The sequence below is a fragment of the Phyllobacterium sp. 1468 genome, from assembly GCF_031455525.1.
GTDB lineage: Bacteria > Pseudomonadota > Alphaproteobacteria > Rhizobiales > Rhizobiaceae > Phyllobacterium.
On the sequence record NZ_JAVDSX010000001.1, the window covers coordinates 568056 to 1029428 of the forward strand.

408 protein-coding genes, 4 tRNA genes and 5 pseudogenes (1 of these 417 cut by a window edge) are annotated in these 461373 nt (G+C 57.3%); 208 read left to right on the forward strand and 209 right to left on the reverse strand.

Annotated elements, in window-relative coordinates:
- On the reverse strand, positions 1-335 hold the 5' end (the start) of the coding sequence (locus J2X72_RS02840; protein WP_310068220.1) for a phosphoenolpyruvate carboxykinase. The gene continues 1279 nt to the left of window position 1, outside the view; only the first 335 of its 1614 coding nucleotides appear in the window; its start codon is at positions 333-335; its stop codon lies beyond the left edge, outside the window.
- A 306-nt stretch (positions 336-641) separates the two neighbouring features.
- Between J2X72_RS02840 and J2X72_RS02845 the strand changes: the two genes are divergently transcribed.
- The 12 genes from J2X72_RS02845 (at position 642) to trxA (ending at position 18330) form a co-directional block, all read left to right on the forward strand.
- Entirely contained in the window at positions 642-1361 is a 720-nt protein-coding gene (locus J2X72_RS02845; RefSeq protein WP_162701788.1) for a response regulator transcription factor, read from the forward strand.
- 118 nt (positions 1362-1479) lie between these two features.
- Positions 1480-3267, forward strand: a complete 1788-nt coding sequence (locus tag J2X72_RS02850) for a sensor histidine kinase (RefSeq protein ID WP_209999931.1) — start codon at positions 1480-1482, stop codon at positions 3265-3267.
- Positions 3267-3725 carry an AAA family ATPase gene (locus tag J2X72_RS02855; RefSeq protein WP_310068223.1) on the forward strand — a complete coding sequence of 153 codons (459 nt, stop codon included), beginning with the start codon at positions 3267-3269 and terminating at the stop codon, positions 3723-3725. Before J2X72_RS02850 ends, J2X72_RS02855 begins: the two co-directional genes overlap by 1 nt.
- 184 nt (positions 3726-3909) lie before the next feature.
- Complete coding sequence (locus J2X72_RS02860; protein ID WP_112524863.1) at positions 3910-4311, forward strand: PTS sugar transporter subunit IIA; 402 nt, start codon at positions 3910-3912, stop codon at positions 4309-4311.
- A 25-nt stretch (positions 4312-4336) separates the two neighbouring features.
- Positions 4337-4651: an HPr family phosphocarrier protein gene (locus J2X72_RS02865; RefSeq protein WP_310068231.1), complete on the forward strand. Its 315-nt coding sequence runs from the start codon at positions 4337-4339 to the stop codon at positions 4649-4651.
- A 154-nt stretch (positions 4652-4805) separates the two neighbouring features.
- Positions 4806-6206, forward strand: a complete 1401-nt coding sequence (gene ahcY, locus J2X72_RS02870; RefSeq protein ID WP_209998821.1) for an adenosylhomocysteinase — start codon at positions 4806-4808, stop codon at positions 6204-6206.
- A 319-nt stretch (positions 6207-6525) separates the two neighbouring features.
- On the forward strand, positions 6526-8943 hold the full coding sequence (locus J2X72_RS02875) for an ATP-binding protein (RefSeq protein ID WP_310068235.1): 2418 nt from the start codon (positions 6526-6528) through the stop codon (positions 8941-8943).
- 7 nt (positions 8944-8950) lie between these two features.
- On the forward strand, positions 8951-10459 hold the full coding sequence (gene tsaE / locus J2X72_RS02880; RefSeq protein WP_310068238.1) for a tRNA (adenosine(37)-N6)-threonylcarbamoyltransferase complex ATPase subunit type 1 TsaE: 1509 nt from the start codon (positions 8951-8953) through the stop codon (positions 10457-10459).
- 3 nt (positions 10460-10462) lie between these two features.
- On the forward strand, positions 10463-11188 hold the full coding sequence (locus J2X72_RS02885; RefSeq protein WP_310068240.1) for a nucleotidyltransferase family protein: 726 nt from the start codon (positions 10463-10465) through the stop codon (positions 11186-11188).
- On the forward strand, positions 11181-14321 hold the full coding sequence (addB, locus tag J2X72_RS02890; protein ID WP_310068242.1) for a double-strand break repair protein AddB: 3141 nt from the start codon (positions 11181-11183) through the stop codon (positions 14319-14321). Before J2X72_RS02885 ends, addB begins: the two co-directional genes overlap by 8 nt.
- Positions 14318-17815 carry a double-strand break repair helicase AddA gene (gene addA / locus J2X72_RS02895; RefSeq protein ID WP_310068243.1) on the forward strand — a complete coding sequence of 1166 codons (3498 nt, stop codon included), beginning with the start codon at positions 14318-14320 and terminating at the stop codon, positions 17813-17815. Before addB ends, addA begins: the two co-directional genes overlap by 4 nt.
- Before the next feature lie 191 nt (positions 17816-18006).
- Positions 18007-18330 (forward strand): thioredoxin, encoded by a 324-nt coding sequence (gene trxA / locus J2X72_RS02900; RefSeq protein WP_112524851.1) that lies wholly within the window; start codon positions 18007-18009, stop codon positions 18328-18330.
- Positions 18331-18458: 128 nt separating this feature from the next.
- Here trxA and J2X72_RS02905 read toward each other — a convergent pair whose 3' ends face one another.
- The 10 genes from J2X72_RS02905 to J2X72_RS02950 all read right to left on the reverse strand — a co-directional run bounded on the left by J2X72_RS02905 (position 18459) and on the right by J2X72_RS02950 (position 27646).
- Positions 18459-19784, reverse strand: a complete 1326-nt coding sequence (locus J2X72_RS02905) for a folylpolyglutamate synthase/dihydrofolate synthase family protein (protein WP_310068247.1) — start codon at positions 19782-19784, stop codon at positions 18459-18461.
- 30 nt (positions 19785-19814) lie between these two features.
- Positions 19815-20735 carry an acetyl-CoA carboxylase, carboxyltransferase subunit beta gene (gene accD / locus J2X72_RS02910; protein WP_310068249.1) on the reverse strand — a complete coding sequence of 307 codons (921 nt, stop codon included), beginning with the start codon at positions 20733-20735 and terminating at the stop codon, positions 19815-19817.
- Between the two features lie 41 nt (positions 20736-20776).
- Positions 20777-21616 (reverse strand): tryptophan synthase subunit alpha, encoded by an 840-nt coding sequence (gene trpA / locus J2X72_RS02915; protein ID WP_209998811.1) that lies wholly within the window; start codon positions 21614-21616, stop codon positions 20777-20779.
- A 1-nt stretch (position 21617) separates the two neighbouring features.
- Complete coding sequence (gene trpB, locus J2X72_RS02920) at positions 21618-22868, reverse strand: tryptophan synthase subunit beta (RefSeq protein WP_310068251.1); 1251 nt, start codon at positions 22866-22868, stop codon at positions 21618-21620.
- Positions 22869-22912: 44 nt separating this feature from the next.
- On the reverse strand, positions 22913-23572 hold the full coding sequence (locus tag J2X72_RS02925) for a phosphoribosylanthranilate isomerase (RefSeq protein ID WP_310068255.1): 660 nt from the start codon (positions 23570-23572) through the stop codon (positions 22913-22915).
- 58 nt (positions 23573-23630) lie between these two features.
- Positions 23631-24260, reverse strand: a complete 630-nt coding sequence (locus J2X72_RS02930; protein WP_310069272.1) for a YdcF family protein — start codon at positions 24258-24260, stop codon at positions 23631-23633.
- 11 nt (positions 24261-24271) lie between these two features.
- A complete protein-coding gene (locus J2X72_RS02935) occupies positions 24272-25030 on the reverse strand; it encodes a M48 family metallopeptidase (protein WP_310068258.1) in 759 nt (252 codons plus the stop codon).
- A gap of 105 nt (positions 25031-25135) precedes the next feature.
- Complete coding sequence (locus tag J2X72_RS02940; RefSeq protein WP_209998805.1) at positions 25136-25579, reverse strand: DUF2852 domain-containing protein; 444 nt, start codon at positions 25577-25579, stop codon at positions 25136-25138.
- Between the two features lie 107 nt (positions 25580-25686).
- A complete protein-coding gene (locus tag J2X72_RS02945) occupies positions 25687-26841 on the reverse strand; it encodes a benzoate/H(+) symporter BenE family transporter (protein ID WP_310068262.1) in 1155 nt (384 codons plus the stop codon).
- Positions 26842-26854: 13 nt separating this feature from the next.
- A complete protein-coding gene (locus tag J2X72_RS02950; protein WP_310068265.1) occupies positions 26855-27646 on the reverse strand; it encodes an alpha/beta hydrolase in 792 nt (263 codons plus the stop codon).
- Positions 27647-27861: 215 nt separating this feature from the next.
- Here J2X72_RS02950 and infC point away from each other — a divergent pair, with 215 nt between their 5' ends.
- The 6 genes from infC to pheT all read left to right on the forward strand — a co-directional run bounded on the left by infC (position 27862) and on the right by pheT (position 33725).
- The gene (gene infC / locus J2X72_RS02955; protein WP_112524829.1) at positions 27862-28398 is read left to right on the forward strand and encodes a translation initiation factor IF-3; all 537 of its coding nucleotides are present in this window, start codon (positions 27862-27864) and stop codon (positions 28396-28398) included.
- Between the two features lie 81 nt (positions 28399-28479).
- A complete protein-coding gene (locus tag J2X72_RS02960; RefSeq protein ID WP_310069276.1) occupies positions 28480-29097 on the forward strand; it encodes an isoprenylcysteine carboxylmethyltransferase family protein in 618 nt (205 codons plus the stop codon).
- Between the two features lie 258 nt (positions 29098-29355).
- Positions 29356-29556, forward strand: a complete 201-nt coding sequence (gene rpmI / locus J2X72_RS02965) for a 50S ribosomal protein L35 (protein ID WP_106713409.1) — start codon at positions 29356-29358, stop codon at positions 29554-29556.
- A 39-nt stretch (positions 29557-29595) separates the two neighbouring features.
- On the forward strand, positions 29596-29997 hold the full coding sequence (gene rplT / locus J2X72_RS02970; RefSeq protein WP_112524827.1) for a 50S ribosomal protein L20: 402 nt from the start codon (positions 29596-29598) through the stop codon (positions 29995-29997).
- 152 nt (positions 29998-30149) lie between these two features.
- Positions 30150-31232 (forward strand): phenylalanine--tRNA ligase subunit alpha, encoded by a 1083-nt coding sequence (pheS, locus tag J2X72_RS02975; protein WP_310068271.1) that lies wholly within the window; start codon positions 30150-30152, stop codon positions 31230-31232.
- A gap of 78 nt (positions 31233-31310) precedes the next feature.
- Entirely contained in the window at positions 31311-33725 is a 2415-nt protein-coding gene (gene pheT, locus J2X72_RS02980) for a phenylalanine--tRNA ligase subunit beta (RefSeq protein WP_310068273.1), read from the forward strand.
- A gap of 79 nt (positions 33726-33804) precedes the next feature.
- Here the strand turns inward: pheT and J2X72_RS02985 are convergent, their stop codons facing one another.
- Together J2X72_RS02985 and J2X72_RS02990 are read right to left on the reverse strand one after the other, a co-directional pair.
- Positions 33805-34617, reverse strand: coding sequence for an aspartyl/asparaginyl beta-hydroxylase domain-containing protein (locus tag J2X72_RS02985; RefSeq protein ID WP_310068276.1), 813 nt, complete (start codon positions 34615-34617; stop codon positions 33805-33807).
- A gap of 207 nt (positions 34618-34824) precedes the next feature.
- A complete protein-coding gene (locus J2X72_RS02990) occupies positions 34825-35820 on the reverse strand; it encodes an aldo/keto reductase (protein ID WP_310068279.1) in 996 nt (331 codons plus the stop codon).
- Between the two features lie 98 nt (positions 35821-35918).
- On the opposite strand from J2X72_RS02990, the gene J2X72_RS02995 reads away from it, so the two are divergent.
- Complete coding sequence (locus tag J2X72_RS02995; protein ID WP_310068282.1) at positions 35919-36809, forward strand: LysR family transcriptional regulator; 891 nt, start codon at positions 35919-35921, stop codon at positions 36807-36809.
- Between the two features lie 113 nt (positions 36810-36922).
- A complete protein-coding gene (locus J2X72_RS03000) occupies positions 36923-37909 on the forward strand; it encodes a Gfo/Idh/MocA family oxidoreductase (RefSeq protein WP_310068286.1) in 987 nt (328 codons plus the stop codon).
- 40 nt (positions 37910-37949) lie between these two features.
- On the opposite strand, the gene J2X72_RS03005 is transcribed toward J2X72_RS03000, so the two are convergent.
- Positions 37950-39122, reverse strand: a complete 1173-nt coding sequence (locus J2X72_RS03005; RefSeq protein WP_310068288.1) for a zinc metalloprotease HtpX — start codon at positions 39120-39122, stop codon at positions 37950-37952.
- 195 nt (positions 39123-39317) lie between these two features.
- Here J2X72_RS03005 and dnaK point away from each other — a divergent pair, with 195 nt between their 5' ends.
- From dnaK to J2X72_RS03050, 9 genes are all read left to right on the forward strand, one after another.
- Positions 39318-41243, forward strand: a complete 1926-nt coding sequence (gene dnaK / locus J2X72_RS03010; protein WP_209998794.1) for a molecular chaperone DnaK — start codon at positions 39318-39320, stop codon at positions 41241-41243.
- 251 nt (positions 41244-41494) lie between these two features.
- A complete protein-coding gene (locus J2X72_RS03015; RefSeq protein ID WP_310068293.1) occupies positions 41495-44995 on the forward strand; it encodes a GH92 family glycosyl hydrolase in 3501 nt (1166 codons plus the stop codon).
- Positions 44996-45250: 255 nt separating this feature from the next.
- Positions 45251-46378, forward strand: coding sequence for a molecular chaperone DnaJ (dnaJ, locus tag J2X72_RS03020; RefSeq protein ID WP_209998792.1), 1128 nt, complete (start codon positions 45251-45253; stop codon positions 46376-46378).
- A gap of 87 nt (positions 46379-46465) precedes the next feature.
- Positions 46466-47062, forward strand: coding sequence for a phospholipid N-methyltransferase PmtA (gene pmtA, locus J2X72_RS03025; protein WP_209998791.1), 597 nt, complete (start codon positions 46466-46468; stop codon positions 47060-47062).
- Between the two features lie 46 nt (positions 47063-47108).
- Entirely contained in the window at positions 47109-47693 is a 585-nt protein-coding gene (locus J2X72_RS03030) for an NAD(P)H-dependent oxidoreductase (RefSeq protein ID WP_310068297.1), read from the forward strand.
- Positions 47694-47763: 70 nt separating this feature from the next.
- Entirely contained in the window at positions 47764-48477 is a 714-nt protein-coding gene (gene pyrF, locus J2X72_RS03035) for an orotidine-5'-phosphate decarboxylase (RefSeq protein WP_209998787.1), read from the forward strand.
- Positions 48478-48597: 120 nt separating this feature from the next.
- The gene (locus J2X72_RS03040) at positions 48598-48885 is read left to right on the forward strand and encodes a DUF1330 domain-containing protein (protein WP_310068300.1); all 288 of its coding nucleotides are present in this window, start codon (positions 48598-48600) and stop codon (positions 48883-48885) included.
- Positions 48886-49064: 179 nt separating this feature from the next.
- Positions 49065-50336, forward strand: coding sequence for a polyhydroxyalkanoate depolymerase (locus tag J2X72_RS03045; RefSeq protein ID WP_310068301.1), 1272 nt, complete (start codon positions 49065-49067; stop codon positions 50334-50336).
- Between the two features lie 339 nt (positions 50337-50675).
- A complete protein-coding gene (locus tag J2X72_RS03050) occupies positions 50676-51287 on the forward strand; it encodes a transglutaminase-like cysteine peptidase (protein WP_405044632.1) in 612 nt (203 codons plus the stop codon).
- 99 nt (positions 51288-51386) lie between these two features.
- Here the strand turns inward: J2X72_RS03050 and J2X72_RS03055 are convergent.
- The 5 genes and pseudogenes from J2X72_RS03055 to J2X72_RS03075 form a co-directional block, all read right to left on the reverse strand.
- Positions 51387-52915: pseudogene (locus J2X72_RS03055) on the reverse strand (YifB family Mg chelatase-like AAA ATPase).
- Positions 52916-53031: 116 nt separating this feature from the next.
- The gene (gene gshB / locus J2X72_RS03060) at positions 53032-53973 is read right to left on the reverse strand and encodes a glutathione synthase (RefSeq protein WP_310068303.1); all 942 of its coding nucleotides are present in this window, start codon (positions 53971-53973) and stop codon (positions 53032-53034) included.
- Between the two features lie 94 nt (positions 53974-54067).
- Positions 54068-54373: a septal ring lytic transglycosylase RlpA family protein gene (locus J2X72_RS03065; RefSeq protein ID WP_183661873.1), complete on the reverse strand. Its 306-nt coding sequence runs from the start codon at positions 54371-54373 to the stop codon at positions 54068-54070.
- A 476-nt stretch (positions 54374-54849) separates the two neighbouring features.
- A complete protein-coding gene (gene uxuA, locus J2X72_RS03070) occupies positions 54850-56040 on the reverse strand; it encodes a mannonate dehydratase (RefSeq protein ID WP_310068305.1) in 1191 nt (396 codons plus the stop codon).
- A 35-nt stretch (positions 56041-56075) separates the two neighbouring features.
- Positions 56076-56852 carry a GntR family transcriptional regulator gene (locus tag J2X72_RS03075; RefSeq protein WP_310068307.1) on the reverse strand — a complete coding sequence of 259 codons (777 nt, stop codon included), beginning with the start codon at positions 56850-56852 and terminating at the stop codon, positions 56076-56078.
- A 264-nt stretch (positions 56853-57116) separates the two neighbouring features.
- Between J2X72_RS03075 and uxaC the strand changes: the two genes are divergently transcribed.
- From uxaC to J2X72_RS03105, 6 genes are all read left to right on the forward strand, one after another.
- Positions 57117-58514 carry a glucuronate isomerase gene (gene uxaC, locus J2X72_RS03080; RefSeq protein WP_310068308.1) on the forward strand — a complete coding sequence of 466 codons (1398 nt, stop codon included), beginning with the start codon at positions 57117-57119 and terminating at the stop codon, positions 58512-58514.
- A gap of 27 nt (positions 58515-58541) precedes the next feature.
- On the forward strand, positions 58542-60014 hold the full coding sequence (locus J2X72_RS03085) for a mannitol dehydrogenase family protein (protein WP_310068311.1): 1473 nt from the start codon (positions 58542-58544) through the stop codon (positions 60012-60014).
- A gap of 113 nt (positions 60015-60127) precedes the next feature.
- Positions 60128-61306 (forward strand): extracellular solute-binding protein, encoded by a 1179-nt coding sequence (locus J2X72_RS03090; protein ID WP_310069286.1) that lies wholly within the window; start codon positions 60128-60130, stop codon positions 61304-61306.
- 62 nt (positions 61307-61368) lie between these two features.
- A complete protein-coding gene (locus J2X72_RS03095; RefSeq protein ID WP_310068314.1) occupies positions 61369-62436 on the forward strand; it encodes an ABC transporter ATP-binding protein in 1068 nt (355 codons plus the stop codon).
- A gap of 6 nt (positions 62437-62442) precedes the next feature.
- Entirely contained in the window at positions 62443-63348 is a 906-nt protein-coding gene (locus J2X72_RS03100; RefSeq protein WP_209998774.1) for an ABC transporter permease, read from the forward strand.
- 2 nt (positions 63349-63350) lie between these two features.
- A complete protein-coding gene (locus tag J2X72_RS03105) occupies positions 63351-64196 on the forward strand; it encodes an ABC transporter permease (protein ID WP_224507623.1) in 846 nt (281 codons plus the stop codon).
- Between the two features lie 4 nt (positions 64197-64200).
- On the opposite strand, the gene J2X72_RS03110 is transcribed toward J2X72_RS03105, so the two are convergent.
- Complete coding sequence (locus J2X72_RS03110) at positions 64201-65739, reverse strand: UxaA family hydrolase (protein ID WP_405044633.1); 1539 nt, start codon at positions 65737-65739, stop codon at positions 64201-64203.
- 547 nt (positions 65740-66286) lie between these two features.
- On the opposite strand from J2X72_RS03110, the gene J2X72_RS03115 reads away from it, so the two are divergent.
- The 4 genes from J2X72_RS03115 to J2X72_RS25025 all read left to right on the forward strand — a co-directional run bounded on the left by J2X72_RS03115 (position 66287) and on the right by J2X72_RS25025 (position 77433).
- The gene (locus tag J2X72_RS03115; RefSeq protein WP_310068322.1) at positions 66287-71509 is read left to right on the forward strand and encodes a CARDB domain-containing protein; all 5223 of its coding nucleotides are present in this window, start codon (positions 66287-66289) and stop codon (positions 71507-71509) included.
- The gene (locus J2X72_RS03120) at positions 71506-75180 is read left to right on the forward strand and encodes a TonB-dependent receptor (RefSeq protein ID WP_310068324.1); all 3675 of its coding nucleotides are present in this window, start codon (positions 71506-71508) and stop codon (positions 75178-75180) included. Before J2X72_RS03115 ends, J2X72_RS03120 begins: the two co-directional genes overlap by 4 nt.
- Before the next feature lie 497 nt (positions 75181-75677).
- Positions 75678-77162: a calcium-binding protein gene (locus J2X72_RS03125; RefSeq protein ID WP_310068326.1), complete on the forward strand. Its 1485-nt coding sequence runs from the start codon at positions 75678-75680 to the stop codon at positions 77160-77162.
- 58 nt (positions 77163-77220) lie between these two features.
- Complete coding sequence (locus tag J2X72_RS25025) at positions 77221-77433, forward strand: hypothetical protein (protein ID WP_405044647.1); 213 nt, start codon at positions 77221-77223, stop codon at positions 77431-77433.
- On the opposite strand, the gene J2X72_RS03130 is transcribed toward J2X72_RS25025, so the two are convergent.
- On the reverse strand, positions 77367-77531 hold the full coding sequence (locus J2X72_RS03130) for a hypothetical protein (protein ID WP_310068328.1): 165 nt from the start codon (positions 77529-77531) through the stop codon (positions 77367-77369). The two genes, J2X72_RS25025 and J2X72_RS03130, sit on opposite strands and share 67 nt — an antisense overlap.
- 38 nt (positions 77532-77569) lie before the next feature.
- Here J2X72_RS03130 and J2X72_RS03135 point away from each other — a divergent pair, with 38 nt between their 5' ends.
- Complete coding sequence (locus tag J2X72_RS03135; RefSeq protein ID WP_310068331.1) at positions 77570-78547, forward strand: DUF2971 domain-containing protein; 978 nt, start codon at positions 77570-77572, stop codon at positions 78545-78547.
- A 367-nt stretch (positions 78548-78914) separates the two neighbouring features.
- On the opposite strand, the gene J2X72_RS03140 is transcribed toward J2X72_RS03135, so the two are convergent.
- Complete coding sequence (locus J2X72_RS03140; protein WP_310068334.1) at positions 78915-79145, reverse strand: helix-turn-helix domain-containing protein; 231 nt, start codon at positions 79143-79145, stop codon at positions 78915-78917.
- 149 nt (positions 79146-79294) lie between these two features.
- Here J2X72_RS03140 and J2X72_RS03145 point away from each other — a divergent pair, with 149 nt between their 5' ends.
- The gene (locus tag J2X72_RS03145; RefSeq protein WP_209998754.1) at positions 79295-79705 is read left to right on the forward strand and encodes a MarR family transcriptional regulator; all 411 of its coding nucleotides are present in this window, start codon (positions 79295-79297) and stop codon (positions 79703-79705) included.
- 76 nt (positions 79706-79781) lie between these two features.
- A complete protein-coding gene (locus tag J2X72_RS03150) occupies positions 79782-80168 on the forward strand; it encodes a hypothetical protein (protein ID WP_310068338.1) in 387 nt (128 codons plus the stop codon).
- A gap of 259 nt (positions 80169-80427) precedes the next feature.
- Here J2X72_RS03150 and J2X72_RS03155 read toward each other — a convergent pair whose 3' ends face one another.
- From J2X72_RS03155 to J2X72_RS03165, 3 genes are all read right to left on the reverse strand, one after another.
- Complete coding sequence (locus J2X72_RS03155) at positions 80428-82416, reverse strand: EAL domain-containing protein (RefSeq protein WP_310068341.1); 1989 nt, start codon at positions 82414-82416, stop codon at positions 80428-80430.
- Between the two features lie 111 nt (positions 82417-82527).
- Complete coding sequence (locus J2X72_RS03160) at positions 82528-82728, reverse strand: hypothetical protein (protein WP_310068343.1); 201 nt, start codon at positions 82726-82728, stop codon at positions 82528-82530.
- 84 nt (positions 82729-82812) lie between these two features.
- Positions 82813-83454, reverse strand: coding sequence for an HD domain-containing protein (locus J2X72_RS03165; protein ID WP_310068346.1), 642 nt, complete (start codon positions 83452-83454; stop codon positions 82813-82815).
- Between the two features lie 110 nt (positions 83455-83564).
- Here J2X72_RS03165 and J2X72_RS03170 point away from each other — a divergent pair, with 110 nt between their 5' ends.
- Positions 83565-84566, forward strand: a complete 1002-nt coding sequence (locus J2X72_RS03170) for a GlxA family transcriptional regulator (protein ID WP_310068349.1) — start codon at positions 83565-83567, stop codon at positions 84564-84566.
- A gap of 141 nt (positions 84567-84707) precedes the next feature.
- Positions 84708-85169 carry a DUF4126 family protein gene (locus tag J2X72_RS03175; protein ID WP_310069288.1) on the forward strand — a complete coding sequence of 154 codons (462 nt, stop codon included), beginning with the start codon at positions 84708-84710 and terminating at the stop codon, positions 85167-85169.
- A gap of 28 nt (positions 85170-85197) precedes the next feature.
- Here the strand turns inward: J2X72_RS03175 and J2X72_RS03180 are convergent, their stop codons facing one another.
- Positions 85198-86130 (reverse strand): AraC family transcriptional regulator, encoded by a 933-nt coding sequence (locus J2X72_RS03180; protein WP_310068352.1) that lies wholly within the window; start codon positions 86128-86130, stop codon positions 85198-85200.
- A gap of 73 nt (positions 86131-86203) precedes the next feature.
- Between J2X72_RS03180 and J2X72_RS03185 the strand changes: the two genes are divergently transcribed.
- The 4 genes from J2X72_RS03185 (at position 86204) to J2X72_RS03200 (ending at position 89077) form a co-directional block, all read left to right on the forward strand.
- Positions 86204-87031 carry an oxidoreductase gene (locus tag J2X72_RS03185; RefSeq protein ID WP_310068354.1) on the forward strand — a complete coding sequence of 276 codons (828 nt, stop codon included), beginning with the start codon at positions 86204-86206 and terminating at the stop codon, positions 87029-87031.
- 56 nt (positions 87032-87087) lie between these two features.
- Positions 87088-87678 carry a TetR/AcrR family transcriptional regulator gene (locus tag J2X72_RS03190; protein ID WP_209998739.1) on the forward strand — a complete coding sequence of 197 codons (591 nt, stop codon included), beginning with the start codon at positions 87088-87090 and terminating at the stop codon, positions 87676-87678.
- A gap of 75 nt (positions 87679-87753) precedes the next feature.
- A complete protein-coding gene (locus J2X72_RS03195; protein ID WP_310069290.1) occupies positions 87754-88383 on the forward strand; it encodes a hypothetical protein in 630 nt (209 codons plus the stop codon).
- 118 nt (positions 88384-88501) lie between these two features.
- Positions 88502-89077: a DUF308 domain-containing protein gene (locus J2X72_RS03200; RefSeq protein WP_310068358.1), complete on the forward strand. Its 576-nt coding sequence runs from the start codon at positions 88502-88504 to the stop codon at positions 89075-89077.
- A 75-nt stretch (positions 89078-89152) separates the two neighbouring features.
- Here the strand turns inward: J2X72_RS03200 and J2X72_RS03205 are convergent, their stop codons facing one another.
- Genes J2X72_RS03205 through J2X72_RS03215 form a run of 3 tightly spaced genes read right to left on the reverse strand, consistent with a single transcriptional unit; the run spans position 89153 to position 91953 of the window.
- Complete coding sequence (locus tag J2X72_RS03205; protein ID WP_209998733.1) at positions 89153-90361, reverse strand: MFS transporter; 1209 nt, start codon at positions 90359-90361, stop codon at positions 89153-89155.
- A 60-nt stretch (positions 90362-90421) separates the two neighbouring features.
- Positions 90422-91411, reverse strand: a complete 990-nt coding sequence (locus tag J2X72_RS03210; RefSeq protein WP_209998731.1) for a cupin domain-containing protein — start codon at positions 91409-91411, stop codon at positions 90422-90424.
- A 47-nt stretch (positions 91412-91458) separates the two neighbouring features.
- Entirely contained in the window at positions 91459-91953 is a 495-nt protein-coding gene (locus J2X72_RS03215; RefSeq protein WP_310068364.1) for an acyl-CoA thioesterase, read from the reverse strand.
- Between the two features lie 213 nt (positions 91954-92166).
- Here J2X72_RS03215 and J2X72_RS03220 point away from each other — a divergent pair, with 213 nt between their 5' ends.
- Both J2X72_RS03220 and J2X72_RS03225 read left to right on the forward strand, forming a co-directional pair.
- A complete protein-coding gene (locus J2X72_RS03220; RefSeq protein ID WP_310069293.1) occupies positions 92167-92523 on the forward strand; it encodes a metalloregulator ArsR/SmtB family transcription factor in 357 nt (118 codons plus the stop codon).
- A 211-nt stretch (positions 92524-92734) separates the two neighbouring features.
- Positions 92735-93418, forward strand: coding sequence for an MIP/aquaporin family protein (locus J2X72_RS03225; RefSeq protein ID WP_310068367.1), 684 nt, complete (start codon positions 92735-92737; stop codon positions 93416-93418).
- 254 nt (positions 93419-93672) lie between these two features.
- On the opposite strand, the gene J2X72_RS03230 is transcribed toward J2X72_RS03225, so the two are convergent.
- The 7 genes from J2X72_RS03230 to mepA form a co-directional block, all read right to left on the reverse strand.
- A tRNA-Leu gene (locus J2X72_RS03230) sits at positions 93673-93757 on the reverse strand.
- A 178-nt stretch (positions 93758-93935) separates the two neighbouring features.
- Positions 93936-94556, reverse strand: a complete 621-nt coding sequence (locus tag J2X72_RS03235; protein WP_310068369.1) for a 2,3-bisphosphoglycerate-dependent phosphoglycerate mutase — start codon at positions 94554-94556, stop codon at positions 93936-93938.
- 24 nt (positions 94557-94580) lie between these two features.
- Positions 94581-95417, reverse strand: coding sequence for a 4-hydroxy-tetrahydrodipicolinate reductase (gene dapB, locus J2X72_RS03240; RefSeq protein WP_310068371.1), 837 nt, complete (start codon positions 95415-95417; stop codon positions 94581-94583).
- Positions 95414-97246: an ABC transporter ATP-binding protein gene (locus J2X72_RS03245; protein ID WP_310068372.1), complete on the reverse strand. Its 1833-nt coding sequence runs from the start codon at positions 97244-97246 to the stop codon at positions 95414-95416. The genes dapB and J2X72_RS03245 overlap by 4 nt, the downstream gene beginning before the upstream one ends.
- Positions 97247-97494: 248 nt before the next feature.
- Positions 97495-98523 (reverse strand): glucokinase, encoded by a 1029-nt coding sequence (locus J2X72_RS03250; protein ID WP_209998726.1) that lies wholly within the window; start codon positions 98521-98523, stop codon positions 97495-97497.
- 21 nt (positions 98524-98544) lie between these two features.
- A complete protein-coding gene (locus tag J2X72_RS03255; protein WP_310068374.1) occupies positions 98545-98994 on the reverse strand; it encodes a methylglyoxal synthase in 450 nt (149 codons plus the stop codon).
- Positions 98995-99110: 116 nt separating this feature from the next.
- A complete protein-coding gene (mepA, locus tag J2X72_RS03260) occupies positions 99111-100127 on the reverse strand; it encodes a penicillin-insensitive murein endopeptidase (protein WP_310068377.1) in 1017 nt (338 codons plus the stop codon).
- A 123-nt stretch (positions 100128-100250) separates the two neighbouring features.
- Between mepA and J2X72_RS03265 the strand changes: the two genes are divergently transcribed.
- Positions 100251-101291, forward strand: a complete 1041-nt coding sequence (locus J2X72_RS03265; RefSeq protein WP_209998722.1) for a zinc-dependent alcohol dehydrogenase family protein — start codon at positions 100251-100253, stop codon at positions 101289-101291.
- Positions 101292-101405: 114 nt separating this feature from the next.
- Here the strand turns inward: J2X72_RS03265 and J2X72_RS03270 are convergent, their stop codons facing one another.
- The 3 genes from J2X72_RS03270 to J2X72_RS03280 form a co-directional block, all read right to left on the reverse strand.
- Positions 101406-102275: an SDR family oxidoreductase gene (locus J2X72_RS03270; protein ID WP_209998721.1), complete on the reverse strand. Its 870-nt coding sequence runs from the start codon at positions 102273-102275 to the stop codon at positions 101406-101408.
- Positions 102272-103438, reverse strand: a complete 1167-nt coding sequence (gene queG / locus J2X72_RS03275) for a tRNA epoxyqueuosine(34) reductase QueG (RefSeq protein WP_310068379.1) — start codon at positions 103436-103438, stop codon at positions 102272-102274. Before queG ends, J2X72_RS03270 begins: the two co-directional genes overlap by 4 nt.
- A gap of 153 nt (positions 103439-103591) precedes the next feature.
- The gene (locus J2X72_RS03280) at positions 103592-104284 is read right to left on the reverse strand and encodes a glutathione S-transferase family protein (RefSeq protein ID WP_112529538.1); all 693 of its coding nucleotides are present in this window, start codon (positions 104282-104284) and stop codon (positions 103592-103594) included.
- A gap of 167 nt (positions 104285-104451) precedes the next feature.
- Between J2X72_RS03280 and J2X72_RS03285 the strand changes: the two genes are divergently transcribed.
- Positions 104452-105258, forward strand: a complete 807-nt coding sequence (locus J2X72_RS03285) for an undecaprenyl-diphosphate phosphatase (protein WP_310068382.1) — start codon at positions 104452-104454, stop codon at positions 105256-105258.
- Between the two features lie 63 nt (positions 105259-105321).
- Here J2X72_RS03285 and J2X72_RS03290 read toward each other — a convergent pair whose 3' ends face one another.
- From J2X72_RS03290 to J2X72_RS03300, 3 genes are all read right to left on the reverse strand, one after another.
- On the reverse strand, positions 105322-106290 hold the full coding sequence (locus tag J2X72_RS03290) for a complex I NDUFA9 subunit family protein (RefSeq protein ID WP_310068385.1): 969 nt from the start codon (positions 106288-106290) through the stop codon (positions 105322-105324).
- Between the two features lie 184 nt (positions 106291-106474).
- Positions 106475-106732 carry a DUF1150 family protein gene (locus J2X72_RS03295; protein WP_112529544.1) on the reverse strand — a complete coding sequence of 86 codons (258 nt, stop codon included), beginning with the start codon at positions 106730-106732 and terminating at the stop codon, positions 106475-106477.
- 56 nt (positions 106733-106788) lie between these two features.
- Positions 106789-107211, reverse strand: a complete 423-nt coding sequence (locus tag J2X72_RS03300; RefSeq protein ID WP_209998715.1) for an Hsp20 family protein — start codon at positions 107209-107211, stop codon at positions 106789-106791.
- A gap of 134 nt (positions 107212-107345) precedes the next feature.
- On the opposite strand from J2X72_RS03300, the gene J2X72_RS03305 reads away from it, so the two are divergent.
- Entirely contained in the window at positions 107346-108284 is a 939-nt protein-coding gene (locus tag J2X72_RS03305; RefSeq protein WP_310068391.1) for a nucleoside hydrolase, read from the forward strand.
- Between the two features lie 147 nt (positions 108285-108431).
- The gene (locus tag J2X72_RS03310) at positions 108432-108998 is read left to right on the forward strand and encodes a L,D-transpeptidase (RefSeq protein WP_209998713.1); all 567 of its coding nucleotides are present in this window, start codon (positions 108432-108434) and stop codon (positions 108996-108998) included.
- A gap of 32 nt (positions 108999-109030) precedes the next feature.
- On the opposite strand, the gene J2X72_RS03315 is transcribed toward J2X72_RS03310, so the two are convergent.
- Genes J2X72_RS03315 through cysG form a run of 7 tightly spaced genes read right to left on the reverse strand, consistent with a single transcriptional unit; the run spans position 109031 to position 115207 of the window.
- Positions 109031-109378 (reverse strand): 2Fe-2S iron-sulfur cluster-binding protein, encoded by a 348-nt coding sequence (locus J2X72_RS03315; RefSeq protein WP_209998712.1) that lies wholly within the window; start codon positions 109376-109378, stop codon positions 109031-109033.
- Between the two features lie 12 nt (positions 109379-109390).
- Positions 109391-110416: an NAD(P)/FAD-dependent oxidoreductase gene (locus J2X72_RS03320; protein ID WP_209998711.1), complete on the reverse strand. Its 1026-nt coding sequence runs from the start codon at positions 110414-110416 to the stop codon at positions 109391-109393.
- A gap of 43 nt (positions 110417-110459) precedes the next feature.
- Complete coding sequence (locus J2X72_RS03325; RefSeq protein WP_310068398.1) at positions 110460-110993, reverse strand: DUF934 domain-containing protein; 534 nt, start codon at positions 110991-110993, stop codon at positions 110460-110462.
- A complete protein-coding gene (locus J2X72_RS03330) occupies positions 110990-111745 on the reverse strand; it encodes a phosphoadenylyl-sulfate reductase (protein WP_224511499.1) in 756 nt (251 codons plus the stop codon). The genes J2X72_RS03325 and J2X72_RS03330 overlap by 4 nt, the downstream gene beginning before the upstream one ends.
- Positions 111735-113405 (reverse strand): nitrite/sulfite reductase, encoded by a 1671-nt coding sequence (locus tag J2X72_RS03335; protein ID WP_310068401.1) that lies wholly within the window; start codon positions 113403-113405, stop codon positions 111735-111737. The genes J2X72_RS03330 and J2X72_RS03335 overlap by 11 nt, the downstream gene beginning before the upstream one ends.
- Before the next feature lie 23 nt (positions 113406-113428).
- The gene (locus J2X72_RS03340; RefSeq protein ID WP_209998705.1) at positions 113429-113737 is read right to left on the reverse strand and encodes a DUF2849 domain-containing protein; all 309 of its coding nucleotides are present in this window, start codon (positions 113735-113737) and stop codon (positions 113429-113431) included.
- 18 nt (positions 113738-113755) lie between these two features.
- Positions 113756-115207 carry a siroheme synthase CysG gene (cysG, locus tag J2X72_RS03345; RefSeq protein WP_310068403.1) on the reverse strand — a complete coding sequence of 484 codons (1452 nt, stop codon included), beginning with the start codon at positions 115205-115207 and terminating at the stop codon, positions 113756-113758.
- A gap of 347 nt (positions 115208-115554) precedes the next feature.
- Here cysG and J2X72_RS03350 point away from each other — a divergent pair, with 347 nt between their 5' ends.
- The gene (locus J2X72_RS03350) at positions 115555-115950 is read left to right on the forward strand and encodes a VOC family protein (RefSeq protein WP_209998703.1); all 396 of its coding nucleotides are present in this window, start codon (positions 115555-115557) and stop codon (positions 115948-115950) included.
- Positions 115951-116000: 50 nt separating this feature from the next.
- On the opposite strand, the gene J2X72_RS03355 is transcribed toward J2X72_RS03350, so the two are convergent.
- From J2X72_RS03355 to rph, 7 genes are read right to left on the reverse strand one after another with little or no spacing between them, the layout of a single operon-like run.
- Positions 116001-116699, reverse strand: a complete 699-nt coding sequence (locus tag J2X72_RS03355; protein ID WP_310068406.1) for an isoprenylcysteine carboxylmethyltransferase family protein — start codon at positions 116697-116699, stop codon at positions 116001-116003.
- 11 nt (positions 116700-116710) lie between these two features.
- Positions 116711-117076 (reverse strand): YraN family protein, encoded by a 366-nt coding sequence (locus J2X72_RS03360; protein WP_209998701.1) that lies wholly within the window; start codon positions 117074-117076, stop codon positions 116711-116713.
- Positions 117073-117972, reverse strand: coding sequence for a 16S rRNA (cytidine(1402)-2'-O)-methyltransferase (gene rsmI, locus J2X72_RS03365; protein WP_310068409.1), 900 nt, complete (start codon positions 117970-117972; stop codon positions 117073-117075). Before rsmI ends, J2X72_RS03360 begins: the two co-directional genes overlap by 4 nt.
- Before the next feature lie 9 nt (positions 117973-117981).
- Positions 117982-119145, reverse strand: coding sequence for a radical SAM family heme chaperone HemW (gene hemW, locus J2X72_RS03370; protein ID WP_310068411.1), 1164 nt, complete (start codon positions 119143-119145; stop codon positions 117982-117984).
- Positions 119142-119789, reverse strand: a complete 648-nt coding sequence (gene rdgB, locus J2X72_RS03375) for an RdgB/HAM1 family non-canonical purine NTP pyrophosphatase (protein WP_310068415.1) — start codon at positions 119787-119789, stop codon at positions 119142-119144. The genes hemW and rdgB overlap by 4 nt, the downstream gene beginning before the upstream one ends.
- Entirely contained in the window at positions 119786-120193 is a 408-nt protein-coding gene (locus tag J2X72_RS03380; protein WP_310068418.1) for a VOC family protein, read from the reverse strand. The genes rdgB and J2X72_RS03380 overlap by 4 nt, the downstream gene beginning before the upstream one ends.
- Positions 120194-120205: 12 nt before the next feature.
- On the reverse strand, positions 120206-120922 hold the full coding sequence (gene rph / locus J2X72_RS03385; protein ID WP_310068421.1) for a ribonuclease PH: 717 nt from the start codon (positions 120920-120922) through the stop codon (positions 120206-120208).
- A 135-nt stretch (positions 120923-121057) separates the two neighbouring features.
- Between rph and hrcA the strand changes: the two genes are divergently transcribed.
- From hrcA to J2X72_RS03400, 3 genes are all read left to right on the forward strand, one after another.
- Positions 121058-122125, forward strand: a complete 1068-nt coding sequence (gene hrcA, locus J2X72_RS03390) for a heat-inducible transcriptional repressor HrcA (RefSeq protein ID WP_310068424.1) — start codon at positions 121058-121060, stop codon at positions 122123-122125.
- A gap of 74 nt (positions 122126-122199) precedes the next feature.
- On the forward strand, positions 122200-122913 hold the full coding sequence (gene grpE / locus J2X72_RS03395) for a nucleotide exchange factor GrpE (protein ID WP_310068426.1): 714 nt from the start codon (positions 122200-122202) through the stop codon (positions 122911-122913).
- Between the two features lie 116 nt (positions 122914-123029).
- Positions 123030-123683 (forward strand): trimeric intracellular cation channel family protein, encoded by a 654-nt coding sequence (locus J2X72_RS03400; RefSeq protein ID WP_209998687.1) that lies wholly within the window; start codon positions 123030-123032, stop codon positions 123681-123683.
- Here the strand turns inward: J2X72_RS03400 and J2X72_RS03405 are convergent.
- Entirely contained in the window at positions 123675-124667 is a 993-nt protein-coding gene (locus J2X72_RS03405; RefSeq protein ID WP_209998686.1) for an adenosine kinase, read from the reverse strand. The genes J2X72_RS03400 and J2X72_RS03405 overlap by 9 nt on opposite strands.
- Before the next feature lie 429 nt (positions 124668-125096).
- Between J2X72_RS03405 and J2X72_RS03410 the strand changes: the two genes are divergently transcribed.
- Complete coding sequence (locus tag J2X72_RS03410) at positions 125097-125816, forward strand: sulfate transporter family protein (RefSeq protein WP_310068430.1); 720 nt, start codon at positions 125097-125099, stop codon at positions 125814-125816.
- Here J2X72_RS03410 and nth read toward each other — a convergent pair.
- Entirely contained in the window at positions 125809-126567 is a 759-nt protein-coding gene (nth, locus tag J2X72_RS03415) for an endonuclease III (RefSeq protein WP_405044634.1), read from the reverse strand. The genes J2X72_RS03410 and nth overlap by 8 nt on opposite strands.
- Before the next feature lie 34 nt (positions 126568-126601).
- Here nth and J2X72_RS03420 point away from each other — a divergent pair, with 34 nt between their 5' ends.
- The 4 genes from J2X72_RS03420 (at position 126602) to cueR (ending at position 131125) form a co-directional block, all read left to right on the forward strand.
- Positions 126602-127096, forward strand: coding sequence for a DUF2244 domain-containing protein (locus J2X72_RS03420; protein WP_209998681.1), 495 nt, complete (start codon positions 126602-126604; stop codon positions 127094-127096).
- Between the two features lie 77 nt (positions 127097-127173).
- The gene (locus J2X72_RS03425) at positions 127174-128073 is read left to right on the forward strand and encodes a bifunctional helix-turn-helix domain-containing protein/methylated-DNA--[protein]-cysteine S-methyltransferase (RefSeq protein WP_310068434.1); all 900 of its coding nucleotides are present in this window, start codon (positions 127174-127176) and stop codon (positions 128071-128073) included.
- 145 nt (positions 128074-128218) lie between these two features.
- On the forward strand, positions 128219-130720 hold the full coding sequence (locus tag J2X72_RS03430; protein ID WP_310068437.1) for a heavy metal translocating P-type ATPase: 2502 nt from the start codon (positions 128219-128221) through the stop codon (positions 130718-130720).
- A gap of 6 nt (positions 130721-130726) precedes the next feature.
- On the forward strand, positions 130727-131125 hold the full coding sequence (cueR, locus tag J2X72_RS03435) for a Cu(I)-responsive transcriptional regulator (protein WP_209998676.1): 399 nt from the start codon (positions 130727-130729) through the stop codon (positions 131123-131125).
- Here cueR and J2X72_RS03440 read toward each other — a convergent pair.
- The 6 genes from J2X72_RS03440 to J2X72_RS03465 form a co-directional block, all read right to left on the reverse strand.
- Positions 131118-131411 carry a Dabb family protein gene (locus J2X72_RS03440; RefSeq protein WP_310068440.1) on the reverse strand — a complete coding sequence of 98 codons (294 nt, stop codon included), beginning with the start codon at positions 131409-131411 and terminating at the stop codon, positions 131118-131120. The genes cueR and J2X72_RS03440 overlap by 8 nt on opposite strands.
- A 97-nt stretch (positions 131412-131508) precedes the next feature.
- Positions 131509-132819: an NAD-dependent dihydropyrimidine dehydrogenase subunit PreA gene (preA, locus tag J2X72_RS03445; RefSeq protein ID WP_209998673.1), complete on the reverse strand. Its 1311-nt coding sequence runs from the start codon at positions 132817-132819 to the stop codon at positions 131509-131511.
- 11 nt (positions 132820-132830) lie between these two features.
- Positions 132831-134288, reverse strand: a complete 1458-nt coding sequence (locus tag J2X72_RS03450; RefSeq protein WP_310068443.1) for an NAD(P)-dependent oxidoreductase — start codon at positions 134286-134288, stop codon at positions 132831-132833.
- Between the two features lie 6 nt (positions 134289-134294).
- Positions 134295-134498, reverse strand: a complete 204-nt coding sequence (locus J2X72_RS03455) for a hypothetical protein (RefSeq protein WP_310068446.1) — start codon at positions 134496-134498, stop codon at positions 134295-134297.
- Between the two features lie 42 nt (positions 134499-134540).
- A complete protein-coding gene (locus J2X72_RS03460; protein ID WP_405044648.1) occupies positions 134541-137615 on the reverse strand; it encodes an efflux RND transporter permease subunit in 3075 nt (1024 codons plus the stop codon).
- Between the two features lie 72 nt (positions 137616-137687).
- Entirely contained in the window at positions 137688-138842 is a 1155-nt protein-coding gene (locus tag J2X72_RS03465; RefSeq protein WP_310068451.1) for an efflux RND transporter periplasmic adaptor subunit, read from the reverse strand.
- Positions 138843-139112: 270 nt separating this feature from the next.
- On the opposite strand from J2X72_RS03465, the gene pncB reads away from it, so the two are divergent.
- Positions 139113-140420 carry a nicotinate phosphoribosyltransferase gene (gene pncB / locus J2X72_RS03470; RefSeq protein ID WP_209998668.1) on the forward strand — a complete coding sequence of 436 codons (1308 nt, stop codon included), beginning with the start codon at positions 139113-139115 and terminating at the stop codon, positions 140418-140420.
- An 88-nt stretch (positions 140421-140508) separates the two neighbouring features.
- Here pncB and J2X72_RS03475 read toward each other — a convergent pair whose 3' ends face one another.
- Entirely contained in the window at positions 140509-141525 is a 1017-nt protein-coding gene (locus J2X72_RS03475) for a LacI family DNA-binding transcriptional regulator (RefSeq protein ID WP_209999890.1), read from the reverse strand.
- 420 nt (positions 141526-141945) lie between these two features.
- Between J2X72_RS03475 and J2X72_RS03480 the strand changes: the two genes are divergently transcribed.
- The gene (locus tag J2X72_RS03480) at positions 141946-142386 is read left to right on the forward strand and encodes a hypothetical protein (protein WP_310068454.1); all 441 of its coding nucleotides are present in this window, start codon (positions 141946-141948) and stop codon (positions 142384-142386) included.
- Between the two features lie 262 nt (positions 142387-142648).
- On the opposite strand, the gene rpsA is transcribed toward J2X72_RS03480, so the two are convergent.
- The 4 genes from rpsA to aroA all read right to left on the reverse strand — a co-directional run bounded on the left by rpsA (position 142649) and on the right by aroA (position 147143).
- Entirely contained in the window at positions 142649-144349 is a 1701-nt protein-coding gene (rpsA, locus tag J2X72_RS03485) for a 30S ribosomal protein S1 (protein WP_106714926.1), read from the reverse strand.
- 122 nt (positions 144350-144471) lie between these two features.
- A complete protein-coding gene (gene cmk, locus J2X72_RS03490; RefSeq protein ID WP_310069296.1) occupies positions 144472-145128 on the reverse strand; it encodes a (d)CMP kinase in 657 nt (218 codons plus the stop codon).
- A gap of 317 nt (positions 145129-145445) precedes the next feature.
- Positions 145446-145772 carry a hypothetical protein gene (locus tag J2X72_RS03495; protein WP_310068458.1) on the reverse strand — a complete coding sequence of 109 codons (327 nt, stop codon included), beginning with the start codon at positions 145770-145772 and terminating at the stop codon, positions 145446-145448.
- 21 nt (positions 145773-145793) lie between these two features.
- The gene (gene aroA / locus J2X72_RS03500) at positions 145794-147143 is read right to left on the reverse strand and encodes a 3-phosphoshikimate 1-carboxyvinyltransferase (protein ID WP_310068461.1); all 1350 of its coding nucleotides are present in this window, start codon (positions 147141-147143) and stop codon (positions 145794-145796) included.
- Between the two features lie 243 nt (positions 147144-147386).
- On the opposite strand from aroA, the gene J2X72_RS03505 reads away from it, so the two are divergent.
- Positions 147387-147770 carry a TIGR02300 family protein gene (locus J2X72_RS03505; RefSeq protein ID WP_114429811.1) on the forward strand — a complete coding sequence of 128 codons (384 nt, stop codon included), beginning with the start codon at positions 147387-147389 and terminating at the stop codon, positions 147768-147770.
- Positions 147771-147930: 160 nt separating this feature from the next.
- Positions 147931-148006 (forward strand) — tRNA-Ala (locus J2X72_RS03510).
- Positions 148007-148478: 472 nt separating this feature from the next.
- On the opposite strand, the gene J2X72_RS03515 is transcribed toward J2X72_RS03510, so the two are convergent.
- A complete protein-coding gene (locus tag J2X72_RS03515; RefSeq protein ID WP_209998663.1) occupies positions 148479-148754 on the reverse strand; it encodes a DUF2277 domain-containing protein in 276 nt (91 codons plus the stop codon).
- Between the two features lie 265 nt (positions 148755-149019).
- Here J2X72_RS03515 and J2X72_RS03520 point away from each other — a divergent pair, with 265 nt between their 5' ends.
- A complete protein-coding gene (locus tag J2X72_RS03520) occupies positions 149020-149760 on the forward strand; it encodes a response regulator transcription factor (protein WP_310068466.1) in 741 nt (246 codons plus the stop codon).
- Positions 149761-149793: 33 nt separating this feature from the next.
- Here J2X72_RS03520 and J2X72_RS03525 read toward each other — a convergent pair whose 3' ends face one another.
- The 5 genes from J2X72_RS03525 to J2X72_RS03545 form a co-directional block, all read right to left on the reverse strand.
- Positions 149794-150075 carry a transposase gene (locus J2X72_RS03525; protein ID WP_114429814.1) on the reverse strand — a complete coding sequence of 94 codons (282 nt, stop codon included), beginning with the start codon at positions 150073-150075 and terminating at the stop codon, positions 149794-149796.
- Positions 150076-150177: 102 nt separating this feature from the next.
- Complete coding sequence (locus J2X72_RS03530) at positions 150178-151614, reverse strand: HlyD family type I secretion periplasmic adaptor subunit (protein ID WP_310068470.1); 1437 nt, start codon at positions 151612-151614, stop codon at positions 150178-150180.
- A 2-nt stretch (positions 151615-151616) separates the two neighbouring features.
- Positions 151617-153341, reverse strand: a complete 1725-nt coding sequence (locus J2X72_RS03535; RefSeq protein WP_209998659.1) for a type I secretion system permease/ATPase — start codon at positions 153339-153341, stop codon at positions 151617-151619.
- Positions 153342-153433: 92 nt separating this feature from the next.
- Positions 153434-154009, reverse strand: a complete 576-nt coding sequence (locus J2X72_RS03540) for a PE-PGRS family protein (RefSeq protein ID WP_310068473.1) — start codon at positions 154007-154009, stop codon at positions 153434-153436.
- Positions 154010-154453: 444 nt separating this feature from the next.
- Complete coding sequence (locus J2X72_RS03545; RefSeq protein WP_209998657.1) at positions 154454-155539, reverse strand: hypothetical protein; 1086 nt, start codon at positions 155537-155539, stop codon at positions 154454-154456.
- Between the two features lie 404 nt (positions 155540-155943).
- Here J2X72_RS03545 and J2X72_RS03550 point away from each other — a divergent pair, with 404 nt between their 5' ends.
- From J2X72_RS03550 to J2X72_RS03560, 3 genes are read left to right on the forward strand one after another with little or no spacing between them, the layout of a single operon-like run.
- Entirely contained in the window at positions 155944-157371 is a 1428-nt protein-coding gene (locus J2X72_RS03550) for a hypothetical protein (protein ID WP_310068476.1), read from the forward strand.
- A 16-nt stretch (positions 157372-157387) separates the two neighbouring features.
- Positions 157388-158011, forward strand: a complete 624-nt coding sequence (locus tag J2X72_RS03555; protein ID WP_310068478.1) for a nuclear transport factor 2 family protein — start codon at positions 157388-157390, stop codon at positions 158009-158011.
- 15 nt (positions 158012-158026) lie between these two features.
- Positions 158027-159877 (forward strand): hypothetical protein, encoded by a 1851-nt coding sequence (locus J2X72_RS03560; protein WP_310068481.1) that lies wholly within the window; start codon positions 158027-158029, stop codon positions 159875-159877.
- Here J2X72_RS03560 and J2X72_RS03565 read toward each other — a convergent pair.
- The 5 genes from J2X72_RS03565 to rfbA form a co-directional block, all read right to left on the reverse strand.
- Entirely contained in the window at positions 159866-163060 is a 3195-nt protein-coding gene (locus J2X72_RS03565; RefSeq protein WP_310068483.1) for an adenylate/guanylate cyclase domain-containing protein, read from the reverse strand. The genes J2X72_RS03560 and J2X72_RS03565 overlap by 12 nt on opposite strands.
- A 128-nt stretch (positions 163061-163188) precedes the next feature.
- Complete coding sequence (gene rfbD / locus J2X72_RS03570) at positions 163189-164073, reverse strand: dTDP-4-dehydrorhamnose reductase (protein WP_310068484.1); 885 nt, start codon at positions 164071-164073, stop codon at positions 163189-163191.
- Complete coding sequence (gene rfbB, locus J2X72_RS03575; protein WP_209998648.1) at positions 164070-165140, reverse strand: dTDP-glucose 4,6-dehydratase; 1071 nt, start codon at positions 165138-165140, stop codon at positions 164070-164072. Before rfbB ends, rfbD begins: the two co-directional genes overlap by 4 nt.
- 15 nt (positions 165141-165155) lie before the next feature.
- Entirely contained in the window at positions 165156-165710 is a 555-nt protein-coding gene (rfbC, locus tag J2X72_RS03580) for a dTDP-4-dehydrorhamnose 3,5-epimerase (RefSeq protein ID WP_310068487.1), read from the reverse strand.
- Positions 165703-166587 carry a glucose-1-phosphate thymidylyltransferase RfbA gene (rfbA, locus tag J2X72_RS03585; RefSeq protein ID WP_209998646.1) on the reverse strand — a complete coding sequence of 295 codons (885 nt, stop codon included), beginning with the start codon at positions 166585-166587 and terminating at the stop codon, positions 165703-165705. Before rfbA ends, rfbC begins: the two co-directional genes overlap by 8 nt.
- Before the next feature lie 229 nt (positions 166588-166816).
- Here rfbA and J2X72_RS03590 point away from each other — a divergent pair, with 229 nt between their 5' ends.
- Positions 166817-167734, forward strand: a complete 918-nt coding sequence (locus J2X72_RS03590) for a glycosyltransferase family 2 protein (RefSeq protein WP_310068489.1) — start codon at positions 166817-166819, stop codon at positions 167732-167734.
- Positions 167727-168536 (forward strand): glycosyltransferase, encoded by an 810-nt coding sequence (locus J2X72_RS03595; RefSeq protein ID WP_310068492.1) that lies wholly within the window; start codon positions 167727-167729, stop codon positions 168534-168536. Before J2X72_RS03590 ends, J2X72_RS03595 begins: the two co-directional genes overlap by 8 nt.
- A 2-nt stretch (positions 168537-168538) precedes the next feature.
- Here J2X72_RS03595 and J2X72_RS03600 read toward each other — a convergent pair whose 3' ends face one another.
- From J2X72_RS03600 to J2X72_RS03610, 3 genes are all read right to left on the reverse strand, one after another.
- Complete coding sequence (locus J2X72_RS03600) at positions 168539-169954, reverse strand: phosphomannomutase (protein WP_310068495.1); 1416 nt, start codon at positions 169952-169954, stop codon at positions 168539-168541.
- Positions 169955-170217: 263 nt separating this feature from the next.
- Positions 170218-171684 carry a glucose-6-phosphate dehydrogenase gene (gene zwf, locus J2X72_RS03605; RefSeq protein WP_209998643.1) on the reverse strand — a complete coding sequence of 489 codons (1467 nt, stop codon included), beginning with the start codon at positions 171682-171684 and terminating at the stop codon, positions 170218-170220.
- Positions 171685-171965: 281 nt separating this feature from the next.
- Positions 171966-172316 carry a hypothetical protein gene (locus J2X72_RS03610; RefSeq protein WP_209998641.1) on the reverse strand — a complete coding sequence of 117 codons (351 nt, stop codon included), beginning with the start codon at positions 172314-172316 and terminating at the stop codon, positions 171966-171968.
- A 192-nt stretch (positions 172317-172508) separates the two neighbouring features.
- Here J2X72_RS03610 and J2X72_RS03615 point away from each other — a divergent pair, with 192 nt between their 5' ends.
- The 5 genes from J2X72_RS03615 to paoC all read left to right on the forward strand — a co-directional run bounded on the left by J2X72_RS03615 (position 172509) and on the right by paoC (position 179190).
- Positions 172509-174029 (forward strand): FAD-dependent oxidoreductase, encoded by a 1521-nt coding sequence (locus tag J2X72_RS03615; protein WP_310068497.1) that lies wholly within the window; start codon positions 172509-172511, stop codon positions 174027-174029.
- A gap of 201 nt (positions 174030-174230) precedes the next feature.
- A complete protein-coding gene (locus tag J2X72_RS03620) occupies positions 174231-175241 on the forward strand; it encodes an ionic transporter y4hA (RefSeq protein ID WP_310068500.1) in 1011 nt (336 codons plus the stop codon).
- 185 nt (positions 175242-175426) lie between these two features.
- A complete protein-coding gene (paoA, locus tag J2X72_RS03625) occupies positions 175427-176041 on the forward strand; it encodes an aldehyde dehydrogenase iron-sulfur subunit PaoA (protein WP_310069300.1) in 615 nt (204 codons plus the stop codon).
- On the forward strand, positions 176038-176988 hold the full coding sequence (locus J2X72_RS03630) for a xanthine dehydrogenase family protein subunit M (RefSeq protein WP_310068503.1): 951 nt from the start codon (positions 176038-176040) through the stop codon (positions 176986-176988). The genes paoA and J2X72_RS03630 overlap by 4 nt, the downstream gene beginning before the upstream one ends.
- A gap of 3 nt (positions 176989-176991) precedes the next feature.
- Positions 176992-179190, forward strand: a complete 2199-nt coding sequence (gene paoC, locus J2X72_RS03635) for an aldehyde oxidoreductase molybdenum-binding subunit PaoC (RefSeq protein WP_310068505.1) — start codon at positions 176992-176994, stop codon at positions 179188-179190.
- A gap of 282 nt (positions 179191-179472) precedes the next feature.
- Here the strand turns inward: paoC and J2X72_RS03640 are convergent, their stop codons facing one another.
- The 13 genes and pseudogenes from J2X72_RS03640 to J2X72_RS03700 all read right to left on the reverse strand — a co-directional run.
- Positions 179473-180789 carry a M20 family metallopeptidase gene (locus J2X72_RS03640; RefSeq protein ID WP_209998630.1) on the reverse strand — a complete coding sequence of 439 codons (1317 nt, stop codon included), beginning with the start codon at positions 180787-180789 and terminating at the stop codon, positions 179473-179475.
- 3 nt (positions 180790-180792) lie between these two features.
- Entirely contained in the window at positions 180793-181746 is a 954-nt protein-coding gene (locus J2X72_RS03645) for an ABC transporter permease (protein WP_310068509.1), read from the reverse strand.
- Entirely contained in the window at positions 181743-182720 is a 978-nt protein-coding gene (locus J2X72_RS03650; protein ID WP_209998627.1) for an ABC transporter permease, read from the reverse strand. Before J2X72_RS03650 ends, J2X72_RS03645 begins: the two co-directional genes overlap by 4 nt.
- An 18-nt stretch (positions 182721-182738) precedes the next feature.
- Positions 182739-183725, reverse strand: a complete 987-nt coding sequence (locus J2X72_RS03655) for an autoinducer 2 ABC transporter substrate-binding protein (protein WP_310068512.1) — start codon at positions 183723-183725, stop codon at positions 182739-182741.
- 34 nt (positions 183726-183759) lie between these two features.
- Positions 183760-184530, reverse strand: a complete 771-nt coding sequence (locus J2X72_RS03660) for an ATP-binding cassette domain-containing protein (RefSeq protein WP_209998622.1) — start codon at positions 184528-184530, stop codon at positions 183760-183762.
- A gap of 25 nt (positions 184531-184555) precedes the next feature.
- Positions 184556-185332: a glutamine amidotransferase gene (locus tag J2X72_RS03665; RefSeq protein ID WP_310068515.1), complete on the reverse strand. Its 777-nt coding sequence runs from the start codon at positions 185330-185332 to the stop codon at positions 184556-184558.
- Positions 185333-185352: 20 nt separating this feature from the next.
- Positions 185353-186534 (reverse strand): PfkB family carbohydrate kinase, encoded by a 1182-nt coding sequence (locus J2X72_RS03670; RefSeq protein ID WP_310068519.1) that lies wholly within the window; start codon positions 186532-186534, stop codon positions 185353-185355.
- A 458-nt stretch (positions 186535-186992) separates the two neighbouring features.
- Positions 186993-187445, reverse strand: a complete 453-nt coding sequence (locus J2X72_RS03675; RefSeq protein WP_310068521.1) for an AAC(3)-I family aminoglycoside N-acetyltransferase — start codon at positions 187443-187445, stop codon at positions 186993-186995.
- Positions 187446-187662: 217 nt separating this feature from the next.
- Positions 187663-188679, reverse strand: a complete 1017-nt coding sequence (locus J2X72_RS03680; protein ID WP_310068524.1) for a PAS domain S-box protein — start codon at positions 188677-188679, stop codon at positions 187663-187665.
- Between the two features lie 179 nt (positions 188680-188858).
- Positions 188859-189698: a phytanoyl-CoA dioxygenase family protein gene (locus tag J2X72_RS03685; protein ID WP_310068528.1), complete on the reverse strand. Its 840-nt coding sequence runs from the start codon at positions 189696-189698 to the stop codon at positions 188859-188861.
- A gap of 188 nt (positions 189699-189886) precedes the next feature.
- Positions 189887-190189 carry a DUF982 domain-containing protein gene (locus J2X72_RS03690; RefSeq protein WP_209998617.1) on the reverse strand — a complete coding sequence of 101 codons (303 nt, stop codon included), beginning with the start codon at positions 190187-190189 and terminating at the stop codon, positions 189887-189889.
- A gap of 514 nt (positions 190190-190703) precedes the next feature.
- On the reverse strand, positions 190704-191195 hold the full coding sequence (locus tag J2X72_RS03695; protein WP_310068533.1) for a hypothetical protein: 492 nt from the start codon (positions 191193-191195) through the stop codon (positions 190704-190706).
- A gap of 102 nt (positions 191196-191297) precedes the next feature.
- Positions 191298-191480: pseudogene (locus J2X72_RS03700) on the reverse strand (transcriptional regulator); the annotation flags it as partial.
- A 460-nt stretch (positions 191481-191940) separates the two neighbouring features.
- Here J2X72_RS03700 and J2X72_RS03705 point away from each other — a divergent pair.
- Together J2X72_RS03705 and J2X72_RS03710 are read left to right on the forward strand one after the other, a co-directional pair.
- A pseudogene (locus J2X72_RS03705) lies at positions 191941-192113 on the forward strand (transporter); the annotation flags it as partial.
- 57 nt (positions 192114-192170) lie between these two features.
- Positions 192171-192332: a hypothetical protein gene (locus J2X72_RS03710; RefSeq protein ID WP_310068536.1), complete on the forward strand. Its 162-nt coding sequence runs from the start codon at positions 192171-192173 to the stop codon at positions 192330-192332.
- A 315-nt stretch (positions 192333-192647) separates the two neighbouring features.
- Here J2X72_RS03710 and J2X72_RS03715 read toward each other — a convergent pair whose 3' ends face one another.
- The 3 genes from J2X72_RS03715 to J2X72_RS03725 form a co-directional block, all read right to left on the reverse strand.
- Positions 192648-193349, reverse strand: a complete 702-nt coding sequence (locus tag J2X72_RS03715; protein ID WP_310068537.1) for a class I SAM-dependent methyltransferase — start codon at positions 193347-193349, stop codon at positions 192648-192650.
- 365 nt (positions 193350-193714) lie between these two features.
- A tRNA-Gln gene (locus J2X72_RS03720) sits at positions 193715-193788 on the reverse strand.
- A gap of 96 nt (positions 193789-193884) precedes the next feature.
- On the reverse strand, positions 193885-194640 hold the full coding sequence (locus tag J2X72_RS03725; protein WP_310068540.1) for an NIPSNAP family protein: 756 nt from the start codon (positions 194638-194640) through the stop codon (positions 193885-193887).
- 95 nt (positions 194641-194735) lie between these two features.
- Here J2X72_RS03725 and J2X72_RS03730 point away from each other — a divergent pair, with 95 nt between their 5' ends.
- Together J2X72_RS03730 and J2X72_RS03735 are read left to right on the forward strand one after the other, a co-directional pair.
- Positions 194736-195341: a TetR/AcrR family transcriptional regulator gene (locus J2X72_RS03730; RefSeq protein WP_310068544.1), complete on the forward strand. Its 606-nt coding sequence runs from the start codon at positions 194736-194738 to the stop codon at positions 195339-195341.
- Between the two features lie 95 nt (positions 195342-195436).
- Entirely contained in the window at positions 195437-196387 is a 951-nt protein-coding gene (locus J2X72_RS03735; RefSeq protein WP_209998610.1) for a DMT family transporter, read from the forward strand.
- 7 nt (positions 196388-196394) lie between these two features.
- Here J2X72_RS03735 and J2X72_RS03740 read toward each other — a convergent pair whose 3' ends face one another.
- From J2X72_RS03740 to J2X72_RS03755, 4 genes are read right to left on the reverse strand one after another with little or no spacing between them, the layout of a single operon-like run.
- Entirely contained in the window at positions 196395-196868 is a 474-nt protein-coding gene (locus J2X72_RS03740) for an SRPBCC family protein (RefSeq protein ID WP_310068550.1), read from the reverse strand.
- A 4-nt stretch (positions 196869-196872) separates the two neighbouring features.
- Positions 196873-197205, reverse strand: coding sequence for a metalloregulator ArsR/SmtB family transcription factor (locus J2X72_RS03745; protein WP_310068553.1), 333 nt, complete (start codon positions 197203-197205; stop codon positions 196873-196875).
- Between the two features lie 47 nt (positions 197206-197252).
- Positions 197253-197447 (reverse strand): glutathione S-transferase, encoded by a 195-nt coding sequence (locus J2X72_RS03750; protein WP_112529666.1) that lies wholly within the window; start codon positions 197445-197447, stop codon positions 197253-197255.
- A 19-nt stretch (positions 197448-197466) separates the two neighbouring features.
- A complete protein-coding gene (locus J2X72_RS03755; protein WP_209998607.1) occupies positions 197467-197928 on the reverse strand; it encodes an OsmC family protein in 462 nt (153 codons plus the stop codon).
- Positions 197929-198028: 100 nt separating this feature from the next.
- On the opposite strand from J2X72_RS03755, the gene J2X72_RS03760 reads away from it, so the two are divergent.
- Positions 198029-198811, forward strand: a complete 783-nt coding sequence (locus J2X72_RS03760; protein WP_310068558.1) for an SDR family oxidoreductase — start codon at positions 198029-198031, stop codon at positions 198809-198811.
- Between the two features lie 11 nt (positions 198812-198822).
- On the opposite strand, the gene J2X72_RS03765 is transcribed toward J2X72_RS03760, so the two are convergent.
- From J2X72_RS03765 to rutR, 3 genes are all read right to left on the reverse strand, one after another.
- A complete protein-coding gene (locus J2X72_RS03765) occupies positions 198823-199509 on the reverse strand; it encodes a response regulator (RefSeq protein ID WP_310068559.1) in 687 nt (228 codons plus the stop codon).
- A complete protein-coding gene (locus J2X72_RS03770; protein ID WP_310068562.1) occupies positions 199506-202187 on the reverse strand; it encodes a sensor histidine kinase KdpD in 2682 nt (893 codons plus the stop codon). The genes J2X72_RS03765 and J2X72_RS03770 overlap by 4 nt, the downstream gene beginning before the upstream one ends.
- Positions 202188-202297: 110 nt before the next feature.
- Positions 202298-202951, reverse strand: a complete 654-nt coding sequence (rutR, locus tag J2X72_RS03775) for an HTH-type transcriptional regulator RutR (protein ID WP_209998604.1) — start codon at positions 202949-202951, stop codon at positions 202298-202300.
- A gap of 205 nt (positions 202952-203156) precedes the next feature.
- On the opposite strand from rutR, the gene J2X72_RS03780 reads away from it, so the two are divergent.
- The 8 genes from J2X72_RS03780 to J2X72_RS03815 are packed head-to-tail and all read left to right on the forward strand — an operon-like array spanning position 203157 to position 211555.
- Positions 203157-204482, forward strand: a complete 1326-nt coding sequence (locus tag J2X72_RS03780; RefSeq protein WP_209998603.1) for an aspartate aminotransferase family protein — start codon at positions 203157-203159, stop codon at positions 204480-204482.
- A gap of 11 nt (positions 204483-204493) precedes the next feature.
- Complete coding sequence (locus tag J2X72_RS03785) at positions 204494-205741, forward strand: Zn-dependent hydrolase (protein WP_310068567.1); 1248 nt, start codon at positions 204494-204496, stop codon at positions 205739-205741.
- A 56-nt stretch (positions 205742-205797) separates the two neighbouring features.
- Positions 205798-207252, forward strand: coding sequence for a dihydropyrimidinase (hydA, locus tag J2X72_RS03790; protein ID WP_310068569.1), 1455 nt, complete (start codon positions 205798-205800; stop codon positions 207250-207252).
- A 40-nt stretch (positions 207253-207292) separates the two neighbouring features.
- Complete coding sequence (locus J2X72_RS03795) at positions 207293-208093, forward strand: ABC transporter ATP-binding protein (protein ID WP_310068571.1); 801 nt, start codon at positions 207293-207295, stop codon at positions 208091-208093.
- 16 nt (positions 208094-208109) lie between these two features.
- Positions 208110-208571, forward strand: a complete 462-nt coding sequence (locus tag J2X72_RS03800; RefSeq protein ID WP_310068575.1) for a GNAT family N-acetyltransferase — start codon at positions 208110-208112, stop codon at positions 208569-208571.
- On the forward strand, positions 208568-209443 hold the full coding sequence (locus J2X72_RS03805) for an ABC transporter permease subunit (protein WP_310068577.1): 876 nt from the start codon (positions 208568-208570) through the stop codon (positions 209441-209443). Before J2X72_RS03800 ends, J2X72_RS03805 begins: the two co-directional genes overlap by 4 nt.
- Entirely contained in the window at positions 209440-210540 is a 1101-nt protein-coding gene (locus tag J2X72_RS03810; protein ID WP_310068580.1) for an ABC transporter permease, read from the forward strand. Before J2X72_RS03805 ends, J2X72_RS03810 begins: the two co-directional genes overlap by 4 nt.
- Before the next feature lie 25 nt (positions 210541-210565).
- Complete coding sequence (locus J2X72_RS03815) at positions 210566-211555, forward strand: ABC transporter substrate-binding protein (RefSeq protein ID WP_209998589.1); 990 nt, start codon at positions 210566-210568, stop codon at positions 211553-211555.
- A gap of 145 nt (positions 211556-211700) precedes the next feature.
- On the opposite strand, the gene ilvD is transcribed toward J2X72_RS03815, so the two are convergent.
- Positions 211701-213554, reverse strand: coding sequence for a dihydroxy-acid dehydratase (ilvD, locus tag J2X72_RS03820; RefSeq protein WP_310068584.1), 1854 nt, complete (start codon positions 213552-213554; stop codon positions 211701-211703).
- Between the two features lie 160 nt (positions 213555-213714).
- Entirely contained in the window at positions 213715-213951 is a 237-nt protein-coding gene (locus J2X72_RS03825) for an Lrp/AsnC ligand binding domain-containing protein (RefSeq protein ID WP_262294655.1), read from the reverse strand.
- Between the two features lie 555 nt (positions 213952-214506).
- Between J2X72_RS03825 and J2X72_RS03830 the strand changes: the two genes are divergently transcribed.
- Both J2X72_RS03830 and J2X72_RS03835 read left to right on the forward strand, forming a co-directional pair.
- Positions 214507-216444, forward strand: a complete 1938-nt coding sequence (locus J2X72_RS03830; RefSeq protein ID WP_310068588.1) for an autotransporter assembly complex family protein — start codon at positions 214507-214509, stop codon at positions 216442-216444.
- Between the two features lie 35 nt (positions 216445-216479).
- On the forward strand, positions 216480-221069 hold the full coding sequence (locus tag J2X72_RS03835; protein WP_405044649.1) for a translocation/assembly module TamB domain-containing protein: 4590 nt from the start codon (positions 216480-216482) through the stop codon (positions 221067-221069).
- A gap of 64 nt (positions 221070-221133) precedes the next feature.
- Here J2X72_RS03835 and J2X72_RS03840 read toward each other — a convergent pair whose 3' ends face one another.
- From J2X72_RS03840 to denD, 9 genes are all read right to left on the reverse strand, one after another.
- Entirely contained in the window at positions 221134-221973 is an 840-nt protein-coding gene (locus tag J2X72_RS03840) for a fumarylacetoacetate hydrolase family protein (RefSeq protein ID WP_209998584.1), read from the reverse strand.
- Positions 221974-222000: 27 nt separating this feature from the next.
- A complete protein-coding gene (locus J2X72_RS03845; protein ID WP_310068596.1) occupies positions 222001-222756 on the reverse strand; it encodes an SDR family NAD(P)-dependent oxidoreductase in 756 nt (251 codons plus the stop codon).
- A gap of 17 nt (positions 222757-222773) precedes the next feature.
- Positions 222774-224576 carry an IlvD/Edd family dehydratase gene (locus J2X72_RS03850; RefSeq protein ID WP_310068599.1) on the reverse strand — a complete coding sequence of 601 codons (1803 nt, stop codon included), beginning with the start codon at positions 224574-224576 and terminating at the stop codon, positions 222774-222776.
- A gap of 23 nt (positions 224577-224599) precedes the next feature.
- The gene (locus J2X72_RS03855) at positions 224600-225499 is read right to left on the reverse strand and encodes a carbohydrate ABC transporter permease (RefSeq protein ID WP_209998581.1); all 900 of its coding nucleotides are present in this window, start codon (positions 225497-225499) and stop codon (positions 224600-224602) included.
- A 13-nt stretch (positions 225500-225512) separates the two neighbouring features.
- Complete coding sequence (locus J2X72_RS03860) at positions 225513-226364, reverse strand: carbohydrate ABC transporter permease (protein WP_405044650.1); 852 nt, start codon at positions 226362-226364, stop codon at positions 225513-225515.
- Between the two features lie 160 nt (positions 226365-226524).
- The gene (locus J2X72_RS03865; protein ID WP_209998579.1) at positions 226525-227838 is read right to left on the reverse strand and encodes an ABC transporter substrate-binding protein; all 1314 of its coding nucleotides are present in this window, start codon (positions 227836-227838) and stop codon (positions 226525-226527) included.
- 124 nt (positions 227839-227962) lie between these two features.
- Positions 227963-229027 (reverse strand): ABC transporter ATP-binding protein, encoded by a 1065-nt coding sequence (locus tag J2X72_RS03870; protein ID WP_209998578.1) that lies wholly within the window; start codon positions 229025-229027, stop codon positions 227963-227965.
- Between the two features lie 57 nt (positions 229028-229084).
- Positions 229085-229858, reverse strand: a complete 774-nt coding sequence (locus tag J2X72_RS03875; RefSeq protein ID WP_310068608.1) for an SDR family oxidoreductase — start codon at positions 229856-229858, stop codon at positions 229085-229087.
- Positions 229855-230844 carry a D-erythronate dehydrogenase gene (gene denD / locus J2X72_RS03880; protein ID WP_310068610.1) on the reverse strand — a complete coding sequence of 330 codons (990 nt, stop codon included), beginning with the start codon at positions 230842-230844 and terminating at the stop codon, positions 229855-229857. The genes J2X72_RS03875 and denD overlap by 4 nt, the downstream gene beginning before the upstream one ends.
- Before the next feature lie 149 nt (positions 230845-230993).
- On the opposite strand from denD, the gene J2X72_RS03885 reads away from it, so the two are divergent.
- The 9 genes from J2X72_RS03885 to J2X72_RS03925 all read left to right on the forward strand — a co-directional run bounded on the left by J2X72_RS03885 (position 230994) and on the right by J2X72_RS03925 (position 240726).
- Positions 230994-232019 carry a LacI family DNA-binding transcriptional regulator gene (locus J2X72_RS03885; RefSeq protein ID WP_209998574.1) on the forward strand — a complete coding sequence of 342 codons (1026 nt, stop codon included), beginning with the start codon at positions 230994-230996 and terminating at the stop codon, positions 232017-232019.
- 93 nt (positions 232020-232112) lie between these two features.
- Entirely contained in the window at positions 232113-232877 is a 765-nt protein-coding gene (locus J2X72_RS03890) for a DeoR/GlpR family DNA-binding transcription regulator (RefSeq protein ID WP_112529765.1), read from the forward strand.
- Positions 232878-232989: 112 nt separating this feature from the next.
- Positions 232990-234540 (forward strand): glycerol-3-phosphate dehydrogenase, encoded by a 1551-nt coding sequence (gene glpD, locus J2X72_RS03895; RefSeq protein ID WP_405044635.1) that lies wholly within the window; start codon positions 232990-232992, stop codon positions 234538-234540.
- Between the two features lie 52 nt (positions 234541-234592).
- On the forward strand, positions 234593-235675 hold the full coding sequence (locus J2X72_RS03900; protein ID WP_209998573.1) for an ABC transporter ATP-binding protein: 1083 nt from the start codon (positions 234593-234595) through the stop codon (positions 235673-235675).
- 9 nt (positions 235676-235684) lie between these two features.
- Positions 235685-236752, forward strand: a complete 1068-nt coding sequence (locus tag J2X72_RS03905; protein WP_209998572.1) for an ABC transporter ATP-binding protein — start codon at positions 235685-235687, stop codon at positions 236750-236752.
- A gap of 2 nt (positions 236753-236754) precedes the next feature.
- Complete coding sequence (locus J2X72_RS03910) at positions 236755-237621, forward strand: carbohydrate ABC transporter permease (RefSeq protein WP_209998571.1); 867 nt, start codon at positions 236755-236757, stop codon at positions 237619-237621.
- Positions 237622-237709: 88 nt separating this feature from the next.
- Entirely contained in the window at positions 237710-238528 is an 819-nt protein-coding gene (locus J2X72_RS03915; RefSeq protein WP_209999868.1) for a carbohydrate ABC transporter permease, read from the forward strand.
- Positions 238528-238935, forward strand: coding sequence for a DUF2160 domain-containing protein (locus J2X72_RS03920; protein ID WP_209998570.1), 408 nt, complete (start codon positions 238528-238530; stop codon positions 238933-238935). Before J2X72_RS03915 ends, J2X72_RS03920 begins: the two co-directional genes overlap by 1 nt.
- Positions 238936-239001: 66 nt before the next feature.
- Entirely contained in the window at positions 239002-240726 is a 1725-nt protein-coding gene (locus J2X72_RS03925) for an ABC transporter substrate-binding protein (RefSeq protein WP_209998569.1), read from the forward strand.
- Positions 240727-240779: 53 nt separating this feature from the next.
- Here the strand turns inward: J2X72_RS03925 and J2X72_RS03930 are convergent, their stop codons facing one another.
- On the reverse strand, positions 240780-241949 hold the full coding sequence (locus J2X72_RS03930) for a dihydrodipicolinate synthase family protein (protein ID WP_310068621.1): 1170 nt from the start codon (positions 241947-241949) through the stop codon (positions 240780-240782).
- Between the two features lie 175 nt (positions 241950-242124).
- On the opposite strand from J2X72_RS03930, the gene J2X72_RS03935 reads away from it, so the two are divergent.
- From J2X72_RS03935 to J2X72_RS03990, 12 genes are all read left to right on the forward strand, one after another.
- A complete protein-coding gene (locus tag J2X72_RS03935; RefSeq protein WP_310068623.1) occupies positions 242125-243162 on the forward strand; it encodes a LacI family DNA-binding transcriptional regulator in 1038 nt (345 codons plus the stop codon).
- Positions 243159-244160: a Gfo/Idh/MocA family oxidoreductase gene (locus J2X72_RS03940; RefSeq protein ID WP_310068625.1), complete on the forward strand. Its 1002-nt coding sequence runs from the start codon at positions 243159-243161 to the stop codon at positions 244158-244160. The genes J2X72_RS03935 and J2X72_RS03940 overlap by 4 nt, the downstream gene beginning before the upstream one ends.
- A gap of 15 nt (positions 244161-244175) precedes the next feature.
- Positions 244176-245777: an acyl CoA:acetate/3-ketoacid CoA transferase gene (locus J2X72_RS03945; RefSeq protein ID WP_310068627.1), complete on the forward strand. Its 1602-nt coding sequence runs from the start codon at positions 244176-244178 to the stop codon at positions 245775-245777.
- The gene (locus J2X72_RS03950; protein WP_310068630.1) at positions 245770-246549 is read left to right on the forward strand and encodes an enoyl-CoA hydratase/isomerase family protein; all 780 of its coding nucleotides are present in this window, start codon (positions 245770-245772) and stop codon (positions 246547-246549) included. The genes J2X72_RS03945 and J2X72_RS03950 overlap by 8 nt, the downstream gene beginning before the upstream one ends.
- Positions 246549-248057 carry an aldehyde dehydrogenase family protein gene (locus tag J2X72_RS03955; protein WP_310068632.1) on the forward strand — a complete coding sequence of 503 codons (1509 nt, stop codon included), beginning with the start codon at positions 246549-246551 and terminating at the stop codon, positions 248055-248057. Before J2X72_RS03950 ends, J2X72_RS03955 begins: the two co-directional genes overlap by 1 nt.
- Positions 248058-248164: 107 nt before the next feature.
- Positions 248165-249412, forward strand: a complete 1248-nt coding sequence (locus tag J2X72_RS03960) for an ABC transporter substrate-binding protein (RefSeq protein WP_310068635.1) — start codon at positions 248165-248167, stop codon at positions 249410-249412.
- Between the two features lie 90 nt (positions 249413-249502).
- Positions 249503-250381, forward strand: a complete 879-nt coding sequence (locus J2X72_RS03965; protein WP_209998559.1) for a carbohydrate ABC transporter permease — start codon at positions 249503-249505, stop codon at positions 250379-250381.
- Entirely contained in the window at positions 250378-251259 is an 882-nt protein-coding gene (locus J2X72_RS03970) for a carbohydrate ABC transporter permease (RefSeq protein ID WP_209998558.1), read from the forward strand. Before J2X72_RS03965 ends, J2X72_RS03970 begins: the two co-directional genes overlap by 4 nt.
- Positions 251260-251263: 4 nt before the next feature.
- A complete protein-coding gene (locus J2X72_RS03975) occupies positions 251264-252382 on the forward strand; it encodes an ABC transporter ATP-binding protein (protein ID WP_209998557.1) in 1119 nt (372 codons plus the stop codon).
- A gap of 16 nt (positions 252383-252398) precedes the next feature.
- Complete coding sequence (locus J2X72_RS03980; RefSeq protein WP_310068643.1) at positions 252399-253928, forward strand: GMC family oxidoreductase; 1530 nt, start codon at positions 252399-252401, stop codon at positions 253926-253928.
- Entirely contained in the window at positions 253928-254692 is a 765-nt protein-coding gene (locus J2X72_RS03985; protein WP_310069306.1) for a 3-ketoacyl-ACP reductase, read from the forward strand. The genes J2X72_RS03980 and J2X72_RS03985 overlap by 1 nt, the downstream gene beginning before the upstream one ends.
- Before the next feature lie 65 nt (positions 254693-254757).
- Entirely contained in the window at positions 254758-256413 is a 1656-nt protein-coding gene (locus J2X72_RS03990) for a GMC family oxidoreductase N-terminal domain-containing protein (protein WP_310068645.1), read from the forward strand.
- Positions 256414-256459: 46 nt separating this feature from the next.
- Here J2X72_RS03990 and J2X72_RS03995 read toward each other — a convergent pair whose 3' ends face one another.
- Entirely contained in the window at positions 256460-256714 is a 255-nt protein-coding gene (locus J2X72_RS03995) for a DUF982 domain-containing protein (RefSeq protein WP_209998552.1), read from the reverse strand.
- Between the two features lie 367 nt (positions 256715-257081).
- Here J2X72_RS03995 and J2X72_RS04000 point away from each other — a divergent pair, with 367 nt between their 5' ends.
- Complete coding sequence (locus tag J2X72_RS04000; RefSeq protein ID WP_310068648.1) at positions 257082-258071, forward strand: ABC transporter substrate-binding protein; 990 nt, start codon at positions 257082-257084, stop codon at positions 258069-258071.
- Between the two features lie 143 nt (positions 258072-258214).
- On the forward strand, positions 258215-259183 hold the full coding sequence (locus J2X72_RS04005; protein WP_310068650.1) for a LysR family transcriptional regulator: 969 nt from the start codon (positions 258215-258217) through the stop codon (positions 259181-259183).
- Here J2X72_RS04005 and J2X72_RS04010 read toward each other — a convergent pair.
- Entirely contained in the window at positions 259156-260367 is a 1212-nt protein-coding gene (locus tag J2X72_RS04010; protein WP_310068653.1) for an MFS transporter, read from the reverse strand. The genes J2X72_RS04005 and J2X72_RS04010 overlap by 28 nt on opposite strands.
- 279 nt (positions 260368-260646) lie before the next feature.
- Positions 260647-261249 (reverse strand): transglutaminase-like cysteine peptidase, encoded by a 603-nt coding sequence (locus J2X72_RS04015; protein WP_310068656.1) that lies wholly within the window; start codon positions 261247-261249, stop codon positions 260647-260649.
- A gap of 706 nt (positions 261250-261955) precedes the next feature.
- Here J2X72_RS04015 and J2X72_RS04020 point away from each other — a divergent pair.
- Positions 261956-263008, forward strand: coding sequence for a hypothetical protein (locus J2X72_RS04020; protein WP_310068659.1), 1053 nt, complete (start codon positions 261956-261958; stop codon positions 263006-263008).
- 378 nt (positions 263009-263386) lie between these two features.
- Here the strand turns inward: J2X72_RS04020 and J2X72_RS04025 are convergent, their stop codons facing one another.
- Complete coding sequence (locus tag J2X72_RS04025) at positions 263387-263509, reverse strand: hypothetical protein (RefSeq protein WP_310068662.1); 123 nt, start codon at positions 263507-263509, stop codon at positions 263387-263389.
- Positions 263510-263745: 236 nt separating this feature from the next.
- Here J2X72_RS04025 and J2X72_RS04030 point away from each other — a divergent pair, with 236 nt between their 5' ends.
- From J2X72_RS04030 to J2X72_RS04050, 5 genes are all read left to right on the forward strand, one after another.
- The gene (locus J2X72_RS04030; protein WP_310068665.1) at positions 263746-265803 is read left to right on the forward strand and encodes an ATP-dependent helicase; all 2058 of its coding nucleotides are present in this window, start codon (positions 263746-263748) and stop codon (positions 265801-265803) included.
- A 45-nt stretch (positions 265804-265848) separates the two neighbouring features.
- Positions 265849-266280 carry a DUF1810 domain-containing protein gene (locus J2X72_RS04035; protein ID WP_310068667.1) on the forward strand — a complete coding sequence of 144 codons (432 nt, stop codon included), beginning with the start codon at positions 265849-265851 and terminating at the stop codon, positions 266278-266280.
- Between the two features lie 259 nt (positions 266281-266539).
- Positions 266540-267592 carry a type III polyketide synthase gene (locus J2X72_RS04040; protein ID WP_310068669.1) on the forward strand — a complete coding sequence of 351 codons (1053 nt, stop codon included), beginning with the start codon at positions 266540-266542 and terminating at the stop codon, positions 267590-267592.
- Positions 267589-268095, forward strand: coding sequence for an isoprenylcysteine carboxyl methyltransferase family protein (locus tag J2X72_RS04045; protein WP_209998541.1), 507 nt, complete (start codon positions 267589-267591; stop codon positions 268093-268095). Before J2X72_RS04040 ends, J2X72_RS04045 begins: the two co-directional genes overlap by 4 nt.
- Positions 268079-269641: a DHA2 family efflux MFS transporter permease subunit gene (locus J2X72_RS04050; protein WP_310068676.1), complete on the forward strand. Its 1563-nt coding sequence runs from the start codon at positions 268079-268081 to the stop codon at positions 269639-269641. Before J2X72_RS04045 ends, J2X72_RS04050 begins: the two co-directional genes overlap by 17 nt.
- A 56-nt stretch (positions 269642-269697) precedes the next feature.
- On the opposite strand, the gene J2X72_RS04055 is transcribed toward J2X72_RS04050, so the two are convergent.
- The 5 genes and pseudogenes from J2X72_RS04055 to J2X72_RS25035 all read right to left on the reverse strand — a co-directional run.
- Positions 269698-270525: an ABC transporter permease gene (locus J2X72_RS04055; protein ID WP_310068680.1), complete on the reverse strand. Its 828-nt coding sequence runs from the start codon at positions 270523-270525 to the stop codon at positions 269698-269700.
- 2 nt (positions 270526-270527) lie between these two features.
- A complete protein-coding gene (locus tag J2X72_RS04060) occupies positions 270528-271802 on the reverse strand; it encodes an ABC transporter permease (protein WP_310068684.1) in 1275 nt (424 codons plus the stop codon).
- A gap of 2 nt (positions 271803-271804) precedes the next feature.
- Positions 271805-272854: an ABC transporter substrate-binding protein gene (locus J2X72_RS04065; RefSeq protein WP_405044636.1), complete on the reverse strand. Its 1050-nt coding sequence runs from the start codon at positions 272852-272854 to the stop codon at positions 271805-271807.
- Positions 272855-272894: 40 nt separating this feature from the next.
- Complete coding sequence (locus J2X72_RS25030) at positions 272895-273203, reverse strand: TOBE domain-containing protein (protein WP_405044637.1); 309 nt, start codon at positions 273201-273203, stop codon at positions 272895-272897.
- Between the two features lie 329 nt (positions 273204-273532).
- Positions 273533-274027 (reverse strand): annotated as a pseudogene (locus tag J2X72_RS25035) (ABC transporter ATP-binding protein); the annotation flags it as partial.
- A 285-nt stretch (positions 274028-274312) separates the two neighbouring features.
- Here J2X72_RS25035 and J2X72_RS04075 point away from each other — a divergent pair.
- The 3 genes from J2X72_RS04075 to J2X72_RS04085 all read left to right on the forward strand — a co-directional run bounded on the left by J2X72_RS04075 (position 274313) and on the right by J2X72_RS04085 (position 277420).
- Complete coding sequence (locus J2X72_RS04075; RefSeq protein WP_310068687.1) at positions 274313-275716, forward strand: PLP-dependent aminotransferase family protein; 1404 nt, start codon at positions 274313-274315, stop codon at positions 275714-275716.
- A gap of 9 nt (positions 275717-275725) precedes the next feature.
- Positions 275726-276973: an FAD-dependent oxidoreductase gene (locus J2X72_RS04080; protein ID WP_310068689.1), complete on the forward strand. Its 1248-nt coding sequence runs from the start codon at positions 275726-275728 to the stop codon at positions 276971-276973.
- A gap of 171 nt (positions 276974-277144) precedes the next feature.
- Positions 277145-277420, forward strand: coding sequence for a hypothetical protein (locus tag J2X72_RS04085; protein ID WP_310068694.1), 276 nt, complete (start codon positions 277145-277147; stop codon positions 277418-277420).
- A 7-nt stretch (positions 277421-277427) separates the two neighbouring features.
- On the opposite strand, the gene J2X72_RS04090 is transcribed toward J2X72_RS04085, so the two are convergent.
- The 5 genes from J2X72_RS04090 to bcsN all read right to left on the reverse strand — a co-directional run bounded on the left by J2X72_RS04090 (position 277428) and on the right by bcsN (position 286428).
- Entirely contained in the window at positions 277428-279752 is a 2325-nt protein-coding gene (locus J2X72_RS04090) for a tetratricopeptide repeat protein (RefSeq protein ID WP_310068698.1), read from the reverse strand.
- A complete protein-coding gene (locus J2X72_RS04095; protein WP_310068701.1) occupies positions 279749-280801 on the reverse strand; it encodes a glycosyl hydrolase family 8 in 1053 nt (350 codons plus the stop codon). The genes J2X72_RS04090 and J2X72_RS04095 overlap by 4 nt, the downstream gene beginning before the upstream one ends.
- The gene (locus tag J2X72_RS04100; RefSeq protein WP_310068703.1) at positions 280798-283134 is read right to left on the reverse strand and encodes a cellulose biosynthesis cyclic di-GMP-binding regulatory protein BcsB; all 2337 of its coding nucleotides are present in this window, start codon (positions 283132-283134) and stop codon (positions 280798-280800) included. Before J2X72_RS04100 ends, J2X72_RS04095 begins: the two co-directional genes overlap by 4 nt.
- Positions 283134-285311, reverse strand: a complete 2178-nt coding sequence (gene bcsA, locus J2X72_RS04105; RefSeq protein WP_310068706.1) for a UDP-forming cellulose synthase catalytic subunit — start codon at positions 285309-285311, stop codon at positions 283134-283136. The genes J2X72_RS04100 and bcsA overlap by 1 nt, the downstream gene beginning before the upstream one ends.
- Before the next feature lie 124 nt (positions 285312-285435).
- Positions 285436-286428, reverse strand: coding sequence for a cellulose biosynthesis protein BcsN (bcsN, locus tag J2X72_RS04110; RefSeq protein ID WP_310068708.1), 993 nt, complete (start codon positions 286426-286428; stop codon positions 285436-285438).
- A gap of 434 nt (positions 286429-286862) precedes the next feature.
- Between bcsN and J2X72_RS04115 the strand changes: the two genes are divergently transcribed.
- The 17 genes from J2X72_RS04115 to J2X72_RS04195 all read left to right on the forward strand — a co-directional run bounded on the left by J2X72_RS04115 (position 286863) and on the right by J2X72_RS04195 (position 302894).
- Positions 286863-288188, forward strand: a complete 1326-nt coding sequence (locus J2X72_RS04115) for an extracellular solute-binding protein (protein WP_310068711.1) — start codon at positions 286863-286865, stop codon at positions 288186-288188.
- A gap of 74 nt (positions 288189-288262) precedes the next feature.
- A complete protein-coding gene (locus J2X72_RS04120; protein WP_112525741.1) occupies positions 288263-289252 on the forward strand; it encodes a carbohydrate ABC transporter permease in 990 nt (329 codons plus the stop codon).
- Complete coding sequence (locus J2X72_RS04125; RefSeq protein ID WP_209998524.1) at positions 289249-290202, forward strand: carbohydrate ABC transporter permease; 954 nt, start codon at positions 289249-289251, stop codon at positions 290200-290202. Before J2X72_RS04120 ends, J2X72_RS04125 begins: the two co-directional genes overlap by 4 nt.
- The gene (locus J2X72_RS04130; RefSeq protein WP_209998523.1) at positions 290199-290405 is read left to right on the forward strand and encodes a hypothetical protein; all 207 of its coding nucleotides are present in this window, start codon (positions 290199-290201) and stop codon (positions 290403-290405) included. Before J2X72_RS04125 ends, J2X72_RS04130 begins: the two co-directional genes overlap by 4 nt.
- Before the next feature lie 3 nt (positions 290406-290408).
- On the forward strand, positions 290409-291506 hold the full coding sequence (locus J2X72_RS04135; protein WP_209998522.1) for an ABC transporter ATP-binding protein: 1098 nt from the start codon (positions 290409-290411) through the stop codon (positions 291504-291506).
- A complete protein-coding gene (locus J2X72_RS04140) occupies positions 291499-292506 on the forward strand; it encodes an ABC transporter ATP-binding protein (protein WP_310068717.1) in 1008 nt (335 codons plus the stop codon). The genes J2X72_RS04135 and J2X72_RS04140 overlap by 8 nt, the downstream gene beginning before the upstream one ends.
- Before the next feature lie 59 nt (positions 292507-292565).
- Positions 292566-294245 (forward strand): dihydroxyacetone kinase subunit DhaK, encoded by a 1680-nt coding sequence (locus J2X72_RS04145; protein WP_310068721.1) that lies wholly within the window; start codon positions 292566-292568, stop codon positions 294243-294245.
- Positions 294202-294849, forward strand: coding sequence for a dihydroxyacetone kinase subunit DhaL (gene dhaL / locus J2X72_RS04150; protein WP_310068724.1), 648 nt, complete (start codon positions 294202-294204; stop codon positions 294847-294849). The genes J2X72_RS04145 and dhaL overlap by 44 nt, the downstream gene beginning before the upstream one ends.
- A complete protein-coding gene (dhaM, locus tag J2X72_RS04155; protein WP_209998516.1) occupies positions 294846-295247 on the forward strand; it encodes a dihydroxyacetone kinase phosphoryl donor subunit DhaM in 402 nt (133 codons plus the stop codon). Before dhaL ends, dhaM begins: the two co-directional genes overlap by 4 nt.
- Entirely contained in the window at positions 295244-295588 is a 345-nt protein-coding gene (locus J2X72_RS04160; RefSeq protein WP_310068726.1) for an HPr family phosphocarrier protein, read from the forward strand. The genes dhaM and J2X72_RS04160 overlap by 4 nt, the downstream gene beginning before the upstream one ends.
- A 62-nt stretch (positions 295589-295650) precedes the next feature.
- Positions 295651-296061 carry a hypothetical protein gene (locus J2X72_RS04165; protein WP_310069312.1) on the forward strand — a complete coding sequence of 137 codons (411 nt, stop codon included), beginning with the start codon at positions 295651-295653 and terminating at the stop codon, positions 296059-296061.
- 130 nt (positions 296062-296191) lie between these two features.
- Positions 296192-297196, forward strand: a complete 1005-nt coding sequence (gene dhaK, locus J2X72_RS04170; RefSeq protein WP_310068728.1) for a dihydroxyacetone kinase subunit DhaK — start codon at positions 296192-296194, stop codon at positions 297194-297196.
- A gap of 180 nt (positions 297197-297376) precedes the next feature.
- Entirely contained in the window at positions 297377-299500 is a 2124-nt protein-coding gene (locus J2X72_RS04175) for a hypothetical protein (protein ID WP_310068731.1), read from the forward strand.
- Positions 299501-299936: 436 nt separating this feature from the next.
- Positions 299937-300755 carry a transporter substrate-binding domain-containing protein gene (locus tag J2X72_RS04180; protein WP_310068733.1) on the forward strand — a complete coding sequence of 273 codons (819 nt, stop codon included), beginning with the start codon at positions 299937-299939 and terminating at the stop codon, positions 300753-300755.
- Positions 300756-300809: 54 nt separating this feature from the next.
- Positions 300810-301457, forward strand: a complete 648-nt coding sequence (locus tag J2X72_RS04185; protein ID WP_209998507.1) for an amino acid ABC transporter permease — start codon at positions 300810-300812, stop codon at positions 301455-301457.
- The gene (locus J2X72_RS04190; protein WP_112525714.1) at positions 301457-302119 is read left to right on the forward strand and encodes an amino acid ABC transporter permease; all 663 of its coding nucleotides are present in this window, start codon (positions 301457-301459) and stop codon (positions 302117-302119) included. The genes J2X72_RS04185 and J2X72_RS04190 overlap by 1 nt, the downstream gene beginning before the upstream one ends.
- 1 nt (position 302120) lies before the next feature.
- The gene (locus J2X72_RS04195) at positions 302121-302894 is read left to right on the forward strand and encodes an amino acid ABC transporter ATP-binding protein (protein ID WP_310068738.1); all 774 of its coding nucleotides are present in this window, start codon (positions 302121-302123) and stop codon (positions 302892-302894) included.
- A 14-nt stretch (positions 302895-302908) separates the two neighbouring features.
- Here the strand turns inward: J2X72_RS04195 and J2X72_RS04200 are convergent, their stop codons facing one another.
- Positions 302909-303526 carry a Type 1 glutamine amidotransferase-like domain-containing protein gene (locus tag J2X72_RS04200; RefSeq protein ID WP_310068740.1) on the reverse strand — a complete coding sequence of 206 codons (618 nt, stop codon included), beginning with the start codon at positions 303524-303526 and terminating at the stop codon, positions 302909-302911.
- A 140-nt stretch (positions 303527-303666) separates the two neighbouring features.
- On the opposite strand from J2X72_RS04200, the gene J2X72_RS04205 reads away from it, so the two are divergent.
- Complete coding sequence (locus J2X72_RS04205) at positions 303667-304452, forward strand: glucose 1-dehydrogenase (RefSeq protein ID WP_310068742.1); 786 nt, start codon at positions 303667-303669, stop codon at positions 304450-304452.
- A 267-nt stretch (positions 304453-304719) separates the two neighbouring features.
- Here J2X72_RS04205 and J2X72_RS04210 read toward each other — a convergent pair whose 3' ends face one another.
- Complete coding sequence (locus J2X72_RS04210; RefSeq protein ID WP_310068745.1) at positions 304720-305367, reverse strand: TetR/AcrR family transcriptional regulator; 648 nt, start codon at positions 305365-305367, stop codon at positions 304720-304722.
- A 90-nt stretch (positions 305368-305457) separates the two neighbouring features.
- On the opposite strand from J2X72_RS04210, the gene J2X72_RS04215 reads away from it, so the two are divergent.
- On the forward strand, positions 305458-305655 hold the full coding sequence (locus J2X72_RS04215; RefSeq protein WP_310068747.1) for a hypothetical protein: 198 nt from the start codon (positions 305458-305460) through the stop codon (positions 305653-305655).
- Positions 305648-306538 (forward strand): NAD(P)/FAD-dependent oxidoreductase, encoded by an 891-nt coding sequence (locus tag J2X72_RS04220; protein ID WP_310068750.1) that lies wholly within the window; start codon positions 305648-305650, stop codon positions 306536-306538. The genes J2X72_RS04215 and J2X72_RS04220 overlap by 8 nt, the downstream gene beginning before the upstream one ends.
- Here J2X72_RS04220 and J2X72_RS25040 read toward each other — a convergent pair.
- Positions 306485-306670, reverse strand: a complete 186-nt coding sequence (locus tag J2X72_RS25040; protein ID WP_405044638.1) for an MFS transporter — start codon at positions 306668-306670, stop codon at positions 306485-306487. The genes J2X72_RS04220 and J2X72_RS25040 overlap by 54 nt on opposite strands.
- A gap of 710 nt (positions 306671-307380) precedes the next feature.
- Here J2X72_RS25040 and J2X72_RS04225 point away from each other — a divergent pair.
- Positions 307381-307794 (forward strand): DUF2177 family protein, encoded by a 414-nt coding sequence (locus J2X72_RS04225; protein ID WP_310068752.1) that lies wholly within the window; start codon positions 307381-307383, stop codon positions 307792-307794.
- Here J2X72_RS04225 and J2X72_RS04230 read toward each other — a convergent pair.
- Genes J2X72_RS04230 through J2X72_RS04245 form a run of 4 tightly spaced genes read right to left on the reverse strand, consistent with a single transcriptional unit; the run spans position 307780 to position 310656 of the window.
- A complete protein-coding gene (locus J2X72_RS04230; protein ID WP_310068754.1) occupies positions 307780-308598 on the reverse strand; it encodes a DUF1295 domain-containing protein in 819 nt (272 codons plus the stop codon). The two genes, J2X72_RS04225 and J2X72_RS04230, sit on opposite strands and share 15 nt — an antisense overlap.
- Positions 308591-309454, reverse strand: a complete 864-nt coding sequence (locus J2X72_RS04235; RefSeq protein WP_310068756.1) for an alpha/beta hydrolase — start codon at positions 309452-309454, stop codon at positions 308591-308593. The genes J2X72_RS04230 and J2X72_RS04235 overlap by 8 nt, the downstream gene beginning before the upstream one ends.
- A 2-nt stretch (positions 309455-309456) precedes the next feature.
- On the reverse strand, positions 309457-310104 hold the full coding sequence (locus J2X72_RS04240) for a ChrR family anti-sigma-E factor (RefSeq protein WP_310068758.1): 648 nt from the start codon (positions 310102-310104) through the stop codon (positions 309457-309459).
- 6 nt (positions 310105-310110) lie between these two features.
- Complete coding sequence (locus tag J2X72_RS04245; RefSeq protein ID WP_310068761.1) at positions 310111-310656, reverse strand: sigma-70 family RNA polymerase sigma factor; 546 nt, start codon at positions 310654-310656, stop codon at positions 310111-310113.
- Positions 310657-310756: 100 nt separating this feature from the next.
- On the opposite strand from J2X72_RS04245, the gene J2X72_RS04250 reads away from it, so the two are divergent.
- The 4 genes from J2X72_RS04250 (at position 310757) to J2X72_RS04265 (ending at position 316754) form a co-directional block, all read left to right on the forward strand.
- Entirely contained in the window at positions 310757-312256 is a 1500-nt protein-coding gene (locus tag J2X72_RS04250; protein WP_310068766.1) for an NAD(P)/FAD-dependent oxidoreductase, read from the forward strand.
- Positions 312253-313071, forward strand: a complete 819-nt coding sequence (locus tag J2X72_RS04255; RefSeq protein ID WP_310068769.1) for a DUF1365 family protein — start codon at positions 312253-312255, stop codon at positions 313069-313071. Before J2X72_RS04250 ends, J2X72_RS04255 begins: the two co-directional genes overlap by 4 nt.
- A complete protein-coding gene (locus J2X72_RS04260) occupies positions 313072-314532 on the forward strand; it encodes a deoxyribodipyrimidine photo-lyase (protein WP_310068772.1) in 1461 nt (486 codons plus the stop codon). It abuts the gene before it with no gap.
- A 377-nt stretch (positions 314533-314909) separates the two neighbouring features.
- Positions 314910-316754 carry a PAS domain S-box protein gene (locus tag J2X72_RS04265; RefSeq protein ID WP_310068775.1) on the forward strand — a complete coding sequence of 615 codons (1845 nt, stop codon included), beginning with the start codon at positions 314910-314912 and terminating at the stop codon, positions 316752-316754.
- Between the two features lie 311 nt (positions 316755-317065).
- Here the strand turns inward: J2X72_RS04265 and J2X72_RS04270 are convergent.
- Positions 317066-317156: transfer RNA gene (locus J2X72_RS04270), tRNA-Ser, on the reverse strand.
- A gap of 371 nt (positions 317157-317527) precedes the next feature.
- On the opposite strand from J2X72_RS04270, the gene J2X72_RS04275 reads away from it, so the two are divergent.
- The 3 genes from J2X72_RS04275 to J2X72_RS04285 all read left to right on the forward strand — a co-directional run bounded on the left by J2X72_RS04275 (position 317528) and on the right by J2X72_RS04285 (position 319829).
- Positions 317528-317851: a hypothetical protein gene (locus J2X72_RS04275; RefSeq protein WP_209998484.1), complete on the forward strand. Its 324-nt coding sequence runs from the start codon at positions 317528-317530 to the stop codon at positions 317849-317851.
- 234 nt (positions 317852-318085) lie between these two features.
- Entirely contained in the window at positions 318086-319081 is a 996-nt protein-coding gene (locus J2X72_RS04280; protein WP_209998481.1) for a BMP family protein, read from the forward strand.
- 106 nt (positions 319082-319187) lie between these two features.
- The gene (locus tag J2X72_RS04285) at positions 319188-319829 is read left to right on the forward strand and encodes a LysE family transporter (RefSeq protein ID WP_310068781.1); all 642 of its coding nucleotides are present in this window, start codon (positions 319188-319190) and stop codon (positions 319827-319829) included.
- On the opposite strand, the gene J2X72_RS04290 is transcribed toward J2X72_RS04285, so the two are convergent.
- The gene (locus tag J2X72_RS04290) at positions 319830-320042 is read right to left on the reverse strand and encodes a SlyX family protein (RefSeq protein WP_310068784.1); all 213 of its coding nucleotides are present in this window, start codon (positions 320040-320042) and stop codon (positions 319830-319832) included.
- 120 nt (positions 320043-320162) lie between these two features.
- On the opposite strand from J2X72_RS04290, the gene J2X72_RS04295 reads away from it, so the two are divergent.
- Genes J2X72_RS04295 through deoA form a run of 7 tightly spaced genes read left to right on the forward strand, consistent with a single transcriptional unit; the run spans position 320163 to position 326874 of the window.
- Positions 320163-321695, forward strand: coding sequence for an ABC transporter ATP-binding protein (locus J2X72_RS04295; protein WP_209998477.1), 1533 nt, complete (start codon positions 320163-320165; stop codon positions 321693-321695).
- The gene (locus J2X72_RS04300; RefSeq protein WP_310068788.1) at positions 321692-322243 is read left to right on the forward strand and encodes a cysteine hydrolase family protein; all 552 of its coding nucleotides are present in this window, start codon (positions 321692-321694) and stop codon (positions 322241-322243) included. Before J2X72_RS04295 ends, J2X72_RS04300 begins: the two co-directional genes overlap by 4 nt.
- Positions 322240-323385: an ABC transporter permease gene (locus J2X72_RS04305; RefSeq protein WP_310068792.1), complete on the forward strand. Its 1146-nt coding sequence runs from the start codon at positions 322240-322242 to the stop codon at positions 323383-323385. Before J2X72_RS04300 ends, J2X72_RS04305 begins: the two co-directional genes overlap by 4 nt.
- Positions 323385-324356: an ABC transporter permease gene (locus J2X72_RS04310; protein WP_310068794.1), complete on the forward strand. Its 972-nt coding sequence runs from the start codon at positions 323385-323387 to the stop codon at positions 324354-324356. Before J2X72_RS04305 ends, J2X72_RS04310 begins: the two co-directional genes overlap by 1 nt.
- Positions 324353-324757: a cytidine deaminase gene (locus tag J2X72_RS04315; RefSeq protein WP_112525655.1), complete on the forward strand. Its 405-nt coding sequence runs from the start codon at positions 324353-324355 to the stop codon at positions 324755-324757. The genes J2X72_RS04310 and J2X72_RS04315 overlap by 4 nt, the downstream gene beginning before the upstream one ends.
- Positions 324754-325554 (forward strand): purine-nucleoside phosphorylase, encoded by an 801-nt coding sequence (locus tag J2X72_RS04320; protein WP_209998473.1) that lies wholly within the window; start codon positions 324754-324756, stop codon positions 325552-325554. Before J2X72_RS04315 ends, J2X72_RS04320 begins: the two co-directional genes overlap by 4 nt.
- A gap of 6 nt (positions 325555-325560) precedes the next feature.
- Positions 325561-326874, forward strand: a complete 1314-nt coding sequence (gene deoA, locus J2X72_RS04325) for a thymidine phosphorylase (RefSeq protein WP_310069315.1) — start codon at positions 325561-325563, stop codon at positions 326872-326874.
- On the opposite strand, the gene upp is transcribed toward deoA, so the two are convergent.
- Both upp and J2X72_RS04335 read right to left on the reverse strand, forming a co-directional pair.
- Positions 326875-327501: a uracil phosphoribosyltransferase gene (gene upp, locus J2X72_RS04330; protein ID WP_310068797.1), complete on the reverse strand. Its 627-nt coding sequence runs from the start codon at positions 327499-327501 to the stop codon at positions 326875-326877.
- 178 nt (positions 327502-327679) lie between these two features.
- Positions 327680-328699 (reverse strand): adenosine deaminase, encoded by a 1020-nt coding sequence (locus tag J2X72_RS04335; RefSeq protein WP_310068800.1) that lies wholly within the window; start codon positions 328697-328699, stop codon positions 327680-327682.
- Positions 328700-328812: 113 nt separating this feature from the next.
- Between J2X72_RS04335 and ubiE the strand changes: the two genes are divergently transcribed.
- From ubiE to J2X72_RS04355, 4 genes are all read left to right on the forward strand, one after another.
- Entirely contained in the window at positions 328813-329589 is a 777-nt protein-coding gene (gene ubiE / locus J2X72_RS04340; protein ID WP_209998470.1) for a bifunctional demethylmenaquinone methyltransferase/2-methoxy-6-polyprenyl-1,4-benzoquinol methylase UbiE, read from the forward strand.
- A gap of 7 nt (positions 329590-329596) precedes the next feature.
- A complete protein-coding gene (gene ubiB / locus J2X72_RS04345; protein WP_310068804.1) occupies positions 329597-331174 on the forward strand; it encodes a 2-polyprenylphenol 6-hydroxylase in 1578 nt (525 codons plus the stop codon).
- A 68-nt stretch (positions 331175-331242) separates the two neighbouring features.
- The gene (gene coaBC / locus J2X72_RS04350; RefSeq protein WP_310068807.1) at positions 331243-332628 is read left to right on the forward strand and encodes a bifunctional phosphopantothenoylcysteine decarboxylase/phosphopantothenate--cysteine ligase CoaBC; all 1386 of its coding nucleotides are present in this window, start codon (positions 331243-331245) and stop codon (positions 332626-332628) included.
- A gap of 183 nt (positions 332629-332811) precedes the next feature.
- Positions 332812-333336: a GNAT family N-acetyltransferase gene (locus tag J2X72_RS04355; protein ID WP_310068810.1), complete on the forward strand. Its 525-nt coding sequence runs from the start codon at positions 332812-332814 to the stop codon at positions 333334-333336.
- Between the two features lie 85 nt (positions 333337-333421).
- Here J2X72_RS04355 and J2X72_RS04360 read toward each other — a convergent pair whose 3' ends face one another.
- From J2X72_RS04360 to J2X72_RS04395, 8 genes are all read right to left on the reverse strand, one after another.
- Positions 333422-333967, reverse strand: coding sequence for an SRPBCC family protein (locus J2X72_RS04360; protein ID WP_209998462.1), 546 nt, complete (start codon positions 333965-333967; stop codon positions 333422-333424).
- Entirely contained in the window at positions 333964-334368 is a 405-nt protein-coding gene (locus J2X72_RS04365; protein ID WP_310068814.1) for a metalloregulator ArsR/SmtB family transcription factor, read from the reverse strand. The genes J2X72_RS04360 and J2X72_RS04365 overlap by 4 nt, the downstream gene beginning before the upstream one ends.
- Positions 334369-334463: 95 nt before the next feature.
- On the reverse strand, positions 334464-335468 hold the full coding sequence (locus J2X72_RS04370; protein WP_310068817.1) for a proline racemase family protein: 1005 nt from the start codon (positions 335466-335468) through the stop codon (positions 334464-334466).
- Entirely contained in the window at positions 335468-336124 is a 657-nt protein-coding gene (locus J2X72_RS04375; protein WP_310068819.1) for an HAD family phosphatase, read from the reverse strand. Before J2X72_RS04375 ends, J2X72_RS04370 begins: the two co-directional genes overlap by 1 nt.
- Before the next feature lie 4 nt (positions 336125-336128).
- Complete coding sequence (locus J2X72_RS04380) at positions 336129-336947, reverse strand: isocitrate lyase/phosphoenolpyruvate mutase family protein (RefSeq protein WP_310068821.1); 819 nt, start codon at positions 336945-336947, stop codon at positions 336129-336131.
- 29 nt (positions 336948-336976) lie between these two features.
- The gene (gene dut / locus J2X72_RS04385; RefSeq protein WP_209998455.1) at positions 336977-337462 is read right to left on the reverse strand and encodes a dUTP diphosphatase; all 486 of its coding nucleotides are present in this window, start codon (positions 337460-337462) and stop codon (positions 336977-336979) included.
- A gap of 102 nt (positions 337463-337564) precedes the next feature.
- The gene (locus J2X72_RS04390) at positions 337565-337906 is read right to left on the reverse strand and encodes a HigA family addiction module antitoxin (protein ID WP_310068822.1); all 342 of its coding nucleotides are present in this window, start codon (positions 337904-337906) and stop codon (positions 337565-337567) included.
- A 26-nt stretch (positions 337907-337932) separates the two neighbouring features.
- Complete coding sequence (locus J2X72_RS04395; RefSeq protein WP_310068823.1) at positions 337933-338304, reverse strand: type II toxin-antitoxin system RelE/ParE family toxin; 372 nt, start codon at positions 338302-338304, stop codon at positions 337933-337935.
- A 74-nt stretch (positions 338305-338378) separates the two neighbouring features.
- On the opposite strand from J2X72_RS04395, the gene J2X72_RS04400 reads away from it, so the two are divergent.
- Entirely contained in the window at positions 338379-339968 is a 1590-nt protein-coding gene (locus J2X72_RS04400) for a peptide chain release factor 3 (RefSeq protein ID WP_112525629.1), read from the forward strand.
- 43 nt (positions 339969-340011) lie between these two features.
- On the opposite strand, the gene J2X72_RS04405 is transcribed toward J2X72_RS04400, so the two are convergent.
- A complete protein-coding gene (locus J2X72_RS04405; RefSeq protein ID WP_310069318.1) occupies positions 340012-341694 on the reverse strand; it encodes a long-chain fatty acid--CoA ligase in 1683 nt (560 codons plus the stop codon).
- A gap of 708 nt (positions 341695-342402) precedes the next feature.
- Here J2X72_RS04405 and J2X72_RS04410 point away from each other — a divergent pair.
- Positions 342403-344037, forward strand: coding sequence for a Na+/H+ antiporter (locus tag J2X72_RS04410; protein WP_310068828.1), 1635 nt, complete (start codon positions 342403-342405; stop codon positions 344035-344037).
- A 226-nt stretch (positions 344038-344263) separates the two neighbouring features.
- On the opposite strand, the gene J2X72_RS04415 is transcribed toward J2X72_RS04410, so the two are convergent.
- The 3 genes from J2X72_RS04415 to J2X72_RS04425 all read right to left on the reverse strand — a co-directional run bounded on the left by J2X72_RS04415 (position 344264) and on the right by J2X72_RS04425 (position 347611).
- Positions 344264-345181, reverse strand: coding sequence for an MBL fold metallo-hydrolase (locus J2X72_RS04415; protein ID WP_310068831.1), 918 nt, complete (start codon positions 345179-345181; stop codon positions 344264-344266).
- A gap of 260 nt (positions 345182-345441) precedes the next feature.
- Positions 345442-347055 (reverse strand): GMC family oxidoreductase N-terminal domain-containing protein, encoded by a 1614-nt coding sequence (locus J2X72_RS04420; protein ID WP_310068833.1) that lies wholly within the window; start codon positions 347053-347055, stop codon positions 345442-345444.
- 112 nt (positions 347056-347167) lie between these two features.
- Positions 347168-347611 carry a carbon monoxide dehydrogenase subunit G gene (locus tag J2X72_RS04425; RefSeq protein ID WP_310068836.1) on the reverse strand — a complete coding sequence of 148 codons (444 nt, stop codon included), beginning with the start codon at positions 347609-347611 and terminating at the stop codon, positions 347168-347170.
- A 197-nt stretch (positions 347612-347808) separates the two neighbouring features.
- Between J2X72_RS04425 and pgi the strand changes: the two genes are divergently transcribed.
- The 5 genes from pgi to J2X72_RS04450 all read left to right on the forward strand — a co-directional run bounded on the left by pgi (position 347809) and on the right by J2X72_RS04450 (position 354503).
- Entirely contained in the window at positions 347809-349461 is a 1653-nt protein-coding gene (gene pgi / locus J2X72_RS04430) for a glucose-6-phosphate isomerase (protein WP_310068838.1), read from the forward strand.
- A 34-nt stretch (positions 349462-349495) separates the two neighbouring features.
- Complete coding sequence (locus J2X72_RS04435; RefSeq protein WP_310069320.1) at positions 349496-350548, forward strand: succinylglutamate desuccinylase/aspartoacylase family protein; 1053 nt, start codon at positions 349496-349498, stop codon at positions 350546-350548.
- Positions 350548-351279, forward strand: coding sequence for an HAD family hydrolase (locus J2X72_RS04440; RefSeq protein ID WP_310068840.1), 732 nt, complete (start codon positions 350548-350550; stop codon positions 351277-351279). Before J2X72_RS04435 ends, J2X72_RS04440 begins: the two co-directional genes overlap by 1 nt.
- A 115-nt stretch (positions 351280-351394) precedes the next feature.
- On the forward strand, positions 351395-352384 hold the full coding sequence (locus J2X72_RS04445; RefSeq protein WP_310068843.1) for a threonine/serine dehydratase: 990 nt from the start codon (positions 351395-351397) through the stop codon (positions 352382-352384).
- A gap of 121 nt (positions 352385-352505) precedes the next feature.
- On the forward strand, positions 352506-354503 hold the full coding sequence (locus tag J2X72_RS04450) for a PhoX family phosphatase (RefSeq protein WP_310068846.1): 1998 nt from the start codon (positions 352506-352508) through the stop codon (positions 354501-354503).
- Between the two features lie 127 nt (positions 354504-354630).
- On the opposite strand, the gene J2X72_RS04455 is transcribed toward J2X72_RS04450, so the two are convergent.
- Positions 354631-357126, reverse strand: coding sequence for a hypothetical protein (locus tag J2X72_RS04455; protein ID WP_310068849.1), 2496 nt, complete (start codon positions 357124-357126; stop codon positions 354631-354633).
- A gap of 246 nt (positions 357127-357372) precedes the next feature.
- On the opposite strand from J2X72_RS04455, the gene lepA reads away from it, so the two are divergent.
- Both lepA and J2X72_RS04465 read left to right on the forward strand, forming a co-directional pair.
- Entirely contained in the window at positions 357373-359181 is a 1809-nt protein-coding gene (gene lepA / locus J2X72_RS04460; RefSeq protein ID WP_209999809.1) for a translation elongation factor 4, read from the forward strand.
- 357 nt (positions 359182-359538) lie between these two features.
- The gene (locus tag J2X72_RS04465) at positions 359539-359700 is read left to right on the forward strand and encodes a hypothetical protein (RefSeq protein WP_209998439.1); all 162 of its coding nucleotides are present in this window, start codon (positions 359539-359541) and stop codon (positions 359698-359700) included.
- Positions 359701-359907: 207 nt separating this feature from the next.
- Here J2X72_RS04465 and J2X72_RS04470 read toward each other — a convergent pair whose 3' ends face one another.
- Positions 359908-360384, reverse strand: a complete 477-nt coding sequence (locus tag J2X72_RS04470; RefSeq protein WP_310068855.1) for a hypothetical protein — start codon at positions 360382-360384, stop codon at positions 359908-359910.
- Positions 360385-360588: 204 nt separating this feature from the next.
- On the opposite strand from J2X72_RS04470, the gene J2X72_RS04475 reads away from it, so the two are divergent.
- The 10 genes from J2X72_RS04475 (at position 360589) to J2X72_RS04520 (ending at position 370738) form a co-directional block, all read left to right on the forward strand.
- Positions 360589-360885, forward strand: a complete 297-nt coding sequence (locus tag J2X72_RS04475) for a SelT/SelW/SelH family protein (protein WP_209998434.1) — start codon at positions 360589-360591, stop codon at positions 360883-360885.
- On the forward strand, positions 360882-361835 hold the full coding sequence (locus J2X72_RS04480; protein WP_209998432.1) for a sugar-binding transcriptional regulator: 954 nt from the start codon (positions 360882-360884) through the stop codon (positions 361833-361835). The genes J2X72_RS04475 and J2X72_RS04480 overlap by 4 nt, the downstream gene beginning before the upstream one ends.
- Before the next feature lie 112 nt (positions 361836-361947).
- Positions 361948-363258, forward strand: a complete 1311-nt coding sequence (locus J2X72_RS04485) for a sugar ABC transporter substrate-binding protein (protein ID WP_209998431.1) — start codon at positions 361948-361950, stop codon at positions 363256-363258.
- 106 nt (positions 363259-363364) lie between these two features.
- Positions 363365-364237 carry a carbohydrate ABC transporter permease gene (locus J2X72_RS04490; RefSeq protein WP_209998430.1) on the forward strand — a complete coding sequence of 291 codons (873 nt, stop codon included), beginning with the start codon at positions 363365-363367 and terminating at the stop codon, positions 364235-364237.
- A gap of 4 nt (positions 364238-364241) precedes the next feature.
- Entirely contained in the window at positions 364242-365072 is an 831-nt protein-coding gene (locus J2X72_RS04495) for a carbohydrate ABC transporter permease (RefSeq protein ID WP_209998429.1), read from the forward strand.
- A gap of 12 nt (positions 365073-365084) precedes the next feature.
- Positions 365085-366083, forward strand: coding sequence for an ABC transporter ATP-binding protein (locus J2X72_RS04500; RefSeq protein ID WP_310068861.1), 999 nt, complete (start codon positions 365085-365087; stop codon positions 366081-366083).
- Positions 366084-366159: 76 nt separating this feature from the next.
- On the forward strand, positions 366160-366936 hold the full coding sequence (locus tag J2X72_RS04505; protein WP_310068863.1) for an L-iditol 2-dehydrogenase: 777 nt from the start codon (positions 366160-366162) through the stop codon (positions 366934-366936).
- Between the two features lie 57 nt (positions 366937-366993).
- Complete coding sequence (locus J2X72_RS04510; RefSeq protein ID WP_310068866.1) at positions 366994-368472, forward strand: mannitol dehydrogenase family protein; 1479 nt, start codon at positions 366994-366996, stop codon at positions 368470-368472.
- Positions 368469-369155 carry an HAD family phosphatase gene (locus J2X72_RS04515; RefSeq protein WP_209998425.1) on the forward strand — a complete coding sequence of 229 codons (687 nt, stop codon included), beginning with the start codon at positions 368469-368471 and terminating at the stop codon, positions 369153-369155. The genes J2X72_RS04510 and J2X72_RS04515 overlap by 4 nt, the downstream gene beginning before the upstream one ends.
- Positions 369155-370738, forward strand: a complete 1584-nt coding sequence (locus J2X72_RS04520) for an FGGY-family carbohydrate kinase (protein WP_310068869.1) — start codon at positions 369155-369157, stop codon at positions 370736-370738. Before J2X72_RS04515 ends, J2X72_RS04520 begins: the two co-directional genes overlap by 1 nt.
- 34 nt (positions 370739-370772) lie before the next feature.
- Here J2X72_RS04520 and polA read toward each other — a convergent pair whose 3' ends face one another.
- Positions 370773-373724, reverse strand: a complete 2952-nt coding sequence (gene polA, locus J2X72_RS04525; protein WP_310068872.1) for a DNA polymerase I — start codon at positions 373722-373724, stop codon at positions 370773-370775.
- A gap of 691 nt (positions 373725-374415) precedes the next feature.
- On the opposite strand from polA, the gene J2X72_RS04530 reads away from it, so the two are divergent.
- Both J2X72_RS04530 and J2X72_RS04535 read left to right on the forward strand, forming a co-directional pair.
- Positions 374416-375816, forward strand: coding sequence for a M20/M25/M40 family metallo-hydrolase (locus J2X72_RS04530; RefSeq protein WP_310068874.1), 1401 nt, complete (start codon positions 374416-374418; stop codon positions 375814-375816).
- A gap of 54 nt (positions 375817-375870) precedes the next feature.
- The gene (locus J2X72_RS04535) at positions 375871-376488 is read left to right on the forward strand and encodes a ribonuclease D (RefSeq protein ID WP_310068876.1); all 618 of its coding nucleotides are present in this window, start codon (positions 375871-375873) and stop codon (positions 376486-376488) included.
- An 11-nt stretch (positions 376489-376499) separates the two neighbouring features.
- Here the strand turns inward: J2X72_RS04535 and J2X72_RS04540 are convergent, their stop codons facing one another.
- The gene (locus J2X72_RS04540) at positions 376500-377615 is read right to left on the reverse strand and encodes an acyltransferase family protein (protein WP_310068878.1); all 1116 of its coding nucleotides are present in this window, start codon (positions 377613-377615) and stop codon (positions 376500-376502) included.
- Between the two features lie 512 nt (positions 377616-378127).
- Complete coding sequence (locus J2X72_RS04545) at positions 378128-378409, reverse strand: hypothetical protein (protein ID WP_310068881.1); 282 nt, start codon at positions 378407-378409, stop codon at positions 378128-378130.
- Positions 378410-378629: 220 nt separating this feature from the next.
- Between J2X72_RS04545 and J2X72_RS04550 the strand changes: the two genes are divergently transcribed.
- Positions 378630-380819, forward strand: coding sequence for a transglycosylase domain-containing protein (locus tag J2X72_RS04550; RefSeq protein WP_310068883.1), 2190 nt, complete (start codon positions 378630-378632; stop codon positions 380817-380819).
- Between the two features lie 53 nt (positions 380820-380872).
- Here the strand turns inward: J2X72_RS04550 and glpK are convergent, their stop codons facing one another.
- Positions 380873-382363, reverse strand: coding sequence for a glycerol kinase GlpK (gene glpK, locus J2X72_RS04555; RefSeq protein WP_209998412.1), 1491 nt, complete (start codon positions 382361-382363; stop codon positions 380873-380875).
- Positions 382364-382426: 63 nt separating this feature from the next.
- On the opposite strand from glpK, the gene J2X72_RS04560 reads away from it, so the two are divergent.
- A complete protein-coding gene (locus J2X72_RS04560; protein ID WP_405044639.1) occupies positions 382427-383236 on the forward strand; it encodes an SDR family NAD(P)-dependent oxidoreductase in 810 nt (269 codons plus the stop codon).
- A 215-nt stretch (positions 383237-383451) separates the two neighbouring features.
- Here J2X72_RS04560 and xylA read toward each other — a convergent pair whose 3' ends face one another.
- The 3 genes from xylA to J2X72_RS04575 are packed head-to-tail and all read right to left on the reverse strand — an operon-like array spanning position 383452 to position 387483.
- Positions 383452-384762, reverse strand: a complete 1311-nt coding sequence (xylA, locus tag J2X72_RS04565; RefSeq protein ID WP_310068889.1) for a xylose isomerase — start codon at positions 384760-384762, stop codon at positions 383452-383454.
- Positions 384759-386213 (reverse strand): xylulokinase, encoded by a 1455-nt coding sequence (gene xylB / locus J2X72_RS04570; protein WP_310068891.1) that lies wholly within the window; start codon positions 386211-386213, stop codon positions 384759-384761. Before xylB ends, xylA begins: the two co-directional genes overlap by 4 nt.
- Before the next feature lie 22 nt (positions 386214-386235).
- Entirely contained in the window at positions 386236-387483 is a 1248-nt protein-coding gene (locus J2X72_RS04575; RefSeq protein ID WP_209998408.1) for an ROK family transcriptional regulator, read from the reverse strand.
- Positions 387484-387690: 207 nt separating this feature from the next.
- On the opposite strand from J2X72_RS04575, the gene xylF reads away from it, so the two are divergent.
- The 3 genes from xylF to J2X72_RS04590 all read left to right on the forward strand — a co-directional run bounded on the left by xylF (position 387691) and on the right by J2X72_RS04590 (position 390919).
- On the forward strand, positions 387691-388734 hold the full coding sequence (xylF, locus tag J2X72_RS04580; protein ID WP_209998407.1) for a D-xylose ABC transporter substrate-binding protein: 1044 nt from the start codon (positions 387691-387693) through the stop codon (positions 388732-388734).
- An 84-nt stretch (positions 388735-388818) separates the two neighbouring features.
- Entirely contained in the window at positions 388819-390126 is a 1308-nt protein-coding gene (locus tag J2X72_RS04585) for a sugar ABC transporter permease (protein WP_310068894.1), read from the forward strand.
- Positions 390127-390139: 13 nt separating this feature from the next.
- On the forward strand, positions 390140-390919 hold the full coding sequence (locus J2X72_RS04590) for an ATP-binding cassette domain-containing protein (RefSeq protein WP_209998405.1): 780 nt from the start codon (positions 390140-390142) through the stop codon (positions 390917-390919).
- A 48-nt stretch (positions 390920-390967) separates the two neighbouring features.
- Here the strand turns inward: J2X72_RS04590 and J2X72_RS04595 are convergent, their stop codons facing one another.
- From J2X72_RS04595 to sppA, 15 genes are all read right to left on the reverse strand, one after another.
- Entirely contained in the window at positions 390968-391546 is a 579-nt protein-coding gene (locus J2X72_RS04595; RefSeq protein WP_114431505.1) for a NifU family protein, read from the reverse strand.
- Positions 391547-391646: 100 nt separating this feature from the next.
- Entirely contained in the window at positions 391647-392135 is a 489-nt protein-coding gene (locus J2X72_RS04600) for a universal stress protein (RefSeq protein ID WP_209998402.1), read from the reverse strand.
- 51 nt (positions 392136-392186) lie between these two features.
- Positions 392187-393266: a tryptophan--tRNA ligase gene (gene trpS, locus J2X72_RS04605; protein WP_310068902.1), complete on the reverse strand. Its 1080-nt coding sequence runs from the start codon at positions 393264-393266 to the stop codon at positions 392187-392189.
- A gap of 108 nt (positions 393267-393374) precedes the next feature.
- Positions 393375-393743 carry a VOC family protein gene (locus J2X72_RS04610; RefSeq protein ID WP_310069325.1) on the reverse strand — a complete coding sequence of 123 codons (369 nt, stop codon included), beginning with the start codon at positions 393741-393743 and terminating at the stop codon, positions 393375-393377.
- A gap of 14 nt (positions 393744-393757) precedes the next feature.
- Positions 393758-395341: a murein biosynthesis integral membrane protein MurJ gene (gene murJ / locus J2X72_RS04615; protein WP_310068905.1), complete on the reverse strand. Its 1584-nt coding sequence runs from the start codon at positions 395339-395341 to the stop codon at positions 393758-393760.
- A gap of 69 nt (positions 395342-395410) precedes the next feature.
- A complete protein-coding gene (locus tag J2X72_RS04620) occupies positions 395411-398224 on the reverse strand; it encodes a [protein-PII] uridylyltransferase (protein ID WP_209998399.1) in 2814 nt (937 codons plus the stop codon).
- Between the two features lie 92 nt (positions 398225-398316).
- Positions 398317-400977: a DNA mismatch repair protein MutS gene (gene mutS / locus J2X72_RS04625; protein ID WP_405044651.1), complete on the reverse strand. Its 2661-nt coding sequence runs from the start codon at positions 400975-400977 to the stop codon at positions 398317-398319.
- 184 nt (positions 400978-401161) lie between these two features.
- Positions 401162-402001, reverse strand: a complete 840-nt coding sequence (locus J2X72_RS04630) for a GNAT family N-acetyltransferase (protein ID WP_209999793.1) — start codon at positions 401999-402001, stop codon at positions 401162-401164.
- A gap of 159 nt (positions 402002-402160) precedes the next feature.
- A complete protein-coding gene (gene lspA, locus J2X72_RS04635; protein ID WP_209998398.1) occupies positions 402161-402664 on the reverse strand; it encodes a signal peptidase II in 504 nt (167 codons plus the stop codon).
- Between the two features lie 12 nt (positions 402665-402676).
- Complete coding sequence (locus J2X72_RS04640) at positions 402677-403546, reverse strand: RNA methyltransferase (protein WP_310068910.1); 870 nt, start codon at positions 403544-403546, stop codon at positions 402677-402679.
- Complete coding sequence (locus J2X72_RS04645) at positions 403546-404484, reverse strand: class I SAM-dependent methyltransferase (protein WP_405044652.1); 939 nt, start codon at positions 404482-404484, stop codon at positions 403546-403548. The genes J2X72_RS04640 and J2X72_RS04645 overlap by 1 nt, the downstream gene beginning before the upstream one ends.
- 233 nt (positions 404485-404717) lie before the next feature.
- Positions 404718-405692, reverse strand: a complete 975-nt coding sequence (locus tag J2X72_RS04650) for an ornithine cyclodeaminase family protein (RefSeq protein WP_310068912.1) — start codon at positions 405690-405692, stop codon at positions 404718-404720.
- Between the two features lie 19 nt (positions 405693-405711).
- Complete coding sequence (locus J2X72_RS04655; RefSeq protein ID WP_209998395.1) at positions 405712-406044, reverse strand: lipopolysaccharide assembly protein LapA domain-containing protein; 333 nt, start codon at positions 406042-406044, stop codon at positions 405712-405714.
- Between the two features lie 39 nt (positions 406045-406083).
- Complete coding sequence (locus tag J2X72_RS04660) at positions 406084-406368, reverse strand: integration host factor subunit beta (protein ID WP_106662485.1); 285 nt, start codon at positions 406366-406368, stop codon at positions 406084-406086.
- Positions 406369-406459: 91 nt separating this feature from the next.
- Complete coding sequence (sppA, locus tag J2X72_RS04665) at positions 406460-407446, reverse strand: signal peptide peptidase SppA (protein ID WP_310068917.1); 987 nt, start codon at positions 407444-407446, stop codon at positions 406460-406462.
- Between the two features lie 344 nt (positions 407447-407790).
- Here sppA and lptC point away from each other — a divergent pair, with 344 nt between their 5' ends.
- Complete coding sequence (gene lptC / locus J2X72_RS04670) at positions 407791-408423, forward strand: LPS export ABC transporter periplasmic protein LptC (protein ID WP_310068922.1); 633 nt, start codon at positions 407791-407793, stop codon at positions 408421-408423.
- Here the strand turns inward: lptC and J2X72_RS04675 are convergent.
- Positions 408415-408543, reverse strand: coding sequence for a hypothetical protein (locus J2X72_RS04675; RefSeq protein WP_310068924.1), 129 nt, complete (start codon positions 408541-408543; stop codon positions 408415-408417). The genes lptC and J2X72_RS04675 overlap by 9 nt on opposite strands.
- Between J2X72_RS04675 and J2X72_RS04680 the strand changes: the two genes are divergently transcribed.
- The 5 genes from J2X72_RS04680 to ptsN all read left to right on the forward strand — a co-directional run bounded on the left by J2X72_RS04680 (position 408542) and on the right by ptsN (position 413098).
- Complete coding sequence (locus J2X72_RS04680; RefSeq protein ID WP_310068928.1) at positions 408542-409099, forward strand: LptA/OstA family protein; 558 nt, start codon at positions 408542-408544, stop codon at positions 409097-409099. The genes J2X72_RS04675 and J2X72_RS04680 overlap by 2 nt on opposite strands.
- 76 nt (positions 409100-409175) lie before the next feature.
- Complete coding sequence (gene lptB, locus J2X72_RS04685; protein WP_112525525.1) at positions 409176-409934, forward strand: LPS export ABC transporter ATP-binding protein; 759 nt, start codon at positions 409176-409178, stop codon at positions 409932-409934.
- Between the two features lie 168 nt (positions 409935-410102).
- Positions 410103-411746 (forward strand): RNA polymerase factor sigma-54, encoded by a 1644-nt coding sequence (gene rpoN / locus J2X72_RS04690; RefSeq protein ID WP_310068931.1) that lies wholly within the window; start codon positions 410103-410105, stop codon positions 411744-411746.
- Between the two features lie 215 nt (positions 411747-411961).
- On the forward strand, positions 411962-412555 hold the full coding sequence (hpf, locus tag J2X72_RS04695; RefSeq protein WP_112525521.1) for a ribosome hibernation-promoting factor, HPF/YfiA family: 594 nt from the start codon (positions 411962-411964) through the stop codon (positions 412553-412555).
- 78 nt (positions 412556-412633) lie between these two features.
- Complete coding sequence (gene ptsN, locus J2X72_RS04700) at positions 412634-413098, forward strand: PTS IIA-like nitrogen regulatory protein PtsN (protein WP_209998388.1); 465 nt, start codon at positions 412634-412636, stop codon at positions 413096-413098.
- Between the two features lie 33 nt (positions 413099-413131).
- On the opposite strand, the gene J2X72_RS04705 is transcribed toward ptsN, so the two are convergent.
- The 19 genes from J2X72_RS04705 to hutI form a co-directional block, all read right to left on the reverse strand.
- On the reverse strand, positions 413132-413566 hold the full coding sequence (locus J2X72_RS04705; RefSeq protein WP_310068935.1) for a transcriptional repressor: 435 nt from the start codon (positions 413564-413566) through the stop codon (positions 413132-413134).
- A 143-nt stretch (positions 413567-413709) separates the two neighbouring features.
- Complete coding sequence (locus tag J2X72_RS04710) at positions 413710-422301, reverse strand: GH36-type glycosyl hydrolase domain-containing protein (RefSeq protein ID WP_310068938.1); 8592 nt, start codon at positions 422299-422301, stop codon at positions 413710-413712.
- 331 nt (positions 422302-422632) lie between these two features.
- On the reverse strand, positions 422633-423670 hold the full coding sequence (locus J2X72_RS04715) for a sulfate/molybdate ABC transporter ATP-binding protein (RefSeq protein WP_310068941.1): 1038 nt from the start codon (positions 423668-423670) through the stop codon (positions 422633-422635).
- 15 nt (positions 423671-423685) lie between these two features.
- Complete coding sequence (gene cysW / locus J2X72_RS04720) at positions 423686-424567, reverse strand: sulfate ABC transporter permease subunit CysW (protein ID WP_310068944.1); 882 nt, start codon at positions 424565-424567, stop codon at positions 423686-423688.
- Positions 424557-425417 carry a sulfate ABC transporter permease subunit CysT gene (gene cysT, locus J2X72_RS04725; RefSeq protein ID WP_310068946.1) on the reverse strand — a complete coding sequence of 287 codons (861 nt, stop codon included), beginning with the start codon at positions 425415-425417 and terminating at the stop codon, positions 424557-424559. The genes cysW and cysT overlap by 11 nt, the downstream gene beginning before the upstream one ends.
- A gap of 4 nt (positions 425418-425421) precedes the next feature.
- Positions 425422-426450, reverse strand: a complete 1029-nt coding sequence (locus tag J2X72_RS04730; protein ID WP_310068949.1) for a sulfate ABC transporter substrate-binding protein — start codon at positions 426448-426450, stop codon at positions 425422-425424.
- 313 nt (positions 426451-426763) lie between these two features.
- Complete coding sequence (locus tag J2X72_RS04735; protein ID WP_209998378.1) at positions 426764-426940, reverse strand: hypothetical protein; 177 nt, start codon at positions 426938-426940, stop codon at positions 426764-426766.
- Positions 426941-426953: 13 nt separating this feature from the next.
- A complete protein-coding gene (locus tag J2X72_RS04740) occupies positions 426954-427460 on the reverse strand; it encodes a hypothetical protein (protein WP_310068951.1) in 507 nt (168 codons plus the stop codon).
- Positions 427441-427623, reverse strand: a complete 183-nt coding sequence (locus tag J2X72_RS04745; protein ID WP_310068954.1) for a hypothetical protein — start codon at positions 427621-427623, stop codon at positions 427441-427443. Before J2X72_RS04745 ends, J2X72_RS04740 begins: the two co-directional genes overlap by 20 nt.
- A 245-nt stretch (positions 427624-427868) precedes the next feature.
- A complete protein-coding gene (locus J2X72_RS04750; protein WP_310068956.1) occupies positions 427869-428459 on the reverse strand; it encodes an SCO family protein in 591 nt (196 codons plus the stop codon).
- Positions 428459-428983, reverse strand: coding sequence for a copper chaperone PCu(A)C (locus J2X72_RS04755; protein WP_310068959.1), 525 nt, complete (start codon positions 428981-428983; stop codon positions 428459-428461). Before J2X72_RS04755 ends, J2X72_RS04750 begins: the two co-directional genes overlap by 1 nt.
- A 23-nt stretch (positions 428984-429006) precedes the next feature.
- Positions 429007-430365, reverse strand: coding sequence for a PepSY domain-containing protein (locus J2X72_RS04760; protein WP_310068962.1), 1359 nt, complete (start codon positions 430363-430365; stop codon positions 429007-429009).
- A gap of 83 nt (positions 430366-430448) precedes the next feature.
- Positions 430449-430832 (reverse strand): hypothetical protein, encoded by a 384-nt coding sequence (locus J2X72_RS04765; protein ID WP_310068964.1) that lies wholly within the window; start codon positions 430830-430832, stop codon positions 430449-430451.
- Between the two features lie 224 nt (positions 430833-431056).
- Positions 431057-431821, reverse strand: a complete 765-nt coding sequence (gene hutC, locus J2X72_RS04770; RefSeq protein WP_405044640.1) for a histidine utilization repressor — start codon at positions 431819-431821, stop codon at positions 431057-431059.
- 10 nt (positions 431822-431831) lie between these two features.
- Complete coding sequence (locus tag J2X72_RS04775) at positions 431832-432410, reverse strand: HutD family protein (protein WP_310068968.1); 579 nt, start codon at positions 432408-432410, stop codon at positions 431832-431834.
- The gene (gene hutU / locus J2X72_RS04780) at positions 432410-434080 is read right to left on the reverse strand and encodes a urocanate hydratase (RefSeq protein ID WP_310068972.1); all 1671 of its coding nucleotides are present in this window, start codon (positions 434078-434080) and stop codon (positions 432410-432412) included. Before hutU ends, J2X72_RS04775 begins: the two co-directional genes overlap by 1 nt.
- 271 nt (positions 434081-434351) lie before the next feature.
- The gene (hutG, locus tag J2X72_RS04785) at positions 434352-435155 is read right to left on the reverse strand and encodes an N-formylglutamate deformylase (RefSeq protein WP_310068974.1); all 804 of its coding nucleotides are present in this window, start codon (positions 435153-435155) and stop codon (positions 434352-434354) included.
- A complete protein-coding gene (gene hutH, locus J2X72_RS04790; protein WP_310068977.1) occupies positions 435152-436693 on the reverse strand; it encodes a histidine ammonia-lyase in 1542 nt (513 codons plus the stop codon). The genes hutG and hutH overlap by 4 nt, the downstream gene beginning before the upstream one ends.
- A gap of 6 nt (positions 436694-436699) precedes the next feature.
- Positions 436700-437893: an imidazolonepropionase gene (gene hutI / locus J2X72_RS04795; RefSeq protein WP_310068978.1), complete on the reverse strand. Its 1194-nt coding sequence runs from the start codon at positions 437891-437893 to the stop codon at positions 436700-436702.
- Between the two features lie 84 nt (positions 437894-437977).
- On the opposite strand from hutI, the gene J2X72_RS04800 reads away from it, so the two are divergent.
- Together J2X72_RS04800 and J2X72_RS04805 are read left to right on the forward strand one after the other, a co-directional pair.
- Entirely contained in the window at positions 437978-439360 is a 1383-nt protein-coding gene (locus tag J2X72_RS04800) for a formimidoylglutamate deiminase (RefSeq protein WP_310068979.1), read from the forward strand.
- An 84-nt stretch (positions 439361-439444) separates the two neighbouring features.
- Positions 439445-440677 carry an Mrp/NBP35 family ATP-binding protein gene (locus J2X72_RS04805; protein WP_310068980.1) on the forward strand — a complete coding sequence of 411 codons (1233 nt, stop codon included), beginning with the start codon at positions 439445-439447 and terminating at the stop codon, positions 440675-440677.
- Between the two features lie 222 nt (positions 440678-440899).
- On the opposite strand, the gene J2X72_RS04810 is transcribed toward J2X72_RS04805, so the two are convergent.
- Positions 440900-442531: an alpha-D-glucose phosphate-specific phosphoglucomutase gene (locus tag J2X72_RS04810; protein WP_310069337.1), complete on the reverse strand. Its 1632-nt coding sequence runs from the start codon at positions 442529-442531 to the stop codon at positions 440900-440902.
- 85 nt (positions 442532-442616) lie between these two features.
- Here J2X72_RS04810 and J2X72_RS04815 point away from each other — a divergent pair, with 85 nt between their 5' ends.
- Positions 442617-443000 (forward strand): type II toxin-antitoxin system VapC family toxin, encoded by a 384-nt coding sequence (locus tag J2X72_RS04815; RefSeq protein WP_310068982.1) that lies wholly within the window; start codon positions 442617-442619, stop codon positions 442998-443000.
- A gap of 46 nt (positions 443001-443046) precedes the next feature.
- On the opposite strand, the gene J2X72_RS04820 is transcribed toward J2X72_RS04815, so the two are convergent.
- Positions 443047-443664: a L,D-transpeptidase gene (locus J2X72_RS04820; RefSeq protein WP_209998354.1), complete on the reverse strand. Its 618-nt coding sequence runs from the start codon at positions 443662-443664 to the stop codon at positions 443047-443049.
- A 175-nt stretch (positions 443665-443839) separates the two neighbouring features.
- On the opposite strand from J2X72_RS04820, the gene J2X72_RS04825 reads away from it, so the two are divergent.
- Positions 443840-444334, forward strand: a complete 495-nt coding sequence (locus tag J2X72_RS04825; RefSeq protein ID WP_209998353.1) for an MmcB family DNA repair protein — start codon at positions 443840-443842, stop codon at positions 444332-444334.
- A gap of 49 nt (positions 444335-444383) precedes the next feature.
- Here J2X72_RS04825 and J2X72_RS04830 read toward each other — a convergent pair whose 3' ends face one another.
- The 3 genes from J2X72_RS04830 to hrpB all read right to left on the reverse strand — a co-directional run bounded on the left by J2X72_RS04830 (position 444384) and on the right by hrpB (position 448853).
- A complete protein-coding gene (locus tag J2X72_RS04830; protein WP_209998351.1) occupies positions 444384-444947 on the reverse strand; it encodes an ActR/PrrA/RegA family redox response regulator transcription factor in 564 nt (187 codons plus the stop codon).
- 71 nt (positions 444948-445018) lie between these two features.
- Entirely contained in the window at positions 445019-446317 is a 1299-nt protein-coding gene (locus tag J2X72_RS04835) for an ActS/PrrB/RegB family redox-sensitive histidine kinase (RefSeq protein ID WP_209998348.1), read from the reverse strand.
- A gap of 91 nt (positions 446318-446408) precedes the next feature.
- The gene (gene hrpB / locus J2X72_RS04840; RefSeq protein ID WP_310068985.1) at positions 446409-448853 is read right to left on the reverse strand and encodes an ATP-dependent helicase HrpB; all 2445 of its coding nucleotides are present in this window, start codon (positions 448851-448853) and stop codon (positions 446409-446411) included.
- Between the two features lie 134 nt (positions 448854-448987).
- On the opposite strand from hrpB, the gene J2X72_RS04845 reads away from it, so the two are divergent.
- The 6 genes from J2X72_RS04845 (at position 448988) to fghA (ending at position 455271) form a co-directional block, all read left to right on the forward strand.
- A complete protein-coding gene (locus J2X72_RS04845; protein ID WP_310068987.1) occupies positions 448988-451594 on the forward strand; it encodes a S10 family serine carboxypeptidase-like protein in 2607 nt (868 codons plus the stop codon).
- A gap of 9 nt (positions 451595-451603) precedes the next feature.
- Positions 451604-452032 carry a hypothetical protein gene (locus J2X72_RS04850; protein WP_310068989.1) on the forward strand — a complete coding sequence of 143 codons (429 nt, stop codon included), beginning with the start codon at positions 451604-451606 and terminating at the stop codon, positions 452030-452032.
- A gap of 153 nt (positions 452033-452185) precedes the next feature.
- The gene (locus tag J2X72_RS04855; RefSeq protein WP_310068992.1) at positions 452186-453298 is read left to right on the forward strand and encodes an S-(hydroxymethyl)glutathione dehydrogenase/class III alcohol dehydrogenase; all 1113 of its coding nucleotides are present in this window, start codon (positions 452186-452188) and stop codon (positions 453296-453298) included.
- A complete protein-coding gene (locus tag J2X72_RS04860) occupies positions 453298-453768 on the forward strand; it encodes a GNAT family N-acetyltransferase (protein WP_310068995.1) in 471 nt (156 codons plus the stop codon). The genes J2X72_RS04855 and J2X72_RS04860 overlap by 1 nt, the downstream gene beginning before the upstream one ends.
- A 6-nt stretch (positions 453769-453774) precedes the next feature.
- The gene (locus J2X72_RS04865) at positions 453775-454425 is read left to right on the forward strand and encodes a DUF1345 domain-containing protein (protein WP_209998338.1); all 651 of its coding nucleotides are present in this window, start codon (positions 453775-453777) and stop codon (positions 454423-454425) included.
- Between the two features lie 12 nt (positions 454426-454437).
- Positions 454438-455271: an S-formylglutathione hydrolase gene (fghA, locus tag J2X72_RS04870; protein ID WP_310068998.1), complete on the forward strand. Its 834-nt coding sequence runs from the start codon at positions 454438-454440 to the stop codon at positions 455269-455271.
- Positions 455272-455329: 58 nt separating this feature from the next.
- On the opposite strand, the pseudogene J2X72_RS04875 reads toward fghA, so the two are convergent.
- The 5 genes and pseudogenes from J2X72_RS04875 to J2X72_RS04895 all read right to left on the reverse strand — a co-directional run bounded on the left by J2X72_RS04875 (position 455330) and on the right by J2X72_RS04895 (position 458871).
- Positions 455330-455778, reverse strand: a pseudogene (locus J2X72_RS04875) (SRPBCC domain-containing protein).
- Positions 455775-456098: a metalloregulator ArsR/SmtB family transcription factor gene (locus tag J2X72_RS04880; protein WP_310069001.1), complete on the reverse strand. Its 324-nt coding sequence runs from the start codon at positions 456096-456098 to the stop codon at positions 455775-455777. Before J2X72_RS04880 ends, J2X72_RS04875 begins: the two are co-directional and overlap by 4 nt.
- Before the next feature lie 72 nt (positions 456099-456170).
- Positions 456171-456932 carry an RES family NAD+ phosphorylase gene (locus tag J2X72_RS04885; protein WP_310069004.1) on the reverse strand — a complete coding sequence of 254 codons (762 nt, stop codon included), beginning with the start codon at positions 456930-456932 and terminating at the stop codon, positions 456171-456173.
- Complete coding sequence (locus J2X72_RS04890; RefSeq protein ID WP_310069007.1) at positions 456892-457278, reverse strand: MbcA/ParS/Xre antitoxin family protein; 387 nt, start codon at positions 457276-457278, stop codon at positions 456892-456894. The genes J2X72_RS04885 and J2X72_RS04890 overlap by 41 nt, the downstream gene beginning before the upstream one ends.
- A 213-nt stretch (positions 457279-457491) precedes the next feature.
- Positions 457492-458871, reverse strand: coding sequence for a cytochrome P450 (locus tag J2X72_RS04895; protein WP_310069010.1), 1380 nt, complete (start codon positions 458869-458871; stop codon positions 457492-457494).
- A gap of 213 nt (positions 458872-459084) precedes the next feature.
- Between J2X72_RS04895 and J2X72_RS04900 the strand changes: the two genes are divergently transcribed.
- Positions 459085-460944, forward strand: coding sequence for a S10 family serine carboxypeptidase-like protein (locus tag J2X72_RS04900; RefSeq protein WP_310069013.1), 1860 nt, complete (start codon positions 459085-459087; stop codon positions 460942-460944).
- Positions 460941-461363, forward strand: coding sequence for a hypothetical protein (locus tag J2X72_RS04905; RefSeq protein WP_310069016.1), 423 nt, complete (start codon positions 460941-460943; stop codon positions 461361-461363). The genes J2X72_RS04900 and J2X72_RS04905 overlap by 4 nt, the downstream gene beginning before the upstream one ends.
- The last annotated feature ends 10 nt before the right edge of the window (positions 461364-461373 follow it).

Below are 461373 nucleotides of genomic sequence, written 5' to 3' on the forward strand. Positions count from 1 at the left end.
TCCTGGACAAACAGTTCCTTGCCCCTTGCCTGCTCAATAAAATCTGCATAGAGCAGCTCAAATGCCTCAGGTGACATCGGCGCATTATTGTCCCACCAGACATGAGCGTCGGTTGACGCGTCGCGGACGACGAATTTGTCCTTTGGCGAGCGCCCAGTATGTTGGCCGGTACGAGCAACCAGCGCACCTTGCGCCGTCAGCTCCGCTTCGCCTCTGCGCAACGTCTCCTCGTAGAGTTCCGCGGCTCCCAGATTATAATAGACCGCCGAAACATCCTTCAAGCCTGAGGTGCCGAGCGCGATCGTCGCGTTATGAATACCGGTCTCTCTAGTCATCTGTCCGCCATTGTTAAGAATGCGTTGAGGGGTCAAGTTAACTCGTGCCGCTTCCTGCATCTTCCAGCATGAATGCGGCTACCGATTGTCAAAAGCAGAAATAATGAATAGTATCAAACGTTTAATCGATTTAAAGAATTTAAATTTCTTTAAATCGTTTTAGATAGAAGAAATTTTGATCATCCTTCCGTAAGCGTAAAAGCGCGTGAATCGGCAAGGGATGACAGGACTCGCGATCTGTGCCACATTTTGTACCTAATTTGTCCGGCACAAGCACAGTTGTTTTGGTGACATGAAAGGCAGGGCATGAGGGAAGTACCCGCAATGCAGACTATTGCGCTCGTCGATGACGATCGCAATATTCTGACATCCGTATCGATCGCGCTTGAATCGGAGGGCTATCGTGTCGAAACCTACACCGACGGTGCCTCCGCACTCGATGGCTTGATGGCCCGCCCGCCGAATCTCGCCATTTTCGACATCAAGATGCCGCGCATGGATGGTATGGAACTTCTGCGTCGCCTGCGCCAGAAGTCCGACTTGCCGGTCATCTTCCTGACCTCCAAAGACGATGAGATTGACGAACTGTTTGGGCTGAAGATGGGTGCTGATGACTTCATCACCAAGCCTTTTTCGCAGCGCCTCCTTGTCGAGAGGGTAAAGGCGGTTCTGCGCCGTGTCGCGGCGAGGGAAAGCGCGGCAAAGCCCGGCAGCCCCCAGACAAAATCGCTTGAGCGCGGCCAGCTTGTCATGGACCAGGAGCGTCACACCTGCACGTGGATGGGTGAACCGGTTACGTTGACTGTGACCGAATTTCTGATCTTGCACTCGCTGGCCCAGCGCCCGGGTGTTGTCAAAAGCCGTGATGCGCTGATGGATGCAGCCTACGACGAGCAGGTTTATGTGGACGATCGCACCATCGACAGTCACATCAAGCGCCTGCGCAAGAAGTTCAAGGTCGTCGACGATGATTTCGACATGATCGAGACCCTGTACGGCGTTGGCTATCGCTTCCGCGAAACCTGATGCGGTTTCCGGCGGAACGCACTGCGCTTTCAAAGCTACGTGATCCGCTGTAAAACAAGGTTGTCTCGCCGCTGCATGAATGCGATGAGCCAACCGAATCACGATGTCTGAGGCAAAGATGGTAGCCGAACTGCAAGGCGGCAATATCACGCGCAAAAGCGCAGTTATGCGCCGCAAGCGTTCGCTGGCTTTGCGCCGTTTTTTTCGTCCGCTGAACCGCGTCTTTGGCAACTATCTGTTCTCAAGCCTGACCAGGCGCATTCTTTTCCTCAACCTAGCCGGTCTTGCCGTGCTTCTGTCCGGCATCATGTACCTCAATCAGTTCCGCGACGGATTGATCGATGCTCGCGTTGAGAGCCTGATGACGCAGGGCGAGATCATCGCGGGTGCCATAGCGTCATCGGCGACGGTCGATACGAATTCCATTGCCATCGACCCGGAGAAGCTGCTGGAACTGCAGGCCGGTCAAAGTATCACGCCGTCGCCCGACGTCTTGGACAATCTCGATTTCCCCATCAATCCGGAGCGCGTGGCGCCGGTTCTGCGCAGGCTCATTTCACCGACGCGTACCCGTGCTCGCATCTATGACCGCGATTCCAATCTGCTGCTGGATTCGCGCCATCTTTATTCACGCGGCCAGGTTCTACGGTACGAGCTTCCGCCGATCGATGGCGAGGAGCCGAGCTTTTTCGAACGCCTGACCAACCGCATGACACGGCTTTTGCGCCGCAGTGACCTACCGGTTTACCAGGAACAGCCTGGCGGCAATGGATCCTCTTATCCCGAAATCATGAAGGCGTTGACCGGTTCTCCCGCAACCGTCGTCCGGATGACAGAAAAGGGCGAGCAGATCGTCTCGGTCGCGGTGCCGATCCAGCGGTTTCGTGCGGTGCTCGGCGTTCTGCTTCTTTCGACCGAAGGCGGTGACATCGACAAGATTGTTCAAGGTGAGCGCTACGCGATCATCCGGGTCTTTACGGTTGCCGCGCTGGTCATGGCTATTCTATCGCTCTTTCTCGCATCGACGATTGCCAACCCGCTTCGTCGTCTCGCTGCTGCTGCCGATCGCGTCCGGCACGGGGTAAAGAATCGCGAGGAGATCCCAGATTTTTCCGAGCGGCAAGACGAGATCGGCCATCTTTCGACATCCATCCGCGACATGACCAACGCGCTCTACGCCCGCATCGAGTCGATTGAGAGTTTTGCCGCCGATGTGAGCCACGAACTTAAAAACCCTCTGACTTCATTGCGAAGCGCCGTGGAGACGCTGCCGCTTGCTAAGAACGAAGAGTCGAAGAAGCGGCTTATGGACGTAATCCAGCATGACGTGCGCCGGCTTGATCGCCTGATCACCGACATCTCTGACGCATCGCGACTGGACGCTGAACTCGCGCGTGAAGATTCAGAGCACGTCGATCTCAAATATCTGTTGGGCAACCTCGTCACCGCCGCGCGCGAGGTCCGGCGAAACAAGAAGGATACCCGCATCGAATTGGTCGTGGGCAAGCTGCCGAACAACAGGAAGGGCTTCTTTGTCGCCGGCCACGACCTACGGCTCGGTCAGGTCGTCTCCAATCTGATCGAAAATGCGCGGTCGTTCGTTCCCGTCGAGGATGGCGTTATCACGGTGACGCTGGAGCATATGGGCGACCGCATCCGAATTATCGTCGAAGACAACGGGCCGGGTATCCGCGTAGAACAGATCGACCGGATCTTCGAACGGTTTTATACGGATCGGCCATCCGGAGAGGCCTTCGGTCAGAACTCGGGCCTCGGACTGTCTATCAGCCGTCAGATAATCGAGGCTCACGGCGGCACATTGAATGCCGAGAACATTATCGACCCCAAAGACCCCGACAATTATCTAGGTGCGAAATTCATCGCCATTATTCCAGTTGAGGTCTGATGATTGTCGAGCCACACGGGCATGTGCACGCGACCGCGGTCCTCGTCGGCGATCGCGGCATTCTGATTGCGGGCCCTTCTGGATCAGGTAAATCATCGATTGCCAGTGAACTGGTGCGGCGAGCGGCTGGCAGAGGCGCGTTTGCCGCCCTGATTTGCGATGATCAGTGTTTTTTGCAAGCCATATCCGGCCGCTTGGTCTGCGCTGCCCCTGCCTCATTGCAGGGTGGCATGGAGATCCGCGGCTCGGGCTTGCATATGGTTGATTTCGAGACTTGCGGGGTGATCCATCTTGCCGTCGAACTGACCAAGCCCGGACAAGCCGTTCGATTTGCGAGTGACGTCAGGATAGTCCTCGAAGGCGTCGCGATCCCGCATCTAATTCTACCTGAAAGGGAGGTGGAAGCTGCCTGCCGGGCTGTGGAGGCGAGGCTCTTCCAGCCGTTTTGGAAGAAATAGGCTAAGCGATTCAAATGGTTGCCATGTTGCACTGCGATAAAATGACTGACTGTCTTGCTTAGGCCATTTTTCCGCTTGCCTTCACGATTCGTCCTGCCAAAATGCGACACCTGCCAAACGGGGCATTCAATGCGCAGTAAAAAGCCCAAACCCAAGGGGCCGGCGCGACAGGAGCAGTTTCAGAATGATCGGACTCGTGCTTGTGACGCACGGAAGACTGGCTGAAGAATTTCATCATGCCGTGGAGCATGTGGTCGGCCAGCAGGAATATTTGGAAACCGTCTCGATCGGTGCGGATGACGATATGGAGCAGCGGCGGCGTGACATCGTCGATGCAGTTGCCCGTGCCGACAACGGTTCGGGCGTTATTATCCTGACAGATATGTTTGGTGGTACTCCGTCTAATCTGGCCATCTCGGTGATGGAGTCGGGACGGATCGAAGTCATCGCCGGGGTTAATTTGCCAATGCTTATCAAGCTGTCCAGTGTTCGCGTCACCAACGACATGGCAGCTGCATTACGCGAAGGTCAGGATGCCGGACGGAAGTATATCAATGTGGCCAGTCAGGTGCTGACAGCCAAATAGGGCTTATGCTCAAAAGAGGAAATAGATGCGCCTGACTGCCGAAACAACCGGTACGTTTGACCCGGATAACGCACTTGTCGAGGAATTCGAGATCGTCAACCGGCGTGGTCTCCATGCACGTGCATCTGCCAAGTTCGTCCAGCTCGTCGATGCCTACGACGTGCACGTCCGCGTGGAAAAGGATGGTATGACCGTTGGCGGCACTTCGATCATGGGTTTGATGATGCTTGCCGCGTCTCCAGGCTGCTGCATCAAGGTCAGCGCCTCCGGTGTACAGGCGCGTGAACTGATGAAGGCTTTGGGCGCACTCATTGCCGATAAGTTCGGCGAAGAAGCCTGATTAATACAACTCCTGCTGTCGAATCATATGCACGCATAAGGATTTCTTTATATCCCATTGTGCGGCGAGGCCTAATCTGCTAGTCAACGTCATCTCCGGTCGCCCGATCAGATAGTGCGCGGCCAAATGAAAACGAAGACGGAGCTGACACGAGATGGCCGATACACAGGATTACATCGTCAAGGACCTTGAGCTGGCCGCATGGGGCCGCAAGGAAATGGATATCGCCGAAACCGAAATGCCGGGCCTGATGGCCAGCCGGGAAGAGTTCGGCAAGACACAACCGCTCAAGGGCGCGCGCATCACGGGGTCGCTTCACATGACGATCCAGACAGCGGTCTTGATCGAGACATTACAGGCGCTTGGTGCCAAAGTTCGCTGGGCCTCGTGCAATATCTTCTCCACACAGGATCACGCAGCCGCAGCGATTGCTGCAACCGGAACGCCGGTATTCGCGGTCAAGGGCGAGTCGCTCGAAGAATACTGGACCTATACGGACAAGATTTTCCAGTGGCCGGATGGTCAGCCTTCCAACATGATCCTCGACGATGGCGGCGATGCCACGATGTACATTCTCATCGGTGCACGTGCCGAAGCTGGCGAAGATGTTTTGTCGAAGCCGGAGAGCGAAGAAGAGGAAATCCTCTTCGCACAAATCAAAAAGCGCATGAAGGAAACCCCTGGCTTCTTCACGAGGCAGCGCGATGCCATCAAGGGCGTCACTGAAGAAACGACAACCGGGGTTAATCGTCTGTATCAGCTGCAGAAGAAGGGCTTGTTGCCTTTCCCTGCGATCAACGTCAATGACAGCGTGACCAAGTCGAAATTCGACAACAAGTATGGCTGCAAGGAATCGCTGGTTGACGGTATCCGCCGCGCCACGGACGTCATGATGGCCGGCAAAGTCGCTGTCGTCTGCGGCTATGGCGATGTGGGCAAAGGTTCTGCACAGTCCCTGCTTGGCGCCGGCGCCCGCGTGAAGGTAACTGAGGTCGATCCAATCTGTGCGTTGCAGGCCGCGATGGATGGTTTCGAAGTTGTGACGCTCGAAGATGCGGCGCCGACCGCCGACATCGTCATCACGACGACCGGCAACAAGGACGTCATCACTATCGAGCACATGCGCGCGATGAAGGATATGGTTATCGTCGGCAATATTGGTCACTTCGATAACGAGATTCAGGTCGTTGCCCTGCGCAATCTCAAGTGGAACAACATCAAGCCGCAGGTCGACATGATCTCGTTCCCGGATGGCAAGCGGCTGCTGCTTCTCTCGGAAGGCCGTCTTCTCAACCTCGGCAATGCTACAGGTCATCCGAGCTTCGTCATGTCCGCCTCGTTCACCAATCAGGTTCTGGCTCAGATCGAGCTTTATAGCCGCGGCGAACAGTACAAGAATGAAGTCTATGTCCTGCCAAAGCACCTTGATGAAAAGGTCGCCCGGTTGCATCTGGACAAGCTTGGCGCAAAATTGTCGGTGCTTTCGGAAGAACAGGCTGCCTATATTGGTGTGACGCCGAAAGGACCTTTCAAGTCCGACCACTACAGATATTGATCTGAGAGTATATACCCACAATATATAGTGGCCGGAGGATTGACAAATCCTCCGGTTTTCTTTTTTACGCCTAGTTCTTCCCGTCGATTCGCTCAAGGTTTATTGTAGTGATTCGGGATGACGGTGTTCCAGGTGGGCCGCTTGTTTAAAAAGCAAGCGGAAGGGAATAGCCGGCATTCGTCAGGATGGGGCAGCGACGGTTGATATGAAAATTGGGACAAGTGATGTTCGCAGTAAAAATGCAGCACACGGACCGGTGCTGAACAGACTGCGGAGGATCCTGGCTAAAGGCACAAGCTTAGCCTTGCCGGTCCTGTTGATGTCTTCCCCGTGGGCTCGTGCACAGGACGCGCTAGGGAAAATCACGACACCTTTTGGCGTAGAGGTCGGCACGTTCGAAGTCGTTCAGTTCGCTATTTTCCTCGGCGCCATGGGTGCAGCGCTGCTTTCTGCGGGCTGGCTTATTCGCGAGCGCAGTCGTATTGCCCAAGAAAATCGTCAGCTGCGGGACAAGGTTGCGGACCTCAATGTAACGGTCCAGCGAAACGAAGCCCTGCTTAATCTCAAGGATCAGCGTGTGATCGTGTGGGAAGGCGCTTCGAGTACGCCCAATCTCATCGGCACTCTTCCTCCAGAGATTGGCGTGCCAGAAGGCCGTGCGCTGTTTTTGGCCTTCGGACGATGGCTGCGTGTCGATTCCGTTACTCTGCTTGATCGTTCCATCTCGGCTCTGCGCGAAAAAGCTCGGCCATTCGACATTGCAGTTGAAACCTCGAAAGGCGCACCGCTGGAAGTTCAGGGCCGTACCTCCGGCGGTTATGCAATAGTGCGTTTCATCAACCTCGGTGAGACCCGGGTCGCACAGGCGCTTCTCAAGTCTGAAAACTATCAGCTAAATGAGGCTGTCACCACCCTGCGCGGCTTGCTGGAATCAATCGATATGCCGTCCTGGAGCCGTGATGGCGATGGCCGTCTCAACTGGGTGAACATGGCCTATGCCAGGGCTGTTGATGTTCGCGATCCGCAAATTGCGGTTCGGGACGGTCGCGAATTGTTCGGCGCACAGGCGCGAGAAAGGATCGAACGCGACAAGGCGGCAAACAGGCGCTTCCAGGATCGGCTTTCGACAGTGGTTGGTGGCGATCGTCATGTTTTCCGCGTCACCGATGTTGCCAGTAGTGCAGGCTCGGCGGGCCTCGCGACCGACGTCAGCGAAGTCGAACTGATCCGTGAAGAGTTCAAGCGAACGGTTCTTAATCATTCGGATACACTCGACCAGCTGAACACTGCCGTCGCGATGTTTGACGCTAATCGCAAGCTGCAGTTCCATAACCAGGCATTTGCCAAGCTTTGGGGACTGGACACGGCGTTCCTCGAGAGTAGTCCCGACAATGCGATGCTGCTTGATCGCTTCCGTAGTGATGGAATCCTCCCGGAACAGCAAGATTGGCGCCGATGGAAGGAAACAGTCTTGTCGGCCTATCATTCGGTCGAGTCGCAGGAGCATATCTGGTATCTGACCGATGGGCGCACGCTGCGTGTGATCGTCAATCCGCAGCCAAAGGGCGGGGTGACCTGGGTCTTCGAAAATCTGACTGAAAAGCTGGAGCTGCAAAGCCGTTACAACACCTTGATCAAGGTGCAGGGTCAGACCCTGGACCATTTGGCGGAAGGCGTCGCCGTTTTTGGCTCGGACGGAAAGATTCGTCTATCGAATCCTGCTTTCGCTTCCCTCTGGTCGCTGAAGCGCGAGCAAATTTCGGAAGGTATGCATATTTCGGCCATTCGCCGGCTGTGTGAACCGGTCTCGGATGCTGCGCATTGGGAAACTTTTGTCACCACCGTGACTGGTTTTGACGATGAGCGGCTGTCCCTCTCGGGACATCTCGAACTCAGTTCCGGCAAAATTCTTTACTATGCGACGGCGCCGCTGCCTAACGGCCAGACCATGCTGACCTTCGTCGATGTGACGGACTCGGTGCAAGTGGAGCGGGCGCTAAAGGAAAAGAACGAGGCGCTTGAGCGGACGGATGAGCTGAAGAACGATTTCGTCCAGCATGTTTCCTATGAGCTCCGATCGCCTTTAACCAATATCATCGGCTTTACCGAGCTTCTACAGACGCCGATGACGGGGCCGCTCAATGACCGTCAACGCGATTATCTCGACCACATTGGCACGTCCTCTTCGGTGCTGCTGACGATTGTCAACGACATTCTCGATCTCGCTACCGTGGACGCCGGCATCATGGAACTCGATATCAGCGATGTGTCGGTCACCGATGCTATCGCCACAGCATCCGAGAAGGTAGCGGAACGATTCAGGGAGCATAATATCCTGCTCGACATCCGCATTGCACCAGGAACGGGTTCGTTTCGTGCCGATGCCAGCCGGGTCAAGCAGGTTCTATCCAATCTCCTCAGCAACGCTGCCAACTACGCGCCTGAAGGCAGCACGGTAACGCTCGCATGCTGGCGCGACGAGGCTGAAATGATATTCAGCGTCAAGGACAATGGCCCAGGCATGCCGGATTATGTTCTCGACAGCATCTTCAAGCGCTTCCAGCCCTATCCCAACGGCGGCCGCAAGCGTGGAGCCGGCCTCGGACTCTCCATAGTCAAAGGCTTTGTCGAATTGCATGGTGGTACGGTCGACATCGATAGCGGTGCCGGAAAGGGCACGCTGGTTACCTGCCGGTTCCCGGTGGAGGCGCGCACATTCAGCATCGCTGCCGAATAAACTCTCCATGACATCAATCATCATTCAACTTGCAACACCCGAGGATACGACAAGGCTTGGCCAGGATCTGGCACTGGCGTTGCGCAAGGGTGATCTCGTGACATTGTCCGGAGATCTCGGTGCCGGCAAGTCGACGCTGGCGCGTGGAGTGATACGTGCGATTGCCAATGATCCTGGCTATGAGGTGCCGAGCCCGACCTTCACCATCGTGCAGTCCTATCCGGAGTTGCGCCTGCCAATAAGTCATGTCGATCTTTTTCGCCTGACTTCTGCCGATGAGGTGGATGAGCTCGGTCTTGACGAAGCCCTGGAGGATGGCGCCGTTATAGTGGAGTGGCCGGAACGGGCGGAGGGCATGCTCTCAGCATCAAGCTTGAAGGTAACGCTGGTGAATGACGGCGAAGGCCGGAAGGCATTGGTCGAGGGCGAACCGACTGCATTGGCGCGGCTGCAACGCTCCCTGGCGATTCGCGAGTTTCTCGCCAGAGAAGGGCTCGCCACCGCTGAGCGGCGCTATCTGCTTGGCGACGCTTCAGCCCGTGGTTACGAAACCATCGCAACGGGGGAGGGGCGTCAGTTTATCCTCATGAATTCGCCTTACAATCCCGGTGGTCCAGTCCTTCGCGATGGCAAGACCTATATGCAAATCGCCCACCTTTCCCAATCAGTGAAGGCGTTCGTCGCGCTTGACAGGCTGCTTGCGTCCCGCGGCTTCACGGTTCCAAAGATTTACGCGCAGGATTTAAACGACGGCTTTCTCATCCTTGAAAATCTCGGCAGCGAAGGGGTGCTGGATGCTGAAGGCGCACCAATCCTCGAGCGTTATGAGGCAGCGGTTCGTTTGCTGGCGGTTCTGCATCAGCATACCTGGCCCAAGGATATCAATTTAGGCGCAGGCATCCCGCATCACATCCACGAATTCGATCGCGATGCTATGATGATCGAGGTTGAACTTCTGGCGGATTGGTATGTGCCGCGGATAAGTGGAGCAGCGCTCGAATCCGACCAAAAAGCAGAATTTGTCGCCGCATGGGACGAGGTCTTCAGCCAACTAAGTAATTCTGAGAAAAGCCTTCTCCTGCGCGATGTTCACTCACCCAATATCCTGTGGCGCGAAAACGAAACTGGCATCAATCGTGTCGGACTTATCGACTTTCAGGACGCCATGATTGGACCGTCAGCCTATGACGTTGCATCATTGATCTTCGATGCCCGTGTCACGATTGCCCCGGACATGCAAGACCAGCTGCTTGGCGCCTATATCGACGAAAGGCGCTCAGCTGCTCCCGGTTTCAACGAAGTATTGTTCGGTAAAGCCTTTGCCATCATGGCAGCACAGCGCAACGCGAAGATACTTGGAATTTTCGTCCGACTCGACGAACGTGACGGCAAGCCCTCTTATCTGAAACACCTGCCGCGCATCCGCTCCTATCTTGATCGCGTTATTGTTCATCCGGCACTGGCGCCGATCAAGCAATGGTGCGAAAAGGCGGGAATACTTTCTTCGGAGATTTGATTGATGGCAGGTCCGCATACGGCAATGGTTCTGGCAGCCGGCCTTGGCAAGCGAATGGCTCCAATTACCGATACGATGCCAAAACCACTAGTAAAAGTAGCCGGCAAACCATTAATCGATTGGGGACTCGAAGCGCTTGAGAATGTGGGCGTTGAGCGAGCTATCGTCAACGTTCACTATCTTGCCGATCAGGTCGATGCGCATCTGGCGAAGCGAGAGACTCCGGCGATCATCATTTCGGACGAGCGCAATGAACTGCTCGATTCCGCCGGCGGTATCATCAACGCACTTCCAAAGATCGGGTCCGATCCTTTCTATGTGGTCAATGCCGATACTTTTTGGGTGGATGGACCGAAGCCCAATCTTGTCCTGCTGGCTGAAGGGTGGGATGATGTGCGCATGGATATTCTGCTGATGATTGCGGCAAAGGATCAAGCCACCGGCTATGATGGGCGCGGTGATTTCCACATGAGCGACGATGGTCGCTTGCGCCGCCTCGCAATCGGCGAAACGTCACCCAATATTTATGCCGGTGCAGCCGTTATCCATCCGCGGATTTTCGCAGGCGCCGTGGCGGGCAAGGCCTCGCTTAATCGCTATTTTGATGCGGCGATCGCGACAGGCAGGCTTTATGGCCGGCGGATGGAGGGCTTGTGGCTGACGGTCGGAACACCTGATGCGATTGGCGAGGCGGAAGCCGCCATCGCCAGACAGACGGTCAATGGTTGAGCACGGACGTTCGCGCATATTCTCCATAGCACCGGGCATTCCGTTTCTGCCCGCTCTCGTCGATGCGTTGCGAGCGGGCATACTTGTACCCGGATATCCCGCGGATCCGTCGGATCCCATGGCGCTGGCGCATGCAACGATCTATGTGCCGACACGCCGCGCTGCACGCACCCTGCGCTCTTTGCTGGTCGAAACGAGCCCGGCCAAGTCTGCCATCCTCCCCGTCATCCGGCCACTCGGTGATGTGGACGAGGATGCGGCAATGTTCGATCTAGGATCGGATGCTTTTTTCGATCTCCTGCCACCGATAAATTCGACGGAACGATTGCTGCTGCTCGCGCGGCTGGTGAGGCCTTGGCGCGAACGCCTGCCTGACCATGTCCGGGCGCTTTTCGGCAACGAAGAGATCGCCATTCCAGCCACGACCGCGGATGCGATCTGGCTGGCGCGAGATCTCGCAAGCTTGATGGATCAGGTAGAGACCGAAGCGATGGGATGGTCGTCGCTGCCCAACATTGTGTCCGAGGATCTGCCGAACTGGTGGCAGGTAACTCTGGACTTCCTGGGGATCGTCACCAGTCTTTGGCCTGAGGTCCTTGCCGACCGGCATCGATCCAACCCTGCCGCCAATCGCAACCGGCTGATAGAACTCGAAGCCGAGCGTTTATTGCGCAGCCCGCCAGCCGGGCCGGTCATCGCCGCCGGTTCCACGGGTTCCATACCCGCCACCGCACAGCTGCTCGCCGCCATCGCTCGCCTGCCACAAGGTGCTCTGGTCCTGCCCGGCGTCGATCGTGACATGGACGCAACAAGTTGGGAACTTCTGTCTAATACCATCGATAGCCCATCGATTTTCGGTCACCCGCAATATGGTTTGAGAAAGCTGTTGAGCCAGCTCGGCGTTCCGCGTCAGGACGTCATCCAGCTGGGAGACGTCGCAGCGTCAAAACGCGCGCGCGAGGCTTTGCTGGCCGAGGCGATGCGCCCCGCAGACACCAGTGAAGCATGGGCCGATATCGACCGTGGCGATGGCAGGTTCTTGGCTGCCATCGCGCCGATTGTGCTTGTAGAGGCCGCGAACGAACGGGAAGAAGCTCTCGCAGTTGCTGTCGCTTTGCGTGATGCGATCGACCAGCCAGGCAAGACGGCGGCCCTGATCACTGCGGATCGGAATCTTGCGCGACGTGTCTCGACTGAGCTTGCTCGTTTCAATATCGTGGCCGATGATTCCGGCGGGCATGCTCTGCGCGAAACGCAACCAGCCACCTTGATGCGCCTGGCACTGGAAACAGTATTCAATCCGGGCGATCCGGTCGCACTGATCGCGCTTCTCAAACACCCATTGACCCGGCTCGGTCTCGAACGTTCCGCCGTTAGGCAAGCTGCCGAGACCATTGAACTTGTGTCGCTTCGCGGGGGTACGGGTCGGGCTACCTTGTCCGGCCTCCGTTCTTTCTTTGAAAAACGCCTTTCGGAGGCGAGCACAACACCATTTGAACCCGGGTGGCTCCGTCAGATTACCGTTGCCCAGATCGAGGCCGCCCGCTCAGCCTGTGAAGCGCTCTCGCAATGCATGCAACCGCTAGCGGTTGTAGCCTGCAGAGAAGTTCCGGTGGAGATGGCGGAGATTATCCATGCCACGGTCACCAGTCTGGAACATCTGGTACGGGATGACCAAGGAAATATCGCCGCGCTGTATTCAGGCGCCGCTGGAGAACAGTTCGCCGCCTTTTTGCGCAATCTGATATCGGCGGATGCGGGGCTGGATTTCATGCCTTCCGAATGGCCGTCGATGATCGAGGCGCTGGTGGCAGGGGAGGTCGTCAAGCCTAAGGCCGGCGCGCATCCCCGTCTCTTTATCTGGGGGGCACTGGAAGCCCGTTTGCAGACGGTCGATACTGTCGTCATCGGCGGTCTGAACGAAGGAACATGGCCGGGCAAAACCCGCAATGATCCCTTCATGTCGCGGCCAATGAAATCGATCATCAATCTTGAACCACCGGAACGGCGCACCGGCCTTGCAGCGCATGATTTCCAGATGGCGATGGGAATGGACCGGGTCATTCTCACACGGGCGCAACGCGCCGCCAACGCTCCGACGGTTGCATCGCGTTGGCTACAACGCCTCGAAACAGTTCTTGGCAAAACTGCAACTGCGGAATTGCGCACCCGGGGCGCGAAGTATCTGAACTGGGCGCGGGAGATCGATACCGCACCAGACGAAGATTTCGTCAAGCGGCCCGAACCCAAGCCACCTTTAGGCGCGCGGCCAAAGCATTTCTCCGTCACGGAAATTGAGACGCTCAGGCGCGATCCTTACGCGATCTTTGCCCGGCGCATCCTGCTCCTGCGCCCCATTGAGCCACTGATCCGTGATCCCGATGTGGCCGAGCGCGGATCGTTGTTCCACGATATCCTGGCAAATTTCACCGCAGAGGGTGTCGATCCCCAGGCGGACGATGCATCCGTACGTCTTTTGGAGACCGGACGGCGTTTTTTCGATGAAGTAGCATTGCCCGAGGAAATCGATGCGGTGTGGTGGCCGCGATTTCAGTCGTTGGTTCCGGAATACCTCCAATGGGAACGCCAACGCGCGCACCTTATAACGGCACGTCATCCAGAAATTGCCTCAAGAAAGATCCCCGTTGAAACGACCGGTGTAACGCTCTCCGGCCGTGCTGACCGTGTGGATCTACGGCGCGACGGTTCGGCCGAGATTATCGACTACAAGACTGGATCGACACCGTCCAAGCGGCAGGCGCATGTGCTTTTGTCTCCGCAGCTTGCACTCGAAGCAGCGCTGCTGGCGCGTGGTGCTTTCCATGAGGTCGGCGCTCGCGACGCTGCAGACCTCCTCTATGTAAGGCTTCGTCCCAACGGCAAGGTCGATCCGGAATCGATCCTGAAGATCGGTAGCGGCTCCAATGGGAGCGAAAAATCAGCTCCTGAGCTTGGCGAACTTTCGTGGCGCCGCCTGACTGAATTGCTGACCGCTTATCGCGACCCGCACAAAGGCTATCTTTCGAGGGCACTGCCATTCAAGGAAAGCGATTTGACCGGGGATTACGATCATCTCGCACGTGTGCTGGAATGGTCGGCGGGCGGCGCTGACGATAGCGGTGACGGCGAATGAAGGCACCGCGCAGCATTCCGGGAGAAACACTTGCCAATCAAAACAAGGCGGCCGATCCGAAGGATTCCGTCTGGGTTTCGGCCAATGCCGGGTCAGGGAAGACGCATGTACTGACCGAACGCGTCATTCGCCTCCTGCTCGACGGAACCGATCCTTCCAAGATTCTTTGCCTGACGTACACCAAGGCGGCAGCAGCGGTCATGCAGAACCGTGTTTTTGCGCGTTTGTCCGATTGGGCAACATTGGACGAAGTTGCGTTGGCCGAGACCATCGAGAAGATCGATGGCAATCGCCCCGGGCCGAAACGGCTGGCGCAAGCGAGACGCCTGTTTGCACGGGCGCTGGAAACGCCGGGCGGCCTCAAGATTCAGACCATACACGCCTTCTGTGAAGCGATCCTCCATCAATTCCCGCTCGAGGCCAATATTGCCGGCCACTTTGAATTGATGGACGATATGATGCAGGTGGCGCTGGTCGGCGAAGCGCGCCGTCAACTTTTGCAGGCAGCGCGCCTCGACCACAACACGGAGCTTGCTGCAGCTTTTGCCGATGTGCTCGATGCCGCCGGAGAGTTTGGTCTGCAGCAACTGCTCGATGAAGCCGTAAACAAACGGCATGATCTGACACAATTTATCGGGGAAGTGGGTCACGATGATCTGCGCCGCCAGGCGTTCTATTCGCACTTTGGCTTCCAGGGCGACGAGACCGAAAACAGCATTCTGTCAACGCTTTGGCCCGTGGAAGAATTCGATCACCCAGAGTTGTCCGGCATTCTTCAGATACAAAAGAGTGCAACGCGGGCGCAAGAATTTGCGTTGATTCTGCTTCATGCAAAGTTCAACGAACAAGTCGACCAACGCGAGGAAGCACTGCGGGCGGCGTTCCTGAAAGCGACGGGTGATCCCAAAAGCGGTTCCTATATCGCAACGAAGGGGGTGACTGACCGTTATTCGGATTTTATCGATCGTTACGATCAAGCGGCACAGCGCGTATTCCACGGGTTAGATCGTCTTAAACAATGGCGCGTGCTTCGCCTTACGCTTTCCGCATTGGTTCTGATTGACGATCTGATCGGCCGCTATCAGCAAATGAAAAAGACGCATGGTCTGCTCGATTTCGACGATCTGATTGTGCGTACGGTGAGATTGCTCTCGCGTCAGGATGCTGGACCATGGGTCCAATATAAGCTCGACAAGGGTATCGACCATATTCTGGTCGATGAGGCGCAGGATACGAGCCCCAATCAATGGCGCGTCATCCGTCTCCTCAGTGAGGAATTTTTTTCCGGCAAATCCGCCCGCGACATCCGGCGCACGCTGTTTGCCGTCGGTGACGAAAAGCAATCCATCTATTCGTTTCAGGGCGCTATTCCTGAGGATTTTGCCAAGCATGGCAGGGCGACTGAAAGGAACACCAGGCAAGCCGAATTGAGTTTTGAGCGTGTCAATCTCAATTTCTCGTTCCGCTCTGCCCCCGATGTCTTGTCTGCCGTGGATAAAGTTTTTGCCCGGCCCGAGGCCAATCGGGGCTTCGGACGTGAGCACGGCCCAACTGTTCACACGGCCATTCGCGATCACGATCCCGGCGAGGTTCAGATATGGGATATGATCACGCCGGAAAGCGCTCCGCAGGAAGACGATTGGCGCAAGCCCGTGGATAGCCTGCCCGCTCCACCTGTCAGGCTTGCTGAGCAAATCGCCAAAACGATAGATAGCTGGCTAAAGAAAGGTGAAATAATCGAGGGTCAGGGGCGACTTCTCGAAGCGCGGGACATCATGGTGCTGGTGCGCAAGCGCGATCAGTTTATGCCGGCTTTGTCGCGCGAGCTGAAGAAGCGGCACGTCCCGGTTGCCGGCGCTGACAGGTTGAAGCTCACGGACCACATTGCCATCAAGGATCTGGTGGCGCTTGGCCGGTTCATGCTCCTGCCATCCGACGACCTGTCGCTTGCAGCACTGTTGAAGAGCCCGTTGTTCAAGTGGAACGATGAACAATTGTTTGACCTCGCTTACGGCCGGGCGGAACATGAAACACTTTATCAGCGGCTGAAGGCGCGTGCTGACGATGACCTGATCGTGAGTGCAACGGCACAACGATTGCAGAATTGGCGCAATCGGGCCGACACTGTACCGGTGTTCGAGTTCTATGCGGAGATTCTGGGCCCGGGAGGCGCCAGGCGCGATCTGTTGGCGAGACTTGGCCATGAAGCAGGCGATGTCATCGACGAGTTTCAAAACTATGCGGTTGCCACGGAAAAGACTGGCCTCCCCGGACTTCAGGCATTCCTTGAAACGCTTGACGCCGCAACCCCCGAGATCAAACGTGAACTCGATCAGAGCCGCAATGAAGTTCGCATCATGACGGTGCACGCAGCCAAGGGGCTGGAGGCGGCCGTCGTTTTTCTGGTCGATTCCGGCAGTGCGGCGTCGGCAGGTGGGCGAACGCCAAATTTACTTTCTTTCAAGCTGCAGGAAAAAGATGGCTGGCAAGGTCCAGGTTTTCTTTTTGTCCCTGGCAAAGCCTATGCGACCACCTTTACGGCGGCGATCGTCGACAATCTGAAAATTCGCGCTGAAGAAGAATATCGCCGGCTTCTATATGTGGGGATGACACGCGCCGAGGATCGCTTGATCGTGTGCGGCTACCGCGGATCGCGGCAGGTATCCGAAACATGGCATGGTTTGGTCGACGCGGCATTGGGAGAGTTGAGCGAGCCATTCCAGCATCCCGTAGAAGCCGTGGTCGCCAGGCGCTATCGCGTAACGGAGCGTACTCGCTCGCCAATCGATGAGCTTGCCGCACCTTCCGAGGCGCGTGCCGAACCGTTTCCCGCGGCGTACCGCTCTCCCATGCCGCGAGAAGCCGGCCTGCCTAGACCGCTTGCGCCATCTGGGGTCTCGGTCTTGATCGAACCCGACGACGAAGTGCCCGTGGTGACCGGCTCGCCGGTATTGACAGTAAACGGAGGTGATCCATCGTTCGCGATCCGCCGCGGAACTGTCATCCACGCCTTGTTGCAGACCCTGCCGAACTTGTCCGCCGAACAACGGGTTCCGGTTGCGGGGCGCTACCTTTCGCGCGCAGCCTCCGACTGGCCCCGGCAGGAGATCGAGGATGCCCTGCAATCGGTTCTCGACGTTATAGATGATCCGCGCTATGCGCCGGTTTTCGCATCAGGTTCGCTTGCAGAAGTGGCGATCATGGGAACACTGCATTTGCGCGGCAAGGATCACGCTGTCTCGGGTGTGATCGACAGGCTCGCCGCCGATGAAAAGCGGGTGCTCATCGTGGATTACAAGACAAACCGTCCACCCCCGGCTCGTCTCAACGAGGTTCCGGAGGCGTATATCGCGCAGCTCGCCCTTTACCGCCAATTGCTGGAACCGCTTTATCCAGGCAAGAATGTAGAGGCTGCGCTGCTCTTCACCGAAGGTCCGCACCTGATCGTCATCCCCGCGGATGCGATGCGCGACGCGCTCGGCCGGATGGTGTGAGCAAAGAATAACGATTGGAAAATGCGAAACGTGGTAAAGCGGATTATGCATTGCTGCGGGCAGGCAACGAAGCAGGATTGTAGGCTGCTCCTGGCTGTTTGCACTGAATCGTGACAATACTGAGCTTGACGATTGCGAGCCGACTCACCACATGATGTGCAACACATTCACAAACATACAAGGAAAAGCCCATGGCTACCGTCAAGATCGACACCAGCAATTTCCAGTCCGACGTCATTCAGGCGGGCCAGCCTGTCGTCGTTGATTTTTGGGCGGAATGGTGCGGCCCGTGCAAGATGATCGCCCCTGCTCTTGAAGAGATTGCCTCCGAGATGGAAGGCAAAATCACGATCGCCAAGGTGAACATCGATGAAAATCCGGAACTGGCGGCCCAGTTCGGCGTGCGTTCGATCCCGACTTTGCTGATGTTCAAGGATGGTGAACTTGCTGCCAATCTGGTCGGCGCTGCTCCCAAGAGCAAATTGTCTGACTGGATTAGAAATTCGGCTGCTTGATTGTTCAAGTCCATTTGAAAACGACAAAAGCCCGGTTTAAACCGGGCTTTTTGTTGCGCAGAGCTTCGAGAGCAATTTCAGGAAAAGTGATACCCGGTTTCTGCCCGGAACTTGCGCAAAAAAGAAAGCTATAGCGGCGTGCCGTTGTCGGAAAGAACTTCGCCAGCCAGATAAAGCGACCCGCCTATAAGAATTCGCGGTGCCGGCTCGGATGTGTCCCAGCTATGGGCCAGAATCTTCAGAGCATTTTCGACTGAATGGACAGGTTCAGCCGATAGCCCGGCTTCATTGGCAGCAAGCGCGAGCTCATCATGGGGAATCCCGGCGCCACTGGAGCGTATCGGCACCGTATAGACGTGCCGCGCCATGCCGGTAAAGGCCTGGAAATAGCCAACAGGATCCTTGGTGTTGATCATGCCGGTGATCAGAAACAGCGGCCGTTGGTTTCGATCTTCCAAGGTGGCAATAGCCTCGGCGATCACCAGCCCCGCTCCGGGGTTGTGTCCGCCATCGAGCCAGATCTCCGAACCCGGAACCGCCATATCCACCAGCTTGCCCTTGATGAGCCGCTGCATCCGCGCGGGCCACTCGACGTTTGCCATCGCCCGTTCGACGGCCTGCTCCGGAACCCTGAAGCCGGCGGTTCTGACCGCCTGGATTGCAGCAGCAGCGTTCGCCAGCTGGTGGCGGCCGAGCAGGGCCGGTAAAGGAAGGTCCATCAATCCTTTATTGTCCTGATAGACCATGCGTCCACGTTCTTCGAAGCTAAGGAAATCCTGGCCATACACAGTGAAGGGGCAGTCGCGGCGCTCCGCGGTCTCGATCAGCACCATGCGAACGGCTTCTTCTTCCTGGGCCCCGATGACAACAGGGCAACGCGGCTTGATGATGCCGGCCTTTTCCGCGGCAATCAGTTCCACACGGTCGCCGAGATAAGACTGGTGATCGAGCGAGATAGGCATAATGACACTCACGGCCGGCTCGGGAATGACATTGGTCGCATCGAACCGCCCGCCAAGGCCAACTTCGAGGATGACAGCATCCGCCGGGTGCTCCGAAAACAAAACGAAAGTCACGGCGGTCAGGATTTCGAAGACGGTGATTGCTTGTCCGGCATTGGCGTCGGCAACCCGCTCGACCGCATCGGCCAACACATCGTCGTCGACGATCTTGCCGCCGCCCGCCGCGCCTATCCGATAGCGCTCATGCCAGCGTACGAGATGCGGCGACGTGTGGACGTGCACCGCGTATCCTGCGGCTTCGAGCAGAGCCCGCGAGAAGGCGACGGCAGAACCCTTGCCATTGGTGCCCGCGACGTGGATCACCGGCGGGATCCGCAGTTGGGGATTGCCCAGCGTGTCCAACAGGCGCGTTATACGGCCGAGAGACAGATCGAAGCCCTTGGGGTGGAGCCCGAGGAGCCGGTCGATCTCTTGTTCAGCACGCGATGGCATTGCACAACCAGTTCAAAAAGCGGGTCGGCATCAAGCTTCGGCTTCGACCGGTACCGGCACCACGGCCTGTTCGTTGGGGTGTTCCTCAGCAATTTCCGTGGCCGCTTCACCCATCAGCATCTTCAACAGCCGGGCAATCGTTGCTTTCAATTCTGGCCGTGGCACGACCATATCCACCATCCCATGCGTCTTCAGATATTCGGCGCGTTGGAACCCTTCGGGCAATTTTTCGCGGATGGTCTGTTCAATGACACGCTGTCCGGCAAAGCCGATCAATGCACCGGGTTCGGCGATGTGGATATCACCAAGCATCGCGTAAGAGGCGGAGACGCCGCCTGTCGTCGGGTTGGTGAGGACAACGATGTAAGGCAGGCCAGCTTCCTTCAGCATTTCGACGGCAACAGTTGTGCGCGGCAACTGCATCAGCGAAAGAATTCCCTCCTGCATGCGAGCACCGCCGGAGGCAGCGAAAAGCACCAGTGGTTTCTTTTGGGCGATCGCGGTCTCGAAACCCTTGATGATCGCCTCTCCCGCCGCCATGCCGAGCGAACCGCCCATGAAACTGAAATCATGGATGGTCACGACGATCGGCAGTCCCTCGATCGTGCCAAGTGCGTTGATGATCGCATCATCCTGGCCGGTTTTGGTGCGATGCTCCTTCAGCCGGTCGACGTAGCGCTTTTCGTCGCGGAATTTCAACGGATCTGTCGCAACTTTCGGCTGTTCCAGCACTTCAAAGACGCCGTCATCGAAGAAGAACTTCAACCGGTCCTTTGCGGGGATACGCATGTGATGCCCGGAAGTTGGCACGACCCACTGGTTCTTCTCCAGATCCGTATGGAAAACCATTTCGCCGGACTCAGGATCCTTGATCCAGAGATTCTCTGGCATTTCACGGCGACCAAGCATCGAATTGATCTTGGGCCGGACGTAATTCGTGATCCAGTTCATGATCGGTCCTGTTCTTCTAGCAAACGGTTGATTTAGGGGCTTTACTCGGCCGCCGCAAGACTTGACGCGCGCACACCGCTGGAAAGGCCTTTGACCATCGTGGCAACGGCTTCGGCGGGATCCGCCACCAAAGAACCGTCGGGATTGATCGTGTTGGCAACAGCATTGACGATCGCCGTGCCGACGACAACGCCGTCCGCGGCGGCGCCGATTACCTTGGCCTGCTCAGCGGTCTTGACGCCGAAGCCGACGACGACTGGCAAGTCCGTATGCTTCTTGATCCGCTCGACAGCGGCCGCAACCCGGCTCGTATCAGGCAATGCCGATCCGGTAATGCCGTTCATCGATACATAGTACACAAAGCCCGATGTGTTCTGCAGGACCTTCGGCAAACGTTTGTCGTCAGTCGTCGGTGTTGCCAATCGAATGAAATTGATCCCGGCCTTGATGGCGGGAATGCAGAGTTCTTCGTCCATCTCAGGCGGTAGATCGACAATGATCAGGCCGTCGATGCCAGAGGCGACGGCATCCACAAGAAAGCGGTCGACGCCGTAGATGTAGATCGGGTTGTAATATCCCATCAGCACGATCGGCGTGGTATCGTCGGTTTGCCGAAAGCGCGCGGCGAGATTGAGTGTCTTCGTCAGCGACATGCCCTTTTTAAGCGCCCGCAACCCGGCAGCCTGAATGGCGGGTCCATCCGCCATGGGGTCGGAGAATGGAACACCGAGCTCGATGATATCGGAACCGGCGCCGGGCAGCCCCTTCATGATTTTCAGGGATGTGTCGAAGTCCGGATCGCCACCCATGAAATAGGTTACGAGTGCCGGACGGCCTTCGCCTTTGAGCGCTGCGAATTTTCTGTCGATACGCGTCGTCATATCAGATGTCCATCCCTAGAAGCTGCCCAACCGTATGCACATCCTTGTCACCACGTCCGGAAAGATTGACGATCATGATCTTGTCCTGTGCCATCTTAGGCGCGATTTTCACCGCATGGGCGATGGCATGGGCGGATTCCAGTGCAGGAATGATGCCTTCGGTGCGGGTTGTCAGGGTAAACGCTTCGAGCGCTTCATCGTCGAGTATCGGTACATAGGAAACACGGCCCGTATCGCGCAACCATGAATGCTCGGGCCCGACGCCTGGGTAGTCGAGGCCTGCAGAAACAGAGTGACCATCGAGAATCTGGCCGTCCTTGTTCTGCAGGAGATAGGTGCGGTTGCCATGCAAAACGCCGGGACGTCCCGCGCTCATCGAGGCACAATGCTCTTCGCCATCGAGCCCGCGGCCGCCGGCTTCGATGCCGATGATCTCGACGCTTTTGTCATCAAGGAAGGGATGGAATAGACCGATTGCGTTGGACCCACCGCCAACGGCAGCAATGATGGTGTCCGGCAGGCGTCCCTCGTGCTCGAGGATCTGCTCTCGGGCTTCCGTACCGATCACCGACTGAAAATCCCTCACCATCTCCGGATAGGGATGCGGACCAGCGGCGGTACCGATGAGGTAGTAAGTATCCTCGACATTAGAGACCCAATCACGCAGGGCCTCGTTCATCGCGTCCTTCAACGTGCCATGGCCAGACGATACGGGCTTGACCTCGGCGCCGAGCAATTTCATGCGAAATACATTGGGTTTCTGCCGCTCGACGTCGGTTGCGCCCATATAGACCACACAAGGCAGGCCGAACCGGGCGGACACCGTGGCCGATGCGACACCGTGCTGGCCGGCGCCCGTCTCCGCGATGATGCGGGTCTTGCCCATGCGCTTGGCGAGCAAAATCTGACCGAGGCAATTGTTGATCTTGTGGCTGCCGGTATGGTTCAGATCTTCGCGCTTGAAATAGATCTTGGCGCCGCCATCAAGACCCTGATCCTTGGCCAGCTGGCGCACATGTTTTGTCAGGCCTTCGGCGTAATAGAGCTTGGATGGCCGTCCGGCGTAATGGGTCGACAGGGCCTGCAACTCGGCTTTGAACGAGGGATCGCTCTTCGCGTCCTCATAGGCCTGTTGCAGTTCAAGAATCAGCGGCATCAGGGTCTCTGCAACAAAACGCCCGCCGAAAATGCCGAACATGCCCTCCTCGTCAGGACCTGTCTTGAATGAATTGGGTTTGACCACCGTGTTCACCGCACTACTCCGTTCTTGAGGCTGTTGCGTCCGCCTCTTAATACTCAGGCTGCATCGGCGCTTTTGGCGGCGCGCACAGTCCGAAAAAAATCCCTTATCAGGCCAACGTCCTTTATGCCCGGTGCAGACTCGACACCGGAAGAAATATCGACGCCTTGTGCATTCGTCACCCGCAGCGCCTCGGCGACATTACCCGCGTTGAGACCACCGGAAAGCATGTAATCGATAGAGGCGTCAAGCTCGCTCAGCACCTGCCAGTCAAAAGAAACACCGTTCCCGCCAGGAAGCTCCGATCCCTTTGGTGGTTTGGCGTCAAAAAGGAAGCGGTCGGCCACGCCGGTATACGGTTTGAGCTGTTCAAGGTCACCGCGTTCGCGCAAGGCAAATGCCTTCATAACCGGCAAGCCATAACGGGCCTTGATTTCGGCAACCCGGGTAACGCTCTCATTGCCGTGCAATTGGAGCATGTCCGGCTGCATCGCAGCAACAATTGCGTCGAGCGTGACGTCATCCGGATCGACAGTCACGGCCACCGCTGTCGCGCGCCCCCTGGCGGCCTGACGCAGACGGCCAGCCTCGCCAGGATCGACATAGCGGGGGCTTTTCTGAAAGAAAATGAAGCCGATATAAGATGCGCCGCCGTCCAGTGCCGCAGCCACCGCTTCGTCGGTTTTCAATCCGCATATCTTGATATCAAGGCTCATAAGCGGCCACTCGCACGAAAATGCGTCAAAGTCGAGGATTTTGCGCATGGATCAATGGTTAGAGATGGTGGTGATAGCCTTCTTTAACAAGGAAATCGAACGCATCCGCGACAGATGCAGGGATGGATTGCGCTATCTGGAAGCCTTTGGACGGATAGTCGCGTATGCGCTGCACGTCGCCGACCATTTCGTGAACAAGCATTTCAAACGGGTAGGCTTCGATCGGTTGTTCCTCAAAGCGCGTCATTGGTGCAGTGACAAAAGCCGATACTTCAGGCCATTGTGCCCGGACTGTCGCATAGGCGCGGCGCTGGGTGTGGGGCTTGGTGACAATGATGATGCGAGCCACCTGGGCCTTCGCCATTGCACGTGAAAACCGGATATTCTCCCCGATGTTGGTGGCTTGCGGTTCGATCAGGATCGCGTCCGCAGGAACAAACCGTTCTCTGGCGCGCTTGGCAAACGCGTCAGCTTCACTGCCATCGAATAGGTTGTTGGTCCAGTTGCCGGATTTGCCGGTAAAGAGAATTTTTTTGGCGAGGCCTTGGTGAAACAGCTCGGCGCAACGATCGGCGACGCGCAAGTCGTAGCTGCCGAGACCGATGATCAGATCGGCATCGGAGAGTTCGTCATAGATAAGATGAAAGTTCCACAGCGTTTGTGCCGCTTGCAAAACGGCAGGTGATATAGCAGGTTCCATCAGGTGAAATCGATAGCTTGCAAGGCACTGCCATTGCGTTTCAGCCATGCTTTGCAACGCTCAGTGTCGGGGCAAAGCTCGCCGCATAATTTCCAGAATTTCGGACCGTGGTTCATCTCTTTCAAATGGGCCACTTCATGTGCGACGAGATAGTCGATAACCGGTGGTGGCGCCATCATGATGCGCCAGGAAAAAGATAGCATACCGTCCGATGTGCATGAGCCCCAGCGGCTTTTGGTATCTTTCAGGCGGACGGCTTTTGCGCGCCGCCCAACGGTGGTTGTGTGACGGGCCACGAGCATTTCCAGGTCGCGTCGCGCCTCACGTTTCAAGAAGTCGCCAACGCGCCTGGCGAGATGCGGACGATCGCCATAGACGATCAGCCTCGGCCCCTCGGCTCCGTTCTCCTGCCGCACCGTTCCGCGCTTTGCTGGCTCGTGCACGATGAGGTGTGGCACGCCGCGTATGGGAATCTTCACGCCCGGGCGCACGTTCGGTTGATCGGGCATCTTCGCAATGCGTGTTTCGATCCAGCCTTCGTGACGGACGAGAAATTTTTCGACTTCCCGCGCAGGCATGCCGGGCGGCACAGTCATGCGGAGACCTTTGCCCCCTGCGTCGATACGCAGGGTCAACCGCGTAGCGCGCGGATTTTCCATGACCCGCAGCGGCAGGACCCGGCCCGCAACCTCATAACTCCGCTCGGCTTTAAGCGTCGCGGATTTTTTCGGCAGGCTGCGGAACAAGGACAGGATCATAGAGGTACTTTAATTGATTCGAACAAAACCGGTGAGACAAAACAGAGGCGGCGCCGCAAGGCGCCGCCTTAGCAAACGGATTTCCATGAACCCGCCCTTAAGGCGCTATTCCTGGTCGGCGTCATTCACGCCTGGAACAGAACCCGAAGGTTTTGGCGCGGCATTCCGCTCGGCCATGAAACGATCAAACTCTTCCCGGTCCTTGGCGCGCCGGAGTTCGCGGGCATAGTCTTCGAATTCGGTTCGCATCTCTTCGAGCTTGCGGCGTTCTTCGTCGAGCCGCTGCAGTTCTTTTTCGCGCCACTCGTCAAAGGCAATATTGCCCGTGCCGAACGGGCCGCGGCCGAAATGCTGAGAACGGCGGCGGAAAGCACCGCAAACATTGTCAGCCGCATTGTTCATCTCGTGCTTGAAACCGCCGAAACGGTTGCCCCAGACAATGTAGGCAAGCATGGCCAGACCGAGAGGCCAGAACAACATGAACCCTATAATCATCAGCGCGATGGTCGCCGGAGACCAGCCCGGTCGGATTAAAGCAGAAGTGTTCATCTAAAGCCCTTCCCTATCAAGAAAGCCCGGCCCCTATTGGCCGATTGATATCGACATGGGAAAGACTTTGCGGCTTTTCAAGAAACTGTGATTTCAAATGCTCCAAATCATTGAAATGCGAAACGTTTCTTTGCGTAGTCGATGGCTATGACGAGAAGCCCAGCCACCAGCGCCCAAAATGCGGCGCCGATACCCGCAATGGTAATCCCCGAGGCCGTGACAGCAAAGGTAACGATTGCCGCCAGCCGCTCATGTTCGACTTTGAGTGCCAGCGACAGGGCATTGGTAAACGCCCCGATGAGCGCGAGACCTGCGACAAGGGCGATGAGCGGCGCAGGCAAGACAGCAAACAGGGCAACCAGCGACGCTCCAAAAATCGCAAAGATCAGATAGGACAGTGCATAGAACGGGCCGGTCAGCCAGCGCTTTTTTGGATCGGGATGCGCGTCCGGACCGGTGCAGATAGCCGCAGAAATTGCGGCCATGTTGCTTGTGTGCGCGCCGAAGGGCGCCGTGAACAGTGAGACCAGACCGGTGACCTGCAGTGCCGCCGCCGCTGGCGGCTCATAACCCGCTGCACGAAGGACGGCAAAGCCCGGCAGGTTCTGCGATGCCATGGTGACCAGATAAAGCGGCAGCGCCAGGCCGATCATCGCGCGCATGTCGAAGACCGGCATGATGAATGTCAGAGTCGAAAGCTCTACACCGGGGACGCTTGCAACGCGGCCGCTGACAAAAGCATAAACGACCCCGCCGAAAAGTACGGCCAACACTGCCATGGCCGGGTTGAACAGGCGGATGATGAAGAAGAGCGCGATGAGAGGCAGTACAAAAACCGGATCTATGGGTATGGTTCGTGCAGCGCCGATCAGGAATGCAAACAGCACACCAGCCAGCATGCCCGATGCTATCGATGCCGGGATCCTGGAAACAAAGGCAGAAACCGGTTTGATCAACCCGGTGAGGATGATCGCTATCGCAGTGACAATGAACGCTCCTACCGCCTCTGGCATGGTAAAGCCGATCGAGCCGCCGATGAGCGCCAATCCAGGCGTTGACCATGCGGCAATGATCGGCATCTTGTAACGCCAGCTCAGATAGCCTGTCGCGAGGAACATCGCGAGACAGCATGCAGTCACCCAACTCGCAGTTTCGGCCTGTGTGGCTCCGAGTGCCTGCGCTGCCGCGATGATAAGTGCAAGCGTTCCGCCAAAGCCGACGACAGCAGCGACGACAGCGGAAGCGATCACGGAAAAGCGCATGGGGCCGGAGAACCTATTGGAAGGGATGAAGGAGTTTCACTCTTTCAACCATTGAAGACACGGTTCGGGTCAGAAGATCAAGGTCTTGCGGACGCGACAGGCGATGATCACCGTCGCGCACCAGCGTAATCGTCACATCGTCGACGGGCAGGTGATCCATTAATCGCAGGGCATGCGTATAGGGCACATCCTTGTCCTCCATGCCCTGAAGGATGTGGACAGGACAATCGGTCTGGATGACACCCTTCAAAACCTGATTGGTTTTGCCGTCTTCGAGCAAAGCCTTTGTATAGATGTACGGTACGGACGAATAATCGGATGGTTCCTCCATATAGCCGCGTTCGGCGATCTGGCGGCGCTGATCATTCGTCAGTTGCGGCTCGACCAGTTCCGAGGTGAAATCCGGCGCCGGCGCAATGAGCACCAGACCTGCGACCCGCCCGCCTTCGCCAGTCCTTTGCAATTCCTCGATCATGCGCAAGGCGATCCATCCACCCATTGACGAGCCGACAAGGATTTGCGGGCCGGAAGAAAATGCGCGAAACACCGCAAGGCTCTGCTCCAGCCACAACGAGATCGTACCGTCGCGGAATTCGCCGCCGGATTCGCCATGGCCGGAATAGTCGTGCCGAAGGAAGGCCGCGCCGTATTTGTCCGCCCACTGATCCAGCCACTGGGCTTTGCTGCCCAGCATGTCCGAGTAATAGCCGCCCAGCCACACAATGCCGGGCGTGCGACCTTCGCGGCGGCGGAGTGCAATATCGAGGCCGTTGACGGTTAGAAACTGGGGCAGGGGTGCATTCATAAAGGTTACTCCCGTGTCGTGATCGGCCCTTTTGCCACGGCAAAGTTCATGGTTGAAGCCCGCAACATTGCATAAATCTGAAATAAACCTATGTTTGATTGGCGTGATTTTTCCCAAAAATAACGATATTGGCATGCACCCGCGCACAGAAGCATTGCGGCTCCGGCCTGACGGTGCTATTTGCGGGTCCGAAATAATTCAAGGAGATTACTGCCATTCGTCGACCCTTTAGAGCCCAGGTGGTCCAGAAAGATGGACCTCGTTCCAACCGCGATATCCGCGTACCTCAGGTACAGCTTATTGATGCCGAAGGTGAAAACCACGGCATAGTCACTATTCAAGCAGCACTGGCGATGGCCGATGAGGCTGGACTCGATCTCGTCGAGATCGTGCCCAATGCCGAACCGCCGGTCTGCAAGATCGTCGATCTCGGGAAGCTGAAGTACCAGGGCCAGAAGAAAGCTGCTGAAGCGCGCAAGAAGCAGAAGACCGTCGAAATCAAAGAAATCAAGATGCGGCCGAATATCGATACGCATGACTATGATGTGAAGATGAAGGCGATCAAGCGTTTCTTCGAAGAGGGCGACAAGGTCAAGGTGACATTGCGGTTCCGCGGCCGTGAAATGGCTCACCAGGAACTCGGCATGCGGCTTCTGGATCGCGTCAAGGAAGATACGGTTGAAATTTCCAAGGTTGAGGCCGAGCCAAAGCTCGAAGGCCGCCAGATGATGATGGTTCTGGCGCCGCGCTGAAGCAAACCAACTTCCATAGAAAAGCCGCCTTCGGGCGGCTTTTCTATGCCGATCGAAATTCGAAGGGCCATTATGGCGGAATTGAACTCCCTTAAAGACATGTCCCGGTTTCAACATCGCAGGCGCATTGCCGTTGCAATCGTCATCGGGTTGATCCTGGTTGCCCTTCTCACCATTCGCTCCGCATGGAGCAGTGACCGCGTGCATGAATATATCGAGGATTTCGGTATCGGCGTGATCGTCATGACGATCCTTGGACGCATGTGGTGCACGCTCTATATAGGCGGACGCAAAAGCTCGGAGATTGTCCGCCTCGGGCCATATTCGATGAGCCGCAATCCCCTCTATGTCTTCAGCACGATCGGCGCATTCGGCATCGGCATGATGACCGGCAGTCTGACTGTGTCGTTCGCGCTCGCCGTGATCTGCTATATTGCCTTCCAGTTCGTCATCACGGCGGAGGAGGGTTATCTTGAAAAGGTGTTCGGTGAGACCTACACAAACTATAAGCGGGAAGTGCCGCGCTTCTTCCCGAAATTATCCCTTTACAAAGAAACCGAAGTGCTGACCGTCAAGTCGTCCATGCTGTATAGGACGTTCACCGACGGACTTGTATTCTTCGTCTCCTATCCATTGCTCGAGTTTGTAGAATATCTGCAAGGACAACACATTCTGCCGGTTCTGCTGCGACTGTACTGATGCGGCCGCAGCTGTACTGAGTTTTTCGCCCGCTCACGTGATTCAACTGTTGCGCTTTTTCTGACTTCTGGTAATAAGCACGCGTTCAAACCGCCCGGCAGGGCATGCCGTGGCGGTTTTGTATGCTTTCAGGCTTTGGTCGGCCTGAAGTCAAAAAACAAGAGGCCCGAAACTCTTTGGAGCGAAACGGGCCTCGCAAGAGGCGTGGCGTTCCGTAGGAACGGCAGGGACCTCAAGAAAGAAATCAGGAGTAGCAAAATGCCCAAGATGAAGACCAAATCTGCTGCCAAGAAACGGTTCAAGATTACCGGAACTGGCAAAATCAAAGCCGCTGCCGCTGGCAAACGCCATGGCATGATCAAACGTTCGAACAAATTCATTCGTGACGCACGCGGCACGATGGTTCTTTCCGAGCCAGATGCGAAAATCGTGAAGAAGTTCCTGCCTAACGGTCTCTGATCGGGCAAACGTTATCCATCTCAGTAAGGAGATCATATCATGGCACGTGTAAAACGGGGCGTTACGTCCCACGCCAAGCATAAAAAAGTTCTGAAGCAGGCCGAGGGCTTCCGTGGCCGCCGCAAGAATACCATCAAGACCGCCAAGGCCGCAGTCGATCGTTCGAAGCAGTACGCTTACCGCGACCGCAAGAACAAGAAGCGTACTTTCCGTGCGCTCTGGACCCAGCGCATCAACGCCGCTGTCCGCGAACATGGCCTGACCTATAGCCGTTTCATCGACGGTTTGTCGAAGTCGGGTATCGAGGTTGACCGCAAGGTTCTGTCGGATCTTGCGATCCACGAGCCGGAGGCATTCGGTTCGCTCGTGGCTTCTGCCAAGAAGGCGCTTGAATATCTCAAGAATACAACTCCGAACGCTTTTGAAGGCGCTGTTCACTAAACCAGCGCTCCCAAAGCCTTCCGGAAATATCGATTTGGGAAACCCGCGCTGGCTCGGCTGGCGCGGGTTTTTCGATTTTCTGCATCGACGAGCAAGAGGCGGTCATGTCGAGAGAATGACGCTAGTCTCAAGAAACCAACAGGTGAAGAACGATGGACGACCTGGTACAACTTGAAAGCGTGCTTGCCGCGCAGATTGAATTAGCCAATGACGAAGCGGCCATCGAGGCCGTCCGCGTTGCAGCTCTCGGCAAGAAGGGCTCGATCTCGGAAAAGCTGAAATCGCTCGGTTCCATGTCGCCGGAAGAGCGGCAGCTCCAGGGACCTGCCATCAATGGCTTGAAGAATCGTATTACGGAAGCACTCACCGCGCGCAGAAACGCCCTCAAGGATGCCGCCATCGCCGTGCGTCTTGAAAAGGAAAAGGTGGACGTCACACTCCCTGTGCGCTCCGCGCCAACAGAACGGGGACGTATCCACCCGATCAGCCAGGTCACCGACGAAATCACTGCGATTTTCGCCGATATGGGCTTTTCCATTGCGGAGGGTCCGGATATCGAAACCGACTACTACAATTTCACCGCGCTGAATTTCCCCGAGGGTCACCCGGCTCGCGAGATGCACGACACTTTTTTCTTCAATCCCGACGAGAACGGCGAGCGGCGGGTGCTGCGTACCCATACGAGCCCAGTTCAGATTCGTACGATGGAAAATCAGAAGCCACCGATCCGCATCGTTATTCCCGGCAAGGCCTACCGCATGGATAGCGATGCCACCCATTCGCCTATGTTCCATCAGGTTGAAGGGCTGGTTATCGACAAGTCGGCCAATGTCGCCAACATGAAATGGGTCCTCGAAGAATTCTGCAAGGCGTTCTTCGAAGTGCCGTCGCTGAAGATGCGCTTCCGCCCGTCCTATTTCCCGTTCACCGAGCCATCGTTGGAGGTCGATATCCAGTGCGACCGCTCTGGCAAGGAAGTGAAGTTCGGTGAAGGCACCGACTGGTTGGAAATTCTTGGCTGCGGCATGGTGCATCCAAATGTCTTGCGTGCCGGAGGGGTTGATCCGGATGAGTATCAGGGATTTGCCTGGGGCATGGGCATCGATCGTATCGCAATGCTGAAATATGGCATGCCGGACCTGCGCGCCTTCTTCGATGCCGATGTGCGTTGGCTCCAGCACTACGGCTTCCGCCCGCTTGATATGCCAACGCTGTTCGGAGGCCTGAGCGCTTAACGCGCCATCAGAGCTTCACGGGGATGAATGCGCCTGCCCACACCTCTAAACCTCGAAATTTGAAAACGAGTGAAAATCATGAAATTCACACTCTCCTGGCTTAAAGACCATCTCGAGACCGAGGCGTCACTCGAAGAAATCGTCGATTCCCTGACGAGAATCGGTCTGGAAGTCGAGCATCTCGATGACAAATCGGCGCTCAGGCCCTTCGTCATAGCCAAGGTGCTGACAGCTTCCCGCCACCCGGATGCTGACAAGCTGCAGGTTTTGACCGTCGATACGGGCGACGGCAAGCCGCTGCAGGTGGTGTGTGGGGCGCCGAACGCCCGCGCGGGCCTGATCGGCGCATTCGCGGCTCCAGGTACTTATGTTCCGGGCATCGACCTTACGCTGTCGGTCGGCAAAATCCGCGGCGTCGAAAGCCATGGCATGATGTGCTCCGAACGCGAACTGCAAATGTCCGATGAGCACAATGGCATCATTGATCTACCCGCAGATGCGCCCGTCGGAACCAGCTTCGCTGCCTATGCCGGCCTGAACGATCCGGTCATCGAGATCAACCTGACGCCGAATCGTCCGGATTGCACCAGCGTCTACGGTATTGCCCGCGACTTGGCTGCAGCCGGTCTCGGCAAGCTCAAGCAGCGGCCGATCGGGCCTGTCAAAGGCGCAGGGCCCGCGCTGGTGGACGTTCGTCTCGAGCTAGGCGAGGATACCCATCTTTGCCCCGGCTTCGCTTGGCGTACCGTCAAGGGCGTGAAGAACGGTCATAGCCCGCAATGGCTGCAGCAGCGGTTGATAGCCATAGGCCTGCGCCCGATCAATGCGCTCGTCGACATAACCAACTATCTGACGTTCGATCGCGGCCGTCCGCTGCATGTCTTCGATGCCGACAAGGTCAGCGGCAATCTCACCGTGCGCCGCGGCCGGGAAGGCGAGCAGATTCTCGGCCTCAACGGCAAGGAATATACATTGGGTCCCGACAATGTAGTGATCGCTGATGCTGATGGGGTCGAATCGATTGGCGGCATCATGGGGGGCGAACACTCCGGCTGTGATGAGAACACCACCAATGTCGTGATCGAGTCCGCGCTTTGGGACGCGATGAATATTGCCCGTACAGGCCGGACTCTCGGGATCATCACCGATGCGCGCTACCGTTTTGAGCGCGGCGTCGATCCTGAGTTCATGATCCCCGGTCTTGAGCTTGCCACACAGCTGGTTCTCGATTTCTGCGGCGGCACCCCATCCGAAACGAAAGTCATCGGCTACAAAGGCCATGAACCCAAGACGGTCCGGTTCCCCGCAGCGGAGGTCAAGCGTCTTACCGGCGTCGATGTTCCGGCTGAAACGAGCCTCGATATCCTGTCGCGCCTCGGCTTCAAGCCGCAAGGGAGCGGTGAGCTTGTTGACGTGGTGATTCCGTCATGGCGTCCGGATATAGACGGCAAGGCCGACCTCGTCGAAGAGGTCATGCGTATCTATGGCGTCGACCAGATCGATGCGCAGCCCTTGGTTAGCCATGCGGCGGTCAACGGCAAGATCTTGACCACGTTGCAGATCCGCACGCGCAATGCCCGCCGGGCGCTTGCTTCGCGGGGCATGATGGAGGCGGTTACGTGGTCGTTCATTTCCGAAGCCTCGGCGAAAGCATTTGGCGGCGGTCAGAGAGAACTGAAGCTCGCGAATCCGATCGCGGCCGACATGGCCGATATGCGCCCATCGCTGTTGCCGGCCCTGCTTGCTGCCGCTCAACGCAATGCTGATCGCGGCTTCAACGATCTCGCACTCTTCGAAGTCTCCGGCACCTATGAAGGCAATAAGCCGGAAGCGCAGCGCCGCGTTGCTGCCGGTGTTCGCAGGGGTACCGCGAAGCTCGAAGGCGTTGGACGTCACTGGACGGGTAATATTGGGCCGGTTGGCGTCTTCGACGCAAAGGCCGACGCGCTTGCCGTGCTCGAAGCGTGCGGCGCCCCGATGGATAAGTTGCAGATAGAAAGCGGGGGTCCCGCCTGGTACCATCCCGGGCGTTCCGGCACGATCAAGCTCGGGCCAAAGGTGATCCTCGGGACCTTCGGCGAGTTCCATCCGAAGACGCTGGAAACCCTCGACGTCTCTGGGAGCCTTTGCGGTTTCGAGATCTTTATCGATGCCATCCCGGAACCAAAGCAGAAGGCGACACGCACCAAGCCGGCGCTTAACCTGTCGGATTTCCAGACTGTGCGCCGTGACTTTGCTTTTGTGGTCGACAAGGCCGTCGAAGCCGGCGCGATTGTCCGGGCAGCGCTTGCCAGCGACAAGAAGCTGATTACCGGGGTTCAGGTCTTCGACCTCTTCGAAGGCGCATCGCTTGGCGCTGACAAGAAATCAGTTGCCATAGAGGTGGCCATACAGCCCGTGGAGCGCACTCTGAATGACGAAGACCTGGAAGCACTGACAAAACGTATCGTTGAAAGTGTCGGCAAACAGACCGGTGGCGTGTTGCGCGGCTAGCGAAGGTCCGGACACGCGGATTCTGGCCGACAGAAAAAGGGGCGCTTTTGCGCCCCTTCGTTTTGGTACGAGCAGCTGGTTACTTCTGTATAACCTTCCAGTTCTTGTAGAAGATCGAGTTGCTGCCCTTGAGAATGACGCCCATGAACGAAACGATGGCAGCAAACAGGCCCGGCAGATAGGACGGGCGCAGAATATCGACGAACAGGCAATAGCGTGTCTGATCGGTCTGGTTGACCGACTGGTGCATCAGTGTGTCATCGAAGATGAACAGCTTGTCGTCTTTCCAGTAGCTCGTCGTATCGCCGCACCAGATATAGGCCGTGCGATCGTTCATGTCGTTGATGTTGTAAAGCACGCGTATCGTTGCCCGGATCGGACCGAAATGCTTTGAAGTCGAATTCTTTTTGTTGAAGACGGACACACCGATCGTCTTAACGAAATTATACTTCTCGTAGAAGGACGGCACGTTGGCGAAGCTCGGCTGATCTTTGCCGTACCATTTGAAAAAGAACATGCTGCGCGCCTGCTGTTCGGCGCGTGCCTGCAATTGCCCGACGATGTTTTCCTTCTGCGTCGCTGTAATCAGGCGCTTCACCTCGGCTTGATAACTGGCCGGAAGGTCCTGCAGCTTGTAAACGCCCTTGTTGACGTAGGGCAGGGACAGGATGTCGAGAAGGATGTTGAGCGGCGAAAGGAGCCAGGTGAACATGCCATTGCCGAAGAAGTATTGCTCGACAACCTGCAGGTTCAAATTCTTGTTGCGCGACAAATCGTAGAGGCCGCAGATCAGATAAAAGATCACCAGATAAGGGACAAAATAAGCGAGGATCGCCAGAAGAACCAATCCGACAGACCAACGCCGAAGGGACTTTTTCGTTGCTTTTTCCATGGTATTCCAGGTTCGGCGCCAGGGTAAAAACGAGGATGGCGCGGCTTGTTGAGACAAATCGATCTTGCGCGATATACAACCGCCGGCGAACTTTTAAAAGTGGTCAGCGACGGTCAGGAATAGGCCTTAAGGCGATTGGTCTGTCAAGGGAGCGAGAAAGGGACGATCATGAGCGCCCCTTTCTTTCACCAGCAATCTTAAGTCCGATTAGCCATTTACAAGTGCAAGCGACGCCTCCGTGTAACGGTTTCCCGCCACCCGCGTCGGCGAGAGCGCGTCGCCAATCTTGGCGAGATCAGCGGCAGACAGGGAAATATCAGCAGCAGCCGCATTCTCTTCCAGATGCTTGATCTTGCGGGCGCCGGGGATCGGTACGATGAAGTCGCCCTGATGCAGCACCCAGGCCAGCGCCAGCTGTGCCGGTGTGACGCCCTTGTTCGCCGCCAATCCTTTCAGCGTTGCGATCAGGACTGCATTGGCCTCCATGTTCTCGGTCTGAAAGCGCGGCAGCGTCTTGCGCCAGTCATCGGTTCCGAGTTCATCCGGTCTGTTGATCGTGCCGGTGAGGAGACCGCGTCCAAGCGGGCTATACGGCACGAAGCCGATGCCAAGCTCGCGGCAGACGGCAAGAACATCGTTCTCCGGCTCGCGGCTCCACAACGAATATTCGCTCTGCACCGCAGCGATCGGATGCACCTTGTGGGCGCGGCGGATCGTGGCGGCACTGGCTTCCGAGAGGCCAAGCGCTTTCACCTTGCCCTGTCTGACGAGCTCCGCCATGGCTCCGACCGTATCTTCGATCGGAACGTTCGGATCGACGCGGTGCTGGTAGAAAAGATCGATCTGCTCGATACCGAGGCGTCCAAGGGATGCTTCGGCAACGGCCTTCAGATGTTCCGGCCGGCTATCGACACCGACCATGCGCGACATGCCCTCGCCCTCGTCGGCGATCTTGAAGCCGAATTTGGTGGCGATCACCACCTTGTCCCAGCGCCCCTTGAACGCCTTACCGATAAGGATTTCATTGTCGAAGGGTCCATAGACTTCCGCCGTATCGAAGAAGGTGACGCCGATATCCACTGCGCGATGCAGTGTGCGGATTGCATCGGCCTCATCTTGCCCGCCATAGGCGAACGTCATGCCCATGCAGCCGAGACCCACTGCCGAGACGCTGAGTTCTGTTCCAAGTTTGCGTTTTTCCATCACTGATCTCCTTCACGTGTGATGGGTGGAGGATAAGACGTGGAGCAGTGTTCGATAATTGGCTTAAACTTTTACAGCTTGTTCTATAGAATAGATCAATGGATCGTTCCCGGCTTCCCCAATTGGCGATTTTTGCGACTGTCGCGGCGAGCGGCGGCTTTCGTGGCGCGGCCAAAGAACTGGGCATTGCGCCCTCGGCTGTCAGTCACGCGATTGCCAGCCTGGAGCAGAGTTTGGGGGTTAGGCTTCTTACCCGGACCACGCGCAGCGTCGCCGTGACGGAAGAGGGCGCGCTGCTGCTCAAACGGCTTCGTCCGGCCCTTGGCGAGATCGAACTTGCACTCGATGCCGTCAAGGAGGCGAACAACCGCGTTGCCGGCAATCTGCGTCTGAGTGTTCCGCCTTTCGCCGCCCATTGGCTTCTGGCGCCGCGCCTGGCAGCTTTCAGCGAGGCCTATCCCGGTGTGACGCTTGAACTGCGCGTGGAGGAACCGTTCAACGACATTGTCGCGGCAGGCTTGGATGCCGGCATGCGGCTTGGGGAAAGCCTGGAGCCCGACATGATCGCCGTGCGCATGAGCGACGCGATCACAGCAAGCATCGTTGCCACGCCGGGCTATTTCGAAAACCATGCTGCGCCGAGGCACCCGCGCGATCTTCTCGATCACCTCTGCATCCGCCGCCGTTTCTCCAGTGGCCGGGTCTATCGCTGGGAATTCGAAAAGGATGGCGAGGAGATCGTCCTTGACGTAAACGGCCCGCTTGTTCTTGGCGATGACCGGCTTGTGGTTGAAGCGGCCCTCGGCGGTGCTGGTGTTGCGTTCCTCTTGCAAGATATGGCGCCGGAAGCCATAGCTCAGGGCAAACTTCGCCGCGTGCTGGAGGATTGGTGCGCACCCTTTCCCGGCGTTTACCTGTATTACCCGAGCCGCCGGCAGATGCGCCCGGCACTGCGCGCCTTCATTGATTTCTTCAAGTTTACGATCTAGGGGTTGTGGAGATTCATATCAGGCGAGACGAAAACGGTGGTTTTCGAGCGCCGCAGCGCAGAAACTGCCTTTTGCAGGCATGGCGTGAATTTCGACGAAAAGGAGATGTCATCATGTTTCGCTGGGGTATTCTTTCGACGGCAAAAATCGGGGTAACAGCCGTCATTCCCGCCATATGCAATGCGGAGAATTCGGTTGTGTCGGCCATCGCCAGCCGCGACCTTGCGAAAGCCCGTGCTGTCGCTGACCGTTTTGGCGCGCCGCATGCCTTCGGCTCCTACGAAGCGATGCTGGCCTCGAACGATATTGACGGCGTTTATATTCCGCTGCCAACATCACAGCATGTAGAATGGTGCCTGAAGGCAGCCGAGGCCGGCAAGCACGTTCTATGCGAAAAGCCGATCTCGTTGCATGCCAGCGAGATCGCGGCGCTACAGCGCGCCCGCGACACCAATGGCGTGCTGATATCGGAAGCCTTCATGGTGACGTACCATCCGCAATGGTTGAAGGTTCGCGAACTGATAGCGACAGGCGCCATCGGCCGTCTGCAACAGGTGCAGGCTGCGTTCACTTATTTCAACAAGGACGCGAGCAATATGCGCAATCAGCTGTCGCTCGGAGGCGGCGCCTTGCCCGATATCGGCGTCTATCCGACAGTGGTGACACGCTTCGTCACCGGCAAGGAGCCTGTCCGCGCCATGGCGACCATCGACCGCGATCCGGACTTCGGTACCGATCGCTATGCGAGCGTCCGTGCCGACTTCGAGGATTTCGAATTGACCTTCTATGTCGGAACGCAGCTCGCCGCTCGCCAGTCAATCGCCTTCCATGGCGAAAAGGGCTATATCGAGGTCCTCGCGCCGTTCAACACCGGCAAGTACGACCACGCCAAGATCACCTTGCATGACGCAAACCATGGAACTTCAACCGAATATAACTTCGGTAATGTGGACCACTACTGCCTTGAAGTGGAAGCCTTTGCCCGTGCCGCGCAGGGCGAGGATGTCAAGGTGTTCACCCTGGAAAACTCCGTCCTCAATCAAAAGTTGATCGACGCCGTCTACCGTGCGGGCGGCAGCGGCGACTGGGAAACGGTTTGACGAAAAGGCGATAGAGACGATCGGGAGGTCCGCTAGTCTCTTACCAATATACCCCGCCCCGCGCCACATGCACGCGCGGCCTGCCATCCGGTGTATAGAGGCTCTGGGCGCATGCTTCGCATTCTGCTTCGCTGCCCTGCACAATTGGATGCGTTGCCTGGGTGTTGATCAGCGAAAGTATTTCCAGGTTGTTGGAGTTCCAGCGTCCATATTGCTGACCGATCTGCGGGACAGATCTTGGACGTGTGCGGATATGGTCCTCGGGTTTCAGCTCCAGGCCGGTCAGGATATCGCCGCGAGCCGCCATATCGCATGCTTCTTTCAACGCGTGCAGCCGCGCCACGCGGGCCTCCGTCAGCGGGTGGGTACGGAGAATCGAGGGATCGGGAATGCGTCCGCCGGGAAGGATGAGATTTTCCCATATCCTGCCTTGAGCCTTCTCCAGTTTCGTCAGCGCATTGGCGAGACCATCGGGATCGCCAGTCAGCATTGCCGCACCGAGGTCGGCATCGAATTCGCGCGTGCGCGACAGCGCCATCTGCAGCAATCCGCCGATGGTCGGCGCAAACAGCAGCACGATCACGCCGAGCCACGGCACTTGCGCGGCCGATCCGCTGGCCATCCAGGTGATGTTGAACAGGAGGGAAACAATACCGACAGTGGACATCAGCGAGGTAAAGCGCGACACCGTATCGGCCAAGGCCATGACCTTGAGGTCTTCGTTACGAATATGGCTGATTTCATGCGCCAGAACGCCAGTCAGCTCGCGCGCTGTCAGTGCCCGAATGAGCTGGTCGGTAACCGCGACGACAGAATTGTCTCTTCGCCCCACGGCAAAGGCGTTCATCATGCGCGAGGGTATGACATGTAGTTTCGGCGGCTTTGGCAGACTGGCGCGGCGTGCAAGCTCCTCGACGATCGCCAGTCCCTGCGGGAATTCGGCGCGCGTCACCGGCCTTGCCTTATACATCGTCAGCACCATTTGAGGACTTATGCGCCTGATGGCATAAAGGCTGATGCCGCCGAACACGAAGGCGTATATAATGCCGGCCGGGCCCGCCAGGGTCCACGCGCAAACGATGAGCAAGAGCAGGCTTCCCGCCAGCAGCAGCCAGGTATGCAGCCTGTTGATAAGCCGGCTCCGGCGCTGTCCAGGCAAGGGGAGATGGAGTGCATTGTCGGTCATGGGCGATATATGGGGCGAAAAAAGCATTTTGCCGAGTCTTTTAGGGTGATTATGCATGCAAATGCAGCCTCTTCCGACTTGCATGGTAATTTTCCGCTTCTTATATAGCCCTCAACACGCTAGAACCGCCCATCCCGGCGACTCTGGACTGTGAAACCCCTAGAGGCTGCCGTATGGAATGCTCGGCAGAGGTCCCGGCAGCCTGCTGAATGGAGAAGAGTAATGGCTAAAGTTATCGGTATTGATCTAGGTACCACCAATTCCTGCGTCGCTGTCATGGATGGCAAAAACGCGAAGGTTATTGAAAATGCAGAAGGTGCACGCACAACACCTTCGATCATCGCTTTTACGGATAGCGATGAGCGCCTCGCTGGCCAGCCGGCCAAGCGCCAGGCTGTCACCAATCCGGAAGGCACGGTTTTTGCGGTAAAGCGCCTTATCGGTCGCCGCTATGAAGACCCGACCGTTGCCAAGGACAAGAAGCTTGTTCCCTATAATATTGTCAAAGGCGACAATGGCGACGCTTGGGTAGAAGTTCATAACAAGAAATATTCACCGTCGCAGATCTCGGCGATGATCCTGCAGAAGATGAAGGAAACGGCGGAAGCCTATCTTGGCGAAAAGGTCGAGAAAGCTGTCATTACGGTTCCAGCATACTTCAACGACGCCCAGCGTCAGGCTACCAAGGATGCCGGCAAGATCGCTGGCCTCGAGGTCCTGCGCATCATCAACGAGCCGACTGCTGCCGCCCTCGCCTATGGCCTCGACAAGAAGGAAGGCAAGACCATTGCCGTCTACGATCTTGGCGGCGGTACTTTCGACGTTTCGATCCTCGAGATCGGCGATGGCGTCTTTGAAGTCAAATCCACCAATGGCGATACGTTCCTTGGCGGTGAAGACTTCGACATGCGTCTGGTCGAATATTTTGCAGCCGAGTTCAAAAAGGAACAGGGCATCGATCTGAAGAATGACAAGCTCGCTCTGCAGCGCCTCAAGGAAGCTGCCGAAAAGGCCAAGATCGAGCTTTCGTCCGCCCAGCAGACGGAAATCAACCTGCCCTTCATCACCGCTGATGCGACCGGTCCAAAGCACCTGACGATGAAACTGTCGCGTGCCAAGTTCGAGAGCCTGGTCGACGACCTGGTTCAGCGCACTGTCGAGCCATGCAAGTCGGCTCTCAAGGATGCCGGCCTCAAGGCTGGCGAGATCGATGAAGTGGTTCTCGTCGGCGGCATGACCCGCATGCCGAAGATTCAGGAAATCGTGAAAGCCTTCTTCGGCAAGGAACCCCATAAGGGCGTGAATCCTGACGAAGTTGTCGCCATGGGCGCTGCCATTCAGGCCGGCGTTCTGCAGGGCGACGTCAAGGACGTACTTCTGCTCGACGTTACGCCGCTTTCGCTCGGCATCGAAACACTCGGCGGTGTCTTCACCCGTCTGATCGAGCGCAACACGACGATCCCGACCAAGAAGTCGCAGACCTTCTCCACGGCCGAGGACAGCCAGTCCGCCGTGACGATCCGCGTCTTCCAGGGCGAGCGTGAAATGGCTGCCGACAACAAGTCTCTCGGCCAGTTCGACCTCGTTGGCATTCCGCCCGCACCGCGCGGCGTTCCGCAGATCGAGGTGACGTTCGACATCGACGCCAATGGTATCGTCAACGTCTCGGCCAAGGACAAGGGAACGGGCAAGGAGCACCAGATTCGTATCCAGGCATCCGGCGGTCTTTCCGATGCGGACATCGAAAAGATGGTCAAGGACGCCGAAGCCAATGCCGAAAGCGACAAGAAGCGCCGCGAGGCCGTCGAGTCGAAGAACCAGGCGGAAGCTTTGGTCCATTCGACCGAGAAGTCGCTCAAGGATTATGGCGACAAGGTTTCCGCTGAGGACAAGGCGTCGATCGAAACGGCTCTTGCCGAATTGAAGACGGCAGTTGAAGGCGACGATGCCGAGGTGATCAAGGCCAAGACCCAGACGCTTGCCGAAGTTTCGATGAAGCTTGGTCAGGCCATGTATGAAGCCTCGCAGGCTGCCGAGGCCGCTTCTGCGGAAGGTGGCGAAGCCGATGCAACCGCCAAGGCGGATGACGATGTCGTCGATGCCGATTTCGAAGAAATCGACGAAGACGGCAAGAAGAAGTCCGCTTAACCGACTTCACTGCGTTCTAATAAAAAGCCCGGCCATCGTGCCGGGCTTTTTTACGCGCGCGCATAGTGTTCTTAGACTTAATGCTAAATTGACAACGCAATTTACAAAGAATAACTAAATCCAATATTTTTAATCGATTTAAATCACCCTGGGAGGGGTGTGATTTTGATTGGCGAACGCAATCGCCCTCGCGTCTTTCCGCGAATTTTTCCAACGACACAAATTTCATCACCACATCTTTGGAGGAACCCATGCTGCTCAAACGCACTTTTCCGGCCGCACTACTCGGCACAATCATACTGGCCGGCTGTAACGGCGGGGATGACAAGCACGCAACGAACGATACGAGCGGAACCTATGACAAGCAGATCGCTGATCTGAAAGCAGAATTTGAAACCAGGCTGAAAGGCCAGGACGATGTGTGGTCGCAGAAGCTGGCCAAAATGACCCAGGATTATACGGACGGGCATTTGAGCGACCAAAGCCTGATAAGCGCATTGCAGACGGTTGTTGACAAACTTGGCAAGGATGCAGAAGCGAATAAAGCAGCCAATGCTCTTGGCAATGACACCTTGGAAAAGCGGATCTCGGATCTAGAAAAGCGCCCGACGGTTGATCCGGCAGATATTGCCAAGCTGCGAGAGGCTCTGGATAAGGCGACAGGCGATGATACGGCTGCACACAAATTACTCAGTGATCGGCTCGACCGTCTTGAGGCCTTGACCATAGCTCTGCAGGAGACCAAGGCCGATAAAACGGCCATCGATACGCTGAATGCAACGATCAAGACTTTACAAGATCAGCTTGCCCAAATGGCAAAGGATGCTGCGGACAAGGTTGCCAAGCTTGAGCAGCGCATTGCCCAATTGGAACTCATTAATGAGGCCGGCGGGCCGCGTGTGGATCAGGACCTGGCAGGCTACGTTAATACAACGCGTGGTTCGGCAGAGGGGGGAGAGATCTCAAAAGGCAATACATTTCCAGCCACGGCTATGCCTTTTGGTTTCAACATGTGGACACCAGTCAATACAACCAATGAAGGTCCTTTTTATGAGGCCACCCCGGGCAAGAATATACTTGCCTTTGCTGTGACGCATGAAGCCAGCAAATGGAATGGCAATCATCAAGCTTTTAAGTTCATGCCGGTTAAAAATGAGAGGGTTGATATAGCAGACTATCCATCAAACGATCCATGGTTTGGCAAACCGTCGTCGTCGTCGTATGCTGGCGAATCATTCCAGCGAAAAAATGAAATTGCCAAGGCGCATTATTATAGCGTTACGTTTGACAATGGCATGCAAACCGAAATCACCCCGACGAATCATGCCGCCTATATCCGCTTTACCGCACCTGACACGATGGCAAAAATCACGATCGCTTTCGATCAATTTTTTAACAACGACCATCCAAAAAAACGCGCTTCTGGTGCATTAACATTCAACCAAGCAGATGGAACTGCTTCAGGATATACCGCATATGGGGCGAGTGATTTTACCCCGCAACTCTATTTTTATATCAAATTCGACGGGCCGATTACCAATTCCCAAGATAGCTCTGGGGATGTTAAGGGCTGGGTGCAGTTTGATACACCAGCAGACTCCAAGGTTGTCGGCATGAGCATTGCGACCTCTTTCATCAGCGTGGAACAAGCAAAAGACAATCTTGAACAGGAAATTGCGGGTAAAAGCTTTGATGATGTCAAGACGCTGGCCGAGAAAGCCTGGAATGACAAGCTGAACATGGTTCAAGTGCAAGGTGCTAGCGAGGACCAAAAAACTATTCTTTATTCCAACATGTATCGTAGCTTCCTTTATCCCAATTCGGCTTGGGAGAATGCCGTCGACCCCAAAGATCCGACCAAGAGGATTGCCCAGTATAGCAGTCCCTATACGCGTACGGACAAAATCAAACCGGGCAAGATCTGGGTTAATAACGGCTTTTGGGATACATATCGGACCACCTGGCCGCTTTATGCGCTGCTGATCCCCAAACAGTCCGGCGAAATGCTCAATGGCTTTGTCAATGGCTTTAAAGATGGCGGCTGGACAACCAGATGGTCCAACCCTGGCTATGTGGATTCCATGGTGGCGACAAGCGCGGATGTGACCTTTGCCGATGCTTACGTGAAAGGCATACGCAATTTTGATGTAGCGGCGGCCTATCAATCCATGCTGCGCAATGCCACAACCTATAGCAAAGACGGTGATCGCGGTCGCAAGGGCATGGCGACATGGCCTTTTTATGGTTATATGCCGAAGGAAGTTAACACTAACGACCCAGGTCAAAATCAAGTCTCTTGGTCTCTGGAAGGGTCCGTCAATGATTTTGGCATTGCCCAGATAGCTGCGACTTTAAACCATGAAGGGAAAGTCAGCCAGAATTATGCCGATGAAGCGACTTATTTCACCAATCGTGCTCGCAATTACGCCCTTCTTTTCGATAACATAACAAAAACAGGGACCTGGACCGGGGGGTGGTTTCGTCGGAAGAATCAGGCAGGAGAGTGGGCCTCCGCAGGGGATACGCAAAGCTGGGGTTATGGCTATTGCGAAGGCAATGCCTGGAGCTATGCCTTCCTTGCGCCGCAAGATGGCCAGGGTCTTGCCAATCTTTATGGCGGCCGCGATAAGCTGAAAGCCAAGCTGGATACGTTTTTTACGACAAAACCGACCAGAAACGGTGGAAGCTATGGCTCGTTGCATGAAGCCAATGAGGCCGACGAAGCCGGCAGACTCGCGAATGTTGGCGAATATCAGCACTCCAATCAGCCGGTGCATCATTCGATCTATATGTATAATTATGCCGGAGCTCCCGCGGAGGGCCAAAGACATCTGCGCGATGTCATGGATAAGCTCTATTTCACTGGTTTTGATGCCAATCACGTCTCCAATGGCGAGGGCTATATTGGCGATGAAGACAATGGCGAAATGTCCGCCTGGTATGTCTTAAGCGCCATGGGCATTTATCCCGTCTCTGTCGGCCGGCCCGAATATGCCATCGGCGCGCCCTATTTTGAAAAGATGACCGTCTGGCTGCAAGCCCGTGATGGCGAAACGATCACCAACAAGCCGCTGACCATTCGTGCGCCCGGCGTCAGCGCAACCAACCGCTATGTGCAGAGCGTCAAACTCAACGGCAAGCCATTGTCGCATAATTACATCAAGCATTCCGATGTTGCCGATGGCGGAACGCTCGATTTCGTGATGGGGCCGAACAAATCAGACTGGGGCACAGGCACTGATGATGTGCCAACATCAATCACGCAAGGCGATGCCAAGCCTGCGCCTCTGGTGTCGATCCTGCCAGTCTTACCTGCAAAGAAAAATGAGGAGACAGGGGAAATTACCCCGTCGCGGGTGTTGTATGTCTTGAGCGCAGGGCCAGACAAGGATAAGGAGCACCTCATCGACCGCAATTCGAGCACGGAATGGGCAAGCTCCGGAGCCGGTGCCTCGATTGAAGCAACGATCATCGCACCACGAAGGGTAGATACAGTGAAGCTTTATACGCTGACCTCTAGCGCCACTGCGGGCAAAGACCCGACCGGCTGGGCACTGGAGGCAAGCAATGATGGCACAACTTGGACGACGCTTGATGAGCGCAAGGATCAGACGTTTACTTGGCGCCAGCAGACAAGACCTTTTGCCATCAAGACGCCTGGCAACTATGCGCGCTACCGCTTGAAGCTCAATGATGCGACACCTGTCAATATTGCAGAGTTTGAACTTCTGGCCGATCCGCAAACGCCGTAAGGTTTTGTTTGTGTGCAGGTCCGCCATAGGACTTTTGGATAGTTGATGAGTTCCAGGATTGGCACTGAACAAGCCAAACATAAGCCTCGAATTCGTGGAGTGCCTGCCACACAAACGCAATAATCAGCAAATATGCGCCATTTCGGGCGAATCAATATAAGTTGGCTATGGCATTCAAGGCGATGAGCACCTAAATACCGCCTTTAAATGCGTTTCTGAAGAAGCGTTCGCGAATTTCTGGGAATGAGTGTCTGGATGAAGGCTGACTATTACGAAACCCTCGGCGTAGCGAAAAGCGCTGATGAGAAAGAGCTGAAGAGCGCTTTCCGTAAACTGGCAATGCAATATCACCCCGACAAGAATCCGGGCGACGCCGATGCCGAACATCGCTTCAAGGAAATCGGCGAGGCCTATGAAACCCTGAAGGACCCCCAGAAGCGTGCTGCCTATGACCGGTTCGGTCATGCCGCATTCGAAAACGGCGGGATGAATGGCGGCGGCGGGTTTGGCGGCGCCGGTGGCTTTGCCGATATTTTCGAGGACATTTTCGGCGAGATGATGGGCGGTGGACGCCAGCGCCGCTCGGGCGGGCGCGAGCGTGGCGCCGACCTGCGTTACAATATGGAAATAACGCTGGAAGAAGCCTATGCTGGCAAAACGGCGCAGATCAGGGTTCCAACCTCGATCACATGCGACGAATGTTCGGGCAGCGGCGCCAAGCCGGGTACGCAGCCGGTCACTTGCAGCCTCTGCAGTGGCTCCGGGCGTGTCCGGGCGGCGCAGGGTTTCTTCTCGATCGAGCGCACCTGCCCGACCTGCCATGGCCGCGGCCAGATCATCAAGGATCCCTGCCCGAAATGCAGTGGCCAGGGGCGTATAACCGAGGAGCGCGCGCTGTCGGTCAATATCCCAGCCGGCATCGAGGACGGCACGCGTATCCGGCTTACGGGCGAGGGCGAAGCGGGCCTGCGTGGCGGACCTGCCGGCGATCTCTATATTTTCCTCTCATTGAAGCCGCATGAATTCTTCCAGCGCGATGGCGCCGATCTTTATTGCAAGGTGCCCATCTCGATGACGACCGCGGCGCTTGGCGGTCAGTTTGAGGTAGCGACGCTCGACGGCACGCAGACACGTGTCAAGATTCCGGACGGTACGCAGAACGCCAAGCAATTTCGCCTGAAGGGCAAGGGCATGCCGGTCCTGCGCCAGCCGGCCATGGGTGACCTGTATATTCAGATCGCAATCGAGACACCGCAAAATCTCAACAAACGTCAGCGTGAGCTGCTGGAAGAGTTCGATCGCATCTCGTCGCAGGACAACAGCCCGCAATCGTCGGGCTTCTTTGCGCGGATGAAAGAGTTCTTCGAGGGCCTAAGCGAATAATTTTATTGGAACTTTTCCGGGTGCCGGTCTTGCTTCCACCACGTGTTGCGTCATAAACTTGTCTAACTGCGACGGAGGATGAGCGGGATGTCACGACCCTTGGGAAAGAAGCTGGCCGAAAAGTTCGGCGAGGAAATCCGGTTCTTCAAGGGATGGATGCATGGCCCCAAGGCCGTGGGCTCGATCCTGCCGACCAGCTCCATAACGGCCCGCCGCATGGCCAGCGTCGTCAACCCGCACTCAGGCCTTCCCGTGCTTGAGCTGGGGCCGGGTACCGGCGTTATTACCCGTGCAATTCTCGATCGCGGCGTTGCTCCGTCCAAACTCTACAGCGTTGAATATTCATCGGATTTTGCCCAGCATTTGCGCGAGGATTTTCCCGGTGTGAATATCATCGAGGGCGATGCCTTCAATCTGGATGTGACCCTCGGCGACAAGCGCGAGCAGAAGTTCGACTCGGTCGTTTCTGCCGTACCGCTTTTGAATTTTCCTGTCGGCGACCGCGTCAAGATCATCGAAGATTTGCTGCGCCGCATTCCGCATGGCCGGCCGATCGTGCAGATCACCTATGGACCGATGTCGCCCGTTCCGGCCGGGCGCGGCAATTACAAGATCGAACACCTCGATTTCATCATCCGTAATGTGCCGCCTGCGCGTCTGTGGGTCTACCGCCGGGTCGATTGACCTCCTATAGTCCTCCCGTGTCTGGCACTTCCTCAGAGGGAACTCAATGCTGCCGAAAATTCTTGTTTTCGCGGGCTCGAACCGTTCGGGCGCTTTTAGCGGCCAAGTTGCCAATGTTGCAGTCCGAACGTTGGTGGAACTTGGCGCCGATGTCACGCGGATCGCGCTGATCGACTATCCGCTGCCACTTATGGACGAGGATCTCGAGGAGGAAAAAGGCATTCCGGAAAATGCCATGCAACTTGGCCGGCTGTTCGCGGCGCATGACGCACTTTTGATCGCATCGCCGGAATACAACTCGTCGATCCCGCCGCTGGTCAAGAATACCATTGATTGGGTTAGTCGCATCTCGAAGGACGGCGACAAGCCGCTCAAGCCCTATGCGGGAAAGGTCGTGGCGCTGTGCTCGTCCTCGAACGGCAATTTCGCAGGCATACGCTGTCTGTATCATCTGCGTGCCGTGCTGATGAATGTTGGCACCCAGATCATTACAGAACAATGCTCGGTGCCGCGCGCCCAGGATGCATTCGACGAGGATGGTGCCTTCAAGGATGAGCGAACTGCCAAATCGATGCAGCGCGTGTGCCAATCCTTGATCGACCACACGAGATTCGCCAGTTCTCGTCGATAGGCGAAAGTTGCGCTAGCCTAGCCGGTTGACCTGTGCGATTGGGGTTCGATCAACAAAAGGGAGATTTGTCATGACGGATGCGGCCTTGCGCGAGCGCCTGATCGTTGGACTGGATGTGCCGACTTTGAAAGCAGCCGAACAGGCGGTCAGCGAACTTGGCGATACGGTGTCGTTTTATAAGATCGGTTACCAGCTGGCATTTGCCGGCGGACTTGGTTTTGCCAGCGAACTTGTCAGCTCAGGCAAGAAAGTCTTCCTCGATATGAAACTTCTCGACATCGACAATACCGTCGCCAAGGGGGTGGAGAGCATTGTCAGGATGGGCGTCACCATGCTTACATTGCACGCTTATCCCAAGGCGATGAAGGCGGCAGTCGAGGCAGCCAGGGGGTCGGACCTTTGCCTTCTCGGTGTAACGGTACTGACTTCGATGGATCAGCAGGATCTGGTTGATGCGGGCTATGAGCACGATCCCCATACGCTGGTCCTCATCCGCGCCGAGCAAGCGCTTCAAGCGGGAATGGGCGGGATCGTCTGTGCGGCAACAGAAGCTGCCGCCGTCCGCAAGATCGTCGGACCGGAGCTGGCCGTCGTCACTCCTGGAATCCGTCCGGCCGGTTCCGACGTGGGCGATCAGAAACGGGTGATGACGCCCGCCGATGCGCTGCGGTCCGGAGCAAGCCATCTCGTCGTCGGCCGGCCGGTCGCCAGCGCTTCAGACCGTAAAGCCGCGGCCGAGACGATTCTTGCGGAAATGGCTGGCATCAGTGCTGGAATGAGGTGAAGATTGCGGAACTTTGCCCGAGAAATAAAACAAGAATTGCTGATTCTGGCGCAAGAATCCCCGGAATTGGCGCAAGAATATCAACCTGCTGGTGTAATTTGATTGTGGAGGGTAGAGGAAATGGCCAAAGGATATTGGATCGCGCGGATCGATGTCAGGGATCCGGAACGTTACAAGGACTATATTTCTAAAGCCAAGCCTGCATTTGAGAAATACGGCGCCAATTTTCTGGCTCGCGGCGGCCTGTATCATGTGCTTGAAGGTCAGGCTCGCGGCCGCAACGTTGTCATCGAATTTCCTTCCGTTCAAGCGGCTCTCGACTGCTATAATTCTAAGGAATATCAAGCAGCTAGGGCAATTCGCATTACCGTTGCCGATGGAGATATGCTGGTCGTCGAAGGCGCTTGATCGCTGGCGGGGCGGTGGTTTCCAGCGCGCGAAGTTGTGAACATCTATACCCGGCCTTATCCCATTGTTGCATTGCAATATTGGGGAAACCCGCTACGGTCACTGACCAGTCAAGCAATCTTTCATATTTAAGGGAGAGATTCTTGGAACTGACGTTGTGTTGATCGATCGGAAATTGGATGTTTTATCAGCTCTATGAACTGAACCACGCCGCACTCCAACCCTACCGCGCACTCGCCGACGCCACCAAGCTATTCTACGATAACCCCTTGAATCCATTGTCTCAAACCGTCGTCGGGCGCTCGGTTACCGCCATGTGCGAGTTGTTCGAGCGCACGACGCGATGCTATGGCAAACCCGCCTTCGGCTTGCCGGCAACCATGGTCGATGGTGTCGAAACCGACATAAAAGAAAAAATCGTCTGGTCGAAACCGTTCTGTAACCTCATTCATTTCAAGCGTGCCTTGAATGCCAAACGTCCTGCCGACCCAAAGATTCTCGTGGTGGCACCGATGTCCGGTCACTATGCAACTCTGCTGCGTGGTACCGTGGAAGCGTTGCTACCGCATGCCGAGGTCTATATCACCGATTGGGTTGACGCCCGTAGCGTTCCGCTGAGCGACGGCAAATTCGATCTCGATGATTATATAGACTATGTTATTGAAATGCTTCATGCATTGGGCGAAGATACGCATGTCGTGGCCGTCTGTCAGCCTTCCGTTCCGGTGCTTGCCGCCGTGTCAATCATGGAGACCAATGGGGATAGATACGCACCTTCCAGCATGACGCTGATGGGCGGGCCGATCGACACCCGCAAGAACCCCACTGCCGTCAACAAGCTGGCGGAAGAAAAGGGGATCAACTGGTTCCGCGATAACGTGATCATGTCGGTTCCGTGGCCGCATGGCGGGTTCATGCGTGATGTCTATCCGGGGTTCCTGCAGTTGTCCGGCTTCATGAGCATGAATCTCGACCGCCATATCAGTGCCCACAAGGAGTTCTTCATGCATCTGGTGCACGAAGACGGTGATTCCGCTGACAAGCATCGCGAATTCTATGACGAATACCTTGCCGTCATGGATTTGACCGCGGAATTCTATCTGCAGACTGTGGATACGGTATTCGTTCGCCAGGCATTGCCGAAAGGCGAAATGACTCACCGGGGCCTCCCGGTCGATCCGTCCGCTATTCGCAACGTTGCGCTTCTCACCGTCGAGGGGGAGAACGACGATATCTCCGGCGTCGGCCAGACCAAGGCTGCCCAGACATTGTGCATCAATATTCCGGACGAGATGCGTATGCATTACCTGCAACCGAAGGTTGGCCACTACGGCGTATTCAACGGCTCGCGGTTTCGTGCGGAGATTGCGCCACGCATTGTCCAGTTTGTTAATGATCACGCACAAATGAACCGCAAGACCAACGTGACGCCGATCGCAAAGCGCGCCTGATCTCTAATCCGTCGGATGTATCGGTGAAACGCCGGGCCGTATCAAAGCGACTTGCCAGTCATGCTCGTCTCCGTGCCTCACGTTCGACAATAAACCGTTTGAAATCAATAGACTAAACGACGTCTCCCACGGACCAGATCTTGTGTCCGCCTGAATTTTGAATAGCCGGCGCAATTTCTGACGCATCGCCGGAGCCCTCATGAATATTGGGGGAATGCGAAATTTCAAATTTTAACCATATATTAACAATGGCCGGATCGTGGCGCCATTGTGATTGACTCGTGTCCCCTCCCGCCATTAACGTTTTGTTAACGATAGCGGATCGGTCTGGAGTAAAGCATGTTCGGGGTAGCAGGGGTTGTAAAGACCATGGTCGCCATGGCGCTCTTCGGCGGCATGCTTGGCGCAAACGCCGCCTTTGCCTCCGAAGCATTCATGACCACCGGCGGTCTGACATCACAGCCAATCGGCCATTATGAGTTCTGCAAGCGGCTGCCGGAAGAATGCTCCATACGCAGCCGGAATGTCATGCCGGAAAAGATGAACCATGATTTCTGGCAGTTGATTGTCAACGTCAACAGCAATGACAACCATAAGATCAAGCCATTGACTGATATGGAAATTTACGGCGTCGAAGAGTATTGGGCCTATCCCGACAAGGTTGGCGATTGCGAGGATTATGTCCTTTTGAAGCGACGCGACCTGATGCAGTCGGGCATTTCTCCGGCCAATCTATTGATTACCGTGGTGCGCAAGCCCGATGGTGAAGGCCACGCTGTGCTGACCGTCCGCACTGACAAGGGCGACTTCGTCCTTGATAACCTCGTTGACGGCGTAGAGAATTGGTCAGAAACCCCGTATACCTACCTCAAACGTCAGGCGACCAACAATTCGGGTCGTTGGGTCAGCATTGAGGCTCCCACCAATATTCTGGTTGGTTCGGTCCAATAATTGGGCGAAGTCGAGCTCAACCCATTTCAAAAGCTGCCTGATGAGAAAGTCTGGCAATTTGCGGCGCATCTTAAGAGAATCGTTTCTTGAAGTATCTCCTCAAGCTGTCGACATCGAATCCGCCCCCATCCGGTACGAGATGGCTTCCGCAAGATGAATACGCCCGACGATTTCTTGTCCGTCGAGGTCTGCGAGTGTGCGGGCAACTTTTAACACCCGGTGATAGGCCCGCGCGGAGAAGCGCATTTGCTCGCTCGCCTGCTGCAGCAAGGTAACGCCGGGTCCATCCGGTTGTGCCACCTGTTCGATGAGAGCAACGGAGCACTGCGAGTTTGTGGTGATCGCTGGAAACCCCAATTCCTCGTAGCGCCTCTTTTGCATTGTCCGAGCCCGCGCAACCCGTCCAGCGACGGATGCGCTGCTTTCCGAAGAGTGCGGACGTATGAGATCGGTTGCACTCACGGACGGGACGTCGATCCTGATGTCGATACGGTCCAGTAAGGGCCCAGAAATTCTTGCTTGATAATCTTGCCGGCATCGTGGCCCTCTCGCACATTGATGGCCGGGTTCCCCCGCCATGCCGCAGCGGCACGGATTCATAGCTGCAACAAGCTGGATCTGCGCCGGGTAGGAGATGCGGTGATTGGCGCGCGCGATCATGCATTCACCGGTTTCCAGGGGTTGGCGCAACGAATCGAGAACCTGCGGCGTAAACTCTGGAAACTCGTCGAGAAACAGTACGCCGTGATGGGCGAGAGAGACTTCACCAGGCCTTGCACGAATACCGCCCCCAACCATAGCCGCCATGGAAGCCGAGTGATGCGGCGCGCGAAATGGCCGTCTGTCCGTCAATTTGCCGCCCATGAGTTCACCGGCGATCGAGGCGATCATCGAGACATCGAGCAGCTCACGCGGCAGCAGTGGCGGAAGGATGGAGGGAAGACGCTGCGCCAGCATTGATTTGCCGGACCCTGGCGGGCCCATCATCAACAGGTTGTGCCCACCCGCTGCCGCGACCTCCAACGCGCGCCGCGCACTTTCCTGGCCTCTTATATCTGCAAGATCTGGCAGTCCCATCGCACTCGTCTGCATGACGGGTTCAGGACGTGACAGGACCTGTGTACCGCGAAAATGATTGGCAAGCTGGATCAGACTGCGCGGCGCAAGAATATCGATGTCGGAGCCGGCCCATGCGGCTTCCGGGCCACAGGACGCCGGGCATATCAGCCCCTTCTCTTGCCGGTTGGCAGCAATGGCTGCGGGCAGCACGCCCGCGACATGGGTAATGGTTCCATCCAGCGACAGTTCGCCGAGCACCACATAGCTCTGAAGGGCGTCGGCAGGCATGGCGCCAAGCCCCGCCATCAATCCTACGGCGATCGGCAGATCGTAGTGGCTTCCTTCCTTGGCAAGTCGGCGGGCGCGAGATTCACCGTCACCTTCTTGACGGGCATGGAAAGCCCCGAGGCATGGAGTGCCGCCTGAACCCGCTCCCGGCTTTCGGCGACTGCCTTGTCCGGAAGACCGACGATATGCATGCCCATTTTGCCGGGCGCGATCATCACCTGCACATCGACAGGCTGAGCTTCAATACCTTGGAAGGCAACCGTACGAACGCGGGTAACCATGAAATCTTTCTTGAAAATGCAGACGTTTGAAAATGAAGAATGCTAAAGAACGTACATCAGCACACTTCAACCTGCATGACAAGAACAATAAGTGAACAGATTGCAGCGGGCGAGAATTACTGGCGTTTGGCTTCGACCACATCCCAAAAAAGCCCCGCAATATCTGCACCGCCGAAACGTTTGACCTCTCGAACGCCGGTCGGGGAAGTGACATTGATTTCGGTCATAAAGTCGCCGATCACGTCAATACCCACCAGAATGAAACCGCGCTCGCGCAAGGACGGTCCAATCCGCGCGCAGATTTCGCGTTCACGATCCGTGAGTTCGGTTTTCTCGGCGCGGCCGCCCACATGCATGTTGGAACGCGAGTCGGTTTCAGATGGCACTCGATTGATCGCGCCGACAGGCTCGCCATCAATCAGGATGATCCGTTTGTCGCCCGAACGCACATCTTTCAAATAGCGCTGTGCAATGAATGGTTCGCGGAACATCTGGCCGAACATTTCCAGCAACGACGTCAAGTTGCGGTCGCCATCGGTCAAGTGAAACACACCTGCGCCGCCATTGCCATAAAGCGGTTTCAGAATGATATCGCCGAATTCTTTGCGGAAAGCCGCGATTTCCAAGGGATCCTTGGTGATAAGCGTTTCCGGCATTAGATCGGGAAACTCGGTGACGAAAATCTTCTCGGGGCTGTTACGCACCCAGGCAGGATCGTTGACGACAAGCGTCATGGGATGAATCCGCTCCAGTATGTGTGTCGTCGTGATGTAGTTCATGTCGAAGGGCGGGTCCTGGCGTAGCAGAACCACGTCCATTTCCGACAGATCGCGCGAAACCGGTTCTCCCAGCGTATAATAATCGCCTTCGATATCGCGGACGTTCAGTTCTTCCACGCGCGCAGAAACCACGCCATCGCGCATGCTGAGGCGGTCGGGGGTATAGTGATAGAGTAGGTGACCGCGTTTTTGCGCCTCGAGGCAAAGCGCAAAGGTTGTATCGCCAGCGATCCGGATCGATTTGATATGGTCCATCTGGACCGCGACTTTGAGTGCCATGGAACGTCCCCCGACAGGATTAGGAGTGTTCACATGGCGATGTCACGTTCAATGGTCAAGGTCAATGCCAAGACGGCATCAACATCCTGCGAGGTTACAAGCGGGCCATGCAGATATTGGTGTGGCCAGCGCCGATAAAGCCAAGGCGGCTAGCCGCACCCTTGGAGAGATCAAGCATCCGGCCTCTGACGAAGGGCCCACGATCATTGATGCGCACAACGACGGTTTTGCCATTGCGCTGGTTCGTGACCTTGACTCGGGAACCGAGCGGCAAGGTGCGATGAGCGGCGGTGAGAGCGGAAGGGTTCATCCGTTCACCGGAAGCGGTTCTGGAATGAAGGGCGTACCAGGAGGCACCGCCACAGGCCGAACCGGCACTAGCGGATACAGCGCCCAACATCAGAAAAAGGATGGATGAAATAAGTACCGTGCGGATACTTGCAAAAGAGACCATGTGAAATTCACACTTTGAGGTAGCCCGCGGCACAGAACAGCCGGACTGAAGACACACGCGTAGAGATTGACCCCCGGGCAAGTAGATCGTGGCGTGAGCGAGTAGCTCCTTCTATTTTAGAGAAATGTGGCCTTGAGGTGACCCGTCCTGGCAACGTTGCCTAGATCAATCCAGAATATGCCCTAAGTTACTCAAAAAACTTGTCTTAATATGACTCAAAACGTGATTATAGATGCTTGCGTTAAAACGCAATGTGACTGCAGACGGCTCAAAATAAGGCCATAATGTGATGAACTTCAATAGAATTATTGAGCGATGACTACGAGTTGGCCGCTGCGTTTCAAAAATCGATAAACCTTTAGATGTAAAAACGCCCCGGCTTGTGAAGGCCAGGGCTTGAAAAACTCGAAATTTGATCCGGATTATGCGAGCGCGGAGGCGTCCAAAGCGTGGATGATACCGCGCAGTTCGGCAAGACCGCGCAGGCGACCAATTGCCGGATAACCGGGCGTCACGTCCTTGTTCAGATCGTCGAGCATGCGGTGCCCGTGATCAGACCGAAAAATGATACTGTTCACCTTGTCGCGCCTGCGGTCTTCAGTGAGAAGCTCGCGCAACACCGCCACCATATCTACATCCCCTTCAAGGTGAGCCGCTTCGTGGAAGCTGCGTCCGTCGCCCTCGCGGGTCGTCGCCCGCAGGTGAGCGAAGTGGATGCGAGGGGCAAAGCGCCCGGTGATCTCTGGGAGGTCATTGTCAGCCCGCACGCCAAGACTACCGGTACAGAGGCACATGCCATTTGCAGGCGAGGGTACCGCGTCGAACAGCGCCGCATAGTCTGCGCCAGTCGATGCGATACGCGGCAGGCCGAAGAGCGAACGGGGCGGATCATCAGGATGCAAGGTCAGCTTTACGCCGAGCTCGTCGGCAACCGGCGTCACGGCCTTCAGGAATTCAATCAGATGCTGACGCAGCCGATTCGCATCGATGCCGGAATAGGTTTCGAGCTTGTCGCGGAACGCCGGTATGGTCAGGGGTTCCGTGGTCGAGCCAGGGAGCGCGCTGGCGATATTGCGCGTAAGATCAGCAATTTCCTGGGCATCCATACCTTTATAGAGGTCGCTGGCAATCTCGCGGTCAGTCTTTGAGTAGTCGCGTTCGGCACCGTCTCGCTGCAGGATGTGCAAATCGAACACAGCGAACACGTTGTGGTCGAAGCGCATCGCCGTCGAGCCGGTCGGCGTGACATAGTCGAGATCGGTGCGGCACCAGTCGACCACGGGCATGAAGTTGTAGCAGATGACCTTGATGTCGTTGGCCGCGAGTGCTTCCATGCTGGCGATCCAGGCGGCAATCTCGTGCTTGGCAGCGCCACCGAGGCGCTTCACAGCATCAGGAATCGGGATGCTCTCCACGACCGACCAGGTCAGCGGCGTCCGGCCAGCCGGTGTCGACTCAATCAGTGACTTACGCTCATGCACCTGCGCCGTTGTCCATGCTTCACCAATTGGAACCTCGTGTAGCGCCGAAACGATATCGGTCGCGCCCGCCTGCCGCACATTATCGAGTGAGACACCAGCTTTTGGGCCAAACCATCGCCATGCCTGACGCATTCATTCCTCCGTCAAATTATACCGCCGACCCCCTGTCACACAAATGATCCGGGGTGGCTCTTTCTCAAGGTCTCGATATCGGGGATGACGGCATTCAGATGCTGCTTCATCGCCGCACAGGCGGCCGGCACGTCATGGGCTTCGATGGCATTGCGAATGATCTGGTGCTCGGACAGGACATGCTCCATGCGGCCCAAACCCGGCAATGTCATGCGCCGCGCCCGATCGATCTGCACCTTCACCGGCTTGAGATAATGCCAGATGCCGGGATGGCCGGAAATTCCGGCAATCGCTTCGTGGAAAGCCTCGTCGGCCTCGTGAAACGCGCTCGTGTTCTGACGATCGGCAAAGAAGCGCTGACGGGCGAGGATTTCATCGAGCCATTCGACATCCTTCGCGGTCGCGACGGCTGCCGCACGCTCCACGGTTGCTCCCTCGAGCGCCTGGCGGATCACCACGGCCTCGGGGATCAGCGCAACCGGAATACGGGCGACAAATGTTCCCGATTGCGGAAAGACATCGACAAGTCCGTCTTCAACCAGACGGATCAACGCTTCGCGCACTGGCGTGCGACTGACGCCAAAGCGTTCGGTGAGGACTTTCTCGTTGAGAGCCGTTCCCGGTGTCATCTCCATCGCTACGATGGCTGCGTGCAGCTCGCGGTAAATTGCGGTGGCAGTGGTCATCCGCCCGGCCGGTGCCCCCCGGGGTCCTGGGCTTGTCGCGCGCGCACCGCGATTGACACCTGAAGTTCGCACCTCGGGCGGCGTTGCAATGGCTAAGCCTTTGCCTGCATGGTTCTCTGCTGTCATTGCAGTGCTCCATTTCCATATTCACGGATCATCCGATCTATTGAATGATGGAATTCTATTTGAATTCATAGTCCGGGACCGGCGTTATGCGATGATATCAAACGCATTCAGTTTCGGTTGACATACTAATATATTATTATTTAGTCTTCGCCAAGATCATCGTTGCCAATGTTCACAAATGGCGCAATTGGCCATTATCGATCGAGCATCAACGGCTTGGCATCAAGGTCGGTGCAGACGCGATGGTGGTAGCAAGGACGCATAATGACACTTCATCCTGACCGACTTTTCCCGATCGAGCCCGATGCGCGAGGGATCGCCCGCCGTCTGTTCAGTGCGGTCGAGAGGTTGCCGATCATCTCGCCGCATGGTCACACCGATCCGCTCTGGTATGCGAATGACGAAGCGTTTCCAGACCCGGCGAGCCTGTTCGTCAAGCCCGATCATTATATTTTTCGCATGCTCTACTCGCAGGGTGTGCGGTTGGAAGATCTCGGCGTGCCACGTCAGGATGGAGGCCCCGTGGAGGCTGACGGCCGCAAGATATGGCGACTGTTTGCGAAGCACTTCTACCTGTTTAGGGGCACACCCTCCCGCCTATGGTTTGAGCACGCACTGGAATCGGTTTTCGGCATCGAGGAGCGGCTTGGAGAGAACAATGCAGATGCGCTTTATGATCGGATTGCAGAGCGCCTGACAGAACCGACCATGCGTCCGCGAGCGCTCTACAAACAGTTTGGCATCGAAGTCATCTCGACGACAGATGCGGCGACGGATCAACTTGCGGCGCATGATGCCATCTTGAAATCCGGTTGGGACGGCCGCGTCGTTCCCGCCTACCGGCCCGATGCCGTCGTCGATGCATCGCGTGCGGACTTTCTCACGAACGTCGAGGGTTTTGTTGGACTTGCGGGCACTAAACTCGACTATGAGGGATATCTCGAAGCGCATCGGGTGCGACGTGCCTATTTCAAGCGACGTGGTGCCACGTCCAGCGATCACGGACACCCGAACGCTCGTACCGCTGATCTTTCTGTCTCCGCGGCGTCAGCATTGTTCCAACGAGTGCTGAAAGGCGCTTCGCCTGAAGACGCCGACCTCTTCCGCGCACAGATGCTGACGGAAATGGCGCGAATGAGCATCGAGGACGGCCTGGTCATGCAAATCCATCCAGGCTCCTACCGGAATCACAATCCCGCTCTGTTCGAACGGTTTGGAGCGGACAAAGGAGCGGATATTCCGCGCCCTACCGGCTATGTCGAGGAACTGAAACCTCTGCTTGACGCGTTTGGCAACGATCCGCGGCTGACGCTTATCCTCTTCACCCTCGATGAAACCAGCTACAGTCGGGAACTTGCCCCCCTCGCGGGCCATTATCCGGCCCTGCGCCTTGGCCCAGCCTGGTGGTTTCATGATAGTCCGGAAGGGATGCGCCGCTTCCGTGAACTGACCACCGAGACTGCCGGTTTCTATAATACGGTCGGCTTTAACGATGATACGCGCGCCTATATGTCCATACCTGCACGCCATGACATGGCGCGTCGTGTCGACTGCGCATATCTGGCTCGGCTGGTTGCCGATCACAGGTTGGACGAGGACGAGGCGGTAGAAATCGCGCATGATCTTGCCTACCGCCTGGCGAAAGAAACTTACAAGCTTTGAAAAAGAAACCACAATTGCAGGCCCAGAATGACTGAAATGTTACGTCTCTCCGACACGACGCTGCACCATCTGGCGACAAACGTGAAGCAACCCGGCTACAATCGAGCCGAGGTTCGGATTGGTATCGTGCATCTCGGCATTGGTGCGTTCCACAGAGCACATCAGGCCGTCTATACGGACAGCGTACTCGCCAGTGGCGACAATCGCTGGGGCATACTCGGTGTTTCACTACGGAGCGGCGATACGAAAGAGGCAATCGGACCGCAAGACGGACTTTACACCGTTGCGTCCCGCGATGGCGGCGGCGATAGCTTCCGTGTGATCGGTAGTGTCGCAAAAGTTCTGGTCGCACCTGAAAATCCGGAACCAGTGCTCATTGCGATGGCAGATCCCGAGGTCCGGATCGTTTCCTTGACCGTGACGGAAAAGGGATACTGCTATTCGCCCGCCACCGCGTCGCTCGATGAATCTCACGCCGATATCGTCCACGACCTTGCTCATCCTCACGCCCCGCGCTCGGCCATTGGTTTTATCGTAGAAGCACTGGCCCGGCGACGCGCCAATGGTACCGCGCCTTTCACGCTGTTATCCTGCGATAACCTGCCCTCCAATGGCGAAACGCTGAAGCGGGTGGTTACACGTTTTGCCGAACTGCGCGATGCTGCTCTTGGACGGTATATTGGCGAAAATATTGCCTTTCCTTCGACCATGGTTGACCGGATTGTTCCCGCTACGACCGATGCTGATCGCGCCACGACGGCTCGGGCTACGGGACTATTCGATGCATGGCCAATCATGACCGAGCCTTTCACGCAGTGGGTGGTGGAGGACCATTTTCCTTCCGGCCGTCCGGCATGGGAGGACTTCGGCGCAACGTTCGTCGACAATGTCGATGCGTTTGAGCTGATGAAGCTCCGGCTCCTGAATGGCAGCCACTCCACCCTGGCTTACCTGGGTTATCTCGCCGGTCATGAGACAGTTGCCGACGTGATGAAAGCCGAAGGCTTCGGCGCATTCATTCAAACCATGATGGACGACGAGATCACGTCCACGCTTCCGCCGCTCCCAGGATTTGACCTGGACGCCTACAAAGCTCAGCTGCGCGAACGCTTTCGCAACCCGGCGCTGCGCCATCGCACATGGCAAATTGCCATGGACGGCTCGCAGAAACTACCGCAACGCTTGTTGAATACGATCCGGAAGCGTTTGGAACAGAAGAAGCCCTTCGACTATCTCGCTCTCGGTGTCGCCGGCTGGATGCGTTACGCTACGGGAGTGGACGAAAAAGGCCAACCGATCGACGTGCGCGATCCGCTCGTCGGCCAATTCAAGCAGCGGACGACAGGGAAAACAAAGGCCAGCGACCTAGTGGACGCATTTCTTGGCCTGGAGGAGATTTTTGGTGCGGATCTTCCGAAAAGCCAACAATTTCGCGAAACGGTAGCGCATAAGTTGGAGAGCCTCCAGAAACACGGTGCTGCAGCATCGGTGCTGGTCTAAGGCGAAAGGCCTTGCTATATGCATCTGATAGATTAATATATTAAATGTAAAATTGCCGGATGGGAGCCCGGAGCCTGAACAGGCGCGTCAATATCACCAGGGAGGAAATCATGATCCGCATAACACGCAGACAAGCCATAGGCGGCCTGGCGGCAGTCGCCACGCTGCCGGCAACGCGTCTGTTCGCCCAGACAAAGCTGTCGCTGCCGACGTCGCCCGTGGCCCTGAATATCGCCGACGTAGCGGGTAATCTGGCGCTGACGCAGACAGCCATTGAGAATTATGCCAAGGCCAAGCCGGAACTTGTATCGAAAATCACCTTCACCAAGGCCCCGGCGCCGGAACTTCCGGGGAAGATCAAAGCTCAGCAGGCGGCAAACAGACTGGATATAGATCTCATTCTGACAGGTACCGATGCACTTTCTGCAGGTATCGCCCAGGACCTGTGGGTCAAGCTTTTGCCGGATCACTCCGCCTCGCTGCCCGATCTAGCGGCCATTTATCTTGAACCTGCCCATCGCATGCTGGCTCTCGGTAAAGACGTCGGCGTGGTGGTGACCTATTACCCGTCCGGACCGCTGCTGGAATATATGCCCGACCGCGTCAAGAAGGTGCCAACCACTGCGGAAGAGCTGCTGGCTTGGGCCAAAGAAAACCCCAATAAATTTCTTTACGCGCGCCCGGCGAATTCCGGGCCCGGCCGTACTTTCCTGATGGGCCTGCCTTACCTCCTCGGCGACACTGATCCGCGTGATCCGGTAAAAGGCTGGGACAAGACCTGGGCCTACCTCAAGGAACTGCATAAATACATAGAATACTACCCGACTGGCACTGGTGCATTGATGAAGGAACTGGGCGAAGGCACGCGTGATATGACTGTCTCGACGACAGGCTGGGACATCAATCCACGTGTGCTCGGCGTGGTTCCGAAGGAAGCTGCAGTCGCGACTCTCAAGGGCTTTCATTGGGTCGCCGATGCTCATTACATGTGCGTTCCGAAAGGTATTGCGGACGACAAGCTTGCGGTTCTTCTCGATATGATGAGCTTCCTGCTGACACCGGAACAACAGGCCTTCACCTATGATCAGGGCTATTTCTATCCGGGTCCGGCGGTGAAGGATGTGCCGATCACCATGGCTCCGCAAGAAAGCCAGGATGCGATCGCAGAGTTTGGCCGAAAGGAATATGCAGATTGGATTGCCAACAATCCTGTCGAAATTCCGCTGGAGCCATCGTCCATGGTCGTAGCATTCCGCCGCTGGGATGAAGAAGTCGCGGGCAAGAAGTCCTGAAATTACCGATCATCGCATCATCCGGAAGCTATCCGGATGATGTCCGTTTATAAGGGTACCCGATGCTGCTTGCGTCATCGCCATTCAGTGAGATCCGCCTTGACCGGATGAGCCGCGCTTTTGGATCGCACAATGCGTTGAAAGACGTATCGCTATCGATCCGCAAGGGTGAATTCATCGCATTGCTCGGGCCGTCCGGTTGCGGCAAGTCGACGGCGCTCAACTGCATTGCCGGACTGTTATCAACGACGGGTGGGGGCATTTTCATCGATGACAAGCGCATCGATACACTGAAGCCGGAGGATCGCGGCTTCGGCATGGTCTTCCAGAATTATGCGCTATTTCCCCACATGACAGTGCGCCAAAATATCGGATTCGGCCTCAAGATGCGCGGGGTTGCCAAGGCGGAGATGGAAAAGCGTGTTGAAGAGGCTCTGAATCTGGTCCGCCTGCAGGGACAGGGCCATAAATTGCCGGGGCAATTGTCGGGTGGCCAGCAGCAGCGCGTTGCGATTGCACGGGCGATTGTTATTGAGCCACCGCTGGTATTGATGGACGAGCCGCTATCCAACCTTGATGCCAAGTTGCGCCTCGAGATGCGCGCGGAAATTCGCCGCATCCACAACCAGCTCGGCGCCACCACTGTCTACGTCACCCATGATCAGGACGAGGCCTTGTCGTTGGCTGATCGCGTTGTGGTGCTGCGCGATGGTGAAATTCGTCAGGTGGGCGCGCCAAGCGATCTTTACGAACGACCCGACCACTTGGACGTCGCCGAATTCATGGGCTACCGCAACCGCCTGACCGGCAAGGTCGTCGGCACGGATGGTGACCGCACCAGCGTCGCCGTTGGCAAAGCCATGTTGACGGGGACTGCACGCAATAATTTGAAAGTTGGCGATAGCGCCGTTTTAGCGGCGCGGGCCGATGACGTCATTGCCGGCGAGAAGTCTGACAAAACGGTAGAGGCTGTCGTCGAGACCATCGAATATCGCGGGCGTGAATTCGTTGGAACAGCGCGCACGGCGGAAGGTCTGGAGCTTGTCTTTCATGCGCCACAGACGGCCTTGCTTGGCAGTTCGATCTGGCTCTCCATAGATCCGGCGCGAGCGCTGGCTTTTGCGGCGTAACGGCAAATGGCGAGTGTCACATCAACCTCCCTCGATAACCGCATGTCGCTGCGGCAGCGGCTGGCGCTGCGCGGCATCGATGGCGTCACCCTTCTTGTCCTGCCAGCGGTACTCTTTCTCCTGGCCGTGTTCATTTACCCCTTTATCTACGGGTTGATTTTGTCATTCACACCGGCAGAGGGAGGGGCTTTTGCCAACTATGGCAAGTTCTTCTCCGATCCGTTTCTCTATGACACCATCCTGACCACGCTGTGGCTGGCTGTGCCGGTGACGATTATCAGCATAGCCATCGCGCTACCGGTGGCTTTCCGTGTGCGGCTGATGAAGCATCAAAGGCTTCTAACGACCATTCTGGTCTTGCCGGTGACGCTCGGCACAGTGCTCGTTGCCGAGGGCCTTTTGAATTACCTTGGGCCACAGGGCTGGTTCAGCCGGACATTGATGCTTCTCGGCGCAATCGATCGGCCACTCAAATTGACCAACAATTATTGGGGCGTTTTCGCTTCCCTGATCATCACCGGCTTTCCGTTCACGTTTCTGCTTACCTTGTCCTATGTCTCGGGCATTGATCCGGCGCTGGAGCAGGCTGCAGCCACGCACGGGGCCAGGAGCTGGCAGCGCTTCCGTTATGTCATGCTGCCCTTGCTGATCCCCGGTCTTGCCATCGCCTTCTGTCTGTCGTTCGTGCAGGCCTTCGCTGTGTTCCCTTCGGCCATCCTGCTTGGTGCGCCAGCGGGACCCACGCGCGTCATCTCCATTGCCGCCTATCAGGCGGCCTTCGAGCAGTATGACTATTCTATGGCTTCAGCCATCGCCATGATTATGGCAGTGGTCCAACTGCTCATCGTCGTAGCGATCCTCGGTATCCGCAACATGTTTTATCGCGGCTCGACCGCGGGCGGAAAGGGCTGACAATGATCCGCGACACAACCATCGGGGCTAAAATCTGGATCACTGCTGTCTGGGCAGTCGTCGTCTTTTTTATCATCAACCTAGTGGCGATGATCGCCACCGTCATCATTTCTTCGTTCGGCACACGCTGGCTTGGTACATGGCTACCCGCTGGCTGGACAACGAAGTGGTACTTCACTGCGTGGTCGGAATTCCAGCTGAGTGACGTGCTCATTGTCACCTTTCAGATTGTCTTCACCGTCGTTGCTTTGTCTGGCCTCCTCGGTGTGACCGCTGCCTATGCGCTGGCACGCCGCGATTTTCCCGGCAAGAAACTGGTCATGCTGCTCTTCTTGTTACCGTTACTGGTGCCGCCGATCACCTTCGGCATTCCGCTCGCCACGGTGCTGTATCAGGCGGGCGTCGGCGGCACCTTTTGGGGCGTTGTTCTTGCCAATCTGGTACCGACGGTTCCCTTCGTGATCCTCGTCATGATCCCGTTTATCGAGCAGATCGATCCGAAGATAGAGGCGGCGGCGCGCGTGTTCGGCGCCGGAACATTCCAGCTCTTCAGACATGTGCTACTGCCCATGTTGCTGCCCGGAATTCTGGCGGCCTTGCTGCTGGTTCTGGTGCGCACCGTGGCGATGTTCGAGCTGACATTCCTTACGGCGGGCCCGACCAGCCAAACGCTCGTCGTGGCGCTCTACTATTCGGTCTTTGCTTCAGGCGTCCGTGCAGTGCAATCCATTGATGCGATGGCTGTGGTCTATATGGTCACGACGCTGGTCTGGTTGTTGATCGCGCTGCGTTTTGTCAATCCGACGCAGATCGTGGCTCGTGCCAAACAGCAGCAGACCACGGCATAGAGCACTACATCGTGGCGCCGATCTGCCAGGGCACGAATTCTGCGTCGCCATAGCCGAGTTCTTCGGATTTGCTGCGCTGGCCTGAGGCGATCTTGAGAATATGCTCGAAAATCTCTTTGCCCTTGTCCTCGATAGACACGCCGTCGAGCACATCGCCGCAATTGATGTCCATGTCCTCGATCATCTGGGTATACATCGGCGTATTGGTGGCAAGCTTGATCGATGGTGTCGGCTTGCAGCCATAGGCCGAGCCGCGCCCTGTAGTGAAGGCGAGGATGTTGGCACCGCCGGCGACCTGTCCCGTTGCGGAAACTGGATCATAGCCGGGCGTGTCCATGAAAACGAGACCATGCGCCGTGACAGGCTCGGCATAGCCATAAACAGCTTCAAGCGGTGTCGTGCCGGATTTGGCCACAGCCCCGAGGGACTTTTCCAGAATCGTGGTCAGGCCGCCAGCCTTGTTTCCAGGTGAGGGATTATTGTTCATTTCCATCTTGTTGCGGGCCGTATAATCCTCCCACCAGGCGATGATCGATTGCAGGCGCTCGACAGCTTCCGGGTTGGAAGCGCGCTCGATGAGCAGATGCTCGGCTCCGTAAATCTCCGGTGTTTCCGAAAGGATCGCAGTGCCGCCCTGCTGCACCAGAAGGTCGACGGCAGCACCGAGAGCTGGGTTGGCGGTGATGCCGGAATAGCCGTCGGAACCGCCACACTGCAAAGCAAGCATAAGTTCTGATGCCGGAATGGTCTCCCGCTTCACATTGGCGGCGACCGGCAGCATGTCGCGAACGGCAGCAATGCCCGCTTCCATGGTCTTGCGCGTGCCACCGACTTCCTGGATCGTCAGGCTGCGGAACGTATCACTTTCGACAATATTATAGGCTTCTTTCCAGCGGCCGATCTGGAAACCTTCGCAGCCCAGACCAACCATCAGCACAGCGGCAATGTTCGGATTGGACGCATAGCCCCACTGGGTACGCTTCAGGACTTCGTAACCTTCGCCTTTGACGTCGAGCGCACAGCCGCCGCCATGGACCAGCGGAATAATGCCGTCGATCATCGGGTATTCGTCAAGCAGACCGGATTTTTGCACGGCCTCCGCGATGAAGCGCGCGACGGAAGCAGAACAGTTCACCGAGGTTAGTACGCCGATATAATTGCGCGTCCCGGCACGGCCATTGGCCCGACGGAAACCTTCGAACGTTGCGCGCTGCTCTTTTGGCAAAATGCCATTTGCACGAACCAAGTGCGTTGCATCCGGTTCGCGAACAAAATCACTATAGTCGAGATTGTGTTCATGCACCCATTCGCCAGCTTCGATCCTCTTGGAAGCGGAGCCGATGATCTGGCCAAATTTGCGCACAGGTTCACCGGCGGCAATCATGCGAGAAGCCAGCTTGTGCCCGCGTGGAACACGGCTTGCCACGGTTACCGCCTCGATGTGCTGACCAACCTGAAATGTATCAACGGCAACAATCACATTGTCGCTCGCGTGAAGACGCAAATGTCGCGGTGCGTTAAGGGTATCCACGAAAATCTCCATTGACCAATTGATATATTAATTGCTCCGGCAAACCTTTGCAATGTGTCAAGATGAAACAGCCGAGACCTATCGATCGCGGCGTCTACAACATATGCGTGTGTGCTCTAGCCGGCGGGGGTACGGCCGCTTCCCATACTGCAACCAAACAATCATCAATAAACCCTAAGTTGCATATTTAAACTAACTCGTTGAAATAATTAGATTTTGTGGTGAATTTTTAAACTTTCACTTGACGGAATGTCAGTGTGCAAATATAGCGAATTGCATAGCTTGCCTTGTTTTCGCCCGTTTTGATTCTGCCGATTTCGAAAAACTACTACAATTATAAGTTGCGTTTTGATCACGACTGAATTTTTGAAAGACAGGTATTTCGTTGAAAACATATTGCGCGCGCATAATCCGATTTTGCATGTCGGCTATCCTAGGCTGTTTGACTAATGGGGTTTTGCTGGCCGGATTGGCCTTCACCGGATTGACGTTTGCAGCGCCGCCCGCCCGCGCGGCGAACCTCATATTTCAAGACATCAACCAAAGGGACGGGACCGAGGTGCCAACCCAAGGCTCAGGCAGCACAAAACGCGCATTTTACAGCAAGGCGGCGAAAGTCGGTGGGGTCGATGTCGATCTGGTGGCCAGGGTCGTAACCGCGAGCCGGGACCACGACTTTGTCGTAACCGGTAAGCGGCCATCGATCAAATCAAATGGTGCGGATGATATCTGGGTTGACTGGTACATTTACAAGACCGGTACTTACGATCTTGCCAAAGACAAGAGCAAGAATGGTGTAGCCGATCTGATAGAGGCGGATGTCGGTGTCCAATTCAGCGATCTTGATGGCCCCAACAATGAAGTTCTCTACGTCCGCATGTGTACGGGAGATGTCGATTTTGTTCGCATTTCCAGAAAATCAACGCTTATCCGCAGTTTCGGCAGCGTGGCGGGCTTCGACGAAGTCTTCAGCGATGCGGGCGACAAGGATTATGATAATGGGACGTTTTTTCCCGAGTCCGGAGCTGAGGTCTTTTATCGCAGCGCCAGCAAATTCACCATGGGGCGCACGGCGAAGAGCCCCTACGTCATCAATCTAAGCAATCCAAGCTATAAGAAAGCCGATTCCTTCGATCTTAAATGCTCGGATTTCCGCAAACCCTCTGCCATTGATGACCTGAAGCAGGCTCAGTTGGGACAGCCTGTAACCCTTTCCATTCTCGATAATGACGGGGTGCAAAGTGGCACGGGAGTGTTTTCAGCCGAGCCGCCGAGCGATCTTTCTTTGGATACAGTCAGCCTTGTCGCACCTGCCAATGCGACGAATGTCACGAAATCTTCCGAAGGCTATCTCATCGGATTCACCGTGCCTGGCGAAGGCACGTGGTCCTATGATGGCGGCACCGGCGGCTTAACGTTCACCCCACTGGCGACCTTCAAGGGCAGCCCTACACCCATCAGCTACACCTTCAAGAACGCGACGAATGTTGTTTCCAACCAAGCCAAGGTCGCGATTGTCTATTCAGGCCTAGAAGTTGTCAAAACGGCAACGCCACCCGCAAAATTCGCAGTGGGTGAATTGATCAATTATACGTTTAAAGTCACGAACACGGGACAAGATCCGGTAACGAATGTCACGATCAAGGACGCTCTTTCCGGCGTTGTTATCACGGGCGGCCCCCTGGCCAGCCTTGCAGGTCAGGCGTCTGACACCACCACCTTCAAAGCCAGCTATGCGCTGACTGCGGACGATATCAAGACCGCGGAGAACGTGGTCAGCAACACCGCAACGGCAAGCGGGACGGCCAAGGATGGCACGACGCTCACCAGCGCTCCTTCAACGGCGGCGGTCACTATTATCGGACAGCCCGGCTTGACTATCCAAAAGACGGCAGGCGCACCTACGGGCAGCAAGGTCGGCGACAAGATTACCTTTTCTTTCAGGGTAGAGAACACCGGTAATGTAGACTTGTCCAATGTCGTGATCACCGACACCAAACTCGGTAAACTTCCCGCGCTCAACCTCGGAAATCTTGCTCCAGGCGTCAAGACTGTTACCGCAGACTACAAGTTGACACAGGCCGACCTTGTCGCCGGCAAGGTGGAAAACACCGCCAGCGTAACCGGCACGCCGCCGCCGAACGCTGCGCCGCTCCCTGTCCCCCAGCCGAGCACAGTCATCACCCAGATACCGTCGCCCGGACTTTCCATCGTCAAGAAGGCGGGCAAGCCGTCGGGCAACGCGGTCGGCTCGACCATCGCCTATAGCTTCGAGGTGAAGAACACCGGCAATGTGACGCTGACGGATATCGTGGTCTCCGACAAGCTGGCCGGACTTGTGCTCAAGGGCGGGCCCATCGCCTCGCTCAGCCCCGGGGCGGAGGATACGAAGACCTTCAGCGCGCTCTATACGCTGAGCCAAGCCGATATCGACAAGGGTTCGGTGGAAAACACCGCCAGCGTCACCGGCACGCCGCCGACGGGCGGGCCGGTCACCACTTCCTCGCCGACGGTGATAACGCCGATTGCCGGTTCGCCCGGACTTTCCATCGTCAAGAAGGCGGGCAAGCCGTCGGGCAATGCGGTCGGCTCGACCATCGCCTATGCGTTCGAGGTGAAGAACACCGGCAATGTGACGCTGACGGATATCAGCGTCTCCGACAAGCTGGCCGGACTTGTGCTGAAGGGCGGGCCTTTGGCTTCCCTTGCGCCGGGAGCCTCCGATACGAAGACCTTCAGCGCGGTCTATACGCTGACACAGGCCGATATCGACAAGGGTTCGGTGGAAAACACCGCCAGCGTCACCGGCACGCCGCCGACGGGCAATCCGGTGACGACGACTTCCGAGGGGACCGTCGTCGACATTGAACCCGCGCCCGCAATGACCATTGCCAAGATCGCCGACCGCAGCACCATTTCGCAGGCCGGAGACAAGATCAGCTATACCTTCACCATCAGCAATACAGGCAATGCGACCCTGAGCAACCTTGCCGTCTACGACAAGGTCGTTTCGGCTTCACCAATCTGCCAGGTCCAGCAGCTCGCGCCCAAAGCCGAGAAGAACTGCAGTGCGGACTACATCGTCACGCAAGCCGATCTCGACGCAGGTGCGGTGAGGAATGTTGCGACGTTGACCGGGGACGGTCCCGACGGAAAGCCGCTTATTCCGGTTGAATCGCCGCCGGTCCTGACAGTTGCCGCCGTCGTAACGCAGCTGACCGTCGAGAAAAAGGCCGACGCACCTGCGGAGGCCAAGGTCGGCGCTATCATCAAATATACCTTCACTGTGAAAAACGAAGGCAATGTGACGCTCTCGAATGTCAAGGTCGAGGATACACTGCCGGGTGTCCTGCTCAAAGGCGGTCCCATCCCGACGCTGGCTCCCGGCCAAGCGGACAGCACGTCATTCACTGCCAGCTACACACTGACTCAGAAGGACGTCGATGCGGGGAAGGTGGTCAACAAGGCGGCGGCCACAGGCGTTCACAGTTCCAAGCCTGTTGCCGCAGACCTTCTGATCTCTGGCGAAAAGTCGGTTACCAGTCCGGAGGTTACGGTACCGGTTGCGCTCGCAGCTGGTCCGGCATTGACAATCGTCAAGAAGGCAAACGCCGCATCCGGGAATGTGCCGGGTGCAACCCTGTCCTATGATTTCACCATCACCAATACCGGTAATGTGACCTTAAGCAATGTCACGGTCACCGACCCATTGCCGGGCGTGGTGCTGCAGGGGCAGCCGATCAAGAGTCTTGCGCCGGGGGAGGTCAATACGACAGCCTATAGGGCGATCTACACCCTGAAACAGAGCGATATCGACGCGGGTTCGGTCGAAAACACCGCCATGGTCAAAGCCTCCCCGCCCGCAGGCGATCCGATAGTTGCGCAATCGGCAAAGGTGTCAACGCCCATCGCGGCAACGCCGAAACTGGACATTGTCAAGAGTATCGGCGAGCCAAACGGCAGGACGGCCGGGTCCAGTGTTCCCTACACCTTCAAGATCACCAATTCGGGCAATGTAACGCTCGTCAACATTACGATCACCGACAAATTGCCGGGCATCGTCATCAAAGGCGGTCCTATTCCGATATTGGCCCCGGGCCAAAGCGACACGAGCACGTTTACCGCCACCTACAGCCTTACCCAGGCGGATGTCGTCGCCAAACGCGTGATCAACACGGCTGTTGCCCATGGGCACCGGATGGCGAAAGTCCCGCCAAAGACAGCCACCGTCGGTCCGCGGGACGTTCCAACGATCGCCAGATCGATAGGGGCTCCGCCTGATGCGACCGGGGGGCCAGCACCGTTACGGGCACCAGGAGACGAAGTAACCAGTGGGGACGGAGACGGCGATGCTGCTCTTGTCGATAGCGGCGAAAGTGCTGCTGTTCTGGAAATCGGTGAGGCGAATCCGGAGCTGGGCCTCGTCAAAACCGGCCACTTCAACGATGAAAACGGCAATGGTTATGCCGATGCAGAGGAAACAATCACCTACAGGTTCGTGGTTAATAACAAAGGCACGGGTCCGATCCGCGATGTATCCGTGGAGGATGAAGGACCGGTATTCAATGGCCGTCCGGCGGCGAACAAACTGTCGCGTAGCGAGCCCGTTTTGGTTTCGATCGAACCGGGCGCGGAGCATGTGTTTACAGCGACTTATAAACTCGGTCAGACCGATGTCGACGCCGCGGCCTCATTGCAGTCCGGCGTAACCAACAAGGCGGTGGCGCGTGGCTATAGTGACGACGGATCGACCAGCACGATGTTTCAATCGCCTGAAAGCACGTCGGTTCTCAATCTTCCTGCCGCCTATGGTGATCATGATGTAACGATCATCAAACAGGCGGGGCTGCGCCAGATCCGGCGGGGCGAGAAGGCGCCGTTCACCATCAAGGTGACCAACAATAATAAGGACAATGTCGGAGCGATCGTTGTTACCGACATAGTTCCCTCCGGTTTCCGTTATGTTGACGGCTCCGCCCAGATCAACGGAGTTGCTGCAGCCCCTGTCGTCGCTGGCCGCAATATCCGCTTTGACCATATCGTTCTTGGACCGAATGCGGCTTTGACGATCCGTCTGCAAATGCTCGCCCTAAGCACCGCAGAACCGGGTAAACACACCAATCGCGCGCAGGTGGCCGAAGCGGACGGAGAACGCCTGGCACCCGAAGCAAGTGCTTCCATCGAGATCATGATCGATCCGGTCTTCGATTGCGGCGATATCGTCGGCAAGGTTTTCGACGATGTGAACGGCAATGGCTATCTCGACGTGGGGGAACCCGGCCTACCCGGCGTACGGCTCGCGACGGTCAAGGGCCTGCTGATTACCACCGACAGTTACGGCCGCTTCCATGTGGCCTGTGCCGATCTGCCCGACAAGAGCATCGGTTCGAACTTCCTCATGAAGCTCGATACGGGCACTTTGCCGACCGGCTATAGCGTGACCACGGAAAACCCAAGGGTTATCCGCCTGACCGCCGGCAAGATGTCAAAGCTCAATTTCGGCGCTTCGATCGGTCATGTGGTGGCCCTGGATATCACCGATGGAGCCTTCGAAAACGGCCAGAACGTCCTGAAAAAGGAGTGGAGCGAGGGGATCGATCAATTGATCGACGCGCTCAAGCTGCAGCCTTCAACCTTGCGGATTTTCTATCTGGTCACGGCTGCGAGAGATCTTGCAACGGAACGTGTCAGTACGCTTCAGGAGGATATCAAACAACGGTGGAAGCACTCTGACGGCGGCTACGAGTTGAACATTGAAACACGCATGGAGCAGGGCCAATGAGCAACTTTTCCGTGAGTTCAACGCGTGTTCGTTCCGGCATCACAGCTTTGCTGGCCGGTTATGCATTGTTTGCCACCACCCTGGCCAAGGCTGAAGATGCAAAGGCGTCCGATCCCGCAATTCCCTTCACCATCAGCGTCGACGGGGAAAAGGTGGCTGGCAGTCCGTCCAGCCGGACTGGCCCGACGGTTGAGGCGGCGAGAGCGCTGCACAACCGAAAAACCGATCTGGGTTTGCGTAGTGCCGATATACAGGTCAAATTCGACGGACTCGATGTAAGCCCCATCTTGAACGTGTCGACCATGCCGATTCGTCGCGCCTACAAGGCCGGCGAAAAGGTGGATTTCCTCGCCACGTCCAACTATCCCGCGTTTATCGAAAAGTCGGAAATCCGCATTCTGGATGCGGAGCATGAACCGGCGGACAAGCCGATCGCCGTGATCCCTGTTACGGTCAATGGCCAGGCGACATGGGTGATGCCGGAAACGAAGGACGACTCCAAGCACTTTCAATATGTCCTGCGCGTCTATGACGGCGAAGGCCGGTATGACGAGACATTGCCGCGGACCCTGGCGCGCACCGACCGGGAACTGCCGGCGGAAGGCAATACTGGTCATGTCGCTTCGAGCGAGGGCGAGGCGACGGCGCCGGGCATGGCGGAGGACAATACTGCCCGGCGCAATATTCCGGTGCACGGCGGTGCGGTTACCGTTTATGGCCGCAACGTTCCGGATGGGTACAAGATCCGGGCGCTGGGCGACGCCATTCCGGTTGACCCGGAGCGCGCTTTTGTCATGCAGCGCATCCTGCCTCCGGGCGACCATGATATCGATGTTGCGCTTTCTGGTGTTTCCAAAAGCGGCGGACTGGATTTCAGTCGCCACATCGTCATACCCCAGAACGACTGGTTCTATGTGGGCCTGGCTGATCTGACTGTGGGCAAACGCTTCGGAGACAAAGACATAGAGAGCGTCCGCCCCGGCGAATACGACAATGTCTACACGAAGGGACGTCTCGCTTTCTATGTGAAGGGCAAGATCAAGGGCAAATATCTGCTGACGGCTGCCGCCGATACGACGGAAACCGACCTTGATCAGATGTTCCGCGGGCTCGACGCCAAGGATCCTCGGCAATTGCTGCGCCGGATCGACCCTGAGGACTACTACCCGATCTATGGCGACGACTCGAGCGTCGTGGACGACGCGCCGACCAATGGCAAATTCTATGTTCGGCTCGATCGAGGCGGCAGCCACGTCATGTGGGGTAATTACAAGGCGAGCATCCAGGGCACCGAGTTCATGCGTTCCGACAGAGCACTCTATGGCGCAAGTGGAGTCTATCGATCTGAAAAGACGACCTCTTTTGGCGAACGGCAGACAGAAGCCACCGTCTACGCAGCGCAGCCCGATACACTGCCGCAACGTGACGAGTTTCTCGGCACAGGTGGTTTCGCCTATTTCATGAAGCGGCAGGACATCACCATCGGCAGCGAGACGGTGACGGTCGAGGTGCGGGACGAGGTGACCGGCCTGGTGCTTGAACGGCGCACACTGCGCTATGGCGAGGATTATACATTTGATTATCTGCAAGGAATGCTGATCCTCAAGCGCCCGCTCTCTTCCACGACGGGCACGGATCAGCCGGTGCGGGATGGCGCGCTGGGTGGCAACAAGGTCTACCTCATCTCGCAGTACGAATTCACGCCGGTCGCCGGTACGCTTGACGGCTATGTCTACGGCGGTCGCGCCCAGCACTGGTTCGCCGACAAGCTGCGGATCGGTATTACCGGGATGGATGAGAACACCGGCGTTGCGAACCAGCAGGCTTATGGCGCCGATGCCCAGTTGCGCTACTCCGAGACCACTTTCATCGAGGCGGAACTCGCCCGTTCGAAGGGTCCCGGTTTTGGCACCTCCCGTTCCGCCGACGGCGGGCTGACTTTGAGCGATATTCATACAACCGGCACGCGCAATCGCGTGGCCGGCTCCTGGCGCACAAAGGCGCAGCTCGATCTTGAGGATATCAGCAGAGGCGGTATAAAAGGTACGGTTGGCGGATATTATGAGCAAAAACAGGCGGGTTTCTCCACTTTGGCTGAACAGATTTCCGTCGATGAGCGCATCTTCGGTGCCTTTGCCAATATCGCATTGACGAAGGCCGTGAGTCTTGATTTCAACTATGACGATTATCAGGAAGGCCGCGGCACAAGCGATTTCGACGGTCGCGACATCGGCGAGCGGTGGAAGCGCAAGGGTGCGTCGGCGATCAGCTGGCAGCTGGACGAGTACTGGAAAGCTTCCTTCGGACTGACCTATACCGACCTTCAATCGCCTGTTGCCCGCGCATCCCGCAAATCCGGACAGAACGGCTCGCGGCTCGACAGTGGCGCCCGCCTCGAATATTCGCCGGACGATGATCATACCTATTACGTCTTCGGCCAAGGCACGATTTCGCGCTCCGGGGACATTGATCGCAACGATCGAATTGGCGTTGGCACCGACTACGAGCTGACCGACAAGATCAGCCTGAACGGTGAGGTTTCCTATGGAAATCAAGGGTTTGGCGCACTAGCAGCAATCAATTATCACCCAACGGCGGACGATACATACTATGTCGGTTATCGACTGGACCCCGACCGTGCCTTCGATCTCGACCGCCTTTACGATCTCTCTGGAACGGATCGCGGTGCCATTGTGGCCGGCGCGAGGCGCAAGTTGGACGATACGCTGTCCGTCTATGCCGAGCGTAACTATGACCTGTTCGGATCCCGAAATTCGCTGACACAAACCTACGGGGTGGTCTACACACCCGATAAATGCTGGACCATTGATGGCGGCTTCGAAGCGGGGACGATCGAGGATGATGCGATCGATCCTGATGACGGTTTGGAACGCGCGGATTTTGACCGCAGGGCCGTCTCCCTGGCCATTGGCTACAAGGATGAGGAACGCGTCAGCGCCCGGATCCGGGGCGAGGCGCGCTTCGAGGACAGCGACGACAACAGCCGCGACGCGAACACTTATCTGATCGCGAGTGGACTGAGCTGGAAGACGTCGGAGGACTGGCGTTTGCTTGCCAACATTGACGCAGTTTTGTCGGACTCCGATCGCGAGACCGCGTTTCGAGATGGAAATTACATCGAATTATCAGTTGGTTACGCCTACCGCCCGATCAAGAACGACCGGCTGAACGCTCTGTTCAAATATGGCTGGCTGCGCGATACGCCGGGCGAAGATCAGGTCAGCGCCATCAGCGGCGATGAATTCGGCCCGTCGCAGCGCAGCCATATTCTGTCGGCGGATATCAACTACGACCTCTTTCCTTGGCTCACGATCGGCGGAAAATACGGGTTCCGCTATGGTGAGACGCGGCAGCGTCTGGCCACGGATCGCGAGGCATTCTCGGCTTGGGAAACATCCTCGGCACATCTCGGAATTCTTCGCGCTGACGTGACTTTGGTCAAAAGCTGGGACGCGCTGGTCGAGGCCCGCCTCCTTGCCATGCCGGAAGCCGACACGACCGACTATGGCGCTCTCCTTGCGCTTTACCGTCATGTCGGCAGCAATTTCAAGGTTGGCGTCGGCTATAATTTCGGCTGCTTCTCGGATGATCTGCGGGACCTCGTCCTGAATGATGAAGGGGTCTTCCTCAACGTCATCGGAAAGTTCTAGAGATGTCTGCCAGTCGACCCTGATGGTCGAATTCTCCAAACATGTTTCAATCGCTTACAACCAAAATACACGCGCCGGCTGAAATTCTTGCGCTATTTTCGCACATTCTTGATGAGAATCGCTGAGTCTTGCACCATTTTCTGGTTTTCTTGCGCAAACTGTCAATGCGATTTGAGCCTCTGCGCTCGAACAGTTTCTTGCGGGAGACGGCTGGCCGTAATTATCCAGTTCCGCGCAGAATTTTGGCCAATGCAAGCCGTACCGTCCGGTACTGTCTCTTTTTCGTTCTGGTTTTGGGTGGCCTCGCCACCGGGCTTGCATATGCGATGAAAGCAATAATCAGAAGCATAATTTAATTCAAATTTTGAAGTACATTGCCATTATATTCCACGATACTTCGTTATGAAAAATTCATTTGCATGAAATACCAAATTTAGTTCTATATCCAAATATAGCTCAATAAATCCGTTTCTAACTAACTCAAAATGGGGGCCATGATGGCGCTGAACAATTCCTTGCTCGACCTCCTCAATATCCATCCGGAAAACGGCCTGGACCAGATACTCACCGGCGGCGACGGACCCGATATTTTGTTCGGCGGCAGCGGCAACGACTTTATCCAGGGCAAGGCCGGCAGCGATCTGCTCTTCGGTTATGAAGGCATCGATACGCTGGCTTATGTCGGTTCGTCCGAAGGTGTGATGGTGCACCTTGGCGGCCTGGATGGATCCGGTGCGCTCGGCACGTGGGGCGGCGATGCCGAAGGCGACCGGCTTGCCGTCGGTTTCGAGAATCTCGTGGGTTCCGCCTTTGACGACAAGCTCTCAGGCGATGCCGGTGACAATGTGCTCGTCGGCCTGGATGGCAATGACGGTCTCTCCGGCGGTGAAGGCAATGATACGCTCGTCGGTGGCGCAGGCACCGACTGGCTCGATGGCGGCGCCGGCGACGACAAGCTCCTCGGCGGTGATGGTGAGGACTATCTCTTTGGCCGGGACGGCAACGATACGCTCAATGGCGGTGCGGGCGAGGATCGCCTCGATGGCGGCAATGGCGATGATCACCTGCTTGGCGGCGCCGGTACCGACTGGCTCGATGGCGGCAACGGTGCCGATTATCTGGATGGCGGCGAAGGCAACGATTTGCTCGATGGCGGCCGTGGCAATGATACGCTGATTGGCGGCGCAGGCGACGACGCACTGAATGGCGGCTCCGGCGATGACCGCCTGAACGGAGGTACGGGTGCCGACTACATCGCCGGCGGCCAGGGCAGCGACTGGATGGACGGCGGTGCCGGCGACGACCGGCTGGAAGGTGGGTCGGGGCAGGACTGGCTCTATGGCGGCGATGGCAATGACACGCTCGATGGCGGCATGGGCGAGGACCGGATGAATGGCGGGGCGGGCGATGACACGCTTGTCGGCGGTTCAGGCACGGACTGGCTGGATGGCGGCGCGGGCGCCGATCATCTTCTTGGTGGTTCCGGCGATGATTTCCTGCGCGGCGGCGACAACAACGACACGCTTGATGGCGGCGCCGGCAACGACACGCTGAATGGCGGTGCCGGTGATGATCAGCTCATAGGCGGCCCGGGGTCCGATATCCTCGCGGGCGGGTCCGGTGCGGACACGTTCATCTTCGGTCAGATCGAAGCCGGTTTCCAAATCCAGGGCGGACACAACGCGGTGACCTCGATCGTTGATTTCAACGCCGGCGAAGGCGACAGGATCGATCTCAGCAGGGTCGATGCCGACACCGGCACGTCGGGCAATCAGGATTTCCATTTCATCGGCGAAAGCGACTTCTCCGGTGTCGCCGGCGAATTGCGGGTTTTTCATGCTCCACAGGACCCGTCGGGTGGCACGGCCATCGACCATTGGCTGGTCGAGGGCGACATGAATGGCGATGGTATCGCCGACCTGATCGCCGAGGTCTCGGGGCATGTCGAGGATGGCCTGTCGGTTCATGACTTTGTGATGTGATCAAAGTGGTCGATCAGGCGGGTACACGGCAGGGTGATTACCACTGGCTTCCGACCTGATCGCCGACCCGGCTGATGCCAATCTTCACGGGACGCCCGACGATGACTGGCTCCATGGTGGCGGCGGCGCGGTAGAAAACCGGCTGAAAGGTGGTGCTGGAGCCAACACGCTCATCGGTGGAGCCGGGACAGGCTGGCTGCGTGGCTACGACACTCTCCCGGTGCACTTCACGGTGGTCTCGAGGGCGATGGGAATGCCGACGGGCAGATAGACTTCTACGCTCGATTGTGGAATGTCGATCTGAGCGGTACGGTGGCCGCAGCCGATTTCATCGCATGAGTTGATGACGCGTGCGAGTGTTAAAGACATGCGGACGAGCATGCCAGTTCGAGTGTTCGGAGTATGATTTGGAAGACTGGGACCCTAACGTAGTCAAGATGCTCAGCATCTTCATGCCAACCACTTTTGACAGGCGCCTGGCCATCAAGGGGCATTCCCGCTTCGTTCATTACACCACGGCCGAGAACCTGTTTCGCATTCTCGATCAGGAGGAGATACAGTTTCGAAACACGCGATGCATGAACGATTATCGCGACGTCGAACAGGGGGTCATGCAGCTGCACCAGTGGAACAATGATGGGGAAAGCAGCGAGGCGCTGGCGAAGGCGCTCGAAGCCAGCAGTCCCGGGGTTTGGGGTGAGGCAATCAAGAAATACTACCAGGCGTTGCCGAGCCTGCGCACGCAATCCTATGTCCTTTCGGTCGCCGAACATGATCCCGATGAGAATGACACCGGCCGGCTATCGTTGTGGCGGGCCTATGAAAAAGGCGAGACCGGGATCGCCGTCGTCGTCAAGGTCGCGCCTTTCATGCAGGTGACGGAGGCCCTTAAAGCCTATTCGAGCCCAGTGGCATACTGGACACGGCCCCAACTCGATGACGAGTTCAAGGTCGTTACCCAGCGCGTGTCTGCCAACAAGGATTTCCTGTCGAAACTACCGAAACCCGCCCTGATTGAAATGCTGTTCCTGATGCTGGTCTTCGCGGCGACGTGCTCCAAACATCCGGGACTGGGTAACGAACGCGAATGGCGTGTTTTAACCAATCCGCAACTCTGGCCATCGCCGCAACTCGTGGAACACCATGACATCATCGGTGGAATTCCGCAGACGGTCTACCGGATGCCGCTGAAAAACAGCCCCGCCGACAATGTGATGGGTATAGAACTGCCCGAACTCATCGACCGTGTCATCATTGGCCCGACCGCCTATGCCGGACCGGTCCGCGATGCGATCATTGCGAAATTGGCGCAGAGAAAGGTAGACGATCCCGCATCGAAGGTTGTCATATCGGGGATGCCGGTTCGTGCGAAGGCAATGGGATAGAGGGTGTTCCCGGCAACATCGTCGCAAGCGACGAAATGGATAAATATTTCCATCGCCCTTGCTCCTTGTATCCGCAAAGATGGCCTCATTTCCATTTATCAGTTCACGACCTGGACTGAGCGCATCCTCAGGGTGTTCGAACCGAGGGTGCTGTTTTCGCGCAAGGAGGATAGTCAGATGCACGACCTAACCATAGTCCTGGCAATCTTCGCTGTTGTTGTTCTCGCTTATCAGTCTGAAATAGATGACAGGCCTGCGGTCCAGGACGAAGACGAGACGGACTGCGGTGACTGACTTAGGTTGTAAACACATAAATCCGATAGAAAATGGCGGCTGAACGGCAAGAAGATGCGAGACGGTCTGCGACCTAATGGGCGACACCGGCAGTATCGTCCGCAAGGCCAACGGAATGGGCAATGCGATGCAATTTCCTCGGTTCGGCATCCTCGCCCATCTCGATGCCATTGAGTTCATCGACGGTCAGACCGCATGCGACGGCGAGGTCCTCGACCGTGTACTTGAATTTTTGCCGGATCATTTTCACCAGATTTGCACCGGCGGCGATGGCGGAAGCCGTCGTTTCAATCGTATCAACCATGGCGGATCTCCGGATCTGGCAAGTTTCGGTCTCCCCAAATGCATGGGTTCATATTTGGTTCCAAGATGAGCAGCAGGTTTCAATATCAGCATGGCCTTGACATAGTGCATATGCACAGTTATATTGCGTCCATGAATGAAACGTCATCCATGGACGCCTGCAACGGGTTCGCGACCAGACGCGCTGCTCGTTACATCACCAGGCTTTACGAGCGGCACCTTGCGGCAGCGCACGTGACGACGACCCAGTTCTCGATACTGGTGTTGCTCGGTGAGCGACCGGGTATGACAATGAGCGAGCTTGCGCGGGCGATGGTCATGGACAGGACGTCACTGGTGCGGGCGATCAAGCCGATGCAACGTGATGGCTGGCTGAAGACGGAACCGGCGCTGGATGAGCCACGAAAGCTGGTGCTGTCACTGACGGAACCGGGTCTGAGCAAGGTCCGGGAGGCCAGGCCCCTATGGCAAAAGGCCCAGCAGGAATTCGAAGCCCAGGTGGGGTCCGAACGAGCCGCACAATGGCGGCATGATTTTTTCGAGATGACACGCAGTACCTAGAATAGTTCGAAGGTCCAAATGCGTGCCGGGTAGTGTGCATACGCACATGACATGACGACATAAGAGGAGACTGAAAATGACGGGATATTTAAAGATTGCTGGCAGTGCGGTGCTGTATGGCATGATCGCAGCAACACCGCCGGTTCAGGCCACCGAATCAGATCGCAACGTGAAAGAAGGGCAGGCCGTCATTACGGCCCTTGGCAGTGATGCGTCCGCCGTCACCTATTGGGTCAGCCAGGCAGACGGCTGGCATGTCGTGACCACAGTCGATACGAAAAACACAGCCGTCAGTTCCGACACCGGAAATCACGCCATCGTAAGGTTTTCCGCGGTGCTGCAGCCGGGCCAGTCCCATTCGATCTCGATCCCGGTTGCCGTTGGCGAGAAACAGCCTGCACTGCTTATCCGGCGCGTTGCGGACCGGATCGAAGTCGAGACAGATCCGGCACTTTTGAACTAGAGCAAATTCTGTTTCCCGGTTGGCGAGACAATCCACGCGGAAGGTGGCGAGGCCGATGTTTATCCATCGGACGACGCCTCCTGACAAAGTGGTTGGCCGCCAGCCGGAAACCGATGAGGCCGGGTGAATTTGGCCCAATTCCTTCGGGCTTCGGCTTCGTCCGATGGGTAAACATCACCCTCGCCAAATCCCTTGACCTTGAACCAAATTCCCTCCGGCAGAACGACTCTGTTAGACAAAACTTGCTCTAGCCGGATCGCTACTGCACGAGCGATCTGGACTGGTTTATCCAGTCGATCGCTTCGTGATGCGGCATGGGCTTTGCAAAATAGTGGCCCTGCATGGTCGCGCAGCCGAGTTGCCGCAGAATGCGCAGGTCTGCTTCCGTCTCAACGCCTTCGGCAACGACCTCGATTCCGAGCGACTTGCCAAGGCCGAGAATGGATTGCACCACTTTTCGATCATCAACCGATTTTGCGATGCCGTAGATGAACGAACGGTCAATCTTGATCCGGTCGACATGCAACAGCCGAAGCGACGACATCGACGAATAGCCGACACCGAAATCGTCGATGGCAATGCGCACGCCTTCTTTGGCCAAGGCAGCCAGTTTGCCTTGCACGGAGCTGATATCCTTTGCCGTGTCCTCGGTGATCTCGATCTCCAGCATGGAAGGCGGCAGATCGAGTTTGCGCAGTTTTGCGATTATCAGATCGTCCACGGCGAGTTGGGACATTTCGCGCGGCGACATGTTCATCGCCACCCGCAAGTGACCAAGGTTCATTGCACGCAAGGTCTGCATCATGGTGCAGACATCCTTCAATATGTATCGGAACAGCGGTTCCGCAAGGCCGGAGAACGATGCGACCGCGACCAGATCCATGGGGGGGATCCAGCCGTGCCGCGGGTGTTTCCAGCGCACCAACGCCTCCAGATCGGTAATCTTGCGCCCGCCATTTCCAAAAATCGGTTGGAACCAGACTTCCAATGCGTCGTTGCTCAATGCCTTGGCGACGTCACGCTCTATATCGCGATGCATGGCGAGGTGATCGCGCAAGTCGTCGTCGAACACATAATGCCGATTGCGGCCCTGTGACTTTGCTCTGTAAAGCGCCGCATCCGCACGGACCAGCATCTCATCGACGTCCAGTTCGCCGGACACACAAACGCCAATGCTGACGCCGATGCGGCCGGCATCGAAGGTGGCGAATGGAATGGATATTGCAGCAATCAGCTTGGTGGCGAGTATCGACGCCGTCTCGTCATAACGTGCCGTGTCCAGCACAACAGCAAATTCGTCTCCACCCAGACGTGCCACAAGTACGTCGTTGCCCAGACTTTGACGAAGCCTCCTGCCGACTTCCACAAGCACCCTGTCGCCCGCTTTGTGACCGAAGGCGTCGTTGATCGATTTGAAGCCATCGAGGTCGAGAAGCATGAGCGCGAACCCGGCCTTGCTGGAACGCGGCAAAGACGCAACTTCCTGCATGAAGCCGCCACGATTGAGAAGTCCGGTCAGTTCATCGTGCGTGGCGCGATGTCCCATTTTGGCAGCGGCTTGCGTCGCTTGGTCCCTGGCCGCTTCCAGAGAGATTGCCATGGCGGTGGCCTCGTTCTTCAGCCTGCTCGACTGCCGGAACAGTCCTTCGCTTTCCCATGCACCGCGGATCAAGGCTGCGAGATAAATTATCGTCGTGGCCGCAAGGCTATAGCGGTCAAAACCACCGGCGAAGACGAGGCATCCGGCCACCGACAGGAGAACCGGGACAATGTAACAGATCGGCATCAGCGCATAGGCAAAACCGGCGGTCACCGCGCCTGCCGTGATTCCGCACAGGACGACCAGGTAGAATACCGATTGCGGTGCAGTGTAACCGTCGCACAGAACGGCAATGAAAGCCCATACGACACCTGAGATCGCCGCCATGACCGACTGCAAGAAGAGATGTTGTCTTACCGAGGCCGGGTCCAGGTTCTTCGGCTCCACCGGAGCGCCGCGGTCAAGCAGCCTCACGGGAAAACGGCACAGAAGCATTCGTGTCGCATTCACGAGGCTTGAAGCGAGGAACCACAATAAACCCGCCAGTCCTTGGCCGTAGTGAATAGCGACGAGCAGGCTGATCAACCCCAGGACAATACTGACGGGAAGGGAAATGAGCATGCTGCGGCGCACGGCCAGGAGCTGGTCGGCGGCGATCAGATGCTGCAAGGGCAGCGCAAGCGCTTCTGCAGGTTGGTTGGGACTCATCGCGTCTCTGCCAGAAATGCATCGTTATTGTTGCCGGAGAGAGCTTAATCGCCTTCTGCATAATTATTGGTAACTTTTGCGAACGGGCAGGCTCACCCAACCATGCGATTGCTAATTCTTCAGGCCGCGATCAGCGCAATAGGTCATGAACTCGTCCGGCAACATGATACCTTCGCCCTCGACCTCCACCTGCAGAACCGGATGTTTGTGTACCGCGTGCAAGGCGTCCTTGGCGCATGGGTATTTGATTGCCGTTATCGTCAACCGTCCCTCGACAATGAACACGCGAACGCTCGTGTCTGGCCGGGACATCGCCGTGGCTCCTTTGTATGTGTTTCGATTGACACTTAGATAGTCATCGAAGTGCACACAAAAAAGACCCACGGCCTGATTCCGCTACGCTTTCCACGCCGAGCCGCGGATGACGCTGCAGAAGTTGCCCCGGTGGAAATGCGGGTCCTTGTCGGCAAGGACGTCGGCCTTGACGTTACCGAAGGTGGTGCCGGGCTTGTACTTGATGCCGTCATAGAAGGTCTGGATAATATCCTCCTTGAAGTGATCGCTGCGGGGATGGGCGTGGACGACCGTTTCCCGCTCAATATCGCTGTATTCGGGATAGGTCAGTCCGAGCACGTCCATCTCGACGCCTGCGGTCACGAGCGCGACAACCGGGTGCATGTGCTGCGGTATGCCGGGTGTCGTGTGCAGCGCGATGGCGGTCCAGACGAGATCGATCTCGGTCTGCGCTATGCCATGACCGCGCAGAAAGTCGCGAGCAGCGTTGGCACCATCGACCTCGAACCGCTCGTGCGCGCTGCTGTGCTGATGGGTCAGGCCCATGTCATGGAACATCGCGCCGGTATAGAGAAGCTCCGGGTCGAACTCGAGACCGCGATGCTTGCCGGCCAGCGCCCCGAAATAATAGACGCGGCTCGAATGGTGAAACAACAAGGGCGAAGCGGTGTCGCGCACCAGTTCTGTGACCTCGCGTGCGAGCTTGCTGTCGGGGATGCTGACCCCTTCGATTGTCAATGTCATTGGGACTTCTCCTGCTTTCCGTTGCCAAAGTGTAAGAGATGTGGTAGTTTGTCCGCAATTGTCGTATTACGGTAAAAACAGACATTTTCCGCCGGAAAGGGACATGGGCAATGCCGAGGAAGCCGTTGCGTGTTGCAATTCTGGCCGTGCCCGGCGTTCAGCTGCTGGATGTGTCGGGGCCGCTCGATGTTTTTGCCGAGGCGAATGTGCAGGCCGGCCGGACGGTCTATGAGCTCTGCGTCCTTGGCACTCAGCCGGGCGCCATCCGAAGCTCATCGGGCGTGCGGCTGATGCCGGACATAGTCATCGGTGAAAGCTCGGACTTCAAGATCGATACATTGCTGGTGGCAGGGGCGCCGAACGCGGCGGACGTGCCGGCCAACGACCAAACAATCGATTGGCTGCGATCCGCCACGTCTTCCATGCGCCGCTACGGTTCGGTCTGCAGCGGCGCGTTCTTTCTTGCGCAGGCGGGCCTGCTGGACGGAAAGCGCGCCACGACCCATTGGGCGGTGGCCGAACGGCTGGCCCGGGAATTTCCAGCGGTGAGCGTGGATGCCGACGCACTCCACATCCGCGACGGCCGGCTGTGGACGGCTGCGGGCGTCACGGCCGGTCTCGATCTGACGCTGGCCTTGGTCGAGGAAGATCTCGGCCGCGAGGTGGCGATGAGGGTTGCGGGACAGCTCGTGATGTTCTTCAAGCGACCGGGCGGGCAGATGCAGTTCAGCCGGAAAGGCGAGGCGGCGCCCGTTGGCCGGTCGGCACTGCAGGAGGTACAGCGCTTTGTCGCCGCAAACCCCGCCGAAGACCATGATGTCGCAAGCCTCGCCCAGCGAACGGGGCTGAGTTCGCGCCATTTCGCCCGGCTCTTTCGCCAAGAGGTCGGGATGACGCCGGGCGACTGGGTGGAGGAAGTGCGCGTCACCGCCGCAAGGGAAATGCTCGAGAGCGGAGACGCTGCCCCCAAGCAGGTGGCGGGACGCTGCGGGTTTGCCGATGTCGACACGCTGCGGCGCGCCTTTGTCCGGCGCGTCGGCATTACACCGGCGGAGTACCGGAAGAGATACCCACGGGACGACAGGAAGGCCACCGCTTCGCGAAACGGATAGCGGGCCGCATCAAGACCAGCGCAAGCACCCAGAGCGCGGTAGCCTGCGACGCGCTGCGGCACGCCGGAGTTGCACCAGGCTTCGTTCGTGTCATATTCACATCGAAAATGGACCTGCCTGCCGGATTGGAAAGGGAACATGATGATCTTGCTCTTGGCACTTCTGATCGGGGTTGTAGCCGGTTTGCGCGCAATGACGGCCCCTGCGGCCATCAGCTGGGCTGCTCACCTCGGTTGGCTGCATCTTGGCGATAGTTGGCTCGCATTCCTCGGTTATGTGTTCACACCCTGGATATTCACTGCCCTGGCAATCGTGGAGTTAATCACCGATCAACTGCCGTCCACGCCGAGCCGAAAGGTGCCGGTGCAATTCGGTACCCGTGTCGTCATGGGAGCCTTGTGTGGCGCGGCGGTTGGAATCAGTGGCGGGTGGGCTTTAGGCGGTGCTGTCGCGGGCGTGATCGGTGCAGGAATTGGCACGCTGGCGGGCGCCGACATTCGCGGGCGCCTGGCCAGGAACTTTGGTCAGGATCGGCCGGCCGCGATCATCGAGGACGTTGTGGCAATCGTTGCTGCCGTCTTGATCGTCGCTGCTTTGCCGTGACGCCAGGGGCTTCAGGGTCGGGGCAACTTCAGCCAACCTCGCCAAGGTGACGCCGAACCCATTGCGTTTCTTCCGAGGCCGTGCGTCCGAAATGCCGTTTGAAATCGCGGCTGAATTGAGCCGGGCTCGCGTAGCCGACTGAACCCGCGACCTGTGCGATCGTCCGGCTCTGGCGCGCGATCATCAATCTTGCCTCGTGGAGCCGCATCGCCTTCACGTATTGCATTGGACTGTTGCCGGTGAGGCTCTTGAAATGGACATGGTAGGAAGGAACGCTCATGCCCGCATCTCTTGCCAGATCGGCGATCGAAATTTCGGAGCCATAGTTTTCCCGCAACCAGGCGAGGCTTTGGACGATCTTTCCAGATGTGCCTTTCTGCTGGAGAGCGGCGAGCATCGCGCCGCCCTGCGGGCCAACGAGCACCCGGTAATGCAGCTCGCGTAAAATGCTGGAAGCGAGGACCGCAACTTCAACGGGGCTGCGAAGTGCCATCAGAAGCCGCATGAGAACATCCTCGATCTGGGCATCCATCCTGCTCGACATGAGACCGCGTGGTTTGGTCGTTGGCAATTCGGCTTGTGTCTCCACCTGCATGGCGATCTCGGCCGCCACCTGCATGTCGAAATCGACATAGATCGCAAGCAGTGGCCGCTCCGGACTGGCCGTCGACTGCATCCGGAAAGGAACGGGTACGGAAACCGCCAGATAGTGTTCCTCGTCGTAAAGGTAGGTTTCCCCTTCAAGGATGCCCTGCTTGCTTCCTTGCAATACGAAGACCGCGCCTGGCTTGTAGAGGACCGGAATGTCGTGGAGCACGGCCTCCGTGCGGAGTATCCGGACGCAATCGAGCGCGGTGGGATTGTATCCGTGACAAGGGGCGAGGATGCCCGCGAGCTCGACCAGCTCACGTCGACGTGATCGCCGGGGCTCCGTTTTGATAGGATTTGGCAATGAATTCATAGAATCCGCAATCGATACCCTCACCTTCCCATATTATCTGTCAATCCTGTCATCATCAAGGAGTTCACGGATCATGTCACGAAAGACCTTCTTCATCACGGGAGCGAATTCCGGCTTCGGCTTCGCCATTGCGTCCGCGGCGGTCAAGATGGGCCACAAGGTGATTGGCACCGTCCGCTCGGAGACGTCACGCATGGCGCTCGCCGAGGCCCTTCCTGCAGTCCGGGCAGTCCTGTGCGACGTAACGGAATTCGACAGGATACCGGATATCGTCAGACAGGCGGAAGACGAGCACGGACCTGTTGACGTGTTGATCAACAATGCCGGTTACGGCCACGAGGGGATCCTTGAGGAGTCGCCAATCGAAGCGATGCGCCGGCAGTTCGACGTGAACGTCTTCGGCGCCGTTGCGGTTGCCAAGGCATTTCTTCCGAGATTTCGTGCGCGACGCAGTGGTTTCATCGTCAACGTCACTTCGATGGGCGGCATGATCACCATGCCCGGCATCGCATATTATTGCGGCAGCAAGTTCGCGCTGCAGGGCATATCGGAAGTGATGCGCTCGGAAATGGCCCCGTTCGGTGTTCGCGTGACTGCCCTCTGCCCCGGGTCTTTCAGGACGGACTGGGCCGGACGATCGATGGTCCGTACGGAGAGATCGATCGCCGACTATGATGCCCTTTTTGATCCGATACGCGAGGCGCGGCAGGCCAAAAGCGGCAGGCAGCTCGGGGACCCAGACAAACTGGCGGCCGCCGTTTTAAGCCTGGTCGAGTCCGATAGTCCGCCACCGCAGCTTTTGCTTGGCAGCGACGCCCTCAAGCATGTGTCGGAAAGAATTGAGCGCCTCCAGCAGGAGATCGAGGCGTGGAAGTCTGTCACTGTCTCGACCGATGGTTGACGGAGCCGAAGATACTTTCCTCTTGACAGCCTCCCTACCAGAAGGTAGGCATAGTTATGAGCAATCTTATGACGACATCCGACGAAATCCTGGTTTCCGCTCGATCGCTGATCATGAGTGGAGGATATAACGGCTTCAGCTATGCGGACATTGCGGACGTCGTCGGCATTCGCAAAGCCAGCATCCATCATCATTTCCCAAGCAAGGCCGATTTGGTTCGCACGCTTGTAGCGCGGTATCGTGAAGATGCCGAAGCGGGTTTGGCGGCTCTGGAGCAAGACGTGCAGGACCCGCTTGAGCTCCTCAAAGCCTATGCGGGCCACTGGGCCAGGTGCATCGAGGACGCAAGCAGGCCTTTTTGTGTGTGCGCTCTGCTTGCAAGCGAGCTGCCCGCACTGCCGCCGGAAGTCGCGGAGGAGGTGAAGGCCTTTTTCCGCTTTCTCTCGACATGGCTGATCTCGGTCATGGAACGGGGCTCCAGGGAGGGGGCTTTAAATCTCTCAAGCCAACCGCGCGTCGAGGCTGAGGCGTTCATGGCGTCGGTCCACGGAGCCATGCTTTCGGCGCGGGCCTACGGAACGCCGGAGGTGTTCTCCACTATCCTGGCGCCCACCGTGCAGCGGCTGTCTCCGACGGCCGCTCAATAAAAGCTTCGGGCGGATGCAAACCGCCCGGTGCGACGAGTTTAGCCACCAAATCTACCAACCAGTAGGAAGGTCAAAATTATGAAAAATATTCTCCCCGCTCTCGTGCTAGGACTATCCGGGATCGCGGCGATGGCTATTTTAGCGTCGCCTGTGCATGCCGAAGATAAGAAGGCCGAGCAAATCCATGTCCGGGGCAGCATCGTCAGCTATGGCGCGTCCACGCTCAAGGTGAAGACGCGCGAAGGAGAGACCGTCGATGTCGCCCTCGCCGACGGCTGGAAACTTGCCAGCGTCGCAAACGCGAAGGTCACCGACATCAAGCCTGGCGACTTCGTCGGCATCGCATCCTTGCCGAAGGAGGGCGGTGGCGATGGCGCGCTTGAAGTCCTCATCTTTCCGCCGGAACTGAAAGGTGCAGGTGAGGGCAGCTATGGTTGGGACCTTAAGCCTGAAAGCAGCATGACCAATGCCACTGTGGCAAATGCGGTCAAGGACATCGACGGCCGGACGGTCACCGTTTCCTATCACGGCAAGGAGAAGAAGATCTCCATACCGGATGGCACGCCTGTCGTGACCTTTGCTCCGGCGACCAAGGATGATCTCGTTCCCGGCGCCATCGTCTTCGTGCCTGCCGAGAAAGCTGCAACCGGCACCATTGCCCATCAGGTCCTCGTCGGAAAGAACGGCGTGGTTCCTCCCATGTGAGCCACGCCGTCGCCGGTCGCTCTGGTGCCCCACCGGTCCGACCGGCGATTACTACGGCCGATATGAGCGCGCCGGGCGGCCGTTTCACGCCCCCACTTAACAATTGGAAAAAATCTCCATGACACACCATCAAACAACCGCTCCTTCTCGCGAGGAGGAGCAATGGCTGACCCGATACTATTTCACACGAGCAGGGTTTTCTGCTGTCTGGGTCGCCGCCGCGCTGACTGCCGGCCAGCAATCGGCTTCCATCGCCGCCGCCTTGCTGATCATCTACCCTGCCTGGGATGCCGCCGCGAACTTCGTGGACGCATTGAGCCATGGCGGGCTGGGCAACAACCGGACGCAGGCGATCAATGTCGCGGTCAGTACGCTCATGACCGTCGCCGTTGTTGTTGCGCTCACCATGAGCATGAACTGGGTTCTCGGCGCTTTTGGTCTCTGGGCCATCTTCTCGGGTGTCTTGCAGCTTGGCACGGCCCTTCGCCGCTGGAGGAGGAGTGGCGGCCAGTGGGCGATGGTCCTCAGCGGCGGCCAATCCGCCGTGGCCGGTTTGTTCTTCATTGCGCAGGCGCGGATGCCCGAACCGCCTTCCATCGCTAATATTGCGGGATATGCCGGCCTCGGTGCCTTCTATTTCCTCGTATCGGCAGTATGGCGAAGCGTCAGCCACATGCGGCGGAAGACCGCCTGATCTGGCGGGGAGAGAGCGTCTCCAGCTTGCTCGCTCTCTCCGGTCCTCAGGAGTGCAGACTAGGTCGTCAGCGACCTAGCTGCGAGGCTGTAACAGCGCCAGCACGACTGTCGATGCAGCAAGGATGGCGGTCAGGGTCAAGGGTCCCGTCGCGCCATAGGTGTCCACGACATAGCCGCCGACAACCGCGCCGATCGTGATGGCGACCTGGAAAGAGGCGACCATCAAGCTGCCCGCAGCCTCAAGCGCGTCAGGCGCCGCGCGGGACAGATTGGTCGGCAGCACCACCGGCGCCATGCCGAAGGCGAAGCCCCAAAGCGTAACGAAGCCGAAGGCGACGCCCATATGCGCGCCCCACAGCACCAAGGCGAGCGCAGCCAACGCCATTAATGCGGCGGTAACCGCGAGGGCCATGCGAATATTGGCGTCGGCCATGCGGCCACCGGCGATATTGCCGACCACAGCGGCGATGCCAAAACCGAGCAGCGCCAGGGCAATCGGCCCGGTTGCAAGGAGCGTCACGTGTTCGAGGAAGGGACGCACATAGACTGAGCCGGCAAAATGCCCCGTCATCAGCAAAAAGATGGCAAGCATGCCGAGTTGTATGCCACGCCGCCGTGTCAGGCGAAGGACATCGGCAAGACTGTTGCTTGTCGTTGCAGGCAAGGTCGGCAGGCTCAGAAACTGCAGCAGCATGGCAAGCGCTGCCAGTCCCGCTGTCATCGCCATGGCGCTTCGCCAGCCCAGCCAGTCGCTGATCAGCGCGCCCATCGACGGTGCGGCAATGGTTGCCAGCGAGACGCCGAGGGTAACGATGGCCATACCACGACCGGTCGCATTGGCGCCAACCAGCCGTGCTACGACGGCAACCGATAAGGCCCAGAAAGCGCTGAGGGCGATTCCCAGCCCGGCCCGGCCAAGCAACAACAGCCAGAAATCGGTCGCAAGCGCCGCAAGAACATTGGAGCCGATCGCCAGGGCACTGAGACCAACCAGCACCGTCTTGCGGTTCAGCCGGCCGATGAGAACATTGCTCAACAACGCCGTCACGGCGCCGACCGAAGCGGTGGCGGTGACGACCTGTCCGGCCGTTCCCTCGCTGATGCCCAGATCGCGCGCCATTGGGGTCAACAGACCCGCCGGCAGGAACTCGGCCGACACCAGCGCAAAGCTGGCGGAGGCCATTGAAAGGACCGCGAACCAGGTGGCCGCGCTCCATTCGGCTGGCGCAGCGGCATCAAGCTCTATGACTTCGCCATCAAGTTGTAATGTTGTGTCCGTCATTGAAGTATCTCCAAAGGTTTGGAGATATTGATAGACGAGTCTCTTCGGATGATATGTGTCCTAAAATCCGAAATCCATATCCATTCGTCCGGAAATTGTGCGACGCACAACGCCCGGCGAGACATGGGTGATGCGTTTGAACGCGCGAGCGAAAGATGCTTCGGATTCGTAACCCAAGCGGGTGGCGACCTCAGCAACCGACATGCCGCTTTGTCCCAGCAGCTCGCGGGCGAGCTGCATGCGCAGACGGGCGAGATAGCGAGCCGCGCCCTCCCCCAAAACAGCGCTGAAGCGCTCGGCGAAAATCGAGCGCGATTGGCCTGCGAGGCCCGCGAGGCTTTCGAGAGTCCAGTTGCGGCCGGGGTCGCGGTGCATGGCTGCCAGGGCGCGGCCGATATGGGGATCGCGGATCGCAGCGAGCCACCCGGTGGTTGAGGCTCCGGTGCAATTGACCCAGCAGCGGATGAGCCGCGCGGTGAGCAGGTCCGCCATACGGGACAAGATGGTGGCGCTGCCCATCTGCGGTTGTGTGGCCTCCGCTGTCATGGCCGCCAGCAAGGGACCGACGATCGGGTCGTTGCCGGCCACGTCGCAGCCCTTGATGATGGGAGGCATCAAAGTGATCAAGGGGTTGAGCGCATAGGCACCCAAGGACATGGAGCCGCAGAAGAGGGTGCTGGCCGCGCCCGTTCCTTCCCGGACCACTTCGCAAACGTTGCTCCCCAACTTGGTCACCTGACAACCCTTCAGCGAATCGCCCGTAACATCCGGCGCGCTGGCCAGCCGATGGGCGATGCCTTGCGGCAGCAGCACCAGATCGCCATCATGCAACTCCTGCCAGCCCTGCGCTTCAGTATGTATCCAGCATGGACCCTGGCTGACGAAGTGGAAACGAAGCAGCGGCTGTTGCGGAAAGGCGATGTTCCATGGATGTCGGAGCTCGCAGCGGCCATAGTTGACGCCACTCAAGCGAAAGTCCTGCAGGACTTCGCTAAGCGCATCCATCGGCATATGCGGCGGCGTCGGGGGTTGGGACGAATGATCAAGCATTCAACGAATATAGATGCAGAACGTCCGGCGGGCAAGGTGCATTCGGCTCAATCCGCGGTTTCAGAGCCGGCCTCCCTGAAGCGTGTCTCGAATTCCCGTCGCAAGCTTCGCCGTGCTTCTGCGGCTCGCAAGCGATGCTGCGCGATCTCTGTCGTCGGAACATATGGCGGCACTGCAGTTGGCTTGCCATCCGCATCCACGGCCACCATTGTGAAGTAGCAGGAGTTTGTGTGCCGGCGCGCGCCGGTGCGGATGTCTTCGGCTTCAACCCGAATACCGACTTCCATGGAGGTACGACCGGCATAATTGATCGAGGCACGAAAGGTCACCAATTCACCAACGATGATCGGCTGACGGAACACGACCTGATCGACCGACAACGTGACGGCGTATTGCTTCGAGAAGCGCGATGCACAGGAGAAGGCGACGCGGTCCAGGAGATTGAGCAGGGCGCCGCCATGGACCTTGCCGCTGAAGTTGGCCATGTCGGGTGTCATCAGGACGACCATTTCGATTCGACTTGTATGGGTCACGTCATCCATTGTGCGCCTCCGTTGTTTGAGCAAACAATTGGTATCAGCTCGGGGATGCCCTGTCCGCGACGATCCCATCGGTACGATGTCGTCAGCTCCATCGGCGCGGGAAAGTTCTTGTTCCCTGGAATTCGAATGATAGCCACGGGCGCGCTTCTCGTCGACAGGTCGAGGAACAACCCCCACTTGACGATCCGAATTGATATCTGTAATTCCAGATATATGGAAAAAGATGGAACCATCGCGGCCTTTTCGGCTATCGCCCAGCCAACACGCATGGATGCCTATAAGCTCATCGTCATGCACGAGCCAAATGGTATCGCGGCGGGAGAGGTGTCGCGTATCCTCGATGTTCCGCAAAATACCATGTCAACCCATCTCGCGATCCTCTCCCGGGCGGGTCTGATCTCGTCTGAACGGCAAAGCCGTTCCATCATCTATCATGCCAACTTCGAAAACCTGCGCGCAGCCATCAATTATCTTTTGAAGGATTGCTGCGCGGGTCACCCGGACATTTGCGCACCCTTGCTTGCCGACATCGTCCCATGCTGCCCGCCCAAGGACGATCTCAATGCATGATCGCGCCTATGATGTTGTCTGCGCCGGAATTCGGCGCGCTCCATCCTGGCAAAATGGACAGCGTTTGTCCTGACACGATCAATTCCATCTGGAGAAGAACCATGTCCATCTTGGAGCACTATCTCGCCGTTGAGGTGGCCTTGCGCATCGTCTGTGTCGCATCCGGATCCGACGAGCTCGGCTCCAATCCGTCGACGCCGGTTCAAAGGTCATGATACCGCAACTGTCCCGCCGCCTCGCGGCAGAAGCACTCGGCGCGGCGATCCTTGTTGCGACGGTCGTCGGTTCGGGAATTATGGCCGACCGACTGACCAACGATGTGGCGCTAACCCTGCTCGGCAATACCCTTCCCACTGGCGCTATCCTGGTGGTGCTGATCACCATTCTGGGGCCAGTCTCGGGCGCACACTTCAATCCCGCCGTCACGATGGTCTTCGCGCTGCGAAAGGATATCGAGCCTGTTGCCGCGTTCTTCTATATTACCATGCAGATACTGGGGGGTATTGTCGGATCGTTCGTGGCGCATGCCATGTTTGAGCTTCCGATTATCGAGGTCGCAAGGACAGTTCGCACTGGTAGCGGGCAATGGATCGCAGAAATTGTCGCCGCCTTTGGCCTGATATTCACCATCCTTGCTGGCCTTCGATTTCGGCCGGATGCAATCGGTTGGCTAGTTGGACTATACATCACGGCGGCCTACTGGTTCACGGCCTCTACTTCGTTCGCCAATCCGGCTGTCGCCATTGCACGGTCCCTCTCGGACACGTTCGCCGGTATCCGTCCGCTTGATCTCCCCGGCTTTATCGTTGCGGAGCTAGCCGGTGCATTCCTGGCAATGGCACTGGCCAATTGGATGCTGGCGAGCGAACCATTAAGCCAATCAAACGGACAATGATCCGAACGTTTTTTGCGGTCCGTGCACGATGTGTCACTGACGATTGAGCAGTCACCCGATGCGATGAAAACATCCGGTATCCCAAGCCTTCGCGCGGATAGCTGTGCCCCACTACCCGGGCAGGTACCAAGAATAAATGTCGAAGGGCAGCGGGGCTGCAAACCGTCACCGGACCTATAAAAGCAAAAAGCCCCGCAATTACGGGGCCTTTGCTTGGTTTTCAGGATGCTGACGAACATCAGCAAACATTGAACTGGTGCCCAGAAGAGGACTCGAACCTCCACGCCTTGCGGCACACGGACCTGAACCGTGCGCGTCTACCAATTCCGCCATCTGGGCAGCGGGGTTCCATGTAAGGGGCCCTTCAAAGTCTGTCAATCCATTTGCCGGGGAATTCGTCAGGGATTGTCAGGCTTCATGCCGTGCCGGCCCGCAAACAGCGTTCTTCCGGGCTCCGGTGTCCGAAACCACCGTTTTCACCCGGCTTGAATCTCAACAGACTCTCGGCGCCGGCCGGTCAGCCCTCGAGGACTTTCTTGGAAGCGACGGTCGAATCCGCATTGAGCTTGTAGACGATCGGAACGCCAGTTGCGATCTCCTGCGCGACGATCTCCTCGCCCGTCAGGCCCTCCAGCGCCATGACCAGCGCGCGCAGGGAATTGCCATGCGCGACAATCAGCACATTTTCACCGCGCAGAACATGCGGCTGCACGTCGTGCATGTAGTAGGGCCAGACGCGCGCGCCGGTATCGCGCAGGCTTTCGCCGCCGGGCGGCGGAACGTCATAGGAGCGGCGCCAGACATGCACCTGCTCTTCGCCCCATTTCGCGCGGGCATCATCCTTGTTGAGGCCGGACAGATCGCCATAGTCGCGTTCGTTCAAGGCCTGGTCGCGGATCGTTTCAAGACCGGTCTGGCCGATCTCTTCGAGAATGTGACTGAGGGTCGCCTCGGCGCGCGAGAGCACGGAGGTAAAGGCGATGTCGAAATGCAATCCCATGGCCTTCAGCCGCTGGCCGGCGTCCTTGGCTTCCTCGTGGCCGAGCTCGGTCAGCGCGGGGTCGCGCCAGCCGGTAAAGAGGTTCTTTAAATTCCATTCGCTCTGGCCATGGCGGACAAGGACGAGGGTTCCGGACATTGCAAATTCTCCTGTTGATCGAAGCTATTGAGTGAGGCCGAGAACGTCGGACATGGAATAAAGGCCGGGTTTGCGGCCTCTGCCCCAAAGCGCTGCCTTGACGGCACCCCGCGCGAATATCGTGCGGTCTTCCGCATGGTGCGATAGCGTGATGCGCTCGCCCTGACCGGCAAGGATAACGGAATGGTCGCCGACGACGGAGCCGCCGCGCAACGCGGCAAAACCGATCGTCCCGTTCTCCCGCGCACCGGTATGGCCGTCGCGCACCCGCACGCTGTGCTGGCCGAGCCCTATGTCGCGGCCATCGGCCGCGGCTTCGCCGAGCAGCAATGCGGTGCCCGAGGGTGCATCGACCTTGTGCTTATGGTGCATTTCCAGAATCTCGATATCGAAATCGTCGGCGCCAAGCGCACGCGCCGCCTGTTTGACGAGGACGGCGAGCAGATTGACGCCCAGGCTCATATTGCCGGATTTGATGACGACCGCATGACGGGCGGCTGCGGCAATTTTTGCATCGTCGTCGTTGGTGCAGCCCGTCGTGCCGATGACGTGAACGATACGCGCCTGCGACGCCAGCCCGGCAAACGCCACACTCGCGGCTGGCGTCGTGAAATCGAGCACGCCCTCGACGCTGGCAAACGCTGCGACCGCGTTATCCGTGATCGGAACGCCAAGAATGCCGACGCCGGCAAGTTCACCCGCATCAGCACCGATATGGGGCGAGCCGGGCCGCTCAATGGCTCCGGCAAGGATCGCGGCAGGGGTGGCGTGGATGACGCGGATCAGCGTCTGGCCCATGCGCCCAGCTGCGCCGACAACGGCAAGTTTCATTGGCGTCGTGGGCTGTTCCGCTGGGCTCATTCGGCTGGTCTCGCTATTGGATGGGGTACGTCTTCGCTGTCATCGATGATGGGCGACTCTTCCTTGCCCTGCAACTGGTAGAACCGGGCATAGACCCCGTTGGGACGGGCGAGCAACGTCTCGTGCACGCCTTCCTCCACGACGCGTCCGGCCTCCATGACGACGATATGGTCGGCGTTGACGATGGTGGACAGGCGGTGGGCGATGACGATGGTGGTACGCCCATGCATGACGCGCTCCAGTGCCTGCTGCACGCGCTTTTCCGATTCATTGTCGAGTGCGGACGTCGCCTCGTCGAGAAGCAGGATCGAAGCGTTGCGGACGATGGCACGGGCGATCGAAAGGCGCTGGCGCTGGCCGCCGGACAGGGTCACGCCGTTCTCGCCGACTTCCGTGCCATAGCTTTGCGGCTGCTGGCGAATGAACTCATCGGCGTTGGCGAGCTTCGCCGCCTCGATGATCTCCTCATCGGTGGCATCCGGGCGGCCATAGCGGATATTGTCGGCGATCGTTCCTTCGAAGAGATAGGGCTGCTGCGAGACATAGGCGATCGACTGGCGCAGCGAGCGTTTGCTGACATAGGCAATATCCTGCCCATCGACGAGGATGCGCCCGCCATTTATATCGTAGAACCGCTGGACGAGGCCGATCAGCGTCGATTTGCCGGCGCCGGAAGCGCCTACGATGGCTGTGGTCTTGCCGGCTTCCGCCGTGAAGCTGATGCCATGCAGCACCGGTACGCCGTTGCCGTAGCTGAACGTGACGTTGTCGAATTGCACCTCGCCGCTCTGCACGGTGATCGGCACGGCGCCGATGCTGTCAGCCTGACGCGGCTCGATGTCCAGAATCTCGTAAATCATCCGCGCATTGACCAGCGAACGTTCGAGCCCGACCTGGACCCGCGCCAGACGCCGCACAGGATCATAGGCAAGAAGTACAGCCGTCATGAAGCCGAACATGGCGCCGGGCGGCTCGGCATTATAGACGGCGCGGTAGCCCGTATAGATGATCATCGAGGCGATTGCGATGCCAGCGATGAGTTCGGTGATCGGCGTCATACGCTCCGAAACACGTGCGATCTTGTTGGCGCGCCCCTCGGCCCGCTTGATCAGTGCGCTGATCTTGACGCGCAACTGGTCTTCCATGGTGAACGCCTTGACGATGGCTATGCCCTGCGTCGCTTCCTGCATGGCGCCGAGCAAATGCGAGTTCAGCGTCACGGATTCGCGATGGATGCTGCGCAGGCGTCGTGCCAGATAGCGGACCACAAGGATCAGCGGCGGGCCGACGAGCAGCGCGATCAGCGACAGGAATGGATCGAGCAGAACCATGCTCACGATGAGCGCGATCAGCGTCGGTACGTCCTTGGCGATGGTCGTGACGACGATATCCAGAAGCTCGCGCACACCGCCGACGTTCTGGTTGATACGGGCGGCAAGCTGGCCGGAGCGGGTATCATGGTAGAAGTCGAGGCCGAGCTTCATCAGGTGATCGAAGACACGGGCTTGATAACGCGCGACGATGTTGTTGCCGATTCTCGCCATGGTCACGGACTGGACATAAGTCGCAATGCCGCGAATGACGAAAGCACCGAGAATGCCGAGACTGATCGGGAGTATGAGGTCTTCGCGGCGTTCGTAATAGATCTTGTTGATCACGTCCTTGAAGATATAGGCGACGAAAGCCGTCGTGCAGGCAACCGCAAGCATGGCGACGATGGCAATGGCATAGGACGACCGGTGATCGCGGACATTTTCGCCAAGAACCCGGCCGATGACCCGCTTCGCCTCGGATGGATCGATCTTCTTTTTCCTGGTCTGTTCGCTCATTACAGGCGGCAACTCGCTGGTACTTAGGGTCAGGACCCTAAAATCCGGCAAGGCATGGCCCTTGCCGCTTATTCAGTCCCTATAGCGTTATTGACCCGGCTTGCCTATCGGTTTTGGCCACGCTTTCGCAGGGAGTGCACGAGTGTTGCTCTTGTGCCGACCAGGGATCAAGAGCCTTTCATGCCTGGATGGAAACAGTCTGAACCAAAGTCCTCCGGCGGAACGTTCTCGTCCAAGCATGAGAGGCTTTAATCGCGCCGCCAGCGCCGGCCTTCAATGGAAACACCGAAGCGGGTTGGCGTACGCGCGAATGCGGAAAGGCCGCTGAGCGCCGCGAGCGGATGGGTAATGACATAAACCGGCGTCTCACGCAGGATATCACCATGCGGCGCCTTGTCTTCGAAAGCCTCGCGGAACGCCGGATCCTTCAACGGCGCGATGATCTTCTGGACGATGCCGCCGGCAAGGTAGACGCCGCCGCGGGCCATGAACGTCAGGGCGAAATCGCCGGCAAGCCGGCCGAGATAGGTCACGAACAGCGCCAACGTTTCCTTGGCCTCGGCGGATTCTCCGGAAAGGCCGGCCGAAGTGATGTCGGCCGGCGTCTGCAGCGGTGCATCAGTGCCGTTGACCTTGCAGATCGCGCGGTAGATGTTCTGCAGGCCGCGACCGCAGAGCAGCTGTTCGCCTGAAATGCGCCCTTCGATATGTTCGAGATGCGGGAAGATTTCGAGATCGCGCGGCGTGCGCGGCCCCATATCCACGTGGCCGCCTTCACCTGGCACCGGAACCCAGTTCGAACGTGCGCGGACCATGCCGGCGACGCCAAGGCCCGTGCCGGGTCCGAGCACGGCGCGGCTGCCATGCGGATCGCCTGCGCCGCCACCAAGTTTTTCCAGGTGCTTGGGTTCCAGCGAGACGACGGCAAGCGCCTGCGCTTCGAAATCGTTGAGCACGGTAATGTCGCGAAGGCCGAGTGTCTCCATCATCTGGTGCGGCTTGACCACCCAGGCGCAATTGGTGAGATCGATTTCGTCGCCTTCGACCGGTCCGGCAATGGCGAGGACCGCCGAACGCGGTTGGATCGAGGTATGGTCGAGAATGGCGTTCTGGATCGCCTCGTCGATGGTCGGATAATCGGCGGTCTGCAGAACCGGAAATTCCTTCGGGTCCGCATAGGCGTCGACCAGAATGGCAAATCGAGCATTGGTACCACCGATGTCACCAACCAGGATCGGAAACTTCATGATGTGGTCGGTATCTGCCTGTGTAACCATTATCGCTTCCCTGTTTTAGTGTTACTGCGACCTTTGCGTGTCCGAGGGAGCACGCGGCGCAGTAAGTGTATTTTCCGCTGCATCATCGCGCAGCAAACCTCTCTTCTGCACCAGAACCTCGGCCGTAGCCCGGTTCAAGGCCATCGGAATATCGTAAACGCTTGCGAGCCGCATCAGCGCCTTGACGTCGACATCATGCGGCATCGGGGACAGCGGGTCGACAAAGAAAATCAATCCGTCGATCTTCCCCTCGGCAATCAGGGCACCGATCTGCTGGTCACCGCCAAGCGGTCCGCTCTTGACCCGCGCGATGGTCAGCGAAGGACATGCATCCTGAACGAGCCCGCCGGTCGTGCCGGTGGCAACGATCGCGCAAGGTGCAAGCAACCTTTCGTAGGTGCGAGCAAAATCCACCATGTCGTCCTTTTTCTGGTCATGCGCTATCAGCGCGAGGCGAAATGGCTGTGTCATGAAAACTCTGTGTCGGGTCCCGACCCTAAATCGATTGAAACCCTATACTCAATTCACGACAGCATGAAAAGACCGCGAGGAAAAAAGACCTTGGCTGCAATATGGAGTTGTAACTGCTACTGGACCTGAACCGGAAGGTTGTCTGGCACCTCCTGGTCATCCGGTTCCGCCACCGCTGCAGGCGGATTTCCAACGGACGCAGGCTGGGCCGCCTTGCCGCGCACGCCATAGGTCACTTCCTCTACAGATTTCGGGCCGGGCGCCTCCAGTACCTGCGCGCACTGCTTTGGCAGAGCAGAAAGCATCATTACCTTCGGCTTCACAGGCTTCTTCGGTGGCGGGGCCTTTCTCCACGGCTCATCGGTAAACCACCAGGCAAGGGGCTTGCCGCATCCATCGTCACTGCCCGTTGGTTGCTGCGGCGTACAATTGGGTGAACCCGGCTGGCATTTTATGCGGATATGGAAGTGGTAGAAGTGCCCCCAATAGGGGCGAACCTTGGCAAGCCAGCTGCGATCGCCCTGAACCGTGTCGCAGAGTTGCTTCTTGATACCAGGATGGACGAAGATGCGTTCCACCTCCGGATAAGTAGCGGCAGTCTTCAACAGGGCCGTGCGCGAGGCCGTCCATTTTTGCGGATCAACGTAGAGTGTATCCCCCTTGAGCATCGAGGTTGCCGAAACCGTCTCCCGCTCCTGGTCGGTGAAGCGCCGCTTCGGCATCGGTGTCAGCCAGATATCCGCATCCAGGCCGATCTGGTGCGAGGCATGGCCGGTGATCATCGGTCCGCCGCGCGGTTGCGAAATGTCGCCGATCAGCAACCCGTTCCAGTTCGCCTTGACGGCGGCATCACGCGATAGCCTCTCGATCAGGCTGATCATATAAGGGTTGCCCCAGCGGCGATTGCGCGACAATCGCATGACCTGCCAAGTTGGGCCGTCCGTGGGAAGCGCAACGCCGCCCGCCAGGCAGCCTTTGGCATAGAAGCCCACCGATTGCGCCTTGCCGACGGTCGGCAAGGTCTGCGCACCGAACAACTGCTTGGCGGGACCGTCCACCGCCACGGCATCGACGGCGCTGGTGAACGAAATGAGCAAGCCGAGCGCGAGACGCAACAGGGGTTTCGATTTCATGATTGCCATTCCCACAAGTGACCGCGATAAATTGAGTCGCCGATCCGGGCTTTATGATGGCCAGATTCGCTGCAAAGTCGCAATATAGGGCGGTGAATAACTGCCAATCGAACGGAGCGTCCCATGAGAGCTGTCATTTTCGAGCAATTCGGCCAGACGCCCGACGTGCGGACGGTCGAAGACCCCACGCCGGCGACAACGGGCGTCGTCATCAAGGTGGAGGCGACCGGCCTATGTCGCAGCGACTGGCATGGCTGGATGGGGCACGATGCCGATATCGTCCTGCCGCATGTGCCGGGACACGAACTGGCCGGGACCGTTCAGGCTATCGGCAGGCATGTGACGCAATGGAAGATCGGTCAGCGCGTCACCGTGCCATTCGTCGGCGGCTGCGGCCATTGTTTCGAATGCAATTCCGGCAACCATCAGGTCTGCGAAAACCAGTTTCAGCCGGGTTTCACCGCCTGGGGGTCCTTCGCGGAATATGTGGCGGTGGATTTTGCCGATACCAATCTTGTCGCGCTGCCCGACACGCTGGATTTTGCCACAGCGGCCAGTCTTGGCTGCCGCTTCGTGACCTCGTTTCGCGCTGTGGTCGATCAGGCAAGAGTCAAGCCGGGTGAATGGGTGGCGGTGCACGGCTGCGGCGGCGTTGGTCTTTCGGCCATCATGATCGCGACGGCGATGGGTAGCAATGTCATCGCCATCGACCTGACCGAAGAGAAGCTTGCCTTCGCCCGCGACCTTGGCGCTGTTGCGACGATAAATGGCCGCGAGACGCAGGATGTGGTCGGTTCTGTGCGGGAAATCACCAAGGGCGGTGCGCATGTCTCCATCGACGCGCTCGGCCATCCTTCGACCTGTTTCAACTCCATTGCCAATCTGCGCCGCCGCGGCCGGCACGTGCAGGTGGGGCTGATGCTCGGCGACCATGCGCATCCACCGATCCCGATGGACAAGGTCATTGCGCACGAGCTCGAGATCTATGGCAGCCACGGCATGCAGGCATTCCGCTACAAGGCGCTGATGGACATGCTTGAAACGGGCAAACTGCAGCCGCAAAAGCTGATCGGCAAGGAGATCACTCTGGATGAAGCGCCCGCCGCACTGATGGCGATGGACCGGTTCGAAGGACTGGGGATCAACGTGATCACGCGGTTTTAGAGACCAATCCACCCTGACAGGCATCCAATGCGATTTTCTGCGCTCCGGTTATCGAGAACCGAACCGGCTGCCTCGTCAGGCTGAACTCTCAAATGGTCTCTACTGCAAGCAGCGCTATTTCCAGCTTCCATCGCGCCACATGGTCGCGAAGGCGGTGCCGTAGTCGGGATAGCGGAAGGAATAGCCGAGCGCCTTGATGCGTTTATTGGAAACGCGTTTGTTCTCGCCGTAGAAAGAGCGTGCCATCGGTGTCAGCGGTGCTGTATCGAAATCGGTCTCTTCCGGCGGCTCGACGCCCATCAGCTCGGCTGCATAGGCGACGACGTCCTGCGGCGGTGCAGGTTCATCATCGGTTATGTTGAAAATACCGGCCTCCTTGCGCAGGCTGAGAAAAACCAGTGCACCGGCAATATCATCGACGTGGATCCGGTTGAACACCTGCCCTGTCTTGTTCAGGCGGCGCGCGCTGCCGTTGGCGAGATTGACGAAAGCGTTGCGGCCCGGCCCATAAATGCCGGCAAGCCGCAAGATAGCGAGCGGTACGCCGCGCGCATCCGCCAGTTCCTGCCAGCCCTGCTCGGCAGCGACACGTTCGGTGGAACGGGCGGAAAGTGGGTGGCATGGCGTATTCTCGTCGACCCATGCACCGCCATGATTACCATAGACGCCGACGGTGGAAAGATAGCCGATCCATTGCAGCTTGGGCATGGCGTGCCGAATGGTTCCGCCAAATTGTGCCAGCACCGGATCGCCGCTCTGCCCGGGTGACGTCGAGATGACGAGATGCGTGACACCGGCGAGGACATCGACAATCTCCTGCGAGGCGTGGGTACCATGAAACAGGAACGGCGTGATGCCATCCTTCTTGAGGTCTGAAAATTTGGCGCTATCGCGGGTCGTCCCGCCGATGAAATCCGCTTGACCATCAATGACTTTGGCAAAGGTGCGCGCCGAATATCCGGCGCCAAAGAGAAAAATGTTCATTGTTGATTTTTCGCGGCTTTGTTCCACTCGGTCAAGACGCTCGCATCATTTTCCTGCGCGGCCGCATGTGTGCGCAGGGCTGCGAAGCGGTCTTCATCCATCAGTTCACTCAAGGCCCACACGGCGGCACCGCGCACAAGTGGCGAGGGATCGGCAAGATGCGTTTTGACGGTCTCGACCAGCACCGGGTCGCCGCAATTGCCGCTGGCGATAAGCACGTTGCGTATGAAACGGTCCCGGCCGATGCGCTTGACCGGCGAACCGGCGAACATCGTGCGAAATGCCGCGTCGTCCAGCGTCAGGAGCGACGCGAGCGACGGCGATTTCAGGTCGTCGCGCGCCTGAAGCTTGGCCTCGCGGGCGGTCTCCGCAAATTTGTTCCACGGGCATACGGCGAGACAATCGTCGCAGCCATAAATGCGGTTGCCCATCGCCTTGCGAAATTCGAACGGGATGGGCTCCTTGTGCTCGATGGTGAGATACGAAATGCAGCGTCCCGCATCGAGCTGATAGGGCGCCGGGAACGCATCGGTCGGGCACACGTCGAGGCAGGCGTGGCACGAGCCACAATGATCTGACTCGCCTTCATCGGGCGGCAATTCCGCCGTGGTGAAGATCGTGCCGAGAAACAGCCACGAGCCATGGCTGCGGCTGACAAGATTGGTGTGCTTTCCCTGCCAGCCGAGACCGGCGGCTTCGGCCAGCGGCTTTTCCATAACCGGTGCCGTATCGACGAAGACCTTCAGGTCTTCACCCGCGGCGCGGGAGGCGAAACGGCTGGCGACGCCTTTGAGCTTGCCCTTGATGATGTCATGATAGTCGCGGTTTTGTGCATAGACCGAAATCGCGGCTTTATCCTTGTGCCGGAGGATTGCCAGGGGATCGCTGTCCGGCCCGTAGTTCATGGCAAGCACGATGATCGAACGCACCTCAGGCCACAGATTGTGCGGATTGGCGCGGCGCTGTTCCGTTTGCTGCATCCAGTCCATGCTCGCGTGGCGTCCGAGCGCCAGAAATTGGCGCAAGCGCGCTTCGGCGAACGGAATTGCCTCCGGCCGGGTGATGGCGACCAGATCGAAGCCGGCCGCACGCGATTCCTCCAGGATGAACTGCTTCAGCCGTTGCGCTTGCGAGGGTAGGTATGTTTCGGAGTGCAAAATCATCTCGCACTGGCCTTATGCGTGGTTCGACAAGCTCACCATGAGGGAAGTTGGTATTTTTGCAAGGAGTCAAGAAACGCTGGCGTTTCCGAACGATCTTGCAATCAATGAACGTCCCTCATGGTGAGCTCGTCGCACCACGCACCGACACCAAATTTAGAAATCCAGGTCGCCATAATGCGACGAAGGCGGCAAGCCGCGCACACGGTCCGACAACAATGGCCGGAACGACGGACGCGATTTCATCCGCGTGTACCAGTCGCGCGCCGCTTTATATTCGCCCCATTTGATTTCGCCAAGATAGTCGAGAATCGAGATCGAAGCGGCGGCGGACATGTCCGCATAGCTCGGTGCCGGTCCAGCCAGCCAGTTGCGCGTTGCCGTCAGCCAGTCGATATATTTCATATGCTGGGTGATATTCGTCCGGGCAGCACGGATAGCGCCTGAATCCGGCGCTCCGCCACCCTGTTCGGCGGTCATGTGCAATTTGAAAATGCGCTCGCGCGCCATATGCCGGGTAACTTCATTTTCGAGCTTCGTAAGGAACCAGTCGACCAGCCGTCGCACTTCTGCGCGGTTGAGCGAATCTTCTGGAAACAACCGGCGGCTGCGCTTTAGCGCGCCGCGCGTTTCGTCGATATATTCGGCGATCACGGAGGCCCCTGAAACAGGAACATCGCCTTCCGCCAGGAGCACGGGCAGTGTTCCCGCCGGGTTGAGTGCCAGAAACTCCTTACGCCTCGCCCAGCTGTTTTCTTCGATCAGCTCCACTTCAATGTCATATTCATTGAGGATAAGCCGGGTGTAGCGAGAGCCGGTGGACATGGGATGATGGAAGAGCGTCAACATGGCAGATTGGTAAATCTTTCAAACTGGTATTTTATCCGCACCGTCGTCTCGCGACAGCCGCGTCGGACCTGCGCCAAAACCTATAGGCGCAACCTTAGCACGAGACAAGTAAACAGGATTTCACCAAGAGCCGGTCTCCCAGCTGGCACCTACAAGAAAGCGGTATCATGGAAACACAGACGATTGTCGAAGCCCTTTTCCTTGGCTTACTGGAAGGAATAACTGAATTCCTGCCGGTCTCGTCGACGGGGCACTTGTTGCTCGCCGGGCATTTCCTCGGCTTCGAATCCAACGGCAAGACGTTCGAGGTATTGATACAGCTCGGAGCGATTCTGGCGATTCTCAGCGTCTATTTCGGCCGTCTCACGAAGATTGCACGCGATCTTCCGACCGATCCGAAAGCGCGCCGTTTCGTCACCGGCATCCTGGTCGCGTTTCTCCCGGCAGCGGTAATCGGGGCGCTCGCCCATGACATCATCAAGACCGTGCTGTTCGAATCGCCCATGCTGATTTGCGTGATGCTCATCATCGGCGGGTTGATCCTGCTGTGGGTCGACCGCGTCGAACTGAAGCCGCGCTATACCAATGTCATGGATTTTCCGTTGGGCCTCTGCTTCAAGATCGGCCTGATCCAGTGCTTTGCCATGATTCCCGGTACGTCGCGTTCCGGTGCGACGATCGTCGGAGCGCTGCTGCTCGGCACCGACAAGCGCTCGGCGGCAGAATTTTCATTCTTTCTGGCGATGCCAACGATGGCCGGCGCCTTCGCCTACGATCTCTTCAAGAACCGTCACATACTGACTTTCAACGATGCGTCGCTGATCATCGTCGGGTTCATTGCAGCCTTCATCTCGGGCGTCTTCGTCGTCCGCTATCTGTTGGATTATGTCTCTCGCCACGGTTTCGCATTGTTCGCATGGTGGCGGCTGGTCGTCGGGACGCTTGGGCTGGTCGCGCTGATTTTGATGCGATAAGCAAGCACGGCTCCTTACCCTCCCCACAAGGGGAGGGTGCAGGCGCAACTTTTATCCCTGGATTTAAGCGGGTTTCTGGCTGGAATATTGTCCCTGCACACGGAAGCGCCAGAGATAGGATGGCAGGATCGTTTCGATCGTTTGCGGCCGGATACCAAGCCCTTCCAGGGTGCGGCCCTCTTCTTTTGCAGCGTGAGACACGACATTATCGTGTTGCAGGAGCAAGACTTGATCCCTTGTCAGCGGTGGCTTTGGCAGATAGCCAAGGATGGAACCCTGAATTCGGGCGATCCAGAACGGGATGGATACGAATATACTCTTGCGGCCAGTGACACGCAGCACTTCCTCGAGGCATTGCCTGAAAGTCAGCACTTCGGCGCCGCCAAGTTCGTAAACGGCGCCTGGCTTCAATGTGCCATCGACCGAACGCGCAAAGACTTCGGCGACATCGCCGACATAGACCGGTTGGAACTTGGTGTGGCCGCCGCCGATCAGCGGCAGGAAGGGCGAAATGCGCGCCATGCCGGCAAATTTGTTGAAGAAATTGTCTTCAGGCCCGAAGACGATGGAGGGGCGAATGATGATGGCGTCCGGTAGCATAGCGTGCACGGCCGCCTCGGCGCGGCCCTTGCTGCTGGCATAGGCGGATTGAGAACGGGCATCGGCGCCGATCGCCGACATGTGTGTCAGGGGGACGCCCGCCGCACGCGCCGCTTCCGCGACCGCGCGGGCGCCGAAATCGTGCACCGTGCTGAACTTCTGCTTGCCGCTTTCGAACAGCAGCCCGACGAGATTGATCACATGATCGCAACCGGCAACCGCACGATCGATCGAAGCGCGATTACGCAGATTTGCCTGTACGGCCTGGATCTGGCCGACGCCGCCAAGCGGCTGCAGATCGAATGCGAGCTCGGGATGGCGCACGGCAACCCGAACGCGGTAGCCACGCTTGGTCAGCGCACGCACGACATGACGACCGATAAAGCCGGAGCCTCCGAAAACGGTGACGAGTTTTGGCTTTATGATTGTCATCGAGCTCTCCTAAATGCAAGCGGGCAACAGATGCTGTTTAATGCCTTTTGTCGCCGGCGCAAAGGAAATTGGAGCTCAAAGTTCGCGGCGCGTTGCCGCGCTGGAGCCTTTCATGCCTGGATGAAAGGCCCGAAGTATTCAGATGCGTGGCCCGGCAAGCCGCCGAACCACGCGCTTTGGTTGATTACTGCAGCATTACGGTGCGCAATTCGTGTTCCTGCGCGCCGACAAGCACATTGTCGCGCTCATCGGAAAGCACGATCGGCTCGCCATTGGCCGCAAAAAGCGCCCAAAGCTCGACGCCCGGCGTCATCGGCGGGAGTGCCGGAAAGCTCGTAGCGAGGTCATCGGTTTTGACCTTGCGCATATAAGCCACCTGGCCCGCGCCAAGGCGCGCAAATTCAAGCTCGGTCAGGAGATTCTTGTGATCGGTGGTTTGCATAATAGCCTCCATGTTCGGACAGTCCTTCCTTAGGCCCTGTCCAGTTAGAGCTACGACTAGTCCTGAACCGCAATGTTGATGCGTTTGACCAATCGTTCGGGTTCCGGCCGGTCGAGATCGATCGACAGAAGCCCATTCTTCAAAGCGGCGGCGCTGACGCGCATTCCATCGGCAAGAACAAAGATGCGCTGGAACTGACGTGCGGCAATACCACGATGCAGATATTCCCGGTTCTCTTCTTCGGTCTGCCTGCCGCGAATGATCAACTGATTGTCTTCCGTGGTCACTTCGAGATCGTCATTGGAAAAACCCGCAACGGCGAGAATAATTCGAAGCTGCTCCCGGTCATTGTTGCCGCGAATACGCTCGATATTATAAGGCGGATAGCCGTCGCCGGACTTGGCGATACGCTCCAGCGTTTTTTCCATCGAATCGAAACCAAGCAACAAGGGGCTTGAAAACGGTGTCATTCGTGTCATTTGTGCAGTCCTTGAGAAAAGCGACCTAAAAGCAAAACCCGTGATGTTAAGGCATTTCACTTCTGTTCATTGATATGGCGATTGAACTGCAGACTTCAAGAGAGAGCCGATTCAAGGCTTAAAGAAAGTATGAAATGACGCGTAAAATCATAATCGATACGGATCCGGGCCAAGACGATGCTCTCGCAATGCTTCTGGCATTTGCCAGCCCGGAACTGGAAGTCCTTGGAGTAACGGTTGTGGCCGGCAATGTGTCACTGGCTTTGACCGAATTGAACGCGCGGAAGATCTGCGAGCTTGCCGGCCGTCCTGACGCGCGAGTCTTTGCCGGGGCCGATCGCCCTTTGATGCGCCCGCTGGTCACGGCTGAACACGTGCACGGCAAGACCGGCCTCGATGGCCCCGATCTGCCGGAACCAGCGATGCTGCTGCAGGAGCAGCACGCAGTTGATTTCATCATCGAGACTTTACGCAACGAGGAAAGGGGAAGCGTTACGCTCTGTGCACTTGGGCCCCTGACCAATATTGCGCAAGTCCTGATTCGCGCCCCGGAGCTTGCACCGCGTATCCAGGAAATCGTGCTGATGGGCGGCGGGTTCTTCGAAGGCGGCAATATCACCCCGACGGCGGAGTTCAATATCTATGTGGATCCGCATGCGGCGCAGATCGTGCTCGGGTCGGGCGTTCCCGTGGTCATCCTGCCGCTCGACGCAACCCACAGGACGTTGACGACTGCCAAGCGTATCGAGCGGTTTCGGACAATGGGGACAAAGGCCGGTGCCGCCTCCGTTGCGCTTCTGGAGTTCTTCGAACGGTTTGACGAGGAAAAGTACGGCCGTGATGGCGGTCCGCTGCATGATCCGAATGTCATTGCCTACGTGCTGAAACCGGAGCTCTACCGAGGCAGGCATTGCAACGTCGTCGTCGACGCTACGAACGAATTGACGCTTGGCATGACCGTCGTCGATTGGTGGGGCGTGACCGATCGTCCCAAGAACGCGCTCTATATCCGCCATGTCGACGATGAAGGCTTCTTCGATCTTTTGACCGAACGCGTCGCGCGCCTGCCGTAAGGTCCTGACCCTGGAATGCCAAGCCTATCCTGTTGTTTATTCACGGAAAGTTGAAATCGCGTAAACCATCAATAAGCAATTCTCGGACAAAATCCCCTTGAGCGAGTAGTGTCCAAAGGATGGACAGCAGAGAGGTTGGGGATTGATATGCTGACACGGCGCGGTGTTCTTACCGGTATACTCGCAGCGGCGCTGGCGCCGCAAGCTGCGCTGGCAGCGCCAAAGAAGAAGAAAATATTCGTCATCGATCCGGTATTCAGCCCGCAATATGTATCCTACGATTCATCCTATGCGCCGGGCACAGTGGTGATCGACCCTCGGGGCCGGTTTCTTTACCTGATCGAAGACAGCTTCACGGCACGGCGTTATGGCGTCGGGGTCGGACGCGCTGGCCGGGTCTTCCATGGCGTCGCGAAAGTCGGCCGCAAGGCGAAATGGCCGCGCTGGATCCCGACGGATGGTATGATCAGGCGTCAACCGGAAAAATATGCGCGCTATGCCGGTGGTGTCGCAGGCGGTCCCCATAATCCGCTGGGTGCCCGCGCCCTCTATCTTTATCGCAATGGGCGCGACACGCATTATCGCATCCACGGAACGACCGAGCCGTGGACGATAGGACGCGCCGTATCGAATGGCTGCATCCGCATGGTCAACGAACACGTCATGGACCTGTATGCGCGGGTGCCGGTTGGCGCGCGCGTCGTCGTAATCTAGCGCAAGTTTTGTCTATTCAGACAAAACTTGCTCTAGGCTGCGACACTCTCCCGCTGGGTGTCGGGAGCCAGGGTGATTTCGAGACCGTTGAGCTCTTCAGTCATTATGAGCTGGCAGGAAAGACGAGAATTGTCCTCGACGTGAAAGGTCACGTCGAGCTGGTCGATTTCCTCGTCAAGCGGTTCGAAGAGCTTGTCCGACCAGTCCTGATCAACATAGACATGGCATGTCCCGCAGGCGCAGGCGCCGCCGCATTCCGCCTTGATGTCGAGCCCCCAATCGCGAATGACCTCCATCACGCGGAAGCCTTCGAGGGCTTCCAGCGTATGGCGCTTGCCGTGCTGATCGGTGACGTGGATATAGAGGGACTCTGAGCTCATCAGGATTGTTACCTATGCCGCCTTCAGTTTCTTCTGCAGGGAGGTGGATGACGTTGTGTACTGAAAAATGATCCGTTCGCCTGGCGAAACAATGCGTTTGGCAGCCTGGCTCATCAGCGCGGCTTCATGGAAGCCAGAGAGGATCAGCTTCAACTTGCCGGGATAGGTGTTGATGTCGCCAATCGCGAAGATACCCGCCTCGGAAGTCTCGAATTTCTCCGTATCGACGGCAATCAGGTTCTGGTCGAGATTGAGGCCCCAATCCGCAATCGGACCGAGCTTCATCGTCAAGCCGAAGAACGGCAGAAGACGGCCGGCGTCGAGGATTTCTTCGCCTTCGGCACCCTTGAGGATGACTTTTGACAATTGGCCGTCGGCGCCTTCCAGACCGCTGACCTGCCCCATGCGGAATTTGACGCGTCCATCCTTCTCCAGCGCCCACATCTTGTTGACGCTGTCAGGCGCGGCGCGGAATTCCGGCCGGCGATGCACGAGGGTAACCGATTTGGCGACCGGTTCGAGATTAAGCGTCCAGTCGAGCGCGCTATCGCCGCCGCCGACGATAACTACATCATGGCCGCGGAAAGCCTCGATCTTGCGTACCGCATAGTGAACGCTGACGCCCTCATAGAGCTCGATTTCCGGTACGGGCGGTCGCTTGGGCTGGAAGGAGCCGCCACCAGCCGCGATGACGATGACCTTGGTGATGAAAACCTCGTCCGCATCGGTCTCGACGCGGAAACGTCCGTCCTCAAGCTTCTCGAGCGCGGTGACCATGGTCGAGAAATGGAACTGCGGATCGAAAGGCGCGATCTGCTTCAAGAGATTGGTGGTGAGGTCCTGACCGGTGACTTCAGGCAAGCCCGGAATGTCGTAGATCGGCTTTTCCGGATAAAGCTCGGCACATTGGCCGCCCGGACGATCGAGGATATCGATCACATGGGCGCGCAGATCGAGCAAACCAAGCTCGAACACGGCAAAAAGGCCGACCGGGCCGGCGCCGACAATAACCACATCTGTTTCAATCAATTCGGACATAAAAGTGCCTTCTGGATAACGAATTCGAGTTCTTTGTGGAGTTTCACGCCCCGGGAACGCGGCGCCAGCTGTAGGTGCCGGACACTGTGTGCGAGCCTCGTCCCGGCTGGTAGTAACCGGGAACATCGTGAAGATTATGACCGGCAAGACGGTTCAGTGTCACCGCGTGGCTAACCTTCATCGTGTCGAAGCCGGTGCGCAGCATATAGGCGACCTGATCGATCAAAACATCCCCAACGGCGCGCAACTCGCCCTTGAAATGATGCTGGTTCTTGATCAGCTCGGCCTTCGAATAGGACCGACCATCGTTGAATGCCGGAAACTGCAACGCAATCACCGGGATTGAATCCAGCATTGGCAATAGCGGCTCAATGCTTTCACCCGGCGTGACGAGAACGCCGATCTTGCGATTGGAGGCATTGCGAGCCTCTTCGGTGAGACCGAGCCATGCGCCCAGCGGAAGGATCACAGCAGGTGCATCACCTGCTTCTTCCAGCGTTTCGGCTGTAACGTAGGGATCCTCACGGAAACCTTCGCAGCCCCAAAGCTCACCCGCAGATTGTTCAATGTCACTCATAAACTCGAATCCGTCAGCGAGATGTTGCTCAGTTCGTCGGTAAGTCCAGTCAGGTGGATGCCGCACTCGGTCTTGTCCGAGCCAGCCCAGCGGCCAGCGCGATCGTCTTCGCCATCCTTGACCGGTAAGGTGCAGGGCATGCAACCGATGGAGCGGTAGCCTTCGGCAACCAGCGGGTGCGGCGGCAGATCATGCGCGGCCATATAGGCCTTGAGATCGGCAGAAGTCCAGTGCGCAAGCGGGTTGATGCGGACGCGCGCGCCCACGGACTCAAACACGGGCAGTGCCGTACGCGTGGATGCCTGGAATTGCTTGCGGCCGGTCATCCATGCGCGGTAGGGTGCGACGGCACGGGCCATCGGCTCGACCTTGCGGATGTAGCAGCAGCGATCCTTGTTCGTCATAGACAGTGCGCCGAACGGGTCCTCATCCTTGAGGCTCTGCTTCAACGGATGGATATCATGCACGTCTGTCATGCCGAGCTCGGTGATCAGCTGATCGCGATAGCGCAGCGTTGCCGGAAAATGCTTGCCGGTTTCAAGGAAAAGCACTGGCGTTGCACGGTCGATCTGCGCGATCATGTGCAGCATCACGGCGCTGTCAGCACCGAAAGAGGAAACAACGGCGATCTCCTCGTTGAAGAGGTGATCGATCGCAAGCTCGATGACATCCATCGGCTCGAGATTGCCGTAGCGGGCCTGAAGCGCGCGCGCCTCATCCGCCACGGTCTGATCATTGATTTCAAGCAGCATTTGCAACCTCGCTATAGAGCGCATCCTTGAACGGTGCCGCGCCCACGCGCCGGTAGGTGGCAAGGAAGGTCTCTTCCTTGTCGGTTCTGATTTCGAGATAACGATCGACGATCGTCTCGATTGCATCGACGATTTCTTCCGAGGAAAAGCCGCGGCCGGTGATGTCACCGATCGTGCAAATCTCGTCACCCGATCCACCGAGGGAGATCTGATAGAGCTCTTCACCCTTCTTCTCGACGCCGAGAATGCCGATGTGGCCGACATGGTGATGGCCGCAGGCATTGATGCATCCGGAAATCTTGAGCTTGAGTTCGCCGATATCTGCCTGACGTTCGGGATCGCCGAAGCGTTCGGAAATGCGTTGCGCAACGGGGATCGAACGCGCCGTTGCCAGAGCACAATAGTCGAGACCCGGGCAAGAGATGATATCGGTGATCAAGCCGGCATTGGCCGTTGCCAGACCATCCGTCAAAAGCAGATCGTAAACGATGCGCAGATCGGCGATCGCCACATGCGGCAGAACGAGGTTCTGCTCATGGCTGACGCGAATCTCGTCATAGGAGAATTTCTCGGCGATATCGGCAACCAGATCCATCTGCGCATCGGTGGCATCGCCTGGAATGCCGCCGATGGGCTTCAGCGAAATCGTCACGACGCCGTAGTCGGGATTCTTGTGCGGCGTTACGTTCTGGTCGACCCAGGCGGAGAAGGCATGATCGGCCTTGCGCGCGGCTGCAAGCCCGGACCAGCCTTCCGGCCGCTGGACCAGATTAGGCGGCGCGAAGTAGGTATCGATGGCATCGACGTCCTGCTGCGGCAGTTTGAGATCGGTCTCCTTGATCGCCTGCCATTCGGCCTCGATCTGACGCGTGATTTCTTCGGTACCGGTCTCATGCACGAGGATCTTGATGCGCGCCTTGTACTTGTTGTCCCGGCGTCCATTGAGATTGTAAACGCGCACGATGGCCGTCGTGTAGGTCAGCAAATCCTCGACGGGCAAGAAGTCGCGGATCTTCTTGGCGACCATCGGGGTGCGGCCCTGGCCGCCACCGACATAGACGGCAAAGCCGAGTTCACCGGCTGCGTTCTTCTTCAGATGCAGGCCAATATCATGAACCTGGATCGCAGCGCGATCGCGATCAGCGCCGGTCACGGCGATCTTGAACTTCCGGGGCAGATAGGAGAATTCCGGGTGCATCGACGACCACTGCCGAAGGATCTCGGCATAGGGGCGCGGATCCCCGACCTCATCCGCGGCGGCACCGGCAAAATGATCGGCGGTCACGTTACGAATGCAATTGCCCGAGGTCTGCAGCGCATGCATTTCCACCGATGCGAGTTCGTCGAGAACGGCAGGAATATCCTTGAGCGCAGGCCAGTTGTACTGGATGTTCTGGCGCGTGGTGAAGTGACCATAGCCGCGATCATAGCGGCGGGCGATATGAGCGAGCTTGCGCATCTGGCGGCTGGACAGCGTGCCGTAAGGCACCGCGACACGCAGCATATAAGCGTGCAATTGCAGATAGACGCCATTCATCAGCCTGAGCGGCCGGAATTGCTCTTCGGTCAGTTCGCCGGAAAGACGACGCTCCACCTGATCCTTGAACTGCTCGACGCGAGCAGAGACGAACGCGTGATCAAACTCATCATAACGATACATGCTGCGGTCTTTCGATTTTCAGGTCAGGCTGCTTTGGGCTTTTCAGCCTGTTTGCCGAGGTCAAGACGAATGGTGGGTCCGAGCTGACGGATGCGCTCGCGCAGACGGACTGGATAAAGCTCTGTACCGCGTTCTTCGACGTCGATGACATTCACGTCGATGACGAGGTTGGACTTGATCGCGGACTTGCCAGCTTCCTCGAGCGCATTGACCGCTTCCGCGTGGCGCGCGATCAACGCTCCATCGATATGTTCCAGCCACTCGCCATTGGCGCCGAGCCATACAACTTCGCCATCGGTCAGGCGGTTTGCAGTCAACACTTTAACGCTCATGATCTTCATCCTTCGCAGCTACGCAGCATTGGGTTCAAGGTGGTGCTGCTCCACGGAATTCTTTGCATTGGCGGAAAGCGGCTCGGCCTTGTCGATGGCAGCACCTGCTACTGCGTCGCCAATGATGACCATCACCGGGCCGTCGAGATCGTCGCGCTGTTCCAGCGCCGGCAAATCATTGAGCGTGCCATGGAACATGCGCCGGTCTACGCGCCCCGCATTCTCGATGACGGCAACGCCGGTATCCGCGTGCAGTCCCGCCTGCATCAGCCGCCGGGCGACAGAAGCAGCAACGCTACGGCCCATATAGACGGCGATGGTTGCGCCGGAAATGGCGAGGCGGGCCCAATCGGGCAGCACTTCGCCAGCCATGTCGTGGCCCGTGGTGAAGACGAGGGAGGATGCGACACCACGCAGGGTCAAAGGCAGCTGCATATCCGCTGCAGCGGCAAAGGCGGATGTGATGCCGGGTACGATTTCGAAGGCAATGCCAGCGTCGCGCAAGGCTGCCATTTCTTCACCTGCACGGCCGTAGACCAGCGGATCACCTGACTTCAGTCGAACGACACGCTTGCCTTCACGGCCAAGCGCGACGAGGAGATCATTGATCTCACTCTGGCTCTTGGTATGGCAGCCTTTACGCTTGCCTACGGAGAGCCGGGTGGCGTCGCGGCGGCCCATGGCAACCACGGCTTCCGGCACCAGGGCGTCATAGACGATGACATCGGCCTCCATGAGGACGCGGTGTGCGCGCAACGTCAGAAGATCTTCGGCGCCGGGTCCCGCGCCGACAAGCCAGACATAGCCCTTCGGGGCCGCCTGGTCTTCGAGGAGACCGGCAGCGGCCTGGTGCGCGCCAGTCAAGTCATTGTTGTAAATCTTGCTGGCAACATCGCCCGAAAAGAACGAGCGCCAGAACAGGCGGCGCGGCAGTCCTTTTCTGACCAGATTCTCGACCACAGGGCGATAAGCATTGGCAAGGCGCGCAAGATCGCCGAGCCGCGGCGAGAAAGCGGCATCGATGCGGGAGCGGATCATCTGCGTCAATACGGGGCCGGTGCCTTCCGAACCGATGGCAATGGCAAGCGGCGCGCGATTGACGATGGCGGGCGTGTAGAAATCGCAAAGGTCGGGGCGGTCAACGACGTTGACCGGAATGTGCTGGCGGCGCGCTTCACTGGCGATCTCCGCATCCTGGTCTTCATCGCCAGTGGCGACGAAGACCAGCTTTGCGCCGGTCAGTTGCTTGGGAGCAAATTTTTCTGCGACGTGTTCGTAGCTGCCGCCACGCAGGAAAGCGGCAAGTTCAGGCTCGGGCTCCGCTGCCACGACCCGAATGGCTGCATTGGTCTGGCCCAAAAGCCGCGCCTTGTTCAGCGCTTCCTCGCCATTGCCAATCACGACAAGCACTTCATTCCGCACGCGGAAGAAGGCAGGAAAGACCGAAAGCTGACTGGAACGCATGGACATAAACAGAGGTATCCCGATGGTTCCGAGGATTATCCCTGATCCGCCTTCGTTTTATAAGGAACAGAAGTGCGCCAATTGTCGTGGGTGAGCATGGAATTTCTGAAAATGCCGGAACAAGCGGATTCGCATTCTATGCGATCAAAGGGACACACGCCCGGCCATCGCCTCCTGAAGGCAAAGCACGACATGCTCTATCGTCCGTATCCGCGAAGCATCAATACACGACTAGATTTATCGTGTTAGCGAGCAAATGCAAGTGAATTTTTTTCTTGCTCCGAATGTCGGATCGAGGAACTACGGTTCGTTCTTTATAGGAACGCCATTGAACGAAGAGGAGATAACTTTCCATGCGCATGATTTTTGTGAACCTGCCAGTCAAGAACATTGAGGCCACACGGGCCTTTTTCGCCGCTTTAGGGTTCAGTTTCAATCCGGATTTTTCTGACGACAAGACCGCCTGCATGGTGGTCGAGGAGAACATCTTTGCGATGCTCATGGAGGAGGACCGGTTTCGGGATTTCATCAACAACGATATCAGCGATGCCACCAAGGCGCAGGAGGTGCTGATCGCGCTTTCTGCCGGTAGCCGTGCAGAAGTAGACGATATGCTGGCCAAGGCGCTTAGCGCAGGCGGCAAGCCGTGGAAGCCCATCCAGGATCTCGGCTTCATGTATGGATGCAGCTTCCAGGACATCGACGGTCATGTCTGGGAAGTCGTGTATATGGACATGTCCGCACAGTAAAAAATTCTACAGCAACTGGCCGTCCTCATGCGAGGGCGGCCAGTTGCATTTTACCAGATACCAGGAATGAGGTGCGACGTTACCTTTCGACAATAGGCCTCATATCCCGATAGATTTGCCTTCAGATAGCGCTCCTCATCGAGCAAACGTATGGCAATGACGACGCTCAAGAGCATCGCAACGGGAAGCGCCCATAGCGAGCCGAGCGCTAAAGGCGTCGCCAGGAAAAATACCATTGCGCCCGAATACATCGGATGACGCACCAACGCATAAGGGCCGGTCGAGATAACATTCTGGCCGGATTTCACCTCGATGATGCTAGATGCGTGGCCATTCTCGCGCAAAGCCACAAACATGATCCAGAATCCGGCGACAACAAGGATGTTGGCCAAAACGACGAGCCAGACCGGCAAAGGCAATCCGGTGAAGTGCCGCTCTATTCCCGGCACGATATACATCAGGAGGCCAATCACGCTGGCCGCGCCCTGAATCCATTTCTGCGTGATTTCACGTTCGGCGCCCGCACCGGCTTTCTGCCGGCTGGCAACGAGCGCCGGATCGTGCTTGAGAAAATAGAATGTCAGCCAGAACATGCAAAGCGTGAAAACAACCAGATAGAGCCACCCCTGCCAGAAGCGGAATGTCCATGCGGGAACATGCACCAGGAGCACCAATACCACCAAGGCCTTGATGCATCCCCCGATTGCCGTTTTGCGCAGCTTTTCGAGATCGAGTTCTTGCGTCGTCACGCTGTTTCTCCTCAGGCTGTAAACACCGCAGGCACGTGCACAGGCCATCGCCAGGGCAGGATAGCAACAAGATCGAAACGAAGGGAGAGGCGGGAATGGTCCGGCTGGCGCGCGAGCCACAGATCGGCGGCGGCTTGGATGCGGCGCATTGTCAGAACGTTGACCGAATCCATCGCCTGCGCAAGTGTTGTTCGAGCCTTGACCTCGACGATAAGCACGACGTCTTGACGCCGCGCGATCAGGTCGATCTCTCCGAGTTTCGTGCGATAGCGGCGGCCGATGATGCGATAACCTTTCAGCATCAGGGCAAGGGCAGCAAGGCGTTCGGCGGAATGACCGCGACGGTAGGCCTCGTGGCGCTTGCCGGACGCGGTCATTTCATCGCCAGGAGTCGTTGATACAGCTCGCCTTTCGGTCGTCCGGTCATGCGCGAGGCCTCACCGGCTGCCTTGGCGGGAGACATTTCCAGGCTGAGTGCATGCAACAGCGCGTCAATGTCATCGTCGGTTCGAGGTACGTGCTCGTCTTCGGGGGGAGGAGCGATGACCAGCACGACCTCTCCTCTTATCCGATCTTCGCCGTCGAATTCCACCGCAAGCTCGCGGAGTGGCAGGGTGACGATCGTCTCATAGGTCTTGGTCAGCTCGCGGCAAAGCGAAGCCCGCCGTTCAGGGCCAAACATTTCGACCATATCTGTCAGCGTGGCTGAAGCACGATTGGGTGATTCAAAAAACACCAATGCCGCATCGAGCGACTTCAGTTGTTCAAGCTTGGCCCGCCTCTGCCCTCGCTTCGATGAAAGAAAGCCAGCAAAATAAAAGGCATCCTTGAACAGGCCAGAGGCCGTGAGCGCAGCGAGAACCGACGATGCACCGGGTATCGGTACGACGCGAATGCCTGCTGCTTTGGCTTCCGGCACCAGACGCCCGCCGGGATCGGATACGAGCGGCGTACCCGCATCGGAAATCAATGCTACACTTTTACCCGCCAGCAGCGCTTCGATCAGCTTGGGTCCCGCCACATCCGCATTGTGTTCATGATAGGCATAAGGACGCCGCGAAATCCCATATCTATCGAGCAAAACGCGGCTGACGCGCGTGTCCTCACAAGCGATGACATCCGCAGCGGCCAAGGTTTCGATCCCGCGAATGGTCATGTCGCCCAGATTGCCGATCGGGGTCGCCACGACATAAAGCGCCGGTTCCAGCGGACGGGCGCGGAACGACGCGCTGCCGATCTGATAGTCCCGCTCTTTGGCTTCCCCCTCGGACAAATCTTTTCCTTAAGCTGCAAGATCGGCGATGACCGCATTGAGCACGATGGCACCTTCGGGCGTCGTGCGGATGCGGCTATTGCCGATATATTCGATAAGACCCTGTTCGGCCAAGGAAATCACGCGGCTTTCCTTGACGCCGTGTCCGGTCAGGCGCTCGTAACGGGAAAGGTCGATACCCTCGACGAGCCGCAGTCCCATGAGCAGGAATTCATCGCCCTCCTGCTCATGTGTCATAAACTCTTCTTCAACGACCCCGTGACCCGTGGCTTCCACCTTTTGCATCCAGGTTTCCGGATGACGCTCCGTGATCGTCACGGCTCGCGTGGCGTTCTCGATGAAGCGCCCATGCGCCCCCGGGCCAATCCCGACATATTCGCCGTAGCGCCAATAGACGAGATTGTGCTGCGACTCCGCACCCGGTGCAGCATGATTGGAAATCTCGTAGGCGGGCAGGCCATGCCGTGCCGTGACCGCCTGTGTCTCCTGATAAAGCATTGCTGCGTGATCACCATCGGGCGTCACCAGTTTTCCGGCTTTCCAAAGGTTATAGAACGGCGTGCCCTCTTCAATAGTCAATTGATAGAGCGACAGATGGTCTGCGGCATAGGAGATGGCTTTTGCCAGTTCGTCGCGCCATGCGGCAATCGTCTGGTCGGGCCGGGCGTAGATCAGGTCGAACGAAAGCCGGGGAAAAATCTCGCGCGCCAGTTTGATCGCGGCTAGCGCCTCCTCGACATTGTGCATCCGGCCGAGGCGGCGCAAATCTGGATCGTTGAGTGCCTGCACGCCAAGCGAAACGCGGTTCACACCCGCGGCGCGGTAACCCCGGAAACGATCGGCTTCAACGCTGGTCGGGTTGGCTTCGAGCGTGATCTCGATATCATCCGGCACATGCCAATTGCGCGAAATCTCGTTGAGAATGGATGCAACGGTTTCCGGTTGCATCAGCGAGGGCGTACCGCCGCCGAGGAAGATGCTTGAAACGGTGCGCTGGCCGGTACGGGTTCGCATCGTTGCCATCTCCCGTGCGAAGGCGGCGGCAAAGCGCGGTTGATCAACAGCCTGATGCCTGACATGCGAATTGAAGTCGCAATAGGGGCATTTGGCCATGCAGAACGGCCAATGGACATAGACGCCGAATCCGGACTCGCCTTTGTCGGATTGGTTCATTCGGCGTCCAGACAATCTTTGGCAAAGTGCTGGAAGGCGCGGGCGCGGTGCGATAGCGCTATGGCATCGCCAGGCTTCCAGCCATGCTTTTGTTCGGCTGTCATTTCGCCGAACGTCACGTCGTAGCCTTCCGGCTTGAACACCGGGTCGAAGCCGAAACCGGCGGTACCGCGCGGGGGCCAGACAAGTTCGCCTTCCACTTCGCCGCGATAATAATTGGCTTCGCCATCCGGCCACGCAAGGCAAATGACAGAAACGAAGCGGCCGCTGCGATCTTCAGGCGCATTGGCGCCCGCTTTCTGCAGTTCGGATTCGACCTTTTGCATGCCATGGGAAAAGTCACGCTTGCCATTGGGCAGTTCCGCCCAATTGGCCGTATAGACACCCGGTTTGCCCTCTAATGCGTCGACGCAAAGGCCGGAATCATCGGAAAGCGCCACCAGGCCGGTCGCCTTGGCAGCGGCGAAAGCTTTGATATAGGCATTTTCCTCAAAGGTCGTGCCGGTTTCATCCGGTTCCGGCAGGCCCAGATCGCCGGCCGAGACGACTTCGAAACCGAACGGACCGAGCAAGTCGATCATTTCCTTGATCTTGCCTTGATTGTGGCTGGCGACAAGCAGCTTGCCTTTTTCGAGTGTCTTCATTTCAAATTCCATAATTTCGGTTCGGCAAATTCGATCGAGTTTCCCGACGGGTCCCGGAAATACAGCGAATGCGCCCCATTCGGCCAGTCGAATTCGCTTTCGATGGCAACGCCGTGCGCTTCAAGATGGGATTTCCATTCGGTAATTTCATCCCGTGTCGCGCGAAAGCAGACATGACCCGGACCGGCGGCACCATGGGAGGGTATCGGCAAACCACTTTTCGGGCGTTCCTTCAGTTTTTCGGCATTGAACAGGATCAGCACGCCCGGCCCGCAACGGAAGAACACGGATTCTTCGCCCGCACGCAGGATGCATTCAAGCCCGAGCACATCGCCGTAGAATCGTGCAGCCGTCTCGACATCGGTCACATAAAGCGCTGTTTCCAATATTCCCGACGGCTGCATGGTGATATCCCGTCAGCCAACGGCCATTTTCTGCAAGGAGACCAAGCGAGTGATGCCGTTGCGGGCGAGGCTCATCAGCGACAGCAATTCCTCCTCGGAGAAGGGTTCGCCTTCGGCGGTTCCCTGAACTTCGACGATACCACCCTTGCCGGTCATCACGAAATTGGCGTCCGTCTGCGCGGTCGAGTCTTCGAGATAATCGAGATCGATGACTGGCGTGCCATTGGAAATACCACAGGAAATGGCAGCCACATGATCCTTCAGCACCTTTTCCACCTTGAGCATCTGGCGCGTTTCCATCCAGCGCAGGCATTCGTGCAGCGCAACCCAGCCGCCGGTAATCGCTGCGGTACGGGTTCCGCCGTCAGCCTGGATGACATCGCAATCGACGGTGATCTGCACTTCGCCGAGCGCCTGCAGATCGACGACCGCGCGCAGCGAGCGGGCGATCAGCCGCTGGATTTCCAATGTACGGCCGCCCTGTTTGCCGGAGGAAGCTTCGCGGCGCATGCGATCGCCCGTCGAGCGCGGCAGCATGCCGTATTCTGCAGTCACCCAGCCTTTGCCGGTGTTGCGCATCCAGCCCGGCACTTTTTCCTCAAGGCTGGCAGTGCACAAGACGTGCGTGTCGCCGAACTTGACCAGGCACGAGCCCTCGGCATGTTTGGAAACGCCGCGCTCAAAGGAAATGGCGCGCATTTCGTCGGGGGCTCGCTTGGAGTGACGCATGGGTAGACCTCTTGTTGATGTGTTCCCGGCCTTTTAACCGTGATGGGGTGATGAAGCAAAGGCTTTGATCAAAGGCTTTGATGATTGCGCAGAGAACGCTTATATCAAGGTCTGACAAGCAAAAGCAGAGGGACGATGAACAGGACTGTTGTTCCGGACACATTGCAATCGCTCGACCAGCGATCGCGCGATATTTTCCGGCGCATTGTCGAGAGCTACCTCGGCGATGGTGAGCCGGTGGGATCACGCAATCTGTCGCGCATCCTGCCCGTTTCATTATCTCCGGCGACGATCCGCAATGTCATGAGCGACCTCGAGCATCTCGGGCTCGTCTATGCGCCGCACATATCCGCCGGCCGCTTGCCGACCCAGATCGGCCTGCGCTTCTTCGTCGATGCCTTCATGGAAGTTGGCGATCTTTCCAAGTCCGAACGCAACTCCATCGAGGCGCAGGTCAGGGCCGGAGAAACGCAAACGGCTGAAAGCGTGTTGACGCAGGCGAGCCAGATCCTTTCAGGCATGTCGCGCGGGGCAGGGCTGGTGCTCGCGGCCAAGGCGGAAGGTGCGCTCAAGCATATCGAGTTCGTCAGGCTTGAACCGACAAGGGCTCTGGCCGTGCTGGTCACGCAAAGCGGTGACGTCGAAAACCGCGTCATTGATCTGCCGGTTGGCGTGACGCCGTCGCAATTGATCGAAGCCTCGAATTTCCTCAATGCACACATTCAAGGCCGCACCATCACCGAGGCGCGGCAGGAAATTGCCCGGCTGAAAGACGAAACCCAGCAGGCGCTCGACGCCCTTTCGCAACATCTGGTGGAACAGGGGCTCGCCATCTGGGGCGGCGATGGGGGCGGTCAGCCGGCGCGGCTGATCGTGCGCGGGCGAGGTAACCTGCTTGAATCGGTGAGCGCCGAAGCAGATCTTGAGCGTTTGCGCCACCTCTTTGACGATCTTGAGACCAAGGAAGGGACGCTGCAGCTGCTTGATCTGGCGGAAGCGGGCCCAGGGGTGCGCATCTTCATCGGCTCGGAGAACAAGCTGTTTTCGCTTTCCGGGTCATCGCTGGTTATCGCGCCTTACCGCGATTCCGAACAGCGAATTATCGGAGCTCTCGGTGTCATTGGCCCGACAAGACTGAATTATGCGCGTATCGTACCCATGGTAGACTACACTGCCCAGCTCGTCTCACGGCTCCTGCGGTAGTCATTTGCACTTGATTTTTATGGCCTAAACCTCGATATCCAGCGCAACTTACGAATAATGAATGGACAGGATAGATGGCTGAAGACAAGAAAAATCACGACACTCCAGATCTCGACCAGCGCGACCTGAAGAACCCGCGCGATCGCGATGCGCTAAAGCGCGCTGCCGATGATTTTCTCAAATCACGCAAGGCTGAAGAATATGCGCTCGCTCAAGACGACGAGATGGAGGCAAATGCCAACAACTGGGCCGAGCTTGACAAATTGCGCGCCGAGAACGGCGATCTGAAGGACCAGTTGTTGCGGCTTGCTGCCGACATGGAAAACTTGCGCAAGCGAACCGCGCGCGATGTCCACGATGCGCGTGCCTATTCGGTCGCCAATTTCGCCCGCGACATGCTCTCCGTTTCCGACAATCTGAAGCGTGCTTTGGAAGCCATTCCTGCCGATGTGCTGGCAAGCGGCGATGCAGGGTTCAAGAGCCTCGCTGAAGGCGTCGAGATCACGGAGCGTTCGCTGATGTCGGCGATGGAACGCCATGGCGTCAAGAAACTGGATCCGTTGGGCCAGAAATTCGATCCCAATTTCCATCAGGCGATGTTCGAAATTCCAAATGCCGACGTGCCGCATAACACGGTGCTGCAGGTTGCGCAGAGCGGCTTCGTCATCGGTGACCGCATGCTGCGTCCAGCGCTTGTCGGCGTATCAAAAGGCGGTCCTAAACAGGCGGCTGCCGAAGGTCAGCCTGAGCCGGGCCCGATCAATCCGCAGGCAGAAAAAGACGCCTGATCCGATCGTCGGATCAGCTCTGGGAGCCACATTTCCAAGCGGAATGTGGCTCTTTTCATTTTACCGCCATGCACTATCGTAACCAGGCCTAGAAAAACGGCGTGGGGGAACTGCCGATGACCATGATCCAGCTCTTCAACTATGCCGGAATATTCGTCTTTGCTGCGACTGGGGCTTTGGCGGCATCGCGTCGCCAGCTCGATATTATCGCCTTCGTCTTTCTCGCCGCCGTCACTGGAATAGGCGGTGGTACATTGCGCGACCTGATCCTTGGTGTACCGGTGTTCTGGGTCAAGGATCCCGGAAATCTTATGGTCTGCGCTGCCGCGGCCATTCTCGTCTACTTTTCCGCCAACCTTCTTGAATCGCGCTACCGCGTTCTGCTTTGGCTCGATGCGCTGGGTCTCGCCGCTTACAGCGTTATCGGCGCGGCCAAAAGCCTGGCACTGGGCTTCGATTCAACGATCGCGATTGTTACCGGAATCATGACCGCGACGTTCGGTGGAATTCTGCGCGATATCATATCCGGAGAACCGTCCGTGCTGATGCGGCGCGAGATCTATGTGACCGCAGCCCTCGCCGGTTCGGTCACATACATAGTGCTGCACAGCCTCCACGTCGGGCCGGAGATTTCGTCCCTCGTCGCAGCGCTCGCCGCGTTTGTCGTGCGGGGAGGGGCGCTTTATTTCGGCTGGGCGCTCCCGACATATCACAAGCCCGGCCGCACCTCGGAAGAGCTCAAGCGCGAAGGGTATATCAACTCAAAGTAGTCCAGCTTGCTCGGCAGCCGCTTTCAGGTTCTGCTGCGGGCGCGGACCGATCTGCTGAATAACCAGACCCGCGGTGAGCGAACCAAGCTTCGCGCAATCCGTCAGGGAGCGGCCATTCGTATAGCCAAACAGAAAGCCGGCTGCATAAAGGTCACCGGCGCCGGTCGTGTCGACGAGTTCCGCGATCTCTATCGCCGGAACGGCGACTGTCTCATCCTTTGAAACGACGACAGAGCCCTTTTCAGAGCGCGTGACGGCTGCAAGCTTGCAATCCTTGCGGATGAGTTCAAGGCCCGTTTCGAAATCATCGGTCTGATACAGCGACTTCAATTCGGCTTCATTGGCAAAGACGATATCGACTGTGCCGGAGCGCATGAGCTCAAGGAATTCCTCCCGATAGCGATCGACGCAGAAAGGGTCTGACAGCGTCATCGACACTTCGCGACCATATTCATGGGCGATCTTCGCCGACAGGCGGATGGCTTCCTTGGCCCGTGGCGGATCCCAGAGATAACCTTCGAAATAGGTGACCTTGGCCTCCGATACCTTGGAGCTTTCAACGTCTTCCGGTCCAAGCTCAACGCAGGCGCCGAGATAGGTGTTCATGGAGCGCTCTCCATCGGGTGTGACGAAGATCATCGAACGAGCGGTAGGCGGAGGCGCGTTCAATACACGTGTGTCGAAAGCTACGCCCTGGGAGCGGATATCGTGGATGAAGACATGGCCGAGCAGATCGTCCGCCACCTTGCCGAAATAGGCTGCGCGCCCGCCGAGACTGGCGACACCCGCGGCGGTGTTGCCGGCACTTCCGCCGGACGCTTCAATCGCGGGACCCATGCGCTCGTAGAGAAACTCAGCGCGATCGGCATCGATCAGGTTCATGGCGTTCTTGATGATGCCGTTCTTGATGATGAAATCATCGTCGGTGCGGGCGATGATATCGACGATGGCATTGCCAATGCAAAGCACGTCAAAGTTGGACATGAAAACTCCGGAATTGAACTGTTCGGTACCTGTTGACGGTTATTTTGGCGCTTGTCCTAGCGCGTCGGCAGCCGGTTGACTACCCCTTCTTTGGTGTGTTGCCTTGTCTTGACTGTGAACTGCCCTTATGTCCGCAACCGAAACCTAGGTCGTAAACTCATGAATCTGGTAGAAATGGCGCCTGAAACGGCAAGAAGATGCGAGGAGAAGCGTGAAGGGCGGGGTCTTCCCCCGGCCGAACGAATCGACACTGCAGCTTGCAGCCGTTTCGGCGTCCGCAGGATATGGTCCATCTTCCCGGCAACATCGTCGCAAGGGACTTGAAAATGGATAAACATTTCCATCGCCCTTGCTCCTTGTATCCGAAAAGATGACCTCATACCATTTCCATCAGATTTATGAGTTCACGACCTGGGAAAGCGGCCCTAAATGATCGTTGAAAGCACCCGCGCTGCGGCCAATCATCTGTTTCGCCCGGAGTTTCGTGCTGTCCTGTGGAAATCTATCGGACTGACTGTTTTGCTGCTCATCGGCCTATGGTTCGGTCTGCGGGAACTGTTCGAGGCGCTGGCCTGGCCATTTTTCGACCAGATGCTGCCGGAATTGCCGTCCTGGGCTGGATGGCTCGGCTTCATCGCCGGCATTTTCGCCAGCATCGGGCTTGCGCTTGGTTTGGCACTTCTCATTGCACCCGTTACGGCGATCGTTGCCGGGCTGTTCCTCGATGATGTGGCGGAGGTGGTGGAAAAAGAAGATTATCCGCTCGATCCGAGAGGACGGCCATTGCCCGCTGTCCGGTCATTGATCCTGTCCGTGAAATTCCTTGGCGTAGTTATCCTCGGCAACATTGCCGCTTTGCTGATGCTGCTGATCCCCGGCGTTAACATCATCGCGTTCTTCGTCGTCAACGGCTATCTGCTCGGCCGCGAGTTCTTCGAATTTGCCGCAATGCGCTTTCGCCCGGAAACGGAAGCCAAGGCGCTGCGCTCAAAACATGCCACGACAGTGTTTTTGGCAGGGCTGGTTATTGCCGGCTTCATGGCGATCCCGATCCTCAATCTTTTGACCCCGCTCTTTGCTGCGGCGATGATGGTGCATCTGCACAAGGCGGTCGCGCAGTCCGAGCCGCCGGCCACTGTGATCAGATAATTTGTGGCGGCAGCGGCACCAGCGGCGCCGGTATCTCCGAGGTCTTTTCCGCAGCTTTGCAGATATCGGCGATAACGCAGGAAGGGCATTCCGGTTTGCGCGCCTTGCAGATATAACGGCCATGCAGGATAAGCCAGTGGTGCGCGTGATAGAGATATTCAGAGGGAATAACCTTCATCAGCCGCGCTTCTACCTCCTCCGGCGTTTTGCCGGGTGCAAGGCCTAGCCGATTGCCGATACGGAAGATATGCGTATCGACGGCCATGGTCGATTGACCGAAGGCCATGTTGAGGACGACATTAGCCGTCTTTCGGCCAACGCCCGGCAATTTGATCAGTTCGTCGCGATCATCCGGAACCACGCTGCCATATCGGTCGATCAGCGCTTCGGACAAGGAGATAACATTCTTCGCCTTGTTGCGCCAAAGTCCGATGGTACGGATATAGTCGCCGACCTTTGCTTCGCCCAGAGCCAGCATCTTTTCCGGCGTGTCGGCAACCTTGAACAGGGCTCGCGTCGCCTTGTTCACACCGGCATCGGTCGCCTGCGCTGAAAGCACCACGGCAACGAGCAGGGTGAAGGGATTGATGTGCTCAAGTTCGCCCCGGGGTTCCGGGCGCTGGATCGAAAAACGCCGGAAGATTTCATGGATTTCCGCAGCGGTGTAGCGTGTGCCGGGAACATTGCGCGCCCTGGCCGGCTTCACTTCATTCACGTCAATCTGATCAATTTTGCGCTTGGGATTTTCCATGCTCAATCTATACTCAACGCCCATGAGCCAAACAATGAACCCAATTGACGCTGCGGGCCAAAACGAGGAAGAAATTTTTCGTGCGCTTCTCGTGCCGCATCGCTCGCTCGCGCGTTCGGGTTTTCTCATTCTTATGGCAACGATGGGTGTCAGCAGCTTCCTCACCGGCCTGTTTTTTCTATCGCTTGGCGCCTGGCCGGTTTTTGGGTTCTTCGGACTCGATGTTCTTCTGGTCTATATCGCATTCAAGATGAACTATACGTCGGCAAAGGCCCATGAAGAGGTGAGTGTATCGCGCATTGCCTTGCAGATCCGCCAGGTTGCCCCGTCAGGCCGGGCCAAACTGCATGAGTTCAATCCCTTCTGGACGCGGTTCAGCGTCGCCCGCCATGCGGAAATCGGCATCACGTCGATGCTGGTCGAAGGGCAGGGTAAGGCCGTGGCCATAGGCTCGTTTCTCAATCCCGATGACCGTGAAAGCTTCGCTTCCGCATTCCAGATGGCGCTTGCGACAGCCAAGCGACGGTAAATCCACGCCTTGCAAGAATCGGGTGGCGACAAGCGTCCCGGAGTGGTCATATAGCCTCAATAGAGAGGTAAGCGATCATGAAACCACATGCCATACTTCAAAAAGACATTACGCCGACCGGCGACGATTATGCGATCGTCAGTCATATCATCGAGCGCATCAGCAAGGACTATCGCGACCAGCCATCGCTGGAGACGCTGGCACGCGATACCGGGCTGTCGCCAACCGCGCTGCAGAAGCTGTTCACCCGCTGGGCGGGCCTTTCTCCCAAAGGCTTCCTGCAGGCGGTGACCATCGATCACGCCCGGCGTCTGCTGGATGAGGGTATGCCGCTGCTCGAAACGGCCTATGAAACGGGACTATCCGGACCAAGCCGGCTGCATGATCTGTTTGTCACGCATGAAGGCATGTCGCCAGGCGATTACAAGACCCGCGGTGCGGGTCTGACAATCCGTTACGGCTTCCTGATTTCACCGTTCGGCCTCGCGCTGGTGATGGTGACGGATCGCGGTCTGGCCGGTTTGGCTTTCGCCGACCCGGGCAAGGAACGCGAGGCCCTGGCCGACATGACGTCGCGCTGGCCCAATGCGACCTATGTCGAAGATCTCGCCGCGACCGCTCCCTATGCAGCGCGGATATTCAACCCGGCAGAATGGCGTGCGGACCGGCCGCTCAAGGTCGTCACGATCGGCACGGATTTCCAGCTGCGTGTCTGGGAAGCCCTGCTTAAGATCCCGATGGGCAAATGCGTGGCTTATTCGGATATCGCCGCCGATATCGGGTCTCCCAAGGCTTCGCGCGCCGTGGGTGCCGCTGTAGGCGCCAACCCTGTCAGTTTCGTCGTCCCCTGCCATCGGGCGGTCGGCAAGTCCGGAGCTCTGACCGGCTATCATTGGGGCCTGACCCGCAAACGCGCCATCCTCGGATGGGAAGCCGGCCAGTTGAGTGGCGAGGCGGACCAAGCGCAGGCGGGCTGACCTTTGATATGAGATGCTGCTATCTCCCCCACAAGGGGGAGATAAGTGCCGCACTTTCGCACCCTTCAAGCCACCCCTTGACCTTCCAGTTACTGGAAAGATTACCTTTGATGCACTATCTGGTTGATAACCGAAAGTTCGCATCATGAAACATGACCATCACCCCCACCACAGCCACGATCATTCCTGCTGCACCGGGGAACAACCCGCAGAACTCGTGATTGTCCGCGATCCGGTATGCGGGATGACTGTAGACCCGGAAGCGAACAAACCGACAGCCGAACATGGCGGTCGGCTGTTCCATTTCTGCTCGGCGGGCTGCCAGAACAAGTTCATAACAAACCCGGAAGACTATCTCGAAGCGATCGATCCTGTTTGTGGCATGAAAGTAGACCGGGCGAGCGCGAAACACTTCCTGCGTCACGAAGGTGAAAAATACTATTTCTGCTCGGCGGGCTGCCTCGCCAAGTTTCAGAACACGCCACAGGACTATCTCGGCGACCGCCCGGCGCCCAAACCGATGCCCGCCGGGACGCAGTATACCTGCCCCATGCACCCGGAAATCGTCAGGGATGGTCCAGGTTCGTGCCCGATCTGCGGCATGGCGCTGGAGCCTGCGGGCATCCCGACTGGAGAGGAAGGCCCGAACCCGGAGCTGGTGGATTTCACACACCGCTTCTGGGTCAGCGCCGCGTGTTCCGTTCCCCTGCTTCTGATTACCATGGGACCGATGCTCGGTTTGCCGCTGCGTGGCTGGATTGGCGAGAGTTTGGCCACGTGGCTGGAATTCGCGCTGGCAACGCCAGTCGTGGTCTGGGCGGCGATTCCCTTCTTTGAGCGCGCCTGGGCCTCCTTCGTCAATCGCAGCCCGAATATGTGGACGTTGATCGCCATCGGTGTCGGCACAGCCTACGCTTTCAGTGTCGTCGCCACCTTCCTACCGGATATATTCCCGCACTCCTTCCGTATGCATGGGGGCTCGGTGCCAGTCTATTTCGAAGCGGCGGCGGTGATCGTAACGCTCGTCTTCCTTGGCCAGATACTCGAACTCAGAGCACGTGAACGCACAGGTTCCGCCATTCGCGCACTTCTGGATCTCGCGCCCAAGACGGCCCGGCGCGTTGCCGAAGACGGAACAGAAACGGATGTGCCGCTGGATGAGATAGTTGCCGGCGACCGGTTGCGCGTGCGCCCGGGCGAAAGCGTGCCCGTGGACGGCATCGTGCTCGAAGGACACTCCTCAATCGACGAATCCATGCTGACCGGCGAGCCTCTGCCGGTCGAAAAGATCGAACACGACACCGTGACCGGCGGTACGCTCAATCGTAATGGCACGCTGTTGATCAAGGCGGAGAAGGTCGGCGCTGATACGGTCCTGTCGCAGATCGTCGGCATGGTCGCCTCGGCCCAGCGTTCGCGCGCGCCGATCCAGGGTTTGGCCGATCGCGTCGCTGCCTGGTTTGTTCCGGCAGTGGTGCTGGTCGCTATAGCCGCCTTCATCATCTGGTCACTCGTTGGACCCGAGCCGAGCATGATCTATGGCCTGGTCGCCGCCGTCTCCGTGCTGATTATCGCCTGCCCCTGCGCCCTCGGTCTGGCGACACCGATGTCGATCATGACCGCCACCGGGCGTGGGGCGCACGCGGGCGTGCTGATCAAGGACGCGGAAGCTCTCGAACGGTTCGCTGCCGTCGATACGCTGATCGTCGACAAGACCGGTACGCTGACAGAAGGTAAGCCAAAGCTTACGGAGATCATTCCGCAACCGGGTTTTGCTGAAGACGAATTGCTGGCTCTTGCAGCGAGCCTCGAGAAAGGCTCCGAGCACCCGCTCGCCGAAGCGATTGTCGAGGGGGCAAAGACGCGCGGTCTCGCGCTTGCTGACGCAAGCGGCTTCGAGGCAGCTACAGGCAAGGGGGTGTCCGGAACGGTCAACGCCAGAAGCGTGGCGCTCGGCAACAAGTCCATGATGCAGGACATCGGTGCCGATGTTTCACAGTTGGTCGAGCCAGCCGACCAATTGCGCGCTATGGGCAAGAGCGCGCTTTTCATCGCAGTCGATGGCAGGGCCGCCGGTATCGTTGCGGTTGCCGATCCGGTCAAGGCGACGGCCGTGGAGGCAATTCGCCTGCTGCATGAGGCAGGGCTGAAGGTCATCATGGCAACCGGCGATAATGCCGTGACGGCGCAGGCAGTTGCGCGCTCGCTGGGTATCGACGAGGTCCGGGCTGATATGCTTCCGGAGGGCAAGAGGCAGCTTGTCGACGCACTGCATGCCGAGGGCGCCAAGGTCGCCATGGCCGGCGACGGCGTTAATGATGCGCCTGCGCTTGCCGCGGCCGATGTCGGTATCGCCATGGGGACGGGAGCGGATGTTGCAATGCAGAGTGCGGGGATAACGCTGGTCGGAGGTGATCTCAACGGCATCGTTCGCGCCCGCCATCTTGCTGCCGCCACGATCCGCAATATCAAGCAGAACCTGTTCTTCGCCTTCGTCTACAATGTGCTCGGTGTACCGGTCGCAGCAGGTGTGCTGTACCCGCTGTTCGGTCTGTTGCTTTCGCCCATGCTGGCTGCAGCGGCCATGAGCCTTTCATCCGTCTCGGTGATCGCGAACGCGCTGCGGCTACGAACAATAAAATTGTGAGGTCCCGTGAATATCGGTAACGCATCTGATAAATCCGGCCTGCCCGCCAAAACGATCCGCTACTACGAGGACATTGGCCTCCTGAAGCCGGACCGGGCGGGCAATGGCTATCGCGACTATTCGATGTCGGATGTGCACAAGCTGCGCTTCTTGCAGCGTTCACGCGGACTGGGATTTTCGATTGAAGAGTGCCGCCAGTTGCTGGCGCTGTATGAGGATAAGAGCCGTGCGAGCGCCGACGTCAAGTCAATCGCACAATCAAAGCTTCAGGAAATCGAGCGCAAGATTATCGAACTGCGCGAATTGCAGCACACACTGAAACATCTGGTTGCGCATTGCCATGGCGACAAGCGCCCGGATTGCCCGATTCTCGAGAGCATTTCCGGCACGGCTAAGTCTAGCTGAGCGTCGATACGACATCCGCCGAAATGCGCAGTTCCCGTAGCGGCCGCACGATAGCTGTCGTTTCGCTGTAAATGGGATGCGCCTTGTAGGCGGCCAGCGCCTCGGCGTTCTCGAATTCCCCATAGACGACGACATCGATCTCGCCGGAAATCGGATCAGACTTGGTATTTGGCATGACTTCGAAAACGGTCGAGTGAGGAATGTCACCAAGACGCCGGAGGCCCTTGACGATTGTCTCGACGTCTTTCTTTTCACGGGCGCTGAAGAATACAATATGGCGGATCACGGCGTTGCTACCTGCTGCATTTTCACTGCGCCGGACTTTTCATATTCCGCCCCCGTCAGTCAATAGATGCGCTGTCGCAGCCCGCAATCGACCGCCGTCACTCGGCGGCAAGCTTGGCCATCGGATTGTTCGGGTGCGTGGTCCAGTTGGCGTAATCCGGCTGGATAGGCATTTTGGTGCGCGGATCAACGCCTGAAACCATCGGTTCCATGGTGATGCAGTTTTCAACAGGACAAACACTGACGCAAAGATTACAGCCAACGCATTCCTCGTCGATGACTTCGAAGTGCCGGGCGCCGTCGACCATCGATGTGATCGCTTGATGCGACGTATCCTCGCAGACGATGTGGCAGCGCCCGCATTTGATGCACAGTTCCTGATCGATCTGCGCCTTGGTGATGTAGTTCAGGTTGAGGTATTGCCAGTCGGTGACATTCGGCACGGCGCGGCCCTGGAAATCGCTGATCGTGCGGAACCCGCGGGAATCCATCCAGTCGGAAAGACCGGAAATCATTTCCTGTACGACCTTGAAACCATAGGTCATGGCCGCCGTGCAGACCTGTACATTACCGCAGCCGAGCGCGATGAATTCCGCCGCGTCGCGCCAGGTGGTGATACCGCCGATGCCGGAAATCGGCAGGCCGCGCGTTTCGGGATCGCGGGCTATTTCCGCTACCATGTTCAGCGCGATCGGCTTGACCGCCGGACCGCAATAGCCTCCATGCGAGCCGCGTCCGTCGATCGTCGGGTTCGGAGCGAAGTTGTCGAGATCGACTGAAACTATCGAATTGATGGTGTTGATCAGCGAGACGGCGTCGGTTCCGCCGGATTTGGCGGCACGCGCCGGCTTGCGAATGTCCGTGATGTTTGGCGTCAGCTTGGTGATGACCGGCATGCGGGTATATTGCTTGCACCAGCGTACCACCATTTCGATATATTCCGGCACCTGTCCGACGGCGGCGCCCATGCCCCGCTCGGACATGCCATGCGGGCAGCCGAAATTCAATTCGATGCCATCCGAGCCTGTTGCTTCCACAAGCGGCAGGATGGCCTTCCAGGCTTCCTCCTCGCAGGGCACCATGATCGAAGCGATCAGGGCGCGGTCCGGCCATTTCTTTTTTACCTCGGTCATTTCCCGCAGGTTCACTTCGAGCGGTCGGTCGGTGATGAGTTCGATATTGTTGAAGCCGAGCAGCCGCCGGTCCGGACCGTGAATAGCGCCATAGCGGGGTCCGTTGACATTGACGACGGGCGGGCCTTCTTCGCCCAAGGTTTTCCAGACAACGCCGCCCCAGCCTGCCTTGAAGGCGCGCTCAACATTATAGGCTTTGTCCGTGGGCGGCGCAGAGGCAAGCCAGAAAGGGTTCGGAGATTTGATGCCGAGGAAATTGGATGAAAGATCAGCCATGGCGGTTTCCTTTAGCTGACTAAATGACTTGAATGATTGAGTTGCTGTTCCGGAACCGACGCGCCGTCCGAACTATCAGCCATGATGGCTTCGACGAAGCCGCTGACCTTCTCCGGTTGTTGCATCAGCGCACGGTGAATCGATTCGGCTGCTACCTTGCCGTCCTGTACGGCCGCGACGGTCAAATCCTCGCCGTCCGCAACACAATCGCCACCGGCCCAGATACCCGGGATCGAGGTTCGGCCCTCATCGTCAACGCTGATACGGCCGCGCGATAACGCCAGGCCAGCCTCGCCAAGGATCGCTTCGGCGGGGGTTTGACCTATCGCCTTGAATATCTGATCGCTGGCAAGCGTGATGCTCTCACCTGAAACGCCAAGGCGGCCATCGGTCATGACGGTATAATCCAGCGTTATACCGCAGACCTCGCCATGTTCGTTGCGGGTCAGTGCGCGGGGCTGAAGCCAATGGCGGATGATCACGCCATTCTTCAGCGCGAGTTCCTGTTCGAAACCACTGGCATTCATGTTTTCCGGGCCGCGGCGATAGGCGATAATGACATTCTCCGCGCCGAGAAGTTTTGTCTGTACCGCGACGTCAATCGCGGTCATGCCGCCGCCGATAACGACGACATCCCGCCCGACGGGGATTTCCGACAGATTATCGCTCTGGCGAAGCACCGAAATATAATCCACCGCATCGATGCAGCCGGCAGCGTCTTCGCCCTCGAGGCCAAGGTCATTGACACCCGGGAGGCCCATGCCGAGAAACACCGCATCGAAACCCGCCCTGAGCGCATCGAGACTGATATCGCGCCCGAGAGCCTTGTCGTTCTGGATGGTGATGCCGCCGATTTCGAGAATGAAGTCGAGTTCCTTCTGGGCGAAGTCGTCGACGCTCTTGTAGGCGGCAATACCGTATTCGTTGAGGCCGCCTGCCTTGGGCCGCGCTTCGAAGATAGTCACATCGTGACCATGCATGGCCAGACGGTGGGCGGCGGACAGGCCCGCCGGTCCAGCGCCGACGACCGCGATGGATTTACCCGTAGGCTCGGCGCGCTTGAAGGGATGCTGGCCATTGGCCATCAAATGATCGGTAGCGTAACGCTGCAATAAACCGATCTTCACCGGCTTGCCCTCTGCCACTTCGCGTACGCAAGCCTGCTCGCAAAGCGTCTCGGTAGGGCAGACGCGGGCGCACATGCCGCCAAGGATGTTTTCGGAGAGGATGGTCTTGGCAGAACCGGTAGGATTGTCTGCAGCTATCTCGCGAATGAACAGGGGGATGTCGATGCCGGTCGGGCAGGCATTCATGCATGGCGCGTCATAGCAGAAATAGCACCGGTCCGATTCGACGAAGGCTTCGTGCCGGCTTAGCGGTGGATGAAGATCGGCAAACACCTCCGTATAGGCGCCGGATGCAAGCCGCCCGGCTTTGACGTCACGGATTCCAGAATCCATCGATCCCATGAAATCTCATCTCCTCGTTTTGACAGCGTCCAGTTCCCATGGATCGGCAGTCTTTTCGATGGCCGGTATGTCCGAACCTTTATGGAAGAATGGCAGATTTTCACACAAGGTCAAATTTTTTATCAAACGGTCAATAAATGAGGCGTCGCGGCGAAACGCAAAAGAGATGGCCAGAATGCGTCGGGCCAGCTCCGCACCTCGCTGGTTCACGACCTAGTCCTCACTCCTCAATCGGCAATTCACCGCGATAGGTTATTCCGCCGCTAGCGGTGGTTGTGAGGCGACTTCAAGGAGCTCCCGGTTGAGACGAGCTTCTTCCTCGGCTTTCGGCTTGGAGAAGCCGGCCAGCAGCAGATAGGCGACCGGTGTCAGGAAGAGCGTCGAGGCTGTTGCCATGCCCAGACCACCGACGATGACCCAGCCTAGGGCGATGCGGGCTTCGGCGCCTGCACCGCTGGCGAGGACAAGCGGCACGCCGCCCAGAATGGCGCAGAGCATGGTCATTACGACGGGGCGCAGACGGATGTTCGAGGCCTCTTCGATGGCTTCCCGGACATTCCTGCCTTGATCGCGCAAATGATTGGCAAATTCGACGATCAGAATACCGTTCTTCGCCATGATACCGACGAGCAACACCAGTCCGATCTGGCTGTAAACGTTCATGCTGGTGCCTGTCATGACCATGGCAAAGACAGCGCAGGCAAGGCCAAGCGGAACCGTAGCCATCACAACGGCCGCACTGATGAAGCTTTCAAATTGCGCTGCGAGAACCAGGAGAATGATCAGGATGGCAAAGCCGAAAGTCGTGACCATACTGGACGAATTTTCCCCAAGCGTCGCCGCTTCGGCCAGCGGAATGATGCGATAGCCGGAGGGCAGCAGCGGCGCTGCCACCTCCTGCACTTGCCTATAGGCATCGCCGAGGGCGAAATCCGGTCTGAGGCTTGAGGTGATGGCGACGGAACGCATCTGCTGTTCGCGCGTCAACGCCGGTGGAACAGCGACTTCGGTGAGTTTGGCAATCGTCGACATCGGAACGAACCGTCCATCGCCGGTGCGCAGGAACACATTTTCAAGGTCTGTCGGGTCATTGATGGGATTTGTGCTCGATACGAGTTTCACATCGTAGGAACGATCTTCGATATAGACGGAACCGACCTTGTAACCATCGAGCACGGATTGCAGCGCCTCGGCCAAGCCAGTAATATTGATATTGAGATCAGAAGCGCGCTCGCGGTCGATCGAGACGGCCAGTTGCGGCTGGGTCGGCTCATTGGTCAGACGCGGACGATCAAAGCGGCTGTCTTTCTCAAGCTCGGCCACGATCTTGGCGGCGGTGGTCCCGAGCTCGGCATAGCTGGTACCGACGACAGCAAATTGCAGGCCATTACCCGCACCGCGAATGCCAAGCGAGTTGGGCTGCGCGGCAAAAACCTGGATACCTGGAATGTTGCGGACCCGTTTTGAGACGTCGGCGAGGATCTCCTGCTGGCTCCGCGTCCGCTCTTTCCAGGTGGCGAGACTGAGGACCATGAAGCCACGGTTGGTATTGCCATTCTGGCCGGCGATCGAGAACGTATTCTGGATTTCGCCACTATCGCGCAGCGGCTGGATCAATTGCTCGATCTGACGCATCTCATCACCGAGATATTCGAGACTGACGCCCTGCGGCGCGGTAATGCGCAGGAACGCCGAAGCCCGGTCTTCGACCGGTGTCAGCTCCTGCTTGAGAAGGGAAAAAGCGCCAAACGCGGCGCCGGCAAACAGCACCGAGATCACGACAACAATCCACGGGGCGGCAAGGCAAGCATGCAACATGCGTTTGTAGAGGTTGCCGAACCAGCTTCCGACACGAGCCACCATTCCCGGCGCGTGAGTGACGTCCTGATGCTTCGCCTCACTTGCACTGAGCAAGCGGGAAGCCAGCATCGGGCACAGCGTCAGCGCCACGACGGCGGACAGAAGCACACAGATCGCCAGAACGAAACCAAACTCGCGGAAGAGCCCCCCGGTCTGGCCAGGAAGGAAGGACAGCGGCACGAAAACAGCGGCGAGCGTCACAGTCGTCGCGATGACTGCAAAGAATACTTCCTCCGTGCCGAGAACTGCGGCAGCGCGTGGCCCCATGCCCTGATTGCGGCGGCGCACGATGTTTTCCAGCACCACGATCGCATCGTCCACCACCAGGCCGGTCGCCAGCACCAAGGCGAGCAATGTGAGGATGTTGATTGAGAAACCGGCAAGATAGATTGCAGAAATGGTGCCAATGAGCGCGACCGGCAGACTGACAGCCGGGATAAGTGTCGCGCGAATGTCCCAGAGGAAAAGGTAGATGATCAGGATGATAATGACGACAGACACGCCGAGCGCGATTTCCACCTCATGCACTGCGCCATTGACGAAGTCCGCATCGTCGCTTGTCACGCGGATGTCGACACCCTCGGGTAGCGTTTGCTGCAATTGCGCGACCGCGGCACGGACGCCCTTCGAGATATCGAGCGTGTTGGATTGAGCCTGGCGGATAATACCGAGACCAATGCCGGTCTTGCCGTTGGCACGCAGAATCGAGGTCCCGATGTCTGGGCCCATCGTCACCGTGGCCACGTCGCGGATCTTCGTCTGACCTTTGATAATGATGTTTTCGAAGTCTTCCGGCGTAGCTACCGGAGCCGTCGCACGAACGACGATGCTCTGGTCATTGCTGTTGAGCTGACCAGCAGGGGTATCGAAGGCCATCGTCGTCAGTGCGTTGCGAATGTCCGCGATGTTCATTCCGAGGCTGGCAACCTTGCCCTGATCGATGTCGATGCGGAATATCTTGTTGCGATTGCCATTGACCTGAACATCGGCGACGCCCGGGACCGAAGCGAGCACGTCCTCGATCTGGTCTTCGACGAGGACTGTCATGTCCTCGACTGCCATGGTGTCCGAAGTGACGGCCAAGCGCATCACCGCATCGGAGTTGGCATCGGCTTTGACGATACGCGGTGGGTCGGCCTCGTCGGGCAATGTGTTGGTTATGCGGCTGATGGCATCCCGCATATCAGCCGCCGCGACATTGAGGTCCACGCCATCGTTGAACTCAACGGTGACGCGGCTGCTGCCGAACGACGAACTGGACGAAATCGACTTGACGCCGGAAACGCGCGATACAGCGCCCTCGATCGCCGAAGTCAGCTCGCGATCCACGGTCTCGGCGGCGGCGGATTCGAAATCTGTCGAGACCGTGACCACCGGTCGGTCGACATCTGGCAATTCGCGAACGTCGACGCCGTACCAGGCTGCAAGACCCGCGACGACGATCAGGGCATTGAGCACCAGCGCCATGACGGGCCGACGAATGAAAAGTGCGGTAAAACTGGAATCATTCTGCCCGTTTGACGTGCTCACCGCTGGACCTCAGCCCCGTTCGCCGACGGAAGCAGTGGGCTCCGCGCTGGTATTGGCCTCTGGAGCCGGCTGTCCCTGAATTTGGACAAGACCGTCCTGACGGACTGACTGAACGCCTTCGGCCACAATCTGATCGCCGGGCTTTATATCGGCATCGACCAGCACATAGGCGGTGTTGCGCTGGACGACACGTACCGGAACGCGCGTCGCCTTGTTATCGGCAATCCTCCAGACATAGGCGCCCTCCGTACCCCACTGAACGGCGAGCGGATCAACAGTCGGGTAAGTGTCCCCGGGAAAGCCGACTGCCATCTGGAAGGCCATGCCTTCGCGCAAGGCATCATTTGGATTGGTGATTTTCGCTTGAACGTGCAGCGTACGGCTTGTCGGATCAACACGGTTGTCGATGGCGCTGATGGCCCCTTTGAAGGTTTCACCCGGGCGGGCGATCGATGTCGCTGTCACCGGCAGGTCGATTGATATGGCCGGCGCAAAGCGTTCAGGCACCCAGAAATCGACCAGCAAATCTGAGCGATCATCGATCATTGCGACGGTGGTCGATATAGTGACGTAGTTGCCCGCATTGATTGGCAGGATGCCGACAATGCCACCAATCGGGGCTTTGATTGCCCTGCGGTCAAGGGCGAGTTCCGCCTCGCGAACGTTGAGGGCGGCATTATCAACGGCCAAAGCGGCTTCGGAAAGCTGAACGGCGGATACCGTGTTGCTTGAACGCAGGCTCTCCGCGCGCTTGAGCTTGGTCTGTGCATCGCTCAGTGCTACCCGCGCCTTGTCGACAAGGATACTTTCCGCTTCCGAATCAAGGCGGGCAATCACATCGCCGGCATTTACTTTGGTCCCTGATGTGACGAGAATTTCGGTCAGGCGTCCGGCGGTGAATGGAGTGACTGCAACGGAGCTCTTTGCCTTGCCGGTACCAATTGCCGACAATTTGTCGTTGATCTTCGCCTCAGCCGCAGCACGGACGACCACAAGCGGCAAAGCCTGTCCACCGCGACGCTGTCCCTGGCCACCCGCGGGTTCGGTTGCTGCGGTCGAGTTGCGATCAATGCCAGCCTTCGAGCCCGGATAGAAATACCGCCAGCCAGCTCCAGCAAGAACCAGAATCAACACGGCAAAAATCAGTTGCTTCGAAAGCCGCATAAATCACTCCAAAAGGCCGGTCCCGCACAAGCAGAGCCAGCACAAAATGATCATATCCCAACGCGCAAGCCAGCGCGAACGGTTGTTTGTCCTGCAGAATAAGGGGGTTTTACCTAACCGTTAATGACAATTCCGTTATGTTACAAATATTTAATGGAGTGCGCACGGCCATTCGATCCTTTGAAATTAGCTGGATTTGCTTGTCACTCCTTGAAGGCCCGGTTCTGGCGTGCAACATGACGGGCGGAAAATTCGCAAGGAAAGCAGTCAATGGCGACGAAGACCGATATCGCACGGCGCGTGTTCAACCACACGTTCAAGCTCGATCCGATCGTCCGCAGCCTGCTCGATACGGATTTCTACAAGCTGCTGATGCTACAGATGATCTGGGGCGTCTATCCGGAAGTGGATGCGACATTTACGCTGATCAACCGCACGACCAAGGTTCGGCTTGCGGACGAGATCGACGAACAGGAATTGCGTGAACAGCTCGATCACGCGCGGACGATCCGCTTCTCGAAAAAAGAAATGATCTGGCTGGGGGGTAACACTTTCTACGGCAAGCGCCAGATATTCGAACCGGACTTTCTCGAATGGCTGTCGAACTTCCAATTGCCGGAATACGAACTGACGAAGCGGGACGGACAGTACGAACTGAATTTCTACGGGCCGTGGATGTACACGACGATGTGGGAGATACCGGCCCTGACCATCATCAACGAGCTGCGTTCGCGTGCTGCCATGAAGAAGATGGGCCGGTTCGAACTCGACGTCCTTTATGCGCGTGCCAAGGCCAAGATGTGGTCGAAGGTGGAGCGGTTGCGTGCGCTCCCCGACATCAAAATTTCTGACTTCGGCACACGTCGGCGCCATTCCTTTCTTTGGCAACGCTGGTGCGTCGAAGCCCTGAAGGAAGGTATCGGTGAGGCCTTTACCGGCACAAGCAATGTGTTGATGGCGATGGACAACGACCTGGAAGCGCTTGGCACTAACGCGCACGAACTGCCTATGGTACTTGCTGCATTGAGTACAACCGACGCGGAGTTGCTGAAATCGCCCTACAAAGTTCTGCAGGACTGGAACCGCTATTATGGCGGCAACCTGCTGATTGTCCTCCCCGATGCATTTGGAACAGCCGCGTTTCTCCGTGACGCGCCGGACTGGGTGGCGGACTGGACAGGTTTTCGCCCGGACAGTGCGCCTCCGATCGAGGGCGGAGAGAAAATCCTTGCCTGGTGGCGATCAAAGGGCAAGGACCCACGGGAAAAGCTGCTGGTGTTTTCCGACGGGCTCGATGTGGATACGATTGAGGAAACCTATCGCCACTTCGACGGCAAGGTGCGTATGAGTTTTGGTTGGGGTACCAATCTTACAAATGATTTCGAGGATTGCGCGCCACGCTTTAACGATCAGCTGAATGCGATTTCACTGGTCTGCAAAGTCAGTGACGCCAATGGACGTCCCGCGGTCAAGCTTTCCGATAACCCAAAGAAGGCAACCGGCGATCCGGCGGAGATCAGACGCTATCTGCAACTGTTCGGGGCAGAGGACCGTGTGGAGCAAGCCGTGAAAGTCTAGGACTGTTGATATTCACGCCGTGACCGCCTGCAAACGGCGCTGTGCTGCCATCCTGCTGGTTCAACAGCCCCCTGGGGCAGATTTGACGTCAAGCCGACATGCGCAACATGATTTCGGCGTTTAGAAGGATACGCTGGTCGGCGGGAATCTCGATCTTCGCTTCGTCGTTTTCGCCGAGCTTGTCGAACAATAGCTTGATGGCCAGCCTGCCGATTTCATTATAGTTCTGTGCAACGGTCGTCAGTGGGGGGCACATATAGCGCGACAGCGGCTGGTCGTCATGGCCGGCAACGCGCAGGTCGCAATCCGCGCCACGCCCCACTTTGAGGCCCGCCTGGTAGGCGGCAGCCACCACGCCGAAAGCGATGCGGTCGGTAGCGCAAAGCACGGTCTTGGTCGGAAAACCGCCTTCCCTGAGAATGCGGGCCGTCGCATCGAAGGCAAATTTTTCGAACTCCCAGGTCAGACCCGGATCGACCTTCACGAAGCGGGGTTCGAGGTTCAGGTTCTTCATTGCCTCGTTATAGGCCTCGCGTCGCTCATAGGCGTTGCTGTTAACCGGAGACATGCCGAAATAGCAGGGCTGATCACCGGACCGCGTCAGATAGTCTACGATTAGTTTGAAACTTTGCCGGTTGTCCGTGCCGACGAATGGCGACGTCGCATCGAGAGGTGAATCAACGTAGATGAGTGGAATTGACTCGCCGAGCTTGGCCAGCTTGTCGTGATGCGACTTTACGCCGAGCGGTCCAATTATGGCACCCGCGACGTTCATGGACTTGAAGGTCTCGATGGCACGCTCTTCAAGCTCCGGCTTGCCGTCTGAACTCAAAACGAAGGCCAGATAACCGGTCTGTTCGGCGATGCCTTCGATGCGTCGCGTCAGCGCCATGTAGAATGGGTCGGTCGAATTCGGAACGATGATACCAAGAATATTGGTGCGGCGGCGGTTGAGATTGACGGCGAATATGTTTGGCCGGAAGCCGGACTTCTTGATGGCCGCCTCGATGATGTCACGCGTTTTCTTGCGTACCGAAGTGGGGTCGTTGAAATATTTAGACACAGTGGGGCGCGACAATCCTACAAACGCAGAGAAGTCTTCCATGGTCTTGATCGGCTGATTCACCGCGGCATTCCTTTTTACAATCCCTTGCTCATTCCAAAAACCGTATGCCGGCGAAGAAATCGCGAAGGACATTTGCAATCATTACTGAAAACTACGCCGACGCAATACATCTCATGATTGATATAGGGCCACTCTTAATGGTTGAAAATTTACAGCATGAGTGACATGCGTCAAGATTTTATTTAAACCACATCAATTAGATAGAGCTATTTTCGGCCCCCTAGCCCTTCCGAAGGCAGCGTATCGAAAAGTTCCCTGCTCAATCATTAGCGGTTACGTTCGCTAACTTATGCCGAGTTGACGTCGCTGAAATGGGCATACGAGGTTGCATTGGGTTGCTACTCCGATAGCATGTGACCTCTGATTGCAAACATCGACTGGCCGCAACGGGAGGATGCAATGGAGGGCGGTATTCCGAATCCGGAAGTCTTCACGCACGTACGCGTCATTATCGGTATCGTACTTGGCCTGAGCGTCTCGCGTTTGCTGACCGGTATCGCTCGCATCATCCAGCACCCGCAGCGCAAGAATATCTATGTGATACACCTTGGCTGGGTATTGTTCGCATTCCTTACCGTCGTCCATTTCTGGTGGTTCGAGTTCTACCTGCATGCGCTGGTCTTGTGGAAATTCGAGGCCTATCTCTTCGTCATTTTCTTTGCCAGCCTGCACTTTCTCGCATGCAGCATGCTTTTTCCCGATAGTATGGAGGGTTATTCCGGATATGAGGACTATTTCATGTCGCGAAGAGCCTGGTTCTTCGGAATACTGATATCCATATTCCTTTGCGATTTCCTGGACACCGCCATGAAAGGAGTGGCTCATTTTCGAACGCTCTGAGCAGAGTATCCCTTCCGCAACCTCTTCCTGATCGCCCTGTCCGGATTGGGAATTTATGTACGCCGGCAAAAAATCCAGCTGGTCGTACTGGCTTTGGCACTTGCTACACAGGTGGCGTTTATCCTCGTCCAGTTCGATACGATTTGATCAGAGCGATTTCCAATCATATTCAATCCTTCTGTCGGAGGGAATTTTTCTGGAAAAGCAAAACCCGCCGGCTCGCACCGGCGGGTTTCATTTGTTTCAAGGTCAGGAAAAGAACTTAGTTCTTTTCGCGGCTCTTCAGAGCGGCACCGAGAATGTCGCCGAGCGAAGCGCCGCTATCGGTCGAACCGTACTGAGCAACAGCTTCCTTTTCTTCGGCGATTTCCAGCGCCTTGATGGAAACCTGAAGCTTGCGCGTCTTCTTGTCGAAGGCGATGACGCGGGCGTCAACCTTCTGACCGACCGTGAAGCGTTCCGGACGCTGTTCGTCGCGATCGCGGGACAGATCAGCGCGGCGGATGAATGAGTCGAGGTCATGATCGACCAGACGCACTTCAAGACCACCATCGGTGATGCCCGTGACTTCAACCGTAACAACAGCGTTCTTGCGCAGTTCACCCGAAGTCGCAGCTTCGCCGACCTTGTCGCCGGTCAGCTGCTTGATGCCGAGCGAAATGCGTTCCTTCTCGACGTCGACATCGAGAACCTGCGCCTTCACAACGTCGCCCTTGTTGTACTCTTCGATGACCTGCTCGCCCGGACGGTTCCAGTCGAGGTCGGAGAGGTGAACCATGCCGTCCACATCGCCATCGAGGCCAATGAACAGGCCGAACTCGGTCTTGTTCTTGACTTCGCCTTCGACGATCGTGCCGACAGGGAACTTGTCTGCGAAGGTCGTCCACGGATTGTCGAGTGTCTGCTTGAGACCGAGGGAGATGCGGCGCTTGACCGGATCCACTTCGAGCACAACGACTTCGACTTCCTGTGTTGTCGAGAGCAACTTGCCCGGATGCACGTTCTTCTTTGTCCAGGACATTTCGGAAACGTGGATTAGGCCTTCGATGCCCGGCTCGATCTCGACGAACGCACCGTAGTCGGTGATGTTCGTAACGGTACCCGTGATCTTTTTGCCGATCGGGTACTTCGCTCCGATACCATCCCAAGGATCGCTTTCGAGCTGCTTCATGCCGAGCGAAATACGATGGGTTTCCTGGTTGATACGGATGATCTGCACCTTGACCGTCTGGCCAATGGACAGGATTTCCGACGGATGGTTGACACGGCGCCATGCCATGTCGGTCACGTGCAGAAGACCATCGATGCCGCCGAGGTCAACGAATGCACCGTAATCGGTGATGTTCTTGACAACGCCTTCAACGACCTGACCCTCTTCGAGGTTCTGGACGATCTCGGAGCGCTGTTCAGCACGGCTCTCTTCCAGAACGGTACGGCGCGAAACAACGATGTTGCCGCGACGCTTGTCCATCTTGAGGATTTCGAACGGCTGCGGATTGTGCATCAGCGGGGTAACGTCGCGGATCGGACGGATGTCGACCTGCGAGCGCGGGAGGAAGGCAACGGCACCGTCGAGATCGACGGTGAAACCACCCTTGACCTGGTTGAAGATCACGCCATCGACGCGTTCGCCGCGGTTGAACTTCTCTTCGAGACGGACCCAGCTTTCTTCGCGGCGCGCTTTTTCACGCGACAGAACTGCTTCGCCGAGGGCATTTTCGATGCGCTCGACGTAAACTTCAACGATATCGCCCGGCTTGAGCGAACCGTCCTTGGCTTTCGCGCCGAATTCCTTCAGCGGAACGCGGCCCTCGACCTTGAGGCCGGCGTCGATTATCGCCATGTCTTTTTCGATGGCGACGATACGGCCCTTGACGACATAACCTTCAGCAAGGTCATTGGTGGCAAAGGACTCGGCGAGAAGAGCTTCGAAATCTTCGCGCGTTGGATTGGCTTCAGACATAAATACTCCTGAGTGTCCGGAAAACTCATCGGACACAGCACCGGTGGTTCGTGTTTCGGTTCATCTGCATGCCAACCCGCCCATTGAAGGGCAATCCGGTGCGTGGGTCGATTGCAGATGGTCTAATGCGCGTTCTTCGCGAGAGCCTGATCAATCAGGGTTTTAGCGCTAAGAAACGCGGTCTCTATATCCATTTCCGTCGTATCTAGCAAGTGCGCGTCGGCAGCGGGCTTTAACGGCGAATCGGTACGCCCCATATCGCGCGCATCGCGGCGCATGAGATCCGCGAGAATCTCCTCATAATTGGCACCACCGCCATTGGACTTGATCTCGTCATAGCGCCTTCTGGCGCGTGCCTCGGGCGACGCTGTGATGTAGAGCTTCACCGGCGCATCGGGGCAGACCACCGTGCCTATATCGCGTCCGTCGAGGACGGCGCCGGGCGGGCGCTCGGCGAAACTGTGCTGCATGGCAACGAGTGCACGGCGCACGGCCGGCATGACCGCAACCTTTGATGCCGCCTCGCCGACAGCGTGGGCGGACAGTACTGCGCGATCAAGCTTCGTCAGATCGACGCTGCGCGCCGCCTTTTCAGCGAGAAATTCATCGTCCAGCGGCATATTCTGATCCATCAAAGCCTTGGCGACTGCGCGATAGGTCAGGCCGGTGTCCAAATGATGAAAGCCGTAAGCCTCTGCAATCCTGCGGGCGAGCGTGCCCTTGCCGGAAGCCGCGGGACCATCGATCGCGACCGTAAAGTGCGTCTGCGGTGTTGGCAGATCCTTTTCGTCCTTGTCCAACAGCCATTGTCCGAGCGCAAAGAGAAGGTACGCCGCAGCCAACACGAGGGTGATGATAGGCGTTATCCCGATTGTGACGAAGGCGAAGCCACCGAGCGTCGTCAACATGGATTCCAGCCAGTCGGGCATGGAAGTTGCAAAATTCTGCAGCAGCGCGTCGATGCTGAAGATCAACACGAACTGGAAGACGAACAGCCAGAACAGCAGCGCAAACAGGCCAAATCGAACCCGCAGACCGAACCGTTCGATCACATAGGGAATGGCAACGACGGTAAATGACGTCAGCAGGAAAAACATCAGATGATCCTTCTCTTGCCCATGAAATAACCAATACCGTATCCGGCGATCGATCCAAGTGCCGGTGGTAGCAGCAGAAACTGGAATGGCAGCCACTCGCTCGTATTCGCCGCCTCCGCACCGGCCGAGACATTCCACGCATAGAGGAAGATGACCGTCAAAGGAAGGAGGACGCGAAATATCGTGCTGGTTATACCCGGCCACGGTTTGGGCGCCGTGCTCGCGACCGTGCTGCTATAGGCGCTTCGGCCTGCCCAGACAAGGAAGGGCACGCTGGACATGGTATACAGGGAGTATACGGTGAGACGCGATATGAGCTCGGTCATCGCTGACTTTCTGGCTCGTTTTCAGACTTCGAGTTCGGAAATCTCAGCACCCATTCCCGTCATCATGTCCATGAATTCCGGGAAACTTGTAACGATCATGGTCGAATCGTCGATTGTGACGGGCTTTTCGGCGGCGAGGCCGAGGACAAGAAAGCTCATTGCGATGCGATGGTCGAGATGGGTTTCAACGCTGCCGCCGCCAAGCCCCTTGCCATCCGGACGGCCGCGAACGGTCAAAGTGTCATGACCTTCGGTGCAATCGGCGCCATTCGCCTTGAGCCCGTTGGCAACAGCCGAAAGCCGATCGGATTCCTTGACGCGCAACTCTTCGAGCCCGTTCATCACCGTCTCGCCAGTGGCAAAGCAGGCCGCGACTGCAAGGACGGGATATTCGTCAATCATCGATGGCGCGCGGCTCGCGGGCACGTGGACGCCCTTGAGTTCGGAGGCGCGAACGCGCAAATCCGCGACATCCTCGCCGCCGGCAAGGCGCGCATTGAGGATCTCTATGTGAGCACCCATCTCCTGCAGCGTCAGGATAAGGCCGGTGCGTGTCGGGTTCATCAACACATTGCGAATGGTGATATCCGATCCCGGCACGATGATGGCCGCAACCAGCGGAAAAGCCGTGGACGACGGATCACCCGGTACGTCGATGGTCTGGCCGGTCAGCTTGCCTTGGCCCTCGATGCGGATATGGCGCACATTATCCCTGTCGGTCTCTACGGAAAGGTTGGCACCGAACCCTTGCAGCATCTTTTCCGTATGATCGCGCGTCATGACCGGTTCGACGACCGTTGTAATGCCGGGCGTATTGAGCCCGGCGAGCAGAACAGCGGATTTCACCTGTGCCGAGGCCATCGGCACGCGATAGGTAATCGGCGCAGCGACCTTCGGACCGCGCAGCGTCAGCGGCATACGGTCACCTTCCGCGGCGGACACCTGGACCCCCATTTCACGCAAGGGATTGAGCACGCGGCCCATCGGCCGCTTCGACAATGAAGCATCGCCCACGAAGGTGGTCTCCATGGCATATGTGCCAACCAGGCCCATGGTCAGGCGCGCGCCGGTTCCCGCATTACCGAAATCGAGCGGCGCTTCCGGCGCGAGCAGGCAGCCATTGCCGGTTCCCTGAATGACCCAGACAGCGCCTTCCTTGGCGATTTTCGCGCCCATAGCCTGCATGGCGCGGCCCGTATTGATGACATCCTCGCCCTCGAGCAGGCCGGTGATGCGTGTTTCGCCGGAAGCGAGCCCGCCAAACATGAAGGAGCGGTGCGAAATCGATTTGTCGCCGGGAATACGGATATCGCCGGAAAGAGCCTGTGAGCGGCGGGCGGTGGCGGGTTTTGGCGGCGCGGAGTGGGACATGGGGAGGATCAATCGCGGTAAAAGAACGTCATTGGGATGCGGGCATCCTACTAACACAGCTTGCCAGTACGGTCATCTCGCAAATTCAATGATTGACACAAGCTTTTTTCGCTTTGACAAATGCGTTGAATTGCGTTTATGGACCGCAAATTCATTTTTGATGAGTATCGGCATGAACGGTTGGGGCCAATAGGGTCCTGATACCAGCCGGTCGCAGGCGAGAGCAGCAAGACGAGGCAAAACGTGGCGAATCCAAAACTTGGCACCAAGCGAGTTGACCCGGAGACCGGGCAGAAATTTTACGATCTGAATCGCGATCCGATCGTTTCGCCCTATACGGGCAAGAGCTATCCGCTCAGCTATTTCGATTCCACCGCTTCGTCCGCGCGCGAAGAAGAGGAAGAGGTCGAGACGGAAGAACTCGACGTTGCTCTCGAGAAGCCGGAATTCGTTGCGCTTGAAGAAGCAGACGCCGAAGGCGACGACGTTCCGGATATCGGTGACGACGATGTCGAGGTCGAGGACGCCGATGATGACGATACGTTTCTTGCGACCGACGAAGAAGATGAGGATGACGATGTCACCGATATTCTTGGTGGCGGCATCGGTGACGACGACGAGAATTGATTTTGATTATCCTGTTCACCGAAAATATCCGGTGAACAGGACTTGATCTTCCGGACGGCGGGCGATAAGTACCGCCATCTTTGCGAAAGCAAGACGCAAGGCTCCAGACCTTGCTCGACCGTTTACCGGATCATCCGGTGGCCTAACGGCCATTTTGAATGGGGCCATAGCTCAGCTGGGAGAGCGCTTGCATGGCATGCAAGAGGTCAGCGGTTCGATCCCGCTTGGCTCCACCATAACTTCTCGCCAGGTCAATATGTTCGCTGTTAACTTTACGAACAACGAAGCCGTGCCAGAACGACGCCAGCTGAAAGTTGCAGCGCCACGCCATCACATACGGCTCACGACGATCTGATTCGTAATACGCAATATCGAACCCATGTGTACCAAGGCGCACAATTGTGCCGAAGAACATCGTGGAGGAGAAATGCGATGTCGATCAAGACTATGTTTGTACTTGCCGTGATGGCATTTTCAAGCTCGATGCTTGCAGGATGTCTGGACAGTAGCGGCGCCACCCAGTGGCAACCCTATCACCCCGATTGGACAGGCTCCGACGGCGTAAGCTCGGGTCACAGCAAGCGCTAAGTCATGAGCCGCTCAATGGCACAAATACCATGATAGTGCTGGCTGCTCCTTAGGTCGTAAACGATAAATCTGGTAGACTGGGAGCTCACGACCTGGTTGCACGCTGGGTAGGGCATTGCCTTACCCAGCCTGGGCGAACCGTGCTCTGGAGCGCTCGCGCGCCTTTTCGGCTTCGACCGTGCGGTCGCGTACGGGCGCTTGAGTATGGAGGGAGGTCAGCAACCGGCGCGCCGCATCCGAAACTTCCTTGACCGCGCGATCGAAAGCTTCGGCGTTGGCTTGCGAAGGTTTGTTGAAACCAGACAGCTTGCGCACAAATTGAAGAGCAGAAGCGTCGATCTCATCCTTGGTTGCAGGCGGGTCGAAGTTAAACAGGGTTTTTATATTGCGGCACATAATGGTCTCCTCAAAGTCGATGACTGCGACGTGGCATGGCACCTGATCCCGTTTCTCCTGTCGGCTGGTTGAGGCTCTTACTCCATCATATCAACGGCCGATGAGTTAAATCCTTCGGTACTGCGATCAGGGTCATTCCTCCGCAACCCCTAACTAATTGGTAGTACTTTTCCAATTTTATCACGACAGGACGGGCAAAGAGATATAATATGTAAATGTGGCATTTGCATTCAAACTCTGCAGAGACGGGGAGAATGGGGGAGCAGTGTCCAATAATTTTGAAACAAAACGCCGTCGGGTGCGTCAAATTCCTGCCGTTATCATCATAGATCAACACACGCTTGCACGGACGACTATCGTAAGACTCCTTGCGCACGAACTTGCGGGTTGGGATTTTATCGACATGATGGGCATCGAGAACCTCGATAGCGCCATTGGTATGGATGTGCGTCTGGTTGCGCTGGATGTGGCGGGAAGAAACGTCGAAAGCTCCAGCTTGCACAATGACCTTGCGGCAATATCCGAGCTCTTTCCCGAAGCTGCGATCGCACTTTTGTCCAGCACGGATGATTCAGCTATGGCCTCGCATGCGCTGGCGATGGGAATTCGCGGGTATTTCACGACGTCGCTGCCTATTGAAATAGCGATCGCCGGGATACGGCTGGTTCTTGCAGGCGGCATATTTTGTCCAAATCCGCTCGACACGTTTGCTGCCGAGATGCCAAAGAGTGACAGACCACCTCCCCGCGAGAACCGGACAAACGGCAATGGACATGCACGTTACTTGAGCGTTGCGGACTTCACGCCCCGCGAGGCGGACGTCCTTGCTGAATTGCAGCGCGGTCACCCGAACAAGGTGATTGCCGGAAAGCTCAATCTGTCCGGCAATACCGTGAAGATGCACTTGCAGCACATCATGCGCAAACTCAACGTCCAGAATCGAACTGAAGTCGTCGCGCGGCTGGGTCAGGCACCGTCCACGGATCATGAATACACCGCCTCGTGAGCCCTGGAGCCTTCCATCCAAGCATGAAAGGCTCTAGGCATTTCCCCTTGACGGAGTATTGGCAAGCATCTCACTGAGCGTCGCTGCTGCCAGCATAGCTTCGGCCAACAGCTTTTTGAGCTTCTGGTTCTCATCTTCCAGGGCCTTGAGCCTCTTCACGTCAAAGCCGGCGTTTCTGAGCTGCAAGGATTGCCACCGGTAGAATGTTGGCTCGCTGATACCGTGTTCGCGGCATAATTGCGCCACGCTCATTCCGCTGCGATGTGCCTTGAGAATATTCATAACCTCGTCATCATTGAATTTTCTTTTACTCATCGCACCGCCTCCCTCCGACAGTATGAGTTCACGACCTAGCAGCGCGGAGCTTGATGGAATGCCGTACTGGCTTGACCGGCCATCGACTGATCAAATTCCTGCTCAATCCTCGCGGAACGCCCTGTTGAAACTGTCTATGAGCGGACGGACCGCATAGAAGGCCACAGTGCTTTCTCCCGTTTCAATCAAGGTCTGGGCCGGCATTCCGGGGACCAAGCCAACATTCTGCATCTTTGGCAGCCGCTCATCCGTCACCCGGATTGTCGCCGCGTAGTAGGGTAGACCGGTTGCCTTGTCGACAAGACGGTCCGCGGAGACATATTCGACGAGGCCTTTGAGCAGCGGGACACGACGTTGATTGTATGGGAGGAGGTGAACCTGTGCGGACAGCCCGGAATGCACGAGGTTGATGTCTTCCGGACGGACATGCGCGGTGATGATGAGCCGTCCTTCACGCGGGACCAGGTCCACCAGCGGTTCGCCAGCACCGATGACGCCGCCCGTCGTGTGGATGCGCAGATCCATGATCACGCCATCTTCCGGGGCCTTGATTTGTGTTCTCGACAGTTGATCATCGATCGCCCGAAGCCTTTCACTCAACTGCATTATCTGGCTTTCCGCGTCGCGCAGACCCTGCGCCACCTCGTTCAATCGGTCGTTCTCAATTTTGACGAGGTATGCCTGACTTTCGCCTATCACCTGATAGGCTCGTGAAATCTGAGCAATCACCTCGCCGAGCTGACCATCTATGTCGGCTTTTTCGCGCCCAAGATTGAGAAGCCGGTTCTTTTTCTCGATGCCCTTTGCGACAAGCGGCGTAACAGCGGCGAGCTCCTGCCGGGCGATCTCCGCCCTTTGTGTCAATCCGGCCTTTTGCGCCGTGAGGCCCGCGATCTCCTGCTGTACTTGCTCCATTTTGCTCTGGGTGATCGCGATCTCGGATCGCATAACCAGCCTGCGCGTCGCGAAAATCCGCTGCTGGCCTATAAGGATGCTGTCAACGGCGGGATTCGTGGCCCTGATGGACTCGAGATCCGCGGGATATACAATGTTATTGCTGCTTGTTCGCTCGGCAGTCAGGCGCGCATGGTTCGCCTCGGCGTCCCAGAGCTGCCCCTGCAAGGCGTCGCGCTCGGAACGAGATTTTGTATCTTCAAGCTGGATCAGGGTCTGTCCGGCTTTGACCGCGTCGCCATTCTTGACGAGAATTTGCCGGACAATACCACCTTCAAAATGCTGGATCGTTTTACGGCTCGATTCGGGTTCGACCACACCCGAGGCGATAGCGGCGCTCTTCAAAGGCGCAAAGACAGACCAGGTGCCGAAACCGATGATGAAGGTGCAAATCAAAAGATTACCAACCAAGGCGACCTTGCGAAGCCTCGGCATGGGGGACGCTGGTGCCAGGGCTGTCGAGGTATTTGGTGTCGGAGCATAGGTTGAAAGTCGTTTTCTGAAGCCTGACGTTTCGACGGCGTGCCGAATTGTGGTCAAAGCGCCTGTAAATTTCTCCGGAATGCCGAATTGAACGAGGGCCATGGCTAGCATCCTTGTGTCCCTGCCTGCGACGGCGGTTGCAGATAGGTGTCGTAAATCTCGTCGCTATCGCCAAAGGCATCGACGGTCCCGTTGCGCATGATCGCAATTTTATTGGTGACGGGTAAAATTCCCAGCCGATGGGTGATGACCACCACCGTCATTCCCCTGGCTTTCATACGCTCGATCGCATTGAACAATACCCGCTCGCCATCATAGTCGAGGCTGGAATTGGGATCGTCGAGCACAACCAGCGATGGGTAGCCGTAAACAGCCCTGGCGAGACCGAGCTGCTGGCGCTGAGCCCGCAGCAGCAAGTTGCCGCCTTCGCCGACGTCGGTCTCGTAGCCTTGCGGCAGCCGCATGATCGCATCGTGCAGACCAACGAGTTTCGCCGCTTCGATTGCCTTGCCGGGACCCGAGCCATCGAGCCGACCGATCACATCCTTGATGGCGCCGCCGAAGAGCTCGATGTCCTGGGGCAGATATCCGATGTGGTGCGTTCCTCCACAAAGACGCAAGGCCGATATGTCGACGCCGCCAAGAAGCGCGCATCCGCTCGTGGGCTGGAGGACGCCCGCGATAATGCGGCCGAGTGTCGACTTGCCAGATCCAGAGGCGCCAATCAGCGCCACGCAGTCCCCGGGGGCGAGCCGAAGCTTGATTCCGCCCAAGAGCGGCCGGCCGGAAAAGGGCAATGTATAACCGACATTGTCAAGGATAAGCCCGCTCGGCTCGGGGACCGGCACCATGCGAGCATCGGTGTCCGAAGCAACAGCGATGAGCATTCTGTTGAGACGGTTGAAGGCGTTGCGGGCATAGGCAAATGAGCGCCAGGCACCGATTGCGCCTTCGACCGGAGCAAGGCCGCGGCCGAGCAGAAGGCTGGCGACGAAAATGATGCCAGGGCTGCTGTTTTCCGCCAGGACCAGCCATGTCGCAGCGCCCATCACGAGTATTTGGGTCAAGGTCCGAATGGACTTCGAGAAGCCAAGAATAATCTCGGTCCGGTGCATGGCGCTATCTTGCGCTTTCCTTGCAACTTCCGCATCGCGATAGACGATCTGCGCTGCACCATCCTGCATGCCCATCGCCCGGATGACCTGGATGTATTTGAGCGCTGTTGCAAACCGCGCGTAACTCCTTGCCAGCGCAACATTGGCATGGGTGAGTGGTTCACGCGTGGCGACTTCCGTGAGCAGTGCCAGCAATAACAATGCGATCGCGCTCAACACACCGATTGCTCCGAGCAAAGGGTGGACGAGGAAAAGCAGCAGCAGAAAAACTGGCGCCCAAGGCACATCGAAAAGCAGTGCGCTGGCGGGCGAATCGAGAAATTGGCGCAGAGAGGCGAGGTCCCGGTAACAGTCGGTAGCCACGCCCGTATCAGCTCTTGCCGCATATTCGAACGATGCCGTAAGGACGCAGGGCCGCAAGCGATGGTCGAACCAGCTTCCAATGCGCGAAAGAGCTGCGCGTCGTACGATATCAAGAACGGATCCGACCATGACAGCGACCGCTATGATCAGCGTCAACATCAGCAGCGTGTCGGTGCTTCGGCTGGACAAAACGCGGTCGTATATCTGCAGAAGATAGATGGACGGTGCGAGCAGAAAGAGATTGTAACCGCAGCTATAGATGAAAACCAGGCCGAAAGCTCCGGCACAAGCACGAAGAGCTACGACCAGATGCGTCGGTTGACGCTGCGATTGTACGAGACTCGTGGTCATGGTCAGGGTGCTCACTGAAAGGACAGCCGACTGGTCTCGCTGTCCGGATTAAAGGATCGCCGGTTGCAACCGGCGATCCTGGCAAATTGATTTTATGAGCCCAGATCGTGCAGATCGATCGACCCGAACGCATTGATGAAATGGTCGAGAGCATTGTTGACGGTCGTGGTTTCGGGATCCGAATGAACCACTGCTGCCGAGATATCGCCGCCCTGGGCCAGATTGCCGTTACCGCCATTGCCGCCGACGCCGGCTAGGATAGTGGCATGCTGATCTGCGAAGAATTGCGTATTCTGCTGTGCGGTCGTAGCTGCAGAAACCGCTGCGATATCGCCGCCGCTTGAGTTTCCTTGACTGCCATTGGAATTGGCGTCGCCACCCGGTCCGCCAGAGCCGTTGTTGGTAATGTTGGCCAAGAAGCCATTCTCTGCCTCGGCGTCGCCGCCATGGCCGGCTGGACCAGCACTCCAATCGGCTGCTTGCCAGACGTGATCGCCATTGTGCAAATCAGTATCTGCTCCATACACTGTTTGTGTATTGGAAACATATGCTGTGGGATCGTAGTGGATGTTACCGTAGTTGTATCCTTCGCCGCCATTACCGGCGCTCGCGTCGCCTGCATCGGAATGGTTGAGCTGGATCGTGTCAGACAATTGTGGAATGGGCATAATCTTACTCCTTACTTAAGTTTTCCGTGTTTCTCCCACGGCCAGGTACCCGCGACGTCATCGTCAGGCAGAATAACCGCCGTGAAAGAGTGCTCGCGATTTGGCCTGCGGACTAGCTGGATATTCGGGGACGTTCGTTTGGGTGGGGTGTGTAGTTCAAGGGAGGGTGTATTGGATGAACAGCAAACTGGAGACATCTGGTCGCGCCAAGGCGCGCGGAAAGCCACCCGCGACAAGGGGATCTATTTGACTATCTGGAGATGCTAGAGCAAATTTTGAAAGCTTATTGGTTTGCAAAGCAAACCAACGGCTGGGTTTCCGGCGGGCGGACACCCACTTTGTCAGGCTTCGCCGGACGATGGAAAGACATCGACCTCGCCACCTTCCGCGCGGATTGTCTCGCCATCCGGGAACAGAATTGGCTTTGAATAAACAAAACTTGCGCTAGGTATGCAGGAACGAAAGGATATCGTCCACGAGTGCGGAGTGATTGTCGGCAAGGTTACCGTCTCCGCCATGGCCGCCTATGCCTGCCATTTGTAACGCGTGCTGATCGTAGAGCACATGATCGATCTGCTGTGCATCGGCCGTGCCACCCGCGGGTACGGCGATATTGATGGGATGGAAATATCCGATGTTAACGTCGACAAAACTGCCGTTCGAGTAGCCTGAGCCACCGCCGCCGCCGCTGTTGCTGCCGGTAAATATCGTATCGGAACTCAAATTGAATCCGCCGCCATCGCCGCCTATGCCTGCGATTTGAACCCCGCCCTGATCGAAGACCGCATTGTTGGTCTGATGCGCCTCGGCGGAGCCGCCTGCCGCGCCAACGGCAATATTGATTGGCGAAAAGATGGCGACATTCACGTCAATCATACTACCCATGAAGTAGCCGTTGCCACCGTGGCCCGCGAACATATCACCGGTGTAGACATGTGTTCCAACGCCTCCGGGCGTCGTGTCGATTGCCCCGTTGTGATCCCCGCCGGAACCGCCCACACCGCCAATCTGGGTGGCGCCTTGCAGCATGACGGCGTTATTTGTCTGATGCGAAATCGCGGAAGAGCCACTGCCACCCGCGACGGCGGCATTGACCGGGGCAAAGACCCCAACGTCGGCACTGACAATACCGCCAGCGAAGAAGCCATTGCCGCCGCTTCCGGCATTGTGAATGCTGTTGTCACCGCCACCGAAGGCGACATTGCCGTTTCCACCGTTTCCGCCCATACCAGCTATTTCCGTGGAGTGTTGATTGATCAAGGCGTCATTGCCCTGGTGCGCTTCCACAGCTGAATTGGGACCTGCGATTGCCGTGTTGGACGGGGTGAAGACAGCGAGCGGAGTGCTGCTGATGACACCCATGGCTATTCCGTCGCCTCCAGCGCCGGCCGAATAGGATGGGCCGCCGGCGACATCGAACGGCAACCATGTTGGCACCAACGCCAAGTGACCGGATGCGGAACCAGAGATCGCACTTTGGCTCACGTTCGGGTTAGGTGCTTCTTCCGACATAGGGCGAGTTTCCGGCATTGCGTCTCTCCATTCAGTCCGCAAAACTTGCGTCCATTCTTCGACGTATTGTGAGGTCAGATGAAGAAAAAGAAGAGCCTGCAATTCGGCTATATCCATTTGGGTGGGAGATGGGCGGTAATCAGACTAAACCGTTCTATGTATTCATAGTTGTTCAAGATTGCTATATCATACAGGGTAAGTGAACAATCAATCGACTTACCTTGAGGGGGAGCTGTGATTGTGCAATCGGGCAATCAATACAATGAAATTTGCCCCGGGGACGCATTTTTATAGCTCTACATTTTTAATTTTATAACAGTGTTCATGCGCTGTTTCCGCATTTGCAAGTTTGAATGACTGTCAGAACTCCGAACAATACTGTACCCGCCGGCGCGCGGTTCTGGTCATTTGGGGGATATGTTATGGCCGCTCAGCAAATTCTGATTTGGGAGGACGATCCTGGTTCGTCCGGCGTATTGGTTATGGCTGACAAACCGAACATTGGGCAGATTCCTTTCAAATATACCTTTCCGCCGCCGCGTCTCGGCACCAGCCAACATGCAGACACGCCGCAATTCAGGTATTGGAACGCCGCCGGAGCGTTGAGGCGAGGTGCTGATTTTTGGGGCCCGAAAGTCGGGAGAGGGCAATGGTTTCGCGGTCCTGCCCTTGGCGTAAGACTGGATGTAGGTCCAGGGTGGAATGCTGGTTACGACCGGCAAGCGCTGAATTTCTATTCCGGGGTATTGCCCACAGCAACCATCTATGCTGCCGCCAGCCCGGATATGCTTTGCCACGAACTGGGGCATGCCATGCTTGACGCGATCGAGGACCTTCTCTGGAACACGCTTGCCCTCGAAATCGAAGCCTTTCATGAATCGTTCGGCGATATGAGTGCAATATTGTGTTCACTCCAGATTCCGTCGATGCGAGATTCGGTTGTGGCATCTCTGGCAGCGACGGGCGGGAGTCTTTACGTTAACTCAAGGCTATCTAGGATTGCTGAGCAATTCGGTACAGCCCTTCACCTGATCTCTCCCCACGACGCGGATACGGATTGCCTGCGCAACGCGGTGAACCCTTTCTGCTACTGTGACCCCAACCCGCTGCCACCAAGTGCGCACACGACACAGCTTTCTTCGGATCGGCATTCATTCTCGCGGATTTTTACCGGTGCCTTGTTCGAAGTATTGGCAGGCATGCTGGCCCTTTATCCTTCACCAACGTCTGCTCAGTTGCTCAAGGTTGCGGAGGACATGCGAGACATAATGGTCGATGCAGTCAAATCTGCCTGGATTGTGCCGAGCTACTATGCGGAAGTGGCCGCCTGGATGGTGCAGAAAAGTGTCGCGAAAAATCCTGCATATCCGGCAATTTTCCGAGATGTTTTTATCCAACGCTGCATTCTGTCACTTGCATCGGCTTCCCGTATTATGGCGTCGCTGAACGGTGAAGCGGACATGAATTCCGAAACGGTAGGTGATGAAGCCTTGCCGAAACTCGCCCAGATCGAATCGTCCCACTATGGTCTGAAGGAGCCTTTGTTTGTTCAAATACCAGGGGACGCGGCAAAATCTATCGCCCGAAGCGCGACCCCGGATGGACGATCGATGGACCCGGCCAGCCCCGAAGCCGCCGCCACAGCGTTCGTCGACCAATTGTTTATGAAGGGCCTCGTCAACTACGGCGATGTTAGCGACAAGGACTACAAGGGTGACGGGGGTGACAGGGAAAGTAAGGACCCTGCTCTGGCGCATACTACGCACCGTCTTCAGCGCGAAGGGAAAGAACTTCACTTGATCAGAATCAGATTCAACTGCGGACCAAGGCACGTTTGCTCAAAGTCGTGATCGACAGGAGGTTGGGATGTTAGCCACATACAGGACGCTTTTTATCCGCCGCGCCAGAATTGCAACTTCGGTGATCGGTTTCAGCTTCTGCCTTGCATTTGCCGGAGCGGCGCTGGCGCAAACAAGTGCACCTGCCGCTACGCCAGCCTGTGATAACCATCCGCAGTCGGACTGGCTGATAGATCCCAGCGACCCCGGACCCGCGGATACCAGGGCGGTTCTGAAATTGATTCATCGCTATAACTGGGCGCTGGACGATCACGACTTTGGCCAACTGGACGGACTTTTTACTGACGATGTATTCTACGAATTGTGCAACGCAGCCGGAGAACAAATTGTCAAGACGACTGACAAGGACCAGCTGGAGATATATCTCAACGATGTTTTCAACGAACTGACCCGGCTGGATACGCAGACACGGCATATTGAAAGCAACGCACTGCTCAATTCCGTGGATGCAAACACCATCCAGGGGAAAACGAGTTTGGCTGTGACGCTTCAACACCAGGATATTGAAACGCCAGTGCTCGACTATACCGCAGCATTCAGAACCGAGTTCAAGCGGCAGGCAGGCGTCTGGAAATTCTCGAGGATCACGCTCATCACTGACGGACGTAAAATTCAGTTCCGGGCGCGTTGAAATTTGGAACCGCCAGTGAGGCACATCGGCCAAATCCTCATTGTCGGAGCCGCGGTCGTCGCCCTGACTTTTGGTTTGGCAAGAAATTCCCAAGGCAGCGATGTCAGGCCGGTCAGCGGCGGTAGTCTGGGGTTCGATGAGGCTTCGTTTGCCGAAGCGGTGCAGCGCTGGAACGGGAGCTTTCTCTGGGAGCCAGCGTCGGCAAGCGGCGACACGATCACCCGGTTCGGGGATGAGGCGCGCGCTGTGTTCGGCCCGATCCCTGACGGCGATTGCTCGGAGGCTGTTGCCAAAACAATCCCCCTGCAAATCGACGGCAATATTGTCGACCTTAAACCGAATCCGGGAAAGGCAGGGCATCCACTGGAATTCGAGCACCGCAATGTGGAGGGGGAGGTGGTCAAGTGGACCCGTGGCGTTGCGCGGTGTGACAAGCCTTCCCTGACGGGAAGCGCGACGTATTGCGGTCTGAATTCAAGGCTGAGCCGTGTCGAGAATGGCAATGTGGAATGGCTTTTTCTCTGCCGCAAGTCGAGCCCCAGCCTTGAGGTAGAACCCATCGCCTATTGGCAGCGGTCAAATCCGAAGTTCGCATTGTTCGGCGTTATCGGGTTCAACAGGAGTTCGGGCGAGATCGTGTTCTTCGATGGCAGAAAGGACTGGGGCGAATTCGACTGGTCACAGAAATTCGTGCCGCCCGGTGGCCATTCCTATCACGACAGCGAAGGCCGAGCGGAGGCAGAAGCCCTTTACGATCCGACATTCCAGGTGCAATGCTCCGCTTGCCACGACAACAAGAGCGCCTATGTCATCAATCCCAATATCCAGCAAGCGAGGGTAGGCTACCTTGCTGGAAATCATGATCCGAGAGCGGGGGCCTTCAGCCTGGGCAGTTTGCTTCCTGCAGCGCCGCGGAGCAGGTCAACACCGTTCCGCGTCATAGGATCCGGCTACACTGCCATCTATCGCGTCGATCTTGAGCGCGCCATGACAGTCCGGGATCCGACGGGAAACTGCACGGAGTGTCATACCTTGACAACGCAAACCACGGGGCAGCGCTTTGCGGCCGACGCAGTGGCACGTGACCCGGTCATTGCACGTCCGAAAAGGTCGCAGTCTCTGCGTCTCAAAGCGGAGCAGCGGAAGTTGCGGGAGATAAACTCTCACCGGACGGAGTGGGCGTCCCGATCCGGCGGCGGGAAAATTCATCCCTGGATGGTACCGATCGATGGAAACGATTTGTCGACTATGCCCCCCGAAATCAGTGCCTCCGATTGGAGCGTGTTAAGCAATTGCCTGTGGGGCGCAGGAGGCAACGAGTGTTCTTACGCGCCGCTCTATACGTCCTGTCCCGCGCCAGAAGCGGCGATGCAGGGCGATAACTCGCAACCTAAGGACCTGTCCATTGCCGTTGTAAGGTCACCGGGTGCGGAAGCGATTGCCGACCGGGTCGTTCGGCTGAACTGGCGCTACCTGAACAGTTACGGCAATATTCCGCAAAGAGACGACGTGCGGTTCAATGTGGCGGTCAGGTCTACGGAAATCCCGACATCAGGTGCGGCGCCATCGCCACGGGACTATCCGGGCCTGGAGGAAGCGACGGACAAGAATTTTATCGCGATAGATGGCGAGACGGGAACATCGGGTTCGGCCGCGCTGATCCGCAATGTTTCATATTTCGGCCATTCGAAATTCACGGAACCTGTCCCGTCCAAGGATATGCGGGTCTTCAGGCTGGATTTGCCGGCCCAATGCAATCGCCGTTACCTCGTTCGCATAATACCCAAGAGATTTTGCTTCGATCAAAGCGGCATCACCTATGGGCAGGCCGGCCATCTTCTCTATGCCGACGTCTCATGCGATTGAAGAAGGCCGGTCATTCTTGATTTTTTTAGGGAACGAACGCCTCAGTTCCGTCAGACTTTGGGTGGCCTTCTGCTCCCACGAGCGCGCTCCTTGTCTGCGCGCAAAAGCAATGGCTTTTTTAAACAATGCTTCGGCAAAGCCGGTCGCATTTTTCTTGCGCAGCACTTCGCCTTTCAGCCGGAGCAGCTCGGCGGTGAAATAGTTTTCATTGGTGTTGCTCACGAGATCCAGCGCTTCGTCAACGGCGTCAGATGCCTCTTCGATTGCCTGAGCCTGGAGATAGCATTCCGCCAGCAGCCCCAGATAGCAAGATTTGTCGATCTCCTGATCGCCGAGGTTATCGCAGGTCTTCCGCATTTTTTCCAAGCCGTCAAAGTTGCGGTCGGCGCGGGCCATGGCCCAACCCTCGAAAAACAAGCCCATATTCAGCCACAGCTGAAATCCGTTCTCCGTTGCCAACGGAATGAGCTCGTTGGTCAGCTCGCGTAGTTTGATGACATCGTTGCGCAGCGCCAGCAGGATGCAGCCATTGCCAAGGCAGGCGGCAAGTCTGTAAGCCGACTGCTGACGTGCATCGAGTTCCGCAGCGTCATAGAGGTCAATCGACCTTTGATGTTCACCGAGCAAATGCAATGTCCAGGCGAGGTAAAGCATCGGCATGCTCGGAAAGTCGCTGCCGATCGTGTTCTTATGTGCTTCATACGCAAGCGAACGCTCGAGATAATCACGCGCACCTTTGAGATTACCCTGAGAAAACAGGCTCATACCCTTGAACTGCAGTCCCAGTACCCGCGCCTTGATATGATCGCGTTTTCTGCCGATGTCGAGCAGCCGGTCGCTTGCCCATTCGGCATCGGCAAAGTGCGCAGAATTGAAGGCCGTGCCGAAGAGACCGTCGAGTGCCCGGACAGGCGATTCCGTGTCGCCGAGCTCGTCGCTCAACCGCATTGCATTTTGGTAAGCATCGCTACCTTCGCGCGTGACATATCCAAATGTCGCGTAGTGCACGTCGCCGATCTCCAGCCAGAGCCGCAACTCCTTCTCTTTGCGCTCAAGCGTAGCCGGAAGCTTATGCAGGCATTCAACGCCATGTGCAAACATGTTCGCGGCTTCTACTTTCGCCCAGGTCTTGCCCACATTCTGACCTGCAGCAAGCCAGCAGTCTGCTGCCCGTTCCGACTGGTCTGCTGCGGAATAGTGCTGCGCCAAGAGCTCGGGGTGTTCTGCTGCCAATTTGGGATAGATCTTCTGAATGGCCTCTGCAACCTTGCTGTGAAGTTCGCGGCAACGTTCTCGCAACAGCGTGTCGTGTGCGGCCTCCTGGAGCAGCGCATGTGTGAATATATAGCTCTTCCGGTTGGGCTGGGGCGCGAACAAACCGGCCTCGACAAGGTGGCGCAACGCAGGGTTCAGGGAACGAGCCGGCAAGCCGCTAAGCCGGCTTAGCAACTTCAGATCGAATTCCCGTCCAATGACAGCAGCGGTTTGAACGATCATCTTGCCAGGGCCAAGTTTGTCGAGACGCGACAACAACGAAGATTGCAGCGAATTCGGAACACCGACGGGCTGCTCTCGCACCTCTGACTCCGAAGGAAAGAGGGGGCCGCCTGTCTCGAGGGCCGTCCGCGCCAATTCTTCGACGTAGAGAGGAACACCCTCGGCTCTGTTGAGCACGGAGGTTTGAATTTCGCTCGGCAGGGTTTTGCCGCCGCTAACATTGCTGACAAGCATACGCGCTTCGTAGTCACTTAGCCGCTTGAGTGCTATCCTGTGCACGTTTTCACCCCTCAACGGCCTGCGAAGTGTCTTCTCACGTGTCGTGATAAGGATCAGCATCGGGAATGATGCCACCTCTTCCAAGAGCGCCTCAAGCACATCGCTCGAAGAAGGGTCGATCCACTGTTCATCCTCGATAGACAACAGGACGGGGTTGATACGCGATACGTGATGGAGCCAGTCGATGATTATCCGGTGCGAAACACTGCGCTGCCGTGGGGCCGTCAATTCAGACGGCGGGTAACGCCGCTGGTCGATCGAAAGCAACCCCGCAAATATGGGCAGGGATTCGGCGATGGGAACGTCGCTAAGAGTGAGAATTGCCTCGAGTTTTTCCAGACCGTGCGCGGGATCGTCGCCATGAATTCCAGCGTAGCGTTTAAGCAATGTGAGAAATGGGAACAGAGCGCTGTTGGAGTACGCGGACGAACACTGAAGCGTCAAATAGGTACAATGCGGCATACGGCGCTGAGCTTCGAAAATGAGCCGCGACTTGCCGATACCGGCTTCGCCCGAAACAAGCGCTGCCTGACCGCGGTCTTCTGCACCCACTTCTCGCCAGAGTTCGAGCACCTGGGACATCTCGCTGCGGCGGCCGACAAGTTCCGTCAATTGAGTTCGTTTGGCGAAGCGGTTCTCCAGAATTCGCTCTTTTTCGGCCCGCCAGACGTGTATCTGCCTAGAAAAACCTTTCAAAGTCTGCTGGCCAAGATCGGTGAATTCGAATGCGCCGGCGGCATTGTCGTGAGTCTGTTGATCCGTCAAAATGGTTTGCGGCTGTGCCATTGTCTGGAGCCGTTGTGCAAGATTGGGAATCGATCCTAAAGCGACCGTCGATACGCCCGCAGGCGCTCCGAGAAAATCTCCGACAACCACGAGGCCACTTGCTATTCCTATCCGGACCCGCAGAGGCGGCCCTGCCGTCACCGAAATCTCGGGTACGAGCCTCAGAATATCGAAGGCCAGAGCAAGTGCATGCTCGGCGTCGTCTTCTTCAGCAATTGGATAACCGAACAGTGCCTGAAAGGCGTCGCCTATATAGTTGGCCGCAATGCCGTTGTGGCTTCTCACCGCGTTGTTGCATTGCCGCAGATAGTCTCGCGTCAACTTGCTGAAATCCTCGGGATCCAGGAGAACGGCATATTCGGTTGAATCCACCAGATCGCAAAACAGAATGGTCAATGGACGGCGCTCGCCCGAAATTTGAGATAGCTCGCCACTGCCTTCTTCGATCAATCGCGCGATACCCGCGAGAATCTTTTTTCTGGGACCGAGCGGAATCCGCATGCTCTGCAGGTCACTGTCCGAGAGGAGGCGGAGACTATCAAAATCGACTTGAGATTCCGCGAACGCATCGGCAAAGTGATCAAGCTTCAGCTTGTTCAACCATTTCCTGACATCCTCCATAGGTCCCCCGTAAACGGCCTTGGATCAAGATGGTCTTTGACTCATCACAAATGCCAACAAGAATATCATTCTTTTCAATTGCTGACTAAAGCATTCGGGGCGCGGTACTAATCATTCCGAAGTAGTTGTCAGGAAGTGACCAACTTATCTATCACCGGCGCGAGGGAAATATTCCATTTTGGGGCGCGCCAATCGAAAACGTCAAAGAATTTGTCCGTCGACAGTCTGGAATTAAGCGGGCGAGCGGCTTTCGTCGGATATTCAGCGGTAAGAATGTCCCGGACTTCGGCATGAGGACCGCCTTTATTGCTGCTTGCCGCAAAGATTTCCCTGGCGAACGAGCTCCAGTTCGTGTCGCCGCTGCCCGCGAGGTGATAGATGCCGAAAGCATCGAATGCCGGATCTGTCCGCAGCCGGCCGGCAACGCGCAAAACAGCATCTGCTATGTCAAGTGCTGATGTGGGATTGCCCCATTGATCCGAAACCACCGACACGGTGTCGCGGCTTTCCGCCAGTTTGAGCATCGTCTTCACGAAGTTCTTGCCGAAGGGGCTGTAGACCCACGCTGTCCGCAAGATCAGATGGCGCGGGTTGGCAAGCGCGACGGTCGTTTCACCCTCGAGCTTCGATTGGCCATAAACGCCGCGCGGTCCAGTCGGATCGCTTTCCGTATAAGGCCTGCGGCCCTCTCCGGAAAACACATAATCGGTCGAGAGATGGATTACAGGGGCTCCTGCCGTCGCGGCAGCCTGCGCCACAAGTCCCGCGCCGGCCGCGTTAATGGCATAGGCCAGCTCGGGTTCGTCTTCGGCTAGATCAACTGCCGTATAGGCTGCAGCCGAGACGACCAGATCTGGCCTGGCGGCATGGATTGCTTCGGAGATGGTTTCGGTGCGCGTCAGATCGAACTGCGGGCGTGCGAGAGCAATGATCTCGATTGAAGGCTGATGTGCTGCCCGTTCGACGAGGCTGCGTACGACTTGTCCTTCGCGTCCCGTAACGACAATCCTCATGGCGTTCCTTTGGCCGCTGCGCCAAGCCGCTCGCCGGCATAACGCTCACCACGAATCGGCCGCCACCACCACTCATTGTCGAGATACCACTGCACGGTGCGCTCCAAGCCTGTCTCGAATGTTTCCGCAGGTTTCCACCCGAGCTCCCGCTCGATCTTGGAGGCATCTATGGCGTAACGGCGATCATGGCCCGGCCGGTCGGTGACGAAAGTGATCAGGTCGCGGTAATGCCGGCCGCCGGTGCGCGGACGTTTCTTGTCGAGAATATCGCAGATCGTTTCGACGACGCTGAGATTGGTGCGTTCCGCGCGACCGCCGATATTATAGCTTTCGCCGGGTTTGCCCTTAGTGACCACCAGTTCGAGTGCGCGGGCGTGATCTTCCACGTACAACCAGTCACGTATATTGGCACCGGCGCCGTAGACGGGCAGAGGCTTTCCATCGAGGGCATTGAGGATGACCAGCGGGATCAGTTTTTCCGGAAAATGGAAGGGGCCGTAATTGTTGGAGCAATTCGACAGGACCACGGGCAGGCCATAGGTCTCGTGCCAGGCCCGGACCAGATGATCCGAAGCAGCCTTGGAAGCGGAATAAGGCGATGACGGTGAATAAGGCGTTTCCTCGGTGAAGATACCACTGTCGAAGGGCAGGTCGCCGAACACTTCGTCCGTGGAAATATGATGGAATCTAAAGGCGGATTTCTTCGGTTCCGCAAGTTCCCGCCAATAGGTAAGCGCCGCATTGAGCATGCGGAATGTGCCGACAATATTGGTTTCGATGAACGCGGCCGGGCCGTCGATGGAACGATCGACGTGGCTCTCGGCTGCCAGATGCATGATCGCATCGATCTTCTCTTTGCGCAGAAGGCCGAGGATCGTCACGTCGTCGCAGATATCGGCGTGGACGAAGCTGTAATTCGGATGGTTTTCAAGCTGGCGCAATGAAGCGAGATTGCCCGCATAGGTGAGCTTGTCGATATTCACGACATGGTTCTGCGGGTTGGCGGCTAGATGACGACAGACCGCTGATCCAATGAAGCCGGCGCCGCCAGTAACAAGTATGTTCATGAAATCGATTGCTCCTCAGGGAAAAATATCGGCACCATCGAGCAAGGGAGCCTTCCGGTCCTTGTCAGACAGCTGAATAGCGGCGGCCTCGAAGGGCCAATCAACACCTATGGAAGGATCGTCGAAACGGATATTGCGATCGTGTTCGGGTGAATAGTAGTCCGTTACCTTGTAGATCACCTCGGTGTTTGGCTCCAACGTCAGAAACCCGTGTGCGAAGCCCTTTGGGACGAGGATCTGGTTCCATTTCGCAGCGGACACCTCAAGTGCAAGCCATTTCCCGAATGTCGGCGACGACTTGCGGATGTCGACAACGACATCGAGTATCGAGCCGCTCACGACGCGCACCAGCTTGTCCTGCGCGCGTGGCGGCAACTGGTAATGCAACCCGCGCAGAACACCCTTGGCGACCGAAAGAGAGTGGTTGTCCTGAACGAATTGCAGATCGATCCCCGCTTTGGCCAAAGCTTGTGCATTATAGGTCTCGGAGAAGAACCCCCTGTCATCGCCGAATTTGGGCGGCTTGATCTCGAACACACCTGCAAGGGTGAGAGGGTTGATTTCAATCATCGTTTCCGACCTCCGCTGCGCGGCGGCGCAGATAGGCGGCATATTCGGTCTTGCCCATTTTCGCCGCTCTCTCCAGAACCTGCCCGGGGTTCAGCCAACCCCATTCCAGGCCGATTTCCTCCGGGCAGGCGATCTTGATGCCTTGGCGGTGTTCGATGGTGCGCACGAACGAAGAGGCCTCGTGCAAACTGTCATGCGTCCCCGTATCGAGCCAGGCATAGCCGCGTCCCAATCGCTGAACCCGCAAATCGCCGCGCTCAAGATAGATATTGTTGACGCTTGTAATCTCCAGTTCGCCGCGGTGGGAGGGCTTGATGGACCGGGCGATATCGACGACTTCGTTGTCATAGAAATACAGGCCGGTGACAGCCCAGCTGGATTTCGGCTTGATTGGCTTTTCTTCGATGGAAAGCACCCGCCCCGAGGCCTTGTCGAATTCGACGACACCATAACGTTGCGGATCGTCGACATGATAGGCAAAAACTGTGCCGCCCTTTTCGCCGGTCGATGCCTGCTGGCACAGGTTGGAGAGACCATCGCCGAAATAGATGTTGTCGCCGAGGATCATCGCAACGCTATCGCCTCCGATGAAATCCCGACCGATGATGAAAGCCTCCGCCAGGCCATTTGGATTTGGTTGTTCGGCATAGGAGAAATTCACGCCGAAATCGCGGCCATCCTCCAGAAGTTTCTGGAACAGCGGCAAATCATGCGGTGTCGAAATCACCAGAATGTCGCGTATTCCCGCCAGCATCAGAACGCTCAGCGGATAGTAGATCATCGGCTTGTCGTAGATGGGAAGCATTTGCTTCGAGACGGCGATGGTCAATGGATAGAGACGTGTACCGGTTCCACCTGCGAGTATGATGCCCTTCATGAGACCTCTTCCTTACATAAGACGCGCAAGAGAACGCGGAAAATAATGTACTGGACAAACAGAACCGATTTCAGCACAAGCGCGGGATGCGGTTCGCTCATCTATGTGGCAGACATTTCGCGGCAATGCCTGGACAAGTCAACCGCGCCGAGGACCGAGTTCGTTTTGCTTCCAACAGATAACATTTTTTGTAGCGCGATCGCACCTGATAGCGAATTATGGGTTTGCAATGCAGATTGAACGCCAGCCAGAAGTCAGCGGCATTATCGTCACCTACAATCCTGACCTCAAAGGCCTCAAATTGTTGCTCGATGCAATCGTTCCGCAACTCGGCCCGGTGATCATCGTTGACAATGGTTCGAAAGCCGATATCGAAGCCTGGCTCCGTGGGCATGATATCCATGCCGATCTTGTGTTGCTCGGTGAAAATCTGGGCATCGCCCGGGCGCAAAACGTCGGCATCGAGCACGCGCGTGCGCATGGATCGGGATTTGTGCTGCTCCTTGATCAGGATAGTCTCCCCGCACCCGATATGGTGGCGACGCTGCTGGCTGCGGCGAAAGCGCAGATCGCCAGGGGTGTGAAACTCGGCTGCGTTGGCCCACGATATGAAGACACCCGCCAGAACAACCCGCCGCCTTTTATCCGGACGAACGGCTTTCGGCTGAACCGGCAGGTTTGCACGGCGCCGGACGCCGTTGTGGATGTCGACTATTTGATCGCTTCGGGCTGTCTCATCCCGATGGGAACGCTCGATGATGTCGGCGGTATGCGGGAGGAATTGTTCATCGACTATGTGGATATCGAGTGGGGGCTGCGGGCGCAGCAGAAGGGTTATCGCTCTTTCGGGGTTTGCGCGGCGCTCATGAAGCATGACCTCGGGGACGAACCAATCTTGTTCCTCGGCAGACAAATTCCCGTTCATAGCCCGTTAAGGCATTATTACCATTTCAGAAATGCAGTTTGGCTCTACCGCCAGCCATGGTTGCGGTTCGACTGGAAGGTCGTGGACGGGTCCCGCCTCCTGCGAAAATACATTTTCTACAGTCTGATGACCGTGCCCCGGCTTCAGCATGCCAAGATGATGACGATAGGTATCTTTCACGGCCTTTTTGGCAAGATGGGCAAGAGGGCCGGTAATGGCTGAACCGCAGGATCTCGAGCTCACGGTCTGTATTGTCATCTTCAAACCCGACCGGCCGACTGTCCTCAGAACATTGCAAAGCTTGCGGAATGCGCTTGGCAGCCTGCCGCCATTGCAAGTGAAACTCACCGTCGTCGATAATTCCCCCGGCGCTACCGATCATGCCTGGATCGTTGACGCGTATAGCGATCTGCCATGCGAAATCATTTCAGGCCACGGCAATGTCGGATTTGGCCGAGCCAATAATATGGTACTGGGCCATACGGGCAAATACCATCTGGTGCTCAATCCGGATGTCGAGATGGAGCCGGACGCCATCGAACAGTCACTGCTATTCATGCGTGACAACGCCGAATGTGGCCTTCTTACCCCGCAGGCTTTCAATCCCGACGGCAGCAAGCAATACCTTTGCAAGCGATATCCTACGTTGTTCGATCTTCTTCTGCGCGGGTTTGCTCCCGGCTGGCTGAAGTCCTGGTTTCACAAGCGCCTCGACAGGTATGAGATGCACGATCAGCCAGCCAATTCCATCGCATGGGATCCGCCAATCGTCAGCGGCTGCTTCATGTTTTTCCGGGGCGACGTCTACACGAAGTTGAAGGGGTTCGATCCGCGTTATCTGCTGTATTTCGAAGACTTCGACATCTCACTACGTACAGCGGAAATCTCCCGCATCGCCTATGTTCCAACAGTCAGGATCGTCCACGAAGGCGGACGCGCGGCTGACAAAGGCCTTTGGCATATTTGGCAGTTTCTGCGCTCAGCAGGGATTTTCTTCACGCAGCATACGATGAAACTGTTCTGATCCTAGACCGAAACCAGTGTTTCCCGCGCCCGTTTCAAGCCCCACTGCAAAAGCTCTTCGGCGCGCTCGTCCATTGCCGCTTCCGCATAGCAGCGCAATTCTGGTGCGTTGCCGGAGGCGCGATAGTGGACCACCTCGCCGGTCACAAGCACGATACGGACACCGTCGATCGTATCGTTTTCCTTGATCGTTCCGAGTTCCGCAAAGAAACTTTCTCGGTAGTCATCGTCACTCAGATTTTGCAGGAATGGTCCGCTCTGGCTGGCATCGATATGTTCGAGGCGGCCACTACGTGTAAATCGCGCTGGCAAACTATCGAGCAGCTTCGACAGCGCACTACCTTCTTTTGCCGCCGCGCCCAGGACAGCAAGGATGGGAAGCATGGCGTCGCGCGTCGGCAGGGCGTCGAGACGCCCGCCATCCGCGGCGAACTGCGAACCCAGCAGAACACCGCCATTGGCCTCGAAACCGACGACGCGCTGGTGGCCGTCCTTGCTGGCCTCTTCCATGCCCTCAATGACGTATGGCGAACCGACGCGCGTGCGATAAACCTTTGAAAACAGGCCGCTAAGTTCGATCGCCGTATTGGAGGTCACCGGGGTGACGACAGCATCCGCATGCAGAAAGTGCGCGGTCAGAAGCCCGACGCTATCTCCGCGCAAAAACGCGCCTTGCTCGTCGGCGATGAGTGGCCGGTCGGCATCGCCGTCCGTTGAAACCAGGGCGTCAAGCTTGTACTTTTTGGCAGCAGCATGGGCAAATTCAACGTCTTCCGGCCGCAACGCTTCGGTATCGACTGGCACGAAGACCTCTGAACGGGCGAGAGCAACTGCGTCCGCGCCGTAGTCTTGCAAGATGGTCACCATCAGATCGCGCGCGACCGAGCTGTGCTGATAAACGCCTATCCGTAGTCCAGCCAGGGATTTCGGTGCAAGAAGAGTGGCGCAGCGCCTGACGTAGTTTTCGAGCGCTTCCGGTGTGACCGGCAAAGGTTCAGTCGGGGATAGGAGCGCTGTTGTCTCTGCGTCGAGCGCGGAAAGGATGCCGGCCTCGTCGGCCTTGTCGATTTCACCATCGGGTCGATAGAACTTCAGCCCGTTGCGATCTGCCGGAATGTGGCTGCCCGTCACCATGATAGCCGGCACTCTCAGGCTCATCGCCCGGAAGGCCAGTGCCGGCGTCGGTACCGGGCCGCAGTTTTCGACGGCGGCACCAAATTCCTGCGCTGCGGAAATGCAGGCAGCGGCCATCTGCGGGCTGCTTGATCGCAGATCATATCCGACGAGCAGAACGGCGGGAGCTGCGTGCGCGCTTTGCATATGTTTGAGAAACGCCAACGTATAAGCGCGGCAAACCTCATCCGGCAGTTCAGTTACCAGGCCGCGAAGCCCGCTTGTTCCAAACTTCAAACTTGTCATGGGAATATCATCATCGTTGGGATCCGGGACACCACTGCTGGGCGGCAATGTCGGCGTTGGGCTTTATCGCTCGTTTAACGCTTTTCGCCGGGCATGACAACGAGGACATGCAGCTGTTCCGGGAGCGGCGAACGCTCGATCTCCTTCTGAGCGGCCCCGGAGCGCTTAGGAGCCAATTGTCAGGTCCAGCAGCCTTGGTGAGGAGAATATGGGGATAGTTCCATGACGTTCTGGTCACCCGCAAATGTTGACAAGGCCGCCGATTACTCTTTCGTTGAATCTCGCCAAGCCCGCTCGAACGGCAGACGCCAGGCATGAGGCGCAATGAGCTGGTGGATCGATTTTGGCCCCCAGCCACCTTGATCATAGAGGCGCACCGGCGGCGGGTTTTCCAAAAGGGGTTGCGAGACTTCCCAGAGCCGCTCTATACCCTCGGCGGTGGTAAACAGCGTGTGATCGCCACGCATGGCGTCGAGGATCAGGCGCTCGTACGCCTCGAGCACTTCGCCGATCAGACCGGTTTCGCTCATGGCAAACTGCAGCGACAGCTTGTCGAGCCTGAAGCCTGGGCCGGGTCGCTTGCCATAGAAGGACAGCGAGACCTTGGAGGCATCCGCAAGGTCGAACGTGAGGTGGTCCGGACCTTGAGCCCCAACGCCCGAGCCGGCCGGGAACATCGATTTGGGTGGCTCTCGAAAGGCGATCGAGATGATGCGCTGGCCCTCCGCAAGACGTTTTCCCGTGCGCAGGAAGAAGGGCACGCCCGCCCAGCGCCAATTGTCGATGGCACATTTGAGGGCAATGAACGTATCGGTGTCGCTCTCCGGATCAACTCCGGGCTCCTTGCGGTAGCCGATGTATTGGCCGCGCACAACATTGCGTGGCTCAATCGGCAGCATGGAGCGGAACACTTTGTTCTTTTCCTCCGAGATAGGCGCCGGTTCCAAGGCCGTGGGCGGCTCCATGGCCATAAAGGCGAGGATCTGAAAAAGATGGGTCACCACCATGTCGCGATAGGCGCCCGTCGTTTCGTAGAAGGCCGCGCGAGTGGAAAGCCCCAGCGTTTCCGGAACGTCGATCTGCACATGGTCTATGAAGTTGCGGTTCCAGATTGGCTCGAAAAGTCCGTTGGCGAAGCGGAAAGCGAGAATGTTCTGCGCTGGTTCTTTGCCGAGAAAGTGGTCAATACGGAAAATCTGCTTTTCATCGAAAACCTCGTGCAGTCTCTTGTTCAGTTCCATCGCACTGACAAGGTCCGTGCCGAACGGCTTTTCCATAATGATGCGGCAACCCTCAACGAGCTTCGCCTCGGCAAGCAGCCGCACGGCCGAAAGCGCCGCCCTCGGCGGCACGGAGAGATAATGCACGCGCCGCGTTTCAGGACCAAGCGCCTCCTCTGCCCTGTTCACCGCTTCTTTCAGCAAGTCCGCGCCGGCAGAAAGCGGGACATAATCAAGCGATGAGGAGAAATCTTCCCATTCGGTCTCGGTGAATTTGCGTGTCAGGAACTTGCTGAGCGACTCGCGTGCGATGGCGCGGAAACCGTCGGCATCGATCTCATCAAGCGAGACACCGACGATTCGGCACCCGGGTATAAAGCCAGCCTTAACGAGATGGAACAGGCCCGGCAGCAGCTTGCGTCGGGAGAGATCCCCCGTTGCGCCAAAGAGGACGACGACCTGGGGATAGCCAGGTCCGACCCGAGTGAAATTCTTTTGCACAGTGCCCATTCCCCTTCTGCTGTTGCGCCCAGCCCTGTACTTGCGTGCCAGGCTGCCCGGTGCTTGAGGCCCCGCGGCATGCGCTCACCCGATCGAAGGCTGAATAGAGACATGAATTACCCAGTCGATCAAGGATGTACGGGTCCCGCCATTCTTCAGGCGCTCAATCAATTCGGAGCACGGGCGATGCGCCCCACAGCCAAGACAAGCCACAGTTGCAGCACCAGCGATCGGTGGCTCGATGATCAATATGACGGGACGAAGCGGAGGTTGGCGACTCAGGCGAGGGGCTAGGACGCGGGCTCAGTGAGGAAGGGCATGATGTCCACGCCGTCTCCTGGAAAGACCGAGAAATGCGGGTGGTTCTCGAAGAGACGGGCGGCGGCCTCGATGGTCTCGGCCTCAACCACGACGTAGCCGCAGAAGGGATTCACGGCGTTGGCGATGCCGTCCTTTGTCACGCGCGTCGTCTTCCCGACCATACCGCCACGATCGGGTAACGATGCAGCGTTCCTCGCCTCCCAGTCCGCCCACTGCTTTACCCCTACGGTATCGATCGCGTCCTGCTCAGGCTTGGGCATCCCGCGAAAGCGGGCGAGGTCTTCGGTCTTCATGGTGTAAACGGCGAGAAAGCGGGGCATGCGGCGTGCTCTTGGCTGTGGAAGAATGGAATTCGATCCTAGCCTCTCTAATGGCCGAAGTCACGGTGCGGTCGATCGATTGTAGGTGCGTGTCTATCCCAGCCTTACAGGTCGTAATATACTGAGGTTCAACCGACTGTCAGCTGTATCGCCTTCAAGGCTGCCAGCTGTTCGCTGTCAAGGGAGACATCAATGGTAGAAGACCAGTCCCCAAGCGGTCCAGACCTCACCCAGGGTGTTCCAGTTGCTGCCCTGGATGAAGGAAAGCTTCTCGGTCATGTCGGCCAACGGGATGTTCTCCTTTTGCGCGTTGAGGACGAGATATACGGCATCGATGCTTATTGCAGCCACTATCATGGTCCCCTTGCCGAAGGGCTAGTGGTGGAAAACACGGTGCGCTGTCCTTGGCACCACGCATGCTTCGATCTGCGCAGCGGGGAAGCTATCCGCGCGCCGGCTCTAAGCTCATTGTCGTGCTGGCATGTCGATAAGCGAGATGGACACCTCTTCGTTCAGCACAAACGCGATGATCAAAAACTGGCACAACCATCGCAATCGGCGGCGCCGGAACGCATAGTCATCATTGGTGGTGGTGCTGCGGGTTTTGCCGCGGCGCAAATGCTTCGCAGGCGGGATTTCCAGGGCAGCATTGTCATGCTGAGCGCGGACTCCGCCGCTCCGGTCGACCGACCGAACCTTTCGAAGGATTACCTGGCGGGCAGCGCGCCCGAAGAATGGCTGCCGCTGCGGCCGGATAATTATTATAGCAAGGCGAAAATCGACCTTCGCCTTCGGACGGAAGTCAGCTCCATCGACACTTCGTCACAAGTTGTGGTGACTGCTGGCGGCGAGAAGATTCCCTATGATCGGCTGCTCCTGGCGACCGGCGCAGAACCAGTGTCCTTGACCCTACCCGGCGCGGACCAGACGAATGTTTACACGCTGCGTACACTCGATGACAGCCGCGCCATCATCGGTGCAGCCAAGACTGCTCGCCGTGCCGTCGTAATCGGTGCCAGCTTTATCGGGCTCGAGGTTGCAGCCGCTTTGCGCGCACGCGAGATCGAAGTTCACGTCGTCGCTCCGAGCAAGCGCCCGATGGAGCGAGTTCTCGGGTCGCAGATGGGCGATTTCATCCGGGCAATCCACGAAGAGCATGGCGTGATTTTTCATCTCGAAGACAAGGCAGTGGCAATTGAAGGCTTGAACGTTCGGCTCGAGAGCGGGGCCGTGCATGAGGTTGACTTCGTCGTTGCGGGCGTGGGGGTGCGACCGCGTCTCGCCCTGGCCGAACAGGCCGGGCTTGCTCTCGACAACGGCGTTGTGGTCGATTCCTATCTTGAGACAAGCGTGCCGGGGATTTATGCGGCTGGCGACATTGCGCGCTGGCCAGATCCGCATTCTGGTCAAAACATTCGCGTCGAGCATTGGGTGGTCGCGGAGCGCCAAGGGCAGGTCGCTGCGCTCAACATGCTTGGACAGCAGCAGAAGTTCGACGCCGTGCCCTTCTTCTGGAGCCAGCACTATGATGTCCCGATCAACTACGTTGGTCACGCAGAAAAATGGGATACGATTGTCGTTGACGGTGACATCAAAGCCAAGGACTGCATGCTGCAATACAAAAGCGGCGGACGGGTTCTCGCCACAGCCTCAATATATCGGGATATCGAAAGTCTGGAGGCCGAGGTGCGTATGGAGCATGAAACCGCTTAAAGTCGTGCGATCCTGGGGCCGTCGAATTTTGGTCCCAAAGCCTCACGTTCTCCAGGTCTACGACTTCACCGCTTTTGTAAGGTAATGGACAATGAAAATGGGGCGTATATTGTTTAATTGACCTGATTGGAGGGCCACGCGTTGGCAGTAGATCGAACGCCATGGTGGACATGGGCCGCCCCCGCCGTGGCATGGGCTATCATGCTCCTGATCCCGCTGACAGGCACCGATAATCTCATTGCCCTAGTGGCAGGCATCGCCCTTCTCGTGACGGTTTCTGCGGCCGTGTTTCACGCCGAGGTCGTCGCCCACCGAACCGGTGAGCCGTTTGGCACCTTGGTGCTTGCAGTCGCAATCACAATTATAGAGGTGGCGCTCATCGTATCCGTGATGATCTCCGCACCGGCTGAAAAGGCGGGCCTGGCCCGCGATACAGTATTTGCCGCCGTGATGATTGTCATGAATGGGATTGTTGGCCTGTGCCTACTTTTAGGTGGGATGCGCCATTATGAGCAAGGTTTTCAACTTCAAGGCGCCAGCGCCGCCTTGGCCGTTTTGGCGGCACTCACCACGTTGACGATGGTCGTGCCGAATGTCGTTTCAACTGCCGGCCCGATGTTTAGCGTCCCGCAGCTTATCTTCGCCGGTTTGGTCTCCCTAGTCCTGTATGGAGCTTTTATCTTCGTTCAAACCGTGCGGCATCGTGACTACTTCCTTGACGTGGATGAGGTAGATCAGCATGCGGTTCTTCCCTCCAACAGGAGGACAGCCACCAGTGCAGCATTGTTGCTCGTCTCTCTGGTGGCGGTCGTGGGACTTGCGAAAGCACTGACGCCAGCAGTGGAGGCGGGAATAAGCTGGTTAGGCATGCCTAAGGCTGTCGTGGGTATTGTAATTGCGGGCGTCGTTTTGCTTCCGGAGTGCGTAGCTGCCCTAAAGGCTGCCCGAGCCAATCAGCTTCAAAACAGTTTGAACCTCGCATTGGGATCGGTTCTCGCAGCGATCGGCCTGACCATACCGGTAGTTGCGGCTGTTTCAATCGCAATAGGTCAACCACTTGCCCTCGGTTTGGACGAAAAGGATCGAGTGCTGCTAACGCTCACCCTCATCATCAGCGTGGTCACATTGGGAACGGGCCGCACCACCGTGCTAGAGGGCGTGATTCACCTTGTCGTTTTCGCAGTGTTTATTTTTTTCGCAGTATCGCCATGACGTTGTGACTGACCGCAGTTGGCGCAAACATCCTGCCTCGCAAGTGAGGGGGTCCGGTGGTTCGATAATAGCTTGCAAAATTCGGGAACTTATCGCAATCGAGATCTGTTCTATCTTTTCTATGACGTTCGGATCGACACCGGCACGACGAAGGCACCTGACAAGGGAAACCCAGCCCAATTTGAATCTCACGGCGTAGTCTACTTATCTCGTCCGCTGCGATCGTGGCGGTAACAGCCACTGCGCCCAAGGGTGCAGCAGCACAGCCCGCAGGAAGCGCGATGTCTCCGTCCTCTAAAGTATCGTTTACCGTCAACGGAGAAAGCCGTTCGCTCGACGTCGACAACCGCACCAGTTTGCTCGATGCGCTGCGCGAGCATTTGCATCTCGCCGGTACTAAGAAGGGCTGCGACCACGGTCAGTGCGGTGCCTGCACCGTCATGGTCGATGGGCGTCGCATCAACTCCTGTCTCACGTTGGCTGTCATGCACGAAGGTGATCAGATCACAACCATCGAGGGCCTGGGAGAGCCCGGGGACCTTCATCCGATGCAGGCCGCTTTCGTCAAGCATGATGGTTTCCAGTGCGGATATTGCACGCCCGGACAGATCTGTTCGTCCATCGCGGTGCTCGAGGAGATCAGGGCGAACATTCCGAGCCACGTCACCAGCGACCTCACAACCGAGGTGCAGATAACGCCGGCCGAGATTCGCGAACGCATGAGCGGCAACATCTGTCGTTGCGGCGCTTATTCCAACATCCTTGATGCCATCGTCGAAGTAGCGGGGATCAAAGTATGAGAGCCTTCACATATGAACGCGCCTCGTCCGTCGAGGCAGCGGCCAAGTCGGCTGCATCCAATCCGCAAGCCCGATTCATCGCCGGCGGCACCAACTTGCTTGACCTGATGAAGCTCGAGATCGAGACGCCGACGCATCTGATCGACGTCAATGGTCTCGGACTGGACAAGATTGAAGCCACCCCTGAAGGTGGCGTGCGCATCGGCGCCCTGGTCCGCAACACGGATCTGGCTGCCAACGAACTCGTCCGGCGCGACTACGGACTCCTGTCCCGCGCACTCCTGGCTGGCGCATCCGGCCAGTTGCGGAACAAGGCCACCACGGCAGGCAACTTGCTGCAGCGCACCCGTTGTCCATACTTTTATGACACCAACCAGCCGTGTAACAAGCGCCAACCAGGCAGCGGCTGCTCGGCCATCGACGGTTTCAGCCGCCAGCATGCCGTCGTCGGTGTCAGCGATGTCTGCATCGCTACCCACCCCAGCGACATGGCGATCGCCATGCGCGCCCTGGACGCCGTCGTCGAGACTGTAAAGCCGAATGGCAGCCGAAACGCGATCCCGATTGCCGCGTTTCATCGTCTTCCAGGCGACACCCCGCATGTCGAGACAGCTCTTGAACATGGGGAATTCATCACCGCCGTCGTGCTGCCGCCGCCGGTAGGCGGCAAGCACATCTATCGCAAGGTGCGAGATCGTGCCTCCTATGCCTTTGCGATCGTCTCGGTCGGGGCGGTCATTCGGCCTGACGGAACGGGACGGGTTGCCGTCGGCGGTGTCGCGCACAAGCCCTGGCGCATTGAAGCGGCAGAGGTCGAGTTGCCAAATGGAGCCCGCGCGACAACGTCCGCTCTTTTGGCGGACGCTCGTCCGACAGAGCAAAACCGATTTAAGGTCGATCTCGTCGAGCGCGTCCTCGGCGCTGTGATCATCGAAGCAAGGGTTTGAGCCATGCAGTTCGATAAGCCAGCGACTACCAACCCGATCGATCAGCTCAAAGTCGTCGGCCAGCCGATTCACCGCGTTGACGGTCAGCTGAAGACGACAGGCCGGGCGATATATGCCTATGAGTGGCATGACCCTGATATTCCTTACGCCTATGGTTATCCGGTCGGCGCCGCCATTGCCAAAGGCCGCATCGTGTCTATGAACGTTTCTGCCGCGAAAAAGTCGCCGGGTGTCCTCGCCGTTGTGACAGCACCGGAGGTTGGAGACCGAAAAAAGGGCAAGTTCAACACCGCCAACCTCTTTGGCGGCAACGAGGTCCAGCACTACCATCAGGCGATAGCAGTGGTCGTCGCGAAGACATTCGAGCAGGCCCGGGCGGCGGCGGCTCTGGTCGAGGTGGAGTACGCCGAAGAGAAAGGTGTGTATGATCTTAAGCAGGCAAAGGATTCGGCGGTAAAGCCGGACGACTCGCTGCAGCCCGACTCCGGCGCCGGCGACTTCGATGGCGCTTTTAGAATGGCCCCCATTTCCATCGACGAGATCTACACCACGCCCGACCAGTCGCATGCGATGATGGAGCCGCACGCGTCAATCGCTGCGTGGAAAGGTGACGAGCTCACCGTTTGGACCTCGAGCCAGATGATCGACTGGTGGCGATCCGATCTTGCGACGACGCTTGGCGTTGAGAAGGACAAGGTGCATCTGATGTCGCCTTTTATCGGCGGCGGCTTCGGCGGCAAACTGTTCCTGCGAGCGGACGCCGTCCTGGCCGCCTTCGGGGCAAAAGCGGCAGGCCAACCGGTTAAGGTGGCGCTTCCCCGGCCGTTCTTGATGAACAACACCACCCACCGGCCGGCTACCATCCAGCGCATCAGGATCGGTGCCGAACGCGATGGCAGGATCGTCGCGATCGCACACGAAAGCTGGTCGGGCGACCTGCCGGGTGGTCAGCTTGAGACCGCGGTCAACCAGACGCGTCTTCTCTATGCGGCTCCGAACCGGATGACGGCGATGCGGTTGGCGACGCTCGATCTTCCAGAAGGAAATGCCATGCGTGCACCGGGAGAGGCGCCGGGCCTGATGGCGCTTGAGATCGCGATCGACGAGATGGCTGAGAAGCTCGGCATTGATCCCATCCAGTTCCGCATCATAAACGACACGCAGGTCGATCCCGAGAAGCCTGAGCGACCGTTCTCGCACCGCGACCTCGTCGGTTGCATGAAGCTCGGCGCCGAGCGCTTCGGATGGAGCACCAGGGGCCAGCCGGGCTCTAAGCGTGAAGGCAACTGGCTCATCGGCATGGGCGTTGCCGCTGCGTTCCGCAACAACCTCGTGCTTCCTTCCGGGGCGCGGGTTCGTCTGGATCTAGAAGGCATCGTGACTGTCGAGACGGACATGACCGACATTGGAACCGGCAGCTACACCATCATTGCACAGACTGCCGCCGAGATGATGGGCCTCGGCATCGATAAGGTCGCGGTACAACTTGGAGATTCCCGCTTTCCGATTTCGTCCGGCTCCGGGGGGCAGTTCGGCGCCAACTCCTCCACGTCCGGCGTTTACGCCGCCTGCGTGAAGCTGCGCGAAGCCGTCGCAAAGAAGCTGGGCTTCAACTCGGAAGACGTCATATTCGAGAACGGTGAGGTCCGCTCCGGCAACAGGTCGGTTCCGCTCGCGGAAGCCGCTGGACCGGATGGTCTCGTTGGCGAAGACATCATCGAGTGGGGAGACCTGACCGAGACGCACCAGCAGTCGACTTTCGGCGCGCACTTCGTTGAGGTGGGGGTAGACGTCGCCACGGGCGAAAGCCGGATCCGCCGGATGCTTGCCGTCTGTGCCGCGGGCCGGATTCTCAACCCGATCACGGCGCGCAGCCAGGTAATCGGCGCCATGACGATGGGAGTGGGAGGTGCCTTGACAGAGGAGCTTGCCGTTGACGCCCGCCGGGGCTTTTTCGTCAACCACGATCTCGCGGGCTACGAAGTTCCCGTCCATGCGGACATACCGCACCAGGAGGTGATCTTTATGGACGAGACGGACCCGATGTCGTCCCCGATGAAAGCCAAGGGCGTCGGCGAACTTGGGCTATGCGGCGTATCGGCTGCGATCGCCAACGCGATCTACAACGCAACCGGCATGAGGGTCCGGCACTATCCTATCACGCTCGACAAGCTGATCGGCGGGCTTCCGGACGTCGCGTGAAGTCTACTGTGCCGCTGAATGCCGTTCGTTTCGGGGGAAGGGGATTGCCGGCCGTTATTGGTTAGTGCGGCTGGCGGATAGAAGCACTGATCCTCGGCCCAGGTTTAATTTTCGAAGAAGAGACGGAGCTGCGATAGGAAGCGGCAGAGCAGTCCGTAACCGGTTTCAGCTGCGAAGCCGGCTCGCCCCGTGCGAACCGACTGCAGAAAAGGGACCTGTCATAATTCGTTCAGTGCGCGCCGCGGCAGCACTCACGCCCGATCGCCGTCCTTGGCGACCTTCTCAACGGCACCAGCGCTCGATCGCGATCGCGATCGCCTTCGTGCAATCGACAAGATCGCGCACAGAGACTCGCTCATTCGGTTGATGCGCTTGGGCAGGATCTCCAGGTCCAAAGTTGACGGTAGGCGTATTCCCGAGGCCCGTCGGCAAACCGATATCGCTGTGTGCGCCGAAACCCGACAGCACCGGTGACAGGTTGGCTTTTCCCACAGCCTCCTGGAAAACCGCGATAAAGGGATTATCGGCTGGAACTTCCGCACAATCTGCGTCCAAAATCCATTCTACGCGAGCTGGATGGTTCCGGAGATACGGATCTGCCTGACAGATATTGAACACATGCTCTTCGATCTCCCGCTTCACTTTTCCGCCGAGCCCAAATTCATCCTTCTCGTGGGGCAGGTACTGAGCATCGATGATGATCTCTGCTCGGCCGGCCATGGATGACGGGTGTTCGCCGGCGTTCATCTGGGTGACGATGATCTGGTTGGGCAAATCCATCAGGGGGTGGTTCTTTTTGGGGTCAAACATCCAGCGGCGGTTCAGGATGTCGATGCCATCGAGCATCTGTCTGCAGAGTTGGACGGCATCAACCGGGCCGCTTGTGTACCATGCATTCGGGGTCAATTCGGCATGACCGCCGATTCCGTCGATTATGATGCGTCCCCAGAGAATGCCATGGCAGAGCGGAGCAATCCGATTTGCCGTCGGTTCCGTCATGATGCCGGCATCGGCACGGAAGCCGCGGTCAACCATGGCCAGCGATCCCATTCCACCGATTTCTTCATCGACGACAGTGGTAAAGACGATGTCGCCTGACAGTGGAGTATCGAGTTCCTTGAGGATTTCGACCGCCATCAGCATGCAGGCAACGCCGCCTTTCATGTCGACGGTGCCGCGGCCGTGCAAAAATCCATTTTTCAAAACCGGCTCGAACGGATCGGTGGTCCAGTGCTCGGCGGCTCCCGGCGGCACGACGTCGATATGACCGGTCAGCATGATTGACCGTCCGCCGCCGCTGCCTTTCAAAGTCCCTCCAAGATTGGGCCGGCCTTCGAAGGTCCGACCTTTGTTGGCACCCGGGCGCCCTTGGTACTTGGCATAGAGCGCTGGGCCATCTGGATCCCAGAGATCGGTTGTGAAGCCGAGTGCTGTCAGGCGCTTTTGCAGATAGAGCTGACAATCGCGCTCGCCTGGGCCAGCCTCGGCAGGATTGGATTTAACGATCGACGGAAATGAAACCAGAGCGCTCAATGTCTCCACGATACGATCGGACCGCGCCTCGACGCGTTCGGCAATGGTTTGCTCTACGGATGGCATCAACTATCTCCAGCTTTGGGAAAAACGATCGGCGAGAAGCACAAAAATCAGGAGGGCGCCGACGATCCCCACCTGCCAAACCGTATTGACGTTGAGTTGCAGAAGTCCGGTTTTCAAAGTGACCAAGAGTATAACGGCCGCGAACACGCCACCGACACCGCCACGTCCACCGAGGATCGCAATTCCTCCGAGCATGGCGGCGGTGAGCGACTCAAGTTCGAGATTCTGCCCAATATTGGGCCGGCCGCTGCCCAGCCACGCCAGTGAAAAAAGAGCCGCTGCGCCGGCTAGCGCGCCGCTCAGGCTATAAAGAATCAACCGCGTGCGATCGACCGGGATACCGACCAGGCGTGCCGATCGCTCGTTGAAGCCCATCGCGTAGACCCAGCGCCCCCATGATGTCCAGGCGAGAACGACACCTGCAATGGCGAAAGCCGGAATGGTAATCGTGAGAAACGGAACTGGAATTCCTGCCAGGACGCCGCGCCCCCACCAAAGCAACCAATCGGGCACGCCGGATTGTGCTGAACCTCCCGTTAGGGAGAGTGCGACTCCCGAATAGACAAAAAACGTCCCCAAAGTCGCGATCAGTGGAAGGATGCGAAGTTTCGTTACAAGAACGCCGTTGAAGGCTCCGAGGGCGGTGCCCGTTCCGATGCAGACCAAAGGCAGGAAGAAGGGCGAAAGGCCGGCTTTCACCGCAAGCATCCCGAGAACGGCCGACAATGAAACCGTTCCCCCGACCGATAGATCGATTCCCGCGCCGCCAGCTAGTATGACCATCCCCTGCCCGAGGGAGACCAGCGCGAGGATGGTCGAGAACTGAAGGACCGTCGTGATCGTACCGGCACTGAGGACGGAGGGCTTCAACGCGAACAGCCCGACTATCACGATGATCCACAATAGGGAAAGCAAACTCAAAACGAGAGCCGGACCTTGCAGGTTGCGAACGTTCATCTGCGGGCCCACCCGAGTTGCGAGATTGGCTGCCGCGCCGAAAGAACCTCGACACTGAGAACGCCGATCAGCAGTCCGCCAGTGACGACAGGCTGCCAAAGTGAAGGCACTCCCATCAACAACAAACCATTTTGCAAAATCCGCAAAAGCAGCACGCCGAGGACGGTGCCGACTAGGCTGCATTTGCCTCCGAGGATGCTGGTTCCGCCCAGAACAACGGCAGCGATGGCATCAAGCGCCAGTGTGCTGCCGATTGTCATTTCGACGTTGCGGTAGCTGGCGACATAGAAGGTGGCTGCAAGTCCAGCCAAAGCGCCACTGATGATGAATGTCGCGAAGCGAACCTTGGCCACCGGTATCCCGGACAACCGCGCTTTTTCTTCCGAGTTGCCGATGGCCAGCAGGTGAAGGCCAAATGGTGTTCTGCGAAGAGCTATCCAAACGGCGATGTAAGCCAGTAGGATAACAAAGGCCGCGATGGGGACGCCGAGCAAGGATGTCCCAAGCAGAACGGTCAATCCGGTGGGAAGGCCGGAAAGCCATTGACCACCGAGCAGAATGAATATTGCCGTACGGTAAATTCCAAGAAGGCCCAACGTTCCGACAATGGCTGGAATCCGGCCCAGCACAACGACGGCTGCTGTGACAAATCCAAGCAACGCACCGACAATTGGCCCTACGAGGGCTGTGAGAACTGGATCGGTGTTTGCGGCCAAAGCTCTGCCAACACTTATGGCTGCCAGACCCATGACGATCCCGACCGATACGTCAATTCCACCCATCGCCAACAGAAGAGTCATGCCCAAACCGATAAGAAGCAGCTCGACGCTGTTGCGTAAGACGGTGGCGGCATTGCCGGGAGTGCCAAAATATGGCGATGCGACGGAAAAAACGATGATCGCCAATGCACAAGCGGCGAGCAAAGCCAGCTCGCGCCCGTTCAAGGAAAAGATGCCGTCCTTTAACTGTCGCATCGGTCGCGTTTCCGTCGATCAGAAATCAAACTTGTCGACATTTTCGGCGGTGAACACAGCGGGAGGTCCGAGGAGCAGAATTCCCTTCTGTGCGTCGTAGGTAACTGCCTGGTCGAAACCGGGGACTTTGTTTTCCGCTTCAAACTTCTTGCCGTCGATGAGTTGTTTGCCGGCCCAGACCGTCAGGTATCCGAGTTGAGCAGGATCCCAAAGCACGCTGAAACCGAATGCCCCGCTCTTGATGTAGGACCGCGCGGTATTGGGGCTGCAATAGCCGGTACCGACAACCGATCCGATTTTTCCTGCAGTTTCAATCGCCTGCGCGACGCCGGGGCAGGTGGTAGAAGCAACCGCTATGATCGCCTTGAGGTCCGGATTGGCGGCCATAAGATCGGTCGAAATCTGCGCCGCGCGCTGTGCCGTTCCTCCGGCATATTGGGGCTCAAGCAACTGCAGCTTCGGGTATTTTGCACTTGCCTGTTTCTTCATGAAGCCGATCCAGGCATTCAGGTTCGATGCTGTCGCTTCGCCGGAAACGATACCGATTTTGGCATCCTCGCCGACGCGTTTCACCAGCTCGTCGACGATCGTGCTGCCCAGTCCTTCATCGGTAGCCTGGGCGACGTAGACCGCGCGCCCGCTTTCCGGCGCATCGCTATCACTTGTGAAGAGCTTGATACCCTTAGCCTCCGCGGCCTTTACGACCGGAGCGATGCTGGAAGCATCCAACACGCTTACAGAAATCGCGCCAACCCCCTGATCGATCAGACTCTGTACGATCTGCAGCTGGTCGACCGGGTTGGTGTCCACCGGACCGCTGTAGATGAAATCGACACCAAGCTCCTTGGCTGCTTTGTTGCCACCGGCTTCCATGGCATTGAAATAGGGAATGCCGATCAGCTGTGGGACGAAGGCAACCTTTGGCTTCTCCTGTGCTCCCGCAGCACCAGCGATGATAAGGAAAAATGCGGAGACTGTTAGAGCTCTTCCTATTTTCTTGAACATCGGATTTTGATCCTCTCTGGATTGGACGTGCATTTTAGTTTGTTTTATCCAGCGCTCGCACGTCGGGATGAGCGCCTGTTATGTATGAAACGATCTCTTCGGGATTGGTGTGGGAGCGAAGCTTTTCCGCGACCTTCCGGCCGCGCCGAAACACGATGATCCGGTCGGCAACCTCGAAAACATCGGCGATGTTATGACTGATGAGGACGACGGCGCAGCCGCGCTCGGCAAGTCGCCGCGTCAGCGAAAGGACCTTTCTGGTTTCAGCAACCGCAAGAGCGGCAGTCGGCTCGTCCATGATAACGAGTTTCGCGTTCAGGTTGAGCGCCCTGCAAATGGCGACCGCCTGACGCTGACCGCCCGAGAGGCTTCCTACAGGCGCCTCGGAGTCCGAAACATGCGCTTCAAGCTCTTTGAGCAGACCGGTAACACGCTCTTTCATTTCCTTGCGCCGCAGAAAGGGAATACCAAGCACGGAACGCTTGAGTTCCCGACCGAGAAACACGTTCTCCGAGATGGACAGATTTTCGGAAAGAGCAAGCTCTTGAAAGATAGTCGCAATCCCGGCCGTTGCCGCGTCCTTCGGTGATGAAAACGTGACCGGCACGCCATTGATCAGGAGTTCACCGTCGCTCGGCGAATGCGCGCCCGCCAGGACCTTGATGAACGTCGATTTACCCGCGCCATTGTCGCCCAGAAGGGCCAGTACCTCACCCGACCGGATTTCCAGATCGACCTCGGAAAGTGCCGTCAAGGCACCGAAGCGCTTTGTGATACCCTTGGCGATGAGAAAAGGAGCGTTCATATCGGCATTCCCTAGTTTGGATCCATCACGCCGCGTTGCTCGCCCAGCTCAAGACGTTTTTCCAAAGGACGGCATAACCTGGCCATTCAACGAAGGTGGTAGGCAGCCAGTGCGGACCGATGTCGGACGTCCAGGCGACCGTGCGCCCCTTGCCATACTGTCCAGTTACAAGAAGCGGGTACCCGCCGTGTTCTGCAGGCAAAGTCGCCAGAACTTCGACGTCGGCCCGATTCTTGACGATCACCTCATTGGCGCCGAGCAGAACCGGCCATTCGCCTTCGATCCCGGCCAAAATCGGGTGCGTCTTTGGCGCGGTGATCGACGGGCGAAATCCCTCGGGTATTTCGAGGCGGTCGTCGTAAGGCAGACAGGTGACGGGAAGCGCGTCTTCAACCGCCGTGCGGTGCCAGCGTGCCTTGCCGTCGATACCCTGGAAGCTGAAGTAGCCTCCGATCATGATCAGTCCGCCTCCGGCATTGGTCCAGTCGCGGAGAAGTTTCAGCCTGTTTGGAACTGTCTTGCCATGAAGCCACACGTCGGGATGAAGCAACAGAGAATTGGCACCGATATCGGACAGGATGATCACGTCGTAGGTTGAGAGACCTTCCACGGTGAAGGGTAACTTATCGACCGCTTCATGAGCCGGCAGGTAGTCGAGTTCGATATCACTACCCTTCAGGGCCTGGACCAAGGGCTCGGCGCCGAGATGAAAAGTCACGCTGCCGAATTGATCGAACCCCTTGTAGTGCGTCGCCGAGCTCACCCAGCTTTCACCAACCAAGAGGACTTTCGTCTTTGCCATTTCAAAATCTCCTGTTCGTTTCATCGCGCGGCCGCAGTTCTGTTGACGGGAAGTGCGGCTTTCAACTCCTCGAAGCTGGCGATGTGACCTTGGGCGCCCTCGGCGGTGGTGGTGAGGCTTCCGCCGATCGCTGCGTAGCAGGCAGCCTGTTCCAATGAGGCACCATGCAGCCAGAAGGCCAGAAAGATTCCGGCAAAGCTGTCGCCCGCACCTGTGGCATCTATCCGGTCGACGAGCAGGGCCGGAACTTCGATCTGCGGACCACCGCTTTTTGGGAAGACAACCGCTCCGAACTCGCCAAGGGTCACCACGACATCGCCGCGTCTTTTGATTTTGAAGAGGGTGTCGTGAGCCTGCCCGATCATCGTCGCCAGCGGCGTGCGATAACCGAAAATTTCACGCAGGGTGACATCGTTGATAAATGTCAGATCGACAAGCTGGACAAGTTCAGTGAACGCAGTTGGCGTTCTGGAAGTGTCCGGCAAGCCCGCGGAATGCATGCTTACTTTCCAACCCGCACGATGAAAGCGTTCAACCGAGCCAATCATGCTTTCATACTGGGAGCCCTCAATATGGAGGCAGGCCGGACGAGCCTCTCTATGCACGTCCATGTTTGCTGTGAGATCACCTTCACTCAGCTCGAAGGGTTCGCTGATGATGGTTCGGCTGCCATTGCGTTCGATAATGACAATCGCCTGCGACAGGCGATTGGTGACCGAACGTTTGATGGGAAGGGCGTGCACGCCACGCTTTAGAAGTTCGCCAAGCGCCCAGTCACTTTCCGGGTCATCCCCGACAGCTGTCGCCAATTCCACGTCAAGTGAACAGGGGGCGCCGACGCCGGCGGCGGCAACAGCCACGTTCGCGGCAGGGCCTCCCAGCGCCTTGTCAATATGTTCGGCGGTTATACGGTCGTCACGATGAGGTAGGACATTTACACGGCAGAGAAAGTCTACGCTGATGTGGCCGACAACCAGTAACCGGGGCAATCCGTCCAGGTCCTTGGACTTGCGCCGCCCATGGCCGGGCAAGGCCCGCGCGATTGCACTTGGCCTGTAGGTCAGATCGGAAATGGCCTTTTCGATGCGCTCACGTGTCGTGTCTTTGACGGTAGCCGTACCGTTGATGTAATTCGACACCGTGCCGATGGAAACACCAGCGGTTTGTGCGACATCTGCTATGGTTGGACGCTTGCGTTGCACCGTTTTCGACCCAATTGAAGCGCTTCAACGCTAACAACTGCCGGAAAGACCATCAACAGAATATTATTCCAATTGCATAGGATTTGGCGATCATATGCTCGCAAAAAATATAGAAATGAAGAATTAAATTCTGGTTTGAAGCTGTTTTTGAAATATTTTCAAAAGCGGGAATTGAAAGGCAATTTGGAGCCGAAGGGATACCCAGTGAACTCTCAACGAGACGAGGGGCCCCAAGTTTGCAGGGTCTCTCACAAAAATTTCTAAGAGCACGGCTATTCGCCTATTCGGGACCGCGATAGACGGTAAAACGCCTAATCTTGCGTATGAGAGAACAGACATTGGACGAAGGTAGCGAAAGAGCTAGCCCGTTCGGGCTATAGAACTTTGCGTTCCGTCACGATTATGCAATCACGCTAAAGACGGGGATTGAACGCTTTCCGTCTTCCAACGCCTCTAAGCTATACGGGAATATCGAAGTGCATGACATCCTCACGGCTGCCCATCTTTGTGTAAAGGGCCACCGCCGGGTCATCTCCGTAGTCTGCCTGAACATAGATTACCCAGGCACCGCGGTCACGGGCGATCTTGCGAAGCTGCTCAATCAGAGATGTTGCTATGCCCCGGCGGCGATGCGGTTCGTCAACAGCCAGGTCATAAATATAGATCTCCCGGCGCTGGCGCTCAAATTTCTGAAGCTCATAGGCCACCAAGCCGCCAACCACCTGGTCATCTTCCACGCAGATCAGAGCAATGACGTGATCCATCGACAGCAGATTTGCAATGTAGCCAGCGGTGGGTGGTTCACCTGTGTAGGTATCCGGATCACCAAAAGCCCGGGCGAACACGTCGTTCATCTTCCGAAAGGCGATTTCGTCGTTTGGTCCTAGCCTTCGGATATTCATTGACTGCATGATTGTGCCCTTTTCGCGCTTATTAAGGGAGAGATCATTGCTCCGCTAAGTCAGTGTCTGAGAAGCCAAGAAGTCTAGCAGGGTGATTTCTGATCCCGTGCGGAGGCGTGCGCCATTGCAAATTATTGGACTTTGGATACTCGCTGGTCAAACCCAGCCCGAGCAGCAGCTCGTGGCAGATGGGGGTTTATGATCCAAATCCGAGCGGAGCGCGGGCTTAGACGTTGATATCAGCGAGTTCGGAAACACATTCCTTCAAAGGCGCGGTTAACTCCCAAACGCGTTTGAATTTGTCGACCGTCAGACTGGCGGCGCCACCCAACGCCAGGGGCGTAGCGCGCTGCAAGACGACATACCCAAACCCCGCCTTTTGCTCTTGGCTCAAACCGAAGCTGTTGCCGGTGTTTGTCTCTTCCCATCGAAGCCGCAGAATTTCCACGCCGTCCCTGAATTCGGTTGTCCAAACGATTGCGATATTCCCGATCGACGAAGCCAGAACGCCATATTTTGCGGAGTTCGTTCCCAACTCATGAATGGCCATTCCAATATGCAATACGGCGTGAGCAGAAAGTCTGAGTTCAGGGCCGGATACCGCAACAAGCTCATCGTGTCGGAAAGGTTTCAGCTGGTCGTGTATCACCGTCGCGAGGTCGCCGCCGTTCCACTCTGCTGCCACCAGGATATCATGCGAACTTGCCAATGACGTTATTCGTTCGCCTATCTGTTCTTGGAATTCCTCAACATTCTGGGTTCTCTTTGCGGTCTCCCGAATAATCGATAAAATCACAGCATACTGGTTTTTTACGCGATGATTGACCTCGCGCAATAACAGTCGAATACGGCGCTCGTTGTCTCTTGCCGCGGAGATGTCCCGAGCGATCTTGGATGCTCCGACAATGTTACCTCGATCGTCCCTTATTGGTGAAACTGTGAGCGATACTGGTATAAATGAACCATCCTTTCGCAGACGGATAGTTTCGAAAGGTTCCACGACTTCACCAGCGCGAACGCGAGCAATTATGTTGTCCTCTTCGGTCTGATGACTTTCGGGAATCAATTTCCTAATGTTCTGACCGATGATCTCCTCGGCCGTGTATCCAAAAAACCCTTCGGCAGCACGATTCCAGCTTACTATCGTGCCATTCAAGTCCTTGCTTATGATGGCGTCAAATGAGCTGTCGACTATCGCAGCCAACCGAGCAGCTGTCAGTTGGAGATCTTCGCCTGGAATCATGGACACTGATTTATGTACCCTGTGGAGATATCTAAAACGGCACCGTTAAAGACCAATTTCTTCCGACCGGCAAGCCATTCATGGCGAAAATTGTGTGGGCCAGGAACACTGCAATTGGAGAGGAAAGGGTCAAAACAAACGAGGGTGTTTCCAGCAGCAATCTACGCGTTCTTCCGTTGCTAGTCGGGATCTGTTCCCATCACCAATCCTTCGATATCATGCTTTTGGATCACCGGAACCAACTCGTCCACCACACGGCAAACCAAATGGCTTTTGACTGAATCGGGCAAACCGTCAAAATAGCTTTGTGTCACCATCAGGTCGTGAAGCTCCGCGTGTCCCGCGCCAGGGGCGTCCACCCCGAGCACCATGACTGGCCGCGCAATGGGTGACCCATGTTCCGTACCTCTATGTACGGTCAGCGCTGAACGACAGGAGATATCGCCAAGTTGGGGAAACTTGCGAACCGCCTTGCTTTGAAACTCTGGCCAGATTTCCTTGGCGGGAAACATTTCATGCTTCCATTCGCGACCATCGACGTACTGAGTTCCAGGCGCAACTTCAAATGGCCCCATATCCTCAGTGACATCGACACCTGTTAAGTTGAAGGCCAAGGACGTAATGCGTCGATCCAGGTAGGTTTCTGCCGGCGAGGGGAAGTCCCGATGCCAAGGCTGGAATTTCGCACCTTGGAAGGGAACGTCAAAACCAATCTCCACGATCTGGTAGTCTTTTCCAAGCGCATTCTCACACATGGCTACTACCCAAGGATGTGTGACGAGGTCAACGAACCCTCCAAATTGCTCCGGGTGTATTTCCACATACCACCGCCGGGGACCGCGCCCTACCGCTCCGCCAGGTCGCTGAATCGCAGACCAAAACGCCGTCATCATATCTTCGCGCATTGATTCAGCCCATGCGCGGGAAAAGACAGATTTCCTGCCGACAATTCCGTCGGTCTTTAGCGTCAATAGATCGCGATCAACTTCGTCATCGGTCACCTGATCCAAATTGCTCACAAAGCCTCCCAAGATTTATATTATTAGTATGATCGCTGATAATTATGAGTCAATGCGGAACTGACTTAAGCGAGTGGGCATGAATATCTGTTCGATTGTGGGATTGTGTATAGGCCGCAGCAGGCGATTTGCGTTGCCGCTGGACCAGTTGTACCGTGGGGCCGCCCTTTGAGACGGCCCCTATATCCTCAAGCAGTCATGAGGCCGCCGCCAGATTTTGTGTTTACAATCCAGGGCATCACGGAAACAGGATCTTCCAGTATTCCCGCCTTGCGCGCAAAGCCTTTGAACGCCGTATGAGCTACGCTTAACGGCTTGTGCCCATCGAATGCTTCGCAGCATGTGCGCCAAGCAGTCTCATGAATAAGGTCGCGATGTACCTCAGGCCATCCGTCCAGAAATTCTATGGCATCATCCAAGGTCGCAATCTCGCGAACGATCCTGGTTCCGTCCTTCACAAAGATTGGGCTTTCGAAAAAGTAGCTATTCATGAATTCCTCCAGAACTTGCTCAGGCTTTTTCCGATGATCTTACGCGGCGTCTCATGCAGCCGCCCTTGGCCCTGCGCAGGATTTCCGAGATTGTTTGAGGTGGAGAGTAATCTCGAACCATTTGGGCCTTGATTTGCTTTAGGAGCTCCGGTGGAGCTACTCGATTGACAGAGGTTTTTTGAATCGATCCTTCCATCTTTTGCCACTCCCTGAAGAATAACAAACTGCGCCCACGTGATCAGCGTGGGGTAGCATTTCGACTTGTTTGGATGGTCAAAATTATAATTTTGCGAAGCTGACGTTTCAAGACTTTTTGCGAAATTTTTCAACATCATGCGGAGTGGAGAAGCGGTCGTCTCGTCGGGCTCGTAACGCACTGATCGTCGGTTCGATCGATCTGCCGCTACCAATTTCCAGCTGACACTCCGCTCTGGGGAGACGCCACGAAGTATCCGATGGTTCGAGCCAAGGCGGCCATCGCTACGCATCGTCTCCCAAATCCCGGACGGAGTTTTTACTTGCGCCCCTCCTTCATCTCATCGAACATCTTTTTGATATCAGCCATCTGATCGTCCGCCAGTTTGTCGGCGGCACCGGCCAAGAATTTGGCGACATCCAAGTCGACGCTTTTCAAGAACCGCATGCCGGGCGCCCTGATCGAGTTATCGCTACAGCTGACGTTTATCAAAGCAACCGCTCCATAAGCCGGGCCAATTGATCCGACATATGACGTAGTAGCGGCATCTGCATCGGCTTGCCTGCTAGCCATATCGAGGTTCATCTTTCCAATTCTGCTGGAATAGCGTGCCGATCCGAGAAGCTGAATTGCCCTATCAAGTGCAAACTTCGCACCCTTGTAGTCCTTGACAGCGCCGGCGAGCTTGTTCTGCGCATCGCTGCACCTAGTCTGATTGGTCGGCACAACGGGATCAGTCTGTTCGGCGTATGACAGCGACGTCGCAACAACTAAAACCATCGACATGGCGGCAATGCGCAGTGTCCTCATTTGACTTCCCTCAAGCGCGCAAGAGGCAAGATATCATCATTTCCTTTCAACGGCACCGTTGAGAAGGTAGTCTCGTCGAGGCTGTACGGGTCCTCAGCATATTTATTGGTCGCTGGATTCACGTTCCTGGTTCGAAGCCAGCCTTATTGCCCGAGTCTCAAGCTTTGCCCCCGTAACAGCATCGATTCCGATCGGTTCAATCTCCACGCCTGCTTCCGCACCGACGTACCGGGCGAGTTCGCCGCCGCAGTGACGGTGCGCCCATGCTCCAATCATCATGAGTACACGCGGCGATTGTGGTGACGAAATTGGTACGGCAATGCGTTGGGTGACCTAAACCTCATAGTCGGAGGCTCGTTGCGGGGGATCGAGACAATTAGCGCAAAGACTAGAATCGGGAACGTGATCCAAAGAAGATCGTAAGCGGCCGCTGACATCATCTGTCTCCCTCTGTTGATCACTGCGGAACCCTTGCCTCAAAGGATGGTTCCTTGGTCAAGGAGGTCACATGACTAAAACTACTCGCAGGCCATCAGAAAGCGATGCAAAAGGGCAATTCGCGAAGACGCAACATGGGGACGACAACGATGGAGTTTCCGGTGCAAATCCCCGCGTCTTATCCGGCAAAGCCAGCGGGAGTGCTGCCGCGTAATCGTCCGCTGACAGGTTCTCAACATTCAGCCCGTCGTTCCCATTGAACCGAATGAAAATTGGAACCTCATTTGTCGTACGATACTGCCGGTCGTGGGAACAGGCCGATTGGTCAGTGCCTGTAAATTTCCAGGTATCCAAGTTGGCAAAGTTCGCGACCAGCCGGTCAGTTTTACAGGAGGAGCTCGCTACTGGGCGTCGGCACCAGAGGGTGGACCGGAAGGCTGGGGTTTTCGCCTTGCCGTCACGCTGCTCTTTCCAAAATGACCCCTTACTTCACAAGTTTTATGTAAGGGGCAAGGCTTGGGCCCGACACGGCGGCCCATGTCCGCATCCGTCCTTCGGGACGGTACGACGCCTTTTCGCGTTTATGCACTTTACAACCGGATTGAGCACTGCTTCTCTCACCAGTTGTTGGAGAGTGTGACGCTCTTCGACACGGGGTCCGGCGTCGTCATGGTTACCGCGCCGTCGGACCTCACTTGATTAACATAACAAAGAAGTCTTCCATTGCCTACAGTCCACCGCAATCCTGATTGCCAGTCAGATTTTATGGCGAAACCATCGCTGCTTTTCGATGACGGGAAGACCGGTTTGCAAATTCGACAGTTCCACGCGAATCGCCTTAGTCGGCGTCGGCTTTATGTCGACCATAGTAACCATTCCTGTTGGTAGCGCTTCTCGAACCCGAAAGATCCCACGCCCTGCCCTTGCCGACCCTGATTTATTTGCAGGCTTTACACGCACCTGGATGATGAACGAGTTATACAGGCACCCTTGAGGAAGGGGTTTACGCCCTTGTCAGGAACCTGGCCTTTTTCGAGCTCGTGCCATCAACGTCCAACCAAAATCATTTGCCTCCATGAATCGTTGAAACCGATCACCTATCAGCTTATTCAAAACCCTATTGAAGGTCCGGGAACTCAGAATGCGCATTGGTCCTCGGGTCGCTTTGAGCGTCACGGACGAGACATCCATAACGATGAAATTTTTCTCCAAGAGAGCCACCAGCTCCTTTCGATTTACCCATTTTCGGATATGCCCCGGTTTGGGTGGAGGAAGGCGATTGTATTTCCGCAACACGGGTTCATTCTGCGTTGCCAACATAAGCGTTCCGTTAGGGCGTAGATGCTTTGCAAGCTTGGCCACAAATGCAGGTTGATCCTCAACGTGAGAGAGGACCTCAAGCGAAACGACGACGTCGAACTGTTCGGTGCCGAAATCGAGCGACATGAAATCTCCCGATACCAGTTTGACGGAGGGCATGCGCTTTTGCGCTCTTGCCAATACTTCATTTGAGAGATCGGTCCCCGTAACTTGACCGTAATCGGCCAACTCTTCGCAAAACCAGCATGACCCGCATCCAACTTCGAGTATGTCGAGATCACGCCGGCCCATCGAGCCCAGCCAGGTTAAAACGACCTTGGCCTGCCTGTATGACACTTCATCAAGTTGCTGTTCGCGAGTCGATGAATTCCATTCATTCCAGAACTGTTGCTGCAATGGGACTGGGTCTGCCATGTTGATCCCCGGTTCAAGGTTTCCCTGGGAACAACGTAACGACTTCCAGCTGACTGGCTACGTGACTTAACTAGTGAGATTAGCCAAATCTAATTACAGCGCGTTGCTGCTGTTTATCGGCCTTTTAGTCAGATGAGATGAGGATTCGGTCTAATCATCTAACCTGGCGAGCCAGGCTCTTCGAGATATTGCTCGAGCTCCGGCGGCTGCCCATGTCGCGTGGATTCGCCGCGTGTCACAGAAAGTCATTGAATATCAATGTAGCCAGTTGCAACACGATGCAACATGAAATCGAGCCGTCGTAGGCTGCTACTCGAAATTATATGTTGATTTATTGGCAAATTGAGTGGCTGGGGAACCTGGATTCGAACCAGGACTAACGGAGTCAGAGTCCGTGGGTCTACCGTTAACCTATTCCCCAAAAAAGCTGGCAGCATTGGCCGGTGCGGGTCGTCATATAGTTGAATTCCACCGATATGCAAACCCCCGATCTCAAGTTTTTTGGCGATGCCTATTCCTATCTCAACAATGACCTCGCGGTTGGCGAGAGCCGCGCGATGATCGGCGGTGCTGTCAGATAGGTTGCAAGCCGCTGTTGCACTGCGTGCCATGCCGGATTGTCACCGAGCAAATCACTGTATGCCGATTGGCTATCGACCGAATCAAAACGGGAGAAAACCACGACGACATTCTCACCGAGGCGCACGGGCAAGCGGGTGAAGGTGTTCGGGCTGTGTTCGGAAGAAAAGGTTGCAATATTATGGTTGCCCGAGGCGCGCAGAAGGGGTGACAAGACATCGTCGTAGAAGGCCATGAAGTCCTCGGCCGGCCTATTCAATTTATACGTCGCGGCCTCTATGATGGCAGGTGAACAATCTTCTGAACCATGGCGAGGACGTTCACCTCGAAGGGAAAAACCCGCGTCACGGCTGACGGGACGAAGCAGAAGAACATCGTCCGAGTCGATCATGGTATCGTTGGCCGCGTTGCGATGTGCGGCCCAGACAGGACCGTCATAGAAGGCGGTCAGCGCCTGATGACGATCCTGCATGTCATCAAAACCGCGCAACCAGACGAACGCGTCGGGATCATCGACATCGCGGAACTGGCCTATGATCTTCATTCCGCATGACTCCTGACTTTCCAGAAAATGGGCTTCGAAGAGTGAAATCAAATCGTCACGCCGTCCCGGATTCAACCTATAGCGGCGTAGTTCCACGATTGGACTGTGGAGTTCACTGTCGAGTTTTTGCGCAAGTTCGGCCGCAGCCATGACACGTTCCCCTAAAACAAACCGGTTGTCCTGTTTTGATAAAACCGGTTGTCCTGTTTTGTCAATTTGTTATTTTAGGTTTTGAAAGGCGCATCATGACGCAAGACACCATTGAACGGCCCAGGCGCATCAACAATCCGCAGGCGATGCGTACACGCATTCTCGACGTTGCTGCCGATCTCTTCCAGCGAAACGGTTACAACGCAACCAGCGTCCATGATGTGGTGCGTGGTGCAGCGACGACGGGTGGCGCGCTGCATCATCATTTCGCGACGAAAAAGACCCTCGGTCTTGCCGTTATCGCTGAACGCGTAGCGAAGGAAGTCGACGAGACTGCAATCCAGCCCATCATGACCGCCCCCTCCGCCGCGGCAGGCATTCGGACGGTTTTCAATGGCGTGGCCGACACGTTGGAGCGCAACCGCGCGGTATCTGGCTGCCCGTTGAACAATCTGGCGCTAGAACTATCGCTGGCGGATACCGATTTTCGTGAAGCCGTCAATGCCGTCTTCGACCGCTGGCGTTCTGCCCTCTCGCTCAGATTGCGAGCCGACAGGCCGGATCTGGATGCATCGCGGGCCCATGATCTCGCAACACTGGTGGTCGCGAGTTATTCCGGTGCCATGGCAATGGCCAAGGCGAGCCAGAGCGCCGAGCCGCTGCGAGCATGCGCCAAACAGCTGGAAACCCTCCTGGGTTGATGAAAGTTTTTCGATTTTAGTGCTTTTCGGCTGGATTGGCGGCGGAAAATAGCCCAAAGCAATCGAAAAAAACATCTCGATCCAGGAAACGGCCCATGACCACCGCTCCGGCGCGCTTTTCCAGCGCGTCCATATCCTCGGCAGCACGCAGCGGCGTCCTGCTCATGCTCCTCGGTATGTTGATGTTCTCGCTCAACGATGTCATGGGCAAATGGCTGGTATCGACCTATTCCGTCGGCCAGGTGGTTTTTATCCGCAGCATCGCAGCACTCATCGTGCTTGCACCATTTCTTTGGCTCAACGGACCGGCAAAGATCGTGCAGGTCGATCGACCCTGGCTGCAGGTGGCTCGCGTTTTTCTTTCGACAGCTGAAGTCTTCGCCTTCTATTTCGCCGTTGTTTATCTGCCGCTCGCCGATGTCATGACCTACTGGCTGGCAGCACCGATCTACGTGGCGGCCGTCTCCCCTTTCGTGTTGAAGGAACCGGTAGGTTGGAGACGCTGGATCGCCATCATCGTTGGCTTTGTCGGCGTGGTGATTGCACTCGAGCCCTCGTCGCAAGCGCTGACCCCGCAGGCGATCATATCCATACTTGGCAGCATGTTCTTTGCATTCATGCTGCTGCTTGGACGCTCGCTACGAGGCACCCCCGATACAACGCTGGTCTTCTGGCAGATCGTCGGCGCCGGACTTGCAGGCCTGGTCGCTGTCAGCTTCGAGTGGACGCCGGTCAGCCTGCGCGACCTCGTTCTGCTGGCATTGCTCGGGGTTGTAGCGATGCTTGCGCATGTGCTGGTCAACCGGGCGCTGAAGGTTGCGGATGCTGCGACCGTCGCGCCCCTGCAATACACGATGCTTTTCTGGGCGATCGTCTTTGGCTGGCTGGTATTCGAAGATGTGCCGCGCATATCGATGCTCGTCGGCTCAGGCTTCATCATCGCGTCGGGACTGTTCATCTTCTTCCGGGAACAGCAGTTGAAGCGCCAAGGCAGGATCAAGGCGCCGGCCGAGACCGTTGTCACGGGGTCCGGTGAAGCGCCTTGATATTGGGTCAGGCGTTCACGCCTGTGTTTTCCAAGGATCTGCCCAATGCATCCAGGAGTTGTTCCATGCCTTGCCTGCGCACGGATGGTTCGTCGAAATCATCGAGATAGGCGCCTTGTTCGGTGAGAATCAGCCTCGTACCCGTCCCTTCGGGGCGAAGCTCAATCGTCGCCAGTGACACCGAGATGCGTTTATCGTCGAGGTGCATGTCATAGGTGTATATGATGCGCTCATCCGGCACGATGTCCTGGTAGACAGCTACGAAGGTGTGCACCGGCCCGCCCTTCGGCCCGCCGCTGCTGACCTCCCGCCCGCCAACACGGAAATCCAATTCATATTTGCCCTGGCCCCATTCATCGGGGCCGCCAAACCATTTGGTTTTTGCCTGCTTGTCGCTAAGCGCAAAGTATACGCGCGCGGGAGAGGCCGAATAGCTGCGTTCGATGACGAAGGTGTCGTGTGTCACGGATCTTTTGGTCATTGATCTATCCTTTTTCCTGTTCAGCGAGAAAATCACCCAGTCTGTCGAGGCGATGTTCCCAGGTCTTGCGCCGCTCGAGCATCCACTCTTCCGCTGTTTGCAGAGCCGCCCATTGGATATGGCAAGTGCGAACGCGCCCGATCTTTTCCGAGCGGATAAGTCCGCTTGCCTCCAGCACCTGTAGATGCTGGACCACGGCAGGCAGCGACATGGCAAACGGCTTGGCGAGTTCGCTGACCGAAGCGGGTCCGCGGCTCAGCCGTTCAACCATCATGCGGCGCGAGGGATCCGCCAGCGCCTGGAACATGAGATCGAGTGGGGCTTGTTGGTTAAGCATATACTTAAGTATTGCGTTCCAGGAAAATTGTCAATGCAATTTTGGGTCTAGACGCTTTCGTAACCGCGGCGCTGGAGCGCCGCCTCAAAATGATTAATCGCCTTTTCAAACTTGTCCCGGCAGCCGGTGTTGCAGAATCCAACGACTGCGCCGTTGTAAAGGGTCAAGCTATCCGCCTTAATCGGATCGCCGGACCAAGGGCAGGTGGTGTTGATCGCATCGCCGATCTTGAGTTCAGACATGCTATTTTCTCCTCTGAGTTCAGACAGGCTGAACGTCGATATGGGTGAGCACGGAATTGGCAATGAAACATTGCTCGTGCGCTTCGTGGTGCAGGTGTTGCTCAAGCTCCCCATCGGGCGCGGCACCCGCATAGGTTACATGCGGTTTCAGCGTGACGCGGCTGACATAGAGCCTTCCCCCATCGTTTTTTGCGAGTTCGCCTTCCGCGGCATCGCGGTATTCGTCAATAACAAATCCCTTCCTGGCGGCGCCGCTGAGAAAAAACAGCATGTGGCAGCTCGACAGTGACGCGACGAAAGCCTCTTCCGGATCGACATTTTCCGCCGTGGAGTAGGGCAGGCGGACAATGTGAGGCGAAGACGAAGCCGGCACCTCGGCACCGCCGTCAAACAGCCAGACATGCGCCCGGCTATATTTGTTGTCTGTAAAAGCAGCGCCTTCCGGCCGCGTCCATAGAACAGTTGCACCGAATGTAGTCATGGTTGGGGTTTCCCGAATACGATTTTGTTTGAGTCAAGCTTGTCAAAACGTGCTGGAATTGTCGATAAGGGATGACACGGGAACAACCGGCGAGGACATCATGGATCTGGGTATCAAAGGCAAGCGCGCCATCGTCTGCGCAAGTTCAAAGGGGCTTGGCCGCGGCGTTGCGGAAAAACTGGCCGAGGCTGGCGTCGATCTGACGCTGAATGCGCGCACCGAGGCGACGTTGCGCGCCACGGCCAATGAGATTGCGGACAAGTATGGCGTCAAGGTTCAGATCGTTGCCGAGGATGTGACGACGGAGACCGGGCGCAACGCACTGCTGAAGGCGGAACCGCAACCGGATATCCTCGTCAACAATGCTGGTGGTCCGCCAGCGGGCAACTGGTCCGAGTGGGGCGAAGAGGAATGGCTGAAGGCGATCAACAACAATATGCTGACGCCGATCCTTCTCATGAACGCAATCTTGCCCGGCATGATCGAGCGGAAATGGGGGCGCGTGCTCAATATCACGTCGGGCTCGGTGAAATCTCCGATCTCTTCGCTGGGGCTTTCCAACGCTGCACGCAACGGCCTGACCGGTTTCGTTGCCGGCACGGCGCGGCAAGTGGCCAAGCATGGTGTGATCATCAACAATATTCTTCCCGGATCGCATGATACGGATCGGACCAAGGGCTTTCTGGAACGTACGGCGGAAGCCAAAGGTATTTCCATCGAGGAGGCGCGCGCCGCAGCCTATGCGGAAAACCCCACGGGGCGATACGGAACAGCAGAGGAATTTGGTGCGGCGGCGGCTTTTCTATGCAGCCAATATTCCGGTTTTATCGTCGGCCAGAACCTGTTGCTCGACGGTGGTGCCTACAATTCGACGCAGGGATAGAGCAACGCATTTCACTCCGCAATAAACCGATAGCCCACACCGGCTTCGGTGCGGATGAATTGCGGATTGTTGGCATCGTCTTCGATCTTGGCCCGTAGCTGGCCAACGAAGACGCGCAAATATTGCAAGTCGTGCACATGTGCAGCACCCCAGACCGAGGCGAGGAGTTGCCGGTGCGTGACCACCATGCCCGCATGTAACACCAGGTGCACGAGAAGTTGGTATTCCTTGCGGGTTAGGTGCATTTCCTCGCCGTTGCGGGTGACAACGCGCTTGACCATGTCAACGACGAGGCCATTCGCTTCGAACCGTGAGGGAACACTTGTTCCGGCTGCGTACTGGCGTAGCGCTGTGCGTATACGCGCCAGCAGCTCACCAATGCCGAAGGGCTTCTCGACATAATCATTGGCGCCAAGGTCGAGGGAAGCGATCTTTTCGGCCTCGCGGTCACGAGCCGACAAAACGATGATCGGCACTTCAGAAAACGCACGTACCGTCTCGATCACTTCCTTGCCGTCCTTGTCGGGGAGGCCAAGGTCGAGGATGATCAGATCCGGCGCACTGGTCGCAGCCAACCGCTCCGCTTCGGCACCGGTCGCGGCTAGGATGACTTCGTAACCCGATGCAGTGAGCGCGGGGTTCAGAAAACGCTGGATCTGGGGCTCGTCGTCGACGACCAGGATACGACGCTGATTCATGGCGTCGCCTCGTCGCCAGAATTGGCGACAGGAAGCCGGACGATGAACCGCGTTCCGCGCTTGCGAATGGCGGGACTTTCCGCCTTGATCGTACCGCCCATGGACTCAATAAAACCGCGAGAGATGGAAAGGCCCAGCCCTGTCCCCGGAGCGCGGCCGTCGCCTTTGACGCGCCGGTAGAACTTGTCGAAAATCTTGTCGAGATCCTTGGGCGGGATGCCCCTTCCTTGATCTGTAATGCTGATTGCAACTTCCGGACCGTCTTGCTTTGCATAGACGGCGATCGGACCATCCCCTGCATATTTCGTTGCATTGTCCAAAAGGTTGAAGAGGGTCTGGCCCAGCAAAGAAGCATCGCCGCTCACCATGGGCAAATCCGAAGCGATGCTGGTGTCGATAGCAATGCCGGGTTTGAGCTTTTTGGTGCGCTCGATGGATGACAGGATGATTTCGGCCGCGTCGACGGGAAGATTGTTGGCCTTGAGGGTACCAGCTTCAATCCGCGTCATATCGAACAGGTTGGCGACGAAACGGTTCAATCGTCCGGCTTCTTCCTCGATGGAAACCAACAGGTCGTCACGTGTGTCGGCTTTGATGCGGCTGCCCAACTGCCGCAACGTCGTAACAGCGCCGGTAATCGAGGCAAGCGGTGTTTTCAGATCGTGGGAAAGCGATGAGAACAGTGCCGTGTGCAGCTTATCGCTCTCCTGCAATGCGGCCGTTTTAGCATTTTCCCGTACGAGCTGTGCGCGATCGATGGCGATGGCAGTCTGATCGAGAATCGCGGTGAGCATTCGGTCGTCGTTCTCACTCAAAGCTGCGCGATCCCGCGTGGACAGGCCCAGTACGCCAGCCACGCCGTTCGAAGTGAGAATCGGCAGAAACTGCCATCCGATCTGCGGCAGCGTTGCCGTATCGGATCCGGCGCGCTCGTTCTTTTCGTAGGCCCAGCGCACCGCCGTCATATCCGTGCCATCCAGTGTCTGGTCCGGCGGCCACGCGGTCTGCAGTGAGAGCTCGCCGTCATAAGGCATCAGGATGACAACGCCGGTTCCAAAGGTCGAATGCAGATGCGAGGCGGTGGAAATCAAAACATCGTCGAGCCGCGCCGTACCCGAGAGCTTGCGCGAAAATTCATATAGCGCCTGCGTATTTTTGGCCTGGTTGCGCGATCGAGCGACCTGGTCGCGCAGGCGACCGGCAAGATCCCCGATCATCAAGGCAACGCCGAGAAAGATGATCAGCGAAAAGAGTTGATGCGGTTTTGCGATGCTCAGATCATGCAGCGGTTCAAGGAAGAAGAAGTTGTAGAAAACGAAGGCAAGACCGGCCGCGACCATCGCCGAAAGCCGCCCGCAAATCATTGCCGAAAGGATAACGGCGACAAGAAACAGCATCGACAGATTTTGAGCGTGAACGATATCGCTGGCGGCGAGACCAAGGAGCGTCGTCACACCGGTCGCTACAATGGGGAGCGCAATTGCCTTGGCAAGTTCGAGCCGGGTACGTTTGCGCATCGACGGCGGCACGTAAGGAGTGCCCTGTTCTTCACCAGTGACGATATGCACGCCAATATCGGTGAAACGCTTGATGATCTCGTCGGGCAGCGAACGCCGGAAAGGATTGGCGAACCGCGCTGACTTCGGGCGACCCACAACGATCTGGGTGACGTTCTCGCGCCGGGCGATGCGGAAAATTTCTTCGACGAAATCCTGTGCGATCACCCGGCGCGTTTCCGCACCGAGCCGTTCGGCCAGGTTCAAAAGCTTGTCGAGGCGTTGGCTGGTATCGCTACCAGCGTCGTTGGTCTGTGTCAGCGAGACCACCAGCCAGCGGGCATTCAATCCAGATGCAAGGCGGCTGGCCGTCCGAACGACCTTTTCCGAAAGGCTGTCGGGACCAACGCAGACGAGCAGCCGTTCGCCTGTCGCCCACGGCCCCTCGATAGCGTTCTGCCGCAACAGATCGATCATCTGGTCGTCGACGCGATCCGCTGCGCGCCTGAGCGCCAGTTCGCGGAGCGCCGTCAGATTAGCCGGTTTGAAGAAACCCTCTGCCGCGCGCTCGGCATTTCCGGGCAGATAGACCCTGCCTTCCTTCAGGCGTGCGATCAGTTCCGCCGGCGGCAGGTCGACAAGCAAGACATCGTCGGCTCGCTTCAGGACAATATCCGGCACAATCTCCCGAACAGTCACACCGGTAATGCTGGCGACGACATCGGACAGGCTTTCCAGGTGCTGGACATTCATTGCCGTCCAGACATCGATGCCCTGCCAAAGCAGTTCCTCGATATCCTGATAGCGTTTCGGATGCCTGCTGCCCGGTACATTGGTATGGGCAAGCTCGTCGACAACGAGAATCTTCGGCCTGCGGGCAATCGCTGCGTCGATATCGAACTCTTCGAGTACCTTGCCGCGATAGTTGATCTGTTTGCGCGAAATGCCTTCCAGCCCATCGAGCAGTTCGGCCGTCTCGACGCGGCCATGAGTCTCTGCAAGGCCGATGACGATGTCCGCGCCATCCTCCTTCAGGCGGCGCGCTCGAAGCAGCATCGCATATGTCTTGCCCACGCCGGGGGCGGCGCCCAGAAATACAGTCAGTTTGCCGCGCGTTTCGCGAGCGGCAAGTTGCAATAATTTATCCGGATCTGGTCGATTTTTTTGACCTTGATCGGCCATACACGCCTCAAATTATTCGTTCAGTGCTTGGAGCAGGTGAACGTTTAGCCCAGCTTGACTGCAAATGCCAAGGCCGGGCGCGCCTTCATAACGATTCTGTGCTCGCTGAGCTAATTTCGCGGCTTGATTCCACCCAGGATAATGCTCAGCACTGCTTGGGCTGTTTGTTCCTTAAAGCCTGGACGACCGACCTGGCTGCCCATGATTGCGCGGACTTGCACGTCGAAATCGGCATAGTGCTGTGTCGTTGCCCAGATCATGAAGATGAGGTGATAGGGATCGACGGGCGCGAGCTTGCCTTCACCGACCCAACGACGGATCACACCCGCCTTCTCATCGACCAATGGCTTCAGATACTTGGTGAGAAAATCGCTGATTGCTGGCGCGCCATGCAGGATCTCGTTGGCAAACAAGCGCGATGCTTCCGGATGGGTCTCGGACATGTTGATCTTTAGAGTGATGTATTTGCGCAATTGCTCGATCGGATCGCCCTCCGCATCGATCTCGGCCAGCGGAGCCAACCATTCAGTCAACGTCTCCTCAAGCAGCGTCACGTAGATATTCTGCTTGCGCGGAAAATAGTAGAGCAGGTTCGGCTTCGACATGCCGGCTCGCTCGGCGATCTGGTCGATGGTTGTGCCGCGGAAGCCATATGTCGAGAAGACGTCCAGAGCCGCGTCGAGGATGAGTCGGCGATTGATCTCCTGAATCCGCGTCGTCTTTTCCGGCGCGTCCTTCAGTTTTTTGCTCTCCGCCCTCGCCATGCCTAGCGTCCCTTTGTTATTTGCCCGGACGGGCCTTTTCGTCGCATCCTGGAACTGCTCTAGAGACTTATAAAGCGCTTGACCGTCTTCCTATGCTCTTCTAGCCTGCATTTTGACCAAGTAGTCAAGTTTTTGATTGTGCTGCAAGTTCAATCATTCGGGAACACAAAACAAGCGGTAACATCCGCTCTTTGGAGGCTTCACAATGTCTAAAGCGGCATACGGGACCAATAACCTTGACGCGTTCTGGATGCCCTTTACGGCAAACCGACAGTTCAAGGAAAATCCTCGTCTTCTAGTCAGCGCCAAGGACATGCACTATAAATCCCATGACGGCCGCGAGGTACTCGACGGCACTGCTGGCCTGTGGTGCTGCAATGCCGGTCATGGCCGGCCCAGAATAGTTGAGGCTGTGCAGAAGCAGGTCGCCGAGCTTGACTATGCTCCGGCGTTTCAGATGGGCCATCCCAAGGCATTTGAGCTTGCCGCCCGTCTCGCTGCGATGCTGCCATCGCCGCTCGATCATGTGTTCTTCACCAATTCCGGCTCGGAGTCGGTCGATACGGCGCTAAAGATTGCGCTGGCATACCATCGCGCCAAGGGAAATGGCACCAAGGTCAAGCTCATCGGCCGCGAGCGCGGTTATCATGGTGTCGGCTTCGGCGGCATTTCAGTTGGTGGCATTTCCGGCAACCGCAAGGCGTTTGGCAATGCCCTCGGCGGCATCGATCATATCCGCCACACGCACGATTTGGCGCGCAATGCCTATACGCGGGGCGAACCGGAATATGGCGCCGAGTTTGCCGATGACCTGGAAAAGGTGGTTGCGCTGCACGACGCTTCCAACATTGCGGCGGTTATCGTTGAGCCAGTCGCCGGGTCGACCGGTGTCCTCATCCCGCCGAAGGGCTATTTGAAGCGCCTGCGCGAGATTTGCACCAAGCACGATATCCTGTTGATTTTCGATGAAGTCATCACCGGATTTGGCCGTCTCGGTACGCCGTTTGCGGTCGATTATTTTGGGGTCGTTCCAGATCTTGTCACCACGGCAAAAGGCATCACCAGCGGCGTCATCCCGATGGGCGCGGTATTCGCATCGAAGCAGATCTACGAAACCTTCATGACCGGCGCGGAAAACATGATCGAGCTTTTCCATGGCTACACCTATTCCGGTCATCCCGTCGCCTGTGCGGCGGCGCTGGCAACACTCGACACTTATGAAGAAGAAGGCCTCCTGACGCGCGCCTCCGAGATTTCAAGTTACTGGGAGGATGCGCTGCATGCACTGAAGGGCCTGCCGCATGTCATCGATATCCGGAACCTCGGACTGATCGGCGCCATCGAGCTTGAGCCAATCGAAGGTGCTCCGACCAAGCGGGCGTTCCAGGCGTTCCTAAAGGCTTATGAAAAGGGTGTGCTGATCCGCACCACAGGCGATATCATCGCGCTTTCCCCGCCGCTGATCATCAGCAAGGGGCAAATCGAGCACCTCTTCGACACACTGGCCGACGTTCTGAAAAATCTGGACTGAGGGCTCTAGGCATGGCGCTCACAGGAAATCTCAGGATCAACGGCGACCGTCTCTGGGACAGCCTGATGGAGATGGCCAAGATCGGGCCGGGCTTGCGCGGTGGAAATAACCGCCAGACCTTGACGGATGAAGACGGCGAGGGCCGCCGCCTGTTCCAGTCCTGGTGCGAGAAGGCGGGCCTTTCCATGGGCGTCGACACCATGGGCAACATGTTCTTTACCCGCGAAGGGACCGATCCCGATGCATTGCCGGTTTATGTCGGCAGTCACCTCGATACCCAGCCGACGGGAGGAAAGTATGACGGCGTGCTTGGTGTGCTCGGCGGGCTTGAACTGATCCGCACGCTCAACGATCTCAATATCAAGACCAAGCATCCGATAGTCGTCGTCAACTGGACCAATGAGGAGGGCACGCGCTTTGCTCCGGCCATGCTGGCTTCGGGTGTCTTCGCGGGCATTCACGATCAGGAGTGGGCGTACGATCGCGAAGACGCCAAGGGCAAGAAGTTCGGTGACGAGCTTGAGCGCATCGGCTGGAAGGGCGATGAAAAGGTCGGCGCGCGCAAGATGCATGCCCTCTTCGAACTGCATATCGAGCAAGGCCCGATTCTGGAGGCCGAGGGCAAGGATATCGGCGTTGTTACGCACGGTCAGGGATTGTGGTGGCTGCAGGTTACGTTGACTGGCAAGGAAAGCCACACCGGCTCGACCCCGATGCCGATGCGCAAGAATGCCGGGCTTGGTATGGCGCGTATCACCGAACTCGTCCACACTGTCGCTATGGCGCATCAGCCGAGTGCAGTGGGTGCAATCGGCCATGTTGACGTCTATCCGAACTCGCGCAATGTCATCCCCGGACGGGTCGTATTTACGGTCGATATACGCTCTCCGGATCTTTCGACGCTGACCGCCATGAAGCAGGAGATCGAGGACAAGGCGCCGAAAATTGCCGAAGAACTCGGTCTGGAGATACTGATCGAAGAGGCAGGACATTTCGATCCGGTGACCTTCGATGAAGGTTGCGTGACCGCAGTGCGCAATGCTGCAGAGCGGCTTGGTTACAGCCACCGCAACATTGTCTCCGGAGCGGGCCACGATGCGTGCTGGATCAATCGTATCGCTCCCACGTCGATGGTGATGTGTCCCTGTGTGGATGGCCTCAGCCACAACGAGGACGAAGATATTTCAAAGGAATGGGCTGCTGCCGGCACCGATGTCCTGTTGCATGCGGTTCTGGAGAAGGCGGAGATCCAAGCCTGACCGATAGACAATAGACAGCGGCATGTTCGAAAAAGACCAAAAAGGGGAACGGACACATGGCTACGAAAGTGATCAAGGGCGGTACGATCATCGCCGCCGACCGCACGTACAAAGCGGATGTGCTGATCGACGGTGAGATCATCGCCGCCATTGGCGCGGATCTTTCCGGCGACGAGATTATCGATGCCGCCGGTTGCTATCTGATGCCGGGCGGTATCGATCCGCATACCCATCTCGAAATGCCCTTCATGGGAACGTACTCCACCGACGATTTCGATACAGGCACATCCGCGGCGCTGGCGGGCGGAACGACGATGGTGGTCGATTTCGTCCTTCCGGGGTCAGATGGTCTACTGGCCGCCTTGCAAGACTGGTTCCAGAAAGCGGGCAAGGCACGCACTGACTATTCTTTCCACATGGCCATAACCAGCTGGAACAAACAGGTTTTCGACGAGATGCCGAAAGTGGTCGAGCGCGGCATCAACACCTTCAAGCACTTCATGGCCTACAAGGGTGCGCTGATGGTGGACGATGACGAGATGTTCGCCTCGTTCCTGCGCTGTGGCGAGATCGGTGCCATGCCGCTCGTCCATGCCGAGAATGGCGACGTGGTTGCCCACCTGCAGCAGAAGCTGCTCGCAGAAGGCAACAACGGGCCAGAGGCGCACGCCTATTCACGCCCGCCGGAGGTCGAAGGCGAGGCCGCCAACCGTGCGATTATGATCGCTGATCAAGCGGGAGTGCCGCTCTACATCGTTCATGTGTCGTGCGAGCAATCGCATGAAGCCATCCGCCGTGCGAGAGCCAAGGGGATGCGTGTCTACGGCGAGCCTCTGATTCAGCATCTTGTTCTGGACGAGAACGAATACAAACACGAAGACTGGGATTATGCCGCGCGCCGCGTCATGTCGCCGCCGTTCCGGGACAGGATCAACCAGAACGGTCTGTGGTCTGGCTTGGCTTCGGGCAGCCTGCAGGTCGTCGCGACGGACCACTGCGCTTTCACGACCGAGCAGAAGCGCTTCGGGGTCGGCGATTTTACCAAGATTCCAAACGGAACCGGCGGGCTCGAAGACCGCATGCCCGTGCTGTGGACGAAAGGCGTCCTTACCGGACGGCTGACGCCGAATGAGTTTGTTGCTGTTACATCGACGAATATTGCCCAGATACTCAACATCTATCCCCGCAAGGGCGCGATCCTCCCGGGCTCCGATGCGGACATTGTCATCTGGGATCCCAAAGCAAAAAAGGTCATCTCGGCAAAGACGCAAAAATCAGCGATCGATTATAATGTCTTCGAAGGCATTGAAGTTACCGGCCTCCCGCGCATGACACTCTCGCGCGGAAACCTCGCCTATAAGGACGGCGAAGTATTAGCCCCTACGGGCAGCGGTCGTTTCATTGAACGCGAAGCCAACCCATCTCAAAACCGCGCACTTTCCACTTGGAAGGAATTGACGGCTCCGCGTAAAGTGGAGCGCGATCCGAAAAACATTCCCGCAGGTGTATAGGCTTATGTCCGTCGTCACGCTCCGACCCAAGGCGAAAACAATGCCACAAGCGGCCAAAAACGTGATCGACGTCAAAGACCTGTCACTGGTCTTCGAGACCAATGACGGGCCGGTCAACGCCTTGTCGAATATCAATCTTTCAGTGGATGGGGGTGAATTCGTTTCATTCATCGGCCCGTCTGGCTGTGGCAAGACCACGCTGCTGCGCGTGATCGCCGATCTCGAGCAGCCGACGTCCGGCTCGATCTCTGTCAACGGCATGACACCATCGGAGGCACGGCAGAAGCGCGCATACGGCTATGTATTCCAGGCGGCGGCGCTCTACCCGTGGCGGACGATCGCCGGCAATATTTCCTTGCCGCTTGAAGTCATGGGCATTCCCAAGGCGGGGCGGAAGGACCGTATCGCCAGGAATCTGGAACTGGTCAATCTTTCGGGTTTTGAGAAGAAGTTTCCATGGCAATTGTCCGGCGGCATGCAGCAGCGTGCCTCCATCGCCCGCGCGCTCTCCTTTGATCCCCACCTTCTTCTGATGGATGAGCCCTTTGGTGCGCTGGATGAGATTGTCCGCGATCACCTCAACGAGGAGCTGCTGAAGCTTTGGGCGAAGACGCAGAAGACCGTGGTCTTCGTTACACACTCCATTCCCGAGGCTGTATTCCTGTCCACGAGGATCGTTGTAATGAGCCCGCGTCCCGGACGCATTCACGAGATCATCGACTGCAATCTCGGCTCGGAACGTACGCTGGATATTCGTGAATCGCCAGAGTTCCTCGAAATCGCCCACCGCGTGCGCGAAGGTCTACGTCACGGCCATTCCTACGACCAGGCGCATCTATGACGCTACAGCGAGGCACATGATGATCATTCGTGCCGCCAGACTGCGCGACATGTCCGAGTGTGCGGAAATCGTAAACGCGTGGATCGATGCGACGAAATGGATGCCGCGGGTTCACCCGAAGGAAGATGTCGCAGAGTTTTATCGCGACACGGTGTTCTCTCGGTTCCAGGTCTTTGTGGCCGAAAATGATAATCACGTGGCTGGAATGGTCGCGCTGGCGCCGGACAACACCGTCAGTGCCCTCTATGTGCGCGCGAGCGAACGTCGCACAGGCGTCGGTAAAGCGCTCCTCGATCACGCGAAGAAAGAGGCCGGCGGCCCGGTCGAACTATGGACATTCGTGGCAAACCGCGATGCGCAGGCCTTCTATCAGCGCGAGGGGTTCAAGGAAATACGCCGCACCGAGGGCGATAACGAGGAGCATCTCCCCGACATCCTCTATCGTTGGCAGCCGGCCGGTTCGGAGACGACGCCATGAACTTCGTCCGCAACAGCGTTATACCTGTGGGCACCGTCCTGATCGGCATTCTTGCACTATGGTACGTATTCACCGTCATTCTCAATGCGCCTTTCGAACGCGATCAGGCTGCGCGGGCGAATACGGCGATTTCGACTAGCCAGCTCATTGCGAACACCATGGCGCAGGAACGTCCGGTCCTGCCAGCGCCGCATCAGGTGGCGGCGGAAATCCGCAAGACCGTCTTCGACATCAGCCCTACATCCAAGCGCAGCCTCGTTTATCATGGCTGGGTGACGCTTTCATCGACGCTGCTTGGCTTTGGCCTCGGAACACTACTCGGGATCCTTCTGGCCATCGCCATTGTCCATTCGCGCACGCTCGACAAAAGCCTGATGCCGTGGATCATCACGTCACAAACCGTACCGATCCTCGCAATCGCCCCGATGATCATCGTTGTGCTCAACGCAGTAAACATTACCGGACTACTGCCCAAGGCAATGATTTCGACCTACCTGTCGTTCTTTCCGGTTGCCGTCGGCATGGTGAAAGGCCTGCGCTCGCCCGAAATCATGTATCTCGATCTGATGCGCACCTATAATGCTTCAAAGGCGCAGGTGTTCTGGAAGCTGCGGTGGCCAGCCTCGATGCCATATCTGTTCACGTCGATGAAGATCGCTGTCGCCATTAGTCTCGTCGGCGCCATTGTCGGGGAATTGCCGACTGGCGCAGTGGCCGGCATTGGCGCGCGGCTGCTTGCCGGGTCCTACTATGGCCAGACCGTTCAGATCTGGGCGGCGCTGATTGCGGCAGCGCTGATGGCGGCGGTCCTCGTTAGCCTGATCGGTCTGATCGCTGCATTCGTCAACCGGCGTATGGGAGCGCGGGCATGAAGCGTTCGCCGCTGGCAATCGTCGCTTTCCTGCTCGCAGCGGCGTCATTGGTGCTGCCGACAGGCGCCGACGGGCCGGGAATCTTCTTCTTCGCAACCCCCGCCTTGTTGTTCGCGGCGTCTGCCTTGGCGCTCTTCGCTTCTGCATCGAACAGTTCTCTGATCGCGCTGCTGATACTGGTTCACCTGGCGGCAATCTTCCTGATCGGCTTGCTTGGCGCCTTTGCGATGGCAGCTCCCGCGATTGGCTATTGGTGTATGGTGGTCGCTGCGTGGTTGCTTGCCTGGCTCGCCGTACAAAGGCTGGCTGCACTGCGGCCCAAATCCTTGACGGCCCAACGAATGGTCAACCTTGCGTTGCCGGTTTTGTTCGGCGCCTGGTTACTGATACTCTGGGAGATCGTCGTTCGCGGCTTTGGCGTACCGCCAATCCTGCTGCCATCGCCTTCCATGATTGCAGCACGGATTGCCGGATCGGTGCCAACGCTCTGGGCAGACTTCCAGCAAACCTTCCTGAAGGCTGCGATCGCGGGCTATGTGATCGGCTGCGGATCGGGCTTTCTCGCGGCTATTGTCGTCGATCGCGTTCCCTTCCTGCGCAAGGGCCTGTTGCCGGTTGGCAACCTCGTTGCGGCACTTCCCGTCGTCGGTATCGCGCCGATCATGGTCATGTGGTTTGGCTCTTACTGGGAATCGAAAGCGGCGGTGGTCGTCATCATGACGTTTTTCCCGATGCTGGTTAACACCGTCGCAGGTCTTGCCGCATCCGGCGCGATGGAACGCGATCTCATGCGTACCTATGGTTCAAGCTACGCGCAGACCCTGTTCAAGCTGCGACTGCCGGCGGCCATGCCGTTCATCTTCAATGCCCTGAAGATCAATTCGACGCTGGCGTTGATCGGTGCGATTGTCGCGGAATTCTTCGGCTCGCCGATTGTCGGCATGGGCTTTCGCATCTCGGCCGAGGTGGGGCGCATGAATGTCGATATGGTATGGGCGGAAATATTTGTTGCAGCACTCGCGGGGTCGCTATCCTATGGGCTGATAACGCTCATCGAAAGGGCCGTTACCTTCTGGCATCCTTCCTATCGAACCTAAAAACAAGAACAGAGGAGAACTAAACATGAAAAACAAAATCGCATTTTCGCTGGGGTTGGTCGCCATGAGCTTGATGAGTGGTTCGGCGCTTGCAGCCGATAAACTCGTACTCCAGCTGAAATGGGTCACCCAGGGCCAGTTTGCCGGTTACTACGTGGCAAAGGACAAGGGCTTCTACGAGGAAGCCGGGCTGGATGTGGAAATCAAGCCGGGCGGTCCCGATGTTGCTCCGCCCCAGGTGATTGCAGGCGGTGGCGCCGATGTTGTGGTCGACTGGATGCCTTCGGCGCTGGCGACACGCGAAAAGGGCTTGCCGCTCGTCAACATCGCTCAACCGTTCAAGCGCTCGGGCATGATGCTGACCTGCCGCAAGGAGACCGGCATAACCAAGCCGGAAGACTTCAAAGGCAAGACGCTCGGCGTGTGGTTCGGCGGCAATGAATATCCATTCCTGTCGTGGATGAACCACCTTGGCCTCAAGACCGATGGTGGACCAGATGGCGTGACGGTTCTGAAGCAGGGCTTCAATGTCGATCCGCTGATCCAGAAACAGGCCGATTGCATATCCACCATGACCTACAATGAATATTGGCAGGTGATCGACGCGGGGATACCGGCCGATCAGCTCGTGACGTTCAAGTATGAGGACGAGAAGGTGGCGACGCTGGAGGATGGGCTCTACGTCCTGCAGAAGAGCCTGGACGATCCGAAGATGGTCGAAAAGCTCGCGAAGTTCGTCAAGGCTTCGATGAAGGGCTGGGACTATACGCGTGCCAATCCGGATGAGGCCGCTACCATCGTGCTCGACAATGACGCCAGTGGTGCCCAGACGGAAAAGCATCAGAAACGCATGGTCGCCGAAATCAACAAGCTGACGGAAGGTTCCGACGGCGTCCTGGACGTAGCGGCAGCTAACCGCACGGTCGAGACATTGCTCGGCGGCGGTTCTGATCCGGTCATCACCAAAAAGCCCGAAGGTGCCTGGACGACGAAAATCACGGACGCCGCGAAGTAGATCGGTACTTCTTGACCCTCCCCCTGGGGGGAGGGACGGACCGCAGGTCCGGAGAAGGTCTGTTCCTTACGGTGCTGGAAAGCCCTGGCCTGCGCTTCGCGCCACCCTCCCCACAAGGAGAGGGACCGGGCGTCCGCCTATTCGCTTACTCCCAATGATCCGGGATCTGACGAACGGCACCCCTGGCAGCGCTGGTCGCCATGGCGCCATAGGCCCGCAGCGCGGTGGTGATCTTGCGCTTGCGCTTTTCTTCCGGCTTCCAGGCCGCCGCACCCTTGGCTTCCATGTGAGTACGGCGGTCAGCGATCACAGCATCATCGACAGCAAGGTGAATCTTGCGGTTGGGTATGTCGATATCGATGATATCGCCCTCATGGACAAGCGCGATCAACCCGCCTTCGGCTGCTTCCGGCGAAACGTGACCGATAGAAAGGCCTGACGATCCGCCCGAAAAGCGTCCGTCCGTGATCAGCGCGCAGGCCTTACCCAAGCCTTTCGATTTCAGATAGCTGGTGGGATAGAGCATTTCCTGCATGCCCGGTCCGCCGCGCGGACCCTCATATCGGATCAGCACGATATCGCCGGGTTTGACGCCGCCATTCAGGATGCCGAGCACTGCACTGTCCTGGCTTTCGAATATGCGGGCCGGGCCAGAAAATTTCAGGATAGACTCGTCCACACCCGCTGTTTTGACGATACAGCCATCTTCCGCGAGATTGCCATAAAGGACAGCGAGCCCGCCATCCTTGGAATAGGCGTGTTCGGCGTTACGGATGACGCCCTTTTCACGGTCGAGATCGACATCGGCGAACCGCCGCTCCTGGCTGAAGGCAACCTGCGTCGGCACACCGCCCGGCGCCGCCATGAAGAAATCATGCACGGATTTGTTCTTGCTGCGAACGACGTCCCAGCGATCGAGCGCTGCACCCAGATTGGCCGCATGTACCGAATAAACCGATGTATCAAGCAGCCCGGCGCGGTCGAGTTCACCGAGAATGCCCATGACACCGCCGGCGTGATGGACGTCTTCCATGTGAACATTGGCAACCGCGGGCGCCACCTTGCATAGAACCGGAACGCGGCGGGACAGGCGGTCGATATCCGCCATGGTGAAATCGACTTCGCCTTCGTGCGCGGCTGCAAGCAGATGCAGCACCGTATTGGTTGACCCGCCCATCGCTATATCCAGCGTCATGGCGTTTTCGAATGCGGCGAACGACGCGATGGAGCGCGGCAGTGCCGTCTCGTCGTCCTGTTCATAGTAGCGGCGCGCAAGATCCACGACGAGGTGACCGGCCTCGACGAAGAGACGGCGTCGATCCGCATGAGTTGCCAGCGTCGAGCCATTGCCCGGCAATGACAGGCCAAGCGCCTCGGTCAGGCAGTTCATCGAGTTCGCCGTGAACATGCCGGAGCAGGAACCGCAGGTGGGGCAGGCGGAGCGCTCGATTGCCTTGACTTCCTCATCGGAGATGCGGTCATCGGCAGCAGCCACCATGGCGTCGACCAGATCGAGCTTCTTTTCCTTGTCGTCCCAGACGACCTTGCCGGCTTCCATCGGTCCGCCGGAAACGAACACGACCGGAATGTTCAGCCGCAGCGCTGCCATCAGCATTCCGGGGGTGATCTTGTCGCAATTGGAGATGCAGACCATCGCGTCGGCGCAATGGGCATTGACCATATATTCGACGCTATCGGCGATGATCTCGCGGCTTGGGAGCGAATAGAGCATTCCATCATGGCCCATGGCGATACCGTCATCGACCGCGATTGTATTGAATTCCTTGGCAACGCCCCCCGCACTTTCGATTTCGCGCGCGACAAGCTGGCCGAGATCCTTCAGGTGAACATGGCCCGGCACGAATTGCGTGAAAGAGTTGACGACCGCAATAATCGGCTTGCCGAAGTCCTCGTCCTTCATGCCGGTTGCGCGCCAGAGCCCGCGGGCCCCCGCCATATTGCGGCCATGGGTGGTTGTGCGTGAACGATAGGGCGGCATTTGCGTAAATCCTGATGATAAATTGCTGAGGAAGTATCTTTATAGAAAAACCACTTCCATGGCAAAAGAATGGAGGTTTGTTGCCCTCCCGGGCCGTTTTATTTCCAATGATTACATAGGCAAGGTCGTTGGCGAATAAAACGAGGCTTAATGTCCCGGTTCAGAACGCTGTAAAGGTCATCGTCGTCAACGATCGGGCGATGCCGGTAATGTCGAGCACATTGTCGTTGATGAATTTGCCGATATCCTGATCCTCGGGAATGTAGATCTTCATCAGCAGGTCGTAGTCGCCGCTGGTCGAATAAAGTTCCGAGACGATTTCGCGTTCGAAAAGCGCAGCAGCCACCTCGTAGGTTTTGCCGGGAAAGCATTGCAGCTGCAGGAAGACGGGTTTCATAAAATTTCACTCCGGAGATCAAGTCTGTTCTCCATAGCCTAATTTGCTTGCGCGCGCAGCGCAATTGCGCGTGAATCACGCGGCACATTACAATGTCCTAACAAAACGTGATGTCTCTCATTCCCCATACGGGGCGCTTTTGTGGCCGTACTGCCACAACCTGGTGCTTGCAAAACCCGCATTGGACCATTGCGGGTTGGCCTGCCTATCCCCCCATGTTATCGTTTTCTTAAGCTCGGGAGGCGAATTTTATCGATCGCAGGTAAGGTTTCTCCGTATCCGCGGCGTTAGTGTGTGTCTGAGTTGGGGGTTTTACTGGTTGATGGACTTTCGAGCGGTTTACAGCCAGATTGAATCGTTCTGCCGGAGCAAATCCTGGACAAGGCCGAAGGATTCGGCAAGGCCGATGCCTTTCCATAGGACGACGCCGGAACCCTATGGATTCGTCCAGAATTCACCCGGACTTATCGGTTTCCGGCTGGCGGGCAGGCAGTTCGTCAGCCAGCGTCGTCCGCGTGGATTGTCTCGCCATCCGAGAAATAGAACTGATCCAATATGGCTGTAAACCGCTCTAAGCGCCCACAGGTCAGTTTGTTTGGTGCAACCCTTTTGGCTTGCACGGCGCTCATTTCGCCCGCCCATGCATTCGATCTTTTCGGCATTCATCTTTGGGGCGAAAAGAAGGATGCCGACGCTGATGCGGTGATCGCTGACCCGCACAAATACACCGTCGAGATTGCTTCGGGCGAAGATAAAGACACCAAAAAGCTGGTCGAAGGGGCTTCCAGCCTCATCGCAGACGAGGACAAGCCTGCTTCGGGAGCTGCTGGGTTGCTGGCCAAGGCGCGGGGCGATTATCGACGCATTCTTGGCGCGCTTTATGCGGAGGGCCGCTATGGCGGGACGATCAGCATCAAGGTCGATGGGCGGGAAGCCAGCGATATTCCTCCTGACGCTAATCTGGCCAACCCGGCACCCGTGGTAATTTCCGTTGATCCGGGGCCGCAGTTCCTGTTCGCGACCGCCCGTATCGAGAACATGGCCCCGCCCACACTCGACCGGAAGGACATGGTCGACCGGCCGGAAAAGCAGGGATTTGCGCCCGGCGAGATCGCAAGGTCAACGGCGATCGTCAAGGCGGAAAGGCTTGCCGTCGATGCGTGGCGCGAGCAGGGCCACCCGAAAGCGAAGATCGTATCGCGCAATGTCCTTGCGAACCACGACAACAACAAGGTCGACGCAACGATCGACGTCGATCCTGATCGCCGCGCCGCCTTTGGTCCCGTCAGGGTGACGGGCACCGAACGCATGGATCCCGAGTTCGTCGCCTTCATCACTGGTCTACAACCTGGCGTCGAGTACGATCCGGACGAAATCGAGCGGGCAAAAAAGCGCCTGTCGCGCCTCGAAGTCTTCCGTTCGGCCCGCATCGAAGAAGCGGATGCGATAACTGATAACGGTTTGTTGCCGATCACGGTCGCCGTGCAGGAACAGAAGCTGCGGCGCTTCGGCCTCGGCGGATCATACTCGACGCTGGACGGTGCGGGTCTGGATGCCTATTGGCTTCACCGCAACCTTTTCGGACGTGCCGAGCGTCTGCGGTTCGATGCCAAGATCGGCGGCATTGGCGCGCAATCCTATAGTCCCGAGGATTATAATTACACCCTTGGCGTGACCTTCACTAAACCCGGTGTCTACACGCCCGATACAGATTTCTTTTCGTCCCTGATCGGCAGACGGGAGGTACTGGATGCCTATACTCAGACCTCGATCACTGCCGAAGCGGGTTTCACCCAGATTTTCTCTGATGAACTGACCGGCAAGATAAGTGCAATTGTCTCCAAGTCCCGCTTTGACGATGATTTCTTTGGCAAACGCGATTTCTTGACCGCCGGTCTCCTCGGCGGTCTCACCTATGACAGCCGGGACAGCAAGGTCGATCCGTCACGGGGCTATTTCCTTGAGGGACTGGTTTCGCCCTTCTACGAATTCGAGTACGGCAATTTCGCCACCAAATTCACTGCCGAAGGCCGCACCTATTACAGTTTCGATGCCGACAACCGTTTTATTCTTGCCGGACGCCTGAAGCTTGGTTCCATCATTGGCGCCGAGGTTTCTGAACTGCCGCCGGACCAGCTGTTCTTTGCCGGCGGTGGCGGTTCGATCCGTGGCTATGCCTATCGCAACGTCGGCGTCAACGTGACCCGCGATGGCGAAACATTTGTCATTGGCGGCCGCTCGTTGGTCGAAAGCTCGGTTGAAGCGCGCATCCGCATGACAAATACGATCGGCATCGTTGGCTTTGTCGATGCCGGTTATGTTGGCGAAGAGTCGTTTCCAGATTTCGCCGATCAGATGCGGCTCGGCGTCGGTGCTGGTCTGCGCTATAATACCGGCCTCGGTCCGATACGGCTCGATTTCGCGGTGCCGCTTGATCGAACGAACGACGATCCCGATTTTGCTTTCTACGTTGGCATAGGACAGGCGTTTTGACCCGGATTATCGCAGCTCTCTTTCTCCTGCTCTTTATGAGCCCGATCCTCGCGCAGGATGCCCTGGCGCAGGCCCAGGACTCTGCAAGTGCGGAGGCTGAAAAATCCTATTTTCTGAGCTTCGTGCAGAACCAGCTGTCCACACCAAACCGGCAGATCGTCATTTCCGGTATTCAGGGCGTTCTCTCCTCCGAAGCCAGCATAGGCAGCATCACGGTCGCCGACCGCGAGGGCGTTTGGCTGAGGATCACCAATGCCAGGATAGTCTGGAGCCGGCTTGCCTTGCTGCGCGGCCGCCTGGATATCAATACGCTCGCCGCCGATCGTATCGATATCCTGCGCAAGCCGTTGCCAGACGAGAGCCTGCCTTCTCCGGAGGCCAAGGGTTTCAGCCTGCCGGAACTGCCGCTGGCGGTGATTCTGCAGCAGCTGAATATAGGGCGGATCGCTTTTGGCGATGGTGTTTTTGGCTTGAAGTCCGAAATTTCCCTGGCTGGCAATCTGACGCTGGAAAATGGGTCACTGGATTCGAACTTGCAGGTGCAACGCCTTGATGGACCGGGCGGCGAATTCCGGATCAAGGCTGCTTATGCCAATCAAAGTCAGCAGCTTGATCTCGATTTGACCTTGAATGAGCCGGAAAACGGCATCGTTGCCAACCTCCTCAACATCGAAGGCAGACCGCCGGTTGCTCTCGCATTGAAAGGCTCGGGCCCGCTCAGCGATCTCCTGTTGCAACTGACCCTCGATGCGGCAGGCAAGCGGGTGCTTACCGGCGATGCGAAACTCGACCGCCAGAGCGATGGGCTCGGTTTCAAGACCAATCTCAACGGTGAAATCGCCGCTCTGATCCCGCCGATGTTTCGGGATTTCTTCGGCAATGAAACGACGCTTATCGTCAACGGCGTGATGCGTGACGCCGGCGGCGTGGGTCTGGACCGCTTGAACATCAAGAGCAACGCGCTGCTGCTCGACGCGAATGGCGAAACGACGAATGACGGCTTTCTCAAACGCTTGAAGGTCGACGCAACGGTCGCCGATCCGACCGGCAAGAAGGTCATTTTGCCGGTCAAGGGGGGGCAAACGACGGTCGACAAGGCCGTGCTGGCTGTAGGTTTTGGGACGAGCACCAACAATGACTGGTCGAGCACCGTCGAAGTGACCAACTTCAGCACGGACAGCTTTGCCTCGAAATCCATCAATCTCGTCGCTAAAGGTCTCGCGGAGAACATCGACAATCCCACGGCGCGCTCGCTCACCTATGATGTGAATGGTGAAGTCGCCGGTATCACGGCCACGCGCGCCGATGTCGCCGAAGCCTTGGGCGAATTGATCCAGCTCAAGATCAACGGCGATTGGAAAGCCGGAACGCCGGTCAATCTGAAGCAGGCGCTGATTGCAGCGAACGGATTCAGCACGGCTCTGGCCGGGACCATCGACAAGTTTGCCTACAGGGGCGACATTTTCGTCAAGGCTTCAAGCCTCGCGCCGTTTTCGGCGCTGGCAGGGCGCGATCTCGCCGGGGCGATCGATTTGAAGGCCAATGGCCTTGTCGAGGCGCTTACCGGTGGCTTCGACCTCATGCTCGATGGTCATGCTACTGGCATGAAGCTTGGTATAGAGGCGGCAGACAAGGTGCTGGCGGGTGAAACGCGGATCACTGGCGGTGTGGCGCGGGGCGAAGCCGGGCTGAGCGCGAAGAATTTCCGGGTTGAAAATCCGCAAACCCTGATAACTGCCAACGGAACTTTCGCGACAGGTGCCGCAAACTTCGATTTCGGCCTCGACCTCACAGACCTCGCGCTGCTTTCCGAGAAAGCCGGTGGCGCACTCAAGGTCAAAGGCAGCGCACGCGGTCAGGACAATATCATCGCCCTCGCTTTTAGTGCCGGGGTCCCTGAAGGAACGCTATCCGGTCGCAAGCTGACACAGGGCGAGCTGACCTTCAACGGCACGCTCTACAAGGACATCGTCGATGGCAAGGTCTCGGGGCTTGCCTTCCTTGATGGCATCCGCGCCGACCTCTCGACGGAAATTGCGCTGCGTCAGGACGAAAAACGGCTGACCAATATCTCCTTTATCGCAGGCGGAACGCGGCTGCGCGGCGATGTTACACAGTCGAAACAAGGCCTCTACAACGGCAATCTGACGCTTGCCTCCAGCGATGTCTCGACGGCTGCGGCGCTTTTCCTGGTGGAGGCGACTGGCAAGGCCGATGCCACCATTGCCCTCTCGCATGACGACGAGAAACAGAACGTCGATATCAAAGGCCAGATCGACAATCTCAAGGCCAACGATATCGTTGTCGGCAAGGCAGCGATCGCATTGGCCGCGCAGGACATTTTCAAGGTTCCTTCCGCGGACGGCACCGTGACTGCATCAGATGTCTCGGCCTCGGGCATTGTGGTCAACAACCTTGACGCTCAGGCAACGCAGGATGGTAAAACGACCAATTTCAAGTTGAACGCCGGTCTGAACAATGGAGCACGGACGTCACTTCAGGGCGCCTTGCAGCCAACGGACAAGGGCTATCTGCTGTCGCTGGCCAATGCCGAACTTACCCGCGGCGCGCTCGCTGCGCGGCTGGTGCAGCCCGCCGCCATCAATGTTGCCGGTAGCAATATATCCTTTGGCAATATCGTGCTCGACGTCGGGCAGGGCAGGGTTACAGTCGGCGGCGAAGTGGCGGAAACGCTCAATCTTGCCGTCGCGATCCAGAGATTGCCGCTCGATATCGCCAATACCATCAAGCCTGACCTTGGACTTGGCGGTGAGATAAATGGTACCGCCAAGGTCGGGGGTACCAGGCAAAGACCCGACGTGAATTTCGACGTGCAGGCCCGCGGGGTCACTGCGGCAGCGCTCAGAAAAGCCGGGCTCGATGCGCTCAATCTTGATGCCAAGGGAACTTCGACCACAGACCAACTCAATGTCGATGCGCATCTGACCGGGTCAGGTGGGCTGGATGCTTCGGCAAGAGGCTCGGTACCTCTGGCACAGGGACAGCTCGGCGTCGATTTCGATTTGAGAAGCTTCCCGTTGACGGCGTTGAATGGCGTTGTCAAAAACCAGAATCTGGCAGGCGTTATTTCGGGCAGGGGCCGCGTCACCGGTACGTTGCAAAGACCCAATGCCGAGTTTGACCTGAAAGGCGCCGGACTTTCGGCCAGGCCTCTGCAGGAGGCCGGGCTGAGCCCGTTGCAGCTTGCGGCAGCCGGCCGTTTTGCCAACAACACGCTGACGCTTTCTTCGGCCAAGGTCGATGGCCCGCAAGGGTTTACAGTTTCGGCAAGCGGCAATGTTCCGGTGTCCGGGTCTGGACTTGGTATCAATGTCACGGGCAATATTCCTTTGTCGCTGGCCAACCGTTTCCTGGCGGATCGCGGCACGCAGGCCCGAGGGAACATCGACCTGACGGCATCCGTATCTGGCAGCTTCGCGCAGCCCCAGATCAGAGGCATGTTCTCCGCCAATGGTGCCGAGCTCGTCGATCCAGAGTCCAACCTCCGCCTTCAGCGCATCGCCCTGCTGGGCAGCATGGAGGGAACGACGGTTACCATCCGTACCTTCAACGCCAGCCTGTCGACCGGCGGCACCATCAGCGCAACCGGGACGATTTCGACCGATGCGGCCGCCAACTTTCCGGCCAATATCGACATCAAACTGGACAAGGCGCGCTATGTGGATGGCACTCTGGTTGCGGCAACCGTTACCGGCGCGCTCGCCATCAAGGGTCCTCTCACGCGCGATCCAGTTATCTCCGGCAATATCAATATCGACCGGGCGGAAATTACCGTGCCCGAAAGCTTTGGCGGCTCGTCTGCCGTTATCGATGTCAAGCACAAGGATCCGTCAAAGGCGGTTAAGCAGACGTTGAAACGCGCCCGGGCCGACCAGCCACAGGTGGCAACGCCAACCGCACGTCCAAGCGTCGTGCGGCTCGATATTAACGTCACAGCGCCCAACAGGATTTTCATTCGGGGTCGCGGTCTCGACGCGGAAATCGGCGGTTCCGTCCGGCTTACCGGGCCGGCAACCAATATCCAGCCGGTTGGCGCGTTCGACCTCATTCGTGGCCGCCTTGGAATTCTTGGCCAGCGCATTACTTTCACCGAAGGCCAGGTCACTCTGGTTGGCGACCTTGATCCGGACATCAACTTCGTTGCCAGCACACAAGGCTCCGATATCACCGTGAATGTCATGGTAAGGGGCCGCGTTTCTGACTTGCAGATCACATTCTCGTCGCAGCCCGAACTGCCGCAGGACGAGGTCATGGCCCGCCTGATCTTCAACCGCTCGATCAGCGAACTGTCCGCCTTCCAGGTAGCGCGTCTCGCCGCGGCGGCAGCAGAACTCGCCGGTGGTTCGAATTCATCCTTGTTGGACAGTCTCCGCAAGAGCACCGGGCTGGATGACCTCGATGTGGTTACTGACAGCCAAGGCAATGCCGGGGTGCGTGCCGGCCGCTATATCCGCGACAATGTCTATCTCGGCGTTGAGGCAGGAGCTGCAGGGTCAACCAAGGGCACCATCAACCTCGATATAACGCCGAACCTCAAAGCAAAGGGAGCAGTGGGTGCCAATGGAGATTCAGGCGCTGGATTGTTCTTTGAAAAGGACTATTGAGGCGGAGCTACCCTCCCCATGGGGAGGGTACAACACCGTACTGTTCTGGAGTGCCTGACCCTGGTTAGCCCTGCACTACTTCCTGGCGCTGTTCGCCAAGTCCCTCGATGCCAAGCGTGATGACATCGCCTTCCTTGAGGAACACATTGGGCTTCTGTCCGAGGCCGACGCCGGGAGGTGTACCTGTCGAGATGATATCACCGGGATGCAGGCTCATGAATTGCGACAGGTATGACACGAGATACTTGACGCCATAGACCATCGTTGCCGATGTACCGTTCTGGTAGCGATGGCCATTGACATCGAGCCACATCTTCAGGTTCTGCGGATCTTCGATCTCGTCCTTTGTTACCAGCCATGGGCCGGTCGGACCGAACGTGTCAGCGCTTTTACCCTTGGTCCATTGGCCCTGGCGTTCAGCCTGGAAAGCGCGCTCCGATACGTCGTTGATCAGGCAATAGCCGGCAACATGGTCCATCGCTTCATCTTCGCTGACATATTTTGCGTGCTTGCCGATGACTACGCCGAGTTCGACTTCCCAATCGGTCTTGAGTGAACCGCGCGGGATTTCAACGTTGTCATTCGGACCAACAATGGCCGAGGTCGCCTTCATGAAGATGATAGGCTCTGGGGGCACCGTTGCCCCCGTTTCAGCAGCATGGTCGGAGTAATTGAGGCCGATGCAGATAAATTTCCCGGTGCCGGCGACGCAGGCACCATACCTGTCTACGTTGACGACCGGCAAGGTCGCCGGATCGATGGCAGCAAGCTTCTTCAAGCCGTCGGGTGAAATCGCATCGCCTGCGATGTCTTTGACGTGGGCGGACAGATCACGCACCTTGCCGTCCTTGTCGACAAGGCCGGGCTTTTCCTGACCAACAGGACCATAGCGCAAGAGTTTCATGGGATAACCTTTTCTTGATTGGAGAGACTAATAGGTGGCACGGCCACCGGAAATATCGAAGACGGCACCGGTCGTGAACGAGCATTCCTCACTGGCGATCCATGTGATCAACGATGCCAGCTCTTCCACCTTGCCGAAGCGCTGCATGGGAATTTTCGAGAGCATATAGTCGATGAATTCTGGCTTAAGCTGCTCGAGGATGGGTGTATCGACCGTGGCAGGGGTAATCGCATTGACAGTGATGCCATCGCCGACAAGCTCCTTGCCGAGTGATTTTGTCAGGCCGATGACCGCCGCTTTGGATGCGCTATAGGCGGAGGCGTTGGGGTTGCCTTCCTTGCCTGCGATGGAAGCGACATTGACGATCCGGCCGTAACCGTTCTTCTGCATGATGGGCACGACAAAGCGGTTGCACAAGAAAAGCCCATGGATGTTGATGTCGAAAACGCGCTTCCACTGATCGATGGGATAATCGGCAACTTTAGCGTTCGGGCCGGTGATTCCGGCAGAACATATCAGAATGTCGATCTTGCCGTGTTTCTCGGCTGTTTCCTTTGCAGCCTTCTCCACTTGATCCGGATCCGAGACGTCAAGCACTACACCGTGCGTTGCCGACGATCCAAGTGCCTCACGCGCCTCATCGATCTTGGCGGCATCGACATCCCAGAGCGAAACCGTACCGCCTTCCGACACGATGCGCTCAGCGGTTTTGAGGCCGATGCCGGAAGCGCCACCGGTAATGACCGCGTGCCGCCCCTCATAGCGCCTGATCGAATTCGCCATATTTTCTGCTCTCCGGCTCAGTGATTATCGCGGGGCAGACCCTTGGTCTGGGCGACGCGCTGATACTTCACGGCTGGCTTCAGCACCATGCCCTCGTCGAGCTGGCCGACCATACCGCGCTGGATTTCCTGCCACGGGGTCTGGCTTGCCGGATATTTGTAACCGCCCGCCGCGATCAGATCGTCCTTCCGTTTCTGCAACTCCTCGTCGTCTATCAGAATATTGGCCGTGCCCTTGTTGAGATCGATCCGCAGATGATCGCCGGAGCGTACCAGAGCCAATCCACCATTCACCGCCGCTTCCGGCGAAGCGTTGAGGATCGAAGGCGAGCCTGAAGTTCCGGACTGACGTCCGTCACCGAGGCAGGGCAGTGCGTGAACCCCCTTCTTCAGAAGGTAAGCCGGAGGTTGCATATTCACCACCTCCGCTGCGCCCGGATAACCGATAGGCCCGGTACCACGCATGATCAGAATGCTGTTCTCGTTAAGGGCAAGCTTCGGATCGTCGATGCGATGATGATAATCCTCTGGTCCATCGAATACTTCGGCAATGCCTTCGAACGCTTCCGGATCGTCCGGGTTGGACAAATAGCGCTCACGGAACTCTTCGGAAATCACGCTGGTCTTCATGATGGCGCTATCGAAGAGGTTGCCCTTCAAGTTGATAAACCCGGCCTTCTTCTTCAGCGGCGCGTCGTAGGTCTTGATGACGTCCGTGTTGAGATTTTCGGCATTTTCGCAGTTTGTGCCGATGCTCTGGCCATTGACGGTCAGTGCGCCTGGATGTGGCAGCTTGCGGGCTTTCATCAACTCCGCAACGACGGCGGGAACCCCGCCGGCACGGTGGTAGTCTTCGCCGAGATATTCGCCTGCCGGCTGCAGGTTGACCAGCAGCGGCACATCATGCCCGATAGCCTGCCAGTCGTCATTGTCGAGGGGAATGTCGAGGTGGCGGGCGATGGCGTTCAGATGGATCGGCGCATTTGTCGAGCCTCCGATGGCCGAATTGATAACGATTGCGTTTTCGAATGCCGCGCGGGTCATGATATCCGACGGCTTCAAATCTTCCCAAACCATATCCACGATGCGCTTGCCGGTATCATAGGCAATCTGGCCGCGTTCACGATAAGGCGCCGGGATCGCAGCGCCGCCAGGCAATTCCATGCCAAGCGCTTCGGCGAGTGAATTCATCGTGGTCGCGGTGCCCATCGTGTTGCAATAGCCGACGGACGGAGCCGACGACGCGACGATGTCCATGAACTGGTCATAGTTGATTTCGCCCGAGGTAAGCTTCTCGCGTGACTTCCAGACGATGGTGCCGGAGCCAGTGCGTTCGCCGCGATGCCAGCCGTTCAGCATCGGTCCTACGGAAAGAGCTATCGCAGGGATATTGACGGTCGCCGCGCCCATCAGCATGGCCGGTGTTGTCTTGTCGCAGCCGATAGTCAGAACGACACCATCAAGCGGATAGCCGAACAGCACTTCAACAAGGCCAAGATAGGCAAGGTTGCGGTCGAGCGCGGCGCCCGGGCGTTTGCCGGTCTCCTGGATCGGATGCACCGGAAACTCGAAAGGAATTCCGCCAGCCGCAATGATGCCGTCACGCACACGTTTGGCCAGCTCGATATGATGGCGGTTGCACGGCGATAGGTCGGAGCCGGTCTGCGCGATGCCGATGATCGGCTTGCCCGATTGCAGCTCGGCGCGGGTCAAGCCGTAGTTCAGGTAGCGCTCCAGATAGAGCGCCGTCATCCCCGGATTGTCAGGATTGTCAAACCACTCCTGCGAGCGAAGTTTTTTCGGGGTGTGGGAAGTCGTCATTGCAAGGAGCTCCTGGGTGTCCGCTATTCCTTGACCGCGCCGGTCATGGAAGAAACATAATAGTCGACAAAGAATGAGTAGAGAATGACGACCGGCAGCGACCCGAAAAGTGCACCTGCCATCAGTGAGCCCCACTCGAAAACATCACCTCGCACCAGTTCCGTCAGGACGCCAACCGGGACAGTCTTGTTTTCCGAGGATTGGATGAAGGTCAGTGCATAGATGAACTCATTCCACGACAAAGTGAAGGCAAAAATACCGGCCGAGATCAATCCCGGTACCGCCAGCGGCAATATGACCTTGATGAGTATCTGCCAACGCGACGCGCCATCCACCAGTGCGCTTTCCTCGAGCTCGAACGGGATCGAACGGAAATAGCCCATCAGCAGCCAGGTGCAGAAGGGTATAAGGAAGGTCGGGTATGTGAAGATCAGCGCGAGTTTGGTGTCATAGATGCCAAACTTGAATACGATGACTGCGAGTGGAATAAACAGGATGGACGGCGGCACCAGATAGGCGAGAAAGATGAGCAGGCCGACGGGGCGCGACCCCGAGAACCGCACTCGCTCTATGGCATAGGCGGCAAAAACAGAGGCCACCAGAGACAGCGCCGTGGCGCACACCGCAACGACCAGTGTGTTCCATAGCCAGCCTGGGTAGGATGTCTCGAACAGCAGGTATTTGATGTGGTCGAGCGTCGGCTTCACGACCCAGAACGGACTGAAATTGTTATAGTCCGTCAACTGCGAATTCGGCTTCACCGCTGTGATCGCCATCCAGTAGAATGGAAATATCAGCACGAAGACGAAGATCGCGAGCGGGAGGTACAGGACGACTATGCGCCGCGGCAGGCGATTGAGATAGCTCATGCCTTGCGCGTCGTCGGTGAGAACATGCGGATTGGTCTGTTCGGTAATGCTCATGTGCGTTTCCTCCTCAATCCTGTCCGCCTTGCTGCCATTTTCGGCGCTGCAGGCCGAAGAATGAAAACAGGATCGATGCAAGCAGGAACGGGATCATGGCAACGGCAATCGCGGCACCTTCGCCAAGTTGACCGCCGGGTATGCCACGCTGGAACGAGAGTGTTGCCATCAGGTGGGTCGCGTTGACCGGCCCACCCTTGGTCAGGACGTAGATAAGCTGGAAGTCGGTGAAGGTGAACAGCACCGAGAACGTCATCACCACCGCAATGATCGGCGTCAGCATGGGCAGCGTGATGAAGCGGAAACGCTGCCATCCGGTCGCCCCATCGAGCGAGGCTGCCTCATGCAGCGATTGCGGGATGGTCTGAAGCCCGGCGAGCAGCGAAATCGCGACGAAGGGGATACCGCGCCAGACATTGGCCGCGATCACCGAAGCGCGTGCGTTGTTGGGATCGCCAAGAAAATTGATCGGGCTATGGATCCAGCCGAGTTTCATCAATGACCAGGAAATGATCGAGAACTGCGCATCATAGATCCACCAGAATGCCAGGGCCGAAAGGACAGTCGGAACCACCCATGGCAAAAGGATAATGGCACGGAAGAACGACTTGAACGGCAGATGTTCGTTGAGAATCAATGCCAGCCAGAGGCCGAAACCGAATTTGAGGATCGACGCGATGAGCGTGTAGAAAATCGTATTGGACACCGCTGTCCAGAAGACCGAATCGCGGGCGAGCGCCTGATAGTTTTCGAGCCCGATGAAAATACCGTCCCTGCCGATCGTCGCATCCGTGAAACCGAGCCAGACGCCAAGGCCGAGCGGATAGGTCAAGAAGCACAGGAGAAAGACGGCGGCCGGCAGCATGAAAAACAAGCCCACGGCAGTATTGCTCCGGGCAATATTTCCGAAGGCCAAGGGCTGCTTCGCAGTTGTCGTCATTGTCATCGGATATCTCCGGTTGCCAAACTAGCTTGATGAGTTGGCTTCCGCTGCCTTTCGGGACAGCGGAAGCCGGTCTTGTTGCCTAAACCTTGTAATAGCGGTTCGCCCGCTTCTCCGCTTGGGCGATGGCGTCTTCTGGCGTCATCTGGCCGGTAACGGCGGTCGCGTACATATCGACCAGGACATAGTCGGCCATGGTTCCCGCCGAGGCTGCACCGAGCGGACCGGCATAGCCGTTCGGCCGCAGGGTTTCGGAAGCCTTGGCATAGGCAGCATGGATCGGATTGGCTTTCCACACCGGATTGGCGGCGAACTCCTTCAATGGCTGGCAGCAATAGGCGCTGGCACCCTCGATCCAGGCGTTCATGTTGTCGGCCTGATACATGAACTGCAGATAGGCTTTCGCGGCCTCCGGGTATTTGGTGTGCTTGAAGATCGAAATAGTCGATGTCTGGTGCAGCTCGACCGATTGACCGACCGGCCCGATTGGCAGATTGGTCGAACGCATGTCGTCGGCGATCGCCTTCATTGCCGGATCCTTCAGGGCGGCGTAGTAAACCGACACGCCATTGGCCGTCAGTGACACCTGACCGGCAAGGAATGCGCGGTTGTTGTTGACGTCCTGCCAGCTTTCCGTACCCGGAATGAAGGTCTTGTAGAGCTCCTGCGCATATTTGACGGATGCCAGGGTTTCGGGGCTGTTGATCACCACCGTGCCGCTTTCATCGACCATCTTGCCGCCATGGCTCCAGAGCAGCCAATGGGCATAGTTGTTGCCGTCGCCGACCGCCTTGCCATGCGGGAAGCCCGCTGGCGTCCCCTTTGCCTGCATGGCCTTGCAAAGTTCGAGGAAACCAGCCGTATCTTTCGGGAATTCGCTGAAACCTGCCGCCTTCATGTGGCTGTCGCGATAGACGACCGCGTTGCCTATGGCGCAAAGCGGCAGCGCGATGAACTTGCCGTCGCGCTTGGCATAGCCTTCGAGGCCTGGATACCAGCCGCCATGTGCTCCGCCGAGATATTCGCCAAGTTCGGTCACATCGACGAGCTTGTCCGGATATTGCTGCGGATCATCGAACCAGCTCATGACCATGTCCGGGCCCGAGCCGACATTGGCCGCAACGGCAGCCTTCGGGCGAACGTCTTCCCAGCTCTCCTTGTCGATGCGCACCTGAACGCCGGTGGCGTCGGTGAACTTCTTGGTGTTGGCGAGCCACGCGGCTTCTTCGGCCGGGACAAACGGCACCCAGCGCAGGAGGCGGAGGGTGGCGCCCTCTTCCGGTTTATAGGCGGGCGCCGATTGCGCGAAGGCCGGCGTGAGACCGAACCGGTTCAGTCCGGCTGCGGCCACGAGCCCGGCAGATGCGCCGAGTAGATGTCTTCTGTTGATGGTCATTGATGCTCCTCCATTTAACGACCGGATAAACTAGAAAGGCTTGTTCGAAATGCTCCCGCATTCCGGGCCTGTGCGGGGAATCGTATCCGGCATCTGCACCCCGACTGGCAGATACCGGCGAGCTTCAGGCCAAACGCTTGCCCGTCTCCGCATCGAACAGATAGGTTGCCTCCGCGTGGATCGACAGGCCGACGGTTTCGCCGGGTTTCGCACTGATGCGCTGATGGAAAACACCGGTGATAAGATCACCGCCGACGCGCATGATCATCTGGGTTTCCGACCCGGTTGGCTCGATGACCACCACTTCGGCCGGGATACCGCCATTTGCAATTGTCATGTGCTCGGGACGTAGACCATAGATCAGCGTGCGGCCCTTGGCGCTTTCCGGTGCCTTCACCACAGGCAGGACGACGCCCTTTTCCGTCGTAAATTTCTGCCCGTCGTTCGGATCGAGCCTGCCCTTGATCATATTCATCGCCGGTGAACCTATGAAGCTTGCCACGAAAAGATTGGCAGGCTGGTCATAAAGCTCGAGCGGTGCGCCAATCTGTTCAACCAGCCCGTCATGCATCACCACGATCTTGTCGGCCATGGTCATGGCTTCGATCTGATCATGCGTGACGTAGACAGTGGTTGTTTTCAGGCGCTGGTGCAATTCCTTGATTTCCGCGCGCATGGCGACGCGCAGCTTGGCATCGAGGTTGGACAGCGGCTCATCGAACAGGAAGACCTGCGGATCGCGCACGATGGCGCGGCCCATGGCAACGCGCTGGCGCTGACCGCCGGAGAGCTGGCGTGGAAAGCGGTCAAGCAGCGGCGAGAGCCCGAGGATCTCTGCTGCGGGCTTCACGCGCTTGTCGACCTCCGACTTTGGCGCACCCTTGAGCTTCAGCGAGAAGGCCATATTGTCGGCGACCGTCATGTGCGGATACAGCGCGTAGTTCTGAAACACCATGGCAATATCGCGCTCTTTCGGCGCGAGGTTGTTGACAACCTTTCCGCCGATCTTGATCTCGCCCGCAGAGATGTTCTCAAGCCCTGCCAGCATGCGCAGCAATGTGGACTTGCCGCAGCCGGAAGGCCCGACGAGAATGACGAATTCGCCGTCGGCGATCTCGATGTCGACACCCTTGATAACCGGGTGTGTCCCGAATGATTTTCGTACATTGGCGAATTCAACCGATGCCATGCCTTCTCCTCCAAAATTTCTGTGAGACAACGTTTTTCAATCGCTGTCGAAATATTATCAGCCGCGTCCGACGAGCGGCATCTTCGTTGCCATGATCGTCATCGTCAGTACATTGGCCTCCAACGGCAAGCTTGCCATATGCACCACCGCATCGCCGATATAATGCGCCGGTATTGTTGGCTCGCTGGCGGTCTCGCCATTGGCTTGTAACACGCCGGTTGCCATCTTCGATGTCATCTCGGTTGTGGCATTGCCGATATCGATCTGACCGCAGGCGATGTCGAATGGTCTGCCGTCCAGCGCTGTCGACTTGGTCAGGCCGGTCACGGCATGTTTCGTTGCCGTATAGGGTGCGGAGTTCGGCCGCGGTGTTTGGGACGAAATCGAACCATTGTTGATGATGCGACCACCGCGTGGTGTTTGCGCCTTCATCAATTTCATCGCCTGCTGCGTGCACAGGAAAACACCGGTGAGATTGGCGCCGACAATCGAATTCCAGTGATCGAAGGTAAGTTCTTCCATCGGGATATTCGGAACATTAACCCCTGCATTGTTGATAAGCAGGTCGAGCCGCCCGAAATCGGATTTGATTGCGTCGAACAGCTCAGCAACCGATTTCGGATCGCTGACATCGGCGGAAATGGCTTTTACGGTGCCGCCTGTTTCGGTCCCCAATGCCCTGGCGGCATCCTCCAGGACATCTCTGCGGCGTCCCGAAATCACGACCGTATAACCTGCGCCAAGCAGCGCCGTGGTAATGGCCTTGCCGACGCCGGTACCGCCGCCGGTAACCAGCGCGATCTTGCCCTTGCCTGAATCCTCTTTACTCATGCCGCAACGTTCCCGCCCAGTTCGTCTTCGATATGGGCCTTGATGATATCATCAAAGGCAGTTTCTGCCTTGAAGCCGAGCTTCGTTGCACGCGTCGTGTCGAAATCCGTCGCCCATCCGGAGACGATTTTCTGAATGGTTGCATCGGGTTCGCGGCGGATCAACTTGACCGCCTTTTCACCGGCCACACGGCGCAGCGCGGCGATTTCCTCGCCGACGAGCGCTGAAAGCCCCGGCATCGAAAGATTGCGGCGTGCACCGACCTTGTCGAGATCGAGCGTGGCGGCGTGGATGAAGAACCCGACGGCAGCGCGCGGGCTGGCAAACCAGTGGCGTACATTCTCATCGACCGGGAGTATCGCCTCCTGGCCTGCCAAGGGTTCGCGCAGGATATTGGAAAAGAAACCGGATGCTGCCTTGTTGGGCTTGCCTGGACGAATGCAGATAGTCGGCAAACGAATCCCGATCCCGTCGAAGAAACCGCGACGGCTGTAGTCAGACAGAAGCAGTTCGGAAATTGCCTTCTGCGTGCCGTAACTGGTCAGCGGGGTTGTGAAAAACTCGTCGCCGATCTTGTCCGGAAACGGCGTTCCGAACACGGCGATGGACGAGGCAAATACCACGCGGGGCTTGTAGGGGGCGTTTCGGCTTTCCAGCCGGATCGCCTCGAACAATGCGCGCGTGCCATCGAGATTGACCTTGTAGCCCTTTTCGAAGTCCGCTTCCGCTTCACCGGAGACAATGGCGGCGAGATGGAAGATCATGTCGGGACGGCTTGCGATCAGTGATTCCGCCACGCCAGGGTCAGAGAGGTCTGCCGCCTTGGTCACGGAAATGTCGGCAAGGGGTTCGGGTGCAGCGGGCTCGATGACATCGACCAGTGTCAGTCTGTCGATGTCTGCGCCGAGCGAACCGGCCTCTGCAGCGATCCTGTCGAGCAATTTGCGGCCAACCATTCCGGCTGCACCGATCACCAAAACATGCATAAGAAGAAGTCCTCCCTGCAAGCCCCTCCCGGGCTCGTCGCACTAATATATAAGAACGTGGTGCAAAGTTATGCACACTGACTAGCATTCATCAAGCGTTTTATGGTAGCGCTGTCATAAATCTTGTCAATCGCACTGGATTGGTGCCAATGCCGCGCAAACGCAACGCTCACCGAAGTCCCGATATGCCGACGCTTGCCGATGTTGCGCGGCTTGCGGGCGTCAGTGAAATCACCGCGTCACGCGTTGTCCGAGCTCAAGGCCCCATCGCCGATGCGACAAGAGCGCGTGTGCTGACGGCCATCACCGAGCTTGGTTATATTCCGAATCGTGCCGCTGGCAGCCTTGCTTCAGCGGGGTCCACGCTGATGAGCGTACTGTTGCCATCGCTTTCCAACATAGTCTTTCCAGACGTGTTGCGCGGCATTCACACGGCGCTCATGGAAACGGCGTTTCAGCCGGTAATCGGTGTCACGGACTACGATCCGCTGATCGAAGAGCGGATTCTCGTCTCCTTTCTTGCATGGCAGCCGGCAGCAGTGATTCTCGCAGGCCTGCATCACACGCCTACCGCGCGCCGGCATCTTGAGCATGGCCGCTTTCGGGTCGCCGAGTTGATGGACATCGATGGCGAGCCTGTAGACATTGCGGTTGGCATGTCGCACCGCCAGGCTGGCTATGAAACCGGAAAACATCTCGTCCGGCGCGGCTATCGCCGCTTCGGCTATGCCAGGCACAATGTAACGACCGACGATCGCGCCAGTGCCCGCTATGAGGGGCTTTGCTCGGCATTGCAGGAGGCTGGCCTGTCTCTGGTTGCCGAACATTGTTATCCCGACGCGAGTTCGACCAAAGCCGGGCGCGACGCGCTGGGGATACTCCTTGCCGCCCATCCCGCTCTGGACGTCGTGGTATTCCCGAATGACGATATGGCGATGGGCGGCATTTTTCACTGCATGCATGCGGGAATCGCCGTGAAGGAGAAGCTCGGTATATTTGGGTTCAATGGGCTCGATATCGGCCAGGCCATGCCCATGCCTCTGTCTACGATCCTCTCGAAGCGCTTCCTGATTGGAAAAACCGCCGCCGAAAAATTGCTTGAGAGCCGCGAGCGGCCCGCCGAAAAGACCATCATCAATACAGGGTTCGACATTATCGAAGGCGCAACCGCGTAGGAAATGAGCCAAGTTCGTTTACCATAGATTGACACAAGCTTTCATTTTCGTTTTCGTATAGACTGCAGAAAAACGAAAATGAAAGCGCACGCCATGTTTCTCGCTCCCAGGCACGCCGAAATTCTGGAAATGGCCAAGGAGCACGGGCGCGTTCTCGTGGACGATCTCGCCGTTCACTTCAATGTCACGCCGCAAACGATCCGCAAGGATCTCAACGACCTGTGTGACCAGCGCCTGCTCAACCGCATCCACGGCGGCGCGCTGTTTCCCTCGGGCGTCCAGAATTTGGAATATGAGGCGCGGCGTTTGATTGCTGCGAGCGAAAAGGAAGCGATTGGCCGGGCCGCGGCCGACCTTATCCCCGACAATGCCTCCTTATTTGTCAACATCGGCACCACTACGGAAGCGGTAGGTCAAGCCTTGCTCGACCGCAAGGGGCTGATGATAATCACAAATAATATCAATGTTGCCAATAAGTTGCGGATTTACCCGGACATTGAGGTGGTTATCGCAGGCGGTGTCGTGCGTGGGTCGGATGGCGGTATCGTCGGCGAAGCGGCGGTTGATTTTATCCGTCAGTTCAAGGTGGATTTCGCCGTCATCGGCACGTCCGCCATCGACAGCGACGGTGCGCTGCTTGATTTCGATTTTCGCGAGGTCAAGGTGGCGCAAGCAATCATGGCCAATGCGCGCCATGTGATCCTCGTCTCTGATTCAACCAAATTCGAGCGCACAGCACCCGTTCGCATAGGCCATCTTTCGCAAGTACACACCTTCATTACCGATCGCTGCGAGAGTGAAGCAATCCGCCAGATTTGCGTCGATGCGGACGTTCGGCTCATCGAAACTTCGATCTGACAATGCTCTTGTGCGGCGCAGCCATGCGCGGTATAGTTCCTTTTAGTTTCGTATTGGTTTCGTAATGCTTCCGTATGCCCTTCGCACTTGCGAAGAAATGGTGCGTTGCGAAATGGGGAGCGCAGGATTGTCCAATTTGGTCGACATGGTTTACGACATTTTTGTCATCGGCGGCGGCATCAATGGATGCGGCATTGCGCGCGATGCTGTCGGCCGCGGCTTTTCGGTATTCCTCGCGGAAATGAGCGACCTTGCCAGCGGCACATCCTCTGGCTCGACCAAACTCATCCATGGCGGTTTGCGCTATCTCGAATATTACGAATTCCGGTTGGTGCGCGAATCGCTGATGGAGCGCGAAGTGCTCTGGGCCAGTGCGCCGCATATCATCTGGCCGCTGCGTTTTGTTCTTCCGCACCATGCTGGCCTACGTCCAGCCTGGCTCTTGCGGCTCGGACTTTTCCTTTACGATCATATTGGCGGGCGCAAGAAGCTTCCGGCCACACGCACCCTGGACATGACGCGCGATCCGGCAGCCAAGCCGCTGAAGTCGCTCTATACCAAGGCCTTCGAATATTCCGACTGCTGGGTCAACGATGCGCGGCTGGTCGCGCTCAATGCCCGTGACGCGGCTGATCGCGGCGCGGTCATTCGCACACGTACGAAAGTTGTCAGTGCCCGCCGCGATGCGGATCACTGGACGCTGACCCTGCAGGACGGGTTGACCGGGGCGACGGAGGAAGTCCGCTCACGTCTTCTGGTCAATGCCGCCGGTCCATGGGTCGATGAAGTTCTGACTGGTGTCGTCGGCAGCAACAATGCGCACAACGTTCGTCTCGTGCAGGGCAGCCACATCGTCGTGAAGAAGAAGTTCGACGATCCCCGCGCGTATTTCTTCCAGAACACCGACGGGCGCATCATTTTCGCCATTCCCTACGAACAGGATTTCACCCTCATCGGCACCACCGACCAGGACTATCACGGCAATCCGGCTGAGGTGAAAATCAGCGATGCCGAGATCGACTATCTCTGCGCTGCCGCCAGCGAATATTTTGTCGAGCCGGTGAAGCGCGACCAGGTCGTCTGGACCTATTCGGGCGTGCGCCCGCTTTACGATGATGGTGCCTCGAAGGCGCAGGAAGCGACGCGCGATTACGTACTGAAGACCGACGCGCCCCAAGGCCTGGCGCCGCTGATCAATATATTCGGCGGAAAAATCACCACCTTCAGGCGCTTGTCCGAGCATATGCTGGAAAAGATCGAAGACCAGCTTGGCAAGCGCGGCAAGCCTTGGACGGCGGCCGGAACACTACCGGGCGGTGACTTTGCAGCAACCGCTTTTGATGCGGAGTTAAAGAAGCTCAAAGCCGATTATCCATTTCTCGACGCACGCCATGCGCATCGCCTGTTCCGGCTCTACGGTACCAAGGCACGTACACTGCTTGGCAAAGCCGCTTCTATCGCCGATCTTGGCAGACATTTCGGCTCTGACCTTTATGAAGCCGAAGTGCGTTATCAGATCGAGCATGAATGGGCGGTGACGGCTCAGGATGTTCTCTGGCGGCGGACAAAGAAGGGTTTGCATTTAAGTGGCGATGAGGCCGCTGCGCTCGACCGTTTCATGGAAAATGCGGTCGATAGACGGCGTCAGATTGCGGCGGAATAGAATTGAGTGACACGGTGCAGACAGGTCTGCACCGTCTCTGGGAGGAGTAAGAATGTTGGAACTGCGGAATGTATCCAAGGTAGTGGGTGGAAAACCCCATCTCAGCGATATATCGCTGACTTTGGAACATGCAACGCTGAACGTCCTGCTCGGGCCGACCCTGTCCGGCAAGACCAGCCTCATGCGCATCATGGCAGGATTGGACGTGCCGACCTCCGGCTCGGTCTGGTTCGATGGCAAGGACGTGACAGGCGTACCGGTCCAGAAGCGCTCGGTCGCCATGGTCTATCAACAGTTCATCAATTACCCGGCCTTTACGGTCTACGAGAACATTGCTTCGCCGATGCGTGTGGCCGGCGCCGACAAAGCGACAATCGACCGCGAAGTGCGCAAGGCCGCCGAGATGTTGAAACTTACGCCCTTCCTCGATCGGACGCCGCTCAATCTTTCCGGCGGCCAGCAGCAGCGCACTGCGCTGGCGCGCGCTATCGTAAAGAACGCCAAGCTGGTTCTGCTCGACGAGCCGCTTGCCAATCTCGACTATAAGCTGCGCGAGGAACTGCGTCAGGAATTGCCGAGGATTTTCGCCGAGTCCGGTACGATTTTCGTCTATGCCACAACCGAGCCACACGAAGCCTTGCTGCTTGGTGGCAACACGGCGACCTTGTCCGAAGGTCGAATCACCCAGTTCGGGCCAACCATCGATGTCTTCCGCCGGCCCGACGATCTGATAACTGCACAGACTTTTGCCGATCCGCCACTCAACACGATTGCGCTGGCGAAGTTTGGCAAGGCATTTCAGCTTGAAGGCGGCGTTGCGCTGCCGGTACCAGCACATCTCGCGGAGTTCGCCGACGGTACATATACGATCGGTTTCCAGCCGCATCATGTGAATACGAGCCGCAGGAACCCTGACGAGATCGGCCTCAAAGCTACGGTCACGGCTACCGAAATCACGGGTTCTGAAAGCTTTGTCCACCTCTCCTTCGCCGACGCGCGTTGGACGATGCTGACGCATGGCATCCATATCTATGCGCCCGATGAGGAGATCGATATCTTCATCGACCCGCGCAATCTGGTGATTTTCGACGCGAGCGGCAATTCCGTCAGCCGTCGCCAGAAGCTGGCGGCATAGGGGGGAGCCATGGCACGCATCGACCTCAACCATATTCGCCACGCCTACGGTCCCAACCCGAAATCGGATAAGGACTATGCGCTGAAGGAAGTGCACCACAGCTGGGAAGACGGCGGTGCCTATGCCCTGCTCGGACCGTCCGGTTGCGGCAAGACTACGCTCTTGAACATCATATCCGGGTTGATCCATCCCTCGCACGGACAATTGCTGTTCGACGGCGTCGACGTGACGAACCTGTCCACGCAGGAACGCAACATCGCGCAGGTGTTCCAGTTCCCGGTCATTTACGACACGATGACCGTTTACGACAATCTCGCCTTTCCTTTGCGCAATCGCGGCGTTCCGGAAGCGGAAATCGATCGCAAGGTGCGCGAGACGCTGGAGATGATCGACCTTGCCAGCTGGGCCAAAAAGAAGGCCCGCGGCCTTACCGCCGACCAGAAACAGAAGATTTCGCTCGGCCGCGGGCTCGTCCGTTCCGATGTCAACGCGATCCTTTTCGACGAGCCGCTTACCGTTATCGACCCGCACATGAAGTGGGTGCTCCGGTCGCAGTTGAAACAGTTGCACCAGCGCTTCGGCTACACGATGGTCTATGTCACGCACGACCAGACGGAGGCACTGACCTTCGCCCAGAAAGTCGTGGTCATGTATGACGGCGAGATTGTGCAGATCGGCACGCCGGAAGAACTGTTCGAGCGGCCGAAACACACTTTCGTCGGGTACTTCATCGGCTCGCCCGGCATGAACGTCATGCCCGTGAAACTTTCCGGCGGGATCGCTCAGATCGGCAGCCATCAGATCCAGCTGCCTTCGCCGGCGATGCCCGCCAATGCTAAGATCATCGAGCTTGGCATCCGGCCAGAATATGTGCGCCTCGGGCGCACCGGGATGCCGGTAAAAATTGCCAAGGTCGAGGACATCGGCCGGCACAAAATCGTCCGGACCCGGCTCGAAAACCAGGACATCGCCATCATTGTCGAGGAGGGCGGGGATATTCCGGCCGAACCGCACATCGCCTTCGATCCAAAAGGCATCAACATCTATGCAGATAGCTGGCGCGTGGGGGGACAATAGCCATGGAGAAAACCTGGAACAACAAAGCCTGGTTCATGGTCTTGCCCGTACTGCTGCTCGTGGCCTTTTCAGCTGTCGTCCCGCTGATGACCGTGGTCAACTATTCGGTGCAGGATACTTTCGGCAACAATCAGTTCTTCTGGGCTGGCACCGACTGGTTTGACGAAATCCTCCACTCCGAGCGCTTTCATGCAGCGCTCGGGCGCAATCTCATCTTCTCCTTCATTATCCTTGCGATCGAGATCCCGCTGGGCATCATCATTGCGCTCAATATGCCGCGCAAGGGCTGGGGGGTTCCCGTCTGCCTGGTCCTGATGGCACTGCCGCTCCTCATTCCGTGGAACGTGGTCGGCACGATCTGGCAGGTCTTCGGCCGCACGGATATCGGTCTGCTCGGCCATACGCTGGAAGGGCTCGGCATCCACTATAATTACGTCCAGAACCCGATGCACGCATGGGTCACCGTTATCATCATGGATATCTGGCACTGGACGAGCCTCGTCGTGCTTCTCTGCTATGCCGGTCTCGTGTCCATTCCCGATGCGTTCTATCAGGCGGCCAAGATCGACGGCGCGTCGCGCTGGGCGGTCTTCCGTTATATCCAGTTGCCGAAGATGAACCGCGTGCTGCTGATCGCCGTACTCCTGCGCTTCATGGACAGTTTCATGATCTACACCGAACCCTTTGTCGTCACTGGCGGTGGACCCGGCAATTCGACGACGTTCCTGTCGATCGACCTCGTCAAGATGGCGGTCGGCCAGTTCGACCTCGGGCCCGCCGCGGCCATGTCGATCATCTACTTCCTGATCATTCTCTTGCTGTCATGGGTCTTCTACACCGTCATGACCAACTACGATGCGGAGCGCTGATATGAGCGTGCAGAACGACGCACTTGCACGAACGAGCGGGCGGCCCGAAGCCGAACAGCGCCAGATTGACAAGGCGCTGGCCCGTCGCATGCGCAAGCGCGGCGACGAATCCAAATTCTGGTGGCTGATCCCGACGCTGTACATCATCTTTTTGATGCTGCCGATCTACTGGCTCATCAATATGAGCTTCAAGACCAACCAGGAAATCCTTGGCGCTTTCTCGCTGTGGCCGCAGAACCCGACCCTGCACAACTATACGGTCATCTTCACCGACCCATCCTGGTACAAGGGCTATATCAATTCCATCATCTATGTGGTGATGAACACGGTGATCTCGGTGCTGGTGGCGTTGCCTGCAGCCTATGCCTTCTCACGCTACCGGTTTCTCGGCGACAAGCATTTGTTCTTTTGGCTGCTCACCAACCGCATGGCGCCGCCGGCCGTGTTTGCGTTGCCGTTCTTCCAGCTTTATTCGGCCTTTGGCCTGATCGATACGCATATCGCCGTAGCGCTGGCGCACTGCCTGTTCAATGTACCGCTCGCCGTGTGGATTCTCGAAGGTTTCATGTCCGGGGTCCCCAAGGAGATCGATGAGACGGCTTATATCGATGGCTATTCATTCCCGCGCTTCTTCGTGAAGATATTCGTACCGCTCATCGCCAGTGGCATCGGCGTTGCCGCCTTCTTCTGCTTCATGTTCTCGTGGGTGGAATTGTTGATCGCCCGCACGCTGACGACCACTGCGGCCAAACCGATCGCTGCCATCATGACCCGCACGGTTTCCGCCTCCGGCATGGATTGGGGCGTTCTGGCCGCGGCCGGTGTGCTGACGATCATCCCGGGCGCCATCGTTATTTATTTTGTCCGCAACTACATCGCCAAGGGCTTCGCCCTGGGGAGGGTTTAATGGAAACGACCAGGCGTTGGCCTGTAGTGCTGGCGGCTGTCGTCGCCGCTTTTGCAATCATGGTCGGGCTGCTCGTGGGCGCCGTCCCTCTCAAGGACGGCGCGCGTGACTGGTTCGCTCCATTGGTCAAAGGCGGTTGGATGGCCTGGACCTTCCCGACCGCACTATTTTTCCTGACCATTTTCTTTCTGATGTCGCTGATGGCCGTATGGGAATATGCCTCGCCGGGCGGCAATCCGCGTGTTGGTATCCTGCGCTTTGAAACCACACGCGGCGACCGCCTGTTCGTGTCGTTGCTCGGCAGCGCCTTCATTCATCTCGCCTGGCTTGGACTTGTCGGTCCGAACCTCTGGTGGGCTTTGGCTTTATCCGTGGTCTACGCCATCGGTGTATTCCGCTATGTCTAGAAATTAGGTGTAGGGCATCCCGCCCCGCACTTGACGATGCAATCGCAACTCTGGGAGGACACTACTATGCGAACGCGAATTCTAACGACAACCACAGCCTTGGCGCTGCTGTTCGGTGCAGGCAGTGCCTGGGCCGGAATGGACGAAGCCAAGGCATTCCTGGACAAGGAGATTGGCGACATGTCGACCCTCGACAGGGCGGCACAGGAAAAGGAAATGCAGTGGTTCGTCGACGCGGCGAAGCCCTTCGCCGGTATGGACATCAAGGTGGTTTCCGAAACCATCACCACGCACGATTACGAGTCCAAGACACTCGCCAAGGCATTCACAGATATCACCGGCATCAAGATCACCCATGATCTGATCGGTGAAGGTGACGTGGTCGAAAAGCTGCAGACGCAGATGCAGTCGGGCGAAAACATTTATGACGCCTATATCAACGATAGCGATCTGATTGGTACGCATTGGCGCTATCAGCAGGCACGCAACTTGACCGACTGGATGGCAAACGAAGGTAAGGATGTCACCAATCCGGGCATCGACGTCGATGATTTCATCGGCAAATCGTTCACGACAGCACCGGATGGCAAGCTTTATCAATTGCCAGACCAGCAATTCGCGAACCTGTACTGGTTCCGCTATGACTGGTTCAACGACGAAAAGAACAAGGCGGATTTCAAGGCAAAGTATGGCTATGATCTCGGCGTACCGGTCAATTGGTCGGCCTACGAGGATATCGCCGAGTTCTTCACCGGCCGGGAGATCGATGGCAAGAAAGTCTTCGGCCATATGGACTACGGCAAGAAGGACCCATCGCTTGGCTGGCGCTTTACCGATGCGTGGCTTTCCATGGCTGGCAACGGCGACAAGGGTATCCCGAATGGTCTGCCAGTCGATGAATGGGGCATCAAGGTCAACGAAAAGTCACAGCCAGTTGGCTCATGCGTCGCTCGCGGCGGTGATACCAATGGTCCAGCCGCGGTTTACTCGATACAGAAATATCTCGATTGGCTGAAGGCCTATGCACCGCCGGAAGCTCAGGGCATGACCTTCTCCGAATCCGGGCCGATCCCCGCCCAAGGCAATGTCGCCCAGCAAATCTTCTGGTACACGGCCTTCACCGCAGACAGCGTCAAGGACGGACTACCGGTCGTCAATGCCGACGGTACGCCGAAATGGCGCATGGCCCCCAGCCCGCATGGCGTTTACTGGAAAGACGGCATGAAGCTCGGGTATCAGGATGCGGGTTCGTGGACGCTGCTTAAGTCCACTCCGGATGATCGGGCCAAGGCTGCGTGGCTCTATGCCCAGTTCGTGACATCGAAGACCGTCGACGTTAAGAAAAGCCATGTTGGCCTTACCTTCATTCGCCAGTCCACGCTCGATCACAAGAGCTTCACCGACCGTGCGCCAAAACTCGGCGGTCTGGTCGAGTTCTATCGCTCGCCGGCACGCCTGCAGTGGTCGCCGACGGGTACCAACGTTCCGGACTATCCGAAGCTGGCTCAGCTCTGGTGGCAGGCGATCGGCGATGCGTCTTCCGGTGCGAAATCCGCGCAGGAAGCCATGGACTCGCTGTGTTCCGAGCAGGAGAAGGTTCTCGGACGCCTCGAAAAGTCAGGCGTGCAGGGTGATATCGGTCCGAAACTGGCCGAAGAACATGACCTTGCCTACTGGAATGCCGATGCCGTCAAAAACGGCCATCTGGCACCCCAGTTGAAGATCGAGAACGAGAAGGAAAAGCCCCAGACCGTCAATTACGACGAGCTGGTCAAGAGCTGGAGCAAGTAAGTTCCAAGCATTTTGGTGGGGGGAGGGGTGGCGCTTCGGCGCCGCCCCTTTTTCTATTGAGCCACACCATAAACCTGCAGCAGGCTCTTCATGCGGCTAACCGCAAGCTCGGGCTTATCCAGGACGTTGGCCTGATCGGCTAGCCGGAAGATATCCGCATAGTGAACGATGCTGCGCGCCGACTGCATGCCGGCCGGCATGGTGAAGTGACTTTGATGGCCGTTGAGCCAGGCGAGGAATACCACCCCGGCCTTGTAGTATTGAGTAGGGGCTTCGAAAATCTTGCACGACAGCGGTACGGTCGGCTCGATGACGTTGCGGAAGGCCTGAGTCTCGCCTTTCGCAAGATGCGCCAAGGCCTTTGACGCCGAGGGCGCAACCGCATCGAAAATGCCCAGCAGCGCATGACTGTAGCGTTCGCCGTCGCCTTCGATCAGTTCGGCATAGTTGAAATCATCACCGGTGAAGCAGAGGACGCCCTCCGGCAGCCGCTTGCGCAGTTCGAGTTCCTTGGCGTTGTCCAGTAGCGAAATCTTGATGCCTTCGACCTTGGCCTTATTGTCGTTAATGATGGCCAAAACTGTTTCCAGCGCCCTGTCGAACGAGGCCGAACCCCAGTAACCCGCGAGCTGCGGGTCGAACATGTCTCCAAGCCAATGCAGGACGACCTTTTCACGCGTCTGGCCGAGAACATGATCGTAGACCATGCGATAATCATCTGCCGAGCGTGCCACGCGGGCGAGCGCACGGCTCGCCATCATCACCGCACGCCCGCCCTCGGCTTCGACAAACCCGATCTGTGTCTCATAGGCATCTATCACGTCGTGGAGGCCCCTGGCATCGTCTGGTGCCAGTTGATCGGTGCCGGCGCCGCAGGCAAGATCGGCGCCTGGCACAGTTCGCGCTTCCGCAAGGGAGCGGCGGATCAGTTCGCGTGCTCCGGCCCAATCCACACCCATGCCTCGCTGCGCCGTATCCATCGCTTCGGCGATCTTGAAACCGAGCGACCACAGGTGATGGCGAAACGCCATGGTTGTATCCCAATCGATTGCAGGGGTGCCCCAAGGCTGGGTATCTCGCAACGGGTCGGACACCACATGAGCGGCGGCATAGGCAATCCGGTTGAATGTTGGAGTGCTTGAGGGCGCGACGATCGGAACGCCGCTCAAAACGTAATCGGCGCTCGACCCATTTGCGTTCGGCAATTGAATTTTGAGGGTCATTCTGCATTGCTCCCTGATCAAGCACTGACTATTAATTTGGAACGTTCCAAAAAACAAGCGGCAATTTAATGACGCCAGAAATCGATAATATTCTGTAATAGCGCCACATGGCAATAAAAGCGCTTGACTGATTTGGAACGTTCCAATTATATGGAAGGCCGATGGAGGATTTTCGTTGAACAAAACCCGCACCAGCATTGTGGATATTGCGCGCGCCGCGGGCGTGTCGAAATCCACTGTCTCGCTGGTCCTCCAGGGTAGCTCGCTCGTCAACGAAAAGACGCGCGACAAGGTCAATGCGCTGATCGGCGATCTTGGCTATGTCTACAATCGCGGCGCCGCAAATCTGCGGCAGTCGAAATCGAAAATCATCGGCATCGTCGTCAATGATCTCACCAACAGTTTCTTCGCCGAGCTTGCTGTCGGCATGGACATGATGGTCCAGTCTGCGGGCTACGTGCAGTTCCTCGCTCACAGCGGCGAGAGTGTCGATCGGCAGCGCGAAGTCATCTCGTCGATGCGCGAGAACGGTATTGCCGGGCTGATCCTGTCGCCGGCACGTGGCACGGAAGCCAGCGATATCAAACCGCTCGCAGATAGCGGCATTCCCGTGGTGCTGGTCGTGCGCAATGTCTCAGGCGCGAAAGTCTCGACGCTCCTTTCCGACAACTACACCGGCGCCAGGGCTGCCATCCGGCATCTGATCTCGCTGGGCCATCACCGGATCGCCTTCATGGGCGGCTTTGCCGATACCGCGGTTTTTGGCGAGCGGCTGCGCGGCTATCGCGACGCGCTGGCAGAAGCCAATATCCCGCTCAACGAAAAATTCGTCATCCATTCCGCGCCGTCGCGCGCCGGCGGTGTCGCTGCGGTCGAGCGCATGATGGGCTTTGCCGAACGCCCGACCTCCGCCCTCTGCCTCAATGACGCGGTAGCCTTTGGCGTTTGCGACGGCCTGCGGTCCAACAATATCGAGCCCGGCAAGGGTTTTGGTATCATCGGTTTCGACGATGTGATCGAGGCGAAGACGGCAGTACCCGCGCTAACCACCGTTTCGGTCGACCCGCAGGGCATGGGACAGCGGGCGGCGCAGCTGGTCCTGAAGCAGATCAATGCCGGGCAAACAGATCCGGAATCCATCGTAACATCTGTGCGCCTCGTCGTGCGCCAAAGCTGCGGTGCGCCCGTAAATCAATTGGAGGAGTTGGCATGACACGCTGGGGATTGATCGGCGCAAGCACGATTGCGCATGAGTGGGTAATCGATGCGATCCGCGCCAGCGGCGGCGAAATCGTCGCCGTGATGAGCACGAACGAAGAGCGCGGCAAGAAATATGCGGCGGATCACGAGATCCCCAGGTCGGTGACCACGCTCGATGCCCTGGTCGGCGCTCCGAATGTCGATGCGGTCTATATTTCGACGACGAACGAGTTGCATAAGGATCAGGTGCTGGCCGCCGCCAAGGCCGGCAAGCACATTCTGTGCGAGAAGCCGCTGGCGACGAGCCTTGCAGATGCGCGCGCCATGGTCGAGGCCTGCCGCGCTGCGAACGTCGTTTTCGCCACCAATCACCATTTGCGCAACGCGGCCAGTCATAGGGCGATGCGCGAGGCTGTTGCCGCTGGCAAGATCGGCACGCCGCTTGCCGCCAAGGTGTTTCATGCGGTTTATCTGCCGCCGCATTTGCAGGGCTGGCGGCTTGATCGCCCGGAGGCGGGCGGCGGGGTTATTCTTGACATCACCGTACACGACACGGACACGCTGCGTTATGTTCTTGGCGATGATCCTGTCGAGGCGACGGCGTTTTCGCAGAAGAGCGGTTTGGCCAAGGCTGGCCTCGAGGATGCGGTCATGGGCGTCATGCGTTTCAAATCGGGATTGATCGCCCTCTTCCATGATGGGTTCACAACCAAATATTCCGAGACTGGCTTCGAGGTGCATGGCACCGAAGGTTCACTCGTCGGCCTTAACGTGATGTCGCAAAAGCCGATCGGCACGGTTACTCTTCGCAATAAAGACGGTGAGACTGAGCTCAAACTCGATCAGAAAAACCTCTACGAAACCGGCATTGCCAAGTTCCATGCCGCCATCGCGGGCGAGGGCAAGCCTGCAGCCAGTGGCGAAGATGGAGTGTGGTCGCTGGCCGCCGGCCTCGCTGTCGCTGAAGCAGCCAAGACTGGCACTGCACAAAAGATCAATCCGGGCCTCTGAGAAAAACGCATATCGATGAACAAGCACATAACCCCCGAAGAGGCCGCGAACCTCATTCCAGACGAAGCGATCGTTTCGGTCTCGTCGTCGAGCGGTCTCGGCTGTCCGGATCTGATGTTGAAGGCCATAGGCGCCCGCTTCGATGCGACTGGTCATCCGCGGAATCTGACAACCCTGCATCCGATTGCAGCAGGGGATATGAGCGGCATCAAGGGTGTCGATCACATCGCCAGGAAGGGCTTGCTCAAGAAGATCATCGGCGGCTCCTATCCCTCCGGGCCGTCCAGTGCCGAACCTCCGCTGATCTGGCAGATGATCGGCAATGATGAGGTGGCGGCGTACAATATTCCTTCCGGCATTCTCTTCGACATGCACCGTGAAGCAGCGGCCAAGCGCCCGGGCGTTTTCACAAAGGTCGGGCTCGATACGTTTGTCGACCCGGACCGGCAGGGCTGCGCCATGAATGCCTCTGCTGCCGAAGAGCCGGTTGTCCGCAAGATCGAATTCGGCGGCGAGGAGTGGTTGTTCTTCAAGCCCATCATTCCGCAGGTCGCGATCATCCGCGCCACCACGGCCGATGAACGTGGCAATCTCACCTACGAGCATGAAGGCGCCTATCTGGGCGGCTTCGATCAGGCGCTCGCGGTACGCAACAATGGCGGTATCGTCATCGCGCAGGTCAAACGCATCACCAAGAGCGGTTCGATGGAGCCGCACGATGTGCGTGTTCCGGGCATCCTCGTGGATTATGTCGTCGTCGATCCCGACCAGAAGCAGACAACGCAAACGCTCTACGATCCGGCTATTTCCGGCGAGATTTTCCATCCGCTGGAGGATTTCGCGCTCCCGGATTTCAATATCCAGAAAGTCATTGCGCGCCGCGTCGCAACCGAGCTCGAAGCTGGCAGTGCCGTCAATCTCGGCTTCGGCATCTCTGCAAATGTTCCACGCATTCTGCTTGAGGAAGGCTTGCATGGGGCCGTTACCTGGGTGATCGAGCAAGGACCCGTCGGTGGCATTCCGCTCCTTGATTTCGCGTTCGGCTGCGCTTCCAACGCGGAAGCCTTCGTGCCATCACCGCATCAGTTCACCTATTTCCAGGGCGCGGGCTTCGATGCCTCGCTTCTGTCGTTCCTCGAGATCGACAAGTCCGGCTCCGTCAACGTGTCGAAGCTCAGCTTCCGTCCACATGTGACCGCTGGTGCAGGGGGTTTTGTCGATATCACCGCACGGGCCCGCAAGATTGTGTTCTCCGGCATGTTCAACGCCGGTGCGAAGGTCCATGTCGAAGACGGCAGACTCATCATCGAGAAGGAAGGCAAGCTGAAGAAGCTTGTCACGCAAGTCGAACACGTTACTTTCTCCGGCCGTCGCGCCGTCGAGCAAGGTCAGGACATTACCTATGTCACCGAACGTTGCGTCATGGTTCTCAGGCCGGAAGGCGTGGTCCTGACGGAAATCGCGCCGGGGGTGGACCTGCAGACCCACATTCTCGATCAGTCGGAATTTCCGCTGGTCGTCGCCCGCGATCTCAAGCTGATGGACGGGCATCTGTTTGTGCCGGAGCCGTTTGGCCTGCAGTTGCCGCAAAAACCGCAAAGGAGGCTCCATGGCTGACCCGCGCATCAACGTCACCTTCGCAGGCCCCATTGCGACGATCACCGTGTCGCGGCCGGAAAAGCTCAATGCCTTCGATCTCGACATGCTGAAGGAATTGAGAGCCGCCTGCGATAGGGTGGAGACCAACGCGCAAGTGCGGGTTGCGATCCTCACCGGGGCCGGCAAGGCATTTTCTGCAGGCGGCGATATCAAGGCTTGGGCGGCGATGACGCCGAATGAGTTCGGCCATGCCTGGGTGCGTTTCGGCCATCGTGTTTTCGAACGGCTGGCGACACTGCGGGTGCCCTTGATCGCGGCGCTTAACGGACACGCGCTGGGCGGGGGCCTGGAACTCGCTGCTGCTGCGGATATCCGCATCGCTGAAACACAGATCAAGCTTGGGCTGCCGGAAACCGGCCTTGGCATGGTGCCTGGCTGGTCCGGCACACAGCGGCTAACCCGGCGTTTCGGCGCGCAAATTGTTCGCCGCATGGCGCTCGGCGGCGAGATTTTCGGCGCTAGCGAAGCGCAGGTGCTCGGCCTCGTCGACCATGTGGTCGAAACCGGTACCGCGGTTTCCACGGCGCAAGCCTATGCGGAGCGCATCGCCAAGCGCGGCCCGGCTGCCGTGGAGGTGGCCAAATTGATGATCGCTTCAGCCAATGGCGAAGACAATGGAACGGCGGTTGAAGCCCTGGGCTCGATCCTCGTCGCAAAAACCGCGGACCTGAAAGAAGGTGTTTCGGCCTTTGCCGAAAAGCGTGAGCCCGTGTTCAAGGGAGAATGGTAATGACGGTTCTGGTGCGGCCTCAGGCACTCGATAATTTCAAGGTGCGTGAATTCCAGATGCTGATCGACGGCCGATGGACGGGCGGCGCTGAAGGCGGGGTCATCGAGCGCAAGAGCCCCGGTCATGGCGTTGTTGTTTCACGCTACCAGGCAGGCACCAAGGCCGACGCCGAACGCGCAATCGCTGCGGCCCGACACGCGTTCGACAATGGACCGTGGTCGCGCATGACCGGTGCGGAACGTTCGAACATCATCCTCAAAGCCGCCGATCTGATCGCAGTGCGCTCCGACGAACTTGCCTATCTTGACTGTATCGAATCCGGCAAACCAATCAGTCAGGCCAAGGCCGAACTCGGTGGCGCCGTCGATATATGGCGCTACGCGGCTGCCCTTGGCCGCGACTTGCATGGCGAAAGCTATAACACGCTCGGAGACGCAACGCTGGGTGTCGTCTTGCGCGAGGCGATCGGTGTCGTCTCGATCATAACTCCCTGGAATTTCCCGTTCCTGATCGTAAGCCAGAAGTTACCCTTCGCGCTCGCCGCCGGGTGCACAGCCGTGGTAAAGCCATCTGAGCTGACATCCGGCTCGACGCTGGTCCTCGGCGAAATCCTCATGGAAGCCGGCGTGCCGGCTGGCGTGGTCAATATTGTCGTCGGAACGGGCGCCGAAGTTGGTGCGCCAATGACCACGCATCCGGATGTCGACATGGTTTCGTTTACCGGCTCTACCCTTGTCGGCAAGCTGACTATGGCAAATGCCGCCCAGACCCTGAAAAAAGTCTCACTGGAACTCGGCGGCAAGAACCCTCAGATCGTGTTTCCCGATGCCAATCTCGATGATTTCATCGATGCGGCGGTGTTCGGCGCCTATTTTAACGCAGGCGAATGCTGCAATGCCGGATCCCGCCTGATCGTTCACCGCGATATCGCCGATGAAGTCGTCCGGCGTGTGGCGGCGCTTTCCGCCAAGGTCAGAGTTGGCGATCCGCTCGATCCGAGCACCAAGGTTGGTGCGATCATTACGCCGGAGCATCTCGCCAAGGTTGGCGCCTATGTCCGCAATGCTGCTTCCGCGGGGGCGAATGTCAGCCATGGCGGCGAAGCGCTCGATCTGGGCATGGGACAGTTCATGGCACCGACGATCCTTTCGGCTGTTCAGCCGGAGATGGCCGTGGCGCGGGAAGAGGTATTCGGACCGGTGCTGTCCGTGCTAACATTCGAGACGCTGGAGGACGCTGTCCGCATCGCGAATTCAATCGACTATGGACTGTCCGCTGGCGTCTGGAGCCGCGACTTCGATACCTGCATGACGATCGGCCGTCAGGTACGTGCTGGAACAGTCTGGATGAACACCTTCATGGACGGTGCATCGGAACTACCCTTTGGAGGATACAAGCAATCCGGGCTCGGCCGCGAACTCGGCAGGCACGCAGTAGAGGACTATACGGAAACCAAAACTTTGAACATGCACATAGGTAGGCGGAAAGTAGTATGGTCAGGAGATTAAATCGATTGTAATAGCCGTTCTGCCTATTGTATGAATGCCCCGGACCTAAGGGCACCTTCGGTCGGACATGCAAAATTTTATCTCTTTTTTCTCGTGGGAGGACTGTTATGAAAAAGCTGATGAATACGGTTGCCGCTGCAGCAATGCTGCTCGGTACGGCAACGATGGCCCGTGCGGCCGAAAACGTCGAAGTCCTGCACTGGTGGACTTCAGGCGGTGAGGCAACGGCGCTGGAAGTGCTCAAGAAGGATCTGGAATCCAAGGGCATCACCTGGTCCGACATGCCCGTCTCCGGTGGTGGCGGTACCGAAGCGATGACGGTCCTGCGCGCCCGCGTTACTGCCGGCAATCCTCCGACGGCCGTACAGATGCTCGGTTTCGACATCACTGACTGGGCGAAACAGGGTGCACTCGGCAACCTCGATGAAGTTGCGACCAAGGAAAAGTGGGATGACGTTATCCCGACCGCTCTGCAGAAGTTCTCGAAGTATGACGGCCATTGGATTGCTGCGCCGGTCAACGTGCATTCGACCAACTGGATCTGGATCAACAAGGCGGCTCTCGACAAGGCCGGTGGCAAGGAGCCTGCGAACTGGGACGAGCTGATCGCTCTTCTCGACAACTTCAAGGCACAGGGCATCATTCCAGTCGCCCATGGTGGCGTGCCATGGGAAGATGCGACGATCTTCGATGCCGTCGTTCTGTCGCTCGGCAACGACTTCTATAAGTCGGCCTTCATCGACCTTGATCCCGCTGCGCTTGGCAGCGACAAGATGAAGGAAGCCTTTGATCGCATGACCAAGCTGCGTACCTATGTGGACGACAACTTCTCCGGTCGCGACTGGAATCTTGCTTCCGCGATGGTCATCGAAAACAAGGCCGGTCTGCAGTTCATGGGCGACTGGGCCAAGGGCGAATTCATCAAGGCTGGCAAAGTGCCAGGCAAGGATTTCGTCTGCATGCGCTTCCCGGGCACTCAGGGTTCGGTAACGTTCAACTCCGACCAGTTCGCCATGTTCAAGGTCAGTGAAGCACAGCTCAAGCCACAGCTCGCCATGGCGTCCGCAATCGAAAGCCCAACCTTCCAGTCGGCGTTCAATGTCGTAAAGGGTTCTGCTCCCGCCCGTACGGACGTTCCGGACACGGCTTTTGATGATTGCGGCAAGAAGGCCATCAAGGATCTTGCCGAAGCCAACAAGGCTGGTACGCTCTTTGGATCCATGGCCCATGGTCATGCCAATCCGGCAGCAGTCAAGAACGCGATCTACGACGTTGTGACCCGTCAATTCAACGGCGAACTGACGTCGGAAGACGCAGTCAAGGAACTCGTTGCCGCTGTTGCAGCTGCGAAATAAGTCACGTGTTTCTGTCCGGGGCTTATGGCCCCGGACAGGTTCCCGCGATGCTTCGCGGCAATATAAGATTACACATCGAGGGGTGAGGCTATGGATACCCGCAGCCGCATACAGGACCTGATACCGAAACTGGTATTGGGACCGAGTTTTTTGATCGTCCTGATTTTCGTCTACGGCTTCATCGCCTATACCGGCATCCTGTCTTTCACCGATAGCAAGATGCTGCCATCCTACGGCTTTGTCGGCTTTGACAACTACCGTAGGCTCTGGGCCTTGCCGCATTGGTGGCGCGCGATCACCAATCTCGGTATTTTCGCTTCGCTCTATATCATCATCTGCACGGTCATCGGGCTCGGTCTTGCCATCCTGCTCGACCAGAAGATCCGTATCGAAGGGTTCCTGCGCCCGATTTACCTCTACCCGATGGCACTTTCCTTCATCGTCACCGGCGTTGCCTGGAAATGGTTCCTCGATCCCGGTATCGGTCTTGAAAATACCATGCACCAATGGGGTTGGGAGAGTTTTCACTTCAACTGGATCAAGGATTCCAAAATGGCGATCTATACGGTGGTCATTGCCGCCGTCTGGCAATCCTCCGGCTTCGTCATGGCCATGTTTCTTGCCGGTCTGCGTGGTGTGGACAATGAAATCATCAAGGCGGCGCAGATCGATGGCGCATCGACCGGCATGATCTATCGCCGCATCATCATCCCGCTGATGCGCCCGGTTTTCCTCTCCGCCTTCGTCGTGCTCGCCCATCTCGCCATCAAGGCCTATGATCTTGTGATTGCGCTGACCGGCGGCGGACCGGGGCAGGCCACCGAATTGCCCGCGACCTTCATGTATTCCTATACCTTCACCCGCAATTCCATGGGCATCGGCGCTTCATCGGCCATCATCATGCTGATCATGATCTTCTCTATCATCGTGCCCTATCTCTACTCAGAAATCAGAGGGGGCAACAAATGAGTGCCCAGAGCCCGGATAATGCCATCTCCAGCGGCAAGCTGACACGCGTATTGATTTACGCTGCACTGTTCCTGTTTGCTTTCTATTACCTGTTGCCCCTCTACGTCATGCTGGTCAATTCGCTGAAGCCGCTGGAGGAAATCCGTCAGGGCGGCATGCTGTCGCCTCCACGCGAATGGACGATCCAGCCCTGGCTTACAGCCTGGTCGACGGCACAGATCGGCGTGCAGCCGACAGGTCTCAGGCCCTATTTCATCAATTCGATTCTCATGGTCGTGCCTGCGGTCGCAATTTCCACGATTGTCGGTGCGCTCAATGGATATGTCCTGACCAAATGGAAGTTCCGCGGCTCCAATCTGATGTTCGGCATGCTGCTGCTCGGCTGCTTCATCCCGTTCCAGATCGTGCTCATTCCCATGGCCCGCATGCTTGGATTGCTCGGCATGGCCGGCACGATCCAGGGCCTGATCCTCGTCCATATCGTCTATGGCCTTGGCTTCACCACGCTCTACTTCCGCAACTATTATGAGGCGTTTCCAACCGAGCTCGTCCGCGCGGCGCAGATCGACGGCGCGAGCTTCTTCCAGATATTCCGCCGGATCCTTCTGCCCTCATCGGGGCCGATCATTGTCGTGTCCGTCATCTGGCAGTTCACCAATATCTGGAACGACTTCCTGTTCGGTGCCTCTTTCTCCGGTTTCTCAAGCACGCCCATGACGGTTGCGCTCAACAATCTCGTCAATTCATCGACCGGCGTGAAGGAATATAACGTGCATTTCGCCGGCGCCATTCTCGCAGCGCTGCCAACGCTCATCGTCTACATCGTTTCCGGACGCTATTTCGTCCGCGGCCTCATGTCCGGTGCCGTGAAGGGATAAATCAATGTCATTTCTCCAGATCAAAGACCTGCATAAATCCTACGGCAATGTGCCGATCCTCAAGGATATCAATATCGAGATTGACGAGGGCGGCTTCCTCGTTCTCGTCGGTCCTTCCGGTTGCGGCAAGTCCACTTTGCTCAACACCATCGCCGGGCTGGAACCGATCACCTCCGGCGATATCTCCATCAAGGGCAAGTCGATCAGCGGACTGCATCCCTCTAAGCGCGATATCGCGATGGTGTTTCAGTCCTATGCGCTCTATCCGAATATGACCGTTGGCGGCAACATCGCCTTCGGCATGGAAATCCGCGGGGTCCCCAAGCCAGAGCGCGAAAAGGCCATAAAGCAGGTCGCGGATATGCTGCAGATCGGCCATCTGCTCGACCGCAAACCCAGCCAGCTTTCGGGCGGCCAGCGTCAGCGTGTCGCCATGGGCCGGGCGCTTGTGCGCAACCCGCAGGTGTTCCTGTTCGACGAACCTCTCTCCAATCTCGATGCCAAGCTGCGCGTCGACATGCGCACGGAAATCAAGCGGCTGCACCAGCGCATGAAGACCACGATCGTCTATGTTACGCACGACCAGATCGAGGCTATGACGCTGGCGAGCAAGATCGCGGTTCTGAAGGATGGCGTGCTGCAACAGTTCGGCACGCCGGCCGAAATCTACAACAACCCGACCAATCTGTTCGTTGCCGATTTCATGGGGTCACCGGCAATGAACCTGCTCAAGGCCAAGATTGATGGCGGCGCTTCGGATTTGCATGTCGTGCTCGAAAGGCCGGATGCGGCACCGCTGCGCCTGCCGATCAAGAAGACCAACAGCGCTCTCGTCGGATATGCCGGCAAGGATGTCATCTTCGGCATTCGCCCCGAAGCATTGACTGATCCAGATGGCGCCGACCGCAATGCGGGCTCCGTGGTCGAAGGCGAATGCCTGATCGAAGTGGTCGAGCCGGCAGGTTCGGATACTTTCGCGGTGACAAAGCTTGGCGGCAAGGAAGTGGTTGCTCGGCTGCGTGCCGATGCCCAGATTGTTCCGGGCGCGAAAACACAGCTCGCCTTCAATCTGGACAAGGCCGTATTCTTCGATCCGCAATCGCAATTGCGTATCGGCGCCTGAAGCGCATGAACGGTCAATGCGCATGAGCCAAGAGATACAACCGGCCACAGCCGCAGATATCGTGATCATTGGCTCAGGTATCGGCGGCGCGACAATGGCGGCAGGGCTTGCCGCCTCGGGTGCCGATATTCTCATCCTCGAGGCGGGCGATCATCTGCCTGATCGTCCCGAGAATCGCGATCCGCGGGCGATCTTCCAGCGCGGGTTCTTCCGCCCCAAAGAACACTGGTACGACGAGACCGGGAGGGTGTTCAACCCAGGGAACTATTACAATGTGGGCGGCAATTCGAAATTCTACGGGGCGGTGCTGACGCGCTATCGCTCCGAGGATTTCGAAGAGATGCAGCATCTGGAAGGCGTGTCGCCTGCCTGGCCCTTTCCCTATGAGGAACTGGAGCCTTGGTATGGCAAGGCAGAGGCCCTGTATCAGGTTCGCGGCAAGCTGGGCGAAGACCCGACCGAACCGCTTCATTCGACGCCCTATGTTTTCCCCGCGGTTCCTGACGAAGCGCCGATCGCTGCCTTGCGCGAGCGGCTGAAGATGGCGGGTGTTCATCCATCGACATTGCCGCTCGGTGTCGATATCGACACATGGCTGTCCCACGGGAAAACGCCATGGGACGCACATCCCAATAGTTTCAACGGCAAGATGGATGCCGAGACCACTGCTCTGGCCGATGCGCTCAAGCACGACAACGTACGGCTGCAGACCAATTCCCGTGTCACGCGGCTTGAAACCGTACCTGACGGCACCGCCCTCGCCGCAGTGCACTATGAAAAAGACGGCGCGCGTTACGCCATAAAGCCCAAGCTTGTCGTCCTTTCCGCCGGTGCTGTGCAGTCCGCCGTGCTGCTGTTGCGCTCCGCCAGCGATGCCAATCCCGCCGGGCTCGCCAATCGTTCCGATCAGGTCGGGCGCAATTTCATGAACCACAATCTCTCGGCGGTCATCGGCTTCGACCCACGGTTCAGGAACGATTCCGTCTATCAGAAAACTTTTGGTTTCAATGATTTCTACCTGTCCGACGGCAATGGCGGTGCGCCGCTCGGCAATGCGCAACTGCTCGGCCGGATCAGTGGACCAGTGCTCAAGTCCGACCTGAAGCTCGTTCCCGAATGGATACTCGACCGCTTCTGCGCCCATACGGTGGATTTTCTCGCCATGAGCGAGGATGTGCCAAAACCGGACAGCCGCGTTCGTGTCGATGGCGACAGGATCATCCTTGAATGGATTCGCAGCAATTGGCCGGCGCATCAAAAGCTGGTCGCGCAGATCAAATCGGTCCTGCGCTCAGCTGGTTTTCCGATCGTTCTCTCCAAGGCCTTCGATCGCAAGACCCCATCGCATCAATGCGGCACCGTCCGCATGGGTGACGACCCCGCGCACGCGCCGCTCGACATCTATTGCCGTGCCTATGAGCATCCCAATCTTTTCGTGGTCGACGCGGCATTCCTGCCAACCTCTGCCGCCGTCAATCCGGCACTGACCATTGCTGCGCAGGCGCTGCGTGTCGCGGATCATATCGTGTCGAAGGAGCTCGCATGATGAAACCCGTCGCTCTTGTCACCGGGGCACGCCGCGGCATAGGGCTTGGCATAGCCAAAGCTCTGGCGTCGAAGGGCTTCGACCTCGCCATCACCGACATTGCCGATGACGACGCCAGTCAATCGGCACTCAGGGTGCTCAGGAAGCTCGGTGCAGATACGATGTTTATCCGGTCGGATATAGCCGATCTGGCAAGCCATGAGCCAACGGTGGAGGGCGCCATCGCGAAGTTCGGCCGCATCGATTGCCTGGCCAACAATGCCGGTATCGGTTCGAAGGTCCGGGGAGACTTCCTCGATCTTGAGCCAGCTAACTATAACGCCGTTTTTGATATCAATCTGCGCGGAACCGTGTTTTTCACACAGGCCGTATTGAGAATGATGCTGGCGCAAAAGCAGACATCCCTTCCACGCTCGATCATCAACATCACGTCGGTCTCTGCCGCGATGACCTCGCCGGAACGGCTCGATTACTGCATGACAAAAGCGGCACTTGCCGCCTTCACCCAGGGCCTAGCCCTGCGTCTGGCCGATCAGGGCGTCAGTGTCTTCGATGTGCGCCCTGGTATCATACGCTCTGACATGACCGCGGTTGCCGCGGCGAAATACGACAAACTTATCGCCGAGGGTCTGGTGCCGATGAAGCGCTGGGGCGAGCCGGAAGATCTCGGCCGTATCGTCGCGGCGCTGGCCAGCGGCGATTTCAACTTTGCCACCGGCTCCGTCATCCATGCCGATGGCGCCCTTTCGATAAGCAGGCTTTAAAGGAATTGCGGGAAAGGTGGGAACCCGTTTCCGCCGCAAAATTGCGTAAAACAAAGAGTTAGACCATGACCTATGACTACATCATCACTGGCGCGGGCCCTGCGGGTTGCGTCCTCGCCCACCGCCTCAGTGAAGATCCGGCTATTTCCGTGCTGCTGCTGGAAGCAGGTGGCGGCGATTGGAACCCGTTGTTCCATATGCCCGCCGGCTTCGCCAAGATGACCAAGGGCGTCGCCAGCTGGGGCTGGGAAACCGTGCCGCAGAAGCACATGAAAAACCGCGTCCTTCGCTATACGCAGGCCAAGGTCATTGGAGGCGGGTCGAGCATCAATGCGCAGCTTTACACGCGCGGAAATGCAACCGACTACGATTCGTGGGCGAGCGAAGATGGTTGCAAAGGTTGGAGCTACCGCGATGTCCTGCCCTATTTCAAGCGCGCCGAAGACAACCAGCGTTTTGCTGATGACTACCATTCCTATGGCGGCCCGCTGGGTGTTTCAATGCCTTCTGCCACCTTGCCGATCTGCGATGCCTATATCCGCGCCGGTCAGGAGCTGGGCATACCCTATAATCATGATTTCAACGGCAAGCAGCAGGCTGGTGTCGGTTTCTACCAGCTGACCCAACGGGATCGTCGCAGGTCGTCCGCATCTATGGCATATCTTGCACCCATAAAAGATCGCAAGAACCTTACGGTCCGCACAGGCGCACAGGTGTCAAAACTCATCGTCGAGGGCAACCGTGCTGTTGGCGTCGAGATCATCGACAACCATGCGCGCGAAATCATCCGGGCGGAACGCGAAATTCTGGTGAGCTCCGGCGCGATAGGCTCGCCAAAGCTCCTGCTGCAATCCGGCATTGGCCCCGCCGACCATCTGAAAAGCGTCGGCGTGCCGGTTGTGCATGATCTGCCGGGCGTCGGCGAGAACATGCAGGATCACCTTGACCTGTTCGTCATCTGCGAATGCACCGGCGATCACACCTATGATGGTGTGGCGAAGCTGCACAGGACCCTGTGGGCCGGACTGCAATATGTACTGTTCCGCTCTGGTCCCGTCGCATCCAGCCTGTTCGAGACCGGCGGTTTCTGGTACGCCGATGACAAAGCCCGCTCGCCCGATATCCAGTTCCACCTGGGCCTTGGTTCCGGTATCGAGGCCGGTGTCGAACGGTTGAAGAACGCCGGCGTCACTTTGAATTCGGCCTATCTGCATCCCCGTTCGCGCGGCACTGTTCGGTTGAGATCGGCGGACCCATCCGCCGCGCCGCTCATCGATCCGAACTATTGGAGCGATCCGCATGATCGAAGGATGTCGATCGAGGGCTTGAAGCTTGCCAGGGAGATCATGCAGCAGGCCGCGCTGAAACCATTCGTCATGGCGGAGCGTCTGCCCGGACCAAAATACAATACCGACGAGGAACTGTTCGACTATGGCTGCGCCAATGCCAAGACCGACCATCATCCCGTCGGTACCTGCAAGATGGGCACCGACCCCATGGCCGTTGTCGATCTCGAACTGAAAGTCCGGGGTCTTGAGGGCCTGCGCGTCTGCGACAGTTCGGTGATACCGCGCGTCCCGTCCTGCAACACCAACGCACCGACGATAATGATGGGTGAAAAAGGCGCGGATATCATTCGTGAAATGACACCGCTTCCGCCAGCGATCTTCTCCAATGAAATGAATGAGAAACGCCCGCGGGCGCGGACAGATATTCGCTGAGGCTCCACTTTCCCTCCCCCCAAGGTGAGGGTATAAAGCGGTACCCTTAATGCAGTCTGGTGTCCAGAAATACGCCAGCCTCGCGCGCGGCACTGATAAAGGCATGGCGCGCCTTATGCGCTGGCTTCCAGCCGTCAAGCGCATCAAGACAGGCTTGCAAAGCCCGGCGATAGCTCGGTCCTTTTTTGGTTGGCCAATAACTTCGCAGGCATTCGATCGCTTCCCAAACGCTGGAGACCGCTCGTTGACCGGCAGTTCCAAGAGTGATCATAACCGGGATGGGAAAACGCTTGTCGTTCATCACTTCCTCCATAATGTCGGACAGTTTGGCAGCAGTTTTACGCCGCTCAGCCGACCATAGAAATGAGTCCGGTATGAGTCCGGTTCCATGACAATTGGAAGAATTATTTTTGAACGATCGATTGCGAAGAGCAGGCCGTCAAACCGCCCTCGACCACCAGCCATCTGTTTTTGAGATGACCCTAAACAATCTATGTATTGGATAGGCGTCGGAACTCACACTAGCGTCCGCGATAGCTATTGTGGTCGAAGATGATCTGAGACTGTTCACGCCCGTCAACGCGGTGGTCAAAGGCCAAGGAGATTGCAGTAGCGGCACCATGATCGAATGTTCTCCGCTCTGAATAACAAGCAATCAGGAACTTGCAATGACCAGCAAAAAACTCACGATAGCCACGACCGACTATGATCACTTTCGCGATTTCCGCACTGGCGCCGTGAAAGCCGAGGGGCTGGACCTGAATTGGTTGACCCTGGGTCACCACGAGATTTTCGCGCGGTTCACCTTCAATCGCGAATGGGACATCAGCGAGCTTTCGTTTGCCAAGTTCATGGCGCAGGTCAGCCGGCCTGACAGCGACATCATCGGCTTGCCGGTCATCTGCTCGCGCCTGTTCCGGTTCAGCTCGTTTTATGTGAACAGGAACAGCGGCATCAAGACGGTCGAAGACTTGCGCGGGAAGCGAATCGGCTCGCCGGAATGGGCACATTCCGCAGCCGTGTATATGCGCGGCTGGATGCACAATGATTGCGGAGTCAAACTGCAGGACGTCCACTGGTATCAGGCCGGGGCGAACGCATCGGGGCGCATCGAGAAGGTCGATCTCGACTTGCCGGAAGGTGTCAAGCTGACGCGCGTCGGCGACAAATCTCTCTCGGAGATGCTCGCTTCCGGCGAGATCGATTGCGCTATCATTGCCCGGCCGCCCACCTGTTTCCTCGAGGGAGATCCCAATGTCGAACGGTTGTTTCCGGATTACCTGGAGATGGAGGAGGAATATTATAAATGCACGAGCGTCTGGCCGATCATGCATATCATCGCGCTCAAGAAACACCTGCTCGATGATAATCCATGGATCGCCCGCAACCTCTACAATGCCTTCGAGGAGTCGAAAAACCGCAGCCTCGAACGACTGCTTGATCCTGCCGTCTCGCGCTATCCCTTGCCCTGGCTCGCCACATACGCGCGCCGCATGCGCACGCTTTTCGATGGCGATACATTTCCCTTCGGTATCGAAAAGAACCGGGCAACCTTCGAACAGATGATGCTCTATACCTATCAGCAGGGTATCGCCCAACGGCACATGACGCCCGAGGAGATCTTTCCGGAAGGCATCATGACCAGGATCGTCATCTGATTTGGAGCCTTTCATCCAGGCATGAAGCTTTAATCCTCGGCGAGCTCTACTCCCTTTAAGAACGTCTTCCGGCGCAAGACGTTCTTCCGCATGACCTGATCCTGCCGGCATGATAAGAGGGGCTCGTGCAGAGGAGGAAAACTGTGAGGGTTCGTCAGCTTGAATCATTCGTATGTGTTTGCGAAAGCGGAAGCATCACACAGGCCGCGGCCATATTGAACATAGTCCAGCCGGCGCTTGGCTCGCAGATTACTGCGCTTGAGCGGGAGCTCGGCGTGCAATTGCTGGATCGCAGCCCAAGGGGCATCAAGACAACGCCTGCCGGCCAGTATTTTCTCGAAGAAGCCAGGGACCTGCTGGGACGGTTTTCGACGATCAAGAAGAATATCAAGACCTTCAACAATTCGGAGCAAGGGCATCTGTCCATCGGACTGACAGCCAGTCTTTCGATGCTGCTTGCAGCTCCGCTGGCGCAGGAATTCAACCGGCAGAACTTGGCCGCCAAAGTCCATATCATCGAAGATATCAGTCACAATCTGCCGGAGCGGATTGCCAAGGGTGAGATTGATCTTGCGTTGGCGTTCGACGTCGCTCCTTATATTAAGGCGGTCAATTGCACGCCGGTCCTGACCGAATCGCTTTTCTTCGTCACCGGTCCGGCAACGGAATTCAACAAGCAGGGGCCGATCGATCTCGCCGAACTTTCCAGGGCGACTTTCGTGATCTCCACCGAAAAAAGCCATATCATCCAGCTTGTAAAACAGGCGATGGAACAACTGCATTTGCCACTCGACGTCACCTATCAGATTGAATCGAAGCAGGCGATCAAGGGGCTGATAGCGCAAGGTACCGCTTCTGCGCTTCTGCCCTATGGCGTCGTCGCGCGCGAGGTCGAGGCCGGTACGCTGATTGCGCGCAAGATCGCCAATCCACCGCTCACACGCACGCTTTTTCTATTGCAACCTTCCGGCAACCCCATCTCCGGCCATGCGAAAGTAGCGCTGAGTATTATCGAAAAGTTCATCGCCCATCTCGCCGGGAATATCGCTTTCGAACTTGTCGAACCGGCCGCCCGACAGCGGCTCTATCGCGGACGCACCAGCCAGCCGTAAAGCGCGCCGACACCAAGCATCAGGCAGGTGCCGAGAAAGACCGCGCGCATACCGAAATGCCCGCCAACGAACCCGCCCGCAAGAGGGCCGATAACCTGCCCGGCATATTGCGAAGAGGTGGCATAGCCGAGAATAGTACCGGCAATGCGGTCGGGCACATTGTGGCGGATAACGCTGGTAATACAGGGCAGGAGCCCGCCGAGCGAAAGCCCCATCAAGAAGCGCAGAACGACAAGCTGCCAGCCCTCGGTTACGAACGCTTGCGGGATCAACAGGAGCGCCGATACGCCAAGCGCCGCAACGATGACGTTCCAATGGCCGATGCGGTCAGCAAGCTTGCCGAGGCGCGATGCCGAAAGGATGCTTCCCAGCGCGGCTGCCGACATGACGATACCGGCGACCATTGTGACATGGGCCGGATTGGCGACGAGTTGCGCCACATAGACGGTGATGATCGGTTCGATCGACATATTGGCGAGCATCAGCAGCATGCCTGCGAGCAGCATCACGACGATCGGCCGCTTGTCGGGAATGGCCGACCAGCCGCCCCCCAGTTTGCCAGTCTTCGGCTTTGCCGGGCGCCATTCTTCCTTGATGAAGAAACTCGTGGCCAGAAAGGTGATGAAAATGACGCCTCCCGCCAGCCAGAAGGTCTGGCGGATACCGATTAAAGGCGGCAGCGCGCCACCGATCAGCGGACCGACAAGATTGCCGGCCATGATGCCTGACGCAAGGGTGCCGAGGGCCCAGCCAGTGCGCGCCTTCGGCGTCTGTGTCGCCACCAGGACCGTGGATCCCGATGCATAGCCGCCGAGCAGTCCGGTCAAAAGCCGCAGGAAAACCAGCTGCCATACATCGGTCGCCATGCCGATTAGCGACATGGCCACCGCCATCCCGAGACTGGCGCGGATGAGCATCAGTTTGCGCCCATAGAGATCGGCAAGACGCCCCCAAAGCGGCGCCACGAGCGCTGCTGTGAAAAATGTTGCGCCATAGGCAACACCCGACCATTGCACGATCGCCGCATGGTCTTTCACCCCAAGCTGTTCAACGTAGAGTGGCAGAAAAGGCAGGATCAAGGTCATCGCGACAATCGTCGTGAATGAGCCGAGCAGGCAGACGACGAGGTTCTGCCGCCAGTAGAGCGACTCACTCGAGGAGTCGGATTCATCGATATCAGACATGCCGGGGATCAGTTTTCCCACCGAAAAATTCTCGATGGGCCTCTCATTGCAAGAGCGAATTGGTCACCAGTTTTTCACCTGATTGCGGCAATAGCAACATCTGGCAGAGGAAGGCGGCAACGCGCCGCACGATTTATCGACGGCAAGTTTGATCCGGGCGAAATACAACAGAAAAGCGCGATTCTTAACGGTTTGATCCGATTCCTATGCAAGAAAGGTCGAATCCGGAACGAGAATCTCATTCAGCGGTTGAATTTTGGTTGCGAGCGGTTGAGGGCGTTACTTCAGCCGCGCGGTCACGTCGATGGGGATTGCTTTGCCTATTCTGTCCCAGCCCGCCGATTTTTGTGATTGCCGCGCATAATAGCGATACGATGTGCTCGACCAGTCCCTGACCGAATTGGTGCGGTTGTCGAGAATAAGGTCGCCGTCTGAAGTGCGAACAGTCAGCACCACATGGCCCTCATTGCTGAAGGGAAGGCGGGCAACCGTAAGTAACAGTGATGCAGCTGGCCAGCCTCGTTTCAGGAGTTCGCGCTTCTTCAGGATGGCGAAATCTTCACAATCACCCGCCTTCGTCGGGACCGTCCAGAGGTCCTCGACACCATTGGTCTGCATGTCGCTCTGCTGCTTGATGCTGGAGTTAACGGTTGAGTTAACCGCTTGAAGTTGCTGGCGTTTATCCGCCGTCAGCTGGACAATCCTGGCGCCTGATCGGGTGTTGCAGAGGCTCGCGAAACGCCCGCAAAAAGAGCGGAATGCGGGTGGGCCAAAGCCCTTGCCGTTGAGTTGCATTTCAGTGCCCCGCGCGAATGCCGGAGCCGAAATTGTGCTTCCAATTGCCAGTGCCGTCAAAACAAGCAGAGAATATTTGCGAATCATTCGACGCTCTCCCGCGAATTGCCAAACGCAGCTTGCGCGCTAAACCGTTAAAATCATGTTCCCGGCCTCGAAATTCTACGTCGGTTACTAACATGCCGTGACGGCATTGATCTCAGGGCCTGAGGCTGGGTACGTCGTCTTTGCCGCTACTGGCGAGGATTAACACTATCCTCTGGAACGATTGGGCGGCTGATAATCCGCGACGGGATCAGGTTAAACAATACGGTATATTTTGAATCATTTCATTAATCTTTTTATAAGGCCCCTAAGCATCATTGTTAAATAGTAACCAAATAATAATTAGCTTACAGATTGCATAAGCAATAAAGCCATCAATGGCTAAGAAAAAAACGAAATGTTTTCCTAGTATGGTGAGTTGCTTGTAAAGTTAACTCTAAGGGAAAACGTAAAATGCCTACAATAACAAACAAAATAATCAAGGCAAAACGCGGTGGTTTACTTGCTGTAATGGCGATTTCCACTCTAGGATTAGTTTCAACGACGGTTTCGAGCGCCCCGGCATATGCGCAATCCAAACGCGCTCTTTTTGCCAGCGCAGCTCAATGTCGAACACTTACTAACGATAACGCAGGGCTTTGCTGCTTTGCCCTCAACAGAAAACTGATCCTTTCAAAACAACAACTCGATATGTGTCCGCCATTAACTACGGGGGCGATCAGCACAACTTCAACTGCCGAGCGTTCCGGTGGCGACGGAGAGGCGGGCAAATCGGGCCGAAAATCTGGGAGCGGCAATTCCGGTAGTGGCGGCAGCGCCGGCGCGGGTGGTTCTGGCGCGGGCGGCAATTCCGGTACAGGCGGTTCCGGTACTGGTGGTTCTGGCACGGGTGGTTCCGGCACGGGTGGTACCGGTACTGGTGGTTCTGGCACGGGCGGTTCCGGTACTGGTGGTTCTGGCACGGGCGGTTCCGGTACTGGTGGTTCTGGCACGGGCGGTTCCGGTACTGGTGGTTCTGGCACGGGTGGTTCCGGTACTGGTGGTTCTGGCACGGGTGGTTCCGGTACAGGCGGTTCCGGTACTGGTGGCTCTGGCACGGGTGGTTCTGGCACTGGTGGACCCGGCGGTCATGAGGGTGGACACCATGGCGGTCATGAGGGTGGACACCATGGCGGTCATCACGGTGGCGGCGGTAATCACGGCGGCGGGCACAATCACGGCGGGGGCAATCACGGCGGTGGCGGCAATCACGGTGGTGGCAATCACGGTGGCGGCAGCAATCACGGCGGCGGTGATAATCATGGTGGCGGCGACAATCATGGTGGTGACGGCAATCACGGCGGCGGCGACAATCACGGCGGCGGTGATAATCATGGCGGCGGCGACAATCATGGTGGTGACGGCAACAATGGCGGCGGCAACAATGGTCATGGTAACGGTGATCAGGACGCTCCCGGCAATTCTGGCGGCCACAACAACGGCGAGAACGGTGACCATTCCGGACAGGGTAACTCCGGTGGCGGAAACGGCAACCAAGGCGGAAATGGCGACAACAATGGCGGCGGCGACAACGGCGGCGGCAACAATGGTCATGGTAACGGTGATCAGGACGCTCCCGGCAATTCGGGCGGTCACAACAATGGCGAGAATGGTGACCATTCCGGACAGGGTAACTCCGGTGGCGGGAACGGCAACCAAGGCGGAAATGGCGGCAACAACGGCGGTGGCAATAGTGGCGGCGGCAAGGGCGGCGGCAAAGGGGGTAATGGCCAACGATAGGCCAAACCATCAGAATATCTGACGTTAAGAATTCAAGGCAGGCTTCGAATTGTCGGAGCCTGCTTTGACATGAAGGAGCTAAGCTTTCCTCTTGGGATGAGATTTTACCGTCTGAACAACCAACCTGCAAAAAAGCACCCCGACGGTTACCACGACAAAAAGCACCACGTGGGGTCGCATCGGCGTAGGATACCGATCAGGATCAGATGCACTTTCATGGAAAAAAGGCCCGGCGGGGCTGGAGGGATGGGCGCCGGGCCTGCTGGGGTCAATCAGCCACGTCAGTCTGCACGGATATGGCGGCTGCTTCAATCAATCGCGGTTTGCTACTATTTCTTAGACAATATCCAAAAGTATTGTGCCGAGGCGCTCGCGCACTCGTCTATTAGTACAAGATATTTTAGATAAAATTCGCAACGAGTGCTGCAACTGTCACGCCAGCAACAAATATGCCGATGTACCAGCCGAGAGAATTGTGAACTGCCCAGACATCTTCATCGTCTTCGTCGAAGTCATCGACCATGGTAGCATCCTTTCGGTGGCCAGAGCGATGTGGCTCGATCGCAGGGTATTGGAACTCCAAAATGAGCCTCTGCTAAAATGATCAGTAATAGCAGAACGCGTTGGCACGCCGATGGTTTCATCCACTGAAAGTCCGCTGTAACCGTGCACTCAAGCTTGATCTTCCCAACCAATTTCCGTGATGTTATGTTCCCTCTCTGTTCGCGGTGATTCGCGAGGCTGCCTGTTGGGGACCATATGAGCGCTGCCTATTTGGAAAAACTGAATGCCGAGCAGCGCATGGCGGTGGAATATGGCGTAGGACAGGTGGCTGGCCCGTTACTGGTGATTGCCGGAGCCGGTTCGGGCAAGACCAATACACTCGCGCACCGCGTCGCACATCTAATCGTTAACGGAGCTGATCCACGCCGGATTTTGCTGATGACGTTTTCACGCCGGGCCGCCGCCGAGATGTCCCGCCGCGTCGAGCGCATATGCGGTCACGTGCTGGGTGCGAAGTCCGGTATCATGGTCGACGCTCTGGAATGGGCGGGGACATTCCATGGCATTGGCGCCCGTCTCTTGCGCGAATATGCGGATCAGATCGGCCTCAGCCCGGATTTTACCATTCATGACCGCGAGGATTCTGCCGATCTGATGAATATCGTCCGGCATGAACTGGGCTTTTCCAAAAAGGAAAGCAGATTTCCGACCAAAGGCACCTGTCTCGCTATTTATTCCCGCACCGTCAATTCCGAACAGCCGCTCGACGAAGTGCTGAAGACCTCCTTTCCCTGGTGTGCCAGCTGGGATGCTCAACTGCGCCAGCTTTTCGCCGCCTATGTCGAAGCCAAGCAGAATCAGAACATTCTCGATTACGACGATCTGTTGCTTTACTGGGCGCAAACCGCCAGTGTCTCGATGCTCGCCGACGATATGGGGAGCCGGTTTGACCATGTTTTGGTCGATGAGTACCAGGACACCAATCGCCTGCAATCCTCGATCCTCTTGGCGCTGAAGCCAGGCGGACGGGGCCTTACCGTGGTTGGAGACGACGCACAGTCGATTTACTCGTTTCGCGCCGCGACAGTTCGTAACATCCTGGACTTTCCCAAAGCGTTCAACCCGTCCGCGGATATCATAACCCTCGATAGAAACTACCGCTCTACGCAGACCATCCTTGCCGCCGCCAACGGCGTCATCGACCTGGCTTCCGAAAGGTTCACCAAGAATCTCTGGACGGAACGGCAATCGGCGGAACGGCCCCAACTTGTCACCGTTCGCGATGAGACAGATCAAGCGCGTTATATCGTGGAACGTGTGTTGGAGAACCGCGAAACCGGAACCCTGTTAAAACAGCAGGCAGTGCTCTTCAGAACATCGCATCACAGCGGGCCTCTGGAAGTGGAGTTGACGCGCCGCAACATACCCTTCGTCAAATTCGGCGGGCTCAAATTTCTCGATAGCGCCCATATAAAGGATATGCTTGCCGCCCTACGTTTTGCGCAGAATCCGCGCGACCGCGTGGCGGGTTTCCGGCTGATGCAACTTTTACCCGGTGTCGGGCCTTCGTCTGCGCAACGCGTACTGGATCAAATGGCGGAAAGAGCAGATCCAATTGCAGCACTCGCCGACATCTCCGTGCCGCCGCGCGCTGGCGAGGACTGGGTGGGCTTCGTGAAAATGTTACAGGAGATCAGCGCAGGGAAACCGGTGTGGCCGGCCGAGATCGAGCAGGCTCGGCTCTGGTACGAACCGCATTTGCAACGCATCCACGAAGATGCCTCGATGCGGCAAGCTGATCTTTTGCAATTGCAACAGATTGCGGCGGGTTATCCATCCCGAGAACGATTCCTGACTGAATTGACGCTTGATCCGCCGGACGCGACCAGCGACCAGTCCGGCGTGCCCCTGCTTGACGAGGATTATCTGATTCTCTCGACTATCCACTCGGCCAAGGGCCAGGAGTGGAAATCCGTTTATATGCTCAATGTTGTCGATGGCTGCATGCCCTCCGACCTCGGTGTGGGTTCCACGGCGGAACTCGAAGAGGAACGCCGATTGCTTTATGTCGCCATGACTCGCGCCAAGGACAATCTCCACCTTGTTGTACCGCAGCGCTTCTTTACCCATGGCCAGAATGCCCAGGGTGACCGGCATGTTTACGCTTCTCGGACGCGATTCATCCCGGCGACGCTGCTGCAATACTTCGAATGCGTCACATGGCCTCTGGCACGGTCCGCCGCTGCCGGACAATCGGAGCCGCCAAGGATGCGCGTGGATATCGGAGCGCATATGCGAGGCATGTGGCAATAGCGGGCACGCCGAAAGCTCGACCAGGAGGTCGCGACACGTAGTGTAATGACAGAAGCAACCGAATTTAACCTGGGAAGATTTGTCCAAGCACAAGATCCCATCTTCGAGCAAGTGCTGGAAGAATTGAGGGCAGGGCAAAAACGCAGTCATTGGATGTGGTTCGTCTTTCCACAGCTGAAAAACCTTGGCCGCTCCTCCATGGCACAGTTTTACGGTATAGCATCGCTTGAAGAAGCGCGAGCCTATCTGGGTCATCGGCTTCTGGGCAACCGGTTGGTGATCTGCACTGAAACACTGTTGACCCACACCGGTACGCCGCTCAATCGAATCCTGGGATCTCCGGATGATCTGAAATTTTGTTCTTCGATGACGCTCTTTTCGATGGCATCGAGTGATCCTGGCGTTTTCAAACGTGCGTTGGATCAATTTTGCGGCGGTCGCAGGGATAAACGGTCGCTGGAGATTCTTGGGTTTTAGCGGAACGGGTGTCGAAGCTTGACTAGGCAAGCCGAGAATTGGCCCACGGCTTGAAATGATGCGCCAGCAGTCCGGATTCTCCACCAAACGGAGCCGGCATCCGATCAGTTGCCGCCAACCACTATCGAGACCCGGCGGTATAATTATTCCCCGAATATTGATAACAGTTCAAGTGTTGTCGAAGAGATGTGTCCTGCAGGATCCCGTGGCAGCACTTGTGCCACGTCGACAGCAGAGGCAATGTCACCAAGGAGTGTCGATGTCTCAATCCGTGAAACTGATATCAATTGGCACAGCAGTGCCCGCCCACATTATTCAGCAACGTGATGCCGCTGCTGCGGCACACAAGGCTTTTTCGGCCCGATTCCGAGATTTTGACCGTCTGGCGAAAGTCTTCGATAGTTCGGGCATTCGCACCCGCTACGCTGCCCAACCACTAGAATGGTATCTGGAACCTTTGGGGTGGCCGGAAAGAAATGCCGCTTATATCGAGGGAGCGTGCAGTTTGTTCGTTTCGGCTGCCAATACCGCCTTAGAGAAGGCAGGCATCAGCGGAAAAGATGTCGATACGGTTGTGACAATTTCGTCAACGGGTATCGCCACTCCTAGTCTGGAAGCCCGCGTGGCCCAGCAAATGGGATTTCGCGAGGACATCGAACGAGTGCCCGTTTTCGGTCTGGGCTGTGCGGGCGGGGTATCCGGGTTCTCCATTGCCTCCCGACTTGCCAAGTCAAGACCTGGAACCGTCGTCCTTTTAGTCGCCGTTGAACTGTGCACACTGGCGTTCCGGTTGGATCAACTGACAAAAGCCAATATCGTTGCCAGCGCGCTTTTCGGGGACGGTGCGGCGGCATGCGTCCTGAAGGTTGCAGACGAAGGAATAGCCGACATCGAGATGTCCGGCCAGCACACTTGGCCAAACACGCTGGACATAATGGGTTGGAGCGTCGACAGACAAGGGTTCGGCGTCATTTTCGATCGCGATATTCCGCCTTTTGCTGAAGAGCGTATCGCCCCGGCTATTTCCGGAATCCTCGGGCGCGCAAATCTTGAACTGGAAGATGTCGATAGATTCGCCTGTCATCCCGGCGGAGCCAAGGTCGTGATAGCCCTGGAGACTGCGCTTTCCCTTGGTCAGGGGAGCTTGGACCATGAACGTGACGTGCTATCCAAATATGGAAACATGTCGGCCCCTACGGCGCTGTTCGTTCTCGACCGCGTCGTCGAGCCGGGTTTGCCATCCCGTACATTGCTGACAGCGATGGGTCCGGGCTTTAGCGTCAGCTGTGTCTCACTCAAGAGAGCCGCATGATCGCGGCTTCCATGCTCCTCGCTTTCGTCACGATCGAGCGTCTTGGCGAGCTCGTGCTCGCCAGACATAACACCAAGGCCCTGCTCGCGAAGGGTGCATATGAGGCGGCGCCGGGTCATTATATGTTCATCGTGGCGTTGCATGCTGCGTGGCTTGCCGGCTTATGGATTTTTGCCTGGGATAAGCCGGTGGAACCGGGATGGCTTGCCGTTTTTATGATGCTCCAAGGTTTGCGGTTCTGGGTGCTTGGGACGTTGGGTAAGCGCTGGACCACTCGCATTATCGTTCTGCCGGGAAGCCCTCTCGTGCGAAAAGGCCCTTACCGTTTCTTTTCGCATCCGAATTATGTCGTCGTGATCGGAGAGATCGCCGTGCTGCCCTTGTGCTTTGGGTTGGTTTGGTATGCTCTCGCATTCTCCGCGCTGAATGCATTCGTTCTGGCGGTAAGGATTCGCGAAGAGAATTCCGCGCTTTCGGAGTTGCGCCATGATGCAATGCCCTGATGCAGGCGAAGCCCGGTTGCCAAGTCTTTGGACTTGGCTCGGCTTTTTCGCAATGTGCATCGGGATGTTCATGGCAATTCTCGACGTGCAGATCGTCGCCACGTCGCTACCAACAATCCAAGGTGCTTTGGGCATCAATCCAGATCAGATGAGCTGGATTCAGACCGCCTATTTGATCGCCGAAATCGTTGCGATCCCGCTGACGGGTTTCTTGACCCGCTTGCTCAGTATGCGCTGGCTGTTTGTATCTGGCACTTTGCTGTTTACGGCTGCTTCCGCTGGATGTGCGCAAAGTGATAGTTTCAATGCCCTTTTGTGTTGGCGTGTCCTGCAGGGGTTCTCAGGCGGGACCCTGATCCCTTTGGTTTTCTCTGCGGTTTTCCTGTTGTTCCCGCAGCGGCATCAAAGCATCGCCACCACCGTCGCTGGTGTCGTCGCAGTCATGGCTCCGACGGTTGGACCAATCATCGGCGGGTGGATCACGCAGACGTACTCATGGCACTGGCTCTTTTTGATCAACATCATCCCTGGCTTGGTTGCGGCCTCATTGGCAGCTTCACTGCTCCCGCGCGCGCCAATGGAATTCAAGTATTTCCGTTCGATCGATTTTCAATCGCTGGCAATGATGGCGATGGGTCTTGCCGCCTTGGAGATCGCATTGAAAGAAGCGCCGCAACGCGGCTGGCTCGGCCCCGTCGTTTTGTCACTTGCGGCTTTCAGTGTGGTCATGCTGACTTCCTTTACCCGGCGAACATGGTCGTCGCTCACGCCGATAGTCGATCTACATAACTTCAAGGACCGAAATTTCACTATTGGCTGCATTCTGAGTTTTATTCTGGGCTTCGGTCTGTTCGGGTCGGTATATCTCATGCCCGTTTTCCTGGCTTTCGTCAGGGGCCACAACGCACTGCAGATAGGCCAAATAATGCTTGTGACCGGCGTTGCGCAGCTGATGATTGCGCCCTTGGCCGTCATGCTGGAACAACGGGTCGAAGCGAGGCTGCTATCAACCATAGGCTTTCTGTTGTTCGCAATTGGCCTCGGTTGCAGTGCGTTTCAAGTACCGCAAACCGATGCTTCCGCAATGTTCTGGCCCCAAGTCATCCGCGGTCTGGCAATAATGTTTTGTCTGCTTCCGCCAACGCGTCTTGCCCTCGGTAGTCTCCAGGATGACAGGGTTCCGGATGCCAGTGGACTGTTCAATCTGATGCGCAATCTTGGCGGTGCGATTGGTCTGGCGCTGATCGACACCGTCATTTATACGCGATCAACGACGCACGGCATTGCAATAGCCAACGGTTTGCTGGCGGGTGATCCGCGGACGGAAAGATTTATTGGAATGCCTGCCAACGAGATTGTGGCACATATGCCGGGTAAATTCGATGCGATTGCCCAGGGCATTTTCAGTCCAATGGTTGCAAGGGCGGCGATGGTGCAAGCCATCAATGAGGCATGGGCCATGATTGCGCTGATAACTTTGATACCTCTGCTGATCATCATGTTTGCCGACCAGCTTCCACCGAAGGCCTCACCCGGAAATCATTGATGGCCACGCCGTCGGCTCACGTTTGGTACTGCGTCACGTAGCGTAGACACAGGATCTCACGCGAATGTTTTTACCTTCCTCGCACCGCGTCTTGCCAGAAGATTGGCAACCACGAGCAATATGATCGAAAGCAGCATCATTAGCGTTGCGGCGGCGGTGATTGCCGGGCTTAGCCTTTCGCGCAGGCCGATGAACATTTCGAGCGGCATCGTTCGCTGATTGGCGCTGGCAAGAAACTGGGCAACGACGACCTCGTCGAAGGAAGTTACAAAGGCAAATGCTGCTCCCGACAGGACGCCGGGCAGGATCAAGGGCAGCATTACCCGATAGAATGCGACCACAGGTTTCGCGCCAGCAATTGAGGCCGCCCGCATAAGATTGCGATCAAATCCCGTCAGGCTGGCACCAACGGTCACGACCACAAAGGGACTGGCGAGGGCGGTATGAGCGAGAATTATCCCCAAATAGGTGCTGGCCAGGCCAACCCGTGCATAGAAGAGATAGGACCCTACAGCGGTGATGACCACCGGCACTATCAGGGGGGAGATCACCAGCGGCATGATGATGCGTCGCGCCGGGAATCTGTCACTGGATAACGCTATCGCCGTCAACGTCCCGAGCGTCGTGGCGAGGGCGGTGGTGCCGAAGGCGATGATCAGACTGTTTCCGATCGCCGTCTGCCAGCGGTCGGTACCGAGAACCACCTCGTACCAGCGCGTGGAAAGCCCCTCCAGCGGAAACACGAAGAAGGCTCCGCTGTTGAACGAAAGCGGCACAGGAACGAGTATCGGGACCATCAGAAAGGCGACTACGAGGGCGCCCCAGAGCCACAACAATGCAACCCGGATTCGTTCACCGATCGTCGGATAAGGAGACAACAGCATGATCACACCGGCTTCAAGCGATCGAGACCGAGCATGCGGGCAAACACCGCATAAAGTCCCATGGTGAAAACGAGGAGGATAAAACTGAGCGCAGCAGCCATTTCCCAATTCAGTTCGACATTGACGTAGTTGGCAATGAAATTGCTGATCAGCTGGTCGCCGGCGCCACCGATAAGAGCTGGCGTAATGTAATAGCCGAGGCAGAGAATGAAAGTCAGCAAACAGCCCGCCATAATTCCCGGCACCACCTGTGGAAGATAGACGCGCAAGAACGATGTTAATGGCCGGCCGCCGAGGGAATAGGCTGCCCGCATCTGCGAGGGCTGGATGGTGCGCATGACGCTGTAGATCGGTAGTAGCGTGAACGGTAGCTGGATGTGGGTCATGGCAATGACAAGTCCAAGCCGGCTGTACATCAGGTCGAGCCTGGTACCGGTCACGCCAAGCCAGAGGAGAACATCATTGACCAACCCGAACTTTTGCAAAAGCACAGTCCATGCTGCTGTCCGAACCAGTATCGATGTCCAGAATGGCAGCAGCACGGCAACGATCAGAATGGCGCCAACGGTCTTTGGCACGCTGGAAATCAGGTAGGCGAGAGGAAAGCCGAGTATGAGGGTAGCAAGGGTAACCGTTGCCGCCACGAGAAATGTACGTGCGAAAACGCGCAGGAATATAGCCTGCTCGGGAGGGACGCGTTCGATGGTTCCGTCGGCGTTCCAGCGCAGGTCGACCGCGCTCAGGAGATAGAATGAAGTGAGGGCATGTCTTCCTCTCTCTATCGTTGCCCATGTGCCGGGGGTGGTCCAGAACGGCACCGATTTGATGACGGATACGGCATCAGTCGCCCCTTCCTGGTCGAGCGCGCGGGCGGTCTTGAGAATCTGGCTACGGGCCCCGGGTAACCGCGCATTCAGACTTTTCGCCAATTCGGAAAGAGTTCCCTTTTGCTGACTGGCTTTGAGATCGGCGGCGAGCGCTTCAAAGGTTTTGTCATCAGGGATTTCCTTGCTGCTCCAGCTCTGCATCGCAGCGCTGGTAAGCGGTAAAGCGTTGGCGATCGTCGGGTCGTAAACGGCCCGCGACAAGAGAATGGCAATCGGAATACCGAAACTGAGAAGCAATAAGGCAAGGAGTGGTATGGCTAGCGCGAACGAGCGCAGGCGTTCGCGTGCCTGGGATCTTCGGATCGCTGCCGCGACCGACCTGGTGTCGGCAGCCTCGGGAGCGGTGATGAACTGCCCCCGATCCATGTTGGCCGGCTGGACCCTGGACATGGCTATTGCGCTAGCCAGGCGTTAAAGCGCTTGACCAGATCCTCGCCATAATCGCCCCAAAACTCGGTATCGGCGACGAGATAGGATTTCATGTGCTCCGGAGCGTTCGGCAATTTGGGCAGCGCGTCGGCAGCCACGAACTCGGTTGCGTCGGTACGCACCGGACCATAGGTGATGTGGCTTGCAAGCTTGGCGTTGTTCTCGGGCTTGCTGATATAGGCGAGATATTTATAGGCGAGATCCGGGTTCTTCGCGCCTTTCGGAATGCTGATCATGTCATACTCAAGGATCTGACCGTCCCAGACGATCTTGAACGGCTTTGAGTCCGTGTCGATCGCATTCTGGATGCGGCCGTTCCAAGCCGTCGTCATGACCACTTCTTTTGAGGCAAGCAATTGTGCCGGTTGTGCGCCCGCATCCCACCAGACAATATCGCTCTTGATCGTATCCAGCTTCTTGAACGCGCGATCGACGCCTTCCGGCGTACCAAGGACCTCGTAAACCTGATCTGCCGGCACTCCGTCGGCCATGAGCGCCCATTCAAGATTCTGCGCGGGGAATTTCCGCATTGCGCGCTTGCCGGGGAACTTCGTCGTGTCGAAGATGTCGAGCACCGACGTAGGCGCTTCCTTCAGGACATTTGGATCATAGGCAAGGATGTCGCCATAGGCATCAAGACCGACACCACACTTGAGAGCGGAGCCCTCGATGAATTTGGATTGGTCGGCGATTTTTGAATAATCGAGCGGTTCGAGGATGCCTGCATCACAACCCTGCAGAACCGTAGCAGTCTCAACTGTAACAAGGTCGATCGGCACATTACCCGTATCGACCATGGCTTTGACCTTGCCGAGATCGCCAAGATATTCCTGTTCGACAATTTTGATGCCGGTTTCCTTGCTGAAAGGTTCGAACCAGGCTTTACGCTGCGCGTCCTGCCACGCACCGCCGCTTGCCATGATCGATAACTCCTCGGCAATGGCGGAATGACTGAAAACTGCGCAGACGGCGACTGTCGCCAGGGCAACGGAATGAAAAGAATTGCGTTTCATGGGTCCCTCTCTTGTTCTTGGTTGTGTCTTGTACCTGTTGCTATGCCGGAAATGCGCGGCAATCCCTATGCGACCAGCCGAGCCTAATTCGTTGAGCTTCTGTCGTTATCGTTTCGGGGCCAACCTTCACGCTCAGCAGTTGGCCATTGTCGAGCCGCGCAAGGAGCCGCAAATGGTCGCCGAGATAGATTCTTCCCTCGACGGTTGCCTCGAAATCGTTCTCCTCCTCGGCAGCCGCAGCGATCCGAATGCATTCAGGGCGGATGGCGACTTGGCACGACGTTCCTTGAGTTCCAATGTCGATGGGAGTTGCCCGAGTAGTCCGCCGCCCTTCAAGGCGACTTGGCAAACATGGCCAGTGATGTGGTCGACAACGCCTTCGAGCGTGTTGTTCTCGCCGATGAAACTCGCGACGAAAGGGCTCTCCGGCTTTTTGTACAAATTGTCCGGCGTGCCGATCTGGGCGATGCCGCCGTTGTTGAATACAGCGACGCGATCCGACATGGTCAGCGCTTCGCTCTGATCGTGGGTGACATAAACGATGGTCACTCCCAACATGGAATGAAGCTGCTTGATCTCAAGCTGCATGTGTTCGCGCAGTTTCTTGTCAAGCGCTCCAAGCGGCTCGTCCATGAGAACAAGGGTTGGTTCGAACACCAGCGCGCGAGCGAGTGCGACGCGCTGCTGCTGCCCACCCGAGAGCTGCCCGGGCCGACGGTCGCCAAACTTCCGCAGCTGGATCATATCCAGCGCCTTATGGACGCGGGTGGTTACGTCGGCTTTCGAAAATTTGCGTACAGAAAGCGGGAACCCTACGTTCTCCTCGACAGTCATGTGCGGAAACAGCGCATAGTTTTGGAAGACCATGCCAATGTTGCGTTCATAGGGTGGTCGACGGTCGACAGATTGCCCATCTAAAAAAATGCTTCCATTGGTTGGACGCTCGAAGCCTGCCAGCATATTCAGCGTAGTTGTCTTGCCGGAACCTGAGGGCCCGAGCAATGTAAGGAATTCGCCCTTTGCCACATGCATGTTGAGCCGTGTCACAGCAAACGTGCGGCCGTCGTAGGATTTCTCCACGTCAACAAATTCGACAAAGCGATCGGGTTCGGCGTGAGACACGCCTTTCGCAGCCAACGTTTCAAATTGTCTATTCGTATGCGCGACCATCATTGGACCGGGTCACCAGCTACAATATGCGGTTTGCGCGGTTGGAGTCGCATCCAGGCTGCTTCACACCACCAAAGTTTCAGGCACATCTGCTCCTCCTCGGGGATCGTTGAACTTATATGATCATACAATCGGCCATTAAGGGGATAATGAACCATACAATTGGTATGTCAAGTTCTAATTGTGTGGCGTTTTCAGCATGAATTGTGTTGATCGAAAAGTTATCCGGCATGAATTCGATTGTTCGGCAATTTGTCGTATGGTACAAGCCGGATGTTAACGCGCAGAATGGCTCAAATATCGATGATGCAAGATTTGCAGCTTTCCGGGGGCGAAGGCCCCGTTTACCGTCGCCTTGCGGATGCAATCGCCGACCGGATCGCGAGCGGTCTGCTCACCGCCGGCGAACGACTGCCGCCCCAGCGCGAGATCGCGCAAAGCCTTGGAATCAATGTAACAACCGTGACGCGGGCTTTCTCCACGCTTCAGGAGCGCGGGCTCATCGATGCGCGGCCGGGCAGGGGCATGCTTGTCGCGGATCAGAAGAATGACGCTGGAGCCGGCTTCGTTTCTGCTCCGAGCGAAGAGGCCGGCATCGTCGACCTTTCGATCAACCGCCCCGCTACCAATACCTATCTCGACGTTTTCACAGCACTTTTGCCACGACTTGCCAAGAACCGCCACTATAATTCAATTCAGGACTACCATCCTGCAGAAGGGCCGCTCTGGGCACGAACGGCAGTGGCGGATTGGCTGAAGACAGTTGCGGGTAACGGCGATCCGGGGAGGGTCGTACTGACAATCGGTGCCCAGCATGCCCTCGACTGCGTCCTCAGTGCCGTGACCCAGAAAAGCGACGTCATTCTGGCCGATGAAGTGACGTACCAGGGCATCAATGCCCTCTGCCGCTCGCACGGTCTCGACCTGCGGGGCCTCGCGATGGACAAGGGTGGGCTCAGGCCCGACGCCTTCGAAGCCGCCTGCGTACAATGGCGACCGAGAGCGATTTTCCTGGTGCCCAGCCTGCATAACCCGACAACAATCACCCTCTCGGAAACACGACGCAGAGAAATTGTTGAAATAGCGCGGCAACACAATGTGCTGATCATCGAGGATGATGTCTACCGTCCGCTGCTCAACGAGTCCCCGCCGTCGTTCGCTAGTCTCGAACCTGAACTAACCGTTTATATCGGCGGATTTTCCAAATGCGTGGCACCGGGATTGAGGTTTGGTTTTGCTATTGGGCCGCGATTCATGATGGGGCAGGTGGCGGCAGCGCTTCGGATCAACTGCTGGAGCGTCAATCCGATGGCTGCGCTGATCGCAACCATTCTACTCGAAGAGGGCACTGCAGTTGAGGTGATCGACGCCCAGAAAGCGGAGCTTTTACAGCGGCAACACATTCTCACCGAAATGCTTGGAGACTTCGATCTTCAGACCGATGTGACCTCAACCCATGCTTGGTTACACTTGCCCGAACCTTGGCGCGGCGCCAGCTTTGCCCGCACGTGCCTGCAGCGGGGCGTTGGTGTTTTGCCTGGTGATGCCTTCGCAATTGGACGTGAACCCGTACAGCACGGCGTGCGCATCAATATAGGTGCGGCGCGCTCCCGGGACGACCTCCGGCGTGCTCTGAAGACAATGCGCGAATTGTTGGAAGCGGGGCATCTGCAGATTCCGGGCTTCGTCTAGGAGAATCAGGTGAGCGAGTCAAAGAGTGTCGAAATCGCAATAGTTGGCGCTGGTGTCATAGGGCTGACTATCGCGCTGCGTTTGGCTTCAGAGGGGCGCGAGGTCCTTATGATCGACCCGAACGAACCTGGGTCGGGAGCGTCGTCCGGGAATGCCGGTACATTCGCAGACTATGCTTGCGTGCCGGTGGGCAACCCGGACGTTCTCAAAAATCTGCCGCGACTATTGTTCGATGCCGACAGCCCGTTTTCATTGCGTTGGGCAGCACTCTTCCAGATTGCACCTTGGCTAGTGGGGTTTGTACGTCAATCCCTGCCTGCGGCCGCCCGCGCAAATGCTGCTGCTCTGGCAGACCTGCTCGCCGAAGCTCTGCCGGCTTGGGAAGAGATAACGGTGGAAGCCGGAGCCGAAAAACTCATGCGCAGGAATGGCTGTCTCTATGTGCAGCAAAACACGGGCAACCGCTCCCGCGGGTCGTGGGCCCATTCGATCCGGTGCGAGCTCGGGATGCGTCAGGAAACACTCAGTGCGGAGCAAGTGGCTGCGATGGAGCCGACGCTTCCGCGGTTCGAGGGCTCCGGTGTCTTTTTCCCCGACTCCGTACATGTCACGGATCCGAGCGCGTTGATGCGCCGGCTGGCTGCGGCTGGAAATGCAAAAGGCGTGGGCGTTCATAGATCGCGAGTGGCTAAACTCAAAATCACTGGCGATCGGACCCATCTTAGCGGGTCCGATCTGGATCTGACGGCAAAAACCGTTGTGATCGCGGCTGGCGCCTTTTCCAAGGAACTCGCCTTGCAGGCGGGGGACAGGATTCCGCTTGAAACCGAACGGGGTTATCATCTCGAATATGCAACGGAAAGTCCGCTGCTCCAGCGTCCTGTTTGTCCAACCCATCTCGGCTTTTACATGACGCCGATGGCCGGCAGGCTTCGGGTCGCCGGCACAGTGGAACTTGGCGGAACCTCGGCTGGCCCAAATCCCGCGCGGTTTGAACTCCTGAACCGCGGAGTGCGGCAGTACTTCCCTGAATTGGACAAGGCTTCAGCGAAATGGCTGGGTTTCAGGCCGTCTCTGCCGGATTCGCGGCCGGTCATTGGACGCAGCCGCAATAGCGAGAATGTGGTCTACGCCTTTGGCCACGGCCATCTCGGACTCACCTTGGCCGCCATCACGAGCAGATTGGTCGCCGGCCTCATCAACGGCAACACGGACCCGGTGACGGCACGCTTCACGCCAGAACGATTTGGTAGATAAACGATAGAGAGTATCCCCGATACACTCCTTGAAGATAGAGTTTAGGGTATCCGTACGACGATTTCTTCTCTAACAAAAAGGAGGATTCGACGTTGTGGAAACTCGATGAATATTTTGAAATGAGTTAGATTGATATGCCTTGTTTTCGAGAACGCTGCTCAAGGGATGATCATGAACAGACCAACAATGGCTCTTCTTCCTCTGGTCTTGACTATCGGTTTGCATTCTCCGCTTGCATTTGCCGAGGAAGACAATGCATCGCAGCTCGCCACGATCAACAAGATCATAAGAGGGGAAGGAAAGCCCGGCGAAACCGCTACAACCAAGAACGGTGAAGTTATTTATACTGTACTGGAAGATGGCGTCGTTGAAATCAGGAATTTACGCTACAACACCGTACAACGGTTCGGTACGATAAAGCCCAACGACAACAGCAGGTCAAAATAGCCATCCCTCAATACTCCTTGTTCCGTATTGCTCTGATCGTTGCCATACCGCGCAAGCCATCCTTGCTTCCCGTCGCCGCCACAGCCTCGAACACTCGCTGTGCATCGGCCAAGCGGTTCAAGTTCATGTAAGCATAGCCGCGCAAGACCATGAGGTCGTTGCGCTCCGGTGCTATGCGCGCCCGTTGGTCAAGTGCAAGCAGGGCTTCGGTGTAGCGGCCGGCGGTAAAAGAATCCGTAGCGCGGGATGCCAGCAATGCGGTGTCGAGTTCGATCTGACGGGAATGCTTCTGACGCGCTTTGGACGCAGCGACAGCCGCCTTGTCGGCAAGTCCAACGCGTAGATAGGCGAGGCTCTGACCGTAGGCGGCGTCACTCTTGGCCGCTTCCGAACGGCTGAGCAATCCTCGTTCGAATGCCGCCGCCGCTTCAAGCGGACGGTTCATGTCCATCAGGCACCAACCGCGCGTCAATGCAGCGTCGGGCGTGAGTGTTTGCGGATCGATCGTTGTCGTGCAACCGCGAGATGCACGTTGGCTGGTGTTGACCGCCGTTTGCTGAGGGGGACGTGGACGTCGGGGTTCTGGGGACGCTTGCACTGGTTCGGTTTGATTTTGCGACTGGATGACCCTGGTCCGCGCGATGGTCTCGGCGACCCGCTCCGCGAGCGTAGGAGCAGGAGTCGTACTGAGCGGATTGGCTGCGGCAACGGAACTGTCTTGGGGAAGCGCTGCCGCCGGAGCTCCCGGGTTAGTCGTTGGTTGCGTCACCGGTTGGTTTGCCGTCGAGGTATCGGTGCCAAACCGCTCCGGCGACGGAACGAGACCGCGTTGACGCGTGTTACGCAATTCGCCGAGCCGCGCGATCCGGTCGGACTTGCCTGCCCAGCGCCGCTGGATATCGGCGACCCCCGCCGTGTCGCCAAGCTGCTCGCGGGTCAGAACCAGACCATAGGACGATGGCTCATCGTCGGGTTTCCATAGCAACGCTGTTGAAAACCAGCCGGAGGCCGTTTCGAACTGGTTGAGGAGATAAGCATACCAGCCGAGCTGTTGTGCCGCATTGGCGTCCTTGGCTTTCATGACCTCCGGAACCATGCGTTGCAGTATCGCCGGAGCAATCTCTACAGGTGGGTCTTGTGCCAGAAGATTTGCAACGGCGGCCATATAGACGGCTTTCGCACCGTCTGAACTGTCCCGCCATTCATATATGGTTCCCTCCGCTTCTGCAGGCCGGGACAGCGCGATCATCGCAAGCGCGAGACCCTGCGAAGATGAGGCCGCATTTTCGCGGTCATGGGAAAGCCTGAACCATCTTTCCGCGGCCACCGGGTCGTTGCGACGCAGATAGTACCAACCAAGGATCAACGGATCGGAAGGCTCGACAACGTCGTTTGCCAGTTTCTCGACACGGCTTACGTCGGCTGGCGGTACCGTCAACTTTGGGTCCGCGCCCGCATCGGCTACTGCTTTTCGTGCAAGGTCATTGTGAATGGTATCGAATTCCTTGCTGCCGTCCGGATTTGTCTTTTCTCTGGCAAGTAAGGCGTCGAGATCGGCTCGACTCAACAGCGGCAGCGCCTTTTGAACTGTCGCCAGCCGTTCGTCGGGCTTGGTGCAATTGTCGAGTACATAACCATAGGCGTCTTTCGCCCGCGCCACACGGTCAGTCTTGGCAAATGCTTCGGCAACCCGCCAGAGCACATCGACATCGCTGCAAGTCAAAAGACTGTTGTGGGACGAACCGATGCGGATGACCGTATCATACTGCTTGAGGTCCGATGCGTTGATCAACTGCTCGCGAGATTCCGCAAGTTCCACCAGTTGCAACATGTCCCCCGGAGGCTTCCAGCCCGGCTCGGAGGTCTGCCGTTCCTGAATGGCTTTGCGCAGTTCCGGGAGTTTGCCAGCTGCGTAAAGTTTCCACATTGCATCTAGCGCCGTGTCGGCCTGCGGCATCACAGATGTCGGATCGGCCGGCGGCGTCCAGCCAGGGTAAAGCGCGCGCAAACGAGCGATCTCCGCCTCGAGCCTGCGCTTGTCGCCTTGACGGGCGAAATAGCGAAGCGCCGTTTCATCCACCTTGGGTGCAGTCGCGGCACCGGGCGCGGGTGCAGCCGGCTTGGGGGCTTGGGTTTTCGGCGCCCGCCCGGACTGCGCTACCACATAGTTATCGTCGGCTTGCGCGTCTGGCGGCGGATCGCTGCTCTCAAGCATTGCCGAACGGACTGAGCCGTTTGTGGTTGCAAGAGCTGGAACATAGTCCAACTGAACCGCTACCAATCCGGCGAAGGCGGCGATAGTGGGAAGGATTAGCAGCGTCGACTTCTTCATAGGCATTCCGGATGTTGGCCGTAGGCAAAGGATAGCGACAACAAATGGAGTGTCGATGGATAATAAAGTGTTGGCCGGAATGACGTTACGCTTTCCGGAAGCTTCTTCTTGTCGAGTACGCAATCGACCAGCGCAGGAATAATTGTGTAACCGGGATCGGTCAGGGTCTCTGTCGCCGTTCCGCTCGGAATATCGACAATCGCGACGTTTGTACCATCAGGCGACATGCCACGACGCAGTGGTTCGAGCTGTGCCCGGTCGGTGATGCCGGCACGCATCATATAGAGCGGGATACGCAAGGCGTTATAGCCGAATTCAGGCGGGAAACCCTTGGCTGGCTTGAAAACTGTTCTTGCGGAGATCCAGTCAGCAGGCAAAGAGCGTGGACCCGCGCGCGCGCCATCGATCAATGACAAGCCATCCTTACCAAGCCTGTTCCAGTCGGTCGCCTGGTCGAGGGCTGCAAATCTCGGGAAGGCCTCAAAAATCCAGTAGGAGAGGTTGATAATCGGGCCGTCCTCGCGCTCGGTCGCGGAAAAGCCGGTCACACCGGGAAGCAGCAGGAGTCGTTTCTGCGCCTCGATCACGTTGGATTTGCCAATCGCCCGGATCATGCTTTTCGCAGTTGCCGTCAAATCCTTGCGGTCCCAGCCCGAGCCCGCCAGAACAAGCGCGTAAGCAATTAGAATGTCGCCGTCGGAGGCGTTGTTGCTATCGGTCACATGCGGCTTGCTGTTGGGATCCCATTTCCATACGGCAAGGCCGTCGTCACGCAGCAGGAACTCCGTGCGCGTGAACGACCAGATGAGGTCGAAATCTGCCTTGCTGTTGGCAAGGTACGCAAGAAGCAATCCATAGCCTTGGCTCTCACTGTGGCTGATTTTACCGTTGGCGTCGTCGATAACACGACCGCTTGCGTCGACGAAACGCGCTTTGTAGGCCTGCCAGTCATCCGGCTTTACGTGAGCCTTTGCCGATATTTGCGCCATGGAAGTGTTGCCCCAAACAAGAGCCAGGAGGAGCGCCAAGGCAAGACTGTACAGCTTCATACGCGTCTCCCCAAATTGGAAAGGAGGCGGGAGGTAGCGACTCCAAGCAAAGTCGAAAAGACGATGAGCAGCAGCGAAAATGAAAGAATGTTGCCAGAAAGCCAGTTCGCGATGATCAGGCGCATATTGGAAAAGGACAGGGGCTGTGTCGGCATGAAAGTAAATTCGCCGACCGGCACCTCCTGAATTTCGTCAGTGCCGCCTTTGTAGATGGAGATATGGCCGTCGAGTTTTGACCAGCGATCCTGCTGCGTCATGGCGCGAACACTGTCCAGAAGGCTATCGTCCGTAGGTGCGGTCACCAGGGTCCACACGCCATCACCGGCAGGATTGGCCCTCTGCGCGATCAATAGCGAAGCGGCAGGTTCCGGTGCATAGGCCTCGTCTCGTCCAGCATAAAAAGAAAATGAATTCAGAGAGATGTTGAAGGTACGGTTGAGCCAATCATCGAACGAAGAAATCTGGCCGCGCCAGCCGCGTCCGGCGAGTCGCTCTCGCCACTGATCGAACTCAACCTGCGTGGGACCTGTATCGGCAGCCGGTTCGACGCCGCGCACGTCGCTCCAGACTGTACGGATGTTTTCGGCAATGCCGGTTTGGGTCAGCACGGTCGACTCGATCTGAGGAATTGCGCCCATAAACAGGGCGTTTGAATTGACGGTGGAGTTCGCCGTAGCGCGAGGGTCGACCTCAAGCGGCCTTCCGGCTGCGACGGACATGCGTGCGAGGAAGGTAGCCGCAGCGGAGTAACTCTTTTCGCCTCCATTGTTGATAATCACCGGCAGCGGTTTGTCGGAGCGGCCATAGGGAAAGCTCGTGCCACTCAGGCCTGCCAGATTAGGCATGGTGCCGATCCTGGCGAAGTCGGGCATCACGAATTCTGACGTGTCGAACAAGGCGAAACGCGTAGGGGAGGTTGCGCCTGTTCCTGGCGCACACACCGTGTCAGAACGTGTGTTGAGTACGGCTTCCATCGTGATCAGATTTGTGCCGGGACGGAAATGCCGCATGGTGAAACCGATAGGAAAATGCCGAAGGATCTCGCCACCTCTCGTGGTTATTGGAAGCGTCGCGGCAATATTGTCATTGACGTAGATATTGATCTGGCTACCCGGCAGAACGTCCTCGGAGTAAGCTGCATCCAGCAGAATTGTCGCTTTGCCATATTCATTGGCGTAAAAGTCCGATGGCACGCCGATCGCAAATTCCGTGCGCAAACGCCGTCCGTTGAAATTGCGGGTTGGCACACCGAGATCACGGAACTTCGCCCGCGACGCAGACGTGAATAACGGGACATCGGGAGAGCGCCATGTCTGCGTTGACAGGAAGGAGCGCGGCACACCGATCTCGCGCTTCAACGGATCGACAATGCTGGCAACAGCATTCGTTACGGTCTGCCAATCTGGCCCGCGCACACGCAGCACAGAACCTCCTGTGGCCGGATCATCGACGAAAGCGGCGAGGGGCGCTCCAGGGGTGGTTGCAAGCAGGGCCTCCGGCAAGCCTTGCAGTTCATCATCGGTGCCAACCAAGATCGTGAGGGAACCGGGCAATTGTTCTTTCGGCATTGCAGGAGAGATCGTAACCGCCAGATTGGGCATATTGGCAAGGACTGCCAGTGCTTCGGCGAGGTGCAGCATTGGCGCTGTCGCCGCCATACGATTGATGGCGGGCACGACGAGATTAAAGGTCGTTCTCCCCGCCGCATCGACGCCGATGGCCCTTATATCATTGATCTTCCTGAATCGGCGCGCACCATCTCCTGTGAATGACAGAAAGGTCTTGGACGGATCAACTTCCGTCCACAATTCATAGGTCGACTGCACCGTGCAGTCCGTACGGTGACGCAGGCTGGTACTCATTTTGAAGACATTGAGACCGGCCTTCAATATTCCTGCCGGGACATCCACCGTCAGCGTCTTCCGGTTTTCCGAAGACTGTACAGGTTCGTTGACGATCCGGGCATTGTTGATTGCCAACGTCAGCGTCGACCATTCCGGCGCGACAATAAGGCTGTTCTGGTAAGTGAGGGACAACGTTGCTGCAGACGCCGCCTGATCCTCGGTAATGAAGACGGCCCAGGTTTTCTCGCCGGTCTCGCCACTGAACGACAAGCTGTCTTGAGGGATGATGTAGCGAACTGCCGGGGTTTCTACCTTTGGAGCGGGCAATACGGGAACAATATCGGGCGTTGCAGGCACAGTCGGCTGTTCCGGTGGTGGAGCTGGTTCTTCCGCCGGCTTTTCAGGTGACATGTCGAACGGCGAGACCTGAGCCTGCAAGGGCAGCGTGGCAAGAACTGTCAATAGGCAGGCAGAGAACAGCCGTTTCATCACGTGCGCTCCCATCCCGCCTTGTCCCTTCCGGTGATCTGCCGGGCAAGATAGGAGAAGCCCCGGTAGGTCTGGAATATGGCTACGCCGAAGAACCAGATGGTTCCCTTGATCAGGCCTGGATTGCCGCGCCTGTCGAGCTGGAATTTCGTCCATTGCGAAGAGTTTGCAAAGATCAGATCCGCTATGAGCATATGGTCCGTGGGATCGTCGGGCATAAACAGGCACCCAACCGCAGTCTCACCAGCCTGTTTGCGGATGTTTCGTACCTGAATGGGAAGATCGCCCATTTCGCCAGTCGTCGATGTCTTGAAGCGAACGTCCGTCGCCATATCGACGGACAGCTGATCGATGAGATTTCCCAAAAGTTGGACGCGTATGCCATTGACGGAAACGTCGTCGATCGTTCCCGGAACCCATTTGTCGCCAAACCGGAATTCGCAACGCCTCGAAACCTTGACGCGGCGGGAGGGCCGTTTATCTCCTCGTTCGGACACCACGCCGAGGGCACAACCGGCAAAGATCAGGTTGAGCAGGTTCCAGGCGCCTACGACCAGCGTGACATCGGCCTTATAGGGCTCCGTATAAATACGGTAGATGGTCACGCCGACACCGATGAGCAGCACAAAAAATATGACAAAAAACGGTGCGGCCAGCTCCGACAGGCGGCTGCGGTCGATCCGTTCATCCTTCGCAGTCACCTTGAAAGTGGGTTTGCGCGGATTCAGCATCACCGAGATGACAGCGGGCAAAAGATGGATTGTTTGTACGTATTCGTAGAGTTCCGAAATCCAGGGCCAGCGGAATGCGCCGTAGAGATAATTCTGCATCATCAGGTTCACGATCATGTAAATGAGCGTATAGGCAAGGAACTCGCCGCCGGATGCCGTAAAGATTTCGAGGCCGAAGAAAAGATAGAACAGGGGAGCGACGAGAAATATCGCGCGCGGAAACGGGAACAGCCAGAACAACGTTGAGGACAGATAACATAGACGTTGCGGCAAAGAGAGACCGCCATTGAATAGCGGAAATCGGAACCGCAGAATTTGCATCATGCCCTGCGCCCAGCGGCTTCTCTGGCCGATGAAACTCGCAAAGGTCGCAGGCTGTAGCCCTGCAATGAGCGGCTTGTCGAGATAGACGCTGTTCCAGCCGCGCGAATGCAATGCGATGGCCGTCTCGCAATCCTCGGTGATGCTGACGCCACTGAATCCGCCGGTCACGTCCAAAGCCTCACGGCGCAAAACCGCCGCCGATCCACAGAAGAACGCGGCGTTCCATTTATCAAGGCCGCGTTGGATGATGCCATAGAACATTTCATTTTCGGATGGCATCTGTTCAAATGTCCGCAGATTGCGTTCGAGCGGGTCGGGATTGAGAAAGAAGTGCGGTGTCTGGACAAGAAACAGCTTCTCGTCCTCATTGAAATAACCAACTGTTTCCAATAGGAAATCGCGCGCAGGCGCATGGTCGGCGTCGAAGACCGCAATCAGCTCGCCAGTTGAATGTTCCAGACCGTTGTTGAGATTGCCAGCTTTCGCGTGCACATTTTTTTCACGGGTCAGGTAGCGGACATCAAGCGCTTCGCAGAGACCTTTGAGGTCGGTGAACCGCTTCTCCGCGCTATGGGCTTCAACGATTTTTTCGGCATTGCGTTTTTGTACGGTCCCGCCATCATCAAGAATCCAGACGGTCATTCTGTCGGCAGGATAGTCCATGGCCTTTGCCGCCGCCATGGTATTGGCCAGGAGTTCGATGTCCTCGTTATAGGTCGGAATAAAGACGTCGACGCTCGGCAGTTTGCCCTTGACTGTTGGCCGGTTGGGCCGGTGCGGCAAAGGCATAGCCACCACAAACAGACTGAGCGCCAGCATCATCACGCTGTACATTTCCGCCAGATACAGCAGGAAACCCGGGATGAAGTTTTCCAACTGGTTGACCGGCGGAAGAGTACTGGTCGTGCGCCAGTAGACATAGCGCATGACGATAGCCGTCCCGAAGGCCAGCGCGATCAACCGCCAGATACCGCCCGCATTCAGTGTCTTGAGCACCATCATGATCGCCAGCACTGTTGCACCCGCGATCAGCTGCGTTTGCAGGTTCACCGGTAAAGTGACGAGCAGCAGCACGCAGATCGACATGAACATCCATGTCATGATGATGCCTAGTCTACGCATGAATCACCACTTGGATATGATGATCGGCAGTTGAGGCGTTCATATCATTTTCCGATTGTGTGAGGTTGAAATCGCTTTGTGTATGCTTCCCCCTAATGAATGTAACGCTCCAAAGGTTTCTGGTTTACTGCTGGCCGGTCGCCGGTGGTGGCGGAACGTAAAGATTGCTATTCGTATTTGCTGGCCGAGTGCCCGCTCCCGGCACCACCGGAGCGGCACCGATCGGCTGGCTGGTACTTGTGCTCTGCATGCCGGGCGGAGGCGGAACGAGCGGACCGATGGGTGCAGGCCTCACTCTCGCGGGAACTGCAGGCGCAGCCTGGGTTTCGACCCTGCGCTGGATCTGCTGCCGTGGCTGCGCCCGCAGCGGCTGGGCGGGAGGTGGCATTAGCGCTTCGGCGGGTGGTGCCTTCGGACCGGACGGAAAGATGTCTTCACCGGATTTGCCGAGATTTTCGGCAGGGCCCGGGGCGTCGCCGTAGGGATTCCAGCTATAGTTATTAAATGCTGCGTTGACACTGTACCCATACATGAACGCCAGCAATTCCTGCTCGCTCAGGTTTGAATCACACAGCCGCAATCGCACCTGGATGGATCCCCGGCCCGTCAACCAGCGGGTCTGGCTTTCCCCTGGGCGAATGCGCTGCCACGCGTAAACGCATGTATCGCCCGAGCGCGACCGTCCCGATGCATAACCGAATGGACCGTACCGATTTTGTACATAGTTCGGCGAACGTTTCATCGCTACCCCTGGGAGGGTGCCGCGCAGCTCGCGCGAAATATCGGTGACACCCAATTGCGCGTCGCGCAATCTATCGCCTCCGGACAAATTGGCTTTGACAGGTCCAAAAAACTGCACGCGCAAGACGTTCTGGCCAGGCGTACGCGCGGAGGTGGCGAGCAGGATCTCCTGCTGGACCGCATTGTTATACGGCCGCTCGATGACGCTGACGATCGACGGCCCGCCGGGCGGCGGCAGCGCAAAAGCCTGACTGGTGTCGACGGTACGGGTCGATACCAATATCTGCGGCGCGCCACCGGCGGCGCAGCCCCCTAGAAAAGAAATTAAGATCAGCCCTGCCGCCTTCATGTACATCGAAAAAGCGTAGGTCATCATACTGATTCGTTCAAAGGTTGTGGTCCAAATACCTTGGGAAAAGTCGAATTATCCGTTTTATTTCCGCGGATAACGTTGGTCGTGGGATTTTGGACTGCCGGCCGCATAGGTAAAAATGGGGCTCGCGCGCGCTTTGCCTCGCAGTGCCGTCCATCTTTCATTTGGCGAGGCCGCTCAACAAGGAAGTCCTTATCTCATCCGCAGTTGCAAAAGGGGTAGGTACGCCTTGGTCGCCCTTGGGACAGACTTCGTAGTGCAACCCAATCCAATACAAAGGTGTGCGGTGCAGCAACGATTCATGCTTGAAATGTTCAGTAAATAGGATATTACTTAACAAAATCACTCAACACGATGGGAAGAGCGTGTGAGAACAAGGGAACGAAGTATCTTTTCAAAGAGCGGCGCGGTGTCGCTTGTGTATCTGGGAGGAATGCATGAAAACGATAAAGCAGGCCCTGCTCGGGGCGACCTCGGCGTTTATGTTTTTTGCGGCAGCGCCAAACCTGGCAAAAGCCGATGAGCTGACCCTGTGTTGGGCGGCCTGGGACCCCGCCAACGCATTGGTTGAGCTCTCGAAAGATTTTACTTCTCAAAGCGGAACGACGATGAAGTTTGAATTCGTGCCTTGGCCGAATTTCGCCGACCGCATCCTCAATGAACTCAACTCCGGCGGCAAGCTGTGCGACCTCCTCATCGGAGATAGCCAATGGCTAGGCGGCTCGGCTGAGAATGGCTACTACGTGAAGCTCAATGATTTCTTCGACAAGGAAGGGATCAAGATGAGCGATTTCGCCGATGCTGCGGTCAACGCCTATGCGACATGGCCGAAAGGCACGCCGAACTATTGGGCGCTGCCAGCGATGGGCGATGCCAACGCATGGTTCTACCGCAAGGACTGGTTTGCGCAACCGGAAATTCAGGCTGAATTCAAAAAGAAGTACAATCGTGATCTGGCCGCTCCAACGACCTGGGATGAGTTGATACAGGTGGCCGAGTTCTTCAATGGCAGGGAAATCGACGGCAAGAAGGTCTATGGAGCCGCGATCTTCACCGAGCGCGCTTCCGAAGGCATCACCATGGGCGCAACGTCGGCGCTATATCCCTATGGCTTCAAGTATGAAAATACGCCGGGCAAATATGACATGGAGGGCGCGGTCAATTCGCCAGAAGCAGTCGCCGGGCTCGAGGCCTACAAGAAACTCTACAAATGCTGCACGCCGCCCGGATATACCGATGCCTATATGGGCGAAAGCCTCGATGCATTCAAATCCGGACAAGTGGCCATGGCGATGAACTGGTTCGCCTTCTTCCCGGGTCTCTACAAAGACGAGAAGGTAGGCGGCGACAAGATTGGGTTCTTCGTCAATCCGAAAGAGAAGGTTGCGGCATCGACACTCGGCGGACAGGGAATTTCCGTCGTGGCCAATACTGACAATATGGATGGCGCTCTCGCCTATATCAAATGGTTTGCCCAGCCGGAAGTTCAGAAAAAATGGTGGTCGCTTGGCGGATACGCCGTGCACAAGACAGTGCTGAACGACCCGACATTCACGGAAAGTCAGCCATTTGCCGCGGACTTCCTGGTGGCCATGAACCAGGTTCAGGATTTCTGGCAGGAACCGTCCTATGCTATCCTGCTCCAGGCAATGCAGAAACGCCTTCACGATTACGTCGTTGCAGACAAGGGCACGGCGAAGGAGGCGCTTGATGGGTTGGTCAAGGACTGGACCGAGGTCTTCAAGGACGACGGGAAGCTTTAAAGCTCCGGCGCTTCAGATGACCCCGTGCTGAAATGACTGCCCGGATCCGAAAACGTACCGGGCAGTTCTTTCGAATGCGACGCTTTAAAACCCAGGTGAAGTCCGTGACCGATACAAGTTCCACCATTTTGGGTGAGGCTGTTGCCCGTGCTACGCCAGCGCCCATCGCCTCCAGAATTCGCGGCCTGTCCGATCGCTCCATGGCATGGCTGTTCATTACGCCCGCCATCGCTTTGCTTTTGGCCGTCAATATTTTTCCGCTCATCTGGGCGATCTATCTTTCGTTCACGAATTTCAGGGCGAACCGGCCTAATGCCGCGCTGGAAAGCGTTGGTCTCAGCAATTATAGCCGCGTGCTGAATGATCCCAATATTTGGCAAGCCATGCAGACAACGGCGCATTTCGTCTTCTGGACGATCCTGCTGCAGACGCTGATTGGATTCTCCCTCGCTTATCTGATTGACCGGAAATTTCGCGGGCACGCTTTCTGGACGACAATCATCTTGGTTCCAATGATGTTATCTCCAGCCGTCGTCGGCAATTTCTGGCGATTTCTCTATCAACCGCAGATTGGCCTCTTCAATCACATCGTGTCTTTTCTAACAGGTATCCCGCCGTCCTCGTTCGAAATGCTGGGTTCGGTTCGGCTTTCGCCCTGGGCGATTATTATCGTCGATACGTGGATGTGGACCCCTTACGTCATGCTGATCTGCTTGGCCGGATTGCGATCGATTCCCGACTACATCTACGAAGCTGCCGAGGTGGATCGTGCTTCGCTTTGGCGCCAGTTCTGGTCGATTACGCTGCCCATGGCGCTGCCTTTCATCATGCTCGCGGTACTCTTCCGTGGCATCGAAAACTTCAAGATGTTCGACATGGTGACCCTTCTCACCGGCGGTGGCCCAGGTTCGACAACGGAAGTCGCCTCCATCACGCTGAAGCGAGAGGCATTTGAAAGCTGGCGCACGGGTCGTGCATCCGCCTTTGCGATCATTCTGTTTGTCGCGGTCTTCGGCCTCGCCAACATCTATGTGAAAGCCCTCAATAAGGTGAAACAGCGATGAGCTCTGTCAACACCGCCCATTCGGTCGTCGAGCCGAGCCGCACTTCCAAGCGCATCGCTGCGACTATCGTGATCGCCTATGCATTAGTCACGATGATCCCGCTGGTATGGATCGTTCTGACCAGCTTCAAATCCCCGCCGGATTCGATCAGCTACCCGCCGAAGATCGTATTTCAGCCGACGCTGGAGGGTTATTGCAACCTGTTCACCACGCGCACGCGGCAAACGTCCGAGTACATCACTTCGCTTGGGGCTCCGACGGGTACCTGCGACGAAATCACCCGAAGCCGTAACATGGTCATCGCCGGGCCTTCGAACTACTGGCCCCGTTTCCAGAACTCGCTGGTAATCGCTTTTGGGTCGACGTTTCTCGCCGTCTCGCTCGGCACGCTTGCAGCCTATGGATTTTCGCGTTTTAAGGTTCCTCTTGCGGAAGATCTTTTGTTCTTCATTCTCTCGACACGAATGATGCCGCCGATCGCCGTCGCAATCCCCATTTACCTGATGTATCGGCAGCTTGGTCTATCTGACACCGCGCTGGGCATGATCCTGCTTTACACCGCCGTAAACGTCTCCCTTGCCGTCTGGCTCCTGAAGGGTTTCATCGACGAAATTCCGCGCGAATACGAAGAGGCAGCCATGATCGACGGCTACACGCGCATGCAGGCCTTTTTCAAGGTCGTCCTGCCGCAGGCGACCACGGGCATCGCCGCAACGGCCATCTTCTGCCTCATCTTTGCCTGGAACGAATACGCCTTCGCAGTGCTCTTGACGTCGGGCGCAGCCCAAACCGCTCCACCGTTCATTCCAACAATCATTGGCGAAGGCGGGCAAGACTGGCCGGCCGTTGCCGCCGGCACGACGATTTTCGTCGTACCTATCCTGGTCTTTACGATTGTTCTGCGCAAGCAGCTGTTGCGCGGTATCACTTTTGGAGCTGTACGCAAATGACGGCGCAAACACCGGTCCCTTCAAAACAAAAACGGCCGTTCTTTCTCAGGCGCGGTCCTATGGAGAACATTGCCACTGGTCTCATCGGTCTAGGATTCCTGATGCTGTTCCAGCCCTTCCTTCTGATCTTTTACACTTGGTCGCTCATCACACTGCTGGCGGGTACACTCATGTTCATTATCGTTTCAAAGTTCCCGGAGTAGACGATGGCAGAGATCAGAATAGAAAATCTGCGCAAGGAATTCGGTGCTTTCAGCGCAGTGGAAGATTCGAGCTTCGTTGTTCGTGATGGCGAATTCCTTGCCCTGCTTGGCCCATCAGGTTGCGGCAAGACAACGACGCTACGGATGATTGCGGGCCTTGAGCTGCCGACCAGCGGCAAGATTTTCCTTGGCGGTGAAGATGTCACGTTCAATCGAGCCCGGGAGCGGGATATTGCATTTGTCTTCCAGCTCTTCGCGCTTTATCCGCACATGAATGTACGCAAGAACATAGCGTTTCCACTGCTCGCGCAAGGTGTTGCCAAAGCAGAAGTCCGCGCACGCGTAGAAGAGACGGCAAAGCTCCTGCAGATCGACCATATTCTTGACCGGTCGGTATCGGGTCTGGCGGGTGGCGATCGTCAGCGCGTAGCGCTCGGACGGGCCATCGTGCGGCGTCCCAAGTGCTTTCTGATGGATGAGCCCCTCGGCACGCTGGATGCGGAGTTTCGTGATCTGATGGTTCGGGAGCTGCGTGAGTTGCATAACAGGATCCACGCCACCACGGTCTACGTCACCCATGACCAGCTGGAGGCGATGGCAATGGCAGACAAGATCGCGGTGATGAACCACGGCATCATCGAGCAGTTCGGTACGCCTCAGGAAATCTACAATCGTCCGGCGACTATGTATGTCGCTGATTTTATCGGCTCGCCGCCAATGAATTTTCTGCGGTTTACGGCTGGCTTACAAAAAGGCGCGCGATCCATTGTCGTCGATGGCGTGGATATTTCTGTGCCGGAAATCCATCTCGACCTTGCGGAAAGCGAACTCGCGCTTGGGGTGCGGCCCGAAGATATAAGTTTCAGCGATGTATCCCCTTTGCGCGGCGCTGTCTTTGGCAGCGAGTATCACGGAACCAATCAGATCGTCGCCGTCGAGATGGGTAAAGGACTGGTCAAGGCGCGTGTGCCGGCCGACCAGCATTTCCGTATTGGCGAAACCGTGGGGCTTGAACTCAACTACGACAGACTGTCTCTCTTCGACTGCAAATCGGGCAGGGCGGTTCCGTCGTCCCGCTATGCGGAGCATCATCATGGCTGAAGTCGTCCTGCAAGGCATCAACAAGAATTTCGGCGAAACCCGTGCCGTCACGGATGTGGATCTGGTCGTTGCCGACGGAGAATGCGTCGTCCTGCTTGGCCCCACCGGTGCCGGCAAGACCACGACGCTGCGTCTGATCGCCGGGCTGGAGCGCCCCGACAGTGGCCGCATCGTTATTGGCGGATATGATGTAGCGAAAGAAGCGCCTGCGGGTCGCGATGTCGCGTTCGTTTTTCAGCAGTATTCGCTCTATCCGCACCTGTCGGTCTACGACAACCTGGCCTTTCCTCTGCGCTCGCCGGCACGCCGTCTCGGCAAGGATGAGATCGACAGACGGGTGCGCGAAGTTGCGCGGATGGTGCGCATTGACCACAAGCTTGAAAACCGCTCGACCCGGCTTTCGGGCGGCGAAATGCAGCGGGTCGCCATAGGCCGGGCGCTTGTACGCCGCCCGGCGATCTATCTCATGGACGAGCCGCTTTCCTCGCTGGACGCCAAGTTGCGCGCCGATCTTCGGCTGGAACTCAAACGCATACAGAAAGAACTCGGATCGACGCTTCTCTACGTAACGCACGATCAGATCGAAGCCATGACAATGGCCGATCGCATAGGCATTCTCACCGAGGGTCGATTGGTGCAGATTGGAACGCCGCGAGAGATCTACAGCAACCCGGCGAATATTCATGTCGCTGCCCGGCTTGGGCAGCCGCACATTAATCTTTTTCCGGCTAACCTTCTTCCGGGCGGCACCATCCCGGCGGGTACTCAAACAGTCGGGGCCCGGACCGAACATCTGGACATAACACTAGGCGGCCATGTTAATGCGCACGTCGATTGGGTAGAGCACCTCGGAGATCAGAATCACCTGCATATACGGGTCGGCGACTGCAAGCTGATCACCTTGGCGAACCCGCGCCTCCCGGTGCAGCCGGGAGATCCAATTGGCCTGGCGCTGAGAAATCCGCTTTATTTCGGGGCAGATGGCAACAGGGTGGTTTGAGGGATTACGGATCCAAATGGTTGTTCAAAACGCGTAAAGACGAAAGACTGGAAAAGCCGATGAAACACTTTTTCAACCGCAGGGAAAACATAGTCACCGAGTCACTCGATGGTCTGTTGCTGACCAGTCGTCCCGGTAAGCTTGCGCGGCTTGATAGCTATCCGGATATTAAGGTCATCCTGCGTGCGGACTGGGACAAGTCTAAGGTCGCCGTCATATCGGGGGGCGGTGCGGGTCATGAGCCTTCCCACGCCGGGTTTGTCGGAAGGGGCATGCTGACGGCCGCCGTATCGGGCGAGATTTTCGCATCTCCGAGCGTTGATGCCGTGCTTACGGCGATCCGCGCTGTCACCGGGCCGAGAGGTTGCCTGCTGATCGTCAAGAATTACACCGGCGACCGGCTGAATTTTGGGCTCGCCGCTGAAAGAGCGCGCTCCGAAGGGTTCAGGGTGGAGATGGTCATCGTAGCGGACGATATTGCGCTTCCCGACCTTGCCCAGCCGCGCGGAGTTGCCGGCACGCTGTTCATTCACAAGATCGCGGGCTTTCTCGCCGAACGCGGCGATAGCCTTGACGATGTAGCTGCATCTGCTGCGTCGGCAGCCAGGGAGATTGTGTCGCTGGGTGTCTCGCTGTCGACATGCTCGATCCCGGGCCAGGAGCAGCAGCAACGCCTCGGCGCTGACGAGGGCGAACTCGGTCTTGGTATTCATGGCGAGCCGGGCGTCGAACGTATCGCGCTCCAGGAATCCGGTAAGATCGTCGCCATCATGGCGGAGCGGCTGGCGGCGTCTCTGCCAGGGACGGGCGATTATGCGTTGTTGATCAATAATCTCGGGGCTGTGCCGCCGTTGGAAATGAGCCTCATTGCCCATGATGTTCTTGCGTCTTCGCTGGAGGATCGGGTGAAGCTGGTGATCGGTCCCTCGCCAATGATGACAGCGCTCAACATGAACGGCTTTTCGCTTTCGCTCATCCGACTCGACGCAGAACGTGAGACGGCGCTGGCCTCTCCCGTCGACCCTCATGCGTGGGCTCCGCCAGTTCTACGGCATGGCCTGGATATTATTCCCGCGCCCAAGGTCGCGGTTAGAGAGGCCGTTGCCGCGGCGAGCCACGATCCGTTGGCGGAAGAAGTGGTGACCGCCATGTGCCAGCATCTGATCTCGCTTGAAACCGAGCTCAATCGTCTGGATGCCCGCACTGGAGACGGTGATACGGGATCGACAGTTGCTGCGGGGGCACGAGGCGTGCTTGGCAAGATCAGATCATTGCCGCTCGCTGACAACGCGGGAACGCTTGCAGCAATCGGTGGGATTTTGGCAACCAGCATGGGTGGATCAAGTGGTGTTCTGCTCTCGATCTTTTTCACGGCCGCCGCCAAGGCAATGAAGGAGAAGACCAATCTGCCGGCTGCGCTGCTTGAAGGCCTTGATCGCATGACTTTTTACGGCGGAGCCAGACCGGGTGACAGAACCATGGTCGACGCGCTCGATCCGGCATTGCGAGCCTTGGCGGCAAATGGACCGTCTCACGCTGCCAGGGCGGCAGCTGCGGGTGCCAATGCCACCATGGAGATGAGTAAAGCAAAAGCAGGCCGGGCATCGTATGTGGGTGCTGGGCACCTCGCCGGTGTCGCTGATCCGGGAGCCATCGCTGTCGCGGCCGCTTTCGCGACTGTTGCAAAGGTGATCGATGGTAAAGTCGCGCGAGGGGAGACTTCCGTCGTTGCAGACTGATCGGGAGCTCGTGCTGGGACTGATCGAAGCCTGCCACGAGGCCATCGTGATCAATGCTGATGACCTGTGCGAACTCGATCGAGCCATCGGCGATGGGGATCACGGGACCAACATGCGGCGCGGTTGCGAGGCGGTGTATCTGGATCGGGAAAGGCTTTGTAGCCTGCCGTTGCCGCAGGCAATCGAGACGATTGGGATGACGCTTGTCATGAGCGTTGGCGGCGCAGCGGGGCCGCTGTACGGGACCTTGCTAATAGAGATTGGGCGGCGGCTTGGTGTCGGGGGAAACGAGGCGGATTTCGCGAGCATCCTCGGAGAGGCGGTCGATGCAGTGGCGCGGCGCGGGCGTGCTCATGCAGGTGACAAAACGTTGCTGGACGTGCTTTACCCCGTTCAAACAGAGATGGCGAGGCAATCAGCCCTGATCAACATAGCCAAAAGGGCGGAGGTATCTGCTCAACTAACCGCTGACATGAAAGCGATGCGGGGACGTGCTTCGTTTCTTGGAGATCGTTCCATTGGCCATGTCGACCCGGGGGCATTGAGCTGTGCCCTTCTGACGACAGCCATTTGCCGCTACCTGAGGGAGTATCGTCCGGCATGAAAGGCAACACTGCAAATGTGGGTATTGTCATCGTATCGCACTCGCCACTCGTTGCAAAAGGCACTGCCGATATGGTGCGCCAAATGGTCGGCGATACCGTGCCGCTTTCATGGTGCGGAGGCAATTCCGAGGGTGGTCTCGGTACCAATGCGGCGGGTATTCTTGCGGCCATAGAGGCAGCATGGTCCGACCATGGAGTTGCGGTATTCGTGGATCTCGGCGGCGCGGAGACCAACAGCGAAATGGCGATCGAAATGCTAGGCGAATCGCGCTCCGGGATCGTCGCCATCTGCAATGCACCTATTGTCGAGGGTGCGGTCATTGCCGCTGCGGAAGCGTCCGGGGGGGCGTCGCTCGCAAAGGTGGTGGCTACAGCCGAGGAACTTTCGCCCTCATGAGCGACAAGCAGGATGCGAGAATACAGGAGTCAGATCGCGTGACGGCGCAGCGACAGACCGAAATCGAAGTCGTGCACGGAACCGGATTGCATGCCCGCCCCTCCGTGATTTTCACCCGTCTTGCCAAATCCTTTCCCTGCACGATCGAGATAGAAGTGAACGGTAACAGCATCTGGCTGAACGGCAAAAGCATTGTAAAGGTTATGGGAGCCAAAATCAGGAAGGGTTCGGTTCTGAAAATTCGCGCCGACGGAATTGGTGCGGCAGAAGCAATTGAGGCATTGAAAGAACTGGTCGAACACAATTTCGACGAGGGAAAAGTCGATGGCCGAAATGTTTAGATTGCAAGCCAATTTAAGGCGCCAGTTCAATGACGCTGACCGCAGGGCGGCGGCGCATTAAGATGACGCGGGAAATCATGGAAGATCCCATTGTGGTCTACAAGACCATACTTGCGCAGATCATCGACAATCGCCCTTCAGGAACCCGTCAGCGTCTGGCCGCGGCCCTCGGTAAACACCGGAGTTTCGTCACCCAGATTACAAGTCCCGCTTACTCCACGCCACTGCCGGCGCGACATCTGGCGACAATTTTCAGGGTTTGTCACTTTAGTCCGACCGAGCAGGAACAGTTTGTGGCGGCCTATCATGCCGCGCATCCGGGAAAATTGCCGGACTTTGGCAGTACCGACGGATTGAGATCGCTGTCAATGATGGTTCCGGATCTTGGAGACGAAAAGAAAAATCGGCTCGTGGATGAAGCAATCACAGACTTTGTCCAGAAGATCGCAACCCTTTTGGGGAGTTCAGATTAGGGTCGGGGCCCATTAATGTCATGAAAGTGGGCGCTAGAACGGCCTCGCGGCCTAATCCGTTATCCTCAGGGTGGCTTGATGGTAAGCTCAAGAGCCGGGCTGGAATAAGTCGATGCCAGTGGAGGGCACGATGAAAAAATTCATGAACAAGGCTGCCTCTATGGTTGCCGAAAGCCTTGAAGGCTTCGTTTCGGCCCACGACCGTCTGGTCGTGTTCGGTTCCGACCGGAAGTTTGTGAGGCGTAGCCATCTTATACCAGGAAAAGTTGCGATCATATCGGGTGGGGGAGCCGGCCATGAGCCTATGCATATCGGCTTCGTCGGACGGGGCATGCTGGATGCCGCATGTACCGGACATATCTTTACCTCTCCGACGCCCGACCAGATTGTCGCTGCCATCGAAGAAACCGACACCGGAGCGGGATGCCTCCTGATCGTCAAGAATTATGACGGGGACTTGATGAATTTCGAAATGGCTGCGGAGGCGGTGACGGGGCGGCACGTGATCGAAACGGTTATTGTAAGCGACGACATTGCGGTGGCCGGCCAGCCGCGAAGCTCCGGCAGGAGGGGGGTTGCCGGCACACTCGTCGTCGAGAAGATTCTTGGCGCCGCCGCCGAGGCAAGAATGGATCTGGCCGGATTGAAGGCGCTTGGTGACCGGATGAACACGCGGATTCGTACAATGGGCGTGGCTCTCGGTGGCGTCACCGTTCCTGACACGGCACGTTCCACCTTTGTGCTGAACCCGGATGAGATGGAAGTTGGAGTTGGAATACATGGCGAACCCGGGCTTTCCCGGCAAAAACTGGCCGATGCCGACACGATTGCCGGCATGATCTGCAATACCATCCTCGCGGATATAGAGCAGCAAAGCACGGACCGTGCGCTGGTTGTGGTAAACGGCTTTGGGGGGACTCCGACGCCAGAACTTTACCTTATCTACAATATTGTCCGGCGCCTGTTCGAAGCTAAAGGCATTAGTGTCGCGAGATCATTGGTAGGAACCTACGTGACCTCGCTCGATATGGCTGGTCTTTCCGTCACGTTGTCGTTGCTTGACGAGGAAGAGTTGCATTTTTGGGATAGTCCCGTTTCGACAGCTGCGCTGCAATGGAGTTCTCCGGAAATCTGAATATCGCACCGGCGTTGCGACCTCTGTCCACATCGTCACTTCCAAGTACCCGGATTACTTTCCTGGAACACCCATCGGGCCATCTGACGCGCACACGGATCAGAGGAGTGGGCTACCGGCCCCGGCAATAAATGTTATCATCTATTTGACACTGCAGTCATCCGGCGTTGGGATCATGCCATGGGAACGGGCGTACGCGTCATCATTGCAATTGCGTTATTGGCAGCCATGGGTGTCGGGTGGCTGGCCCTACAGGATTCAAGTTTCGAGCGTGACCGCACCCTAACGGAGTGGAGGTCGCTGTCGGAGGCCGAAAACCTCCTGAGGCAGAAGCCCATTCCTGAAGCGTGGCCAGCGGGCTTGTTTATTTCGGAGCGGGGAATGAACACCGCACTGGAGAGCCTGAAGGACGCACAAATTGCCTACGACCCCGAATTCCATTCAGATGAGGACACCGTCGTCCATCTGCGGAATGTTACTGTCGACTTTCAAGCTGGTTTCGCATGGGCATTCCTTCGCCTCGACGCCTATTCGAAGAAAAGGGATCTGACTGTAAAGTTTGGTGGGCAAGCCTCCCTCGTTTTCAAAGGCATCGAAGAAGAGGCAAATGGCGAAGCGCAAGCCGTGTTCTCGCTCTCTCTGTTGAGACTCGATCCCGAATTCGGATGGGGATGGTCCAGTATCAAGTCGAGGAGCTATGCCAGCGAGCTCATTGAAACGGGTCTCATGCCAAAGTTCACCGAAGCGTTCACCTTGAAGCTCCCGTTCAAAAACAGCTTCGCCTACGATTTGAAGCAGGATGTGACAGAGACAGTTCCAATTCGCGATCCAAAAAATGAAAACTGGATCAAGGTTCAGATCGACGTACCGCCAAACAAACTGGCGCAAAAAATTCACGCCGCCAACGCAGTCGTCCTCGAGGGCGGCATATGGCTGCTGACTGATTTTACCGAAAAACCAGTGGCAATTAGTAAAGATGAGCCCCCACCTGAAATTCAGGATGACATCGTCAGAATGCGAAAGGATCTAGAGAGAATCCGGATACCCAAATTGAACGACGCCGATATTGCTCTTTGGGTAAACGGAACGGTGGCTCACCTGGTCCAAGACAAACTCAACCAGCTCCCGGCTGCAAACAGGACTGCGACGGTCAAGTCAGTGCAATCCAAGGGCCGGCTTGCCGAGCAAAAATGGAGCTCGGATGTTCTAGGTGAAGGCGGGGTTTTCGCCGAGCTTACTGATCCAGGAGCGGTCACGGCAACACTGATGGTCGATGCAGTCGGCATATCATGGACCAAAGGGCGACGCCTGAAGGTTTCGCTCGATGCGCAGGTCGACGCCAGGGCGTCCTTAGATCTGCATGTCGACCCGTTGGTAGGAAGAGGTGTCGGTACGACGGTCGACCTGCTCGGAAACACAGCTATTGCGTCCGGGTTCGATGCTGGCTTCGAAATAAGGGAGGTGGGTGGCAACACAGCCGTAATGCTAAAGCCCGACATTGGTTGCCGCGACATCAAACTGGCGCTCAAAACGGACAGAAAAGCACAGTTCGAGGAAGCCTGGGTGTCAGTTCCGTCAGTCGGCGCAAACATCAATGTTCCGGTTGGCCTGCAGACCGCTCCGGATGTGATGCTCTTGAGTGATTTGCCTTTTCAAAGACGGGGCCGTGGCCCGGATGGCAAACCGCTCCAGATCAAAGGCGGGGAAGACAACTTGCTGTTCACACCGGCGTGGGCCGAGGCTCAGTACGCACTCGTCCCAAGACGGGTGGAAGGTGATGATGGAGGACTTTGGATAGCAGCCAATCTGACCATCAAATTGCTTAGCTCGGAGTCGACAGGCTACGATCGCGCTGCCGCAGAAAGGATGCTTGCTGCCGCGGCAACCGGAGGACAGGTCAGGACCAACTGCCCCGGCGAACCTGGCTTCGCGTTTACGATCGGCGATCTCGAGTTTGGCAGCACCCAAGAGCTTGTGAAGTTCTTCCAGCAACGAGAGCTGCCTTTGCCGCAGATACTAGGTGGATTGCCCGGCATTCCTGGCACGGGCCCGACGATACCATCCCCAATGTCGCACGTTCCAGGCCTCGCGGTTCCGGCACCATCCCCGATACCGTCCGCTGCCGATTTTACAATTCCGAAAATACCGTCCCCGATATCCCCTATTCCCGATCCCGCGATGCCGAAAATACCGTCGCCTTTGCCGCCAACCCCCGACCCAACAATGCCAAAAATACCGTCGCCTCTACCGCCAACTCCCGGTCCGACGAGCAATCCGGCAGAAATGCTGCGCGATCTCTTTTGACCAAGACTTCGACCAGGAGCCGGTGCAGGCCAAAACGGACTTGGAAGTTGACTTAGTGGGAATTATGGCCACTTGTCGCACGCATCAACGATGCGGGCATGGCGTCAATTTTCTTGCTTTCCCGCTTGGCTGAAACGTATGAGTAGACTCCATAGTTCGGTCGCTTTGCCGAATCACGGAAACACGAACTTCTCGTAGCGTTAGGGGCATGGCAGTCTTGCGTGGGCGAAGCAGAAACTGCAGCGGCGATGCCCCTGTTGTTGTGGAGTGATCGGGCGATGAAGGGAACGCGTCACGCTGAGGCCAGCTCGAAGGTGGAAGCAGCCGATTGCGCGCAAAACACGTACATCGGTCCGGTACTTTCTGATCTATAATACGCCGACGCAATGCGTGTGTTGGCCGTATCCATCCCGTTGGTTCAAAAGGAGCAAATGCAATGAACATTCACATGACCGTCAAAGGGACACTTCTCGGCTTAGCCGCACTTTGTTTTGCCAGCGCCGCCGGGGCCGACCAGCTTGCGGACATCAAGGCGGCCGGCAAGATCGTCACTGCGACCGACATGCACTACGCCCCCTTTGACATGTTGAACAATGGCACCTATGAGGGCATGACCAAGGACTTGTTCGATGAGGTTGCCAAGGAAATCGGGGCCGAGCCAGTGTACCAGGATATCCCCTGGACTGCCGAGCTGCCGGGGCTTGAGGTCAAGAAGTTCGACATCGTGATCGCCCCGGTGACCATCACGCCGGAGCGGCTGGAGCGTTACGGCTTTACCTTGCCTATTGCCGATGCAACCGTCTCGCTGCTCAAAGCCGCGAACAACAGCGAACTTACCAAACCTGAAGACATCAAGGGCAAGACCGTCGGCGTCCAGCAAGGCACCGCGCAGTTCAAGCAGCTTGAGGCCTATGGCCAGAAGCTGGGCGGTGTGACGATCAAGGAATACGGCACCACGGACGAAGCTTATGCCGATCTCGCCGCCGGCCGACTGGATGCGGTCGCGGGGTCACTCCCAAACCTCACCTATCTCGTGAAAAGCCGTCCGGAGAGTTTTGCTCTCTTCACGCCAGCCCAGTTCGGTGAACCGAAATATTTCGCATGGGTGGTGCGCAAGAATGCAGATAGCGAAAGCTTCAACAAGGCCATCAACGATGCGATGCTCAAGATGACAGACGACGGGCGGGTCAAGGCTATCCAGGAAAAGTGGCTGGGCAGCTATACCGAATTGCCGCGCGAAGTACCGGCCAAATAAGTCGCTCGCGGGCGGAGGTGGCGCCGCCCGCGCGCTTGAGCATAGTGAGGGTGGATGTTTTCCCTAGCGGTATTCTTTCAAAGCTTCGGGCCATTGTTCTGGGCAGCGCGATATACACTGCTGATCTCGGTTCTTGGCATCGGATTGGGTATTCTGATCGGCACGCTGATTTGTGCCGCTCGCCTGTCGCCATACCCGCCCCTGCGCCGCTTTGCAGCCGTTTGGGTCAGTTTCTTGCGCGGCGTGCCACTGCTGGTCCAATTGCTGGTGTTCTATTATGCCTTGCCGGTTATCGGCCTGGACGTGCCAGCAATGGTCGCCGCCGTGGTGACCGTGGGCATCTGCGCCAGCGCTTATATCTCCGAAATCTGGCGCGGCGCGATCGCGGCGTTACCGAAAGGGCAGGCGGAGGCTGCGGTCGCCATTGGCATGACGCCCGTCGACGTATGGACCCGGGTTATCCTTCCCCAAGCTGTGACGCTTTCGCTGCCGGCGTTGATCAATGAGCTCATCCTGCTTGTGAAGGCGTCTTCATTGGTTTCGGTCGTCGGTATTCTCGAAATTACTCGCGCCAGCCAGGCGCAGGCCGCTACCACCTTCCGTCCGCTTGAAGTCTATATAGCGGCGGCCTGCATCTATCTGCTGATCAATCTGTGCCTGGCCGCGCTGGGACGCTATCTCGAACACAGGACGGCCGTCTGATGGAATGGAGCGTTCTGCAGCAATACGGCCCCTCGCTGCTGAAGGGCTTTGGCAATACCATCCTATGCTGGGCGCTTGGCACGGTCTTCGGCATGGCGCTTGGCCTCGTCATTGCGCTTATTCAACGCTATGCGCCACGTTGGGTGACATGGATCGTCCAGGCCTATATCGAAGTGATCCGCGGCACCCCTTTCCTCGTCCAGTTGTTCGTTCTGTACTATGGCGGCCCACTCGTCGGCCTGCGCCTTGACGCGCTGCCTGCAGGCTTGCTGGGTCTGACGATCTATGGCAGTCCCTACTTCGCGGAGATATTTCGTTCGGGCTTCCGCGCCGTACCCGATGGCCAGATCGAGGCGGCCCGTGCGATCGGCATGTCCGAATCCGATATCGTGCGACGAATCCTGTTGCCTCTGGGCCTCGTCTCCGCGCTGCCAGCGCTGGTAAACTTCTCGATTATCCTCACCAAGGAAACGGTCATTCTGTCGATTATAACCGTTCCCGAACTGCTGTATCAGGTGCAGCGCATGTCCGCCGAAACCTTCCGCTATGTGGAGGCAAATCTGGTGCTGGCGTTGTTCTTCTGGGGTCTGGTCGAGACGATCTCGCGCGTCGGACTCAGATTGGAAGCGCGCATCACGAAACATCTGATCGAAAGGACGTAAGATGCTTGGTGCGTCATCAGTCGAAATGCGCAAGGTCAACAAATACTATGACAATTTTCAAGCGTTGAAAGACATCGACCTATCGATACCGCCGGGCAAGGTTACCTGTCTCATTGGCCCTTCGGGTTCGGGAAAGTCGACCCTTCTTCGCTGCATAAATTTCCTCGAAGAATACGATTCCGGTGAGGTCCGCATTGACGGTCAGCTTATCGGCTATGATGCACCCAACAAGAAGATGTCGGGCCGCAGGCTCCGCGAGATGCGCCGATCGATCGGCATGGTGTTCCAGCAGTTCAACCTCTGGCCGCACATGACAGCCAGGGAAAACGTGGCTGAGGGGTTGGTCCGAGTGCGCCGATTATCGAAAGCCGATGCGGATCGGCGTGCCGGCGAGGCACTGGCCAAGGTTGGGCTGGCAGACAAGAGCGCAAGCCATCCGTCGCGGCTTTCCGGCGGTCAGCAGCAGCGCGTTGCAATTGCCCGTGCAATCGCCATGGAACCCAAGCTGATGCTATTCGATGAGCCGACATCCGCGCTTGACCCGGAACTTGTGGGCGAGGTGCTGAGCGTTATGAGGACGCTGGCTGGCGAGGGGATGACGATGGTGGTTGTAACGCATGAAATGGGTTTCGCCGCGCATGTTGCCGATCAGGTGGGGTTCATGGAAAAAGGTGAACTGGTCAGCGTGGCGAGCCCCGACCGCATCCTGCATCATCCCGAGGACGCGCGTATTCAGTCGTTCCTGCGTACCTATCACGAGCGTAACAGCTTTTAAGCCAATGTTCAGTCTCAAATCACCTTGAATGAATCACCCACAACGTGGATGACCTGATCATCATTGAGGCCGAGGCACATCGTCCCGTTGCCTTCAAACGCATGATAGGTTTTCTGAACCAAAGCGCTGAAGCTGGCATGATCCATGTGCGGCAGGATCGAAAAATTAACCAGATTGAGACCGACATCGTTGTTTTGCTCTGCCTTTGATCGGTCGTCCAGGGCGTCCGCGTAACCGATATCCGGTGTCACGACAATCGAGCCGGCGCTTGAGCCGATATAGACCAGTCCTTCTCTGATCCGTTCGCGCACGTGATCAAAGAAGCCGCTTTTGCGCATGTGGTCGAGGAGGTAGAAGGTGTTACCTCCGCTCATGTAAACGGCACTGACCTTGCCGAGTGCGGCCTTCACCTCATCTGACGTCCTGCCAACGAGGTCATAGTCAATAACCTCGAAGCCGATTTCTTCAAATGGGCGATAGTGGCCCTCGTAATCCGGCTTCCATCCTTCGCCGTAAGCCGCAGTGGGGACGATCATGAGTTTCGTGCCCGCAAATCGGTTCGCGAGGATCGCGCGGATTTTTGGAAAACCTGAGGTGAGCTCGGAGGCGAGCAATAGTTCCTGCGATTTCATAAACCTTTGATGAATTGCCAAGCCAAATATGTCAACATCGGCACTATTGCCGTAGGCGCTCTAGAGCTGGAACTTTACTCGGCGTGCCAATAATCTTATCGCTTGGTTGGGATGTGAATTCATCACCCCGGAGGAGGATCATGGCAAATCAGCTTAAACATGCCCCGGATTTTAGCCTTGCAGGAAAAGTGACTTTGGTGACGGGAGCATCTCGCGGGATCGGCAAAGCTTGCGCCCTTGCATGCGCTGCCGCAGGCTCAGATATTGTTCTTGGATTGCGTAACGTTGCTACGTCCAAGGAACTGATTGAGGAAATAGAAGGTATGGGAAGGAAAGTCCTTCCCGTCCAGCTGGATATTTCACAACGAGGTCAGATAGAGACGTCTGTCGCCAAGGCGATTGAGAGCTTCGGACGGATCGATGTCCTTGTGAACAATGTTGGTGTCGCACCCGGTGATCTTGCAGAGCGTGTTGCTGAGGCAGATGTGGATGAGATTCTCCAGGTGAACATCAAGGGCACCTTCCTGATGACCCAAACCGTTGGCCGGCAGATGATCGCACAAAAGGCAGGCCGCATCATCAGCATCAGCTCCCAAGCCGGTACGGTGACGCTTCGCGGCGAAGCAATCTATTGTATGAGCAAAGCCGCCATAAATCACCTGATGCGTTGTCTCGCAGCTGAGTGGGCGCCGCACGGTATCACGGTCAACACTGTCGCGCCGACATTCATATGGACCGATGGAACGAGGCCCGCGCTGGCTGATAAAGACTTTTATGACAGAACACTTGGGCATATTCCCATGGGCCGGATCGGTGAAACGAACGATGTCGTGGGTGCTGTCGTATTTCTGGCATCGCCGGCGGCCTCGCTCATCACGGGACTGAATTTGCTGGTGGATGGCGGATGGTCCGTATCAGCGAAATAACCGCGGCAAATGCCAAGCTGGAGACAGGAATCCTGTTAATTCGGTGGCCCGATCTGATAGCGACTAACCCCGACGGCTTGCATCATGATACCGTGACCGACTTTGCCTCGCTTTTCCATTACGCCCGACCGTCCAACAAGTGCCTGTGCAGCAACTGGATTGCAGCGATCTACGGAACCGTAGCGGTTACTCTCAACCCGCTGCCCAAGATGATAGTCCCGTGGAAGTCAATGCAAGCATCCAAAATATCAAGCAAGTACTCCTGGGCTATCCGCCCGCGGCGTCGCTGCCGCCGTGCGCGGCGATGAACATGGCGACGGCCGACCGGCAATAGGATTCGATCTCATTTTCGTCTTCTGCTCTCGCCTCATCGAAGCGTGCGATAATCAGGAGATCGGATCCTTTGAAAAGCGCGGCAAACAAGCGGGCGGACCGAAGGGGATCGGGCACGTTCAGAACCGCCTTGGCGTGCAACTGACGCAACAGGGCCTCGATTTGGGCGATGACATGGGCTGCTCCCGCTTCGTAATGGAGCTTGCTTAACGACTTTTGATTCGTCTTGTCGGCCATGACCATGGCTTCGACACTGCGGACGTCCGGGCTCAACAGCGTGCGAAGCAGGGATGATCCGGCCGCCATCAGCTGTTCTTCGGCCGAACCGTCGACGCCTTCAAAAAGGGCCTGTGGTGCAAACTGATGACAGCGGGCCGCGATGGCCTCTCTGAACAATGCCTCCTTGTTCTCGAAGTGCCGATAGATGCTGAGCTTGGATATCTTCGCTCGCTGGGCGACCTTATCCAATGTCGCCGCTTGAAAACCCAATTCCACAAAGAGTTCGTATGCTGCGTCGACTATCGTTTGGCCAAGCGCCTGGTTGGTGGGCCGGCCGCGCCGGCCCTGGCTATTTTCGGTCACGACAATTCCAGTCCTTGACAGTATCCTAATTCTTGAATTACGATACCATGCAGTTTCTAAAATGTGCAAGCCATTAGGTGGGTTTCAACCATGTCCTCCAAATCCGCGCTGCCTGGCAATATCGAATGCGGCATCGTCCGGTCGGTCAACACAGTGATGGGCGAGTTTCTCGCCGATGCTGAAGCCCTGCTCGCTGCCCGTTTTGAGCGCGTATCGCTGGACGATATTGCGCGCCGGGCTCAGCCCACGCCCCTCCATCCACAACACGGAGCTTACTACCATGGATGACGTTATCATCATCGGCGGCAGCTTTGCCGGTCTCGCCGCCGCCCTGCAGCTCGGCCGTTCCCGCCGCAAGGTCACCGTTCTCGATACCGGCTTGCCGCGCAACCGCTTCGCCGGCCATTCGCATGGGCTGCTCGGCCATGATCACAAGCCACCGCTGGAGATTTTGGCCGAGGCGCGCCGGCAGCTGGCGCGCTATCCTACGGTCAGGCTGGTGAATGCCCGGGCCGACAGCGTCTCCGGCGCCATCGACAATTTCTCCGTCTTCACTGGCGATGGCGAAAGCCTTGCGGCGCGCCGCCTGATCCTGAGCTATGGCGTCGCCGACCAGATGCCTGATGTTCCGGGCTTTGCCAAAGGCTGGGGCACGTCCATTGTGCCCTGTCCCTACTGCGACGGCTTTGAAGTCGCCGACCAGCATTGGGGTCTCGTCTGGTCCGGCCCGCAGTCGCACAATCAGGTCAGGCTGTTCCACGATTGGACCGACAGATTGACGGTCTTCGCCGACGGTCACGGCATTCCGCCCGATATCCGGGCCGATCTGGCGCACCGCAACACACCTGTCGTCGAGGGCCGGATCAACGAGATCGCCCATAACGGAGGCCATACCGCCGTCAATCTCGAGACCGGCGGCAATGTTGCGGTCGACATCCTCTTCGCCCATCCGCGCAACAAGCCGTCCGCAAGCCTGCATGAATCACTGAGCCTCGCCACGGTGGATACGCCCCTCGGCATTGCCCTCAAGGTCGACGAACGCCGCGAAACCAGCCTTCCCGGGATCTACGCCGCCGGCGACCTTGCCAACCCCGGAATGCCCTCGGTCACCCTGGCATCATCGCACGGCGCGACGGCGGGTATCTCCGCTCAGCAGTCGATGCTGGTTTGAGAGCAGCGTGATAGGGATTGACCCGATGAAGAAACTGCGCCTGCGGCCAAAGGCGGGAGCAAACCGATCGGCCAGCCAACCGATAATCGGATCCCATAGAGCGTTGAGCACCCGGATCAGTAATAAAAACAAAACCTACGGTTGCAAGTGATAGGCCTATGACCCGCCATAGAAAGCTGGCACGATAATGTAGAATGGCCGGGTCAATGAGGCGATGGGAAAAGCGGGAAGGGCATAGGCCAGATATCGTCTCAGCTTGAGCCGGGTTCTTTCGCCATCGCGCATGTTCATTCGCCGATGCGGGCTGTGCCGGAGGTGCCATCGTCACGCAACCACGAGATCTGGTTCTCGCCTGTTTTGCTGATTGTGAAACAGAACTGCCTGCCTTTGTACCAGGTCGGCCATTGCTGACAAAGACGCTTGCCCTCGATCCACCATTTGCCGGTTTCATGCTCGCAGCCGAGACGCCGGATACGTCGCCGACGACGTGTCCGTTGGTTTTATAGGTCAACGGAAGCTCCATCCCGAAGGGGGTGGAAAGATATACTTTTTTGCCGGAGAGCAGCTTCTTGATCTCGGAACCTGATAAATCCTCAGCCGCGGCAACATTGCCGAGATAAAGGAGGGCAAGCATGCACAAATCGAGGTTTTTTGCTGCATTCATCATGGCCGGGCTCCCATGACCTGAAAAATATGGGCTTTAGAGGGGGATACGCGTCTACTCGCCGTTTAGTTCACTGGAAAGCGGCAAAAGCCATGCGTCAGTTGCAGGCATAGAGCCGGGGATCCCATTTTGATCCGGGACGGATTGGCACACGTATATGGCCAAAGGGGATGTAATAATGCTCAAATATGTGCTCGCCTACCTTTCCACAGCCGTGGTCTTCTTCATTCTCGATTTCACGTGGCTGAGCGGCATGGCCACGACTTTCTACCGGGCCCGGCTTCCCGACATGATGGCCACCGATGTCAACTATCCCGCCGCCGTGCTGTTCTATGTTATTTTTGTTGCGGGCGTCGTTGTCTTTGCCGTCGTTCCAGCTCTGGAAAATGGCCGCTGGGCGATAGCGCTGACCTATGGTGCATTCTTCGGCTTCACGGCTTATGCCACCTACGACCTCACCAGTCAGGCGACGTTGAAACAATGGTCGACGGCTGTCACCGTCGTCGATATGGCATGGGGCACATTTGCCTCTGGCACGTCAGCAATCCTGAGCTTCTTCATGACGAGCTGGGCGCTGTCAAAGTTTCAATAGTCTTTTCTCGGTATTTGGCGGGAACGGAAAGAAGATGCTGGTCCGCCGCTGATAGTCGCGATAGGCCTTCCCGCGCGTCGCCAGCATGTGCTCTTCCAGCGGCGGCACCCCGGAAACATGACGAAGCAGACCATACATCAGCACCGGCGCGGCGAGCGTGATCCACCCGTAGGAATAGCCACCACCCGGACCGGTTGCGATCAGCACATAGGATATCCAGCCCAACCATTCGAAAAAATAGTTTGGATGCCGCGACCATCGCCATAGTCCTTCATCGCATATCTTGCCGCGATTGGAGGGATCATTGCCGAAACGCTTTAATTGCCAATCGGCGACTGTCTCGCCTGTCAGCGCCACCAGCATGATCAGCGCACCGCAATAATCGAAAAAGTCCAGATGCGAACCGGGCCGCCGCGCGGCGATATAGACGCAGATGACGAGTACGACGCCGGCAAGGGCCTGACTTTGCAAAAATACGAACATACGGCGGGCGGCCGCCTTGCCCCATTGTTTGCGTAACTTGGCATAGCGTGGATCATCATCGCTCTTCAGCGTTCTGGACAGAATGTGGCCGCCGAGCCGCAGCGACCATAAAGTCAATAGCGAAGCGACGAGGGTCGGCCGCGCCGGGGAAACCTTTTCGGCCGCAAGAAGCACAGTACCCACGCCAACCATGCCAACGCCAAACGACCAGAACACATCGGCCCAGCCATCATTGCCGCTTGCCCGCTGCATTTGCCAGGCAGCTGCCATGATCAGGCAAAGCGCAAGGGCTGCCGCCACAAACATGACAACCTCACTCATCCGTCGATGCGCCAAGGATAAAATCCGTTGTATCTTTCAAAGTGGGTGCAACAAACCGCATGGGCGAACCCATGGCCCCGATAATGCCGAGATGCCCGACACCGGAATAGAGTTTTACGTCAACAGGGCTGCCCATGCTGCGTAATTTATCAGCGAGCCGCGTAGTGTTGCGGGGATAGACTGTCTTGTCGCCGATCCCGTGCAGCAAGAGTGCCGGAGGATTGCGGCCGCCGGCGAAGTTGATCGGTTGCGACAATCCTTGCGTCTTTGCAGTGCTGAAAATATTGGCGATCTTCCTATCCGTGAACGGCACGATATCATATGGGCCTGAAATTCCGACAAAGCCCTTTAGATCGCGTCCCGGCGAGAGGCTTTCCCTGGCAAGCCAGGCATCGTCGAGCGCGAGCATAGCCGCAATATAAGCGCCTGCAGAGTGGCCTGCCACAAAGAGACGTCTCGGGTTTCCCCCATACTGAAGCGCATGATCCTTGGCCCAGGCCATAGCTTTTGCGCCGTCGCTCAGAAAACCTTCATAGTGCACCTCGGGATAGAGCCGATAATCGGGAACGATGGTAATGATACCCTTTGCGGCAAGCGCCGATGCCACAAACTGATAGGTCAGCTTGTCACCGCTCTGCCAGCTGCCGCCATAAAAGAAGACAGCAACCGGCGCGCCCTCTGCATGTCTTGGGGCATAGACGTCCAGGGTCCGGCGCGGCCCCTTTCCATAGGCGATGTTTCTATCGACCTTGGCATCATTAGATGACGTGGCGAAGTTCAGAACGCGCGCGGGCGAACAGGCTGCGAGCCCAAGTGCAGTGGAGATGACAATCGTAACTGCTGCAAAAGCGCGCAATATCAAAAGCCCAGGAGCGGCTGAACAATTCGCCCGACCAGGCTTTTCATCAGCAGGCGACCATCGACCACGGCGAGACAAATACAATCTTCATCGGGACCTGCCGTGGGTTCGTGTTCAAGGCTTGCATCGGCGATAATCAGATCCCCGACCTGATAATCGCCCATCGCATCATGCAATGAACCCTTCAGTACCAGCGTATACTCGGTCCCCGCATGTGTATGCTCCGGCAAGACCATGCCGGGTTTTGAGCGCAGCAGCATCGGCCGGGTCCGGGCCGGTCCGCCCTTCCCGATCGAACTCCACTGCACACCGGGTGCCAGAAACCGCCATTTGCCGATGTCGTAATGTTCCAGTGGCGATGGTAGCACCATACCTTCCGGCATATCGGCAAGCCACCTTCCCGCTGCGATCGCAGGGGCCACGGGCTGGTCATCAAGCCGAGCGAGGGTCTTTTCCAGCATATCCGCTGACATCCCTGCAGGCGGGATATCCTCCAGCACCATGCCGCCTATTGTTTCGAACTGGCGCACGCGCAGGCGGCTTTCTGGACAAAGGGAAAGATGCGCGGCCACGACCAACGCAGGCCCCTGCTTAAGGGTTCCTGCCGCATAGGCCATCAGGATTTCATCGGTAGGGCGATTATTCATGATCACTCATTCCTCACCCATCAGGTCCCGCAAGCGCTGAATTGCCAGGCGCAATCGGGACTTGACCGTTCCGAGCGGCAAATCGAGTGCCTTAGCGATCTCGCTGTGGGCTTTGTCGTCAAAATAATGCAGGTTGATTACATTCGCCTGCTCGGGCGGAAGTGCCTGCATGGCGAGGCGGATACACTCTTCTCTTTCCGCCCTCAACAGACCGTCGGAAGGCGACGGCTCCTGTTCCGGGTCGTGATCCTCAAGCAGATGTTGCGCCGGGTAACGCTCGCGGCGGAGGGCATCAATGCGCAAATTGCGGGCAATTGTGAATATCCATGTCGAAGCAGATGCCTTGGCGGGATCGAACAGCGTGGCTTTGCGCCAAACCATCAGCATTGTCTCTTGCGCCAACTCCTCTGCCTGACCCGCAGCCATGCCGCCACGCATATAAAAGCCCTTTATGCGCGTCCCATAGAAATTGAACAGCTCGGCAAATGCCAATCTGTCCCCGCGCTGCGCAATACTGACGATCCGGGCCGAATATTCATCGTGCTTCTTCATTCTGCGTACACAACGTCCAGCATCGGGTTTTGGTTCGTCACGATGCAACGTACTGCGAAACTGCGTTTGCCGCGCGATCTGAACGCTACTGGAATTTTGGGTGCCGACTTCATTCATACCGTTCAATACGATGGCGGGCCTAAACTGGATCACGCCGAAACTATCACTGATCCAGTTTCGTATCTCCAGCGTACAAATTGCAACACAGGAAAAACGCCTGAGCGCCTGTACAGCGTTCGTTTCGCAAGGTGAAAGCGGCAGGAGAAGTTTGTTGAAAATTGCTGTCATAGGATCTGGTATCTCGGGCATGTCGGCGGCCTGGCTGTTGTCCCGGAACAACGACGTTACGGTATACGAACGGGAAGGTAGAATCGGCGGTCACAGTCATACCTACCTGGTCAACAGACATGGCGAATCCCCCGTCCCGGTCGATACCGGGTTTATCGTTTTCAACGAGGAGACATATCCGAACCTTACCGCACTCTTTGCCCATCTCGGCGTCGAGACGATGGCATCCGAGATGTCGTTTGCCGTCTCTCTCGACAGCGGCAAGTTGGAATATTCCGGGACCGGTTTCAGTGGTCTGTTTGCCCAGCAGCGCAATCTCTTCAATCCACGATTCTGGATGATGCTAAGCGATCTGCTGCGCTTCTACCGCAACACGCCATCTCATGCGGGCAAGGTGGGCCTGATAGGCCTTGGAGAGTTTCTCGAACGCGAGGGCTATGGAAACGCATTTCGCGATGACCATCTTCTGCCGATGGCAGCGGCCATCTGGTCAGCACCAGCCTCGACATTGCTCGAATATCCGGCCGAAGCTTTCATTCGCTTCTGTGACAACCATGGACTGCTGAAGCTCTCCAACCGGCCGCTTTGGCGTACCGTCAGAGGCGGGAGCCGCGCTTACGTCGAGCTTTTGACCGCGAGTTACAAGGATCGCATCCAGACAAATTGCGCTGCCACTGCCGTCCATCGCGGGCGCAACCACGTCTTAATTACGGATGTTCACGGCACGACCCGCAGCTTCGACCACGTGGTTATGGCCAGCCATGCGGACGAAACACTGGCATTGCTCGGCGATCCATCGCCGATGGAACAGAATCTGCTTTCCCCTTTCCGCTATTCGGTCAATCAGGCGATGCTGCACGAAGACGCAACGCTGATGCCAACTCGGCGGGCAGTATGGTCGAGCTGGAACTATCTTGGCCATCGGCAGGGGGAAAAAAACGACAGTCAGCTTTGCGTCACCTACTGGATGAACAAGCTGCAACCATTGAAAACGGACCGGCAATTCTTCGTTACGCTCAATCCATGTCGTCAACCGGACCCCCGCAAAATAGTGCACACGCAGACATACACACACCCCCTCTTCGATGGCCAGGCGATGCAGGCACAAAAACAGCTGTGGCAGTTGCAGGGTGAGCGCAACACCTGGTACTGCGGAGCCTACTTCGGATCCGGTTTTCATGAAGATGGACTGCAATCGGGACTGGCCGTCGCTGAGGACCTGGGGGGAATGCGCCGTCCCTGGACGGTGGAGAATGAATCTGCCCGGATTTACCGCCAACCCGTGGCAAACGCCATGGAGATCGCAGCATGAGCCTGTCGAATTCCGCGATCTATGCGGGCAAGGTGACGCATAAGCGAATGCAGCCGAAGCAGCATTTCCTGCAGTACAGCATGTTCTATATGCTTCTCGACATTGATGAGATCGATGCGATCGCCAAGCGCAACTTGCTGTTTTCTCGCAATCGCAGAAACATTTTCAGTTTCTTCGACAGGGATCATGGCAACAAATCCGAGACGGGTGGCCAAACTGGGACCCTGCGTGACTATGTCGAAAGCCGTTTGCGCGAAGCCGAAATCAAGCATGGGGGCTGTGCAGTTCGCCTGATGACCATGCCGAGAATGTTCGGTTATGTGTTCAATCCGCTCAGCGTCTATTTCTGTCATGACGATAGGGATAAACTGTTCGCCCTTATCTACGAGGTAAACAATACGTTCGGCCAACGTCATAGTTATATCTTCCCGGTGGAAGGCGATGCGAATGAGAATAATGTGTTCTATCAGGAATGTGACAAGGAGTTTTATGTCTCGCCATTCCTGGATATGAAGCTCGCCTATGACTTCACCATTACCAGCCCGGCACGCACCGCATCGATTGTCATCAATGCGAGCGATAAAAATGGTCTGGTCATAGCTACCGCCTTTAAGGGGAACCGCCGGGAATTCAAGGACAGGCAGCTGCTGAAACTGGCAGTGACCTTTCCACTGCTGACGCTGAAGGTGATCGCGGGAATCCATTGGGAAGCGCTGCAGATCTGGTTGAAGGGAATTGGCCTAAAGCCCCGCCCGAAAACGCCCCAGCAGACGACGACGGTCGGCCTCCAATCAGGCAGGAAGATCAGCCGCTAAATGAATGGCACCAGCATCCAAAACCCTGTCATCGTTCTCTTCCGCCATGATCTGCGGATCGGTGATAATCGGGCGCTTTATACGGCCTCGCAGAGCGGAAAGCCGGTTATCCCAGTGTTTGTGTGGGACGAGCAAACGAGCCGCAATGGCCGGCCCATCGGCGGTGCGCGGCGCTGGTGGCTGCATCATTCCCTGACATCACTCGCAGCCTCCCTCGAAGAATGCGAGGCGAATCTGATCCTGAAACGAGGCAAGACCGAAACGGTTGTCGATGCCCTGATCAAGGATACCGGCGCAGATATGGTCTTGTGGAACCGCCGCTATGATCCGCCTGGGCTCGAGATCGACACCGGGCTCAAGGCGGAGCTGTCGCGCCGTGGGATTGCCGCGGAGAGCTTCGAGGGGCATCTCCTTCATGAACCGTATAGGCTCAAAACCGGGGCCGGAGGATATTACCGCGTCTACACGCCTTTTTGGCACGCATTGACGGCAGGACCCGAACCACGCGATCCGATCCCTACGGTCAAGAAATTGAAAACCTCGCATCATGAAATCGCGTCGGACAGGCTGGGCGACTGGGCGCTCCTGCCAAGACATCCCAATTGGGCAAAAGGCTTTGCCATGGACTGGACGCCGGGCGAAGCCGGTGCGAACGAGAAGCTCGCCGATTTCCTCAGCGACGCGATTAGTAGCTATAAACACGATCGTGACATGCCGGGCACGAACGGAACCTCGCGGCTTTCACCGCATCTTGCCCACGGCGAAATTACGCCGTTTCAGATCCTGCATGCGTTGAAGTCCCCGAAAGTCAAAGACAAGCATTCAGGCCCGGAAACCTTTCGCAAGGAAGTGGGATGGCGGGAGTTCTCCTATCATCTCCTGTTCAACAATCCCGAACTCCATACCTCCAACTTCAATGCTTCCTTTGACCAATTCGATTGGGAGAATGATCAGGATCGTTTTGATGCCTGGAAACAGGGACAGACCGGCTATCCCATTGTCGACGCCGGCATGCGGCAGCTCTGGCAGACAGGATGGATGCACAACCGCGTCCGCATGATCGTGGCCTCGTTTTTAATCAAGCACCTGCTTATCGACTGGCGCAAAGGCGAGGGGTGGTTCTGGGACACACTCGTCGATGCCGATCCGGCGAGCAATGCCGCAAGCTGGCAATGGGTTGCCGGTTCCGGCGCCGATGCAGCGCCCTATTTCCGCATTTTCAATCCCATCCTGCAGGGCGAGAAGTTCGATCCTGAAGGCGCTTATGTGAGGGAATTCATACCGGAATTGCAAAACATGCCCGATAGATATCTGCATAAGCCATGGGCCGCGCCGGAGGCCGTCTTGCAAACCGCTAAAGTCGATTTGGGAACCAGCTACCCGCGCCCAATCGTCGATCATCAGGCAGCCCGACGACGCGCACTTGAAGCTTATGCCAAAACACGGACGTCAAAAGAATAGCGGTTAGCCGCCGCGATGGTCGCGATGATGGGGCGTCTAACGTCTTGGGATTTGATAAGCGGCGGTTTGTTCAAGCTTCTACCTAAATCAGATCTGGAACCGGTAGCGGCCTCTCGTCTGCTTTACGAAGGCATGAAGGCAAAGGCATGCGCGTTAACAAATTTGGGATTGCTGATTGACCAAGAAACGGCCAACTTCTGGCATTCTTAGCGGATCGCTGTGACGCTCCCGCAGTGAGACCGACGGAACTCGTCGCGCCGGTCCGCGGCAGAGAGCCAGAAGGCTTCCCTGAGCTCGTTGTGGCCGACGTGCGATCGTTTGATTATTGACTTCCGAGGGGCCTATCCCTCAGATAAATAGAGACCCACGGAGGCAGGATGCTCACCGACCGCACAGGCGTGACACGCGAAGACAACCGGATGGCGGTGCTCATCCGCGACTACGACTGGGCGACCACAAGCCTCGGTCCAATGTCCTCGTGGCCGTTCCCGCTGAAGTGCGCTGTTGATCTTGCGTTGCCGTCCCAGGCGCAGATCGTCATGTTTTGCGGCCCGGAGTTCGTTGCGATCTACAACGATGCCTATGCCCCTAGCATTGGCACCAAACACCCCACCGCCCTCGGAAGACCCGCGAGGGAGAACTGGGCCGAGCTTTGGGACGACCTCGAGCCGATGCTTCGCCGCGTACTCGAGAACGGCGAAACCGTCACAGCGAAGGATAGACCTTTCTACATCGAGCGTCCTGTGCCAGAGACGGTGTATTTCGACATTTCCTATTCGCCAATCTTCGACGTCGATGGAAAAGTGCTCGCGGTTTTCTGCATCGTCAACGAGACGACCGATCGCGTCGGGTACGAGGTCGCACTCAGTAGAAGCGAGGAGCGCCTGCGCTCAATGATCGAGCACACGATGGTTGGTGTTATCCAAACTGATCTGGAAGGACACCTATCGTTCGTAAATCCAGGGTTTTGTCAAATTGTCGGCTATACGCGAGAGGAATTGCTGACGCTAACGCTGCAGGACATAACCCACCCTCAAGATCTGTCCGAGGACATGGCGCAAGTTCGGAACCTTGGTTTGGAGGGCGAGAGCTTCGTGATTGAAAAGCGTTATATACGGAAAGACGGCACTCCGATCTGGGTTTCCAATCACGTCTCAGCCGTGAAGGATCCCGATGGTAGGGTTCGCGAAGCCGTGGGGGTCATCGTCGATATCACGGCGCGTCGTCGCGCATTGGAAGCCGAACGACGGTTGGCAGCGATAATCTCATCGTCGGAAGATGCCATCCTCGGAATCGACCTGAACATGATGATAACCGATTGGAACGGCGGAGCGGAGAAGGTCTACGGATACACAGCCGGAGAAGTTTTAGGTAGGTCCGTTACCGTCCTCATACCTAAGGATCGGATCGATGAGGAAAGACGAATTATCGACCGCATCAAGGCTGGGGAACGGGTTGATCCGCACGATACCGTGCGACGTCACAAGAGCGGCCGTGAGGTCCACGTTTCGTTATCCGTTTCGCCGATCTACGATGCTTATGGCCGCATCGTTGGAGCTTCGAAAAACGCCCGAGACATCAGCGTGCGCATTGAAGCTGAGCGAACGAAGAACGTTCTCATTGCCGAGCTGAACCACCGTGTTAAAAACGTGTTGGCGACAGTCACTGCGATTGCGAGGCAGACCTTTGGTAAGGCAACCGACCTCGAGCTCGCCGGCGCCACATTCGAGGCGCGTTTGCAGTCGCTGGCGCGAGCGCACGATCTCCTCACCCATGATGACTGGCAGAGTGCCAATTTGAAACGCCTCGTCCGCGAAGCAATCGCCCCTTACCCCGCGGATCGTTTTCAAATCGAAGGTCCTGAAATTTCCGCTCCGCCGAAACTGGTGGTCGCATTGTCACTCATCTTACATGAACTCTCCACCAACGCCGCGAAATATGGACCGTTGTCGACGGACACGGGAGAGGTGAGCATCGCTTGGTCGGTAGTGGGGGACGAGGAGCCCCAGCTGCTATTGGACTGGGCAGAAAGCGGAGGACCTCCCGTCGTTCCGCCGACACGCAGAGGATTTGGTTCGCGATTGATCCAGAGGCTCTTGTTGGGGCAGCATGGCGGCCAGGTTGAGATGACCTACGCGCCCTCCGGATTTCGGTGTCATGTCGAGGCGTCACTGAGCGCCGAGTGGGCCGCCGATAACACCTCGCCGCCAAATCGAATATAAGGTCAGCCCTAAACTCGGTGCAAGCGCAGGAGAACAGGCATCCTGTCACCGCTGGGCCAAACTTGGCGCCGGTGCCCAAATGTCCGCTTTCTCGTTGAGTGTCCTGACAGGCGACGGTCTGCGATCCGCCGCATGGCGGACGTTGGCGTTGACTCCGCCGTCAGGTCGGGCATTCTGAAATGCTCGTGGCAACCCGGTCGTAACCCCGTAGTGTGACAGTTTTTTTTGCTATTGGCTCTGCATCTGCATAGCAGGAGCGCTATCCATGTTGCAGCCATGTCTCTGGGATTTGCCTTTATAGGTTTCAGAAATGGCGGAGAGAGCGGGATTCGAACCCGCGTTACGCTTTTGACGTAAACACACTTTCCAGGCGTGCGCCTTCAACCACTCGGCCACCTCTCCGCAATTCGGCCGGCAACTGCCGGTCGGGTTGTTTAATGCAGCCGGAAAAACCGGCTTCAAGAGCACCGTCAACCATCGGTCACTCAGATCTGGATAGACACGCGGCGCCCGTCGATGGTTAGCCGACAGCGACCCCGTGCGGCGCGCACTATAGTCAGAACAGGCACTTGATCAACACCTATTTCAACATAATCATGCTTTGTGCGGATTTGCCGGGTTTCCCGCTGAAATTGCTGGGAATTTTCTCGAATAATTCACCGTATCCCGTCAAAATGCCGGTAAAAGTGAATTCATGTTGGCCTTGATCCGGCGTTACCATGTATTCCATCATTGAGGGACCCGGCCGTGTTGCAGCTTTTTTGGAGACCGTTGTGATCCGATTTATGTTCAGGCTGCTCGCCTATATCGCTCTGAGCCTGGCTATCATTGCCGCTGTTCTCGATGCAGCCCGTTCCGTCGGGGCATCGCAATTGACCATGACGTCGCTGCAGGAGAGCTGGCAGTCTATTTCCGCCTCCTCGCTCGCCCTCGCTGAAACAAGCATCAAAACCCATATATACCCTATATTATGGGACCCCTTGATGCTTTGGATTCTTGAGGCGCCAACCTTCGTCATTTTCGCGCTGCTCGCATTTCTGTTCTATGCGATAGGCTATAAGCGCGAGAACGGGGCCGGCCGTTTCGCCGCCCGTTGAGTTTCCGATGCCTCTAGCGGGTATTCCCCGTCCCACCCGGAGGCGAAATGATCTAACAGACTGACTTGACTGTATTTTTGGAGGATCTTTGACCAAGAGGCAAAATTCCGCGTGAATTTTGCTTCTTGGCATGCAAGATTGCTTCCGGGGCGGCTGGGGAGTGACCATCCGCAACGATTTTAAGGTTCGACAGAAGTTGAATCTGCTCAACAAAATCCAGAGGGTTGGTATCAAATGAAGCGTATTGTTCTTGGTCTCCTGGCTGCCACAGCAATGTCCGTCTCGGCCTTTGCTGCGGACGACAAGCCGGCCGTCATTTACGATCTTGGCGGCAAATTCGACAAATCCTTCAACGAAGCCGCGTTCAATGGCGCCGAAAAATATACGGCCGACTCGGGCGTCAAATATCGCGAATTCGAAATCCAGAACGAGGCGCAGCGCGAACAGGCTTTGCGCAAGTTCGCATCGGATGGCAATTCCCCCATCGTTATCGCGGGCTTCTCCGCCGCTGCCGCAATCGAAAAAGTCGCTGCGGAATTTCCTGATACCAAATTTGTCATAATCGATGCGGAAGTCGACAAGCCGAACGTCCGCTCCGTTGTCTTCAATGACAATGAGGGTTCCTATCTTGTTGGTGTGATTGCGGCAAAATCGTCGAAAACCGGAACCGTCAGCTTCATCGGCGGCATGGACGTCCCGCTCATCCGCAATTTCGGTTGCGGCTATGTTGGCGGCGTCAAGGCCACGAACCCAGACGCCAAGGTTATCCAGAACATGACCGGGGATACGCCTGCGGCATGGAACGATCCGGCCAAGGGCGGCGAAATTGCCAAGTCACAGATCGACCAAGGTTCCGACGTGATCTTTGCAGCAGCCGGCGGCACGGGCATCGGCGTTCTGCAAACGGCTGCCGACGCTGACAAATTGGCAATCGGCGTCGATTCCAATCAGAACGGCTTGCATCCGGGCAAGGTTTTGACCTCGATGCTCAAGCGGGTCGACGTCGCGACCTACAATGCGTTCAAGGATGCTGCGGATGGCAAGTTCACCGCCGGCGTCAATGTTCTCGGCGTCAAGGAAGGCGGCGTCGACTATGCGGTCGACGAGAACAACGCCAAACTGATGACTGACGATGTCAAGAAGGCTGTCGAAGCTGCCAAGGCGGATATCATTTCCGGCAAGGTCAAGGTTCACAGCTATTTCTCGGACAATGCCTGCCCGTACAAATAAGCAATGCTGGAACAATTCCAGAAAAAAACGGAATTGCCCAGTCATTGAAACCGCCGGTCATACGATCGGCGGTTTCGCTTGAAGGTTGCATGAAAGGAGAAATTCCATGACAGCGGTTGCCGTTCTTCTCAGCATCCTTGCCACGATTTTTATTGGCGCGATGAGTCCCGGACCAAGCTTCGTGCTCGTCTCACGGGTTGCCATCGCATCGTCGCGAACTCATGGTTTCGCTTCGGCTTTGGGCATGGGTCTCGGCGGCGCCATATTTGCGGCACTCGCCGTCCTTGGTCTCACGGCGTTGCTGATGCAGTTCGAGTGGCTTTATCTCATTCTCAAGCTGCTTGGCGGAGCCTATCTGATCCACATCGGTATCCGCATCTGGCGCGGAGCGTCCGAACCACTGACGACGTCAGGTGCTGGCGAAACCGCGAAGGCCATATCCGTTTCCCGCGCGTTTTTCCTCGGGCTGATCACACAGCTTAGCAACCCCAAGACATCGATCGTCTATGCCAGCATCTTTGCCGCTCTCATGCCGCCTTCGCCGCCGCTATGGCTGCTCTTAGCGCTGCCACCGATGCTGTTTTGCGTCGAAGCCGGCTGGTACGCGGTCGTTGCCTTTGCTTTTTCAGGTTCTCGCGCGCGGTCTGTCTATATCCGGTTGAAACAGTGGATCGATCGGGGCGCTGGTATGGTGATGGGAGCGCTGGGTATCAAACTTATGGTCGAAGCGCTGAAGGCCAAGCCATAGTCAGTAGTGCGGCGGTTTGGTCACGGGAACATCGGGCGCCGTCTGCTCTTCCAGAACCAGAAATCGATCCGTCAGTGCGTCGAGCTTGCGGCGCATGGCTTCGATCACTTTCCACTGCTCCGCGATCTGGCCGGAAAGCTCCTCGACGGTTTTCTCCTGCTCCGTCAAAAGAATTTCGAGGCGGGTCAAACGCTCCGGGTCGTCGGCTGTCATTGCTCGTCTCCATCTTCACTAGCTTGTCTATTCTTGTGTTTCTTGACTGGAAAGAAAAAAATCCCGTGTTAGGGTCGAAACCTCGAAAAGACGAAAAGCTGAACAACAGCGGATGGGGATATGGCCGAACCGGCGATCGAACTGGTTGGAATCGATAAGCGCTTTGGTGCCGTTCATGCCAATCGCGATATTCATATGCGTGTCGAAAAAGGCACAATCCATGGCATCATCGGTGAGAACGGCGCGGGCAAATCTACCCTGATGTCGATCCTCTACGGGTTTTATCAGGCCGACAGCGGCGAGATTCGCATCAATGGACAAGCGACCAGAATCGCTGATCCCAATGCTGCCATAGCGCTCGGCATCGGCATGGTGCATCAGCATTTCATGCTGGTTGAAAAGTTCACCGTGCTTGAAAATGTCATGCTGGGTGTCGAGGGCGCGCCCCTGCTCAAGAACGGCATCTCAAAGGCTCGCGCTGAATTGAAGCGGCTCGAGCGGGAATACCAACTCGATGTCGACCCCGATGCGCTGATCGAGGAGCTACCGGTAGGGTTGCAACAGCGCGTGGAAATCCTCAAAGCGCTCTATCGTGGGGCTGAAATCCTGGTGCTGGATGAACCGACCGGTGTTTTGACACCGCCGGAGGCCGATCACCTTTTCCGTATTCTCGAGCAGTTGAAAAGTCAGGGCAAGACGATCGTGCTGATTACGCACAAGCTGCGCGAGATCATGGCGGTAACGGACAATGTTTCGGTGATGCGGCAGGGTGCGGTCGTTGCCACACGCAAAACCGACGAAACCACCGTCGAAGAATTGGCCGAGCTGATGGTCGGCCGCCGCGTGCTCCTGCGGGTGCAGAAGGGCGAGGCAAAGCCAGGCGACATCAAGCTCTCCGTCGAAAACCTGACAGTGCGCGACAGCCGCGGAGTGGTGATGGTCGATGGTGCATCGTTTGACGTGCGCGCCGGCGAAATTGTCGGTATTGCAGGTGTTGCGGGAAACGGCCAGTCTCAGCTCATCGAAACGATCGCCGGTATCCGCGCTGCCGTTTCGGGCCGCGTGCTCATGGACGGGCAGATCATCGATATAACCGGCGCTGCCGATCCCGGTGAATTACGCGACCGGGGCCTCGCCCATGTGCCGGAAGATCGCCACCATATGGGGCTCGTCCTCGCCTTCGAGGAATATGAAAACTCGATCCTCGGCTATCATGACGATCCGCTCTATTTGAATGGGCCGTTTCTTGATCTCGAGGCGATAAAAGCGGACGCGCGCAAGAAGATCGAGAAGTACGATATCCGGCCGGGTGATCCGCGGTTGAAGACGGCCAATTTCTCCGGCGGCAATCAACAGAAGATCGTGCTTGCACGGGAAATGGAACGGGATCCTGGTGTTCTGATCATTGGCCAGCCGACACGCGGCGTGGATGTCGGCGCGATCGAATTCATCCACAAGCGCATCATCGAGATGCGCGACGCCGGCAAGGCCGTGCTGCTCGTTTCGGTTGAGCTTGATGAGATCCGCTCGCTTTCTGACCGTATCCTGGTGATGTTTGCGGGTCGCATCGTCGGCGAACGCGATTCCGACGCCGATGAAGGCGAACTTGGCTTGCTGATGGCTGGTGTCGAACACAAGGAGGCCGCGGAATGACGACGCAGGCGCTTATCGTCGTCGATGTGCAAAATGCCATCGATGATCCGAAGTGGGGCAGACGCGGCCAGCCGGACACCGAAGCCATGATCGCCAAGCTGCTTGCCGCTTGGCGCGAGCGGCGGCTGCCGATCATTCATATCCGCCACGATTCCACCGATCCGGCGTCGCCCTACAGGCCCGGCACCGAGGGAAACGAATTCAAATCGGAGGTCGCACCCCAAGTCGGTGAACCCGTCGTCGATAAGCGGACCAACAATGCCTTTATAGGGACGGATTTGATGGATGTTTTGGATGAACTGCAGGTGCACAGCCTTGTCGTGACGGGCGTACTTCTTGAAAACTCTGTCGATGCGACTGTGCGGATGGCATCCAACCTGGGATTTGAGGTGACTATTCCTGAAGATGCCGTTGCAAGCATCGACAGGAAGGATCACCGCGGCAAGCTGTGGTCAGCTGAGGACGTACATGCGCTGGCACTGTCCGTGCTGGGCGGCGAGTATGCCCGCATCACCACGTCCGACAAAATTATCGAGACCTTGCCATGAGCCAACCTTTTGCAAAACTGCCTGCCTGGGCGGACTACGGCCTTCTTCCTCTGATCAATCTGATTGTTGCTTTCCTGGTCGCGGGACTGGTGGTGCTTCTGGTGGGCGAAAGTCCGATTGATGCAGCTGTCTTGATGGTCAAGGGTGCGTTCGGTTCGGGTGACGGTGTTGGATACACGCTTTATTATGCGACGAACTTCATCTTCACCGGTCTTTGCGTCGCGGTTGCTTTCCATTGCGGACTGTTCAACATCGGCGGGGAAGGCCAAGCCTATATTGGCGGTCTTGGCGTTTCGCTGGTCGGGCTCTGGCTCGGCAATTTTCTGCCGTGGTGGCTGACTTTCCCTCTGGCGATCCTCGCCTCGGCGCTGGTAGGGGCACTGTGGGCGCTTATCCCCGCGTGGCTGCAGGCCAAGCGCGGTTCGCATGTCGTCATCACGACGATCATGTTCAATTTCATCGCTGCAAGCATCATGGTTTACCTGCTGGTAGGGGTGCTGAAGCCTGCGGGCAGCCAGGCGCCCGAAACGCGCGTCTTTGCCGAGGGCGGACAGTTGCCGGGTCTCGGTTGGCTGCTCGACCTCGTCGGGCTTTCAATGCGCTCGGCTCCCTTGAATGTCAGTTTCCTGCTGGCGCTGGTGGCGGCCTTTCTGGTCTGGGTGCTGATCTGGCGCACCAAGCTCGGCTACGAAATTCGTACTATGGGTTTTAGCCCGAAAGCGGCCCGCTATGCCGGTATCAGCGAACTGCGGATCATCATCATCACGATGATGATTTCGGGGGCGCTGGCAGGGATGATGGCGCTTAATCCGATCATGGGCGCGCAGCATCGTATGCAGCTGGATTTCGTCGCTGGTGCAGGCTTTGTCGGTATTGCCGTCGCACTGATGGGCAGGTCGCATCCGGCCGGAATCGTCATCGCGGCGATCCTCTTCGGCATGCTCTATCAGGGCGGCGCGGAAATCGCTTTCGATATGCCCAACATATCGCGCGATATGATCGTCATTATCCAAGGCTTGGTCATCCTCTTTGCGGGTGCCCTTGAACATATGTTCCGCCCTTCGCTGCAGAGGATATTCTACCGTCTTGGACGTGCAAAAAATCGAACCGCCACAGCCGCCCTTGCCGGAGGAAGCCAGTGATGGATTCTTTCACAACGGTCCTTCAGCTTTTCGATTCGACGATCAGGCTTTCGGCGCCTCTCCTGCTTGCCTGTCTTGCCGGGCTCTATTCCGAGCGTGCTGGCATTTTCGATATTGGCCTTGAGGGCAAGATGCTGGCAGGTGCCTTTGCCGCCGGTGCAGTCGCGACCTGGTTTGGTTCGGCTTATCTCGCGTTGCTCGCGGCAGTTCTGGTCTCGGTCGCACTCGGGCTCGTTCATGGTTTTGCGTCCATCACCCATCGCGGCAATCAGATTGTCTCTGGCGTTGCGATCAATTTCATCGCCGCTGGCACGACCGTCATCCTCGGCCAGGCATGGTTCAGCCAAGGTGGGCGCACGCCATCATTGCCGAATGCCGCGCGTTTCAATCCGATCAATCTTCCGGGTGCGGAGGCCTTGCGTGGTGTACCGGTCGTAGGTCCCCTCTACTACGAACTGATCTCCGGCCATTCGGTGCTGGTCTATCTCGCATTCCTGCTTGTGCCTTTTACATGGTGGGTGCTCTATCGCACGCGCTTTGGGCTGCGACTGCGCGCAGTTGGCGAAAATCCGGCAGCTGTCGATACGGCCGGTATCTCGGTGCCGTGGCTGCGCTACCGCGCGGTGATATGCTGCGGCGTGCTTTGCGGTATCGCCGGCGCCTATCTGGCGACGGCGCAAGGGGCGGGTTTCGTCAAGGACATGACTGCCGGGAAGGGCTACATTGCGCTCGCGGCATTGATTTTCGCCAAATGGCGTCCGGTTCAGGCCATGTTCGCATGCCTTCTGTTCGGGTTTCTCGACGCTGTGGGAATACGCATGCAGGGTCATCCGCTGCCATTTATCGGCGAGGTGCCCGTGCAATTCATGCAGGCGCTGCCCTATATATTGACCGTTGTGCTTCTGGCCGGTTTCATCGGCAAGGCCATTCCGCCAAAGGCTGGCGGTGTCGCTTATGTGAAAGAGAGATAATGAAAGATCTGTTCGATGCGGCGTTTGCCGCGATGCAGAAGACGCATTCGCCCTATTCGCAATTTCCGGTTGGAGCGGCCATTCGTACCAGCGACGGACGCATCTATTCCGGCTGCAATATCGAGGTCATCTCCTATCCTGAAGGCTGGTGTGCCGAAACGACGGCGCTAGGGCACTTCGTCATGGGCGGCGGCGGTACGATCACGGATATCGCCGTCGTTGCGGAAAAGAAGGCGAAATGCACGCCTTGCGGAGGCTGCCGTCAGCGTTTGGCGGAGTTCGCCGGGCCCGATACCCGCCTGCACCTTTGCGATAATAACGGCATCGTTGAAACGCTGACCATGAAGGACATTTTTCCCTACGGCTTCGAGGCGGACGTTTTGGGCAAGGGTGCCGCATGATCGCGCCCGCGACCAGCGCGCTTATTCAGAGACTTAACGGTCTGGCGCCGCGTATTGCGCTCGTTCTCGGCTCCGGTCTCGGTTCTCTGGTCGATGCAGTGGAAGACGCGGTTCGCATTCCTTATGCCGACCTGCCAGGCTTTCCGCATAGTGGCGTTTCCGGCCATGCGGGAGAGATCGTTGCCGGTTACCTCTCGGGTAAGCCCATTCTGATGCTGGCGGGGCGCGCTCATTATTACGAGCAGGGAAATGCCTCGGTCATGCGGCCGGTTATTGCGGCACTGGCCGATCTCGGCGTCGAGATGCTGATCCTCACCAATGCCGCCGGCTCGGTCCGCCACGATCTTGCACCGGGTAGCCTGATGCTGATCGATGATCATATCAATTTCTCCGGCCTGAACCCTCTCATTGGGGAGCAGTCCGACCAACGCTTTGTTGGCATGACGACAGCCTATGACAGACAATTGAAAGAGGCCTTTCTCCTTGCCGCCGGCGAGGTCAACGAAAAGTTGGAACAGGGCGTCTACATGTGGTTTTCAGGTCCGTCCTTCGAAACACCGGCAGAAATTCGCATGGCACGGACTATGGGCGCCGACGCGGTTGGCATGTCCACTGTTCCGGAAGTCATCCTGGCGCGATTCTTTGGACTGCGTGTTGCCGCTTGCTCGGTAGTCACAAACTATGGGGCAGGGATGACTGGAGCGGAACTTTCGCACGAGGAAACCAAGGATGTTGCGCCGAAGGGCGGCGCCCGTCTTCAAAAGATCATACGCGCTCTGATCCGGGAGATAGGCTAACCGATGTTGTTGCCGCAAGAAATTATTCGGCGGAAGCGCGACGGTCATACCCTTGACGCTGCCGATATCACGGCTTTCATCAATGCGATGAGTTCAGGGTCCATCACCGAGGGACAGGTTGCCGCCTTCGCGATGGCCATATTTTTCAATGGCATGAAACGTGACGAATCCGTGGCACTCACTTTGGCCATGCGCGATTCCGGCGATATTCTTGATTGGTCGGACTTGCCCGGACCCGCCGTCGACAAGCATTCGACTGGCGGCGTCGGGGACAATGTCTCGCTGATACTCGCGCCCATCGTCGCCGCCTGCGGTGCTTACGTGCCGATGATCTCGGGACGTGGGCTCGGCCATACGGGTGGTACGCTCGACAAGATGGATGCGATCCCCGGTTACCGCAGCCAGCCCGACAACGCGTTATTTCGCAAGGTGGTCCACGAGGTGGGTTGTGCGATCATCGGCCAGACTGCCAATCTTGCGCCCGCCGACAAGCGGTTCTATTCGATCCGGGACGTGACGGCGACGGTCGAATCGATACCGCTTATAACCGCTTCAATCCTCTCCAAGAAACTTTCCGCTGGCCTCAATGCGCTGGTACTGGATGTGAAATCGGGCAATGGTGCCTTTATGACCAGAAACCGCGATGCAGTATCGTTGGCTGAGAATATTGTGGCGGTCGCGGCTGGAGCGGGGCTGACAACGACTGCCGTTCTCACGGATATGAACGAACCTCTGGCACTCGCCGCCGGCAATGCGGTCGAGGTTAGGAACGCCGTCGATTTCCTTACCGGGGACCGGCGTGACACCCGGCTCGAAACGGTGACGCTGGCACTTGCCGCAGAGATGCTGGTGTCGGCCAAGCTTGCCCCAAATCATAGAGCCGCAACCGACAAGGCAAGGGAAGCCTTGGGCAGTGGCAAGGCGGCGGAGATTTTCGGCCGGATGGTCGCCGGTCTCGGCGGGCCAACGGATTTCATCACCCGGAGCCGGCACCATCTGGCTGTCGCGCCCATCACGCATGAGGTCAAAGCCCCGCAGGCAGGCTATGTCGCCGCCGTTGACACACGCGCTGTCGGGGTAGCTGTCGTTACACTCGGCGGTGGGCGCATTCGCCCCCAGGACCCCATCGATCATGCGGTCGGCATCACGGCGCTACAGCCAATCGGGGCAAGAATGGAAGAGGGAGAACCGATTGCCTTGGTCCACGCCCGGACCGACGCCGATGCAGCAGCCGCAGCAAAGGCAATCCAGGCGGCCTACGGGTTTTCCGAGCGCAAACCCCGCACGATCGCCCCGGTGCTTCGCCGGGTAGGACCCTGATTATTTCGTCCCATACATGCGATCGCCGGCGTCACCCAGCCCGGGAACGATATACCCTTTCTCATTCAGATGACTGTCGATTGCCGCGGTGAAGACCTGCACGTCCGGATGCGCGTTGGTAAAGCGCTCGATGCCTTCCGGCGCCGCGAGAAGGCAGAGGAAACGGATATTGCTGGCTCCGCGATCCTTCAGCTTCTGGATAGCGGCGATAGCCGAGTTGGCTGTCGCAAGCATCGGGTCGACCACGATGATTAGCCGGTTGACGATATCTTCGGGCGCTTTGAAATAATATTCGACCGGCAGCAGCGTTTCATGGTCACGGTAAAGCCCGATATGCGCGACCCGTGCAGCGGGAACGAGATCGAGCATGCCTTCGAGCAGGCCGTTGCCCGCCCGAAGAATCGAGGCGAAGACCAGCTTCTTGCCCTCGATCACCGGAGAATCCATTTCCGTCAGAGGAGTCTGGATGCGGATACTGGTCAATTGCAGGTCACGCGTTACCTCATAGCAAAGGAGCAGCGATATTTCCTTGAGCAGTCGCCGGAAGCCCGCGGTAGAGGTATCCTTGTCGCGCATTATGGTAAGCTTGTGCTGGACAAGCGGGTGGGAAACAATCGTCACGCCCATGGGAAACCTCTTTTACTTAAAATTCTGCAGACTTTGGAGCCTGTCTTGAAAGTCGCTGCGGTGAGTCAGACGGAATGGTCTTCGAGAACCGGAGCGCAGCGTACATTAAGTGCGTGAGCACCGGAAGCGCGGAAAACAATGTCAGATAGCCGCCACCGCAGAGTTTGAAGACGCGCTCTTAGCTGTTTGAGACTGATCCTGCCAAGACCTCATCGGAAACGCGCACAGTTTTGTCCGGATAGAGCCGCTCCAGCAGTGCTGTTCGGGTGTCTTCATCGACAAAAGCGGCCCTGAGCGCCGTCGCGGTGACTTCCGTCAACATCCCGTCGTCATAGCCGAAATAGGTGGCGGCGATCTCATATTCGCGTGCGAGATCCGTGTGGAAATAAGGTGGATCGTCGGCATTGAGCGTTATCGGGACGCCAGCTTCGGCAAGCGTGGCTAAAGGATGCGATGGAAAATCCGGGTAGACGCCCAGCGAGATATTCGAACTGGGACAGCATTCCAGAACGACCTGTTCGTCGGCGAGCCGTTGAACCAGATTGGAATTTTCAATGGCGCGAACACCATGGCCAATGCGCGCGGGCTTCAGGGCGTATAGCGCGTTAGCCACGCTTTCCCACCCAACAAGCTCGCCCGCATGCACAGTTATGCCGAGCCCCGCACCGCGCGCAATATCAAAAGCAGCCGCAAAATCCCCAGGTTGATGCATGCGCTCATCGCCCGCCATGCCGAAGCCGGTAATCAAGGGATGCGGATTGGCCACTATGTATTGTGCCGCTGCCGTGACGGCCTCCGGTCCCCTATGGCGCAGACCTGTCGCAATCATCCGGCACTCTATTCCCGTCGCGGCTTTTGCGCGCTGGATGCCCTCCGCCAACCCGTCGATATAGGCCCGCGGGTCCAGGCCGGCGCCAATCGCGTGATCCGTCGATATGAAAAACTCAGAATAGATGGCGCCTTGCTGGCTTAACGACAGAAGATAGTCTTCAGCAAGATCGGCGTAATCCTCTGCCGTACGGAAAAGCATCGAAGCTTGATCGAAGGCGCGCAGGAACGAGGTGAAATCATGCCAGACGAATCTGCCATTCTGGATGAATCCGGAGACGTCGGCACCATATTTGGTGGCTTTCTGTTCGACCAGGCGGGGTGCGGCGGCGCCTTCGATATGGCAATGCAATTCGGCTTTCAGAACCATCCCGGTCAACCCCCGACAAAACAAATCAACGCGGCGCTTCATCGCGCAAGAGACAATAGCCTTATGCGTTTCAATCTTCTATGGTTCTGGCGATTTGAAAAACAGGTAGCACAATGAGCCAGCAACGCACCGGTGCCCACGGCGGCATGGAAACGTCCTTCGGGTTTCAGGATGTCAGCGATGGGGAAAAGCAGACACGCGTCAATGACGTCTTCCACCGCGTCGCCAAACGCTATGACGTGATGAATGATCTGATGTCCGGCGGCCTGCATCGTGTCTGGAAGGATTCGATGATTGCCTGGCTCGCTCCCTCAAAAACGGCCGGCTGGAAAGTCCTCGACGTGGCAGGCGGCACCGGTGACATTGCTTTTCGTATCGTTGAGGCGTCAAACCGCAATGCCCATGCGACCATACTTGATATCAATGGTTCGATGCTTGGCGTCGGCCGCGATCGCGCCGAAAAGCAGGGGCTTGCCGACAATACCGAGTTTGTAGAGGCCAATGCCGAAGAACTACCCTTTGAAGATGCTCGCTTCGACGCTTATACGATCGCCTTCGGTATCCGCAACGTGCCGCATATCGATCGGGCCTTGGCCGAGGCTTTTCGTGTGCTTAAGCCCGGCGGACGCTTCCTGTGCCTTGAATTTTCCGAGGTAGAATTGCCGGTCCTCGACAAGATTTACGACGCGTGGTCGTTCAATGCCATTCCAAAGATCGGCAAGGCCGTGACCGGCGATGCGGACAGCTATCAATATCTGGTGGAATCCATCCGCAAGTTTCCGCGACAGGCCGATTTTGCTCAGATGATCCGCAAGGCCGGCTTCGAACGGGTCAGCTGGCGCAATTTCACCGGTGGTATTGCGGCGCTGCATTCCGGCTGGAAGCTGTGACTGCTAAATGAGTAGTCCTGCAGCAATATTTCGCCTGATGCGGGCCGGATGGATCATGACGCGTGAAGGCGTCATATCCGCTTTGCCAGCCGAAGGCCTGAGTGGGCTCCCCGCCTTCGGTCACCGGATGGCGGGCCTTTTGGCGCGCCGCCGCGCCATGACGGCGCGGCGCTCCGAGCGCATGTCGCGCGCCATCAACAAGCTTGGCCCGTCCTACGTCAAGCTCGGGCAGTTCCTCGCAACCCGGCCGGATGTGGTCGGGACCGAAGTGGCAGACGATCTGGCACTCTTGCAGGATCAGCTCGATTTTTTCCCTATGGACGCTTCGATCAAGGCTATCGAGGGTTCTCTTGGGCGGTCTGTGTCCGATCTTTTTGTAAGTCTTGACGAACCTATTGCCGCCGCATCTATTGCGCAGGTGCACCCGGCCTTCGTTGCAAGCAATGGCGAAATCAAGAAGGTCGCGGTTAAGGTCGTGCGCCCGGGTGTGCGCCAGCGTTTCAACAACGACCTCGAGAGTTTCTTTTTGGTGGCAAGATGGCAGGAGCGGTATGTACCCGCCACCCGTCGCCTGCGCCCGATTGAAGTTACGCGGACACTGGCACAGACAACCCGTATCGAGATGGATTTGCGCCTCGAGGCCGCTGCGCTGTCGGAGATCGGCGAGAACACCAAGGATGATCCGGGCTTTCGTGTTCCGACTGTCGATTGGGAACGCACAGGACGCGATGTACTGACGCTCGAGTGGATCGATGGCGTCAAAATGTCGGACATAGAGGGCTTGCGCGCAGCGGGACACAACCTCATCGAGCTCGCCGAAACGCTGATCCAGTCATTCCTGCGCCATACATTGCGCGATGGCTTCTTCCACGCAGACATGCATCCCGGTAATTTGTTCGTCGATGATGAGGGCCATATCGTTGCGGTGGATTTTGGGATCACCGGACGGCTTGGCAAGAAGGAACGCCGGTTCCTCGCGGAAATCCTCTACGGCTTCATAACGCGCGATTATGTCCGTGTTGCCGAGGTGCATTTCGAGGCCGGATATGTGCCGCACCGGCATGATGTCGCGAGCTTCGCGCAGGCCATCCGCGCCATCGGCGAGCCAATCCATGGCCAACCGGCCGAAACTATCTCCATGGCAAAGCTGCTCACGCTGCTTTTCGAGGTCACGGAACTCTTCGACATGGAAACGCGGCCCGAACTTGTCATGCTGCAGAAGACCATGGTTGTGGTCGAAGGGGTATCGCGGACGCTGGATCCGCATTTCAATATGTGGAAGGCTTCAGAACCGGTGGTCGGGAGCTGGATTCGCCGCAATCTCGGGCCGCAGGGCATTCTCATCGATGCGCGTGAGGGGGCTCAAGCAGTCCTGCATCTGGCCCGTCAGGTGCCGGAATTGGTTGGACGCGCTGACCGGCTGTCGAAGGAACTCGACAGGATGGCGGAACATGGTTTGCGGTTCGATGATCAGACGGCACACGCTATCGGCAAGGCAGAGGCCCGCCATACACGCTCGGGGCGTATCGCGCTTTGGGTGATTGCAATTTGTCTTGTCATCATCACGTACGAGCTTCTCAGCTAGGTATATATCAGCTATTGTGATTGCAATGATTGCATCTCAGCGATCATTATCGTAGTGGACGCAATCATATGGCCAGTATCACCATCCGCAATCTTGACGCGTCCATCAAGGAAAAGCTGCGTTTGCGCGCCGCGGCGCATGGCCGATCAATGGAAGAAGAAGTTCGGCTTGTCCTGGGGGAACTAGGAAACCCAGCTTCGACGGAGACCTCCGCAACGTTGACGACGATCCATGCCTCGGGCTCGTTATCCGGCCGTCGCATACTGCTGATCATCGGTGGAGGCATCGCAGCCTATAAATGCCTTGATCTCATCCGGCGTCTGCGCGAGCGTGGCGCACAGGTGCGTCCGGTACTGACCAAAGCGGCTGAAGAATTCGTAACGCCGTTGGCAGTGAGTGCACTCGCAGCCGACAAGGTTTTCACGGAACTCTTCTCGCGCGAAGACGAGCATGATGTCGGCCATATCCGCTTGTCCCGTGAGGCCGATCTGATCGTCGTCGCGCCGGCAACAGCTGACCTGATGGCAAAGATGGCGACTGGCCTTGCCAATGATTTGGCCTCTGCAATCCTCCTGGCGACCGATAAAAGCGTGCTGATAGCACCGGCGATGAACCCGAGAATGTGGGGCCACCCGGCAACGAAGCGCAATCGCGCTGTACTTCAAAAGGACGGTATTCGTTTTGTCGGCCCGAACAAGGGCGAAATGGCGGAGAGTGGTGAAAGCGGCGATGGCCGCATGGCGGAGCCGCTTGAGATTGTCGGGGCTATTGAAAAGCTGCTGGATCGCAGTCCGAAACCGCTGGCGGGTAAAACGATTGTCATGACCTCGGGGCCGACCCACGAACCGATCGATCCGGTTCGTTATATAGCCAATCGCTCGTCTGGAAAGCAGGGCCACGCCATTGCGGCGGCCCTTGCCAGGCTCGGCGCAACCGTACGTCTGGTCTCTGGTCCCGTCACCATCCCGGACCCTGAAGACGTTGCGGTGATCCACGTCTCAACGGCGCGCGAAATGCGCGATGCTGTGGAGCAGCTTTTGCCCGCCGACGCTGCCATCATGGTCGCAGCCGTTGCGGATTGGCGCACGGCGAACGAAGCGGGCGAAAAGATCAAGAAGAAGCCGGGTGAGAAAGCTCCGGCGCTACAGATGATCGAAAATCCGGACATTCTTGCCGGGATAGGACACAGCAAATCGCGGCCGCGTCTGGTCATCGGCTTTGCTGCTGAAACACAGGACCTGCTTGCCAATGCTCAGCGAAAGTTGGACAAGAAGGGGGCGGACTGGATCGTCGCCAATGATGTCAGCCACACCGGCGTCATGGGCGGCGACCGCAATGCGGTGCGGATCGTCACCCGTTCAGGGGTCGAGGAATGGCCGGACATGAGCAAGGAGGAGGTTGCGGAACGTCTTGCAGCGAAAATAGCAGCTGCATTGCAGACGATGGAGGTTTAGAGGCTTTCATGCTTGGATGGAAGTGCTCTGCCGGCTGGCGGCCAACCATGTGTCAGGCGGGCTTCGTCCGATGAACCACAACGGCCTCGCCATCTTTCGCGTGGATTGTCGCGCCATCCGGGAAAAAGAACTGTTTCCATCCAGGCATGAAAGGCTCTAGGTGTGGATCAGGAGACAAGAATCGTGATACCAGTAATTGAAACCGAACGCCTCGTCCTGCGTCCTCACAGGCGCGAGGATTTTGAGGCGCTCCATGCAATGTGGGCGCACCCTTCGGTGTATAAATACATTTCGGGCAAGCCCTCCACGCGGGAGCAATCCTGGGCGAGACTCTTGCGTTATGCCGGCATGTGGCAGCTGATTGGCTACGGTTTCTGGGCGATGCAAGAGAAGGCAAGCGGACGTTTCGTTGGAGAGCTCGGCTTTGGCAATTTCGAGCGCGATATGGAACCGCGCATCGGCGATACGCCGGAGATGGGCTGGGTTCTCGCGCCGGAAATCCACGGCAAAGGCCTTGGAAGCGAAGCTCTCGCCAAAGTGGTCGCTTGGGGCGATGCTTTCTTCAAGCACGATCGATCGCTCTGTATCATATCACCGGAAAACGCTGCATCGCAGCGGATCGCTGAAAAGAACGGTTTCCTCAAGATTGCCGAAACGACCTATACGGAGGAGCCGGTCTGGATGTTCGAGAGGCGATTTCGACCGTAGGTAGAGCAAATTCCGACCATATTGAAACAGAACCAAGGCCGGCACACGATGCCGGCCAACATTTATGCAGGCGATATCTTCGCAATCAGCCGGTGATGATCTGCTTGTATTCCTTCTCGAGCCGGGTGAACTTGTCCCAGAATCCGCTGGTCCGTTCGCCGCTGAGGTGATCGATGAGGACACCCAGATGTGTGTGCCAGCCGCTGGCAACGCTCACCATGGAATCGTTGCTGCCAAGTCGTGTGTGCGTGACTCGAAGCAATGTATCCGATCCCGAGGCCGTAAGTTCGAATGTTACTTCGGAAGGTTCGCCTGTGGATTCCGGCCAGGTAAAGCTGAGCAATGACGGCGGCTCATACCGGGTGACCTTGCCCTTGTTGGTGTGACCCTCATATTTTTGGTAGTCGGCGGGCGTGGGCTCGTCGGATAACTGCGAGTGGTAAAAGGTTAGTTCAACATCCCCGCCGACATAATTGGCCATAGGCCCCTCGGCCAGCCATTTTTTGCGCTTGTCCGATTCAGTGAGATAGGCCCAGACCCGTTCGACTGGGCCTGGAAGGATGCGTTCGATGCGAATCGTACGAGGTGCTGTCACAACACCAAGACGATCATTTTTGACATGCTCGTTCATTTCGTGCTCCTTGACGTTTTATCAGATTTGGCAGGGCTCGACGGCGACTGTTCGCTTGATCGAGCCAACGCGCGATCTTCCTCGCGCAGGATTTCCTCGAGATCGTCGAGACGCGTTGTCCAGAACCGCTCATAGGTCCGTAGCCATTCTTGCGCCTCCGCAAGGCGGGCCGCCTCAAGCTGGCAATAATGCGTGCGGCCTTGGACATGGCGCCGCACCAATCCGGCTCCTTCCAGCACCTTGATATGTTTCGATGCACCAGCGAGCGACATATTAAAGGGGGTCGCAAGCTCGCTGACGGTGCGTTCGCCCTCGGTCAGCCGATGCAGAATGGCTCTCCTTGTTGGATCGGAGAGAGCATGGAAAACGGCGTCGAGGTGAGGTGTCTGAAATTCAACCATATGGTTTAATATCATCGCACATTAAATTAGTCAACCATACGGTTTAATATATTTCGAGCAAGTGTTCTGGGTCTGTGAAAGGGAGGGAATTTGCTCTAGAGAACCAAAAAGCCCTGACCGAGCGGATCGTCGTCCTCGACGATAAACTCAGCCTTGCCGCTATAATAAGCGTGGCCGGAAACACGTGCGGTAATGGCGTCGAAATCACCCACCTTGGTGCTTGAGGCAACGAAGCCCGCAAAGCGTGAGCCTACAATGCTTTCGAATATCCGCGCATTCCCTTCGCGTATTTGTCCTTTGGCGAACATGGCCGCGAGCCGCGCGGTCACGCCCGAACCCGTCGGGGAGCGGTCAAGCTGCGCGTCGGCGAAGATACAGACATTCTTCGTCGGACCTTCATTCCAGTCGTCCGCCCCATCTGTCAGGATCGATCCGTAGAGAAACGCCAGGTCCTTGTGGTCTGGATGGTCGAGCGGCACCGCCTCCTTTACCGCCTGGGTGAGGACAGTTGCAGCGTCAATGAAGTTCCTCGCCGGATAGCGGCCGAATTCGAGACCGAACTGATGACAGTCCGCCAAGGCATAGAACGCCCCGCCATAGGCCACATCGAAATTGATCTTGCCGAATCCCGGCAGCTCGATCATCTGATCGCCAGCATAGAGAAAGGCAGGCACGCTCTCGAATGAGACACCGCCGGATTTGCCGTCGCGTATTTCGACCGATGCCACGACCATGCCGCACGGGCATTCGATGTGGACTGTCGTGACCGGCTCCACCTTAGCCACGATCCCGTAGTCGACCGCGTAGCGGCCGAGCGCCATGATGGCGTGGCCGCACATGGTAGAGTAGCCTTCATTGTGCATGAACAGCACTGCCAGATCCGCGCCGGGCAGGTTGGGCTCTACCAGAACGGCGCCATACATATCGAAATGGCCGCGTGGCTCGAAGATCAGTATCTTGCGCAGGTGATCCAGCCTGTCGCGCACATAGGCGCGCTTTTCGAGGATCGTGCCCTTTGGCAGTTTGGGATAGCCGCCGGTGACAATGCGCACCGGTTCACCGCCCGTGTGCATGTCGATAGCAATCAGCGGTTCGGCCATCAGGCGACTCCCAGCAGCGCGGGTAATTGGCGCATATCGTCGAAAAGAATGCCGCCGGCAGCCGCTAGACCCTCGTGGTCTGCGTGGACATCGCCGCAATAGGAAAACACGCGCATGCCGGCTGCCGTGCCCGCCTTCGTTCCGGCAACGCTGTCCTCGATGACGACAGATCGGGACGGCTCGTAACCCATTTCCTGGGCCGCATGCAGAAACAGGTCGGGGAATGGCTTGCCACGCGCAACCATTGAGGCGCTGTAGAGGACATCGTGAAAATGCACGATCAGACCGGTCTTTCCTAGCGTGATGTGCATCTTCTCGACATTGGCCGATGAAGCAACGCAGTAGGAAAGCTCGGCCTTCTTGACCGCAGCGATGACCTCTTCGATATACGGGATGGCTTCGACGCCGTTTTCGAAGATCACCGGCATCGCCTGATACCAGCGGTCGACGAAATCGTCGCCGAGCCAATAGCCTTCGGCCTCGATCTTTTCTTTCACCGCACGCATGGGCATGCCGCAGAAATCCTTGCGTACAGCCTCGAAAGTGGTTGCGTAGCCGGACGCGCCGAGCATTTTTACGAGATGTTGATTGCCGAGTGTCTCCGTATCGACCAGAACTCCGTCACAGTCGAAGATCACCAGCTCGGGTTTTGTCATTATTTCAGATGTCCTTGTCTGCGCCGTGCGAAAAGAGTTGCTGCAATTCGCCGAAGGGCATTGCCTGTTGGCTGAATTCAAAAGTGCCTTTGTCAAGGATCTCGCGCGCCGCATTGCGGACCGCCGCAAAGGCGACGGTCGTCAGGTATGGACCAAGCGATATACGCTTGACGCCTGCCTCGGAAAGCTGCGCAACCGTGAGGGTGGGGCCGGCCATCACATTGACCGGTTTGGAAACCGACGAGCAGACTTGCCGGACAAGATTGATATCGCGGATGCCCGGCGCATAGAGAACGTCGGCACCAGCCGCTTCGAATGCCTGCAGCCGCTTGATGGTGTCCTCTATATCGGGTCGTCCATGCAGGAAGTTTTCAGCACGGGCGGTAAAGACAAATTCTCCCTTCAACGCCTTGGCTGCCTCGCTCGCTGCGGCTACACGCTCGACGGCAAGCGAGAAATCATAGATGGGGTTATGGTCGTCCCCGGAATAATCTTCGATCGAACAGCCGGCAAGGCCGGCTGCCTCGGCAGCGAAAATCGTCTCGCCCGCGCTGTCTGGACTGTCACCCTTGCCCTTTTCGAGGTCGGCATTCATGGGAAGGCCTGTTGCGGAAATGAGGTCCTTGCAATGCTGGATCATCATGTCAAACGGCACGCCACCATCCGGTAGACCACGGGAAAACGCAAAGCCCGCGCTGCTCGTCGCAAGTGCGTTGAAACCGAGCGATGCCAGGAGCATCGTTGTGCCCGGATCCCATGGGTTGGGCATGAGAAAAGTCCCGGGGGCTTCATGCAGCTGACGAAAAACCCTGCCCTTGTCCATGCCGACCTCCAGTGCGGACGTCCTTTATGCTAGGACGTACCTGTTGAACCGAACCCTCCGGCGCCTCGAACTGTCTCGCTGGCATGCTGCCGTTCTTCGACATCAAGCTGCACGACCGGAGCGAGGATGACCTGTGCAATACGCATGCCGCGTGTCACATAGAAATCGTCATCGCCGAGATTGATCAACAATACTTTTACCTCACCACGATAGTCGGAATCAATCGTTCCGGGGGTGTTGAGACAGGTAATTCCGTTTTTGAGTGCGAGGCCAGAGCGCGGTCGTATTTGTGCCTCGAAACCTTGTGGTATTTCAAAGATCAGGCCGCTTGGCACGAGCGCTCTCCGACCCGGCAAAAGCAGCATTGGCCGGTCTTCCGGCACAGCCGCCCGAAGGTCCATGCCGGCGGAGCCTAACGTTTCATAGGAGGGCAATTCAAGATCCAGGCCATGCGGCAACCGGATGATACCGAGAGCAGGATTCTTGTGGCGAGCGGAATCGGATATTTTGGACATGAAAAGACCTTTTTCACCAGACGACCGCCACGGTCAACTCACAAGATATGAAGGGTGAGGTGTTTGCACATATTACGCGCCGGAAGCAGCAAGAAGAAGATGCTAGGCGGCCTCGTGCGTTGCCCCGTCAAGTTCTGTAATGTTTTCGATCTCGGCCTGCTTATCGCGGCGGGCGATTTTGAGGTCATAGCTGGTCTGCATGCCTAACCAGAGTTCGGCAGACGTTTTAAAGAATTTGCCGAGCCGTAGTGCGGTATCGGGTGTCACGGAAGTCCGCTCCATAACAAGCCGCTCAATACGGGTGCGGGGAACATGAAGTGCTTTTGCTAAAGCACCGGCGCTCATGTTAAGCGGTTCCAGAAACTCTTCCCGGAGAATTTCACCGGGATGTATTGGAGGCAGCAAGTCTCCGGGACGCTCGGGGCGATTGAGTCTCGATGTCATGCTCATTTTCCTTACTCGGCTGAGGGCTAGTGATAGTCAGTAATTTCCACTTGCTCCGCACCGTCTTTTGTCCATAGAAAGCAAACGCGCCATTGCGCATTGATACGGATCGAATGTTCTCCCTTCCGGTTACCCTGGAGTGCTTCCAGGCGATTGGCGGGTGGAACGCGAAGATCCTCCAAATTTTGTGCATGTTCTATCATGGTCAATTTACGGATAGCCCGTCGACAAATGTCAGGTGGCAACGCTCTCGGAAATTTTCCCTTCGCAACCGCCTCCGTTAATTTGTCTTTGAACGAACATATCATTATCGCCTCAAATGTATGTATCATATGTTGATACAAGTTATAGTCAATCGAGATGTATCGTGAAGTGATACGACCTCCGTCTAAGACCATCTGGAATTGCCATCGACTGCGAAGCCTTCGGCTGATAGAAGGCGCGCAACCTTTCCTTCACGAGTTGAGCTTCCATGTCTTCTGCCGACCATCCCGTTTCCAAGCGCCGTACCTTCGCGATCATCGCACATCCTGACGCCGGTAAAACCACGCTGACCGAAAAGCTGCTGCTCTTCGGCGGAGCGATCCAGCTCGCCGGTGAGGTCAAGGCCAAGAAGGACCGGATCCAGACACGCTCCGATTGGATGAATATCGAGCGTGATCGCGGTATTTCGGTGGTTACCTCGGTCATGACGTTCGAGTATAGGGATTGCATCTTCAATCTGCTCGATACGCCTGGTCATGAAGACTTCGCCGACGATACCTACCGCACGCTGACTGCCGTCGATAGCGCGGTCATGGTTATCGATGCCGCCAAGGGTATCGAGGCGCGTACGCTCAAGCTCTTCGAAGTTTGCCGCATGCGCGATATTCCGATCGTTACCTTCATCAACAAGATGGACCGGGAAAGCCGCGACCCTTACGAAATTCTCGACGAGATCGAACAGAAACTTGCGCTGGACACCGCGCCAATCACTTGGCCCATCGGCCGCGCCAAGAGCTTTGCCGGAACCTACAATCTACAGAACAATACGGTGCGCCGACGCGACGAGGAAGAGGTGCCGACGCCGGTCAATGGCCCTGAATCCTCCGCTGCATCCGGTCTTCTGCCGGAAAATGAACGTCAAGCGTGGATTGACGAGGTGACTCTGGCGCGCGATGCCTGCAACCCGTTCGATCTGCAGGCTTTCCGTGAAGGCCATCTTACCCCTGTGTATTTCGGTTCGGCGCTGCGTAACTACGGTGTACGTGATCTGATCGAAGCCTTCTGCGATTATGGCCCGAGCCCCCGTGCGCAGGATGCCGATACGCGCAAGGTCGAGGCAACGGAAGACAAGATGACCGGCTTCGTCTTCAAGATTCAAGCGAACATGGACCCCAACCATCGCGACCGCATCGCTTTCCTGCGTGTCTGCTCGGGAAAACTGTCGCGCGGCATGAAAGCCAAGCTGGTGCGCACAGGCAAACCGATGAGCTTGTCTGCACCGCAGTTCTTCTTCGCGCGCAGCCGCCAGATCGCCGATGAGGCCTGGGCCGGCGATGTGGTAGGCATTCCCAATCACGGGACGCTGCGTATCGGCGACACGCTGACCGAGGGCGAGGACCTTCTGTTCCGCGGGGTGCCCAATTTTGCGCCGGAAATACTGCGTCGGGTGCGTCTTGATGATGCTATGAAGGCGAAAAAGCTGCGCGAAGCTCTGCAGCAGATGGCGGAGGAGGGCGTAGTCCAGCTCTTCCTGCCGGATGACGGCTCTCCCGCTATAGTCGGCGTTGTCGGCGCGCTGCAGATCGACGTTCTGACCGAGCGGTTGAAGGTCGAGTATACACTCCCCGTTGGCTTCGAACCCGCCCGCTTTACAGTCGCGCGTTGGATTTCCGCGGATGATCCGGCAGAGTTGCAGCGTTTCATCAATTCACATCGCGCCGATATCGCGCATGATCTCGACAATGATCCGGTGTTTCTGGCTCAGAACACGTTTTCGCTGTCTTATGAAGCAGAGCGCTGGAAGGCGATCCGCTTCGCTGCGATCAAGGATTATCAGGTTCGCGACAAGGCGGCGTGAGGGTCCCGTACGCTCCACTCCATGCAATCTGATGCCCGCTCGATCAATCCCTTAGTTCCCGCCGCAATATCTTGCCGACATTGCTCTTCGGCAACTCATCGCGAAACTCTACAATGCGCGGGCGCTTGTAGTTGGTCAGCCGTTCGGCACAGAAGGCTTTCACGGCCTCCTCGGTCAGCGCCGGGTCCTTGCGGACGATAAAGAGTTTGACGATCTCGCCCGAATGCTCATTTGGCACGCCGATAGCCGCCGCTTCGCGTATGCCGGCGTGCTCCATCGCAACTTCCTCGATCTCGTTCGGATAGACATTGAAGCCCGAGACCAGGATCATGTCCTTCTTGCGGTCGACAATCTTGGTATAACCGCGCTCATCCATGTATCCCATGTCGCCCGAACGGAAAAAGCCGTCCGATGTCATCGCCTTCTCGGTTTCATCCGGGCGGTTCCAGTAGCCTGCCATAACCTGCGGACCGCGGATGCAGATCTCGCCGACCTCCATCAATGGAAGCTCCTTGCCTTCATCATCGCGGATGGAGAAATCCGTCGAGGGGAGCGGCAATCCGATCGTGCCTGAGAACTCGGTTGCATCGAGCCGGTTTGCCGAAGCCACCGGAGATGTCTCGGACAGGCCATAGCCTTCCGTGATCAGGCAGCCGGTTACCTCCTTCCAGCGCTCCGCAACCGGCTTCTGCACCGCCATGCCGCCGCCAAGCGAAAGGATCAATTCCTTGAAGTCGAGCTTGCGGAAATCTTCATTATTGAGAAGGCCGTTGAACAGCGTGTTTAGCCCGGGAAAAATGTGGAACTTGTACTTCTGCAGCTCTTTGACAAAGCCTGGAATATCGCGGGGATTTGGAATGAGCACATTGAGCGCACCTTGATCGATGCCCATCATTGCGTTCACGGTCAGAGCGAAAATGTGATAAAGCGGCAGCGCGCAAATGTAGACAATGTCCTTAGGGCGTCCTTTTACGCGAAACCCGACATCGCACCACAGGCGCATCTGAGCGACATTGGAAACGATATTGCTGTGTGTAAGGATTGCGCCTTTGGAAATGCCTGTGGTGCCACCGGTATACTGCAGGAAGGCGATGTCACTCCCGGTTACTTCAACGGGTTTCAGCTTTTGAGCTGCACCTTGAGCGAGTGCTGTTTTGAATGGCGTATGGCCCGGCAAAGACCATGCGGGCACCATCTTCTTGACGCGCCGCACGACGAGATTCACGAGGTGACCCTTCAGGCCCAGCATATCGCCCATCGCCGCTACGATGACGTGCTGAACAGGCGTTTTGGTGACAACTTTTGCCAGTGTTGAGGCAAAGTTTTCCAGAATAACAATTGCCTTGGCACCGCTGTCCTTCAACTGGTGTTCCAACTCGCGCGGCGTATAGAGCGGATTGATATTGACGACCGTCAGGCCCGCCCGAAGGATTGCGGCGATCATGACTGGATATTGCAAAATATTGGGCATCATGACCGCGACGCGATCCCCCTTGACCAGTCCCCGCGATTGCAACCATGCGGCCATGGCGCGCGAGTGGCGATTGAGATCGGCATAAGTCAAGCTCTTGCCCATGCAGCTGAATGCGGGCTGGTCGGCATACTGCTTGAAAGCCCTCGCAAGCAGCTCGCCAATGGATTCATATTGCGACGCAGATATTTCTGCCGGAACACCTTCCGGATAGGAGTTCACCCACTCGCGCGGCGTAGGCTTGGCGCTTGCCACCGTGGCAGTTGCCGCCTTAGGCCTTGCCTTCGGTTTTGCCTTGGCAGGCGTCGGCTTTGGTTTAGCAGCGGCTTCCGCAACAACGGACTTTGTTGGGACCGCCGTTGTCTTGGACGCGCGGGCAGTTCTGGTTTTTGATGGGACTTTAACCGGAGTGTCGGTAGCTGCCTTGACAGTCACCGCCTTTGCCTTTGCCGCCGGTTTGGCCTTCGCAGACGTCGCGGCGATTTCGGTAAGGGCGTCGGCTTTTGCCTGGGCGGGCGCCTTTGACGCGCCTGCGTTTTTCGGTTCCGCACGCGCTTTTACTGAATTGTCCGTTGCGACGACCTTCCTGACATTACCGGTTTGCTTTTTCAAAGCTGGCGCGGCGGTTTTCACCGCTTTAGCAACTGGCGCTTTTGCCGCGTTCTTGTTTCTTGCCGGTGTTGTCTCTTTCGCCACATTAACCTCCCAGTTGATTTTTCCTTGAAGCCTGCACCCAGTTCTCCAAACCCGCACGCATGCTACTTAACAACCTTATCTATTGCGAGAGGCAGGCTGCTTGCAAGTATTTACATTGACGTAAACGTAAAATCATGCTGCCCGATCCTTCGACGAAATCGTGCATTTCACCTCTTTGGCGCTATCTGGGCACAAAGTCGCCAAGGTTCGGCTCGACAAAGCACCAACACTTCCTTCATCCTGTTACTGATCAAAACTGGATTCTCCGTGGAAACAATAACCATTGTCCTGCTGATGCTCCTGGCCGTGGTGGTCAGCGATTCCATCATCCGGGTTCTTCCCCTTCCAGTGCCGCTGCCACTGGTGCAGATCGGCCTCGGAGCGGCGATCGCCTCGGTGACGAATATTCGCGTCCAGCTTGATCCGGACATCTTCTTCCTGCTGTTTCTGCCGCCGCTGCTGTTCCTCGATGGCTGGCGCATCCCCAAGGAAGGACTCTTCCGCGACAAGGGCATCATTCTCGAAATGGCGCTGGGGCTGGTTATTTTTACGGTTATCGGCGTCGGCTTCTTCGTCCATTGGATGATCCCGTCCGTGCCGTTGCCGGTCGCCTTTGCGCTTGCCGCAATCCTTTCGCCGACCGACCCTATCGCCGTTTCCGCCATTGCGGCACGCGTGCCAATCCCCTCGCGCATGATGCATATTCTCGAAGGCGAATCGCTGCTGAACGATGCGTCCGGCCTTGTTTGTATGCGCTTTGCGGTTGCCGCCATGCTTACCGGCGCGTTTTCGCTGCAGGCGGCATTCCTGACATTCCTCTGGCTGGCCTTTGCGGGAATTGTAATCGGTGTTGGTGTCACCCTTGGCGTCACAAGAGGCAAGGCGTTCTTGACCCGGCATCTTGGTGAAGAAAGCGGCTCGCAAATCCTTATCAGCCTGCTCATCCCCTTCGGCGCCTATCTTCTGGCAGAACATGTACATGCATCGGGCATTCTTGCAGCCGTCGCTGCCGGCATAACAATGAGCTACGCCGAGAACACCGGCCAGTCTCTGGCCCTGACGAGGGTAAGACGCACGGCTGTCTGGGACACGGCACAATTTGCAGCCAACGGCGCCATTTTCGTGCTTCTGGGCGAGCAGCTTCCAGGCATATTTTCGGGCGCGGTCGATAACGTCCATCACGTGGGCAGGGCGAGCTACTGGTGGTTGCCGGTATATGTGGTGATCATTTATGCGTCGCTGGTAGCGCTTCGCTTTGCATGGGTGTGGGTCTCCTGGCGCTTCGCCTTTCGGCGGTCTCCCAAAAGTGGACAGCTTGGCGTGAGGCCAAGTTGGCAGCTCGTCGCCGCCATGTCCTTTGCCGGGGTTCGTGGTGCCATCACCCTGGCGGGTATCCTGACGCTACCGTTTTTCCTCAATGATGGAAGCCTGTTTCCCGCCCGCGATCTTGTAATTTTCTTGGCGGCAGGCGTCATCATCCTGTCCCTCATCATGGCCAGCATTTGTCTTCCGCGCGTGCTTAAGAATATCGACCTGCCGGTAGAGGATTCCCACCAGCGGGAGGAGGATTACGCCCGTATTGCCGCTGCGGAAGCCGCGATCATGGCAATCGAAAAGGCCCAGCACGAACTCGCATCCGGCCGTGCCGACGCCGATGCTTTCACCGATGTGGCCACGCAGATCATGGAGCTCTATCGCAAGCGCATCGACGGGCGCATGCATCTTGGTGAGGAACGCGAACAGGTAGCACGAAGCGAGGAAATCGGAAAACAGCTGCACATTACCGCGCTGAAGGCAGAGCGGCAGGAAATCTACCGTCTGGTGCGGGCGCGGCGGCTGGAAAGCACCGTCGCCAGCAAAATGGTGCGCGATATAGATCTGCTCGAGGCAAGATTCAGCTGACTAGGGCCAGGCTCATTCATATGATCGAAAAGGCGGCTGAGGCGCTACGAATATGCGAGGAGCTGGGAACGGCGGAGTCTAAGACGCGACAATGGATAAACATTGCCCTCGCCTTTGTTCCCCGTATCCGAACAAATGGCCTCCCACCACCATAAATGGATCCTGACCCTAGGGCACGGAAGGACTAGAAGTACGAGCCCCAGGGCGGTTCCTAACCAAACAAGGGTCAGTAGTCCCAGAATATCGGTACCCAACGAAAGGTATCCCCGTCGGTTGCCACATGACCGACGGATGGGAACGGCAAGTGAGTGGCCACCAGCAGCTCGCCGCTCGCCGCCAGCTCCTTCAAAAGTCGGACGCGCACACGCGCCGCCTCTTCGGGGTCGTGTTCGAAGCCGTTGAACCAGTCGGGGTGCTCGAATCCGACCGCGAACACGGCGTCTCCGGCGAACATCAGCCGGTCGCCACCGTCCGCGAGCCGCACCACGCTGTGCCCTGGTGTGTGGCCGCCGGTGCGGGTGACGACCACCCCCGGCGCAACCTCGTACTCCTCCTCGAACGTCTGCAGACTGCTGCGGTACTCTTCCGCAAACCGCTTGGCGGTGGCCCGAAGCGCGTCCGGGAACCCCTCCGGCATGGAAACGTGGGAGAAATCCGGGTGCGTCCAGAACTTGACCTCGGCGGCTGCAACGTGGATCCGCAAGTCCTTACGCAGTTGGTCCTTCACCCCGTCGACGAGCAGCATGCCAATGTGATCCATATGCATGTGGGTAAGCACCACGTCGGTCACGGCCCCAAGATCGATGCCGGCAGCCTCCAGCCGATGGGCCAATTGCCCGGCCCGCGGCAAATTCAAGTTGGGGTCGTCTCCCAGCCCGGCGTCGATGAGGATGGTCTTGCCGCCGCTTCGCACCACGACCACGTTCAGTCCCCAGTCGAGCTTATCCGTCGGCAGGAAATTGTAGTTGAGCCAAGCCGCCCGGTCGGCAGCATCGGCGTTATGGCCCAGCATCTTGCCGGGCAACGGCAGTACCCCGTCGCTGATCACCATGACGTCGATCTCGCCAATCTTCAACGCGTAGCGCGATGGAACCAACTCGTCTGGGGCCGATCTGGCGGGATGTGAAGTGTGTTGCAGGTTCATGTTTGCCTCCTGTGTTTGCTGACCGCCGCCTTACACACGGCATCGACGAGGCTACGTTGAGGCGTGTTCCCGGTAAATTGGGGTCGAGGGGTAGGGCGAGCCATACCCCGGTATAGGTCCTCCCATTCAAGTTGCGGGGTGTCGATTACCGAAGCGGGCGCTGGCGACAGCGCGGCGGCAACAGTGTTCCAACGGCTTTCGTTGGAACGGTATGGCGGCGGCGCGGGAAGCTTTTTCGAATTCGAGCGTGCTATTCAGTGCTAGTCACTGTCTTCCAGAACAAGGTCTGCTCCCTTGGCACCCACCATCATGGCAGCGGCGTTGGTATTGCCGGAAATAATATTGGGAAATACCGAGCAGTCGATGATGCGTAGTCTCTCTACGCCATGAACCCGCAAACGCGGATCGACCACCGATTGCGTTGCATCCGGGCCCATGCGGCAGGTGGAAACAGGATGATAGACCGTGCCACTGCGCCGTCGGAAATCCGTGATCAATTCTTCGTCACGCTGGCAGGCTGGGCCCGGCAGCAATTCCTCCACGATCAGCTTGGACATTGTCGGCGTTGCCGCGATCTTGCGCAGGAATTTCACGGCGTCGAGCATCTCTGCCACGTCATGGTCAGTGGAAAACGCATTCGGCACGATGCGAGGCTGCTCCATCGGGTCGCTTGAGCGAATGTGGATCGAACCGGTACTAGTCGGACGGCCGTTGGAGAGCCCGATGGAAAAGCCTGGCCATGGGTCGGGCGTCAGGATCGGCCGTTCGCCATTCTTGGGGACCAGCGTTGAAAACGCCTGGAAGTAGAGCTGCATGTTGGCGCGCCGGCGTGATGGATCGCTGCGAAAAAAGCCGCCGCCCTGATTCATGCTGATTGACAGGGGTCCGCTCCGCAGCAGCAGGTATTCCATGCCCGCAAGCGCCTTCCCCCACCACGGCCGCAAAACCTGGTTGAGCGACGGAACATTGGCCCGGTAGGTGTAGTTGATACCGAGATGGTCTGCCAGGTTTTCGCCCACCTGGGCGTTGTCGTGCACCACGGTAACGCCAAGATCGCGCAGACGCTTGGCATCGCCGATACCCGACAGCTCCAGGAGCTGCGGCGTATTGATCGTACCGCCGCAGAGGATGATTTCGCGGCCAGCTATTACAGTTTCGCTCTTGCCATTCCGAATGAATTCGACGCCAGAGGCGCTTTTTCCATCGAAAAGAATGCGCGTCACCATCGCTTGCGTGATGACGGTGACATTGGGCCGCCTCATCGCAGGCCGCAGGAAAGCCCGTGCCGCAGACATGCGCCTTCCGCCTTTCGTCGTCAGTTGAAAAGGTCCGACGCCTTCCTGGCGCGCGCCATTGAAATCGGGATTATAGACAAGTCCGGCTTCCTGCGCTGCATTGATCAGCTGATTGGCAAGCGGATGAAACAGCCTTGAGCAGTCGCTGACATGCAGCGGCCCACCCTTGCCAAGGCTCTGTGCTGGCCCGTGATGGTCCTCAAGCGAGCGGAATACCGGAAGAACATCGGCGTAGCCCCAGCTCGGATTGCCCCTGTCGCGCCACTCGTCAAAGTCTTCGGGGGCGCCGCGAACATAGACCATGGCGTTGATCGAACTCGATCCGCCAAGCACCTTGCCGCGCGGCCAGTAGTCGGCATTGCCATCAAGGCCAGGATCAGGTTCCGCGCGGTACATCCAGTTGACGGATTTGTCGTAAAACGTCTTGCCATAGCCGAGCGGCATGGTCACGAAGAAGCGCCGGTCCGAGCCGCCAGCTTCCAGCACCAGCACGGAATGTCGTCCACTTGCTGAAAGACGCTCCGCGACCACCGATCCAGCCGATCCAGATCCGACAATGACAAAATCAAAGGAGCGCATGCATGCCATTCCAAATGCGTTATTGCATGCGTTCAGGATATCCGGCTTCGACTCCTTAAACCCAAACGGCTTTCCGCCATGGCTTATGGAAATTGCGACAGATGGTCCTTTCCTACGTCCCGCTTACCGCTGCGTTGAAGTTCTCGAAAAACTGCGTGGCGAGTTTCTTGGAGGTCGAGGCAATCAACCGGCTGCCGAGCTGGGCGATCTTGCCGCCGACATCCGCATTGACCGTATATGCCAACACGGTTTCGTTGCCCTCGTCGGTCAAGATCACATCGGCTCCGCCCTTGGCAAATCCGGCAACCCCGCCCTTGCCTTCGCCGGAGATGGTATAGGAAGAGGGTGGATTGAGATTGGTCAGCTCCACCTTGCCGTTGAAACGTGCCTTGACCGGACCGATTTTGACGCCGACGGTGGCTTCGAGCTCCGTATCCGAGATTTTCTCAAGGCTTTCGCATCCGGGGATGCAGGCCTTCAATATCACCGGATCGTTCAAAGCTTTCCAGACAGTGTCGCGCGATGCGGCAATGCGTTCTTCTCCGGTCAAGTCCATGCTCAGCCCTCCCTTTTGGAGCAAACTAGAATACTATTCGGGCAAATAGAAGCGCTTGAAGCGCCGCAGTTCCGTCAGCATTTGCCGCACAGACTTGCCGTATCATGGAAAGACCAAGATTCTTTCTCCGGTTGATTGAACTAAAACGATTCCGGTGGCAGTTTGCCCACCATCAAGCGTGATTTCAGGAGACAGACATGGCGTCAGGACAAGCGAACGACCTCAAGCGGCAGGTGTTGGCATTGAAAGCACATTGGAAAAAGGGTGCGCCGAAGGACATGCGCGCAACCTTCGCCGGTGACCCGAAGCGCTTCTCCCGCTATTCACTTCAGTTGGACGATTTGCTCCTCGACTGGTCGAAATGCCTCGTGGACGACGAAGCGCTGTCGCTGCTTGGGGATCTGGCCAAAGTTGCCAAGGTCGAAGAACGCCGCGATGCAATGTTTGCCGGCAAACCAATCAACAATACGGAGGGCCGGGCAGTCCTGCACATAGCGCTGCGCAATCGCTCGGGCAAGCCGATCAAGGTCGATGGCGAAGATGTCATGCCGGGGGTCAAGGAGGTGCTCGATCGCATGGCGGCATTCGCCGACGGTCTGCGATCCGGCGAAATCAAGGGCGCGAAGAACAAGCCGATCACTGACATCGTCAATATAGGCATCGGCGGTTCCGATCTGGGCCCGGCCATGGCCACTCTGGCCATGTCGCCTTACCATGATGGCCCCAAAGCGCATTTCGTCTCCAATGTCGATGGTGCGCATATCGCCGATACGCTTGCGGGTCTCGATCCCGCGACAACGCTGATCATCATCGCTTCGAAAACCTTCACCACCATCGAGACCATGACCAACGCCAAGGCGGCGCGCAAATGGATCGCCGATGCGCTGGGCGAGAAGGCAGTTGGCAAACACTTCGCCGCTGTTTCCACCGCGCTCGACAAGGTCGACGCCTTTGGCATCCCTGCAGACCGTATTTTTGGTTTCTGGGATTGGGTCGGTGGCCGCTACTCCATCTGGTCGGCGATCGGTCTTCCGCTGATGATCGCCATCGGACCGGAGAATTTCGGCCGTTTTCTCGATGGCGCCCATGCGATGGACGAGCATTTCCGCAAAGCTCCGTTGAACAAAAACCTGCCGATGATGCTCGGCCTTGTCGGCTATTGGCATCGCGCCATTTCCGGCTATACCAGCCGCGCCGTGATCCCTTACGACCAGCGGCTGGCCCGGTTGCCTGCCTATTTGCAACAACTCGACATGGAATCGAACGGCAAAGGCGTGACCATCGATGGCAAGCCGGTTACGGGGCCGACCGGACCCGTCGTCTGGGGCGAACCTGGCACTAACGGTCAGCATGCGTTCTTCCAGCTCTTGCATCAGGGTACAGATACAATTCCAGTAGAATTCATCGTTGCGGCCAAGGGTCATGAGCCGCATCTCGACAACCAGCACGAAATGCTGCTGGCAAACTGCCTCGCCCAATCGGAGGCCTTGATGCGCGGCCGCACACTGGACGAAGCCAAGGCGCAACTTGCGGCAAAGAACCGGCCCAAATCCGAGGTGAACCGCATAGCGCCGCACAGGGTTTTCACCGGCAACCGCCCATCAATTACCATCATCCATGACATTCTCGATCCCTATACACTTGGCCGCCTGATTGCCCTTTACGAGCACCGTGTGTTCGTCGAGGCGCAGCTTTACGGCATCAATGCCTTCGATCAGTGGGGCGTCGAGCTTGGCAAGGAACTGGCGACGGAACTTCTGCCGGTGGTCTCCGGTGAGGTAAAGCCGAAGGACAAGGACGCTTCCACGCAAGGTCTTGTCGCGCACCTGCGCAAGCGCCGCGGTAAATAGAGCTAAAGTCACACGAAATAATCGGAAAAGAATGATGAAGACGGAAATGATCTCGCTGCCCGGCGACGTGCCCGGCAACAGCATTGAACTGCGCGTGCTGCGCTTTGAAGGCAAGAACAGCGACGCCATCAGCGCCTATTTGCAGTCGTCGCTGCATGGTTCGGAACTGCCGGGACAGGCCGCGTTGCATTTCCTCATTCCAATGCTCGAGAAGGCCGAAAAGGAAGGCCGCGTCGCGGGCGATATCACCGTCGTTCCGCAGGCAAATCCGGTCGGATCGGCGCAATGGCAGGCGCATCAGCATCTCGGCCGTTTCGATTATTTTTCCGGCGTTAATTTCAACCGTTCTTTCCCGTTGCTCGAAACATTCGATACCTCCGGGCTCCCCGCTATCGATGCACCGAAGTCTTTGGCGGAGCGGCTAAAGGCGCAGCTCTTGCGCCTCGCGTTGCCGCACCAAATCGTGCTTGACCTCCACTGTGACGACGAGAGCGAGAACTACCTCTATATCCATCGAGCTTTTCTGCCGGAAATGTATGATCTCGCTTCCGCGCTCGGTTCGACCGCCATCCTTTCATGGGATAGCACGGCCGATGCCGCCTTCGAGGAGGCCTGCGCGCATCCGGCGTTGCATCTGTCCGAGCAAGAACGAAAGGCCCGCGCGGTTACCACCGTCGAGTTTCGCGGTCTGAACGATGTCGACATCGAAACCGGCAAAAACGACGCCGAGGGCCTGTACAGGTTCCTGGTCCATCGCGGCGTGATCATCGACGACAGCGTCAAGCTGAATGTCGATTTCAATGGCCCGGTGACGCCACTCGAAAATGTCGAGATGATCCGTGCGCCGCGGGGCGGGATGGTCCTGTTCCACGTCGATATCGGCACTGAGGTCGAAGCCGGCGCCAAGCTCGTGACGATCGTGACCGTTCCGGGTGATCCAAGCGGCGACATGACGCTGACCGCACCGCAGGCGGGGCGCGTTCTCACGCGCCGGAGCCACCGTTATACCCGTCGCGGCGATGATTTGTTGAAACTCCTCGGCGGCAAGCGTTCGGAAAACGCCCGGCCGGGCTCGCTGGAAGCCTGATGCCGACGGCCGGTCCATGCCAGATCCGCGGCATCCTCTTCGACAAGGATGGCACGCTCGTCGATTTCAACCGCACCTGGTTCGGAATCACCATGGAATTGGCGCACAAGGCAGCCGATGGTGATGAGGCACGGGCGCGGGCACTGGTCGAAGCGGGCGGTTATGATTGGGAGATGGAAAAGTTTCGCGGCGGCTCGGTCATCGCCGCGGGAACTGTCAACGACATTGTCGATCTGTGGCATCCCGAATTGACGCTCGAGGAAAAGCGCGAGCGGATCACGGCCTACAACGCCTATGCCGTGCAAGAGGGTTCGCGCCGCGCCATCGGCATCGAAGGTTTGCACGCGACGCTGGAAGCGCTGGTGGCGCAGGGGTTTGTCCTCGGCATCGCCACCAACGACTCGGAAGCCGGTGCGCGAGCAACGGCGGAAGCGCTCGGCCTGACCGCGTTCTTCACCGTGGTCATTGGTTATGATTCCGTGGCGCGCGCCAAGCCCCATGCGGACCAGCTGCATTTATTTGCGGCCAAGACGGGCCTTGAGCCCAATTCTATCGCCATGGTCGGCGACAATGCACACGATCTGGAGATGGCCCATGCAGCCGGCGCCGGCCTTGCCATCGGCGTCCTGTCCGGAAACAGCACGCTGGATGACCTTGCGCATCTCAGCGATGCTATCCTGGGTTCCATCGCCGAACTGCCGCAGTTTCTGGACAAGCGGGCTCAATCCTAGTCTTAATCTAAAAGCACCGCCCTCTTCGATTGCTATGATGACAATGATTTGAGTGCCCGTTGCGGATCGCGGTGCTATCAATCCTACGCATTGTACGACCTGGAGCGAGGGCAGCATGGACAGTCAGGATTTGGCGATTAACATAGGAGACGTCGAGGCCGCCGCAGCGAGGCTCAAAGGCCAGATCGTATCGACGCGGCTTGTCGAATCCGAAGCACTGAACGCAAAGTACAAGGCGCGTATCCTGTTCAAGCCGGAATGTCTGCAACGCACAGGCTCGTTCAAATTCCGCGGTGCCTACAACCGTATCAGCCAGTTCACCGGGGACGAACACAAGCGCGGCATCATCGCCTATTCCTCGGGTAATCACGCCCAGGGCGTGGCCAGCTCGGCCAAGCTTTTCGGCATTCATGCCACTATCATCATGCCGCTTGACGCCCCGCAGACAAAGGTCGCCAACACGCGTTCCTATGGCGCGGAAGTTGTGTTTTACGACCGCTACAATCAAACGCGCGATGAGGTTGCTGCACCCTATATCGAGGAGCGCGGCATGATCCTTGTGCCGCCTTATGACGATCCATCCATCATGGCGGGGCAGGGAACGATCGGCCTCGAACTCGTGGCCGATGCCAATGAGCGCGGTCTGACGCTCGACGAATTGTTCGTGCCGAGTGGCGGCGGCGGCCTTATCAGCGGCATTTCCGTGGCAGTAAAGGCTGGTTCTCCCGGAACGCGCATATGGGGCGTTGAGCCGGAGAATTTCGATGATCTGCGCCGGTCGCTGATCGCGGGTCAGCCGGTCGCCAATGAACCCGGCCATCGTTCGATCTGCGACGCGATCTTGACGCCGCAACCGGGAAATCTCACCTTCCCGGTCAACAAGCGCAACCTTGCCGGTGCCATCGCGGTCGCCGATGATGCGGTGAAGGCTGCGATGCGCGATGCGGCGAACCACCTGAAATTGATCGTAGAGCCCGGCGGCTGCGTCGGGCTTGCGGCTTTGGCAAGCGGCGAAGTCGATATCGAGGGCAAGACGGTTGCTGTCGTTTTATCCGGCGGCAATGTCGATCTCGACCTCTATGGCGAATTCATCGCGGCAGCCTAGACCTTAGTCTCAGGGGCGCAATACGCGCGCGTCTGTCATCATATTGTTACTCTGGCGTCATAGCGGGGAAGTACGTTTAAGAGACGTTGAAGACCCAGCCATATAGCCAGAGGTAAGCGCCATGAACGAACAGTCTCAGCCATTCCGTACCAGCCAGATCGAGGAAAATGACGGCCCGGGAAACAACCCGACCGACAATGCCACCATGGGTGAGCTCATTGCAGCGCGCTTCTCGCGGCGGGGTTTCCTCAAGGGCTCGCTCGCCGTATCCGCCATCGCCGCAACCGTCAGCCCCATGGCGCTTATGATGGCTGACGATGCGCGCGCCGAGAGCAAATCGGCTTTCGTTTTTGACGAAGTTGAGGCCGGCATCGATGAGACGCACCATGTCGCCCCCGGGTATGACGCTGATGTCCTGTTGCGTTGGGGTGATGGCATTTTTGCCGATTCGCCCGAGTTCGATCCGCTGAACCAGACACCGGAATCCCAGGCCAAGCAATTCGGCTACAACAATGATTATGTCGGCTATATTCCGATCGACGGTTCTTCCGAGCATGGCCTGCTCGTCGTCAATCACGAATACACCAATGAACATCTGATGTTCCCGGGTATCGTCAAAGTCGTCAAGGATGATAAAGGCGACGCCAAGATCGAGATTGCGCCAGCTGACAAGAAGCGTGTCGATATCGAAATGGCCGCCCATGGCGGTACCATTGTCGAAATCAAAAAGACCGACGGCAAGTGGCAGGTCGTCAAGGACGGCAAGCTCAACCGGCGCATCACTGCGAACACGGAGATGCAATTGTCCGGCCCGGTTGCCGGCCATGACCGCGTCAAGACCAACGCCGATTCGTCCGGCAAGAAAGTTTTGGGCACGATCAATAATTGCTCGGGCGGCGTTACGCCCTGGGGCACCTATGTTTCGGGCGAAGAAAATGTTCACTACTACTTCCTCGGTAAATTGCCCGAGGACAGCAAGGAAGCCGACAATTACAAGCGCAATAGCATCCCGGAAACCACCTATGATTGGGGCAAGTTTCATGATCGTTTCGACCTGTCGAAGGACCCGAACGAAGCCAATCGCTTTGGCTACGTGGTCGAGATCGATGTGAACGATCCCAACTCCATTCCGAAAAAGCGCACGGCACTCGGCCGCTTCAAGCATGAGGGTGCGGATTCCATCGTCGCCAAGGATGGCCGCGTCGTCTTCTATCTCGGTGATGATTCCCGCTTCGAATATGTCTACAAATTCGTCACCACCGGCAAGTTCAACCCGGATGACCGCGCCGCCAATATGGATCTTCTCGATGACGGCACGCTTTATGTCGCCAAATTCGATGTTGACGGTTCGGTGAACTGGCTGCCGGTTGTCTTTGGTGAGGGGCCGTTGACGGAAGCCAATGGCTTTGCCAGCCAGGCAGACGTGTTGATCGAAACCCGCCGCGCTGGTGATCTGCTCGGCGCGACCAAGATGGATCGCCCGGAAGACATTGGCCCGAACGGCGCCAATGGCAAAGTCTATGTCATGCTCACCAACAACACCAAGCGCAAGGACGATCAGGTTGATGCGGTCAACCCGCGCGCCAAGAACGCCTTCGGTCATATAGTCGAAATTACCGAGGAAGACGGCAATTTCGCCGCCACCAAGGGCAAGTGGGAAATATTGCTGAAATGCGGCGATCCATCAGTCGCAGATGTCGGCGCATCCTTCTCCACCGATACCACCAAGAATGGCTGGTTCGGCATGCCGGACAACTGCTCGGTCGATGCGGATGGACGCCTATGGGTAGCGACGGACGGCAATTCCCCCAAGGAAACCGGCCGCACCGATGGCATATGGGCCGTGGATACGGACGGTCCCGCCCGTGGCACGTCCAAACTGTTCTTCCGCGTGCCAGTTGGCGCGGAAATGTGCGGCCCGCTCATGCTGCCGGACATGGCAACATTCATGGTTGCGGTCCAGCATCCCGGTGACGGCGGCGACGATTGGAAGCCCTTCGGCCGTCCATCCTATTACGAAGACCTGTCGACCCGCTGGCCGGACTTCAAGGACGACATGCCGGTCCGTCCCTCTGTCCTCGCCATCACAAAAAAGGGCGGCGGCAAGATCGGCGTTTAAAGTAACAAGGATCTCGGGCGCGCACGCCCGGTGCGCATTCGATCCGATAAAAAGCCCGGCCTCAGATTTCTGAAGCCGGGCTTTTGCGTTGGCGGGCTCTTCTGCTAAGGCAGAGGGCCTTCGATCATTATTTGCGCGAGAAAAACACCTGCTCGGCCTGGTCGCGACCAAAATTTTGCAATTCGATGTCGGTGATTGCAACCTTGCCGCTTTCTTTGGGGAAGGTGAGCTTCAATTCTTTCAGCCTGGTTAGGTCGATTCCTTTAAACGCCTTCAGTGGAATCGCCACCATGTTAAGCAAGGTCTTGATCTTGCCCTTATCCGCATAGGGCGTATCACGCGGGTCATCGATCATTGGCATGCCGTTTGCCTTGGCACGTGGTGCATTATAGAGCGCATCACTATAATCGCTCGCTGTGATGGTTGCCGTTTTACCAACACTATCGGTGAGCGTCACCAGCACCTCCTGGCCAATAGGCGCAGCCACTGCAAGACGGAAGGTTAAATAATCCATCCCCTTGGTGGAGAGCCCCGTCAGGTCGGTTGTTAATGTCGGGTTGGGTTTTGACCAGGCAAGCTCGGCATGATCTGCGAGAGACTTGAGGCCTTGCAGATTGTTGCAGACATCATGTGAACCGACGGGCGTATTGCAGCGGCTCATTGTCTCAAACCCTGATAGCACTGTCTGCCCACCCAAGGCATTCTTCTCCAGGCTCTTTTCATCCTCAAATCGTTGGATCAATGCGCGGCGTTTGTCACCCTTTTGGATGGTCAGGACGATACGCTCATCGCAAGGTCCATCGGTTGAGGGGCATGCTGCATTGGGCAATTGAGCCATGCCGTTCCAATAGGCCGCAAACTTTTCCTCGCCACCCACATGATAGCGCATGAACGAACTGAGGAGAAAACTGCCCCCACGTCGTTGATCTTCAGGAAGCAGACGAATTGTGTCTGGGCGATCCTTACAGTAGAAGGCGTCATTATCATAAGATTCTGCACTACCATCATCATAACCGGACCAGATCGTGTTATAGAAATTGTGGTTGGCACCTTTCACCAGGATCTGATAGCGCGGGGCCATGTCTGAGGTAGGTCCGAACCGATTGTGATCATAGGTATGAGACCCTGCAAGATCGGATACATCTCCATCGCAAGAAGGCAATAAGACTGCCAATGGAACATTGTTAACACCAAGATTATCCAAAGTGTCTGTCGGTGCTAGCCTAAAAGCCCCCTTAAAATCATAAGGCTTCACGGTTTCTTTACCGGCTGCGTAGAATAAATTGTACTTTACTTTGGCAGCATTAAATTTGGCGTCATCTATTTGAGGGTTTGACGCCGATGGATCTTTTTTCGGTGTGTCCCACACAATAGAGTTAAATAGTTCTGGATAAACCTCTCTAAAAAAGACGGCAGCCACAAACGGCGGAACTTCTGCATCAAATTTTGATTCAAGGAGCTCAGATGCCATCGTACTGCACCAGGTGTTATTGCGGAAGCTATGCATGGATTGTTCACAAGAAGGATGCTCCTTTAAAACAGTTTTAAATGCTTCTTTATAATCATCTCTATGTGTAATATGGTTCGCTAGAGCTTCATAGGCCGCAGTAGCTGTGCCTCCTCCGTGGAGCCTGGACATAACGTATTTTTTAGCCAGTTCGAGATCGTCATCGCTATGTGATTTTATGGCGCCTGCAAATTGCAGCATGGTATTTCTCAGGTCTTTTTCATTCGTCCCAACCCTTGTCGGGTTGAACTTGATGGCATTGGATACACCCTGTCCGCCGCGTGAGTGGCCCATAATGCCGATCCGGGCAAAGTCAAGCCTGCCTTTCAAGACATCAAGCGGTCCCGTATTTTTGTTGGCATCCATTTGCCCTTTGAGATTAATATCATGCAGGCGATCTAATGTACCAAGAAGCAATTGCGCGCGCGATTGACTGGAATCGTCACCATCTCCGGCGACATTAATGTCATTTGCATCAATCGAGACAACGACATAGCCATGCTTGGCAAGATCTTCTGCTATATAATCATAGCCCTGGGAACTGGGAGCTGCAGGATCATGATTACCATGCAGAAAAACGATAATCGGAAAGAGCGATTGGTTTCCAGGCGTGCTCAAAGCTGTTTGCGGAAAGCGTAGCTGGCCTTTGGCCTTGGTAAGGAAGATCGTATTATCATCGCCCGATTGCGCAACAAGATTGCCCATATCATAGTCTATGATGGGTGAGGATTGATAGGTCGCGCCACCAATCGTATCAGGTGCAGTTTCGGTAAAACGCGTTGTCTTGAGGATATCAAGCAGATTGAGCCCATCATCCGGTGGTGTCGGATTGCCGCCGCCTTTACCGTCCCCATTGTCACCAGATCCAGCAACGATTGTCGTATCAGCAATGACCTTTTGGTTACCAATCCCATCGCCACCTGTGCCGGTGCCACCACCTGTGCCGGTGCCACCGCCCGTACCCCCTGTGCCGCCACCACCGCCAGTTTCGACGTGAAATGCCCCCGGATCCTTATTCGCCTGGCTACTTTTGCTGTCATTGCAGCCTGCCAAAACGGCAACCAGCACACCAAACAGGCATATCTTGGTTGCAATTGCCCTTTTCCATTGCATCATTTTAAGAAATTCCTTTAATTGATTTGTTCAAAAATTACCGTTGAAAACACCGACACTATGAAGTTTTTGCCCTGTACAAGGCCACAAATGCTCGTTGCATGCATAAATTCGCAAGTTACAACAATCAGCTGTAAGCAATACTCGTGCCGAATACCCTGGACCAAGCCTAAAGTATTATGAGCTGCGCGTTGATGCGGACGATCGCACACCCTTCCAAATCCGCCCGAAATGCTCTATGTGGCGCGGATGAGCACTCCACTAGATCACATTCGTAATTTCTCCATCGTCGCCCATATCGACCATGGCAAATCCACCCTTGCCGACCGGCTGATCCAATCGACCGGCGGGCTGGAGCTGCGCGACATGAAGGAGCAGGTGCTCGACTCGATGGATATCGAGCGCGAGCGCGGCATCACCATCAAGGCGCAGACCGTCCGGCTGAACTACAAGGCCAACAATGGCGAGACCTATGTCCTCAATCTGATCGACACGCCCGGCCACGTCGATTTCGCCTATGAGGTATCGCGTTCGCTTTCCGCCTGCGAAGGTTCCTTGCTCGTCGTCGATGCCTCGCAGGGCGTCGAGGCGCAGACCCTCGCCAATGTCTACCAGGCAATCGACAACAATCACGAGATCGTCGTGGTCTTGAACAAGGTAGACCTCCCCGCCGCCGAGCCGGAGCGTATCCGCGAGCAGGTCGAGGAAGTCATCGGCATCGATGCGAGCCAGGCCGTGCTCATCTCCGCCAAGACCGGCCTCGGCATTCCGGATGTGCTGGAAGCCATCGTCAACCAGCTGCCGCCGCCGCGCGAGGGCGATCGCACCAAGCCGCTGAAGGCCATGCTGGTCGATAGCTGGTACGATGCGTATCTCGGCGTCATCGTCCTCGTGCGCATCATCGATGGTGTCCTGAAAAAGGGCCAGACCATCCGCATGATGGGCACCGGCGCGAAATATCCGGTCGAGCGCACGGGCGTTTTCACGCCGAAGATGCTCGCCGTCGATGAGCTTGGCCCCGGCGAGTTCGGCTTCATCACCGCTTCGATCAAGGAAGTCGCCGACACCCGCGTCGGCGATACCATCACCGAGGATAAGCGCCCGACCGCCGAGATCCTGCCCGGTTTCAAGCCGGCGCAGCCCGTGGTCTTTTGCGGCCTCTTTCCGGTCGATGCGGCCGACTTCGAGGATCTGCGCGCCGCCATGGGCAAGCTGCGCCTCAACGATGCCTCCTTCTCCTTCGAGATGGAAAGTTCCGCCGCGCTTGGCTTCGGCTTCCGCTGCGGCTTCCTGGGCCTGCTGCACCTCGAGATTATCCAGGAGCGGCTGGAGCGCGAGTTCAATCTCGATCTCATCGCCACCGCGCCAAGCGTCGTCTACAAGCTCAACATGACCGACGGGACCCAGCGCGAATTGCACAATCCCGCCGACATGCCGGAGGTGATGAAGATCGCGTCCATCGAGGAGCCGTGGATCCGCGCGACGATCCTCACTCCCGATGATTATCTCGGCTCGATCCTCAAGCTCTGCCAGGACCGCCGCGGCATCCAGATCGACCTGAACTATGTCGGCAAGCGTGCCATGGTCACCTATGACCTGCCGCTCAACGAGGTGGTCTTCGATTTCTACGACCGGCTGAAGTCCATCAGCCAGGGCTATGCCTCCTTCGATTATCATCTGTCGGATTACCGCGAGGGCAATCTCGTCAAGATGTCGGTGCTGGTGAATGGCGAGCCGGTGGACGCATTGTCGATGATGGTGCACCGCGCCGCCGCCGAAAAGCGCGGCCGCGACCTTTGCGAAAAGCTGAAAGACCTGATCCCCAAGCACATGTTCAAGATCCCGATCCAGGCCGCCATCGGCGGCACGGTCATCGCGCGCGAGACCATCTCGGCACTGCGCAAGGACGTGACGGCCAAGTGCTATGGCGGTGACGTCTCGCGCAAGCGCAAGCTTCTGGAAAAGCAGAAGGAAGGCAAGAAGCGCATGCGGCAGTTCGGCAAGGTCGAAATTCCGCAGGAAGCGTTCATCCAGGCGCTGAAGATGGGTGATAGTTGAGGGCTGCGGCCTTTAACCCCCCGTCTCTGTGACCCCGATGCGCCGAGCCACTCCCTCGCTTCTCGCCCTGATCCTGTGCAGCGCGGCGCTGACCGGCTGCACCACAACCCAGCCGCGCACCCCGCCCGCGGCGACACCCGTCGCGCAGGGCGGCGATCAGCCCGAACCCCCGACGCCCGGCATCAAGCCGCTGACGGTTGAGCAGGAAGAGCAGTTCGGGGGGTAGTCAAGCAAGACTATTCAAGAAACTTCAGATCGGATTTGTGACATACCACCCATGCGGATATTGCACTGCACAATATCCGCACCTGCGCCTATCCTTGCGGCTGTTGAAACAAAGCCACCAGGAAACAGGCCATGAGCTTTCTGATTGATTTCGCCACCCGCCGCCGCGCCAATGACAGTGCCTATCGCGAGGCGCTTGCCATGCTGCAGGGCATGAGTCCTTCGGACCGCGCCGATATCGGCATCAAGCAGGCGGATTTCGCCCGCATCGCGCGCGAGATGTCGCGCCGCTGATTGTTGCGCCCCAGCCGGGCTCTGATGGAGGGGCAGGCTTGGGAGGATGCCGCCCGTTCCATGAGGCCCGGCCTGAGGCGCGGGGCGCTCAGCAATTCCAGGGAAAGTGGGAACCGGTTTCCCGTCCGGAATTGCGTTAAGTTCCAGCTACGCAATTCCAGGGAAAGTGGGAACCGGTTTCCCGTTCGGAATTGCGTTAAGTTCCAGCTACGCCCTCGTAAACTCCATGACCCAGTTGGTTTCCCAGGTCTCGCCGCCATCCTTAGAAAACGCCTGCGCCCAGAGCGGCGCTTCGGGCGCGGGGGTCCACAGGAAGCGCACGCGCACCGGCACGCCATTATCCGTATCCTCGCCGTAGAACACGCCCTTGCCATTGTCGAAATGGCCGATCACCGGCGGAAACAGCACATTCGAGCGGCTATCGGCCCAATGCAGCGACCATGATCCATCACGCGGATTAAACAGGCGCAGCGTCATTCCGGTGAAGCCCTGCGAGGGCATATGCATCTCTTCGAAATTCCCCGCGCCTTCGAGGATCTTGCGCACGCTCGACGTGGCGGGGAAGATATGCCAATCATCGGAGCCGGCGAAACGTTTCTTCAGGCGGAGATTGCGGATGTTCCAGTCGCCGATGAAAAAATCAAAATCCGCCGCGCTGCCAAGGGTATCGATCGCTCCGTCCATGATGCCGTCCTCCCGTCATTTCATCCCGTTTCGTGGATAGATATAGCGCAGGACTACTGACAACCTACTGTCAGGAGGATGTCAGGAAGTCGGGGATTTTCAGGTGCGTTGGGTGTAGCTATTTCCTCCTGGCGCGAACCATCCTGCAATGGTTGAGCCAGACGGCAGCTTACATCCGGGTGCGGAAATGCTAGAAGACGAAACATGACAACAAAACCGCGCATCGCCATCACCTATTGCACCCAATGCAGCTGGATGCTGCGCGCCGCCTGGATGGGGCAGGAACTGCTGTCCACCTTCGGCGCGGATCTTGGCGAGGTGGCGCTGATCCCCGGCACCGGCGGCATCTTCGAGATCCATGTCAACGGCGATCTGATCTGGGAACGCAAGCGCGACGGCGGCTTTCCCGAGGCGAAGGTCCTGAAGCAAAAGGTGCGGGATATCGTCTGGCCGGAGCGCGATCTCGGCCACTCGGACGGGCATAAGGCCAAGACTTCATGAGTAAGCCCGACCTCACCACAACGAGATTGGACGATGCTGCACGTGCCGGCTGGCTCTACTATGTCGCTGGCAACACGCAGGACGAGATTGCCGCCAAGCTCGGCATTTCGCGCCAGTCGGCGCAGCGCATGGTCTCGCTCGCCGTGTCGGAAGGGCTGGTCAAGGTCCGGCTCGACCACCCGATTGCCCGTTGCCTCGATCTCGCCGAGCAGCTGAAGCAGCGCTTCGGCCTGAAGATGGCGGAAGTGGTGCCGACCGATCCCGGCTCGACCTCGACGACGCTCGGCGTTGCCGATGCGGCGGCGGCGGAGATGACGCGCTGGCTGAAATCGGAAACGCCGATTGTCCTCGGCATCGGCACGGGCCGTACGCTCAAGGCTGCAATCGAGCTTCTGTCGCCGATCGAATGTCCGCAGCACAAGGTGGTGTCCTTGACCGGCAATATCGCGCCGGATGGCTCGGCGGCTTTCTACAACGTCATTTTCAATATCGCCGACAAGATCAAGGCGCGCAGTTTCCCTATGCCGCTGCCGGTCATCGCCTCGTCGCCGGAGGAGCGCGAGCTCCTGCACAGTCAGGCGATGATCCGCCCGGTACTGGAATTGTCGGCGCAGGCGACTGTCGCCTTCGTCGGCATCGGAGACTTGTCGGAGGACGCGCCCCTCTTCATCGACGGCTTCATCTCGCGTGAGGAACTTCTGGCACTCAGACAGGCCGGCGGGGTTTGCGAAATCGTCGGACGCGCCTTCGACCGCAACGGCGTGCCGCTCAAGGGCTTGACCAATGACCGTGTCGCCAGCGCGCATATCCCCTCGCGCGACACAGCCATGGTCATCGCCATCGCCAAGGGGCCGAAAAAGCTGCCTGGCATCGAGGCGGCGCTGAAAGGTAGCCTTATCAATGGCTTGATCACCGATGAGGCCACAGCGGAAACGTTGCTGGCGCTCTAAGCATCTCCTCATTATTGCAGTGCAGCGACGAATTGCTCTTGACTTGTTTTGCCGTTGTGTGAGTATTTGCCCATACCACAAGCAATTGCTCATAACATTCGGGAGGAATGAGATGTTATCAAGAACGCTTCTGCTCGGCGCGGCGTCGGTACTCGCCATGTCGAGTTTCGCGCATGCGGAAACGCTGACCATCGCCACGGTCAACAATGGCGACATGGTCCGCATGCAGAAACTCACCGACGATTTCGCCAAGAAAAATCCGGACATCAAGCTTGAGTGGGTGACGCTCGAAGAAAACGTATTGCGCCAGCGCGTCACCACCGATATCGCCACCAAAGGCGGCCAGTACGACGTCCTGACCATCGGCACCTACGAAGTGCCGATCTGGGCGAAGCAGGGCTGGCTACTGCCGCTCGACGGCCTTGGCGCCGATTATGACAAGGCCGACCTTTTGCCGGCTATCGATGCCGCCGTCTCCGTTGACGGCAAGCTCTATGCCTCGCCGTTCTATGGCGAAAGCGCGATGGTCATGTACCGCACGGACCTTGCCGAGAAGGCCGGCGTCAAGATTTCGGAAAAGCCGACCTGGGACGAGATCGCCGACGCGGCGAAGAAAATGACGGATAAGTCGACAGAGACCTACGGCATCTGCCTGCGCGGCAAGGCCGGTTGGGGCGAGAACATGGCGCTCCTGACCGCGATGTCGAATTCGTTTGGCGGGCGCTGGTTCGATGAAAAGTGGCAGCCACAGTTCGACCAGCCTGAATGGAAGAAGGCGCTGACTTTCTACGTCGACCTGATGAAGGAAGCCGGCCCTCCCGGCGCTTCGTCCAATGGTTTCAATGAAAATCTCGCGCTGTTCCAGACCGGAAAATGCGGCATATGGATCGATGCGACGGTGGCTGCCTCCTTCGTGACCAACCCGAAGGACTCCAAGGTTGCCGACAAGGTGGGCTACGCGCTGTTCCCGACGGGCGGCGTCGAAAACCATGGCAATTGGCTGTGGGCCTGGAACCTTGGCATTCCGGCAGGCACCAAGAAGGCGGAAGCCGCGCAGAAGTTCGTCTCCTGGGCGACCGACAAGGCTTATACCGAGCTTGTCGCGAGCAAGGAGGGCTGGGCCAACGTTCCTCCCGGTACACGCAAGTCGCTGTATGCCAACCCTGAATATCAGAAGGCAGCTCCCTTCGCCAAGATTACGCTCGATGCGATGAATGCGGCCAATACCACCAAGCCGACTGTCAAGCCGGTGCCTTATACGGGTGGCCAGTTCGTTGCCATTCCCGAGTTCCAGGGTATCGGCACAGCCGTGGGTCAGCAGTTTTCGGCGGCGCTTGCCGGCTCGATGAAGGTTGATCAGGCCTTGCAGAGTGCGCAAGCGCTCACGACTCGCGAAATGACCAAGGGCGGCTACATCAAGTAGAGGCCTCTTAGGCACCCGGACGGTTTCCTGACGCGAATGTCAGGCGCCGCCCGGGCCTCCTCTTTGCATTCTCGCTTTTTGATGATTGCTGTATTGGAACCTGACCATGGCTACGCTTCAGACACGTGCAACCGCCCGTCTCATGATGTCGCCCGCCGTCATCCTTCTGTTTTTGTGGATGATCGTGCCGCTTGTCATGACGCTGTATTTTTCGTTCCTGCGTTACAATCTTTTGATGCCTGGAACCGAGGAATTTATCGGCTTTCTCAATTATCAGTACTTTCTCACCGATCCGGCTTTCTTCACGGCGCTTGGAAACACGCTCATGCTCGTCGGCGGCACCCTGCTGATCACGGTTATTGGCGGTATCTTGTTGGCGATCGTGCTGGATCAGCCATTCTGGGGCCAGGGCATCGTCCGGCTTCTTGTTATCGCGCCGTTCTTCGTCATGCCGACAGTTTCGGCACTGGTGTGGAAGAACATGTTGATGCATCCGGTCAATGGCCTGTTCGCGTGGATCGCCCGCTCCTTCGGGTTCCAGCCCATCGACTGGTTTGCCGAATTGCCGCTGTTTTCCATCATTCTCATCGTCGCCTGGCAATGGCTGCCTTTCGCCACACTGATCCTGCTGACCGCTTTGCAATCGCTGGACGGCGAACAGATCGAAGCTGCGGAGATGGACGGTGCCGGCGCGCTTTCGCGGTTCTACTATCTGGTCCTCCCGCATATGTCCCGCGCCATCACGGTCGTTATTCTCATCCAGACAATATTTCTACTCAGCGTGTTTGCGGAAATTCTGGTGACGACCAATGGCGGTCCGGGACTTCAGACGACGAATATCACCTATCTGATCTACGCGCAGGCGCTTCTGCAGTTCGACGTCGGTGGCGCTTCGGCCGGCGGTATTGTCGCGGTGGTCCTCGCCAATATCGTCGCTTTCTTCCTCATCCGCCTCATCGGCAAGAATCTGGAGAGGTAGAGCCATGGCCCGAGCAGTCACAAATCGCCGCAAATTGACGTTCACGATCCTCGGCTGGGCAATCGGTCTGCTGATCTTCTTTCCGATCCTGTGGACGTTCCTGACCAGCTTCAAGACGGAAGGAGCGGCGGTCGCAACGCCGCCGCAGTTCCTGTTCTTCGATTGGACTTTGGAGAACTACCACGAGGTACAAAGCCGTTCGGACTATATGAAACACGTCACGAATTCGGTGGTGATTTCCGTCGGCTCGACACTCATAGGCCTCGCTCTCGCCATTCCCGCGGCATGGGCAATGGCGTTCTCACCGACCAAGCGCACCAAGGACGTGTTGATGTGGATGCTGTCCACCAAGATGATGCCGCCGGTTGGCGTTCTGGTTCCGCTCTACCTCATCTTCCGCGATTGGGGGCTTCTGGACACGCGTCTTGGCCTTGTGGCAGTCCTGACCATGATCAACCTGCCGATCATTGTCTGGATGCTCTACACGTATTTCAAGGAAATCCCGGGTGAAATCCTCGAAGCGGCGCGCATGGATGGCGCTTCGTTGATGAAGGAGATCGTTTATGTGCTGACGCCGATGGCCGTGCCCGGAATCGCGTCGACCATGCTGCTCAATATTATTCTTGCATGGAACGAGGCGTTCTGGACGCTGAACCTGACAGCCGCAAACGCAGCACCTCTCACCGCCTTCATTGCGTCCTATTCCAGTCCCGAGGGCCTGTTCTGGGCCAAATTGTCGGCTGCATCCACCATGGCGATTGCGCCGATCCTGATCATGGGATGGTTCTCGCAAAAGCAGCTGGTACGGGGTCTGACCTTCGGCGCTGTGAAATAAGGGGGAAATATTATGGGAAGCATTACACTCGAAAAAGTATCGAAATCATTTGGAACCACAGCGGTGATTCCGGAAATCGACCTTGAAATCGTCGATGGTGAATTCGTTGTCTTCGTCGGGCCTTCCGGCTGCGGCAAGTCCACACTCCTGCGAATGATCGCGGGACTTGAAGATTTAAGCGGTGGCCGCATCATCATCGATGGCAAGGATATGTCGAGTGAGGCGCCCGCCAAACGCGGCCTCTCCATGGTATTCCAGTCCTATGCGCTTTATCCACACATGAGCGTCTACGGCAACATCGCGTTCCCCCTGAAGATGGACGGCCAGGACAAGACTGCCATCGACAAAAAGGTCAAGGATGCGGCGCATATCCTCAATCTCACCAACTATCTCGATCGCCGGCCCGGACAACTATCCGGCGGCCAACGCCAGCGTGTCGCGATCGGTCGTGCAATCGTGCGCCAACCCAAGGCGTTTCTCTTTGACGAGCCGCTATCCAATCTGGATGCGGCACTTCGCGGCAATATGCGGCTGGAGATAAGCGATCTGCATCACCAGCTGAAAACGACGATGATTTACGTCACCCACGATCAGGTGGAGGCGATGACGATGGCCGACAAGATCGTCGTCCTGAATGCCGGGCGCATTGAGCAGGTCGGATCGCCTCTTGACCTCTACCGCAGCCCGAGGAACGTTTTCGTTGCCGGGTTCATCGGCTCACCCCGCATGAACCTTATCGAGGGCCAGGAAGCTGCCAAGCATAATGCGGTCACACTTGGCGTGCGACCGGAACATGTCCGTATCTCGAAAACAGAGGGCGCCTGGAAGGGCACTGTGGGCGTGACGGAACACCTCGGCTCCGACACGTTCATCCACGTGCAGGTCGAGGGCGTAGGCAAGATCACCGTGCGGACGGATGGCGATTTCAGTACCGATTTCGGCCAGCAGGTGTTTCTCACGCCGGAACCGGCACGGCTGCATCGCTTTGATGCGAACGGCCAGGCAATCTGAGCAATTCCAGAAAGGGCAGGAACCGGTTTTCCGTCCGGGAATTGCGAAATAAAACAGAGATAATGAGTACAATGAAATGAACAGACTGGCAGGCAAGACGGCATTCATCACAGGTTCGGCACGGGGCATCGGGCGTGCGTTCGCCGAGGCCTATATACGCGAAGGCGCCGCGCATGTGGTGATCGCCGACATCAACCTCGAGCGTGCGCAGGAGACTGCCAGGGAACTTGGCAGCCAGGCGCACGCCGTCCGCCTCGATGTTACGGATCAGGTGTCTATCGTTGCCGCGGTCAAGGAAACGGTCGACAAGTTTGGCGGCATCGACGTGCTGATCAACAATGCCGCGTTGTTCGATCTTGCGCCCATCGTCGAAATCACCCGCGAAAGTTACGACAAGCTGTTCGCGGTGAATTTCTCAGGCACGCTCTTTACCTTGCAGGCTGTTGCCAAGGCGATGATTGCGCGCGGCAAAGGCGGCAAGATCATCAACATGGCCAGTCAGGCAGGGCGTCGCGGTGAGCCACTCGTGGCGATTTACTGCGCCACCAAGGCTGCGGTGATCAGCCTTACCCAGTCCGCTGGCCTGAACCTCATTGAACACCGCATCAATGTGAACGCCATTGCGCCGGGTGTGGTTGACGGCGAGCACTGGGAAGGCGTGGATGCCCTCTTTGCCAAGTATGAAAACAGGCCGCGCGGCGAGAAGAAACGCCTCGTCGGTGAAGCCGTGCCTTATGGCCGGATGGGCACGGCAGAAGATCTGACTGGCATGGCGATTTTCCTCGCAAGCAGCGAGAGCGATTACATTGTCGCGCAGACCTACAACGTCGACGGCGGCAACTGGATGAGCTGACGTTTCCGCAGCGCTGAACGGTGCACGCAACCTATAAGAATAGAAGGGTTAGGCCCGATGACTGTAAAACTTTCGAAATCCGCGCTGCAAAAGCTGCCGAAGAATGTCGGCGTTCCAGGCTATAGCCAGTCCGACCTGAAGGCCGGGATCATTCACTTCGGCATAGGCAATTTCCACCGTGCACATCAGGCGGTCTATCTCGATGCGCTGTTCAACGCCGGGACAGATCATGAATGGGGTCTGGTCGGTGCAGGTGTGCTTGCCTCCGACGAGGTCATGCGGCAGAAGTTGAAGGAGCAGGATTGGCTGACCACGGTGGTCGAACAGGACAGCGGACACCGGGTCGCCCATGTCACGTCGTCGATGATCGATTATTTGCAGCCCGGCGACAGTTCAAACACCATCACACGGCTTGCGGATCCCGAAATCCGCATCGTTTCGATGACCATCACCGAGGGTGGTTATTTCATCGATCCGGCTTCCGGCGTGTTCAATCCGCAGCATCCTGCAATCGTGGCCGATGCAGCCGACATGGCAAACCCGAAAACCGTATTTGGCCTGATCCTTGCCGGGCTCATTCGCCGGCGCAACGAAGGCACCGCACCGTTCACCGTCATGTCCTGCGATAATATCCCAGGCAATGGCCATGTAACGAGCGATGCCGTCAGCGGCTTGGCCGCCCTTGTTGATGCGAATCTGGCCGAATGGATCCCGCAGAACGTGGCGTTCCCCAACAGCATGGTCGATCGCATCACTCCTGCGACCACCGATCGCGAGCGCAAGCTTTTGGCGACGGATTTCGGCATAGACGATAATTGGCCGGTTTTCTGCGAGCCATTCAAGCAATGGGTTCTGGAGGATCATTTCCCCACCGGGCGGCCGGCGCTTGAAAAAGTTGGCGTTACCTTCGTCAAGGACGTCGCACCGTATGAGTTGATGAAAATCCGCATCCTCAATGGTGGCCACGCAGCGATTGCCTATCCCGCAGCTTTGATGGATATTCACTTTGTCCACGAGGCCATGGAAGAACCATTGATTCGCGAATTTTTGACCAAACTTGAGCGGGAGGAGATTATTCCGGTCCTGCCGCCCGTACCGGATATGCCGTTCGAGGACTATTTCGACCTCATCATACGGCGTTTTTCCAATCCGAAGATTGGCGATACGATCCAGCGCCTTTGCCAGGATGGCTCCAATCGCCAGCCTAAGTTTATTCTGCCGACAACGGCAGACCGGCTGAAAGCCGGCAAGAGCATCACCGGCCTCTCGCTGGTTTCGGCGCTTTGGTGCCGGTTTTGCGCAGGGACCACTGATACAGGCAAGCCGACGAACTATCTCGACGCCAGCGCTGAACGCTTGAAAGTTGAAGCTTTGAAGGCCAAGGATGACCCGAAGGCATTCCTCGCGATGACCGATATTTTCGGAGAGGTCGGCACATCGCCGATCTTCGCCGAATCGTTCTCGCGCATCCTCCGGACGCTCTGGGACAAGGGCGCGCGCCAGACTCTCAGGCTCTACCTGGATGACAAGCTTTGACGACAGCGAAACCAGACCTGGTGATATTCGACTGCGACGGCGTTCTCGTCGATAGCGAACCGATTTCCATCGCCGTCCTGCTGGAGATGATCGCCAAGAACGGCACTGTCATGTCGGAGGATGACGCCTATGACCGCTTCCTCGGGCGCAGCATGACGACGATCAGCAAGGTACTGCATGAGGATTACGGTTTCGCCGCAAGCGAGGCGGATCTCGAAGAGATGCGGGCCAATCTGTTCGCTCGCTTTGAGCTTGATCTGCAGCCGATACCGGGTATCGCCGAGACTCTGCGCAAACTTGATGTGCCGCGCTGCGTGGCCTCATCAAGCCAGCCCGATCGCATTCGCCTGTCCTTGAAATTGACGGGATTGCTCGACCTACTGGATCCGCATATTTTCAGCGCCACGATGGTCAAACATGGCAAACCCGCACCTGATCTTTTTCTGTTGGCTGCGAAAACGATGAAGGTCGAGCCAAAAGACTGCCTCGTGATTGAGGATAGCCCGGCCGGGATCGAAGCGGCCAAGAGCGCCGGCATGCGGGTCTTTGCTTTCACAGGCGGTACGCATTCGCGTGGCGGACGGCTCGAGGCTGCACTTGCGTCCCGCAAGCCAGACCGTATATTCAGCGACATGTTGGAGTTGCCGGGCTTGCTCACGCAGGCCACACCGAAAGTTCGTTGATGCCGGAATTCGTCTGTGCTGTAGATGTCGGGACAGGTAGCGCGCGTGCGGGCATTCTCGATGCCAGTGGAAAACTCCTTGGCCGCGTCGAACATCCAATCCTGATGAACCAGCCGCTTGCCGGTCATGCAGAGCATGATTCGGAAGACATATGGCGATCCGTATGTATCGCCGTACAGGGCGCCGTTGCTGCGTCCAAGGTCGATCCCTCCCATGTCGTCGGCATAAGCTTTGATGCCACCTGTTCGCTCGTCGTTCGAGATGAACAGGGCAGTCAGCTGACGGTCTCGACCTCCGGCGAAAAACGCTGGGATACAATCGTCTGGCTGGATCACCGCGCACTGGATGAGGCGGATGAATGCACGGCGACCGGCCACAAGGTGCTGAGCTATCTTGGCGGCGTCATGTCGCCGGAAATGCAGACACCAAAACTGATGTGGCTGAAGCGGCATTTGCCGCAGACATGGAACAAAGCCGGTTATTTCTTCGACCTTGCCGATTACCTGAGCTGGAGAGCATCAGGTTCACTGGCCCGTTCGCAATGCACGCTGACCTGCAAGTGGACCTACCTTGCGCATGAGCCGGAAGGCTGGCAGCCGGACTACCTGGAAACCATCGGCTTGGAAGATCTGGTCGAGCGCGGCAATCTGCCCGAGCGTGCCAGTCCCATGGGAGCGGATGTCGGACGGTTGACGCCCGAAGCTGCCAAGGCGCTCGGGCTGACCACGTCCTGTCACGTTGGGGCAGGGTTGATCGATGCCTATGCCGGTGCGCTCGGCGTACTCGGCGGCTTTGCCGGCGATCTGTCACAGATCGATCGCCACCTCGCACTGATCGCAGGTACATCGAGCTGCCTTATGGCGCTATCGCAGGAGCCGATTTCATTCAGCGGCGGCTGGGGGCCTTATTATGGCGTTGCCCTGCCGGATTGCTGGCTCAGCGAAGGCGGCCAGTCAGTTACCGGAGCGTTGCTGGACCATATCACCCGCTGGCATGGAGCCGTCGGCGATCCGAATGCAGCCGTACACAAGAAAATCACCGAGCGGATCATGGAACTGCGCGAAAGAGAAGGGCCGGATCTCGCCAGCCGCCTGCATGTTCTACCGGATTTCCATGGCAACCGCTCGCCGCTCGCTGATCCGCATGCGGTGGGCGTGATCAGCGGTCTCACACTGGATGCATCATTCGACAGCCTCTGCCGCCTGTATTGGCGCACCTGCGTCGGTATTGCGCTGGGTGTCCGGCACATTCTCGATGCGCTCAATGACAAGGGCTATGCCATCGATACGATGCATGTGACGGGCGGTCATACCAAAAGCCCGTTGCTAATGGAGCTTTATGCGGACGCCACCGGCTGCACGGTTATCACGTCGGCCGCCGAAGATGCCGTACTGCTCGGCACGGCCATGGTCGCTGCGACGGCAGCCGGCCTCTATCCGGACTTGCCTTCTGCTTGCATGGCCATGAAACAGGGTGGTCGGCCTCGCCAACCGGACCCTGCCGCGCGCAGCCGTCTCGACAGGGATTACCGTATTTTCCTCGAAATGCATGCCCAGCGGAAAGTGCTTGATTCGCTTCAGTAAAAGTGACGGGTCCGACTATCTCTTCCCCCGAAGCCTAATGCGCCTCATCCCAATTATGCGCCGCGCGTGCATCGACATGCAGCGGCACTGACAGCGACACTGCAGGCATTGCAGCATTTTCCATGACATGACGAATGACCGGAATAGTCGCCTCGACCTCCTCGTCGGCGGTCTCGAAGATCAATTCGTCATGTACCTGCAGCAGCATGCGAGCCGAAAGCTTGGCGTCATTCAAGGCTGGTTCCATGCGCACCATCGCCCTGCGAATGATATCGGCGGCTGAGCCCTGGATCGGCGCATTGATCGCTGCGCGCTCGTTGAATGCCCTATGTGTCGGGTTGGACGACCGTATTTCCGGATAGTGCGCGCGCCGTCCGAAGATCGTCTCGACATAGCCATGCTGGCGGGCGAAGGCTTTCGTCGCTTCCATATAATCCTTGATGCCAGGGAAGCGGTCGAAATAGGTGCGTATATATTGGCCGGCCTCCTCGCGCGGGATGGACAGCTGGTTGGCGAGACCGAAAGCCGAAATCCCATAAATGATGCCGAAGTTGATCGCTTTGGCGCGGCGCCGAACCTCCGAAGGCATATCCTTCACCGGCACGCCGAACATTTCGGAGGCGGTCATGGCGTGAATGTCGATGCCATCGGCAAAAGCCTGCGTCAATTGCGGAATTTCGGCGACATGAGCCAGCACGCGCAATTCGATCTGGCTGTAGTCGGCGGAAATCAGCTTGTTTCCCGGCTCCGCAATAAAGGCGGTGCGGATCTTGCGGCCCTCACTCGTGCGCACGGGAATGTTCTGCAGGTTCGGCTCGGACGACGACAGGCGGCCCGTCGAGGTCGCAGCCATGGCGTATGAGGTGTGCACACGCTTGGTCCGGGGGTTGATATAGCCGGGCAGGGCGTCCGTATAGGTCGATTTAAGCTTCGTCAGCTGACGCCAATCGACGATCTTGCGTGGCAGTTCATGTCCCTCAGCTGCAAGATCTTCCAGGAGTTGGGCCGAGGTGGACCATTGGCCGGTCTTCGTCTTGGATCCACCGGGCAGGCCCATCTTGCCAAACAGGATATCGCCCATCTGCTTCGGTGAGCCGATATTGATCTTCTCGCCGGCGAGCCGATAGATGTCCTCCTCGATCGCAGCGGCGGATTGAGCAAGATCACCCGACAGGCGCGAAAGGATCTGGCGATCGACGGAAATGCCGCGCTCTTCCATGCGCGCGAGCACGGGAATAAGCGGCCGTTCCAGCCGCTCGTACACCGACACCAGCCCGTCAGCGACGAGACGAGGCTTTAGCAGACGCCAGAGCTGCAAGGTGACATCGGCATCTTCCGCCGCATATTCCGTTGCGCGCTCGATGGAAACCTTGTCGAAGGTGACCGATGACTTGCCAGAGCCAATCAACTCCTTGTGGGCGAGCGGCTTGTGACCCAACCAGCGATCGCAAAGACTATCCATGCTGTGACTGCCTTCACCGGCATCGAGCACATAGGAGATAAGCATCGTATCGTCGAGTGGATGGAGATCGATCCCGTAGCGGTGCATGACCAGCCACTCATATTTCATGCTGTGCGCTATCTTGAGGACTGACGCGTCTTCGAGAAGCGGCTTCAACATGCGAAACACTTCGCGCTCGGGTATCTGGTGCTCGACCAGCCCGCCGCCGAGAAGATCGCCGTCGCCGGAAACATGATTGATCGGGATATAGGCAGCACGTCCCGGCCGCGTTGCCAGCGACAGTCCAACGACTTCGGTTTGCATAGGGTCTGCGGACGTGGTTTCCGTGTCGAAAGCGATGACACCCGATGCCATCGCTTCGTCAATCCAGACCTGCAATGCGGCAACGTCCCGAATGGTTGCGTAGGAACTGCGATCGATCTTGGCGGCAAGCGCCTGGTCGGTGCGGGCCTTCACCAACCCGGCGGGTGTGCCCTCGACATTGCCAAAAGCCGGTTTGGCGCCGTTTGGTGCGGATGAGGTTGGCTTAGGCGGGCTAGGGAGATCGGCTTCGGATGCGACATCGAGGTCCGGCCCGTGCGCCTCCGCAACAGCCTGAATGGGCACGTTTGCCGGTTCGATCTCGCTGGCTTCGACGCCCGTTGCCTCTGCCGCACGGCGCGTCAGCGCATTGAACTCCATGGCCTTGAGAAAGGCGACGAGCTTGGGCCCGTTCTGAGGTTCCAGGCTAAAATCATCGATGCCGACGTCGACCGGGGTGTCTGCCTTCAAAGTTACCAATTGGCGGGAGATGCGGGCCTGGTCCGCATACTGGATAATGTTCTCGCGCCGCTTTTGCTGCTTGATCTCGCCGGCGCGTGCAAGCAGCGTATCGAGATCGCCGAATTCCTCCAGCAGCTGCGCGGCCGTTTTCGGTCCGATACCGGGAATTCCCGGCACGTTGTCGGTTGAATCACCGGTCATCGCCTGCAGGTCGATCATCTTCTCAGGCGGTACGCCCCATTTCTCGATTACATCGGGAATGCGGATCTGCTTGTCCTTCATGCTGTCGTACATCGTCACCATCGGCGTGACGAGCTGCATCAGATCCTTGTCTGAAGAAATGATAGTGACCTCCGCGCCGGCCGCTTCGGCCTGGCGGGCATAGGTGGCGATCAGATCGTCCGCCTCGTAGCCGTCTTTTTCGATGCAGGGCAGGTTGAAGGCCTTGGTCGCCTGGCGAATCAAGCCGAACTGCGGAATGAGATCTTCCGGTGGTGCCGAACGGTTCGCCTTGTATTCCGGATAGATCTCCTTGCGGAATGTATGCGACGAATAATCGAAGATCACAGCAAAGTGCGTGGGCGTATCGCGGACGGAGGTGTCGCGCGCTTCCCGCAACAGCTTCCACAGCATGTTACAGAAACCCGACACAGCGCCGACCGGCAAACCGTCGGATTTGCGGGTCAGAGGAGGTAATGCGTGATAGGCTCTGAAGATATAACCGGAACCGTCGACGAGGAAGAGATGATCACCTTTTTTCATGGCGCCTACGATTAAATGATGATCGGGGAAAAGGGAATGCGGTGTCTTTCGGTTTCGCGGAAACTAGAGCAAGTTTTGTCTATTCAGAGCCATTCTGCCGGAGGGAATTTGGTTCAAGACCAAGGGCTTTGGCGAGGCCGATGTTTACCCATCGGACGAAGCCGAAGCCCGACGGAATTGGGCCAAATTCACCCGGCCCTCCAGGGTTTCCGGCTGGCGGCCAACCACTTTGTCAGGCGGCGTCGGACGATGGGTAAACATCGGCCTCGCCACCTTCCGCGTGGATTGTCTCGCCATCCGGGAAACAGAACTGGCTTTGAATAGACAAAGCTTGCTCTAGCCTTGGAAACACAATCATCCTGACATTTACGCATCACACCTTTGTTACAAATATGTAATCTCCTGTGCCCTTGAATTGCCACGGTTTGCCCCCCAAATCCATACTTGTCGACGTTAGATCGATGTCCGGTTTATAAGGCTCGTCCCCCGCCTAACACCGGACTTGCGGCCAGCCTCATCCCCCTCTCCAGGGCTGACCGCAAAGTGAGTGTAGTGATCTGGTCGCCTGTGGTCCCCCCGCCACGGCGGCCATTTCTTTTGGGCGATGGACCGCAGCAATTTTATGTGCCGCTGCATCCAAAATGCGCTAAGAAGAACTCCCTTCACGAATTCCAGCCATTCAGGAAATAGCATGTCAGCTCTCGAACCTGTGTTGAATACGCTCGATAATAATTTGGATAAAAGCCTGGAGCGGCTTTTCGATCTCCTGAAAATCAAGTCCATCTCGACCGATCCGGCCTTCAAATCCGAATGCCGCAGGGCAGCCGAATGGCTGGTTGCCGACCTGAAATCGATCGGGTTTGAAGCCAGCATCCGGGATACGCCGGGCCATCCCATGGTGGTTGGCCATCATGAAGGTCCGGGCGCCGAGGCCCCTCATGTATTGTTCTATGGGCACTACGACGTGCAGCCCGTCGATCCGCTCAATCTCTGGGATCACGATCCGTTTGAACCGGCTATCAAGGAGGCCGGTAATGGCCGCAAGATCCTGACGGGGCGCGGCACATCCGATGACAAGGGCCAGCTGATGACGTTCGTCGAAGCCTGCCGCGCCTACAAGGAAGTGCACGGCAAGTTGCCGGTCAAGATTTCCATTCTCTTTGAGGGCGAAGAGGAATCGGGCTCGCCATCGCTGAAGCCGTTTCTCGACGCTCACCGGGACGAATTGAAGGCGGATTTTGCTCTCGTGTGCGATACCGGCATGTGGGATGAAGAGACACCGGCGATCTCGGTTGGTCTGCGTGGTCTTGTCGGCGAAGAAATCGTCATCAAGGCGGCGGATCGCGATCTGCATTCCGGCATGTTTGGTGGCGCTGCCGCCAACCCGATCCGCATCCTCACCAAGATTCTCGCCGATATCCACGACGAGAATGGGGCGGTGACCATCCCCGGCTTCTATGACGGTGTTGAGGAAACGCCGACACAGATCCTCCAGATGTGGAAGGGGCTCGATGCCACGCCGGAGAATTTCCTGGGGCCAGTCGGCCTTGCGATACCATCCGGAGAGAAGGGTCGTTCGCTGCTCGAACTGATCTGGGCTCGCCCGACAGCCGAATTCAATGGCATCACCGGCGGCTATACGGGGCAGGGCTTCAAAACCGTGATCGCGGCTGAAGCCTCTGCCAAAGTGTCGTTCCGGCTTGTGCACCGGCAGGATCCGGCGAAAATCCGCGAAGCATTTCGTGCCTTCGTCCGCGAACGTGTTCCCGCCGATTGCTCGGTTGAGTTCCACGAGCACGGAGCATCGCCCGCAATCCAGCTTTCCTACGAATCGCCGCTGCTCACCAAGGCGAAGGATGCTTTGAGCGACGAGTGGCCGAAGCCTGCCGTTTTGATCGCCATGGGCGGATCGATTCCGATCGTCGGGGATTTCCAGCGTATGCTCGGCATGGAATCGCTCCTTGTCGGCTTCGGGCTGGAAGATGACCGCATCCACTCTCCGAATGAAAAATACGAGCTGACCTCGTTCCATAAGGGTCAGCGCTCCTGGGCGCGCATACTCGACGCTTTGGCAATTCCGGGAAAAGTGTGAAGCGGTTACCAATCGGAACTGTGTACACAACAATAGAAGTGACAGGAAACGACGATGACCATCCGCTTTCACCGCAATGATCTGCCCGATCTCAAGCACTATCAGGTCGATGCTGTCGCAATCGATACCGAAACGCTCGGGCTCAACCCGCATCGCGACCGGCTTTGCGTCGTGCAGATATCACCGGGTGACGGTTCGGCGGATGTGATCCAGATCGACAAGGGCCAGGCAGCGGCGCCCAATCTCGTCAGATTGCTTGGCGACGACGCCATCACCAAGATTTTCCACTTCGGACGGTTTGATCTGGCGTTACTTTTCCACGCTTTCGGGGTCATGCCGAAGCCGGTATTCTGTACGAAGATCGCCTCGCGTCTGGTGCGGACATACACGGACCGCCATGGCCTGAAGGATCTCTGCAGCGAGCTTTTGGAAGTCAATCTCTCCAAGCAGCAGCAATCATCGGATTGGGGAGCTCCCGACCTGTCGCAGGCGCAGCTTGAATATGCTGCTTCAGATGTCCTCTATCTGCATCGTTTGCGCACGATCCTGCAGCAGCGGCTTATCCGCGACGGGCGTTCGGAGGAAGCGGCCGCTTGCTTTGAGTTCCTGCCAACCCGCTCCAGGCTTGATCTGATGGGATGGGATGAACAGGATATCTTCGCGCATAGCTAGGCGGAAACCTGTTATTCGGCTGAAGCCAGCGCTTCCCTTGGAGCCGGTGCGCGATCGATATGGGCCCATTGCGGCCGCTTGAACAGAAACTGGCCATAGCCGCTCCACTGGATCAGCCAATAGAGGACCACTGGACCGATCACGCCGCAGACGACGGTCAAAAGCGAGATCGTTCCTATATCGGTTATAATGCCACTCTTCAGGAGAACGGTACGAGCCAGCGCCATCGGCAAAAAGAAGGCGAGATAGACGACGATCGAATGCGCGCCGAGCCAGCGCAGAGGCTTCACGATGCCTTCCGCGGACTGCGCCATGTGGGCAATCAGCGCGGAAACGGAAACGATCGCCAGCGCTCCGGCACCTCCGGCTGCGAGTGAGATGAGCGGCACGTTAGCCCATCCGCCAAGCCCGCCCGACGTATAGGCCTCCGCGGGTATCCAGGCGGCAAATCCCTCGGATGCGGGAGTGAACACCAGCAAGCCATTGATCAATGCCCATCCGCCGAGGATGAGGAGGGCTGCAACAGGCCGCTGCCGCAGCCCTTCGGCCAGGCGGAATATCGCTGGCGCAAATGCATAGCCAGCGAAGAAATAAACGAAACGGCTGCAGAATTCATCGACCACCAGCCAGCCCGTATGGATCGGCAATGTTTCGAGCACGGCAGCGATCAGCAGGACCAGCCAGACGTTGACGCCTTTGACGAGGCGCGTGACGACAAAGAAAACCGGCAGGAGATAGATGAACCACAACGTGCCGAATGGCTGGATGAAAGCGAGGAGATAGGCGGATAATGCTCCCCCTGTGCCGCTCTCAGCCACGATGCCTGGCGCCTTGAACAGGAACTGGATGGTCAGCCAAAGCACGTAGAAATAGGCGAAGTGCACGATTTTGCGATCGGCATAGCGCAGCCACGGGCGGTCGATCACGAGGCCGAGAAACAAACCGGAGATCATGAAGAAGTCCGGCATGCGGAAAGGCTGGGCGAAAGCGACGACAGGGTGCATCCAGCCGCGCATGCCGGCTTCGTTCTCGACGCCGAGCACCGAATGCATCATCACGACGAAGATGATGCAGATACCCTTGGCGATGTCGACCCAATCGACGCGCGCTTTTTCACCCGTGCTCATAACTTTTGTACCCCGGAACCCATTTCCCTTTGATACGCGAAAATTGAGAAGGGAAAGTAAAATTCGGGTGATAACGCGCCGAAATCCAGGAAACAAAAAAGCCGGGCAGAAGCCCGGCGAATTGTGAACGCTAAAGCGTCCAGAGGGGAACACGCAACGAGTGAAAAATGGGAGGAGAACCACTCGTTACGCAAGGATTAAAGTAGAACCACCCGGGCAAGTTTTCAAGGGCTGCAAAATAATATTTTACGCGTGCGATGATTTAGGAGTTCGCGACCTACCTGAAACCCGCGATATTATTGCATTTATTGGCTGGGAACGGCGAACTCCTGCAGATCTTTGCAAACGCCATGTCCACGCAGCTGACAGCCGCCGAGGCGATACTGCGCTTCCGCGTCAGGGTTTGGATTGAGCCTCTGGAACGCGCCACCGCCACAACCGCTCAAAATCGCCACCAAACCTGCGAAAACGACAAAACGCATCATGTACTCCGTGAGATTGCTCCGCCCAGACTAGAGCAAGTTTTGTTTATTCAAAGCCAATTCTGTTTCCCGGATGGCGAGACAATCCACGCGGAAGGTGGCGAGGCCGATGTCTTTCCATCGTCCGACGCCGCCTGACAAAGTGGGTGTCCGCCAGCCGGAAACCCAGCCGTTGGTTGCTTTGCAAACCAATAAGCTTTCAAACCCGCTGGTCGAATTACCCGCATTTCGAGCGAAATGCGGTTCGACCAGTGGGCCGGGTGAATTTGGCCCAAATCCTTCGGGCTTCGGCATCGCCCGATGGAAAGACATCGGCCTCGCCAAATCCCTTGACCTTGAACCAAATTCCCTCCGGCAGAATGGCTCTGAATAGACAAAATTTGCTCTAGCGCCGGTTGGCCGGTTTCTCAATCGCGATAGTCCTCGATCCACATCGCAGATCCGGTCTTAACCGCACCTTAAATCGCCGCATTTACCCTGCAACGGGGCGCTTGCAACTATTCGGGCTCATCGGGGGCAGGACTTCTCATCAATGGCATCACGCGACAAGGGCAGACAGCGCATTGAGCCGGGGTTCGGTACGGACCGCCGTTCGGGCGGTGATTTGCGCGCAGATCCGGAGGACAGGCCTGTGGCAAAACGCAAGACGGCACGTAAACCGGGGAAATCGCAGCGTGGCAGATCACGCCGCGTTCGCAGCGGCCGCGGGTTTTTCGGCGCACTACGCCGTCTATTCTATTGGTCGTTGGTTCTGTGCATCTGGGGTGGTGTCGCCTTGGCCGGCACGGTCATTTACTTCGCCGCAAAGATGCCCCAGACGACCACATGGGCCATTCCCGATCGTCCGCCCAACGTCAAGATCGTTTCGGTCGAGGGTGACCTGATTGCCAATCGAGGCGCCTCGGGCGGCGAGGCGATCAGCCTGCATGACATGTCGCCCTATCTGCCAGAAGCCGTCGTCGCCATCGAGGATCGCCGGTTCTATTCGCATTTCGGCGTTGATCCGATCGGCTTCACGCGCGCGATGGCTGCCAATGTCATGTCTGGACGGCTGGTTCAGGGCGGTTCGACCATCACCCAGCAGCTGGCCAAGAACCTTTTCCTGACGCCGGACCGTACCATCGAACGCAAGGTGCAGGAAGTCATGCTCGCCCTCTGGCTCGAGCAAAAATACACCAAGGATCAAATTCTCGAAATGTATCTGAACCGGGTCTATCTCGGCTCCGGTTCCTATGGCGTTGCCGCCGCCTCCCGGCGCTATTTCAATAAATCGGCCAAGGAAGTGACCCTGCCGGAAGCCGCATTGATTGCAGGGCTGTTGAAGGCACCGTCGCGCCTGTCGCCTGCGCGTGATCCGAAAGCCGCGCGTGAACGGTCGCAGCTCGTACTCGCCGCCATGCGCGAACAGGGCATGATCGGCGACAAGGAACTCAACTTCGCCATGAAACAGCCGGCAACCCGCGCCGCCTCCTATTGGAGCGGTTCGGAGCAGTATGTCGCCGATCGTGTCATCGAAGAATTGCCGGATCTGATCGGCGATGTACGGAGTGACGTGATCGTTGACACGACTGTCGATCTCGGGCTGCAAAAGCTCGGCGAGGCGTCGATCCGCGATCTGATCAGCAAGAATGGCGAGAAACTCAATGTCTCGCAGGGCGCCCTGGTTTCGGTGGATGGCACCGGTGCGGTGCGGGCGCTGGTTGGCGGCTACGACTATGCCAACAGCCAGTTCGATCGTGCCAGCGAGGCCAAGCGTCAGCCGGGCTCGGCATTCAAGCCGTTTGTCTATCTATCCGCGCTTGAACAAGGGTTCACCCCCGAATCCGTGCGCAACGACGCGCCCATCCGCATCGGCAACTGGACGCCCGGCAACTTCAACGGCAAGTATTTCGGCAAGGTCACCCTGGCCGAAGCACTGGCGCGCTCACTGAACTCCGTTTCGGCGCAGCTCGTGATGGAAGTCGGCCCGACGACGGTCGTATCGACAGCCCATCGCCTGGGAATCGAGTCGAACCTCACGGCAAATGCTTCGCTGGCACTTGGAACATCGGAAGTCACGCTTCTGGAACTGACCGATTCTTTCGTGCCATTTGCCAATGGCGGGTACAGGGCGCCGCCCTATATCATCCGCCGCGTGACGACCACTGAAGGCAAGGTGCTCTACCAGCACAAGAACACCGCTACGGATCGGGTCATCGATCCGCGCAATGTCGGCATGATGAACGCCATGCTGCGCCAGACAGTCGATACGGGCACGGCGACGAAAGCCAAATTCGGCTGGCCGGCAGCGGGCAAGACCGGCACCAGCCAGAACTTTCGCGATGCCTGGTTCATCGGTTACACATCGAACCTGACGACCGGCGTCTGGTTCGGCAATGATGACGGCAAGCCGACCAGGAAGATAACCGGCGGCTCGCTGCCCGCTATCGCATGGAAAGACTTCATGGTCGCAGCGCACAAGGGCGTGCCGGTGGCGCAGTTGCCGGGTGACTATCAGCTGCATCAGCAGGTCAATGACGGCAACGATATCCTGCCCTCGTCCGGGGTCGATCCCACGGTGCCAGCTGCGGAGGGCGTGCCTTCCGCGCAACTCGATCCGGTCGGCCCGATTCCTCCCGCGGATCTCGGTGATCAAACCGGCTCGACCCGGCCCGTGCCTCCCGGCGAGGTTGGCCACAAGGGCCGCAAGACGACGCTGTTCGATCTGATCATGGGCAATTGAGCATCGTAAGTATCTCTCCTGCAAGCGGAGAGATACGTGGAGCAAGTTTTGCTCTAACTCGTCAAAGTCCGTTTCACCGCCGCCCGCCATCCGGCGATTTTCACCTTTCGCGTCTTGTCGTCCATCTTCGGCACAAACCGTATGTCGCGTTCCCAGGTTTTGGCGAAATCGCGCTTGCCCGGCCAGATGCCCGCCTTCGAGCCCGCCAGCCATGCGGCTCCGAGGGCTGTGGTCTCGAGGATCGTCGGACGATCCACCGGCGCATCAAGAATGTCTGCGAGACGTTGCATGGTCCAGTCGGACGCGACCATGCCGCCGTCGACACGCAGAACGGTCTTCGTTCCGGACGACTTCCAGTCCTTGCGCATCGCATCGAGCAGATCCCGCGTCTGGTAGGCAACCGATTCCAGAGCGGCGCGGGCAAATTCCGCCGGACCGGTGTTGCGGGTCAGGCCGTAGATAGCGCCGCGCGCCTCGGCGTCCCAATGCGGTGCGCCAAGGCCGACAAAGGCAGGAACGAGATAGACATTCTGGTTTGGATCGGCCTGGTCGGCGAGTTTGCCGGTTTCGGGCGCTGAGCCGATGATCTTCAACCCGTCGCGCAGCCATTGCACGGCGGCGCCGGCAATAAAAATCGAGCCTTCGAGGGCATAGGTCGTCTTGCCATTGAGACGGTAGGCAATTGTCGTCAGCAGGCGGTTCTTCGACAACACCATGTCGCTGCCTGTGTTGAGAACGGCAAAGCATCCGGTTCCGTAGGTGGATTTGAACATGCCGGGCTCGAAACAGGCTTGCCCGATCGTCGCCGCGTGTTGGTCGCCCGCCACGCCGAGAATGGGAATTGAAGCGCCGAAGATGTCGGCTTCAGCAGCGCCGTAATTTGCGGCGCAGTCTTTTACCTCCGGCAGCATGGCGCGGGGGATGCGAAGAATCTCGAGGAGCTCATTGTCCCATTCATTCGTCGCTATATTGAAGATCAACGTCCGCGAAGCATTTGTAGCGTCGGTTGCATGCACCTTGCCGCCGGTCAGCCGCCAGATGAGGAAACTATCGACCGTGCCGAACAGCAGTTCGCCATTTGCCGCGCGTTTGCGTGCACCGGGTACCTTGTCGAGGATCCATGAAAGCTTGGTGCCGGAAAAATACGGATCGAGCAGCAGGCCTGTCTTCTTCGTGAACGTCTTTTCGAGGCCCTGCTTTTTCAGCTTCTGGCAGAGCGGCGCCGTTCGCCTGTCCTGCCAGACGATGGCATTGTGAATTGGTTTGCCGGTCTCCTTGTCCCAGACAATGACCGTCTCACGCTGGTTGGTGATGCCGATCGCCGCAACGTCGCCCGCTTCTATCTTGGCGTTCTCGATCGCCACTTCGCACGTTTTGAGTACCGATCGCCAGATTTCCTCCGGATCATGCTCCACCCAGCCAGATTGCGGATAGATCTGCGTGAATTCCTGCTGGCTCTTGCCTGTAACCTTGCGGTTCTTGTCGAAAACAATAGCGCGGCTCGACGTCGTTCCCTGGTCGATGGCCAGAATATAACCGTTCATGCTTCCCCCCTTGATCTGCGCGCCACGATATTGGCTTCGCCCGGGCGGATCAATCGTTGCGACATGATATGCCTCGAATTTTGCAGTGCGATAAGCTATTGCTGGTGCAACGGAGTATTTCCCATGACCAACGAAGAACCACGCAAGGTACTTGTCCTGACCGGCGCGAGCCGCGGTATCGGCCACGCCACTGTCAAACGCTTCTCGCGCGCCGGTTGGCGTGTCATCACCTGTTCCCGCCAAAGCTTCGACGATAATTGCCCTTGGCCGGCTGGTCCCGACGATCACATCAAGGTCGATCTCGCAGACCCCGCCGATGTCGATCATGCGGTGGCCGAAATCAGGCAAAGGCTCGCTGTGGAGGGCGGCAAGCTCAATGCGCTGGTCAACAATGCCGGTATTTCACCGAAGAACAGTTCGGGCGCCCGTCTCGATTCGATCGAGACGCCGATGCAGACGTGGATGAGCGTGTTCCAGGTGAATTTCTTTGCGCCCATCATGCTGGCGCGTGGCCTCTTCGCCGAACTTGAGGCGGCGCAAGGGTCGGTGGTCAACGTAACATCGATTGCCGGCAGCCGCGTCCATCCCTTCGCGGGCACCGCCTATGCCACGTCCAAGGCGGCGCTGGCATCTCTCACACGCGAAATGGCGTCGGACTTTGGCCCGCATGGCATTCGCGTCAATGCAATCGCACCGGGTGAAATCGACACGGCAATTTTGTCTCCCGGCACCGACAAAATGATTGCGCATCTACCACTACGGCGGCTCGGCAAGACGGCCGAAGTGGCTGAAACGATCTACTTCCTGTGCACCGAATCGTCATCCTACGTGACGGGTTCCGAGATCCACATCAACGGCGGCCAGCACGTTTAGAGCGGTCTGACCGGGCGCCAATTGCGGCGCAACGCCCCTAAAACGCCACGGTATCGCCACGAAATTCGGGATAAGTTTTGGCGAAATTGGCGCAAAAAATGCTGGTTTTTGCGCAAAAATCGGGTGTGGATCAGACAGAAATTCACACGGCCAAATCCCCAAAAGCGCAAAGGAATAAGTTCTCAACTGAGAACCTATTCCTTTCACGAGCAGCGTCAAACGTAGCGATTAACGACGTTTTCCAGATATTCCTGGCGTCCGGAGCGCGGCTGCGGTTGCAGGTTTCTGTCGTTGACTTGCTTTGCGATCTCTTCGAGCGAGACCTTTCCAGAGAGCATGGCCTGCGCCTCTGGCTTCGACCAGCCGGCATAGCGATCATCGACAAACCCGGTCAAAACCTTGTCCTCGACCATTTTCGCGGCTGCCTTGAGGCCGCGCGCGCAAGTGTCCATGCCGCCAATATGCGCGATCAGCAAATCCTGCGGATCAAGCGACTGGCGGCGCAGCTTGGCGTCGAAATTCGTGCCGCCGGACGTAAAGCCGCCAGCCTTGAGTATCTCGTAGTAGGCGACCGCAACTTCTGGCACGTTGTTTGGGAACTGATCCGTATCCCAGCCGGACTGGTAATCATTGCGGTTCATGTCGATCGAACCGAAAATGCCAAGCGCCGCCGCCGTCGCGATTTCATGCTCGAAGGAATGCCCGGCCAGGATGGCGTGGCCCTGTTCCAGATTGACCTTGACCTCTTTCTCAAGGCCAAAGCGCTTGAGGAAACCATATACCGTCGCGGCATCATAGTCATACTGATGCTTTGTCGGCTCCTGCGGCTTGGGTTCGATCAGGATCGCACCTTTGAAGCCGATCTTGTGCTTGTAGTCGACAACGAGGCTCAAAAACCGGCCCATCTGGTCGAGCTCGCGCTTCATGTCGGTGTTGAGCAGCGTTTCGTAGCCTTCGCGTCCGCCCCACAGAACGTAGTTCTCGCCTTTCAGCTTTTGCGTCACATCGATACAGGTCTTCACCGTCGCCGCGGCATAGGCAAAGACATCCGGGTCGGGATTGGTCGCCGCGCCCGACATGTAGCGGCGGTTGGAAAACAGGTTGGCGGTGCCCCACAGAAGCTTGGTGCCGGTATTTTCCATCTTTGCCGCAAAATAATCAGCGATTTCATGCAGGCGCTTGTCGCTCTGCGCGATGCTGTCGCCTTCCGGGCGCACGTCGGCATCGTGGAAGCAGAAGTAGGGCGCGCCGAGGATCGAGAACATTTCGAATGCCACGTCTGCCTTGAGTTTGGCCCCATCCATCGTATCGTTGAACCAGGGACGCTCGAAGGTCTGTCCGCCGAACGGATCGCCGCCTGGCCATACGAACGAATGCCAATAGGCGACGGCAAATCTCAAATGGTCCTCGAGCCGTTTGCCAAGAACGATCTCGTCCGGGTTGTAAAAGCGATAGGCGAGCGGATTGGTGCTGTCCGGCCCTTCGTACTTGACTGGTTTTACGTCGGCGAAAAATCCGCTGCTCATGATTGAACTCCTTTTAATGCTGGGTAGAGATTGTGGTAGCGATGGTACGCCGCGTCGAAATCGCCGGTGAGTTTGGCTTCCGGTTCGATTGTGTAGTCTGTTGCCGGCGCGGCGCAAATCGCCCGTGGATCGGCCTTTTCGGCAGCGATCAATCCAAGGCGTGCGGCACCAAAAGCCGCGCCGAAATCGCCATCGGCCGGCACATCGATGGGAATATTGAGCGCGGTTGCGATGGCTTTAAGCCAATAGGTTGAACGTGACCCGCCACCGACCGCGGTAACACGATCGAGTTTGGTGCCCGCCGCGGCAAGGGCGTTCAGACAATCGCGAAATGCGAAAGCCACGCCTTCCAAGACCGCCTGTGTCAGAACTGCGCGGTCGCTGGCATGCTCGAGTCCTTGGAACGAACCCCGAATAGCGGAATCGTTCAGCGGCGTACGCTCACCGGATAGGTATGGCAGGAAGGTCACGCCAGACGGCGCACGCAGGTCATCGCCCAGTTCTCCGGTAAGTTCGGCAGGTTTGCGTGATGTAATGCCTGCGTACCAGTTCAGGGCATCGGTGGCCGACAGGATAACGCCCATCTGGTGCCAGGTATCGGGCAGGGCATGGCAAAATGTGTGAACTGCGCTCTCGGGGTTTGGCAGATAGGAGCCGTTGGCAGCAAAGAGCACGCCGGATGTTCCCAACGAGACGAAGGCATGGCCTTCACCGACCGTCCCCATGCCGCAGGCGGAAGCGGCATTGTCGCCCGCCCCGCCGGCAACAACAACGCTGCTGCCCACACCCCACCGAGAAGCGATATCGGCTTTCAGGGTCCCGGAGACTTCGGTCCCCTCGACCAGCGAAGGCATATGGCTGACATCGAGATCTGTTGCTGCGAGAAGCTCCGGCGACCATGCGCGCTTGCCGACATCGAGCCATGACGTTCCCGCCGCATCCGACATTTCCGACACGTGTTCCCCGGTGAGCCACAACCGCAAATAATCTTTTGGCAACAGCACGCGGCGCAGCTTGGCAAACGTCTCCGGTTCGTTGTTCCTGACCCAAACGACCTTCGGTGCGGTGAACCCTGGAAAAACAATGTTGCCGCTCAGCGCCCGAAACTTCGGATCGCTGTCGAGTTCGGCAGCCTCCTGGTGGCTGCGGGTATCGTTCCACAGGATGCAGGGACGAAGTACGCGATCATTGCCGTCGAGCAGCGTCGCGCCATGCATCTGGCCGGATAGGCCAATACCTTTGACCGCAGCGAGTTCCTTTGCATGCGTGGTTTTGAGCGCCTGAACTGCGTCTTCGGTGGCCTTGATCCAATGCGATGGATCCTGCTCCGACCAGCCGGAATGCGGTCGTGAAATATCGAGCGTCCCGGTACCGGACCCGATGACCGATTGGTCTTCTCCAATCAACAGCGCCTTGACGCCGGACGTGCCCAAATCAAGGCCAAGATACATGGATTCTCCTCCTGAATTCTGTTTAGATCGCCCGTTTAATTGGCGTATCACCTGCGTCGCCCGGGGCGAAAACCTGTGTGTCGAGGTGAAGCAGTGAAGTCATCATACAGCCCTGCAGTATCAGCGGATGTTCATCCGGGTAGCAACGTATGCTCAACTCCTGCGCTGCCCCCCAGCCGGAGGTGCCGGAAACGATATCGCGCAATTCGTCTTCGATAAGGTCGAAGACAGCTGCGCCTGATCCAACCAATGCGACCGGAATCGGGTCGATCAGGGAAAACAGGCTCCGCAAACCTGAACCAATTGCCTGACCTGCCTTGCGGAAGGCAGCGCGTTCTTGGCCGTCGCGGGTGCGCGCCCGGTTTGCAACCTCGTCATAGATTGCCGAATCCACATCCTGTGCCGGCTGGTGTTTCTCATCCTGTCCGGATGTCCTCCTCAAAATGGCATAGTCGCTGGCATAGGCTTCGATACAACCATGACGTCCGCAACGGCAAAGTGCGCCGTTTGGTACATGCAACATGTGACCGAACTCCGCCGCGGAGGAGTGAGCACCGAGAAAGGGCTTGCCTTTCAGGTAAAGTCCCATGCCGATCCCGTGGGAGAGGAGGATCGCCGCAAAATCCTCTGCGTAGTGCTCTGGATCGATCCAGCGCAGCGCCTCGGCAATCATGTTGCAGTCATTGGCAACAGCGACTGCAACGCCATATCGCTTGGAGAGCGCATCTCCAAAGGCGATATTGCTATCCGGAGTGATCGGCGACCATAGCATTGTTGCTCTTGCCGCGTCGGTCACGCCTTGCACGCCCATCGACATATGCATGAGACGGCCTGACTTGGGCGGACGGCTCTCGAGCAGATTGTCAAGCATCAGGCATATGGAATGGATGAGATCATCCGACTTTGCATCGAGTGTTGAAACGCGGCGGAATTCCTCGGCGATCATCTGGCCTTTGTAGTCGAACAGAACGGCATGAACGAGATTGAGTGCGAGTTCCACGGTTGCAACCGTCGCTATCGCAGGGTTCAGGGTGAGTGCCACCTGAGGACGTCCACGCCGATTGGCGATGGTATCGCCGTCGCGGCTCTCGGCTATAATTCCTTCCGAAATGAGCGCGGTCGTGATGGCTGAGACGGTGGATGGACTGAGTCCGGTCTGCGCGACGATGTCTGTGCGAGAAAGCAGTCCATGACGCCGCAACGCAGCGAGCACTAGCCGTCGGTTCTGCCGCCTGACGTCGTCAGGACGCGCAATCTCATCTAGGAACAAACGATTTCCTCCCAAAAACCCGATTCCAGTGCACTACAATACCCCATGCAGCGCGGTGTGCCATGCCAGGAAAAACTAAGTTGACACGTAAATGCTTTTAAGTCACTATTTTTTTCGAGCCTCGAATTAAAGAGGTTTGGATGTCGGCCGGAGGTGATGTGCCTGCATCCATTCAGTCAACGTGCTAAATGCACCGGGAGGGTTACCATGAAGAAATATGCAACCGCATTGGCGGGGGCTGCTGTCCTTGCTGTATCATTTGCCGGCCCTGTTCTGGCGAAGGACAAGATCGTCGGTGTATCGTGGTCGAATTTTCAGGAAGAACGCTGGAAGACGGACGAAGCCGCCATCAAGAAAGCGCTGGAAGCCAATGGCGACAAGTACATCTCGGCAGATGCACAGTCCTCGGCGTCCAAGCAGTTGACCGACGTTGAAAGCCTGATTTCGCAGGGTGCCAACGCCCTTATCATTTTGGCGCAGGATTCGAGCGCCATTGGACCTGCTGTTGAGAAGGCCGTGGCCGAAGGCATTCCGGTTGTAGGTTATGACCGCCTGATCGAAAACAAGGATGCGTTCTATATTACGTTCGACAACAAGGAAGTGGGCCGCATGCAGGCGCGGGGCGTGTTTGCCGTCAAGCCTGAAGGCAACTACGTCTTCATCAAGGGTAGCTCCGCTGATCCGAACGCAGATTTCCTTTTCTCCGGGGCCCAGGAAGTGCTGAAAGAAGCCATCGACTCCGGCAAGATCAAGAACGTCGGTGAAGCCTACACCGATGGCTGGCTTCCTGCCAACGCCCAGAAGAATATGGAACAGTTCCTGACCGCAAATGACAATAAGGTCGATGCCGTCGTTGCCGCAAACGATGGAACAGCCGGGGGTGCTATCGCGGCGCTGCAGGCTCAGGGCCTTGCCGGCACTGTTCCTGTTTCCGGTCAGGATGCCGATTTCGCCGCACTTAACCGCGTAGCACTCGGCACGCAGACCGTGACGATCTGGAAGGATTCCCGCGAACTTGGCAAGCAAGCCGCAGGCATCGCCTCGGCCCTCGCAGATGGTAAGAAGATGGAGGAAATCCCGAACGTTCAGAAGTTTGCTGGCGGCGCTAACAAAGTTGAGGTTAACGCTGTCTTCCTCACTCCCGTTCCCGTGACCAAGGATAATCTCGATGTCGTCATCGACGCTGGCTGGGTGAAGAAGGACGTGGTCTGTCAGGGCGTGAAGGCAGGTTCGGTACCGGCCTGCAAGTAACATCGTTAAATCTGTTAAAATCGAACGCCGCTGGTCTACTAGATCGGCGGCGTTTTAAGAAGACAATAAAACTGGGAGAGTACAATGAGTGATCCGGCCATCAGCCTCGATCGGGCCCGTTCGTCGGAGCTCGGCATTGTCGCCAAATTCTTCAAGGCGACTGAGCTTGATACGCGTCTTCTCGGCATGATCGCAGCGCTGGTCATTATCTGGCTTGCCTTCCAGTTTCTCTCTGGCGGTCAGTTTCTGACGCCGCGCAACCTTTGGAACCTGTCGGTTCAGACGTCGTCGGTTGCTGTCATGGCGACCGGGATGGTGCTGATCATCGTTACCCGTAACATCGATCTGTCGGTTGGTTCGATTCTCGGCTTTGTCGGGATGATAATGGGCGTGACGCAAGCGGAGTTCCTGCCAAGGCTTATTGGCTTCGAGCACCCGGCCACATGGATCATTGCGCTTGGTGTTGGCGTCATCACCGGCGCGCTCATTGGCGGGTTTCAGGGCTTTATCATTGCATTCCTCGGGGTGCCTGCTTTCATCGTTACGCTTGGTGGTCTTCTGGTATGGCGCGGCGCCGCCTGGTGGGTTACCTCGGGCCGCACGGTTGCGCCAATGGACTCGACTTTCCGTCTTATGGGCGGAGGTCCCGAGGGTTCAATCGGTGCATTCTGGAGTTGGGTTGTTGGCGTCGTCGCCTGTGCCGCCATCGTCGGGATGATCATTAACAGCCGGCGCCAGCGTAAACGTTTCAACTTTCCCCGTCGTCCCATATGGGCTGAAGCCTTCATGGCTGCCGTGGGGTGCGTTCTTGTTCTCGGCGCAGTCGCCATTGCCAATGCATACTACTGGCCGATCGGTATCGTCCGTAAATATGCCGAAGCGAACAACATCACAATTCCCGATGGCGGGCTGTTCATCTCACACGGAATTGCAATTCCGGTGCTGATCGCTGTTGCCGCCGGTCTCATCATGACCTTCCTTTCGACGCGCACCCGCTTCGGCCGCTATGTCTTCGCCATGGGCGGCAATCCCGAAGCGGCAGACCTTGCGGGTATCAATACGCGCTGGGTGACGATGAAGATATTCATCATTATGGGGATTCTTTGTGCCATTGCAGCTGCTATTTCCACCGCTCGCCTCAACGCGGCAACCAATGCACAAGGCACCCTCGACGAACTCCTGACCATCGCGGCAGCCGTTATCGGCGGAACGTCGCTGGCTGGCGGCGTCGGCACGATCGCCGGCGCCATGATCGGTGCGGTCCTGATGCAATCCCTAAGCTCAGGCATGGTGCTGCTCGGTCTCGATACGCCACTGCAGAATATCGTTGTCGGTCTGGTTCTTGTCGTGGCCGTCTGGCTGGACACAATCTATCGCCGCCGTACAGCTTAAGGGAGGAACAATCATGACCAATACACAAACGCCTCTCATCCATATGGAAGATATTTCAATTGCCTTTGGTGGCATCCGTGCAGTTGATGGAGCTTCGATCGATCTTTTTCCGGGCGAAGTCGTTGCGCTTCTCGGTCATAACGGTGCCGGAAAATCGACCCTGATCAAGATCCTTTCGGGCGCATACAAGCGCGACAATGGTACGATCAAGGTCAACGGCGAAGAGGCTGCGATCAACAATCCGCGTGATGCCAAGGCCTATGGTATCGAAACGATCTATCAAACCCTGGCACTGGCGGACAATGTCGACACGGCCGCCAATCTTTATCTCGGGCGTGAATTGATGACGCCCTGGGGCACTCTCGATGACGTTGCGATGGAGCACAGCGCGCGCGAAGTCATGGGTAGGCTCAATCCACGGTTTCAGCGGTTCAAAGACCCGGTCAAGGCACTTTCGGGCGGTCAGCGGCAATCCGTGGCGATTGCGCGCGCCATCTTGTTCAACGCCCGGATACTCATCATGGACGAGCCGACTGCGGCGCTAGGACCGCAGGAAACCGCCCAAGTCGGCGAACTGATCAAGCAATTGAAAAGTGAAGGCATCGGCATCTTTCTCATCAGCCATGACATCCATGATGTCTTCCACCTAGCCGATCGCGTGGCGGTGATGAAAAACGGTCAAGTGGTCGGCACCGCCAGGGTTGGCGATGTCAACGAGGACGAAGTGCTCGGCATGATCATCCTTGGCAAATGCCCGCCCGGTGCGATACCGGGACCTGGCGCGGTGAACTAAAGCAAAAAAGGCCGCTCAAAGCGGCCTTTTCAATCATCAAACCGATATTTAGATTGACTCGACTTGCTGAACTTCCGGTACGAAGTGCTTCAAAAGGTTCTGGATACCATGCTTCAGCGTCGCGGTGGATGAAGGGCAACCCGAGCAAGCGCCCTTCATGTGCAGAAACACGGTGCCGTTTTCATAACCCCGGAATGTAATGTCGCCGCCGTCCTGAGCCACAGCGGGACGGACGCGGGTTTCGAGAAGCTCCTTGATCGTATCGACGATCTCGGTATCGGCGCTGTCGAAGAATTCACCATCGGTCTCCCGCTGGGCGGTATCAGCGATTTGGCTGACATTGGCCATGACCGGTGCGCCGGACATGAAATGCTCCATGATCGCGCCTAGAATGGCAGGCTTCAGGTGTTGCCATTCCGGGCCTTCGCTCTTGGTGACGGTGACAAAATCATACCCAAAAAATACGCCGGTGACGCCCGGGACGCCAAAAATCTTGCCAGCAAGCTGTGAAGATTCGCCAGCACTTGCTGCGTCGCGGAAATCGGCGGTTCCTTCTTCAAGCACCACCTTTCCAGGCAGGAACTTCAAGGTCGCTGGATTGGGCGTTGCTTCGGTCTGGATGAACATGGCAGATCTCGCGTATCTAGTTTAGAACTATTCAAATAGCCATATAGGCCTTTAAACCATTCTCTTCAAGTCAGGATTATATCACGTTTGGTCGACCTAATCAGGTAATCGCGTCGATATCCTCATCCGATAGATTATAGGGTACGACCGTAACTGGAATGGAAAAGGATTCCCGTCCTGCCAGCGATTGAACAAGCGGGCCAGGCCCATCCTTGCCGGAACCAGCCGCCAGGACGAGGATGGCGATATCCTGATCTTCTTCGATAAGCTTCCGAATCTCTTCGGATGTAATTCCTTCGCGAACAGCAAGTTCCGACTCGATCCCGATCGTTTCCCGGACACTGGCGGCAAACTTGCTGAGCGTCGAATTGGCCCGCTCCTGGGCTTCCGCACGCATGATCTGTTCAACCCCCAGAAACTGCTGAAAGTCTGCCGAATCGATAACGAACAGCAGCAGGAGTACGCCGCCGGTCGTTTTGGCCCGGCGCGAGGCATAGGCAACTGCCCGCTCGCATTCCGGCGTTTCGTCAATGACGGCCAGAAATTTGCGGCGGTGGCCGGCTTCGCGGCTAAGACGTCTTGATACCATGTGCGCAACCTGCCCTAAGCATCGATCGTCCGCAAGGTCTTCCCTGGCGGACTAGTTCTGCAGAAATCCGACAATATCACGGACATTGCGCATCGTCTTCTCAGCAAGAACGCTCGCGCGCTCACCGCCATCTTTGAGGACGGTATCGACAAAGCTGGGATCAGCAGAAATTCGCCGCATTTCCGCTGCGATCGGCGCCAGTTTTTCTACCGCGAGGTCAGCAAGGGCGGGCTTGAAGGTTGAGAATTGCTGTCCGCCAAAATCGCGGATCACGGTGGCCTTGTCGCTGTCGACCAATGCAGCATAGATACCGACGAGATTGTCGGCTTCGGGCCGATCCTTCAAACCTTCAAGCTCCGATGGCAAGGGTTCGGAGTCGGTCTTGGCCTTACGGATCTTTTTCGAGATCGTGTCCACATCGTCGGTCAGGTTGATGCGCGAGAGATCCGACGGATCGGACTTTGACATCTTCTTGGTACCATCGCGCAAGCTCATGACACGTGCTGCGGGCCCGCCGATGACTGGTTCGGTCAGCGGAAAGAAACTGGAAATCGTTTCATCCCCCGATTGCGTTTCAACACCAAGCCCAAGTTCAGCGATCCTGTCCGAAAAATCCGTATTGAACTTCTGAGCGATGTCGCGGGTCAACTCCAGATGCTGCTTCTGATCCTCACCCACAGGCACGTGCGTGGCACGGTAGACGAGGATGTCCGCCGCCATAAGGTTCGGGTATGCGAAGAGGCCGACGGAGGCATTTTCACGGTCCTTACCGGCCTTGTCCTTGAACTGGGTCATGCGGTTGAGCCAACCCATCCGGGCAACGCAGTTGAAAACCCATGCCAGCTCCGCATGCTGGTGCACGCGGCTCTGGTTGAAAACGATGTTCTTTTTTGCATCGATGCCAGAAGCAAGGAAGGCTGCCGTGACCTCACGTGTATTGCGCATGAGTTCGGCCGGCCCGCCCCAGACGGAGATGGGAGGGGTAATCGCATGCTGGTCGACAACACAGTAGATGCACTTGCTGCTTTCCTGCAAAGCAACCCAGCGACGGATCGCGCCGAGATAGTTGCCAAGATGCAGGTTGCCGGTAGGCTGGACACCGGAAAAGACGAGCGGTTCAAACGTGCTCATAAAATCGTCCTTGATCGTTCGGGGATCGGGCTTGCAGGCTCCGACAGCAATGAAACCGAGCTTTTGGCAGAGGGAGACGCTCTATTCAAGCCCAATCGATACCAACCTTCATTTGAGCTCCAGCAGATCCCATTTATTACCGTAGAGGTCTTCGAACACTGCGACGCTGCCATAGGGCTCATGGCGGGGCTCTTCAAGAAAATGTATGCCCGCCTTCACCATCTTCGCGTAGTCCACCGGGAAATCATCGGTATGCAGAAACAGTGCAACGCGTCCGCCCGTCTGGTTGCCGATTCTGGCCTTCTGTGTATCGTCATCCGCTTTTGCCAGCAACAGCCGGGCCCCAATACCCTCGGGCGCGACGACAACCCAACGTTTTGTTTCGGAGAGCGCCGTATCGTCGACAAGCGAAAAGCCGAGCATCTGGGTGTACCAGGCAATCGCCTCGTCATAATCGCGCACGACAAGTGTAACCATGCCGATAAACCGGCTCACGACGCGTCCTCAGGCGCTTTTTTTCCCCGTTTCACGTTCCGGCGGATCATTCCGAGGCTGGCCCCACCTGTACCGAAAGCGAGCGCAAAGTAGAGGACCATCGACAATCCGACCAGCGTGACGATTGCAATGGCCTGCGTACGGAGAGGCGCATGTGGCTCCAGTGCCGGGCCCATCCAGCGAATTGCGTAATAGAGTGCAAGGCCCATGAGTCCGGCGGAAACAACCAGCCGCGGGATGCGAGTAAGCAAAGGCATGTCGCGCCCCCAATGTCCGCGCCAGACGAGGGTAACGAAAAGCAGGATTGCGTTTGTCCACCCGGCGACGATCTCGGCCGTTGCAATGCCGGTCTCTGCCATGATCGGGAACAGCGTCAGTGCGAGACTGACGTTTACAATGACGGCGATGGCCGCAAAGATCATCGGTGTGCGGGTATCTTCGCGGGCGAAAAATCCCGGCAAGAAAGCTTTGATCAAGACGAATGCCGGCAGGCCAAGCCCGTAGATCGCCAGGATATTGCCGACAGTGTGCGTCGATGCGGTGGAGAAATTGCCGCGTTCGTACAGCATCCGAACGATCGGTTCGGACATTACCAACAGTGCCGCAGCAGCAGGAAGCGTAAGAAACAGTGTGAACTCGACCGAGCGGTTCTGCAGACTACCGGCTTCCTTCAGATTTCCTGAGCGCAGCGCACGCGCCAATTCGGGCAGGAGAACCGTCGCGACCGCTATGCCGACGACGCCGAGCGGCAATTGATAGATACGGTCAGCATAGGCCAGAGACGAGATGGCGCCCGATTTGGCTGACGCGATGTTCGTGTTGATCAACAGATTGATTTGGGTGATGCCGCCAGTTACGGCGGCGGGGAAAGCCAGTATCAGCAGGCGTTTGACGTTGGCGGTTATACGGGGCAAGCGGAATCCGATGGAAATGCCGGCGTTACGCACCGCAAACCAGACAATGGCTAGCTGAACCACGCCGGAGACCATGACACCCCAGGACAGCGCATAGCCTACCGCCCTGCCGTCTTCGCCCCTCCACCAGGCATAGCCGAGCACGCCGATAAGAATGACATTCAGGAAAACTGGAGCGATCGCCGCAGCGAAATAGCGATGCAGGGAATTGAGCATCCCGCTCATCATGGCGGCGAGCGACATGCAGGCGAGGTAGGGGAACATGATGATGGCCATCGATACGGTGTTATCGAACTTCATCGGATCAGCCACGAAGCCCGGAGCTATGACGAAGCGTACGATCAGCGGCATTGACAGTTCCATAAGGATCGTCAGGCCGAGCAGCACGGTAAAAAGGACCCCGAATACCTCTTCGGAAAAGCGGCGCGCTCCATCGAGCCCGTTGGCTTCGATTTCCTTGGCGAACAAGGGCACGAAAGCAGAGTTGAACGCACCTTCCGCGAAAAGCCGCCGGAAGGTGTTAGGAAAACGGAAGGCGGCATTGAAAGCGTCGGCGACAGGTCCTGTGCCCAGCGCAGAGGCCATCAGCATTTCGCGCGTGAAACCGAAGACGCGGCTCATCAACGTGCCGGACGCAACCGTCGCAAATTTCTTGACCAAGCTCATTTAGAGCCCTTTCCGGCCATATTGGCCGTGTTCTGTTTCTCGGCTGTCGAGGCAATCCACGCGAAGGCTCTATTCAGCCGTCATGAGGATGTTTTGCCGTTGCGGCTGGGCGGTCGTGATGTCACCTTCACCAAACAGCGCAAGCAGCTTCTTGCGAATACGGTTCTGGCGTGTCGTATTGGTGATCTGGTGACCGACGAGATCAGTAACATAGAACACATCGATGACCTTTTCACCGAAGGTCGTTACGTGCGCAGAGGCAATATCGAGTGAGAGATCGGAGATAGTACCGGTTATCTCAGATAGAAGACCGGGACGGTCCAGGCCCTCCACTTCGATGACCGTGAATTTGTTGGACAGCGTATTGTTGATCTCGACACGCGGCGTGATGCGGAAGGCCTTGACCGCGCGTTTCGGTTTCGTGCGGCTTGCCAACATCTCAGGCAGGTACGATTTGCCGGAAAGCACATCTTCGATCAGGCGTCCGACGCGCATGGCCCGCCGCCGTTCATCATCGTCGGTCGGGAATTCGCGGCTTATGAGGATGGTATCAAGTGCGCGCCCGTCGCTGGTCGTGAATATCTGCGCATCGACGATGTTGGCGCCGGCCCCGGCGCAGGCGCCCGCTATGATTGAAAGCAAACGCGGATGGTCGGGGGACAACACGGTAATCTCTGTCACACCCTCGAAATCATGGGTTTTTACCATGGTGGCGAGTGCTTTGCCGCTGGCATCGGTCTCGCGCACGAAATTGGCGTGGCGAACCTGGTCTTCGAGGCTGACCGTCAACAGGTAGTTTTGATAATGCAATGCAAGATATGACTGGCGCTCAATCTGCGGCCAGGATGACAGCGCATTGTCGAGCTGGGTGCGGGCGTGATCGGTGCGCTCTTTGCGGGAGACTTCCGAAAATCCGCCAGTCAGCATCAATTCCGTTTCGTAAAAGAGATTACGTAGCAATTGGCCTTTCCAGCCATTCCAAACCCCGGGTCCGACTGCCTTGATATCGCAGATGGTCAAAACCAGCAGCAGCTTCATCCGGTCGAGGGTTTGGACAATTTCAGCGAAATCTTCGATGGTCTTGCGGTCGTTCAAATCGCGAGACTGTGCCACTCTACTCATCGTCAAATGCTGTTCGACGAGCCAGGCAACGGTTTCAGTGTCGGCCTGGGAAAGGCCCAGGCGCGGGCAAATCCGCCGGGCGATCCTCGCACCGGCAATGGAGTGGTCTTCCGGCCTTCCCTTGGCAATATCATGAAGAAGTAGCGCCACGTAGAGGACCTGCCGGTCTTTTTTCAAACCGGGCATGATCTGATTGGCAAGAGGATGTTCCTGGCCGAGATCACCGTGGTCGATTTCCGACATGACTGCGATACAGCGTAACAAATGTTCATCGACAGTATAGTGATGATACATGTTGAATTGCATCATCGCGACGACCTTGCCGAAATCGGGAATAAATTTGCCAAGTACGCCGGATTCATTCATTCGCCGCAGGATAAGCTCGGGGTTGCGCTCCGAGGTCAGCACTTCCAGAAAAAGCCTGTTCGCTTCAGGATTTTCCCGCAGATCAGCTTTTATCAGCGACAGAGAACGCGACACCAATTGCATGGCGTCCGGGTGGAACTCCAGGCCATGCTGGTCCGCCAGCCGAAACAGACGGATTATATTGACTGGGTCTTTCCGGAAGACGTCGTCATTGGCGATGGTGATGCGGTGATTGTCGACGACGAAATCACTCGTGCCGGGAAGTTTTCGCTTGCGGCGCGAAAACGTGAGGAAAATCCGGTTGAAACCGGGGACATGCTTGGCTTGCTCCTCTTCCAAAGCGGCGCAGATGATGCGTGTAAGATCACCGACTTCCTTAGCGATGAGGAAGTAGTGTTTCATGAACCGCTCCACGTCACGCAGACCGGGATGGGCGGTGTAGCCTAGCCGCCGTGCGATCTCGCCCTGGATATCGAACGAAAGGCGTTCCTCTGCCTTGCCCGTCAAGAAATGCATATGGCAACGCACAGCCCAAAGCAGATCTTCCGCCTTACGGAAGATCTTGTGTTCCGCACGAGAAAGAACGCCGAGGTCGACCAGTTCATCACTCGTTTTCACCCGGTAGTAATATTTTGCAATCCAGAACAGTGTGTGCAGATCGCGCTGGCCGCCCTTGCCCTCTTTGACGTTTGGCTCGACCAGATACCGCGTCTCGCCCGCCTTGCGGTGACGCGCGTCACGTTCGGCGAGCTTGGCCTCGATGAAAGCGGGCCCGGTACCCTTGACCACCTCGTCATCGAAGCGTTGCACCAGTTTGGCGAAAAGGTCTTCATTCCCGCACAGGTAACGGGCTTCCAGGATGCTGGTACGGATCGTCATATCGCCCAGCGACTGGCGGATGGACTCATCCAGATTACGCGTCGCGTGGCCGACTTTGAGACCGGCGTCCCACAGCATGTACAGAATGTATTCGACAACTTGCTCGCCCCAAGGTGTCTGTTTGTAAGGCAGTAAGAACAACAGATCGATATCGGAACCGGGTGCCAGTCCCCCGCGACCGTAACCGCCAACCGCCACGACCGTCATCCGTTCCGCTGTAGATGGATTCACAGCGGGATAGACGTGGGTAATTGCGAAGTCATAGAGCGCAGAGATGATCTGGTCCATCAGATAGGAAAGCCGCATGGAGCAGTGTGTCCCGCTGGCGTCCTTCATCAGCATGTCTTCCGCCGACTTGCGACCAGTGGCCAGCGTCTGTTTCACAAGCTGCAACACGTCGTTACGTTCGACGGTGGCGGTGCCTAGTTTGTTCGTTGACGTGACCAACTCTTCAAATTGGCGATGAAGCTTGGCCGGGTTGACGATCTGTTCCAGTTTCAGGTCTGAAGCGCTCATGAATACGTCTTTATGGATAATGGCCGCACGCTATAGCGCGAATTTGCTTCAAACGAAACGATTACATTTGGCGTGTTTGATATAGACGCCATTCAAGATGTCGTGTTCGCGACGAGGCCCTTCAGCCGGTAGAGTGCTTCCAGCGCTTCACGCGGTGTCATCTCGTCCGGATTGATGGTGGAGATGGCTGCGAGCAGGCCACTGTCCCTACCCTGGACAGGCTTGGGTGCCTGGCGCTTCACTTCAACGGAAAACAGCGGCAAGTCGTCGATCAGCTTGTCGGCCTTGCCAGAGGTTTCTCCCGCTTCGAGCTGATGCAGCACGTCGCGGGCGCGGTTGACAACAGCTTCCGGCAGACCAGCCAAACGAGCTACTTGCACACCATATGATCGGTCAGCAGCCCCCTTGGCGACCTCATGCAGGAACACGACATCGCCGTCCCATTCCTTCACGCGCATGGTCACGTTGCTGAGCCGTTCGAGTTTTTCTGAAAGTGCGGTCATCTCGTGGAAGTGCGTCGCAAAAATCGCCCGGCATTGGTTCTTTTCATGCAAGTATTCGACCGCGGCCCATGCAATCGAAAGGCCGTCGAAGGTAGCGGTACCGCGGCCGATTTCATCGAGGATGACAAGCGAACGATCGCTGGCCTGGTTGAGAATGGCGGCGGTCTCGACCATTTCCACCATGAAGGTAGAACGCCCCCGCGCAAGATCGTCTGAAGCGCCGACGCGGGAGAACAAACGATCCACAATGCCGATATGAGCAGAGCCGGCCGGAACGAACGAACCCATCTGCGCGAGAATCGCAATCAATGCGTTCTGACGCAGAAAGGTCGACTTGCCGCCCATGTTCGGGCCGGTCAGCAGCCATATTGCTCCCTTGCCGGGCCCTTCTGGAGAAAGATCGCAGTCATTGGCAACAAAGGGAGCGGCCGCTTGCCGACGGAGGGATTGCTCGACGACCGGGTGCCGTCCGGCCACAATCTCGAATGCTAGGCTGTCATCGACCAGCGGTCGGCAGTAGCCTTGCTCTTCGGCGAGCACCGCTAAAGATATAGAGACGTCAAGGGCCGCCAGCGCCGCAGCGCCTGCGCGAATAGTGTCGGCGTTGGTCACGGTCTCATTGGTCAAGGCGTCGAAGACGCCAAGCTCGATTGCAAGCGCGCGTTCGGCGGCATTTGCTATTTTTGTCTCAAGCTCCGCCAGTTCCGTCGTCGTAAACCGCATCGCGTTGGCAATGGTCTGACGGTGAATGAACTTGCTCTTGGCTTCATCCGTATCGGTCATGACCGAGGCATTGTTGGCGGTCACTTCGATGAAATACCCCAGCACATTATTGTGTTTGATCTTCAGCGATCTGACGCCCGTCGTTTCCATATAGTCGGCTTGCAGACCGGCGATGATGCGGCGCGAATGATCCCGCAGTGCTCGCATTTCATCAAGCTCGGCATGGTATCCTGGCCGGACGAACCCACCGTCGCGTTTGAGAAGCGGCAGCTCGTCTGCAAGCGCCCTGTCAAGGTGTGCGGCCAATTCCAGCGGCAATTGGCGAAGACAGTCTCTCACCCGCCCGAGTTCTGCCGGCAGTTCTTCACGCTCCAACAATTGTGCGATATCGCCGGCCGCTTCAAGGCCGCGGGCGAGTGCGCCCAGATCGCGCGGACCGCCGCGACCGACTGCGAGCCGCGACAGGGCGCGGGGCATATCGGGCACGCCTTTCAGCGCTTCACGCGCCAAATCGGCCGTCGGTTGGCGAAGGAGGAAAAACGAGATCGAATCCAATCGTTCCGCGATCGCTGCCGGATCAGTCAGAGGTGAGGTCAACCGTTCCGCCAGGAGCCGCGCCCCGCTACCTGTCACCGTTCTGTCGATCGCTCGGAGCAGACTTCCTTCCCGTTTTCCAGAAAGCGTGCGCAGAAGTTCAAGATTGGCGCGCGTTGCGGGGTCAATAAAAAGCGAAGAACCTTCCGACTCCCGCTCAGGCCGCATCAGCGGCGGGCGCTCGGCAATCTGTGTCTTTTCGACATAGGCGATAGCGCCGGAAATGGCTGAAAGCTCGGCACGCGAGAATTGACCAAATCCGTCCAGGGTGCTGACGTCGAAATAGCGCTGAATACGGCTTTCCGCCGTAGCGCTGTCAAACAAACTCGGCGGCTGCGGACTAACCGCGCGGCCGATGACGTCGAAGATCGGGCGCATTTCCAGATCATGAAATACCGGATCTGCGACAATCAATTCGCGTGGATCCACACGCAGGATGTCTGCGAGCAACCGATCAGGATCCGTTTCGCTGACCCGGAATGTGCCGGTTGATATGTCAATCCAGGCAAGCGCAAAATGACCTTTATCCGAACCCTTCACCCGCCCGAGCGTCATCAAATAATTGGCTTCGGATGGGTCGAGCAGTTTTTCCTCGGTAATCGTGCCGGGCGTCACCAATCGAACGACATCACGTTTGACGACGGACTTTGCCCCACGTTTCCGGGCCTCCGCAGGATCTTCAATCTGTTCGCATACCGCCACGCGAAAGCCGCGCGCGATCAGCTTCTGCAGATAGTCGTCGGCGGCGTGAACAGGTACGCCGCACATGGGAATATCGTCGCCGAGATGCTTTCCGCGCTTCGTAAGCGTGATGCCGAGTGCGCGCGATGCCTCGACCGCATCATCGAAAAACAATTCATAGAAATCGCCCATACGATAGAACAAGAGACTATCGGGGTTCGTCGCCTTGATTTCGATATACTGCTCCATCATCGGCGTGGGACGCGCCGATATGTCGACGTCATAAGGGGGCTGTTCGATGATGGCTGCCAGTTCGGCCAAGACGCTCTCCTGATTTCGATCAGGAGCAATCTATTCGCTAACGGGGAATTTACACACCTCTTCCGAGTTCATCCATGGCTTTTCTCCACAGATGATCGGTCCAAGTCGAACGTCTCTAGACGAAGCGCTTGGCTTCAGCGGCGTAATGGCTGACATAGCGTTCCGAAATACGGCTGACTGGCAAAATAATGAAGACATCGGTTGTACCAAAGTCGTGGTCGACCACCGCGCCATCGCCAATCATCGCGCCAAGCCTTAAATAGCCCTTGATCAACGGCGGCATGGCGAAGAGGGCAACTTTCGGATTGATCGCTTCATTCGGAACAAGATCCATCGCATGGTAAAGCGCGGGCAAGGCGCGAACGTCCCAGTCGGGTGTCGCACGGCAATTGTGCTGCAGAAAGGACAAAGGCAGCGCGTGTGCGGCGGGAACTGTTCCCTGGAAGGATGCACAACCGAACATCACGCCAATCGAGTGATGGCGGCAATAGGTCCAGATACCTTGCCAGAGCAATTCGACCGTCCGTTTTGACCGGTATTCCGGGAGGACACAGGAGCGGCCGAGCTCAAGAAAGCGCAATTCCGGCTTGGCACTAACCAGCCTTTCGATCGAAAATTCGCTGGCTGAGTAAAAACCGCCGGTTTCGAAAGCTTTTTCGGAGCGCAACAGCCGATAGGTACCTACAATCTGCTTGTGTTTTGGGCCGGCAATTGAGGTGTCATAGACAAGGAGATGATCGCAAAAGGGATCGAAACGGTCTGCATCACGCTGCTCCATCATGGCAGAGCCTTTGGCACCCAATTCGTCAAAAAAAACCTTGAAACGCAGTTGTTGTGACGAAGCTATTTCATCCTCCGATTGTGCAAGGCAAACCTCCATCGTGCCGATGCGGCCAAGCACCGACGCAAGGTGTGGCGCCGTAAACGGCGAGGGAGTTGAATCAACCTGCGACATCATCTGTTGATCTTTAGTGATTGAAGCAGGCTCAAGCAAGGCGATGGTCATATCGATTTGGCTCATCCAGGAGATTTATCGGTATTCGTTCGTTCGTTGAATACAACAATTGGATGACGGCTACATGACGCGACAATGGGCTAATTACCCAGGTTCATTTCAATTTTTGCCGGTTTGCCCGCCGCCCGTCCGCCGGTCGCGCTGCCATACAAAAAATTCCTCGATCACAACTAATGCTGCGCCAACCGAAATGTAGGCGTCAGCGAGATTGAAGACGGCAAAGGACCATGATGGCAGGTGGAAAAGAAAATAATCTATGACATACCCATGCAGGATGCGGTCGATGAGATTGCCGATCGCACCCCCAATGATAAGGGCAAAACCAAACCGTGAAATCCAGCGCGTGGACGCCGTGCTCCACCACAGATAACTGACAAAAGAAATCACGATGATCGTCAGGGCGATCAGGGCCGTATCTCCGAACCCACTCAACATCGAAAAGGCGATTCCGTCATTGTGCACGCGAAACAACGCGAAAAAAGGTAAGAGATCGATTTGCTGCTGATAGTCCATGCCAGTCTCGACGAAATACTTGACGATCTGATCACTGACCACGGCGAAGGCAATGATGGCCAGAAGACTGTAAATTGCTTTGCTTTTCATAGATCCATTTTCTCAAGCTTCGGGGGCAAGTTTCAATGCGTCGCGTCGGATTTCGAACAACATGACGCCAGTCGCAATGGCGAGATTGAGCGAATCGGCACGGCCCTCCTGCGGAATACGCGCGAGCTTGTCGCACGATGAAGCCAATTGATCCGGCAAGCCTTGTTGCTCGTTTCCCATCAACAAAACGACTGGTTTATTGGCATAAGGGATCGTTCGATAGTCGATGGCACCTTTCAGGTGCGTTCCGACAACGAGCCCGGGGAAACCTTTTCGCCAGGAAAGGAACTCGGCTTCAGTCGCACGTATGACAGGCATTGCAAAAACCGAACCCATCGTGGCCCGGATCGTTTCCAGCGAGAACGGATCAGTGGTATCCCCAATGAGTATGATGCCTTTTGCGCCCGCTGCGTCCGCGGTTCGAATAATTGTGCCGAGATTTCCGGGATCGCGCACACGGTCAAGCGCCACATAGACCTCGCTGCCTTGCGGTTTGATCGCCGGCAAGGACTGCACCTTCTGTTCGAAAACACCGACAACCATTTGCGGGTTATCGCGACGCGTTATGGCAGCAATGACTTTTTCGCTGACCTCAAGAACATCGCCACCCTTGGCGATCGTGCGCGCGGCAATCGGTTCGACCAGTGAATTGCCCTTGCCTGCCTTTGAGTAGACCAGGGTCTTGATGATCCAGCCCAGGTCAAGGGCATCGATGACGAGTTTCAGTCCTTCGGCCAGGAAAACACCTTGCTGGTCACGGTATTTTTTGATCGCCAGCGCACGCAAATCCTTGACGATCGGATTGGTCAGGCTGGTGACCTCCTTGACCCTGCCAGGGCGAACCAGTCCGTTGTCGCGCCGGTGATCATCCTGTTTGGTCATCAAGCGCTCCAGCGGCTGAAAAGAGACGTGGAAAGGGCACGATCGGATGAGCGTTCCCGCAGGATAAGTTCGCCTGACTCAACCTTTCCTCCAAGCCCGGTAAAAGCATCGCGCATCAACTCGTGGATCGCAAAAAACGAAGCGCGAATCGAATAGGCGGTCAGAACCACCGCGAGTGGATTGGGCGTGAGAATCGAGCGGCAAAGATCGACCATATCCGGCAGGTTGTCGAACAGCTGCCACACTTCACCATTGGGCCCACGTCCATAGGCGGGCGGGTCAAGAAGAATGATGTCGTAGCCACTGCCTCGCCGCTCTTCGCGTGCGACGAATTTCATCGCGTCTTCGCATATCCAGCGAATGGGTTTGCCTGAGAGCCCTGCCATCTCCTGGTTTTCCCGCGCCCAGACAATAGCTTTCTTCGACGCGTCAACATGCGTTACCTCGGCGCCCGCTCGCGCCGCCACCAGGGACGCGACTCCTGTGTAACCGAAGAGATTAAGTACCTTGACCGGGCGTTTGGCGTTGCGGATCAGCTGGTCCATGTGAGACCAATGCGTGCCTTGTTCGGGGAAAACGCCGACGTGCCGAAACGACGTGAAACGCCCGAAAAACGGGATGCCGTCAAAGGCAAGTGGCCAGGTCTCGCCGAGCGGAACTTTAGGAAAATGCCAACGTCCGACACCCTCTTCATCCGTATTGCCGGTGAATATCGCGTCGGCCTTGTCCCACTCCGTTTTGTCCCAGGCAGGGTGCCAGATTGCCTGACCTTCCGGGCGCACGATGCGGTAGGCGCCGTATTGTTCCAGCTTGATGCCATTGCCGCTGTCAAGCAGGGCATAGTCGTCGGAAGGTGAGGTTTCGAGGATGAGGCCGGTTCGTTCCTGTGGGCGTATGCCGGTACGGCGAGTCGAAACGCGCTTTGGAGCCGGTTCCAAACGTGGCGCGGATTTTTGCCGAGGATCGCTATCGGTGGAGCGGGGGACTTTGGCAAATTGCGGCCGCGGCTTCACTGCGGGCTGCCGATGCGCCGCTCCTTGCGAAGCGCTCGTTTTGGAACCGGCCCCTTTTGCCTTCCTGATTTTTCCGCCAGACGATTTCAAGCCGTGCACCCTCGTGGTTGATTGGATGTTTCCTATGGCAAGAGAAGGGAAGGCGAAAGCAAAAACGCTCAGGCGGAAGCCGAGATCGCCCTTTCATAGATCAAAATGCCCGCTGCAAGGTCTTCCAGAGCGGCGCCAACCGACTTGAACAACGTGATTTCGCTCGCGGATTGACGCCCTTTGATCGTGCCGCGCGTCAGGTCAAAAAGATCGCCGATGACATGGCTTTCATTGACGACGCCCGCCTTGATCGGTTGCACGATATCACCACCCTCTTTCAGTGCACCGTCCTTGGTATCAACAAAAACGCGCGCCCGTTTGACGCATTCGTCGTCGCTTTCGCGCATGGAAGGCGTGAATGCTCCAATCAGATCCACATGGGCGCCGGACTTCAAATGCTTGCCAAGGATCAACGGTTCAGTGGAAAGCGTGCCCGCAGTTATGATATCGGCTTCGGCTATTGCCTCATCCTTGTCGTTCACTGCCTCGGCATTGAAGCCATCCGCAGCGAGTTCTGCGGCTACTTTCTCGGCACCGGCGAAGTTGCGGTTCCAGATGGAGATCTTCGTGATAGGACGGATGGCACTGTGCGCGCGTGCAAGAAAACTGGAAAGCGCGCCGGCTCCGAGCACCACGAGATTGGAAGCATCTTCACGAGCCAGGTACCGCGCCGCGAGTGCCGATGCACCGGCAGTGCGCCATAGGGTAAGGCGCTGTCCGTCAATGAGCGCCTGTGGTTCGCCGGTCTTGCCCTCAAGCAAAAGATACACACCCATAACGGCTGGCTTCGAGATTGCACCATTGTCCGGGGAAACGGTAACGATCTTCACGCCCATATAGCCTTTTGAGGAATCCCCCAAGGCATTGAAGTCGGACCAGGCAGGCATCAGCAGCATCGTGGAAGCGGCGCCATCCGGGCGAGCGACGGTGTGGTGATGGCGAACAGGCTGGATCACTCCCTGACGGAAAGCCTGTTCGAGCGCGTCGATCATATCCGGCCACTTCAATAGCCCATCGACCTCGGCCGGGGAGATCAGTTTCATTTCATATCCTTGCGGTTGTTTAATGGAGTGAAGGAAGGTTTGGCGTAGACGGTGTCTCGGCTGACGCCTTGCGGGCTTCCTTGCGCAGTAACTCAGCTTCAAGCTTGCGCTGACGAGCAAGTTTTCGATGTTTGCCCTGATTATACCAAGTTGCCAAGCTCCCAAGGATCAAGCCGAGGATGAGGGAGGCAAACAGCCAGACAAACAGCGGCGCAGAGTAGGAGAGGGCAGGATTGCCTGGGTTAAAAGGATCGATGGTGAATGATATCGCCGCGCGATTGGCCACTGACAAGGCGATCAGAATGACGGCGAGCGGCACCAGAATGAGGACAATGACAATACGATTGATCATATTTCTCTCCTGCAACGCCGATGCTCGGGGGACGCGTCCCTAGCCGTTGCCATTCAGCCTGTCGCGCAATTCTTTGCCGGTCTTGAAGAAAGGGACCCATTTTTCCTCGACGTCGACGCTCTCGCCGGTGCGCGGGTTACGTCCGCTGCGCGCTGGGCGGTTCTTGACGGAAAATGCACCGAAGCCACGCAGCTCGACCCGATTGCCCTCGGCCAGCGCATCGGTGATCTCGTCAAAGATGGCGCCGACGATGTTTTCCACATCACGCTGAAACAAATGCGGATTGCGGTTAGCAATGATCTGCACGAGCTCTGATTTGATCACAGCAAAATCCCTTCCGGTTCAAGATCAGGAGGACAAGGTCAAAAAGCACTAACCTGAATACTATGTCACTGATCTTATGAGTTTAATATCCTTATTGCGCGCCGACAGGCTTGCCGTCAACGTGCCAAACAGAAACGAGTCCGTCAAGGAACATGCGATCACCTGTCAATTCGCGCAGCACCCCTCCACTTTCTTCCGGAATACCGAGATATCTGGTCAGCATTTTCAGGGCCGAATGCGAAAAAAACATACCGAGGGAGGACTTCTCCACGGGCTTCCATTCGATGACTGGAAGCTTGGCATCGATACCCTTTGTTTTGAGCCAGGCGATTGCCCTGTCTTCGCCGCCAAGTTCGTCAATCAGTTTATTGGCAACTGCCTGGCGACCGGTAAAGACAGATCCGTCCGCCAGCGCCAGAGCTTGTTCATGCGTAAACTTGCGCCGCTCCTGAACCAGGCCGACAAACCAGTCATAGGAATCGATGATCATGCGATGGATCATCGCCTTTGCTTCGTCGCTGGCCGGATTGAAAAAATTGGGCTCTGCCTTAAGCGGGCTGGATTTGATCGTTTCGACTTTCACGCCTATCTTGGTCAAGAGCTCCGAAATATCAGGATATTGGAAAAGCACGCCAATGGAGCCGATAATCGAGGACTGGCGCGCCACGATGTGATCGCTCGCGCTCGCAATCATGTATCCGGCCGAAGCCGCCAGCGTTCCAACTTGGGCAACGACAGGCTTCTTCAAGGCAAGCTTGCGTACGGCCTCATAGATAGCTTCACCGCCGGCTGTTGTACCCCCCGGTGAATCGACTGAAAGGATCACGCCCTTGACCGCGGCGGAATCCTCCACTTCCTTCAGACGCTTAAGCAGTTCCTCGTTTTCAAAAATCGTGCCCTCAACGCGAACCTTGGCGATATGCGGCGCTGATCTACCGGAAAACCCATCGGAGCCAGCATTTAAAAAATAAAGTGAAATCAATGCAAGGGCGATGAGCAGGAGTGTGAACGCGCGCCAAAATGTCAATTTCCTGCGAAGCCGTCGTCTATCGATAATTGCGTCAGCAGCGTTTGCCATCGTCCTATCCATTCGCTCTCAAACCAGGGTCAGTTATTCTTTGCGATATCATTTCGCCCATGTCCAGACTTGCCGCCGGCACTTGCTCGGCAGTTTGGACCTTGTATCTCGTCAAACGACGGCATACTTGTTGCACCGAGTGCAACTTGTGTGACAGGTACTTGTCCATTTCATCGAAAAATAACCATATTGGCGTTCAACTAGCCATTATATTGTAATCGGTAAACACAACCAGACCTATGTCCATCGAAAGAAACGATACCCATGCGGGGCGCGATGCCACCGCCGACAGCGACCATCATGCTGCGGTCGCCCGGCAGTTCGCTGGCTCTGACAAAGACTCCATGGTGTTTCGTGCTGCGGAACGCCACTCTCGGCGCGTCCGGTTTTTGAAGTTTGCCTTGCCTGCTGTTGCGTTGATCGGTGCTGCTGTTTTCTCCTGGTTCACTTTCTTTTCCACATCGAGCGTGCCGAGCAATATTTCGCTTGATAATGCCGGGATGGAAAACGGTAAACTTGTCATGACCAACCCGAAACTTGACGGATTTACGAAGGACAAGCTTCCGTACAAAATGAGCGCCGTAAAGGCATTGCAGGACGTGGGCAACAGCAATGTCATCTCTCTGGAGGGGATTAGTGCGGAGCTTCCGATTGGCAAGGAACTGCGTGCGCAGGTCACTGCGAAATCGGGTGTATACGACAATGCGAACCGGCAGTTGAAGCTCGACAGCGCCATAAGCTTGACAACATCCGATGGCATTACTGCCCTGCTGCAATCAGCCAATATAGATATAGCTGGCAACACGATGTCGACTGACGATCCGGTCAGCGTAAAAAATAGCAAGTCGAGTATAACCGCGGACAGTATGCAAATTACCGAAAGCGGCAAGGTAATGACTTTTGAAAAGCGGGTAAGGCTTGTCATTCAGCCTACAAAGCTGCAAGAAGGTGACAAGGAAATCAAATCGTCAGAGTAACGTCTGGGGATTACTGCTGATTTCAAGGGAAATCCCGGATTTAGGAGAGAAGACGATGTCGTGCGGGGCAAAACTGATCAGCATTTCGACCGTTGCGTTGGGCCTGTTGGCATCGTCCATGATGATGGCTCCCGTCCTCGCCCAGGATGCTGCCACAGCAACAACCGGAATAAAATTGTCAGGCGACCAGCCGATCCAGATCGATGCTGACAAGCTTGTTGTACATGACAATGAGGGCACTGCTACCTTCACAGGCAATGTGACCGTCGTACAAGGTGCCACGCTTCTTAAAGCGGGTTCCATGATTGTTTATTACGTCAAAGGCGCCAAGAAAGACGCGACCGGCAAAGACACGACCGGTGCTGACGCGCCAAAAACCACGGGAGTGACCGGTGCCGGAGCCCAGGACATCGATCACCTGGAGGTCAACGACAAAGTCTACGTCAAATCCGAAGATCAGGTCGCCACTGGTGACCACGGCACTTTCGATATGAAAACGGAAGTGCTGGTTTTGACTGGTAACAAGGTTGTTCTTTCCCAAGGCGACAATGTTGCCGTCGGCTGCAAGCTGACAGCGCAGCTTAAAACGGGCGAGGCCCAGCTTGAAAGCTGCAAGAGTGGTCAGACAGGCCGGGTCTCTATCGTTGTTGCTCCCAAGAACGCGCCGAAGAACTGAGCCTATAGTGTCCTTGTTTTCGCGTCGCTCTTCAAGCAAGCTTTCCGCTCGGCCTGACTCTACCATCTCCCAGGAAATGCGTCCTGCCGACCCTGCGGCAGTCGACCGTATGAAAGGCACGCTTGTCGCACGTGGCATCACCAAGAGCTACAATGGCCGCCAGGTCGTCAACGGTGTTTCCTTTGGGGTGCGGGCCGGCGAAGCTGTTGGTATCCTGGGCCCCAATGGCGCTGGCAAGACGACATGTTTCTACATGGTGACTGGTCTGGTCCCGGTCGACAAGGGCACGATAGAAATCGATGGTTTCGACGTAACGACGATGCCGATGTATCGCCGTTCTCGGCTGGGCATCGGTTACCTGCCGCAGGAAGCCTCGATTTTCCGCGGTCTTTCGGTGGAAAACAATATCAAGGCCGTCCTTGAGGTTGTCGAGAAAGATCGGAGTGCTCGCGCTCAGGAGCTCGACTCGTTGCTTGAGGAATTTCACATCGCTCACCTGCGCAAGGCTCCCGCGCTTTCCCTGTCCGGTGGCGAACGCCGACGGCTGGAAATCGCCCGCGCCTTGGCGTCTCGCCCTAATTTCATGCTTCTGGACGAACCCTTTGCAGGTGTGGATCCGATTGCCGTTGCGGATATACAGCAACTGGTGCGTCATCTGACGGGTCGGGGCATTGGTGTGCTGATCACCGACCATAATGTCCGTGAGACCCTGAAGCTGATCGACAGGGCCTATATCATCCATGCGGGACAAGTGCTTACCCACGGTCGACCGGATGAAATTATTGCCAATCAGGACGTTCGACGGCTTTACCTTGGGGATCAGTTCAAGCTCTGATTTTCCCGTTTTCGCGACTTCAATCGCAAGAATTACCAATTTCTCTACGTCTTTAGATTGAAAATTGCCGCACCAACACGTTTTTCACTTGCTTATGATTGACAAGCAAGGATTGGGCCAGTTCTGTACAGATGCAAAGAAAATCGTACGGGAGTACCCGCGCCCACCATGGCACTGTCGGCAAAGCTCGATCTCAGGCAATCCCAGGCACTGGTAATGACGCCGCTGCTGATGCAGTCGATTCGACTGCTGCAGCTGACGCATGTCGAGCTCGAACAATTCATAGAGCAGGAGATCGAAAAGAACCCCCTGCTGGAGCGCGATGATACAACGGGCGAGCACTTTTCGCTTGATGATCGGGGCTTCAGCACCGATCGGATTTCCAGTGATGAACGCGAATTTGGCAGAGGAGCGGTGAGCACCGGTGCCGAAGCTGATAACCCTTTGGACGGGCAAGCCGATCATTGGCTGATGAGCGGTGAATCGACGAGTTCTGGTTCCATGTCGGATACATTTGATAGTTCTCTCGAGAACATCTTTCCCGACGATCCTGGGACACATGATTTTATTGCCGGCGATCTTGCTTCACAGTGGAAGTCGTCTTCCGGTGATGGCTATGTTTCAACCGGCGGCGAGGGATATAACCTTGAACAGGTAACAGCAACCCCGCGGACCCTTCGGGACCATGTCGCCGAGCAGATTATTTTCGCCTTTGCATCGGCCGGCGACCGTCTTATCGCCGCTGAGCTTGCCGATCATCTCGATGAGACAGGTTACTTGCGCGCTGACGTAGGCGAAATCGCCGCAAGGTTTGGTGCCGATGCCAGTCACATCGAGAAACTGATTGCAGTCTTGCAAGGGTTCGAGCCCACAGGGCTGTTCGCGCGCGACCTTGCGGAGTGCCTGTCACTCCAGTTGCGGGCAAAAAACCGCCTGGGCTCGAGCATGATAACCTTGTTGCAAAATCTCGATTTATTGGCCAAACGGGATTTTCACAGTCTCAAGAGACTTTGTCATGTCGGTGACGCGGATATTCTGGCTATGTTGCAGGAAATCCAGCATCTTGATCCAAAGCCTGGGACAGCCTTTTCCTCTGGTGTAGCGGATAGCATTGTGCCCGACGTACAGGTGGACACCGCGTCTGATGGAAGTTGGCGAATCGAGCTCAATCCCGATGCTCTGCCACGAGTGCTCATCAACAACAGCTACTATGCGACAATAGCGAAAACGAAAACCTCTCCCGCCGAGAAGACGTTTCTCAGCGAATGCTTGCAAAGTGCCAATTGGCTAACGCGTAGCCTTGATCAACGGGCACAAACAATTCTCAAGGTCGCCACTGAGATTGTTCGCCAGCAGGAACAATTTCTTCGTCACGGCGTTGCCTATCTGAAACCGCTCAACTTGCGCAATGTTGCCGACGCAATCGGTATGCACGAGTCTACGGTCAGCCGGGTCACAGCAAACAAGTACATGCTGACGAAGCGGGGGGTGTTCGAATTGCGGTATTTCTTCAATGCGGCGATCGCGGCAACCGAAGGCGGGGAGCAGCATTCATCGCAGTCGGTACGTCATCAGATCAAGCAGCTGATCGACGTGGAAACCCCTGACGACATTCTATCGGACGATACAATCGTGGATTTGTTGAAGGAGCAAGGGATCGAGATTGCACGGCGTACCGTCGCAAAATACCGAGAGGGGATGAATATTGCTTCCTCTGTGCAACGGCGGCGAGAAAAAAAAGCTCAGGCATCGGCGGGGAAGGGTGATGGAAAGTCTGGATTCATCCGGCACGTGGGTGTAGAATTTTGTTGAGTGGGTAATTGAACCGGACCGAAGAAGTCTGGTCATGGAGACAAGCGCCGGTAATTTGCAACAATTGAAGTGAAAGCGCACCTTTGAATGAAGAATCAGCAATCGAAAACGCGATGAAACGCTCGCACAGGTTGTACGGGATGTCTTTGCTCGCCTCCCCACAACAGTGTAGATTGGTTCGGGCAATGAAGAAATCGCAATGAAGGTGAGGTATCATGAGTCTGCGTGTATCTGGGAAACATATGGACATTGGTGACGCTTTCCGCATTCGTATTGAGGAGCGGATAGGGGAGATGGTCTCCAAATACTTCGATGGCGGATATACCGGTCATGTCACGGTGGAAAAGCAGGGATCTCGATTTATTGCCGACTGTCTTGTCCGCCTCGACACCGGTACGGTGCTGCAGGCGGCGGGCGAAGCGCAGGATCCATTGCTTGCGTTTGACGCAGCGGGTGAACGCGTGGACAAGCGTCTCCGGCGCTACAAGAGACGCCTGAAGTCGCATCAGGCTCCAGGTTCAAATGGGGTTTTCGATGATGTTTCGTACACGGTGATGGCGCCCGTACCGGATGATGATGAGGATATTCCGGAAGATTACGCGCCAACCATAGTTGCGGAGACGTCGATGGCGCTCAGAAGCATGAGTGTGGCTTCCGCGGTGGTGGAACTCGATTTGAAGGATAGTCCCGTCGTTGTTTTCCGAAACGCTGGCAGTACGCAGGTAAATATTGTATATCGCCGCGCCGATGGAAATATTGGCTGGATCGATCCATCGACAGTGGCGGGTGAAAACGTTGCTCCGACGTGAAGAAGCGGATTCATAGCGAATTTTGAACTTCCGCCCGCGTACGGTCGGTATGCGGGTGGTTTGGAAGGAAGAGAGATAATGGATCTGGGTGATCTCATTCAGCCCGACGCTGTCCTGCCCGCATTAAAAGTCAATTCCAAGAAGCAACTCTTGCAGATCATGTCGGAAAAGGCGGCCGCCCTGACCGGTCTGAGCGAACGAGAAGTATTTGACACGATCATACAGCGTGAACGCTTGGGTTCAACAGGCGTTGGCGACGGCATTGCCATTCCCCATGGAAAGATCAATAGTGTGAAGCGGATTGCCGGTGTTTTCGCTCAGCTCGAAACGCCCGTCGCTTTCGAAGCGCTGGACGACCAGCCGGTCGATATCGTGTTCCTGCTCTTGGCGCCAGAAAATGCCGGGGCCGATCATCTTAAAGCATTATCCCGCATTGCGCGCATGCTGCGTGATCCTGAGCGCATTGCAAAACTGCGCACCGCCCACGATGCGGGCCTGATCTACGAACTGCTGACATCGCCGCCAGCGTCTACCGCCGCCTGAATACTGTCTCATAAGCCGCCGTTTTTGAGCGGCTTATGAGGAGCGGCGGGTCTTGCGTCCGTAGAGTTCCAGTCGGTGATGGACGATATCATAGCCGAGCGACTTGGCGATCTCTTCCTGCAGTTTTTCAATCTTGTCTGACTTGAATTCAACTACCGCACCAGTATCGATATCGATCAGATGATCATGGTGTTCGCCGTGGGCCTGTTCGAAACGCGATGGTCCACCATTGAAGGCATGGCGATGGATGGCACCCATCTCTTCGAGCAGATTCATGGTCCTGTAAACGGTGGATAGAGAAATGCTGTCGTCGATCTCTATGGCACGATGGAAAATCTTCATCGCATCAGGGTGATCTTCGGTGGATGTCAGAATGTCGATAATAATCCGCCGAGGCCTGGTGATACGAACACCAGCCTTGCGCAGTTCTTTTTCATAGTCCGGCTTCTGATTCAATGCATGCTTCATAACGTCGACTATGCGCCAGATCGATGCCAGTTGCAAAGATTCTCAACTGGTAATCCGACTGCAAGGGAGCGCTTTAGCCTGAAACAAGACCGCCGCCCATGAATGTCATAGGCGGCAGGAGTGTAACAACGCCGAAGCTAGCGTTAGGGCGCGAGCACTTCGATAGTGACTTTGTGCTCACCCGTGGGCTCCAATGGAATGCCATTTTCCGCTTTTGTAAGCTTTTTACCGTTGACGGTGATCTTACCGGCACCCTTTGACGTCGCCTTGACTTCTATCGAATAGCGGGCCTCGCCGTTGCGCAGAACGAAATTGAAGCCGCTCCATTCCGAGGGAAGCGCAGGATCGACGAACAGCCTGTCATTTCGGCGACTGATACCGAGGATACCTTCTGTTGCCACCCGGTAGAGCCAGCCGGCGGACCCGGTGTACCAGGTCCAGCCGCCGCGTCCGCGCATAGGATCTACCGAATAAACGTCTGCGGCCACTACGTAAGGTTCCACACGATAAAACTCGGCCTTGTCCATCGTCAGCGAATGGTTGATGGGGTTTAGCTTCTTGAACCAGCGGTACGCTTCATCCGCATCGCCGAGCTTGGCCATCGCAAGAACTGCCCAAGTTGCGGCATGCGTATATTGCCCGCCATTTTCGCGTACACCGACCGGATAACTCTTGATATAGCCTGGATCATGTCGCGTTTTGTTGAAGGGGGGCGTGAACAGCTTGATGATATCGACTTCGTCGTCGATAAGATGCGTTGCGACCGAGTGCATGGCCCGCTTGCTTCGCTCTGGATCACCATAGCCGGATATGACGCTCCAGGATTGAGCGATCGAATCGATCTTGCACTCATCGCTCTTTTTCGAGCCAAGGGGAGCACCATCGTCAAAGTAGCCGCGACGATACCATTCGCCATCCCAACCGTCCTTCTCGAGAGCGGTTTTCAGACTTTCAATATGGGCCTCCCATCGCTGGATGCGTTCCTTGTCCTTGAAATGTCTTGCTATCGGCAAGACATCGCGCAAAGTGCTGATCAGGAACCACCCAAGCCATATGCTTTCGCCCTTGCCGTCCTCGCCGACGCGGTTCATGCCGTCGTTCCAATCGCCTGTCAGCATCAGCGGCAGGCCGTGGGAGCCTGTGCGGGCGACGGCGAGGTCAAGCGCGCGGGCTGCATGCTCATAGACGCTGACTTTCTCGTCAGAGATCGTCGGTTGGTAAAAGGCGTCATGCTCGCCGTTCTCGAGTGCTCTGCCTTCGATGAATGCGACTTGCTCATCCAGTATACTCATGTCGCCGGTCACCGAGGTGTAGTGGGCAATGGCATAGCCGAGCCAGACCACATCGTCAGAGATCTTCGTGCGAACGCCTGCGCCAGTGGTTGGCAACCACCAGTGTTGAACGTCGCCTTCCTTGAATTGACGGGCCGATACATTGAGAATTTGATGACGTGCGAGCGATGGATCCAGGACCAGCATGGATAGGGTATCCTGCAACTGGTCGCGGAAGCCAAAGGCGCCGCTCGCCTGGTAGAATGCCGAACGTGCCCAGATACGACAGGCGAGGCTCTGATAAGGCAGCCAGCGGTTCACCATGACATTGAAAGCGTCGTCCGGGGTGTCGACTTGCAATCCATCGAGGAAGTCTGTCCAGATCGCTCTCGAGGATGCGAGAGTGTCTTTGAACGGCCGCTTGCCATGGCTTGCAAGAATCTCGCGGGCCTCCTCGCGGCTGCCGGCATCGCCCATGTAGAAGACCAGCTCCTGCGTTTCACCCGCGGCGACTTTGATATCGACGGCCAGTGCAGCACAGGGATCGCCGCCGGCTTCGACCAGGTTTGACAGCATCCTTGCCTGAAGCACCGCATCTGGACGATCCACAGAACCGAGGGCTCCGAAGAACTCAGCACGGTCGGCTGTATAGGACTGCGGCTTTACACTGGCAGCATAGAACGCCACACGCTCCCGCCGGTCCGTGCCGTATGGATTACGGGCAAACAAAACGCCCGTTTCAGGATCGCACGACGGCACGATGAACGGCGCGGTTTTTGCCCGGGCATTGCCTAGCACCCATTCAACAAAGCCGTAAACACGAAGTTGCTTGGCAGTACCGCCATTATTCGTGATCTTGAGGCTCGACAGGCGAACGGGCCGGTCAGGATCGATCGTATGTGTGAGTTCAAGTCCTACATTGCCGTGACGCGAACCGAAGATCGAATAGCCCTGTCCATGGCGGGTCTCGTACTGGACGGAGGGATCGCGGAGCACCGACGCCGTCGGTGAGAACGCGGTGTTCTTATCCGTATCCACCACGTAAATCGCCTCACCGGACCGGTTGATGACCGGATCGTTCGACCACTGTGTCAGCTGATAGTCACGGCTATTGCCGGACCAGGTAAAACCTGCGCCTTCGGCTGATACGTGAAAGCCAAAATTCGGGTTGGAAATCACATTGATCCAGGGCTGTGGGGTGCTGCCCAATCCACCAAGACGAACGACATACTCGCCGTTCTTCATGTCGAAGCCGCCAAACCCGTTCCAGAATGACAGATCGTCTGCAGAAATCTTGGGGCGCCGTTTGTTCATGAGCTGCGTTGGCGCAGGCGCGATTCCCCGCAAATCGCTGTTTTCAATGTCACCGGCTATGATGGATTTGCCCCTGGTTTCCGTGATCGGGACCAGATCAGCACTTAGACCTTCCATGCGTTTCAGCTGCTCGGAAAGCGAACCATTTTGCGCGTGCAGGACAATGCGGGCCGCAGCCAGAAGTGTGTTGTAACTGGCGTCACTCATTTGATCCTTACGCACCGCAAAGATGTGGACACGCGGTCCAAGCTGAGCGCCCCGGGCCCGGCTATTTTCGCAGATCGCCTCCAAGCCGCGCTGGAAATCCTGTGCGTAGGAGAAGGAACGTTCATTGATGACGACAACATCGACAACAAGACCCTTGGCGCGCCAATACTCGTGCGCTTTCAACAGATTCCTCAGGGTTTCCATATCGGCTTCATCATCGATGCGCAGCGCAAGGATCGGGAAGTCACCGGAGATCGACATGGGCCAGAGCTCGGATTGACTGCCGAGACCGTTTGCGATGTTTTCCGACGGCATGCGCAGTGCCTTGTCGGGATAGATCAGGCTGGTTGCGACACGCTGGAATTCAGCGGCCTCGTCAGGATTGATGCCGATGTGGTGGAGGCGAACCTGCGAGCTCGTCCATGACAGCGAGAATTCACGAGTAAAGCAATCCGGATGGCGGAAGCGGGAGACGACCTCTTCAAGCTCTTGACGATTTGGGCGGACGAGAGTCCAGAATACCAGTGTTACTTTCTTGTGCGCGGGAACGCGGACACGGCAACGCAGCGAAGCGATGGGATCGAGTACGAAACCATGACTGCCACTGAGGGTTGCACCGTCGTCGAAGGCCGCCGGATTGCGCAGAGTGCGTCCGCGCCCGATAAAGTTCCGCCGGTCTGTTTCGGCCTGAATTTCACGCATCGCACCAGAACTGTCACTTACGACATGCGCCACATGGATATCCGGATCGTCACTGCCCCGCTTGCGGCGTGTGGCATAGATCGCATCGCCACGCTTGTCGATCTCGGTTTCCACGAACATCTTGGCAAAGGCCGGGTGAGCAGTATCCGTATCGTCATTCGTCAATACCAGCTCTGCGTAAGAGGTGACTTCAATGATGCGATCTTTGGTGCCCGTGTTGGTGATAACGATGCGGCGGCCCTCGCCATCGGAATCCGAGGCAACGATGGTCTCTACGGTGGTATGGAGCGTGCCAATCTCCTTGACGAATTCCGCCTTGTAGTCGGCAAAGATGGTGGTGCTCTTCTCGCCCGCAACCCGCACTGGATCGCCTGTTGCTGACCACCATTCGCCATTTTCGAGATCCCGCAGGAACAGGAACGTACCATAGCCACTTTCGAGTGGATCGGGTTGGAAACGCGTAATGGCAAGGCCATTCCACCGGCTGTACCCGCCGCCATTGGCAGTCACCATGACCGAATAATGTCCATTCGACATTATTTGCGTTGCGTTTGGCGCGCTCAACGGATTCTGGATGAAGCGGATAGAGGCGGTTTCTTCCGAGCTCTCCACCGCCTTGCGCATCGGGTTCTCTGCTTTGGCTTGCAGAACCGGTATTTCGCGTGGAGCTTTCTCCTGCAAAAGCAGCTCGGCAGCTTCGATGACAGGATCCGCGTGGAAACGCTCACGCATTCGACCTTCGAACACAACATTGTTGACGGCAACGATCGACATACCGTGATGGTGGGCCATGTAATTGCGGACCACGGCATATTCTTCATCTTCGCGGACGCGTGACTTGGTAAAGTCCACGGCGTCGTAAAAACCATACTGTCCCAGTGCGCCCATGGCGCGCAGACGTTGCAGATTCTTGACAGCGGCTGCCGGTTGATACTGGCTGGCCATAATGCTGGCATACGGCGCCACGACGTAATTTTTCGAAAGGCCACGCTTGAGGCCGAGTGTCGGAACGCCGAAATTGGTATATTGGTAGTTCATCTCCGGGTCGCGGGCGTTATAGGCCGCTTCGGAAATGCCCCAAGGCAGCCCCTTGGACTCGCCATATTCGATCTGCCGTTGCACGATCAACTTGTTGGTTTGATCCAACATGCTTCCCAGCGGTTCGATCATGACCAGCGGCGGCATGAGGTATTCGAACATCGACCCGGACCAGGAGACCAGCGCACCACGCCAGCCAACGGGGACCAGCAGTCGCCCGAGCTTGAACCAGTGATCCACCGGGATATCGCCTTTGGCAATGGCAAAGAGGCTCGCCAGACGCGCCTCGGAGGCGAGAAGGTCATAACAGCTGGCATCGAGCTCGTTGGTTTCCACACGGAAGCCAATGGATAGCAGGCGCCGTTCCTTCCGCTCCAGGAAGGTGAAATCGGTATCGAAAGCGAGTTGCCGCGCCCGCGTGGCGAGGGTACCCAAGCGTTCGCGCAAAATGTCGGTGCTCTCGTGACTGCCGATTGCATCGTCCGTATGTCCTTGACACGTCTTGACGAGCAGGAGCGCCCACTCATTGGCGGTGGCGCTAATCGGGCTTTCGAGTTCGCCATGCAATTCTTCGGTCAGGCGCTGGATATCGCCTGCGAAGAGAGCAAGGTTGATCGTGCGCAGGGATGCGGTTTCGGGTTCCTCCTTGATCGTCGTGATTGCCCGGCGGAAATTGGAAACGCGCTCTTCAAGGCGACGGCGCAGAGGCCTCAAAACACGGCGATCATCCGGAATGTCACTGATGGCTTCCTCAAGAATATCGCTGACGTCGAGAACGCCGTCGAGATCGCTCTGCAGATAAACCGAGGGTGCCTCGGCCCATTTCTCCAGCGCGGAAGACAAAGCGACGAGATGGCCCGCCAAGTTGCCGCTATCCACTGCCGAAACGTAAAGTGGAAGCAGTGGGCGAAGAGTTGTCGTTTCGTACCAGTTGTAGAGGTGGCCACGGTATTTCTCCATCTTCTCGAGGGTTTCGAGGGTCTGGTCGATACGCGTCAGTGTCTCGTTGAAACTGATCCAGCCGAAATCCCGGGCTGCGACGGTCGAAAGCAAATACATTCCGATATTCGTCGGCGACGTGCGCGTCGCAATAACGGGATGCGGATCCTCCTGGAAATTGTCCGGTGGAATGAAGTTCTGCTCTTTGGTGACAAATGTATCGTAGTAGTGCCAGGTACGGCGAGCAAAACGCCGCAGCTCACCTTTGTCCGATGAGCGTACGTTCAAATCATCGAGCGGTTTGGCTGAGCGGCTGACGAGCCAGGCAATTACCGGCGACAGCAGCCAGATCAGTGCGAAGGGAACAGCGAGAAACCAAGCCCGGCTTTGAGTCGCCAAGGGAAGGCCAATAGCGATCAGGGCGACAATTATCGCGGGCCACATGAGTTGCAGGTAGTAGCTCAGCGTATCGGGTGAACTCGTCTTTGCTTGGGCCGCAGCGCGCCACTCAAGCAGATGTTTGCGCGAAATGAACAGACGATAAAGCGTCCGGACGATCGCATCGAGCATCAGGCAAGCCATGTTTGCGATGAAGGTGATGCGCAGGGCGATATCGGCTGCCCCCGCAAAAATGTCCGTGAGAATCGCCTGGAAGTGCCCCTTGAGCGACAGGTTCATGTCTGTCGGCACCAGGTTCGTAAATAATATCATCGTCGGCACGATGAACATGCTGAAGATCATGAAGCATTGCCACACCGTAGCTAGCCCCGGCGGCAGCAATGTCCAGCCTGCGATGGAGGCCAGGATCCAGAAGATCGGCGTAAGCGAGCGGCGAAGATTATCGACCATCTTCCAGCGCGTGACCGCGGTGACACCCGGTCGTGTGCTGAAAAGATAAGGCAGGAGCTGCCAGTCGCCGCGCGTCCAGCGATGATGGCGCGAGATATCGACATTGTAGCCGGTGGGATAGTCCTCGACCACTTCGACATCACTTACGAGCGCGCTGCGCGCATAGCCGCCTTCGAGCAGGTCATGGCTCAGAACGGCGTTCTCGCCGATCTTTCCGTCAAGTGCAGCTTCAAAGAAATCGATGTCATAAAGACCCTTGCCGGTGAACGTGCCTTCTCCCAGCACGTCCTGATAGACGTCGGAAACCGCGAAAACATAAGGGTCGATGCCACGATTGACCGAGAAGACCCGCTGGAGGAACGAAGCATCGTCGCCGGTCGTCAGCGAGGGGGTGACACGAGGCTGCAGGATAGCGTAGCCGCTAACCACACGCCCTGCCTTGGCGCTGTAGATGGGTCGATTGAGCGGATGAATAAGCTTGCCGGCCAGACGATTGACGGAGTCCGGCGTCAGGCGGGTGTCCGAGTCGAGCGTCATCACAAACTTGATGTCGGTCGGGACTTCCTCGTTCGACGGGAAATACGTCGTATCCTTGTCGCCGCGCAGCAGCATATTGAGCTCGTGCAACTTGCCACGCTTGCGCTCCCAGCCCATCCAGCGGTTTTCCTGCGCGTTGAACAGGCGCTTGCGATGCAACAGGAAGAAGCGGGGATTGTTTTGCGTGTAGTGCTCATTGAGCGCGGTGATTTTCTCCCGCGCATAGTCGAAAATGTCGAGATCATCGTCGGTCTGTTCGAATTTGCTGTCGGCCCAGTCCGTCAACAGAGCGAAATAGACCTCGCCGCGCGGATTTGTGAGATAGTGAACTTCGAGGTTGCGGATATGCTCATCTACGGAGTCACGCGACGTGATCAGCGTCGGCACGGCAACGAGGGTTTTTGCCTCCGGGGGCAGGCCATTCTTGTACTCAAAGCCGATTAGCCGCGTCGGCGGCATGAACATCGGTATGATCCAGTTGACGAAGCCGTTGGCTGTTTCCATCGTGGGGAACACTGCCAGCAAAGTGAACAGCCAGGTCATGCCGTCAGACAATCCGGCACGGCGCAGGAAATAATTGATCAGTAAGAGGATGGCGATGGAGAAGAACGAAGCCGGCGCCCACAAGCCGGCGAGACCCAAGCTCCGGTAGAAACGTACCCATCGAATAAGCACTGTCGGCTTGTAGCCACACGTCTTTTCAAGTTCCGGACGGCCGTCTCCAGCGAGATAATAGCCGACATCGCGTTTGCGCTGCTCCGTGACACCGCCTGCGCCAGCGGTCTCTTCAGCACTTTTATGTGCGAGTTCGAGAGCGGATTGCGTGATGTCGTGTTCGCTCTTGCCTGAGCGGCGAGCAATCTTTTCAATGGCAACGCGGTAGGCATTGCGAGAATGAAAGTCGAGCGCGTCGAAATTGGAGTTGTCGCGCAGAACGGCATCGACGCCGCTAACTGTCTCAAACCAGGTAATCCAGTCGACGTCATCGATCGCCTTCAGGCTGCGAATGAGATTGCCCATGCTCACGCCGCCCGTCGATTGGCGGGTATGTTCCTGAATGATGGCATCCTCGGAATCGCTGCCATTCTTTTCGAGCTCGTCTTCGAGCCACGCGACGGCAGCTCCGGAGTGAGCAGTGCCGCCACGCAAACGATAAAGCAGGTGGGTGGCAAAAGTGCTGTCCTTGGCCGCTGGCGCATACTGTGCCAAAAGCTGCGGGAGGGTATCTTTGTCAGCGTTCAGTGTGATTTCGTCGGCAACGCTATTGGCATAGGCTCGCATGCGACGGGCACGCTCGACGCGCAACGAAAGTCGCCGGGCATTCTCGATCAGAATAAAGCGAACGGCTGACGGAAGTGCCCACAATTCGCCGATATGCAAAGGTTCGACGGTCTGGAAGCCTTCAACGATGGCGCTCAGGCTATTCAGCGAAAACTGGCTGTCCGTATGCGCGACGTAAAGCCAGGCCAGGGCCATTACCCGCGGGATGTTGGGCTGGCTCGCAAGGGGCGGCAACTGCCTGAAAAATTTCTTGGGCAGGTCGCGCTCGACCTGCTGTATGTTCTGGTCGACCAGGTAATAATTGTCCAAAAGCCACTGGGCCGCTGGTGTAATCGTTTCGCCGTTGCGTGCTGCCGCATCGGAGGAACGGTAGGAATGCAGGATCAACCTGGCGTTTTCGACTGTTCGCTGCTCGAAAACCATCGGCTCGTAATCGGGCAACCGGACGTCTTCGCCCTTTGCTACCCGGGTCCCAAGATCCCTCAAATCGTCGATTGATTTATAATGAGCCCGTATGGGGTTGGGTTGGACAGCAAAAATCTGACCAACAGTCTTCTTCTGGGATGCAAACGCTTGAAAAAAGCTCAATACGGGCATTGTTTTCATTTCAGTTTGGAAGAAAGAATCTTCGGGATTGCAGCACTAAGGCGATCAGGGGCCGATCGTCCCACGTTCAGTTTACGGTCTAATCAGGTCATGGCAATTAAGCTATCACCACTTTTATCGTTAGCGATCAGTTTTGATGAAAATGAGTCAGATTTCTATTAGCCTTTGTACGCAATTTTGAAGCTTCTGCACAGAGGGAAAGCCGCTGTACCGGCGTGTCGCCGCCGAACAACCCAACGCTTGGCGATCACTATAAGGCCACCAACTGCAGCAAAAAAGACCGGGATTTGGCCATCCCGGTCTTTCGCTCAGCTAGGTCGCATCAGCTCTTGGGGAACACGCGCCAATGTTTGGGGCGAAAAGCGATGCGGCTTGTTTCCGTCGCCGGATGGTCCGCGGGAATTTCGATCTCCACATGATCGGTTACCCCAGCTATTCGCAACTCGATGCGCCGCGTTGCACCGACACGGCGGCTTGCAACGACTGTACCGGCGATGCCGTCGTCGGAGCCCTCAATAAGATCCACATCGTGTGGTCTGAAATACAGCTGTCCTTCGCCGTCAGGTCGCTCACTCGAGATACTCAACGCTTGGCCATCAAGCCATAATTCGCCGTTCTTGATCTGGACGCCGATAGAACTCGACTCGCCGATGAAGCTGTAGACAAATGGTGAATTCGGCCGATCATAAACCTCATCGGGGGTACCGATCTGTTCTATCCTGCCTTGGCTCATGACCACGACGCGGTCGGCCAATTCCAGCGCCTCGTCCTGATCGTGCGTCACGAAAACAGTCGTGTGCTTGGTCTTGTCGTGAATCTCACGCAACCAGCGGCGAAGCTCCTTGCGCACCTTCGCATCGAGCGCGCCAAAGGGCTCGTCCAGCAACAACACACGTGGTTCGATGGCCATGGCACGGGCGAGAGCGACGCGTTGACGCTGGCCGCCCGAGAGCTGCGCGGGATAGCGCTTCTCAAGGCCGGAAAGCTGCACGAAGTCAAGAAGTTCCGCCGAGCGCCGACGAATTTCGTCCTTGCTGGGCCGGCTTGAGCCCGGACGTACCTTCAGGCCGAAGCCGACATTGTCAATCACCGTCATGTGGCGGAACAGCGCATAATGTTGAAAGACGAAACCGACATTCCGCTCCTGCACGGACTTCAGCGAAGCATCCTCGTCGCCAAAAAAAACCTTGCCCTCGGTGGGAGTTTCAAGTCCCGCGATCAGGCGTAGCAGCGTGGTCTTGCCAGATCCGGATGGACCGAGCAGCGCAATGAGTTCGCCAGAATTGATATCAAGTGAAACGTCGTGCAGCGCTGGAAACCGATCGAATTCCTTGCGTACACCACTTACGCGAACATCCATAAATTCTATTCCCCGTTAGTGCCCGCCAACTGCACGTAGCTCCGCGCCGTATCTCAGCTCCAGCAGAGTCTTGAGAACGAGTGTTACCAGCGCAAGAAGCGCCAGGAGCGAAGCCACTGCGAAAGCAGCGACAAAATTATATTCATTGTAAAGAATTTCGACATGCAGCGGCATCGTGTTGGTGAGGCCCCTGATATGTCCTGAAACGACAGACACTGCGCCAAATTCCCCCATGGCCCGGGCGTTGCATAAAAGTACGCCGTAGAGCAAGCCCCATTTGATGTTTGGAAGCGTCACGTGCCAGAACGTCTGCCAGCCATTGGCTCCGAGCGATAACGCGGCTTCTTCATCGGTCGTACCTTGCTCCTGCATCAGCGGAATCAATTCCCTCGCAACAAATGGAAAGGTGACGAACATAGTCGCCAGCACGATTCCCGGCACCGCAAAAAGGATCTCGATGCCATGTGACTTTAGCCAAGGACCGAGTGCGGATTGCGAACTGAACAACAGTACATATACGAGACCGGAAATGACCGGCGATACCGAGAACGGGAGATCGATCAATGTGGTCAGGAAAGCCTTGCCCTTGAATTCGAACTTGGCGATTGCCCACGCTGCAACAACGCCGAAAACAACGTTGAGCGGTACCGCAATAGCAGCTACCAGCAGTGTCAGACGAATGGCTGCCTGGGCGTCCGGTTCTGAAAATGCAGCAAAATACTCCGCAGGGCCCTTGCGAAACGCTTCGACAAAAACCGATACAAGCGGAAGCACAAGAAACAGCGCGAGAAAGACCAAGGCAATCCCGGTCAAGATAAAGCGCGCCGTGCGCCGCTCGGTGGTCGCGTGCCGTGCCGTGGCTGTTGGATCTGTGATTTGAACAGGATCAAGCGCCATAGCCATACCTCCTCCGGCTCCAGGCCTGAATGAGATTGATGACGAAAAGCATGAAAAACGAGATCAGCAGCATGATCGTAGCAATCGCAGTCGCACCGGCATAGTCAAATTCCTCCAGTCGGATCACTATCAAAAGCGGTGCAATTTCTGAGACATAAGGAAGGTTGCCAGCGATAAAGATCACAGAACCATACTCACCTACCGCCCTGGCAAATGCCAGCGCGAATCCGGTCAGGATGGCCGGCTGCAAGCCCGGTAAGAGCACCCGCGTAATCGTCTGGAAGCGATTGGCGCCGAGTGTCGCTGCAGCTTCTTCGACTTCCTTGCGGATTTCTTCCATCACCGGCTGAACGGTCCGAACTACAAAGGGCAGTCCGATAAAGATCAGGGCGATGGTTATGCCGATCGGCGTGAAAGCAACCTTGATCCCGATCAGGTCGAGCCAATGACCTATCCAGCCGTTTTTGGAATAAAGCGCCGTCAGCGCAATGCCGGCAACCGCCGTCGGCAACGCAAAGGGCAGATCGACGATGGCATCGACAATTCGACGGCCCGGAAACCGGTAGCGCACCAGTACCCACGCAACGATGACACCGAAGATGACGTTGATCACAGCTGCAATAAGGGATGTCCCAAAGCTGATTTTCAGCGCATTTACGGTTCGTGGATCAGTCGCTACGTGCCAAAATCCGGGAAAACCCAAGGAAGCCGAGCGCAAGACAAGGCCCGTTAGAGGAATGAGAACAATGAGGGCGAGGTAGGCAAGAGTGAAGCCGAGCGTCATTCCAAATCCAGGAATAACGCTCGGCTGCTTAAACCGCCAACCCGCTTTCGCAAGGTTGGATGTCATGCTGTTACTGTTTCGGCTTGTAAATCTGGTCAAACGTTCCGCCATCTCCGAAGTGATAGGGCTGTGCCTTTGCCCATCCGCCGAAGATTGGATCATCGATCGTAACCAGTTTCAACTCCGGTAATTTTTTGATCAACTCCGGCGCTACCAGTTCAGGCTCGGAGGGTCGATAAAAGTGCTTGGCTGCGATCGTCTGGCCTTCCTTGGAATACAGATATCCAAGATAGGCTTCGGCTACCTTGCGTGTGCCTTTTGCATCGACATTCGCATCTACGACGGCAACCGACGGCTGGGCGAGAATCGAGCTGGGTGGTACGACGATATCGAATTTGTCATCGCCGAATTCCGCTGATGCCAGGTAGGCCTCATTTTCCCAGGCAAGCAATACGTCACCGAGTTCGCGCTGGGCGAATGTGTTGGTCGCGCCGCGTGCACCCGAATCGAGCACGGGAACGTGCTGGAACAAATTTCCAATATACTCCTTGATCTTGGCCTCATCGCCGCCGTACTGCGCATTGGCCCAAGCCCATGCCGCAAGGTAATTCCAGCGGGCGCCACCGGACGTTTTAGGGTTAGGCGTGATCACTTCTACACCATCTTTGACGAGGTCGCCCCAATCCTTGATACCCTTCGGATTGCCCTTGCGCACGAGAAAAACGATGGTCGACGTGTAGGGCGCAGAGTTGTGCGGAAATTTCTTGATCCAGTCGGGATTGATTTTCTTCGCTTTGACGATGGCATTCACATCGCTTTCAAGCGCCAGCGTCACGACATCTGCGTCAAGCCCATCGATGACGGAACGCGCCTGCGCACCCGATCCGCCGTGTGATGCCTGGATCGTCACTGTCTCGCCCGTGTCGGCTTTCCACTTGGCTGCGAACGCCGCGTTGAAATCCTTGTAAAGCTCGCGTGTCGGGTCGTAAGACACGTTCAAAAGGGTGGTGTCCGCGTGGGCAGCAGACATCGGCTGAATAGCGGCCGTTGCTGCAAGCAACACAGCCGTCAGTGCTAGGGAAAATCGGGAATGTTTCATGCCTGCCTCCGTATGATTAGAACTGAAGCGTAGCAGAGCGCTCCCAAATAGGGGCGTTAGAAAGAATTCCTTTTACAGGGAAAAATTAGAATATTCTACCGGATTGGCATAGTCTACCGAAACGGTCGTCTATTATGTGCGAGCATAGGATTCTCTCAAACTTAAATACCACGACCCTTTGGGGCCGATTGAACAGGTCGCTGCGGTCTTTTCTGGAAAATGCGACCGCGCTGGAATAATCATCCCGCCCCCAAAAGACACGAGCGGGGCCGCGTCTCTTCGGCCGACCAAGCTGCGTAGACACGCTCGGATGTTATTTGCCCAAGAACATTTTCACCGGCGTTGCATCAGCAAGCCGCGTATAGTTGGCTGGAATGGTCCGGGCGTCGTTGAACGCGCGCGTTTTGATTGGCAAGACAAAGATCGCGGCGGTCAACAAGGCGGTGGCGGCTATGGAAAGGCGGCGTTCCATACGTGAAGTGATGATCATGCGCTTTCTCTCCTCAGTGAAAGTTCGCCCGCAACGGGCGGGAAATAATGTCCACAATTGCGGATTTCGGGATCGGCAAAAGCATCTGATCCATCTCGGCCAGCGTTTCGGCAAAACCGATCGCTGCGTTCTCCACTTCCTCATGGCGAGAGGGACATGCCATGGCATTGAGGCAGGTTCGCGCCGCAACCATGTCGCAATTTTGTATCCCGGCGATAAGCCCCAAAGTCATGCATTCCTCGCGGCAGACATGGTGCGAACCAAATGGAAAAGTCTTGAGCGGGCACAATGCGCAGTGGCGCAGGGTCCGGATGAAGAACGACAGTTCGGACAGAGCGCGGTTGCCGTTGCGCGTGCCGAGAAGCTCGCTATAGAGCCCGTAGGACATTTCCCATGCGATGACGGAGCCGGTTTCGAAACCCGCCGTCCAACGCCGGTAGCCTTCGAGCACCAGCTTTTCCGGTGTGCGGTCGAAATAGCGATCTGCATCGTTGCCGGCTTCAGATATGCGCGGATACATCGCTGCTCCCATCCTGCTCGTTGTTGCGGATGAGGGCGACAGGGCCATTGCGGTGGCTGCGGGTAATCGGCTGCCTGAGGCTGTTACGGCCAGGGACAGATGGCAGCTGCTGATGGTTCAGCAGGGAAACCACGCGCAGGCGTGGCAGAAAAAGACCTATCATAGGGTCCTCCAATCGAAAGGGTTCAAGGCCCAGACATCAAAGGGATGTGCTTTTGCACTTTCGCATAAAGGCTTCTTAAAATCTCAATGTCAAATGCTAAATCTTTAAAACCTATAAAAATATCAATAGGTTAGAATTATTCTAGGAAATTATGAGTTTTTTAGTATACAAATGTTCTTATCGACCCGCGAAGAGTATATTCATCTCTTCCGGACCGGGGCCGGAAGAGGAGAGCGGCACATAGCTTATCCAGCAATCAGCAGCCGAAGCTTTTTCAACGCAACGTCCGGGCTTTCCTTGTAGTCGATCGTGCTTTTTAGCCGCCCGTCGCGATCAAGCAGCATTACCGACGCCGTATGGTCCATGGTATAGTCACCGTTTTCGGTCGGGACCTTCTTTGCATAAATCTTCCAGGCCTTGAGGAGCTTCTCGACCTCCTGCGGATTGCCGGTAATGCCGGTGATCCTGTCTGTGAAGGCCGATGTATAGCCCTTCATGACGTCCGGAGTGTCGCGCTCCGGATCGACGGAAATGAAGAAGACGCGCAGGTCTTTCCCTTCCTCGCCAAGTGTCTTCAGCCATCCGGCCATTTCGAAGAGGGTTGTCGGGCATACCTCGGGGCAATGGGTGAAACCGAAGAACAGAGCTGTCGGGTGTCCTTTGAAAGCCGTCTCGGTAATCGGAGCTTTGTCCTGGTCGACGAGGTTGAACGGGACGCCGAGCTGCACCGCCTGCCCGTTGCCGCCGTTTCGAGCATTGACATAAGTGAAAACCAGGAAGCCGCACAATACGGCGATCAGTGCCCATAATGCATAGCGCAAGAGACGGAAATTCATCAATTGTGCTCCATGCTTGTTGCGCCTGCCGGCCCGACCATGAACTGGACATCGACCTTGCCGGCTTTGGCAAAATCGAGCGTAACGGGCACCATATCGCCCTCTTTCAGAGGTGATGAAAGATCAATCAACATCAAATGAGTGCCTCCAGGAGAGAGTTCGGCGCTGCCGCCAGCCGGAATCTCAAGTCCGTCCTTCAGCTTGCGCATTTGCATGACGTTGCCATCCATCTTCATTTCATGCACCTCGACCCGGGCAGCAACAGGGCTGGAACCGCCAAGGAGCTGGTCCGGTTCGTTGGCATGATTTTCGATCTTGATATAGCCGCCGCCGACTTTCGCACCGGGCAGGGTGGCGCGGGTAAAGGCCCCGCTCAAGGTCAGATCTCCCGCTTTTACGGGGGCCATCGAGTTATCGTCGCTCATGGCGGCGCCCTGCATCATCTTGGAATGATCGTGCGCCTGAGCCGACGAGATTGCCGCAAATACCAGTGCGACGGCGGCAATTCTGGAAAAAGATTTCATGAGGCGTCTCCTATCCATATTTCTTATGAGAATACACGTTGCAAAGGCGAAGGGATGCGCGTGATCAACTGGTCGAGGATCAGCATGCCGAGAATTGCGAACCCGGTCAGTGGAAAGGCCATGCCGAATACCAATAGGATCAAGGTAAATACCGCAAAGACGCTTCTTTGCTGCGGCATCGGCGGCACGCCGAGCCGTCCTGAAGGACGCCGCTTCCACCACATGATTACGGCAGAAACAGAGGCGAGGATGATCGCAAGGCATGTTGCTAGCATGGCGAGCTGATTGGCAAGGCCCCAGTACTGGCCCTGATGCACGCCAATCCCCAGCTCGATGGCTTGGGCTCCAGCTCCATAATCGGAAAACTTCAAATCGACCAATGGGTTACCGCTATACTGGTCGAAGTGGATCGTCCGTTGCTTGGCAATGTCGTCGGGGAAGACGGCTGCGGTATACACCCCCTTCTTGCCGGAAGGCAGCGAAATTTCGAAGCCCGGTGCCATGCCCGCTGACGCAGAGGAGGCGGCAATCCGGTCAAGCCCGACCGGGGTCCCGCCTGACGTCGACGCTGGCACAGGCGCGTTTTCGACAGTCCATCCGGAATTGCCAAGTACTTGTTTTGTCTGGAGTTTTGAAACCGGGACATTCTCCCAGAGCTGAACAGGATAGCCAAGTCCATGGCCCGACAAAGTCGTGTTCAGCTTGTCACCCCAATAGCCGGACCAAGGCATGCCGGATATCGCAAGAAAGAAGATCAATGCGCCGGCACCTGCGCCGGTCACGGCATGCAGATCCCGCCAGAACACGCGTTTGTCTGGAGTTCCGCGGACAGTGACGACACCACCCGTCTGTCTACGCGGCCACCACAGATAAAAGCCTGTGATTACAAGGACTAACGCAAGCCCACCCACAGCTTCCACAATACGGTTGAAGGCAAGACCGAAATATTCAAGGCTGTGAATTTTCCTGACGACCCAGCTGAATTCCTGCTCTTCGCCGACCTTGCCAAGGACCGCGCCGCTGTAGGGATCGACGAAGACCAGAACGTTCCCGCCGGGAGTGCCGACGGTGACTTTTGCCGATTGCGTTGGAGCGCCAGGCGATTGATATCGCAGCACTTTTGATCCCGGCACCGCCGCTTTCGCGTTGTCGGTCAGAAGCGAAGGGGCAAGAGCCTCGCCGCGCGGCTGAACCACATTGCGAGAGGCGAATACAGTGTTGTTGATCTCGTCCTTGAACAGATAGAGGCTGCCGGTGACGGCGAGATTGAGCATGAAGGGGATGACCAGAAGGCCAGCGAAAAAATGCCAGCGCCAGATGGCGCGGTAGAGTGAAAGGCTGAGATAGTAGGGCTTCCCGGAAGCCATGCTTGAGACGGTCATATGTGTTCCAGTCGTCTGACAACAAGGGTAGCGGCACCGCCGGAGCAGGCCGCCGCGAGGCGCCATCGCGGGCGCTTTCCATGTCAGACGAGGGGAGGAGCCTGCGGTGGAGCCGACGGCGGGAACAGGCTGCGCGCGATTCGAACCGCCTCACGCTTTATCGTAAGTGATTGAACCGGCTCGTTTTTCAAGCCTGATGCCATAGGCGGAACCGGCAGAATGACGGATGCTGAAAGACGGCAGGCCTCGCAGCCATTGCCGTGCCAGGCGCTTTTGTGCGAGCCTTGATCCACCTTGTTGTCGAGGCAAAGAACAGGCACCGACCCGTCAGGCAAGGTATACGCGGCAAGGTCGATATCACTGGCTGGAGAGGCCGAAATGGGTTGGTGCGCAAAGGCGACGAACACGAGCGCCAATGCGCAAAGCATGCGCACCGCCAATCGCCAGTCCTTCCGAATATTGCGCATTACCGCCTCATTTTCACTTTGCAGTCTAGATACAGGAGCCAGGCCTGAAAATCCATGCGGCAAAGAGGAATGCAACTGAGCACACCCAAATTTCCCGTGATGATGGAAAATCTTGCGCCAGATTCGATGATTCTTGCGCCATTTTCGGCAATTCTTGCATGAGTTTCGCCAATTCCTGCGCAACAGATGTGTCTGCTGAGGCCCGTCTGCTTCCGAATTCCGGTTTAGGCGAAATCGCGGCGCGGCATGGCGCCCTTCGGGCTGAAATGGGCGACCAGCCGGTAGGTTTCACCCGGGTAAAACATCCGCACGGCGGTGACTGGTCTTTTGCCTCTCCATGTCGATCGTTCGACCTGCAAACAGGCCGAGCCTTCCTTCACGTCCAAACGAGTGGCAAGCATGGAATCCGCATTGAACGCGCTGATCCGGTTTTCGGCCTCAGACCACGGCACATGACCGCGCAGCCAAGTGCCCGGCGGTTCGTCGGCAAAGGAAATATCCACGGCTTCCGGAACGCTGACGAGATCGATCAGCCGGTCCTCGAAAGCGTGGACGCGCCGGCCGGCAAAATGACGGCAGTGAATCGCCAGGACCTGACGCGGGCTTTGCACATTCAGGCGTTCCATGTCGTCTCTGGTCGAGCGGCGCTGCTGCAGTGAGATCACCTCAAGTCTGTAGACCTGCCCGATGGCCTCGACCTCGGCCCGCACATCGGGAATTTCGATAACGGCAGATTGCGACAGCGGCTGCGACACGAAGCTTCCCGCCTTCCGGCGGCGCTCGATAAGTCCGGAAGCGGCAAGTGCCGACAGAGCCTTGTTCACGGTCATCCGCGCACAACCATAGGTTTCCATCAATTCCCGTTCCATCGGAATGCGAAAACCGGGAGCCCACTCGCCGAGCAGTATCCGCTGTTCGATGTCGTGGCGGATTCGGGCGGAGAGCTGACCCTTCGGCGTATCGGTGATGGGATTTTCCAACTGATCCAACGCGACCCCCTTATTCGGGCGATAGGGTTTGCGACAGGTGAACGATGATTGCCTTTCCCGACCCGCCAACGGAAATCTCTAGCGTATCGGCAGAAGCATCGATCAAAGCGGCATCATGCGCCTCAAGCACTGACGACCCATCAACGGTGATCTGGCCACTGCGGCAGAAGACGATGCAGGCATCCACAGTGACGGGCAGAACCCGTGTTCCGTCGATGGACAGATTGTCGACCCTGTGAGTCCAGCGCCCCCGCCGTGTCATGACGTTGAAATCGGTGACCGCTCCAGCGATCAATCTTGCCGATACAGGCGCGTCTCCCGGGAATGGATAAGGCTTGCTTGCAGGGGTCAACCGAACGGGTGGGCCCTCGACCGCGAGTTCAAGACCCTCGCCGCTGAGCACTGTCAACGTGCGGTCGATGCCCTCGAACCGCGAAAACGGTCCATCGGACGCAACAGTCGCCATGCTGATGCGCCAGTCGAAATCGGCGACAGAAGCGAGCGGAGGAGCGACGGCGATCTCGGTCGTGACGCCCCCGCCATTCTTCCACGGCATTTGCCGATGATTGCTGGCGCGCAGAACGTGCATCAGCCGAGAATGCCCGGCAGGTTGAGGCCCTTCTCCTTCGCGCATTCTATGGCGATCTCGTAGCCGGCATCGGCGTGGCGCATAACGCCGGTTGCCGGGTCGTTCCAGAGAACGCGCCTGACGCGTTCCGCCGCGTCGTCCGTTCCGTCGCAGCAAATCACCATGCCGGAATGCTGGGAAAAGCCCATGCCGACACCGCCGCCATGATGCAGCGAGACCCAGGTCGCACCGGAGGCGGTGTTGAGCAACGCATTCAACAGCGGCCAGTCGGAAACCGCATCGGAGCCATCTTTCATGGCTTCGGTTTCGCGGTTCGGCGAGGCGACCGAGCCCGAATCGAGATGATCGCGGCCGATGACGATCGGTGCCTTCAACTCGCCGCTGCGCACCATCTCGTTGAAAGCGAGTCCAAGCCGGTCGCGGTCGCCGAGGCCTACCCAGCATATGCGTGCCGGCAAACCCTGAAATGCGATGCGTTCCCGCGCCATGTCCAGCCAGTTGTGCAGATGCGTGTTGCCGGGCGTCAGTTCCTTCACCTTGGCGTCGGTCTTGTAAATATCCTCGGGATCGCCCGACAGTGCCGCCCAGCGGAATGGCCCGATGCCCCGGCAGAACAGAGGACGAATATAGGCCGGGACGAAGCCGGGGAAGGCGAAGGCGTTTTCCAGCCCCTCGTCCTTGGCGACCTGGCGTATGTTATTGCCGTAGTCGAGTGTCGGAATTCCTCGTTCCCAGAAGGCGATCATGGCTTCGACATGTTCGCGCATTGAAGCACGCGCGGCTTTCTCTACGGCTTTAGGATCGGTTTCACGCTTCTGGCGCCATTCGGCCATAGTCCAGCCTTTCGGCAAATAGCCGTTGACCGGATCATGAGCCGAGGTCTGGTCGGTGACAATGTCCGGGCGCACATTGCGGCGGACGAGCTCGGGCAGGACGTCGGCGGCATTCCCAAGCAGACCAACCGATTTGGCTTCGCCCGCCTTGGTCCAGCGGTCGATCATGTCCAGCGCCTCGTCGAGCGTTTCGGCCTTAGCGTCGACGTAGCGGGTGCGCAGGCGGAAATCGATGGAGTCCGGGTTGCACTCGACGGCGAGACAGCAGGCACCGGCCATGACGGCCGCCAGCGGCTGTGCCCCGCCCATGCCGCCAAGTCCGCCGGTCAATATCCATCTGCCTTTGAGGTTGCCGCCATAATGCTGGCGCCCGGCTTCGACGAAGGTTTCATAGGTACCCTGCACGATGCCTTGCGTGCCGATATAGATCCACGAGCCGGCGGTCATCTGGCCGTACATGGCGAGACCCTTCTTATCGAGCTCATTGAAATGATCCCAGGTCGCCCAATGCGGCACGAGATTGGAATTGGCGATCAACACCCGCGGCGCATTGGCGTGGGTCTTGAACACACCGACAGGCTTGCCGGACTGGACGAGCAGCGTTTCATCCTCGTTCAGTGTCTTGAGGGTGGAAACGATCTTGTCGAAATCGTCCCACGTGCGGGCAGCACGACCGATGCCGCCATAGACCACGAGCTCGTTGGGATTTTCCGCGACATCGGGATCGAGATTGTTCATCAGCATGCGCAGCGGCGCTTCAGTCATCCACGATTTGGTATTCAGCCTGTCGCCGCGCGGAGCGCGCACTTCGCGGATATTAGAGCGGTTTGTAATCATATTGAATCATCCTGCCGGAGGGAATTTGGTTCAAGGTCGAGGGGTTTGGCGAGGCCGATGCCTTCCCATCGGACGACGCCGAAGCCCGAAGGATTTGGGCCAAATTCACCCGGCCTTATCGGTTTCCGGCTGGCGGCCACCCACTTTGTCAGGCGGCGTCGGACGATGGAAGGGCATCGACCTCGCCACCTTCCGCGTGGATTGTCTCGCCATCCGAGAAACAGGATTGATCCAATATGGTCACAAACCGCTCTATGCCTCGGATTGTTCATTATTTGCTCCCCAGCTTGATCGCGGTCTGTCGGATGATTTCGAGAATGTCTTTGAGATGTGTGCGCAGCCGTTCGGCTTTGGCTTCGTCGTAAGCGAAAGGCGGCGCTTCCTTCGTCAGATGCGAGGACTGTGTCAGTTCCATCTGGATGGCGTGGATGCCGAGCTTTGGCTGGCCATAGTGCCGCGTCGTCCAGCCACCCTTGAACCGGCCGTTTATCACGGCGTCATAGCCGCGTGCCGCAAATGCGATCCGGCCAACTGCCGAGGCGATTTCCGGAGAACAGCTATTGCCCTCATTGGTGCCGATGTTGAAATCCGGAAGCTTGCCCTGGAAGAGAAATGGGATGTGCGAACGTATGGAGTGGCAATCGTACAGAACGACAAGGCCATGAGCTTCCTGTACGCGCTCGATCTCCTTGGCCAGTGCCACATGATAAGGGCTGTGGAACTGTTTCAGCCGGTATTCGATGTCCGCGGCCGTCGGCTTCTCGCCATCGCGCCAGATTGGCTTGCCGTCGAAATCGGTGTCGGGAATGAGGCCGGTGGTATTCTGACCGGGATAAAGACTGACGCCCGAGGGATCGCGATTGGCATCGATCACGTAGCGATGAAAGGTGGCGCGGACGGTCGTGACCTCCGGCAGCAAGCCGTCGTAGAGCCTGTCAATGTGCCAGTCCGTATCCGCGAGCATCTGGCCCGTTTCGTTCAGCCGAGCGTAAATATCCGCGGGCACCTCGGTCCCCGTGTGCGGAAAGCCGAGGATAATCGGGGATGACCCCTGTTTGACGTCAACCACGTTCATAGTTGTGTATCCAGAACCGGCAGAATATCAGGAGAAATCGCCGCGTTTAGCGCACCCGAAGCGACAAGGTCGGATACGGCTTTCAAGTCTGGTGCCATGTAACGGTCCTCGTCGAGTGTTGGTACTGCGACCCGAACAACGCCATGCGCGCGGGTGAGTTCCGGGCTGGTCTGCAAGGGTTCGCGCAGGTCGATACCTTGTGCGGCGGTCAGTGCCTCGATGCCGATGATCGAGAACAGATTGTCCGTCATCTGCAACAGGCGGCGTGCGCCGTGGCAGGCCATCGATACATGATCTTCCTGGTTGGCCGAGGTCGGGGTAGAATCCACGGATGCCGGATGTGACATCTGCTTGTTTTCCGACATGAGCGCGGCGGATGTGACTTCTGCAATCATCAGGCCGGAGTTGAGGCCGGGCTTTCTGGCAAGGAACGCCGGCAGGCCGTAGCTCAAGGCCGGATCGACCAGAAGGGCGATGCGGCGCTGGGCTATCGCGCCGATTTCACAAATGGCGAGGGCGATCTGGTCCGCGGCAAAGGCCACCGGCTCCGCGTGGAAGTTGCCGCCCGAGACGACGGAGCCATCTCCGAGCACCAGTGGATTGTCGGTAACGGCGTTGGCCTCGATTTCGAGCGTACGCGCCGCCATGCGCAACAGGTCGAGGCAGGCGCCGTCCACCTGCGGCTGGCAGCGGATGCAATAGGGATCCTGCACGCGTTCGTCGCCCTCGATATGGCTCTCGCGAATGGGCGAGTTTTCGAGCAGTCGCCGAAGCGCCGTGCCCGTATCGATCTGACCGCGATGACCGCGCAGCGTGTGGATATCCGGATGGAACGGTGCTGACGAACCCATGGCAGCGTCAGTGGAAAGCGCGCCGGTGATCAGCGCGGATTGGCCGGCGCGGTGGGCGCGAAACAGCCCCGCAAGAGCGAGAGCGGTCGAGACCTGCGTGCCATTGATGAGCGCTAAGCCTTCCTTGGCTGCGAGCACGACCGGCTTGAGGCCCGCTCCGGCAAGGCCCTCGGCGGCCGGCATCTGCTTTGCTTGGAAAGTAACATCGCCTTCACCGATCATCGCCGCCGCCATGTGGGCGAGCGGCGCAAGATCGCCGGAGGCGCCGACGGAGCCCTTCTCCGGAATGACCGGGATCACGCCTTTCTCCAGCATGGCTTCGATCAGGCTGATGAGTTCCGGGCGCACACCGGAAGCGCCGCGACCGAGCGAGATGAGCTTCAGCGACATGATGAGGCGAACGATGTTTTCCGGCAGCGCATTGCCGACGCCGCAGCAATGGGAGAGGATGAGATTGCGCTGCAGCGTTCCGACATCCGCAGCATCGATCCGGATCGAGGCAAGTTTGCCGAACCCGGTATTGATGCCATAGACCGGCGCATCTCCGGCAGCGATTTCGGCAATTCGTTTCGCTGCCGATTCGATCCCGGCATGAAAAGACCCATCAAGCTTTGCCGGCGTGCCCTGCCAGTAGATCGCTTCGAGAGTTGCAAGCGGCACTGCGCCGGGATGGAGTGTTATTGTCATCGTCGATTATGCTTTCAAAACGAGCTGGTGGAGCGGGTTGAAGCCGATGCGATAGCAAAGTTCCGCTGGTTGCTCGGCGTTCCAGATGGCGATCTCGGCCCGCTTACCCGGCGCAATGGTGCCGATTTCCTCATGCAAACCAAGGGCGCGCGCGGCTTCGCGCGTGGCGCCCGCAAGCGCTTCCTCGACGGTCAGCCGGAAAAACGTGCATGCCATATTCATTGTCAGGAGCAGCGAGGTGAGCGGCGATGTGCCGGGATTGCAATCGGTGGCGACGGCGATGCGGACGCCGGCATCGCGCAAGATATTGACGGGCGGGGCGCGCTCTTCGCGCAGGGCATAGAACGCGCCCGGCAGAAGCACCGCGACGGTGCCGGCAGCCGCCATGGCCTTGGCGCCTTCCTCGTCGAGATATTCGAGATGGTCGGCGGACAACGCGCCATACGACGCTGCAAGCTTGGCCCCGCCAAGGTTGGAGAGCTGTTCGGCGTGGAGCTTGACCGGCAAGCCGAGTGACTCCGCCTTGTCGAAGACGCGGGCGATCTGGGCGGGCGAAAAGGCGATACCCTCACAGAACCCATCCACCGCATCGACGAGACCTTCCGCATGCGCGGCATCGAGACCGGGCAGGACAACTTCGGCGATATAGTCATCGGGCCGGCCCTTATACTCCGGTGGTGTCGCGTGGGCCGCGAGGTAACTTGTGCGGATGCGCACGGGGCGCATTTTGGCGAGGCGGCGAGCGACGCGCAGCATCTTCAGCTCGGCGCCGATATTCAGCCCGTAACCGGATTTAATCTCGACGGTGGAGACGCCTTCGGCAAGCAAGGTATCGAGCCGCGGCAGGGATTGCGCAAGGAGTACCTCTTCGTTGAGGGCGTTGGTCGATTTGACCGAGGAGACGATGCCGCCCCCTGCACGCGCGATGTCCTCATAGGTCGCGCCTTCGAGCCGCATCTCGAACTCGCGGGCGCGATTACCGCCAAAGACAAGATGCGTGTGGCAATCGATGAGGGCAGGGGTTGCCAGCCTGCCGCCGAAATCCTGGCGCTCGACATCGCTCCAGTCGATGGGGATAGTCTTTCCAACCCAGGCGATCCGCACGCCATCAATGCCGATCGCGCCATCTTCGACGAGACCATAAGGCGCGCCGGTGTGTTCCAGCGTGGCGATCCTCAATCCGGACAGAATTTTCCTCATCGGCCGCAGCCCGCTCCCTTTTTGGTCTTGCCCGCAAGGTTAATATGTATATACATAACGTGTCAATCCGGCGGGAGGAAAGAAATGACTGAGGCCAGAAAATCGGTGTTCGCCCGGACAGCGCTCACGCCAAATGGCTGGGAGAACAATGTGCTGATCGAGATCGACAGTGCAGGACGCATTGGTTCCGTACTGCCCGGCAGTCCGATTTTGCCCAACGCCCTTGCGGTCGATATATTGCTGCCGGCGCAGGCAAACCTCCACAGCCACACATTCCAGCGGGCGATGGCCGGGCTTTCCGAGGCACGCAGCCCAGCGGGGCGCGACAGCTTCTGGACATGGCGCGAGATCATGTACCGTTTCCTCGACATTCTGGATCCTGAGGATATCGAGGCGATCGCCGCCTTCGCCTTTGTCGAGATGCTGGAGTCCGGCTATTCCAGCGTTGCGGAATTTCACTATGTGCATCACCAGCCGGGCGGGCATCCCTATGCGAATCTGGCCGAGTTGTCCGAACGGATCGCGGCTGCGGCGAGCGCGACCGGCATCGGCCTGACGCTGTTGCCGGTCGCCTATATGCAAGGCGGCGTAGACGGGCGAGCGCTGGCGGGCGGGCAATTACGCTTCGGCAATGATTTCGGCCGCTACGTGCAACTGGCGGGGCAGGCGGAGCAAGCAGCAAGATCGGTCAGTGCCGATGCGGGCTTCGGCGTCGCGCCGCATTCGATCCGGGCCGTCAACGAAGGCGATCTGCTAGCGCTGGAAAGGCATTTTGCGAAGGTCCCGTTCCATATCCACATTGCCGAGCAGATCCCGGAAATCGAAGAGGTGCAGGCAGCCTACGGCCAGCGCTCGATGACATGGCTCCTCGATCATCTGCCGGTCGGTGATCGCTGGTGCCTGATCCACTCGACGCACATGAACCGGCAAGAGACAGAGCGCGTTGCGCAAAGCGGCGCGGTTGTCGGTCTATGTCCGATCACCGAAGCCAATCTCGGCGATGGCATATTCGAGGGGGTGAACTATCTCAGCCAAGGCGGGCGCTTCGGCACGGGATCCGACTCCAACATCCGCATTTCACCCTCGGAGGAACTGCGCCAGCTCGAATACAGCCAGCGCCTGCGCGACGTCTCCCGGGTGACGCTTTCGGTCAATGGCAAATCCTGCGGCCGCACGCTCTACGATACGGCGCTCGCCGGCGGTGCGCAGGCTCTCGGTCGCGACGCGGGCAGCCTGGCGCCCGGCAAATGGGCCGACATGATCGCGCTCGATGCCGAAAACCCCGCCCTGCTGGGGCTGAAGGGCGACCGGCTGCTCGATGGCTGGATCTTCGCGGGCGACCGCCACGCGGTCAGCGATGTCTGGTCAGCCGGACGGCATGTGGTGCATGAAGGCCGGCACCGCGACCGGGATGCGATTTTCGAGGCCTACAAGACGCGCCTGGCACCGATCCTCGCGAAAATCTGACGGCACTTGCGCGGATAATGACCATTGGCGATTCGCTCCAACTGCACTATTTGAGTTGGAAGGAATGACAGGGATGGAATCGTAATGGCAAGCGTGACGCAGGAGCAGGTGCTCGAGCAATTGAGAACGGTCACAGGGCCGGACTTCAACAGCAACATTGTCGAGCTCGGGCTGGTTTCGGATATCTTCATCGCCGACAACAAGGTGTTCTTCTCGATAACCGTGCCGGCAGCGCGAGCGCAGGAACTCGAACCTTTGCGCGCCGCCGCCGAGCGTGTGGTCAAGGCGATGCCGGGGGTAAACGGCGCTATCGTCGCGCTGACCGCCGAGAAGAAAGGCGGGCCGACAAGCGATGATGCGCCGCCGCGGCCAGCACCCGCAGCGCGCCCGGCACAACGTCCTGCGCCGGCAGGGGCGGTTCCGCCACCGCGGGTCGTGGCCCAGAGCGGCGCGGCAGGTCAGGGTGCACCCGCGCAACAGGCGCATGGCCACAGCCACGGCGCTCCGGCGAAGGCAGGCGTGCCCGGCGTCGGCGCGATCATCGCCGTCGCCTCGGGCAAGGGCGGTGTCGGCAAGTCGACGACGGCCGTCAATCTCGCACTGGGGCTTAAAGCCAACGGCCACAGCGTCGGCATTCTGGATGCGGATATTTACGGGCCCTCCATGCCGCGTCTGCTTGGCCTGCACGGCAGGCCGGAGGTTGTGTCCGGCCGCGTCCTGAAGCCGATGGAGGGCTACGGCCTCAAAGTGATGTCGATCGGCTTCCTCGTCGATGAGGAAACGCCGATGATCTGGCGCGGGCCCATGGTCATGTCGGCGCTGACGCAGATGCTGCGCGAAGTGCAGTGGGGCGACCTCGACGTACTTGTGGTCGATATGCCGCCCGGCACCGGCGATGCGCAATTGACCATGGCGCAGCAAGTACCGCTGGCCGGTGCCGTCATCGTCTCGACACCGCAGGACCTCGCGCTGATCGACGCGCGCAAGGGTCTGAACATGTTCAAGAAGGTCGAGGTGCCGCTGCTCGGCATCATCGAGAACATGAGCTATTTCATCGCACCGGACACCGGCACGCGTTACGACATCTTCGGCCACGGCGGCGCACGCAAGGAGGCGGAGCGCCTGGGCGTTCCCTTCCTCGGCGAGGTGCCTCTGGTGATGGAAATCCGCGAGACCTCCGATGCCGGAACGCCCGTCGTTGTCAGCAATCCCGATGGTCCGCAGGCACAGGCTTATCGCGAGATCGCGGCACAAGTCTGGGAACAGCTTTCCGCGACGAAAGGCGGACGCGCCGCCCCGGCGATCGTGTTCGAGTAGGCGTTGCTGGCATCGCGTATGGTCCTTTGCAATGCATCGGCGTTGTGCGTGGTTCGACAGGCTCACCATGAGGGCGTGTGATGGATTGCACACATACCGTCTACGTCAAGGCTCGTGCTGAATCTGCGGAATGGAGCGCTCTGCAGTCCACCACACTCCCTCATGGTGAGCCTGTCGAACCACGCAAGAGCATAGATGCAATCTATCCTACTGCCAAAATCCTCACGTGATCACGCTTGGCTCATCACGCCCGGTATGTCCCTTGATATCGGCAAGGTCGTGTGCGGCGCGGATGAGGTCGGCTAGCGCGCCTTGCGTTTCGAGATCGTGGCGCTTCGGATCGGGTTCGTAGCGCTCGATATAGACGCGAATGGTTGCGCCGGATGTCCCGGTGCCCGACAGGCGGAAGACGACGCGCGAGCCGCCTTCGAACAGGACGCGTATGCCCTGGTTCTTGCTCACCGATTTGTCGACCGGATCGTGATAGGCGAAGTCATCGGCATGTGTGATCTTGAGGCCCTGCACGGAGGTGCCGGGCAGCGTTGGCAGTTTGGCGCGCAGATCGTCCATCAGCTTGTTGGCGCCGGCCGTATCGACGCCCTCATAGTCGTGGCGCGAATAATAGTTGCGGCCGTAGGTCGCCCAATGCTCGTGCGCGATCTCTTTGACACTGACCTTGCGCACCGCAAGGATGTTGAGCCAGAGCAGCACCGCCCACAGACCATCCTTCTCGCGCACATGATTGGATCCGGTGCCGGAGCTTTCCTCGCCGCAGATCGTAGCCATATCCGCATCGAGTAGATTTCCGAAGAATTTCCAGCCGGTCGGGGTTTCATACATGCCGATCTTCAGCTTCTCCGCGACACGGTCGGCTGCACCGCTGGTTGGCATGGAGCGGGCGATGCCCTTGAGGCCCGCCTTGTAGCCGGGCGCGAGATGCGCATTGGCCGCAAGCATGGCGAGTGAATCGGATGGGGTGATGAAGATGCCTTTGCCGATGATCAGGTTGCGGTCGCCATCGCCATCGGAGGCCGCGCCGAAATCAGGACCATTTGGCGACATCAGAAGATCGTAGAGGTCTTTGGCATAGACGAGGTTGGGGTCGGGATGATGTCCGCCGAAATCTTCGAGCGGCACGAAATTGATACAGGTGCCCTCCGGTGCGCCGAGGCGATGTTCGAGGATTTCCTTGCCATAGGGGCCCGTGACCGCATGCATGGAATCGAAGCGCAGGGTAAAGCCCGACTTGATCAAGGCGCGGATCGCATCGAAGTCGAACAGCTGTTCCATCAGTTCGGCATAATCGGCGACGGGATCGATGATCTCGATATCCATCTCGCCGATCTTCTGCGTGCCGATCGTATCGATATCGATATCCGGCGCATCGGCGATCATATAGCGCGTGATCGTCCTGGAGCGGGCGAAGATCGCCTCGGTGATCTTTTCGGGAGCAGGTCCGCCATTGCCGATATTGTACTTGATACCGAAATCCTCGGTAGGACCGCCCGGATTATGGCTGGCCGACAGGACGAGCCCGCCGAACGCCTTGTATTTGCGGATGACATTGGAGGCTGCCGGCGTCGACAGGATGCCGCCCTTGCCGACAAGAACGCGCCCGAAACCATTGGCGGCCGCCATCTTGACGGCGATCTGCACCACTTCGCGATTGTAATAGCGGCCATCGCCGCCGATCACCAATGTCTTGCCCTTGAAGCCTTCAAGCGAATCAAACAACGACTGGATGAAGTTCTCGACGTAATTTTCCTGCTGAAACTCCGGGACTTTCTTGCGCAGGCCCGATGTTCCGGGCTTCTGGTCGTCGAATGGCTTGGTGGCAACGGTCTTGAACATGATGGGCTTCCAGTCTCAATTAAGCGTCTGCAACAATCTATGGGGCCGGTCGTGTATCAGGTCAACACGACAGAATTTCGATGGCGCCATGATGTTCCTCCTTGACAAAGCGGATCCAAGAGTCATGGGCTGGGCATCGACGGTTCCATTTCGTCAGTTTTTCCTGTCTTCAGTTACGCTGCTGGAAATACGACAAGGCGCGCTAAGGGTAGAGCGCCGCGACAAAGCGCAGGGCGCGGTTCTGAGCTCTTGGCTCTATGGCTGGGTTCTGCCTAAGTTCGAGGAAAGAATTCTTCCGTTAAACGTTGCGGCTGTGCTGCGTTGCGCGGAATTGCATGTGCCAAATCCGAGGTCTGAACGAGACGCCATGATCGCCGCGACAGCTCTTGTCCACGGCATGACCGTGGTAACCCGCAATGTGGCGGATTTCGCCACAACCGGTGTACCGGTATTCAATCCCTGGAACGAATGAAGGCCGCTCGAGAGCGGCCTTTTAGACGGGTTGCTGAGCCAGCAAATTATCTGACGATGACCTTGGCGCCGACTTCCGCGCGATTGTAAAGGTCCATGATGTCCTGGTTCATCAGGCGAATGCAGCCGGAAGACATGGCCTTGCCGATCGACCACCATTCCGGTGTGCCGTGCAGGCGGTAGCCGGTGTCGCCACCCTTGTTGAACAGGTAAAGCGCGCGGGCGCCGAGCGGGTTGGTGATGCCCGGGTCCATGCCGTCGCGGAATTCCGCAAGCTTGGGCTGGCGCTGGATCATCTCGCGCGGCGGCGTCCATGTCGGCCATTCGCGTTTCATCGCGACGCGCGCGGTACCATGCCATTCGAAACCCTGCTTGCCCACGCCGATGCCGTAGCGCATCGCCTTGCCGCCGCCCAGCACGTAATAGAGATATTTCGTACCCGTATCGACGATGATCGTCCCCGGCGCTTCGCTGCCATCATAGTTGACTTCCTGGCGCAGATACTGCGGCGGGATCTTGGAGCGGGGAACGGCGGGTATCACGTAGCCGGCATCGACAACGGAATTATAGGAGGCGGTGGAATAGCTGAAACCGATCGTAGAACAGCCGGTCAAGGCAGTTGTAGCCATCAGCCCAACTGCGAGGACGATAGTCTTGAGTTGCATGGTCACCCCAATGTTAAAGCGAATCTATGTGCGTTTTCTTGTGTTGCCTCTCTAGCGCCATTATTGTTAATGGCTGATTAACCGTAAAGCGAAGTTTTTCGTTAACCTGTCAATCCTCAACCGGGCGGTGTAGTTTTTTTGCCATGGTTGCAAATTTGCCGATAATCTGCGGATCATGCCTCTAGTCAGCCTGGGTCAGACAAGCCCGCTCATCGATGGGCGGCAATCGGAAAACGCCATGCTGGTACGCCGCGGTGTGCAGCGACTTTTTCTCGAACTCGGGCTTGCGGTGATGCCGGAATTGCCTCTGGCGTCCGGCCGTCGCGCCGACCTTGTTGCCTTGACGCGCAGCGGAGAAATCTGGATCGTCGAGATCAAATCCTCGATCGAGGACTGGAGGGTGGATCGCAAATGGCCGATCTACCGCGAACATTGCGACCGGTTGTTCTTTGCTACGCATCCGGGTGTTCCAGCGGACATTTTTCCCTCGGATTGCGGATTCATTCTTTCGGACGGTTATGGCGCCGAGATCATCCGCGATGCGCCCGAGCACAAGCTCGCAAGCGCAACCCGCAAGGCGATGACGCTGCGGTTTGCCCGCGTCAGTGCAGCGCGCATGACCTTGGCCGAGCTGTCGGGGATCGATTTGCCTGAAACGGATGTGGAGTAGGGTCCATGCCTAGCCCTGCCCCTTAGGGGGAGGGCAAGAGGCGGCACTTTTAACGCGGAGCGCGTTTGGCCAGAATACGCTGCAACGTACGGCGGTGCATGTTGAGGCGGCGGGCCGTTTCGGAGACATTGCGGTCGCACATCTCATAGACGCGCTGGATATGTTCCCAGCGAACCCGGTCGGCCGACATCGGATTCTCTGGCGGAGCGACCTTTTCGCCGGAACGCCGCGTCAATGCCGCAAAGACCTCATCGGCATCGGCTGGCTTCGACAGGTAATCGATGGCGCCGAGTTTGACCGCATTGACCGCGGTCGCGATGTTGCCGTAGCCGGTAAGGATCACGGCACGCGTGTCTTCGCGCCGGGCGCGGATAGCCTCGATAATGTCGAGGCCGTTGCCATCGCCGAGCCGCATGTCGACCACCGCATAGGCCGGGGCGTGGGTCCTGACGCTGGCAAGTCCGGCTTCGACCGAATCGGCAATGGCGACGGTGAAGCCTCGCGTTTCCATGGCGCGCGCAAGACGCTGCAAGAACGGCTTGTCATCATCGACAAGAAGAAGTGTCGGATCGCCGCCTATGGCTGCAATATCGTCCTGATCCGTGTTTTCCATCAGGGTTTCCTGCTCTTTTTTTCATATTATTCGTTGTTAATGGTTCGCAATGAAGAAAAAGTCAAAGATTATCAATCGGCAGCGAGTTGATTGCGCGGCCAGCTCACGATGACCTCCGCACCCTGGCCCGGATCGTTGCGATTGCGGAAGGTAATCGTCGCGCCCGAACGCTCCAAAAGCGTCTTGGCGATGAACAGGCCCAGCCCGAGCCCGCCGCCATGTTCATTGATTTCGCGGTCGCGGCCGGTGGTGTAGGGCTCGCCGATCCGGTCGAGAATCTCGGCGGCAAAACCCTGGCCATCGTCGCTGACGATGATCTCGACGGTCCTGTCGGTCCAGCCCCAGCTCACCTCGATTGTCGCCCTGGCAAAATCGATCGCGTTCTCGACCAGATTGCCCAGCCCATAGATGATGCCCGGATTACGCCGGATGACCGGTTCGACACCGTCGCCCCTCAGCTTCTTCACCACGATATTGATACCGAAATTGCGGTTGGGCTCGATGACTTCCTCGATGAGCGATGAGATCTTCAAGCGCGACATGTGTTCTTCGCTGGTCGAGGACAGGCTGGTCAGCCGCTTCAGAATCTCGCGGCAGCGGTCGGTCTGTGAACGCAAAAGCTCGATATCTTCCGCAAAACGGTCGTCCTGTTTCAGGCTCCGCTCCATTTCCTTGGCGACGAGGGCAATCGTCGCAAGCGGTGTTCCGAGCTCATGCGCTGCGGCAGCAGCAAGGCCGTCCAGCGCGGAGAGATGTTGCTCGCGCTGCAGGATCAACTCCGTCGCAGTCAGCGCATCGGCGAGGAGGCGCGCCTCTTCGGCGACACGGTAGGCATAGACGGCGGTAAAGGCGAGGGCGGAGACCACCGAACACCAGACGCCGGCAATGAGCACGAAGGGAAGTTGCATGCTCTCGCCCTCGTACCAGGGCAGAGGCAGGTAGACATTGGCAAGGACCGTCGCGCAGATGGTGACGAGAAGGCCGAGCGCTATGGTCGCATAGGCCGGAAGCGAGGTGGCGGAAATGATCACGGGGACGATCATCAGCACCGCGAAGGGGTTCTGCAGTCCGCCGGTCATATAAAGAAGACCCGCCACCTGGAGGATATCGAAGGCGAGGACTGTAACCGCCGCGCGCGGCTCGAGCCGGTGGTTGATCGGATAGCGGAATGACATCAGGAGGTTCAACCACGCCGAACAGGCGATCATCGCGAAACAGATGCTGACCGGGAAGGGGAACTTAAGGTAGAGCGCCACGAAAAGCACCGCAATGCTCTGGCCGGCAACGGCAAGCCAGCGGAGACGAATGAGCGTGGTCAGCCGCAAACGACGCGACAGATAAGATGAGCGTATGCCGAAATCCTGAACCATGCGGGAGCTTTAGAACAAATGGCGTGCAAAGGGAATTGTGCAGTCTTCAGGCGTTATCGCCCCCGCAAGGGGAGAGATGAGGCTGCGGCTCTCACGTTCCCCTCGGTTTTGCCCGGGCAGTGGGCGATGCATTTGCGGGATCCTCCGGCCAGACGTGACGCGGATAGCGGCCCCGCATATCGCTGCGCACATCGGCCCAGGAACCTTTCCAGAAACCGGGAAGATCGCGTGTAATCTGGATCGGGCGATGTGCAGGTGACAGGAGTTCAAGCAGGAGAGGAATGGTACCACCGGCTATCGAAGGATGAACACCAAGTCCGAATAATTCCTGCACGCGCACGCTCAGCACCGGTTCCCCCTCATCGTAACGGATCGGGATGTTCGAGCCGGTCGGCACTTCGAAATGGGTCGGTGCGAGCGTGTCGATCTTGCGTTGGAGATCATAGGGAACAGCGGAGCGCAGCCCCTCGATCAGCACATGCGCGGGGATCTGGCCCAAATTTGCCGAACCCTTGAGGAACGGCAACAGCCAGTCATCCAGCGACGCGATGAGGCCATCGTCATCCATCGCGGGCCAGGGCGAACCGAGCCCCTGATGCAGCCAGGCAAGCCGGCGGCGCAGGATCGTCGCTTCCTTCGACCATGACAGAATCTCGAGACCATGCGTACGGAGGGCGGCGATGACGCCAAGGTCAGCCTCTTCGCCTATGGGCGCTGGCAGCGTCTTTTCGGACAATGCGATGGCGCCGATCCGGGTGGCATCGCGTGCACGCAGGGCATTACGCGCGGGATCGTAGGTCACCTGCCGGCCGCTGACGATGCTACCGCCAAGCGCTTCGCGGATTTCGGCTTCGGTTATTTCCGCAGCGGCAAGGATGCGTGCACGCCCCGCTCGCCCGGCGAGATCGGCAACAACGAGCCATGGCGACTTCGCAAGCGAAGTGGCTGGATCGACCTCGCCGCCGCGCCCGTTGGCCAGGGTGAACTGGCCATTGCCGCGCGCCTTGGCGATCCGGTCGGGATAGGCGCCGACGAGCAGACGCCCGACACTGTCGGGTTCAGGTGCAACGCCGCCATTTCCCGCCAATCGCTTTGCCAACCCGCGCGCCCGCGTTGCACGATCGCCGCGTTCGCGCTGGAAGCGCGAGAGGCGAACGTCAAGATCAATATCATTGCCGCCGAGGCCCCGTTCCGTGAGCAGGACGGCAAGTTCCGCCGCCCTGTATGCCTGCCCCCGTTCGCGTGCAGTCAGCACCATATGGGCAAGGCGCGCAGGCAAAGCCAACCTCCGCATCGCGTCGCCCATGGGCGTGACGCGATTGCTCTCCAGCGCTCCGAGATTTTCCAGCAGCGCCTTGGCCTCCTTGATGGCAGGGACGGGGGGCGCGTCGAGAAAGGCAAGGCTCGCCGGATCGGCAACACCCCAGGCGGCACAATCGAGAACGAGGCCAGTCAAATCCGCTTCGAGGATTTCCGGTGGGGCGAAGGCTTCCAGCGCCGCCGTCTGTTCGGCTCGCCAGAGACGCAGTGCGATGCCGGGCTCCGTGCGCCCGGCGCGGCCGGCTCGCTGATCGACTGCCGCACGGGAAGCACGCACGGTTTCCAGGCGCGTCAATCCGGTGGCAGGTTCAAATTTCGGCAGTCGCGCCAAGCCGCTATCGATGACAACGCGTACGCCATCGATAGTGATCGAGGTCTCGGCGATGGACGTGGCAAGCACCACCTTGCGTTTGCCGGAAGGTGCCGGCCTGATTGCCGCGTCCTGATCGCGGCCCTCCAGCGCACCATAAAGCGGCACAATCATCACATCGGCGGCAACACGGCCCTGCAGCGCCTCAGTCGTGCGTTCGATCTCGCGCTGGCCGGGAAGGAAGGCTAGGATGCTGCCGGTCTCATCCAGAAGCGTCTCGCGGATTGCTTTTGCCATGGCATCCTCAATCCGCTCATCGGGATTGCGGGGACGGTAACGCATGTCAATCGGATAGGAGCGGCCTTTGCTTTCCAAGACAGGGGCATCGTTCAGGAGATGCGCCACGCGAGCGCCATCCAGGGTTGCCGACATGACCAGAAGCTTCAGGTCCGGGCGCAATGCGCCCTGCACGTCGAGCGCCAGTGCAAGACCGAAATCCGCATCGAGGCTACGCTCATGAAACTCATCGAAGAGCACTGCCGCGACATTTTTCAGGTCAGGGTCGTCGAGGATCATGCGGGCAAAGACACCCTCGGTGACGACGAGAATGCGGGTCTTGGCGGAAACCTTGCTTTCAAGCCGCATGCGGTAGCCGACGGTCATGCCTGGCTCTTCCCCCAAAAGGCTGGCCATGCGGCTGGCGGCGGCGCGGGCGGCGAGGCGGCGCGGTTCAAGCAGGATGATTGTGCGGTCCCCGCGCCATGGGTGGCCGAGGAGATGCAACGGGACGAGCGTCGTCTTGCCCGCGCCGGGCGGTGCGACAAGCACCGCAGCATTGCCTTTTTCCAACGCGGCATCGAGTGCGCCGAAGATCTCCGTAACGGGAAGGGCAGGAAGCGCGTTCAAGGGTTCATCCACTCGGTGGCAATCGCGGCGTTTTGACAGGGTTTGGGGTCTCAAGTCCATCAATTTTTGAGGGCCGAGGGCGAGCATCCGGCTCATCGAAACGGGAAAATGCGCAAGATTGAACTTTAGGCGAATTGACGATCTTTGGCCGAACTGGGAGCCTCAAACCTTTTAAGAGAGGCTTTTCAAGTATGAATTTTCGAAAACTGGCGCTTGCGTCTTTGCTGTTTATTGCCGCCTGCGATGGCTCCAACTCACCGGAAAATAAATCGGTCACCGAAACCAAAACAACGGATGGAACATTCGCCGAACTGAACAATGCAAAACTCGAGCTTACGAAGACCACCGCGGAGTTGGGGGCGAAACAGACCGAACTCTCCGAGGCAGAAAAGCGGTTGGCGGCGATCAAGACAGAAACCGGAAGTCTTGGGGCCGAGAGAAAAACTGTGTCGGACGCGCTTGTTGCCGACAGAGAAGAGTTGAAAACACTGGGCAAGCAGATCGAGACAGCCAAGACCGAGCTTGACAAGCTGAAGGCCGATGACAGCGCTACAAGCGAGCAGATAGAGCTGGCCACAGACAAGCTGCAAGCACTTGAAGACAAGTTTCAAGCCAAAAATCTGGAAATAGCAGCAGCTGAAAAAAGACTGAGAGAGCTCGACACTTCTATTGCAGACGCCGAAGGGCGATTGAAGACGATCGAGGATGAGTCCGAAAAGCTTGTTGCTGCCAGAGAAGAGTTGAAAACACTGGGTAATCAGATCGAGGCGGCCAAGACTGAGCTTGACCAACTGAAGGCCGATGATAACGCGACAAGCGAGCAATTAAAGCAGGCCGAAGATAGGCTGAAAGCATTTGAAGAAAAATTTGCAGAAAAAAATCAGGAAATAGCAGCAGCTGAAAAAAGACTGGGAGAGCTCAACACTTCTATTGCAGACGCCGAAGGGCGATTGAATAAGATCGAGGCTGAGATAAATGCCCGGCAGGAGGCGGAAAAGCTGAGGCTTGCCGGAAAAATTCAAGCAGCAGTCGACATTTTACAGGCGGCGGGGCTGACGGACGAGGCGTTTGATCTCGCCGCGCCGCAAGATCATGCGGTGGATGATCCGAACGTTTATGATACGACCAAGGATGGCACGATCGATTTGGCCTCGGTGGACGAGACTCCCGCAACGAAACGGCACGAAATGGTGATTGGCGGTCAATCCATCAAATTTACGGCTGCCTCGGGCCATTTGATCGCCTATGCGCCGAAAGATGCCGATCATCCGGAAAAACCCAAGGAAGCCGAAGCGGCAATTTTTTATACCAGCTATACGCGCGACGAGCAGCCCCATGAAAAAAGACCGATAACGTTCTTTTTCAACGGCGGACCCGGCTCCGCTTCGATCTGGCTGCATATGGGAGCGCTCGGCCCTTGGCGCTTGCAAACCGGCTTGCCGGAAGTGCCCGAATCTTCGGAAAAAGAGGCTCCGAAGGATTTTCCATTGTTCGAAAACAGGGAAAGCCTGCTTGATCAGTCGGATCTCGTCTTCGTCGATCCGCCCGGAACGGGACATTCGGTGGCCATTACCACTTATGACAAATCCGACAACCCCAAGGCTGTGGTCGCCCACACGAACCGGGACTATTGGGGCGTGACGAAAGACGCGGAGCTTATGCAAGACTTCGTTATCCGCTATGTGAATTTGCATAACCGCCAAAGTTCGCCCAAATATTTGTTTGGTGAATCCTATGGCGCCGGCGTGCGGGTGCCGATCCTTTCCAAGCTGCTGCTCAATACCGCGGGCAGCCGCTATGATCCCGATCCGTCCGGCAAGCCGCCGATTTTTCTAAGCGGTTCGATATTGCTCTCGCCGGTTCTGGATATGAGCAAGAATTGCACGCAGCAGGTGGTAGAGTCGGAGAAATACAAATGTCGAGCGTGGTTGCCGACATTCTCACTGATCGCGGATTATCACAAAAAGGGCGCCATGCGAGGAAATCTGTCCGTCGCGGATTTCATCGAGAAGGCAAAAGCATATGCGGATCGTGAGCTTTTTCGGGCATTCGAAGCCTATAAGGCTGGGGAATGGCCGGCATTTATCCAGCCGCCTTCCTCATTTGCCACTGACATGAAAAATTTCACCGGCGTTGGAGATTGGGAAGGCGGGCCATATTTAAGTGTTGATGCTTTTAGAACGAATAATCTTCTCCCCGGTTATTTGCTCAACGTTTACGACGGGCGTATGAAAATAAAGAGCGGATCGTTTGCTAAGAACATCCCTTACAACTTTAACTACTATGAGCATACGGGTTTTCACAATGCCTTTGCCAAATTTCTCCCTGTCTATATCGGTTACAAGAATGGATCCTATTACACGCATTTGAATAATGATGGTGTCGACGGAGGCCAGTCGCCAAATGTTCTCTGGGACTGGAATCGAGGCAAGAAAGAAAGCAGGGCGGTAACGACAGCAGTGCCGGACATACAGGGGGCCCTGCGGGTAGACCCTTCATGGAAGGTGACGATCGTCCATGGTCTTTATGACATGGTGACGCCATTTTACCCCACCGAACTTGATCTGCGCACGGTGAATTTGACGAAGCGCATTCCGCTCACAACTTATGAAGGCGGGCATATGCTCTATTATGTGGAAGAATCCCGCATAAAACTGAAAAGCGATCTGGTGAAATTTTATTCCGCGCCGCCCTATTCCGGGCCGCCTTCGGCTGAGACGCAATCCGTAACCTTGAAGTAGGGAAGTTCGATGAAAAGCATTTATTTTCTAAGTGTTATGGCTGTGGGGGTCTGGCCCGGTCTGGCAGGGGCTGGCGCACTGCCCGAGAGGGCGATCGCATTGGACAGAAACTTGATTGTCAAAATTGCCGACGGTATGGCCTATCCGCCGCCGCCACCCCCTGGAACCGTGCGGCCCGCGTTCAACCAGGAAAACATACAGGCAGAGGTCGATCTGCAATTGCAGGAGAAATATGATGACGCGACCAGGGACGGCACGAAGCGGCTGACGGCCGAGCGCGCCAATGCCGTCGGCTGGGGTTTTGTAGCGGATAATCTGCCAGCGATCGACCGGAACAAGGACGGGGCTGCCAGCCTGGCGGAAATATCGGCGTTTCTTGACGGGCGCTCGGCTGTACCTTTGAAGCGCAAGGCCGCCAAGGTCCAGGTCGTCGAGTAGCTGGAACGAGCCGGGTCGAACGGCATCTTGACGTGATGGCGGCATTTCATCTCGAAATGCCGCCGGTCCGATTGACGATCCCCGGTGCGATCCTGATAGTGCAACGAGCAAATCACTATGTTGCATTATCGGGACGCATTAGGAGAGACTTTCATGAAATCGCGCGCTGCCGTTGCCTGGGAAGCCAGGAAGCCACTGACCATCGAAACCGTCGAGATCGGCGGACCGAGGCCCGGCGAGGTGCTCGTGGAAGTCATGGCGACCGGTGTCTGCCATACGGACGCCTACACGCTTTCCGGCCTCGATTCGGAAGGAAAGTTCCCGGCCATTCTTGGCCATGAGGGTGCAGGCATCGTGCGCGAGATCGGCGCGGGCGTCACCTCGCTGAAGGTCGGCGATCACGTCATCCCGCTCTATACGCCCGAATGCCGCCAGTGCAAAACGTGCCTGTCGCAGCGCTCGAACCTGTGCACCTCGATCCGTGCCACGCAGGGCCAGGGCGTCATGCCCGACGGCACCAGCCGCTTCTCCTGCGATGGCGGCGAAGTCTTCCATTATATGGGCTGTTCGACCTTCTCGAATTTCACGGTGCTGCCGGAGATCGCGCTGGCGAAAGTGCGTGAGGACGCGCCTTTCGACAAGATCTGCTATATCGGCTGCGGCGTCACCACCGGCATCGGGGCTGTCATTTATACGGGCAAGGTCTGGCCGGGCGCCAATGTGGTGGTGTTCGGCCTCGGCGGTATCGGGCTCAACGTCATTCAAGGCGCCCGCATGGTCGGCGCGGACAAGATCATCGGAGTCGATCTCAATCCGGGCAAAGTGGCAATGGCGAAGAAGTTCGGCATGACAGATTTCGTCAATCCGAACGAGGTTGGCAACGACAAGATCGTACAGGCGATTCAGGACCTGACCGATGGCGGAGCGGATTTCTCTTTCGATGCAACCGGCAACACCAATGTCATGCGCCAGGCGCTCGAATGCTGTCATCGCGGCTGGGGCACCAGTATCGTCATCGGTGTTGCGGAAGCCGGCAAGGAAATTTCGACGCGGCCATTCCAGCTCGTCACCGGACGCAACTGGCGCGGCACGGCCTTCGGCGGCGCGCGCGGGCGCACGGATGTGCCGAAAATCGTCGACTGGTACATGGAGGGCAAGATCGACATCGACTCTCTCATCACCCACACGATGCCGCTTGACGAGATCAACACCGCCTTCGACCTCATGCATGAGGGCAAGTCGATCCGCAGCGTCGTGACATTTTGATGGACGAGAACGTCAAGGTCGTCTTGAGCGGGCTGGACGAGCTTAGCCCGCGTGACCTTTATGACATGCTGAAATTGCGGGTGGATGTTTTCGTGGTCGAGCAGAAATGCCCCTATCCCGAGCTTGACGGCAAGGATCTGGATGCGCTCCACCTGCGTCTGCTTTCCGGGGGCAATCTGGTCGGGAGCGCACGAATCCGCAAACCCGCGAAGACCGATCCGGCTGCCCGGATAGGCCGGGTTGTCGTTGCGCCTGGGCACCGCGGCAAGAAGCTTGGCGACAGGCTCATGGTTGAGGCCATCGCACAATGCGAGCGGCTTTATGCGGAAAGCCCGATCAAACTTTCGGCGCAAAGCCAGTTGCTGCGGTTTTATGAATCCTTCGGTTTCGTGCCGGTCACCGAAGAATATCTCGAAGACGGGATTCCTCATGTCGACATGCAGCGCCCCGCGGCGCTGACCACGGAGTGACAAGCGATGTGGAAGCGGCATAATCCGTTCTATCTTGCAGCGGCTCTCGGGCTTGTCGCTCTCGCTCTGGCGCTGTTCTTCGCGCCCCGCAATGCCTATGTCGTCGCGGCCAACGTCTTCTTCGTCATCTATTTGGTTCTTTCCATCATCAAGGTCCGGAAATTGACGCCGGAGTACCTGCAGCGCAACGCGGCCAAATCCGATGAACCGGTGTGGATCATTTTTGCGGTGACCTTCGGCACGGTCGTCGTCGCCGTCAGCTCGCTGTTCGTGCTGATCAATTCCGGCGAGGATCCGCATCCGCTTGATCTCTCGCTGGCACTCGCCGCAGTGCCGCTGGGCTGGTTCACCGTGCACATGATGGCGGCCATCCACTATGCTCATCTCTACTGGCAGCCGGACGAGACGGCCGAGGGTGCAAAGCGGTCGCCGCGCAAACATGTCGGCGGGCTCGACTTCCCGGGCGACAATGAGCCCGGCGGTTATGATTTTCTCTATTTCTCATACGTCATCGGCATGACGGCCCAAACGTCGGATACGGCGATCACCAGTACAGATATGCGCAAGATTAATCTGCTACATGCCATCGTCTCATACGTCTTCAACACCGTGCTTGTCGCGGCCGCCGTCAACGTCATCGTTTCGCTGGGCCAGTAGTCAGGGGAGTTTATGGAAACGCTATCGATTGCCAAATGCTTTGAGGGTATCCAGGGCGTCTATCGCCACCGCAGCGACGCCTGTCAGTGCGACATGACCTTTGCGGTTTTCCTGCCGCCACGGGCAAAAGAGCATCCGGTGCCGTTGCTCTGGTATCTGTCAGGCCTGACCTGCACCCATCAGAACGTCATGGACAAGGGCGAATACCGCCGCGTTGCCGCCGAGCTTGGCATTGCAATAATCTGCCCGGATACCAGCCCGCGCGGCGAGAATGTCCCCGACGAAAAGGACAACTGGCAATTCGGCAGCGGCGCCGGTTTCTATCTCGACGCGACAGAGGCGCCCTGGTCGACGAATTATCGTATGGCGAGCTATATCGCCTATGAACTTCCTGAACTGGTAGCCGCGCAGTTTCCGGTCGACGTGACGCGCCAGAGCATTTTTGGCCACTCCATGGGCGGGCACGGCGCTATCACTCTCGCTCTAAAAAATCCGGAACGCTTCAGGTCGGTGTCCGCCTTTGCGCCTATTGCACGGCCGATGGTTGCAGGCTGGTCGCGTCCCGCCTTCGAGAAATATCTCGGCAGCGATGAAGCGGCGTGGCGCGCCTATGACAGCGTGGCGCTGATCGAGGACGGCTACCGCGTGCCCGAATTGCTGGTGGATCAGGGTAAGGCCGACGGCTTTCTTGATGACGGGCTTCGGCCCTGGCTGTTGGAAGAGGCCTGTGCCAAAGCCGGTATCCCGCTGACGCTCAACATGCGCGACGGTTACGACCATTCGTATTTCTTTATCTCGACCTTTATGGCCGATCATATCGCCTGGCACGCGGAAAGACTGTCTTAAAGGTTTGCGGCCATCTCAACCAATATGAGATGGCCGCAGCTTTTTGCGCTGTTCGGTATCAGGCGAGTTTATCCACCACTTGCTCGAGCTGTCCGATGAATTTCTGCCAGCCATATTGTGCGCCGCGATAGTTGGCTTCTTCGTTTGGACCGAAGCCGGATTGCTCCATGCGCAGATATGTGCCGCCATTGACCGGGGTGAGCGTGAAGGTGACGATCGTTTTGACGCCGTTTGCGGCTTCATCGCCCGAGGCGTTCCAGCTATAGGAAAGGCGCTCCTGCGGTTCCACCGCCAGGACTTCGCAATCGGTGACGCCGTTCCAGTTCGGCATGGGCGGGCACGGAAGTTGAACCTGTGACCGACGACGGGCTGGAAGTCGTTGCTCATGAGCCAGTCAGCGATGAGAGCGCCTTGGGTGAGTGCGCGCCAGACCTTTTCCGGCGCGTGCGGCATTTCCCGTTCGACGACGAGGGAACGTGTGGCTGTAGCTGTGGCATGTTCAGTCATTGGTCCATCCTGTTTAGCAAATCTTCGAGACGATCGAACCGCTCCCGCCAGAATGCGCCGTAGAGGCCCATCCAGTCGATCAGCGGCGCGAGCCCTTTTGGTTCCGCGCTATAGTGGGTCTGGCGCCCGTCGGGCCTGTCCCGCACCAGGCCGGCAAGCTTGAGCACACTCAGATGTTTGGATACGGCGGGCTGGGAGATGCCAGAATATTCGGTCAACACCCGCACGTTTTGCTCGCCCTGCCGCATCAGATGTTCGAAAATCGCGCGGCGTGTCGGATCGGCGAGAGTGCGGAAAATACTGTCGGCTGTTGCGTCCATAATTGATAACCCGTGAGCTATGAATTAATCCATAGCTATGCAGTTATGAATCTGTCAAGCCGAAAAATGAAATTATGATTTGGCTTTTTCTGCCAGTCGCGGATCGTTGGCAAAGATCTGCCGGCTCAACCCAAGCCTGACTTGAGGCTGGTCGCAAATGGCGTTGACGCCGTGGCTGGAGAAATGCAGCCGCCATGTGGTCATGCGCGTCGGGTTCGGCATGGCAAAGCAGTGACATGAAAGCAGCGCAAGATTGATCCCGCCAAGTGGATCGCGGACGGATTGATAGCGGATCAGGCCGATGCCCGCCTGATGCGCTTTGTCGGCAAGATCGAGGCAAGCGGAGTAATCAGTCAGATGCGTCCACCGCGGGGCCTCCGCGATGAAGGGCGCTGCAGTCAGATCGATTGCGCTGGTGGTGGCATAGCGCGCTTCGAAGGCGGTGAACTCCAGTGCATTGCGCGGCCAAGGTGTGGCGGGACTTTCGGCAAAGAACAGCAGTCTGTAGAAGGCGGTTTCCGCGACGGCGGTTTCGACCTTCTCGCTGGCATAAAAGACCCCGGGTGAATAACCTTCGCGCCGAAAGCGCGAGTTGCCGGGATAGCGGCCATAGCGAAACGGCGTCGCCAACAGGTAATCGAGATGTACGCACCCTGGCGGGAGCGGGGGCTTGGTGGCCTCAAGCTCGTCTTCAAGCAGTGCCTGCTCGTCGAGCGTGTCGACCAGCTTCATGGTGGAAACGCGGTGCTGGGCTTCGACCAGACGCCAGCATGCGCCATGCAGCGATCGCGATTCAGATCGGAGCGCGTCGGGCGTCCAGATAGGCGAGGACATGGGCGAGACCGTCAATGGTTTTGATCCGGTTGAGCGGCTTGCCGCCGAGCATGGTATTGTCTGTTCGCATCCACTGCCGCGCTACGCTATCGTCGCCGCCAACAATGGCATCGAGCGAGCGGTAGAGTCGGATGAACAGGAGCGCGAGTTCATAGCTCTTGCCGGTGAGCGGGCCGCTGCCATCTTCGCTGCGCTTGAGCCGGGAAATGCTGGGTTCGGACAGACCGACGACGGTTGACAGCTCTCTTGCGGTCAGGCCGAGCAATTCAGCGGAACGCAGCAGCGCCTTGGACACAACGGCTGTCTTGCTTGGGGTGTCGATAATGGGTTGCGCGGTGGTTCGCATGGAGGGTCCTTTCACTGGAAATAAATATACATTAAATTTCTGGTGAAATCAAGTTCTCGGTTGCATATCTATGGTGCGTGGTTCGACGGGCTCACCATGAGGAAAGTCGTGTCATTGCAAAAACGTGCGGCAAACGTTGAAAGCAACACTCCCTGCAGTCAAAAATCTTCCTCATGGTGAGCCCCGTCGAACCACGCACTCCGTTTCTGCAGGTCATCGTCTTGCAGTCACGCTCATCGGCAATCCACCGTCCGGTTGTGTCGTCAGCTTCTGCACGGGCCATGGCTTTATATCCTCTGCGATATCGAAGCGATAGCGATGGAGCAGGGTCGCCAAAGCGATGATCGCCTCCTGCAGGGCAAAGCTTGCGCCGATGCAGACACGCGGCCCGGCACCGAATGGCAGATATTGGAACCGATCAATCCTGTCGCGATTTTCCGGATGGAAACGCGATGGCATGAACGCCTCGGGGTTCTCCCAGTAGAGCCGGTGCCGGTGCACGGTCCAGGGCATGACAAGGACGGCTGCACCCTTCGGAAGCACCAGGTCCTTGTATTGGTCATCCTCGATCGGTTCGCGGTTGATCGACGGCGCGGGCGGATACAGCCGCATGGCCTCCTCGAATGCCGAGCGGGTGAAGGGCAGGACGTCCAGCCATTGATGCGGTGGGGGGACCTCGCGCTGATCCATGAAGGCATCGATCTCCTGCTCGATCAGATCGCGTTCCCAAGGCGCCTTTGCCAGGAGATACAGCGTCCACCCGAGTGCCCGAGCCGTGGTTTCATGGCCGGCGCCGATGAAGGTGATGATGTTGTCTTCGATCTCGGCGCGCGAAAGCCCCTGCGGACCCTCGGCTTTCAGCAGTAGCGTCAGGAAATCGTTCGGGACCTTGTCACCTTCCCTTGCCATTCGGGCTTTGCGCATCTCCATCGTATTAGCGACGATCTGCCGGAAGAAGGCGAGCGCGCGGCGTCCACGGATCTGGGTGAAACGCGGCAACCAGGCTGGTGCCCCGAGAAGGTCAAGAGGATCAACACGGCCCATGGTTTCGAACAACCGGTCGACCTCGTGGGAAAACTGATCCGGATCACCGGCGATTTCTCCGGAAAACAAAGTGTCCGCAAGAATGTCATAGGTCAGCATGGTCATGTCACGCGACACATCGGTCGTGCCGGTAAAACCGTCGTAACGATTGGCGAAAACATCGGTTGTCCGCTTCATGCTTTCCGCGAAACCATCGATGTGGCGCGGCGTGAAAACCGGCGCCATCGCCTTGCGCGAACGCCGCCAGACATCGCCTTCCGCTGTCAGCAGCCCATCACGCAGGATGGGGCGCAGGATGCGCTGGCGTACCGCCGCCATCTTGTAATTCTTCGCATTGTCGACGAGCACATGACGGATCAGTCCCGGATCATTGGCGATGATCGTGTGGGCGAATGACCAGTCGATGGAAACCCATGGTTCATTGTAAGAAGGCTCGCCCCACAATTCGAGCGGGTTGCGGTAAATGGTGCGGATAAGCTGCAACGTGCCAACCGGACCGGTACGGGGTACTGGCGCCGGCGGGACAAAAGCGGTCGGTATCGTATCCATTCATCACCTCCGCCATGGATGTGGGGACAAGCGGGCAAAAAGTCTACCAATTGACCGGAATTGGCGGCTCCTTACCCTACTAATTGCTACATTGACGCAAAGAGGCAGATGCGTTCTGGTCCAGCCTGAATAGGTTCGGCAGTCTATTTTACGCATCATTCTTTTAAGAACATACCAGAAACATATTTAGATCGATATTGTGAGGCTTTCACCATGCATTTTCGCCTGTGCTGGCTTTTTCTAGCGCTGTTTCTGGCATCTTGCAGCGGGAGTTCGGACTCCGGGGACGAGGATGCCGGTACGTTCCCGCTTCCGGGTCCAAACCGGACAACGACCATATCCGGTGGCAATGGGGGTCCTCCATGGGGGGACTCGCAAAGCACCGAGTTCAAATATGGGCCTGATGATGCCATTGCTATTTCGGCCAATTACGAGACAAGAACCAGCAGGGCGCAGACGATCAATTTGAAGGGTAATGTCATCGCCTTTACGGCGACGGCTGGACATCTCAAGGCATCTGCCGACGGATGGGGGAGATTTTCTACGGGCCAGGCTCCTGGTGGCGGTACCATACTCCCTTCGCGGCACCCTTACGGTGCGGCTGCGATTTTTTATACAGCCTATACGCGTGATGACCTGCCCAAAAGCAAGCGGCCAGTCACATTCGTTTTCAATGGAGGGCCGGGTGGTGCTTCGGCAGACCTCGATCTTGATTTCCTCGGTCCCAAGGGCCTCAAGCTCCCGCTCCCCGCAAGCGGACCATTGCAGCTGATTGACAATCCCGACACATTGCTCGACAAAACCGATCTCGTGTTTGTCGACCCGGTCGGTACCGGTTATTCTGCAGCCGTATTTCCCGCAACGAACAGTTGGTTTTGGGGTGTGGAACGGGACGCTCAAATCCTGAGCGACTTTGTTACCCGATATATTAACGTCAACAACCGGCAGCTATCACCGAAGTATATCTACGGCGTTTCCTATGGTGGCATTCGTGTCCCCATCATGGGCGAGTTGCTGCTTGAAAGCAAAGCCGACAAATATGCGGTCGATAAGGAGTCCCCAAATATTCTCAATGGGTTGATTCTAAACTCGCCCCTATTAGACCTGACTACGGACTGTTTGAGTTATTATAGTGCTCCTTGCGGAGGCGTCTTGCCGACTTACGCAATGGTTGCGAGTTATCACAAGAAGTCCACGGAACGAAACGGCAGGGCCGCAGACGCGTATGTGGACGATGTTCGTGACTTTGCGGTCAAATTCAACCAGCGTGCTGGCGCCGAATTCAAAGGCATGCTGAGGAAAGAACCGGACAGGACCGGATGGGATGCCTATCTTCAGACACAAGACGGGACAGATTTTGTCAACCAGCTCTATAAATACACAGGAATAGGCCAGCTTTTTAAGCCAGGCGACGGTGCGGCCGGCAATCCCTGGGTCGAGAATCCCAACATGGATCCTGTGAGGTTTACCCAGCTGTTTGATCCCAAGTTCAAGCTTCAGCTTACGGACGGCAGAGTGGCCATCCCTGTTGAAAAGGTTGATCCGTCATTGGATCGCACAAGTTATGCCTATGATTATATCAAGGCCTATCAGAAACAGTTCATTGGCTACGATCAGGTTTCGCCCTATCTGGGGGTCAATGGAGAAATTATCGATCGTTGGGACTATACTGCGGACCATGGGCTGCCGGCTCCTTACAATGGAGACCGCACCCAAACCAGTGTCAACGACCTGGCGTATAGTCTGACACTCAATCCGGCGCTCAAGGTTCTTATCGAACATGGTTATTATGACCTCAACACACCGTTTCATCAAAATGAGATCAATATCGCCAATGCGCATTTGTCCGCGCGCATACCGGTAAAACTCTATGAGGGCGGTCATGGCGTAGCCCCTTCGTCCACCGATGACGAAGACCGCGTTCTTATGGACCTTAAGGATTTCTATGACCGGCCGCCTGGGGTGGCATCAACTGTCGCGAGCAATGTGAATTTGAGGATGGGTGATTTGCATGGCCAGAATCAGGTTGCCGACGATCGCAGGGCGGCTGGTATCAAGGGAGGAATGCAATGAGCAAACGGTTGTTTCTTGTATTGGCCGGATGTCTTGCGGCGGGATCGCCAATATCGACTGCAGGTGCAGATGACACGATCGTTCTGCGCCAGCCGCCTGAGCACATGATAGTGCGCATGCCACATCGCCGCGATGGCCCTGCGAAAAAGGTGCCGGCGCCAATCTCGCCCCAGTCCGTGCAGGATGCAGTCGATGCACGGATCAGGTCGATGTTCGACCGGGCGGTTGACCCCTCGACAGGTCGTGTAACAATCGCGTCGGCGGGCAAGGCGGGTGTTGGATATTTCATTGGCCAATTCCATGAAATGGACCGTGACGATGATGGCAGTCTGACTTTCGGCGAGGTGGAAGGTTTCCTCGATGCGCAATCGCCCATTGCAAAGCCGGCCGCCGAGGGCAGCGTGCAGGTCATCGAATGATTTGAGTCCG

What these genes read in the sequence shown, in the direction of transcription:
- J2X72_RS03645 (WP_310068509.1), bottom strand. Translation starts at nt 181,746, where the DNA reads ATGAACGTTCGCAACCTGCAAGGTCCGGCTCTCGTTTTGAGTTTGCTT.
- J2X72_RS04520 (WP_310068869.1), top strand. Translation starts at nt 369,155, where the DNA reads ATGCCGGAATTCGTCTGTGCTGTAGATGTCGGGACAGGTAGCGCGCGT.
- J2X72_RS03430 (WP_310068437.1), top strand. Translation starts at nt 128,219, where the DNA reads ATGAAACATGACCATCACCCCCACCACAGCCACGATCATTCCTGCTGC.
- J2X72_RS04860 (WP_310068995.1), top strand. Translation starts at nt 453,298, where the DNA reads ATGGACGAGAACGTCAAGGTCGTCTTGAGCGGGCTGGACGAGCTTAGC.
- J2X72_RS04590 (WP_209998405.1), top strand. Translation starts at nt 390,140, where the DNA reads ATGACCAATACACAAACGCCTCTCATCCATATGGAAGATATTTCAATT.
- hrcA (WP_310068424.1), top strand. Translation starts at nt 121,058, where the DNA reads ATGAACAGGACTGTTGTTCCGGACACATTGCAATCGCTCGACCAGCGA.
- J2X72_RS03765 (WP_310068559.1), bottom strand. Translation starts at nt 199,509, where the DNA reads ATGAATCAGCGTCGTATCCTGGTCGTCGACGACGAGCCCCAGATCCAG.
- J2X72_RS04710 (WP_310068938.1), bottom strand. Translation starts at nt 422,301, where the DNA reads ATGCCCGTATTGAGCTTTTTTCAAGCGTTTGCATCCCAGAAGAAGACT.
- J2X72_RS03920 (WP_209998570.1), top strand. Translation starts at nt 238,528, where the DNA reads ATGGAAACGACCAGGCGTTGGCCTGTAGTGCTGGCGGCTGTCGTCGCC.
- J2X72_RS03610 (WP_209998641.1), bottom strand. Translation starts at nt 172,316, where the DNA reads ATGCCCCGCTTTCTCGCCGTTTACACCATGAAGACCGAAGACCTCGCC.
- trpA (WP_209998811.1), bottom strand. Translation starts at nt 21,616, where the DNA reads ATGACGACGCGTATCGACAGAAAATTCGCAGCGCTCAAAGGCGAAGGC.
- J2X72_RS04015 (WP_310068656.1), bottom strand. Translation starts at nt 261,249, where the DNA reads ATGATTCGCAAATATTCTCTGCTTGTTTTGACGGCACTGGCAATTGGA.
- J2X72_RS04320 (WP_209998473.1), top strand. Translation starts at nt 324,754, where the DNA reads ATGATCGCGCCCGCGACCAGCGCGCTTATTCAGAGACTTAACGGTCTG.
- J2X72_RS04260 (WP_310068772.1), top strand. Translation starts at nt 313,072, where the DNA reads ATGAATGGCACCAGCATCCAAAACCCTGTCATCGTTCTCTTCCGCCAT.
- J2X72_RS04530 (WP_310068874.1), top strand. Translation starts at nt 374,416, where the DNA reads ATGTCAGCTCTCGAACCTGTGTTGAATACGCTCGATAATAATTTGGAT.
- J2X72_RS04855 (WP_310068992.1), top strand. Translation starts at nt 452,186, where the DNA reads ATGAAATCGCGCGCTGCCGTTGCCTGGGAAGCCAGGAAGCCACTGACC.
- rph (WP_310068421.1), bottom strand. Translation starts at nt 120,922, where the DNA reads ATGCGTCACTCCAAGCGAGCCCCCGACGAAATGCGCGCCATTTCCTTT.
- glpK (WP_209998412.1), bottom strand. Translation starts at nt 382,363, where the DNA reads ATGAACGGTTATATTCTGGCCATCGACCAGGGAACGACGTCGAGCCGC.
- J2X72_RS04145 (WP_310068721.1), top strand. Translation starts at nt 292,566, where the DNA reads ATGAAACACTTTTTCAACCGCAGGGAAAACATAGTCACCGAGTCACTC.
- J2X72_RS03475 (WP_209999890.1), bottom strand. Translation starts at nt 141,525, where the DNA reads ATGGAAGACTTCTCTGCGTTTGTAGGATTGTCGCGCCCCACTGTGTCT.
- J2X72_RS04040 (WP_310068669.1), top strand. Translation starts at nt 266,540, where the DNA reads ATGTCTCAATCCGTGAAACTGATATCAATTGGCACAGCAGTGCCCGCC.
- J2X72_RS04760 (WP_310068962.1), bottom strand. Translation starts at nt 430,365, where the DNA reads ATGACCGTCTCAAGCATGGCTTCCGGGAAGCCCTACTATCTCAGCCTT.
- J2X72_RS02995 (WP_310068282.1), top strand. Translation starts at nt 35,919, where the DNA reads ATGGATCGTTCCCGGCTTCCCCAATTGGCGATTTTTGCGACTGTCGCG.
- J2X72_RS02940 (WP_209998805.1), bottom strand. Translation starts at nt 25,579, where the DNA reads ATGAACACTTCTGCTTTAATCCGACCGGGCTGGTCTCCGGCGACCATC.
- J2X72_RS04160 (WP_310068726.1), top strand. Translation starts at nt 295,244, where the DNA reads ATGAGCGACAAGCAGGATGCGAGAATACAGGAGTCAGATCGCGTGACG.
- lspA (WP_209998398.1), bottom strand. Translation starts at nt 402,664, where the DNA reads ATGAAAAGCAAAGCAATTTACAGTCTTCTGGCCATCATTGCCTTCGCC.
- J2X72_RS04200 (WP_310068740.1), bottom strand. Translation starts at nt 303,526, where the DNA reads ATGAAATCGCAGGAACTATTGCTCGCCTCCGAGCTCACCTCAGGTTTT.
- J2X72_RS04255 (WP_310068769.1), top strand. Translation starts at nt 312,253, where the DNA reads ATGAGCCTGTCGAATTCCGCGATCTATGCGGGCAAGGTGACGCATAAG.
- J2X72_RS04415 (WP_310068831.1), bottom strand. Translation starts at nt 345,181, where the DNA reads ATGAACCTGCAACACACTTCACATCCCGCCAGATCGGCCCCAGACGAG.
- J2X72_RS03105 (WP_224507623.1), top strand. Translation starts at nt 63,351, where the DNA reads ATGATCCGCGACACAACCATCGGGGCTAAAATCTGGATCACTGCTGTC.
- J2X72_RS04290 (WP_310068784.1), bottom strand. Translation starts at nt 320,042, where the DNA reads ATGACAGCCGACGACCCGGAGCGTTTGACCCGCCTCGAAATTCTTTTG.
- J2X72_RS03620 (WP_310068500.1), top strand. Translation starts at nt 174,231, where the DNA reads ATGCTCCTGATCCCGCTGACAGGCACCGATAATCTCATTGCCCTAGTG.
- J2X72_RS03480 (WP_310068454.1), top strand. Translation starts at nt 141,946, where the DNA reads ATGGAGGGCGGTATTCCGAATCCGGAAGTCTTCACGCACGTACGCGTC.
- rfbB (WP_209998648.1), bottom strand. Translation starts at nt 165,140, where the DNA reads ATGAACATACTTGTTACTGGCGGCGCCGGCTTCATTGGATCAGCGGTC.
- J2X72_RS04225 (WP_310068752.1), top strand. Translation starts at nt 307,381, where the DNA reads ATGCTCAAATATGTGCTCGCCTACCTTTCCACAGCCGTGGTCTTCTTC.
- J2X72_RS04495 (WP_209998429.1), top strand. Translation starts at nt 364,242, where the DNA reads ATGGCCCGAGCAGTCACAAATCGCCGCAAATTGACGTTCACGATCCTC.
- lptB (WP_112525525.1), top strand. Translation starts at nt 409,176, where the DNA reads ATGCGTCCTGCCGACCCTGCGGCAGTCGACCGTATGAAAGGCACGCTT.
- xylB (WP_310068891.1), bottom strand. Translation starts at nt 386,213, where the DNA reads ATGTATCTTGGCCTTGATTTGGGCACGTCCGGCGTCAAGGCGCTGTTG.
- J2X72_RS03535 (WP_209998659.1), bottom strand. Translation starts at nt 153,341, where the DNA reads ATGACCACGAGTCTCGTACAATCGCAGCGTCAACCGACGCATCTGGTC.
- hemW (WP_310068411.1), bottom strand. Translation starts at nt 119,145, where the DNA reads ATGAACCAATCCGACAAAGGCGAGTCCGGATTCGGCGTCTATGTCCAT.
- J2X72_RS03690 (WP_209998617.1), bottom strand. Translation starts at nt 190,189, where the DNA reads ATGAATAGCTACTTTTTCGAAAGCCCAATCTTTGTGAAGGACGGAACC.
- J2X72_RS03225 (WP_310068367.1), top strand. Translation starts at nt 92,735, where the DNA reads ATGATACCGCAACTGTCCCGCCGCCTCGCGGCAGAAGCACTCGGCGCG.
- J2X72_RS04125 (WP_209998524.1), top strand. Translation starts at nt 289,249, where the DNA reads ATGAGCTCTGTCAACACCGCCCATTCGGTCGTCGAGCCGAGCCGCACT.
- J2X72_RS04500 (WP_310068861.1), top strand. Translation starts at nt 365,085, where the DNA reads ATGGGAAGCATTACACTCGAAAAAGTATCGAAATCATTTGGAACCACA.
- J2X72_RS03550 (WP_310068476.1), top strand. Translation starts at nt 155,944, where the DNA reads ATGGCCGCTCAGCAAATTCTGATTTGGGAGGACGATCCTGGTTCGTCC.
- J2X72_RS03045 (WP_310068301.1), top strand. Translation starts at nt 49,065, where the DNA reads ATGTTTTATCAGCTCTATGAACTGAACCACGCCGCACTCCAACCCTAC.
- J2X72_RS04045 (WP_209998541.1), top strand. Translation starts at nt 267,589, where the DNA reads ATGATCGCGGCTTCCATGCTCCTCGCTTTCGTCACGATCGAGCGTCTT.
- J2X72_RS03330 (WP_224511499.1), bottom strand. Translation starts at nt 111,745, where the DNA reads ATGCTGCTTGAAATCAATGATCAGACCGTGGCGGATGAGGCGCGCGCG.
- J2X72_RS04050 (WP_310068676.1), top strand. Translation starts at nt 268,079, where the DNA reads ATGATGCAATGCCCTGATGCAGGCGAAGCCCGGTTGCCAAGTCTTTGG.
- J2X72_RS04600 (WP_209998402.1), bottom strand. Translation starts at nt 392,135, where the DNA reads ATGGTATCAAGACGTCTTAGCCGCGAAGCCGGCCACCGCCGCAAATTT.
- rfbA (WP_209998646.1), bottom strand. Translation starts at nt 166,587, where the DNA reads ATGAAGGGCATCATACTCGCAGGTGGAACCGGTACACGTCTCTATCCA.
- J2X72_RS04380 (WP_310068821.1), bottom strand. Translation starts at nt 336,947, where the DNA reads ATGGACAAGGGCAGGGTTTTTCGTCAGCTGCATGAAGCCCCCGGGACT.
- J2X72_RS03405 (WP_209998686.1), bottom strand. Translation starts at nt 124,667, where the DNA reads ATGTCCAACTTTGACGTGCTTTGCATTGGCAATGCCATCGTCGATATC.
- J2X72_RS04715 (WP_310068941.1), bottom strand. Translation starts at nt 423,670, where the DNA reads ATGGATGTTCGCGTAAGTGGTGTACGCAAGGAATTCGATCGGTTTCCA.
- J2X72_RS03860 (WP_405044650.1), bottom strand. Translation starts at nt 226,364, where the DNA reads ATGCTGCCGGCCGCCGTCTTTCTCCTGTGCTTCTTGACCTATCCGCTC.
- J2X72_RS04115 (WP_310068711.1), top strand. Translation starts at nt 286,863, where the DNA reads ATGAAAACGATAAAGCAGGCCCTGCTCGGGGCGACCTCGGCGTTTATG.
- tsaE (WP_310068238.1), top strand. Translation starts at nt 8,951, where the DNA reads ATGACATCAATCATCATTCAACTTGCAACACCCGAGGATACGACAAGG.
- J2X72_RS04510 (WP_310068866.1), top strand. Translation starts at nt 366,994, where the DNA reads ATGACTGTAAAACTTTCGAAATCCGCGCTGCAAAAGCTGCCGAAGAAT.
- dhaM (WP_209998516.1), top strand. Translation starts at nt 294,846, where the DNA reads ATGAAAGGCAACACTGCAAATGTGGGTATTGTCATCGTATCGCACTCG.
- J2X72_RS04610 (WP_310069325.1), bottom strand. Translation starts at nt 393,743, where the DNA reads ATGGTTACACTTGTCGTGCGCGATTATGACGAGGCGATTGCCTGGTAC.
- J2X72_RS03530 (WP_310068470.1), bottom strand. Translation starts at nt 151,614, where the DNA reads ATGGCCCTCGTTCAATTCGGCATTCCGGAGAAATTTACAGGCGCTTTG.
- J2X72_RS03910 (WP_209998571.1), top strand. Translation starts at nt 236,755, where the DNA reads ATGGAGAAAACCTGGAACAACAAAGCCTGGTTCATGGTCTTGCCCGTA.
- J2X72_RS03220 (WP_310069293.1), top strand. Translation starts at nt 92,167, where the DNA reads ATGGAAAAAGATGGAACCATCGCGGCCTTTTCGGCTATCGCCCAGCCA.
- J2X72_RS03160 (WP_310068343.1), bottom strand. Translation starts at nt 82,728, where the DNA reads ATGTCCCGGCCAGACACGAGCGTTCGCGTGTTCATTGTCGAGGGACGG.
- J2X72_RS04540 (WP_310068878.1), bottom strand. Translation starts at nt 377,615, where the DNA reads ATGAGCACGGGTGAAAAAGCGCGCGTCGATTGGGTCGACATCGCCAAG.
- J2X72_RS02850 (WP_209999931.1), top strand. Translation starts at nt 1,480, where the DNA reads ATGGTAGCCGAACTGCAAGGCGGCAATATCACGCGCAAAAGCGCAGTT.
- J2X72_RS03660 (WP_209998622.1), bottom strand. Translation starts at nt 184,530, where the DNA reads ATGAACGCTCCTTTTCTCATCGCCAAGGGTATCACAAAGCGCTTCGGT.
- xylA (WP_310068889.1), bottom strand. Translation starts at nt 384,762, where the DNA reads ATGAGCAGCGGATTTTTCGCCGACGTAAAACCAGTCAAGTACGAAGGG.
- J2X72_RS04300 (WP_310068788.1), top strand. Translation starts at nt 321,692, where the DNA reads ATGACGACGCAGGCGCTTATCGTCGTCGATGTGCAAAATGCCATCGAT.
- J2X72_RS03290 (WP_310068385.1), bottom strand. Translation starts at nt 106,290, where the DNA reads ATGACAATCATAAAGCCAAAACTCGTCACCGTTTTCGGAGGCTCCGGC.
- J2X72_RS03300 (WP_209998715.1), bottom strand. Translation starts at nt 107,211, where the DNA reads ATGACACGAATGACACCGTTTTCAAGCCCCTTGTTGCTTGGTTTCGAT.
- pyrF (WP_209998787.1), top strand. Translation starts at nt 47,764, where the DNA reads ATGACGGATGCGGCCTTGCGCGAGCGCCTGATCGTTGGACTGGATGTG.
- J2X72_RS03965 (WP_209998559.1), top strand. Translation starts at nt 249,503, where the DNA reads ATGGATACCCGCAGCCGCATACAGGACCTGATACCGAAACTGGTATTG.
- J2X72_RS04465 (WP_209998439.1), top strand. Translation starts at nt 359,539, where the DNA reads ATGAGCTTTCTGATTGATTTCGCCACCCGCCGCCGCGCCAATGACAGT.
- J2X72_RS03150 (WP_310068338.1), top strand. Translation starts at nt 79,782, where the DNA reads ATGACGGGATATTTAAAGATTGCTGGCAGTGCGGTGCTGTATGGCATG.
- J2X72_RS03555 (WP_310068478.1), top strand. Translation starts at nt 157,388, where the DNA reads ATGTTAGCCACATACAGGACGCTTTTTATCCGCCGCGCCAGAATTGCA.
- rpsA (WP_106714926.1), bottom strand. Translation starts at nt 144,349, where the DNA reads ATGTCTGAAGCCAATCCAACGCGCGAAGATTTCGAAGCTCTTCTCGCC.
- J2X72_RS03350 (WP_209998703.1), top strand. Translation starts at nt 115,555, where the DNA reads ATGCGCATGATTTTTGTGAACCTGCCAGTCAAGAACATTGAGGCCACA.
- J2X72_RS03325 (WP_310068398.1), bottom strand. Translation starts at nt 110,993, where the DNA reads ATGAGTGACATTGAACAATCTGCGGGTGAGCTTTGGGGCTGCGAAGGT.
- trpS (WP_310068902.1), bottom strand. Translation starts at nt 393,266, where the DNA reads ATGAGCACGTTTGAACCGCTCGTCTTTTCCGGTGTCCAGCCTACCGGC.
- J2X72_RS03740 (WP_310068550.1), bottom strand. Translation starts at nt 196,868, where the DNA reads ATGACCAAAAGATCCGTGACACACGACACCTTCGTCATCGAACGCAGC.
- J2X72_RS04215 (WP_310068747.1), top strand. Translation starts at nt 305,458, where the DNA reads ATGTCCTCCAAATCCGCGCTGCCTGGCAATATCGAATGCGGCATCGTC.
- J2X72_RS04335 (WP_310068800.1), bottom strand. Translation starts at nt 328,699, where the DNA reads ATGGTTCTGAAAGCCGAATTGCATTGCCATATCGAAGGCGCCGCCGCA.
- J2X72_RS03865 (WP_209998579.1), bottom strand. Translation starts at nt 227,838, where the DNA reads ATGACCATCAACAGAAGACATCTACTCGGCGCATCTGCCGGGCTCGTG.
- J2X72_RS03110 (WP_405044633.1), bottom strand. Translation starts at nt 65,739, where the DNA reads ATGGAGATTTTCGTGGATACCCTTAACGCACCGCGACATTTGCGTCTT.
- J2X72_RS03925 (WP_209998569.1), top strand. Translation starts at nt 239,002, where the DNA reads ATGCGAACGCGAATTCTAACGACAACCACAGCCTTGGCGCTGCTGTTC.
- J2X72_RS03215 (WP_310068364.1), bottom strand. Translation starts at nt 91,953, where the DNA reads ATGGATGACGTGACCCATACAAGTCGAATCGAAATGGTCGTCCTGATG.
- hutU (WP_310068972.1), bottom strand. Translation starts at nt 434,080, where the DNA reads ATGATTACAAACCGCTCTAATATCCGCGAAGTGCGCGCTCCGCGCGGC.
- J2X72_RS04895 (WP_310069010.1), bottom strand. Translation starts at nt 458,871, where the DNA reads ATGGATACGATACCGACCGCTTTTGTCCCGCCGGCGCCAGTACCCCGT.
- J2X72_RS04425 (WP_310068836.1), bottom strand. Translation starts at nt 347,611, where the DNA reads ATGGACTTGACCGGAGAAGAACGCATTGCCGCATCGCGCGACACTGTC.
- J2X72_RS03870 (WP_209998578.1), bottom strand. Translation starts at nt 229,027, where the DNA reads ATGGCATCGGTTGAATTCGCCAATGTACGAAAATCATTCGGGACACAC.
- J2X72_RS04535 (WP_310068876.1), top strand. Translation starts at nt 375,871, where the DNA reads ATGACCATCCGCTTTCACCGCAATGATCTGCCCGATCTCAAGCACTAT.
- J2X72_RS04435 (WP_310069320.1), top strand. Translation starts at nt 349,496, where the DNA reads ATGAAGACGGAAATGATCTCGCTGCCCGGCGACGTGCCCGGCAACAGC.
- J2X72_RS03005 (WP_310068288.1), bottom strand. Translation starts at nt 39,122, where the DNA reads ATGCTTTTTTCGCCCCATATATCGCCCATGACCGACAATGCACTCCAT.
- J2X72_RS03810 (WP_310068580.1), top strand. Translation starts at nt 209,440, where the DNA reads ATGAAGCGTTCGCCGCTGGCAATCGTCGCTTTCCTGCTCGCAGCGGCG.
- J2X72_RS03780 (WP_209998603.1), top strand. Translation starts at nt 203,157, where the DNA reads ATGTCTAAAGCGGCATACGGGACCAATAACCTTGACGCGTTCTGGATG.
- J2X72_RS04740 (WP_310068951.1), bottom strand. Translation starts at nt 427,460, where the DNA reads ATGTATCCGCGCATATCTGAAGCCGGCAACGATGCAGATCGCTATTTC.
- coaBC (WP_310068807.1), top strand. Translation starts at nt 331,243, where the DNA reads ATGGCCAGTATCACCATCCGCAATCTTGACGCGTCCATCAAGGAAAAG.
- J2X72_RS04025 (WP_310068662.1), bottom strand. Translation starts at nt 263,509, where the DNA reads ATGGTCGATGACTTCGACGAAGACGATGAAGATGTCTGGGCAGTTCAC.
- rfbC (WP_310068487.1), bottom strand. Translation starts at nt 165,710, where the DNA reads ATGATTGAAATCAACCCTCTCACCCTTGCAGGTGTGTTCGAGATCAAG.
- dhaL (WP_310068724.1), top strand. Translation starts at nt 294,202, where the DNA reads ATGGTAAAGTCGCGCGAGGGGAGACTTCCGTCGTTGCAGACTGATCGG.
- J2X72_RS03565 (WP_310068483.1), bottom strand. Translation starts at nt 163,060, where the DNA reads ATGGAGGATGTCAGGAAATGGTTGAACAAGCTGAAGCTTGATCACTTT.
- J2X72_RS03200 (WP_310068358.1), top strand. Translation starts at nt 88,502, where the DNA reads ATGACACACCATCAAACAACCGCTCCTTCTCGCGAGGAGGAGCAATGG.
- J2X72_RS03850 (WP_310068599.1), bottom strand. Translation starts at nt 224,576, where the DNA reads ATGACGACTTCCCACACCCCGAAAAAACTTCGCTCGCAGGAGTGGTTT.
- J2X72_RS04805 (WP_310068980.1), top strand. Translation starts at nt 439,445, where the DNA reads ATGGCAAGCGTGACGCAGGAGCAGGTGCTCGAGCAATTGAGAACGGTC.
- J2X72_RS03040 (WP_310068300.1), top strand. Translation starts at nt 48,598, where the DNA reads ATGGCCAAAGGATATTGGATCGCGCGGATCGATGTCAGGGATCCGGAA.
- J2X72_RS04485 (WP_209998431.1), top strand. Translation starts at nt 361,948, where the DNA reads ATGTTATCAAGAACGCTTCTGCTCGGCGCGGCGTCGGTACTCGCCATG.
- J2X72_RS03540 (WP_310068473.1), bottom strand. Translation starts at nt 154,009, where the DNA reads ATGCCCATTCCACAATTGTCTGACACGATCCAGCTCAACCATTCCGAT.
- uxaC (WP_310068308.1), top strand. Translation starts at nt 57,117, where the DNA reads ATGACACTTCATCCTGACCGACTTTTCCCGATCGAGCCCGATGCGCGA.
- paoC (WP_310068505.1), top strand. Translation starts at nt 176,992, where the DNA reads ATGCAGTTCGATAAGCCAGCGACTACCAACCCGATCGATCAGCTCAAA.
- ahcY (WP_209998821.1), top strand. Translation starts at nt 4,806, where the DNA reads ATGGCCGATACACAGGATTACATCGTCAAGGACCTTGAGCTGGCCGCA.
- denD (WP_310068610.1), bottom strand. Translation starts at nt 230,844, where the DNA reads ATGCATGTTTTGGTGATCGGTGCAGCCGGAATGGTTGGCCGCAAATTG.
- J2X72_RS03170 (WP_310068349.1), top strand. Translation starts at nt 83,565, where the DNA reads ATGCCGAGGAAGCCGTTGCGTGTTGCAATTCTGGCCGTGCCCGGCGTT.
- xylF (WP_209998407.1), top strand. Translation starts at nt 387,691, where the DNA reads ATGAAGAAATATGCAACCGCATTGGCGGGGGCTGCTGTCCTTGCTGTA.
- J2X72_RS02855 (WP_310068223.1), top strand. Translation starts at nt 3,267, where the DNA reads ATGATTGTCGAGCCACACGGGCATGTGCACGCGACCGCGGTCCTCGTC.
- J2X72_RS03255 (WP_310068374.1), bottom strand. Translation starts at nt 98,994, where the DNA reads ATGACACAGCCATTTCGCCTCGCGCTGATAGCGCATGACCAGAAAAAG.
- dnaK (WP_209998794.1), top strand. Translation starts at nt 39,318, where the DNA reads ATGGCTAAAGTTATCGGTATTGATCTAGGTACCACCAATTCCTGCGTC.
- J2X72_RS03750 (WP_112529666.1), bottom strand. Translation starts at nt 197,447, where the DNA reads ATGTCTGAACTCAAGATCGGCGATGCGATCAACACCACCTGCCCTTGG.
- J2X72_RS03265 (WP_209998722.1), top strand. Translation starts at nt 100,251, where the DNA reads ATGAGAGCTGTCATTTTCGAGCAATTCGGCCAGACGCCCGACGTGCGG.
- J2X72_RS03305 (WP_310068391.1), top strand. Translation starts at nt 107,346, where the DNA reads ATGACGCGTAAAATCATAATCGATACGGATCCGGGCCAAGACGATGCT.
- J2X72_RS03845 (WP_310068596.1), bottom strand. Translation starts at nt 222,756, where the DNA reads ATGGCGAATTCGATCAGGCGCTATGAGGGGCGGCACGCGGTCATTACC.
- J2X72_RS04835 (WP_209998348.1), bottom strand. Translation starts at nt 446,317, where the DNA reads ATGGTTCAGGATTTCGGCATACGCTCATCTTATCTGTCGCGTCGTTTG.
- J2X72_RS03400 (WP_209998687.1), top strand. Translation starts at nt 123,030, where the DNA reads ATGACCATGATCCAGCTCTTCAACTATGCCGGAATATTCGTCTTTGCT.
- hutG (WP_310068974.1), bottom strand. Translation starts at nt 435,155, where the DNA reads ATGAACGTGGTTGACGTCAAACAGGGGTCATCCCCGATTATCCTCGGC.
- ptsN (WP_209998388.1), top strand. Translation starts at nt 412,634, where the DNA reads ATGGATCTGGGTGATCTCATTCAGCCCGACGCTGTCCTGCCCGCATTA.
- hutI (WP_310068978.1), bottom strand. Translation starts at nt 437,893, where the DNA reads ATGAGGAAAATTCTGTCCGGATTGAGGATCGCCACGCTGGAACACACC.
- J2X72_RS03410 (WP_310068430.1), top strand. Translation starts at nt 125,097, where the DNA reads ATGATCGTTGAAAGCACCCGCGCTGCGGCCAATCATCTGTTTCGCCCG.
- nth (WP_405044634.1), bottom strand. Translation starts at nt 126,567, where the DNA reads ATGGAAAATCCCAAGCGCAAAATTGATCAGATTGACGTGAATGAAGTG.
- J2X72_RS03680 (WP_310068524.1), bottom strand. Translation starts at nt 188,679, where the DNA reads ATGATTCCAGGCGAAGATCTCCAACTGACAGCTGCTCGGTTGGCTGCG.
- J2X72_RS04480 (WP_209998432.1), top strand. Translation starts at nt 360,882, where the DNA reads ATGAGTAAGCCCGACCTCACCACAACGAGATTGGACGATGCTGCACGT.
- J2X72_RS04585 (WP_310068894.1), top strand. Translation starts at nt 388,819, where the DNA reads ATGAGTGATCCGGCCATCAGCCTCGATCGGGCCCGTTCGTCGGAGCTC.
- J2X72_RS03050 (WP_405044632.1), top strand. Translation starts at nt 50,676, where the DNA reads ATGTTCGGGGTAGCAGGGGTTGTAAAGACCATGGTCGCCATGGCGCTC.
- dnaJ (WP_209998792.1), top strand. Translation starts at nt 45,251, where the DNA reads ATGAAGGCTGACTATTACGAAACCCTCGGCGTAGCGAAAAGCGCTGAT.
- J2X72_RS02885 (WP_310068240.1), top strand. Translation starts at nt 10,463, where the DNA reads ATGGCAGGTCCGCATACGGCAATGGTTCTGGCAGCCGGCCTTGGCAAG.
- J2X72_RS04650 (WP_310068912.1), bottom strand. Translation starts at nt 405,692, where the DNA reads ATGAAACTGATCTCCCCGGCCGAGGTCGATGGGCTATTGAAGTGGCCG.
- J2X72_RS04800 (WP_310068979.1), top strand. Translation starts at nt 437,978, where the DNA reads ATGACTGAGGCCAGAAAATCGGTGTTCGCCCGGACAGCGCTCACGCCA.
- J2X72_RS03805 (WP_310068577.1), top strand. Translation starts at nt 208,568, where the DNA reads ATGAACTTCGTCCGCAACAGCGTTATACCTGTGGGCACCGTCCTGATC.
- J2X72_RS03145 (WP_209998754.1), top strand. Translation starts at nt 79,295, where the DNA reads ATGGACGCCTGCAACGGGTTCGCGACCAGACGCGCTGCTCGTTACATC.
- J2X72_RS03185 (WP_310068354.1), top strand. Translation starts at nt 86,204, where the DNA reads ATGTCACGAAAGACCTTCTTCATCACGGGAGCGAATTCCGGCTTCGGC.
- fghA (WP_310068998.1), top strand. Translation starts at nt 454,438, where the DNA reads ATGGAAACGCTATCGATTGCCAAATGCTTTGAGGGTATCCAGGGCGTC.
- J2X72_RS03905 (WP_209998572.1), top strand. Translation starts at nt 235,685, where the DNA reads ATGGCACGCATCGACCTCAACCATATTCGCCACGCCTACGGTCCCAAC.
- dapB (WP_310068371.1), bottom strand. Translation starts at nt 95,417, where the DNA reads ATGAGCCCAGCGGAACAGCCCACGACGCCAATGAAACTTGCCGTTGTC.
- cysT (WP_310068946.1), bottom strand. Translation starts at nt 425,417, where the DNA reads ATGACATCCAACCTTGCGAAAGCGGGTTGGCGGTTTAAGCAGCCGAGC.
- J2X72_RS04890 (WP_310069007.1), bottom strand. Translation starts at nt 457,278, where the DNA reads ATGCGAACCACCGCGCAACCCATTATCGACACCCCAAGCAAGACAGCC.
- J2X72_RS04280 (WP_209998481.1), top strand. Translation starts at nt 318,086, where the DNA reads ATGAAGCGTATTGTTCTTGGTCTCCTGGCTGCCACAGCAATGTCCGTC.
- J2X72_RS03270 (WP_209998721.1), bottom strand. Translation starts at nt 102,275, where the DNA reads ATGAACATTTTTCTCTTTGGCGCCGGATATTCGGCGCGCACCTTTGCC.
- J2X72_RS03710 (WP_310068536.1), top strand. Translation starts at nt 192,171, where the DNA reads ATGTCCGCATCCGTCCTTCGGGACGGTACGACGCCTTTTCGCGTTTAT.
- pheT (WP_310068273.1), top strand. Translation starts at nt 31,311, where the DNA reads ATGAAATTCACACTCTCCTGGCTTAAAGACCATCTCGAGACCGAGGCG.
- J2X72_RS02860 (WP_112524863.1), top strand. Translation starts at nt 3,910, where the DNA reads ATGATCGGACTCGTGCTTGTGACGCACGGAAGACTGGCTGAAGAATTT.
- J2X72_RS03250 (WP_209998726.1), bottom strand. Translation starts at nt 98,523, where the DNA reads ATGGTTACACAGGCAGATACCGACCACATCATGAAGTTTCCGATCCTG.
- J2X72_RS04100 (WP_310068703.1), bottom strand. Translation starts at nt 283,134, where the DNA reads ATGAAACGGCTGTTCTCTGCCTGCCTATTGACAGTTCTTGCCACGCTG.
- J2X72_RS04165 (WP_310069312.1), top strand. Translation starts at nt 295,651, where the DNA reads ATGACGCGGGAAATCATGGAAGATCCCATTGTGGTCTACAAGACCATA.
- mutS (WP_405044651.1), bottom strand. Translation starts at nt 400,977, where the DNA reads ATGATGGAGCAGTATATCGAAATCAAGGCGACGAACCCCGATAGTCTC.
- J2X72_RS03835 (WP_405044649.1), top strand. Translation starts at nt 216,480, where the DNA reads ATGAGCCCGATCCTCGCGCAGGATGCCCTGGCGCAGGCCCAGGACTCT.
- J2X72_RS04400 (WP_112525629.1), top strand. Translation starts at nt 338,379, where the DNA reads ATGTCTTCTGCCGACCATCCCGTTTCCAAGCGCCGTACCTTCGCGATC.
- J2X72_RS03980 (WP_310068643.1), top strand. Translation starts at nt 252,399, where the DNA reads ATGCGCATGAGCCAAGAGATACAACCGGCCACAGCCGCAGATATCGTG.
- J2X72_RS04085 (WP_310068694.1), top strand. Translation starts at nt 277,145, where the DNA reads ATGAACAGACCAACAATGGCTCTTCTTCCTCTGGTCTTGACTATCGGT.
- J2X72_RS04095 (WP_310068701.1), bottom strand. Translation starts at nt 280,801, where the DNA reads ATGAAGCTGTACAGTCTTGCCTTGGCGCTCCTCCTGGCTCTTGTTTGG.
- J2X72_RS03515 (WP_209998663.1), bottom strand. Translation starts at nt 148,754, where the DNA reads ATGTGCCGCAATATAAAAACCCTGTTTAACTTCGACCCGCCTGCAACC.
- J2X72_RS02990 (WP_310068279.1), bottom strand. Translation starts at nt 35,820, where the DNA reads ATGGAAAAACGCAAACTTGGAACAGAACTCAGCGTCTCGGCAGTGGGT.
- J2X72_RS04885 (WP_310069004.1), bottom strand. Translation starts at nt 456,932, where the DNA reads ATGTCCTCGCCTATCTGGACGCCCGACGCGCTCCGATCTGAATCGCGA.
- J2X72_RS03830 (WP_310068588.1), top strand. Translation starts at nt 214,507, where the DNA reads ATGGCTGTAAACCGCTCTAAGCGCCCACAGGTCAGTTTGTTTGGTGCA.
- J2X72_RS03995 (WP_209998552.1), bottom strand. Translation starts at nt 256,714, where the DNA reads ATGAACGACAAGCGTTTTCCCATCCCGGTTATGATCACTCTTGGAACT.
- J2X72_RS03955 (WP_310068632.1), top strand. Translation starts at nt 246,549, where the DNA reads ATGACGGTTCTGGTGCGGCCTCAGGCACTCGATAATTTCAAGGTGCGT.
- J2X72_RS03800 (WP_310068575.1), top strand. Translation starts at nt 208,110, where the DNA reads ATGATGATCATTCGTGCCGCCAGACTGCGCGACATGTCCGAGTGTGCG.
- J2X72_RS03420 (WP_209998681.1), top strand. Translation starts at nt 126,602, where the DNA reads ATGAACCCAATTGACGCTGCGGGCCAAAACGAGGAAGAAATTTTTCGT.
- J2X72_RS04130 (WP_209998523.1), top strand. Translation starts at nt 290,199, where the DNA reads ATGACGGCGCAAACACCGGTCCCTTCAAAACAAAAACGGCCGTTCTTT.
- J2X72_RS04030 (WP_310068665.1), top strand. Translation starts at nt 263,746, where the DNA reads ATGAGCGCTGCCTATTTGGAAAAACTGAATGCCGAGCAGCGCATGGCG.
- J2X72_RS04240 (WP_310068758.1), bottom strand. Translation starts at nt 310,104, where the DNA reads ATGAATAATCGCCCTACCGATGAAATCCTGATGGCCTATGCGGCAGGA.
- cysW (WP_310068944.1), bottom strand. Translation starts at nt 424,567, where the DNA reads ATGGCGCTTGATCCTGTTCAAATCACAGATCCAACAGCCACGGCACGG.
- J2X72_RS03650 (WP_209998627.1), bottom strand. Translation starts at nt 182,720, where the DNA reads ATGCGACAGTTAAAGGACGGCATCTTTTCCTTGAACGGGCGCGAGCTG.
- J2X72_RS04000 (WP_310068648.1), top strand. Translation starts at nt 257,082, where the DNA reads ATGACCAGCAAAAAACTCACGATAGCCACGACCGACTATGATCACTTT.
- J2X72_RS03745 (WP_310068553.1), bottom strand. Translation starts at nt 197,205, where the DNA reads ATGCTTAACCAACAAGCCCCACTCGATCTCATGTTCCAGGCGCTGGCG.
- rutR (WP_209998604.1), bottom strand. Translation starts at nt 202,951, where the DNA reads ATGGCGAGGGCGGAGAGCAAAAAACTGAAGGACGCGCCGGAAAAGACG.
- J2X72_RS02945 (WP_310068262.1), bottom strand. Translation starts at nt 26,841, where the DNA reads ATGCGCTTTTCCGTGATCGCTTCCGCTGTCGTCGCTGCTGTCGTCGGC.
- J2X72_RS04375 (WP_310068819.1), bottom strand. Translation starts at nt 336,124, where the DNA reads ATGACAAAACCCGAGCTGGTGATCTTCGACTGTGACGGAGTTCTGGTC.
- J2X72_RS04880 (WP_310069001.1), bottom strand. Translation starts at nt 456,098, where the DNA reads ATGGACGCAACAGCCGACAGTATTTTCCGCACTCTCGCCGATCCGACA.
- J2X72_RS04745 (WP_310068954.1), bottom strand. Translation starts at nt 427,623, where the DNA reads ATGATAGGTCTTTTTCTGCCACGCCTGCGCGTGGTTTCCCTGCTGAAC.
- dut (WP_209998455.1), bottom strand. Translation starts at nt 337,462, where the DNA reads ATGTCCAAAATATCCGATTCCGCTCGCCACAAGAATCCTGCTCTCGGT.
- hutH (WP_310068977.1), bottom strand. Translation starts at nt 436,693, where the DNA reads ATGACAATAACACTCCATCCCGGCGCAGTGCCGCTTGCAACTCTCGAA.
- J2X72_RS03065 (WP_183661873.1), bottom strand. Translation starts at nt 54,373, where the DNA reads ATGTTGGGCGCTGTATCCGCTAGTGCCGGTTCGGCCTGTGGCGGTGCC.
- J2X72_RS03320 (WP_209998711.1), bottom strand. Translation starts at nt 110,416, where the DNA reads ATGTCCGAATTGATTGAAACAGATGTGGTTATTGTCGGCGCCGGCCCG.
- J2X72_RS03595 (WP_310068492.1), top strand. Translation starts at nt 167,727, where the DNA reads ATGGCTGAACCGCAGGATCTCGAGCTCACGGTCTGTATTGTCATCTTC.
- J2X72_RS03875 (WP_310068608.1), bottom strand. Translation starts at nt 229,858, where the DNA reads ATGAGTAAAGAGGATTCAGGCAAGGGCAAGATCGCGCTGGTTACCGGC.
- J2X72_RS04075 (WP_310068687.1), top strand. Translation starts at nt 274,313, where the DNA reads ATGGCTCAAATATCGATGATGCAAGATTTGCAGCTTTCCGGGGGCGAA.
- J2X72_RS04705 (WP_310068935.1), bottom strand. Translation starts at nt 413,566, where the DNA reads ATGAAGCATGCATTGAATCAGAAGCCGGACTATGAAAAAGAACTGCGC.
- J2X72_RS04390 (WP_310068822.1), bottom strand. Translation starts at nt 337,906, where the DNA reads ATGACATCGAGACTCAATCGCCCCGAGCGTCCCGGAGACTTGCTGCCT.
- J2X72_RS03600 (WP_310068495.1), bottom strand. Translation starts at nt 169,954, where the DNA reads ATGACAAGTTTGAAGTTTGGAACAAGCGGGCTTCGCGGCCTGGTAACT.
- J2X72_RS03130 (WP_310068328.1), bottom strand. Translation starts at nt 77,531, where the DNA reads ATGTCTTTAACACTCGCACGCGTCATCAACTCATGCGATGAAATCGGC.
- pheS (WP_310068271.1), top strand. Translation starts at nt 30,150, where the DNA reads ATGGACGACCTGGTACAACTTGAAAGCGTGCTTGCCGCGCAGATTGAA.
- J2X72_RS04010 (WP_310068653.1), bottom strand. Translation starts at nt 260,367, where the DNA reads ATGTCTGATATCGATGAATCCGACTCCTCGAGTGAGTCGCTCTACTGG.
- J2X72_RS03640 (WP_209998630.1), bottom strand. Translation starts at nt 180,789, where the DNA reads ATGCCATCCGTAGAGCAAACCATTGCCGAACGCGTCGAGGCGCGGTCC.
- J2X72_RS03930 (WP_310068621.1), bottom strand. Translation starts at nt 241,949, where the DNA reads ATGACCCTCAAAATTCAATTGCCGAACGCAAATGGGTCGAGCGCCGAT.
- J2X72_RS04550 (WP_310068883.1), top strand. Translation starts at nt 378,630, where the DNA reads ATGGCATCACGCGACAAGGGCAGACAGCGCATTGAGCCGGGGTTCGGT.
- accD (WP_310068249.1), bottom strand. Translation starts at nt 20,735, where the DNA reads ATGAACTGGATCACGAATTACGTCCGGCCCAAGATCAATTCGATGCTT.
- J2X72_RS04120 (WP_112525741.1), top strand. Translation starts at nt 288,263, where the DNA reads ATGCGACGCTTTAAAACCCAGGTGAAGTCCGTGACCGATACAAGTTCC.
- J2X72_RS04505 (WP_310068863.1), top strand. Translation starts at nt 366,160, where the DNA reads ATGAACAGACTGGCAGGCAAGACGGCATTCATCACAGGTTCGGCACGG.
- J2X72_RS03940 (WP_310068625.1), top strand. Translation starts at nt 243,159, where the DNA reads ATGACACGCTGGGGATTGATCGGCGCAAGCACGATTGCGCATGAGTGG.
- bcsA (WP_310068706.1), bottom strand. Translation starts at nt 285,311, where the DNA reads ATGCGTAGACTAGGCATCATCATGACATGGATGTTCATGTCGATCTGC.
- J2X72_RS03630 (WP_310068503.1), top strand. Translation starts at nt 176,038, where the DNA reads ATGAGAGCCTTCACATATGAACGCGCCTCGTCCGTCGAGGCAGCGGCC.
- ubiB (WP_310068804.1), top strand. Translation starts at nt 329,597, where the DNA reads ATGAGTAGTCCTGCAGCAATATTTCGCCTGATGCGGGCCGGATGGATC.
- J2X72_RS03285 (WP_310068382.1), top strand. Translation starts at nt 104,452, where the DNA reads ATGGAAACACAGACGATTGTCGAAGCCCTTTTCCTTGGCTTACTGGAA.
- J2X72_RS04680 (WP_310068928.1), top strand. Translation starts at nt 408,542, where the DNA reads ATGATGATGGCTCCCGTCCTCGCCCAGGATGCTGCCACAGCAACAACC.
- J2X72_RS04545 (WP_310068881.1), bottom strand. Translation starts at nt 378,409, where the DNA reads ATGTCTTTCCATCGGGCGATGCCGAAGCCCGAAGGATTTGGGCCAAAT.
- hydA (WP_310068569.1), top strand. Translation starts at nt 205,798, where the DNA reads ATGGCTACGAAAGTGATCAAGGGCGGTACGATCATCGCCGCCGACCGC.
- J2X72_RS03950 (WP_310068630.1), top strand. Translation starts at nt 245,770, where the DNA reads ATGGCTGACCCGCGCATCAACGTCACCTTCGCAGGCCCCATTGCGACG.
- J2X72_RS04620 (WP_209998399.1), bottom strand. Translation starts at nt 398,224, where the DNA reads ATGAGCGCTTCAGACCTGAAACTGGAACAGATCGTCAACCCGGCCAAG.
- lptC (WP_310068922.1), top strand. Translation starts at nt 407,791, where the DNA reads ATGGTGTTTCGTGCTGCGGAACGCCACTCTCGGCGCGTCCGGTTTTTG.
- J2X72_RS03360 (WP_209998701.1), bottom strand. Translation starts at nt 117,076, where the DNA reads ATGACCGCGTCCGGCAAGCGCCACGAGGCCTACCGTCGCGGTCATTCC.
- J2X72_RS03310 (WP_209998713.1), top strand. Translation starts at nt 108,432, where the DNA reads ATGCTGACACGGCGCGGTGTTCTTACCGGTATACTCGCAGCGGCGCTG.
- aroA (WP_310068461.1), bottom strand. Translation starts at nt 147,143, where the DNA reads ATGTCCCACTCCGCGCCGCCAAAACCCGCCACCGCCCGCCGCTCACAG.
- J2X72_RS03735 (WP_209998610.1), top strand. Translation starts at nt 195,437, where the DNA reads ATGACCACCGCTCCGGCGCGCTTTTCCAGCGCGTCCATATCCTCGGCA.
- J2X72_RS04830 (WP_209998351.1), bottom strand. Translation starts at nt 444,947, where the DNA reads ATGGAAAACACGGATCAGGACGATATTGCAGCCATAGGCGGCGATCCG.
- J2X72_RS04065 (WP_405044636.1), bottom strand. Translation starts at nt 272,854, where the DNA reads ATGAAACGCAATTCTTTTCATTCCGTTGCCCTGGCGACAGTCGCCGTC.
- J2X72_RS04630 (WP_209999793.1), bottom strand. Translation starts at nt 402,001, where the DNA reads ATGTCGCAGGTTGATTCAACTCCCTCGCCGTTTACGGCGCCACACCTT.
- J2X72_RS03000 (WP_310068286.1), top strand. Translation starts at nt 36,923, where the DNA reads ATGTTTCGCTGGGGTATTCTTTCGACGGCAAAAATCGGGGTAACAGCC.
- J2X72_RS04900 (WP_310069013.1), top strand. Translation starts at nt 459,085, where the DNA reads ATGCATTTTCGCCTGTGCTGGCTTTTTCTAGCGCTGTTTCTGGCATCT.
- J2X72_RS04850 (WP_310068989.1), top strand. Translation starts at nt 451,604, where the DNA reads ATGAAAAGCATTTATTTTCTAAGTGTTATGGCTGTGGGGGTCTGGCCC.
- J2X72_RS03075 (WP_310068307.1), bottom strand. Translation starts at nt 56,852, where the DNA reads ATGACAGCAGAGAACCATGCAGGCAAAGGCTTAGCCATTGCAACGCCG.
- J2X72_RS03450 (WP_310068443.1), bottom strand. Translation starts at nt 134,288, where the DNA reads ATGGGATCGATGGATTCTGGAATCCGTGACGTCAAAGCCGGGCGGCTT.
- J2X72_RS03985 (WP_310069306.1), top strand. Translation starts at nt 253,928, where the DNA reads ATGAAACCCGTCGCTCTTGTCACCGGGGCACGCCGCGGCATAGGGCTT.
- J2X72_RS03165 (WP_310068346.1), bottom strand. Translation starts at nt 83,454, where the DNA reads ATGACATTGACAATCGAAGGGGTCAGCATCCCCGACAGCAAGCTCGCA.
- J2X72_RS04420 (WP_310068833.1), bottom strand. Translation starts at nt 347,055, where the DNA reads ATGCGCTCCTTTGATTTTGTCATTGTCGGATCTGGATCGGCTGGATCG.
- J2X72_RS04395 (WP_310068823.1), bottom strand. Translation starts at nt 338,304, where the DNA reads ATGGTCTTAGACGGAGGTCGTATCACTTCACGATACATCTCGATTGAC.
- upp (WP_310068797.1), bottom strand. Translation starts at nt 327,501, where the DNA reads ATGGGCGTGACGATTGTTTCCCACCCGCTTGTCCAGCACAAGCTTACC.
- J2X72_RS03970 (WP_209998558.1), top strand. Translation starts at nt 250,378, where the DNA reads ATGAGTGCCCAGAGCCCGGATAATGCCATCTCCAGCGGCAAGCTGACA.
- murJ (WP_310068905.1), bottom strand. Translation starts at nt 395,341, where the DNA reads ATGAGCTTGGTCAAGAAATTTGCGACGGTTGCGTCCGGCACGTTGATG.
- J2X72_RS03890 (WP_112529765.1), top strand. Translation starts at nt 232,113, where the DNA reads ATGTTTCTCGCTCCCAGGCACGCCGAAATTCTGGAAATGGCCAAGGAG.
- J2X72_RS02875 (WP_310068235.1), top strand. Translation starts at nt 6,526, where the DNA reads ATGTCTTCCCCGTGGGCTCGTGCACAGGACGCGCTAGGGAAAATCACG.
- J2X72_RS03990 (WP_310068645.1), top strand. Translation starts at nt 254,758, where the DNA reads ATGACCTATGACTACATCATCACTGGCGCGGGCCCTGCGGGTTGCGTC.
- J2X72_RS04285 (WP_310068781.1), top strand. Translation starts at nt 319,188, where the DNA reads ATGACAGCGGTTGCCGTTCTTCTCAGCATCCTTGCCACGATTTTTATT.
- bcsN (WP_310068708.1), bottom strand. Translation starts at nt 286,428, where the DNA reads ATGATGACCTACGCTTTTTCGATGTACATGAAGGCGGCAGGGCTGATC.
- J2X72_RS03085 (WP_310068311.1), top strand. Translation starts at nt 58,542, where the DNA reads ATGACTGAAATGTTACGTCTCTCCGACACGACGCTGCACCATCTGGCG.
- J2X72_RS04825 (WP_209998353.1), top strand. Translation starts at nt 443,840, where the DNA reads ATGCCTCTAGTCAGCCTGGGTCAGACAAGCCCGCTCATCGATGGGCGG.
- J2X72_RS04060 (WP_310068684.1), bottom strand. Translation starts at nt 271,802, where the DNA reads ATGTCCAGGGTCCAGCCGGCCAACATGGATCGGGGGCAGTTCATCACC.
- J2X72_RS04365 (WP_310068814.1), bottom strand. Translation starts at nt 334,368, where the DNA reads ATGGTTGAATTTCAGACACCTCACCTCGACGCCGTTTTCCATGCTCTC.
- J2X72_RS04360 (WP_209998462.1), bottom strand. Translation starts at nt 333,967, where the DNA reads ATGAACGAGCATGTCAAAAATGATCGTCTTGGTGTTGTGACAGCACCT.
- pmtA (WP_209998791.1), top strand. Translation starts at nt 46,466, where the DNA reads ATGTCACGACCCTTGGGAAAGAAGCTGGCCGAAAAGTTCGGCGAGGAA.
- J2X72_RS04140 (WP_310068717.1), top strand. Translation starts at nt 291,499, where the DNA reads ATGGCTGAAGTCGTCCTGCAAGGCATCAACAAGAATTTCGGCGAAACC.
- pncB (WP_209998668.1), top strand. Translation starts at nt 139,113, where the DNA reads ATGGCGACGAAGACCGATATCGCACGGCGCGTGTTCAACCACACGTTC.
- J2X72_RS03915 (WP_209999868.1), top strand. Translation starts at nt 237,710, where the DNA reads ATGCGCAAGCGCGGCGACGAATCCAAATTCTGGTGGCTGATCCCGACG.
- J2X72_RS03340 (WP_209998705.1), bottom strand. Translation starts at nt 113,737, where the DNA reads ATGAGCGTTAAAGTGTTGACTGCAAACCGCCTGACCGATGGCGAAGTT.
- J2X72_RS04735 (WP_209998378.1), bottom strand. Translation starts at nt 426,940, where the DNA reads ATGATCATCACTTCACGTATGGAACGCCGCCTTTCCATAGCCGCCACC.
- J2X72_RS02950 (WP_310068265.1), bottom strand. Translation starts at nt 27,646, where the DNA reads ATGAATGCACCCCTGCCCCAGTTTCTAACCGTCAACGGCCTCGATATT.
- J2X72_RS03855 (WP_209998581.1), bottom strand. Translation starts at nt 225,499, where the DNA reads ATGAGCATTACCGAACAGACCAATCCGCATGTTCTCACCGACGACGCG.
- J2X72_RS03840 (WP_209998584.1), bottom strand. Translation starts at nt 221,973, where the DNA reads ATGAAACTCTTGCGCTATGGTCCTGTTGGTCAGGAAAAGCCCGGCCTT.
- addB (WP_310068242.1), top strand. Translation starts at nt 11,181, where the DNA reads ATGGTTGAGCACGGACGTTCGCGCATATTCTCCATAGCACCGGGCATT.
- J2X72_RS03280 (WP_112529538.1), bottom strand. Translation starts at nt 104,284, where the DNA reads ATGTTGACGCTCTTCCATCATCCCATGTCCACCGGCTCTCGCTACACC.
- rfbD (WP_310068484.1), bottom strand. Translation starts at nt 164,073, where the DNA reads ATGAGGATTGTCGTTACGGGACGCGAAGGACAAGTCGTACGCAGCCTC.
- J2X72_RS04220 (WP_310068750.1), top strand. Translation starts at nt 305,648, where the DNA reads ATGGATGACGTTATCATCATCGGCGGCAGCTTTGCCGGTCTCGCCGCC.
- J2X72_RS04245 (WP_310068761.1), bottom strand. Translation starts at nt 310,656, where the DNA reads ATGAAGAAGCACGATGAATATTCGGCCCGGATCGTCAGTATTGCGCAG.
- J2X72_RS03015 (WP_310068293.1), top strand. Translation starts at nt 41,495, where the DNA reads ATGCTGCTCAAACGCACTTTTCCGGCCGCACTACTCGGCACAATCATA.
- J2X72_RS02985 (WP_310068276.1), bottom strand. Translation starts at nt 34,617, where the DNA reads ATGGAAAAAGCAACGAAAAAGTCCCTTCGGCGTTGGTCTGTCGGATTG.
- J2X72_RS03795 (WP_310068571.1), top strand. Translation starts at nt 207,293, where the DNA reads ATGCCACAAGCGGCCAAAAACGTGATCGACGTCAAAGACCTGTCACTG.
- J2X72_RS03190 (WP_209998739.1), top strand. Translation starts at nt 87,088, where the DNA reads ATGAGCAATCTTATGACGACATCCGACGAAATCCTGGTTTCCGCTCGA.
- dhaK (WP_310068728.1), top strand. Translation starts at nt 296,192, where the DNA reads ATGAAAAAATTCATGAACAAGGCTGCCTCTATGGTTGCCGAAAGCCTT.
- J2X72_RS03155 (WP_310068341.1), bottom strand. Translation starts at nt 82,416, where the DNA reads ATGAGTCCCAACCAACCTGCAGAAGCGCTTGCGCTGCCCTTGCAGCAT.
- rplT (WP_112524827.1), top strand. Translation starts at nt 29,596, where the DNA reads ATGGCACGTGTAAAACGGGGCGTTACGTCCCACGCCAAGCATAAAAAA.
- J2X72_RS03205 (WP_209998733.1), bottom strand. Translation starts at nt 90,361, where the DNA reads ATGACGGACACAACATTACAACTTGATGGCGAAGTCATAGAGCTTGAT.
- rdgB (WP_310068415.1), bottom strand. Translation starts at nt 119,789, where the DNA reads ATGAAGACACTCGAAAAAGGCAAGCTGCTTGTCGCCAGCCACAATCAA.
- J2X72_RS04675 (WP_310068924.1), bottom strand. Translation starts at nt 408,543, where the DNA reads ATGGACGATGCCAACAGGCCCAACGCAACGGTCGAAATGCTGATCAGT.
- J2X72_RS04180 (WP_310068733.1), top strand. Translation starts at nt 299,937, where the DNA reads ATGAACATTCACATGACCGTCAAAGGGACACTTCTCGGCTTAGCCGCA.
- J2X72_RS03095 (WP_310068314.1), top strand. Translation starts at nt 61,369, where the DNA reads ATGCTGCTTGCGTCATCGCCATTCAGTGAGATCCGCCTTGACCGGATG.
- J2X72_RS03125 (WP_310068326.1), top strand. Translation starts at nt 75,678, where the DNA reads ATGGCGCTGAACAATTCCTTGCTCGACCTCCTCAATATCCATCCGGAA.
- grpE (WP_310068426.1), top strand. Translation starts at nt 122,200, where the DNA reads ATGGCTGAAGACAAGAAAAATCACGACACTCCAGATCTCGACCAGCGC.
- J2X72_RS04490 (WP_209998430.1), top strand. Translation starts at nt 363,365, where the DNA reads ATGGCTACGCTTCAGACACGTGCAACCGCCCGTCTCATGATGTCGCCC.
- J2X72_RS04230 (WP_310068754.1), bottom strand. Translation starts at nt 308,598, where the DNA reads ATGAGTGAGGTTGTCATGTTTGTGGCGGCAGCCCTTGCGCTTTGCCTG.
- J2X72_RS03460 (WP_405044648.1), bottom strand. Translation starts at nt 137,615, where the DNA reads ATGGCGCTGGTGCTCAATGCCCTGATCGTCGTCGCGGGTCTTGCAGCC.
- J2X72_RS03425 (WP_310068434.1), top strand. Translation starts at nt 127,174, where the DNA reads ATGAAACCACATGCCATACTTCAAAAAGACATTACGCCGACCGGCGAC.
- J2X72_RS04055 (WP_310068680.1), bottom strand. Translation starts at nt 270,525, where the DNA reads ATGCTGTTGTCTCCTTATCCGACGATCGGTGAACGAATCCGGGTTGCA.
- pgi (WP_310068838.1), top strand. Translation starts at nt 347,809, where the DNA reads ATGGCGTCAGGACAAGCGAACGACCTCAAGCGGCAGGTGTTGGCATTG.
- J2X72_RS03380 (WP_310068418.1), bottom strand. Translation starts at nt 120,193, where the DNA reads ATGCAGCCGTCGGGAATATTGGAAACAGCGCTTTATGTGACCGATGTC.
- J2X72_RS04090 (WP_310068698.1), bottom strand. Translation starts at nt 279,752, where the DNA reads ATGAAGAAGTCGACGCTGCTAATCCTTCCCACTATCGCCGCCTTCGCC.
- J2X72_RS04195 (WP_310068738.1), top strand. Translation starts at nt 302,121, where the DNA reads ATGCTTGGTGCGTCATCAGTCGAAATGCGCAAGGTCAACAAATACTAT.
- J2X72_RS04905 (WP_310069016.1), top strand. Translation starts at nt 460,941, where the DNA reads ATGAGCAAACGGTTGTTTCTTGTATTGGCCGGATGTCTTGCGGCGGGA.
- sppA (WP_310068917.1), bottom strand. Translation starts at nt 407,446, where the DNA reads ATGGCAAACGCTGCTGACGCAATTATCGATAGACGACGGCTTCGCAGG.
- J2X72_RS04175 (WP_310068731.1), top strand. Translation starts at nt 297,377, where the DNA reads ATGGGAACGGGCGTACGCGTCATCATTGCAATTGCGTTATTGGCAGCC.
- J2X72_RS03210 (WP_209998731.1), bottom strand. Translation starts at nt 91,411, where the DNA reads ATGCTTGATCATTCGTCCCAACCCCCGACGCCGCCGCATATGCCGATG.
- J2X72_RS04305 (WP_310068792.1), top strand. Translation starts at nt 322,240, where the DNA reads ATGAGCCAACCTTTTGCAAAACTGCCTGCCTGGGCGGACTACGGCCTT.
- J2X72_RS03945 (WP_310068627.1), top strand. Translation starts at nt 244,176, where the DNA reads ATGAACAAGCACATAACCCCCGAAGAGGCCGCGAACCTCATTCCAGAC.
- mepA (WP_310068377.1), bottom strand. Translation starts at nt 100,127, where the DNA reads ATGAAATCGAAACCCCTGTTGCGTCTCGCGCTCGGCTTGCTCATTTCG.
- J2X72_RS04135 (WP_209998522.1), top strand. Translation starts at nt 290,409, where the DNA reads ATGGCAGAGATCAGAATAGAAAATCTGCGCAAGGAATTCGGTGCTTTC.
- J2X72_RS03315 (WP_209998712.1), bottom strand. Translation starts at nt 109,378, where the DNA reads ATGAGCTCAGAGTCCCTCTATATCCACGTCACCGATCAGCACGGCAAG.
- J2X72_RS03785 (WP_310068567.1), top strand. Translation starts at nt 204,494, where the DNA reads ATGGCGCTCACAGGAAATCTCAGGATCAACGGCGACCGTCTCTGGGAC.
- J2X72_RS02925 (WP_310068255.1), bottom strand. Translation starts at nt 23,572, where the DNA reads ATGAGCCTTGATATCAAGATATGCGGATTGAAAACCGACGAAGCGGTG.
- J2X72_RS04310 (WP_310068794.1), top strand. Translation starts at nt 323,385, where the DNA reads ATGGATTCTTTCACAACGGTCCTTCAGCTTTTCGATTCGACGATCAGG.
- glpD (WP_405044635.1), top strand. Translation starts at nt 232,990, where the DNA reads ATGGGGAGCGCAGGATTGTCCAATTTGGTCGACATGGTTTACGACATT.
- J2X72_RS03900 (WP_209998573.1), top strand. Translation starts at nt 234,593, where the DNA reads ATGTTGGAACTGCGGAATGTATCCAAGGTAGTGGGTGGAAAACCCCAT.
- J2X72_RS03465 (WP_310068451.1), bottom strand. Translation starts at nt 138,842, where the DNA reads ATGCGGCTTTCGAAGCAACTGATTTTTGCCGTGTTGATTCTGGTTCTT.
- addA (WP_310068243.1), top strand. Translation starts at nt 14,318, where the DNA reads ATGAAGGCACCGCGCAGCATTCCGGGAGAAACACTTGCCAATCAAAAC.
- rpmI (WP_106713409.1), top strand. Translation starts at nt 29,356, where the DNA reads ATGCCCAAGATGAAGACCAAATCTGCTGCCAAGAAACGGTTCAAGATT.
- J2X72_RS03175 (WP_310069288.1), top strand. Translation starts at nt 84,708, where the DNA reads ATGATCTTGCTCTTGGCACTTCTGATCGGGGTTGTAGCCGGTTTGCGC.
- J2X72_RS03545 (WP_209998657.1), bottom strand. Translation starts at nt 155,539, where the DNA reads ATGCCGGAAACTCGCCCTATGTCGGAAGAAGCACCTAACCCGAACGTG.
- J2X72_RS04295 (WP_209998477.1), top strand. Translation starts at nt 320,163, where the DNA reads ATGGCCGAACCGGCGATCGAACTGGTTGGAATCGATAAGCGCTTTGGT.
- J2X72_RS04475 (WP_209998434.1), top strand. Translation starts at nt 360,589, where the DNA reads ATGACAACAAAACCGCGCATCGCCATCACCTATTGCACCCAATGCAGC.
- J2X72_RS04595 (WP_114431505.1), bottom strand. Translation starts at nt 391,546, where the DNA reads ATGTTCATCCAGACCGAAGCAACGCCCAATCCAGCGACCTTGAAGTTC.
- J2X72_RS02905 (WP_310068247.1), bottom strand. Translation starts at nt 19,784, where the DNA reads ATGCCATCGCGTGCTGAACAAGAGATCGACCGGCTCCTCGGGCTCCAC.
- J2X72_RS03960 (WP_310068635.1), top strand. Translation starts at nt 248,165, where the DNA reads ATGAAAAAGCTGATGAATACGGTTGCCGCTGCAGCAATGCTGCTCGGT.
- J2X72_RS04265 (WP_310068775.1), top strand. Translation starts at nt 314,910, where the DNA reads ATGCTCACCGACCGCACAGGCGTGACACGCGAAGACAACCGGATGGCG.
- J2X72_RS03825 (WP_262294655.1), bottom strand. Translation starts at nt 213,951, where the DNA reads ATGAAACCCGTCTTCCTGCAGCTGCAATGCTTTCCCGGCAAAACCTAC.
- hpf (WP_112525521.1), top strand. Translation starts at nt 411,962, where the DNA reads ATGAGTCTGCGTGTATCTGGGAAACATATGGACATTGGTGACGCTTTC.
- J2X72_RS03655 (WP_310068512.1), bottom strand. Translation starts at nt 183,725, where the DNA reads ATGTTCAAGAAAATAGGAAGAGCTCTAACAGTCTCCGCATTTTTCCTT.
- J2X72_RS04450 (WP_310068846.1), top strand. Translation starts at nt 352,506, where the DNA reads ATGAACGAACAGTCTCAGCCATTCCGTACCAGCCAGATCGAGGAAAAT.
- J2X72_RS03730 (WP_310068544.1), top strand. Translation starts at nt 194,736, where the DNA reads ATGACGCAAGACACCATTGAACGGCCCAGGCGCATCAACAATCCGCAG.
- J2X72_RS04655 (WP_209998395.1), bottom strand. Translation starts at nt 406,044, where the DNA reads ATGATCAATCGTATTGTCATTGTCCTCATTCTGGTGCCGCTCGCCGTC.
- J2X72_RS03815 (WP_209998589.1), top strand. Translation starts at nt 210,566, where the DNA reads ATGAAAAACAAAATCGCATTTTCGCTGGGGTTGGTCGCCATGAGCTTG.
- J2X72_RS04865 (WP_209998338.1), top strand. Translation starts at nt 453,775, where the DNA reads ATGTGGAAGCGGCATAATCCGTTCTATCTTGCAGCGGCTCTCGGGCTT.
- J2X72_RS03335 (WP_310068401.1), bottom strand. Translation starts at nt 113,405, where the DNA reads ATGTATCGTTATGATGAGTTTGATCACGCGTTCGTCTCTGCTCGCGTC.
- ilvD (WP_310068584.1), bottom strand. Translation starts at nt 213,554, where the DNA reads ATGCCGCCCTATCGTTCACGCACAACCACCCATGGCCGCAATATGGCG.
- J2X72_RS03975 (WP_209998557.1), top strand. Translation starts at nt 251,264, where the DNA reads ATGTCATTTCTCCAGATCAAAGACCTGCATAAATCCTACGGCAATGTG.
- J2X72_RS04560 (WP_405044639.1), top strand. Translation starts at nt 382,427, where the DNA reads ATGATATGCCTCGAATTTTGCAGTGCGATAAGCTATTGCTGGTGCAAC.
- J2X72_RS02935 (WP_310068258.1), bottom strand. Translation starts at nt 25,030, where the DNA reads ATGATCCTGTCCTTGTTCCGCAGCCTGCCGAAAAAATCCGCGACGCTT.
- J2X72_RS03180 (WP_310068352.1), bottom strand. Translation starts at nt 86,130, where the DNA reads ATGAATTCATTGCCAAATCCTATCAAAACGGAGCCCCGGCGATCACGT.
- J2X72_RS04815 (WP_310068982.1), top strand. Translation starts at nt 442,617, where the DNA reads ATGATGTTCCTCCTTGACAAAGCGGATCCAAGAGTCATGGGCTGGGCA.
- J2X72_RS03100 (WP_209998774.1), top strand. Translation starts at nt 62,443, where the DNA reads ATGGCGAGTGTCACATCAACCTCCCTCGATAACCGCATGTCGCTGCGG.
- J2X72_RS04205 (WP_310068742.1), top strand. Translation starts at nt 303,667, where the DNA reads ATGGCAAATCAGCTTAAACATGCCCCGGATTTTAGCCTTGCAGGAAAA.
- trxA (WP_112524851.1), top strand. Translation starts at nt 18,007, where the DNA reads ATGGCTACCGTCAAGATCGACACCAGCAATTTCCAGTCCGACGTCATT.
- J2X72_RS03665 (WP_310068515.1), bottom strand. Translation starts at nt 185,332, where the DNA reads ATGGCAAAGACGAAAGTCCTCTTGGTTGGTGAAAGCTGGGTGAGCTCG.
- J2X72_RS04185 (WP_209998507.1), top strand. Translation starts at nt 300,810, where the DNA reads ATGTTTTCCCTAGCGGTATTCTTTCAAAGCTTCGGGCCATTGTTCTGG.
- ubiE (WP_209998470.1), top strand. Translation starts at nt 328,813, where the DNA reads ATGAGCCAGCAACGCACCGGTGCCCACGGCGGCATGGAAACGTCCTTC.
- queG (WP_310068379.1), bottom strand. Translation starts at nt 103,438, where the DNA reads ATGATTTTGCACTCCGAAACATACCTACCCTCGCAAGCGCAACGGCTG.
- J2X72_RS03590 (WP_310068489.1), top strand. Translation starts at nt 166,817, where the DNA reads ATGCAGATTGAACGCCAGCCAGAAGTCAGCGGCATTATCGTCACCTAC.
- J2X72_RS03140 (WP_310068334.1), bottom strand. Translation starts at nt 79,145, where the DNA reads ATGGTTGATACGATTGAAACGACGGCTTCCGCCATCGCCGCCGGTGCA.
- J2X72_RS03495 (WP_310068458.1), bottom strand. Translation starts at nt 145,772, where the DNA reads ATGACCGAGCTCATATCGCGTCTCACCGTATACTCCCTGTATACCATG.
- J2X72_RS03525 (WP_114429814.1), bottom strand. Translation starts at nt 150,075, where the DNA reads ATGAGTAAAAGAAAATTCAATGATGACGAGGTTATGAATATTCTCAAG.
- J2X72_RS03245 (WP_310068372.1), bottom strand. Translation starts at nt 97,246, where the DNA reads ATGAGCGAACAGACCAGGAAAAAGAAGATCGATCCATCCGAGGCGAAG.
- J2X72_RS03770 (WP_310068562.1), bottom strand. Translation starts at nt 202,187, where the DNA reads ATGGCCGATCAAGGTCAAAAAAATCGACCAGATCCGGATAAATTATTG.
- J2X72_RS04765 (WP_310068964.1), bottom strand. Translation starts at nt 430,832, where the DNA reads ATGCGCAATATTCGGAAGGACTGGCGATTGGCGGTGCGCATGCTTTGC.
- J2X72_RS02865 (WP_310068231.1), top strand. Translation starts at nt 4,337, where the DNA reads ATGCGCCTGACTGCCGAAACAACCGGTACGTTTGACCCGGATAACGCA.
- gshB (WP_310068303.1), bottom strand. Translation starts at nt 53,973, where the DNA reads ATGGCACTCAAAGTCGCGGTCCAGATGGACCATATCAAATCGATCCGG.
- J2X72_RS04440 (WP_310068840.1), top strand. Translation starts at nt 350,548, where the DNA reads ATGCCGACGGCCGGTCCATGCCAGATCCGCGGCATCCTCTTCGACAAG.
- J2X72_RS04035 (WP_310068667.1), top strand. Translation starts at nt 265,849, where the DNA reads ATGACAGAAGCAACCGAATTTAACCTGGGAAGATTTGTCCAAGCACAA.
- rpoN (WP_310068931.1), top strand. Translation starts at nt 410,103, where the DNA reads ATGGCACTGTCGGCAAAGCTCGATCTCAGGCAATCCCAGGCACTGGTA.
- J2X72_RS04750 (WP_310068956.1), bottom strand. Translation starts at nt 428,459, where the DNA reads ATGAATTTCCGTCTCTTGCGCTATGCATTATGGGCACTGATCGCCGTA.
- J2X72_RS04370 (WP_310068817.1), bottom strand. Translation starts at nt 335,468, where the DNA reads ATGGCCGAACCGCTGATTGCTATCGACATGCACACGGGCGGTGAACCG.
- J2X72_RS04820 (WP_209998354.1), bottom strand. Translation starts at nt 443,664, where the DNA reads ATGCAACTCAAGACTATCGTCCTCGCAGTTGGGCTGATGGCTACAACT.
- J2X72_RS03885 (WP_209998574.1), top strand. Translation starts at nt 230,994, where the DNA reads ATGCCGCGCAAACGCAACGCTCACCGAAGTCCCGATATGCCGACGCTT.
- J2X72_RS03760 (WP_310068558.1), top strand. Translation starts at nt 198,029, where the DNA reads ATGGATCTGGGTATCAAAGGCAAGCGCGCCATCGTCTGCGCAAGTTCA.
- J2X72_RS03725 (WP_310068540.1), bottom strand. Translation starts at nt 194,640, where the DNA reads ATGGCTGCGGCCGAACTTGCGCAAAAACTCGACAGTGAACTCCACAGT.
- J2X72_RS04640 (WP_310068910.1), bottom strand. Translation starts at nt 403,546, where the DNA reads ATGACCAAACAGGATGATCACCGGCGCGACAACGGACTGGTTCGCCCT.
- J2X72_RS04730 (WP_310068949.1), bottom strand. Translation starts at nt 426,450, where the DNA reads ATGAAACATTCCCGATTTTCCCTAGCACTGACGGCTGTGTTGCTTGCA.
- J2X72_RS04470 (WP_310068855.1), bottom strand. Translation starts at nt 360,384, where the DNA reads ATGGACGGAGCGATCGATACCCTTGGCAGCGCGGCGGATTTTGATTTT.
- J2X72_RS04190 (WP_112525714.1), top strand. Translation starts at nt 301,457, where the DNA reads ATGGAATGGAGCGTTCTGCAGCAATACGGCCCCTCGCTGCTGAAGGGC.
- zwf (WP_209998643.1), bottom strand. Translation starts at nt 171,684, where the DNA reads ATGGGCACTGTGCAAAAGAATTTCACTCGGGTCGGACCTGGCTATCCC.
- J2X72_RS03120 (WP_310068324.1), top strand. Translation starts at nt 71,506, where the DNA reads ATGAGCAACTTTTCCGTGAGTTCAACGCGTGTTCGTTCCGGCATCACA.
- J2X72_RS03235 (WP_310068369.1), bottom strand. Translation starts at nt 94,556, where the DNA reads ATGTCCGGAACCCTCGTCCTTGTCCGCCATGGCCAGAGCGAATGGAAT.
- J2X72_RS03295 (WP_112529544.1), bottom strand. Translation starts at nt 106,732, where the DNA reads ATGCAAACCACCGATCACAAGAATCTCCTGACCGAGCTTGAATTTGCG.
- J2X72_RS04455 (WP_310068849.1), bottom strand. Translation starts at nt 357,126, where the DNA reads ATGATGCAATGGAAAAGGGCAATTGCAACCAAGATATGCCTGTTTGGT.
- cysG (WP_310068403.1), bottom strand. Translation starts at nt 115,207, where the DNA reads ATGTCCATGCGTTCCAGTCAGCTTTCGGTCTTTCCTGCCTTCTTCCGC.
- polA (WP_310068872.1), bottom strand. Translation starts at nt 373,724, where the DNA reads ATGAAAAAAGGTGATCATCTCTTCCTCGTCGACGGTTCCGGTTATATC.
- J2X72_RS04775 (WP_310068968.1), bottom strand. Translation starts at nt 432,410, where the DNA reads ATGCACGTTCTGCGCGCCAGCAATCATCGGCAAATGCCGTGGAAGAAT.
- J2X72_RS04445 (WP_310068843.1), top strand. Translation starts at nt 351,395, where the DNA reads ATGGACAGTCAGGATTTGGCGATTAACATAGGAGACGTCGAGGCCGCC.
- uxuA (WP_310068305.1), bottom strand. Translation starts at nt 56,040, where the DNA reads ATGCGTCAGGCATGGCGATGGTTTGGCCCAAAAGCTGGTGTCTCACTC.
- J2X72_RS03695 (WP_310068533.1), bottom strand. Translation starts at nt 191,195, where the DNA reads ATGAGGACACTGCGCATTGCCGCCATGTCGATGGTTTTAGTTGTTGCG.
- J2X72_RS03030 (WP_310068297.1), top strand. Translation starts at nt 47,109, where the DNA reads ATGCTGCCGAAAATTCTTGTTTTCGCGGGCTCGAACCGTTCGGGCGCT.
- J2X72_RS02845 (WP_162701788.1), top strand. Translation starts at nt 642, where the DNA reads ATGAGGGAAGTACCCGCAATGCAGACTATTGCGCTCGTCGATGACGAT.
- preA (WP_209998673.1), bottom strand. Translation starts at nt 132,819, where the DNA reads ATGGCTGATCTTTCATCCAATTTCCTCGGCATCAAATCTCCGAACCCT.
- lepA (WP_209999809.1), top strand. Translation starts at nt 357,373, where the DNA reads ATGAGCACTCCACTAGATCACATTCGTAATTTCTCCATCGTCGCCCAT.
- J2X72_RS03675 (WP_310068521.1), bottom strand. Translation starts at nt 187,445, where the DNA reads ATGCAGTCAATGAATATCCGAAGGCTAGGACCAAACGACGAAATCGCC.
- J2X72_RS04755 (WP_310068959.1), bottom strand. Translation starts at nt 428,983, where the DNA reads ATGAAATCTTTTTCCAGAATTGCCGCCGTCGCACTGGTATTTGCGGCA.
- J2X72_RS03615 (WP_310068497.1), top strand. Translation starts at nt 172,509, where the DNA reads ATGGTAGAAGACCAGTCCCCAAGCGGTCCAGACCTCACCCAGGGTGTT.
- J2X72_RS03755 (WP_209998607.1), bottom strand. Translation starts at nt 197,928, where the DNA reads ATGACTACATTCGGTGCAACTGTTCTATGGACGCGGCCGGAAGGCGCT.